Source organism: Micromonospora sp. CNZ286 (assembly GCF_014207755.1).
Genome location: NZ_JACHIZ010000001.1, coordinates 4855718 through 5309563 on the forward strand (window position 1 = coordinate 4855718; position 453846 = coordinate 5309563).

The 453846-nt window shown below is 73.2% G+C and carries 428 protein-coding genes, 6 tRNA genes, 7 pseudogenes and 1 riboswitch (2 of these 442 only partly in view); of the genes and pseudogenes, 171 read left to right on the forward strand and 270 right to left on the reverse strand.

Translation table 11 applies throughout. From position 1 onward, the window contains the following. Nucleotides 1-390, forward strand: the 3' end of a protein-coding gene (locus tag FHX31_RS21215; protein WP_013285090.1) for a vWA domain-containing protein. It extends 846 nt beyond the left edge of the window; only the last 390 of its 1236 coding nucleotides appear in the window; its start codon lies off the left edge, out of view; its stop codon occupies nt 388-390. Here the strand turns inward: FHX31_RS21215 and FHX31_RS21220 are convergent. Next, nucleotides 315-1271, reverse strand: coding sequence for a LysR family transcriptional regulator (locus tag FHX31_RS21220; RefSeq protein WP_013474602.1), 957 nt, complete (start codon nt 1269-1271; stop codon nt 315-317). The genes FHX31_RS21215 and FHX31_RS21220 overlap by 76 nt on opposite strands. A 166-nt stretch (nt 1272-1437) precedes the next feature. Continuing rightward, nucleotides 1438-2205, reverse strand: a complete 768-nt coding sequence (locus tag FHX31_RS21225; protein ID WP_013285088.1) for a helix-turn-helix domain-containing protein — start codon at nt 2203-2205, stop codon at nt 1438-1440. An 80-nt stretch (nt 2206-2285) separates the two neighbouring features. On the opposite strand from FHX31_RS21225, the gene FHX31_RS21230 reads away from it, so the two are divergent. Then, the gene (locus tag FHX31_RS21230) at nt 2286-2687 is read left to right on the forward strand and encodes a nuclear transport factor 2 family protein (protein WP_041798932.1); all 402 of its coding nucleotides are present in this window, start codon (nt 2286-2288) and stop codon (nt 2685-2687) included. A gap of 267 nt (nt 2688-2954) precedes the next feature. Beyond that, a complete protein-coding gene (locus FHX31_RS21235; protein WP_184977071.1) occupies nt 2955-3521 on the forward strand; it encodes a hypothetical protein in 567 nt (188 codons plus the stop codon). A gap of 58 nt (nt 3522-3579) precedes the next feature. Here the strand turns inward: FHX31_RS21235 and FHX31_RS21240 are convergent. After that, a pseudogene (locus tag FHX31_RS21240) lies at nt 3580-3726 on the reverse strand (WCX domain-containing protein); the annotation flags it as partial. Nucleotides 3727-3767: 41 nt separating this feature from the next. On the opposite strand from FHX31_RS21240, the gene FHX31_RS21245 reads away from it, so the two are divergent. Beyond that, nucleotides 3768-3986, forward strand: coding sequence for a hypothetical protein (locus FHX31_RS21245; RefSeq protein WP_402881594.1), 219 nt, complete (start codon nt 3768-3770; stop codon nt 3984-3986). A gap of 108 nt (nt 3987-4094) precedes the next feature. Here the strand turns inward: FHX31_RS21245 and FHX31_RS21250 are convergent, their stop codons facing one another. Together FHX31_RS21250 and ygiD are read right to left on the reverse strand one after the other, a co-directional pair. Next, nucleotides 4095-4850, reverse strand: a complete 756-nt coding sequence (locus FHX31_RS21250) for an ABC transporter permease (RefSeq protein WP_184977072.1) — start codon at nt 4848-4850, stop codon at nt 4095-4097. A gap of 27 nt (nt 4851-4877) precedes the next feature. Then, nucleotides 4878-5759: a 4,5-DOPA-extradiol-dioxygenase gene (ygiD, locus tag FHX31_RS21255; RefSeq protein WP_316250246.1), complete on the reverse strand. Its 882-nt coding sequence runs from the start codon at nt 5757-5759 to the stop codon at nt 4878-4880. Between the two features lie 12 nt (nt 5760-5771). Here ygiD and FHX31_RS21260 point away from each other — a divergent pair, with 12 nt between their 5' ends. Continuing rightward, a complete protein-coding gene (locus FHX31_RS21260) occupies nt 5772-7007 on the forward strand; it encodes an epoxide hydrolase family protein (protein WP_486481696.1) in 1236 nt (411 codons plus the stop codon). A gap of 29 nt (nt 7008-7036) precedes the next feature. Here FHX31_RS21260 and FHX31_RS21265 read toward each other — a convergent pair whose 3' ends face one another. After that, entirely contained in the window at nt 7037-7699 is a 663-nt protein-coding gene (locus tag FHX31_RS21265) for a hypothetical protein (RefSeq protein ID WP_184977073.1), read from the reverse strand. Between the two features lie 107 nt (nt 7700-7806). Continuing rightward, nucleotides 7807-8970, reverse strand: coding sequence for an MFS transporter (locus FHX31_RS21270; protein WP_374535377.1), 1164 nt, complete (start codon nt 8968-8970; stop codon nt 7807-7809). Nucleotides 8971-9206: 236 nt separating this feature from the next. On the opposite strand from FHX31_RS21270, the gene FHX31_RS21275 reads away from it, so the two are divergent. Next, a complete protein-coding gene (locus tag FHX31_RS21275; RefSeq protein WP_184977075.1) occupies nt 9207-12470 on the forward strand; it encodes a BTAD domain-containing putative transcriptional regulator in 3264 nt (1087 codons plus the stop codon). Between the two features lie 49 nt (nt 12471-12519). Beyond that, nucleotides 12520-13161 carry an NAD(P)H:quinone oxidoreductase gene (gene wrbA / locus FHX31_RS21280; RefSeq protein WP_013285078.1) on the forward strand — a complete coding sequence of 214 codons (642 nt, stop codon included), beginning with the start codon at nt 12520-12522 and terminating at the stop codon, nt 13159-13161. A 28-nt stretch (nt 13162-13189) separates the two neighbouring features. On the opposite strand, the gene FHX31_RS32790 is transcribed toward wrbA, so the two are convergent. The 6 genes from FHX31_RS32790 to FHX31_RS21305 form a co-directional block, all read right to left on the reverse strand. Next, nucleotides 13190-13357 (reverse strand): mycothiol transferase, encoded by a 168-nt coding sequence (locus FHX31_RS32790; RefSeq protein WP_402881588.1) that lies wholly within the window; start codon nt 13355-13357, stop codon nt 13190-13192. Then, on the reverse strand, nt 13317-13697 hold the full coding sequence (locus FHX31_RS21285; protein WP_402881586.1) for a mycothiol transferase: 381 nt from the start codon (nt 13695-13697) through the stop codon (nt 13317-13319). Before FHX31_RS21285 ends, FHX31_RS32790 begins: the two co-directional genes overlap by 41 nt. Before the next feature lie 451 nt (nt 13698-14148). Then, entirely contained in the window at nt 14149-14457 is a 309-nt protein-coding gene (locus tag FHX31_RS21290) for a hypothetical protein (protein ID WP_047890957.1), read from the reverse strand. Then, nucleotides 14454-14633: a hypothetical protein gene (locus tag FHX31_RS21295; protein WP_030270948.1), complete on the reverse strand. Its 180-nt coding sequence runs from the start codon at nt 14631-14633 to the stop codon at nt 14454-14456. The genes FHX31_RS21290 and FHX31_RS21295 overlap by 4 nt, the downstream gene beginning before the upstream one ends. A gap of 489 nt (nt 14634-15122) precedes the next feature. Continuing rightward, the gene (locus FHX31_RS21300; protein ID WP_184977076.1) at nt 15123-16319 is read right to left on the reverse strand and encodes a helix-turn-helix domain-containing protein; all 1197 of its coding nucleotides are present in this window, start codon (nt 16317-16319) and stop codon (nt 15123-15125) included. A 466-nt stretch (nt 16320-16785) separates the two neighbouring features. After that, nucleotides 16786-17124 (reverse strand): hypothetical protein, encoded by a 339-nt coding sequence (locus tag FHX31_RS21305; protein ID WP_114919829.1) that lies wholly within the window; start codon nt 17122-17124, stop codon nt 16786-16788. A gap of 149 nt (nt 17125-17273) precedes the next feature. On the opposite strand from FHX31_RS21305, the gene FHX31_RS21310 reads away from it, so the two are divergent. After that, nucleotides 17274-18686: a helix-turn-helix domain-containing protein gene (locus FHX31_RS21310; protein ID WP_114919828.1), complete on the forward strand. Its 1413-nt coding sequence runs from the start codon at nt 17274-17276 to the stop codon at nt 18684-18686. Between the two features lie 3 nt (nt 18687-18689). Here the strand turns inward: FHX31_RS21310 and FHX31_RS21315 are convergent, their stop codons facing one another. Next, a complete protein-coding gene (locus FHX31_RS21315) occupies nt 18690-19256 on the reverse strand; it encodes an NUDIX hydrolase (RefSeq protein WP_114919827.1) in 567 nt (188 codons plus the stop codon). 179 nt (nt 19257-19435) lie between these two features. Between FHX31_RS21315 and FHX31_RS21320 the strand changes: the two genes are divergently transcribed. Then, nucleotides 19436-19744: a hypothetical protein gene (locus FHX31_RS21320; RefSeq protein ID WP_162881519.1), complete on the forward strand. Its 309-nt coding sequence runs from the start codon at nt 19436-19438 to the stop codon at nt 19742-19744. Nucleotides 19745-19906: 162 nt separating this feature from the next. On the opposite strand, the gene FHX31_RS21325 is transcribed toward FHX31_RS21320, so the two are convergent. Then, complete coding sequence (locus tag FHX31_RS21325; RefSeq protein ID WP_114919826.1) at nt 19907-20842, reverse strand: phosphotransferase enzyme family protein; 936 nt, start codon at nt 20840-20842, stop codon at nt 19907-19909. A gap of 676 nt (nt 20843-21518) precedes the next feature. Here FHX31_RS21325 and FHX31_RS21330 point away from each other — a divergent pair. The 4 genes from FHX31_RS21330 (at nt 21519) to FHX31_RS21345 (ending at nt 25336) form a co-directional block, all read left to right on the forward strand. Beyond that, complete coding sequence (locus FHX31_RS21330) at nt 21519-21851, forward strand: hypothetical protein (RefSeq protein WP_184977077.1); 333 nt, start codon at nt 21519-21521, stop codon at nt 21849-21851. 520 nt (nt 21852-22371) lie between these two features. Then, a complete protein-coding gene (locus FHX31_RS21335; RefSeq protein ID WP_184977841.1) occupies nt 22372-23922 on the forward strand; it encodes a replication initiator in 1551 nt (516 codons plus the stop codon). Beyond that, on the forward strand, nt 23919-24116 hold the full coding sequence (locus FHX31_RS21340; RefSeq protein ID WP_184977078.1) for an excisionase family DNA-binding protein: 198 nt from the start codon (nt 23919-23921) through the stop codon (nt 24114-24116). The genes FHX31_RS21335 and FHX31_RS21340 overlap by 4 nt, the downstream gene beginning before the upstream one ends. Continuing rightward, a complete protein-coding gene (locus FHX31_RS21345; RefSeq protein WP_184977079.1) occupies nt 24116-25336 on the forward strand; it encodes a tyrosine-type recombinase/integrase in 1221 nt (406 codons plus the stop codon). The genes FHX31_RS21340 and FHX31_RS21345 overlap by 1 nt, the downstream gene beginning before the upstream one ends. Before the next feature lie 78 nt (nt 25337-25414). Here the strand turns inward: FHX31_RS21345 and FHX31_RS21350 are convergent. Both FHX31_RS21350 and FHX31_RS21355 read right to left on the reverse strand, forming a co-directional pair. Next, nucleotides 25415-25486, reverse strand: a tRNA-Val gene (locus tag FHX31_RS21350). 50 nt (nt 25487-25536) lie between these two features. Beyond that, nucleotides 25537-26076, reverse strand: coding sequence for a TIGR02611 family protein (locus FHX31_RS21355; protein WP_184977080.1), 540 nt, complete (start codon nt 26074-26076; stop codon nt 25537-25539). 273 nt (nt 26077-26349) lie between these two features. Between FHX31_RS21355 and FHX31_RS21360 the strand changes: the two genes are divergently transcribed. After that, the gene (locus tag FHX31_RS21360) at nt 26350-26781 is read left to right on the forward strand and encodes an SsgA family sporulation/cell division regulator (protein ID WP_007457244.1); all 432 of its coding nucleotides are present in this window, start codon (nt 26350-26352) and stop codon (nt 26779-26781) included. Nucleotides 26782-26856: 75 nt separating this feature from the next. Here FHX31_RS21360 and FHX31_RS21365 read toward each other — a convergent pair whose 3' ends face one another. Continuing rightward, nucleotides 26857-27633 carry a glucose 1-dehydrogenase gene (locus tag FHX31_RS21365; RefSeq protein ID WP_184977081.1) on the reverse strand — a complete coding sequence of 259 codons (777 nt, stop codon included), beginning with the start codon at nt 27631-27633 and terminating at the stop codon, nt 26857-26859. Between the two features lie 187 nt (nt 27634-27820). Between FHX31_RS21365 and FHX31_RS21370 the strand changes: the two genes are divergently transcribed. Together FHX31_RS21370 and FHX31_RS21375 are read left to right on the forward strand one after the other, a co-directional pair. After that, complete coding sequence (locus FHX31_RS21370) at nt 27821-28738, forward strand: helix-turn-helix transcriptional regulator (RefSeq protein ID WP_013284926.1); 918 nt, start codon at nt 27821-27823, stop codon at nt 28736-28738. A gap of 7 nt (nt 28739-28745) precedes the next feature. Then, entirely contained in the window at nt 28746-29201 is a 456-nt protein-coding gene (locus FHX31_RS21375) for an RrF2 family transcriptional regulator (RefSeq protein ID WP_013284925.1), read from the forward strand. 1 nt (nt 29202) lies between these two features. Here the strand turns inward: FHX31_RS21375 and FHX31_RS21380 are convergent, their stop codons facing one another. Both FHX31_RS21380 and FHX31_RS21385 read right to left on the reverse strand, forming a co-directional pair. Continuing rightward, nucleotides 29203-29814, reverse strand: a complete 612-nt coding sequence (locus FHX31_RS21380; RefSeq protein ID WP_013474585.1) for a malonic semialdehyde reductase — start codon at nt 29812-29814, stop codon at nt 29203-29205. Then, entirely contained in the window at nt 29811-30374 is a 564-nt protein-coding gene (locus FHX31_RS21385) for a flavin reductase family protein (protein WP_184977082.1), read from the reverse strand. The genes FHX31_RS21380 and FHX31_RS21385 overlap by 4 nt, the downstream gene beginning before the upstream one ends. 373 nt (nt 30375-30747) lie before the next feature. On the opposite strand from FHX31_RS21385, the gene FHX31_RS21390 reads away from it, so the two are divergent. Together FHX31_RS21390 and FHX31_RS21395 are read left to right on the forward strand one after the other, a co-directional pair. Then, nucleotides 30748-30927, forward strand: coding sequence for a DUF4236 domain-containing protein (locus FHX31_RS21390; protein WP_013284922.1), 180 nt, complete (start codon nt 30748-30750; stop codon nt 30925-30927). Nucleotides 30928-31039: 112 nt separating this feature from the next. Further along, entirely contained in the window at nt 31040-31558 is a 519-nt protein-coding gene (locus FHX31_RS21395) for a potassium channel family protein (RefSeq protein WP_013284921.1), read from the forward strand. Here the strand turns inward: FHX31_RS21395 and FHX31_RS21400 are convergent. Together FHX31_RS21400 and FHX31_RS21405 are read right to left on the reverse strand one after the other, a co-directional pair. Further along, nucleotides 31524-32426: a hypothetical protein gene (locus FHX31_RS21400; RefSeq protein WP_184977083.1), complete on the reverse strand. Its 903-nt coding sequence runs from the start codon at nt 32424-32426 to the stop codon at nt 31524-31526. The genes FHX31_RS21395 and FHX31_RS21400 overlap by 35 nt on opposite strands. A 48-nt stretch (nt 32427-32474) precedes the next feature. Next, nucleotides 32475-32996, reverse strand: coding sequence for a VOC family protein (locus FHX31_RS21405; RefSeq protein ID WP_013284919.1), 522 nt, complete (start codon nt 32994-32996; stop codon nt 32475-32477). Nucleotides 32997-33046: 50 nt separating this feature from the next. Here FHX31_RS21405 and FHX31_RS21410 point away from each other — a divergent pair, with 50 nt between their 5' ends. Both FHX31_RS21410 and FHX31_RS21415 read left to right on the forward strand, forming a co-directional pair. Further along, nucleotides 33047-33517 carry a MarR family winged helix-turn-helix transcriptional regulator gene (locus FHX31_RS21410; protein WP_114919788.1) on the forward strand — a complete coding sequence of 157 codons (471 nt, stop codon included), beginning with the start codon at nt 33047-33049 and terminating at the stop codon, nt 33515-33517. A 48-nt stretch (nt 33518-33565) separates the two neighbouring features. Then, a complete protein-coding gene (locus FHX31_RS21415) occupies nt 33566-35128 on the forward strand; it encodes a tetratricopeptide repeat protein (protein ID WP_184977084.1) in 1563 nt (520 codons plus the stop codon). Nucleotides 35129-35132: 4 nt separating this feature from the next. On the opposite strand, the gene FHX31_RS21420 is transcribed toward FHX31_RS21415, so the two are convergent. Together FHX31_RS21420 and FHX31_RS21425 are read right to left on the reverse strand one after the other, a co-directional pair. Beyond that, complete coding sequence (locus tag FHX31_RS21420) at nt 35133-36536, reverse strand: sensor histidine kinase (protein WP_184977085.1); 1404 nt, start codon at nt 36534-36536, stop codon at nt 35133-35135. Further along, nucleotides 36533-37189 (reverse strand): response regulator transcription factor, encoded by a 657-nt coding sequence (locus FHX31_RS21425; protein ID WP_013284915.1) that lies wholly within the window; start codon nt 37187-37189, stop codon nt 36533-36535. The genes FHX31_RS21420 and FHX31_RS21425 overlap by 4 nt, the downstream gene beginning before the upstream one ends. Nucleotides 37190-37284: 95 nt before the next feature. On the opposite strand from FHX31_RS21425, the gene FHX31_RS21430 reads away from it, so the two are divergent. After that, a complete protein-coding gene (locus tag FHX31_RS21430) occupies nt 37285-38394 on the forward strand; it encodes a LolA family protein (protein WP_145823778.1) in 1110 nt (369 codons plus the stop codon). Nucleotides 38395-38635: 241 nt separating this feature from the next. Beyond that, nucleotides 38636-40855, forward strand: coding sequence for a HelD family protein (locus tag FHX31_RS21435; RefSeq protein ID WP_402883605.1), 2220 nt, complete (start codon nt 38636-38638; stop codon nt 40853-40855). A gap of 828 nt (nt 40856-41683) precedes the next feature. Here FHX31_RS21435 and FHX31_RS21440 read toward each other — a convergent pair. Next, nucleotides 41684-42106, reverse strand: a complete 423-nt coding sequence (locus tag FHX31_RS21440) for a hypothetical protein (RefSeq protein WP_041784166.1) — start codon at nt 42104-42106, stop codon at nt 41684-41686. Nucleotides 42107-42391: 285 nt separating this feature from the next. On the opposite strand from FHX31_RS21440, the gene FHX31_RS21445 reads away from it, so the two are divergent. Beyond that, complete coding sequence (locus FHX31_RS21445; protein WP_387031444.1) at nt 42392-42766, forward strand: hypothetical protein; 375 nt, start codon at nt 42392-42394, stop codon at nt 42764-42766. Between the two features lie 61 nt (nt 42767-42827). On the opposite strand, the gene FHX31_RS21450 is transcribed toward FHX31_RS21445, so the two are convergent. The 3 genes from FHX31_RS21450 to FHX31_RS21460 form a co-directional block, all read right to left on the reverse strand. Then, nucleotides 42828-43808, reverse strand: a complete 981-nt coding sequence (locus FHX31_RS21450) for a sporulation protein (protein ID WP_184977087.1) — start codon at nt 43806-43808, stop codon at nt 42828-42830. 103 nt (nt 43809-43911) lie between these two features. Continuing rightward, nucleotides 43912-44688 (reverse strand): DeoR/GlpR family DNA-binding transcription regulator, encoded by a 777-nt coding sequence (locus FHX31_RS21455; protein WP_047894228.1) that lies wholly within the window; start codon nt 44686-44688, stop codon nt 43912-43914. A gap of 34 nt (nt 44689-44722) precedes the next feature. Continuing rightward, the gene (locus FHX31_RS21460; RefSeq protein ID WP_184977088.1) at nt 44723-46732 is read right to left on the reverse strand and encodes a beta-galactosidase; all 2010 of its coding nucleotides are present in this window, start codon (nt 46730-46732) and stop codon (nt 44723-44725) included. Between the two features lie 279 nt (nt 46733-47011). Here FHX31_RS21460 and FHX31_RS21465 point away from each other — a divergent pair, with 279 nt between their 5' ends. From FHX31_RS21465 to FHX31_RS21480, 4 genes are read left to right on the forward strand one after another with little or no spacing between them, the layout of a single operon-like run. Continuing rightward, entirely contained in the window at nt 47012-48343 is a 1332-nt protein-coding gene (locus FHX31_RS21465) for an ABC transporter substrate-binding protein (protein WP_145823775.1), read from the forward strand. Nucleotides 48344-48365: 22 nt separating this feature from the next. Then, complete coding sequence (locus FHX31_RS21470; protein WP_071096136.1) at nt 48366-49322, forward strand: carbohydrate ABC transporter permease; 957 nt, start codon at nt 48366-48368, stop codon at nt 49320-49322. After that, nucleotides 49319-50200: a carbohydrate ABC transporter permease gene (locus FHX31_RS21475; protein WP_013284905.1), complete on the forward strand. Its 882-nt coding sequence runs from the start codon at nt 49319-49321 to the stop codon at nt 50198-50200. The genes FHX31_RS21470 and FHX31_RS21475 overlap by 4 nt, the downstream gene beginning before the upstream one ends. Beyond that, nucleotides 50197-52410, forward strand: coding sequence for an alpha-galactosidase (locus FHX31_RS21480; RefSeq protein ID WP_184977089.1), 2214 nt, complete (start codon nt 50197-50199; stop codon nt 52408-52410). The genes FHX31_RS21475 and FHX31_RS21480 overlap by 4 nt, the downstream gene beginning before the upstream one ends. A gap of 28 nt (nt 52411-52438) precedes the next feature. Here the strand turns inward: FHX31_RS21480 and FHX31_RS21485 are convergent, their stop codons facing one another. The 3 genes from FHX31_RS21485 to FHX31_RS21495 all read right to left on the reverse strand — a co-directional run bounded on the left by FHX31_RS21485 (nt 52439) and on the right by FHX31_RS21495 (nt 54842). Then, entirely contained in the window at nt 52439-52627 is a 189-nt protein-coding gene (locus tag FHX31_RS21485; protein WP_091329446.1) for a hypothetical protein, read from the reverse strand. 114 nt (nt 52628-52741) lie between these two features. After that, nucleotides 52742-53308: a hypothetical protein gene (locus FHX31_RS21490; protein ID WP_091329448.1), complete on the reverse strand. Its 567-nt coding sequence runs from the start codon at nt 53306-53308 to the stop codon at nt 52742-52744. Between the two features lie 145 nt (nt 53309-53453). After that, complete coding sequence (locus FHX31_RS21495; protein ID WP_071096145.1) at nt 53454-54842, reverse strand: cellulase family glycosylhydrolase; 1389 nt, start codon at nt 54840-54842, stop codon at nt 53454-53456. Between the two features lie 307 nt (nt 54843-55149). Between FHX31_RS21495 and FHX31_RS21500 the strand changes: the two genes are divergently transcribed. After that, nucleotides 55150-56112, forward strand: a complete 963-nt coding sequence (locus tag FHX31_RS21500) for a TIGR03557 family F420-dependent LLM class oxidoreductase (RefSeq protein ID WP_013284900.1) — start codon at nt 55150-55152, stop codon at nt 56110-56112. Between the two features lie 200 nt (nt 56113-56312). Further along, nucleotides 56313-56966: a GAP family protein gene (locus tag FHX31_RS21505; RefSeq protein WP_184977090.1), complete on the forward strand. Its 654-nt coding sequence runs from the start codon at nt 56313-56315 to the stop codon at nt 56964-56966. On the opposite strand, the gene FHX31_RS21510 is transcribed toward FHX31_RS21505, so the two are convergent. The 7 genes and pseudogenes from FHX31_RS21510 to FHX31_RS21535 form a co-directional block, all read right to left on the reverse strand. After that, a complete protein-coding gene (locus tag FHX31_RS21510; protein ID WP_047893575.1) occupies nt 56953-57750 on the reverse strand; it encodes an endonuclease/exonuclease/phosphatase family protein in 798 nt (265 codons plus the stop codon). The two genes, FHX31_RS21505 and FHX31_RS21510, sit on opposite strands and share 14 nt — an antisense overlap. Before the next feature lie 4 nt (nt 57751-57754). Next, nucleotides 57755-59245, reverse strand: coding sequence for a phosphatase PAP2 family protein (locus FHX31_RS21515; RefSeq protein WP_013474572.1), 1491 nt, complete (start codon nt 59243-59245; stop codon nt 57755-57757). A gap of 77 nt (nt 59246-59322) precedes the next feature. Beyond that, nucleotides 59323-60324, reverse strand: coding sequence for a YihY/virulence factor BrkB family protein (locus FHX31_RS21520; protein WP_013284895.1), 1002 nt, complete (start codon nt 60322-60324; stop codon nt 59323-59325). After that, the gene (locus FHX31_RS21525; protein ID WP_013284894.1) at nt 60317-61324 is read right to left on the reverse strand and encodes a diacylglycerol/lipid kinase family protein; all 1008 of its coding nucleotides are present in this window, start codon (nt 61322-61324) and stop codon (nt 60317-60319) included. The genes FHX31_RS21520 and FHX31_RS21525 overlap by 8 nt, the downstream gene beginning before the upstream one ends. A 90-nt stretch (nt 61325-61414) precedes the next feature. Then, nucleotides 61415-61633 (reverse strand): annotated as a pseudogene (locus tag FHX31_RS32795) (Clp protease N-terminal domain-containing protein); the annotation flags it as partial. Nucleotides 61634-61789: 156 nt separating this feature from the next. Next, nucleotides 61790-61990, reverse strand: a pseudogene (locus tag FHX31_RS32800) (Clp protease N-terminal domain-containing protein); the annotation flags it as partial. After that, nucleotides 61990-62226 carry an HTH domain-containing protein gene (locus FHX31_RS21535; protein ID WP_030275209.1) on the reverse strand — a complete coding sequence of 79 codons (237 nt, stop codon included), beginning with the start codon at nt 62224-62226 and terminating at the stop codon, nt 61990-61992. The pseudogene FHX31_RS32800 and the gene FHX31_RS21535, both read right to left, overlap by 1 nt. A 97-nt stretch (nt 62227-62323) precedes the next feature. On the opposite strand from FHX31_RS21535, the gene FHX31_RS21540 reads away from it, so the two are divergent. The 4 genes from FHX31_RS21540 (at nt 62324) to FHX31_RS21555 (ending at nt 67431) form a co-directional block, all read left to right on the forward strand. Further along, entirely contained in the window at nt 62324-63124 is an 801-nt protein-coding gene (locus FHX31_RS21540) for a PP2C family protein-serine/threonine phosphatase (RefSeq protein WP_013284891.1), read from the forward strand. An 83-nt stretch (nt 63125-63207) separates the two neighbouring features. Then, a complete protein-coding gene (locus FHX31_RS21545) occupies nt 63208-64038 on the forward strand; it encodes a universal stress protein (protein WP_184977091.1) in 831 nt (276 codons plus the stop codon). 127 nt (nt 64039-64165) lie between these two features. Then, nucleotides 64166-66568, forward strand: a complete 2403-nt coding sequence (locus tag FHX31_RS21550) for a phosphoketolase family protein (protein WP_184977092.1) — start codon at nt 64166-64168, stop codon at nt 66566-66568. Then, complete coding sequence (locus tag FHX31_RS21555; protein ID WP_013284888.1) at nt 66565-67431, forward strand: universal stress protein; 867 nt, start codon at nt 66565-66567, stop codon at nt 67429-67431. The genes FHX31_RS21550 and FHX31_RS21555 overlap by 4 nt, the downstream gene beginning before the upstream one ends. A 1-nt stretch (nt 67432) precedes the next feature. Here the strand turns inward: FHX31_RS21555 and FHX31_RS21560 are convergent, their stop codons facing one another. Continuing rightward, nucleotides 67433-69781: a heavy metal translocating P-type ATPase gene (locus FHX31_RS21560; RefSeq protein WP_013284887.1), complete on the reverse strand. Its 2349-nt coding sequence runs from the start codon at nt 69779-69781 to the stop codon at nt 67433-67435. 166 nt (nt 69782-69947) lie between these two features. Here FHX31_RS21560 and FHX31_RS21565 point away from each other — a divergent pair, with 166 nt between their 5' ends. Further along, complete coding sequence (locus tag FHX31_RS21565; RefSeq protein ID WP_013284886.1) at nt 69948-70958, forward strand: Acg family FMN-binding oxidoreductase; 1011 nt, start codon at nt 69948-69950, stop codon at nt 70956-70958. Between the two features lie 93 nt (nt 70959-71051). Then, on the forward strand, nt 71052-72719 hold the full coding sequence (locus tag FHX31_RS21570) for a sensor histidine kinase (protein ID WP_174361775.1): 1668 nt from the start codon (nt 71052-71054) through the stop codon (nt 72717-72719). Nucleotides 72720-72725: 6 nt separating this feature from the next. Here FHX31_RS21570 and FHX31_RS21575 read toward each other — a convergent pair whose 3' ends face one another. Beyond that, nucleotides 72726-73364, reverse strand: a complete 639-nt coding sequence (locus tag FHX31_RS21575; RefSeq protein WP_013284884.1) for a response regulator — start codon at nt 73362-73364, stop codon at nt 72726-72728. A 187-nt stretch (nt 73365-73551) separates the two neighbouring features. On the opposite strand from FHX31_RS21575, the gene FHX31_RS21580 reads away from it, so the two are divergent. Continuing rightward, a complete protein-coding gene (locus FHX31_RS21580) occupies nt 73552-74526 on the forward strand; it encodes an Acg family FMN-binding oxidoreductase (RefSeq protein ID WP_123111182.1) in 975 nt (324 codons plus the stop codon). Between the two features lie 18 nt (nt 74527-74544). Here FHX31_RS21580 and FHX31_RS21585 read toward each other — a convergent pair whose 3' ends face one another. After that, nucleotides 74545-75546 carry an NAD-dependent epimerase/dehydratase family protein gene (locus FHX31_RS21585; RefSeq protein ID WP_184977093.1) on the reverse strand — a complete coding sequence of 334 codons (1002 nt, stop codon included), beginning with the start codon at nt 75544-75546 and terminating at the stop codon, nt 74545-74547. Between the two features lie 891 nt (nt 75547-76437). Between FHX31_RS21585 and FHX31_RS21590 the strand changes: the two genes are divergently transcribed. Then, nucleotides 76438-77013, forward strand: a complete 576-nt coding sequence (locus FHX31_RS21590) for a hypothetical protein (RefSeq protein WP_013284248.1) — start codon at nt 76438-76440, stop codon at nt 77011-77013. A gap of 75 nt (nt 77014-77088) precedes the next feature. Here the strand turns inward: FHX31_RS21590 and FHX31_RS21595 are convergent, their stop codons facing one another. The 3 genes from FHX31_RS21595 to FHX31_RS21605 all read right to left on the reverse strand — a co-directional run bounded on the left by FHX31_RS21595 (nt 77089) and on the right by FHX31_RS21605 (nt 79058). Then, nucleotides 77089-78735, reverse strand: coding sequence for a PKD domain-containing protein (locus FHX31_RS21595; RefSeq protein WP_184977094.1), 1647 nt, complete (start codon nt 78733-78735; stop codon nt 77089-77091). 167 nt (nt 78736-78902) lie between these two features. Beyond that, nucleotides 78903-78974, reverse strand: a tRNA-Val gene (locus FHX31_RS21600). Between the two features lie 11 nt (nt 78975-78985). Further along, nucleotides 78986-79058: transfer RNA gene (locus FHX31_RS21605), tRNA-Gly, on the reverse strand. Between the two features lie 159 nt (nt 79059-79217). Here FHX31_RS21605 and FHX31_RS21610 point away from each other — a divergent pair. Next, complete coding sequence (locus tag FHX31_RS21610) at nt 79218-79463, forward strand: DUF6458 family protein (protein WP_013284878.1); 246 nt, start codon at nt 79218-79220, stop codon at nt 79461-79463. Nucleotides 79464-79585: 122 nt separating this feature from the next. Here FHX31_RS21610 and FHX31_RS21615 read toward each other — a convergent pair whose 3' ends face one another. The 4 genes from FHX31_RS21615 to FHX31_RS21630 form a co-directional block, all read right to left on the reverse strand. Then, nucleotides 79586-80404, reverse strand: coding sequence for an isocitrate lyase/PEP mutase family protein (locus tag FHX31_RS21615; protein ID WP_013284877.1), 819 nt, complete (start codon nt 80402-80404; stop codon nt 79586-79588). Nucleotides 80405-80516: 112 nt separating this feature from the next. Further along, nucleotides 80517-80591: transfer RNA gene (locus tag FHX31_RS21620), tRNA-Val, on the reverse strand. Between the two features lie 12 nt (nt 80592-80603). Beyond that, nucleotides 80604-80674: transfer RNA gene (locus tag FHX31_RS21625), tRNA-Cys, on the reverse strand. A 34-nt stretch (nt 80675-80708) separates the two neighbouring features. Continuing rightward, nucleotides 80709-80781, reverse strand: a tRNA-Gly gene (locus FHX31_RS21630). A gap of 274 nt (nt 80782-81055) precedes the next feature. Here FHX31_RS21630 and FHX31_RS21635 point away from each other — a divergent pair. Further along, nucleotides 81056-81658, forward strand: coding sequence for a TetR/AcrR family transcriptional regulator (locus tag FHX31_RS21635; protein ID WP_184977095.1), 603 nt, complete (start codon nt 81056-81058; stop codon nt 81656-81658). A gap of 17 nt (nt 81659-81675) precedes the next feature. Here FHX31_RS21635 and FHX31_RS21640 read toward each other — a convergent pair whose 3' ends face one another. Further along, nucleotides 81676-82509, reverse strand: coding sequence for a hypothetical protein (locus tag FHX31_RS21640; RefSeq protein ID WP_013284875.1), 834 nt, complete (start codon nt 82507-82509; stop codon nt 81676-81678). A gap of 189 nt (nt 82510-82698) precedes the next feature. Here FHX31_RS21640 and FHX31_RS21645 point away from each other — a divergent pair, with 189 nt between their 5' ends. Then, the gene (locus FHX31_RS21645; protein ID WP_013284874.1) at nt 82699-83367 is read left to right on the forward strand and encodes a class I SAM-dependent methyltransferase; all 669 of its coding nucleotides are present in this window, start codon (nt 82699-82701) and stop codon (nt 83365-83367) included. Nucleotides 83368-83376: 9 nt separating this feature from the next. Continuing rightward, entirely contained in the window at nt 83377-84540 is a 1164-nt protein-coding gene (locus FHX31_RS21650; protein WP_184977096.1) for a cytochrome P450, read from the forward strand. Between the two features lie 61 nt (nt 84541-84601). Here the strand turns inward: FHX31_RS21650 and bioD are convergent, their stop codons facing one another. Then, entirely contained in the window at nt 84602-85330 is a 729-nt protein-coding gene (gene bioD, locus FHX31_RS21655) for a dethiobiotin synthase (protein ID WP_013284872.1), read from the reverse strand. Further along, a complete protein-coding gene (locus FHX31_RS21660; protein ID WP_047892679.1) occupies nt 85327-86463 on the reverse strand; it encodes an 8-amino-7-oxononanoate synthase in 1137 nt (378 codons plus the stop codon). The genes bioD and FHX31_RS21660 overlap by 4 nt, the downstream gene beginning before the upstream one ends. Nucleotides 86464-86624: 161 nt before the next feature. On the opposite strand from FHX31_RS21660, the gene bioB reads away from it, so the two are divergent. The 3 genes from bioB to FHX31_RS21675 are packed head-to-tail and all read left to right on the forward strand — an operon-like array spanning nt 86625 to nt 88353. After that, complete coding sequence (gene bioB, locus FHX31_RS21665; RefSeq protein WP_013284870.1) at nt 86625-87620, forward strand: biotin synthase BioB; 996 nt, start codon at nt 86625-86627, stop codon at nt 87618-87620. A 7-nt stretch (nt 87621-87627) separates the two neighbouring features. Beyond that, complete coding sequence (gene bsaP, locus FHX31_RS21670) at nt 87628-87843, forward strand: biotin synthase auxiliary protein BsaP (protein WP_013284869.1); 216 nt, start codon at nt 87628-87630, stop codon at nt 87841-87843. Between the two features lie 3 nt (nt 87844-87846). Next, complete coding sequence (locus tag FHX31_RS21675; protein WP_013284868.1) at nt 87847-88353, forward strand: GNAT family N-acetyltransferase; 507 nt, start codon at nt 87847-87849, stop codon at nt 88351-88353. A 1-nt stretch (nt 88354) separates the two neighbouring features. On the opposite strand, the gene FHX31_RS21680 is transcribed toward FHX31_RS21675, so the two are convergent. The 3 genes from FHX31_RS21680 to FHX31_RS21690 form a co-directional block, all read right to left on the reverse strand. Further along, nucleotides 88355-88978, reverse strand: coding sequence for a DUF488 domain-containing protein (locus tag FHX31_RS21680; protein ID WP_218105452.1), 624 nt, complete (start codon nt 88976-88978; stop codon nt 88355-88357). A gap of 23 nt (nt 88979-89001) precedes the next feature. After that, complete coding sequence (locus FHX31_RS21685) at nt 89002-91443, reverse strand: non-reducing end alpha-L-arabinofuranosidase family hydrolase (RefSeq protein ID WP_184977097.1); 2442 nt, start codon at nt 91441-91443, stop codon at nt 89002-89004. Nucleotides 91444-91657: 214 nt separating this feature from the next. Next, complete coding sequence (locus FHX31_RS21690) at nt 91658-94531, reverse strand: glycoside hydrolase family 9 protein (RefSeq protein WP_184977098.1); 2874 nt, start codon at nt 94529-94531, stop codon at nt 91658-91660. Between the two features lie 429 nt (nt 94532-94960). Between FHX31_RS21690 and FHX31_RS21695 the strand changes: the two genes are divergently transcribed. After that, on the forward strand, nt 94961-96526 hold the full coding sequence (locus tag FHX31_RS21695; protein ID WP_013474554.1) for an aldehyde dehydrogenase family protein: 1566 nt from the start codon (nt 94961-94963) through the stop codon (nt 96524-96526). 175 nt (nt 96527-96701) lie between these two features. On the opposite strand, the gene FHX31_RS21700 is transcribed toward FHX31_RS21695, so the two are convergent. Together FHX31_RS21700 and FHX31_RS21705 are read right to left on the reverse strand one after the other, a co-directional pair. Beyond that, nucleotides 96702-97790, reverse strand: coding sequence for a GNAT family N-acetyltransferase (locus FHX31_RS21700; RefSeq protein ID WP_013284863.1), 1089 nt, complete (start codon nt 97788-97790; stop codon nt 96702-96704). Between the two features lie 80 nt (nt 97791-97870). Beyond that, a complete protein-coding gene (locus tag FHX31_RS21705) occupies nt 97871-98575 on the reverse strand; it encodes an ACT domain-containing protein (RefSeq protein WP_013474552.1) in 705 nt (234 codons plus the stop codon). A gap of 150 nt (nt 98576-98725) precedes the next feature. Between FHX31_RS21705 and FHX31_RS21710 the strand changes: the two genes are divergently transcribed. Together FHX31_RS21710 and FHX31_RS21715 are read left to right on the forward strand one after the other, a co-directional pair. Further along, nucleotides 98726-99799 carry a phosphotransferase family protein gene (locus FHX31_RS21710; protein WP_184977099.1) on the forward strand — a complete coding sequence of 358 codons (1074 nt, stop codon included), beginning with the start codon at nt 98726-98728 and terminating at the stop codon, nt 99797-99799. Then, nucleotides 99800-101011, forward strand: a complete 1212-nt coding sequence (locus tag FHX31_RS21715; RefSeq protein WP_030274680.1) for an acyl-CoA dehydrogenase family protein — start codon at nt 99800-99802, stop codon at nt 101009-101011. A 25-nt stretch (nt 101012-101036) separates the two neighbouring features. On the opposite strand, the gene FHX31_RS21720 is transcribed toward FHX31_RS21715, so the two are convergent. The 6 genes from FHX31_RS21720 to FHX31_RS21745 all read right to left on the reverse strand — a co-directional run bounded on the left by FHX31_RS21720 (nt 101037) and on the right by FHX31_RS21745 (nt 107887). Beyond that, nucleotides 101037-102083 (reverse strand): LacI family DNA-binding transcriptional regulator, encoded by a 1047-nt coding sequence (locus tag FHX31_RS21720; protein ID WP_013284859.1) that lies wholly within the window; start codon nt 102081-102083, stop codon nt 101037-101039. An 82-nt stretch (nt 102084-102165) separates the two neighbouring features. Further along, complete coding sequence (locus tag FHX31_RS21725; RefSeq protein WP_013284858.1) at nt 102166-103599, reverse strand: GH1 family beta-glucosidase; 1434 nt, start codon at nt 103597-103599, stop codon at nt 102166-102168. Then, a complete protein-coding gene (locus tag FHX31_RS21730) occupies nt 103596-104396 on the reverse strand; it encodes a carbohydrate ABC transporter permease (RefSeq protein WP_030274682.1) in 801 nt (266 codons plus the stop codon). The genes FHX31_RS21725 and FHX31_RS21730 overlap by 4 nt, the downstream gene beginning before the upstream one ends. A 105-nt stretch (nt 104397-104501) precedes the next feature. Next, a complete protein-coding gene (locus FHX31_RS21735; RefSeq protein ID WP_013284856.1) occupies nt 104502-105482 on the reverse strand; it encodes a carbohydrate ABC transporter permease in 981 nt (326 codons plus the stop codon). A 119-nt stretch (nt 105483-105601) separates the two neighbouring features. After that, nucleotides 105602-106921, reverse strand: coding sequence for an ABC transporter substrate-binding protein (locus FHX31_RS21740; protein WP_013284855.1), 1320 nt, complete (start codon nt 106919-106921; stop codon nt 105602-105604). Nucleotides 106922-107341: 420 nt separating this feature from the next. Continuing rightward, nucleotides 107342-107887, reverse strand: a complete 546-nt coding sequence (locus FHX31_RS21745) for a plasmid pRiA4b ORF-3 family protein (protein WP_184977100.1) — start codon at nt 107885-107887, stop codon at nt 107342-107344. Nucleotides 107888-108037: 150 nt separating this feature from the next. On the opposite strand from FHX31_RS21745, the gene FHX31_RS21750 reads away from it, so the two are divergent. From FHX31_RS21750 to FHX31_RS21795, 10 genes are all read left to right on the forward strand, one after another. Beyond that, nucleotides 108038-108841, forward strand: coding sequence for a pyrimidine reductase family protein (locus FHX31_RS21750; protein WP_013474547.1), 804 nt, complete (start codon nt 108038-108040; stop codon nt 108839-108841). A 691-nt stretch (nt 108842-109532) separates the two neighbouring features. Next, nucleotides 109533-111281: an ATP-binding protein gene (locus FHX31_RS21755; protein WP_013284852.1), complete on the forward strand. Its 1749-nt coding sequence runs from the start codon at nt 109533-109535 to the stop codon at nt 111279-111281. 11 nt (nt 111282-111292) lie between these two features. After that, the gene (locus FHX31_RS21760; protein ID WP_184977101.1) at nt 111293-112441 is read left to right on the forward strand and encodes an exonuclease SbcCD subunit D; all 1149 of its coding nucleotides are present in this window, start codon (nt 111293-111295) and stop codon (nt 112439-112441) included. Next, nucleotides 112441-114915, forward strand: a complete 2475-nt coding sequence (locus tag FHX31_RS21765; protein WP_184977102.1) for an AAA family ATPase — start codon at nt 112441-112443, stop codon at nt 114913-114915. Before FHX31_RS21760 ends, FHX31_RS21765 begins: the two co-directional genes overlap by 1 nt. 25 nt (nt 114916-114940) lie before the next feature. Further along, complete coding sequence (locus FHX31_RS21770) at nt 114941-115912, forward strand: hypothetical protein (protein ID WP_013284849.1); 972 nt, start codon at nt 114941-114943, stop codon at nt 115910-115912. Beyond that, complete coding sequence (locus FHX31_RS21775; RefSeq protein ID WP_013474544.1) at nt 115912-116769, forward strand: spermidine synthase; 858 nt, start codon at nt 115912-115914, stop codon at nt 116767-116769. The genes FHX31_RS21770 and FHX31_RS21775 overlap by 1 nt, the downstream gene beginning before the upstream one ends. An 82-nt stretch (nt 116770-116851) precedes the next feature. Then, nucleotides 116852-117550 carry a sigma-70 family RNA polymerase sigma factor gene (locus FHX31_RS21780; protein ID WP_047893132.1) on the forward strand — a complete coding sequence of 233 codons (699 nt, stop codon included), beginning with the start codon at nt 116852-116854 and terminating at the stop codon, nt 117548-117550. After that, complete coding sequence (locus FHX31_RS21785) at nt 117547-118326, forward strand: anti-sigma factor family protein (protein ID WP_013474543.1); 780 nt, start codon at nt 117547-117549, stop codon at nt 118324-118326. The genes FHX31_RS21780 and FHX31_RS21785 overlap by 4 nt, the downstream gene beginning before the upstream one ends. Before the next feature lie 205 nt (nt 118327-118531). After that, nucleotides 118532-119191 (forward strand): COG4315 family predicted lipoprotein, encoded by a 660-nt coding sequence (locus FHX31_RS21790; RefSeq protein ID WP_013474542.1) that lies wholly within the window; start codon nt 118532-118534, stop codon nt 119189-119191. A 148-nt stretch (nt 119192-119339) separates the two neighbouring features. Beyond that, nucleotides 119340-120254 carry a DNA-3-methyladenine glycosylase 2 family protein gene (locus tag FHX31_RS21795; protein WP_184977103.1) on the forward strand — a complete coding sequence of 305 codons (915 nt, stop codon included), beginning with the start codon at nt 119340-119342 and terminating at the stop codon, nt 120252-120254. Between the two features lie 4 nt (nt 120255-120258). On the opposite strand, the gene FHX31_RS21800 is transcribed toward FHX31_RS21795, so the two are convergent. Next, nucleotides 120259-120780 (reverse strand): DUF1990 domain-containing protein, encoded by a 522-nt coding sequence (locus FHX31_RS21800; RefSeq protein WP_184977104.1) that lies wholly within the window; start codon nt 120778-120780, stop codon nt 120259-120261. Nucleotides 120781-120835: 55 nt separating this feature from the next. Between FHX31_RS21800 and FHX31_RS21805 the strand changes: the two genes are divergently transcribed. Next, a complete protein-coding gene (locus FHX31_RS21805) occupies nt 120836-121324 on the forward strand; it encodes a GNAT family N-acetyltransferase (RefSeq protein WP_184977105.1) in 489 nt (162 codons plus the stop codon). Between the two features lie 60 nt (nt 121325-121384). Here the strand turns inward: FHX31_RS21805 and FHX31_RS21810 are convergent, their stop codons facing one another. Together FHX31_RS21810 and FHX31_RS21815 are read right to left on the reverse strand one after the other, a co-directional pair. Further along, nucleotides 121385-121807, reverse strand: a complete 423-nt coding sequence (locus FHX31_RS21810; protein ID WP_013474539.1) for an SRPBCC family protein — start codon at nt 121805-121807, stop codon at nt 121385-121387. A 267-nt stretch (nt 121808-122074) separates the two neighbouring features. Then, nucleotides 122075-122287 carry a hypothetical protein gene (locus FHX31_RS21815; RefSeq protein WP_013284840.1) on the reverse strand — a complete coding sequence of 71 codons (213 nt, stop codon included), beginning with the start codon at nt 122285-122287 and terminating at the stop codon, nt 122075-122077. Between the two features lie 136 nt (nt 122288-122423). Between FHX31_RS21815 and FHX31_RS21820 the strand changes: the two genes are divergently transcribed. Together FHX31_RS21820 and FHX31_RS21825 are read left to right on the forward strand one after the other, a co-directional pair. Continuing rightward, complete coding sequence (locus tag FHX31_RS21820; RefSeq protein ID WP_030274698.1) at nt 122424-123536, forward strand: ATP-dependent DNA ligase; 1113 nt, start codon at nt 122424-122426, stop codon at nt 123534-123536. Between the two features lie 19 nt (nt 123537-123555). Then, nucleotides 123556-125160 (forward strand): alpha/beta hydrolase, encoded by a 1605-nt coding sequence (locus FHX31_RS21825; protein ID WP_030274700.1) that lies wholly within the window; start codon nt 123556-123558, stop codon nt 125158-125160. Between the two features lie 45 nt (nt 125161-125205). On the opposite strand, the gene FHX31_RS21830 is transcribed toward FHX31_RS21825, so the two are convergent. Beyond that, nucleotides 125206-126480: a YncE family protein gene (locus FHX31_RS21830; RefSeq protein ID WP_184977106.1), complete on the reverse strand. Its 1275-nt coding sequence runs from the start codon at nt 126478-126480 to the stop codon at nt 125206-125208. A 172-nt stretch (nt 126481-126652) separates the two neighbouring features. Between FHX31_RS21830 and FHX31_RS21835 the strand changes: the two genes are divergently transcribed. Next, nucleotides 126653-127801 carry an RsbRD N-terminal domain-containing protein gene (locus FHX31_RS21835; RefSeq protein WP_030274702.1) on the forward strand — a complete coding sequence of 383 codons (1149 nt, stop codon included), beginning with the start codon at nt 126653-126655 and terminating at the stop codon, nt 127799-127801. Nucleotides 127802-127848: 47 nt separating this feature from the next. Continuing rightward, the gene (locus FHX31_RS21840) at nt 127849-128301 is read left to right on the forward strand and encodes a GNAT family N-acetyltransferase (RefSeq protein WP_013284835.1); all 453 of its coding nucleotides are present in this window, start codon (nt 127849-127851) and stop codon (nt 128299-128301) included. Between the two features lie 46 nt (nt 128302-128347). Here FHX31_RS21840 and FHX31_RS21845 read toward each other — a convergent pair whose 3' ends face one another. From FHX31_RS21845 to FHX31_RS21880, 8 genes are all read right to left on the reverse strand, one after another. Next, nucleotides 128348-129073, reverse strand: coding sequence for an ABC transporter ATP-binding protein (locus FHX31_RS21845; RefSeq protein ID WP_091329500.1), 726 nt, complete (start codon nt 129071-129073; stop codon nt 128348-128350). Then, nucleotides 129073-130107 carry an ABC transporter ATP-binding protein gene (locus FHX31_RS21850; protein ID WP_184977107.1) on the reverse strand — a complete coding sequence of 345 codons (1035 nt, stop codon included), beginning with the start codon at nt 130105-130107 and terminating at the stop codon, nt 129073-129075. The genes FHX31_RS21845 and FHX31_RS21850 overlap by 1 nt, the downstream gene beginning before the upstream one ends. A gap of 1 nt (nt 130108) precedes the next feature. Beyond that, the gene (locus FHX31_RS21855) at nt 130109-132838 is read right to left on the reverse strand and encodes an FtsX-like permease family protein (RefSeq protein WP_184977108.1); all 2730 of its coding nucleotides are present in this window, start codon (nt 132836-132838) and stop codon (nt 130109-130111) included. Beyond that, entirely contained in the window at nt 132835-136020 is a 3186-nt protein-coding gene (locus FHX31_RS21860; protein WP_184977109.1) for an FtsX-like permease family protein, read from the reverse strand. The genes FHX31_RS21855 and FHX31_RS21860 overlap by 4 nt, the downstream gene beginning before the upstream one ends. Before the next feature lie 355 nt (nt 136021-136375). Continuing rightward, nucleotides 136376-136969, reverse strand: coding sequence for a hypothetical protein (locus tag FHX31_RS21865; RefSeq protein WP_184977110.1), 594 nt, complete (start codon nt 136967-136969; stop codon nt 136376-136378). Between the two features lie 79 nt (nt 136970-137048). After that, a complete protein-coding gene (locus tag FHX31_RS21870; RefSeq protein WP_184977111.1) occupies nt 137049-137924 on the reverse strand; it encodes a hypothetical protein in 876 nt (291 codons plus the stop codon). A 201-nt stretch (nt 137925-138125) separates the two neighbouring features. Beyond that, nucleotides 138126-138308, reverse strand: coding sequence for a DUF397 domain-containing protein (locus FHX31_RS21875; protein WP_071096209.1), 183 nt, complete (start codon nt 138306-138308; stop codon nt 138126-138128). 4 nt (nt 138309-138312) lie between these two features. Continuing rightward, nucleotides 138313-139194, reverse strand: a complete 882-nt coding sequence (locus FHX31_RS21880) for a helix-turn-helix domain-containing protein (protein WP_184977112.1) — start codon at nt 139192-139194, stop codon at nt 138313-138315. A 202-nt stretch (nt 139195-139396) separates the two neighbouring features. Between FHX31_RS21880 and FHX31_RS21885 the strand changes: the two genes are divergently transcribed. The 4 genes from FHX31_RS21885 to FHX31_RS21900 are packed head-to-tail and all read left to right on the forward strand — an operon-like array spanning nt 139397 to nt 140538. Then, the gene (locus FHX31_RS21885; protein WP_018789000.1) at nt 139397-139651 is read left to right on the forward strand and encodes a hypothetical protein; all 255 of its coding nucleotides are present in this window, start codon (nt 139397-139399) and stop codon (nt 139649-139651) included. Further along, complete coding sequence (locus FHX31_RS21890; RefSeq protein WP_184977113.1) at nt 139648-139911, forward strand: DivIVA domain-containing protein; 264 nt, start codon at nt 139648-139650, stop codon at nt 139909-139911. Before FHX31_RS21885 ends, FHX31_RS21890 begins: the two co-directional genes overlap by 4 nt. Next, entirely contained in the window at nt 139908-140150 is a 243-nt protein-coding gene (locus tag FHX31_RS21895; RefSeq protein ID WP_114921224.1) for a hypothetical protein, read from the forward strand. The genes FHX31_RS21890 and FHX31_RS21895 overlap by 4 nt, the downstream gene beginning before the upstream one ends. A 55-nt stretch (nt 140151-140205) precedes the next feature. Further along, complete coding sequence (locus FHX31_RS21900; protein ID WP_013474531.1) at nt 140206-140538, forward strand: hypothetical protein; 333 nt, start codon at nt 140206-140208, stop codon at nt 140536-140538. Nucleotides 140539-140554: 16 nt separating this feature from the next. Here the strand turns inward: FHX31_RS21900 and ligD are convergent, their stop codons facing one another. After that, complete coding sequence (gene ligD, locus FHX31_RS21905; RefSeq protein ID WP_184977115.1) at nt 140555-141580, reverse strand: non-homologous end-joining DNA ligase; 1026 nt, start codon at nt 141578-141580, stop codon at nt 140555-140557. 47 nt (nt 141581-141627) lie between these two features. Between ligD and msrB the strand changes: the two genes are divergently transcribed. After that, nucleotides 141628-142038, forward strand: a complete 411-nt coding sequence (gene msrB, locus FHX31_RS21910) for a peptide-methionine (R)-S-oxide reductase MsrB (protein ID WP_013284828.1) — start codon at nt 141628-141630, stop codon at nt 142036-142038. A gap of 8 nt (nt 142039-142046) precedes the next feature. Here the strand turns inward: msrB and FHX31_RS21915 are convergent, their stop codons facing one another. Continuing rightward, nucleotides 142047-142322, reverse strand: a complete 276-nt coding sequence (locus tag FHX31_RS21915; RefSeq protein ID WP_013284827.1) for an isoamylase early set domain-containing protein — start codon at nt 142320-142322, stop codon at nt 142047-142049. Between the two features lie 155 nt (nt 142323-142477). Here FHX31_RS21915 and FHX31_RS21920 point away from each other — a divergent pair, with 155 nt between their 5' ends. The 4 genes from FHX31_RS21920 (at nt 142478) to FHX31_RS21935 (ending at nt 145250) form a co-directional block, all read left to right on the forward strand. Next, entirely contained in the window at nt 142478-142738 is a 261-nt protein-coding gene (locus tag FHX31_RS21920; RefSeq protein ID WP_013284826.1) for a hypothetical protein, read from the forward strand. A 53-nt stretch (nt 142739-142791) separates the two neighbouring features. After that, nucleotides 142792-143463, forward strand: coding sequence for a hypothetical protein (locus FHX31_RS21925; RefSeq protein WP_013474529.1), 672 nt, complete (start codon nt 142792-142794; stop codon nt 143461-143463). A 137-nt stretch (nt 143464-143600) separates the two neighbouring features. Further along, on the forward strand, nt 143601-144044 hold the full coding sequence (locus FHX31_RS21930; protein WP_145754628.1) for a GNAT family N-acetyltransferase: 444 nt from the start codon (nt 143601-143603) through the stop codon (nt 144042-144044). Nucleotides 144045-144149: 105 nt separating this feature from the next. Beyond that, nucleotides 144150-145250 (forward strand): lytic polysaccharide monooxygenase, encoded by a 1101-nt coding sequence (locus FHX31_RS21935; protein ID WP_151012805.1) that lies wholly within the window; start codon nt 144150-144152, stop codon nt 145248-145250. A gap of 95 nt (nt 145251-145345) precedes the next feature. On the opposite strand, the gene hemQ is transcribed toward FHX31_RS21935, so the two are convergent. The 3 genes from hemQ to hemE are packed head-to-tail and all read right to left on the reverse strand — an operon-like array spanning nt 145346 to nt 148554. Next, nucleotides 145346-146047, reverse strand: coding sequence for a hydrogen peroxide-dependent heme synthase (gene hemQ / locus FHX31_RS21940; protein ID WP_013474527.1), 702 nt, complete (start codon nt 146045-146047; stop codon nt 145346-145348). Continuing rightward, the gene (hemG, locus tag FHX31_RS21945) at nt 146044-147453 is read right to left on the reverse strand and encodes a protoporphyrinogen oxidase (protein WP_013474526.1); all 1410 of its coding nucleotides are present in this window, start codon (nt 147451-147453) and stop codon (nt 146044-146046) included. Before hemG ends, hemQ begins: the two co-directional genes overlap by 4 nt. A 9-nt stretch (nt 147454-147462) precedes the next feature. Next, complete coding sequence (gene hemE, locus FHX31_RS21950; RefSeq protein WP_041784164.1) at nt 147463-148554, reverse strand: uroporphyrinogen decarboxylase; 1092 nt, start codon at nt 148552-148554, stop codon at nt 147463-147465. Between the two features lie 173 nt (nt 148555-148727). On the opposite strand from hemE, the gene FHX31_RS21955 reads away from it, so the two are divergent. Further along, nucleotides 148728-149300, forward strand: coding sequence for a DUF3000 domain-containing protein (locus FHX31_RS21955; protein WP_013284819.1), 573 nt, complete (start codon nt 148728-148730; stop codon nt 149298-149300). Between the two features lie 69 nt (nt 149301-149369). Here FHX31_RS21955 and FHX31_RS21960 read toward each other — a convergent pair whose 3' ends face one another. Together FHX31_RS21960 and FHX31_RS21965 are read right to left on the reverse strand one after the other, a co-directional pair. Then, complete coding sequence (locus tag FHX31_RS21960) at nt 149370-150185, reverse strand: hypothetical protein (RefSeq protein WP_184977116.1); 816 nt, start codon at nt 150183-150185, stop codon at nt 149370-149372. Nucleotides 150186-150272: 87 nt separating this feature from the next. Next, entirely contained in the window at nt 150273-151805 is a 1533-nt protein-coding gene (locus FHX31_RS21965; protein WP_184977117.1) for a trypsin-like peptidase domain-containing protein, read from the reverse strand. 232 nt (nt 151806-152037) lie between these two features. Here FHX31_RS21965 and FHX31_RS21970 point away from each other — a divergent pair, with 232 nt between their 5' ends. From FHX31_RS21970 to FHX31_RS21985, 4 genes are all read left to right on the forward strand, one after another. Further along, nucleotides 152038-153357 (forward strand): ribonuclease D, encoded by a 1320-nt coding sequence (locus FHX31_RS21970; RefSeq protein ID WP_030274529.1) that lies wholly within the window; start codon nt 152038-152040, stop codon nt 153355-153357. 103 nt (nt 153358-153460) lie between these two features. Continuing rightward, nucleotides 153461-154657 (forward strand): thiolase family protein, encoded by a 1197-nt coding sequence (locus tag FHX31_RS21975; protein WP_184977118.1) that lies wholly within the window; start codon nt 153461-153463, stop codon nt 154655-154657. Further along, complete coding sequence (locus tag FHX31_RS21980) at nt 154654-156717, forward strand: 3-hydroxyacyl-CoA dehydrogenase NAD-binding domain-containing protein (RefSeq protein ID WP_013284814.1); 2064 nt, start codon at nt 154654-154656, stop codon at nt 156715-156717. Before FHX31_RS21975 ends, FHX31_RS21980 begins: the two co-directional genes overlap by 4 nt. Before the next feature lie 188 nt (nt 156718-156905). Beyond that, a complete protein-coding gene (locus FHX31_RS21985) occupies nt 156906-157679 on the forward strand; it encodes a hypothetical protein (RefSeq protein ID WP_013474522.1) in 774 nt (257 codons plus the stop codon). Nucleotides 157680-157736: 57 nt separating this feature from the next. On the opposite strand, the gene FHX31_RS21990 is transcribed toward FHX31_RS21985, so the two are convergent. The 4 genes from FHX31_RS21990 to FHX31_RS22005 all read right to left on the reverse strand — a co-directional run bounded on the left by FHX31_RS21990 (nt 157737) and on the right by FHX31_RS22005 (nt 162954). Further along, on the reverse strand, nt 157737-158123 hold the full coding sequence (locus FHX31_RS21990) for a VOC family protein (RefSeq protein ID WP_013284812.1): 387 nt from the start codon (nt 158121-158123) through the stop codon (nt 157737-157739). Nucleotides 158124-158367: 244 nt separating this feature from the next. Then, nucleotides 158368-160917, reverse strand: coding sequence for a malectin domain-containing carbohydrate-binding protein (locus FHX31_RS21995; RefSeq protein WP_184977119.1), 2550 nt, complete (start codon nt 160915-160917; stop codon nt 158368-158370). Between the two features lie 205 nt (nt 160918-161122). Then, nucleotides 161123-162289: a sensor histidine kinase gene (locus FHX31_RS22000; RefSeq protein ID WP_369830064.1), complete on the reverse strand. Its 1167-nt coding sequence runs from the start codon at nt 162287-162289 to the stop codon at nt 161123-161125. Then, nucleotides 162286-162954, reverse strand: coding sequence for a response regulator transcription factor (locus FHX31_RS22005; RefSeq protein ID WP_013284809.1), 669 nt, complete (start codon nt 162952-162954; stop codon nt 162286-162288). Before FHX31_RS22005 ends, FHX31_RS22000 begins: the two co-directional genes overlap by 4 nt. A 469-nt stretch (nt 162955-163423) precedes the next feature. On the opposite strand from FHX31_RS22005, the gene FHX31_RS22010 reads away from it, so the two are divergent. Continuing rightward, nucleotides 163424-164737: a peptidase C39 family protein gene (locus tag FHX31_RS22010; protein WP_262421056.1), complete on the forward strand. Its 1314-nt coding sequence runs from the start codon at nt 163424-163426 to the stop codon at nt 164735-164737. Here FHX31_RS22010 and FHX31_RS22015 read toward each other — a convergent pair whose 3' ends face one another. Together FHX31_RS22015 and FHX31_RS22020 are read right to left on the reverse strand one after the other, a co-directional pair. Beyond that, the gene (locus FHX31_RS22015; protein WP_184977121.1) at nt 164738-166030 is read right to left on the reverse strand and encodes an outer membrane protein assembly factor BamB family protein; all 1293 of its coding nucleotides are present in this window, start codon (nt 166028-166030) and stop codon (nt 164738-164740) included. Beyond that, nucleotides 166027-167283, reverse strand: a complete 1257-nt coding sequence (locus FHX31_RS22020) for an outer membrane protein assembly factor BamB family protein (RefSeq protein ID WP_184977122.1) — start codon at nt 167281-167283, stop codon at nt 166027-166029. Before FHX31_RS22020 ends, FHX31_RS22015 begins: the two co-directional genes overlap by 4 nt. A 90-nt stretch (nt 167284-167373) precedes the next feature. Here FHX31_RS22020 and FHX31_RS22025 point away from each other — a divergent pair, with 90 nt between their 5' ends. After that, the gene (locus FHX31_RS22025) at nt 167374-169242 is read left to right on the forward strand and encodes a DUF6311 domain-containing protein (protein ID WP_435232859.1); all 1869 of its coding nucleotides are present in this window, start codon (nt 167374-167376) and stop codon (nt 169240-169242) included. Between the two features lie 13 nt (nt 169243-169255). On the opposite strand, the gene FHX31_RS22030 is transcribed toward FHX31_RS22025, so the two are convergent. Next, complete coding sequence (locus tag FHX31_RS22030; RefSeq protein ID WP_184977123.1) at nt 169256-171040, reverse strand: DUF6311 domain-containing protein; 1785 nt, start codon at nt 171038-171040, stop codon at nt 169256-169258. Next, nucleotides 170998-172824 carry a DUF6311 domain-containing protein gene (locus FHX31_RS22035; RefSeq protein WP_392390823.1) on the reverse strand — a complete coding sequence of 609 codons (1827 nt, stop codon included), beginning with the start codon at nt 172822-172824 and terminating at the stop codon, nt 170998-171000. The genes FHX31_RS22030 and FHX31_RS22035 overlap by 43 nt, the downstream gene beginning before the upstream one ends. Nucleotides 172825-173073: 249 nt before the next feature. Here FHX31_RS22035 and FHX31_RS22040 point away from each other — a divergent pair, with 249 nt between their 5' ends. Beyond that, the gene (locus FHX31_RS22040) at nt 173074-174264 is read left to right on the forward strand and encodes a hypothetical protein (RefSeq protein ID WP_013284803.1); all 1191 of its coding nucleotides are present in this window, start codon (nt 173074-173076) and stop codon (nt 174262-174264) included. A 534-nt stretch (nt 174265-174798) separates the two neighbouring features. Here the strand turns inward: FHX31_RS22040 and dxs are convergent. From dxs to FHX31_RS22060, 4 genes are all read right to left on the reverse strand, one after another. Then, the gene (gene dxs, locus FHX31_RS22045) at nt 174799-176742 is read right to left on the reverse strand and encodes a 1-deoxy-D-xylulose-5-phosphate synthase (protein ID WP_184977124.1); all 1944 of its coding nucleotides are present in this window, start codon (nt 176740-176742) and stop codon (nt 174799-174801) included. Between the two features lie 58 nt (nt 176743-176800). Continuing rightward, a complete protein-coding gene (locus FHX31_RS22050; protein ID WP_184977125.1) occupies nt 176801-177961 on the reverse strand; it encodes an anhydro-N-acetylmuramic acid kinase in 1161 nt (386 codons plus the stop codon). A gap of 96 nt (nt 177962-178057) precedes the next feature. Then, on the reverse strand, nt 178058-179287 hold the full coding sequence (locus tag FHX31_RS22055) for a class I SAM-dependent RNA methyltransferase (protein ID WP_184977844.1): 1230 nt from the start codon (nt 179285-179287) through the stop codon (nt 178058-178060). 77 nt (nt 179288-179364) lie between these two features. Then, complete coding sequence (locus FHX31_RS22060) at nt 179365-181416, reverse strand: APC family permease (RefSeq protein WP_013474510.1); 2052 nt, start codon at nt 181414-181416, stop codon at nt 179365-179367. Nucleotides 181417-181574: 158 nt separating this feature from the next. Here FHX31_RS22060 and FHX31_RS22065 point away from each other — a divergent pair, with 158 nt between their 5' ends. Continuing rightward, nucleotides 181575-182240: a potassium channel family protein gene (locus FHX31_RS22065; protein WP_013284798.1), complete on the forward strand. Its 666-nt coding sequence runs from the start codon at nt 181575-181577 to the stop codon at nt 182238-182240. Nucleotides 182241-182243: 3 nt separating this feature from the next. Next, complete coding sequence (locus tag FHX31_RS22070; protein WP_013284797.1) at nt 182244-182933, forward strand: potassium channel family protein; 690 nt, start codon at nt 182244-182246, stop codon at nt 182931-182933. A 10-nt stretch (nt 182934-182943) separates the two neighbouring features. On the opposite strand, the gene FHX31_RS22075 is transcribed toward FHX31_RS22070, so the two are convergent. From FHX31_RS22075 to dut, 4 genes are all read right to left on the reverse strand, one after another. Continuing rightward, nucleotides 182944-183624, reverse strand: a complete 681-nt coding sequence (locus FHX31_RS22075; protein WP_013284796.1) for a DUF3159 domain-containing protein — start codon at nt 183622-183624, stop codon at nt 182944-182946. Beyond that, entirely contained in the window at nt 183621-184001 is a 381-nt protein-coding gene (locus FHX31_RS22080; protein ID WP_013474509.1) for an OB-fold nucleic acid binding domain-containing protein, read from the reverse strand. Before FHX31_RS22080 ends, FHX31_RS22075 begins: the two co-directional genes overlap by 4 nt. 169 nt (nt 184002-184170) lie before the next feature. Beyond that, a complete protein-coding gene (locus FHX31_RS22085; RefSeq protein WP_013284794.1) occupies nt 184171-184791 on the reverse strand; it encodes a DUF3710 domain-containing protein in 621 nt (206 codons plus the stop codon). 25 nt (nt 184792-184816) lie between these two features. Further along, nucleotides 184817-185314 carry a dUTP diphosphatase gene (gene dut, locus FHX31_RS22090; RefSeq protein WP_030274559.1) on the reverse strand — a complete coding sequence of 166 codons (498 nt, stop codon included), beginning with the start codon at nt 185312-185314 and terminating at the stop codon, nt 184817-184819. 85 nt (nt 185315-185399) lie between these two features. Here dut and FHX31_RS22095 point away from each other — a divergent pair, with 85 nt between their 5' ends. Then, nucleotides 185400-185891, forward strand: coding sequence for a DUF3093 domain-containing protein (locus tag FHX31_RS22095; protein WP_013284792.1), 492 nt, complete (start codon nt 185400-185402; stop codon nt 185889-185891). A 43-nt stretch (nt 185892-185934) separates the two neighbouring features. On the opposite strand, the gene FHX31_RS22100 is transcribed toward FHX31_RS22095, so the two are convergent. Further along, the gene (locus FHX31_RS22100) at nt 185935-186663 is read right to left on the reverse strand and encodes a hypothetical protein (protein ID WP_176739835.1); all 729 of its coding nucleotides are present in this window, start codon (nt 186661-186663) and stop codon (nt 185935-185937) included. Between the two features lie 216 nt (nt 186664-186879). Then, the gene (locus FHX31_RS22105) at nt 186880-187176 is read right to left on the reverse strand and encodes a DUF4193 domain-containing protein (protein ID WP_013284790.1); all 297 of its coding nucleotides are present in this window, start codon (nt 187174-187176) and stop codon (nt 186880-186882) included. A gap of 438 nt (nt 187177-187614) precedes the next feature. On the opposite strand from FHX31_RS22105, the gene FHX31_RS22110 reads away from it, so the two are divergent. After that, entirely contained in the window at nt 187615-188130 is a 516-nt protein-coding gene (locus tag FHX31_RS22110) for a LytR C-terminal domain-containing protein (protein ID WP_030274563.1), read from the forward strand. 69 nt (nt 188131-188199) lie between these two features. Here FHX31_RS22110 and FHX31_RS22115 read toward each other — a convergent pair whose 3' ends face one another. Next, the gene (locus tag FHX31_RS22115; protein ID WP_013474507.1) at nt 188200-189021 is read right to left on the reverse strand and encodes an inositol monophosphatase family protein; all 822 of its coding nucleotides are present in this window, start codon (nt 189019-189021) and stop codon (nt 188200-188202) included. 286 nt (nt 189022-189307) lie between these two features. Here FHX31_RS22115 and FHX31_RS22120 point away from each other — a divergent pair, with 286 nt between their 5' ends. Then, on the forward strand, nt 189308-190909 hold the full coding sequence (locus tag FHX31_RS22120; protein ID WP_041784477.1) for an RNA polymerase sigma factor: 1602 nt from the start codon (nt 189308-189310) through the stop codon (nt 190907-190909). Nucleotides 190910-191153: 244 nt separating this feature from the next. After that, nucleotides 191154-191387 (forward strand): DUF7455 domain-containing protein, encoded by a 234-nt coding sequence (locus FHX31_RS22125; RefSeq protein WP_013284786.1) that lies wholly within the window; start codon nt 191154-191156, stop codon nt 191385-191387. Between the two features lie 151 nt (nt 191388-191538). Here FHX31_RS22125 and FHX31_RS22130 read toward each other — a convergent pair whose 3' ends face one another. The 3 genes from FHX31_RS22130 to FHX31_RS22140 form a co-directional block, all read right to left on the reverse strand. Beyond that, nucleotides 191539-193260, reverse strand: a complete 1722-nt coding sequence (locus tag FHX31_RS22130) for a DEAD/DEAH box helicase (protein WP_030274567.1) — start codon at nt 193258-193260, stop codon at nt 191539-191541. A 190-nt stretch (nt 193261-193450) separates the two neighbouring features. Next, a complete protein-coding gene (locus FHX31_RS22135; RefSeq protein WP_013284784.1) occupies nt 193451-194101 on the reverse strand; it encodes a trimeric intracellular cation channel family protein in 651 nt (216 codons plus the stop codon). 40 nt (nt 194102-194141) lie between these two features. Further along, nucleotides 194142-194360, reverse strand: coding sequence for a DUF3039 domain-containing protein (locus FHX31_RS22140; protein ID WP_013284783.1), 219 nt, complete (start codon nt 194358-194360; stop codon nt 194142-194144). 88 nt (nt 194361-194448) lie between these two features. On the opposite strand from FHX31_RS22140, the gene FHX31_RS22145 reads away from it, so the two are divergent. Next, complete coding sequence (locus FHX31_RS22145) at nt 194449-195381, forward strand: pseudouridine-5'-phosphate glycosidase (RefSeq protein ID WP_013284782.1); 933 nt, start codon at nt 194449-194451, stop codon at nt 195379-195381. Continuing rightward, complete coding sequence (locus FHX31_RS22150; RefSeq protein WP_030274569.1) at nt 195378-196274, forward strand: carbohydrate kinase family protein; 897 nt, start codon at nt 195378-195380, stop codon at nt 196272-196274. Before FHX31_RS22145 ends, FHX31_RS22150 begins: the two co-directional genes overlap by 4 nt. A gap of 39 nt (nt 196275-196313) precedes the next feature. Here the strand turns inward: FHX31_RS22150 and FHX31_RS22155 are convergent, their stop codons facing one another. After that, nucleotides 196314-196670: a DUF3099 domain-containing protein gene (locus FHX31_RS22155; protein ID WP_013284780.1), complete on the reverse strand. Its 357-nt coding sequence runs from the start codon at nt 196668-196670 to the stop codon at nt 196314-196316. A gap of 106 nt (nt 196671-196776) precedes the next feature. Here FHX31_RS22155 and FHX31_RS22160 point away from each other — a divergent pair, with 106 nt between their 5' ends. Both FHX31_RS22160 and FHX31_RS22165 read left to right on the forward strand, forming a co-directional pair. Continuing rightward, nucleotides 196777-197088, forward strand: coding sequence for a hypothetical protein (locus FHX31_RS22160; protein WP_402884536.1), 312 nt, complete (start codon nt 196777-196779; stop codon nt 197086-197088). After that, the gene (locus tag FHX31_RS22165) at nt 197078-197389 is read left to right on the forward strand and encodes a hypothetical protein (RefSeq protein ID WP_121684289.1); all 312 of its coding nucleotides are present in this window, start codon (nt 197078-197080) and stop codon (nt 197387-197389) included. The genes FHX31_RS22160 and FHX31_RS22165 overlap by 11 nt, the downstream gene beginning before the upstream one ends. Nucleotides 197390-197393: 4 nt before the next feature. Here FHX31_RS22165 and FHX31_RS22170 read toward each other — a convergent pair whose 3' ends face one another. The 3 genes from FHX31_RS22170 to FHX31_RS22180 all read right to left on the reverse strand — a co-directional run bounded on the left by FHX31_RS22170 (nt 197394) and on the right by FHX31_RS22180 (nt 200622). Continuing rightward, complete coding sequence (locus FHX31_RS22170) at nt 197394-198626, reverse strand: low temperature requirement protein A (protein ID WP_184977127.1); 1233 nt, start codon at nt 198624-198626, stop codon at nt 197394-197396. A gap of 72 nt (nt 198627-198698) precedes the next feature. Continuing rightward, nucleotides 198699-199283 carry an HhH-GPD-type base excision DNA repair protein gene (locus FHX31_RS22175; RefSeq protein ID WP_184977128.1) on the reverse strand — a complete coding sequence of 195 codons (585 nt, stop codon included), beginning with the start codon at nt 199281-199283 and terminating at the stop codon, nt 198699-198701. Nucleotides 199284-199401: 118 nt separating this feature from the next. Then, entirely contained in the window at nt 199402-200622 is a 1221-nt protein-coding gene (locus FHX31_RS22180) for a S8 family peptidase (RefSeq protein WP_120571034.1), read from the reverse strand. A gap of 180 nt (nt 200623-200802) precedes the next feature. Here FHX31_RS22180 and FHX31_RS22185 point away from each other — a divergent pair, with 180 nt between their 5' ends. Next, the gene (locus FHX31_RS22185) at nt 200803-202287 is read left to right on the forward strand and encodes a DUF7782 domain-containing protein (RefSeq protein ID WP_184977129.1); all 1485 of its coding nucleotides are present in this window, start codon (nt 200803-200805) and stop codon (nt 202285-202287) included. Next, a complete protein-coding gene (dtd, locus tag FHX31_RS22190) occupies nt 202287-202709 on the forward strand; it encodes a D-aminoacyl-tRNA deacylase (protein ID WP_013474500.1) in 423 nt (140 codons plus the stop codon). Before FHX31_RS22185 ends, dtd begins: the two co-directional genes overlap by 1 nt. A gap of 6 nt (nt 202710-202715) precedes the next feature. Here the strand turns inward: dtd and FHX31_RS22195 are convergent, their stop codons facing one another. Continuing rightward, nucleotides 202716-203504 (reverse strand): sporulation protein, encoded by a 789-nt coding sequence (locus FHX31_RS22195; RefSeq protein ID WP_121684305.1) that lies wholly within the window; start codon nt 203502-203504, stop codon nt 202716-202718. Nucleotides 203505-203724: 220 nt separating this feature from the next. Here FHX31_RS22195 and sigB point away from each other — a divergent pair, with 220 nt between their 5' ends. From sigB to FHX31_RS22215, 4 genes are all read left to right on the forward strand, one after another. Then, a complete protein-coding gene (gene sigB, locus FHX31_RS22200; protein ID WP_120571035.1) occupies nt 203725-204711 on the forward strand; it encodes an RNA polymerase sigma factor SigB in 987 nt (328 codons plus the stop codon). 103 nt (nt 204712-204814) lie between these two features. Next, nucleotides 204815-205156, forward strand: coding sequence for an ArsR/SmtB family transcription factor (locus tag FHX31_RS22205; protein ID WP_209310246.1), 342 nt, complete (start codon nt 204815-204817; stop codon nt 205154-205156). Beyond that, a complete protein-coding gene (locus tag FHX31_RS22210) occupies nt 205153-205644 on the forward strand; it encodes an SRPBCC family protein (protein WP_120571036.1) in 492 nt (163 codons plus the stop codon). Before FHX31_RS22205 ends, FHX31_RS22210 begins: the two co-directional genes overlap by 4 nt. Further along, nucleotides 205641-206048, forward strand: a complete 408-nt coding sequence (locus FHX31_RS22215) for a VOC family protein (RefSeq protein ID WP_184977130.1) — start codon at nt 205641-205643, stop codon at nt 206046-206048. The genes FHX31_RS22210 and FHX31_RS22215 overlap by 4 nt, the downstream gene beginning before the upstream one ends. Nucleotides 206049-206103: 55 nt before the next feature. Here FHX31_RS22215 and FHX31_RS22220 read toward each other — a convergent pair whose 3' ends face one another. Genes FHX31_RS22220 through FHX31_RS22230 form a run of 3 tightly spaced genes read right to left on the reverse strand, consistent with a single transcriptional unit; the run spans nt 206104 to nt 210771 of the window. Continuing rightward, the gene (locus FHX31_RS22220) at nt 206104-208659 is read right to left on the reverse strand and encodes a bifunctional GNAT family N-acetyltransferase/acetate--CoA ligase family protein (protein WP_184977131.1); all 2556 of its coding nucleotides are present in this window, start codon (nt 208657-208659) and stop codon (nt 206104-206106) included. 25 nt (nt 208660-208684) lie between these two features. After that, nucleotides 208685-209866 (reverse strand): acetoin utilization protein AcuC, encoded by a 1182-nt coding sequence (locus tag FHX31_RS22225; protein ID WP_184977132.1) that lies wholly within the window; start codon nt 209864-209866, stop codon nt 208685-208687. A gap of 47 nt (nt 209867-209913) precedes the next feature. Next, nucleotides 209914-210771 carry a sulfurtransferase gene (locus FHX31_RS22230; RefSeq protein ID WP_013284765.1) on the reverse strand — a complete coding sequence of 286 codons (858 nt, stop codon included), beginning with the start codon at nt 210769-210771 and terminating at the stop codon, nt 209914-209916. A gap of 97 nt (nt 210772-210868) precedes the next feature. Here FHX31_RS22230 and FHX31_RS22235 point away from each other — a divergent pair, with 97 nt between their 5' ends. Next, on the forward strand, nt 210869-211555 hold the full coding sequence (locus FHX31_RS22235; protein ID WP_083395259.1) for an iron-dependent transcriptional repressor DtxR: 687 nt from the start codon (nt 210869-210871) through the stop codon (nt 211553-211555). A 40-nt stretch (nt 211556-211595) separates the two neighbouring features. Here the strand turns inward: FHX31_RS22235 and FHX31_RS22240 are convergent, their stop codons facing one another. Together FHX31_RS22240 and FHX31_RS22245 are read right to left on the reverse strand one after the other, a co-directional pair. Beyond that, a complete protein-coding gene (locus tag FHX31_RS22240; protein WP_184977133.1) occupies nt 211596-212144 on the reverse strand; it encodes a hypothetical protein in 549 nt (182 codons plus the stop codon). Between the two features lie 86 nt (nt 212145-212230). Beyond that, nucleotides 212231-212464, reverse strand: coding sequence for a DUF5522 domain-containing protein (locus FHX31_RS22245; protein ID WP_104114418.1), 234 nt, complete (start codon nt 212462-212464; stop codon nt 212231-212233). A gap of 164 nt (nt 212465-212628) precedes the next feature. On the opposite strand from FHX31_RS22245, the gene FHX31_RS22250 reads away from it, so the two are divergent. Further along, on the forward strand, nt 212629-213225 hold the full coding sequence (locus FHX31_RS22250) for an RNA polymerase sigma factor (RefSeq protein WP_184977846.1): 597 nt from the start codon (nt 212629-212631) through the stop codon (nt 213223-213225). Beyond that, the gene (locus FHX31_RS22255) at nt 213222-214175 is read left to right on the forward strand and encodes a hypothetical protein (protein WP_184977134.1); all 954 of its coding nucleotides are present in this window, start codon (nt 213222-213224) and stop codon (nt 214173-214175) included. Before FHX31_RS22250 ends, FHX31_RS22255 begins: the two co-directional genes overlap by 4 nt. A 59-nt stretch (nt 214176-214234) precedes the next feature. Here FHX31_RS22255 and FHX31_RS22260 read toward each other — a convergent pair whose 3' ends face one another. The 5 genes from FHX31_RS22260 to FHX31_RS22280 form a co-directional block, all read right to left on the reverse strand. Beyond that, nucleotides 214235-214876 (reverse strand): class I SAM-dependent DNA methyltransferase, encoded by a 642-nt coding sequence (locus tag FHX31_RS22260; protein WP_184977135.1) that lies wholly within the window; start codon nt 214874-214876, stop codon nt 214235-214237. 16 nt (nt 214877-214892) lie between these two features. Then, entirely contained in the window at nt 214893-215852 is a 960-nt protein-coding gene (locus FHX31_RS22265; RefSeq protein WP_184977136.1) for a DUF2332 domain-containing protein, read from the reverse strand. A gap of 49 nt (nt 215853-215901) precedes the next feature. Further along, complete coding sequence (locus FHX31_RS22270; RefSeq protein WP_064447124.1) at nt 215902-216081, reverse strand: hypothetical protein; 180 nt, start codon at nt 216079-216081, stop codon at nt 215902-215904. 211 nt (nt 216082-216292) lie between these two features. Further along, nucleotides 216293-216472, reverse strand: a complete 180-nt coding sequence (locus tag FHX31_RS22275; protein ID WP_069089355.1) for a hypothetical protein — start codon at nt 216470-216472, stop codon at nt 216293-216295. Then, on the reverse strand, nt 216469-216657 hold the full coding sequence (locus FHX31_RS22280) for a hypothetical protein (protein WP_064447123.1): 189 nt from the start codon (nt 216655-216657) through the stop codon (nt 216469-216471). The genes FHX31_RS22275 and FHX31_RS22280 overlap by 4 nt, the downstream gene beginning before the upstream one ends. A gap of 129 nt (nt 216658-216786) precedes the next feature. Here FHX31_RS22280 and FHX31_RS22285 point away from each other — a divergent pair, with 129 nt between their 5' ends. The 3 genes from FHX31_RS22285 to FHX31_RS22295 are packed head-to-tail and all read left to right on the forward strand — an operon-like array spanning nt 216787 to nt 218041. Further along, a complete protein-coding gene (locus tag FHX31_RS22285; RefSeq protein WP_047891729.1) occupies nt 216787-217629 on the forward strand; it encodes a helix-turn-helix domain-containing protein in 843 nt (280 codons plus the stop codon). A gap of 9 nt (nt 217630-217638) precedes the next feature. Continuing rightward, complete coding sequence (locus tag FHX31_RS22290) at nt 217639-217806, forward strand: DUF397 domain-containing protein (RefSeq protein WP_082171265.1); 168 nt, start codon at nt 217639-217641, stop codon at nt 217804-217806. A 52-nt stretch (nt 217807-217858) separates the two neighbouring features. Further along, nucleotides 217859-218041 (forward strand): DUF397 domain-containing protein, encoded by a 183-nt coding sequence (locus FHX31_RS22295; RefSeq protein WP_047891716.1) that lies wholly within the window; start codon nt 217859-217861, stop codon nt 218039-218041. A gap of 70 nt (nt 218042-218111) precedes the next feature. Here the strand turns inward: FHX31_RS22295 and FHX31_RS22300 are convergent, their stop codons facing one another. Continuing rightward, nucleotides 218112-221009, reverse strand: coding sequence for a vitamin B12-dependent ribonucleotide reductase (locus tag FHX31_RS22300; RefSeq protein WP_145822806.1), 2898 nt, complete (start codon nt 221007-221009; stop codon nt 218112-218114). Nucleotides 221010-221043: 34 nt separating this feature from the next. After that, nucleotides 221044-221544: a transcriptional regulator NrdR gene (gene nrdR / locus FHX31_RS22305; protein ID WP_013284751.1), complete on the reverse strand. Its 501-nt coding sequence runs from the start codon at nt 221542-221544 to the stop codon at nt 221044-221046. A 489-nt stretch (nt 221545-222033) separates the two neighbouring features. Between nrdR and lexA the strand changes: the two genes are divergently transcribed. Beyond that, nucleotides 222034-222816 carry a transcriptional repressor LexA gene (gene lexA, locus FHX31_RS22310; protein WP_128137231.1) on the forward strand — a complete coding sequence of 261 codons (783 nt, stop codon included), beginning with the start codon at nt 222034-222036 and terminating at the stop codon, nt 222814-222816. A gap of 56 nt (nt 222817-222872) precedes the next feature. Here the strand turns inward: lexA and FHX31_RS22315 are convergent, their stop codons facing one another. After that, nucleotides 222873-224627: a hypothetical protein gene (locus FHX31_RS22315; protein WP_184977137.1), complete on the reverse strand. Its 1755-nt coding sequence runs from the start codon at nt 224625-224627 to the stop codon at nt 222873-222875. A 50-nt stretch (nt 224628-224677) separates the two neighbouring features. Next, the gene (gene hflX, locus FHX31_RS22320) at nt 224678-226141 is read right to left on the reverse strand and encodes a GTPase HflX (RefSeq protein ID WP_145754708.1); all 1464 of its coding nucleotides are present in this window, start codon (nt 226139-226141) and stop codon (nt 224678-224680) included. Nucleotides 226142-226336: 195 nt separating this feature from the next. Between hflX and FHX31_RS22325 the strand changes: the two genes are divergently transcribed. After that, complete coding sequence (locus tag FHX31_RS22325; protein ID WP_013284747.1) at nt 226337-227809, forward strand: NAD-dependent malic enzyme; 1473 nt, start codon at nt 226337-226339, stop codon at nt 227807-227809. A 344-nt stretch (nt 227810-228153) separates the two neighbouring features. Here the strand turns inward: FHX31_RS22325 and dapF are convergent, their stop codons facing one another. The 3 genes from dapF to FHX31_RS22340 are packed head-to-tail and all read right to left on the reverse strand — an operon-like array spanning nt 228154 to nt 230628. Beyond that, nucleotides 228154-228999 carry a diaminopimelate epimerase gene (gene dapF / locus FHX31_RS22330; protein ID WP_013284746.1) on the reverse strand — a complete coding sequence of 282 codons (846 nt, stop codon included), beginning with the start codon at nt 228997-228999 and terminating at the stop codon, nt 228154-228156. Between the two features lie 7 nt (nt 229000-229006). Continuing rightward, the gene (gene miaA, locus FHX31_RS22335) at nt 229007-230026 is read right to left on the reverse strand and encodes a tRNA (adenosine(37)-N6)-dimethylallyltransferase MiaA (RefSeq protein ID WP_084588792.1); all 1020 of its coding nucleotides are present in this window, start codon (nt 230024-230026) and stop codon (nt 229007-229009) included. Next, nucleotides 229909-230628: a class III extradiol ring-cleavage dioxygenase family protein gene (locus tag FHX31_RS22340; protein WP_030269773.1), complete on the reverse strand. Its 720-nt coding sequence runs from the start codon at nt 230626-230628 to the stop codon at nt 229909-229911. Before FHX31_RS22340 ends, miaA begins: the two co-directional genes overlap by 118 nt. Nucleotides 230629-230832: 204 nt before the next feature. Between FHX31_RS22340 and FHX31_RS22345 the strand changes: the two genes are divergently transcribed. Then, nucleotides 230833-232041 (forward strand): DUF349 domain-containing protein, encoded by a 1209-nt coding sequence (locus FHX31_RS22345; RefSeq protein ID WP_013474481.1) that lies wholly within the window; start codon nt 230833-230835, stop codon nt 232039-232041. Between the two features lie 331 nt (nt 232042-232372). Beyond that, nucleotides 232373-233995, forward strand: a complete 1623-nt coding sequence (locus FHX31_RS22350; protein ID WP_145754712.1) for a cellulase family glycosylhydrolase — start codon at nt 232373-232375, stop codon at nt 233993-233995. A gap of 91 nt (nt 233996-234086) precedes the next feature. Here the strand turns inward: FHX31_RS22350 and miaB are convergent, their stop codons facing one another. Continuing rightward, on the reverse strand, nt 234087-235586 hold the full coding sequence (miaB, locus tag FHX31_RS22355; protein ID WP_145754714.1) for a tRNA (N6-isopentenyl adenosine(37)-C2)-methylthiotransferase MiaB: 1500 nt from the start codon (nt 235584-235586) through the stop codon (nt 234087-234089). 52 nt (nt 235587-235638) lie between these two features. Here miaB and FHX31_RS22360 point away from each other — a divergent pair, with 52 nt between their 5' ends. Continuing rightward, entirely contained in the window at nt 235639-235866 is a 228-nt protein-coding gene (locus FHX31_RS22360; RefSeq protein WP_145754717.1) for a DUF2277 family protein, read from the forward strand. Between the two features lie 78 nt (nt 235867-235944). Here the strand turns inward: FHX31_RS22360 and FHX31_RS22365 are convergent, their stop codons facing one another. Both FHX31_RS22365 and selD read right to left on the reverse strand, forming a co-directional pair. Beyond that, nucleotides 235945-236424, reverse strand: coding sequence for a hypothetical protein (locus tag FHX31_RS22365; protein ID WP_013284739.1), 480 nt, complete (start codon nt 236422-236424; stop codon nt 235945-235947). Nucleotides 236425-236638: 214 nt separating this feature from the next. Next, nucleotides 236639-237628, reverse strand: a complete 990-nt coding sequence (selD, locus tag FHX31_RS22370) for a selenide, water dikinase SelD (RefSeq protein ID WP_013474478.1) — start codon at nt 237626-237628, stop codon at nt 236639-236641. Between the two features lie 199 nt (nt 237629-237827). Between selD and FHX31_RS22375 the strand changes: the two genes are divergently transcribed. From FHX31_RS22375 to FHX31_RS22390, 4 genes are all read left to right on the forward strand, one after another. Next, nucleotides 237828-238583, forward strand: coding sequence for an amino acid ABC transporter ATP-binding protein (locus FHX31_RS22375; RefSeq protein WP_030269781.1), 756 nt, complete (start codon nt 237828-237830; stop codon nt 238581-238583). A gap of 50 nt (nt 238584-238633) precedes the next feature. Further along, the gene (locus FHX31_RS22380; RefSeq protein WP_145754720.1) at nt 238634-239569 is read left to right on the forward strand and encodes a glutamate ABC transporter substrate-binding protein; all 936 of its coding nucleotides are present in this window, start codon (nt 238634-238636) and stop codon (nt 239567-239569) included. A 78-nt stretch (nt 239570-239647) separates the two neighbouring features. Beyond that, nucleotides 239648-240304, forward strand: coding sequence for an amino acid ABC transporter permease (locus FHX31_RS22385; RefSeq protein ID WP_013284735.1), 657 nt, complete (start codon nt 239648-239650; stop codon nt 240302-240304). After that, on the forward strand, nt 240301-241176 hold the full coding sequence (locus tag FHX31_RS22390) for an amino acid ABC transporter permease (RefSeq protein ID WP_013474477.1): 876 nt from the start codon (nt 240301-240303) through the stop codon (nt 241174-241176). Before FHX31_RS22385 ends, FHX31_RS22390 begins: the two co-directional genes overlap by 4 nt. A 74-nt stretch (nt 241177-241250) precedes the next feature. Here FHX31_RS22390 and rny read toward each other — a convergent pair whose 3' ends face one another. The 7 genes and pseudogenes from rny to FHX31_RS22425 form a co-directional block, all read right to left on the reverse strand. Beyond that, complete coding sequence (gene rny, locus FHX31_RS22395; protein ID WP_013284733.1) at nt 241251-243017, reverse strand: ribonuclease Y; 1767 nt, start codon at nt 243015-243017, stop codon at nt 241251-241253. Between the two features lie 868 nt (nt 243018-243885). Next, complete coding sequence (locus FHX31_RS22400) at nt 243886-244590, reverse strand: 3-keto-5-aminohexanoate cleavage protein (RefSeq protein WP_091329577.1); 705 nt, start codon at nt 244588-244590, stop codon at nt 243886-243888. Nucleotides 244591-244640: 50 nt separating this feature from the next. Further along, nucleotides 244641-245333, reverse strand: coding sequence for a regulatory protein RecX (locus FHX31_RS22405; protein ID WP_091329579.1), 693 nt, complete (start codon nt 245331-245333; stop codon nt 244641-244643). A gap of 11 nt (nt 245334-245344) precedes the next feature. Further along, nucleotides 245345-246394, reverse strand: coding sequence for a recombinase RecA (recA, locus tag FHX31_RS22410; RefSeq protein WP_013284729.1), 1050 nt, complete (start codon nt 246392-246394; stop codon nt 245345-245347). A gap of 185 nt (nt 246395-246579) precedes the next feature. Next, on the reverse strand, nt 246580-246780 hold the full coding sequence (locus FHX31_RS22415) for a DUF3046 domain-containing protein (protein ID WP_013284728.1): 201 nt from the start codon (nt 246778-246780) through the stop codon (nt 246580-246582). Then, a pseudogene (locus FHX31_RS22420) lies at nt 246771-248083 on the reverse strand (MFS transporter). The gene FHX31_RS22415 and the pseudogene FHX31_RS22420 overlap by 10 nt, the downstream one beginning before the upstream one ends. 69 nt (nt 248084-248152) lie before the next feature. Then, the gene (locus tag FHX31_RS22425) at nt 248153-249295 is read right to left on the reverse strand and encodes an acyl-CoA dehydrogenase family protein (RefSeq protein WP_047894671.1); all 1143 of its coding nucleotides are present in this window, start codon (nt 249293-249295) and stop codon (nt 248153-248155) included. Between the two features lie 89 nt (nt 249296-249384). Here FHX31_RS22425 and FHX31_RS22430 point away from each other — a divergent pair, with 89 nt between their 5' ends. Beyond that, the gene (locus FHX31_RS22430) at nt 249385-250041 is read left to right on the forward strand and encodes a 4a-hydroxytetrahydrobiopterin dehydratase (protein ID WP_013474472.1); all 657 of its coding nucleotides are present in this window, start codon (nt 249385-249387) and stop codon (nt 250039-250041) included. A gap of 46 nt (nt 250042-250087) precedes the next feature. Beyond that, nucleotides 250088-250435 (forward strand): nuclear transport factor 2 family protein, encoded by a 348-nt coding sequence (locus FHX31_RS22435; RefSeq protein WP_256092815.1) that lies wholly within the window; start codon nt 250088-250090, stop codon nt 250433-250435. Here the strand turns inward: FHX31_RS22435 and FHX31_RS22440 are convergent. Continuing rightward, nucleotides 250425-251126, reverse strand: a complete 702-nt coding sequence (locus tag FHX31_RS22440) for a UdgX family uracil-DNA binding protein (protein ID WP_091329584.1) — start codon at nt 251124-251126, stop codon at nt 250425-250427. The two genes, FHX31_RS22435 and FHX31_RS22440, sit on opposite strands and share 11 nt — an antisense overlap. 80 nt (nt 251127-251206) lie before the next feature. Then, nucleotides 251207-252544 carry an aminotransferase class I/II-fold pyridoxal phosphate-dependent enzyme gene (locus FHX31_RS22445; RefSeq protein ID WP_184977138.1) on the reverse strand — a complete coding sequence of 446 codons (1338 nt, stop codon included), beginning with the start codon at nt 252542-252544 and terminating at the stop codon, nt 251207-251209. A 38-nt stretch (nt 252545-252582) separates the two neighbouring features. Between FHX31_RS22445 and FHX31_RS22450 the strand changes: the two genes are divergently transcribed. Together FHX31_RS22450 and leuE are read left to right on the forward strand one after the other, a co-directional pair. Further along, nucleotides 252583-253830 carry a bifunctional pyridoxamine 5'-phosphate oxidase family protein/GNAT family N-acetyltransferase gene (locus FHX31_RS22450; RefSeq protein WP_184977139.1) on the forward strand — a complete coding sequence of 416 codons (1248 nt, stop codon included), beginning with the start codon at nt 252583-252585 and terminating at the stop codon, nt 253828-253830. Beyond that, nucleotides 253827-254489, forward strand: coding sequence for a leucine efflux protein LeuE (gene leuE, locus FHX31_RS22455; protein WP_013284720.1), 663 nt, complete (start codon nt 253827-253829; stop codon nt 254487-254489). The genes FHX31_RS22450 and leuE overlap by 4 nt, the downstream gene beginning before the upstream one ends. Before the next feature lie 118 nt (nt 254490-254607). Here leuE and FHX31_RS22460 read toward each other — a convergent pair whose 3' ends face one another. From FHX31_RS22460 to FHX31_RS22505, 10 genes are all read right to left on the reverse strand, one after another. Then, entirely contained in the window at nt 254608-255537 is a 930-nt protein-coding gene (locus FHX31_RS22460) for a sporulation protein (protein WP_184977140.1), read from the reverse strand. Between the two features lie 160 nt (nt 255538-255697). Beyond that, complete coding sequence (locus FHX31_RS22465; protein WP_013284718.1) at nt 255698-256762, reverse strand: hemolysin family protein; 1065 nt, start codon at nt 256760-256762, stop codon at nt 255698-255700. Then, the gene (locus FHX31_RS22470; protein ID WP_184977141.1) at nt 256759-258114 is read right to left on the reverse strand and encodes a hemolysin family protein; all 1356 of its coding nucleotides are present in this window, start codon (nt 258112-258114) and stop codon (nt 256759-256761) included. Before FHX31_RS22470 ends, FHX31_RS22465 begins: the two co-directional genes overlap by 4 nt. 163 nt (nt 258115-258277) lie before the next feature. Beyond that, a complete protein-coding gene (gene mnhG, locus FHX31_RS22475) occupies nt 258278-258607 on the reverse strand; it encodes a monovalent cation/H(+) antiporter subunit G (protein ID WP_013284716.1) in 330 nt (109 codons plus the stop codon). A gap of 58 nt (nt 258608-258665) precedes the next feature. Next, entirely contained in the window at nt 258666-258929 is a 264-nt protein-coding gene (locus FHX31_RS22480) for an MrpF/PhaF family protein (protein ID WP_013284715.1), read from the reverse strand. Further along, on the reverse strand, nt 258926-259576 hold the full coding sequence (locus FHX31_RS22485; RefSeq protein WP_013284714.1) for a Na+/H+ antiporter subunit E: 651 nt from the start codon (nt 259574-259576) through the stop codon (nt 258926-258928). The genes FHX31_RS22480 and FHX31_RS22485 overlap by 4 nt, the downstream gene beginning before the upstream one ends. Then, nucleotides 259573-261078, reverse strand: coding sequence for a Na+/H+ antiporter subunit D (locus FHX31_RS22490; RefSeq protein WP_091329593.1), 1506 nt, complete (start codon nt 261076-261078; stop codon nt 259573-259575). Before FHX31_RS22490 ends, FHX31_RS22485 begins: the two co-directional genes overlap by 4 nt. Further along, nucleotides 261075-261557: a Na(+)/H(+) antiporter subunit C gene (locus FHX31_RS22495; RefSeq protein WP_013284712.1), complete on the reverse strand. Its 483-nt coding sequence runs from the start codon at nt 261555-261557 to the stop codon at nt 261075-261077. Before FHX31_RS22495 ends, FHX31_RS22490 begins: the two co-directional genes overlap by 4 nt. Nucleotides 261558-261671: 114 nt before the next feature. Continuing rightward, entirely contained in the window at nt 261672-264506 is a 2835-nt protein-coding gene (locus FHX31_RS22500) for a Na+/H+ antiporter subunit A (protein ID WP_123109874.1), read from the reverse strand. Nucleotides 264507-264751: 245 nt separating this feature from the next. Further along, nucleotides 264752-265075: a hypothetical protein gene (locus FHX31_RS22505; RefSeq protein ID WP_071096300.1), complete on the reverse strand. Its 324-nt coding sequence runs from the start codon at nt 265073-265075 to the stop codon at nt 264752-264754. Nucleotides 265076-265327: 252 nt separating this feature from the next. On the opposite strand from FHX31_RS22505, the gene FHX31_RS22510 reads away from it, so the two are divergent. The 3 genes from FHX31_RS22510 to FHX31_RS22520 are packed head-to-tail and all read left to right on the forward strand — an operon-like array spanning nt 265328 to nt 270946. After that, nucleotides 265328-269947 (forward strand): ATP-dependent helicase, encoded by a 4620-nt coding sequence (locus FHX31_RS22510; RefSeq protein WP_184977142.1) that lies wholly within the window; start codon nt 265328-265330, stop codon nt 269945-269947. 40 nt (nt 269948-269987) lie between these two features. Beyond that, nucleotides 269988-270131, forward strand: a complete 144-nt coding sequence (locus tag FHX31_RS22515) for a hypothetical protein (RefSeq protein ID WP_176739711.1) — start codon at nt 269988-269990, stop codon at nt 270129-270131. Further along, nucleotides 270128-270946 carry an SAM hydrolase/SAM-dependent halogenase family protein gene (locus FHX31_RS22520; protein WP_184977143.1) on the forward strand — a complete coding sequence of 273 codons (819 nt, stop codon included), beginning with the start codon at nt 270128-270130 and terminating at the stop codon, nt 270944-270946. Before FHX31_RS22515 ends, FHX31_RS22520 begins: the two co-directional genes overlap by 4 nt. A gap of 74 nt (nt 270947-271020) precedes the next feature. On the opposite strand, the gene FHX31_RS22525 is transcribed toward FHX31_RS22520, so the two are convergent. After that, nucleotides 271021-272271 (reverse strand): hypothetical protein, encoded by a 1251-nt coding sequence (locus FHX31_RS22525; RefSeq protein ID WP_184977144.1) that lies wholly within the window; start codon nt 272269-272271, stop codon nt 271021-271023. A gap of 108 nt (nt 272272-272379) precedes the next feature. Here FHX31_RS22525 and FHX31_RS22530 point away from each other — a divergent pair, with 108 nt between their 5' ends. Both FHX31_RS22530 and FHX31_RS22535 read left to right on the forward strand, forming a co-directional pair. Next, the gene (locus FHX31_RS22530) at nt 272380-273201 is read left to right on the forward strand and encodes a DNA-formamidopyrimidine glycosylase family protein (protein ID WP_184977145.1); all 822 of its coding nucleotides are present in this window, start codon (nt 272380-272382) and stop codon (nt 273199-273201) included. 130 nt (nt 273202-273331) lie between these two features. Beyond that, the gene (locus FHX31_RS22535; RefSeq protein WP_184977146.1) at nt 273332-276991 is read left to right on the forward strand and encodes a fibronectin type III domain-containing protein; all 3660 of its coding nucleotides are present in this window, start codon (nt 273332-273334) and stop codon (nt 276989-276991) included. Nucleotides 276992-277496: 505 nt separating this feature from the next. Here FHX31_RS22535 and pspM read toward each other — a convergent pair. The 7 genes from pspM to FHX31_RS22570 all read right to left on the reverse strand — a co-directional run bounded on the left by pspM (nt 277497) and on the right by FHX31_RS22570 (nt 283679). Continuing rightward, on the reverse strand, nt 277497-278258 hold the full coding sequence (gene pspM / locus FHX31_RS22540) for a phage shock envelope stress response protein PspM (protein ID WP_091329607.1): 762 nt from the start codon (nt 278256-278258) through the stop codon (nt 277497-277499). A gap of 16 nt (nt 278259-278274) precedes the next feature. Next, nucleotides 278275-279126 (reverse strand): PspA/IM30 family protein, encoded by an 852-nt coding sequence (locus tag FHX31_RS22545; RefSeq protein WP_013284702.1) that lies wholly within the window; start codon nt 279124-279126, stop codon nt 278275-278277. Between the two features lie 127 nt (nt 279127-279253). Beyond that, nucleotides 279254-279703, reverse strand: a complete 450-nt coding sequence (locus FHX31_RS22550) for a helix-turn-helix domain-containing protein (protein ID WP_013284701.1) — start codon at nt 279701-279703, stop codon at nt 279254-279256. 211 nt (nt 279704-279914) lie between these two features. Further along, the gene (locus FHX31_RS22555) at nt 279915-280460 is read right to left on the reverse strand and encodes a CinA family protein (RefSeq protein WP_184977147.1); all 546 of its coding nucleotides are present in this window, start codon (nt 280458-280460) and stop codon (nt 279915-279917) included. Nucleotides 280461-280573: 113 nt separating this feature from the next. Continuing rightward, the gene (gene pgsA / locus FHX31_RS22560) at nt 280574-281155 is read right to left on the reverse strand and encodes a CDP-diacylglycerol--glycerol-3-phosphate 3-phosphatidyltransferase (protein WP_030269816.1); all 582 of its coding nucleotides are present in this window, start codon (nt 281153-281155) and stop codon (nt 280574-280576) included. A gap of 47 nt (nt 281156-281202) precedes the next feature. Then, nucleotides 281203-282705, reverse strand: a complete 1503-nt coding sequence (rimO, locus tag FHX31_RS22565; protein ID WP_184977148.1) for a 30S ribosomal protein S12 methylthiotransferase RimO — start codon at nt 282703-282705, stop codon at nt 281203-281205. A gap of 50 nt (nt 282706-282755) precedes the next feature. Next, nucleotides 282756-283679 carry an ornithine cyclodeaminase family protein gene (locus tag FHX31_RS22570; RefSeq protein ID WP_176739837.1) on the reverse strand — a complete coding sequence of 308 codons (924 nt, stop codon included), beginning with the start codon at nt 283677-283679 and terminating at the stop codon, nt 282756-282758. A 96-nt stretch (nt 283680-283775) separates the two neighbouring features. Beyond that, nucleotides 283776-283841, forward strand: a riboswitch (guanidine-III (ykkC-III) riboswitch). 59 nt (nt 283842-283900) lie between these two features. Between FHX31_RS22570 and FHX31_RS22575 the strand changes: the two genes are divergently transcribed. After that, entirely contained in the window at nt 283901-284215 is a 315-nt protein-coding gene (locus FHX31_RS22575) for a DMT family transporter (protein WP_013284696.1), read from the forward strand. An 87-nt stretch (nt 284216-284302) separates the two neighbouring features. Continuing rightward, complete coding sequence (locus FHX31_RS22580; protein WP_013284695.1) at nt 284303-284548, forward strand: hypothetical protein; 246 nt, start codon at nt 284303-284305, stop codon at nt 284546-284548. A 60-nt stretch (nt 284549-284608) separates the two neighbouring features. Here the strand turns inward: FHX31_RS22580 and FHX31_RS22585 are convergent, their stop codons facing one another. Then, a complete protein-coding gene (locus FHX31_RS22585; protein ID WP_013474453.1) occupies nt 284609-287065 on the reverse strand; it encodes an FtsK/SpoIIIE family DNA translocase in 2457 nt (818 codons plus the stop codon). Nucleotides 287066-287178: 113 nt separating this feature from the next. On the opposite strand from FHX31_RS22585, the gene FHX31_RS22590 reads away from it, so the two are divergent. Together FHX31_RS22590 and FHX31_RS22595 are read left to right on the forward strand one after the other, a co-directional pair. Continuing rightward, nucleotides 287179-287658: a type III secretion system chaperone family protein gene (locus tag FHX31_RS22590; RefSeq protein WP_013284693.1), complete on the forward strand. Its 480-nt coding sequence runs from the start codon at nt 287179-287181 to the stop codon at nt 287656-287658. Continuing rightward, complete coding sequence (locus FHX31_RS22595; protein WP_184977149.1) at nt 287655-289304, forward strand: YbjN domain-containing protein; 1650 nt, start codon at nt 287655-287657, stop codon at nt 289302-289304. Before FHX31_RS22590 ends, FHX31_RS22595 begins: the two co-directional genes overlap by 4 nt. A 63-nt stretch (nt 289305-289367) precedes the next feature. Here FHX31_RS22595 and FHX31_RS22600 read toward each other — a convergent pair whose 3' ends face one another. From FHX31_RS22600 to FHX31_RS22625, 6 genes are all read right to left on the reverse strand, one after another. Beyond that, the gene (locus tag FHX31_RS22600) at nt 289368-290918 is read right to left on the reverse strand and encodes a S1 family peptidase (RefSeq protein WP_013474451.1); all 1551 of its coding nucleotides are present in this window, start codon (nt 290916-290918) and stop codon (nt 289368-289370) included. Nucleotides 290919-291092: 174 nt separating this feature from the next. Then, a complete protein-coding gene (locus FHX31_RS22605) occupies nt 291093-292781 on the reverse strand; it encodes a ribonuclease J (protein WP_013284690.1) in 1689 nt (562 codons plus the stop codon). 51 nt (nt 292782-292832) lie between these two features. Further along, the gene (gene dapA, locus FHX31_RS22610; protein ID WP_013284689.1) at nt 292833-293759 is read right to left on the reverse strand and encodes a 4-hydroxy-tetrahydrodipicolinate synthase; all 927 of its coding nucleotides are present in this window, start codon (nt 293757-293759) and stop codon (nt 292833-292835) included. 52 nt (nt 293760-293811) lie between these two features. Next, nucleotides 293812-294549 (reverse strand): FAD-dependent thymidylate synthase, encoded by a 738-nt coding sequence (thyX, locus tag FHX31_RS22615; RefSeq protein ID WP_013284688.1) that lies wholly within the window; start codon nt 294547-294549, stop codon nt 293812-293814. A 245-nt stretch (nt 294550-294794) separates the two neighbouring features. Further along, complete coding sequence (locus tag FHX31_RS22620; RefSeq protein WP_486481721.1) at nt 294795-295379, reverse strand: DUF2752 domain-containing protein; 585 nt, start codon at nt 295377-295379, stop codon at nt 294795-294797. A 142-nt stretch (nt 295380-295521) separates the two neighbouring features. Beyond that, the gene (locus tag FHX31_RS22625) at nt 295522-296751 is read right to left on the reverse strand and encodes a DNA glycosylase AlkZ-like family protein (protein ID WP_184977151.1); all 1230 of its coding nucleotides are present in this window, start codon (nt 296749-296751) and stop codon (nt 295522-295524) included. A gap of 79 nt (nt 296752-296830) precedes the next feature. Here FHX31_RS22625 and FHX31_RS22630 point away from each other — a divergent pair, with 79 nt between their 5' ends. After that, nucleotides 296831-297376 carry a GNAT family N-acetyltransferase gene (locus tag FHX31_RS22630; RefSeq protein WP_013284685.1) on the forward strand — a complete coding sequence of 182 codons (546 nt, stop codon included), beginning with the start codon at nt 296831-296833 and terminating at the stop codon, nt 297374-297376. Here the strand turns inward: FHX31_RS22630 and FHX31_RS22635 are convergent. Then, nucleotides 297281-298585, reverse strand: a complete 1305-nt coding sequence (locus FHX31_RS22635) for a glycosyltransferase family 87 protein (protein WP_013284684.1) — start codon at nt 298583-298585, stop codon at nt 297281-297283. The two genes, FHX31_RS22630 and FHX31_RS22635, sit on opposite strands and share 96 nt — an antisense overlap. A 35-nt stretch (nt 298586-298620) precedes the next feature. Between FHX31_RS22635 and FHX31_RS22640 the strand changes: the two genes are divergently transcribed. Beyond that, nucleotides 298621-299205 (forward strand): GNAT family N-acetyltransferase, encoded by a 585-nt coding sequence (locus tag FHX31_RS22640; RefSeq protein ID WP_013474447.1) that lies wholly within the window; start codon nt 298621-298623, stop codon nt 299203-299205. Between the two features lie 222 nt (nt 299206-299427). Here FHX31_RS22640 and FHX31_RS22645 read toward each other — a convergent pair whose 3' ends face one another. The 7 genes from FHX31_RS22645 to truB form a co-directional block, all read right to left on the reverse strand. Further along, nucleotides 299428-299895, reverse strand: coding sequence for a GNAT family N-acetyltransferase (locus FHX31_RS22645; RefSeq protein ID WP_184977152.1), 468 nt, complete (start codon nt 299893-299895; stop codon nt 299428-299430). A 76-nt stretch (nt 299896-299971) separates the two neighbouring features. After that, on the reverse strand, nt 299972-300733 hold the full coding sequence (dapB, locus tag FHX31_RS22650) for a 4-hydroxy-tetrahydrodipicolinate reductase (RefSeq protein WP_013474445.1): 762 nt from the start codon (nt 300731-300733) through the stop codon (nt 299972-299974). A 72-nt stretch (nt 300734-300805) separates the two neighbouring features. Then, nucleotides 300806-302173, reverse strand: coding sequence for a M16 family metallopeptidase (locus FHX31_RS22655; RefSeq protein ID WP_151013059.1), 1368 nt, complete (start codon nt 302171-302173; stop codon nt 300806-300808). Between the two features lie 121 nt (nt 302174-302294). Continuing rightward, complete coding sequence (locus FHX31_RS22660) at nt 302295-304664, reverse strand: polyribonucleotide nucleotidyltransferase (protein WP_013474443.1); 2370 nt, start codon at nt 304662-304664, stop codon at nt 302295-302297. Between the two features lie 220 nt (nt 304665-304884). After that, nucleotides 304885-305154: a 30S ribosomal protein S15 gene (rpsO, locus tag FHX31_RS22665; protein ID WP_013284678.1), complete on the reverse strand. Its 270-nt coding sequence runs from the start codon at nt 305152-305154 to the stop codon at nt 304885-304887. A gap of 182 nt (nt 305155-305336) precedes the next feature. After that, nucleotides 305337-306263, reverse strand: coding sequence for a bifunctional riboflavin kinase/FAD synthetase (locus FHX31_RS22670; protein WP_123109881.1), 927 nt, complete (start codon nt 306261-306263; stop codon nt 305337-305339). A 32-nt stretch (nt 306264-306295) separates the two neighbouring features. Beyond that, nucleotides 306296-307180, reverse strand: coding sequence for a tRNA pseudouridine(55) synthase TruB (truB, locus tag FHX31_RS22675; protein ID WP_013284676.1), 885 nt, complete (start codon nt 307178-307180; stop codon nt 306296-306298). A 108-nt stretch (nt 307181-307288) separates the two neighbouring features. Between truB and FHX31_RS22680 the strand changes: the two genes are divergently transcribed. From FHX31_RS22680 to FHX31_RS22690, 3 genes are all read left to right on the forward strand, one after another. Continuing rightward, nucleotides 307289-308284 (forward strand): hypothetical protein, encoded by a 996-nt coding sequence (locus tag FHX31_RS22680; RefSeq protein WP_184977153.1) that lies wholly within the window; start codon nt 307289-307291, stop codon nt 308282-308284. A gap of 31 nt (nt 308285-308315) precedes the next feature. Then, nucleotides 308316-308618: a hypothetical protein gene (locus FHX31_RS22685; protein ID WP_013474441.1), complete on the forward strand. Its 303-nt coding sequence runs from the start codon at nt 308316-308318 to the stop codon at nt 308616-308618. Nucleotides 308619-308705: 87 nt separating this feature from the next. Continuing rightward, nucleotides 308706-309647, forward strand: coding sequence for a hypothetical protein (locus FHX31_RS22690; protein ID WP_184977154.1), 942 nt, complete (start codon nt 308706-308708; stop codon nt 309645-309647). Nucleotides 309648-309653: 6 nt separating this feature from the next. Here the strand turns inward: FHX31_RS22690 and FHX31_RS22695 are convergent, their stop codons facing one another. From FHX31_RS22695 to rimP, 12 genes and pseudogenes are all read right to left on the reverse strand, one after another. Then, the gene (locus FHX31_RS22695; protein WP_123109884.1) at nt 309654-310973 is read right to left on the reverse strand and encodes an MATE family efflux transporter; all 1320 of its coding nucleotides are present in this window, start codon (nt 310971-310973) and stop codon (nt 309654-309656) included. 47 nt (nt 310974-311020) lie between these two features. After that, entirely contained in the window at nt 311021-311530 is a 510-nt protein-coding gene (locus tag FHX31_RS22700) for a P-loop NTPase family protein (RefSeq protein ID WP_071096338.1), read from the reverse strand. Between the two features lie 550 nt (nt 311531-312080). Beyond that, a complete protein-coding gene (locus FHX31_RS22705) occupies nt 312081-312290 on the reverse strand; it encodes a DUF6186 family protein (protein WP_030269837.1) in 210 nt (69 codons plus the stop codon). After that, nucleotides 312290-312697: a hypothetical protein gene (locus FHX31_RS22710; protein WP_013284671.1), complete on the reverse strand. Its 408-nt coding sequence runs from the start codon at nt 312695-312697 to the stop codon at nt 312290-312292. The genes FHX31_RS22705 and FHX31_RS22710 overlap by 1 nt, the downstream gene beginning before the upstream one ends. 145 nt (nt 312698-312842) lie before the next feature. Further along, nucleotides 312843-313889, reverse strand: a complete 1047-nt coding sequence (locus FHX31_RS22715) for a DHH family phosphoesterase (protein WP_114919685.1) — start codon at nt 313887-313889, stop codon at nt 312843-312845. Continuing rightward, on the reverse strand, nt 313886-314377 hold the full coding sequence (gene rbfA / locus FHX31_RS22720) for a 30S ribosome-binding factor RbfA (RefSeq protein ID WP_013474438.1): 492 nt from the start codon (nt 314375-314377) through the stop codon (nt 313886-313888). The genes FHX31_RS22715 and rbfA overlap by 4 nt, the downstream gene beginning before the upstream one ends. A gap of 181 nt (nt 314378-314558) precedes the next feature. Further along, entirely contained in the window at nt 314559-314852 is a 294-nt protein-coding gene (locus tag FHX31_RS22725; protein ID WP_013284668.1) for a DUF503 domain-containing protein, read from the reverse strand. A 41-nt stretch (nt 314853-314893) separates the two neighbouring features. Then, entirely contained in the window at nt 314894-315937 is a 1044-nt protein-coding gene (locus FHX31_RS22730; RefSeq protein ID WP_114919684.1) for a TRM11 family SAM-dependent methyltransferase, read from the reverse strand. An 82-nt stretch (nt 315938-316019) separates the two neighbouring features. Beyond that, nucleotides 316020-319034, reverse strand: a complete 3015-nt coding sequence (gene infB / locus FHX31_RS22735) for a translation initiation factor IF-2 (protein WP_030269840.1) — start codon at nt 319032-319034, stop codon at nt 316020-316022. 93 nt (nt 319035-319127) lie between these two features. Next, nucleotides 319128-319464: pseudogene (locus tag FHX31_RS22740) on the reverse strand (YlxR family protein). A 15-nt stretch (nt 319465-319479) separates the two neighbouring features. After that, the gene (nusA, locus tag FHX31_RS22745) at nt 319480-320523 is read right to left on the reverse strand and encodes a transcription termination factor NusA (RefSeq protein ID WP_013474434.1); all 1044 of its coding nucleotides are present in this window, start codon (nt 320521-320523) and stop codon (nt 319480-319482) included. Beyond that, nucleotides 320520-321170 carry a ribosome maturation factor RimP gene (gene rimP / locus FHX31_RS22750; protein ID WP_013474433.1) on the reverse strand — a complete coding sequence of 217 codons (651 nt, stop codon included), beginning with the start codon at nt 321168-321170 and terminating at the stop codon, nt 320520-320522. The genes nusA and rimP overlap by 4 nt, the downstream gene beginning before the upstream one ends. A 263-nt stretch (nt 321171-321433) precedes the next feature. Here rimP and FHX31_RS22755 point away from each other — a divergent pair, with 263 nt between their 5' ends. The 7 genes from FHX31_RS22755 to FHX31_RS22785 all read left to right on the forward strand — a co-directional run bounded on the left by FHX31_RS22755 (nt 321434) and on the right by FHX31_RS22785 (nt 327866). Then, complete coding sequence (locus tag FHX31_RS22755; RefSeq protein WP_030269842.1) at nt 321434-321880, forward strand: hypothetical protein; 447 nt, start codon at nt 321434-321436, stop codon at nt 321878-321880. Continuing rightward, complete coding sequence (locus FHX31_RS22760; RefSeq protein WP_013474432.1) at nt 321877-322320, forward strand: ferritin-like domain-containing protein; 444 nt, start codon at nt 321877-321879, stop codon at nt 322318-322320. The genes FHX31_RS22755 and FHX31_RS22760 overlap by 4 nt, the downstream gene beginning before the upstream one ends. A gap of 69 nt (nt 322321-322389) precedes the next feature. After that, on the forward strand, nt 322390-322971 hold the full coding sequence (locus FHX31_RS22765; RefSeq protein ID WP_013284661.1) for a PadR family transcriptional regulator: 582 nt from the start codon (nt 322390-322392) through the stop codon (nt 322969-322971). Nucleotides 322972-322990: 19 nt separating this feature from the next. Next, a complete protein-coding gene (locus FHX31_RS22770) occupies nt 322991-323722 on the forward strand; it encodes an ABC transporter ATP-binding protein (RefSeq protein WP_047893636.1) in 732 nt (243 codons plus the stop codon). Continuing rightward, nucleotides 323719-326400, forward strand: a complete 2682-nt coding sequence (locus tag FHX31_RS22775; protein ID WP_184977155.1) for an FtsX-like permease family protein — start codon at nt 323719-323721, stop codon at nt 326398-326400. Before FHX31_RS22770 ends, FHX31_RS22775 begins: the two co-directional genes overlap by 4 nt. 168 nt (nt 326401-326568) lie before the next feature. Further along, nucleotides 326569-327036, forward strand: coding sequence for a nitroreductase family deazaflavin-dependent oxidoreductase (locus FHX31_RS22780; RefSeq protein WP_071096346.1), 468 nt, complete (start codon nt 326569-326571; stop codon nt 327034-327036). 101 nt (nt 327037-327137) lie between these two features. Continuing rightward, nucleotides 327138-327866: a nucleotidyltransferase domain-containing protein gene (locus FHX31_RS22785; protein ID WP_184977156.1), complete on the forward strand. Its 729-nt coding sequence runs from the start codon at nt 327138-327140 to the stop codon at nt 327864-327866. A gap of 21 nt (nt 327867-327887) precedes the next feature. On the opposite strand, the gene FHX31_RS22790 is transcribed toward FHX31_RS22785, so the two are convergent. Together FHX31_RS22790 and map are read right to left on the reverse strand one after the other, a co-directional pair. Continuing rightward, on the reverse strand, nt 327888-328604 hold the full coding sequence (locus tag FHX31_RS22790; RefSeq protein ID WP_013284653.1) for a VIT1/CCC1 transporter family protein: 717 nt from the start codon (nt 328602-328604) through the stop codon (nt 327888-327890). After that, a complete protein-coding gene (gene map / locus FHX31_RS22795; protein WP_013284652.1) occupies nt 328601-329458 on the reverse strand; it encodes a type I methionyl aminopeptidase in 858 nt (285 codons plus the stop codon). The genes FHX31_RS22790 and map overlap by 4 nt, the downstream gene beginning before the upstream one ends. Nucleotides 329459-329552: 94 nt before the next feature. On the opposite strand from map, the gene FHX31_RS22800 reads away from it, so the two are divergent. Further along, complete coding sequence (locus FHX31_RS22800) at nt 329553-329864, forward strand: STAS domain-containing protein (protein WP_030269851.1); 312 nt, start codon at nt 329553-329555, stop codon at nt 329862-329864. Nucleotides 329865-329940: 76 nt separating this feature from the next. Beyond that, the gene (locus FHX31_RS22805) at nt 329941-330507 is read left to right on the forward strand and encodes a GNAT family N-acetyltransferase (protein ID WP_013474428.1); all 567 of its coding nucleotides are present in this window, start codon (nt 329941-329943) and stop codon (nt 330505-330507) included. Nucleotides 330508-330516: 9 nt separating this feature from the next. Here FHX31_RS22805 and FHX31_RS22810 read toward each other — a convergent pair whose 3' ends face one another. The 5 genes from FHX31_RS22810 to FHX31_RS22830 form a co-directional block, all read right to left on the reverse strand. Further along, complete coding sequence (locus FHX31_RS22810) at nt 330517-334200, reverse strand: SpoIIE family protein phosphatase (RefSeq protein ID WP_184977157.1); 3684 nt, start codon at nt 334198-334200, stop codon at nt 330517-330519. A 204-nt stretch (nt 334201-334404) separates the two neighbouring features. Continuing rightward, a complete protein-coding gene (locus FHX31_RS22815) occupies nt 334405-335115 on the reverse strand; it encodes a gamma-glutamyl-gamma-aminobutyrate hydrolase family protein (protein WP_013474426.1) in 711 nt (236 codons plus the stop codon). Between the two features lie 56 nt (nt 335116-335171). Further along, nucleotides 335172-335939, reverse strand: coding sequence for a 3-oxoacyl-ACP reductase (locus tag FHX31_RS22820; protein WP_013284647.1), 768 nt, complete (start codon nt 335937-335939; stop codon nt 335172-335174). 5 nt (nt 335940-335944) lie between these two features. Continuing rightward, on the reverse strand, nt 335945-337300 hold the full coding sequence (locus FHX31_RS22825) for an aldehyde dehydrogenase family protein (RefSeq protein ID WP_184977158.1): 1356 nt from the start codon (nt 337298-337300) through the stop codon (nt 335945-335947). A 146-nt stretch (nt 337301-337446) separates the two neighbouring features. Beyond that, nucleotides 337447-338811 (reverse strand): glutamine synthetase family protein, encoded by a 1365-nt coding sequence (locus FHX31_RS22830; protein WP_030269861.1) that lies wholly within the window; start codon nt 338809-338811, stop codon nt 337447-337449. 86 nt (nt 338812-338897) lie between these two features. Here FHX31_RS22830 and FHX31_RS22835 point away from each other — a divergent pair, with 86 nt between their 5' ends. Continuing rightward, the gene (locus tag FHX31_RS22835) at nt 338898-340070 is read left to right on the forward strand and encodes a PQQ-dependent sugar dehydrogenase (protein WP_184977159.1); all 1173 of its coding nucleotides are present in this window, start codon (nt 338898-338900) and stop codon (nt 340068-340070) included. Nucleotides 340071-340101: 31 nt separating this feature from the next. Here the strand turns inward: FHX31_RS22835 and FHX31_RS22840 are convergent, their stop codons facing one another. Together FHX31_RS22840 and FHX31_RS22845 are read right to left on the reverse strand one after the other, a co-directional pair. Then, the gene (locus FHX31_RS22840; RefSeq protein ID WP_013474423.1) at nt 340102-340350 is read right to left on the reverse strand and encodes a hypothetical protein; all 249 of its coding nucleotides are present in this window, start codon (nt 340348-340350) and stop codon (nt 340102-340104) included. After that, nucleotides 340350-340643, reverse strand: coding sequence for a hypothetical protein (locus FHX31_RS22845; protein WP_236619380.1), 294 nt, complete (start codon nt 340641-340643; stop codon nt 340350-340352). The genes FHX31_RS22840 and FHX31_RS22845 overlap by 1 nt, the downstream gene beginning before the upstream one ends. Nucleotides 340644-341061: 418 nt before the next feature. Between FHX31_RS22845 and FHX31_RS22850 the strand changes: the two genes are divergently transcribed. Beyond that, nucleotides 341062-341862, forward strand: coding sequence for a helix-turn-helix domain-containing protein (locus tag FHX31_RS22850; RefSeq protein WP_013474421.1), 801 nt, complete (start codon nt 341062-341064; stop codon nt 341860-341862). Then, nucleotides 341853-342047: a DUF397 domain-containing protein gene (locus FHX31_RS22855; RefSeq protein WP_013474420.1), complete on the forward strand. Its 195-nt coding sequence runs from the start codon at nt 341853-341855 to the stop codon at nt 342045-342047. The genes FHX31_RS22850 and FHX31_RS22855 overlap by 10 nt, the downstream gene beginning before the upstream one ends. Before the next feature lie 40 nt (nt 342048-342087). On the opposite strand, the gene FHX31_RS22860 is transcribed toward FHX31_RS22855, so the two are convergent. The 7 genes from FHX31_RS22860 to pcaF form a co-directional block, all read right to left on the reverse strand. Beyond that, a complete protein-coding gene (locus FHX31_RS22860) occupies nt 342088-342465 on the reverse strand; it encodes a nuclear transport factor 2 family protein (RefSeq protein WP_184977161.1) in 378 nt (125 codons plus the stop codon). Between the two features lie 30 nt (nt 342466-342495). Further along, nucleotides 342496-344070, reverse strand: coding sequence for an amino acid permease (locus tag FHX31_RS22865; protein WP_184977162.1), 1575 nt, complete (start codon nt 344068-344070; stop codon nt 342496-342498). Between the two features lie 261 nt (nt 344071-344331). Beyond that, nucleotides 344332-345078 (reverse strand): MBL fold metallo-hydrolase, encoded by a 747-nt coding sequence (locus FHX31_RS22870; protein WP_184977163.1) that lies wholly within the window; start codon nt 345076-345078, stop codon nt 344332-344334. 47 nt (nt 345079-345125) lie between these two features. Then, a complete protein-coding gene (locus FHX31_RS22875; protein ID WP_184977164.1) occupies nt 345126-345626 on the reverse strand; it encodes a DUF456 domain-containing protein in 501 nt (166 codons plus the stop codon). Between the two features lie 88 nt (nt 345627-345714). Further along, a complete protein-coding gene (locus FHX31_RS22880) occupies nt 345715-347865 on the reverse strand; it encodes a putative bifunctional diguanylate cyclase/phosphodiesterase (protein ID WP_013474415.1) in 2151 nt (716 codons plus the stop codon). Between the two features lie 5 nt (nt 347866-347870). Further along, entirely contained in the window at nt 347871-348689 is an 819-nt protein-coding gene (locus FHX31_RS22885) for an SAM-dependent methyltransferase (protein ID WP_184977165.1), read from the reverse strand. A 116-nt stretch (nt 348690-348805) separates the two neighbouring features. Next, a complete protein-coding gene (gene pcaF, locus FHX31_RS22890; protein WP_013284637.1) occupies nt 348806-350011 on the reverse strand; it encodes a 3-oxoadipyl-CoA thiolase in 1206 nt (401 codons plus the stop codon). Between the two features lie 98 nt (nt 350012-350109). Here pcaF and FHX31_RS22895 point away from each other — a divergent pair, with 98 nt between their 5' ends. The 4 genes from FHX31_RS22895 to FHX31_RS22910 all read left to right on the forward strand — a co-directional run bounded on the left by FHX31_RS22895 (nt 350110) and on the right by FHX31_RS22910 (nt 354290). Next, nucleotides 350110-351075, forward strand: a complete 966-nt coding sequence (locus tag FHX31_RS22895) for a glutathione S-transferase family protein (RefSeq protein WP_184977166.1) — start codon at nt 350110-350112, stop codon at nt 351073-351075. Then, entirely contained in the window at nt 351068-351736 is a 669-nt protein-coding gene (locus FHX31_RS22900) for a DUF998 domain-containing protein (RefSeq protein WP_091329653.1), read from the forward strand. Before FHX31_RS22895 ends, FHX31_RS22900 begins: the two co-directional genes overlap by 8 nt. A gap of 137 nt (nt 351737-351873) precedes the next feature. Further along, nucleotides 351874-353154, forward strand: a complete 1281-nt coding sequence (locus FHX31_RS22905; RefSeq protein WP_176739839.1) for a dicarboxylate/amino acid:cation symporter — start codon at nt 351874-351876, stop codon at nt 353152-353154. Between the two features lie 68 nt (nt 353155-353222). Then, nucleotides 353223-354290 (forward strand): NADH:flavin oxidoreductase/NADH oxidase, encoded by a 1068-nt coding sequence (locus FHX31_RS22910; protein WP_184977167.1) that lies wholly within the window; start codon nt 353223-353225, stop codon nt 354288-354290. Between the two features lie 34 nt (nt 354291-354324). Here the strand turns inward: FHX31_RS22910 and FHX31_RS22915 are convergent, their stop codons facing one another. The 6 genes from FHX31_RS22915 to FHX31_RS22940 all read right to left on the reverse strand — a co-directional run bounded on the left by FHX31_RS22915 (nt 354325) and on the right by FHX31_RS22940 (nt 363574). Continuing rightward, nucleotides 354325-357810, reverse strand: coding sequence for an ATP-binding cassette domain-containing protein (locus FHX31_RS22915; RefSeq protein ID WP_184977168.1), 3486 nt, complete (start codon nt 357808-357810; stop codon nt 354325-354327). A gap of 90 nt (nt 357811-357900) precedes the next feature. Then, nucleotides 357901-358494: a TetR/AcrR family transcriptional regulator gene (locus FHX31_RS22920; RefSeq protein ID WP_013284631.1), complete on the reverse strand. Its 594-nt coding sequence runs from the start codon at nt 358492-358494 to the stop codon at nt 357901-357903. Nucleotides 358495-358504: 10 nt separating this feature from the next. After that, a complete protein-coding gene (locus FHX31_RS22925; RefSeq protein ID WP_184977169.1) occupies nt 358505-360655 on the reverse strand; it encodes a YhgE/Pip family protein in 2151 nt (716 codons plus the stop codon). Next, entirely contained in the window at nt 360652-361350 is a 699-nt protein-coding gene (locus FHX31_RS22930; protein ID WP_184977170.1) for an ATP-binding cassette domain-containing protein, read from the reverse strand. Before FHX31_RS22930 ends, FHX31_RS22925 begins: the two co-directional genes overlap by 4 nt. Before the next feature lie 93 nt (nt 361351-361443). Beyond that, complete coding sequence (locus tag FHX31_RS22935; protein WP_030269880.1) at nt 361444-362283, reverse strand: GNAT family N-acetyltransferase; 840 nt, start codon at nt 362281-362283, stop codon at nt 361444-361446. A 64-nt stretch (nt 362284-362347) separates the two neighbouring features. Then, nucleotides 362348-363574: an MFS transporter gene (locus FHX31_RS22940; protein WP_114919666.1), complete on the reverse strand. Its 1227-nt coding sequence runs from the start codon at nt 363572-363574 to the stop codon at nt 362348-362350. 121 nt (nt 363575-363695) lie between these two features. On the opposite strand from FHX31_RS22940, the gene FHX31_RS22945 reads away from it, so the two are divergent. Next, on the forward strand, nt 363696-364289 hold the full coding sequence (locus tag FHX31_RS22945) for a PadR family transcriptional regulator (protein ID WP_114919665.1): 594 nt from the start codon (nt 363696-363698) through the stop codon (nt 364287-364289). Between the two features lie 48 nt (nt 364290-364337). Here the strand turns inward: FHX31_RS22945 and FHX31_RS22950 are convergent, their stop codons facing one another. Then, nucleotides 364338-365156, reverse strand: a complete 819-nt coding sequence (locus tag FHX31_RS22950) for a class I SAM-dependent methyltransferase (protein WP_184977171.1) — start codon at nt 365154-365156, stop codon at nt 364338-364340. A 129-nt stretch (nt 365157-365285) separates the two neighbouring features. Here FHX31_RS22950 and FHX31_RS22955 point away from each other — a divergent pair, with 129 nt between their 5' ends. Beyond that, nucleotides 365286-365960, forward strand: coding sequence for a winged helix-turn-helix transcriptional regulator (locus FHX31_RS22955; protein WP_114919663.1), 675 nt, complete (start codon nt 365286-365288; stop codon nt 365958-365960). A 59-nt stretch (nt 365961-366019) separates the two neighbouring features. On the opposite strand, the gene ispG is transcribed toward FHX31_RS22955, so the two are convergent. From ispG to FHX31_RS22980, 5 genes are all read right to left on the reverse strand, one after another. Beyond that, nucleotides 366020-367195 carry a flavodoxin-dependent (E)-4-hydroxy-3-methylbut-2-enyl-diphosphate synthase gene (gene ispG / locus FHX31_RS22960; RefSeq protein WP_013474403.1) on the reverse strand — a complete coding sequence of 392 codons (1176 nt, stop codon included), beginning with the start codon at nt 367193-367195 and terminating at the stop codon, nt 366020-366022. 9 nt (nt 367196-367204) lie between these two features. After that, nucleotides 367205-368452 (reverse strand): M50 family metallopeptidase, encoded by a 1248-nt coding sequence (locus FHX31_RS22965; RefSeq protein ID WP_013284622.1) that lies wholly within the window; start codon nt 368450-368452, stop codon nt 367205-367207. Further along, nucleotides 368449-369663, reverse strand: a complete 1215-nt coding sequence (gene dxr / locus FHX31_RS22970; protein WP_013474402.1) for a 1-deoxy-D-xylulose-5-phosphate reductoisomerase — start codon at nt 369661-369663, stop codon at nt 368449-368451. The genes FHX31_RS22965 and dxr overlap by 4 nt, the downstream gene beginning before the upstream one ends. 129 nt (nt 369664-369792) lie before the next feature. After that, nucleotides 369793-369984, reverse strand: coding sequence for a hypothetical protein (locus FHX31_RS22975; protein ID WP_013474401.1), 192 nt, complete (start codon nt 369982-369984; stop codon nt 369793-369795). Nucleotides 369985-370172: 188 nt separating this feature from the next. Beyond that, complete coding sequence (locus FHX31_RS22980) at nt 370173-370718, reverse strand: GNAT family N-acetyltransferase (RefSeq protein ID WP_013474400.1); 546 nt, start codon at nt 370716-370718, stop codon at nt 370173-370175. Between the two features lie 51 nt (nt 370719-370769). Between FHX31_RS22980 and FHX31_RS22985 the strand changes: the two genes are divergently transcribed. After that, on the forward strand, nt 370770-371612 hold the full coding sequence (locus tag FHX31_RS22985) for a YhjD/YihY/BrkB family envelope integrity protein (protein WP_013474399.1): 843 nt from the start codon (nt 370770-370772) through the stop codon (nt 371610-371612). Between the two features lie 10 nt (nt 371613-371622). On the opposite strand, the gene FHX31_RS22990 is transcribed toward FHX31_RS22985, so the two are convergent. Both FHX31_RS22990 and FHX31_RS22995 read right to left on the reverse strand, forming a co-directional pair. Continuing rightward, nucleotides 371623-372792: an alkaline phosphatase PhoX gene (locus FHX31_RS22990; protein WP_184977172.1), complete on the reverse strand. Its 1170-nt coding sequence runs from the start codon at nt 372790-372792 to the stop codon at nt 371623-371625. A 105-nt stretch (nt 372793-372897) separates the two neighbouring features. Further along, entirely contained in the window at nt 372898-373317 is a 420-nt protein-coding gene (locus FHX31_RS22995; protein ID WP_184977173.1) for a 50S ribosomal protein L7/L12, read from the reverse strand. Between the two features lie 124 nt (nt 373318-373441). Here FHX31_RS22995 and FHX31_RS23000 point away from each other — a divergent pair, with 124 nt between their 5' ends. Beyond that, on the forward strand, nt 373442-375037 hold the full coding sequence (locus tag FHX31_RS23000; protein ID WP_184977847.1) for a phytoene desaturase family protein: 1596 nt from the start codon (nt 373442-373444) through the stop codon (nt 375035-375037). A gap of 68 nt (nt 375038-375105) precedes the next feature. Here the strand turns inward: FHX31_RS23000 and FHX31_RS23005 are convergent, their stop codons facing one another. Next, complete coding sequence (locus tag FHX31_RS23005; RefSeq protein ID WP_049794868.1) at nt 375106-375744, reverse strand: TMEM175 family protein; 639 nt, start codon at nt 375742-375744, stop codon at nt 375106-375108. 108 nt (nt 375745-375852) lie between these two features. After that, nucleotides 375853-377433 carry a Rieske 2Fe-2S domain-containing protein gene (locus FHX31_RS23010; protein ID WP_013284613.1) on the reverse strand — a complete coding sequence of 527 codons (1581 nt, stop codon included), beginning with the start codon at nt 377431-377433 and terminating at the stop codon, nt 375853-375855. 248 nt (nt 377434-377681) lie between these two features. On the opposite strand from FHX31_RS23010, the gene FHX31_RS23015 reads away from it, so the two are divergent. After that, the gene (locus FHX31_RS23015) at nt 377682-377906 is read left to right on the forward strand and encodes a hypothetical protein (RefSeq protein ID WP_013284612.1); all 225 of its coding nucleotides are present in this window, start codon (nt 377682-377684) and stop codon (nt 377904-377906) included. A 78-nt stretch (nt 377907-377984) separates the two neighbouring features. On the opposite strand, the gene FHX31_RS23020 is transcribed toward FHX31_RS23015, so the two are convergent. From FHX31_RS23020 to FHX31_RS23055, 8 genes are all read right to left on the reverse strand, one after another. Next, complete coding sequence (locus FHX31_RS23020; RefSeq protein WP_030269900.1) at nt 377985-379214, reverse strand: DivIVA domain-containing protein; 1230 nt, start codon at nt 379212-379214, stop codon at nt 377985-377987. A gap of 22 nt (nt 379215-379236) precedes the next feature. Beyond that, nucleotides 379237-380382: a dual-specificity RNA methyltransferase RlmN gene (gene rlmN / locus FHX31_RS23025; protein ID WP_013284610.1), complete on the reverse strand. Its 1146-nt coding sequence runs from the start codon at nt 380380-380382 to the stop codon at nt 379237-379239. A 104-nt stretch (nt 380383-380486) separates the two neighbouring features. Continuing rightward, complete coding sequence (locus FHX31_RS23030; RefSeq protein WP_184977174.1) at nt 380487-381830, reverse strand: phosphatidate cytidylyltransferase; 1344 nt, start codon at nt 381828-381830, stop codon at nt 380487-380489. A 254-nt stretch (nt 381831-382084) separates the two neighbouring features. Further along, nucleotides 382085-382642 (reverse strand): ribosome recycling factor, encoded by a 558-nt coding sequence (frr, locus tag FHX31_RS23035; RefSeq protein ID WP_013284608.1) that lies wholly within the window; start codon nt 382640-382642, stop codon nt 382085-382087. 85 nt (nt 382643-382727) lie between these two features. After that, a complete protein-coding gene (gene pyrH, locus FHX31_RS23040) occupies nt 382728-383495 on the reverse strand; it encodes a UMP kinase (protein ID WP_013284607.1) in 768 nt (255 codons plus the stop codon). Between the two features lie 157 nt (nt 383496-383652). After that, nucleotides 383653-384480 (reverse strand): translation elongation factor Ts, encoded by an 828-nt coding sequence (gene tsf, locus FHX31_RS23045; RefSeq protein WP_013284606.1) that lies wholly within the window; start codon nt 384478-384480, stop codon nt 383653-383655. 128 nt (nt 384481-384608) lie between these two features. Next, the gene (gene rpsB / locus FHX31_RS23050) at nt 384609-385475 is read right to left on the reverse strand and encodes a 30S ribosomal protein S2 (RefSeq protein WP_013474393.1); all 867 of its coding nucleotides are present in this window, start codon (nt 385473-385475) and stop codon (nt 384609-384611) included. Between the two features lie 332 nt (nt 385476-385807). Further along, nucleotides 385808-386872 (reverse strand): hypothetical protein, encoded by a 1065-nt coding sequence (locus FHX31_RS23055; protein ID WP_013474392.1) that lies wholly within the window; start codon nt 386870-386872, stop codon nt 385808-385810. A gap of 304 nt (nt 386873-387176) precedes the next feature. On the opposite strand from FHX31_RS23055, the gene FHX31_RS23060 reads away from it, so the two are divergent. The 3 genes from FHX31_RS23060 to FHX31_RS23070 are packed head-to-tail and all read left to right on the forward strand — an operon-like array spanning nt 387177 to nt 390236. Further along, nucleotides 387177-387536: a YraN family protein gene (locus FHX31_RS23060; protein WP_030269908.1), complete on the forward strand. Its 360-nt coding sequence runs from the start codon at nt 387177-387179 to the stop codon at nt 387534-387536. 1 nt (nt 387537) lies between these two features. Then, complete coding sequence (locus tag FHX31_RS23065) at nt 387538-389058, forward strand: YifB family Mg chelatase-like AAA ATPase (protein WP_184977175.1); 1521 nt, start codon at nt 387538-387540, stop codon at nt 389056-389058. Continuing rightward, nucleotides 388968-390236 carry a DNA-processing protein DprA gene (locus tag FHX31_RS23070; RefSeq protein ID WP_486481722.1) on the forward strand — a complete coding sequence of 423 codons (1269 nt, stop codon included), beginning with the start codon at nt 388968-388970 and terminating at the stop codon, nt 390234-390236. Before FHX31_RS23065 ends, FHX31_RS23070 begins: the two co-directional genes overlap by 91 nt. A 5-nt stretch (nt 390237-390241) precedes the next feature. On the opposite strand, the gene FHX31_RS23075 is transcribed toward FHX31_RS23070, so the two are convergent. Beyond that, nucleotides 390242-390583 (reverse strand): hypothetical protein, encoded by a 342-nt coding sequence (locus FHX31_RS23075; protein ID WP_013474376.1) that lies wholly within the window; start codon nt 390581-390583, stop codon nt 390242-390244. Nucleotides 390584-391099: 516 nt separating this feature from the next. Here FHX31_RS23075 and FHX31_RS23080 point away from each other — a divergent pair. Continuing rightward, on the forward strand, nt 391100-392104 hold the full coding sequence (locus FHX31_RS23080; RefSeq protein ID WP_184977848.1) for a tyrosine recombinase XerC: 1005 nt from the start codon (nt 391100-391102) through the stop codon (nt 392102-392104). An 89-nt stretch (nt 392105-392193) separates the two neighbouring features. Next, the gene (locus FHX31_RS23085; protein WP_184977177.1) at nt 392194-393375 is read left to right on the forward strand and encodes an aminotransferase class V-fold PLP-dependent enzyme; all 1182 of its coding nucleotides are present in this window, start codon (nt 392194-392196) and stop codon (nt 393373-393375) included. A 13-nt stretch (nt 393376-393388) separates the two neighbouring features. Here the strand turns inward: FHX31_RS23085 and FHX31_RS23090 are convergent, their stop codons facing one another. Next, nucleotides 393389-394072, reverse strand: coding sequence for a M23 family metallopeptidase (locus FHX31_RS23090; RefSeq protein ID WP_402883769.1), 684 nt, complete (start codon nt 394070-394072; stop codon nt 393389-393391). Between the two features lie 132 nt (nt 394073-394204). Between FHX31_RS23090 and FHX31_RS23095 the strand changes: the two genes are divergently transcribed. Together FHX31_RS23095 and FHX31_RS23100 are read left to right on the forward strand one after the other, a co-directional pair. Then, nucleotides 394205-394864 (forward strand): class I SAM-dependent methyltransferase, encoded by a 660-nt coding sequence (locus tag FHX31_RS23095; RefSeq protein WP_013284597.1) that lies wholly within the window; start codon nt 394205-394207, stop codon nt 394862-394864. Beyond that, on the forward strand, nt 394861-395967 hold the full coding sequence (locus tag FHX31_RS23100) for a sulfite oxidase (protein WP_184977178.1): 1107 nt from the start codon (nt 394861-394863) through the stop codon (nt 395965-395967). The genes FHX31_RS23095 and FHX31_RS23100 overlap by 4 nt, the downstream gene beginning before the upstream one ends. 25 nt (nt 395968-395992) lie before the next feature. Here the strand turns inward: FHX31_RS23100 and FHX31_RS23105 are convergent, their stop codons facing one another. From FHX31_RS23105 to proS, 12 genes are all read right to left on the reverse strand, one after another. Continuing rightward, the gene (locus FHX31_RS23105) at nt 395993-396316 is read right to left on the reverse strand and encodes a DUF2469 domain-containing protein (protein WP_011905215.1); all 324 of its coding nucleotides are present in this window, start codon (nt 396314-396316) and stop codon (nt 395993-395995) included. Then, nucleotides 396313-397188, reverse strand: coding sequence for a ribonuclease HII (locus FHX31_RS23110; RefSeq protein ID WP_047894129.1), 876 nt, complete (start codon nt 397186-397188; stop codon nt 396313-396315). Before FHX31_RS23110 ends, FHX31_RS23105 begins: the two co-directional genes overlap by 4 nt. Then, nucleotides 397182-397649: an NUDIX hydrolase gene (locus tag FHX31_RS23115; RefSeq protein WP_184977179.1), complete on the reverse strand. Its 468-nt coding sequence runs from the start codon at nt 397647-397649 to the stop codon at nt 397182-397184. Before FHX31_RS23115 ends, FHX31_RS23110 begins: the two co-directional genes overlap by 7 nt. A gap of 90 nt (nt 397650-397739) precedes the next feature. After that, nucleotides 397740-398372 carry a signal peptidase I gene (gene lepB, locus FHX31_RS23120; RefSeq protein ID WP_013284593.1) on the reverse strand — a complete coding sequence of 211 codons (633 nt, stop codon included), beginning with the start codon at nt 398370-398372 and terminating at the stop codon, nt 397740-397742. Next, complete coding sequence (lepB, locus tag FHX31_RS23125; RefSeq protein ID WP_030269959.1) at nt 398369-399253, reverse strand: signal peptidase I; 885 nt, start codon at nt 399251-399253, stop codon at nt 398369-398371. Before lepB (FHX31_RS23125) ends, lepB (FHX31_RS23120) begins: the two co-directional genes overlap by 4 nt. Before the next feature lie 168 nt (nt 399254-399421). Beyond that, nucleotides 399422-399781 carry a 50S ribosomal protein L19 gene (gene rplS / locus FHX31_RS23130; RefSeq protein ID WP_013284591.1) on the reverse strand — a complete coding sequence of 120 codons (360 nt, stop codon included), beginning with the start codon at nt 399779-399781 and terminating at the stop codon, nt 399422-399424. Nucleotides 399782-399924: 143 nt separating this feature from the next. Then, entirely contained in the window at nt 399925-400713 is a 789-nt protein-coding gene (trmD, locus tag FHX31_RS23135; RefSeq protein ID WP_184977180.1) for a tRNA (guanosine(37)-N1)-methyltransferase TrmD, read from the reverse strand. A 14-nt stretch (nt 400714-400727) separates the two neighbouring features. Then, on the reverse strand, nt 400728-401267 hold the full coding sequence (gene rimM, locus FHX31_RS23140; RefSeq protein ID WP_013474369.1) for a ribosome maturation factor RimM: 540 nt from the start codon (nt 401265-401267) through the stop codon (nt 400728-400730). Then, nucleotides 401267-401527: an RNA-binding protein gene (locus tag FHX31_RS23145; protein WP_026268109.1), complete on the reverse strand. Its 261-nt coding sequence runs from the start codon at nt 401525-401527 to the stop codon at nt 401267-401269. The genes rimM and FHX31_RS23145 overlap by 1 nt, the downstream gene beginning before the upstream one ends. Then, nucleotides 401502-401957, reverse strand: a complete 456-nt coding sequence (gene rpsP, locus FHX31_RS23150) for a 30S ribosomal protein S16 (RefSeq protein ID WP_013284587.1) — start codon at nt 401955-401957, stop codon at nt 401502-401504. The genes FHX31_RS23145 and rpsP overlap by 26 nt, the downstream gene beginning before the upstream one ends. A 242-nt stretch (nt 401958-402199) precedes the next feature. Beyond that, entirely contained in the window at nt 402200-402847 is a 648-nt protein-coding gene (locus FHX31_RS23155; RefSeq protein ID WP_013474368.1) for a ribonuclease FAU-1 family protein, read from the reverse strand. 76 nt (nt 402848-402923) lie between these two features. Further along, nucleotides 402924-404339, reverse strand: coding sequence for a proline--tRNA ligase (gene proS / locus FHX31_RS23160; protein ID WP_184977181.1), 1416 nt, complete (start codon nt 404337-404339; stop codon nt 402924-402926). A 199-nt stretch (nt 404340-404538) separates the two neighbouring features. Here proS and FHX31_RS23165 point away from each other — a divergent pair, with 199 nt between their 5' ends. Then, nucleotides 404539-405132: a TetR/AcrR family transcriptional regulator gene (locus FHX31_RS23165; protein ID WP_013474366.1), complete on the forward strand. Its 594-nt coding sequence runs from the start codon at nt 404539-404541 to the stop codon at nt 405130-405132. A gap of 19 nt (nt 405133-405151) precedes the next feature. On the opposite strand, the gene FHX31_RS23170 is transcribed toward FHX31_RS23165, so the two are convergent. The 8 genes from FHX31_RS23170 to ftsY form a co-directional block, all read right to left on the reverse strand. Then, nucleotides 405152-406231, reverse strand: coding sequence for an amidohydrolase family protein (locus FHX31_RS23170; protein WP_013284582.1), 1080 nt, complete (start codon nt 406229-406231; stop codon nt 405152-405154). 18 nt (nt 406232-406249) lie between these two features. Beyond that, on the reverse strand, nt 406250-406831 hold the full coding sequence (locus FHX31_RS23175) for a Uma2 family endonuclease (protein ID WP_184977182.1): 582 nt from the start codon (nt 406829-406831) through the stop codon (nt 406250-406252). Nucleotides 406832-406898: 67 nt separating this feature from the next. Then, complete coding sequence (ffh, locus tag FHX31_RS23180; RefSeq protein WP_013474363.1) at nt 406899-408452, reverse strand: signal recognition particle protein; 1554 nt, start codon at nt 408450-408452, stop codon at nt 406899-406901. A 114-nt stretch (nt 408453-408566) separates the two neighbouring features. Then, the gene (locus tag FHX31_RS23185) at nt 408567-410831 is read right to left on the reverse strand and encodes a [protein-PII] uridylyltransferase (RefSeq protein ID WP_013284579.1); all 2265 of its coding nucleotides are present in this window, start codon (nt 410829-410831) and stop codon (nt 408567-408569) included. A 17-nt stretch (nt 410832-410848) separates the two neighbouring features. After that, complete coding sequence (locus FHX31_RS23190; RefSeq protein ID WP_013284578.1) at nt 410849-411187, reverse strand: P-II family nitrogen regulator; 339 nt, start codon at nt 411185-411187, stop codon at nt 410849-410851. A gap of 25 nt (nt 411188-411212) precedes the next feature. After that, nucleotides 411213-412568 (reverse strand): ammonium transporter, encoded by a 1356-nt coding sequence (locus tag FHX31_RS23195; protein ID WP_013284577.1) that lies wholly within the window; start codon nt 412566-412568, stop codon nt 411213-411215. A 166-nt stretch (nt 412569-412734) separates the two neighbouring features. After that, nucleotides 412735-413598 (reverse strand): phosphotransferase, encoded by an 864-nt coding sequence (locus tag FHX31_RS23200; protein WP_174361701.1) that lies wholly within the window; start codon nt 413596-413598, stop codon nt 412735-412737. 8 nt (nt 413599-413606) lie between these two features. After that, nucleotides 413607-414797 carry a signal recognition particle-docking protein FtsY gene (ftsY, locus tag FHX31_RS23205; RefSeq protein WP_013284575.1) on the reverse strand — a complete coding sequence of 397 codons (1191 nt, stop codon included), beginning with the start codon at nt 414795-414797 and terminating at the stop codon, nt 413607-413609. Nucleotides 414798-414943: 146 nt separating this feature from the next. On the opposite strand from ftsY, the gene FHX31_RS23210 reads away from it, so the two are divergent. The 5 genes and pseudogenes from FHX31_RS23210 (at nt 414944) to FHX31_RS23230 (ending at nt 419749) form a co-directional block, all read left to right on the forward strand. Further along, entirely contained in the window at nt 414944-416656 is a 1713-nt protein-coding gene (locus FHX31_RS23210) for an alkaline phosphatase D family protein (protein ID WP_091329689.1), read from the forward strand. A gap of 13 nt (nt 416657-416669) precedes the next feature. Next, nucleotides 416670-417095, forward strand: coding sequence for a MarR family winged helix-turn-helix transcriptional regulator (locus tag FHX31_RS23215; RefSeq protein WP_013284573.1), 426 nt, complete (start codon nt 416670-416672; stop codon nt 417093-417095). Nucleotides 417096-417205: 110 nt separating this feature from the next. Continuing rightward, on the forward strand, nt 417206-418792 hold the full coding sequence (locus FHX31_RS23220) for an MDR family MFS transporter (protein WP_184977183.1): 1587 nt from the start codon (nt 417206-417208) through the stop codon (nt 418790-418792). 2 nt (nt 418793-418794) lie between these two features. Further along, nucleotides 418795-419283 (forward strand): universal stress protein, encoded by a 489-nt coding sequence (locus FHX31_RS23225; protein ID WP_184977184.1) that lies wholly within the window; start codon nt 418795-418797, stop codon nt 419281-419283. A gap of 68 nt (nt 419284-419351) precedes the next feature. Next, nucleotides 419352-419749: pseudogene (locus FHX31_RS23230) on the forward strand (mycothiol transferase). Here the strand turns inward: FHX31_RS23230 and FHX31_RS23235 are convergent. Beyond that, the gene (locus FHX31_RS23235; RefSeq protein ID WP_013474359.1) at nt 419736-420725 is read right to left on the reverse strand and encodes a helix-turn-helix domain-containing protein; all 990 of its coding nucleotides are present in this window, start codon (nt 420723-420725) and stop codon (nt 419736-419738) included. The pseudogene FHX31_RS23230 and the gene FHX31_RS23235 sit on opposite strands and share 14 nt — an antisense overlap. 77 nt (nt 420726-420802) lie before the next feature. On the opposite strand from FHX31_RS23235, the gene FHX31_RS23240 reads away from it, so the two are divergent. Continuing rightward, nucleotides 420803-421738 carry an SMP-30/gluconolactonase/LRE family protein gene (locus FHX31_RS23240; RefSeq protein ID WP_030269985.1) on the forward strand — a complete coding sequence of 312 codons (936 nt, stop codon included), beginning with the start codon at nt 420803-420805 and terminating at the stop codon, nt 421736-421738. Between the two features lie 39 nt (nt 421739-421777). Here FHX31_RS23240 and FHX31_RS23245 read toward each other — a convergent pair whose 3' ends face one another. The 3 genes from FHX31_RS23245 to FHX31_RS23255 form a co-directional block, all read right to left on the reverse strand. Then, nucleotides 421778-422398, reverse strand: coding sequence for an HAD-IA family hydrolase (locus tag FHX31_RS23245; RefSeq protein WP_013284568.1), 621 nt, complete (start codon nt 422396-422398; stop codon nt 421778-421780). Beyond that, nucleotides 422395-425994, reverse strand: coding sequence for a chromosome segregation protein SMC (smc, locus tag FHX31_RS23250; protein ID WP_013284567.1), 3600 nt, complete (start codon nt 425992-425994; stop codon nt 422395-422397). Before smc ends, FHX31_RS23245 begins: the two co-directional genes overlap by 4 nt. Nucleotides 425995-426309: 315 nt before the next feature. After that, the gene (locus FHX31_RS23255; RefSeq protein WP_013284566.1) at nt 426310-426504 is read right to left on the reverse strand and encodes a hypothetical protein; all 195 of its coding nucleotides are present in this window, start codon (nt 426502-426504) and stop codon (nt 426310-426312) included. Between the two features lie 372 nt (nt 426505-426876). On the opposite strand from FHX31_RS23255, the gene FHX31_RS23260 reads away from it, so the two are divergent. Together FHX31_RS23260 and FHX31_RS23265 are read left to right on the forward strand one after the other, a co-directional pair. Further along, complete coding sequence (locus FHX31_RS23260; protein ID WP_091329693.1) at nt 426877-428079, forward strand: CAP domain-containing protein; 1203 nt, start codon at nt 426877-426879, stop codon at nt 428077-428079. A 77-nt stretch (nt 428080-428156) separates the two neighbouring features. Next, the gene (locus tag FHX31_RS23265; RefSeq protein WP_091329695.1) at nt 428157-429026 is read left to right on the forward strand and encodes an endo alpha-1,4 polygalactosaminidase; all 870 of its coding nucleotides are present in this window, start codon (nt 428157-428159) and stop codon (nt 429024-429026) included. Nucleotides 429027-429275: 249 nt separating this feature from the next. Here the strand turns inward: FHX31_RS23265 and FHX31_RS23270 are convergent, their stop codons facing one another. The 13 genes and pseudogenes from FHX31_RS23270 to FHX31_RS23325 all read right to left on the reverse strand — a co-directional run bounded on the left by FHX31_RS23270 (nt 429276) and on the right by FHX31_RS23325 (nt 442029). Beyond that, nucleotides 429276-431489: an MMPL family transporter gene (locus tag FHX31_RS23270; RefSeq protein WP_184977185.1), complete on the reverse strand. Its 2214-nt coding sequence runs from the start codon at nt 431487-431489 to the stop codon at nt 429276-429278. A 239-nt stretch (nt 431490-431728) separates the two neighbouring features. Further along, nucleotides 431729-432586, reverse strand: a complete 858-nt coding sequence (gene mutM, locus FHX31_RS23275; RefSeq protein ID WP_184977186.1) for a bifunctional DNA-formamidopyrimidine glycosylase/DNA-(apurinic or apyrimidinic site) lyase — start codon at nt 432584-432586, stop codon at nt 431729-431731. Then, nucleotides 432579-433382, reverse strand: a complete 804-nt coding sequence (gene rnc / locus FHX31_RS23280; RefSeq protein ID WP_013284561.1) for a ribonuclease III — start codon at nt 433380-433382, stop codon at nt 432579-432581. The genes mutM and rnc overlap by 8 nt, the downstream gene beginning before the upstream one ends. After that, entirely contained in the window at nt 433379-434338 is a 960-nt protein-coding gene (locus FHX31_RS23285; protein WP_030269999.1) for a fatty acid synthesis plsX protein, read from the reverse strand. The genes rnc and FHX31_RS23285 overlap by 4 nt, the downstream gene beginning before the upstream one ends. Before the next feature lie 132 nt (nt 434339-434470). After that, entirely contained in the window at nt 434471-434644 is a 174-nt protein-coding gene (rpmF, locus tag FHX31_RS23290) for a 50S ribosomal protein L32 (protein WP_013284559.1), read from the reverse strand. A gap of 5 nt (nt 434645-434649) precedes the next feature. After that, nucleotides 434650-435213: a YceD family protein gene (locus tag FHX31_RS23295; RefSeq protein WP_013284558.1), complete on the reverse strand. Its 564-nt coding sequence runs from the start codon at nt 435211-435213 to the stop codon at nt 434650-434652. Between the two features lie 123 nt (nt 435214-435336). Continuing rightward, entirely contained in the window at nt 435337-435834 is a 498-nt protein-coding gene (locus FHX31_RS23300; RefSeq protein WP_013284557.1) for an SPFH domain-containing protein, read from the reverse strand. A 241-nt stretch (nt 435835-436075) separates the two neighbouring features. Further along, complete coding sequence (gene coaD, locus FHX31_RS23305) at nt 436076-436552, reverse strand: pantetheine-phosphate adenylyltransferase (RefSeq protein WP_013284556.1); 477 nt, start codon at nt 436550-436552, stop codon at nt 436076-436078. Then, the gene (gene rsmD, locus FHX31_RS23310) at nt 436549-437112 is read right to left on the reverse strand and encodes a 16S rRNA (guanine(966)-N(2))-methyltransferase RsmD (protein ID WP_013474350.1); all 564 of its coding nucleotides are present in this window, start codon (nt 437110-437112) and stop codon (nt 436549-436551) included. Before rsmD ends, coaD begins: the two co-directional genes overlap by 4 nt. A gap of 85 nt (nt 437113-437197) precedes the next feature. After that, nucleotides 437198-437896: a serine hydrolase domain-containing protein gene (locus FHX31_RS23315; protein WP_402882688.1), complete on the reverse strand. Its 699-nt coding sequence runs from the start codon at nt 437894-437896 to the stop codon at nt 437198-437200. Nucleotides 437897-437898: 2 nt separating this feature from the next. Then, nucleotides 437899-438141: pseudogene (locus FHX31_RS32805) on the reverse strand (serine hydrolase); the annotation flags it as partial. A 76-nt stretch (nt 438142-438217) separates the two neighbouring features. After that, nucleotides 438218-440419, reverse strand: a complete 2202-nt coding sequence (gene recG / locus FHX31_RS23320) for an ATP-dependent DNA helicase RecG (RefSeq protein WP_013474348.1) — start codon at nt 440417-440419, stop codon at nt 438218-438220. Further along, entirely contained in the window at nt 440416-442029 is a 1614-nt protein-coding gene (locus tag FHX31_RS23325) for a DAK2 domain-containing protein (RefSeq protein ID WP_013474347.1), read from the reverse strand. The genes recG and FHX31_RS23325 overlap by 4 nt, the downstream gene beginning before the upstream one ends. Before the next feature lie 210 nt (nt 442030-442239). Here FHX31_RS23325 and rpmB point away from each other — a divergent pair, with 210 nt between their 5' ends. Continuing rightward, nucleotides 442240-442431 (forward strand): 50S ribosomal protein L28, encoded by a 192-nt coding sequence (rpmB, locus tag FHX31_RS23330; protein ID WP_013284551.1) that lies wholly within the window; start codon nt 442240-442242, stop codon nt 442429-442431. A gap of 209 nt (nt 442432-442640) precedes the next feature. Then, the gene (locus tag FHX31_RS23335) at nt 442641-443897 is read left to right on the forward strand and encodes an ATP-grasp domain-containing protein (protein WP_123111041.1); all 1257 of its coding nucleotides are present in this window, start codon (nt 442641-442643) and stop codon (nt 443895-443897) included. Here FHX31_RS23335 and FHX31_RS23340 read toward each other — a convergent pair. Both FHX31_RS23340 and FHX31_RS23345 read right to left on the reverse strand, forming a co-directional pair. After that, nucleotides 443894-444361, reverse strand: coding sequence for a GNAT family N-acetyltransferase (locus FHX31_RS23340; protein ID WP_123111040.1), 468 nt, complete (start codon nt 444359-444361; stop codon nt 443894-443896). The two genes, FHX31_RS23335 and FHX31_RS23340, sit on opposite strands and share 4 nt — an antisense overlap. Before the next feature lie 132 nt (nt 444362-444493). Continuing rightward, nucleotides 444494-445444, reverse strand: a complete 951-nt coding sequence (locus FHX31_RS23345; protein ID WP_013284548.1) for a thiamine-phosphate kinase — start codon at nt 445442-445444, stop codon at nt 444494-444496. 163 nt (nt 445445-445607) lie between these two features. Here FHX31_RS23345 and FHX31_RS23350 point away from each other — a divergent pair, with 163 nt between their 5' ends. Then, on the forward strand, nt 445608-445841 hold the full coding sequence (locus tag FHX31_RS23350) for an Lrp/AsnC ligand binding domain-containing protein (RefSeq protein WP_013284547.1): 234 nt from the start codon (nt 445608-445610) through the stop codon (nt 445839-445841). Then, nucleotides 445842-446429 carry a DUF3515 family protein gene (locus FHX31_RS23355; protein ID WP_013284546.1) on the forward strand — a complete coding sequence of 196 codons (588 nt, stop codon included), beginning with the start codon at nt 445842-445844 and terminating at the stop codon, nt 446427-446429. Nucleotides 446430-446469: 40 nt separating this feature from the next. Here the strand turns inward: FHX31_RS23355 and FHX31_RS23360 are convergent, their stop codons facing one another. Next, on the reverse strand, nt 446470-447573 hold the full coding sequence (locus FHX31_RS23360) for a D-alanine--D-alanine ligase family protein (RefSeq protein ID WP_013284545.1): 1104 nt from the start codon (nt 447571-447573) through the stop codon (nt 446470-446472). A 166-nt stretch (nt 447574-447739) separates the two neighbouring features. Next, complete coding sequence (locus FHX31_RS23365) at nt 447740-447964, reverse strand: hypothetical protein (protein ID WP_013284544.1); 225 nt, start codon at nt 447962-447964, stop codon at nt 447740-447742. A gap of 234 nt (nt 447965-448198) precedes the next feature. On the opposite strand from FHX31_RS23365, the gene FHX31_RS23370 reads away from it, so the two are divergent. Both FHX31_RS23370 and FHX31_RS23375 read left to right on the forward strand, forming a co-directional pair. Next, entirely contained in the window at nt 448199-449044 is an 846-nt protein-coding gene (locus FHX31_RS23370; RefSeq protein ID WP_013284543.1) for a helix-turn-helix domain-containing protein, read from the forward strand. Between the two features lie 4 nt (nt 449045-449048). Then, entirely contained in the window at nt 449049-449249 is a 201-nt protein-coding gene (locus FHX31_RS23375; RefSeq protein ID WP_013284542.1) for a DUF397 domain-containing protein, read from the forward strand. Between the two features lie 29 nt (nt 449250-449278). Here the strand turns inward: FHX31_RS23375 and FHX31_RS23380 are convergent, their stop codons facing one another. The 5 genes from FHX31_RS23380 to FHX31_RS23400 all read right to left on the reverse strand — a co-directional run. Continuing rightward, complete coding sequence (locus FHX31_RS23380; protein WP_013284541.1) at nt 449279-450328, reverse strand: ROK family protein; 1050 nt, start codon at nt 450326-450328, stop codon at nt 449279-449281. 86 nt (nt 450329-450414) lie between these two features. Next, nucleotides 450415-451206, reverse strand: coding sequence for a putative protein N(5)-glutamine methyltransferase (locus FHX31_RS23385; RefSeq protein ID WP_184977187.1), 792 nt, complete (start codon nt 451204-451206; stop codon nt 450415-450417). Between the two features lie 172 nt (nt 451207-451378). Further along, on the reverse strand, nt 451379-452497 hold the full coding sequence (locus tag FHX31_RS23390; protein WP_184977188.1) for a cystathionine gamma-lyase: 1119 nt from the start codon (nt 452495-452497) through the stop codon (nt 451379-451381). Between the two features lie 11 nt (nt 452498-452508). Further along, nucleotides 452509-453516, reverse strand: a complete 1008-nt coding sequence (locus FHX31_RS23395) for an NAD(P)H-dependent glycerol-3-phosphate dehydrogenase (protein ID WP_013284538.1) — start codon at nt 453514-453516, stop codon at nt 452509-452511. Then, nucleotides 453513-453846 carry the 3' portion of a lysophospholipid acyltransferase family protein gene (locus tag FHX31_RS23400; protein ID WP_013284537.1) on the reverse strand. Its footprint extends 392 nt past the window's final position, so only the last 334 of its 726 coding nucleotides appear in the window; the start codon falls outside the window, past its right edge; it ends in the stop codon at nt 453513-453515. Before FHX31_RS23400 ends, FHX31_RS23395 begins: the two co-directional genes overlap by 4 nt.

Genomic DNA, 453846 nt, shown 5'->3' on the forward strand with positions numbered 1-453846 from the left:
GCCGCCGTGACCGACCGTTTCGGGGGTACGCGCATCGCGACGAACCTGCGGGGCCTGCTCGCGTCCCCGCACGGCGACGCGGTTCGCGGGGCGGTGGTGCTGATCGGCTCGGACGGCTGGGACAGCGACCCGCCGGCCGAGCTCGCCGCCGTGATGGCACGGCTGAGCCGCCGCGCCCACCGGATCGTCTGGCTGAACCCGCGGGCCGGCGCCCCCGGCTTCGCTCCCCTGGTGGCGGGCATGGCCGCGGCCCTGCCCTACTGTGACCGGCTCCTGCCGGCCGCGACGTTCCGGGACCTGCTGGACGCCGCCGGTCAACTCCAGAGCGTCACGTGCACCGAGGGCCGGAAATGGTTCACCGCGACGCCCACGCCGCGCATCATCGCCTGAATCGCCCGGGGCGTCGACGCGAAGCGGCACAGCTCGGCTGCCACGGACGGAGTGCCGGGGGTGACGAGTACCAGCGAATGCCACACCGCCTCGGCCGTGGCGTGCGGCCCGGACAACGCCACGAGCTGGCCGCCGCGGACGTCCGGCGCGACGGTGAACGACAGCGCGGGCGCGATCCCCCGGCCGCGCTGGGCCTCACCCAACGCTGCCGCGTGGCTCTGGAAGATCTGCTGCCGCTCCTCGGGTACGCCGAGCCGGCGCAGCATCGCCGGGACAGCGCCCAGGGTGTTGGTGGCCGAAGGCCCGAGCAGCCAGGTCTGGTCGCGCAACTGCCCCGGTGACGCCGGCACACCGGCCAGCGGATGATCCGGGCCGACGACGGTCACGAGCCGGTAGTTCATCATGGGCCGGCAGGAGATCGCCGGTTCGGCCACCGGCGGCAGCGGCCCCATCGCGATGTCCGCGGCCCGGGTCAGCAGCAGCGACTCGAAGGAGCCGGGGTCGCAGACGCTCAGCTCGATGTCGAGGTCGGCGGCGCGTCTGGCGAACAGCTCGATCAGTCTCGGCGCGGCGAACTCGGCGAACTCGCTGGACGCGGCGACCCGCAGCATCCGGCGGCCGTGTGCCGCCGAACTGACCTCCAGGACCGTACGGTCCTGCAGGCCCAGCATCTCGGCCGCGCGGCTGGCGAGCCGCAGCCCGCCGGGGGTGAAGGCCAGCCCTGCCGCCGTCCGGGTGAACAACTGGTCTCCGAACTCCCGCCGTAGCTGGCCGATGAGCAGCGAGACCGCCGACTCGGAGACCTCCAGCTGCGCGGCGGCCTGCTTGACGGACCCCAGGCGGACGACAGCGACGTAGGCCCGTAGCTGCGTCGGAGTCATCGGCGTCGACCCGCCCTTCTGCGGCGCCGTGGACTGCTGCGGGCAGCCCGCGGTGTACCCCGATCATTCCCCGCCGACTGCCCCGCCGCCAGGGACAGCGCACCTCGGGGCGATCCGGCCGGTACGCGGGGTGAGGGCCCGCGACTCAGAAGCGGCTGACAGTACGCTACGTCGCGAAGTAGGCGGCACTCTCCGCGTCGGCCGGGTAGTAGGACTCGATCGCGATTTCGTCGATCGTGATGTCCATCGGGGTGCCGAATGTGGTGATGGTCGAGAACAGCCGCAGCTCTCGTCCGCCGACGCGAAGGATCATCGGTATCACGACGTCCGCTTCGATCCGTTGACTCGACGTGTTCTCCGGCTCGGGCGCCAACAGTTCTTCGTAGAGTGCGGTGAGTTCAGGGTCGGGAGCATTTGCGAGCTGGCGTGAGATCCGGGTGCGGAACACCGCGCGCACGTCGGCCAGGTTGACGACCATGCGCGCGAGACCGCGCGGATCCAGTCCCAGCCGTACCAGGTTGACCGGCGGTCGCAGCAGGTCAGGAGCCACCTGTGCGAAGAACGGGTCGACAGCGCGGTTGGTCGTCACGATGTTCCACCGGCGATCGAAGACCACCGCCGGGTAGGGCTCGTGGGCGCGGAGCACCCTCCGGACAGCGTCGTGGACGGCTGACAGTGCGTTGTGGTCGAGCGGACTCTCGGCGTACCGAGGTGCGAAACCCCCGGCGAGCAGCAGCCGGTTGCGATCACGCAGCGGCACGTGGAGCTGATCCGCGAGTCGAAGGATCATGTCGGAGCTCGGCTTGGACTTACCGGTCTCGACCAGACTGACGTGACGAGCCGAGACGTCCGCAGCGATCGCGAGATCCAGTTGGCTGAGTCCCCGATGCTGCCGCCACTGCCGCAAGAGTTCCCCGACCGTGTGCACGATCATGGAGCGTACTCATCGTCGAGTCGGACGCCATGAAATCCGAGTTCATCGACAATCGAAGCGGTCACGCAAACACTGCATCCATGACCACGGAGAACCAGAGCATCGTCCGACGGGCGCTGGCAGGACTGATCGAGACGGGTGACGTCGATGCGCTCGCCCCGTTCCTGAGTGATGACTTCGTCCACCACAGGCCGGGTACGACCACGTCGACCAAAGTGGAATGGCTCGCCGCCGTCCGCGCCGCGCTGGTACCGCTTGCCGACATGCAGGTCGAGATCCATCAGGTGCTGGCCGACGGCGATCACGTCGTGATGTACTCGCGGCGCTGGCTTCCCGGCGCAGGACCGGAGATCGCGGTCGTCGACATCTGGCGGATCGACGACGGGCTGATCGCCGAGGCGTGGGAGATCATCGAGCCGGTGGCCCACGTGACCGCCAACCTCGCGTGGTGGAAACCTGCTCAGCACCTGCCACGCGCATGAGCTCCGCCTGCGACCAGGCCCTCGTAGGCCGCGGTGGTGTCATCCGTCCAGAGGACGACCGCGACGCGCTGGCCTTCGGCGACCGGGTCCAAGCCGTGGTCCTCGCGGGTATCGTCGCTGAAGAGAACCAGCTGGGGACTGCGGAAGGTCCGCATGCCGCGAGCCTATCGGCGACGCGCCGGGCGTATCGAGGACCAGCTGGGTCAAGCCCGCCGAGGAAAGCACATCCCTGATGCCGTCGCTCGGCCGCGATGTCACACTGCGGCAGTGGAGCGCTTTCGGTGTGCGAGCTGCGGGAAGAAGCTGAGCGTCCCGGTCCGGTTGGTGGAACTGCCGGCGCCGCCGCACTGGTCGGTCCTGGACTGCCACCACGTGAACCCGCCGCTCCTCGACCCGGGCGCCTACGCGATCGACGAGGCCGCCTACGGCCGTGATCAGCTCACCGGCACCTTCGTCCTCTCACCCGGCGACGTACGCGGGACACGCTTCGTCCATGACCGTGTCCGCACGGGCTGCTGGTCGATGGTGGGATGGATCCCCTGCGTCGCCTGTCGAGGCTGCGGGGCCGTGGTCGCCTCGCGGGCCGACGACTGCGGGATGGCGCAGGAACTGCGCTTCCATCCGGCGATGGTTGTCCGGGAGCGGTGTGAGGATGAGCCGGGCCGCGTGACCGATCCTTTCGCGCTGATCGCCGATTGGGACCGTCCTGCGCCCGACACCAGACCGCACCGAGGGGTGCCCGAGCCGACCCGTCCTCGACCCGAACTCGTCGCCACCCGCTGGGGAGGCCGAGGCTTGAGGGAAGCTCTCTTCCGAGACGATCCGCCGGCCTGACCCAGCCGCGCGCCAACCGCACTTGGGCCGAGGCGGCTCTGACTACCACTACCGAGCCTCAAGCGTCGGCGTCGGTGAGCAGTCGGGCGGCCAGGGCGCGTACCTCGTCCTTGAGTTCGTCCGGTCGGTCGATCGTGAACGACCAGCCGAGCCCGGCGAGCATCTGTGCCGCACCGTCGAGCCGTTCGGCTCGGGCGGTGAGGCGTACTCCGCCGGGAACCTCGGTGGGCGACTGCCACCACCCCGGTGCGGCTCACCGGGGCGTGGGAGAAGCTGCCCCGCCTCGGCGTGCTGTCGAGCTTCACCGCCGAGCAGGCACGCGAGATGGCCGCCACCATGCCGCTGTGCCGGCACATGGCCGGCGATTCGTGGCGGTACGAGGAACTGCCGACATGGCACTGGCCGATGCTCAGCCGGCCGGCCGAGCTGGCCCGGATCCTGCACGAAGCCAGGCCGACGGCATAGCCCGCGGTGCCCGGGCGACCGTACCCAGGTCACCCGGGCACCGGCACGGGGGAACCATCCCGTCTTCGGGTTCTCTCCCGGCCAGGCGGTCAGACGTCGAAGCGGAACCTAGACGGCAGGGCCCGGTCGGCGAAGCAGTCCGTTGGCGACCAGCTCGACGGTCACCGCGACGGCGATCGCCTCGACGGCCAGGAGCGCGACCAGGACCAGTAGTTGGGCTGCCCCGGCCTGGACGGGTGTGCCGCCGCCGAGCAGCACGCCGACGAAGGCGCCGGGGAGTGTGACCAGGCCGACGGTGCGTGTCTGGTCCAGCGCGGGCACCAGTGCCTGCCCCGCGCTGGGCCGGCAGATCTCCAGCGCCGCATCCCGCGGCACGAGGCCCAGCGCCAGGGCCGCCTCGTACTCGCCATGGCGGTCGCGAAGCTCGTCCAGTGCGCGGCGGCCCGCCAGGGATGTAGCGGTCATCGCCCCGCCGATGAGGATCCCGGCGATCGGAACGACCGCGACCTCGGTCATCGGCACCGTGCCGGAGGCCACGACGAGGGCGCAGGCCGGCAGCGCGCCGACCGCGATCGGCGCCAGCACCGGCCAGCCGAGGCGAAGCGAGCTGACCCGGCGCGCGGAGGTCGCCGCCGCGACCAGGATCATCAGCGTGATGAACCCGGCGCTGGCCCACCACGACCGCAGGACGGCAGTGATGAGCAGCGCCACGGCGCACAACTGCACCACCGCGCGCAGCGCCGCCGTGGCGATGCCACGGGCGTGGCCGAGCCGGCCGGCCCGCACCGTTGCCACGGCGACGAGCACGAGAACGACGAGTACGGCGGCGAGCGCCGGACCCACCGCGACTGCACCTTGATCCATGGGAGCATTCGACCAGCCGGCGCTTGCTCAGATGTTGGAGCCGTCCGGCGGCAGGCCGGGCGGTGGCTGCGGGGATCCGCCCCGGCCGGCAGCCGGTGGACAGGACATGCCCAGGGTGTAGGCCGTCATGGACAACGAGCCGTAGGCGTAGCCGTCGACGAGGACCTCGGTGTCGGGGGTGTCCGTGGCGGCGGCCAGACCGGCGAGATACAACGCGGGGATGAAGTGATCCGGGGTCGGTACCGCACGGCGGAAGTCCCCGTGCGCGTCGAGGGTCGCGTACTCGCCCGGGTCGGTCAACATCCGGGCCTTGGCGTCCTCGTCGAAGCGTCGCGCCCAGTCGAAGCCGTCGTCGGCCAGCGCCCAGTCCATGCCGCGCAGGTTGTGCACGACGTTGCCGCTCGCCACGATCAGCACGCCGCGCCGGCGCAGAGGAGCGAGCCGGGCGCCGAGTTGAAGGTGGTAGTCCATCGGCTTGTCGGCGTTGATGCTGAGCTGGACGACGGGAATCGTCGCGTCCGGAAAGGCATGCATCAGCACCGACCAGGTGCCGTGGTCGATGCCCCAGCTGTCGACGTCCGCCCCGACCCAGGTCGGGTGGACGACGTCACTGACCTCCTCAGCCAGTTCGGGCAGCCCGGGCGCCGGGTACTGCACCTCGAACAGCTCCTGCGGAAACCCGTAGAAGTCGTGGATGGTCCTCGGCCGGGGCATCGCGGTGACGGCCGTGGCGTTGATGTACCAATGGGCGCTGACCACCAGGATCGCGCGGGGACGCGGCACCGCTGCGCCGAAGGCTCTCCACGCGGAGGTGTACCGGTTGACCTCGAGGGCGTTCATGGGGTTGCCGTGGCCCAGGAACGCCGCGGGCATCAACACATCCAGGGCCGGATGTACGTCTGAAGGCACGTGGACACGATAGTGCCGCCTCGCAGCGGTTCCGGCCTGAATCACGCTCCCCGGCGGATCGGCGATCGAGTCTCCCGGATCGTGGCTGCCGATCGCCGTGCGGCAGCCTGCCCGTTCGGGCGGCTGCCGAGTGACTCCTGGCGATGGGACCATGATCGGGTGACGCCCTTCCGCATCGATGTGCCCGAAGCCGTCCTGGACGACCTGCGCGCTCGGCTTTCGCGGACGAGGCTCGCGCCGGCCGCCCCGGGAGAGCCGTGGGCCGCCGGCACCGACCCCGGGTACCTGGCAGATCTGGTGCGGTACTGGCTCGACGGATTCGACTGGCGTGCGGTCGAGCGTGCCCTCAATCGATACCCCCAGTTCGTCACCACGGTCCGAGGCACGCCGATCCACTTCGTTCATGTCCGCTCGGCATCGCCCGACGCCACGGCGCTGATCCTGACCCACGGCTGGCCCAGCACGTACACGGAGATGCTGCCCCTGGTGTCCCGGCTCGCAGACTTCGACCTCGTCATACCGAGCCTGCCGGGCTTCGTCTTCTCCGGACCACTCGCCGAGGGCCCGACGACCGAGGCGGCCGTCGCGGACGTGTGGGCCGAGCTGATGACCCGTCTGGGCTACGACCGCTTCGGCGCCTACGGTGGCGATGTCGGATCCGGCGTGTCGACGTGGCTCGGCGCCCGCCACGCAGATCGGGTCATCGGGGTCTTCTCGCAGCACATCAAGTTCCCGCCGGCGGACCGCAGGGGTGACCTCAGCCCGGCCGAGGAGGCGTTCATCGCCAAGCTCGACGCGAAGGCCCAAGACGACTGGGGCTACGGAATCATCCAGGAGACACGGCCCGACACCCTTGCGGCCGCGCTGAGCGACTCGCCGTCCGGCCTGGCCGCATGGGTCATCGAGAAGTACCAGCGCTGGAGCGACTGTGGCGGCGACATCTCCCGCCGCTTCGGCTTCGACGAGCTGCTGACCACCGTGATGCTGTACTGGGTCACCAACTGCATCGGCACGTCCTTCCGCCCCTACCGTGACGACCACCTGGCCCCACACCTGCCGATGGTCACCGTGCCCGCCGGTATCACTGTCAGCGTCGAGGACGCCGGTCTGCCCCGGTCGTTCGCCGAACGGACCTACGCCAACCTCACCCACTGGCGCGAGCCCAGCGTCGGCGGCCACTTCCTCGCCCAGGAAGAGCCCGACCTGCTCGCTGCCGACCTGCGCGCCTTCTTCAACGCGCTGCGATGATCCAGGAACTCAACCTCGTGTGCGGCTGGTCAACGGTCGGCTTCGTAGCGGTAGGTGGAGCCTGTCGGTGTGAGGGTGAAGGTGTCCGCGAAGGTGCCGTCGCCGTGGCGGATCGCCAGCAGCACCGGCGGGGATTCCGGCTGTGGCTGTGTGGTGTTCCAGTCGCACGTGCCGGCGAAGTGCAGGCAGATCAGCCCAGTGGCGCGGTCGGCGGCGTAGGCCAGGGTCTTGGGATAGCAGGGATTGCCACCGCCGAACAGCACGGCGGGTGCCCCGAGTTCGACCAGGGCCTCATCGAGGTAGCGGTCTTGGGCACACCAGCGGGTGGCTTCGTCACGTAGCCGCTGGAAGTCATCGGCGGAGAGCGTCCGATCAACCTTGAGCCAGCCATGCCGCCAGGCGATGTCGGCGTAGACCGAGGCCACCGCTCCGTCGTCGCGGTATCCGGGCAGGATCTCGGAGAAGGCTCCGCGCACACCGAGCGAATTGACGGCTCCCCGCGCACGGAGCTGCTCACACTCTGCCTGCCAGACCTCGTCGAGCCCGTCGACGAAGGCCACCGCGTCCATCAACAGTCGCAAGGCGGTCTCGCCGCCCCACATGCCCGGCCGTCGCAAGGCGTGGTTGAGTCGCGTCACCTGGTATTCGCGTACCTCGTCCAGGCTGCGTCGGCCTGTGGCATCAGCCTTCACGTCCGGATCATTTCAGCCATGGCAGGAGTGGTCCAGATCCTCTCGAACAGTGCGCCAAGCAGGCCACGACGCCGAGGCGGCCGACGTTGAACTGCGCGTCGGGGCCCTCAAGCGGTCGGGTGCGAGAGCGTCACGGCAACCACTGGTCCGATCGCGACGCTGAGCAGGTAGGCGAGGTTGAACAGACCCAGGGCTTCGGCCCGGTGGGAGGCGGACACGACGCCGGCCGCGTGCAGGGCGAGTACGCCTTGGCCGGTCGCGGCGGCCAAGGAGCCGAGCGTCATCGCCGCAAGCAGCAGCGGTACGGCGGTGGTGACCGCCGCCAGCAGCGGCGCGGTGGCGCCGGTGACGAGCAACGCGGCGGCCGCGACGCGGCGTGACACTCGCACGGATGCCGCGACCAGGAACCCGGAGCAGATGCCGCCGATCAGGTACGGCGCCAGCAGCACGGTCCCGCTCAGGGTGCCTGCCCATCCCGCGTGCTGTCGCAGCAGGTCCGGCGCGGCGTAGAGCAGGGCGAAGTTCCCCACTCCCAGCGCGAAGGCCAGCGCGCACGCCGCGAGGAACCGGCCGTTCCGTGCCACCGCAGCAGGCAGGAAGCCGTCCGGACGGACCTTCATCCAGAACACCAGCAGAGGCAGCAGTACGACGGTGGCCGGGCCGGCCACCAGCGGTCGGTGCGGAATGAGGACGGCAGCGGTGACCAGCATGGCCAGGATGGTCATCCCGAAGAAATCGAATGGCGCCGGCACCGCGTCCGCTGCGGTGGTGCCGCGGCGAGCCGCGGGCACGGCGAGCACCGCCAGCAGCGGCAACGCCAGCGCCACCTGCCACGACGAGAGGTCGGCGATCAGTGCCCCGGTCAGCGGACCGGTGGCCCCGACGACCGCCAGCGACGCGGCGACCACGCCCATCTGCCCGGCCGAGTCGGCCAGTTTCATCGCCGTCACGGTGAGTCCGGCAGACCCCAGTCCCTGCACCGCCGCACCGGCCACCATCGCCGGCACGCTCGGGATCAGCACGAGGAGGAGCGTCCCCGCGGCCACCAGCGCGGACGCGACGGTCAGGACCGCTCCTACGCCGCGACGGGCGAGCAGCGCCGCCAGCAGCGGCGTCCCCAACGCGATCCCCCAGCCGAAGGCGGTTACGCCGGCGGCCGCGGCCTGTTCCCCGCTACCCGTTGCGCGCGCCAGGTCGTCGAGCAGCAGTGCCGGTGCGGCAATCCCGAACGACAGCGGACCGGCCAGCAGGGCGAGCCAGGGTGTGGCCACCCGCCCTGGTGCGAGCTGCCTGGGACGGTGAGCGGCTCGGCGCCGCTGTAGCTGATCCATGTCGTTCCTCCGGTGTCGGCTCGGTTCAGCCTGCCCGGGGCTCCTTACCGTCGACTGATGACCGGCTGACGTACGCGTCGGTGACCCCGCACCGCTTCTGGTGAGCAGACCCGCGGTCGGCGGACGTTCGCGGGGCGGGACAGCCGGCTGGCTAGTGTGAAGCGATGAGGTTCGGAGTGCTGGGCGACGTCGCGGTGTGGACGTCGGACGGCACTCCTGTCGCCGTGCCCGGCCTCAAAGTGCGTGGTCTGCTGGCTGACCTGCTGATTCATGAGGGACGCCCGGTGACCGCCGACCGGCTGATCGAAGATCTCTGGGGTGACGAGGCGCCCGGCAACGCGCTCGGGGCGCTCCAGACCAAGGTGTCGCAGTTGCGCCGCGCACTGGGGGCGGGCGAGGCGGGTGGCCGTGCGCTGGTCGAGTCCGGTGAAGCCGGCTACCGGCTACGGACGCCGTCGGAATCGGTCGACGCCGGTCGCTTCGCCGCTCTGTTGCTACGTTCGGGCGCACAGCGGGAGCCGGCCGTGCGGGCGGCGACGCTGACGGAGGCCCTGTCGCTCTGGCGCGGTTCCCCGTACGCCGACTTCAGTGACGAGCGATTCGTCCGCCAGGCGGTCGAGCGGCTCAACGACCAGCGCCTGACCGCGCTGGAGGAACTGGCCGAAGCCCGGCTCGATCTTGGTGAGCACCACCTGCTGGCCGGGGAACTGAGCGACCTGGTCGCGCGCCACCCGTGGCGTGAGCGACTACGGGCCGCGCACCTGCGCGCGCTGTACGGCTCGGGACGCCAGCATGAGGCGCTGTTCGCCTACGAGCAGTTCCGTCGGCAGGCGCGCGACGAACTCGGCATCGATCCCGGCAGAGAGTTGGTCGAGCTGCACGGGGCGATCCTGCGCCAGGATCCCGCCCTCCAGCCGCCGGCACCGGCGTCGGCTCCGGCCCGAACCAACCTGCCGGCGCCCCTGTCGCCTGGTCCGTACGGTGGGCTGATCGGGCGCGACACGGCCGTCGAGGCGGTACGGGAGCGGCTGACGAACGAGCGGCTGGTGACCCTGACCGGTCTCGGTGGGGTGGGAAAGAGCAGGCTGGCGATCGAGGCCGCCCGTGCGCTGGGTGAAACGTTCCCCGCTGGAGTGTGGCTCGTCGAGCTGGCCGGCCAGCAGTACAGCGGCGACCACGCGACCTGCACCGAGATCGTCGACATGGTGGCGGCGACGCTCGAGATCCGGGACGACGGTCCGCCCGGCCTGCCCGGGGACCGACCACCGCGCGAGCCGATGGACCGGCTGGTCACCGCGCTGCGGGGTCGGCGAATGCTGTTGCTGCTCGACAACTGCGAACACGTGGTGGCGCCGGTCGCTCGACTGACCGAGAAACTCCTCGGCGCCGCGGCCGACCTGCGCATCCTGGCGACGAGCCGCGAGCCGCTCGGGATCCCCGGCGAAGTCGTCTTTCCGGTGCCGCCGCTTGGCCTGCCGGAGCCCGGAGCCGGCGCGCGACAGATCGCCGAGGCTCCGGCGGTTCGGATCTTCGTAGCCCGCGCCCGCGCCACCGAGCCGGGGTTCACCGTCGATCAGCGGAACGCGGACGCGGTCGCCGTCATCTGCCGGCGTCTCGACGGCGTACCGCTGGCGCTGGAACTGGCCGCGTCCCGCCTGGCCGTTCTCGACCCGGGCGAGCTGGCGGCACGGCTCGACGGTCGCTTCCGGCTGCTGTCATCCGGCCGGCGCACCGCGCCCCCGCGTCAGCAGGGGCTTCGCGCCGTGATCGACTGGAGTTGGGAGTTGCTGTCACCTCCCGAACGCGCGGTGCTGCGCCGGCTCGCGGTCTTCGCCGACGGCGCCACCCTGGGCGCCGCCGAGCAGGTGTGCGGGGGCGGGCAGGTGGCATCTGACGAGGTGCTCGACGTGCTGGCACGCCTGATCGACCGATCGCTGGTCATGGTGCGGCACGGCGAGACTCCGCGACGCTTTCGGCTGCCGGAGACGGTGGCTGCCTACGGTCTGGAACAGCTCGACAGCGCCGCCGAACTGTCCGCGACTCGTCGCCGTTACGCCACGTGTTTCGCCCGTCTCGCCGAGCAGGCCGCCGGACGGCTACGTGGTCACGATCAGAGTCGTGCGCTACGTGAGCTCGACGCCGAGAGCGCCAACCTCCGGGCGGCACTCGACGTCGCCGCCACCGACGGTCAGGCTCGCGTCGGCTTGGCGCTCGCCACCTCGTTGTCCTGGTACCGCCTGCTCCGGGGTCGATTCGGAGAGGTGAGCCGGTCACTGCGGACGGCGTTGGACATCGTCCCGAGGAGTGAGGACGACGTCGCGCCGGACGGCCTGCGGCGACATGCGGAGATGTGGCTGACCGCTCTCGCCACCCGGGACGGCGATCCGACCGCTCCCCGGCAGCGGATCCTGGAGAGCTACCAGGACACCGAGGGGCCGGAGAAGGCGTTCGCGCAGTGGTTGTTCGCCTTCATGATGCTCGGCTCCGGAGATCCGGGCGAGGCCGCCGTCCTGGTCGACGCGGCGCTGGCGGCGTTCCGCGCCGGCGGGGACCGGTGGGGCATCGCTGCCGCCTGTGCCATCCGAGCGGACCTCGCGCTCGTACTCCGCAGCGACCTGCCCGCCGCGCAGCGTGACTGCGAGACCAGCCGGTCGCTGTTCGAGCAGGTGGGCGACCGCTGGGGACAGGTGCATCCGACGAGCCTGCTGGGAACCCTGGCCGAGATCCACGGCGACTACGATCGCGCCGCCACGCGCTACCGGGAGGCGCTGCGCATCGCCGAACACCTGCGACTGTGGACGTCGGTGTCCCGGCAGTTGGCATGCATCGGCCGGCTCGCCATCTTGAGGGGCGACCTCGACGAGGCCGCCGTCAGTCACGACCGCGCGCTACAGGTGGCGCAGGAACAGTCGAGCCGCTCAGCCGCCGCCTTCGCCGGCACGGGCCTGGCGATGATCGCGCGACGGCGGGGCGACCTCGACGCCGCCGAGACCCAGCAGCGAAACCTCCTCGACTGGAACCGCCGCGCCGGCTTCCTGCCGGGCTGCGCGCTCGCGCTGGCCGAGTTGGGATTCATCGCGGAGCACCGCGGTGATGCTGTCCTCGCCGAGCGCCACCACCGTGAGTCGCTCGACGCGGCGCGCGCCACCGGGGATCAACGGGCGGTCGCCCTGGCTCTCGAGGGCCTGGCCGGGGCCATCAGTCTCGACGGTGACAGTCGCACCGCCGCGCGGCTGCTCGCCGCGGCGCGGACGCTGCGCGAGGCCGCCGGAGCGCCGCTTCCTTCCGGGGAGCAACATGACGTCCAGCGCATCACCGTCCGCCTCCGGGAGGCGCTCGGCAGCGACGAACTCGCCGCCGAAATGAGCCGCGGCGCGCAGCTCGACCTCGACGAACAGCCGTTCAGCGGCGTCGGTAAGGGGATGGTCAGCGAACGGTAAGCCTGATCGGCACGGTTGACCGAGAACCGAGCCGACCCCAGGAGGCACCATGCACACCGATGCCAGGATCGCCGTCATCTACTACTCCGCCACCGGCACTGTGCACCGGCTCGCGCAGGCATTTGTCGACGGAGCCGCCGACGCCGGCGCGGAGGTCCGCCTGCGCCGGGTGGCAGAGTTGGCACCGGAGCACGTCATCGATGCCAAGCCGCAGTGGCGAGCCCACCTCGACGCCACTGCCGACATCCCGGTCGCCACCCTGGACGACCTTCGGTGGGCCAACGGGTACGCCTTCGGCACGCCGACCCGTTTCGGGAACATCTGCTCCCAGCTGCGCCAGTTTCTCGACACCACGACCGTCCCGTGGCAGGCGGAGGAACTGGCCGACAAGCCGGCGACCGGCTTCACGGCCACCTATGAGGAACACGGCGGCCAGGAGGCAACCCTGCTCAGCCTCTACCAGACCTTCCACCACTGGGGGTCGATCATCCTCCCCACGGGCTACCTGAACTACGACACCGCTCACGCCGCCGGCGGAAACCCGTACGGCGTCAGCCTGGTGGAGAGCCGCGCCAGCCGGGATCCCGAGTACGTCAAAGCTGTCCTCGAGACGGCCTGCTTCCAGGGCGCACGCCTGACCCGGATGGCAGCCGCTGTCGCCGCCGCCCGCGCGGACAGCCGACTCGGGTGAGGCCCGGCGGCGGGAGCAGTACGATCTACTACTCGCCGGTTGGGCCGCCTGCCAGTTCTGCCACGATGTCCAGGTGCCCGAGGTGGCGGGCGTACTCCTGCACGAGGTGGAACAGCACCCGCTCCAGCGACGCCGGGTCGGCGCCGTTCCAACGCTCACCGGGCGCGCCGATCGCGTCGAGGTCGCTGCCCTCCACCACCGCCCGCGTGTGCCGGCCCTGCGCGCAGCGCGGCCAGCAGGTCGGCCCGGGTCTCCTCCGGCCCGACGAACCACCGCTCGTCTCGCCGGTCACCCCACGGGTCGCCGACCTCGCGCCCCTGGAATCCCCACTCGATCCAGCGCAGCTCCACGTACCGCAGGTGCTTGACCAGTTCCAGCGGCGTCCACCCGGACGGCAGCGCGCTGCGGCGCACGTCGTCCTCGGACAGCGCGAGCACCTTCGCCACCACCGTGTCCCGGAAGTAGTCGAGGTAGCGCAGGAACACCTCCGTACGACCGGCGGCCGGAACGGTGGGTGCGGGAAACTCGATGGTCATCCGACCAGTATCCGCAGGCCCAAGTGGGCCGCGCACCATACGAGCCAGTGTCGCGGGTGGCTGCGGCGGACGTAAGACGGCCTCTTCGCCAACGGTTCCTACACTCGGCTGGTGCCGGAACCGCGCTTCGAGATGGTGATCGCCCACGTCTTCGACGTCACGGGCCGCCCACTGATCGTGTCCGGGTCTTGTAGTCTGACCGACCTGCGCCAAGGCGACATGGTAGAGGTTCTGTGTCGCGGCTACGTCGTGGCCGCAACCCGCGCCTACGTTGAGCTGCACTCGCGTCCCGGTACCGCGTCTCTCGTACTGCCTGACGTGGCAGCGTCTGACGTAGAGCCAGGCTATGTCCTTCGAGCTCTCGGGCAGCACTGAGGCCGACAGCGGAAGTCGCGCCGACCGCTTCGGTGTGCACTCTCAGCGAGCCGATCGGATCAGGCTTGATATGAGATCAGACGGGCTGATCACGCGCTGCCCGGCTCGGTTCGGCTGGCCCGGTTGCTGTACATCGCTGCTGTACTGCTGGCATGGGCTGGTCGGCCGCCCTGGTCCAGCCGAGGAAGCGACAGTGCAGCACCCCCGCCGGCGTCCAGGGCATGTCCTCGGTGGCCTGGACGAGGTAGGCACCGAGGTAGAGGGCCAGCGACACCGGAGCATCCTCGTACTCCGCGCGCAGCTCCCGCTTGCGGGTCGGGCACGGCCATGGCAGGTCGCAGCCACCGCAGCTCCAGACCGGCATGACCGGGCCGTGGGTGGTCACCGCACCCCCTCCAGGAACCGCGCGGTGGTCGCCCGCGCCTGCCGGCTCGTCGCCCACTCCACCTGCCAGCACGGGTACGGCGTGAGCCGCGCCCACCACGCCCGGCACCCGGCACACATGCCGTCGAGCCCTGGTACGTGAACCGCGACGATCGCCTGTTCCTGCTCGCTGGTCACTGCTCACCCTCCGACGGCCAGTGGCCCCGATTGATCGGTATCCGATGCCGGACGCGGCACGGGAGGTCGTCTCCGCAGCGGCAGATGCGCCGCCAGAGCCGCCACGACCACACCGGCCGGTGCCTGCGAGCAAGAGTCAGCGCGGTGGCAGAAAGGTAGTCGTCATACGAGACGCGCCGCTCTCGCGACATCGATGTGTCCCCGGCGCCCGCCGGGGCCTGTTGCCCGCCTCGCGCCTGGTCCAGCAACCGCCGCCGGGCGATGTCCTGCTCCATCATCTGGATGCGCTGCCCGACGCCGTACGCCGTCGGAATCGACGGGAGGTGCCGGCCTACGAGTCGCCGCAGGAGCCCGATAGGCACCGTCATCTTCTGGCCCTCCGTGATGAGAGCACGAAGGGGCACCTACTGATGTGCCTCGATCCGCGCCCGGTTCAGTGAGGTCCAGCGTCGCGCCGCGCGCGTCTACGATCCAGAAGGTGACTGTCCGCTAACCAGGTGTGCTGTCCGCTGTTGATCGTCGGCTCGGCGCATACTCGACGCACAGTTCACGGAACATCGCGGCCTCGGGCACTCCGAGATCCTCGACCTTTGCCAGCAGTTCCGCGGCTCGCCACCAGTTCGACGGCACCACTCGCCCGGATGCCACGGCCTGCGTCCCGAGCGCAACCGCTTCGTCCGGCTGACCGGCGGCGACAAGGGCAAGTCCGAGGTCGAGACGCGCCGATGCCGACCGGCGTGGCCGCGCTCCCCCATCGCCGTGCGGATCCAGATCGGCCAGTACGGCCCGAGCCACCTGCTCGGCGCCCGGGTCACCGGCCCACGCCAAAGTCGTGGCCGTGTAGGCGGCGGCCTTGGCAGGGTCGTAGCGATAGTGATGCTCGGCTCGCTCGGGAACGGGAAGATTCGCCGCCAATCGCTCTACCCGGTCCAGCGTTCGTCGGGTGGCAGCAACGTCTCCGATGCGAGCCCACGCACGGGCCTCCTGAGCAGTCGCCTGAATCCTGGCAGAGCTGCCCTGAGGTGCAACCCGTTGAGCTTGCTGGGAAAGATCGAGTGCTGAACGGTAGTCACCTTGTGTCAACACGTCCCAAGCCCGCGTCTCCAGACACCACGCCTGAATTTCGGGATGCTCAGCATGTTCAGCAAGGTCACGAGCAGCTCGCAGGTGAGCAGCCGCAGCATTCCGCTGCCGCAGGTCGATGTGAACCGTGGCCCGCAGCACCGCCAACCAACCGCCGGCAACCAACAGCCGACGCTGTTGAGCAAGCGTTACCCGTCCGTCGAGCAGCCGCACCACATAGGAGAGGTGCCGCCGCACCAACGGCAACAGATCCGCCGGTGCCATCGTCGGATAGGAGCTGGCGAGGTCGTCAACGCCCTGCTCGATCCGTTCGAGCATGTCGTTGCTGACATCACTGGCGGCGACTCTCGCTCGCAACTCGCCGGCCTCGGCCGCATGGTCGATCGGCGCATCGACCAGCCGAGCAAGCACTCCCCCGGCGTCGAGAATCCGGTCCAGGTGGCGCGCTGTGTCGACCGTCGGAGCCTTGAGCCCTGCCTCCAACTCGTGCAGATGGCTCTTACTCCGATGAGCGAGTTGCCCGAGAGACCGAAGCGACAGACCACGCCGCTCCCGAAACTCACGCAGAGCTACCCCAAAGCGCGGATCGACGGACGAGGCCATAGCGCCGCTCCCAGCTCAAGAGGCCCGGCTAATCAGCCGGCCGCCACCCCATCGACGGTACCCCGACTCTTCGCACGTGGATGCCCGCGCTGCTCACTTCTCGGGGAAGGGGCCTTGGACCCACGGCACCCGTGGGGTCAAACAGTGATCTCTTCGGTGTGAACTGTCGGCGAGCCGGTCGGACCGGGTGTCATGCGAGGTCATCCGGCGTGTTGGGGCCGTTCGTGGGCGGGTTCGGTGGGTGGGGTTGCTGTACTTCGTTGCTGTACCGCCCGTCGACGAGGAACCGCCCGAAGTGGGCACGCATCCGTAGCCAGTGTTGGCGGTCGTCGCAGGGATGGAGTCGACCACAGCGGCACAGGCTCAGGGCCGATTCGGAGTGCTTGGTCAACAGGATGTCCGCGTGGGCCACCTGCGCCCTGGCGTACTCACGGAAGGCTGTCGAGGTGTAGATGACTCCCATCGGTCACCGCCCCGGCCTGCGGGTGTGGCGGTGGTGCCAGAGGGCTTCGGCGACGGCATCCACGGGGTCGATGTCCCCGGCCGCCAGGCGTTCTCGGGTGACGACGATCCAGGGCGGCGAGGCCGGGGTGGCTTCGCCGCAGGCGGTTCGCATCCCCTCCTGGGCGAGTTGGGCCAGCCGACAGGGGTCGCGTTGGTTGGTGTGCCAGCAGCCGGTGGCCACGCAGAAGCCGGCGCTGTCGGGTCGGTGGGCCTCCCACAGTGCGCGGGCCAGTCGCCACAGCAGACGGTGCTGACACCCGGCAGGCGGCTCCACGGGCGGGTTCTCGACATCGAAGGACATGCGCCGACGATCGCGTCCGACCGGGGGCCCGTTCCATGGCCAGCGGTCATGTCACGGTGACATGGGACGGCTCGACCAGCGGGAACGAGTCGCCATAGGCTGTCGGCCGGAACACCTTGAGTAGTCGGAACGCGACGCTGGGAGCTGCCGTGCTGCTCGATCCGCTGCGGATACCGGAGGATGCGTGGTCGCATGGCGAGGTGCTGACCGTCCTGGCAGCCCGCGACATCGGCAGGCTGTTCCGCTGGATCACCCGTCTCACCGGGGCGAGTCAGAGCCGGATCGGGGCCGCCGTGGGGCTGGAACAGGGCTACGTCAGCCGGATCATGGCCGGACGCAAGGTCACCTCGATCGATGTGCTGGAGCGGATCGCCGACGGCTGCCGGATGCCCGACCAGGCGCGGATCACGATGGGCCTGGCACCCCGGCAGGCCGCGCCGCCGGCCGCTCCTGAACAACGCATCCCCTGCGAGCCGCCGGCCAAGCGGACCTGGCAAGACGACGTACGCAGTGCCGCAGAGCTTTGGCGAGGTGACGTGAACCGTCGAGACGTATTCCGGCAGATGGCTTTCAGCTCCGCCGGCTATACTCTGCCGGCGCTGCGCTGGCTCACCGCCCCCGATCCGGCCCCGGTCACCCAACGCGGACGCAACACCGTGGGTCAACCCGAGATTGACACCATCCGCGCCATGACCGCGACCTACCGCCAGTTGGACAACCAGTACGGCGGCGGGCACGCCCGCGACACCGTCGCCCGCTACCTCCACCAGGAGGTGACCCCGCTGCTCACCGACGGCCGGTACAACCACCCCACCGGTCAACGGCTGCTCAGCGCCGCCGCCGAACTGGCCCAGCTCGCCGGATGGCAGGCATACGACACCGCCGAACACGGCATCGCCCAGCGGTACCTCACCCTCGCCCTGGACTTCGCCCACGCCGCCGGAGACGATGGCCTCGGCGCGGAGATCCTCGCGGCGATGAGCCACCAGGCCACCTACCTCGGCCATACCGCCACCGGCCTCGACCTCGCCCGCGCCGCCGGCCGAACCGCCCGCCGCGCCGGAATCCCCGTCCTGACCGCCGAAGCCCACGTCATGGAAGCCCACGCCCTGGCCAAAGCTAACGACGAACGAGCCTGCGCCACCGCCCTGCATCAGGCCGAACAAGCCCTCGACCGCGCCGACCGCAGCACCGACCCGCAATGGCTCAGCTACTTCGACGAGGCGTACCTGTCAGCCAAGTTCGGACACTGCTTCCACGCCCTCGGCCACACCACCCACGCCGAACGCTTCGCCGCCCGATCCCTGCGCATGGACAACCGCTACGTACGCGGCCGAGCCTTCAACCTCGCCCTACTCGCCAGCGTCCACGCCCACCAGGGACAACCCGACCGGGCCTGCGCCATCGGCGCAGAAGCCCTGACCCTGACCAGCCAGCTACGGTCCGCCAGAGCCGTCCGCTACCTGCGCGACCTGCAATCCCAACTCGCTCCACACCGGCGACTACCCGCCGTCCGGCACTTCAGCGGCCGCATCGACGCCACCCTCGGCCCCCGACGCTGACCCCTACAGCTCCCCGCGGGCCTTGCGCGCGACCAGCTCCAGCACTGCAATCACCGTGCCGGCACCAACGATCTCACCCCGGGACACCAGCCCGTACGCCTCGTCGAGCGGAATCCAGGCGACCTGCTCAGCCTCGTTGACGTCCACGGGTGTGCCGATGTGCTCGGCCTGCCGGGCGAGGAAGAGCAGATTCTCGGCGTCGGCAGTGCCGACCCACGGTTGGAAGGACAGCAACGGCTCCACCGCCTGGGGCCGCCAGCCGGTCTCCTCCTCGACCTCCCGCACCGCGCACTGCGCCGGGTGCTCCTCGTCATCGACATAGCCGCCGGGCAACTCCCACACCCACCGGTCGAACACGAAGCGGTGCCGCCGCATCAACAGCAAGCGCTCCCGGTCGTCCAGTACGGCGACCATGGCCGACCGGGGAGCCCGGATCACGTACTGCTCGAAACGCACCCCGTCCGGCAACTCCACCTCGGCGATACTCAGCCGCGCCCGCCGGGTGTCGTCCACGACCCGCTCGCCGTGGATGGTCCACCGGGTCAACTCCGTCGCCTGCTTCTCCACCACCTCGCCAGTATCCGCGCCGACCCCATCACCTGCGCGACAGTCGGCATCTGCTGGTCGCACCACCCCGGCGTTCGACCCCTCGCTTGTAGTTCCGGGCGCGTCATCCGGCGGCGTCCCGGACCGTCGCCTCGATCGACCGTCCGTGTTACACCGACCCCGGCCGGGTCCATCCAGGCCCGTTGCTGTCACGGCTGCTGTCGACGCCGCCATGCCTCGAACAGCTCGATGGCCGGCCAATGTCCATTAGCTCGGGCGTAGTCCAAGGGCGTGCGGCCTTCCCGATCGACGACGTCGAGCCTCGCACCTCGGATCAGCAGCAGGACGGTCACCTCCACGTGGAGAGGCCCACCTCTCTGGAGGGCACCATCACCCTCTACATCCACGGCATGATGCAGCAGAGTTATGCCGTGCTCGTCCGGGTCCTCGACGTCGGCTCCATCGTCCAGGAGCTGCGCAGCCGGGGCAGGTCTTCCATCTCAACGGCGTGATGAGTCGGGGTCACCCGCAAATCCTAGGCACCCGCGCTGCGCTGGTGCTCAGACGTTGAAGCGGAACATAGACGGGCGCTCGCATGACCGGCGGCGACCCAGTCGGCAGGCTTGTCACGCCACATCTTGGGCTTACGCTGTTAGTGGCTGGTTGCCGACGTTTCACGCTGTCTTGTGCCCCCTGTGTGCCCCCGAAGGCTCTTTGGCCGCCAAGCGGCCGAGCCATCGATGCGCATTCTCCAGGCCCACTTCGTTGTCGGCTGCGCTCGTGATTCCGGTCAGATCGTCGGTAACGACGCGACGGGCGAAGTAGTCAGCCTGCACCGCCCACCGAAACCGGAGCATGGCCAGCAAGCCGTGTTCCACCTCGGCGCGCGTCATCGTCTTGCTCTCTAGGTATGCCTCCACCAGGTAGTCCGCGTTATCGATGCCTCCGACATACATCACTGCCGACGCGAGGTCGTACAGCAGCGGACCGCTCATCGCGATACTCCAGTCGATCAGTCCGCACTCTCCCGTCTTGCGGTCGAGCCGGAATGCCTCTGGAGCCGGATCGGTGTGTAGCAGGCCCCACGACAAAGACCCGACATCAAGCGCCTCGTACCCCGCAAGGGCGGCCGCCACTGAGGGTCGAACCCAAGGACGAACTGCCAAATGTGGTGCCCGCGCATCGACCCAGTCAAACCGATCGGCATCCTTGATCGTCACGCTTCTAAGCGCTGCGTGCACTCGCGCCAGGGTTGCCCCGATCAGCCGTTGCTCGTCCGGGCTCCTGCCAAGCAGCCCGTTGCCTGCGACCCAGTTCAACAACCCGAGTGGCACTCCGTCGACATCGGCGACGACGCTTCCGTGCCTCGTCACTACCGGGGTGCCCGCCGGAACGCCTGCCGCCTCGACGTGAGCCGCGACCTCAAGGCCGCCCATGAAGGAACGGCGCGATCCCGGCGCAACCGCCTTGGCTACCCACCGTTCACCGCCCTCGGAGACGAACCACGTCGCCGAGTTCATTCCGCCGTTGTGCACCTGAACCGCCGCGTCCGCCAGTCCCCAATAGGCCGCGAGACACGCACACAGCTTCCCATTATCGATCACCAGCACGAGTCAAACACCATTCACCGCAACTGGCTACGAACTTCTGACCTCACCGCGTGCCCACCTCGCCATCCCGTCGGCCATCGACCCGCCCTCCGGGGAGCGGGCCACCGCCCGGCCCGCCACGTCAAGCGGACCTTGACGCCCGATGGACGCTGGCGGGTCGGGCGGTGGTCTGCTCGGCTCGCCCGGGTCGATGGCAGGCGGGATGGCCCACTGCAACCACCCACGGACCGTGACCCGCCGACGGGGCCCCGGCCATCCTGGAGCCGGAGCGCCCCCGCCGGAGGCGCAGTAACCGCAACCCCGCAGCCGCCACAGCTCGCCCACGCGGCCGGCGTGCGCTCCCCTACGCCGCGCGGGCTCGTGGCCGCGCGGCCCGGCCGGCTGCCGGCCCAACCTCTCACCCGGTCAACGTTGCTGTCGTCATGCGACGGCCCCTCCGGGCTTCCCGCTATCCGCGCCAGCCGCCGGGCGTGTTGCGTGGCCGGAGTCGGAGCGCCAGCGGAGCGACGGACGCGCGCCCAGGCGGCGGCGCGTGCGGCCCGTTGCGGGCCGCCTTGATAGACGTACAGAAAGTCCTCCCACACAAGCCGGCAGTCAGCCCGGCCACGCACGAAAACGGGGTCCGGGTCGCATAGGACACCCCACCGTTTCGCCGCCGCCCTGCAAAGATGACGGCATGGAACGCTTCGAGGGCCGGTGCTGGCTGGACTGGTGGGCGAACTCATCCACCGTCCTCGGCAGCGTCAAGGTGGCCATCGTGATTGCCGCCGTCACCGGCGGCTGGGAGGCCGACGGCCGCCTCGTCAGCGCAAGCGACGAGGACCGCGAGGCGTTTGCGTTCCTCTGCGAACTCGATCCGGTCTTCACGCTGCGATTCGAAGACGGAAGCGCTCTCGCCGTCACCGTGCAACCCACGGATGGGCATCGCCGCTTCACCCTCACTGAGTACACCGGTCCGGTTCAGCAAGCGGTCGTCAACCGCATCGCTCTGCAGGCAAACCGAACCTGATTGCTCGACGTCAGTTTCGCGTTACGTTGACGTGTCGGTACCCGGTGCTACTCTGGCGCTCGTCGAGGACGCTGGCGCGGCCTTCCCGCCGGATCGCTGGACTCGATGACGGAGATGCCGAGCGGCCTTACTGCCGCCGATGCGGGCCACGCCCCCGCCGGCTCTCGATCGCACCGGCGCTATGCCGGCTTTCCGAATCCGCTGAGCGGCCCGGCACGGTCCTCCTGCCGTCCACGATGGCCCGGATTCGCGCACCTCCACGGGTGGGGGCAGCCTGCGGCAACCCGCCGGATGCCGATATCCCAGGCTCCCTACCCGTGCCGGCACTTGATCACCGAGTCCTCGAGCGTGGAAGGACATGACCCATCGGCGGGAAGTGGCATCGCCACGATTCCGCCCTCCGGCGTCAGCCGCCCTCTCGGCGGTGCCAGGAGACACGACGAACACCACCAGCGGACAGGCGTCCACGGCTGGTGGTGCTTCGTCTCCCGTCCCTGCCACCCCTAAAGAGGAGACAGCCATATTCACCACCTACCGCCCCGGCCTCGCCGCCGGTCGTGACGCCCAGGCCCTGCACCGCGCCGCTACGCCGGAGTTCTCCGGCTGGCTGGAGCACACCCGCCCCGCCGGCGGCTGTGCTCGCCCGGTCCGCCTCAGCGGCACGATCGCCGCCGTCGACCGGAACACCGGCCGAGTCCTGAGCGAGCAGCACACCGACGAGCTGCCCGACCGGACGCTGTACAAGGCGTGCGGCAACCGCCGCGAATCGGCGTGCCCCGACTGCGCCTGGGTCTACCAGGGCGACGCCTACCAAGTCGTCTGTCGCGGCCTGACCGGCGGCAAGGGCATCCCCGCCTCGGTCGGCCGACACCCGGTCGTCTTCGCCACCTTCACCGCCCCGTCCTTCAGCCCGGTCCACCACCGCCACGTTCCCCGTCATACCTGCCGCCACCGGCAGCGCTGCGACTGCCGACCCGCCCCCTGCCGCGCCCGCAGCAACGCCGGAACCTGCCCGCACGGGCAGCCCATAGCGTGCTTCGCCCGCCACGACGCCGACGATCCGCGGCTCGGCCAGCCGTTGTGCCTCGACTGCAACGACCACGCCCACCAGGTCGTCTGGAACCACTTCTCCGGCGAGCTGTGGCGACGCACCAAACAGGCCGCCGAACGCCACGTCGGCGCAACGTGCCGTCGACGCGGCATTCCGAAGCTCGGCATCGTCACCGCCTCCGGCAAGGTCCGCTGGGTGCCGCCCGTGCGGGTGTCCCACGGCAAGGTCGCCGAAATGCAACGCCGGGGAGCGGTGCACTTCCACGTCCTGTTGCGCCTGGACGGCGTTGACCCCGACGACCCGGACGCCCTCGTACCGCCACCGGCCGGCATCACCGTCGACGACCTGGAAGACGCGATCCACGCCGCCGCCCGGCAGATCACCGTCACCACACCCCCGCACCCCGACCAGCCGCAAGGCTGGCTGGTCACCTGGGGCGAGCAGGTCGACGTCCGACGCATCAACACCGTTGGCGGCGAGCTGACTGACGGCAAGGTGGCCGCCTACCTCGCCAAGTACGCCACCAAGGCCACCGAAGCCACCGGCCACTCCTCCACCCGACTCACCACGGCCACGATCGACGACTACGCCGACCCCGGAGGCGACCACGTCGCCCGCCTCATCGACGCCTGCTGGCACCTCGGCCGCCCCACCCACACCGATGTGACCGGCGGCGCCGCAACCGGCGACCACCGTCAAGCCAGCCTTGACACCAAACCGAACCCTTACACCGGACTGCGGCGCTGGGCGCACATGCTCGGATTCGGCGGCCACTTCCTCACCAAAGCCCGCCGCTACTCCGTCACCTTTGGCCAGCTCCGCGCCACCCGCACCACCTACCGCCGCGAAGAGGACGACGAACCGGCCGACACGATCAGCGTCGGCACCCTCACCTACCTCGGCTCCGGCTGGCTCACCGAAGGTGACGCCCTGCTCGCCAACACCGCCGCGCGGCAGCGACGCGAGAGCAGACGCATCGGCCGGGAAGAACTCGCCCACGAAACTTGGGTGGCCGCATGAGCCGAGACCTCACCCCGCGCTGGTACTCCCCCGCTGAGGTCGCCGTGCTGCTCGGCTTCGGCATCTCCAAGATCAAGATGAAGATCGCCACCGGCGAGCTGCGCTCCATCAAGGACGGCAAGTACCGCCGCGTCCTCCCCGAATGGGTCGACGACTACATCCGCGAACAGGTCGAACGCCAGGAGGCCGCCTGATGCCCGGACGCGCCCGAGCCAACGGCGAAGGCTCGATCTTCCCGTACCGCTACGGCTTCGCCGCGTACGTCTGGGTCACCAAGGCCGACGGCCGGCGCACCCGCAAGTACGTCTACGGCAAGACCCGCGAAGCCGTCCACGACAAGTGGATCAAACTGCACCAGCAGGCGAAGCAGGGACCAGTAGCAACGAGCGTGCCGACGGTCGGCACCTTCCTCACCTACTGGCTGACCGAGATCATCCAGCCGAACCGGGCACCCCTGACCTACGCCACCTACGAAACCTTCGTCCGCCTCTACATCTCCCCCGGCCTCGGAGCGAAGCGGCTCGACCGACTCCAGTCCCGCGACGTGCAGACCTGGATCAACCAGGTCGCCCGCACCTGCCAGTGCTGCGCACAAGGCAAGGACGCCGCCCGCCCGAAGCACAAGCGCCGCTGCTGCGCGGTCGGCCGCTGCTGCCAAGCAGTCCCGTCGACGCGGACGGTCAGCGACATCCGGGCCGCGCTGCGGGCCGCCCTCACCCACGCCCAGGCCGAAGACCTGATCACCAAGAATCCCGCCGTGCCGGTCACCCTGGCCACGGTCCGCCGTCGGCGGGGTAGGTCCTGGTCGAGCGACGAGGCACGGAAGTTCCTGGAGTCCGCGAAAGCCGACGACGACCCGCTCTACGCCGCCTACGCCCTGGTCCTCGTCACCGGTCTCCGCAAGGGCGAAGCGCTCGGACTCACCTGGAAGGACGTCGACCTCGACGCCGGGGAACTGACCATCGGCCGCCAGCTCCAACGCGTACGCGGACAGCTCCTGCACCGCGACACCAAGACCCAGGCATCCGACGCCACCCTCCCCCTGCCCGACATCTGCCTCACGGCCCTGAAACTGCGGAGCGAGCAACGCGACGAGGCGAGAGCAGCCGCCGGCAAGGCGTGGCACGAAAGCGGACTCGTCTTCACCACCCGCTACGGCACACCGATCGAGCCGCGCAACTTCCAACGCTCCTGGCAGACGAGGTGCGAGAAAGCAGGCGTCAAGCCGATCACGGTCCACGACGCCAGACGTACCTGCGCCACACTGCTGGCCGACCTCGACGTCCACCCCAGAGTCGCCATGCAGGTGCTCAGGCACGCCCGCTTCTCGGTAACGATGGAGATCTACACGCAGGTCACATCGACAAAGACGAGAGACGCACTCAAGCGCCTCGGCGAATCCCTGAGCCGCTGACGAGAACTGCTGTACAAAGCTGCTGTACGCAAGCAGAAAGGCCACCTCCCGAAGCCGGGAAGTGGCCTTTGACCTGCGTGGGCGATACTGGGATCGAACCAGTGACCTCTTCGGTGTGAACGAAGCGCTCTCCCGCTGAGCTAATCGCCCTCAGCGCGCATGACTCTACCCGATCACCCGCCCGGACCAAAAACCGGCCCTCAGTGCGTCGCGAGGTAGTGCAGCGCCTCCGCCACCACGTCGATGCCGAAGCTGTACTTGAGCGACAGCCATACCACCACCGACACGAACGCGAGCCCGACCGCCCCCAGCACGAAGCGCACGCCCAGCGACCGCATCTTCACCCAGCGCGTCCAGGAGTTGACGTGCCGGCGGGTGAAAGCGAGCAGCCGTCGCGCCCAGTGGAACTCGACCGCCCAGACGCCGAGGCCGGCGATGACCAGGAGCCAGCCGGGCCCGGGCAGCGGGATCAGCGCGACACCGACTGTGACGACGATGGCGCCGAGGATGCCGATGAAGATCTTCAGGGCGACGCGGCCGGTGGGGTTGGCGCGGATGAGGTCGAGCGTGGTGTGCAGGCGTCCCCGCCAGCCCCGTCGCCGCCGGCGCTGCTCCATGAGAGCGCCTTGCGACCGCCCTTCCACCGGCACCTCGTACCCCCGACTTTCGGCTGCTCGGACCGCACCTTTCGGCGATTCGGCCGTGGTCCGCGACGTCACCGAGGAGCCCCTCGTGACCATTTCCACCCCCAGTGTCGCGCGGGACCGTCACCCCTGCTCACGACTGGACGTTACCGGAGTAAGTCGACGACTGAACCACCCGTTGCCGGGCGGAACGACGGAGTGGGCGGAACCGGAAATTCTACGCGGGGCCACGCGGTCCCGGGGGCTTTCGGAACCCCTTCCCACCACTGGGTGAAGTCAGCGTATGGCGGAGCGTAGCCAGGAGCAGCACCTGAGTATGGGAAAAGCGGGACACGCGCGTTCCGCAGCGGTGCCGGGGGGAGAACGTCCATGAGTGTCATCCGACCGACGACCGTAGAGGTCGAGACGTCGCTAAGGCTCGTCGCGCCTGACGCCACCGCCTTGCCGGTGCGTGCCAGTCTGCGTTACGACCCTGCTGACCCGTATGCGGTCCATGTCCTGTTCCATGCCGAGTCCGCCGGCGGCGAGGCGGTGAGCTGGTCGTTCGCTCGCGAACTGCTGGTCACCGGGCTCGACGAGCCGGCCGGCATCGGTGATGTGCGGGTCTGGCCGTGGGCCACCCCGCGCGGCGACTTCGTCGCGCTGGCGCTGTCGTCGCCGGACGGCAACGCCCTGTTCGAGGTTCCGCGCAGCGTGCTGGTGCGCTTCCTGCGCCGGACCTACGTCGTCGTCCCACGCGGCCGCGAGGCCGAGCACCTGGACGTCGACACCGCGGTGAACCGGCTGCTGGCCGGTCGCTGACACGGCGACACCCGGGGCCGCGCGGATCTGCCGAGTCCGCGCGGCCCCGGCCCGTCTCCAACCCGGGGGTACGCGTCAGCCGCGCGTGGTGATCCCGCCGTCGACCGGGATGACCGCTCCGGTCAGGTACGCGCCCGCCCGCGACGCCAGGTAGATCGCGGTGCCCGCCATGTCCTCGGGGCGGCCGATCCGGCCCAGCGGCACCTGCTGCTCGATGGCCGCGCGCGAGTCCGGGTCGTCCAGCGCGAACGCCATCATCTTGCTCTCGAACGGTCCGGGCGCGATCGCGTTGACGGTGATCTGCTCGCCGGCGAGCTGGTGGGCGAGGCCGCGGGTGAGCATGTGCACGGCCGCCTTGGTGGCGGAGTACGCGTACACCTCCATCCACGGCACCCGGATGCCGTCGATCGACCCGATGTTGATCACGCGGGCCGGGTCGTCGGCGCCTGCTGCGGCGCGCAGTTGCGGCAGCAGCGCGGTGGTGAGCCGGAAGACGGCCTTGACGTTCACCGCCCAGAGCTTGTCGAAGGCGCCCTCCGGGTACTCCTCCAGCGGCGCACCCCAGGTGGCGCCCGCGTTGTTGACCAGCACGTGGAGCCGGTCGTGGCGCTCCCGCACGGCCTCGGCGAGCGCCAGCGCGCCGGCGTCGCTGCCCAGGTCGGCGGGGATCGCCTCGCAGTGGCCCTCGGCGGACAGTTCCCTGGCGACCGACTCGCACACCTCCGCCTTGCGCGAGGAGATGATCACCCGGGCGCCGGCCCGGACGAAGCCCCGCGCGATCATCAGCCCGATCCCGCGTGAGCCGCCGGTGACCAGGACCGTCTTGCCGTCGACCGAGAACAGATCCGTCATGCCCATCCCATCGCCGTCTTCCGGCCGCGGGCCGGTCGGCCGGGGCCGCGTGGCCGGGTGCGGAGCGCACGCCGGCCCGGGTCTTACCGATCGGTAACCTAACCGTCCGGCTCGGCTGCCGACAAGAGCGGCCCGAGCGGGTGAAACCGTCGAGATGCAACGTGCGCGCGGGCCGGTTACCGTCGGGATGATGGTCACTACCGGTCAGCCCTCCCCGGCCACCCGCACCGGCCTGCCGGAGTTCCGCCCCGGCACCGACGAGATCGTCACCGGTGTGCTCGGCGACCTCGCCGCCGAGCCCGGCTGGCCCCGCCCGGTCCTGCTCGACCGCGATCTGCTGATCCTGGTCACTCACGGCCACGGCACCGCCGAGCTGGACTTCCGGCCCGTCCCCTGCCGTCCGGGCACGCTGCTGCGCGCGCATCCCGGCCAGGCGCTGCGGTTCGTCGGCGCCCAGCTCGACGCGACTGTGGTGAGCTGGCGGCCGGACGCGCTGCGCGGCCTCGACGTCGACCCGGACGCGGTGCCCGCCCACCGTCAGCTCGCCGGCGAGGACGAGGACGCGGTGATCAGCGAGGTGAGCCAGCTCGCCGTGGACGCCGACCGGCACGCGCTGGTACCGGCCGCCGCGGCGCTGCTGCGCCACCAGCTCGCCGTGCTGCTGCTGCGGCTGAGCCTGCTGCCGCACCCGGGCGACGGCGCGACGCCCCGGGCTGAGACGGAGACGTTCCGGCGGCTGTGCCGCGAGGTGGAACGCGGCTACCGGCACACCCGCCGGGTGGAGGACTACGCCGCCCAGATCGGCTGCTCGGTGCGTACCCTGACCCGGGCCTGCCTGGCGGTGACCGGCCGCAGCGCCAAACAGGTGATCGACGAGCGGGTGGCGTTGCAGGCGTGCCGGCTGCTCGCCGCCACCGACGAGTCGATCGCCGCGATCGGCCGGGAGCTGGGTTTTCCCGAGCCGACGAACTTCGGCCGCTTCTTCACCCGGGAGGTCGGGGTGAGCCCGGGGACGTTCCGGGCCGAGCGCGAGCGCCCGCTGGCCGTCCGTCTGGTGCGACCCCGGCCGCCCGCCGACTCCCCCGTGCCGGGCGGCCAGGCATGATGGCACTGTGCAGATCTCCGCGCGCGGCGACTACGCGGTCCGGGCAGCCCTGAGCCTGGCCACCGCGTACCCCACCCTGCTGTCCACCCAGGCCATCGCGGCGGAGCAGGACATGCCGCGCAAGTTCCTCGAGGCGGTGCTGGCCGACCTGCGCCGGGCCGGGGTCGTCCGGGCCCAGCGCGGCGCCGAGGGCGGCTACACGCTGGCCCGGCCGCCGCGGGAGATCACCATCGGGCACGTGTTGCGCGCCGTCGACGGTCCGCTCGCCGGGGTACGCGGGCTGCGCCCCGAGGAGACCCGGTACGAGGGGGCGGCGGAGAATCTGCCCCGCCTCTGGGTGGCGGTACGCGCGTCGGTGCGCCGGGTGGTCGACGAGGTGAGCCTGGACGAGCTGGTCAGCGGCCGGCTGCCGGCTCACGTGCGCAAGCTGACCGCGCAGCCGGACGCGTGGGAGCCGCGCTGATTCACAGCGTGCCGACGACCTCCTCGTAGGGCAGGCGCGGCAGCCGTTCCCGCCAGGCGTCCGGCGCCGGGCGGCCGATGTTCATCAGCAGCAGCACCCGGTGCCGCCCGCCGGGGAAGAACTCGCGTTCCACGCCTGCGGCGTCGAATCCGGCCATCGGTCCGGCGGCCAGCCCGGCGGCGCGAACACCGACCAGCAGGTAGCCGATCTGGAGCGCGGCGTTGAACCGGGCCTGCGCCTCCCGGCCGGCCGGGTCGCCGGTGAACCAGTCGCGGGCGCCGGGGCGGTGCGGGAACAGTTCGGGCAGCCGGTCGTGCCAGTCCACGTCGGCGGCGAGCACAGCGGTCAGCGGCGCGGTCGCCGTCTTGTCCCGGTTGCCGGCGCTGACGTACGGCAGCAGCCGCGCCCGGGCCTCGGCGGAGCGCAGCAGCAGCACCCGCAGCGGCTGGCCGTTCATCGCTGTCGGGCCGTACCGGATCAGGTCGTGGACGGCGCGGACCTGCTCGTCGGCGACCGGCTCGTCGGTGAACGCGTTGGCGGTGCGGGCGGCCCGGAACAGCAGGTCCTGGGCGGCCCGGTCGAGCGCGATCAGGTCGTCGGCGGCGGCGGTCACCACGCCTCGGGCCAGTCGCCGAGCGTGGTGGTGTAGCCGCCCCGGTGGTGCAGCAGCGGGTCGCCGTCCTCACCCGCGCCGAGCGCGAGCGGCTCGCCGAGCAGGATGGTGTGGTCGCCCGCCTCGATCCGGCGCACGACCCGGCACAGCAGCACTGCGAGCGCGTCGCCGATCAGCGGCACGCCGAACGGCCCGATGGTCCAGCCCGGGTGGGCGGTGAACCGGTCGATGCCGCTGGTGGCGAAGATCTGCGCGATCTCCTGCTGGCCGGAGGCGAGCAGGTGCACCGCGACGTGTTCGGCCTGCTCGACTGTGGGCCAGCTCGACGACGCGCGGCTCAGACAGACCGAGACCAGCGGCGGGTCGAGCGACACCGACGTGAACGAGGTGGCGGTGAAGCCGGCCGGCGGCAGGTCCGGCCGCATCCGGTTGCCGCGCAGGCCCGGTGTGGTGACGACGGTGACCGTGGACGCCTGGCGGCGCAGCAGGCCGCGGAACGAGTCGACGTCGACCGGGCGCAGCTCGACGGTGGCGGCGCCGGGCCGGTCCACGGTGGTCACGACGCCACCAGCTGTCGGCGCGACGGTGAGTGCAACCGGTCCACGAGAGCCTCCAGTCCAGGGGTAGCAGCGGCGGCACGGTGTTCTCTCCCGATACCCCCGGATGAGGGATGCGATGCGGGGCGACCAGCACTCATGCTGCCGACCGCTCTCCGCGCCGGTCAACGTCCTTCCAAAGAGTGAGACTTTCGTCGCTGGCATTGTTACTACCCGCCACCACCAGCATTTACGACTCCTTAACACCTACCCGTTGGATAGAGATTTTGCCGGGTGGCGGTCCCACCGTCCAGAGCGGACCGGGCATGGTTTCGCGAATCGTCGAACCGGGCATGTTCCAGACCGCAGAGGCAGGGAGACGAAGGAGGCACCCCCGATGGGCGTCCAGTTCCGCAAGCGCAAGAAGTACGGACCGCTGATCCTCCACTTCACCCAGAACGGCTTCTCGTCGTGGAGTATCAAGATCGGCCGCTGGTCCTGGAACTCGAACACCCGCGCCCACCGCGTGGACCTTCCGGGGCCGCTGTCCTGGAAGCAGGACAAGACCCGGGCCTGACCACCCGGACGACGATCGGGGCGCCGGCGTTGTCGCCGGCGCCCCGATCGTCGTACCGGCCGGGTTCGCGGTTCCGCCGACCACGGCGTCCCGGTGACCGGAGAATCGCCGCATGGCGGACGTGTCCCTGCGGCGGTTGCGACGGCGGGCCGTCGCGGCCTGCGCCCTCATGCTGGTCGGCTACTTCCTGGTGCCGGTCGAGGCCGATCCGAACGGCCTGCGGCTGGCCCTGCGCTCGATCGGCACAGCGGTCCTGGTGGGGGTGATCGCGTTCCTGGTCACCGGCCAGGTCCGCCGCCAGCTCGTCCGGGACCAGCCGACCGGCCGGGACGAGGACCGGGCGCTGACCCGGCTCGCGGTCGCGCTGATCGCCGGGCTGCTGGTCTTCGCGCTCGGCGACTACGTGGTCGCGAACACCCGGCCCGGGGAGTTCGTCGGCCTGCGGACCCGCGTCGACGCGCTCTACTTCGCACTCGCGACGCTCACCACAGTCGGCTACGGCGACGTGCACGCCCAGGGTCAGATCGCCCGGGTGGCGGTGTGCGCGCAGATGGTGTTCAGCATCGGTGTGGTCGCCACCGGGGCGTCGATAGTGGTCAAGCAGATGACCCAGCGGTCGGGACGGCGCTGATCGTCACGTCCCCGCCGAGCCGGCCGTGCTCCGGGTCGCGGGTCACCGCGCCCGAGGCGAGCAGCGAGGTCAGCGCCCGGTTGACGTCGGCGGCCCGGTAGACGGTCGAGGTGGTGGCGAAGCGGCGCAGCTCGGTGACCGTACGCGGGCCGGAGCGGGCCAGCTCGGCCAGCAGTTCCCGGCGCAGCGGACCGGGCTCGGGGTCGAGCGAGATGTCGAGCAGCCGGCCCTGCGGGTCGGCCGGGTCGCGGTAGCGCACACCGGCGTACTCGTCGACCGCCCAGAGCGCCTCCTTGACCGCCTCCAGCCCGTGGTCGGAGCCGGTGCCGTAGCCGAGCAGCCGCGCCGGGCCGTCCCCGTCGGGCACCAGCTCGACCTCGGTGACGAGCGGGAACCCGGCGTCGGTGAGCGCCGGGCGCAGCGAACGGCCGGGCGCGGTGACGAGCAGCAGTTCGGCCGGGCGCCCGGACGCGGCGGCGGCGAGCAGGGCCGGGTCCGGGTCGGCGCCGTCGGCCACTGTGAGCAGCGGCGCACCTGCCGCGCCGGCCGCCTTGAGCGCCACCGGCAGCCGGTCCGGGCCGCCCGGCACCAGGTGCACGGCGACGTCGGCGGGCAGGGCGGCCTCGGCGGCGCCGAGGCGTACCGGCAGGTCGGTGCCGTCGTCGGCCACCACCAGCACGGTCAGCCGCCGCCCGCGCAGCCGGTCGGCGAACTCGGCCACCACCCGCAACGCCTCCTCCGCGCCGGCGGCGTCACCTCCGGCGTACGCGAGCGCGAGCGTGGCCCGCCGCGCCCGGTGCAGCGCGGCGGGGAGCCAGTGGTCGAGCCGGCGGACGAGCAGCTCGCGCAGAACGGCGTCGGTGGACATGGTGCCGTTTCTACCGCACGGCGCGGCGGGCCCGGCCGTGAACCCCGCTCAGACCGGGACGGAGATGCCCACGCCGCCGCGCGTCTGCCCGCCGTAGCGCTGCCGCTCGCGGTCGAGGTCGAGCCGCCCGATGCGGGTACGCGCGGCGAGCGCGGCGTCGTCCAGCAGGTCGGCCGGGACGATCCAGACGATCTCGAACTCCAGGCCGTCCGGGTCGCGGCCGTAGAGACTCTTGGTGGTGCCGTGGTCGGACGCGCCGACCAGCGCTCCGGCGGCGGAGAGCCGCTCGGCGGTGGCGCCCAGCTCGTCGAGCGTGTCCAGCTCCCAGGCCAGGTGGTAGAGCCCGACGGTGGCCCGGCCGGCCTGGGACGCCCCGGCCGCCGCACCGATCTCGAACAGCCCGAGGTCGTGGTCGTTGGTGGAGTCGGGCGCCTGGAGGAAGGCGGCGCCGCGGAAGCCCTCGGGCGTCATCGGAACCCGGCGGAAGCCCAGCACGTCGCTGTAGAAGGCGACGCTGCGCTCCAGGTCACTGACGTAGAGGACGGCGTGGTTGAGTCGGTGGATGCCCATGCCACCGACCGTACCCCCATTTTGTTGAGCGCTCAACTATCTGCGCTATGATGGGCGTCATGACCCGGTGGCTGGACCCCGACGAGCAGCGGACCTGGCGGGCCTTCCTGACCGCCTCCCGGGCGCTGATGGAGACACTCGACCGCGAGCTGCAACGCGACGCGGGCATGCCGCACGCGTACTACGAGATCCTTGTCCGCCTCTCCGAGGCCCCCGGCCGGCGGCTGCGGATGAGCGAGCTGGCCGAGCTGACCGGCTCCTCGCGCAGCCGGCTGTCGCACGCCGCCGCCCGGCTGGAGGCGTCCGGCTGGATCCGCCGGGAGGACTGCCCCACCGACCGGCGCGGGCAGGTCGCCGTACTCACCGACGAGGGCTTCGCCACCCTGGCCGCCGCCGCGCCCGGCCACGTCGAGGGGGTACGCCGGCACCTGTTCGACGCGCTCAGCCCGGCCCAGGTCGACCAGCTCCGCCGGATCAGCGAGACGCTCGCCGACCACCTGACGGATTCGGGACCAAACTGATCCACTGCGGGTCTTGTACATACCGTCGCCGGACGAGCACGATGGGGCGTGTCCTCCGGCTTCGCTGACCTGACCGTCCAGGCGCACCAACTGGTGTCCGAAGGCGACCTCGACGGCGCGCAACGGCTGCTCGCCGACGCGCTCAGCGACGCGGATCCCCGACCCGGCAACGCCTCCGCCGAGCTGGCCGAGGCAGCCGGCCTCCAGGCCCGGGTGCTGGTCGCGCTCGGCGAGCCGCACTCCGCCCGTGGCTGGGCCGCGTTCGCGTACGCGGCAGCCACCCGGCTGTTCGGCCGCTCCGACGAGCGCACCGTCACCGCCGCCGCGACGCTCGCCGCGGTGCTGCACCGGGTCGGCAGCGACGCCCGGGCGGCCCGGCTCTACTCCGACGTCATCATCGAGCTGACCGCCCGCGACGGCCCGGAGTCGCAGCGGGTGCTCGCCGCGCACGCCGACCTGGCCACCGTGGAGTACGCGCGCGGCCAGTGCGAGGTGGCCCGCGACCGGTTGCAGGACGCCTGGGAGCTGCACCGGGAGGTCTACGGCGACGGTCACCCCAGCGGCATCAAGATGCTGGCGAAGCTCGGCGCGATGGAACGCGACTGCGGCCGGTACGCCGACTCGCACGAGCACCTGACGCTCGCCGAGGAGCTGTGCCGGCTGCACCTGGACTCCGACGACCCGCTCGCCGCGCAGGTGGCCGGCCTGGCCCGCGCCGCCGCCGACCCGGACCACGTCTGCCCCGCGCCCGCCCCGGCTCCCGAGCCGCCGCCCGCCCGGACCACGCCTGTGGTGCCCGCCGCCCGGGTGCCCCCGCCCGCCGAAGGGCCGCACGACCTGCCGCCGTACTCGCCGCCCGCGCTCGACGAACCGGTCGAGACGCCGCTCTACCACCCGCCCGGACGGGCCGCCGAGACCGCGCACGTGCCGACGCCGCGTACCGCGCCGGAGGCCGACGGGTTCGACGACTACCCGTGGCCGCCCGACGACCCGGCCGAGCAGCCGTGGCGCCCGGACGCCGACCCGCTGCCGCCCACGGTGGTCGGTCTCGCCGACGACCAGGCCGGGGTACGCCGCGTGCCGCCGCCTCCACCCGAGCCGCCGTCGCGCTACCTGCCGGTGCACGTGCCCCGGCCACCCGTCGCGGAGCGGCGCGCCCGGCCCTGGCTGCCGCTCGTGGTGCTCGGCGTCGCGGTGGCGCTGCTGCTCGGCACCGTCGCGGTGATCGCCGGGGTGTCCCGGGTGGACGACGGCCGCGACGCCCCGCCACCGGCCACCAGCGCTCCGCCGCCCACCTCCGCCGGTCCCGTGCCGTCCACTCCCGCAGCCGCCAAGCCTGGCACGCCGCCCGGAAGGTTCACCCTCACCGACCGGCGCGACAGCATCGTGCTGAGCTGGACGTACCCGGCCGGCGCGGAAGGGCCGGTGGTGGTCGCCGGGGGCCGGTCCGGGCAGCCGCAGGGCACGTTCGCGACGCTGCCCGCCGGGTCGGCCGACTACATCGCCTACGGGCTCGACCGCACCACCGACTACTGCTTCACTGTGGCACTCGTCTGGTCCACCGACACGGTCGCGCGCACCGGCCCGGTCTGCACCAAGCGCCGCCGCTGACCGCTCACTCCGCGTCCGGCTCGGCCAGCGCGCGCAGCCGTACCGTCGCGCGCAGCCCCGGCGCGGCGGTGCCGGGCGTCGCGTCGGCCAGCTCCACCGTGCCGCCGGCCCGCCGTACCAGCTCACGCACGATGGCCAGGCCCAGGCCCGCGCCGCCCGCGTCGCGGGCCCGCGCGTCGTCGAGCCGGGTGAACCGGGCGAACACCCGCTCCCGGTCCGCCGCCGGGATACCCGGCCCGTCGTCGGTCACCGTGATCAGGTGGTACGCCCCGTCCGGCCCGCTCACGGTCAGTTCCACGGCGGAGTACGCGTGCCGCAGCGCGTTGTCCACCAGGTTCACCAGCACCCGGCGCAGCTCCCCCGCGTCCCCCTCCACCCATCGGGGCGCGTCCGGCGGCGTCAGCCGGACCGGCGGCGACGGGTAGCGGGCGGCCACACCGCGCAGCAGCTCCCCCAGCTCCACCGGGCCGACCGGGGACGGCCGGGCGTCCTGCTCGTCGAGGCGGGCCAGCAGCAGCAGGTCGTCCACCAGGCGGCTCAGCCGCTCCGTGTCGGCGAGCAGGTCGTCGGCGACCGCCGGCCAGTCGGTGTCGTCGCCGAGACGCCGGGCCACCTCCAGCTCGGTACGCATGTTCGTCAGCGGGCTGCGCAGCTCGTGCGCGGCGTCGGCGACGAACGCGCGCTGGCGGTCCCGGGACGCGGCCAGCCGGTCCAGCATGTCGTTGAGCGTGACCGCGAGCCGGTGGATCTCGTCCTGCCCGGCCGGTACGGGCAGCCGCTCCGCCCCGGCCCGCCCGGTGATCTCGGCGGCGCCGCTGCGCAACTGCTCGACCGGGCGCAACGTCGCGCCCACCACCCGCCAGGCCACCACGCCGAGCCCCGCCACCAGCAGCGGGAAGCCCACGAGCAGCAGGTTGCGGACCACGTGCAGGCTGTGCCGCACGTCGGTGAGCGACTTGGCGACCAGCACCGTACGCGGCTCCTGCGCCGTGCCGGCCGGCACCGTGACCACCCGGACCGGGCCGGGCATGCCGGCGCGCCGCCCGTCCACCACCAGCCGCTGCCGCTGCCCGGGACGCAGCTCGTCCGGGCCGAGCATCGGCACGAGGCGGTCCGCGTCGATCGAGGCGGCCCGGATCCGGCCCTGCGCGTCGACCACCTGCACCCGCAGCTGCCCGCCCGCGACAGGCAGCGGGTCCGGCAGCGCGTCCTCGGCGGCCAGCAGCGCGACCGCGTCGGCGGTACGCAGCGCCTCCTCGTCGACCGACCGTTGCAGCGTCCAGCCCAGCGCGCCCAGCAGCAGCGTCCCGCCGAACGCGAACCCGACCGCCAGCCCCAGCACGCCCAGCGCGAGCAGCCGCGCCCGCAGGCCCAGCCGCGGCAGCGGGCCGCGTATCCACCGGCTCATGTGGCCAGCCGGTAACCGGCGCCGCGGACCGTCTCCAGCCGCTCCCGGCCGATCTTGCGGCGCAGGTAGCCGACGTAGACCTCCACCGCGTTCGGCGCGGTGTCGACCGAGGCGTCCCAGACGTGGTCCAGCAGCTCGGTCTTGGAGACCACCTCGCCGGGGCGGCGCATCAGGTAGTCCAGCAGCGCGTACTCGCGGCTGGTCAGCACCACCTCGGTGTCGGCCCGGGTGACCCGGCGGCGGGCCGGGTCCAGGCGCAGGTCGCCGACGGTGAGCACGGTCGGCCGCCGGGGCGCGCCGCGGCGCAGCAACGCCCGCAGGCGGGCCAGCAGCACCACGTACGAGAAGGGCTTGGTCAGGTAGTCGTCGGCGCCGCAGTCCAGGCCGTCGGCCTGGTCGTACTCGCCGTCCTTGGCCGACAGCATCAGCACCGGCAGCCAGCGCTGCTCGGCGCGCAGCCGGCGCACCACCTCGTACCCGGACAAACCGGGCAGCATCACGTCGAGGATCATCGCGTCGTACTCGCCGTGCCGGGCCGCGTCCAGCCCGTCCGGGCCGGTAGCCGCCACGTCGACCACGAAACCCTCCGCCGACAGGCCCCGGCGCAGCGCCGCCGCGAGCCGCGTCTCGTCCTCCACCACCAGCAACCGCACCGGTCAAGGGTGCCACCATGGGGTCACCCGTAGGGGATCTCCTCAGCGTGGTCACAGCGACGGTCGCGCAGCATGGAGCGCAGGAGGTGCACACTATGTCAGTGATGAAGAACCGCGCCGTGCTGCGCTGGCTGGTCCCGGTGACCGCGGGGGTCGCCGTGATCGGCGGTGGCGCCGCCGTCGGCACGTTCGCCGCCGGCGCCGACCCGGCACTGCCGCCGCGCAGCGCCGCCCAGCTCCTGGAAGACCTGCGCACGTCCCGCCTGGACGGGCTCTCCGGCACCGTGGTGCAGCGCGCCGACCTCGGCCTGCCGCCGATCGCCGCGCTCGCCGGCCAGGCCACCGGCAACGACCTGGCCGGCCTGGTCTCCGGTACGCACACGCTGCGCGTCTGGTACGGCGGCGAGGACCGGCAGCGGCTCGCGCTGGTCGACACGCTCGGCGAGCAGGACATCCTGCGCAACGGGCGGGACGTCTGGACCTGGAACAGCCGGGAGAACACCGCGACGCACCGGAAGCTGCCGGCCGACGCGCCGGAGCGGGCCACCGTGCCGGCCACCCCGGCCGACGCCGCGGACCGGGCGCTGGAGGCGATCGACCCGACCACCGCGGTCACCGTCGGCCGCACCGCAACGGTCGCCGGGCGGGACGCGTACGAGCTGGTGCTCACGCCGCGTGACAAGGCGTCACTGGTCCACCAGGTCCGGATCGCGCTCGACGCGAAGGAGCACGTGCCGCTGCGCCTGCAGGTGCTCGCCGACGGGCAGGACGAGCCGGCGTTCCAGGTGGCGTTCACCCAGGTCGACTTCCGCACGCCGGAGGCCGACCAGTTCCGGTTCAACCCGCCGCCCGGCGTGAAGGTCACCGAGGCGACCGAGGGCGAGCGACCCGGACCGGCCGGTAAGCGGTTCGACAAGAAGGACGCCGAGAAGCCGGACGTCCGTACCGTCGGCACCGGCTGGACCACGGTGGTGGTCGCCAAGATCGGCGACGCGGCGACCGGCGGCGGCGCGAAGCCCGGCGCGGACGCGCCGGATGCCCAGATGCTGGGGCAGGTGCTCGGTGACCTGCCGAAGGTCAGCGGCGACTGGGGCAGCGGCCGGCTGCTCAGCGGCAAGCTGTTCAGCGTGCTGCTGACCGACGACGGCCGGGTGATCGCCGGTCTGGTCACGCCGGAGCGGCTCTACGAGGCCGCAAAGGGCTGAGAATCGCCGTGCCCGGGGCTCGGTCGGCTGACGCCGGCCGGGCCCCGAGTCGTGTCCGGGCTTGGTCTGGTGGCTGCCGACGCGCTATCTTTCTCAGTTCAGGCACAAAAAAAGGATGGCTTCTGAATGCCATTCCTGCGGCAATTTTAGTCAATGAGGAGCCGGATTGTCAACGCACTCCGACGTGTCGGCTGACCTGCGCCAGGACGACGAGATCGGCCGGGAACAGGAATACGTCTCGATGCTGTACGACCGGCTGGACGGCATGCGGGAACAGGCCGCCCGGCGGCTCGACGAGGAGTTGCGCCACACCGGTGGCACGCAGCAGGCCCGCTCGCAGCGCGACTCGACCGTCGCGATGTACGCCGACCAGGTCGAACAGTTCTCCGCTGTGGAGAGCGGCCTGTGCTTCGGCCGCCTCGACGGCGACGACGGCGCGGTCCGCTACATCGGCCGGATCGGGATCTTCGACTCGTCCGGCGACTACGACCCGCTGCTGATGGACTGGCGCGCCCCCGCCGCCCGGCCGTTCTACCTGGCCACCGCCGCCAACCCGCAGGGCGTACGCCGCCGGCGCCACCTGCGCACCCGCGACCGGAAGGTGACCGGGCTCAACGACGAGGTGCTCGACATCGCCGCCGCCTCCCCCACCGCGCACGAGGAGGTGACCGGCGAGGCGTCGCTGCTCGCCGCGCTCAACGCCGGGCGCACCGGCCGGATGCGCGACATCGTCGAGACGATCCAGGCCGAGCAGGACCGGATCATCCGCGCCGACCTGCCCGGCGTGATGGTGGTCCAGGGCGGGCCCGGCACCGGCAAGACGGCCGTGGCGCTGCACCGGGCCGCGTACCTGCTCTACACCCACCGCCAGCAGCTCTCCACCCGCGGCGTGCTGCTGGTCGGCCCGAACGCCACGTTCCTGCGCTACATCTCCCAGGTGCTGCCCACGCTGGCCGAGACCGGCGTGCTGCTGCGTACCCAGGCCGACCTGTTCCCCGGCGTGCACGCCCGCCGCGCGGAGCCGGCCACCACCGCGGCGCTGAAGGGCCGCGCGGTGCTGACCGAGGTGCTGGCCGCCGCGGTCCGCGACCGGCAGTGGGTGCCCGACGAGCCGGTAACCATCGAACTGCCGCAGCGGGAGATGCTGACGCTCGACCCGGAGACCGTGCGGCAGGCCCGGGACCGGGTACGCCGCACCGGCCGCCCGCACAACCTGGCCCGCGCGCTGTTCGACGTGGAGATCGTGCACGCGCTCGCCGACCAGGTGGCCGAGCGGATCGGCGCCGACCCGCTGGGCGGGGAGAACCTGCTCTCCGAGGCCGACCGCGCGGAGATCCGCCGCGAGCTGCGCGAGGAGCCGGAGATCCGGGCCGCGCTGGACGAGCTGTGGCCGGTGCTGACCCCGCAACGCCTGCTCGCCGACCTGTACGCGTCGCCGGAGCGGATCGCCACTGCCGCGCCGATGCTCACCGACGACGAGCGGGCCGCGCTGCACCGCGAGCCGGGCGGCTGGACGCCCGCCGACGTGCCGCTGCTGGACGAGGCCGCCGAACTGCTCGGCGAGGACGAACGCGCCGCCGTGGCCCGCCGGGAGCGGATCCGGGCGCTGGAACGCGAGTACGCCGAGGGCGTGCTGGAGATCTGGCGCGGCTCCCGCTCCATCGACGTGGAGGACGAGGCCGACGGCGGTGAGATCCTCGGCGTCACCGACCTGATCGACGCGGACCGGCTCTCCGAGCGGCAGGAGGAGTCCGACCGGCTCACCACCGCCCAGCGCGCCGCCGCCGACCGGAACTGGGCGTTCGGGCACGTCATCGTCGACGAGGCGCAGGAGCTGTCACCGATGGCCTGGCGGCTGCTGATGCGCCGCTGCCCGAGCCGGTCCATGACGATCGTCGGCGACGTGGCGCAGACCGGTGCGCTCGCGGGCACGCCGTCGTGGGGCGAGGCGCTGGCGCCGTACGTGGCGGACCGGTGGCGGCTGGAGGAGCTGACTGTCAGCTACCGCACCCCGGCCGAGATCATGGCGGTCGCCGCCGACGTGCTGGCCGAGATCGACCCGGCGCTGCGGCCACCCCGCTCGGTACGCGCCACCGGCGTACCGCCGTGGGACCGGACCGTACCGGCGGACCGGCTCGTGACGGAGCTGGTCGAGGCGACGGCCCGGGAGGCGGCGTCGCTCGGTGACGGGCGGCTCGGCGTGCTGGTGCCGACCGGGCGGGTGGCCGAGCTGGGCGGCGCGGTGGTGGCGGCGCTGCCGGAGGCGACGGTGGGTGAGCAGCCGGAGCTGGCGAACCGGATCGTGGTGCTGACCACCGAGCAGGCGAAGGGCCTGGAGTTCGACTCGGTACTGGTGGTGGACCCGGCCCGGATCGTCTCCGAGTCCCCCAGGGGCCACAGCGACCTCTACGTGGCCCTGACAAGAGCCACCCAGCGCCTAGGCATCCTCCGCACCCCCTGACTCCCCCTCCCTCCCGCCCGCCCTCCACCCGCCCTCCGCCCCCTCCGCCCGCCCTCTGCCCCGTCGATCATGAAGTTGACGGCGATGTGGATCTCCATTTCGGCCGTCAACTTCATGATCGACCGGCCCGGGCACGTGCTGCCCGACGTCCCGCCGGGCGCACCCTCCCGCGCTCCTCGCGCCCCCGCCCCTGCTCCGCGATCATGGAGTTGCAGCCCCGGAATGATCGACAAAGCGGACATCTTTCGGGCCGAGAGTGCAAGATCGGCGAGTGAGGGCGGGGTGTGTGCCGGGTTAGGCACGTGTCCCGTCGGCCTGTTCCCGCCAGATCGGGGAACTGGCGGGCGCCTGCGCCAGATCGGGGACGTTGCTATGTCACGCCCGCTCTGACCACACCACCTCCCCGAAGTGGCGCGACGCGTGCACCAGATCGGGAAGTGGCGGCACCCTGCGCCTCGACCACACCACCTCCCCGAAGTGTCGACGCGTGCACCACCTCGGGGAAACGGCTACATCCCATCCACCCCGACCGCACCACTTCCCCGACGTGGCGGGACGCCGTCAGCGCGAGCCGGGAGAAAGCCCCACGGCCGGGTAGGGCGGGAGCGGGTCGGGCGAACAAGCCACTTCGCCGAAGTGGCGACGCGCGCGCCAGATCGGGGACGTTGCTATGTCACGCCCGCTCTGACCACACCACTTCCCCGAGGTGGCGGCGGCAGCGTCCGCACGAAGTGGACGTCACACCGGGAACGGAGCTGGGAAGGGGAAGCGCAGACACGGGACGGCGGGGCGGCCGGAGGCCGTCCCGCCGTCCCCGCCGTGACTCGGTCAGCCTGGGTTGGGGCGGTTGTTGGTGAAGTTGCCCACCTGGGCACCCGTGGCCGAGTTGTCGCTCGTGGAGCCGCCGGCCGGGGTACTCAAACCACCCGTGCTCGCGTCACCGGTCGTCGTCGGCGCCACCTTGCCCGGGTGCTTCTCGGGCTGGCGGGCCAGCCGGCGCACACTCGCCGGGCCGGCGGTGCCACCTGTCGTGGTCACCGCTCCCTGACCCCGGGTCGGTCCGCCGTCGCGCAGCACCGTCGGGTCGACGGGTACGTCCGCCGGGTCGTCCGGGTCGAGTTCCTGCCGCATCCGCTCGACGTCGGTCTGGGGCACCGTGACCTCGTCCAGCGCGCCCTCGCCGTACACGCCTCCGGCGACCCGCTGCTCAGCCTGCCGGGCGGCGTCCTGCCGCATGTCGTCCTCACGCACGTCAACCACCTCGCAGCTCTCTCGGGGTATCGGTGGTGCGTGCCCGAGGGTGGGTGGCTGAAACCGGAACCGGCGGCGGGAGGACCGATGTGCGTCCCGGTGTCCGGTTCCGGCCGCGAGCCGAGCGCGACGGCCATTCGTCGGTGACCGGCGGTTACCTTGTCTCCGGCCCCGGGTAGACCCAGGGTGCCCCCGCCGCAGAGCGCGAACCGCGCCGTGGCCGACCTGCGGTAGCGGGGCGAGGGTGTGCAGGTTAACGACTCATCAAATCCTGAGGAGGACCAGATGAGCACGCAGGCTGCATCCACCAGGCCGATGAACCGGCCGATGTCCGACGTCCAGAACCGGTCGAGCATGCAGGACACGGCGACCCGGCAGATGCCGTCGATGCACGACGGTCACCGGGAGAACATGCCGTCCCCGGGTACGGAGACGAAGCAGGCGTTCCTGACCACCGAGTTCTGGGTGTACGCCGCAGCGGTCGCGGTCGTCGTGATCGCCGCGTTCTGGCGAGGCGCCGCCACCAACGGCCTGAACATCAACAACCCGAACCAGGCCTGGTGGTACCTGACCGCGCTGACCGGCGCGTACCTGGTCAGCCGTGGCCTGTCGAAGGCGGGCAGCGCGCGTCGCTCCGGCAAGGAGCGCCGGGGGCGTTGACCCCCCGCCGCGCTAACGGCGACGCCCCCGGGATCCGTCCCGGGGGCGTCGTCGCATGTGCTCACTCCCCGCCGAAGTCCCCGAAGTCGTCGCCGCCGTCGAACGCGTCATCGAGCATCTCACCGGCGATCATGCCGCCGGCGACACCGAGCGCGGCGCCCGCGACCACGCCGCCCATACCCGGGCCGCGCCGCCCGTGGCCATGGTGACCCGGGTAGCCGTGGCCGCCGCCGTGCGGCATCCCGAAGCCCTGGGCCCGCAGGCTGCCGTAGCGGCCGGTGGTCTCCCGCAGCCAGCCGTCGACGACCTGCACCCAGTCGGTACGGGCGGCGTCGCTGTGCGGAATCGAGTACCTGCCGATGACGTCGTGCCCGGGGCTGAGGAAGCCGCCGCGCTTGTCGCACTCCAGGATCACCTCGACGCCCTGCTGGCTGGTCACGAACGTCAGCTCGACCTCGGTGACGGTCTGCGCGTACTGCGGCGCGGCGAAGAACTCGATCTCCTGGTAGAACGGCAGCGTCTGCGGCACGCCGTAGATGTGACCCCGCTCCAGGTCGGCGTGCTTGAACCGGAAGCCGAGCGCCTGGAACGCCTCCAGGATCCGCTCGTGGATCGGCAGCGGGTGCACCGACACCTGGTCCAGGTCCGACTTGTCGACCGCGCGTGCCACCGCCAGCTCGGTGCGCAGGCCCATGGTCATGCCGCGCAGGCGCTGGCCGTACACGTCGGTGATCGGGGTCTCCCACGGCACCGGCATCTGGAACGGGATGGAGAGCTGCTGCTTCGGGGCCAGCTCGAAGGCGCCGCTGACCGGCATCCGGTGGAACTCCATCACGCCCGCGAACTCGTGGTCGCCGCTCTCGATCTCGACCCGGGTCACCAGACCGATGTTGATCTGCTCGATGCGGGCCGGGGCGTCGCCGCCGACCAGGTTCACGTGCCCGTCCAGGGCCAGGCCCGGCCGGGTGTTCGGGTTGCTGAGCACCGTGTCGACGCTCGGACCGCCCACGCCGAACGCGCTCAACATCTTCTTGAAGACCATCGGTCACTCCCGTGCAACTGCGCTCCGACATGGACCGTCGGGCACTTCGTCAGGGCACCCTAGACGGCGGGGCTGAGAAGTGCCTGTGAGGCACGCCGTGGTGTCAGTCCGCGCGTACCACCACCAGCTCGCCGACCTGCTCACCGAGCTGCCGGCGGGCCTCCGGCGGCAGGCCGCCGTCGGTGATCAGCACGTCGGCCTCCTCCAGCGGCGCGATGGTGGCGATGCCGATGGTCTCCCACTTGGTGTGGTCGGCCAGCACCACGAGCCGCCGGGCGGCGCCGATCAGCCGCCGGTTCACCGCCGCCTCCAGCAGATTGGGCGTGGTGAAGCCGGTACGCGGGCTCATCCCGTGCACGCCGAGGAAGAGCAGGTCGACGTTGAGCGCGGCGATGGCCGCCTCGGCGACCGGGCCGGTGAGCGCGTCCGACGGGGTACGGATGCCGCCGGTCAGCACCACCGTCTGGTCGGCGCGGGGGTTCTGGTAGAGCGCGTCGGCCACCGGGATCGAGTTGGTGACCACTGTCAGTCCGCGTACCTCGGCCAGCCGGGCGGCCAGCGCGGCGGTGGTGGTGCCCGCGGACAGCGCCACCGCCATCCCCGGCTCGACCAGCTCGGCGGCCCGCTCCACGATGGCTCGCTTCTCGGCCTGCTGGCGTACCGACTTGGCGGCGAAGCCGGGCTCCTCGGTGGAGCCGGGTCCGGCGAGCGTCGCTCCGCCGTGCACCTTGTCGATCAGGCCGCGGTCGGCCAGCACCTCCAGGTCGCGGCGGATCGTCATGTCGGACACCCCGAAGCGGCTGACCAGGTGACTGACCCGGACGCCGCCGCTCTGGCGGATCAACTCCAGGATGGCGCTCTGCCGTTGCTGGGCGAGCATGGGGACCTCCTCGGCGCGAACGGCAGGGTACCGGTCAGGCGGTCGCGGGCACCGGCGCGGGCTCCTCGCGGACCACCGCCACCTCACCCGCCGGCACCTCCAGCTCGCCGTCGCAACGGGCACCGCCGAGCAGCTCGGCGCCGCTGACCGCCAGCCGGGCCGGTTCGGTTCTGTGGTTGACCACGAACAGCCAGCTCCGGTCCGCCGAGCGGCGGCGGACCACCTCCACCCCGGCCGGCGCGCTCACCGGCGGACGTACGCCGGTCTCGGCGAGGAGCCGGGCCACCAGCCGGTCGGTGGCCTCGTCGTCGAGCCGGGTGCCGACGTACCAGGCGGCGCCCGCGCCGACCGTGTGCCGGGTCAGCGCCGGCACGCCCGGCAGGGGCCCGTCGGTGTACGCGGCCAGCACCTCGGCGCCCTCGGCGTGCAGCCACTCGGTCCACACGTCGGCGCGGGCGCCGTCGTCGAGGCGTACCGTCTCGCCTTCCCGCAGCGGGAAGAACTCCTCGACGCGTACGCCGAGCAGGTCGCGGAACGCGCCGGGGTAGCCGCCGAGCCGGATGTGGTCGTGCTCGTCGACGATGCCGCTGAAGTAGGTGACCACAGCGGTGCCGCCGGCCTCCACGAACCGGCGCAGCGCGTCGGCGTCGGCGTCGCGGACGAGGTAGAGCGTGGGCACCACGACGAGCCGGTAGCGGGACAGGTCGGCCGACGGGTGCACCACGTCGGCGGTGACCCCGGCCCGCCACAGCGCGGCGTGCAGCGCCGACAGCCGGTCGGTGTAGGTGACGTCGACGCTCGGGTGGGAGTCGAGTTCGGCACCCCACCAGGCCTCGTAGTCGAACAGGATCGCCACGTCGGCGTCGACGCGGCTGCCGCGTACCTCGGCGAGCGCGCGCAGGTCGGCGCCGAGCCGGCAGACCTCGCGGAACACCTTGGTGTCCGGCCCGGCGTGCGGCACCAGCGCGGAGTGGAACTTCTCCGCGCCGGCCCGGGAGGCCCGCCACTGGAAGAACAGCACGCCGTCGGCGCCGCGCGCGACGTGGGCGAGGCTGTTGCGGCGCATCTGGCCGGGCGTCTTGGCCACGTTGCGGGGCTGCCAGTTGACGGCGCTGGTGGAGTGCTCCATCAGCAGCCACGGCGCACCACCGGCGACGCCCCGGGTGTGGTCGGCGGCCAGCGCGAGGTTGACCTGCGGCTGCGGGTCGGCGGCGGTGAGGTAGTGGTCGTTGGAGACGACGTCCACGTCGGAGGCCCAGGAGTGGTAGTCCAGGTACTTGATGCCGGTGCCGATCATGAAGTTCGTGGTGACGGGCTGCGGGACGAGCCGGTTCAGCAGTTCCCGCTCGGCGCGCAGCTGGGCGCGCTGCTCGTCGGAGGAGAACCGCAGGAAGTCCAGTTGCTGCGTCGGGTTCGCGAACGTCGGCGCGGTACGCGGCGGGTTGATCTCGGCCCAGTCGTGGTAGCGCTGGCTCCAGAAGGCGGTGCCCCAGGCCGCGTTGAGCGAGTCCAGGTCGCCGTAGCGCTCGCGCAGCCAGCCGCGGAACGCCTCGGCGCTGACGTCGCAGTAGCAGTGCACGTTGTGGCAGCCGAGTTCGTTGGAGACGTGCCAGAGCACCACGGCGGGGTGGCGCGCGTACCGGCGGGCGACGGCCTCGACCAGGGCGAGCGAGTGGTCCCGGAACACCGGTGAGCTGGGGCAGTACGCCTGCCGGCCACCGGGCCAGAGCACCGTGCCGTCGGCGCGGCGGGGCAGCGTCTCCGGGTGCCGGTGCGCCAGCCACGGTGGCGGGCTGGCGGTGGCGGTGGCCAGGTCGACGCTGATGCCGCCGTCGTGCAGCAGGTCGATCGCCCGGTCCAGCCAGTCGAAGACGTACCGGCCGGGGGCGGGCTCCAGCAGTGCCCAGGAGAAGATGCCGACCGAGACCAGGTTGACCCCGGCCCGTCGCATGAGTTCGACGTCCTCGGCCCACGTCTGCTCGGGCCACTGCTCCGGGTTGTAGTCCGCGCCGTACCAGATGCCGTCGCCGTGCCAGTTCCGCATGACAGCAGAGGGTGCCCCCGAACAGCACCCAAGTCAACACTTTCCAACATCGACTGAAGTTCCAACGTTTACCGACTCTTTGCCCTGCCTCACCGCCGACAGCGTCGTCTTTTTGCCCTCTTGACAGCGCCGCGCCAAGGGGTAGCTTCAAGCGCCACCGGCTGTTTGTGTTCGGACGTGTGGATTCTCGGTGGATCTGCCGCGGCCGACACGAACACCGCTCACCGCCAACGATCACGGTCCATGAGCGCAGCGCACCTCTTCCACGCAGGAGGCACCATGTCCCGTCCCCGCTCGCAAGCCGAATACCTCGCCCGGCTCGTACCCCCGTCAGTCGCCGGCCTGAACCGGCGCTCGCTGCTCGCCGGCGCGGCCGGCGCGGGGGCGCTGCTCGGCACCGGTCTGCTCGCCGGCTGCGGCGACTCCGACTCCGGGTCCGGCGGCGACGCCAAGAGCGTCTCCCTCGGCTCGAACCAGTCGGACCCGAAGCCCAAGGACGTCGTCGCCAAGGTGATGGACGGCTTCAAGACGTCCTCCGGCGTGACGGTCAACATCAACACGGTCGACCACAACACGTTCCAGGAGAACATCAACAACTACCTGCAGGGCAAGCCGGACGACGTGTTCACCTGGTTCGCCGGCTACCGGATGCGCTTCTTCGCCGCCAAGGGCCTGGCCGGTGACCTCAGCGACGTGTGGGGCAAGCTCGACGGCTACTCCGACGCGTTCAAGAAGGCGTCCACAGGCGACGACGGCAAGCAGTACTTCGTGCCGGCGTCGTACTACCCGTGGGCCGTCTTCTACCGCAAGTCGGTGTGGCAGCAGCGCGGCTACGAGGTGCCGAAGACGCTGGACGACCTGAACACGCTCGGCGCGCAGATGAAGAAGGACGGCCTGAACCCGATCGCGTTCGCCGACAAGGACGGCTGGCCGGCGATGGGCACGTTCGACATCCTCAACCTGCGGATCAACGGCTACCAGTTCCACATCGACCTGATGGCCGGCAAGGAGGCGTGGACCTCCGACAAGGTGAAGAAGGTCTTCGACACCTGGGCCGGGCTGCTCCCCCTGCACCAGCCGGACTCGCTCGGCCGCACCTGGCAGGAGGCCGCGCAGTCGCTGCAGCAGAAGAAGAGCGGCATGTACCTGCTCGGCCTGTTCGTCGGCCAGCAGTTCAGCGGCGCCGACCTGGAGGACCTGGACTTCTTCACGTTCCCCGAGGTCGACTCCACGATCGGCGCGAAGGCGCTGGACGCCCCGATCGACGGCTACATGATGGCCCGCAAGCCGAAGTCCAAGGACGCGGCGCAGAAGCTGCTGACGTACCTCGGCTCGAAGGAGGCGGCGGACATCACCGTCAAGAACGACCCGAGCACGCTTGTCGCCAACAGCGGCGCGGAGACCGGTGCCTACACCGCGCTGCAGAAGAAGGCCGCCGAGCTGGTCGGCTCCGCCACCGAGATCGCCCAGTTCCTCGACCGGGACACCCGGCCGGACTTCGCCTCCACCGTGATGATCCCGGCGTTGCAGCAGTTCATCAAGGACCCGAAGGACATCAGCGGGCTGCTCACCAGCATCGAGAACCAGAAGAAGTCGATCTTCACCAGCTGACGGCGGAAGGGGGAAGGACATCATGTCCGACCTGCCCCTGATCCAAGCGGATCGCGCCGTGCCGCCGCCGGCCGCGACCACCACGAACGGTGGTCGCGGTCGCCGGCTACGGCTCCTGTCCCGCACCGACCGCGTGGTCATCACGCTGATGGTGCTGGTACCCCTGTTGCTCGTCACCGGGCTGGTCTGGCTGCCCGCGGTGGCGACGGTGCTGCTCTCCGGCACGAACTGGGACGGCATCGGCCCGATCTCCGAGATCGAGTGGGTCGGGGCCAAGAACTACGACGACGTGGTGAACATCTACCCGCCGTTCGTCCCCGCCGTGCAGAACAACCTGCTCTGGCTGGCCGCGCTGTTCGTGGTGGCCACCCCGTTCGGCATGTTCCTCGCCGTGCTGCTCGACAAGGAGATTCGCGGCAGCCGCTTCTACCAGACCGCGCTCTACCTGCCGGTGGTGCTGTCGCTGGCGCTCATCGGCTTCGTCTGGCAGCTCATCTACAGCCGCGACCAGGGGCTGCTCAACGGCGTGTTCGGCGGCGAGACCGACTGGTACGGCGACCCGGACGTCAACATCTGGGCCGTACTGGTGGCGGCCGGCTGGCGGCACGTCGGCTACATCATGCTGCTCTACCTGGCCGGCCTCAAGGGCGTCGACCCGTCGCTGCGAGAGGCCGCCGCGGTGGACGGCTCCTCGGAGACCAGCACGTTCTTCCGGGTCGTCTTCCCGGTGCTGCGCCCCATCAACATCATCGTGCTGGTGGTGACGGTGATCGAGTCGCTGCGCGCGTTCGACCTGGTCTGGGTCATCAACAAGGGCCGCAACGGGCTGGAACTGATCTCCGCGCTGGTCACTCAGAACGTGGTGGGCGAGGCCAGCCGGATCGGCTTCGGCTCCGCGCTGGCGACCATCATGCTGGCCGTCTCGCTGGTCTTCATCACCATCTACCTCTGGACCGTGATGCGGGAGGACAAGCGATGACCGCCGTCTCCGCCGGCCGCCGCCGCCCCGTGCGGCCCGCCCGGGTCGTCCTGCACCTGTTCCTGGGTACGGTCGCCGTGGGCTGGCTGTTCCCCATCCTCTGGGCGGTGCTCACCTCGTTCCGCTCCTACGAGTACACAGCCGCCAACGGCTACGTGTCGCTCGGCGGCTGGACTGTCGACAACTACGTCACCGCCTGGCGTACCGCCGAGTTCGGCAAGCACTTCCTCAACTCGGCGTACATCACCGTCCCGGCGGTGCTGCTCACGCTGTTCCTCGCCTCCTGCGTGGCGTTCGTGATCGCCCGGTTCAGCTGGAAGCTCAACATCGCGCTGCTCGGCCTGTTCACCGCGGCGAACCTGCTGCCGCAGCAGGCGCTGCTCATCCCGCTGTTCCGGATGTTCACCGAGATCCCGCTGCCGGCCTGGATGAGCGACTCGGAGCTGCTGTACGACAGCTACTGGGGGCTGATCCTGGTCAACGTCGCGTTCCAGTGCGGCTTCTGCGTGTTCGTGCTCAGCAACTACATGAAGGCGCTGCCGCACGAGCTGTACGAGGCCGCGATGGTCGACGGGGCGAACGTGTGGCGGCAGTACTGGCAGGTCACGATGCCGCTGTGCCGCCCGGCGCTCGCCGCCCTCGCGACGCTCGAAGTCACCTGGATCTACAACGAGTTCTTCTGGGCCACTGTGCTCATGCGTACCGGCGACAAGTTCCCGGTCACCAGTTCGCTGAACAACCTTCGCGGCGAGTTCTTCACCGACAACAACCTGGTCTCGGCCGGCTCGGTGCTGGTCGCGATCCCCACCCTGGTGATCTTCTTCCTGCTGCAGAAGCAGTTCGTCCGGGGTCTGACGCTGGGAGCCTCCAAGGGATGACGATCGTCCACCTGCGCCGCGCGCGGACCAGCCTGGTGCTCGACGCACGCGGCCCGGGGCTGCCCCGGGTCGTGCACTGGGGCGCCGACCTCGGCCCGCTGCCCGACGAGGACCTGCCCGCGGTCGTCGACGCCACGGTGCCGCCGGTGGTGCCGAGCAGCTTCGACAGGCCCACTGTGCTGTCGCTGCTGCCCGAGGCGAGCGCCGGGTGGAGCGGACGTCCCGGTCTCGCCGGTCACCGCGACGGCCGGGACTGGTCGACGGCGTTCCGCCTCACCGGCCTCGACGTGTACGACGAGCCCGCGGCACCGTCGCCCGCCCTGTTAGGAGGGGCCCCTTTACATGCACCAGGCGTTAACAAGGGGCCCTTCCTTTCCTCCGGTCGGGTGGAGGTGCGGGCGGCGGATCCGGGCGCGGGGCTGAGCCTGACCGTCGAGATCACGCTGGACGCGGCGGGCGTGCTGACGCTGCGGCACCGGCTGCGCAACGACGGCGACGGCCGGTACGAGGTGCGGGAGCTGACACCGGTGCTGCCGGTGCCGGCGGTCGCCACCGAACTGCTCGACCTGACCGGCCGCTGGTGCCGGGAGCGCGCGCCGCAGCGGCACCCGTGGCCGATGGGCGCCTGGGTACGCGAGGGGCGGCACGGCCGTACCGGCCACGACGCCACGTTGTTGCTGGTCGCGGGCACCGCCGGGTTCGGTTTCCGGCACGGCGAGGTGTGGGCGGTGCACACCGGGTGGAGCGGCGACCACGTCACCGCCGCCGAGCGCCGCCCCACAGGTGAGTCCACGCTCGGCGGCGGTGAGCTGCTCGCACCCGGCGAGATCGTGCTCGGGCCGGGCGAGGAGTACGCCACTCCCCTGCTCTACGCGGCGCACTCGGCCGACGGGCTGGACGGGCTCAGCGACGCGCTGCACACCCACCTGCGGGCCCGCCCGTCGCACCCCCGCACGCCGCGACCGGTGACGCTGAACGTGTGGGAGGCGGTCTACTTCGACCACGACCTGGACCGGCTGCGGGCGCTGGCCGACGCGGCCGCCGAGGTCGGTGTGGAACGCTTCGTGCTGGACGACGGCTGGTTCCGTGGCCGACGACACGACCAGGCCGGGCTCGGCGACTGGTGGGTCGACGGCGAGGTCTGGCCGGACGGGTTGCAGCCGCTGATCGACCACGTACGCGGGCACGGCATGCAGTTCGGGCTCTGGGTGGAACCGGAGATGGTCAACCCCGACTCCGACCTGTTCCGCGCCCACCCCGACTGGGTGCTCCAGGCGCCGGGCCGGCTGCCGCCGCCGTGGCGGCACCAGCAGGTGCTCGACCTGGCCCACCCGGACGCGTACGCGTACCTGCTCGAACGGCTCGACGCGGTGCTGAGCGAGCACGACGGGCTCGCGTACCTGAAGTGGGACCACAACCGCGACCTCACCGAGGCCGGGCACGCCGGGCGGCCCGGGGTGCACGCGCAGACCCTCGCGGTCTACCGGTTGCTGGACGAGCTGCGCGCCCGGCACCCGGACGTCGAGATCGAGAGCTGCTCCTCCGGCGGCGCGCGCGTCGACCTGGAGATCCTGCGCCGCACCGACCGGATCTGGGCCAGCGACTGCAACGACGCGCTGGAACGGCTGTCCATCCAGCGCTGGACCGGCCTGCTGCTGCCGCCGGAACTGATCGGCACGCACATCGGCCCGGAGCGCTCGCACACCACGCACCGCGTACACGACCTGAGCTTCCGCGCGGTCACCGCGCTGTTCGGCCACCACGGCATCGAGTGGGACATCACCGCGATCGACGCCGGCGAACGGGCCGAACTCGCCGCCTGGGTGGCGCTGCACAAGCGGCTGCGCCCGCTGCTGCACACCGGCCGTGTGGTCCGGGTCGACCACCCGGACCCGGCCGTGCAGGCCCACGGCGTGGTCGCCCACGACCGCAACCATGCGGTGTACGCGGTCAGCCGGGTCGCCACCTCGGCGGCGCAGGTGCCGGGCGCGGTGCGGCTGCCGGGGCTGGACCCGCAGCGGCGCTACCGGATCTGCCCGCCCGCCGGAGTACCGGAACCGGCCCTGCTGGAGTTGTCCCCGCCGGGCTGGCTGGCCTGGCCGGGCGACGGCATCACGGTGAGCGGTTCGGTGCTGGGCACGGTCGGCGTTCAGCTCCCCGCCCTGCACCCCGAACAGGCCCTCCTCCTGGAGGTCACCGTCGTTGGCTGAGAGACGCCGGCAGCGGTGACCGGCCCGTTCAACCGCGGGAGCCTACGCGGTCGTGCCAGGCGCGAGACAAATTATTCACTTCCATCAGCGCGGTGGCCGAGCCGATGCCGTTGTTGATGCGGCTCTGTTTCGCCACCTCCCGCGTCTGCACGGCGGAGAAGCACAACGACACCGCGACCAGCATCAGACTGACGAAGCCCAGAATCGTTTCCCACATGTCCCCGCCCTTCAAGGAGTACGACCCTCCTCACGCTAAGCGGAGAGCGCAACACCCTGAGTCACCAATTTCCGGCCGCGTTCCTCCCGACGGCGATCAGCGGTCCGGCCGTCCTCAGGCGGCGGCGCGACGGACGGTGTCCCGCAGGGCCAGGGCCACTGCGGCGAACAGGGCCGCGCCGCATCCCACACCGGAGATCAGGCCGACGGTGCCGGCGCCCGCGCCGAGCGCGTGGGCGAGGAACCCGGCCAGGCCGAGCGCTGTCATCACGGCGCCCAGCCAGTGGTAGAGCGGCATCCGCCAGACGTGGGCGAGGCCGAAGAAGTGCACGCCGACGACCACCGCCACCCAGGCGACGGCCACGGCGGGGCGGTCCAGCACGTTGTTGATCACGGACAGGCCACCGAGGAGCGCGACCGCCTCCAGAGCCACCACCAGCCAGTAGCGGCGGTCCATGAACCCGGCGGCCTCCCGCTGCGGGGCGGGCGTCTCCCGGCCGGCCACCCGGAACAGCGTGACCAGGAGCAGCGCGGCCACCAGCAGGCCGGCGACGCGCAGCACCAGCGGCCAGGGCGCGTCCAGACCACCGCTGTTGACCAGCACGAACACGGTGCCGAACGAGATGGCCACGAGCGAGCCGATCACCAGCCCCGACGGTCGTCCCCTGGTCCCCGTGCTCATGGCGTCCCCTCCGGTCCCTCGCGCTCGCGCCTCGACCCGCGATCAAGGGCGTGGCGTCTGTACCCGCGCCCGGACGCGGCACAAACCCCTTGATCACTATGTCGGAGAGCGGTGGCCGGGCCCGCGCGGGCCCGGCCACCGGTGATCAGCTCGCGGTGCAGGTTACGGCGGGGGTGGAGTTCGTGCCCTGCCAGCTGCCGATGAAGCCGAAGCTGGTGCTCGCGCCGGCGCCCAGGCGGCCGTTGTAGTCGACGTTGCGGGCGGTGTACGCCGACCCGCTGTTGCTGACGCTGGCGTTCCACGCCTGGGTGACGGACTGGCCGTTGGCGAACGTCCAGCGGACCGTCCAGCCGGTGATCGCCGCGGCTCCGGCGGTCACCTTGACCTCGCCCTGGAAGCCGCCCTGCCACGAGTTCGCGACGGTGTAGGTGGCGGTGCAGCCACCGGACGGCGGGGGCGTGGTGGTCGGCGGCGGGGTCGGGCTGGGGCTGCTCGTCGGCGTCGGGCTGGTGGTCGGGCTGCCGGTGGGGCTGGCGGTCGGGGTGCTGCCGGCGTACACCGACGCCTCGCGGGACGTGGCGGCGATGCCGTTGGCACCGTTGAAGATCCGCTGACCCCAGCTGGTGAGCTGGGCCGGGTTGAACGCGGTGGTCATGTCCAGGTACTCCACGCCGCCGCCGTTGCCGCTCCACGACCAGCCGAGGTAGCCGATGCCGTTGGCCTGGGCGTACGCCATGATGGCGTCCTCGTCCGGGTTGCCGTCGGAGTGGTTGAAGCCGAACTCGCCGACCACGATCGGCAGCCCGGCGGTACGGAACCGGCCCAGGTAATCGCTGATCTCGGCGGCGGTGTCGAACACGCCGTACATGTGGATGGAGAAGACGGTGTTGCGCTGCGGGTCGGCGGCGAACACGGTGCCGGCGTTGTCGCGCATGGTGAACGTCCAGTCCTGACCCCAGTTCGGCGCGTCCACCATGATCGTGTGGGTCAGGCCGGCGGCGCGCAGCCGCTTGATCGCGTTCGACGTGTCGGTGGTCCAGGCGCTGTAGCCCTGGTTGCCGAACGGCTCGTTGCCGATGTTGACGATGACGTACTTCTCCTGGCCCTTGAGCACGTCGGCGATGCTCAGCCAGTAGTCGGTGGCCTTCGCCAGCGTGGTGGCGGCGCCGTCCTCGCCGTACCCGGTGGTGTCGTGCACCTCCAGCACGCAGATCATCCGGTTGGCCTTGCACAGCGAGATCACGTTCGCCACGTCGGCGGCGCTGTTCTTCGTCCAGCGGTCGCCGCTGGACAGGACGACCCGGACGGTGTTCGCGCCGAGCGCCTTGATGTTGGCGAAGGAGCTGGTCTGCTGCGGGTACCAGGTGTGCGCGTGGTTGACCCCGCGCATCACGAACTCGACGCCGTTGGCGTCGTAGAGCCGCCCGTTGGAGACGGAGAACCCGGTGGCGGCGTGGGCCGGCTGCCCGAGGGCGAAGACGGCGGCGAGGGCCGTCAGCAGGGCGGCGCCCGCGACGGAGAGCAGTTTCTTCATGGCTGTCCTCAGGGGAAGGTCTCCCCCGTGCCCGAGCGGGGGTGCGGTGACGGTGACGAGGTGGTGGCGACTGAGCCCGGTAGTCGCCGCCCGGTTCCCGAACGGACGCAGGCATCAGCGTAGGGCGATGGAAGGCATTAGGCAACCGGTTAAGCGGGGCAAGCCGGGAGGCGGCGAGGTGCGACCGCGGCAATTCGACTGAACCGGTTAAGAAGCCGGGGCACGTCAACCGGGGAAGCGGACAGCAGGGTTGACCCGCGCCGGGCGGGGTATCCGGGGACGATCCGCCCCGGGAAGGAGACGTGCCATGGTCAACGTCGGTTACACCCTCATGTGCGAGCAGGCCGGCCCGAAACAACTGGTCGACCACGCCGTACGCGCCGAGGCCGCCGGCTTCGACCATCTGGTCATGTCCGACCACTACTACCCCTGGCTGGAGTCCCAGGGCCACTCCCCGTACGCCTGGTCGGTGCTCGGCGCGGTCGCCCACGCCACCAGCCGGGCCGAGCTGATGTCGTTCGTGACCTGCCCGATCCGGCGGTACCACCCGGCGGTGGTGGCGCAGAAGGCCAGCACCATCGGGGTGCTCTCGGACGGACGGTTCACGCTCGGTCTCGGCGCCGGGGAGAACCTCAACGAGCACGTGGTGGGCGGGTGGCCGCACGTGCAGCAGCGGCACGAGATGTTCGAGGAGGCGCTGCAGATCATCCGGCCGCTGCTCAACGGCGAGACGCTGACGTTCTCCGGCAACCACTTCGACGTGCCCGACGCGTACGTCTGGGACCGGCCGGAGCGGCCGGTGCCGATGGCGGTGGCCGCGTCCGGGCGGCAGTCGGCCACGCTGGCCGCCGAGTACGCCGACGCCATGATCGCCACCGACCCGCTGTCCCACCTGATCGACATGTACGAGGAGGCGGGCGGCGCGGGCCGCCCCCGCTACGGGCAGGTCGCCATCTGCTACGGCCCGGACGAGGACGAGTGCCGCAAGATCGTGCACGACCAGTTCCGCTGGTTCGGTCTGGGCTGGAAGGTCAACGCCGACCTGCCCGGCCCGGAGTCGTTCGAGGCGGCCACCCGGTTCGTCCGGGAGGAGGACGTGGCCGAGGGCATCTCCTGCGGCCCGGACACCGACCGGCACGTCGAGGCGTTCAAGAAGTTCGTCGACGCCGGCTTCACCCACGTCGCGCTGGTCCAGGTGGGCGGCGACACCCAGCCGATGTTCCTCGACTGGGCCCAGGAGGAACTGCTGCCCCGGCTGCGCGAGCTGTGACCGCCGCACCGCTACCTCCCCCGCTGAGGAGTTGACGCCATGCGTATCGGGAACACCGAGATCCGGCCCGCCGGGGGCGGGCTCGGCTGCCTGCTGATGATCCTCTTCTCGATCGTCGCCTCGGTGGTGCTCACAGTGCTGCTCAACCTGGTCCTGTAGAACCCGGCCCGGCGCGCGCGGCGGCGACACCAGAATGGGGCATGCCCCTGCTGACCGCGCTGCCGCTGGCGCTGGAGATGGTCGCCGGGTCGAAGCTCGTCAGCGCCGTCGTCCTCGCCTCCGGCCGCCACCCGCGGCGCAGCTCGGCGGCCTTCCTGGGCGGTGTGGCGGTCGGCGTCCTCGGGCCGCTGACGCTCTGGTACGCGGCGTTCCGGGTGGTGCGGCACACCGCCGTGCACGGCATCGGGGCAGGCGGCAGCCGGCGGCTCATCGACTGGATCGTGCTGGGTCTGCTGGCGGTCCTCATGGTGGTCACGTTCCGCAGGCGGCGGCGCGACCGGCCGTCCGAGTGGCTGCGCCGGTTGCAGGACCCCCGGCCCGCGTACGCCTTCGGTCTGGGGCTGGTGCTCGCCGTCGCCGTACCGAGCGACGAGCTGGTCATGGCGTCGGTCGCGGGAAGCATGGCCGGGCACGGCCGCCCGTGGTGGCATCTGCTGCCGTTCGTCGCGCTCACCGTGCTGCTGCTGGCCCTGCCGCTGCTCACGCTGCTGCTGTCCGGCGAGCGCGCGGAGCGTCTGCTGCCCGCCTTCCGCTCCTGGACCGACAGGCACTCCTGGCTGGTCAGCGAGACGGTCATCCTCATCTTCGCGGCCTTCGTGGTGGCCGACCTGGCGGGGTCGTTCAGCCGGCCGTGAGGTCCACCTCGGCCAGCACCGGATAGTGGTCCGAGGCCGAGTCGGCGTCACCGTCGCGGACCACCCGCACCGCTCGTACCCGGTCGGCCAGCGCCGGAGTGGCGAGCAGGTAGTCCAGCCGCATCCCGGCGAACTCGGCGCCGCCGTGCCGGGTCGGCACGGTCAGGCCGCCGGGTTCGTCGCCGCCGGACCGCGGCCACAGATCGACCAGACCGGCGTCGAGCAGCCGGGCCACCGCGCGGGTGTCCACGGTACGGCCGTCGCGGCGCAGGTGCCGCCGCCGGTACGGCGTGGCCAGCCCGGCCAGCCGGGCGGTGTGGTCGGCTGTGGGCTCCAGCGTGTTCAGGTCACCGGCGAGCAGGGCCAGCGCTCCCCCGGTGCGCCGGAGCGCGGCGGCCAGCCAGTCCGCCTCCATCCGCCGCCGCCCGCCCGAGTAGGGGTTCAGGTGCGTGCTGAACACGGTGAGCGGTCCCGCGCCGGTGGCGACCTGCACCCGGGCGGCGGCGTGGTGGAACGGGCGGCGGACCCGGCCGGCGCGCAGCACCCGCAGCGGCGGGCGGACCAGCACCGCCACCGGCTGACCGAAACAGGACCGGGCCAGGTACGGCGTCATCCCGAGCCGCCCGGCCAGGCCGCCCAGCGTGGCGTCCATGCCGCGCAGTTCCTGCAGGGCCAGCACGTCGGGGCGCTGGGCGGTGACGACCGAGACGATCCGGTCCCGGCGGTCGGTGCCGTCGCCGTCCCGCCCGCCGGTCCGGATGTTCCAGGTCATCACCCGCAGCATCGGCTCAGTCCGGCCGCGCGGCCTTGGCCAGCTCGTCGTCCAGCTCGTCGACCTGTTCGGACTCGATCGCCGGCCGGTTGCCCTCGTACACGTCGGCGTTGGGCCGGATCACCCAGTACAGCAACGACAGCCAGAGCGCGCCGAGCAGGATCGCGCCCATGAAGTCGGTCGGGTGGTGCATGCCCCGGTACATCCGGGAGGTGGCCACGCCGACCGGCATCAGCACCGCCAGGCCCACGAACAGCCACCGCCACCACCTGTCGGTACGCGGGAACACGATGACCGCCATGGCCACCCAGAGGCAGATGGTCGCCGCGATGTGCCCGGAGGGGAACGACGAGGTGGGCATCTGCCCGTCCAGGTTCTCCACCGGCGGACGGGGGCGGTCCACCACCCGGGCGCTGGCCAGGAACAGGCTCAGCTCGCCGAACATCGCCAGCACCACGTACAGCACCGGCCGCCACCGCCGCCACACGGCCAGCACGATCGGGCAGAACACCAGCGACACCAGCAGGATCGCGTGGGTGTCGCCGAACTTGCTCCACCACCAGCTCAGCTCCGTGAGCGCGTCGGTGTGCCGCTCGGCGAACCAGCGCGGCACCTCGGTGTCGAGCGAGTCGAAGAACGTGCCCTCGGCGTGGTAGCTGACGAACATGCCGAACGCGTAGAGCACCCCGAAGACGAGCACCCAGCCGACCAGCAGCTCGGCGATCGCCGAGCGCGGGTGCTCCAGCACCTTCTCCTCGTCCGGCGCGAGCGCCAGGTCCTCGCCCGCCTCCGGCTCCAGGCCCTCGCGCAGCGGCGGCACCGGCCGGCCGCGCTCGCGCCGCCACAGCCGGAAGGCGTACGCGGTGACGCCCAGCCAGGCCGCGCCGAGCAGCCAGCCGCCGATCACGTCCGACACGAAGTGCACGCCCAGCGCGATCCGGGTCAGTCCGACCAGGAAGATCAGCAGGGCGGCGATGCCGATGGCGGGCTTGCGCCAGCGCGGCGACATGGCCGGCAGGAACACCAGCAGCAGCGCCCCGTACGCGACGAACGAGCCGAGCGCGTGACCACTGGGGAAGCTGTTGCCCGGTGCGCTGGCGATCGGCACGTCCACCACCGGGCGCAGCCGCCCGACCAGCGCCTTGAGCGACGGGTCGAGGATCAGCCCGCCGGCGCCGGTGACGATCAGGTAGACCGCCAGCCGGGACTGGCGGCGGATCAGCAGGCCCACCACCGCGATGGTGACCAGCCAGATCAGCACCGGCCGCCCGCCCAGGTCGGTGATCGCCTGGAGCACTGTGACCAGCGGGCCGTGCGGGGCCACGAGGTTGTTGAACCACTCGGCCGTCTCGTGGTCGGCGTGGTAGAGCGGGCTCCACCGGAACCGGACCAGCATGAGCAGCACGCCGAACCCGACTCCCGCGCCGGCCACGGCGAGCAGGCCCGCGAGGCTCCGCTCCGCGAAATGGCTGAGCGGCCGGCTCCCGGCTTCCTTGACCGCGGTCACACCGCACCTCCCTCGTTCTTCTGCGAGGCGCGCTGTACCCGATCGGCGTGTTCCGTACACGCCGGACCGGCGTGGCGTCAGAGCGAGGTCATCTCACCGGTGTCGAACAGCTCCGCCCGCTGCGCCTCCGGCTCCCACAGGTCCGGCTGGGCGGGCTCCTCCACCCCGATGCGCATCGCTTCGAGCTGCGCGGCGAACGCCAGCCCGCCGAACAGCGCGATCCCGGTGAGGTTGGCCCAGAGCAACAGGGCCATCATGCCGGTCAGCGCGCCGTAGGTCTGGCCGAATCCGCCGCTGTACTTCACGTACGCGGCGAGCAGCAGGCTGGCCAGCCACCAGATCGCGATGGCGATGGACGCGCCGAAGAAGAGCCAGGACAGGCCGGGCTGGCGGCGTCGCGGGGCGTGCCGGAACAGCACCGCGACGGCCAGCACGGTGAGGCCGAGGCTCAGCGGCCAGCGGATCACGTCCCACCCGGCCATGGCGACGTCGCCCCACTCGTAGTGCCGCCGTACCGACTCGCCCATCGCCCGGCCGCCGACCAGGATCAGGAAGCCCGCAAGCGCCGGTACGCCGGCGACCACCGCGAGGACCGCGGCGCGCAGGTACTTCGCCAGCGCCGGGCGGTCCCGCTCGACGCCGTAGATCCGGTTGGCGCCCCGCTCGATCTGCGCCATCGTGGTGGTCAGCGCGACCAGCCCGGTGAGCAGACCGAGGGTCAGTGCCAGCTCGCCGGCGTCCTCGGTGCGCTCGCTGTCGGTGAGCAGGTCCTGCACCATGGCTTCGCTCTGGCCGGGCGTGATGGCCAGCACCGTGTCGGCGACGACCTTGCCGCCCTCGTCCACGCCCAGGTCGGTGATCAGGCCGGTGAGCGCGATCAGGAACGGCACCACGGCCAGGCAGAGCTGCAACGCCAGCGCCCGCGAGTGGCTGAACCCGTCGCCGTAGCGGAACCGGATGAACGCGTCCCGCAGCAGGCACCAGCCGCCGTGCCGGCGCAGTGTGTGCCAGGCGTCATCGGCGGACAGTTGGTCCTCGGTCATCAGCCGGGTCTCGGGGACCAGCTTCGTGCTACTCACGGCGGGCCTCCTCGACCAGGTGCTCACCGCGCTCGCCGACCGCGTCGGCGTCCACCGCCAGGTCGGGATGCTCCTGCGGGCGCGGTACGCAGAGCCAGAGCGACTCGGGGCGGATGGTGGCCTTCAGCGACCGGCCCGGCTCGATCAGGTCGCCGTCCAGCTGCCGGGGCTGCGCCCGGGTGCTGGTGATCTCGACCGAGCGGGCCCGGAACACCTCCATCCCCGGCACCCTGTCGCGGCGGCGCAGCACCGCCCAGCCCATGGCGAGCCAGTGGCGCAGCGTACGCGGCGTCAGCACCGCCACGTCGAGCCAGCCGTCGTCCGGTTCGGCCTCGGTGAGCAGGCGTACCCCGCCCTGGAGACGCCCGACGTTGGCGACCAGGACCGAGCGGGCCCGGCGGCGCAGCGGCGGCTTGCCGTCGATGCGCACCGAGACCCGCATCGGCCGGTCGCGCAGGTGGCGGGCGGCGCCCACCACGTACGCGGGCCAGCCGATCCGCTTCTTCGTGGTCTCCGAGGTGGAGTCGAGCATCTGGGCGTCGAAGCCCATTCCGGCCATCACCGCGAAGCACTTGTCGCCGACCACGCCGACGTCGAGGCGGCGCATCCCGCGCTCGACGGCGACCTCCAGCCCGGCGGCCAGGTCGTTCGAGAGGCCGAGGTTGGCGGCCAGCAGGTTGCCGGTGCCCTGGGGCAGTACGGCCAGCGCCACGTCGGTGCCGGCCAGCGCGGTCACGCAGGCCATCACCGTGCCGTCGCCGCCGCAGGCGAAGACGACCTCCGCGCCCGCCTTCACGGCCTGTTCCGCCTGCCCGCGGCCCGGGTCCTCGACCGTCGTCTCGTACCAGGTCGGGGCCGGCCACCCGGCGGCGGCGAGGGCGCCGTCCACGGTGCGGCGGAACTCGTCCAGGTCGGCCACCTTCACCGGGTTGACCACCACTGCCGAGCGCGGGGTGCGGTTCTCCGCGTTCACCGGGCGCTTGTCGTCTGCACCGTCCACGGCGTCAGTGTGCAGGACACGGGGCGTGACGGCGACCCGGCGGGGCGGGACGTTGCGAGAACCGCAAACAGGTTTGAAAGCCGGGTGGCCTCAGGCCGCCTCGCGCAGCGCCGCGTCGACGCGCCGCCGCAGGTCGTCGATGTCCACCCCGGCCTCGGTGAGCACCACGGCGGCCGGGCCGCCGCCCTCGCGCAGCAGGCCGAGCAGGATGTGTTCGGTGCCGATGTGCCGGTGGCGCAGCCGCAGCGCCTCGCGCAGCGACAGCTCCAGCACCTTCTTGGCGCGGGGCGAGAACGTGCCGTGGTGCGACCCGCGACGCCACCACCGGCGCGGGCGCGGGGTCGCCTCGCGCAGCGCGTCGGGGCCGAAGGACTCCTCGATCCGGGACACTATCGCGGCGAGGTCGATGCCGATCTCGCGCAGCGCCGCGGCGTCCGCGGCGCCGAGACCGTCCACGCCCTGGGCGGTGTGGCGGGCCACCGCGGCGCGCAGAACCTCGGCGTCGACGCCGCCGGCCGCGAGCAGCCGCACCGCCAGGCTGTCGCGGTCGGCGAGCACGCCCAGCAGCAGGTGCTCGGTGCCGACCGGCCGCCGCCCCTCGGCGCGGGCCTCGTCGAGCGCGTGGTGCACCACGGCACGGGCCCGGTCGGTGAATCGTTCGAACATCACGCCTCCCAGCTCTCGCGCACCGCCGGCCGCCCGGCGTGCTTCTTGTGGACCGCCTGCCGGCTGACCTCGAGGGCGTCGGCGATCTCCTGCCACGACCAGCCCTGCCGCCGGGCGTTGTCGACCTGGATCACCTCGAGCCGTTCGAGCAGCCGGCGCAGGGCGAGCACCGCGCGCAGGCCGACCTTGGGGTCGGTGCTGCCGGCCGCCGCCGCGAGTTCCGTCGCTTGACTCATGCTGTCAATGTAGGTTGACAACACCCTCGCGTCAACCCTGGTTGACAGGTGACCCGGCCTGCCACTGTCCGGCCCGTCCCGGTGTTACGGTCCGCTGGTGTTCCGCCGCCGCCCGCTGGACCGGCCGGTCGAGTCCGCGCGCCGGCTCACCGCCGGCCGCCTCACCCTGGAGATCGCCGGCGGCAGCGTGGTCGGGCACCGCTACCCGGAGAACTACGACGTGCTGCACGTCGACCCCGAGCTGCCGCTCGCGGTGATCTGCGACGGGATGGGCGACGGCGAGGGCAGCCGGGTGGCGGGCACGACAGCGGCCCGGACGTTCACCGCGCGGGTCCGCGCCGGCTGGCCCGCCGTCGGCGCCGCCGCGCTGCGGGCCGCCGTGGCCGAGACCCAACGGCGGGTACGCCAGGCCGGCGCCGCGCAGTCCGGCCTGACCGGGTGCACGCTCACCGCGCTCGTGGTCGAGCCGGACGGCGAGCAGGGCTGGCTGGTGCAACTCGGCGACTCGCGGGCGTACCGGCTGCGCGACGGTCTGCTGGAGCTGGTCACCGTCGACCACACCATGGCCTGGCTCGGCCTGCTGCACGGCTGGTGGCCAGCCGACTCGCCGGAGGCGGCGCGGGCGCGCTACCAGCTGCTGCGCTACGTCGGCCACCCGGACCGGCCCGAGCCGGACCTGCTCGCCGTGCCGCTGCGCCGGGGCGACACCTGGCTGCTGTGCACCGACGGGATCAGCGACCAGCTCGGCTACCACCGGCTGCGCGACCTGCTCTCCGCGCGGCGCGACCCGGCGCGCACCGCCGAGGCCCTGCTCGCCGCCAGCCTGGACGAGGGCGGCGAGGACAACGCCACAGCCGTCGTGCTGCGCGTCCACCCGGCGCTGCCCGCCCCGCGCTGACCGCCAGTTCCGCCGACCCGCTCCGGCGCACCCGGTCCCACGACTACGGTGGGTGAAAAGCAGGGGTCGGGAGGTGAGCCGGGGTGGCCGCACCCAGCCACGGCGCGGTGGTGGTCGGAGTCAGCCGGTCCGAGGCCGATCTGACGGTGGTCCGCACGGCCGCCGCCGAGGCCGCCGCCCACGACCGGCCGCTGCACCTGCTGCACGCGTTCAACTGGGCCGCGACGCCCGGCCCGGCCCCGGCCGGCGGCACCCGCACGGACGCGGAGAACGTGCTGGAGCACGCCGGACAGGTCGTCGCCGAGTGCGCGCCGGAGGTGCCCGTCAGCGGCCGGATCGTCGAGGGCTCGCCGGTCGAGGCGCTGCTGCGGGTCGCCGACACCGCATTCATGATCGCGCTCGGTGACGGGGGCATGTCCGCCCACCCGGACCGCGTGCCGGCCGACACGCCGGCAGTGGACGTGGCCGCCCGGGCGGGTTGCCCGGTGCTGGTCGGGCGCACCCAGCCGGCGCCGCCCGGGCCGCTGCTCGTCGGCTTCGACGGATCGCCCAGCTCGCAGGCCGCCCTCGCGTACGCCTTCGACTGCGCGCAGCACCGCGGCGCCCGTCTGCTCGCCGTCCGGGTGATCGAGCCGGACTCCGGCGACCGCGCCGACGGGCGGCTGGAGGAGGCGGTCACCCGGCAGGCCCGGCGGTATCCCCGGGTCACCGCCGACTGCGAGACCGTCCACGGTGAGCCGAGGTCCGTCCTGCTCGACCGGTCCCGCGCCGCGCAGCTCGCGGTGGTGGCCGCCTGGGGAGACGGGCCGGTAGGGTCCACTCTGGGCGCGGTCAGCCAGTCCCTGCTCTACCACTCGCCGGCCCCGCTGATCGTCGTACGGGGCATCCCCGCGGACGCCGGGGACGGGTCATGACGCCCGCGCGAGGCGGGACCTACGGCCCTGACCGGCGACCCCCGATGGGACGAGGCTGGACGCGCCGGGGAAGAAAATGTGGTCCCCGAGTGGCAGCCGACCCCGAGCCACGAGAGGCTAAGGCAGCATGGACACCGCGGTGAACCTGCACAGCCCCCTGACCGAAGACGAGTTGCGCCGGCTGGACGCCTACTGGCGCGCGGCGAACTACCTGACCGTCGGCCAGATCTATCTGCTCGACAATCCGCTGCTGCGCGAACCGCTCAAGCCCGAGCACGTCAAGCCGCGCCTGCTGGGCCACTGGGGCACCAGCCCCGGGCTCAACCTGCTCTACACGCACCTCAACCGGGTCATCGTGAACCGGGACCTGTCCGCCATCTTCGTCACCGGCCCCGGCCACGGCGGCCCGGCGCTGGTGGCGAACACCTGGCTGGAGGGCACCTACAGCGAGCTGTACCACCACATCCCCCGGGACGAGACCGGCATGCAGCGGCTGTTCCGGCAGTTCTCCTTCCCGGGCGGCATCCCGAGCCACGTGGCGCCGGAGGTGCCGGGTTCGATCCACGAGGGCGGCGAGCTGGGGTACGCGCTGAGCCACGCGTACGGCGCCGCGTTCGACAACCCGGACCTGCTGGTGGCCTGCGTGATCGGCGACGGCGAGGCGGAGACCGGCCCGCTGGCCGGAAGCTGGCTGTCGAACGTGTTCCTCAACCCGGCCCGCGACGGCGCGGTGCTGCCGATCCTGCACCTCAACGGCTACAAGATCGCCAACCCGACGGTGCTGGACCGGATCCCCCGCGAGGACCTGCGGGACATGATGCGCGGCTTCGGCTACGAGCCGTACGTGGTCGAGGGCGACGACCCGGCGACGGTGCACCAGCTGCTGGCCGCCACGCTCGACCGGGCGGTCGACGAGATCACCGCGATCCAGCGCCGGGCCCGCTCCGGCGAGCACGTCGAGCGTCCCCGCTGGCCGATGATCGTCCTGCGGACGCCGAAGGGCTGGACCGGGCCGTCCCGGGTCGACGGCAAGCAGGTCGAGGGCACGTTCCGCGCCCACCAGGTACCGATCTCCGAGGTGCGGGACAACCCGGCGCACCTGGCCGAGCTGGAGCGCTGGCTGCGCAGCTACCGGCCGGAGGAGCTGTTCGACGCCACCGGCGGCCCGGTCGCCGAGGTGGCCGACCTGCCGCCCACAGGTGACCACCGGATGAGCGCCAACCCGGTCGCCAACGGCGGCAGGCTGCTGCGCAACCTGGAGCTGCCGGACTTCCGCGACTACGCGGTCGACGTACCGACGCCGGGTGAGCCGATGGCCGGCGCGACGGGTGTGCTCGGGCCCTGGGTCCGGGACGTGATCGCCCGCAACCCGGAGACGTTCCGCCTGTTCGGCCCGGACGAGGTCGCCTCGAACCGGCTCGGCGCGGCGTTCGAGGTGACCGACCGCGCGTTCGTGGGCACCGAGGTGCCCGGCGACGACCACCTCTCCCCCGACGGCCGGGTGATGGAGGTGCTCTCCGAGCACCTGTGCCAGGGGTGGCTGGAGGGCTACCTGCTGACCGGCCGGCACGGCATCTTCACCAGCTACGAGGCGTTCATCCACATCGTCGACTCGATGGTCAACCAGCACGCCAAGTGGCTGAAGGTGACCCGGAACATCCCCTGGCGGGAGCCGGTGGCGTCGCTGAACTACCTGCTGTCCAGCCACGTGTGGCGCCAGGACCACAACGGCTTCTCGCACCAGGATCCGGGCTTCATCGACCACGTGGTGAACAAGAAGGCCGAGGTGGTCCGGGTCTACCTGCCGCCGGACGGCAACACGCTGCTGTCCACGATGGATCACTGCCTGCGCAGCCGGCAGTACATCAACGTGGTGGTGGCCGGCAAGCAGCCCGCGCCGAACTGGCTGACCATGGACGAGGCGATCCAGCACTGCCGCCGCGGCCTGGGCATCTGGGACTGGGCCAGCAGCGACGACGGCACCGAGCCGGACGTGGTGCTCGCCTGCGCCGGTGACGTGCCGACGCTGGAGACGCTCGCCGCCGTCGACCTGCTGCGCCGGCACCTGCCGGACCTGAAGGTGCGGGTCGTCAACGTGGTCGACCTGATGCGCCTGCAACCGCCGTCGGAGCACCCGCACGGCCTGCCGGACAACGAGTTCGACACCATCTTCACCCGCGACAAGCCGGTGATCTTCGCGTACCACGGCTACCCGTGGCTGATCCACCGGCTCACCTACCGCCGGACCAACCACGAGAACCTGCACGTGCGCGGCTACAAGGAGGAGGGCACCACCACGACGCCGTTCGACATGGTGATGCTCAACGACCTGGACCGCTTCCACCTGGTCATCGACGTGATCGACCGGGTGCCGGGGCTGCGGTCGCGCGCCGCGCACCTGCGCCAGGACATGGTGGACGCCCGCCAGGCCTGCCGCGACTACACCCGCCGCTACGGCGAGGACGACCCCCGGGTCGCCGAGTGGCGCTGGATCCGCGAGAACGACCCGGCCGTGAGGAGTGGGGAATGAGCGGCGAGGAGATCCTGGTCGGCTACGACGGGTCCGCCGACGCGGCGGTCGCCCTGAACTGGGCGCTGGACGAGGCGGGCCGGTCGGGTCGGCCGGTACGCCTGGCGTACGTCTTCGAGTGGCTGACAGTGACCGGCTGGATCGGTCCCGGCGTGGCGCCGGGGGTGTGGCCGGACGAGGCCGCCCGGCAGCAGGTCGACGAACTGGTCCGCAAGGCGGCGGCGGACGCCGCCGCCGAGCGGCCGGGCCTGACCGTGCACGGCGAGGTGTTCGACGGCCCGCCCGCGCTGGTGCTCCAGGAGCGGTCCGCCGACGCCGGGATGCTGGTGCTCGGCAGCCGGGGCCACGGCGGCTTCGGCGGGCTGCTCGCCGGTTCCACGGCGGTCTCGGTCGCCGCGCACGCCCACTGCCCGGTGGTGGTGGTCCGCGACGGCCAGGCCGCCACGTCCGGACCGGTGGTGGTCGGCTCGGACGGCTCGGAGTCGGCGCTGCGGGCGCTCGGCTTCGCCGTCGAGCGGGCCGCGCAGCGGGACGTGCCGCTGCGGGTGCTGCGGGCCTGGGAGCCGCCGGGCGACCGGTGGGTGCCGCCGGACTTCGACCCGGAGCAGGTCGCCGCGAGCGAACGGGCCGCCGCCGAGGCGGAGCTGGCGCCGTGGCGGGAGAGCTTCCCCGACGTGCCGGTCGAGATCGAGGCGGTCCCCGGCAGCGCGTCCGCGCTGCTGGTGGAGGCGAGCCGGTCGGCGCAACTCGTGGTGGTCGGCAGCCGGGGCCGGGGCGGCCTGCGCGGCATGCTGCTCGGCTCGGTCAGCCAGCAACTCATCCAGCACTCGCACTGCCCCGTCGCTGTGGTACGCGAGCGCTGACTCAGCGGCCGGGCGCGGTGGAGCCCTCCTCCGGGTTGAGCGAGAAGTAGTCCTCCTCCTCCTGGGCCAGATGCAGGCGCAGCACCGCGTCCAGGCCGTAGAGCGCGGCCAGCAGATCGGGCACCTCGTCACGGCGCAGCCGGCCGTCCGGCTGCGCCGTGAGGTGCCCGCCGATCCGCTCCACCAGCCGCACGATCTCCACGTGCGCCCGGCTCATCGTGGAGGTCGCCTCGTCGCTGCCGAGCGGCCCGGCCAGCGCCGGGTAGAGCTGCCGGTCCTCGGCCGCCTCGTGCGGCAGCACCTCGTCGACCAGGCGCCGGTGCACCTCGCGCAGCGCCGGCAGGCACGCCGGATCGTCCGGGCGGGTCGCCACCATGTCGGCGGTGTCCCGCAGCCGGGCCAGCACGTCGCGGACGCCGCCGTGCTCGCCCGCGTACCGGTCGAGCAGCTCGCGGGTGTGCGCCGGCAGGTCCCGCCGCCGCAGGCCGCCGCCGAGCGCGCGCAACGCGTTGAGGATCACCAGGACGTCGATGCCCTCCTGGAGGAACGCGCCGGCCACCGGGGGCAGCCGGCCCGCCGCGGCCACCAGCATCGCCAGCACCGCCAGCCCCATCCCGACGGTGGCGCTCTGCACCGCGATGCGGCGGGCGTACCGGGCGATCTCGACGGCGTCGGCGAGCCGGTCCAGCCGGTCCACGGTGAGCACCGCGTCGGCCACGTCCGCCGAGGCGGTCGCCCCGGTCGCGCCCATCGCCACGCCCACGTGCGCCTCGGCCAGCGCGGGCGCGTCGTTCACACCGTCGCCGACCATCACAGTCACCGCGCGCGCCGACTCCTGGCGTACCCGATCGGCCTTCTCCTGCGGCGAGCACCGCGCGATCACGTCGTCCACGCCCACGATCTGCGCCACCTGCCGGGCCGTGCCCGGACGGTCGCCGGTCACCATGACCAGGCGCTCCAGGCCCGCCTCGCGCAGCCGCCGCACGGTCCGCCGGGCGTCCGGGCGGACCGGGTCCTCCAGCAGGATCGCACCGAGCGGCCCGTGGTCGTCGCTGACCCAGACCGCGGAACGCCCGGCCCGTTCGGCGCGTTCACCGAGCCGGCCCGCCCACTCCGGCGGTTCCCCGGCGAGCTGACCGACGTGCACCATCCGCCCGTCGACGCGGCCGCTCACCCCGTGCCCCGGTTCCTCGGTGACCTGTGTCGGCTCGGCCAGCGGCAGCCCCCGCTCGCGGGCCTGCCGCACCAGCGCGGCGGCCAGCACGTGCGGGGAGAGCTGCTCGACCGAGGCGGCCAGCCGCAGCACCTCGTCGCGGTCGCCGCCCGGCGCCACCACCACCTCGGCCGCCCGGGGCCGCCCGGCGGTGAGCGTGCCGGTCTTGTCGAGCAGGAGGGTACGGGCGCGGCCGAGCTGTTCCAGCGACCCGCCGTCGCGGACCAGGACGCCGCGCCGGGCCACCCGGGACAGCCCGGAGACCACGGCGATCGGGGTCGCCAGCAGCAGCGGGCACGGGGTGGCCACCACGAGCACCGCCACCGCCCTGGTGAACTCGCCGGACAGCAGCCACGCCAGCCCGGCCAGCACCAGCGTGAACGGCACGAACGCGGCGGCGTACCGGTCGGCCAGCCGTACCATCGGGGCCTTGCGGGCGGTGGCCTCGCCGGCCAGGCGGACGATGCCGGCGTAGGTGCTCTCCGCCGCGTTGCGGCGGGCCCGCAGCCCGAAGCCGGCGCCCGCGTTGACGACGCCGCTGGCCACCTCCTCCCCGGCCGCGCGGGTGACCAGCTGCGACTCGCCTGTGACCACCGACTCGTCCAGCGTCGCCGACTCCTCGACCACGCCGTCCACAGGCACCACGTCGCCCGGTCCGACCACCAGCCGGTCCCCCACCGCGACGCGGTCCAGCGGCACCACCTCGATCCCGCCGTCCGGGGTACGCCGGCGCGCCTGCCGGGGCGCGCGTTCCAGCAGCGCCCGAAGGTCACGGGTGGCGCGGCGCTGGGCGTACTCCTCCAGCGCCCGCCCGGTCGCGACCATCACCGCGATCACGGCACCGGCCAGGAACTCCCGCACCAGCAGCGCGCCGAGCAGCGCCAGCACCGCGATGACGTCCACCCCGAACTGCCGCAGCCACAGCTGGCGCAGCGTCGTCCAGGCCGCCGGCACCAGGGCCACCACCGTGACCGCCGCCCAGACCAGCCGGGCGGCGTCGTGCGCGCCGGCGAACCACAGCGCCGCGCCGGCCAGCACGGCCACTGTGAGCAGCACCAGCGGCGCCCACTCGGCCCAGGCCCACCGCCGGGCGCGGGCCGGCTGCTCGGGTACGCACTCGCGTGGTTCGGTTCCCACGTGTGGATCGTCTCAGCCCGGACGTGGGGCGGGCGGGGCGACCCGGGTAATCCGGGGGCGAAGGACCCCTGCGGGGGCGGCCGGGCATGCCCGAGGATGGAGCGGCATCCCCACCCGGGCGTCCCGGGCGTGGGGCACGATGGGGAAAACAGGAAAGGTCGTGACGATGAGCCACGAGACGCCGGCCGGCGATCGCCCGTTGACCACCGCGCTCGCGGAGGCCGCCGGAATGGCCGGCCACGCCCCCTCGGTGCACAACACGCAGCCGTGGCACTGGACGGTCCTGCCCGACGCGCTGGAGCTGCGGGTGGTCCGCGAACGGCACCTCAGCGCCATGGACCCGGAAGGGCACCTGCTGGTGGTGAGCTGCGGCGCCGCGCTGCACCACGCCCGGGTGGCGCTGGCCGCCGAGGGCTGGACCCCGGTGGTGGAACGGCTGCCCGACCCGAAGGAACCCGACCTGCTGGCCCGGCTCACCAGCCTCGAGCACACCGGCGCCGACCCCGACGCCATGCGCGTCGTGCAGTGCATGCAGGTGCGGCACACCGACCGGCGGCCGGTCAGCGACGAGCCGATCCCCACCGCCGCGCTGAACGACATCGACCGGGCCGCCACGCTGGAGGGGGTGAACCTGCAACTGCTCGACGACACCCAGAAGATCCAGCTCGCCAGCGCCGCCCAGCAGGCCGCCGCCGTCGAGGCCGACAGCCCGGACCTGCGCGAGGAACTGGCGTACTGGATCAGCCGGGCCGGCACCGGCACCGGGCTGCCGCCGGAGGTGCTGCCCGACCAGGCCCCGCAGACGACCGTTCCGGCCCGCGACTTCGGCCGCGCCGGCTCGCTGCCGATCGGACCCGGCCACGACAAGGCCGCCGTCTACGGGATCCTGTGGGGCTCCGACGACGAGACGATGAGCTGGCTGCGCGCCGGCGAGGCGCTCTCCGCCGCCTGGCTCACCGCCACCCGGCACGGGGTGTCGCTGGTGCCGCTGTCCGGTGTGGTGGAGGTCGAGAGCACCCGCGAGGTGCTGCGGCAGATGCTCTCCGGCCTGGGGTTCCCGTACATCAGCATGCGGCTCGGCCTGGCCGACCCGACGCACGCCGGCCCCCCGCACACGCCCCGGCTGGACGTCGCGCAGACAGTCGACACCTCGGCGGTCCGCGACCGTCTCGCCTGACCGGTCTCGATCACGGCGGCCACCGGGCGATACCATCGCCGGGTGGCCGCCGCACCCCAGTCCCGGCACGAGCACCTCACACCGTCGCTCGGGCTGACCCCGCTGTCCCGCGTCCGCCTGGACGAACTGCTCCAGGAGATGCTCGACCGCGTCGGCGAGGTGGTGACCAGCCGCGAGCGGCTCCGGGCACTGCTGGACGCGGTCGTCGGCATCGGGTCCGACCTCGACCTGCGCAGCACGCTGCAACGGATCGTGCAGTCGGCGTGCGAGCTGGCCGGTGCCCGCTACGGCGCGCTCGGCGTGATCGGGCCCGACCGGATGCTGCACGACTTCATCGTCCACGGCATCAGCCCCGAGCTGCACGCGAAGATCGGCGAGCTGCCGCACGGGCGGGGCGTGCTCGGCCTGCTCATCGACGACCCGAAGCCGGTCCGCATGCCGGACATCACCAAGCACCCCAACTCGTACGGCTTCCCGCCGAACCACCCGCCGATGCACAGCTTCCTCGGCGTTCCGGTGCGCATCCGCGACCACGTCTGGGGCAACCTCTACCTGGCCGAGAAGCAGGGCGCGGCCGAGTTCACCGAGGACGACGAGGAGATCGTGGTGGCGCTGGCCGCCGCGGCCGGCGTGGCGATCGAGAACGCCCGCCTCTACGCGCTGGCGCACCGGCGGGAACGCTGGCTGGCGGCCGCCGCGGAGATCACCTCGGTGCTGCTCGGTGAGGTACGCCGTACCGACGCGCTGACGCTCGTGGCGCGCCGCGCCCGTGAGGTCGCCGAAGCCGAACTGGCGCTGGTGCTGCTCTACGACGAGGACGAGGCGCAGTTCACCGTCGAGGTCGTCGACGGCGCCGACCCGGTCACCCGGGAACTGGTCGGCGCGGTGCTGCCGGCCGCCGAGACCAGCTTCGCCGCGTCCGTCACGCAGAGCCGCCACGACCAGGTCGAGGACCTCGCCGCCGCGGCGCCCTGGCCCCGGCCGGTGGTCGCCGGGCCGGCCGTGGTGTCCCCGCTCGCCGCCGCGGACACGCTGCACGGTGTCCTGGTGATCGGCTACCGGCCCGACCACGGGCCCGCCGCCGACGACGACCTCGCGCTGCTCGCCAGCTTCGCCGGGCAAGCCGCGCTCGCCATGGAACGCGCCCGCGGCCAGGAGGAGCGGGAACTGCTGGTGGTCCTGGAGGACCGCGAACGCATCGCCCGTGACCTGCACGACGTGGTGATCCAGCGGCTGTTCGCCACCGGCCTGCAACTGCAGAGCGGCGCGATGAACGCCCGCCCCGAGGCCGCCAAGCGGATCAACCAGGCCGTCGACGACCTCGACGCCACCATCCGCGACATCCGCCGCACCATCTTCGAGCTGCGCACCCCGATGAGCGCGGCGCTGCGCACCGAGATCCGCGAGGCGATCGAGGTGGCCGCCGAGTCGCTCGGCTACCGCCCCGAGCTGGAACTGATCGGCCCGATCGACAGCGCCGTCCCGGACGACCTGCGCCCCGAACTCACCGCCGTGCTGCGCGAGGCGCTCTCCAACGCGGTACGCCACGCGCAGGCCGACCGGGTGTCGGTGCGCGTACGCGTCGACTCCGGCCGCGTCGAGATCACCGTCACCGACGACGGCGTCGGCTGCGACCCGGAGGCGGCCCGCAGCGGCCTGGTCAACCTGCGGGAACGGGCCGAGCGGCTGGGCGGCGAGTTCTCACTGCGCCGGGCCGAGCCGCGCGGCACCGAGGTGCGCTGGAGCGTCCCGCTCGACTGACCGGCGTCAGGTGTTCTTGCCGAGCAGGCGGGTGGCCAGCACCGCCGCCTGCGTACGCCGCTCCAGGCCGAGCTTGGCGAGCACGCTGGAGACGTAGTTCTTCACCGTCTTCTCGGCGAGGAACATCTTCCCGGCGATCTCCCGGTTGGTGAGCCCCTCCGCCACGTACTCCAGGATCCGCCGCTCCTGCTCGGTGAGCGACTTCAGCTCCCGCGGCTGCTCCACGCCGCTGCGGATACGCTCCAGCACGCGGGTGGTGATCGCCGGGTCGAGCAGCGACTGCCCGGCCGCCACCCGGCGGACCGCGTCCACCAGGTCGGTGCCGCGGATCTGCTTGAGCACGTACCCGGCGGCGCCCGCCATGATCGCCGCGAACAGCGCCTCGTCGTCCTCGTACGAGGTGAGGATCAGCCCCTTGATCGAGGAGTCCACCGCGCGGACGTCCCGGCACACGTCGATGCCGTTGCCGTCGGGCAGCCGGGCGTCGAGGATCGCCACGTCGGGGCGCAGCGCCGGGATGCGGCGCGCCGCCTCCTGGGCCAGGCCGGACTCGCCGACCACCTCGATGTCGCCGCTGCTCTGGAGCAGGTCGGCAAGGCCACGACGGACGACCTCGTGGTCGTCGAGCAGGAACACCCGGATCATCAGTCCTTTCTACCCGCTTTCCCGCCCCGGTAGCACGGGTCGAAAGTCCCGTCCTGCCCGCGCCGGCCGGGACCGACGGCCGGGCCCAGGTGGGGACCTCCGGCCCTGCTCACCGCGCCGCCCGCTGACGCACCGTAGTGGTGTACCCGGCCGGGGAAGCCGGCGCCGCACGAGAGGGAGCACCACCATGACGACCGAATACACCGGCGAGCAGCTGCGGGCCGCGGTCGCCGACGCGGTCCGGGCGCCGTCGCTGCACAACACCCAGCCGTGGCGGTTCCGGCTCGTCGACGGCGGCATCGAGGTGTCCGTCGACCCGCTGCGCGGCCTGCCCGCCACCGACCCGACCGGCTGGGGCGCGCGCATCGCCGCCGGTGCGGCCCTGTTCAACCTGCGCCTGGCGCTCGCCGTCGCGGGCACCCCGGCCACTGTGCGGCTGCGCCCGTACCCCGCCGACCCGGACGTCGTGGCCCGGCTGGTGCCGGACGTGCCGCGTCGTCCCACCCCGGTCGAGCAGAGCCTGTACGGGGCGATCGGCCACCGGTTCAGCAACCGCGCGCCGTTCTGGCCGGACCCGGTGCCGGCCGAGGCCCGCTGGCGGCTCGGCGAGGCGGCGCGCGCCGAACAGTGCTGGCTGGAACTCGTGATCGGCACCAGCGCCGTCAACGCGGTCGCCGAGGTCGCCCGCAGCGCCCACCGCGTGCTGGAACGCGACCCCGCGTACGTGGCCGAACGGGCCGAGTGGATCCGCTCCGAGCCGGCCCCCGACGGCGTGCCCTCCGGCGCCGGCGGACCGCAGAGCGAACCGCAGGACCTGCTGCCCCAGCGCGGCTTCGGCGGACGCAACCGCGCCCCCGGCCGCGACTTCGAGCCGGAGCCGCTGGTCGCGGTGCTCGGCTCGGCCGGCAACACCTCGGCCGACCAGATCCTGGCCGGGCAGGCGCTGCAACGCGTACTGCTCACCGCCACCGACGCCGGGCTGAGCGTGTCGATGCTGTCCCAGCCGATCGAGGTGCCCGCCGCACGCGAGGCGCTGCGGATGTCGCTGGGCCGGTTCGGCACCCCGCAGATGGTGATGCGGATCGGGTACGGCCAGCCGGGCCGCGCCACCCCGCGTCGCCCGGTCGAGGAGGTGCTCGACCTGCCGGTCGTGCCGGCCTGACCCCGTACCCTCCGCAGGTCAGGCCGGGAGCGCGGCCAGCAGGGCGGCCTCCCGCTCCGGCGCCAGGCCGACCGGTGCGCGCGCCGGCCGCCCCGCCCGGTCCGGCACGCGCCCCACCTCGCGCAGCCACCGCCAGGTGTCGGCGACCGTCTCGGTCACCGGCCGGCAGACCAGCCCCGCCGCGTACGCGCGTTCCACGTCCCGCTCCTGCAACCACCGGTACTCGTGCCCGCGCGGAATCCACACCGGCAGGTCGTTCCACGGCTCCACCCCGGCCGCCAGGATCGGCTCCGGCGCCGTCCACCGCAGCCTCGCGTCCGACCCGGTCACCGCCACCGCCGCGTCGAGCAGGTCACCCATCGTCGCGTGCCCGGTGCGACCCACCACGTTGTACGCCCCGCCGACGCCCTCGACGCCCCGGTCCAGCACCCAGGTCGCCAGGTCCCGGACGTCCACGTACTGGATGGGCAGGTCACGCGGCCCCGGCGCCAGCACGTCCCCGCCCCGGGCGACCCGGTTCAGCCACCACGGCAGCCGCCCGATGTCCTCCCCCGGCCCCAGGATCAGCCCGGCGCGTGCCAGCAGCGCCCGGTCGCCGAACACCCGCGTCGCGGCGAGTTCCCCGCCGGCCTTGTTCGCCGGGTAGTCACCGTCGTCTCCGTCCGCGTCGGCCGGCACTGTGGGCGCCTCCTCGCCGCTGCCGGGCGCGACGGGTGGCGCGTACACCGATCCGCTGGACACGTAGACGTAGTGCGGCACCGCGTCGGCGAGCGCCAGCGCCGCGTCCCGTACCGCGCGGGGCGCGCCGTCCCAGGTGTCCACCACCAGGTCCCACTCGCCGCCGGTCAGCGCGGCCAGCCCGTCCGGCGCGGTCCGGTCGCCCCGCAACCGGTGTACGCCGTCCGGCACCCGCCCGTGCACACCCCGGTTGAACACGGTCACCTGCCAGTCGCGGCGTACCGCCTCGGCCACGACCGCACCGCCGACAAAGCCCGTACCGCCAAGCATCAGGAGTCGCATAGGTCCCAGCCTGCCGCCCAGCACCGCCCGGCAGGCACCAAGTTCACAGTCAGCAGATCTGCCAACGGCAGAACCCGACCTCCGTCCCTCCCCGGGCCTGCGGCCCTCATCCGCACCGGGACATGACCCGCCGATCTTGGAGTTGTGGCACCTCGCGAACCGCGCTTACCGGGCATTAGAGGCGCCACAACTCCAAGATCGACGGTGATGGGCGAGGGCGCGGGAAACTCCGGACAGCACCGGGCACGACCCCCTCCCGAGCAGCCCGCGATCTTGCACTTTCGTACCCCGCAAACCGCGCGAATGGGGCACCTGAAGGGCTCGAACTGCAAGATCGCGCGGGTGATCACCGACGCTTCGCTCCCGACCCCCGGCCAGCCCGGCCCGGACGCGTCGATCATGAGGTTGACGGCATTCCGTGTCCGGTTTGTCGCCGCTAACTTCATGATCGACGGGGCAGAGGGCTGCATCGCGGGTGCGGGGCACGGGAGTGTTGTGACCGTGTGGGCGGGGGTGTCCGGTTCGGGGGTGGTGGGTGGCACTCTGGGGGTGGAATCGCTGGCGGGTGGGTGGCGTTGTATCCGGTGAACGACCGAGCAAGGCTCGCCCCGCGAGCGGGGTGGTGTCCGCAAGCCTGGGAATCATCCTGGCTGGCTGGTCGTTGAACACGGTTCCGACGACGTGAACCCGCGCGCCTGTTCTCCGGTGGCGTGTTGAGCCTCCGGGAATGGTGGCGGGTGGCGGGTCGTTGAACATGCTTCCGGCGCCGCGACGAGGCACCCCCCCTGCCCTCGCGAGCAGCCGGATCCCCCCAGTCTTTTTGAGCGCCTGACGGTGCCCACGCACCCCCGTTCCCCCGCGGGGTGTGTCGACCCCCGAATGGAGCCCCCCATGAACACGATTCTGCGTAAGAGCATTCTGGGTGTTGCTGGTCTGGCTTTCACCGGTGGCGTGTTCGCCGGTCCGGTGGCCGCTCACGCGGCGGAGACCACGCACGTGGCGAAGCCGGTCAGTGTGAGCGTGCAGGGTGACAAGCTGATCCCGCACGGTGTGCAGGGTGAGCAGTCGCGTATCGACCTGAACGACGAGCAGACCAAGAACGTGAAGGCGATCATCGCGGCGACGAAGAAGGCCGGTATGGACGAGCGTGCCGCGGTCGTGTCGATCGCGACGGCGTTGCAGGAGTCGAAGCTGGAGAACCTCGGCCACCTCGGTGACCGTAACGATCATGACTCGCAGGGCCTGTTCCAGCAGCGCCCGTCCAGTGGTTGGGGCACGGTGGAGCAGATCACCGACCCGGAGTACTCCACGACGGCGTTCCTGAAGGGTCTGAAGCAGGTCGACGGCTGGCAGGACATGCCGCTGACCAAGGCCGCCCAGACCGTCCAGGTGTCGGCCTACCCGGACCACTACGCCCAGTGGGAGCAGCAGGCCGCCGACCTCGTCGCCCAGCACTGGAACAGCTGAGACAACAAGTACGACCAAGCTGAAGGCCGGCACCCCGAACCAACGGGGTGCCGGCCTTCACGCGTACCCGATGGGTCAGGCCGGGGGCAGCACGAACGTCCACGTGGTGGTGGTCGTGCTGGCCGCGGCGCCCGTGGCGGTGAGTCCGCCGTAGCTGCCGGTCGGCACGCTGCTCCCCGAGTCGGCGAGCAGGCCGGTCACCCGGCCGCCGCCGGTCTGCGAGGTGTTGCTGCGCACCGCCACGCCGGACGGCGGGGTGAGCGCGGTGGAGGTGCTGTCGCCGTGCAGCCAGTACGACACGGCCCAGCTCTGCGCGGCGGTCACCGGCGCGTAGGGGGTGATCCGGGTGGCGGTGCTCGCCGGGTCGGTGGCCCTGGCGAAGACCGGCCCTCCCGGTGCCACCCCCCGGTACGCGGCCAGCACCAGGTTGCCCTTCGCCTGGCTGTCCAGTGTCACCCGGACCGCAGTGCCGGCGTCACCCGCGCTCGCGGTCTTCCACCAGGCGGTGGTGGTGGCGAAGCCACCGTCGAGGCGGTCGAGCCTGGCCCAGCCGGTCGCCCCGGTCGGCTCACCGGTGCCGGTGTGCGTGTTCTGGCTGAGCACGAGCAGCAGCGTGTCACCGGCCTGCACACCGGCCGGGACGGTGACCGTGTGGCTGGTCCAGTTGGCGTTCGCGGTGGCCTGGCCGACGAACGAGATCCGCTCCGGTACGGGCGCCACCGTCACGTCGACTGTCGCGGTGCCGGTGGTGCCCCGGTCGTCGGTGACGGTGAGCGTGACCGGGTAGGTGCCGGCAGCCGCGTACGTGTGCGACGTCGTCGGTACGGAGGCGGTGCCCGTGGTGTCACCGTCGCCGAAGGCCCAGCTGTGGTCCTGGATCGCGCCGTCGGCGTCGGTGGATGCCGCGCCGGAGAACGTGCACACCAGCCCGGAGCAGGTGGGTGTCAGCGCTGCCACCGGCGCCTGGTTGGCCGGGCCGCCCGATCCCTTCAGGATCTTCACGTAGTCGATGTCGCCGGCGAAGTAGTCGCAGGTGACCTTCGTACCGTCGCACTGGCTCTTGCCACCCACGGACAGCGGCCAGGTGTTGGCGATGGTGCCGGTCGGCCCGTTGAGTCGGCTGGTCCGCACGCCGTCGACGTACATCTCCACGTACGCGGAGGTGCGGTTGCAGGTGACCGTGTGCCACTGGCCGTCGGAGATCGGCACGTCCGTGTAGCCGGTACGGGAGGCGCCGTCCGCGCCCCGGAACAGGCACTTCGGCTTACCGTTCGGGGCCTCGAACTTCCAGTAGCCGCCGGCCGTGTTGCCCTGTCCCTTCTGGAGGATGTTCCCGAAGGAGTACGTGGTCCGGTAGCGGATGGTCACCGAGAAGTCCCCGGCGTCCGGGTTGAAGTCGGTGCTGTGCGGCACCAGGTCGACGTGGCCCGGGACGTACTCCTTGTCGGTGGGCAGGTGGGTGGCGAAGCGGTGGCCGGTCGCCCCGGCGTAGAGCGCGCCGGTGACCACCTCGCCGCCGATCGTGCCGTGGCGGCCGTTGCCGCTGTAGTCGGTCAGCACCGTCGACGATGTCGGCTCGTCCATGCTGAAGAACGCCACCGTCCGTGTCGCGGTGGCCTGCGCGGGCGCGGCCGAGACCGTCACCCCGGCAGCCGCGACGACAGTCGCCACCCCTAACCGGGCGGCCGTCCGCCGCCACCGTCCCCGCTCGATCATGTGCATGTGACCGCCTCCCTGCGTATCGGGCATCACAGTGACACGCGTGGTGGCAACGGCTGAATAACCCGCACGGTGGAGCCGGATGACCGATGTGGCCGGTACGAACCGTCCGAGGGGATACGTCCGCCGATCGACCGGCGGCACCGGCGGGCGGGGAGGGTGACTCTCGGTGGGCGATACTGGGTTTGAACCAGTGACCTCTTCCGTGTCAAGGAAGCGCGCTCCCACTGCGCCAATCGCCCGGGCAATCGCGAGCGGACGACGGGATTCGAACCCGCGACCCTCACCTTGGCAAGGTGATGCGCTACCAGCTGCGCTACGTCCGCGTGCCGCCGGTTCGCGCCGGCGACGGGGTGAACTCTACCCGATGCCAAGATCGCCGTGCGGCAGACCCCCGCCGCGCCCGGCGGCCGTGTGGTTGCGCTGCTCGCCGCCGGGGTACTGAGGCCGGTGACAGCACAACCATCCCCCCGAAGGAGGCTGTCGTGGGTATCGGTACGAGCATTTTCCTGATCGCGGTCGGCGCGATCCTCACGTTCGCGCTCAACGCCAGCGTCGGCGGGGTCGACCTCGACGTCGTCGGCTGGATCCTGATGGCGGCCGGCGTCCTCGGCCTCATCATGACCACGCTGGTCTGGGGCCGCCGTCGCCAGGTGGTCACGACCACCGCCGAGCAGCCGGTGGAGTACCGCCGGGTCGAGGAGCGCCGGGACGTCGCCCCGCCGATGTGACAGTGACCGGGGCCGACGGAGCTGATCGGTCCCGGATCGGGCCGGCCGGATCACTCGATCCGGCCGGCCCGCTCTGCCAGGGCCGCCCGCGGTCGGTGGCGGCGCGCGGAGTGCCGTCCGGGTCAGCTCCGCATCAGCTCGTTCAACGCGTCGAAGTCGAGCCCGCCGGCGAGCGCGTCGTACGTCCCGGCGCCGAGCACCTCCGCCGCCGCCCGCTGGGCCACCGCGTACGCGGCCTCGGCCACCGCCGGTCCGATGCTCACCCGGGCCACGCCGAGCCGCGCCAGTTCGGCGACCGGCGGCGCGCCCGGCCCGGCCAGCACGTTCAGCGGCGCCGGGATCGCCGCCGCCAGCGCGGCCACCGTCTCCGGTTCCACGGTTCCGGGTACGAAGATCCCGTCCGCGCCGGCCGCCAGGTACGCCTCGGCGCGCGCGACAGTCTCGGGTACGCCACCGGCCCGGCGCAGACAGGTGTCCACCCGCGCGTTGACGTACAGCGGGATGCCGGCGCGGTCGGCGGCGGCCCGGATCGCGGCGAGCCGGGCGACCTGCTCGTCGACCGGGCGCAGCGGGCCTCCGCCGTCGTGCCGGGAGTCCTCCACGTTGACACCGACGGCCCCGGCGGCGAGCACCGCGGTGACCGTCTCGGCGACCTCGGCGGGACTGTCGCCGTACCCGGATTCGATGTCGGCGGTGACCGGCACGCGGACCGCGTCTGCCACCCGGCGGATCACGTCGACGGCGGTGTCCCGGGCGAGCGCGTCGCCGTCCGGGGCGCCGCGGCTCCACGCGACCCCGGCGCTCGTGGTCGCGACCGCGCGGGCGCCGGCTGCGGCGACGATCCGGGCGCTCAGCGCGTCCCAGGCGTTGACCAGGATCAGTGGCTCACCGGGCAGGTGCAGGGCACGGAACTGCCGGGCTCGGGTCTGCTGATCGTCCACCGGGCCAGTCTGGGCGGGGCGATCCGGCCGCGGCAATGGCCAGCGGCGCGGCACTGGACTGATCGATGACAACGAGAAAGGCCGTGCCGAGTGATCGGCACGGCCTTTCCGCTGGTGGGCGATACTGGGTTTGAACCAGTGACCTCTTCCGTGTCAAGGAAGCGCGCTCCCACTGCGCCAATCGCCCTCGTCTACTGCGAGGTGGAGACGGGATTTGAACCCGTGTACACGGCTTTGCAGGCCGTTGCCTCGCCTCTCGGCCACTCCACCGAGGTTGCCCCCGAACTGCGTGGCGGCATCTCCGAGCGGACGACGGGATTCGAACCCGCGACCCTCACCTTGGCAAGGTGATGCGCTACCAGCTGCGCTACGTCCGCACGCCCCCGGTGTTATCCGGTGACGGATGAGAACTTTAGCCGAGCCCGGGAACGGTTGCCAACTCGGGGGCCCTTCCGGCGCGTCCGGATGTTGCCGGCGCCTCGTGGCGCGGGCTTCCTAGGAGCCTGGGTGGCTGCCGTCGAAGGCCCGTGGGCAGGGCCGCGACCTGCGGAATCCGCTCGGCGAGTCGAGTGTCCGGCATCCGACTGTCCCGCCGCCGACCGGCCGCTTCGGTAACTCCCTGTGGTCAGACGGATGGGTTACCGTAACGCCGTGACGAGACGAGCCGCCGAGATCCGCCTGGACGCGCTGCTGCGTACGGCCTGCGAGGTGATCGCGGAACGAGGGCTCGCCAACACCCGCACCGCGGACGTGGCCGAGGCCGCCGGGGTCAGCCAGGCGCTCGTCTTCTACCACTTCGCGACCAAGGACCGGCTGCTCGCGCAGGCCTTCGCGTACGCGGTCGAGCAGGACCTGGCCCGTCTCGACGCGGTGCTGCGCTCCTCCGCCCCGCCGCTGGCGAAACTGCGCCGGATGCTGCGCCTCTACGCGCCGACCGGCCGGGCCACCTCCTGGTCCATGTGGATCGACGGCTGGGCGGAGTCGCTGCGTACGCCGGAGCTGGAGAAGCTCTCCCGCCGCCTCGATCTGCGGTGGCGGCAGGACCTGGCCGCGGTGATCAGCGACGGGGTCGCCGAAGGCACGTTCGACTGCCCCGACCCGGCCGGCGCGGCCTGGCGGATCAGCGCGGTGATGGACGGGCTGGCGGTCCAGCTCGCGGTGCACGAGCGGGTGATCACCCGCCGGCAGATCGCCGAGTGGATCCGCCTGGTGGCCGCCCGGGAGCTGGGCCTGGAGCCCAGCCATCTCGACTGACCCCACCCGCCGGCGGGTCAGTGCCAGCGGGGGCGGGGGCGTTCGAAGGGGGGCGGGAGCGTCTCCGGTTCGGCCTGCGCGGACGGGCGCAGCAGGCGGCGCATCCGCAGCAGCAGCCCGGCGCCGAGGAACAGCAGCAACCCGCCGAGCAGGAACGCGGCCTGCACCAGGCCGAATCCGCCGCTGTCCGCCACCGGCCGCCCGGCCACGCCACCGGGCGCCGGCGGTTCCACCACCGCGGCGTCGGTCGGCTCGTCAGTCGGCTCCTCGTCGGGCGCCTCGGAAGAAGGCTCGTCGCTCGGTGTGGGCTCCGCGCTGGTCGGCGAGGGCGTCGGCTCGGCCGCCTCCTCCCCCACCACCTCACGGGAGGCGGTCCGCCGGGCCAGCAGCCGCAACTGCGGGTCGTACGCCTCGGCGGCGAAACTCACCCGGCCACGCCCCACGTCCTCGGCGAACGCCACCCGGTAGCGGGCGGTCACGGTACGGCCGGGACAGAGCACACCCGGGTCCAGCTGCCGGTCGGTGAGCCGGGCGGTGTCTCCCTCGGTGCGGATCTCCAGCGGGAACGATCCGCTGTCCTCCACCCGGTCCACCTTGAGCTGGTCCAGCCGAAGGCCCTGCACCCGCACCAGCATCGACCAGCGCACCTTGACACAGCCGCCCCCGTCGGAGCGGGACACCACGGCGGACAACGTCTCCACCCGGTTCCCGGCGGTGAACTCGTCCGGCAGGCCGCTCAACTCCGTGGAGAAGGCCGCCGCCGCCCGCGCCGGCAGGGCTCCGCCGTACCCGGTCCCGGCCACGAAGGTCAGTACCAGTCCGATCCGCAGCGCGTGCCGCCAGCCGCTCACCACGCCTCCTCACCCTCGGTCGTGTCCACAGGCAACGCTAGGAGCGCGCCGGGCACGCCGGTAGACGGGCGTGTTCGCATCCAACGCCACAACACGGGGGTCATTTCACCGAGCGTGGTGAACCGGTCACGACCTCGCCGCGACACGCCCGGGATCGGTTCCGGAACCCGGGTGGGACACAATTCTCCGATGTCCGAGCTGTCCGCCGCGTTCGTCCGGCTGCACGCCCGCCTCGCCCCCGTGGCGTTCGTACCCGAGGTGCTGCTGCACCAGGCCGACGAGCCGATCGGCCTGTGGGAGCTGACCGAGGGCGAGTTCCGCAGCTCCCAGCCGCCGCCGTTCTGGGCGTTCGCCTGGGCCGGCGGGCAGGGCCTGGCCCGTTACGTCACCGACCACCCCGACGTGGTCGCCGGCCGCCGGGTGCTCGACCTGGCCTCCGGCTCCGGCCTGGTCGCCGTCGCCGCCGCCCGCGCCGGCGCCGCCGCCGTCCGGGCGGTCGAGGTGGACGAGCGGGCCGTGGCCGCCGTCGCGCTCAACGCCGAGGCCAACGGGGTACGCGTCGACGCCGAACTCGGCGACATCCTCGACTCCGACGCGGGCGACGCCGAGGTGGTGCTGGCCGGGGACGTCTTCTACAGCGAGGCGATGGCCCGCCGGATGCTGCGCTTCCTGCTCCGGGCCGCCCGTTCCGGCGCCCGGGTGCTGGTGGGCGATCCGGGCCGGGCGTTCCTGCCCCGCGAGCGCTTCCACGAGCTGGCCGCGTACGACGTGCCGGTGTCGGAGGCGCTGGAGAGCGTACGGGTGAAGCACACCACCGTCTGGGAGCTGGACCCGAACCCGCCCGGCGCCCGCCGCTAGCGTTACCGCGTGCTGTTCCGGGGCTGGGGGGAGTCCGTCGACGGGCCGTGGCCCGACGCGGCCACCGTTGTCGACCACGTCGGCGTGCCGCACCTGGTGGTGACCCGGCACGCGCTCGTACGCAGGCTGCTCACCGACCCGGTGACGTTCCGGCCGGACAACGCGCTCGACGCGGTCACCCCGATCCCGGTGGCCGCGCTGCGGGTGCTCGCCGGGCACCGGTTCCGGCTGCCGCCGACGCTGGCGAACAACGGCGGCGCGAGCCACCCGGAGATCCGCGGCATCGTGGCCGACGCGCTGCACCCGCACCGGGTGGATGCCCAGCGCCGGTGGCTGACCGGGCTGGTCCGGGAGCGGGTGGCGGGCCTGGCGGCGGCGCTGGACGCGGGCCGCCCGGTCGACCTGTACGCGGGTCTCGCCGCCGACCTGCCGCTGCTGGTGCTGGCCCGGCTGGTCGAGCTGCCGGACGCCCCGGTCGGCGCGGTCAAGGACTTCGCCCGGGCCGCGCTGGAGCTGTTCTGGGCGCCGCTGGACTCCGCCCGGCAGCTCGCGCTCGTCGCCGAGGTGGGCCGGTTCCACACCGTGCTGCGGGAGTTCGCCGCCACCGGGGGCGGGCTCGCCGCGCGGCTGCGCGAGGCGGGGCACTCCCCCGACGTGGTCGTCGGGGCGCTGTTCTTCCTGCTGGTCGCCGGCCAGGAGACCACCTCGCAGTTCCTCACCCTGCTGCTGCACCGGCTGTCCGGCGAACCCGCGGTACGGGCCGGGCTGCGCGCCGGTGAGATCGGCGTGGACGACGTGGTCGAGGAGGGGCTGCGGCTGGAGCCGCCGATCGTCACCTGGCGGCGGGTGGCGGCAGTCGACACCACGCTCGGCGAGGTGCCCGTACCGGCGGGCACCAGCGTGGTGGCGTGGCTGGCCCGCGCCGGCCGCGACCCGGCCGTGGTGGACGCACCGGGCGAGTTCCGCCCCGGGCAGCCCGGCTCGCGGCGGCACCTGGCGTTCGGCGCCGGGCCGCACCGCTGCGCCGGCGCGCAGCTGGCCCGGATGGAGGCCGCGGTGGTGGTCGCCGAGGCCACCGCGCTGCTCGACGACGTGACGGTCGTCCGTCCACCGTGGTGCCCGGACAACCTCACCTTCCGGATGCCGGACGCGTTCGTGGTCCGCCGCGCCTGAGCCCTGCGGGTGTTAACAGGGGGCCCTTCCTCTACCGGAGGCGTTAAGAAGGGGCCCTTCCTTACTCCTCGGCCCAGGCCCGCCAGTCGTCGAGCACGCCGTACAGGGCGGGGGTGAGCCAGCCGGGCGCGGACCGGCGGAACACGCCCGGGTCCATCCCGCCCGCGCCGGCCGGTACCGCGCCGAGCAGGTTCGGCAGCAGCTCGGACAGGTTGAGCCAGTGCACCAGTTCCGGTTCGGTCGGCCAGGCCCCGATCACCACGCCGGCCGGGACGGCCCGCCGCTCCAGCGCCTCCAGCGTCAGCGCGGTGTGGTTGAGCGTGCCGAGCCCGGCCCGCGCCACCACCACCGCGGGCGCGCCGAGCGACACCGCCAGGTCGGCCACCGTCCACGGCTCGCCGGACGGGCGCAACCCCATCGGTACGAGCAGCCCGCCCGCGCCCTCGACGAGCACCAGATCGTGCTTGTCCGCCTCCTCGCGGATCGCGTCGACCGCGTTGTACAGCTCCAGCGGCGGCAGCTCCGCCACCCGGGCCGCGGCCAGCGGGGCCAGCGGATCGGGGTAGCTCGCCAGCGTCCGGCCGGTCAGCGGGGCGGCCAGCCGGGTCACCGAGTCGACGTCGCCGGGCTCGCCTGTCGCCGTACCGGTCTGGCCGGGCTTGACCACGGCGACCCGCAGGCCGGCCGCCTGCGCGGCGGCGGCGACGGCGGCGGTCACCACTGTCTTGCCGACCTCGGTGTCGGTGCCGGTCACCAGCACCGGCCCGGTCCAGGCGTCGCCGAGGCTCATGGCGCACACTCCACGATCACGTCCAGGGCCCGGTCGAAGCCGGCCCGGTCCACCCCGGCGCTGACGGTGAGCCGCAGCCGGGAGCGGCTGTCCGGCGTGGACGGGGGACGGAAGCAGCCGACCGCCACGCCGTGTTCCCGGCAGGCGGCGGCCCAGGCGGTCGCCTCCTGCGGGCCGGGCGCGGTCACCGAGATCACGGCGCCGTCCGGGGCGGACACGGACAGCCCGGCCGCGCCGAGCCGGCGCACCGCCGCGGCGACCCGGTCGGCCAGCTCGGCGCGCAGCGCGTCGCCGTCGCGGGCCAGGCGCACCGCGGCGCGGACCCCGGCCACCACCGCGGGCGGCGGCGCGGTGTCGAAGATGAACGTGCGGCCGGTCTCCACCAGGTGGCGGACGAACTCGGCCGGCCCGGCGACCACGCCGCCGGCCCCGCCGAGCGCCTTGGACAGCGTCGCGGTGACCACCACGTCGGGCGCGCCGGCGAGCCCGGCGGCGGCGACCCCGCCGGCTCCGGCCGGGCCGGTGACGCCGAGCGCGTGCGCGTCGTCGACGAGCAGCAGCGCGCCGTGGCGGCGGGCCACCGCGTGCAGCTCCGCGAGCGGGGCCAGGTCGCCGTCGACGGAGAAGACCGACTCGGTCACCACCACGGCCGGGCGGCCCGGCGCGGCGGCGAGCGCCGCGGCCACCGCTGCGACGTCGGCGTGCGGCGTCACGAGCGTCTCGGCGCCGGAGATCCGGCAGCCGTCGATCAGCGAGGCGTGGTTGTGGGCGTCGGAGACGAGCAGCGTCCGCGGCTGGGTCAGTCCCCGGACGGCGGCGAGGTTGGCCAGGTATCCGGAGGAGAACACCAGCGCCCGGTCGACGCCGAGCCAGCCGGCCAGGTCGTCCTCCAGCGCGTGGTGCGCGTCGGTGGACCCGCGCACCAGACGCGACCCGGTGGCGCCCAGCCCGTACGCGGACAGGGCCTCTGCTGCGGCGGCGGTGACCTCCGGGTGGGTGGCCAGGCCGAGGTAGTCGTTTCCGGCCAGGTCGACCACGGCGTCGTCGGCGGCGCGGGGGCGCAGCGTGCGGGTCAGCCCCGCCCGGGCCCGCAGCTCGGCGCGGCGGTCCAGGGCCGCCAGCCAGTCCGCCACCGTGCCGTCCCCTCCCGCCGACTTCACGCCCCCCGCCGGGCGCTTCCGCGGGGCGAAGTTACCACCCGCCCCGGCGGCCCCGGCGTGGCGCGGTCCCGGCTCGCCGGAGGGCCGGCGGCGGTGGTTTCCCGCGCTCACGGTGGCCTGTTAGGTTACGAGCCATGCCAGAGATCCTCGACCAGGCCCGGGAGCGGGTGCTGGGCAACGGCGTCGGCCTCGACGAGGCCGGTGTCCTCGCGGTGCTGAACCTTCCCGACGAGCACCTGCCCGCCGCGCTCCAGCTCGCCCACGAGGTCCGGATGCGCTGGTGCGGTCCGGAGGTCGAGGTCGAGGGCATCGTCTCGCTGAAGACCGGCGGCTGCCCGGAGGACTGCCACTTCTGCTCGCAGTCCGGTCTGTTCACCTCGCCGGTGCGCTCGGTCTGGCTGGACATCCCGGCGCTGGTCGAGGCCGCGAAGCAGACCGCCGCGACCGGGGCGACCGAGTTCTGCATCGTGGCCGCCGTGCGCGGCCCGGACGCCCGGCTAATGAAGCAGATGCGCGAGGGCGTCGCCGCCATCCGCGCCGCTGTCGACATCCAGGTCGCCGCCTCGCTCGGCATGCTCACCAAGGAGCAGGTCGACGAGCTGGTCGAGATGGGCGTGCACCGCTACAACCACAACCTGGAGACCTGCCGCTCCTACTTCCCGAACGTGGTCACCACGCACTCGTGGGAGGAGCGCTGGGAGACGCTGCGGATGGTCCGCGAGTCCGGCATGGAGGTCTGCTGCGGCGGCATCCTCGGCCTCGGCGAGACGGTCGAGCAGCGGGCCGAGTTCGCCGCGCAGCTCGCCGAGCTGGACCCGCACGAGGTGCCGCTGAACTTCCTCAACCCGCGCCCCGGCACGCCGCTGGGTGACCGCCCGGTGGTGGAAGGCAAGGACGCGCTGCGCGCCATCGCCGCGTTCCGGCTGGCCATGCCGCGCACCATCCTGCGGTACGCGGGCGGCCGCGAGCTGACCCTCGGTGACCTCGGCACCCGCGACGGTCTGCTGGGCGGCATCAACGCGGTGATCGTCGGCAACTACCTGACCACGCTGGGGCGGCCCGCCACGGCCGACCTGAAGCTGCTGGAAGACCTGAAGATGCCGGTGAAGGCGCTCTCGGCGACCCTGTGAGGCAGCGGTGACCGAATCCTCCCCCGCCACGGCGGCTCCTGCCGCGCTCTGGTGCGACAGGTGCGGCGAGTCGGTGGCGGCCGGGCCGCACCCGGCGTGCGAGGCGGCCCGCGCGTGGGAGCCGCCGCGCTGGTGCGCGTCCTGCCGGCGGCGGATGAAGGTGCAGGTCGTGCCGTCCGGCTGGTCGGCGGTCTGCGTCGAGCACGGCGAGCGGCGGGGCTGAGGCGTGCTGCGCGGGCGGGCGGTGACGCTGCGGCCGGTGACCGACGCCGACGTGCCCGCCCTGGCCGCGATCCGGGCCACCCCCGAGGTGCGCCGCTGGTGGCGCGGCGGTGACGACCTGGCCGCGTCGGTCCGGGCGGACCTGGCCGACGACTCGGTGACGATCTACGCCGTCGAACACGACGGCAAGCTGGTCGGCGCGATCCAGTGGTACGCCGAGACCGACCCGGACTACCGCCACGCCAGCCTGGACGTCTTCCTCGACCCGGCGGTACGCGGCTCGGGGCTGGGCGGCGACGCGATCCGCACGCTGGTCCGGCACCTGATCGACGAGTACGGCCACCACCGGTTCACCATCGACCCGGCGGCGGCGAACACGGCGGCGATCCGGGCGTACGCGAAGGTGGGGTTCCGTCCGGTGGGCATCATGCGCCGCTACGAGCGCGGCGCGGACGGGCGCTGGCACGACGCGCTGCTGATGGACCTGCTCGCCGAGGACCTGGCCGGCTGAGTCAGCCGGCCCAGAGCAGGTGCCCGTCGGGCAGCCGGCGGGCGCCCTCGGCGGGCCGGTGCGGGCTGAGCCGGCCGTCCGGCATGAGGTGCGACACCGGCACTCCGCGGCCGAGCACGGCGACGTCGGCGATCAGCCGCCGGTGGCAGCGCCACCAGACGCTCTCGCTGCACATCACGGCTGTGGTCTCCCGGGCGGCGTCGGCCAGCACCTCGTCGAGTGCCGCGTCGAAGTCGGGCGTGCGGGTGTACGCGGCGTACGCCCGGAAGGCCGCGACCGTCCACCAGGTGTCCGGTTCCGGCTCGCCGGCGCGGACGTGCCGGCGGCCGCCGAGGCGCGGTTTCCAGCGGTAGCCGATGTCCCGTTCGGGCAGCCAGTGCTCCAGGGCCTCGCGGCGGACGTCCGGGTTGGTCCGGCTGGCCGGGTAGCGGCGCACGTCCACGACCAGGGCGACAGCCGCGCCGGCCAGCAGGTCCCCGAGCTGATCCCGGTGGGCGGCCCCGTGCCCGACGGTCAGCAGCATGCGCTCCACCGACTCAGCTTGCCCCGGGTCGGCGCCGTCCGCCCGCCGGCCGGGCCGGCCCACCGGAAAGGGCGTGCCCGGCACCGCACGGGTGCCGGGCACGCCTTCCTCGTACGGTGTGGCGCCTAGCGCTGGAGGGTCAGCACACCCGGCCGCCACGGCAGCAGGTTGTAGTCGCCTCCCGCACTGGGATTCTTGCCCTGGTACAGGAACTGGAGGTTGCAGGCGTCGACGGTCTTGGTCTGGTCGGGGTTGGTGCGGACCAGGTCACCGTGGCTGATGTCGTTCGTCCACGTCGCGCCGCTGTTGGCCTTGCCGGCGAAGGGGTTGCTCTCGCTGGCGGCCTGCGGGGTCCACGAGCCGCTCAGGCTGTTGGACGTGAACGACCGGAAGTAGCGTCCCTGGCTCCCGATCGCCTCGACGATCATGAGGTACTGGTTCTGGCCCGCCACCTTGTAGACCTCGACGCCCTCGAACAGGTTGTTCGTCGAGTCGGTCATGATCGTCGTGTAGTTCGAGCCGAAGCTGCCCGGGAAGTTCCCCAGCGGCATGCTCGACCGGTAGATCTTGCCGTTGTCACCGGCGAAGAACAGGTACATGTTCTGGTCGTCGCCGATGAGCGTCTGGTCGATCACGCCGTACGGGGCGTCGGGCAGGGTGGCGGTGGAGAGCGTCTGCGCCGAGGACCAGCCGTTGGCGTTCGTCGGGTCGCTCGACGTCTTGTAGCTGAACGAGGTCGGTCCCCACTGGTACGCCAGCACCCAGATGTTCTTCGGGGCGAAGTACAGCAGGGTGGGCGCCACGGTGCCCTGGCTCATTCCGTTCTGGCCGGCCGAGGCCATGTCGGACCAGTTCGTGAACGGGGTGAAGTTCATCGAGCCGTACTGGCCGCTGCTGTTGACGTACGACCCGTAGACCAGGTGCTTGCCGTTGTAGACGACGTTCGTGAAGTCCTTGAGCGAGACCCAGCCGTTCTGCGGGTTGGCCAGCGCGCCGGTCGACGACCACCGGTAGGTCGACGGGAGCGCGCAGCCGCCCGGCGGCGGCGTCGTGGTCGGGGGCGGCGTGCTCGGGGGCGGCGTGGTCCCGCCACCGAAGTCGGTCCGCCACTGCTGGTTGGTCTGCCCGTGGCAGTCGTACAGCTGGATCTGCTGGCCGTTGCCGGTGCCCCAGACGTCCAGGCAGCGGCCCGACTGCACGCCGCTGATGGTGCCGTTGGAGTTGATGTTCCACTGCTGGTTCGACTGGCCGTTGCAGTCCCAGATGATGATTCCGGTGCCGTTGCCGGTGGCCGCCCCGTTCGCGTCGAGGCACTTGGTGCCGTAGACCATCAGCTGCTTGTTCGAGGTGTACGTCCACTGCTGGTTCGACTGACCGTTGCAGTCCCAGAGCTGGACCCGGGTGCCGTTGGTCTGGGTGGCGTTCGGTACGTCGACGCACCGGCCCGACTGCGCTCCGACGATCCGGCCGGCGCCACCGCTGGGCGGCGGTGCCGTGGTCGGGGTCGTGGTCGGCCCGGAGGTCGGGGCGGCCGCGTTGAGGGCGTTGAGGACCGAGGTGTACGCAGCCTTCTTGTTGCCTCCGCCGTCGAACAGCAGCGGGTTCTCGCCTGAGCGCCACGAGTCGCTGTCGCGGACGCCCCACACGGTGATGCCGATGCAGCGCGGCACGTTCATGCATGCCTGGGTCAGCCCGGCGTACTGGCTGGTCGAGGCGTTCGTGACGTCCGCTTCGGTCAGCGCCACGTCGACGCCGAGGGCGGCGAAGCTCGACAGCGTGGTCTGGAAGTTGCCCGGCAGCGAGCTGCCACCGGTGAAGTGCGTCTGCAACCCCACGCAGTCGATCGGCACACCACGGGACTTGAAGTCCCGGATCATGTTGTAGACGCCCTGCGTCTTGCCGTACGACCAGTTCTCGATGTTGTAGTCGTTGTAGCAGAGCTTCACCGACGGATCCGCCGCCCGAGCGGTACGGAACGCCACCTCGATCCAGTCGTTACCGGTGCCCTGAAGGTTCGACTGACGGCGGCTGCCGTCCTCGTTGAACGCCTCGTTCACCACGTCCCACGCGGCGAGCTTGCCCCGGTAGTGGCCCATCACGCCGTTGATGTGGTCGATCATCGCCTGACGCAGGTTGCTGCCGCTCAGGCTCTGCATCCAGCCCGGCTGCTGCGCGTGCCACGCCAGGGTGTGGCCACGGACCTTCAAGCCGCGCTGGGTCGCCCAGTTGTAGATCTGGTCACCGGAGTTGAAGTTGAACTGGCCCCGCTGGGGCTGGGTCGCGTCCGGCTTCATCTCGTTCTCGGCGGTGATCATGTTGAATTCGCGCCCGGCGATCGTGCTGTACGTCGAGTCGCCGAGCCGGCTCGCCGCGATGGCGGTGCCGAAGTACCGGCCCGACTGCGCGGCGGCGGCGCCCAGCGTGGACGCGGCGGCGTTCGCCGACGGCATCATCACCGCGACGGCTGCCACCGTCACGGCGCTGACCGCGCCGGCGAGCAGCGCCCGGACGGCCGGTGATCGCCGTCGCCGACTCCTGCCGCGATGAACGGATGGGCTCATTGCCATCTTGGCCTCCTTACTGGCCAACACCCAGGCCGTCGGGGCGGAACGACTGGACGTCTCGATTGGGGTATCCATCTCCGTCGATGCTTCCATCGCGCATCGGCGGGGACAATGGTGTTTCGGAAAAGTTTCGGAACGTTTTTGGTCGCGCGTGGCGTGGCGTGGCGTGGCCGGTCACCGGGGGTGCGGTACCGGCCACGCCACGCCGCCTCGGCGGTCAGGAGACGGTGCAGGCGGAGCCGTTCAGCGTGAACGCGGTGGGCCTCGGGTTGGCGCCGGTGTGGGTGCCGTTGAAGCCGAAGCTCGTCGACGCGCCCGGCGCCAGCGTCCCGTTGTAGGACAGGTTCGACGCGGTCACCGCCGTGCCGGTCTGCGTCACGTTCGCCGACCAGGCCTGCCCGACCTTCTGGCCGCTGTTGCCGAACGTGAACGCCAGCGTCCAGCCGTTGATCGCCGTGGTGCCGGTGTTGGCGACGGTGATGTTCGCGGTGAACCCGGTGTCCCAGGTGTTCGCCGTCCAGGTCACCGCGCAGGAGCCGCCGGCGGGTGGGGCCGTGGTGGTCACCGTGACGCCGGGCGACGCGGGCGAGACGTTGCCGGCCGCGTCCACCGCCACCACTGTGAACGTGTACGTGGTGGAGGCGGTCAGCCCGGTCACCGCCAGCGTGGTGCCGGTGGCGGAGCCGACCAGGACGTTCCCGCCGCGGTAGACGCGGTACCCGGTGACGCCCACCGCGTCGGTGGACGGGCCCCAGGTCAGCGTCAGGCCGGTCGGGCCGACCGCGGAGGCGGTGGGCGCGCCGGGCGCGGTCGGCGGTGTGGTGTCCGGCGCCGGGCCGGCCGGCGTGGTGACGCTGACGGCAGCCGACGACGCGGACCGGTTGCCGGCGCCGTCGAGCGCCCGCACTGTGAACTGGTACGTCCGCTCCGGCAGCAGCCCGGTCACCGCGAGCGTGTTTGTGGTGGCGGTGCGCAGCACCAGCGCGTCGCTGCCGGTCTGCGACTGGGTGATCTCGTACCCGGCCAGGCCGCTGCCGCCGGTGTCGGTGGACGCGGCCCAGGTCAGCGTGAGCCCGCTCGACGTGACGGCGGACGCGACGGGCGTGCCGGGCACTGTGGGCGCGGTGGTGTCAGGGGTGACCGGGCCGGGCTCCTCGCCCCAGACGCGGACGCCGCCGGAGTAGAGCGGCACCTTCCGGTTCGGCCCCGCGGTGGCCTGGTAGGACGGGTCGTTCGCCGGATCCCAGGTGCCGCCCTCCGGCACCCCGATCTTGAACTGGACCTCCATCCGGTGCTGCGACTGCCCGGCCGGCGCGATGGTGTACCCGGTGCAGTCGACCTCGACGTACCAGATGTCGCCGGAGAACTGCTTCGCCGTCGACGGCGACGGGCAGCCCTGGGTGTAGCCGGGCGTGACGGTGACCGGTCCGGTGCCGTCGGGCCGGAAGAAGTACCGGAACTTTCCGGTCGTCAGCGCCCGGGCCGGGAACGCCGACTTGTTGTAGATGATCGCCTTGAGCCCGGTGGCGCGCGGCTCGGCCTGCATCACAGTGGTCTCCACTGTCAGCTCGTCCAGGTCGGGCGTCTCGGCGGACGGGAAACCGGCGCGCGGGCTGCCGCCGTACTCGTTCGTGAGCCGGGCCAGCGCGGAGGTGAAGCCGGCGTTGTAGTCGGTGGCGACCTCGTTCATCACGTAGTCCGACCGGCTGTCGGTGTACGCGTCGTTGGCCGAGGACGGGCCGCCGACCAGCGCGCCGTAGAGCACGTGCCGGGTCTCGGTGGGCACGGTCTGGCTGTCCCACCAGGAGCCGTGCGCGGTGCGGTGGTGCGGGTTGCGCGGCGAGTTGGTGCCGAAGCCGATCTGGTAGCTGGAGTTGCGCGGGTTGTCGCCGAGCGCGTAGTTGATCTGCCGGACCGCGAAGTCGTGGTAGCGCGCCTTACGGGTGGTGTCCGTGGTCCTGTCGCTGTAGACGAGCGCGGCGAACGCGGTGTTGGAGGCGTACCGCAGCGCGCCCCACGAGTCGAGCACCGCCATCCCGCCGGGCGAGTACGGCACCCGCTGCCCGTTGACGCCCACCGTCCAGTAGTCGAGCCACCGGTTGGCGTCGTCGACGTACTTCTGCTTGCCGGTGAGGTTCGCCAGCAGCACGTACGCGCCGAACTGCTTGTTGTCCCAGGCGATGGTCCACTTGTAGGAGCGGGTGGTGGACTGCGGCTCGGTGCCGAGCTTGTCGTACTCGCTCTCGGCCTTGGCCAGGTAGGTGGCGTCGCCGGTGGCCCGGTACAGCCAGATCGCGCCCCACACCAGTTCGTCCTGGTAGCCGCTCCACGACTTGTAGAAGCTGGTCGCGTCGGTGATGCACTCGTGGTAGTTCTTCCGCACGGTGTCGGCGAACGTGTAGAGCTGCTTGGCGTGGCCGAGCAGCTTGTCCGCGTAGGCCGCGTCGGTGGACCGGAACACCATGGACGAGGCGGCCATCGCGGCCGCCGTCTCCCCCGCCAGGTCCGCGCCGCCACAGCTCGCGTCGATCTTGTACGCGGGCCGCGCCATCGGCATCACCTCGGCCGGACCCCACCACTTGTGGTCGTCGTCGCCCTTGCCGACCTGTCCGTAGAGGACGTTCGCGGCGGGGTGCGCCTTGACGAAGTAGTCGTTGACGAAGCGCAGGTTGTTCAGCAGGTGGGTGAGCTGGCCGGAGGCGACGTACCCGTCGCGGTACTCGACCGCGCCCCACGCCAGCATGGTGGCGCTGAACGCCATCGGGAAGCCGAACTTCACGTGGTCGCCGGCGTCGTACCAGCCGCCGGTGAGGTCGACGCCGACGTCGGCGCCGTCGGTGAGCGCCGAGTCGCCGCGCCAGGAGACCCGGTTCCAGGAGGGCTTGCGGCCCGACTGCTGCGCCTCGTAGAAGAACAGCGACTTCTGCAACGCCTCGGCGTAGTTGAACGCGGGCGCGGCCTGTGCGGCGGAGGCGGACGCGGGTGGCGGGGCGGCGACGGCCGTGGCCAGGCCGACGGCCAGCGCGGCGCCGGCGGCGAACAGCCGGCGGAGCCGGGACCGGCCTCCCGGCGGCGGAATCGGACGGGGCATGGCGAGCTCCTGTGGCTGGCGCCGGGCGGCAGCCGGAGCGGGGACGGTATCGCAGGGCTCCGGCTGCCGCGTGGTGGTGGTGGTGGGGTGTCCTCGAGAGGTTCGGGAGCGCTCCCATGGACAATCGACAATGTAATGCGCCGTTCATCACAGGGGAAGAGCGTGCTGATCCGGGCCGCCCGGGCGTACTCACGGGTAACCATCGGGAGCTGGATCACACCATCGATATTTGTCGATATAGAGCGTGTTCGGTCCCAGCTCAGCGGCATCGTCACGGTGGTGAATGCAGCCGCCGGGGCGTCGTCGGCGGCGCGGCCGTCCTGGCATACGAGCGTACGGTTGCCCGGCCGCTCCGGCCCGCGGGACAGTACGCCTCACCTGCGGTGCCATCGACGCCGCCGCTCCCCGGACGACACTGAGGAGATCGCGATGGCTCTACGACTCGCCGAGGGCACCTCCTGGTCCGACACCCTCGCCCGGGCGGTGGCCGCCACGCCCGAGGCGTTCGGCACCGGCCCCGACGGCACCACGACGCTGCACAACCTCGTCCAGGGCGACTGGCGCGCGCTCGGCACGCCCACCGCCGTACGGACCCCGGTGGACAACACGGTGCTGGTGAACCTCGCCCGGCTCGACGCCGAGACGGCCCGCGCCGCCGTCGCCCACGCCGCCGACGCGCACCGGGAGTGGGCACAGACCCCGCTGGCCGAGCGCGTCGCCCGGGTCACCGACGCCCTCGACGCGCTCACCGCACACCGCGACCTGCTCGCCCTCCTGCTGGTCTGGGAGATCGGCAAGCCGTGGCGCCTGGCCTGCGCCGACGTGGACCGCGCGCTGGACGGCGTGCGCTGGTACGCGCAGGAGATCGAGCGGATGCTCGCCGACGGGCGGGAGCCGCTGCCCGGCCCGGTCAGCAACATCGCCTCCTGGAACTACCCGATGAGCGTGCTCGTGCACGCCGAGCTGGTACAGCTGCTCGCCGGCAACGCGGTGATCGCCAAGACCCCGTCGCAGGGCGGCGCGGTCTGCCTCACCGTCGCGCACGCGCTGATGCGCCGCGCCGGGCTGCCCGCCACGCTGCTGTCCGGCAGCGGCGAGGAACTGTCCGAGGTGCTCGTCCGCGCACCGGAGATCGGCGCGGTGGCGTTCGTCGGCGGGCGCTCCAACGGCGGCAAGGTCGCCGCCGCGCTGCTCGACTGCGACAAGCGGCACTTCATCGAGCAGGAGGGCCTCAACGCCTGGGGCATCTGGGACTTCTCCCAGTGGGACTCGCTCGCCGCCCACCTGCGCAAGGGCTTCGAGTACGGCAAGCAGCGCTGCACCGCGTACCCCCGGTTCGTGGTCCAGCGCGACCTGGTCGACGAGTTCCTCGACATGTACCTGCCTGTGGTCCGCTCGATCCGGTTCGGGCACCCGCTCGCCGTCGGCGACGACTGGTCGGCCGGCGACCCGCTGCCCGAGCTGGACTTCGGGCCGCTGATCAGCGGGGCGAAGGCCGACGAGCTGCGGCGCAAGGTCGACGAGGCGGTACGCGGCGGCGCCGTGCCGCTGCACCGCGGCAAGCTCGACGGCGCACCGTTCCTGGACGGGCAGGACACGTCCGCGTACGTCGCACCGGCCGTGCTGCTGGCCCCGCCCGGCCGGTCCCGCCTCATGCACGCCGAGCCGTTCGGCCCGGTCGACACCATCGTCGTGGTGGACACCACCGACGAGCTGCTGGCCCAGATGAACGCCTCCAACGGCGCGCTCGTCGCGTCGCTCGCCTGCGACGACGAGGAGCTCGCCGGCAAGCTGGCGGTGGACCTCCAGGCGTTCAAGGTGGGCATCAACAAGCCGCGGTCCCGGGGCGACCGGGACGAGCCGTTCGGCGGCCGGGGCGCCTCCTGGAAGGGCGCGTTCGTCGGCGGTGACCTGCTCGTGCAGGCGGTCACAGTCGGTGGTGACGGCCGGCTCTACGGCAACTTCCCCGACTACAACAGCTACCCGGCCACCTGATCGCACACAGACGGGCGGGGCCCCCGCATCGGGAGCCCCGCCGTGTCACCGTCCCCCGTATCGGAGGTCGGCCCGGGTGGCGCGTGACCGCGCCGGTTCCGGCCGTCGGGCCGTACCCCTCGGGTGTGCCGCGCCGTTGCGGCGCACCTCCGGGGTCCGGCCGGCGGCCGTCAGTTCAACTCGACCGCTGTGCCGGCACCGTCACCCCGGCCCGCGCGGCCGGCTCGGCCGGCGGCCGTGCGGCCAGCGGCAGCGTCGCGGTCAGCACGCCGCCGTCGCGTTCCATCGCCACCGGCCGGTCCAGCCGGCGCAGCGTCCGCAGCATCGGCGTGTTCTCGGACTGCACGTGCAGCAGCACGGCGGCGTATCCGGCCCGGTCGGCGTGGCCCACCAGGCGGCGCAGCAGCGCCGAGCCGAGGCCCCGGCGCTGCCAGTCGTCGCGGACCAGCAGCGCCGCCTCGGCCTCGTCGCCCTCGCCGAGCAGGTTCGCCATCGCCACGACCGGCTCCGCCGCCCCGCCGGAGCCCGCCGTGGCGAGCAGTGTCACGCCCCGCGCCGGTTCCAGCAGCCGGCGCAGCCGGGCCGGCGACGGGTCCGCCGCCCCGCTCAGGTAGCGCCGCTGCCGGCTGCGGGCCGAGCAGGCGGCGTGCAGGTCGCGTACGCCGGGGACGTCCTCGGCGGTCGCGGCCCGCACCGACACCTCGCCGCCGTCCGGCAGCACCAGCGTGATCCGGTCGGCGTCCCGCCGGGCCAGCGTCGCCGCCAGCTCGACCAGGGCCTGCGCGCGGGCGTACTCGGCCGGGGTGAAGCTGGGCTCCCGGCGGTGCAGTTCGTGGGCGCCGCCGGCCGGGTCGGCGAGCACCATCGTGGTGCCGCCCACCCCGCCCGGCGCGGTGGCAGGCGTCGGACGCCAGGTCACCGAGTCGGCGCCGAGCAGCGTGCGCAGCACCTCGCCGGTCGCCTCCGGGTCTCGCACCAGCCGCCCGGCAAGCCCGAGCAGCCGGGTCGGCTCGTCGGCCAGCCCGCGCGCCCCGCTACGCGCGATCCAGCAGTCCCGGCCCCGGCCCCGCTCCACGGCGGCCCGCAGCTCCGCCTCGGTCACCTGCTCGGGCGCGTCGACCAGGAAGTCGTCGACCGCGCCGGCCTCGGTGGTGTGCACCTGCACGCTGAGGATGTTGACCCCGCGCAACGCGAGGCTCGCCGTGAGCACCGACAGGTAACCCGGCCGGTCGTCCACCGTGGCTCGGATCCGCCAGAGCGCCATGGTTGTCTCCCTTCCTCGGCACCGACCATGCCGTGCGCCTGTTGCGGGCCCGTTGCCCCCGGGTGACGCAGGCCGTCCGGTCAGGTGACGGTGGTCACGGGCGGCGTGCCGACCAGGTCCAGCCGGTCGCCGAGGATCACCGCGCCGGCGCGGACGAGCTGGGCGAGCCGGTCCACCTCGGTGGAGTGGAACCCGGCGGCGGCGAGCGGTTCGCTGTGGTCGCGGGCGACCACGAGCACCAGCCCGGCCCGGCCGAACGGCGCCACCGCGTAGTGGTGCCCGTCCGGGCTCGTCATGGCGCGCGCCCGCAGCGGGGTCACCTCCGGCAGCCGCGGCGGCACCGGCGCCCGCCAGCTCGCGTGCCCGATCGCGGCGACGCCGGCCTCGCCGCTGCGCGAGGCCCAGTCCAGGGGTACGACGGCGACCACCGCCCAGTCCGCGGCGAGCAGCCCCGGCACCGCGTCGACGAGCGTGGCCACCCCGTCGACCGGGTTCGCCGCCACCTGGGCGAGCAGTTCGGCGTCCTGCCCGGTGGTGGTGGGCGCGCCGATCGCCCGCCACACGCCGTCCACCCGGACGCCGGGGATCGCTGCGAGCCCGGCGAGCATCCGCTCCACCCGCGCCGCACCCGGCCAGACCACCGTGAAATCGTCCACCGCCCGGCCGCCGAGCCGTTCCAGCACCACCACCTGCACGATGTCCGCGCCGGAGACGCCGAGTGTCCGGGCCACCTGGCCGAGCGTGCCCGGACGGTCCGGCAGGGTCACCCGAACTCTCAGCAGCATGTCTGATCCCCTCCGCTCGGCGGGCCGGCCGAGCGGCCGGCAGGCTGGGGCCCAGCCTGCCGGTTGACCATTTCGCCCCTGTTGCAAGGGCATGTCCCGCCGGGAAAACCCGACCTTGACAACAAAGCTGAGCTGCCATCAACTAATCGGATGACCGATCCGGCCGCCGATGTCGCCGCGCCCTCGACCGGTCCGGCCCCGCGCGGGCTCGACCTCGACCGGCTCGCCGCCCACCTGGCCGTCCACCGGCCGGACCTGAGCGGGCCGCTGTCGGCGCGGCTGATCGCCGGCGGCAAGTCCAACCTCACCTACCTGCTGCGCGCCGGCGACCGCGAGGTGGTGCTGCGCCGGCCGCCCCTCGGGCACGTGCTGGCCACCGCGCACGACATGGCCCGGGAGCACCGGGTGATCTCGGCGCTCGCGCCGACCGGCGTACCGGTGCCGGAGGCGCTGCTGCTGTGCGCCGACGAGAGCGTCATCGGCGCGCCGTTCTACCTGATGGCGAAGGTCGACGGCGAGGTCTACCGGCGGCGCGAGCAGACCGACGCGCTCACCGCCGCCCAGCGGCGCGACCTCGCCATGGCGATGATGGACACGCTCGCCACGCTGCACCGGGTCGAGCCGGCCGAGGTGGGGCTGGCCGACTTCGGCCGCCCGGAGGGCTACCTGGCCCGGCAGGTGCGCCGCTGGGCCGGCCAGCTCGACCGGTCCCGCAGCCGGCCGCTCCCCGGCATCGACGAGCTTCGCGACGCGCTGGCCGCCAGCGTGCCCGAGGGCGCGAACGCGGACCGGATCGTGCACGGCGACTACCGGCTGGACAACCTGCTCGCCACCGTCGACCCGGTGGCGGTGCGGGCGGTGCTCGACTGGGAGATGGCCACGCTCGGCGACCCGCTGGCCGACCTCGGGCTGCTGCTGACGTACTGGGACGTGCTCGGCGACAGCGACCACGGCGAGGGCAACCCGGTGGCCGACGGCATCGGGCCGCGCGCCGGCTTCCCCACCGGCGCCGAGCTGATCGAGCGGTACGCCGGGCGCAGCGACGTCGACGTCGGCCCGCTGCACTGGCACGTGGCACTCGGCTGTTTCAAGCTCGCGGTGATCTGCGAGGGCATCCACTACCGGCACACGCTCGGGCAGACGCTGGGCGAGGGCTTCGACCGGATCGGCGACATGGTGGCGCCGCTCGTGGCACACGGACTGCACGAGGTGAGGGAGAGCTAGATGGAGTTCGCGTACGACGACCGGACGGTCGAGCTGCGGCAGCGGCTGGAGGCGTTCCTCACCGAGTGCGTGTACCCGGCCGAGCCGGTGCACCACGAGCAGGTGGCCGCGGCCGGCGACCCGTGGGCCCGCCCGCCGGTGATGGAGGAACTCAAAGCCGAGGCGCGGGCGCGCGGGCTGTGGAACCTGTTCCTGCCCGACGCCCGCTACGGCGCCGGGCTGACCAACCTCCAGTACGCGCCGCTGGCCGAGCTGACCGGCCGCAGCCCGCACCTGGCCCCGGAGGCGCTCAACTGCGCCGCGCCGGACACCGGCAACATGGAACTGCTCGCCGAGTTCGGCTCCGAGGAGCAGCGCAAGCAGTGGCTCATGCCGCTGCTCGCCGGTGAGATCCGGTCCGCGTTCTGCATGACCGAGCCGGAGGTGGCGTCCTCCGACGCGACGAACATCGCCACCCGGATCACCCGCGACGGCGACCACTACGTGATCAACGGCCGCAAGTGGTGGTCGTCCGGGGCGATGGACCCGCGCTGCGAGATCTTCATCGTGATGGGCAAGACCGACCCGGACGCCGACCGGCACCGCCAGCAGAGCATGATCCTGGTCCCCCGTGACACCCCCGGCGTGACCGTTCGGCGCGGGATGCGGGTCTTCGGCTACAGCGATGCCCCGCACGGCGGGCACGCCGAGATCGACTTCACCGACGTCCGGGTGCCGGTGGACAACCTGGTCGGCGAGGAGGGCACCGGGTTCGCCATCGCCCAGGCCCGGCTCGGCCCCGGCCGGATCCACCACTGCATGCGCCTGATCGGCATGGCCGAGCGGGCCCTGGAGCTGCTCTGCCGGCGCGTGCTCGACCGGATCGCGTTCGGCCGCCCGCTCGCCGAGCAGGGCGTGGTCCGCGAGTGGATCGCCGAGTCGCGGGTCCGGATCGAGCAGGCCCGCCTGCTGGTGCTCAAGACCGCGTGGCTGATGGACACCGTCGGCAACAAGGGCGCGCACAGCGAGATCCAGGCCATCAAGATCGCCACGCCGCTGATGGCCGAGTGGGTGATCGACAAGGCCATCCAGGCGTACGGCGGGGCCGGGGTCAGCCAGGACACCCCGCTGGCCGAGCTGTGGGCGCAGGCCCGCACGTTGCGCCTGGCCGACGGCCCGGACGAGGTCCACCGCGCGTCGCTGGCCCGCCGCGAACTGCGCCGCTGGTCCTGACCGCTCCCCCGTCGCCGGGGGTGGGTCAGCCGGAGGCCCGGTGGATCAGCTCGGTGTCCAGCAGCACGTGCGGGGAGGGGACCTCCTCGCCCCGGATGCGGGACACCAGCAGCCGGGCCATCTGCCGGCCCATCTCCTCCACCGGCTGGAACACGGTGGTCAGCGGCGGCTCGGCCTGACGCGCGATCGGGGCGTCGTCGAAGCCGATCACCGCCACGTCCTCGGGCACCCGGCGGCCGGCCTCGCGCAACGCGCGCAGCGCGCCGAACGCCATCAGGTCGGAGGCCACGAACACGGCGTCCAGCTCCGGGCAGACGTCGAGCAGCCGGCGCATGGCCGCGGTGCCGCTGCCCTCACTGAAGTCCCCGTACGCGATCAGGCCCGGGTCGACCCGGCCGCCGGCCGCGCGCACGGCCTCCTGGTAGCCGGAGAGCCGGGCCAGGCCGGCGCCCATGTCCTGCGGGCCCGCGATGGTCGCGACCCGCCGGCGGCCCTGGCGGAACAGGTGCTCCACCGCCTGCCGCGCGCCGCCGACGTTGTCCATGTCGACGAACCACGCCGGCTGCGCGTTCGGGTGCAGCATCCGCGCCGGACGGCCGCCGAGCACCGTCGGCAGGCCGCGCTCCTCCAGCAGCGTGGGCAGCGGGTCGGCGTCGTGCAGCGACAGCAGGAGTACGCCGTCCACGTGCTGGTTGGTCAGGTGGTGCTCGACCCGTTCCCGCTCGATCGGCGACTGCACCATGGCCAGCCAGAGCTGCATCGGCGTCTCCACCAGCCCGGAGCTGACGCCCCGGACGATGGCCGCGAAGAACGGCTCGGTGAAGACCCGCTCCCCCGACTCGGACACGACCAGTGCGACCGAGTCGGTCCGCTGGGTGACCAGCGCACGGGCGGCACGGTTCGGCACGTACCCCAGTTCGGCGATGGCCTGCTGGACGGCGGCCCGGGCCTCCGGACTGACCTGCGGCGAGCCGTTGACCACGCGGGAGACCGTGCCGCGCCCGACGCCGGCGCGGGCCGCGACCGCGTCGAGGGTCGGACGCCCGAGCGAGCGGGTGCGCTGCGTTGTCATCGTTGTGCTCCTCCGACGGTCGGGCGGACCCGGCACCGATTGAGGCGTCGGCGCCGGGCCGCCCGTTACTGGCTGGCCCAGCTTATTGTGCGGGCAGTCCGTTGCGTCGGATCACGTCGGCGTACCACCTGGCGCTGGACTTCGCGATCCGGGCCTGGCTGTCGTAGTCGACATAGACCATGCCGAACCGCTTCGTGTAACCCCAGGCCCACTCGAAGTTGTCCAGGAGCGACCAGGCGAAGTAGCCCTTGAGCGGCACGCCGGCCTCGATCGCGGCGTGCGCCGCGCGCAGGTGAGCGGCGAAGTAGGCCAGCCGGTCCGGGTCGTCCACCCGGCCGTCGACCAGCTCGTCGACGAACGCCGAGCCGTTCTCGGTGACGTAGAGCGGCAGGTCGGTGTACTCCCGGTGGACCCGCTCCAGCGTCTCCACCAGGCCCGGGGCGTCGATCTCCCAGTCCATGTCCGTCACCGGGACACCCCGGGTGACGAACCGGACGTCCTCGCTGCCCGGCCAGCAGGACGGCGCCCGCCAGTAGGGCTCCGGCTCCGCGCCCTCGACCGGCGCGGCCACCACGTGCCGGCTGTAGTAGTTGACCCCGACCATGTCCAGCGGCGTGGAGATGGTCGCCAGGTCACCGTCGCGCACGTGCCCCATGTCGGTGACCTGACGCAGGTCCGCGACGAGGTCCGCCGGGTACGACCCGCGCAGCACCGGGTCCAGGAAGAACCGGTTCGCCAGCGCGTCGATCCGGCGGGCCGCGTCGGCGTCCGCCGCCGAGCCGCTCGCCGGGGTCACCGGGTACAGGTTGACGGTGATGCCGAGCTGCGCGTCCGGGCGGACCGCGCGTACCGCCTGCACGGCCAGGCCGTGACCGAGCATCAGGTGGTGCCCGGCCCGGACCGCGTCCGCGCCGTCCCTGCGGCCCGGCGCGTGCACGCCGGAGCCGTAGCCGAGGAACGCCGAGCACCACGGCTCGTTCAGCGTGGTGAAGTACTTCACCCGGTCACCGAGCGCCTCGGCGACCAGGTGGGCGTACTCGGCGAAGCGGGCCGCGGTGTCCCGGGCCGGCCAGCCGCCCGCGTCCTCCAGCGGCTGCGGCATGTCCCAGTGGTAGAGCGTCAGCCACGGCTCGATGCCGTGGCCGAGCAGCTCGTCGACCAGCCGGCGGTAGAAGTCCATGCCCTCCTGGTTGACCCCGCCGGTGCCGCCCGGCTGCACCCGCGGCCAGCTCACCGAGAAGCGGTACGACCGCAGGCCCAGGTCGGCCATCAGCCGCACGTCGTCAGGCATCCGGTGGTAGTGGTCGCACGCCACGTCGCCGGTGTGCCCGGCCACCGTCCGGCCCTCGGTGTGGCTGAAGGTGTCCCAGATCGACGGGGCACGGCCGCCCTCCGTCGCCCCGCCCTCGATCTGGTACGCGGCGGTGGCCGCGCCCCAGAGGAAGTCGGACGGGAAGGTGAGGGCCGGACCGGCGTCGAGGACGCCGACGGCGGGCGGGCTTGCTGGGTTGCTCACGACTTGACGGCGCCTTCCATGATGCCGCCGATGATCTGGCGGCCGAACAGAACGAACACGACGAACAGGGGCAGGGTCGCGATCAACGTACCGGCGAAGATCTGCGAGTTGTCGGCGAAGTAGGCGGTGTTGAGGCTGCGCAGCGAGATCTGGACGGTCGGATTGGACGGGTCCGCCAGCACCACGAACGGCCAGAAGAACTGGTTCCACTGCTCCATGAAGGTCAGCAGGCCCAGCACCGCGGCGGCCGGACGCAGCGCGGGTGCCACCACGTGCCAGTACACCCGCCAGGTCGAGCAGCCGTCCACCCGGGCGGCCTCGATCAACTCGTTCGGTACCGCCTGCTCGGCGTACTGGCGCATCATGAAGATGCCGAAGCCGCCGATCAGGAACGGGACGGTCACCGACGGCATGGTGTTCAGCCAGTCGAGCTTGGCCATCAGGATGTAGAGCGGCAGCACGCCGAGCTGGATCGGCACCATCATCGAGGTGAGGATGATCAGCAGCAGCGCGTTCTTGCCCCGGAAGCGGAGCTTGGCGAAAGCGAAGCCGGCCAGCGAGCCGAAGAACACGGTCGCGACGGTGATCGTCCCGGAGACCAGGAACGAGTTCATCAGGCCCTTGACGATGTTGGCGTCGCTGTTGGCGAGCACCCGCTCGATGTTCTCGCCGAGCTTGCCGCCGGGCAGGAACGGCGGCGGCCAGGAGTTGGCCGCGTCGTTCGTCCGGCTGGCGATCACGATCATCCAGTAGAACGGGAACAGGGACAGCAGCACGCCGAAGATCAGGCCGATCATGGTGAGCGGGCTGGCCTTCCAGAGCCGCTCGGCCCGGTGGGCGGTCTTGACCGGCGGACTCTGCCGGGTGGGCGGGCGGACGGCGGTGGTCGTCATCTCGTCACCTCACTTGTCGGAGCTGATGCGGCGGGCGAGCAGGTAGTTGATCGCCGACATCAACGCGATGAGCACGAAGAGCACGAGCGCGACCGCCCCGGCGTAACCCCACCGGAAGCGCTGGTTCATCACGTCGAGCAGGTACATCGTGATGGTCTGGAACTGGCCCTCCGAACCACCGGAGAGACCGCCCGAGCCGCTGGTGAACAGCAGGGGCTCGGTGAACAGCTGGAGGCCGCCGATGGTGGAGATGATCAGCGTGAAGATGATCGTGGGGCGCAGCTGCGGGACCGTGATGGACCAGAACTGACGCCGCCGGGAGGCGCCGTCCAGCGCCGCGGCCTCGTACATGTCCTTGCTGATCGACTGCATGGCGGCCAGGTAGATCAGCGCGTTGTAGCCGACCCAGCGCCAGTCGACCATGGTGGAGATGGCGAACCAGGAGGCGAAGCGGTTCGCCCGCCAGTCGATCGGGTCCAGGCCGACGCTGTCGAGCAGCCAGTTGACCAGACCGAAGTCCTTGGCGTAGATCATCGAGAAGATCAGCGCGACCACAGCGGTCGAGGTGATGATCGGCATCGCGATGGCCATCCGGAAGAACGTCTGCGCGCGCAGCTTCCGGTTCAGCGCGTTGGCGAGCATCAGTGCCAGCAGCAGTTGGGGCACTGTGGAGAGCAGGAACATGCCGAACGTGTTGACCACCGCGTTCCAGAACTGCGGATCCTCGGTGATCAGTTCGACGAAGTTGTCCATCCCGACGAAGGAGATCGTCGAGTTCAGCGGCGACCGGTCGGTCAGCGCGATCCAGACCGTGTACGCGATCGGGTACACGCCGAACACGGCGAAGATCACGAAGAACGGCAGGACGTACAGGTACGGCGAGTACTTCAGGTCCAGCCGGGTCATCGAGGCGGCGCGGCGGCGTGTGTGCCGTGCGGCGCGGGGCGCGCCGGGCTCGGGCGGCGCCGCGGCGTGCAGGTCGAGGCTCATGGGGAGTCCTTCTCCTCGGCCGACGTCACCCGCCACACGGGCGACGCCGGACTCTGCGGGCACCGCGGGTGGCGCCGGCAGCCAGGGCTGCCGACGCCACCCGCGGGCGGCTCAACCGGTCACTTACCGGCGGCCGCACCGTTCTTCAGGGCCGCCTGCCACTGCTCGTCGGCCGACTTGCCCTGCTCCACGGCGCGCAGCGTGTTCTCCACGGCGGTGCGGACCGCGTTGTTCTTCGGGCCGAGGTAGACCGGCTTCAGGTCGGTGGCGCCGGCGGCGAAGATCTTGCCGACCGGGGCCTTGCTGAAGTAGTCGTTGGTCGAGTCGGCCACGGCCGGGTCGGTGAGCGCCTGCGGGTTCGAGGGCAGGTTGCCGACCGCCTTGTACGCGCCGATCTGACCCTTGGCGCTGGTCAGGAACTTGGCCAGCTCCGCGGCCTCCTTCTGGTGCTTGCTCGACTTCGGCACGCCGAGGAAGGAGCCGCCCCAGTTGCCACCGGCGCCCGGCGCCTTGGCGATGTCCCACTTGCCGGCCGCCGCGTCACCGGCCTGGCCCTTGATGACACCGGTCATCCAGGCGGGGCAGGCGATGGTGGCGAAGGTGCCGTTCTTGAAGCCGGCGTTCCACTCGTTGGAGAACGACTGGAGGTTGTTGGACAGCCCGGCGGCGATCATCTTGGTGGTGAGCTGGTACGCGGCCTGCACGTCCGGGTTCTGGTCGATGACCAGCTTGTTGCTCTTGTCGTAGTAGGTGTAGCCGGTGCCCTGGCCCGCGATCTGCATCAGCACGACGTTGTAGAAGTTGGTCGCCGAGTCGACGAACTTGTGCTTCTTGTCGGCGGCGGCGAACTTCTGGCCGGTGGCGATGAACTCGTCCCACGTCGGCCAGAGCGCGCCGACCTGCTCGCGGTCGGTGGGCAGCCCGGCGGCCTTGAACAGGTCGCTGCGGTAGCACAGCGCCATCGAGCCGACGTCGGTGCCGAGGCCCAGCACCTTGCCGTCGGGGGTGGTGCCCTGCTCCCACTTCCACGGCAGGAAGTTGCCCTTGAGGTCGTTCGCGCCGTGGTCGGCGAGGTTCACGAACTTGTCGGCCTGGGCGTAGAACTGGACGATGGTGCCCTCTTCCAGGGCCACCACGTCGCCGGCGCCCGAGCCCGCGGTGATCTGCTGGGTCAGACGGGTGTTGTAGTCACCGAGGCCGAGGCCCTTGCCCCGCTCCTGGATCTTGACGTTCGGGTGCTCCGCTTCGTACTGCTTGTACAGCTCTTCGTAGCCGAAGCCCTGGTCGCCGAAGACGTCGACGACCAGGGTGACCGGGCCGCCGCCGCTGCCGCTGTCGCCGCTGTCCGAGTCGTCGCCGCAGGCGGCGGTGGTGCCGAGCACGACGACGGACGCGAGCGCGATGGCCGCGAACCGCCGACGACGGATTGGGACGCTCATCCGAGACCCCTCTTTCGGTGGTGAGGCGATATCTGCTGTGTGGTGGGGGGTGCGTTTCGCGCGGGCCGGAGCGGGCAGGAGGGAGATCCGCACCACTCTCGGGAGCGCTCCCATGAGGTTGCCGGGAGGTGACAGGGGTGTCAATAGACCGTTGGGAGCGTTCCCATTTCGTTACCGCGTCGGCGCGCGGCCCCTGCGCGGGGACCGCGCGGTCAGCGGTGCGGGGTGGCGCCGCGGGTCGCGCGGTCGGTGACGCGTCGGTGGCGCCGCGGGTCGCGCGACCGGTGACGCGGCGGGTGCGCGGTCGGTGGCCCGGCTGGTCGCGCGGTTCGGCGGTGCAATGGCCGCGCGGTCGGCGGTGCAGTGGTCGCGCGATCGGCGGTGCAGTTGGTCGCGCGGTCGGCGGCGCGAGGGATCGGGTCAGCAGCAGCGGCGCAGCAGGACGGTGGCGCGGTCCGGGTCGAACGCGCCCGGATCGAACGCTGGGCCGGCCCACTCCCGCATGGTCGGATGCTCCGGATGCGCGGGATCGGCGAGCGCGGCCAGCAGGACCGCGTACCCGCCCGGACCGCCCACGTCCTCCGGCGGGCAGGCCCGCTCCCCGTCCAGGCACAGCGGGTAGCGCTCGTCCGGGTCGGCGGCGCAGCAGTCCTCCACCACCAGGTCGTGCTCCCACCAGTCACCGAAGTCGTACGTGTAGCGGAACCGGTCGCCCTTGCCCACGAGCGCGTCCAGCCGGACGTCCAGCTCGTCGCGCAGCGCCAGCTCGCCGTCCGGGTCGGGCTCGCCGTACTGCCGGCCGTCCACGTCGAACGAGTGCAGGTGGCAGTCGCGCCAGCCCATCGCGTGCTGGATCACCCGGTGCAGCCGGTCCAGCGTGTAGCCGCCGGGCACCAGCACCCGCCGCCACACCGGCGGCCGGACGCCGGCCAGCGACACCATGAGCTGGAAGATCTGACGCGACACGACGTCCCATCCTTCCTGGGCATAGGCTGCCTGCATGATCTGCCGAGCCTGCCGGGAACGGCGGCACGACGACTGTCCTGGCCGGAAGTGGTGCGACTGCCAGCACCGTACCCCCGAACCCACCCCTCCGGTCACCGGTCCGGCCGGCGAATGACCGTCGGAACCCCGATCGAACGGATCTGGCCCGCACCCGTCACCGGTGCGCTCACCGATCCGCAGCTCACCGCGCTCTACGGCCGGACGGCCGGCCCGCACCTGCGGGTCAACTTCGTCGCCAGCGCCGACGGCGCGGTCACTCTGGACGGATACTCGGCCGGGCTCTCCGGCGAGCCGGACAAGCGGGTCTTCGGCCTGCTGCGGATGCTCTGCGACGGTCTCGTGGTGGCCGCCGGCACACTGCGGCACGAGGGCTACCGGGCGGTCCGGCTGAGCCCGGAACGCCGGGCCTGGCGCCGCGAGCAGGGGCTGGCCGAGTTCCCCACGCTGGTGGTCGTCTCCGGTTCGCTCGACCTCGACCCGGCGCAGGCCGCCTTCGCCGACGCCCCGGTCCGGCCGATCGTGCTCACCCACGCCGACGCCGTACCGCCGCCCGGGCTGGCCGACGTCGCCGACGTGATCCGCTGCGGCACCGACCAGGCCGACGCGCCCGGGCGGGTCGATCTCGTCGCCGGACTGGCCGAGTTGCGTCGGCGCGGGCTCGGCCAACTGCTCTGCGAGGGCGGCCCGCACCTGTTCGGCGCGCTCACTGCCGCCGACCTGGTCGACGAACTGTGCCTGACCGTGGCGCCGCTGCTCGCCGGCGCCGGGCCGGGCCGGATCACCGCCGGGGACGCCAGCGTCCCGCGTCACCTGCCGCTGCGGCACGTGCTGGCCGCCGCCGACGGCGTGCTGATGCTGCGCTACGTCCGCGACCCCGCCGAGACCCCGCCCGCCGGTTCCGCCCCCGCCGCCTGACCCGCTCGCGGCACGCGGCACGCGGCACGCGGCACGCGGCACGCGGCACGCGGCACGCGGCACGCGGCACGCGGCACGCGGCACGCGGCACGCGGCACGCGGCACGCGGCACGCGGCACGCGGCACGCGGCACGCGAGATCTTGGTATCAAACGGCCCCTAGAGGGGCCCTTTCGTACCAAGATCTCCGCGTCGTCCTGACACGCGGGACACGACTCCCGCGGCTCGGGACGCGCAGACCGGAAACGGCGAGTTCGGGGTGGGCAGGCGACGGGTGGAACGCCATGGGTGTCATCGGCCTGCGGAGGCACCCGTGGTGTTCCACCGAGCGGCCGGACCGGACCGGACCGGGCCGGGCCGCGCCGGGCCGCGCCGGGCCGCGCCGCATCTCGGTCACCCGACGGCATCACTGGCGGTCATCGGGCGGGCCGCCCGGGAGCCGGCAGCGTTGGCGCGGCAGACGGCCCCGCAGCGGCGGGCGGCGCGGCGGGCGGGGCGGCGCGGCGCGGCGGGCGGCGGAGGGGTGAACGTGGAGGAAAGGCACGCATCGTGATCGGGCGGATTCGGGTGGCTACCGTTCGGCGCACGGGTGACGTGGCGTCCGCCGCGTCGCGTGGCAACCTGTCGCATCCCTCGGGCAGGATGCACGACGTGCACCGCCAACGGTACGACCAGCCGACCGGAGACCGCCGATGACCGACGATCAGCTCGACGGGCCCGGCGAGGGTGTCGGCCGGGTGCTCGGCACCGCCGACGCCACCCCGCTCACCTTCTGGACCGCCGTCGCGCCGGGCAGCTACCTGCAACTCGACGACGTGGTGGTGACCCGTCGCGACCTGCCCGACCGTGAGCCGGTGACGATCGCCGGGGTGGTGACCCAGGTGCGCGCCCGGCACGAGGGGGCGCAGTTCGACTCCGACGTCTTCGCCATCGCCGACGGCACGCTGCCGGCGCAGGTGCAGGAGGCGGCCGAGGTGACCACCACGCGGGTCGACCCGGAGTTCTACGTGCCGCCCACGCCGGGCGCGGTGGTGCACCGGGCCGAGGGTGACGCGCGGGCGCGGGCGCTGCACTTCGACCGGATGGAGCGGCGGATCCCGATGGGGATGGGCCGCGACGGCGTGCCGGTCTACCTCAACGCCGACTTCCTCGACGGCACCCGGGGCGCGCACGTGTCGATCTCCGGCATCTCCGGTGTCGCCACCAAGACCAGCTTCGCCACGTTCCTGCTCTACTCGGTGTTCCGCTCCGGCGTGCTGGGCGGCGACGCGGTGAACGCGAAGGCGCTGATCTTCAACGTCAAGGGCGAGGACCTGCTCTTCCTCGACCACCCGAACAGCCGGCTCGACGACCCGACCCGGGCGGCGTACGCGAAGCTGGGCCTGGACGCCGGCGCGTTCCCGGACGTGCGGGTGTACGCCCCGCCGCGGGTCGGCGACTCCTCCGGCACGCCGGATGTGAGCAGCCGGCTCACCGGGGTGGACAGCTTCTACTGGACGCTGACCGAGTTCTGCGCCGACCGGCTCCTGCCGTACGTGTTCGCCGACGCGGACGACGAGCGCCAGCAGTACACGATGGTGGTCCACTCGGTCGCCGCGCACCTGGCCCGCTACGCCCAGCCAGCCGACGGCGGGGTGAGCATCGACGGGGTGCGGCTCGGCTCGTACGCCGATCTGGTCGACCACGTGGTCGAGCAGCTCAACGACGACGAGACACGCGGCGAGTGGGCGGGCAGCGCGGTCGGTCTGGGCACCGTCAACGCGTTCGCCCGGCGGCTCATCGGCAGCAAGAAGGACCTGGGCCGGCTGATCCGGGGCGACCTGGCGACCCGTCGCCCGCACTCGATCAACACGGCGGAGAGCGCCCAGGTCACAGTGGTCGACCTGCACAACCTGCCGGATCGCGCGCAGCGGTTCGTGGTCGGCGTGACGCTCAAGAGCGAGTTCGAGCGCAAGGAGAAGGCCGGCACCGCCAAGCCGCTGCTGTTCGTCGTGCTCGACGAGCTGAACAAGTACGCGCCACGGGAGGGCTCGTCGCCGATCAAGGAGGTGCTGCTCGACATCGCCGAGCGGGGCCGCTCACTGGGCGTGATCCTGGTCGGCGCGCAGCAGACCGCCAGCGAGGTGGAACGGCGGATCGTCACCAACTCGGCGATCCGGGTGGTGGGCCGGCTCGACCCGGCCGAGGCGTCCCGCCCGGAGTACGGCTTCCTGCCGCCCGCCCAGCGGCAGCGGGCGCTGCTGGCCAAGCCGGGCACGATGTTCGTCAACCAGCCGGACATCCCGGTGCCGCTCTGCCTGGAGTTCCCGTTCCCGGCGTGGGCCACCCGGGTCTCGGAGGCGGGCCGCGCGCCCTCGGAGACGCTACGGTCGATCACCCAGGCCGCCGATCCGTTCGCGGTGGTCGGCTCCGGCTCCTCCGACGACGACATCCCGTTCTAGGCGGCACCCACATGAAGATCCTGCACACCTCCGACTGGCACGTCGGCAAGGTCCTCAAGGGGCAGTCCCGGGCCGAGGAGCACAAGCAGGTCCTCGCCCAGGTCATCGAGATCGCCCAGCGCGAACGGCCAGACCTGGTGATCGTCGCCGGTGACCTGTACGACACCGCCGCGCCGACCCCGGAGGCGACCCGGCTGGTCACCCGGGCGCTGACCGCGCTGCGGCGAACCGGGGCCGACGTGGTGGCGATCGGCGGCAACCACGACAACGGCGCGGCGCTGGACGCGCTGCGGCCGTGGGCCGAGGCCGCCGGGATCACGCTGCGCGGCAGCGTCCGGGAGAACCCGGACGAGCACGTCGTCGACGGGGTCACCGCCGGCGGGGAGCGCTGGCGGCTCGCCGCGCTGCCGTTCCTGTCCCAGCGGTACGCGGTGCGCGCGGTGGAGATGTACACGCTCACCCCGGCCGAGGCCAACCAGACGTACGCCGACCACCTGGGGCGGGTGCTGGACCGCCTCGCCGAGGGGTTCACCGAGCCGGACCGCGTGCACCTGGTGACGGCGCACCTGACTGTGGTCGGGGCGAGCACCGGCGGCGGTGAGCGGGACGCGCACACGGTGCTCGGGTACGCGGTTCCGGCGACAGTCTTCCCCGGCAACGCGCACTACGTGGCGCTGGGTCACCTGCACCGCTCGCAGCGGGTCATCGGCCCGTGCCCGATCCGCTACAGCGGCAGTCCGCTCGCCGTCGACTTCGGCGAGCAGGAGAACGTCGGCTCGGTGACGATCGTGGAGGTGACAGCCACCACCGCCGCCCGTATCCGCGAGGTGCCGGTGCCGGGTGCGGTGCCGCTGCGCACGGTACGCGGCACGCTCGCGCAGCTCGCCGAGATCGAGGCGCCGGAGGGCTGGCTGCGCGTCTACGTCCGGGAGCAGCCCCGGGCCGGGCTGCGCGAGAAGGTGCAGGAGCTGCTGCCCCGGGCGCTGGAGATCCGGATCGATCCGGAGCTGGTGCCCGCTCCGGGCAGCGGGACACGGACGGCTCAGCGGGCCGGCCGGTCGCCGGGCGAGTTGTTCGGCGACTACCTGGACAGCCGCGGGCACGCCGACGAGGGTGTCCGGGAACTCTTCGACGAGCTGCTCGAGGAGGTGGAGCACTGATGCGGCCGATGCGGCTGGACATGGCCGGGTTCACGGTGTTCCGCGACGAGACGACAGTCGACTTCACCGACGCGGACTTCTTCGCGCTGGTCGGGCCGACCGGTTCGGGCAAGTCGACGGTGCTCGACGCGATCTGTTTCGCGCTCTACGGGACGGTGCCGCGCTGGGGCGGCGCCCGGGGGCTGGCGAACGCGCTGGCGCCGTCGGCGACCGAGGCGCGGGTCCGGCTGGTCTTCGAGTCCGCCGGGGACCGCTACGTGGCGACCCGGGTGGTGCGGCGCGACGGCCGGGGCACTGTGAAGACGGCGAACGCCGGTCTCCAGCTCATGCCGCCGGGGTTCGACGTCACCAAGCTCGACACCGGGCTCAGCCCGGACGATCTGGGCGAGGTGGTGGCGGGCACCCCGGCGGAGATGGAACAGGCGGTGCTGGACGCGGTGGGGCTGCCGTACGAGCAGTTCACCTCCTGCGTGGTGCTGCCGCAGGGACAGTTCGCCGACTTCCTGCACGCCAAGCCGGCCACCCGTCAGCAGATCCTGGTGAACCTGCTCGGGCTGGGCGTCTACGAGTCGGTGCAGAAGAAGGCGGTCGAGCGGGCCGGGCAGGCCGAGGCGAAGCTGGAGACTGTCGACAAGATGCTCGGCGGGCTCGCCGACGTCGACGACGAGAGTCTGGCCGCCGCCCGGGAGCGGGTGGACGCGATGCGGGAACTGGCCGCAGCGGTCGCTGCCGCCGTACCCGAATGGGAGCGGGCCCGGGCGACGGCGGGTGAGCGGGCCGCGGCGCTTGCCGCCCTCGACGCCGAGCTGGGTGTGCTGGCCGGGGTGCGGCCGCCGGACGGCACGGCCGAGCTGGCGCGGGCGGTGGCGCAGGCCCGGGTCGCGGCCGACGAGGCGGCGGCCGCGGTCGGGCTGGCCGAGGAGCGCGAGGAGAAGCTGCGCGGGGAGCTGGCCGCCGCCGGTGACGAGAGCGCGCTGCGGCTGCACCTGAAGGCGTACGCGGACCGGGAGCGGCTGACCGCGGAGGCGGCGACGGTCCGCGCGGCGGTGGACGCGGCGCGGACCGAGCACGAGGCGGCGGTGGAGGCGCTGGCGGCGGCGCGGGCGGACGCGCAGCGGGCCGAGACGGAGCTGGAGTCGGCGTTCCGCGCGCACGAGGACGCGAAGGCCGCCGACCAGGCGGTGGCGCTGCGGGCGCACCTGGTCGGCGGCGCGCCGTGCCCGGTGTGCGAGCAGACCGTCACCACGGTGCCGGCGGTGCCGAAGGGTTCGGCGGTGAGCCGGGCGATCGAGGCGGGCAAGGCCGCGCGCGCGGCGAGCGAGGCGGCCAAGCGGGTCGTGCAGGAACGCGACACCGCGGCCCGTGACTCCGACCGGGTGCTGCTGCGCGCCCGGACCCAGCACGACCAGCTCGGCGCGCGCCTGGCCGAGCTGGACGAGCAGCTCACGGACGCGCCCGCGCCGGAGCGGCTGCGCGAGTCGCTGGCCGAGCACGCACGGCTGCGGACGGCGCTGGAGGAGGCGGCCGGCGCGGTGCGGGCCGGCCGGGAGGCGGCCCGGCGGGCGCGGGGCGCGCTCGACGCCGCGCAGGAGCGGCTGCGCCGGGCCTGGCGTGACTTCGACGCGGTACGCGACGGGCTGGCCCGGTTCGGGCCGCCGGCCGCCGACCGGGACGACGTGGCGGCGGCGTGGGCGGCGCTGGCCGGCTGGGCGGGCGAGCAGGCGCGGGCGCGACGCGCGGAACGGGACGGGCTGGCCGACTCGGTGGAGGCGGCGCAGCGGGCCGCGGCCGAGGTGGCCGACGGGATCGCCGCGTTGTTCACCGCGGTGGGGCTGGACGCACCGCAGGACGCGCCGCGCGACGTGGCGGTGGCGGTGGAACGGGCCGAGGCGGAGTTACGCCGGCTCGACGAGCGCCGCGAGCAGGCCGCCGAGCTGCGGGAACAGCGGTCCGGGCACGAGCACGAGGCCCGGGTGGCGCGGGCGCTCGCCTCGCACCTGCGGGCCAACAACTTCGAGCGCTGGCTGCTCACCGAGGCGCTGGACCTGCTGGTCGACGGCGCGTCGGGGATCCTGCGGGAGCTGTCCGGCGGGCAGTACGACCTGGTCCACGACAAGGGTGAGTTCTTCGTGGTCGACCACCACGACGCGGGGCTGCGGCGCGGGGTGCGCACGCTGTCCGGCGGGGAGACGTTCCAGGCGTCGCTGGCGTTGGCGCTGGCGCTGTCCGAGCAGCTCGCCGGCATGTCCACCACCGCCGCGAGCCTGGAGTCGATCGTCCTGGACGAGGGTTTCGGCACGCTCGACGCGGCGACGCTGGACACGGTCGCGGCGACGCTGGAGAACCTGGCCGCCCGGGGCGACCGGATGGTCGGCGTGGTCACCCACGTGCCGGGGCTGGCCGAGCGCATCCCGGTCCGGTTCGAGGTCCGCAAGGACGCGCGGACGGCCCGGGTGGAACGGACCGGCCTGTGACCGGCACGGGCCGGCGGAGCGCCGCGTGACCGGGCCGTCGCCGGCGTTCTTCGTCGACGCCTGGGATCCGTCGTACGGCGCGTCGTTCGAGGCGGCGGGCGGCTCCGGGCCGGCCGCGCCGAGCAGCGCGCAGGTCGACGCCGACGTCGAGCTGCCGGCCACCGACTGGCGGGCGATCGGCCCGCGCGCTGGCGTGCGGGCGCCGGACGTGGTGCTGCTCGTCGACGGGGTACGCCGGATCGACGCCAGCGTCTGGACGGCCGAGGAGGACGGCGGTTCGTTCCCCGGCATCGCCGCCTCGTACGCGGCCGGTGTGGTCCGCTGCGACCTCGACCGGGGCGCCGCCGAGATGGCCGGTTCCCGGGTGGGCCGTGGCCTGTTCACGGCGAGCCCGTCGGCGCAGGACGTGGTCGCCGGGACGGTCCGCTACCCGGTGCACCGGGTCAGCGGCACCGGTGAGCTGAGCAAGCTGCCCGCGGCGGTGCAGGCGCCGCTGACCGCGCTGGAGGTGGCCGTCTCCGACGCGGTACGCACCGACGGCGACCTGCTGGTGGTGGACGGCCCGCTGCGCAGCCGGCGGAACCTGCCGCGCACGCTCGGGTACATCAAGACGCAGCACAGCCAGTACCTGGACGCCCGGCTCACCGCTGTGGTGACCGGGCTGGCGCCGGGCGAGCGCTGCCCGGTGTTCCGGCTGGGCACGGCGTGGGGCGGCTGGTCGTGGTATCTGCGGCTGCCGGTGCGCGCGGGCGCGCCCTGGGCGGGCATCGTGCGGGTGGAGTGCTCGGCCGACCTGACCGTGCCGGAGGCGATCGCGCTGGCCGACCTGTCGCTGGTGACGCTGCCCCGGTTCGCCTCCACCCCGTACAAGGATCCGCGCGCCCCGCAGAACCTGGTGCCGATCGCCGGGCTGGAACGCCGGCTGCGGGGCATGCTCGGCGACGCGCGGCTGCTGCACCGGGTGCTCACCGCCGCGGCGCGCGGGATGCGGCGCTGATGGGCCGGCGACGCGACTCCGACCGGGTGACGGCCGACGTCGACACCGGCCGGGCCGAGCTGGTGCCGGACGCCGACCGTCCGGGCTCCTGGACGCTGCTGCTCGACGGCGCGCCGCAGTCGCATGTGGACCTCGACGATCCTTCGCACCTGGAGTTCGAGTACGTCCGGCGGCTCGCCGCCGCGCTGGACCTGGTGGCGCCGGCGGGGACGCCGCTGCGGGTGCTGCACCTGGGTGGCGGCGCGCTGACCCTGCCCCGCTACGTGCAGGCCACCCGGCCCGGTTCGACGCAGCGGGTGTCCGAGGTGGACGGCGCGCTCGTCGAGCTGGTCCGCCGCGAGCTGCCCTGGCCGTCGGATCCGCGCCTGAAGGTCCGGGTGGCCGACGCGCGGGCGACGCTGACGTCGAGCCGGGACGGCGCGTACGACGTGATCGTGGCCGACGTGTTCGCCGGCGCCCGTACCCCCGCGCATCTGACCTCGGTGGAGTACGCCGCCGAGGTGGCCCGGGTGCTCGCGCCCGGCGGCAGCTACCTGGCGAACGTGGCCGACGGCCCGCCGCTGCGGCACGCCCGCGCCCAGGTCGCGACGGTGCGTACCGTGCTGCCCCGGGCCTGCCTGGTCGGCGACGCGGCGGTGCTGCGCGGCCGGCGCTACGGCAACCTGGTGCTGGTGGCGTCCCGGGTGGAGCCGCCGGTGCCGGAGCTGACCCGGCGGGCGGCGGGTGACTGGTTCCCCGGCCGGGTGCTGGCCGGTGCCGAGCTGGACCGGTTCACCGGCGGCGCGGCGGTGGTCCACGACGCGGACGCCGTCGACTCCACTCCCCCACCGCCGGGAATTTTTTCGGTCAAACGTTGATCCGATCGGCTGATCGCTGCGTATCCCCGGGCGGCCATGCCCGTGGGGGGCCGGCTGATGTCATTGGACAGCGGAGGTCTGCATGCATGCGGTGGCGGCCGGCTGGCACGGCGAGGTGGCGCGGCCCGAGTGGATGTTCGCCCGGGCACAACCACACTCGCGCGCCTCGCGATCGGGCCGGGGGGTCGACGCCCGGTCTGCCGATCGCCAGAATGACCCGGTGCCGCCGCGACCCGCTCCCGGACGCCACCAGGCGACCTCCGCCGAGGCCAGCCACTCCGACCAGTTGATCCGCCTGCTGTACGCCGAGCACGCCGGCCCGCTGCTGATGTTCGTGATGCGGCTGACCGGCGGGGACCGGCAGCGCGCCGAGGACATCGTGCAGGAGACGCTGCTGCGGGCCTGGCGCAACGCGCACCGGCTCGGCGTGCAGGGCCAGGGCTCGCTGCGCCCCTGGCTCGTCACCGTGGCCCGGCGGATCGCCATCGACGAGCACCGCAGTGAGCAGGCCCGCCCACCCGAGACGTACGACCGGGATCTGACCATGTTCGCCGAGTCGGACAGCACCGACCGGGTGCTGCGCACGATGACCGTAGCGGACGCGCTGCGTACGCTGAGCCAGTCGCACCGGGAGATCCTGGTGGCGACCTACTTCCGGGGGCGCACCGTGCCGGAGGCGGCCGAGGAGCTGGGGCTCCCGCTCGGTACCGCCAAGTCACGGGTCTACTACGCGCTGCGCGCGTTGCGCACGGCTCTGCAGGAGAGGGGGGTGACCGAATGAGCCGGGCCGATCACATGGACGTCGCCGCGTACGCGCTCGGCGTACTGGACGCGCAGGACGCGGAGCGGTTCGAGGAGCACCTGGCCACCTGCTGGGCCTGCGCGGCGGAACTGGAGACGATGGTCCCGGTGGTGGGACTGCTCTCCGGCATCGACGGCGAGGCGATGGCCGCGCTGGAGCAGACGCACACCGATCCGGCGCTGCTGGACCGGACACTGATGGCGGTACGGCGGGACCGCCGTCGTACCCGGGTGCGGCAGTTGCTGGCGACGGCGGCGGCCGTGGTGGTGTTCGGCGGCGCGAGCGCGGCGGCGGCCGGGATGCTCGGCGACGATCCGGCGCCGCCGCAGGCCGGGCCGACGCAGGCCGCGCCGAGCGTGGCGCCGAGCGGCGAGCCGGGCAACCCGAACGACCCGGGCGTCGGCGGGAAAGAGGACATCGAGGGCGACCAGCACAACGCGACCGACCCGGGGACCGGCGTGCAGACCACGATGTGGCTGGCCCGCAAGGAGTACGGCACGCAGATCGCGGTGCAGCTCAGCCGTCTGCCGGGGCCGCGCACGTGCCGGCTGGTGGTGGTCCGCAAGAACGCCACGAGCGAGGTGATCTCCACCTGGTCGGTGCCGGTCGGCGGCTACGGGACGAACCAGAACCAGCTTCCGCTGGAGCTGAGCGCGTCCACCTCGGCCCCGGTGCGCGACATCGACAAGCTCCAGGTGCAGTCGGTCGACGCGAACGGCGTGGCGAGTCCGCTGGTGACGGTGGACGACATCTGATCTGGTGTGCCGACGGCGCCGGGTGGCTGAGCCACCCGGCGCCGTCGCGTCGTGCCCGGGCCGGCGGACCCCCTCGTGCTGACGCACGCATGCCGGCTTCCATCGGTTCAATCGGTCCACTGTGAAATGTGCCACCCTTGCGGGTTCAACCTTGACAGCACCGCGCCCGTACTACTCGGCGAACTGCCAAGAACGAGGAGGGCACGTGGCACACCACAAGCGGACGACCGTCATCGTCGCGAGCGCGATGGTCGCACTTACGGCCTGCGCCCCAGCGGGCTACAACGGGGCGAACTCGGGCGCGGCCGAGCCGGTCGCCGTCGCCGCGGCCGAACCCACCGCGGCGGCCGAACCGGAGGCGTCGGCGGCTCCCGAGGAGGAGCCGGTCGCGGACAAGGCGCCCCCGGCCAACGTGAAGATCACCGACGAGCTGGTCGGCAAGAAGCTGCCCCGGATGGGCCGCGTCGTCACCGACCAGGACGGCTGGGTGCTGTACCGGTTCGACAAGGACTCCGACGACCCGCCGCAGTCCAACTGCGTGGACAAGTGCGCCGAGGTGTGGCCGCCGTCGCTCACCGACGGCAACCCGCAGCTGCGCGGCGTCTCCGACGACAAGGTCGGCACCATCACCCGTCAGGACGGCACCCGGCAGCTCACCATCGGCGGCTGGCCGGTCTACCGCTACATCGGCGACAAGAAGCCGGGCCAGTGGAAGGGCCAGGGCGTCGGCGGCACCTGGTTCGTGGTCGACCCGAACGGCAAGAAGAACCTGACCTGCCTGCCGACCGGCACGCCCAAGGCGGTCGCGCCGCCCGCGGCGGGCAGCTCGGACAGCTCCGGCGGCGGCTCGGACTACTCGTACTGACACCGCAGGACACGGTGACCGGTCGCCGCCGGGGAGGGCGCGGCCGGTCACCGTCGCGAACCCCGGGAGGCGGGCCGCACCGGCATCGGCCCGCCTCCCGGCCAGGCGTGCCCGGCGTCACGGCCGGGCCGCGTGGCAGAGTGGCCTGGTGACCTCGCCCGACGCCCGCCGTACGCTGCGCCCGCCGGCCGGCTACCGGCTGGCCGCCTCGGTGCGGGCGCTCACGTTCAGCCCGTACGACCCGTGCGCGCGGATCGCCGCCGGCACGTTCTGGTGGGCCACCCGCACCCCGGACGGCCCGGCCACGCTGGCGCTGCGCCCGTCCGCCGGCGACCTGCTGGCCGAGGGGTACGGCCCCGGCGCGGCCTGGGTGGTCGACCGGGCCGACCGGATCGCCGGGCTCTGCGACGACCTGACCGGGTTCGCCGCGCTCGCCGGTACGCACCCGCTGGTGGCCCGCCTGGCCCACACGCACCACGGGCTGCGGATGCCCGCCACCGGCCAGATCTTCCCCCGGCTGCTGCGGGCGGTCTTCGAGCAGAAGGTCACCGGCAAGGAGGCGTACCGGGCGTACGCCGCCACAGTGCGGCACTTCCGGGAACCGGCGCCCGGCCCGCTGCAACCACTGCTGCTGCCGCCGGAGCCCGCCGCGGTGGCGGCCACGCCGTACTGGGTGTTCCACCCGTTCGGGGTCGAGCAGCGGCGCGCCGACACGCTGCGCCGCGCGGCGGCCGTCGCGGACCGGCTGGAACGCTGCGCCGACTCGGCGGAGGCCACCCGGCGGCTCACCGCCATCCCGGGCATCGGGCCGTGGACCGCCGCCGAGGTGGTGCGGATCGCGTACGGCGACGCGGACGCGGTGAGCGTCGGCGACTACCACGTGCCGAACACCGTGGCGTGGGCACTGGCCGGGGAGCCGCGCGGCGACGACGCCCGGATGCTGGCGCTGCTGGAGCCGTTCCGGGGGCACCGCGGCCGGGTGTGCGTGCTGCTGGAGGCGGCAGGCGTCCAGGCCCCGAAGTACGGCCCGCGCGCCCCGATCCGCTCCTTCGCCCGCTACTGACCGGTCAGCGCCGCCGGCACAGCCGCCGCAGCGTCCGCCCCAGCCACCAGGCGTACGCCCGCTGGAAACCCGGCACGACCGGCCCGCCGGCCCGCACGTACCAGTGCGCCGGGCGGCTGAACGCGGTCACCTCGAACCAGACGCCGTCGGCGCCCCGGGTCACCAGGAACGCCTCCTCACCGACCTCCGGATGCCCGGGCAGCGTGCCGTAGCCGAACCCGGCCCGGTCCGGTTCCTCCACCGTCCAGACCACCTCGGTCGGGCCCCACAGCCGCACCGGGCCGACGCCCAGCCCCGGCGTGACCCGTACCCCGGGTGCCGCGCGCGGCGCGTCCGCGCGCATCACCACGCCGGCCGCGCGGTGCAGCCGCCAGCCCAGCACCGCGTCCGCCGCCAGCGGGAAACCGCCGTCCGGCAGCCGGACCCGGTGGCGCAGGTGGTGGTAACCGGCCGGCAGGGCGCCGCCGCGGGTCGCGCCCACCTCCGGGTACGTCAGCTCCGGCACGCCGGTCACCTCCACGCTCATGGGAACACCCCAGCCAGCGTACGGCCGCCCGGGAACGCTGTGGTGAGCTGAGCCGGTGACCGACGTGACCATCGCCCCCGCCGGCCCCGCCGACGCCGGGGAGATCCTCACCGTGCAGCGTGCCGCGTACCTGGTGGAGGCGCAGCGCTACCGCGACGTGTTCCTGCCGCCGCTGACCGAGACGCTGGACGAGGTACGGGCGGCGCTGACCGGGCCAGACGTGGTGCTCGCCGCCCGGCGCGGCACCCGCCTGGTCGGCTCGGTCCGCGCCCGCCTCGACGGCGACACCGCCCACGTGGGCCGTCTCTCGGTCGCCCCCGACCAGCAGGGCCGGGGCGTCGGCGGACGGCTGCTGGACGCCGTCGAGCAAGCCTGCGCCGGCCGGGTGACCCGGTTCGCGCTGTTCACCGGCGCGGACAGCGCGGCGAACCTGTCCCTGTACGCGGGCCGCGGCTACCGGGTGGTGGCGCACCGGCCGGACGAGAACGGCAACCGCCTGGCCGTGCTGGAAAAGACGGTCCCTGAACCTCCGGACGGCGCCTGAGCGGGCGCTCCGGCCCCGGTCAGCGGGCCTCGCAGCGGTGCCCGAGGCCGTCCGCCTCGGTCAGTTCCGCGCACAACGGCGCCTGAGCCCGTCCGCCTCCTGCCGCAGGTAGCGGCGCATGGTGGAGCCGCCGAGCAACCCGACCAGCCAGGCCAGCGGACCGGTCTGCACCAGGATCAGCTCGGCCCGGGTCCGCCCGTCCTCCAGCGGGATCAGCCGGTGCTCACCCCGGGTGCGCACGCCGGGGCTCGCCGACTCCCAGGCGAACGAGTACGGCGGACAGATCTCCACGACCCGCCACACGGCCGGGCGCAGCCGGGGCTGCTCCAGCCGGGCCGTCGAGCCGAGGAGCAGCGGACCGGGCTCCAGCCGACGGGCGGCGGTGACCGACGGCGTCCACTCGGGCCAGCGCTCGACGTCGCTCTGCACCTCCCAGACCCGGTCGACGTCGGCGGCGATGTCGACGGACTCGGCGAACCGCATGGGCTTCTTCCCTCCCCCGTGGACGGTCCACTCAGCCTATGCCCGAGCCCCGCCCCGCCGCCGCCCCGCGCCCGCGCCTCGCTCGGCTGGTTGCCACGTGAAGCGCCCCCCGTCCTGCGGGATTGATGTTCCGCGCAGTGGGAGCAGTGGAGATCTTGGTAGGAAGGGGCCCCTATGGGGGCCGCTTGGTACCAAGATCTCGCCGGGAGCCGGAGCCGGGAATCGGGAGCGGCCGGCGGACGAGGGACGGCCGTTCGGTTACGGCGGTCAGGCGGCCTCGTGGAGATCGGCCAGGGAGACCGGGGCGTACCGCTTCAGCAGGTGTTCCAGCTCGGCGACCGAGCCGACCTCGCCGAGGACGTTCGCGCCGCCGCCGTGCTCCGGCGGGTAGCGGTGCGACAGCCGGTAGCGGTAGCGGCCGCGGACCAGCTCGACGCTGACCCGCCAGCGCCCGCAGCATTCGCAACTCCACTCCGGCACGCCGCGACGGTAGCTCTGACCTGCGGTTCCACCATTCGGGCGGCGGTGACGAACGCGGCCGGGACGGGACACGCCACCCGGCCACCGGCGGTGATCTGCCTCACCACTGTCGGTGGGGTCTGGTTGACTGGTCGCCGTGGACCTGCCGATCAACCCTCCGGTCGAGCCGATGCTCGCCAAGAGCGTCGCCGAGCTGCCCACCGACGCCGGTCTGACCTACGAGCCGAAGTGGGACGGCTTCCGCTGCATCGTGTTCCGCGACGGCGACGAGGTCGAGCTGGCCAGCCGGGGCGGCAAGTCGATGACGCGCTACTTCCCCGAGGTGGTCGAGCAGGCCCGCCGGCAGCTCCCGGCCCGGTGCGCGGTCGACGGCGAGCTGATCGTGATCCGCCGGGACGGCCCGGGTGGGCAGCCTCGGCTCGACTTCGAGCTGCTGGCCCAGCGGATCCATCCGGCCGCCTCCCGTGTGAAGCTGCTGGCCGAGACCACCCCGGCCGACTTCGTCGCGTTCGACCTGCTGGCGATCGACGACGAGCTGCTCATCGACCAGCCCTATCCCCGGCGGCGGGAGCGGCTGGAGCAGGCGCTGTCCGGGGTGCGCCCGCCGGTGCACGTGACGCAGGTGACCACCGACCCGGAGACGGCCCGCCGCTGGTTCGACGTGTTCGAGGGCGCCGGGCTGGACGGGCTGATCGTCAAGCCGGCCGACCTGCCGTACGAGCCGGGCAAGCGGCTCATGTTCAAGGTCAAGCACGCCCGCACGATGGACGCGGTGGTGGCCGGTTTCCGTTGGCACAAGTCCGGTCCGGTGGTCGGCTCGCTGCTGCTCGGCCTCTACGACGACGGCGGCGTGCTGCACCACATCGGCGTCAGCTCCTCGTTCACCATGGCCCGCCGCAAGGAGCTGCTCGACGAGCTGGAGCCCTACCGCGACGTCGGCGGCGAGCACCCGTGGGTGCACGGCGACCACGAGCGGGGCCAGCGCATCCCGGGCGGGGTGAGCCGGTGGACCGGCGGCAAGAACCTGGAGTGGGAGCCGCTGCGTCCGGCACTGGTGGTCGAGGTGGCGTACGACGCGATGGAGGGCGACCGGCTACGGCACACCGCCCGGTTCCTGCGCTGGCGACCCGACCGTGATCCCCGCTCCTGCGACTACGGTCAGCTCGACCGCCCGATCCGCTACGACGTCGACGAGGTGCTGCGCGGCGATCCGGCGGCGACGGTCGGTGACACCCGCGGCCGGGCGTAGCCTGACGGTCGACACGATCATGGAGGGCGCCCACGTGACCCGCTTCCCCGAACGGACCCGCCGGTTCCGGCCCGTCCTGGCCGCGTTCGTCGCGGCGGTGGTGCTCACCGCCGGCTGCACGCTGCCGGCGTTCGCCCCGCGCGCCGAGAGCGAGGGCGAGGCCGCCCCGCCGGGTACCGCGCCGGAGTGGCGGGCCTGCCCGGAGGTGCCCGACGAGCTGGTCGGCCGGGGCGCGGCGGACATGCGCTACGACTGCGCCCGGATCGCCGTGCCGCGCAACTGGGGCACCGGGGCCACCACCGGCGCGACCGCCGGGCCGGGCGCCGGTGAGACGTTCGAGATCGCGCTGATCCGGGCCCGCTCGACCAAGCAGCGCGACCGGATCGGCTCGCTTGTCATCAACCCGGGCGGTCCCGGCGCGTCCGGCGTCGACACCGCCGTCTACCTGTCATTCGGCCCGGCGTTCGGCGGCCTGCCGACGGCGATCACCGACCGGTTCGACATCGTCGGCTTCGACCCACGCGGGGTGGCCCGGTCCAGCCCGGTCAAGTGCATCTCCGACGCCGACCTGGACGCCAGCTTCGGCTACGACCCCGACCCGGAGAGCCAGTCGTCGTTCGACGGCTTCGTCGGCCTCAACCGGCGGGTCGGCGAGCGCTGCGGCGCGAAGTACGGCGACCAGCTCCCGCTCTACGGCACCGAGCAGGCCGCGCGGGACATGGACGCGGTCCGCGCGGCGGTCGGCGACGACAAGCTCACCTACCTCGGCTACTCCTACGGCACGCTGCTCGGCGCCACCTACGCGCAGCTCTATCCGCAGCGCGTGCGCGCCCTGGTGCTCGACGGCGCGGTCGACCCGCAGCAGAAGCTGATCGCCGGGTCGGAGAGCCAGGCGAAGGGCTTCGAGCGGGCGTTCGACAACTTCACCAGGTGGTGCGCGGCGAACGCGGGCCGCTGCCCGATCGCCCCGGACGCCCGCGGTGCGGTCACCGACGCGATCGCCAAGGCGAAGACCTCCCCGGTACGCGCGCAGGACGGCCGCAAGGCCACCGCCGGCTGGGTCTTCTACGCGGTGATCTCGTCGCTCTACACCGAGCAGGGCTGGCAGGAGCTGGCCCGGGCGATCGACGACCTCCAGGGCGGCGACCCGGACGGCGTGTTCAAGCTGGCCGACGCGTACGCGGGCCGCGAGCCCGACGGGCACTACTCGAACCTGTTCGACGCCAACCTGGCTGTCAACTGCGCCGACGAGACCGAGAAGCCGTCGCGCGAGCAGGTCCGCTCGCTCCAGTCGCAGTGGCGGCAGAAGTATCCGCTGTTCGGTCCCGCCCTGGCGGTGGGGATGCTGGGCTGCGTGGAGTGGCCGGGCGAGCGGGATCCGTATCCGACCGGCCGGGCGAACGGCGCCCCGCCGATCCTGGTGGTCGGCACCACCGGTGACCCGGCCACGCCGTACGAGCAGACGCCCGCGCTCGCGTCGATGCTCGGCGTGGGACGGGTGCTGACCTGGGAGGGCGAGGGGCACACCGCCTACCCGCAGACCTCGTGCGTGACGTCTGCGGTCGACGCGTACCTGATCTCGCTCACCGTCCCCCGGGAGGGGCTGCGCTGCCCCGCCCGGTGACGGCGTGACCGGCGGCCGGGGTGCGGACGCCGGCCGGGCCGGCGGTCAGCCGGCGGCCGGGGGCGTCCAGCCCTCCGGGATGTGTCCGATACGGACGCGCTGGGGGTGGTCGCCGACCGGGACGCTCGCGACCTTCTGCCCGGTGGCGAAGTTGATCGCGGTGACCTGGTCCGCGCCGGATTCGGAGATCACGCAGTCCCGGCCGTCCCCGCTGACGGTGGCCCAGTACGGCTTGCTCGCGGGCACCAGCGGTCCCTCGCGCAGCGTGGCCCGGTCCAGCACCGTGGCGTAGTCGTCCATGGTGCCGGCGACGCAGATCCGGGTGCCGTCGGGGCTCATCGACAGGCCGTGGTGCCGGGAGTCGTTGACCCAGGTGGTGCGGTCCTCGCTGGTGGCCGGGTTCTTCGGCAGCGTGGCGACGCGGGTGACCCGGTCGGTGGCCACGTCGTACTCGACGACGCCGTTGAAGAAGGACACCTGGAAGTAGAGCCGGCTGCCGTCCGGGGTGAAGACGGCGGGGCGGACCGCGTCGGAGAGGTCCCGGCGGCCGGCGGCGTCCAGCCGGTCCCGCATGTCGATCACTTTGACCACCTGGTACGTGCTGGTGTCGGCGACTGTGATCCGGCGGTCGCCCTTGGTCCAGTCGAGCCACGGCGCGTCCAGGTCGGTGTTGACCTCGCCGATGGACATGTTCCACAGCCGGGTGCCGCCGTCGGTGTAGATGTTCTCGTGCGGCTTGTCGCCGGCGCCGAACGAGCCGAGCTGCGCGCCGGTGCGGATGTCCAGCACGTGCACGGTGTTGGAGGTGGAGGCGGAGACCGCGACGCGGGTGCCGTCGGGCGAGACGGCCATGTGGTCGGCGCGGTAGCCGGAGACCGGGAACCGCCAGCGCAGGGCGCCGGTGGCCAGGTCGATCGAGACGACGTCGGCGAAGCTGGGCCGGGACACCACGAGCGCGGTGCCGTCCGGCGTGGTGTACATGTCGTCGATGAGCTGGTCGTGGCCCTCCCCGGGGCCCTGCCGGATGCCGAGGAAGAACGCCAGCTTGATCGGGTTGAGGTAGATCTCGCGCAGCCGCGCGGCGCGGTCCGGGATCACGTTGATCCGGCCGAGCCTGGCGTAGTCGCCGCGGGACCGGATCACGTCGGCGGTGCCGTCCCAGTTGTTGCCGACGAACATCACCTCCTGGAGCGCTGCCGCGGCGGCGGCCGGCGCGGGCGCGGTCACCAGCGGCGCCGGCGCGACCAGGGCGAGCGCGGCCAGCACGGCCAGGCCGGCGCGGCGGCGGGTACGGGACGGGTGCTGTGGCACGGGTGTCATGGACGCCTCCTGGCAGCCGGTACGACATCGACGTTTCTCAGTGGCGCGAGCGGTGTTACCTTGCGGTAACAACCAGGAGAGCAACCGGCCGCCCGCCCGGGCTAGGGACCTGACGCCAACGCCCGCGCGGCCCGGTTGTGCCGCGTCGACAACCGGAGGGCGGCGGACGCCGATGACCCGGATCGGACAGGCCCCGACGTTCGGCGCGCTGCTGCGCGACCTGTCCGCCGATCCGGCCGCCGTCGACGAGGTGGCGCGGGCGGCCCGCGCGGACTCCCCCGAGGTGGCCCGGCTTCCGGCCGACGAGGTACGCCGCCAGGTCGTGCTGCTGCTGACCAGTGGCCTGGGTGCGCTGGAACGCCGCGAGGACCCGGCCGGACGCGACTTCGCCGAGGCCCGGCGGCTGGGCGCGGACCGGGCGGCGCAGGGCGTCTCGGTGGCCGGTCTGCTGCGCGGGGTGCAGGCCGGGCGGGACCGGGCGGTGGAGCTGGTGGTCCGGCACGGGCGGGCCGCCGGCATCCCGGACGAGGTGCTGCTGGAAGGGCTGCTCACCATCGGCCGGTACGCCGCGGCGGTGGAGCGGGCGGTGGTCGACGGGCACCGCGGCGCCGAGCGGGAACTGGCACGTACCGGCGCGGCGGCCCGGGCGCACCTGCTGCGGCGGCTGCTGCGCGACGGTCCGGCGGGCCTGCAACCGGCCGAGCTGACCCGGTTCGGGCTGCGGCCGGACGGGCGCTACCACTGCCTGGTCGCCGCGCCGCCCGACCCGGTCCGGGCGTACGCGCTGCACCGGCAGCTCACCGCGCGGGGCGGCCTGCTCGGCACGGTCGGGGACCGGCTGGCCGGGCTGCTGCCGCGACCGCCCGACGCCGCGCCGGCCGACATGCTGACGCTGGTGGCGCCGGCGCAGCCGCTGGCACGGGCCCCGGACATGTACGCGCTCTGCCTGGCGGCGCTGGCCACGGCCGCCAATCGGCGGCTGCGCGGGCTGCGTCAGGTCACCGACCTGGCCGGGGAGACCGCGCTCGCCGCCCAGCCGCTGCTGGCTGAACTGCTGCGGGGCACGCTGCTCGGCGCGCTCGACCCGGCCGACGAGTTCCACCGGGAGCTGGCGGGCACCGCTCTCGCCTGGCTGCACCACGGCCAGCGCCTGGACCAGACGGCCGCCGAGCTGCACGTCCACCCGAACACGGTGCGCTACCGGCTGCGGCGGCTGCGGGAGCTGACCGGCGGGCCGCCGGTCGAGGAGGGCGCCCGGTGCACGGTGCCGGAGACCGTGCACTGGTGGTGGGCGCTGCGCAGCTGGCTGGACGACGGCTGACGCCGCCCGGGCCACACCGGCGCGCGGCGCTGTGCCAGGCTGGCCCGGTGACCGAGGTGATCTTCCGGGAGGCGGTCCGCGCCGACCTGCCCGCCGTGCTCGCGCTGCTCGCCGACGACGTGCTGGGCCGCACCCGCGACCTGCCCGAGGTGGACGAGGCGTACGAGCGGGCCTTCGCCGACCTCGACGCCGACCCGCGCAACCATCTGATCGTCGCCGACGACGGCGGGGAGCTGGTGGGCTGCTTCCAGCTCACGTACATCCCGGGGCTGGGCCGGCACGGCGCCGAACGCTGCCTGATCGAGTCGGTGCGGGTCCGCTCCGACCGGCGCGGCCGCGGGCTGGGCCGGACGATGATGCGCTGGGCGATCGACAGGGCCCGGGAGCACGGCTGCGCGCTGGTGCAGCTCACCACCGACAAGCAGCGTGCCGACGCGCACCGGTTCTACCGCGACCTGGGCTTCGTGGCCAGCCACGAGGGCATGAAGCTGGCGCTCTGACCCGGCACCGGGCCGCCGCACGGAGGCGCGCGGCCCGGCACCCGGATCAGTCCTCCGACACCAGCCGGCCGTCGCGCAGTGTGAGCGTACGGTCGGCCAGCTCGATGAGCGCCGGGTCGTGCGTGGCGACGAGCGCTGTCATGCCCCGGGCGTGCACCACCGCACGCAGCAGATCCATGATCGACCGCCCGGTCTCGGAGTCGAGCTGACCGGTCGGCTCGTCGGCGATCAGCAGGTCCGGTTCGTTCGCCAGCGCCCGGGCCACCGCCACCCGCTGCTGCTGCCCGCCGGACAGCTCGTACGGGCGCTGCGCCGCGTGCCCGCCCAGCCCGACCAGCTCCAGCAGCACCGCGACCCGCTGCTCCCGCTCGGCCGCCGGCACCTTGGCCAGCCGCAGCGGCACCCCGACGTTCTCCGCCGCGGACAGGATCGGCACCAGGCCGAACGTCTGGAACACGAACCCGATGGTGCCCCGGCGCAACGACAGCAGTTCCCGTTCGCCTGCGGCGGTGACGTCGTGCCCGGCCACCCGGATCCGCCCGGCGTCCGGCCGGTCCAGGCCGCCGACCAGGTTCAGCAGCGTGGTCTTGCCGGCGCCGGAGCGGCCCCGGACGGCGACCAGCTCGCCGCGTCCCGCAGTGAACGAGACGTCCCGTACGGCGTGCACCGCGTGCTCCCCCTTGCCGAAGGTGCGGCTCACCCCCTCGACCCGGACCACGTCGTCGACGGCCGTCCCCGGCACCGCCGGCAGCACCACTGTCTGGTCGGTCATCACTCACTCTCCTCGGCGTGCGCCCGGTCGCCGGGGCGCACCTCGACGTGGTCGGGTTCCAGGTTGAGCCGGACCCGGTCGCGCAGGGACAGCGCCTCCACGAACTGCGCCGGCAGTTGCATCCGGCCGGTGCGGTCGAGCACCGCGTACTCCTCGCTGACCATCTCGGTGCCGCCGTCGGCGGTGACGCGCGCGGTCCGGCGTACCTCGGAGGCGGTCCGGCCGTCGCGGATCGCGACGGTACGGCGGACCTGGCCGGCCACGGCGTGGTCGTGGGTGACCACCACGATGGTGACCCCCAGTTCGGCGTTGATGGTGCGCAGCGCGGCGAAGACCTCGGCGCCGGTGGCCTCGTCCAGCTCACCGGTCGGCTCGTCGGCGAAGAGGATCTCCGGGTCGTTCGCCACCGCCACGGCGACGGCGCAGCGCTGCTGCTCGCCGCCGCTCATCTGGCCCGGCCGGCGGTCGGCGCAGTAGCCGACGCCCACCATGTCCAGCAGCTCACGGGCGCGTTCCCGCCGCTTGCGCCCTCCGCCGGCCCGGCCGGCCAGCTTCATCGGCAGTTCCACGTTCTCCAGCGCGGTCAGGTACGGCAGCAGGTTGCGGCCGGTCTGCTGCCAGATGAAGCCGACCACGTCCCGCCGGTACGCCAGCCGCCGCTTGTTCGACAGCGACAGCAGGTCGTAGTCGGCGACCCGGGCGATGCCCGCGGTCGGGGTGTCCAGCCCGGACAGGATGTTCAGCAGCGTCGACTTGCCGGAGCCGGACGCGCCGACGATCGCGACCAGTTCACCCCGGTCGATGACCAGGTCGAGGCCCTGGAGCGCGACGACCTCGACGCCCTCGGTCTTGAAGATGCGCACCAGGCCGTCGCAGACGATGTGCCCGCGCAGCCGGTCGCGCCCGCCGGCCCGTTCGGCGGCCCGCTGGGCGGCGCGCTGTTGCAGCGACGCCAGGTCCGGTACGGCCGACGACGGTTCGTCACGCGGCGTGAGACGCGCCGGGCCCGGGTGGCCGGAAGCGGTCGCGGTCATGTCAGCTCTCCTCTCCGAGCCGCAGCACCTCGCCGAGGCGCAACCGGCGGTTGTTCACGGCTTCCACGGTGATCGCGAAGCCGAGGGCCAGCATGGCCAGGACCGACACCCCGGCCACCAGGCCGGGTTCGAAACTCGGGCGCACGTCCACGCCCCCGGTGAAGGCGGGCAGCCCGAGCACCGGTGTGAGCAGCAGCGGCAGCAACGCGCCGACCACCGCTCCGGTGAGCACCGACACCAGCACCAGCGGCGTCAGCTCCACCATCAGCAGTCCGCGCCACTGGCGGCGGGACAGGCCCATCGTGCGCAGCCGGGACAGCACCTGACCGCGCGAGCGGGCCCCGGCGAGCACCGCGAGCGCGAGCCCGAGCAGCCCCAGCGCGGCGCCGCCCCCGGCGCCGAGCACGAACCCGAACACCAGCAGGCCGTTCACGCCGCTGCCGCCCAGGTCGGCGCGCACTGCCGAACGGGTCGTCACCTCCGGCGCGCGGGCCTTGTCCCCGGCGTCGACCTCGCCGATGCGCAGGTAGCGCCGCTGCCCGTCGCTCGCGACCCGGTCCACCTCGGCCGCGTCCACACCGGACCCGGCGAGCACGAAACCGGTCGGCGCGAGCTGGTGCGGGGCGTCGGCCGGCAACGCCGGCCAGGGCAGCACCACGAACCGGCGTATGCCCTCGCCCACGAGCGCGAACTCGTCGACTGTGGCGGCGGTCCGCACCGGCAGCCGGTTGCCCTGCACGTCCAGCCAGGCGGGCCGCTCGCCCCGGGCGTCGGCGAGCCCGGCGTCGGCCAGTTCCCCGGCCACCGCCGGAGACACCAGCGCCGGCAGCGGCGTGCTCCCGTCGGTGCGGGCCCGCACCGGGTCGGGCACGTCCACCGGTACGCCGGCCTCCCGCGCCACGTCGGCGAACCGCTCCCCGTCCACGAGCACCACGCGCAGCTCGGTGACCGGGGCGGGGCGTCCGGCGAGGTCGGCGTACGGACGTTCGGCCGGCACTGTGAGCAGCGGCGCGACAGCGCGTACCCCGGGCAGCGCAGCCAGCTTCTCCGCGGTGTCCGGCGTGAAGCGCTCCCCTCGTACCAGCAGGTCACCGGGCACGGCCTGGGCGGCGGCGGTGTCCCGGCCGGTCTCGATGCCGGTCGCCACCACGCCGCAGAACGCGGCGGTGGCGACGGCCAGCACCACCACGACCAGCGGCCCGGTGCTCGCGGCCCGGCCCGCCCGGGCGGTGCCGAGGAACGCGACGCTGCCGCGCGCCCGGGCGGCGACGCGGCTGACCAGCCGCAACGGCCAGGGGTACGCGCGCAGCGCCAGCAGCGCCGCCGCGATCGCCAGCAGCACCGGCACGGAGACCAGCAGCGGGTCCACCGAACCGGCGGTGAGCCCGCGGCGGCGCAGCAGGAACGCGCCGAGCACGGCGAGCCCGAGCACTACCACCTCGACGGTGAGCCGGACGGCGGGTGACCGGCCGCCCAGGTCGGCACGTCCACCGGCCCGGCGGCCGACGGCGAGCGCGGCGAGCGGCGGCAGCAGCGTGGCCAGGAGCCCGGCGATCACCACCCAGCGCCACGACGCCCCGGTGCCGGGCAGCAGCCCGCCGAGCAGCCAGCCGATCCCGGCCGCGGCCGGCAGCACCAGCAGCGACTCGGCCAGGCCGCGGCGCAGCACCGAGCCGGTCGAGCCGCCGCGTGCCCGGATCAGGTGGAACTCGGCGCGGCGGCGGCGCGCGGCCAGCCGGGCGGCCAGCAGCGTCAGCCCGGCCAGCGTGGCGAGCAGCCCGGCCGCGATGACCGCGAGCAGGGTACGCGCGGCGGCCAGCGCGTCGGCGAAGCGCCGCAGCGGGATGTCCACGCCCTGGGTGAGGGTCATCTCGATCTGGGCGGGCCGGGCCCGGTCCAGCCCGTCGACGCCGGCGATCAGCGCGTCGAGGCGGCCCGGTTCGAGCCGGTCCGGGGCGATCCGGTACCGCCAGCCGAAGCTGACCGGCCAGCCGGTCGCGACGGCCTCGTCGACGCCGCCGTCGGCGGTGTAGGCGACGCCCACGAACGGGTCGCCGTCGCCCTCGGGCGGGGAGAGCTTGAGCATCGACGGCAGCGTGTCCCAGACACCGTCGGCCGGGTCGTTCGGCCGCCACACACCGACCAGGTGGACCGGGAGGGACTTGAGCACGTTGTCGTCCGGGTCGAGCATCAGGAGCAGGAACCGGTCGCCGGTCTTCACGCCGAGCGTGCCGGCGATCGTCTCGGCGAGCGTCACCTCGACCGTGCGGGCCGGGGCGACGGGACGTTCCGGCCACCGCCCGTCGACCAGTGTGGCCGCCTCCTTGATGCCGGTACCGGCGCGCAGGTGGACGTCGATCAGGCCCTTCTCGGGGGCGAGTGTCGGGCCGCGCAGCCGTCCGGGCACGGTCTGGGCGACGTACCAGCGCTGGCCGACGGTGTCCCGGACCACGCCGGGCATCGCCCCCTCGATCCCCGCCAGCTCGGCCGCGTGACCGGTCACGGCGGTCCGGGTCGACGGCGGGAACGCGGTCGGCGCGGTGCTGTACGTGAGGTCGCGGCGGGCCACCGGCTGCCCTGCGACGTACTCGGTGAGCCCCTGCCCGGTCAGCCGGTCGGCGACCCGGGGCACGCCGGTGATCAGCAGGGCGGTCACCAGGGTCAGGACGGCGAGCAGCAGGAACTGCCCTCCGTATGCGCGTACCCGGCGCGCGGCACCAGGAAGGCTCATCGTTCTCCTCCGATCCGGAGCTGCGCGGCGGCGACCCGCTGGCGGATGCCTGTGGTGATGAGGGCGGCGAAGGCGAGCGCGGCGAGCAGCAGCCCGGCGGCTGTCGTCCCGATCGGCAGCCAGGGCACTGTGAAGGCCGCCTCGGGCACCGGCCGGCCGGCGGCCGGGGTGAGGATCACCAGCGGCACCATGGTGGCCGCGACGAGGGCGCCGACGAGCATCCCGACGCCGACGCCGATCGCGGCCAGGAACGTCTGTTCCGCGAGGTACGCGCGGGCGAGCAGCCGGGTGTTCGCGCCGAGCGTGTTGAACACGGCGAACTCGGTGAGCCGGCGCCGGGTGGTGGCCCAGACGTCGACCGCCAGACCGACCAGGGCGAGCAGCACCGAGCCGAGCGCGGCGGCCAGCAGCCCGGTGCGCGCGCCCTGCCAGTACGGATCCTCGGCGGCCTCCGCGGCCACCGCCCGCCGGTCGAGCAGCACCGTGCCGCCGGTCGAGGCGAGCGCGTCAGCGGCGGCGGTGTGCCCGCCGGGCGTGGTGCCCAGCCACCACTCGGCCACCGGCCGGACGCCGCCGCTGCGTTCGAGGAGTTGTGTGGTGGCGGTGGGCAGGTCCAGCAGCACCCCGTCGCCCCCGGTGCCGGGCACCGCGGCGACCTGGCCGACCACTGTGACCTCGACCGTCACCTCGGCGACCGACAGCTTGACGGTGTCGCCGGTCTTGAGGCTCATCGCGGCGGCCACGCCGGGGGTGACGAGCACCGGCACCGGACGGTCCGGCGCCTGCGGCACCAGCGCGAACCGGGACGAGGGCACCCGGGCGAACTGCAACAGCCCGGCCGGCACGTCGAAGCCCTGCGTCCCGTCGATCCGGGTCGGGCTCGCCTCGGCGGTGTCGCGCGGCCCGGCGCCCGGGTCGATCACCCGCCAGGACCCCTCCACCGGCAGCTTCAGGGCCGCCCCGGCGGCGTCGGTGAGCCGCAGCTCGTCCAGGAGCAGCCGGTACGAGCTGCCGGTGGCGTCACCGCCGTCGGCCTCGAAACCGGCCAGGCGCAGCGGGACGCCGCCGCTGTCCGGCAGCGGCACCGAGAAGCGCACCGGCTTACCGTCGCCGTCCCCCTCGGCGAGCCGGACCCGCCAGGTGGCCCCGGCGTCGGTGGCGAACAACGCGGTGACAGCCACCCGGGGCCGCTCGTACATGCTCTCGACCGGGGTGCGCACGGTGCCGGACAGCGTCTTCGCCCCCTCGGGCAGGACGCCGCCGGCCGGCGCGGTCCGGCCGTTCGCGAGCCGGTCCAGCAGGGCGCCGGTGGACGCGTCACCACCGGCGTCGTCGAGCCGGATCATCCCCTTCGCGGCGGCGGCGTCGAACGCCACCACTGTGGCCGGCCGGGCCTCACGGCCCAGGCGTACGTCGTCGCGCCAGGCCGGCAGCACCCGGTCCACGCCGGGCACGGCGGCCAGCTGGGCGGCCCGGTCCGCGGGGGCGGTGCCGTCCCGTTCGGTCAGCCGCAGGTCCGCGCCGACCGTGTGCTGTGCCTGGTCCCGCTGCGAGCGTTCCCAGGAGGCCACCAGCGACCAGGCGAGCGTGCTGCCGCCGACGGCGAGCGCGAGCAGCAGCACCGGCCCGGCGTGCGGGCGCCGGCCCGCCTGCCACATGCCGAACATGGTGGCGTTCCACGTCCGCCGGTCCACGAAGCGTTCCGCGAGCCGGGTGGTCGGCGGCAGCAGCCGCAGCGCGATCACCGCGCCGGCCAGCACGCCGATGGTGGGCGCGGCGGCCAGCAGCGGGTCGATGCCGAGGCTGCCGTTCGCGCCGGCGAGCGGCGAGGAGTACTGCCGCAGCTGCGTCCAGGCGAGCACGGCGAGGGCCACCAGCGCGATGTCCACGCTCGCCCGCTGCACGGCCGCTCCCCGGGAGGGCCGCGACCGGGACGCCATGTCCGCGACGTACGTGCCCGCCCGGCGCATCGCCGGCAGCACCATGGCGAGCAGGCAGCCCACCGCCGCGCCGACCGCCACCACCCACACCCGGGCCAGGTCACCGTCGGCCAGCCCCAGGTCCGCGCCCAGGTAGTGGATCGCCTGCCCGGTCAGCGCCGGGGCCAGCAGCAGCGCCGGCGCCACCACGAGCGTCGCCTCGCGTACGGCCAGCCCGGCGATCTGCCCCCGGGCGGCGCCCCGGGCCCGCAGCAGTGCGGTCTGCGCCCGCCGGTCCTCGTTGAGCAGCGCCGCCACCAGCACCAGCGCGTACCCGCCGAGCACCACGATCAGCAGCAGCGGGGTGAGCAGCGCGGACCGGCCCACCAGGTCGGCCCGGCTGAGCCGGTCGACGAGCCGGTCCAGGTGGCTGACCTGCTGTGTCGAGGAGCCCAGGCCGGTGGCCTCGGGCAGCTTCCCGGTGATCTCGTCGAGCGCTGTGGTCACGGCGGGCAGCCGGGCTGGCTCGACCGCCACCAGGTCGGGGTCGACCACCCAGGCCGCCGAGGTGGAGCCCGGGAAGGTACGGGCGAAGTCGGCCGGGTCGAGCGCGAACGGCCCGTACGACGTGATCTCCGCGTCGCCCTGGCTCTCCCCCACCCCGGGGGCGAGACGCCAGTACGCCTCGGACGCGTCCCGCGGCCGCCACGTGCCGACGACCACCACGGTGCCGGCGCGCTCCGCGCCCCGGTCGTACAGCGGCACCCGCTCCCCGACCTCCAGGCTCAGTTGCGCGGCCACCTTCTCCGGCAACGTCACCTGCAACGGGTTGCTGCCGGGCACCGGCCACGCCCCGGCGGCCAGCTCGGCGTGCGCGGGCAGGTCGTCGAGCGTGGCCAGGTTGGCGAACATCGGATCGTCGTCGGTACGGGCGGCGCCCACGTCTCCGGTCAGCTCCCGCCCGGTCCCGGAGCGGCTCGCGGCCACTGTGACCGGAGCACCGCCGAGGCCGTCGGCGAACTGTTCCCGTACCGCCCGGTCCCGCTCGGCGAACGCGGCGGCGTCGGCGCCACCGGAGCCGCTGATCAGCAGGCTGCGTTCCTCGGCCGGGGCGGCGTCGAGCACCGCCCGGGCGCCCGCCTCGACGGCCCGGCGGTTGTAGTCGGAGAGCCCGGTGACCAACGCGACCGCGACGAGTGCCGCGACAGCGGCGGCGAGCAGCAGCCCACGGGCCTCTATCGCCCGCCTCCACACCAGCTTCATCCGACGTCCTCTCCTGGCCCCGGCGGGCCGATGCCGAGAGAGAGCAGTGACGCCCACCAAAAGGTTCGCGCCCGTTACATGATCGTTATCGGCCTTCCCGCGCGGATATCCGGGGGAGGCAGCCGGCGGATGTGCCCACGACCGCCGGGAGCGTCCGCCCGACCGCGGTACCCGTCCGTTCGCCTGGATTGGACCGGGCTCGACGGGCTCCCCAGGAGGACAAGCTGACGACGCCCCGAGGGTTCATGACCGCCGCCCGTGACGACGTAGCACTCACGTTGGTACCGCCGGATATGCGGCACGAACTCCCGTGGGATCGCAGAGCATTGACGAGAAATCCTCAGCCTGAATGTCCCTAAGAAATCACAGACAGGGCTTTCAACAACTCGACCAACGGCCCGGCTGTCTGCCCCGTAAGGACCGCAAGGTCCTTTACCTTCTCACCGTACTTCTTAACTCTTTCTAGGAACTTGGGGCCGGATTCCTGGCTGTTAGCGAGCTCTCGCGCCTCTGCGGCAAGAGCGGCGATCGTCGCCGGATCCGCATCCGAGTGCGGGAGGTCGTCCGAAACCCCTCTGAGTGCCGCACGCAGGTTCGCTTCGATGTGCGTGGTGAGCTCGACGTGCTGCTGGACCGAGCTCACCATCTCGGTTGCATTGTTCACGACAACGCCACTTGATCCGAGGGCCCTGCGAACCGACGCGTAGAGCTCCTTTACTTCCGCCTCCAGGGACTGGATACGTTTACAGTTCGCCCTTTCTCTTTCCAGCCGACGTCGCAACTGGACACCCACAGCAAACCCAGCATTTAGGTACTTCTCCTGCAGACTCTTCGCCATGGGGAGATCGCTACGGAGAACTGCAGCGCTTGCTGATTCATAGAACCGCTGGGTAGAGCGTATAAGATCCTCGCACTCAGGCCAGTCCTCTCGCTCCAACGCCACCTCCACCAGCGCTTGATCACGGCGACTGCGCATCTCCAGCGCGTTTGAGCGAAAGACTGGAGCCCAAAGATTTGAGGATATATACTCAGCCAACGATGCAGACTCCTCGAACTGTAGAGCACGCCTCCTCGGCAACCCTGGCCGCAGCCTTGAAGTCGCTGGTCGACACCAATTGATTATACTGTGCCACAAGTCCCTGCGCCTTCAGGCTGTGCCACTGGAAGCGGAAGCCTCTGAGGGCGTTAATCCCGTGCTGGTCAGCACTGAACTCCTCTTCGTACTCCTCAATCAACATCTGCATTGCGAAGGAGGCCCGGTCGAATCCGGCACGAGCGCCGGAAAAGTCGTGAACGGCGAGCCGGATGGCTGCCGCCATACCTTCCGCCTGCACCTGCGTTGCAGCGTTGGTGAAAGATATCAACGCGGCGGGAGTTTCCGAATTCCGCTGATGCTGGTTCAGCAAATAGACAGCTTCCTCCCCGCGACCGTCTCGAAGAAGAGTCAGAGCTTGGCCAATCAACTCAAGCCACTCAATCATCGACTTCTGCGCCACCGCGTATTTACGCAGGCTCCGCAGCCGAGGCGCCATGGGATGTTCTGCCAGATTTTCGACCTGCCCCAGCAGATTCAGGTAGGCAAGGCGAACCTTCTTTGCGTCCCGCAGTTGAGTAAGAGCGTCCGCGACGCGCAATTCTTGAAGCGCAAGAACGGCGATCTCCACAAGGCGGTCCTCGACGGCGTCGACCGACTGGTCGTATGCTTCGGTGAAGTCGAAGGTCGATGATGTTCTCGCCACTATCGAAAGCGCATGCGAAAAGGGATCCTCAAGTGTCGCGACTTCTTCACTCTCGACGCCGCCAGCAGCAAGCCCTTCTCCTGGTTCCGCTTCAGGCCCGGAACGCAAAGGTTCGCTCCCTTGCTTCCCGCCGCCCTCCTGGTGGGGCTTCGAAGTTTGCGTCATCCCACGATGATGACAGAAAGTCAATGCATGGTCACGAGGCGATTCGCGCGGGTTGACAACGCGGAGCGTAAGCGCTCATCACTGCAGGTCTTGTCGAGCCGAACAGTGCGATACCAGGACAGAATGGCATGGAGCCTCACTGTCGTGCGCGGGCAGCGGGGTGGGTGGTGCCGGTAGGCCGGCACCACCCACGGCGACAGATCAGCCCTGGTCGTTTAAGCAGTCCGCGCGAACCGCCCCGACGAATCGGGTCCACGCCGTCCGATCGAAGCTCAGCGCTGGCCCCTGCCGGTCCTTGGTGTCCCGCACCCCGACCGCGTCGGCGAAACCGGCCACCTCGACGCAATCACCTTCGCCGCCGGACCGGGACGACTTGCGCCACACTCCATCACGTCCCATCGGTCATCTCCTCAGCTATCGTCATCATCAGCTTGCGGGACTCACCAGCATCGAGCGCCCGCTCACCGAGCGAGCGCCAGCCGTCCTCGTAGGTCTGGATCTCGTGAACCTTGTCAAGGTATGCCGCGCCACATGGACCGTCCATGTAGATGGTGGTCGGCTCCGGTTCCCGCACGTCGGTCGGGAAGTCGAGCATCGTGAACGTTCCAGCCGACGCCCAGCGGTAGAGACCAGCGCTGAGTGGGAGCACCCGGATACGGATGTTGTGCTGTTGGCTCGCCACCACCAGGGCATCGATTTGCCTACCCATCGCCGACAGATCGCGCAGCGGTCGACGTAGCACCGCCTCATTTAGGATCACGTCTAGGTAGGGAGCTCGCGGCACTGCACGGGCCAGCAGCCGTTGCCGCCGTAGCCGGACGTCCACCTTCGCTTGCCGCTCCGCGTCACTCAACTGCGGGTTGTCGGTAGCAATCACCTCGGTCATGTACTCGACGGTCTGCAGCAAGCCCGGTACCAAATTTGCCTCGTACTTGCGAATCTTCGTTGCGGCGGCTTCCAGGCCCACGTACAACTTGAACCAGTCTTTAATTGCCTCCCCGTAGCTGTGCCACCAACCGTGCGCCTTGGTTTCCCGGGCCAGAGAGCGCATGGTTTCGATGGTTTCTCGCGACGTGCCGTAAACGCGGCACATGGCTTCCACGTCATTCGGGTGCATCGGCACCTGACCCGTTTCGTAACGCCAGATCCGGGGCGCCGACCATTCGAGTTCCTTGGCCGCCGCGGTCACCGTGACGTGCGCGCCTTCGCGAAGTTCTCTCAGATATCTGCCGAGCTGCCTACGCGGGACGGTGCTTCCCGAGTCGTCCACGTCATCTCCTTTGGCGTTGTCGCGTAAGGCACCTCATCCCTTGGTCTGCATTCTGCCGCGAAAGATTGCCTCGGGCCAGAGGTGAATTGACCATTGTGGTGCCCGCCGGGGACGCGGCGGGTTCGCGGGGACGGATGCCTTTCCCCGAAACCTCATCCCGGCATCCGTCCCCGCACCTGGCGCCGATCCACAAAGGAGAGTCATGGACTCGATCGATCGCATCCTCGGCGACATTCCGCTTCCGCCCTACGTCACCGCCGAGGATGTCACCTTCGCGGTCCGGGCGATCACCGTGCACGCCCCCGAGCAGTGGCCCGAGGGACCGCGCTGCCGCAACGACCGGGCACCCCACCCGTGCCGGCTGCACCGCTGGGGCCGCCGGGTGCTCGACTTGCGCGGGCTCACCGACAGGCAGATCCATACGCTCGTCGCCGAGCAGACGGCACCCGTGCGGTGATCTACGTGACCGGGGAACGCCTGCTCCCGCACCACGTCCGCGCTGCCTTCTTCGACCGGCGCTGGCGCGGTCTCGACCCGGCCCAGGTACGTGACCACCTCGACCGGGTGGCCGACGAACTCGAACGTCTGAGCCGTGATCTGGTCACCACGCGGACCGAGGCCGAGCGCGTCCGCCAGGCGCTGCGGCAGTGGCAGTCTCAGCATCGCGCCTGCCGTCTCCGTGACCCGGACGCCCCGCCGGGCGGGTGGCCACGATGATCGAGCAACGCTGGATCATTCACCTGCCCACCACGCTGACCAGCGCCGACGAGGCAGCCGCCCTCGCGGTGACGCTGCGCGAGTCGCTCGGCCACGTCACGGTCATCGACTTCGGCGAGACCACGCTGAGCGAGGAGGACAGCCAGTTCGTGCGTACCCGGGTCTGGTGCGACGCCCGGCTCGACGGCGCCGGCCGGTGCGGCCACCGCAACGACCACGACGGTTCGTGCGGCGCGTGACCCGGCGCCCGCGCGCTGGGTCCGGCGGGACGAGGGCCGCCGGTAGCATGCCGGGATGGGCAGGTTCCTTGCACTCTTCAACGGCGCCGCTGACGAGGCCGGCAAGGCCGACCTCACCGAACAGCAGCAGACCGACTTCATGAACGCCTGGGCGGCATGGGCGCAGGCCAACGAGAGCGCCCTCGTCGACCCCGGCGCTCCGCTGTATGGGAAGAAGCTGGTCACGACGCGGGGCGTCGAGGACATCACGGACAACCTGATCGCCTACGCGATCGTGGAGGCGTACTCGCACGACGAGGCGGTCCGGATCTTCTCCGGGCACCCGCACCTGGGGCTGTTCGCCGGGAACTCGATCGCCGTGCTGGAGTGTCCGCCTCCGCCCGTCTGACCGCTGCTGGGGGGCGTCAGGGGCGGGGGCGGTCGCGGTCCTTGGAGGGCTGGACCCGCTTCGGCTCGCCGGGCATCTTCGGGTATTCCGGCGGGTAGGGCATGTCGCCCAGCCCGTCGGCGGCATCCCGCTCGGCCCACTCCAGCAGCGGCGTGATGTCCCACGGGGCGTCGTCGATGCCGGCGTGCGGGTCGCCGCGCTCGGCGAACCGGGCCGGCACCGTGCCCAGGTGGAAGTCGTCCGGGTCGACCTCGGGCAGCTCGTCCCAGTCGACGGGGGTGGAGACGGTGGCGCGGGCGTTGGCGCGCAGCGAGTACGCGCAGGCGATGGTGCGGTCCCGCGCCATCTGGTTGAAGTCGACGAAGACGCGCTCGCCGCGCTCCTCCTTCCACCAGGCGGTGGTGACCAGCTCGGGGCGACGGCGTTCCAGCTCCCGGGCCAGCGCGATGGTGGCGCGGCGTACCTCCACGAACGTCCAGCGCGGCTGGATGCGCAGGTAGACGTGCACGCCCCGGCCGCCGGAGGTCTTCGGCCAGCCGGGCACGCCCAGCTCGTCGAGCAGACCGCGCAGCTCACCGGCGGCGGTCACCGCGTCGGCGAAGTCGGTGCCGGGCTGCGGGTCGAGGTCGACGCGCAGCTCGTCGGGGCGGTCGGTGTCGGCGGCGCGCACCGGCCACGGGTGGAACACCACCGTGCCCATCTGCGCCGCCCAGGCCACGTGCGCCAGGTCGGCCGGGCACAGCTCGTCGGCCGGGCGGCCGCTGGGGAAGGCGATCCGCGCGGTGCTGACCCACGGGGGCACGCCCCGCTGCGGCACCCGCTTCTGGAAGAACATCTCCCCCTCGATGCCGTCGGGGAAGCGCTGGAGCGTGGTCGGCCGGTCGCGCAGGGCGCGCATGATCCCGTCGCCGACGGCCAGGTAGTAGCGGAAGACGTCGGCCTTGGTGAAGCCGCGCTGCGGGAAGATCACCCGATCGGGGCTGCTCAGCCGCACCGTGTGCCCGGCTACCTCGATCTCCTCGACCGCACCCTTGCCCGCCATCACGCGACCATATGCGATGCCACCGACACCCGACGTACCGTGGAACGGTGAGTCTTTCCGACAACGAACTGCCCCGTACCGAGGACGAATGGCGCGTGCGGCTGAGCCCCGAGGAGTTCCGGGTGCTCCGCGAGGCCGGCACCGAGGCGCCCTGGACCGGTGAGTACGTCGACACCAAGACCCCCGGCGTCTACCACTGCCGGGCCTGCGGGCTCGAACTGTTCCGCAGCCAGGACAAGTTCGACTCGCACTGCGGCTGGCCGAGCTTCGACGACGCCATCCCGGGCGCGGTCAAGGAGATTCCGGACAACACGCTCGGCATGCGGCGCGTGGAGATCCGCTGCGCGCGCTGCGACAGCCACCTCGGGCACGTCTTCGAGGGTGAGGGCTTCACCCCGAAGGACACCCGGCACTGCGTCAACTCGATCTCGGTGCGGCTGGAGCCCAGCGCCGGCTGACGGCGGCGTCAGAGTCGCAGCAGGCCGCCGGCCTCGTCCACCTGGTCGGCGGCCTCGTCGTCCAGCCACACCCCGCCGGTGGCGAGGTAGCGGAAGCGGTACTCCCCCGGCTTCAGCCGGACCGTCACGGTACGCGTGCCGTCGCGGCGCGGCACCAGCTCGTGCCGGCCGGGCTCCCACCCGTTGAAGCAGCCGACCACGCTCACAGTGCCGGCCGGGGTGTCCCTGGGCAGCGAGAACGTCACCCGGGTCTGGTTGCCGAAGAGCTTGTTGCGCTTGATCACGAATCCTCCGGGGATTTTCGGCGGTCACAGCAGTCAACGCGCGACACGCCGGGAGCGACTCGCCGTGGGGCCGGATCAGGTTCGCCGGTTCCGGTTGCTCGAAGGTGTCGTCTGCGCGACTCTCGGATGACAGGTCCGTTTTCGGGGGGTTTCGCATGGCTGCCTGCGAGGTTTGCGGCAACGACTACTGGATGGCGTTCGAGGTGCGCACCGTCGACGGGTCGCGGCACACGTTCGACTGTTTCGAGTGCGCGGTGCACAAGATGGCGCCGATCTGCGAGCACTGCCAGATCAAGATCGTCGGGCACGGCGTCGAGGTCTCCGGCCGCTTCTTCTGCTGCGCCCACTGCGCCCGCGCCGTGGAGGGCGAGCAGGGCGCCGAGGTACGCGACGCGGTCGGCGCCCGCCCCGCCTGACGCGGGCGCTCCCGGGGCGGCACCGGCGTCGATCTCCGTCTAGCATCCCTCCGGTGTCCCGACGGTTGATCATCGCGGTGGCCCTGGTCGCCGTCCTCGCCGGCTGCGGTTCCACCACCGAGCCCGCCACCGCCCCCGCGCCGGCCCTGGCCGCGCCCTCGCCCACCGACGGCGGGGCCGCCGCGGCGCTGCGCGACCGTTACGCCGCGACCGGCAGCCTGGCCGGCCTGGCCGAAGAACCCGAGCACGCCAGTGAGCGGCTCGACTCCGACGGTGTCGTCTGCGGTCGCCCGCTGCCCCTGCTCGACCGGCGGCTCGTCGCGTCCACCCGGGTCTTCGTCACGCCGGAGGGCACCCCGGCCGGCGAGTTCGTCGAGATCGCCCAGGAGACCGTGGTCTACCCGGACGAGGCGGCCGCCGCGGACGCGGTACGGCAGGTCTTCGGCCTGCTGGAGGCGTGCGAGCGCGACGAGGAGGAGGGCCAGGTGACCACCGGGCACACCGCGGGGGACCTGCCCGCCGGGCTGGGCGTGCCGGGCCGGGTGGTGTCGGCGACCATGACCGTGTCCGACGGCACGCGCTTCCCGCACCGCTACGGCTGCCTGCACCACGGCCGGGTGACCCAGTGCGTCGCGGTCTGGACCCGCTCGGCGGCCGACACCGGCACCTGGTTCGAGCGCGCCGTCACCGCCACCGCCACCGGGCTGCGCACGTCGAAGGGCTGAGCAGCGCCGGCCCGGCCACGCCGAACCGCCGCGCGTTGAGCCGGCACACCGGGACCGCGCCGGCCCGGCGCGCCGAGCCGGCGTGCCGCGCCAGGGGGAGCACGACCGGGCGGAGACGCGCCGCCTACCCTGGGCCGATGCCCGTCGAGTCCCACCTGGCAAGCTTCGCCGACCTGGACACCAGCACCTTCCACGACCTGCTCCGGCTGCGCATCGACGTGTTCGTGGTCGAGCAGTCCTGCCCGTACCCGGAACTGGACGGCCGGGACGTCGAACCCGGCACCCGCCACCTGTGGCTGAGCCGCGACGACGCCGTGGTCGCGTACCTGCGGATCCTGGCCGACCCCGGCGGCGTGGCACGGATCGGGCGGGTGGTGGTGGCGCCGGTGGCCCGCGGCGCGGGCCTGGCCGGCGCGCTGATGACCGAGGCGCTCGCCGTGGTGGGTGACCGGCCGTGCGTGCTCGACGCGCAGACGCATCTGGTCGGCTTCTACGAAGGGCTCGGCTTCGAGGTCAGCGGCCCCGGCTACGTCGAGGACGGCATCCCACACACTCCGATGCGCCGCGACCCAACTCATTGACGTTTGTCGCTTTCTGTGGCAGCGTGCGGGCGGAGCCGCCACGCGGGAGAGGGCAACTCCCGAGTCCGGGCGTCGTGCACCGACACCCCATCCCGGAGGCTTTCCATGTCCACTCCGTACCGCCGCCCGCTACCGCTCGCGGCGGCGATCCTCGGCGTCTGCGCGGTCGTCGCGGCGCTGCTCACCACCGCGTTCTCCGGCCCGGCCTCGGCGCACGGGTCGGTGGTCGACCCGGCGTCGCGCAGCTACAGCTGCTGGCAGCGTTGGGGCGGTGACTTCCAGAACCCGGCCATGGCCACCCAGGATCCGATGTGCTGGCAGGCGTGGCAGGCCGACCCGAACGCCATGTGGAACTGGAACGGCCTGTTCCGCGAGGGCGTGGCCGGCAACCACCAGGGCGCCATCCCCGACGGGCAGCTCTGCAGCGGCGGCCGCACCCAGAGCGGCCGGTACAACGCGCTCGACACCGTCGGCGCCTGGAAGACCGTGCCGGTCACCAACAACTTCCGGGTCAAGTTCTTCGACCAGGCCAGCCACGGCGCCGACTACATCCGGGTGTACGTGACCAAGCAGGGCTACAACGCGCTCACCTCGCCGCTGCGCTGGAGCGACCTGGAACTGGTCGGCCAGATCGGCAACACACCGGCCAGCCAGTGGACGCGTGAGGTGGACGGCGTGTCGATCCAGATCCCGGCGAACGCGCCGGGCCGCACCGGCCGGCACGTCGTCTACACGATCTGGCAGGCCAGCCACCTGGACCAGTCCTACTACCTGTGCAGCGACGTGGACTTCGGCGGGTCCGGCCCGACCACCCCGCCGACCAGCACGCCGCCCACCAGCACCCCGCCGACGAGCACGCCGCCCACCAGCCCGCCGCCGACCACGCCGAACCCGGCCGGTGGCTGCACCGCGACGTACGCGATCACCGGTTCGTGGGGTGGCGGTTTCCAGGCCGACGTGAAGGTGACGAACGGCAGCGGTTCGCCGATCCGCGGCTGGTCGGTGAGCTGGAACTACCAGAACGGCCAGCAGGTCAACTCGGCGTGGAACGCCTCTGTGACAACGAGCGGAACGCTCGTGACGGCACGCAACGTGGCCTACAACGGCTCGCTCGCGCCGGGTGCGAGCACCTCGTTCGGCTTCACCGGCTCGGCCAGTGCGACGAACCCGGTGCCCAGCATCGTGTCCTGCACGACGACCTCCTGACGACCGCCGTCCCGGTCGGGGCCCTGCTCGACACCGTCGCGGTGTTAAGCCGGGCCCCTTCCTCTACCGCAGGCGTTAAGAAGGTGCCCTTCCTTTCACACCAGGCAGTTGACGATGTCGGCGACCGAGCGGCGGCGGCCGGTGTAGAACGGGATCTCCTCCCGTACGTGCCGGCGGGCGCCGGAGGCCCGCAGGTCACGCATCAGGTCCACGATCCGGTGCAGCTCGTCGGCCTCGAATGCCAGCATCCACTCGTAGTCGCCGAGCGCGAACGAGGCGACCGTGTTGGCCCGCACGTCCGGGTAGCCCCGGGCCATCTTGCCGTGCTCGGCCAGCAGCTCGCGCCGCTCGGCGTCGGGCAGCAGGTACCACTCGTACGAGCGCACGAACGGGTAGACGCACAGGTAGGCGCGGGGCTCCTCGTCGTTCAGGAAAGCCGGGATGTGGCTCTTGTTGAACTCGGCCGGGCGGTGCAGCGCCATCTGCGACCAGACCGGGGTGAGGGCCCGGCCCAGCGTGGTCCGGCGGAACCGCAGGTACGCGTCCTGCAGCGCGTCGCTGGACGACGAGTGCCACCAGATCATCAGGTCGGCGTCGGCGCGCAGCCCGGCCACGTCGTACGTGCCCCGGATCGTGACGTCCTTGCCGGCCAGCTCGGTGAAGAGCGACTCGACCTCGTCGACGACGTTCTCCCGCAGCGACGGCAGCGGGCTGGTGGCCCGGTACACCGACCACATCGTGTAGCGGATGGTCTCGTTGAGCTCGCGCAGCCGCGCCGCGTTGGTCTGCTCGGTCATGCTGCCGATCCTTCCAGTGCCGTGATGATCTCTTCGGCCGCCGTCTCGCCGGAGCGGACGCACACCGGGATACCGACGCCGTCGTAACCGGCCCCGGCCACTGCAAGCGTCGGGTGGGCGGCGCGCAGCGCCGTCCGGACCGCCGCCACCCGGGCGGTGTGCCCGGGCGTGTACTGGGGCAGCGCGCCACCCCACCGCTGCACGTGCCGGGCCACCGGCACCGGCAGCGGCGCGCCCAGCACCGCCGACAGCTCCCGGTGCACCGTGTCGGCCAGGTCGTCGTCGGTGAGCTGCAGCGACGTCTCGTCGCCGTACCGGCCCACCGAGGCGCGCACCAGCGCCAGCCCGTCCGGCCGCCGCAGGTGCCCCCACTTGGTGGTGAAGAACGTGGACGCCTTGATCGTCAGCCCTTCGCCGGCCGGCACCAGGAAGCCGGACAGCTCCGGCAGGGCCGGCCCCGGCAGCGCGAGGGTGATCAGGGCGACGCTCGCGTAGTCGAGCGCGCCCACCGTGCCGGCCGCCTCGGGCGCGGCGGCGGCGAGCAGCCGGGCGGCCGGGCGGGCCGGCACCGCGAGCAGCACCGCGTCCGCCTCGACGTGCTCGGCGTCGCGGGTCGGCCCGACTGTGAGCCGCCAGCCGTCCGGGGTGCGGCGCAGCTCGCGTACCGCGGCGCCCCGGCGGATCGTCGCCCCGCTCGCCGTCGCCGCCGCCTCGACCAGCGTGCTCAGCCCACCGGCGAGCGTGCCGAAGACCGGTGCGCCGGGCGCGCGCGGCGCGGCGGCCTGCGCGGCGCGTACCGCACCGACCAGCGTGTGCTCGGCGCGGGCCGCGCGGGCCAGCGCCGGCATCGTGGTGACAAGCGACAGGTCGTCGGCCCGCCCGGCGTACACGCCGCCGAGCATCGGGTCGACCAGCCGCTCCACCACCGCGTCTCCGAGACGCTTGCGGACCAGCTCACCGACCGAGGTGTCCTCACCCTCGGCCAGCAGCGGGTGGCCCGCGTCGCGGTCGGCGTCCGCGGCCGGCGGCGCGACCGCCGCCACCTTGTCCAGATCCCCGGGTACGCCGACGAGCGTGCCGCCCGGGACCTGGCGCAACGTGCCGTCGACGAGCAGGGCCGCCTGCCCGACGGTCGGGTGCACGATCGACGCGTCCAGTCCGAGGCGGCGGGCCAGCGTCACCGCCGCCGACTCGCCACCGGCCGGGTCGCGCATCAGGAACGACTCCGCGCCGAACTCGACCGGGCCGCCGGCCAGCTCACCGGTGTGCAGCTTGCCGCCGAGGCGGCCGGACTGCTCGTACACGGTGATCTCGGTGCCCTCGGGGGCCCGGTCGCGCAACCGGACGGCGGCGGCCAGCCCGGTGATCCCGCCACCGACGATCGCCACCCGCCACGGTCGCACCACTGTCTCCTCCTAGCGCTCCGGTCGCGCGGTCAGCTCGTGCACCAGCGCGACCACCCGGGTCAGCACCTCGGGGTCGGTCTCCGGCAGGACGCCGTGACCGAGGTTGAACACGTGGCCGGGAGCGGCCCGGCCCTGCTCGACGATGCGCCGCACCTCGGCCTCCACCACCGGCCATCCGGCGAGCAGCACCGTCGGGTCGAGGTTGCCCTGCACCGCCTTGTCCGGCCCGATCCGGCCGGTGGCGACGTCGAGCGGCGTCCGCCAGTCCACGCCCACCACGTCGGCGCCGGCCTCGCCCATCGCGCCGAGCAGCTCGCCGGTGCCCACCCCGAAGTGGATCCGCGGCACACCGGCGTCGGCGAGCCCGCCCAGCACGTACGTCGAGTGCGGCAGCACGAAGCGGCGGTAGTCCGCCTCGGAGAGCGCGCCGGCCCACGAGTCGAACAGCTGCACCGCGGAGACCCCGGCGTCGATCTGCACCTGGAGGAACGCCAGCGTCACCTCGGCCAGCCGCGCGCACAGCGCGTGCCACAGCTCCGGGTCGCCGTACATCAGCGCCTTGGTCTTGGCGTGCGTACGCGACGGGCCGCCCTCGACCAGGTAGCTGGCGAGCGTGAACGGGGCGCCGGCGAAGCCGATCAGCGGGGTGTCGCCCAGCTCGACGACGAGCCGGCGGACCGCCTCGTCCACGTACGACACGTCGTCGCGGCCGATCGGGGTGATCCGCTCGACGTCGGCGGCGGTACGGACCGGCTCGGCCACCACCGGGCCGGTGCCGGGCACGATGTCCAGGTCGATGCCGGCCGCGGCGACCGGCACCACGATGTCGCTGAACAGGATCGCCGCGTCCACGCCGTGCCGGCGCACCGGCTGGAGCGTGATCTCGGTGACCAGGTCGGGCCGGCGGCAGGACTCCAGCATCGGCACGTTGGCCCGGATCTCCCGGTACTCCGGCAGCGACCGGCCGGCCTGGCGCATGAACCAGACCGGGGTGTGCGGGCCCGGCTCGCGCCGGCAGGCGCGGACGAAGGGCGAGTCGGCCGGCCCGCCGCGGCGGGGTTCTCCGTCTCGGGCGGCAGTGCCCGTGGTGTCGGTGGTCATCGCGGCAATCGTGCCACGCCCCCGGTGCGCGCCCGCGTTCACCGTCCGCATTTGTGACGTAGAAGGAAGGGCCCCCGCTTAACGCCTCCGGTAGCGGAAGGGCCCCTTCTTAACCGTCGATCACCCGGCGCGCCGTCGCGCGCCGCGCGGTGAGCGCGGCATAGGCTGCCCGCATGGCCCCCCCGATCGCGCTCCCGGAAACGTTCGCCCGCGCGGTCGCGGGGCTGCGATCGGCCACACCCCGACCGGAGATCATCCTGGAGGAGGTCGGCGCGCCGCAGCGGCTGGCCCCGTACGCGTTCGCGCTCTCCGCCGCCGTGATGCGCGACGACGACGAGGTGGCCACCGGCCGGCTGATCCTGCTGCACGACCCGGCCGGGCACGAGGCGTGGCAGGGCACGCTGCGGCTGGTCACATACGTCACCGCCGAACTGGAGGTCGACCTGGCCAGCGATCCGCTGCTGCCCGGTGTCGGCTGGACCTGGCTGACCGACGCGCTCGACGCGCAGGGCGCCGGGCACCGGGCGATCGGCGGCACAGTCACCCAGACGCTCTCCACCCGCTTCGGCGAGCTGGCCGGGCCGCCCGCCGCCGGTGACATCGAGATCCGCGCCTCCTGGACGCCGCTGCGCGCCGACCTGGGCCCGCACCTGCTCGGCTGGTGCACGCTGCTGGCCTCCACAGCCGGCCTGCCGCCGCCCGGCGTCACCGCGCTGCCCACCCGCCGCTCCGCCGGCGCCGCCTGACCGCACCCCGCCCGGGGACACACGAAAGGCCGCCCCGGACGAACCGGGACGGCCTTCGGTGGACGCCGGTCAGAGGTAGTTCTCGGCCTCGTCGCAGATCTTGTCCAGGCCCTTGCTGGCCGCCTCGAAGGCGGCCCGGTCGCCGCGCGACGCCGCCGCCATGGCCGTGGTCAGCTTGTCCAGGCAGTTCGCGATGACCTTCTTCTGCCGGGCCTGCTCGTCCCGGTCGTTCTTGGTGCCGGTCAGGTCCTGCTGGGTGTCCGACAGCCGCTCCTGGACCGCCTTCAGCTCACCCTTGAGCTTCTCCATCTCCTGCTGGTTCGCCGAGATCGTGCCGTCCCGCTGGCTGACCGTCTGCCGGGACTTGTCCAGCTCGCCGTTCGCGGAGACGTACAGGAACGTCATCACGCCGCCGAAGACGAACAGCAGCGCGGCGACGAGGCCGAGCACCAGCGCCGCCCACTTCCTGCCGCCGCCGGTGGCCGGCGGGGCACCCACCGGGCCGTACGGGCCGGGCGGCCCGGACATCGGCGGCGGCCCGAAGCCGGGGCCGGACACCGGCGGAGCCGACGCGGGCGGGACCGACATCGGCTGCGCGTAGCCGGGGGCGGAGACCGGCGGGACGGAGACCGGCGGCGCCGACATCGGCTGCGCCGGCGGGGGCACCGGGGCGGCGCCGGGCGCGTATCCCGGCTGTCCCGGCGTGGCGGGCTGGTATCCGCCGTACCCGGGGGCGCCGTCGGACACGGTGGGCTGGTGCAGCGTCGGCGCTGGCTGGTTCGGGTCGTACTGCTGGGGCGCGGGCCGGCTGCCGTACGGGTTGCCGTAGACCGTGCCCCCCGGCGCCGGGGGCGGGTTGTCGCCCCCGGCCGGTGGGTAGGACATGTCGTTCCTCCAGATGTGCTGGTCCCCCGCGGGGTGGCCCGATGGGCCGGGGTCGATGCGGTGCGGCCGGGCCGGTGCGGCCACCGGTCAGCAGAGCCGGAACCGGTCGCAGGCGGTCTTGATCGGCACCGCGAGCCCGATGCCCTCGGCGTTGCGGGCCTTGGCCGTGGCGATGCCGACGACCTCCTTCGAGCCGTTGATCACCGGGCCGCCGGAGTTGCCCGGGTTGATCGGCGCGTCGAACTGGATCACCGGGCCGCCGCCGCGCTCGTCCTCGCGGAACGCGCTGACCACGCCCGTGGTGACGCTGTCCTGCAACCCGAGCGGCGCGCCGACCACGATGATCTGCTGACCCGACCGCACCGGGTCGCGGGCCGCGACCAGCCCGGTGAACTTGGCGGTGGTCTGCAGCTGCGCCAGGTCCTTGTCCTTGTCGGTGGCGATGATGGTCGCCTCGAACCGCTGGTCCTTGCGCTCCAGGAACACCTTGCGCTCACCCGCGGTGAAGACCGACTCGACCACGTGGAAGTTCGTCAGCAGCGTGGTGCCGCCGCCGGACGGGGCCTTGCCGACGGCGAACGCCGTACCGGTGAACTGCCCGGCCCGCACCCGGAACACGCTCGGCAGCACCGCGCTGGCCACCGCCTCCGGGTTGAAGGCCGCGCCGGCCTTCTTCTCCAGGCTGCCGGCGCGCTGCTCCAGGCCGTCGAGCCGGCTGGCGTCCGTGCCCTGCCCCTCGGCCATCCGCTTGTCGGCGGCGGCGAGCCGGTCGTCGAGCCGGTAGATCTGGTACGCCTGCACGCCGGTGACCACCGTCAGCACGGCGGCAAGGGCCAGCGCCACCACCGCCACCCGGCTGCGCCGCGCCGGCTGCGCACCGAAGCCGGCCGGGCCGCCGACGAGGGCCGCCTGACCGGGGTACGCGGAACCGGGCTGGGACGGCGCCGACACCGGCTGCCCCGGGTAGGCGGGCGCGGACACCGGCTGGCCGGGGTACGACGGGCCGCTGCCGGACAGGCCCGGATACGACGGTGCGGCGGGCGCCCGGTCCGGGTACGACGACGAGCCCGGCCCGCCCGGATAGGACGGTGACGCGGCCGGCTGGCCCGGATAGGACGGTGACGCGGAGACCGGCTGGCCCGGATACGACGGTGACGCGGCCGGCTGGCCCGGGTACGCCGGGGCGGCGGACCGGGAGGTCTGCGCCGGTACGGCGCCGAAGGACGACGGCTGGGCCGGTGCGGAGCCGTAGGACGGCTGGCCCGGCGCGGAGCCGTAGGACGACCGGCCCGGCTCGGACGGCGTGGTGCCGTAGGACGGCTGGCCCGGCTGGGCCGTGGCGGGCGGGGTCGCGACGCCGGACGGGGCCGCGTAGGGCGTCGGCTGCGGCGTGCCGGCCGGGTCCGGGAGACCCGGGTAGCCGGCGGGCGGCTGGACGGCGGCCCGCGCCGGGTAGCCGGGGGTGCCGGCCCACTCGGATCCACCGGGGAACGATCCCGGCACCGGGGCCGAACCGGCGGGCGGGGTGAAGCGCGGCGGCAGCGGCCCCGGCCGGTCGGCTGCCGTGTCGCCGCCGCCGTGCCCCGGCACGTCGTCGCCGGTTCCGTACCCGCCTGTCATGCTCGACCGTCCTCCCCGTCGGCTTCGCCGACGCCCCCCGACTCGCTGCGGCACCCGTACGCCGTTCGCGGCTCGATGGACCGTACCGGCGGGAACGGGCTTTGTCTTCCCCCTTGTCCGACCCTCTCACGGCCCCGCAACCCGCACCTTTCCGGTCACCTGACGGCCATCGCGCCGACACACGCCGGACCGGCTGCGCACACCGGATCGTCCGGCCTACTAGGGTTGTCAGGTGACCGACGAACCACCCCTGCGCCGTCGGGCCGCCGAAAGCCGTACCGGGGAGGCGTCCGCCCAGCCGACGTCGGCCCTGCCGGAGCCGGCGGACGCGGGGTCCGAGACCGAACCGGGCGCGGCCGTCCCCCTGACCGCGCCGCGCGACGGCACGCCCGCCCCGGTGGCCACACCTGCCGAGTTGGACGAGGTCGTGGCCCGCTTCGCGGCCGGCACCGGCCCGGTGGCCCTCGATGCCGAACGCGCCTCCGGCTACCGCTACAGCCAGCGCGCCTACCTGGTGCAGCTGCGCCGCGGCGGCGCCGGCACCGCACTCATCGACCCCCTGCCGTTGCCCGACCTGTCCGCCCTGGACGCGGTGATCGCCGAGACCGAGTGGGTGCTGCACGCGGCCAGCCAGGATCTCGCCTGCCTGGCCGAGGTGGGGCTGCGCCCGCGCCGGTTGTTCGACACCGAACTGGCCGCCCGGCTGGCCGGTTTCGAGCGGGTCGGCCTGGCCGCGCTGACCGAACAGCTGCTCGGGTTCAGCCTGGAGAAGCACCACTCCGCCGCCGACTGGTCGAGCCGGCCGCTGCCGGAGTCCTGGCTGACGTACGCGGCGCTCGACGTCGAACTGCTCGTCGACCTGCGCGACTCGCTGGACGAGGAGTTGCAGCGGCAGGGCAAGTCGGGCTGGGCGGCGGAGGAGTTCGACGCGCTGGTGCGCAACGGCGCCTCGCCGCGCGTCCGCGCCGAGCCGTGGCGGCGCACGTCCGGCATCCACCGGGTACGCGGCGCGCGGGCCCAGGCCCGGGTGCGTTCCCTCTGGTACGCGCGGGACCAGATCGCCTCCCGCCGGGACGCCGCGCCGGGCCGGGTGCTGCCCGACTCGGCCATCGTGGCCGCCGCCGAACTGGACCCGAAGGACGAGAAGACGCTGCTCACGCTCCCCGGGTTCGGTGGGCGGTCGGTGCGCCGGCTGGCGCGTACCTGGCTGGCGGCGCTGGACGACGCGCGCCAGTTGCCGGACGACGCGCTGCCGGTGAGCCCGGCGGTGGAGGGTCCGCCTCCGCCGCACCGGTGGGCCGAACGCGACCCGGTGGCGGCCGGGCGGCTGGCCCGGGCCCGGGAGGTGGTGGTCGGCACCGCCGGGGCGCACCGGCTGCCGGCGGAGAACCTGATCGCGCCGGACTCGATCCGCCGGCTGGCGTGGCAGCCGCCCGCGGAGATCACCGACGAGACGGTCGCGGAGACGCTGCGCGGGTTCGGTGCCCGGGAGTGGCAGATCGGGCTGCTCCTGCCCGCGCTGACGGAGGCGTTGCACACCCCGCAGCAGTGACTCCCGCGGCCGGGGTGTGAGGTGGGCCACGCGGGGGGTGGTGCCACGTCTGGTTACTGGCGAGTAGCATCCGGGGAAATGCCCGTGCCGAGGGAGGCTCCAAGTGCCCCGTGAAGTCCGGGATGTCGTCTTCGTCGACGGCGTCCGTACCCCGTTCGGCAAGGCGGGTGGGATGTACGCCAACACCCGCGCCGACGATCTGGTGATCCGCTGCATCCGCGAGCTGATGCGCCGCAACCCGCAACTTCCGCCGGAGAAGGTGGAGGAGGTGGCCATCGCCGCCACCACCCAGATCGGTGACCAGGGCCTGACCATCGGCCGCACCGCCGCCCTGCTGGCCGGCCTGCCCAAGACCGTGCCCGGCTTCGCCATCGACCGGATGTGCGCCGGCGCGATGACCGCCGTCACCACCGTGGCCAGCGGCATCGCCGTGGGCGCGTACGACGTGGCCATCGCCGGCGGCGTCGAGCACATGGGCCGCCACCCGATGGGCGAGGGCGTCGACCCCAACCCGCGCATCGTCGCGGAGAAGCTCGTCGACCCGTCCGCCCTGGTGATGGGCTCCACCGCGGAGAACCTGCACGACCGCGTCCCGCACATCACCAAGGAGCGCACCGACGCGTTCGCGCTGGCCTCGCAGCAGAAGACCGCGAAGGCGTACGCCAACGGCAAGCTCCAGGGCGACCTGGTGCCGGTGGCGGTCCGCGACCCGGAGGCGGGCTGGGGCCTGGCCACAGTGGACGAGGCGCCCCGCGACACCTCGATGGAGAAGCTGGCCAGCCTGAAGACCCCGTTCCGGCCGCACGGCAAGGTCACCGCCGGTAACGCGGCCGGCCTGAACGACGGCGCCACCGCCGCGCTGCTGGTGGCCGAGGACACCGCCCGAGAGCTGGGCCTGCCGGTCGGCATGCGCCTGGTGTCGTTCGGCTTCGTCGGCGTCGAGCCCGAGGTGATGGGCGTCGGCCCGATCCCGTCGACCGAGAAGGCGCTGCGCATCGCCGGCCTGAGCATCGACGACATCGGCCTGTTCGAGCTGAACGAGGCGTTCGCGGTGCAGGTGCTCGCCTTCCTCGACCACTTCGGCATCGCCGACGACGACCCGCGGGTCAACCCGTGGGGCGGCGCGATCGCCATCGGTCACCCGCTCGCGTCCTCCGGCGTCCGGCTGATGACCCAGCTCGCCCGCCAGTTCGCCGAGCACCCCGAGGTCCGCTACGGCCTCACCGCCATGTGCATCGGCATCGGCATGGGCGGCACCGTGATCTGGGAGAACCCGCACTGGGAGGGTGGAGACAAGTGAGCCTCGCCGCACCGAACGAGGTCGTCACCAAGGCGCTGCTGCGCCAGGTGGCCGTACCTGGGCTGGACCGGCCCGCCGCCCTCATCACCCTGGACAACGGCTTCGACCACACCAAGCCGAACACCTTCGGCCCGGCCGGCCTGACCAGCCTGGACGAGGCGATCACCGCCGCGCTGTCGGCGGAGCCGGCGTTCATCGCGGTCACCGGCAAGCCGTACATCTTCTGCGTGGGCGCGGACATCACCAGCCTCCCGGCCCTGGAGAACCGCGAGCAGGCGCTGGAGATCGGCCGGCTGGGCCACCGGGTCTTCGCCCGGCTCAAGGACAGCGGCGTCCCCACCTTCGCGTTCGTCAACGGCGCGGCGATGGGCGGCGGCCTGGAGCTGGCGCTGCACTGCCACTACCGGACGCTGTCGGCGGGCGCGGCGGCCCTGGCGCTGCCCGAGGTCTCGCTCGGCCTCATCCCCGGCTGGGGCGGTACGCAGCTGCTGCCGAACCTGATCGGCATTCCGGCCGCGACGCAGGTGATCATCCAGAACCCGCTGATGCAGAACAAGATGCTCAAGCCGAAGCAGGCTGCCGAGATGGGCATCGCGGACGTGCTGCTGGAGCCGGCCGACTTCCTGGAGCGGTCGCTGGAGTGGGCCGCCGGCGTGGTCCGGGGCGAGGTCACCGTGACCCGTCCCGAGGTCGACAAGGACATGTGGGCGGGCGTGCTCTACTTCGCCCGGCAGACCCTCGACCAGCGGCTGCACGGCGCGGTCCCGTCCGCGTACAAGGCGCTGGACCTGCTGGAGACGGCGAAGGACGCCGACTTCGCCACCGGCACCGCGGCGGAGGACGAGGCCCTCGCGGACCTGGTCTTCTCCGAGGAACTGCGCAGCGGCCTGTACGCCTTCGACCTGGTGCAGCGGCGGGCCAAGCGCCCGGCCGGCGCGCCGGACAAGGGCCTGGCCCGTCCGGTCACCAAGGTGGGCATCGTCGGCGCCGGCCTGATGGCCAGCCAGCTCGCGCTGCTGTTCGCCCGGCGTCTTCAGGTGCCGGTCGTGATGACCGACCTGGATCAGTCCCGCGTGGACAAGGGCGTCGGCTACGTGCACACCCAGATCGAGAAGGCCGTCAGCAAGGGCCGGATGGACAAGGGCACCGCGGCCAAGCTGTACGGCCTGGTCAGCGGCTCGGTCGACAAGTCCGTCTTCGCCGACGCCGACTTCGTCATCGAGGCCGTGTTCGAGGACCTGGGCGTCAAGAAGCAGGTCTGGGCCGAGCTGGAGAAGATCGTCAAGCCGGAGGCGGTGCTCGCCACCAACACCAGCTCGCTGTCCATCACCGAGATGGCCGCCGAACTGGAGCACCCGGAGCGGGTGGTCGGCTTCCACTTCTTCAACCCGGTCGCGGTGCTGCCGCTGCTGGAGATCGTCCGCGGCGAGCGGACCGACGACGCCACGCTGGCCACCGCGTTCGCGGTCGGCAAGCAGCTCAGGAAGTCGTCGGTGCTGGTGAAGGACGCTCCGGCGTTCGTGGTGAACCGGCTGCTGACCCGCTTCCTCGGCACCGTGTTCGCCGCCGTCGACCAGGGCACCCCGCTGGACGTGGCGAACAGCGCGCTGGACCCGCTGGGTCTGCCGATGCGTCCGCTGGCGCTGCTCCAGCTCGTCGGGCCGGCCGTGGCGTACCACGTCGGCGGCACCCTGCACGAGGCGTTCCCGGACCGGTTCGGCGTCAGCGAGAACCTCAAGCGGATCGCCGACTCGGGCCAGCCGATCGTGGTCGACGACCAGATCAACGACGAGGTGGCGAAGCTGCTCGTGGTCGGCGACGAGCCGCTCACCGCCGAGCAGGTCCGGCAGAACGCGCTGGACGCGCTGGCGCAGGAGATCCGGCTCATGCTCGACGAGGGCGTCGTCGCCGAGGCGCAGGACATCGACCTGTGCATGATCCTCGGCGCCGGCTGGCCGTTCCACCTGGGCGGCGTCACGCCGTACCTGGACCGGACCGGCACCTCCGAGCGGGTGACCGGCAAGCGGTTCCTGCCGCACGGCGTGGCAAGCCTGCGCTGAGGCGACCGCAACGCATCGATCGCGGTGGTCGGGCTGTCCGTTCCGGACGGCCCGGCCACCGCGATCGGCGTCTGCGGCCCAGGTCACGGGTAGGTCGCGGTTTGGCGTCGCCGCCCTTGTGCGGACAGCGGGCTGTCGGTGGTGCTGGCTACCATCACGCGTCCAGTTTTCTCACAGGAGCTGCCTACATGTCCCAGCCGCCGTCCAGTCCCTACTCCGGCAACTACCCCTCCCCCCAGCAACAGCCCGGTGGCTACCAGCCGCCGCAGCAGCCGCAGTACGGCGGTGACTACCCGCAGGCTCCCCAGCAGCAGTACGGCGGCGACTACCCGCCGCAGCAGCCGCAGTACGGTGGCCAGCTCGGTGCGCCGGTCCCGCCGAAGAAGTCCGGCGTCGGCAAGGTCCTGCTGATCGTCCTCGCGGTGGTCCTGGTGCTCTGCGTCGGCGGCGGTGTCGCCGCCTACTTCGCCACGAAGGACACCGTCAACGAGGTGGTCACCGCCACCAAGACGCGGGTGGTCGAGCCGCAGACGCTCGGCGGCCGGGCCAAGGTCACCGACCCGCAGCTGCAGACCGCCGCGGCGCAGATGAAGTCCGAGCTCAGCAAGGACGTGCCGGACGCGACCAGCACCGTCGGCGCCTTCTACGGCGACCCGGCCAAGAAGGACCTGGTCATGATCGTCGCGGTGTCCGGCGTGATGGCGGACCCGAAGAAGGAGCTGGCCGACGCCACCGCGGCGGTCACCCCGGACCTGGCCACCAAGGACTTCAAGACTGTCGACGCGGGCCCGCTGGGCGGCGACGCCAAGTGCTCCGACGGCAAGGCGTCGGACGTGCCGGTGGCCGTCTGCATCTGGGCCGACCGGGGCAGCCTCGGCATGGTGGTCGTCTACTTCAAGTCCGCGGCCGAACTCCAGTCGGAGTTCGTGACGATGCGCGGCGAGATCGAGAAGCAGGACTGACACCCGTCACGCACCGGGCCCCCGCCGTGACGGCGGGGGCCCGGTGTCGTTTCCGGATCAGGCGGACGCGGCCCGCTCGGCAGGGCTCCGGCAGACGCAGAACTCGTTGCCCTCGGGGTCGGCGAGCACCACCCAGCCGGTCCCGTCCGGGCGGCGCCGGTCGGCCACCAGCGCGGCGCCGAGCTCGCGCAGCCGCGCCACCTCCTCGTCCCGGGTGCCCTCGGCCGGGTGCAGGTCGAGGTGGAACGCGCCCTTGCCGTGCCGCTCGTCCACCCGAACGAACAGCAGGTCGGGGCCGTGCCCGTCGGGTGCGGCGAGGACCGCCTCCGGGTCGCCCGGGTGGTCGTCGTCGGCGAGCCGGCGGTCGAGCACGCGTGCCCACCAGCCGGCCAGGGCGTACGGGTCGTCGGTTTCGACTGTCACGCAGTGGATCTGTGCACTCACTGTGCTTCCTCCTGTGGGGAGCGCGCCCCGGCGGAGTGGGAACGTCAGCGGGGAACGCGGGGCGCGGGACGGTTCACAACGAACATCGACCACACCCCCTTCCACCTCTCGGGCTGACCGGTTGATCATTCCACCGCCCGCGCCGCGCACACAACCCCGCTCGTGCAAGGAAGGGCCCCTTGTTAACAGCGAGGTGTTAACAAGGGCCCTTCCTCTACCGCAGGCGTTAAGAAGGGGCCCTTCCTTACGGGCCGACGAAGACCGCCTTCGCGCGCCAGTCGACGCCGTCGACCGCCGGGCCGCTGCGCACCGTGAACGTCCCCGACGGAGCGCCGTTCACCCAGTCGACGGCGGACAGGTCACCGGTGCTCCGGTTCACCTTGTAGAGCGTGGAGCCGGCCACGAAGACGGCGCCCGCGTCGGAGAACCCGCTCGCCCCGGCCACGGAGAACCGGTCGGCGCCGACCACGCCGCTGTCCGGCGTGAACCAGCGCCAGAACAGGCCGTTCTGCCCGGTCAGCGTGTAGTAGAGCCGACCACCGGTGTAGAACATGCCGGTCACGTTCGGGATCTCGGCGTAGAAGCCGGTGGTCGCGCCGACGTACGTCTGCCCCTCCGGACCCGAGTTGGTCACCACGGTGTCCCAGTACGGGTCGTGGTACGGGTCCACCAGCTCGGGCGTGCCGAACGTAGTGCCGTCGAACGTACGCCGCCACAGCGCGCCGCCGGTGCCGTAGAACAGCGTCCCGCCGACCCAGAACGCGTTGCGTGTGGCGGACCACGCGGTCTCGTCCGGGTTCGCCACCGGAGCGGGCGCGCCGACGCCGGTCAGCCCGTCGTACGAGCGGACCTGCACCTCCTCACCGGTGCCGGCCGGCGGAGGCCCGGTCTTGACGATCTCGACGGCGTCGACGAGCGGGTTCTCCTTGCCGTGACGGAACTCGATGTCGACGGTGCCGTCGCTGGTCACCGTGAACTCCCGCATGGTGCCCACGTTGTGCCCGACGCTGGCGGACAGGTCCAGGTCGTCGAGGACGACCGCGCCGTCCAGCGCCACGTCGAAGACGCGCGTGTTGGGCGCGGAGGTGCCGTCGTACCGGTTGGCCAGGTAGAGCCGCACGTGCACCTCGGTGCCGGCGGGCACCGGGAACTGCCAGAGCATCTCCGCGCCGCCGGCCGGGTCGTACCGCTCGTCGCTGTAGAGCGCGGCCGGGGTGCCGGCCGGCACCGTCGCGTCCAGGCTGCCGACCGTGTTGAAGCTGGAGGTCGAGCTGCCGGTGTTGTGGTACGGGCTGGGGCTGGAGCCGGTGTCGGCCGCCCAGTCCGGTCCGCCGTCGGCGGCGGCGACCACCGGGCCGCCGGCGTTCACCCGGTACAGCACGTTGGTCGGCTTCGGCAGGCCGGCCTGGTACACGTTGCCGGGCAGCGTCGCCGTGGTGGTCGGGTGCGGTGCCTTGCCACCGGCGAGCGGGAAGAACGCGATCCGCTCCCGGCGGTACTGGAAGTTGCCGATCCAGAGTGTGTCGCCGCCGACCCAGAGGCCGCTCGGGGTCACGAGCATCTCGGAGGCGCCGATGCCGCGCGGGTGCCGGCCCGGGTTCCAGGACAGCGGCAGGCCGTTGGCGGGGTCGAGCGCGGCGATGCTGGCCCGGCCGACCGCGCCGGCCCGGGCGTTGTCGGTTCCCGTGCTGTTGTTGAGCCAGCGGAGGTGGCCGCCGACGTAGACCGCCTGCTCGCTGATGCCGACGGACAGGAACGTGTCGCCGCCGCTGTAGTCGACCCAGGTCGGCTGGAGGCTGCTGCCGGTCGCGCCGGCCTCCCAGCGGGCCGCGGTGTCGCAGAGCGTCCCGCCGTACGGGGCGCCGGTGGTGACCACCACGAAGTAGCTGTTGTCCGGGGAGAACGCGACGTCGCGGACGTACGAGTCGAACGACTGCCACTTGCAGCGCGGCGTGTAGCGGGCCGTGTTCCAGTCCGCGACGGTGGCGGCGGTGGCACCCAGGTCGATCTTGACGATCTGGTCGTGCAGGACCCCGTCGGCCTTCTTGAAGTTGCCGATGACGACGAGCTGCGTGCCGTCCGGGGAGACGGCGAGCTTCTCCGCGCCCACGCCGGCCTTGGCGCCGCTGACGCCGTCCCAGTTGTGGTTCTCGGTCAGCGCCGTGGTGAGGTAGCTGTCGACCGCGCCGGTGGTGGCGTTGAGCGACGCGAGCCCGCCGCGCGGGTTGGGGTTGCCGGCCGTGGTGAAGATGCCGCCGACCAGCAGCCGGTCGCCGACGAGCGCGATGTCCTTGATCAGACCGTTGAACGCCGGCGGCGTGAAGCTGGTGACGACGGCACCGGTGGCGACGTCGAGCAGGGCCACCTTGCGCCGGGTCACGCCGTTGACGGTGTTGAACTTGCCGGCGACGAAGACCGTGCCCGCTGTGGGACCGGCGACGACCGCCGTCACCTCGTTGTCGAGCGTGGGCGCGAACGCGGTGTCCACCTGCCCGGTGGCCTTGTCGAAGGCGAGCAGGTAGTCGCGGGGGATGTCGACGTCGGAGTTGCGGTTCTGCACCCGGGTGAAGGAGCCGCCCGCGATGATCTTCGTACCGGCGTCGTGGATCGCGTCGACCGAGCCGTCCTGGACGTCGGGCGAGGCGGTGGAGGGGACGGTGTGGACCACTTTGTCGTGGCCGGGCGCGGCGACGGCTGCCGCGGGCGTGGCCGGCGAGAGGCCGGCGACGGTGAGGGCGCCGGCGGTGAGGACCGCGAGAAGACGGCGGCGGCGCGGGGCCGAGGGGTGGGTCACGGGCAGCTCCGGTGGGTGAGCAGGGTGAGGCGTCGCTGCGCTTACTCTCCGTTGATCCCCGGCTCCGCGTCCAGCGGGAGCGGCGCATTCTGCCCGACCACCGTGCCGCCGGGGGCCGACCACCGTCGGGTCCGGCCGGGACAGCCGAGGCCGGCCGCACGAAAAGGTGAGGCCGCCTCACCGGCCGGACGGGCCAGGTCGGCGGTCAGGTGGCCGCCGCCGGGTCGGCCGACGGAAGCGTGACTGTCACCTCGAGGCCGCCGCCGGGCTGGGCGACCGCCTTCACCGTGCCGCCGTGCGCGTCGCTGACGGCCCGCACGATCGACAGGCCGAGACCGGAGCCGCGCGCGCCGGTGCGTTCCTGGCCGCCGCGCCGGAACGGCTCGAACAGCCCGGGTACGTCGGCCGGGGCGACCTCGAAGCCGGTGTTCCCCACGACCAGCCAGGACCGTTCCCCGTCGGTGCCGGTGCGTATCCAGATCCGGCCGTGCAGGTGGTTGTAGCGGACCGCGTTCTCCACCAGGTTGCCGGCGAGCCGGTCGAGCAGGCCGGGGTCGCCGACCACCGGCGCCGGGCGCAGCGAGGTGTGCACCTTCAGGCCGATGCGCTCCACCTCCCGGGAGACTGCTGACAGCGCGTTGGCGGTGCCGATGGCGAGGTCCGACTCGGCGCGCCGGGCGAGCCGCCGGCCGGTCTGCGCCTCGCTGCGCGCCAGCACCAGCAGCGCGTCGACCAGGCCGTTGGCGCGTTCGGAGGCGTCGCGCACCACGCCGGCCATGCGGCGGTACTCGGCGAGGTCGGCGTCGTCGTCGCTGAGCGTCACGTCGATTTCGGTACGCATCACCGCCAGCGGCGTCCGCAGCTCGTGCGAGGCGTTCGCGACGAACCGTTTCTGCGCCTCGAAGGCACCGCTGATCCGGTCGAGCATGGCGTCGAACGTCTCGGCCAGCTCGGCCACCTCGTCGTCGGCGCCGGACCAGCCGATCCGCTCGTCGAGCGTGGCCTCACCGAGGCGGCGGGCGGTGGCGGTGACCTGGTGCAGCGGGCGCAGCGCCCGGCCGGCCACCAGGTACGCCCCGGCCACACCGACCACGCTGATCGCCACCAGCGCGAGCAGACCCTTGACCAGCAGTTCCTGGGACGCGGCGTCCACCAGTTGCCGCTGCCACTGCCCGGCGTCGAGCGTGCGCCCGTCGGTGAGCACCACAGTGGTGCCCGGTAGCAGCTCGTCGGTGGGGCGCAGCGCGTCGCGGACCAGCAGCCAGGCCAGCAGCACCAGGATCGCCCCCGCGCCGACCAGCAGCACGCCGTTGAGCAGGGTCAGCCGAAGCCGCAGCGTCGGCCGCACCCGGCGGGCGCTCCGCGCGCTCACTGCCGTACCCCGCCGATGCGGTAGCCCGCGCCCACGACGGTGTCGATGAGGGGCGGGTCGCCGAGCTTCTTGCGCAGTGTCATCACGGTGACGCGGACGATCGTGGTGAACGGGTCGGTGTTGGCGTCCCAGACCCGCTCCAGCAGCTCCTCGCTGGACACCACCGCGCCGCGCGCCTTGAGCAGCTCGGCGAGCACGCCGAACTCCTTGTTGGTGAGGTCGAGCGGCACGCCGCCCCGGCTCACCACCCGGCGGGCCGGGTCGAGCACCAGATCGGCCACCTCCAGCACCGGCGGCGCGGCCGGGGTGGCGCGGCGGCCGAGCGCCTGCACCCGGGCCACCAGCTCGTCGAACGCGAACGGCTTGGCCAGGTAGTCGTCGGCGCCGAGCTGCAACCCCTCGACCCGGTCGGCGACGGTGACGCTGGCGGTCAGCATCAGCACCCGGGTCAGCGCGCCGGAGGCGGCCAGGTCGGCGCAGATCCGGTCGCCGTGCACGCCGGGCAGGTCGCGGTCCAGGATCACCACGTCGTAGCGGGTGACGAACGCCGCCTCGTGCCCGGCGTCGCCGTCGTAGGCGACGTCGACAGCCATCCCGCGCTTGCGCAGCCCGCGCGCGATCGCGTCGGCGAGGTTGCGCTCGTCCTCGACCACCAGTACCCGCATCCCGGCCTCCCACCTCGTGACCCCTGACAACCTAGTGCGGCAGGCAAAACCCGCCGCCGGAGGAGCCGACCCCCGAGACGCCCGCCGACGAGCGCACCGCCGGGGAGCGCGGGTGGTGCGCTCGGGCCACCTCGCCCCGCCTGGAGCCCCGAGTGGTGACTCTTCGTAACGCTGACACCTTTTCACCGGTGCGTCACGCACCGTGATGGCCGCTCACCCGGCCAAACCGGACAGCCGGCGAGCCGAATCTCCTTGACCAGGCGAAACGGCGAAGCGGTCCCCGGCGGCGAAGATACCCCTCCGCGCCCTTTGCTCTGCAGCCTCATGCGTAGCGGTAGCCGTACGTCACGGATGCGTCGGTGGCTGCAGAGCAAAGGGCACGCGGGGGACCATGCCGCTGATGCGCTGCGGCTACGGTCGGTGACAGCACGGCGGGAGGGCCGGCCGCGTGCGGCGGCACGGGCCGCCGTTGCAGAAAACCTTCGGGTACGCGATGCTCGGCGGCGATGATCGACAAGCGCAGCAGGCACAGGTCACGGCCGCGCCGGGCGGGTTCCCGATGAGCGGCCGCGACATCGCGTACCGCCGGTTCCGCTTCCCGGCGGACCGGGACCGGGGTCGTGCGGACGGGCTGCGCGCCGGGCCGGACGGCCTGACGCTCGACGGCTCGGCCGGCCGGGTCACGCACACCGATCCGCACTCCGGGACCACGGCCGGGTACGCCGCCGGCACCTGGACCTCCCCCGTGACGGCCGTCGGCTTCACCGTCACCGAACTGGTGCCCTCGTGGACCGCCGACACCCCGCCCGGCTGCTGGCTGCGGGTCGAAATGCGCGGCTGGGCCGACGGCACGGCCGCCACCGGCTGGTACGAGCTGGGCCACTGGGCCGCCGACGACAGCGCCGTGCACCGCGCCTCAGTACCCGGGCAGGAGGACGACCGGGCGCGGGTCGCCGCCGACACGCTGCGGGTGACCGGCGCGACGGTGACCGGCTGGCAGGTCCGGGTGACCCTGCTCCGACGGCTCGACGCGGCCGCCGGCCCGGTGCTGCGCACCGTGGGCGTGGTCGCCTCGACCGACCCGCCCGGCGGCGCGGAGGCCGCCCCCGCGGAGGCCGCCCGCGCTGAGGCCGCCCCCGCGGAGGCCGGCAGCGCGGAGGCCGGCGACGCGTGGGGGCGCGTGCTGGACGTGCCGCGCTACGCGCAGCGGCTGCACGCCGCCGGGGAGACCCGCTGGGGTGGCGGCGGCGACTCCTGGTGCAGCCCCACCTGCGTGTCGATGGTGCTCGACTTCTGGGGCACCGGACCCACAGCGGACCGGTACGCCTGGGTGGCGCCGCCCGGCCCGCGTCCGCAGGTGGTGCACGCCGCCCGGCACTGCTACGACCACGCCTTCGGCGGGCCGGGCAACTGGCCGTTCAACACGGCGTACGCGGCGACGCACGGGGTGGACGCCTTCGTCACCCGGCTGCGCTCGCTGGCCGAGGCGGAACGGTTCGTGGCCGCCGGCATCCCGCTGATCGTCTCGGCCGCGTTCACCGCCGGTCAGGTGCCCGGACTGGACTACGACACCCGGGGACACCTCATGGTGCTGGCCGGCTTCACCGCCGAGGGCGACCCGGTGCTCAACGACCCGTACGCCCCGGACGACGAGCGGGTCCGCCGCACCGTGCCGCGCGGGCCGTTCGAGAGCGCCTGGCAGGCGGGCAGCGGCGGGATCGCGTACGTGCTGCGGCCCGAGTCGACGCCGCTGCCGCCGCCTCCGGCGCAGGCCAACTGGTGATCAGCGACCGACCGGCCAGATCGCCATGCCGCCGGTCGGTCGCAGGCACACCAGTTCCGTACCCGTGTCCGCGCACTCGGACCAGGCGCCGGGCAGGATCCCCCGGATCCGTACCTGCCCGGCCGCCACGTCGAGCGCGCCGACGAGCGTCCGGTCCTCGGTGAGCGTGCGCAGCCCTAGTAGCGGCCCGGACGGGAGGTCGTTGCCGGAGACGCGCCAGCGCCCCAGCCGGGCCAGCACGCGGCCGGTCGGCGGGTCGAGCGCCGACAGTTCCAGTTCCTCCCCGACCCCGCGCTCGGCGGCGATCAGCCGGTCGCCTACCGGGCCCATCCCCAGCCAGCGCTCGTCCGACCAGGCCGGACGGCCGGTGGCCGGGTCGAGGGCCTGCGCACCGCCCACCTGGTCGCGCAGGCACACCATCCCGGCACAGTCGGCGAACCAGAGCCCGGCGCGGGAGCCGACCGGCAGGCTCCATCGCTCGTCGAGCCGGTCCAGCCCGTACCCGGTGACCGTGCCCCGGGCGTCCTCGACCAGCAGGAGGTCGGCCACCACCTGCGCGTACCGGTAGGCGGCGCGATCGGCCGCGGGCGCCACCCGCCCGGTGTGCGCGACCGCGCCGGAGTCCGCGTCGTACACGGTCACCCGGCCCTGCGCGGTGACCAGGACGAGCTGCGTCACCCCGTGGTCGTCGCGGCGGTATCCCACCTCCTGGCCCGGCACGGGCAGCGTCCACCGCACCTCGCCGGAGGCCGGGTCCACGGCCCGCACGGTGCCCGCACCTGGTGGGCGGGGGTTCTCCAGCAGCAGCCCGCCCGATGCGGTCCGGACCGGGTAGCCGGGATGCCGCCAGCGCAGCGTACCGGTGGCCGGGTCGAGCATGGCCGACACGGAGTCGCCGTCCCCGGCCGGGCTGCTCGTCACCAGCAGTCCCCCGGCCACGGCGGTGAGGCCGAGCACGTGGTCGCCGTCGGTGAGCGCGAACCGCCACACCGGTTCCCCACCGGGCAGCCGGTAGGCGGCGACCACCCGGCCACCCCGGCCGATCGCGCCCGGGCCGTCGGCCACCACCACCCGATCCGCCAGGACCACGAACGCCGCGCCCTGCGGGGCGGGCACCCGGATCGGCTCGGGCCGTCGCGACGGCCCGGCGGCGGCTGTGACCACGAGCAGCACCAGGCACCCGAGCACTGCCACCCGCGCCGTGCGGCCCGGCGGCCGGCGGGGCGGTGCGTCGGCCGGGTCGTCGGCGGACTCGCCGTGCCGCATCTCCCCCAGCTCGATCACCGGGCTCACGTCAGCCGCCGCACCATGTAGTCGCCGCCGGGCCGGCGGCAGACCAGAAGCGTCATGCCGGTGGTGCAGTCGGTGCCGGTGAGCGTGCCCCGGATCGTGGGCGGATCGCCGGACAGGCCCACCTCGGCCAGGAGCCGGCTGCCGCCGCCCAGCGGCCGTGTCGCCAGCAGCGGGCCGCCCGACTCGTGCTGCGGAACCAGGGTCCAGCCGCGCAGGTCGGCGATCAGCCGCCCGTCGTCCTGGTCGAGCACCGCCAGGCCGCCGTCGGCGTCGGTGTCGGGGGTACCGACGAGGAACCGGCCGCCGCGCGCCGCCGCCACGCTCGCCCACCGGTCCACGCTCCAGCGCACGGCGCCGGTCGCCGGGTCGAGCGCGGTCATCCCGCCGGTTGGCCCGACGGCGCAGAGCAGGGCGCCGCAGCTTTCGACGTGGCCGATGAGTTTCCGCGCGACGGTCCAGCGCGGCCGGAGCGTGTCCAGGTCGTACGCCTCGATGGCCCCGTCGCCGTCGCGGAACTCCAGCAGCAGTCCGCGGGCGAGCTGCAACCGGCGCGGGCCGGGCCGTCGTACCGGGTCCAGATCACGGGCCACCAGCCGCGCGCCGGTGCGCGCGTCCACGACCACCGTCTGCCCGGTCGCCGGGGACAACACCATGCGTACCGGCCCGGTCGGTTCGACGTCGAAACCCAGCGCGCCCGTCATCGGCGCCGTCCACACCGTACGGCCGTCGGCCGGGTCCACCTCCATGATCGACGTACTGGTGTCGGATGTGGCCGACTGCATCAGCAGCACCCGGCCCACAGCGAACGCGATTCCGGGCCGGCGCCAGACGTCCGCGCCGGTGGCCGCGTCGTACGTCACCGTCTGCCAGTCCGTGTTGTCGACGCTCCGGCCGGCCACGATCACCCGGCCGTCCTGCTCCCACACCGACACGGCGGTGCCCACGCCGGGCAGCGGGCTGCGCCACCGCTCCCGGTCGCCCCGGTACGCGAGGAGTTCCCGCCCGCTGACGGCTCCTGCGCGGTCCGGCCGCACCACGTACACCACGTCGCCGGAGACGAACACGGCCGATCCCAGCCCGCCGGGCAGCGTCCACTCGACCGGGCCTCGCGGCGGCGTCGCGGCGGTGAGCGTGAGCAGCGCCACCAGCAGCACCACGAGAAGGCGGAACGGCCGTCCGACGGCACGCGGAGGGCGGGGCGCCGGGCCTGGCGGGGCGTCGTCGCGCAGCTCCCCCAGATCGATGACGGTCACGACCATCCTCTCCCGCGCGCCGAGCCGCCGCCCGACCGTGACCGGCCGTGTGACGAACCGCCTGTACGATGGCGCGTCGTGGCCGTGCCCGTGGTGGACCCCTCGTTGAACCCCTCGTCCGTCGAGGCGGACGCCGTCGTGGCCGACCCGCCACGCCGCGCCCGTCGCCGGCCGGCCCGCGCCGACGTGCTGGCCATCGGAGCCTATGTGCTCCTCGGCGTTCTCGTCTGCCTCAACTACTGGGGCGACGTCGAGCACCGGGTCTCCTCGCACCTGCCCACCGACCACAGCTGGTTCGAGTGGCTGTTCGCCCATGGCGCGTACTCGGTGCAGCACCTGGAGAACCCGCTGTTCACCACCCGGCAGAACGCGCCGGACGGGGTGAACATGATGGCGAACACCTCGCTGCTCGGGGTGACGCTGCCGCTGGCGCCGCTGACCCTGCTGCTCGGCCCGCAGGTGATGTACGCGCTCTACCTGGGCGCCGCGCTGTCCGCGACCGCCGCCACGTCGTACTGGGTGCTGTCCCGGCACCTGGTCCGTTCCCGGGCCGCGGCGTTCGTCGGCGGCGCGTTCCTCGGTTTCGCGCCGGGCATCGTGCACCACGCCAACGGCCAGCCCAACTTCGTGTCGAACTTCCTGCTGCCGCTGATCGTGGCCCGGGTGCTGCGGCTGGGCGAGCCGGGCCGCTGGCGGCGCAACGGGCTGGCGCTCGGGCTGCTGGTGGCGTACCAGATCTTCATCAACGAGGAGATGCTGCTGCTCACCGCGCTGGCCTGCCTGGTCGTCGTGGTGGCGTACGCGGTGCAGCGGCCCCGCGCGACCCGCGAGCGGGCCGGGTCGTTCGTGGCCGCGCTCGGCCTCGGCGGCGGCCTGGCGCTGCTGCTGACGGCGTACCCGATCTGGTTCCAGTTCAACGGCCCGCAGTCCTACCGGGGCTTGCAGGGCGGCGTCTTCCACAACTGGGGTGAGGACCTGGTCGCCTTCGTCACGTTCGCCAGGGACACGATCGCCGGTGACGAGGCGGTGGAGAAGACCATCGGGCTGACCGAGCAGAACACCTGGTTCGGCTGGCCGCTGGTGCTGGTGGCGGTGGCCGCGCTGGTGCTGCTGGTCCGCCGGTCGGTGCCGGCCCGGATCCTGGCCGTGCTGGTGGTGGTCTTCACGATCGCCTCGATCGGTCCGGTCGTGCGGTTCAACGGCGTGGAGACCGACATCGACGGGCCGTGGGCGTACGTGCCGGACGATCTGCCGCTCGTCGAGATGATGATGCCGACCCGGTTGAGCCTGGTCGTGGTGGCCGCCGTGGGCGTGCTGCTCGCCCTGGCGTGGGACACGCTGGCCGGTGCCGGCCGCCCGCCGGTGCCCGCCCCCCGCTCCGGCGCCGACGACGGCGGGGACGACGACGGCGGGACGACCGCGCGCGACACGCGCCGCCGGGTGCTGCGCCTGGCCGGGTTCGTCGCCATCGCCGCCGCCGTGGTGCCGCTGATCCCGCGTCCGCTGCCGGCCGAGCGGATCGACCCGCCGCCGCACTTCATCACCGCGGGCGGCTGGCGGCCGTACGTGCCGGAGGGCCGCACGCTCGTGCCGGTGCCGATCCCCAGCAACGTGCACGGGCTGCACACGCTGCGCTGGAGCGCGCTGACCGGCCAGGAGTTCCCGGTCCCGGGCGGCTACTTCATCGGCCCGAACGAGCGCGGCGAGGGCGTGTTCGGCGCCCCGAACCGCCCCACCAGCACGCTCATCTACTCCACCATGGACGCCAACGAGGTGCCGGAGATCACCGAGGAGAACCGCCGCCAGGCCGTGGACGACCTGCGCTTCTGGCGGGCGTCGGTGGTGGTGCTCGGGGCCGGCCCGCGCGAGGCGGTGCTGCGCGACCTGATGGCCGAGTTGCTCGGCCCGCCGCAGCGGGTCGACGACGTGTGGATCTGGGACGTCCGCGACCGGGTGTGACCCCCGGTACCGGTCAGCCGACGAGCGGGCGGACGTCCCACAGGTACCCGCCGGGCACGTCCCGGCCGGGGCCGACCAGCGCGTCCACTGTGGCGCGGACCGGGTCGCCCGGTGACGAGTCGGCCTGCACGAGTGCTGCCGCCCGCCAGTGCCGCAGGTCGTCGACCGCCTGCCGGCGTTCCGTCTCGCCGACCGGCGGCACCCGGCCGGTCTCGGCGGCCCGGCGCAGCAGCAGCGACGTGGGCCGGTCCGGCGCGCCCCAGCGGGCCGCCGGGTCGGTGGCCGAGCGCGGGCCGATGAAGTAGCCGCCCGGCGCGTCGAACGCCAGCGCGGTGCGCGCCGACCAGAACATGGCGGGGCTGACCGCCGCCCCGGTCACCGGCGGCACCGGCACCAGCGTCCGGCCCGGTGGCACGTACTCCCGCCAGCCGCCGCCGGACACCACGGCCGGGACCGGCGGGACCGGCACCGCGCGGATCGGCGTCGGTGCCAGCGGCAGCAGCGCGGCGGCGACCGCGCCGGCCCACGGCGCCCAGGTGCGCACGCCGCCGCGCCGGACCCGGTCCAGCGCCAACGCGAGCAGCACCCCGAGCACCGGTACGCAGACCAGCGCGAACCGCGCCGGCACCACCAGGTCCAGCAGCGGCACGCCGGCGAGCAGGCGGTACGGGCCGGGCAGCCCGGTGTCGTGCCGGTTCACCACCACCGGGGAACCGAGCGACAGCAGCGCGAACAGCAGGCCGCACGCGGCGAGCGCGCGCACCAGCGGCCGCCGCCACAGCCGCACCACCACGAGTACGGCCAGCAGCGGCAGGAACGGCCCGAGGAACGAGTTCTGCTCGGTCGGGTTCGGTGACAGCAGTCCGGCCCGGCGGGCGTCCCCGGCGACGCTCTGCCGGGCGGTGGTGACGAAGGAGACCACGTCCAGCCGGTAGCCCTCGGTGTGGAACGGCATCCCCCGGTAGTGGCCCGGCCCGGCGAACTGGAACCACAGCGGGTACGCCAGCAGCACACCCGCCACCAGCGCGCCGACGCCCAGCCGCCGGGCCACCACGGGCGCCAGCCGGCGCGCGGCGGCCCGGTCGGCGAGCGCGTACGCCCCGGCGAACACCCCGGCGGCCAGCGCCAGGAAGACCAGCACCTCCTCGCCGAGGAACACCTGGTACGCGACTGCGAGCCCGAGCAGCACGCCGTCGCGCCGGACCCGGTCGGTGGCCGGGCGGAACACCAGCGCGAGGATCACCGGCACCAGGAACTGGGCGGCCATGTGCAGGTGCGCACCGGCCTGCGCCACCATGCCCGGGGCGAAGCCGCAGAACAGGCCGCCCACCGCGGCGGCGGCCCGGGAGCGGACCAGCCGGCGGGCGAGCAGCGCGTACCAGGCGGTGGCGGTCCCGGCGAGGCTGAGCGTCACGGCGACGAGGAAGGCCGCCTGGGAGCCGAAGACGACTGTGACCGGGGTGAGCGGCACGCCCAGCCCGAGCACCGACGTGTTCGCCATCAGGTTCACCCCGTCCGGGGCGTTCAGCGCGCCGCTCCACAGCGGGTTCTCGCCGCCGGTGACAGCGCGGGCGGCCCGGGCCAGCATCCACTCGAACAGCATCTGGTCGCCGGCCTGGTGGAACAGCCGTTCCGGCCGGCGCCACTGGCCGGTGGTGAGCAGCACGGCGAGACCGAGGTAGCCGGCCACCACCAGCACGTCGGCCGGGCGGGGCCGACGGCGGCGGGGCACGGGGGCGGGGACCGCCGGTTCGGTCAGGCGGACCGGCTGGTCAGTTTCCGCACGTCCCACAGCCACACGTCCAGCTCCTGCCGTCCGGGGCCGACCAGCTGCTCCACGGTGCGGCGCAGCGGCTCGGCGTTCTGCTCGTCGCGCGGCAGCACCACCACCGCCGCGTTCCAGTGCCGCAGCTCGTCCAGGTAGCGGCGCCGCTGGCGGTCGTCCAGCTTCGGCGTACGGCCGGTGGACGATACCTCCCGCAGCATCTCGCCGATGCCGCTGGGGCGGCCGCCGAAGCGCCCGGGGTCGCCTGTGACGCCGTTGCGCGGCGCGAGGAAGTAGCCGCCGGGGATCTTGAAGTCGAGGTTGGTGCTGGCCGCCCAGCGCATCGGGTCGGTGTTGCCCATCGCGGGCACCGGCACTGACACGAGCGTCTGGTCCGGCCCGACGTACTTGCGCCACCTGTCGGCGGTGATGAACTCCGGCACCGGCTCCCGGGTGGTGACCTGCAACGGCATCGGCGCGATCGGCAGCAGCGCGAGGACCAGGCCCGCGGCGGTGAGCTTGCGGGCGGTACGCCGGTCCACGCCGCGCAGCGCCCAGGCGCGACGGACCGCGTACGCGAGCAGGATCGCCACCGTCACGCCGGTGATCAGGCCGAAGCGGGTCGGCACCACGGCGTCGAGCAGCGGCAGCCGTACCAGCAGTTCCCACGGGCCGGTGGCGATCTCCCGGTCCCACCAGGAGATCCGCTCGCCGAGGGAGAGCACGGCGAAGAACAGCCCGGTGGCGGCGAGCGCGCGGACGATCACGTCCCGCCGCAGCCACACCACGATTCCCACGACCAGCAGCGACAGGCTCCAGCCGAAGAACGCGTTCTCCTCCGAGTAGTTCGGCGCGAGGTTGACGTTGGCGCGTTCGTTGCCGCCGAACGTGGGCGAGCCGGGCGCGAAGAACGCGGCGATGTCGTTGCCGTAGTCGCGCACCGCGTCGCTGAGCCCGTGGTACGCCATCGGCCCGGCGAACTGCACCCACAGCGGGTACGCCAGCAGCGCCCCGGCCAGCGCCGCGCAGACCGCCAGCCCGGCGCCGAGCGGCCGCCACGCGGCCGTCCACCGCTCGCGCTGCTGCACCACCACGGCGATCAGGAACACGCCCAGGGCCAGCGCGGTGAAGAGGAGGATCTCCTCGTTGATGAACGCCTGCGCGGTGACCAGCAGCGCCAGCAGCACGCCGTCGCGTACCGGCCGGGCCGACCGGGTCAGCACCAGCACCCGCCACACGATGAACGGCAGCAGGAACTGGCTGATGATGTTCGGGTGCCAGTTGGCGTGCGACAGCATGGCCGGTGAGAACCCGCAGAACCAGGCCGCCACGGCGGCGGCCGGGCGGTGCCGGATCAGGTGCCGGGACAGCACCCGGTACCAGGCGGCGGCGGTGCCGGCCAGGCCGAGCGTGACCAGCGTGACGAAGGAGACCGCCGGTCCGAACAGGAGGGTCACCGGCACCATCGGGATGCCGAGCGCCAGGATGGCGGTGTTCGCCATCAGGTTGACGCCGTCGGGGTAGTTGAACTGCTCGGTGAAGAACGGGAACTCGCCGTGCAGCACCACCCGCACCGAGTGGGCGAGGAAGAACTGCACCTGCGCCGGGTCGCTGCTGTAGAGCGCGGCGACCCGTCCGGCCGGGTCGACCCAGATGCCGCTGGTGACCCAGATCGCGGCGAGCAGGAATCCGCCGTACACGGTGAGGTCGATCCGGCGGCGCGTCCACCGCCATCGGCGCGCGCGCCGCGCGCCCGGCGTGGCCGGTGCCTCGGGCGTGGTCGGCGTGGTGGTCGCCGGCTCCGGCTCGGCGGTGATGGTGACCGATGGTGGGTCCAGGGTGACGGCGCGGTGGCCCGTCGGGGCGGCGGCGTCCGGCGTCGAGGCGCCGCGGGTCTCGGCAGGCGTCACAGTCGGCGGAGTCTACCGGAGCCGGATATTGGTACCCGAATCGCCCGTCACGTTCCGCAGTGGCCGATCGGCCGAAAGGGTGAGCCGGGCGCGGCCGGGTGACCGGTCGTCTCGTACCATGTGGGCTTCCGACCGACGACCGGCGAGGGGATCAGGGTGCTTTCAGCCCGCCGAGGCGCTACGACGGGCATCGCGCTGGCAGCTCTGCTGCTGGTCACGGCCGGTTGCGGTCCGGTCGCCGAACGGCAGCCGGCGGACCTGCGGGTCGGCTACGACAGCCTGGACGGCACCCTCGCGGTGTGGCCGCCGCGCGGCAGCCTGGCCCGCGACGCCGCGGCCACCGCCGCGATCACCACTGCGGTACGCGACTGGCGCTCCCCGGTGGACGACCGGGTGCACGTGCCCACGTCCGGCATCCTCTTCTCCGGTCAGGTCGCCGGGTCGGCGCTCGCGCTCGTCGCCGCCGACGTGCCCGGCGAGTCCGCCTCCTGGCTGCTGCAACTCGACCGGGACGGGCAGCGCTGGCGGGTCGTCCACGCCACCGAGTACACCGATCCCGGCTACCTGGTCTACTCCGACGTGCTGCCGGTGCGGGAGCCGTCCGGCCGCCGCTACCTCACCTCGGCCCGCGTCGAGCGCCTGACCGGGCCCGACGGCAAGGTGCTCGGCACCACCGACGGCGTCACCGACCCGGTCGCCGTACCGGACTGCCGGGCCGTCGAACTGACCGCGACGCTGCGGGCCACGCCGTCGCTGCCGCGCGGCCGGGCCGCGGACCGCGTCCTCGACCTGGGTACGGCCACCGAAGCGCCCCGCTACCCCCTGGTACGCGACGAGACGGGCGCCGGCAAGCGCGCGCTGACCGGATTGGACACCTGCGTGCTCGCCGGTGAGCGGGGCCCGTTCGGCAGCGTGCCGCGCCGCATCGGCGACCGCGAGGCACCCCGCTCCGCGCCCGAGTCCTGGCCGATGGCGAAGATCGCGACGCGTTCGCTCGGCTCGGTGGCTCTCGGCGAGGGCGAGCCGGGCGAGTTGGAGCAGCTCAGCTGGGAGACGCCGGCCGGGACGATGACGGCCGTGGTCTACCGGCCCGCCGACGGTGGCACTCCGGTGGTCTCCCCCGCCGACCGGTCCACCACGCTCCAGGCGTACCACCTGCCGATGCCGGGCCGGCCGCTGGCGGTGCTGTCGTGGCGTACCCGGGACGCCTCGTTCTCCGCCCCGCCCGGCACGACCCGCCTGGTCGACCGTCCCGGCCTGGTGGTCGTCGAGCACACCGACCAGAGGCAGACGTTCAGCCTGGCCGGCACCGAGAAGACCTGGTACCGCTCCCTCCCCACCCCCTGACCCTCTCGTCCTCTCCCCTCCCTCACCGCACCCCGCCCCGCCTCGCGCGTTGGCCCGGCCCCGTCGATCATGAAGTTGACGGCGACAAACCGGACACCCCGCACGGCCAACCTCATGATCATCCACCGCTCCCACACCTCCAGCACGCCCAGCGCCAGTCCATCGTCCTCGAGGTGCCCTACGAACAGCGCGTGCAGCGCACCACCCACGCCTCGTCCCCACATCTCCGGGTCGACGTGGATGGAGCTGCGCGGTCGTCCGCGGATCCAGGTCGGAGGAGTGCGGCGGCCCCAGGGCCAGCACGCCGGCCAGGGCACCGTCCACGATGGCGCAGCGCACCCGCTTGTGCGCCGAGGTGATCGCCGCCGCCCAGCCCCGCCTCGCGTACCTCCACGACCCCTCCCTCGACCCCAGACATCCGGCGATCTTGCGATTGCGGCCCTCCCTGATCGGGCGAAGCCGACATCAGGAGGGCCGCAAGTGCAAGATCGACGCGGAAACCCGGCGCGGAGGCCACGGGTGGGGCAGGTCGGGTCAGCTCTGGGCTCGGGCTCCGTTTGTGGCCGGGTCGACCGGGGCGGCGTCCAGGCCGGAGATCCAGCCGGTGACGTCACGCGCCACATCCTGGGCGGTCAGCCGCAGGTCGGCCAGGATCTGCGCGCGGCTGCCGTGCGGGTGCCAGTCGGCCGCTACGCCGAGGTCCTTGACCGGTACGCGGACGTCGGCGTCGCGCATCGCCTGGGCCAGCGCCGAGCCGACGCCGCCGATGCGTACGCCGTCCTCCACGGTGACCACGAGCCGGTGCGCGGACGCCAGCTCGACCAGTTCGGCCGGCACCGGGCGCACCCAGCGCGGGTCGACCACTGTCACGCCGTAGCCCTGCTCGGCGACCCGGGCGGCGACCTCCACGCCGAGGCCGGCGAACGAGCCGACCGCTACCAGCAGCACGTCGGTACGCGCCGACTCGGCCAGCACGTCGACCGGGCCGACCCGGCGTACCGCCGGCAGGTCGGCGACGACGGTGCCGGTCGGGAAGCGCAGGATGGTCGGGCCGTCGTCCACGGCGACCGCCTCGCGCAGCTCCTCGCGCAGCGTCGCCGAGTCGCGGGGCGCGGCGATCCGCAGGCCGGGCACCACGCCGAAGACCGACATGTCCCAGATGCCGTAGTGGCTGGGCCCGTCCGGGCCGGTGATGCCGGCCCGGTCCAGCACGAACGTGACCGGCAGCTTGTGCATCGCCACGTCCAGCAGGACCTGGTCGAAAGCCCGGTTGAGGAACGTGGCGTAGACCGCGACCACCGGGTGCAGCCCGCCCATGGCGAGGCCGGCGGCGGAGGTGGCCGCGTGCTGCTCGGCGATGCCCACGTCGTACACCCGCTCCGGGTACTTGCGGGCGAGCGTGGCGATGCCGGTGGGCTCGGCCATGGCGGCGGTGATGCCGACCACGTCGGGGCGCTCGTCGGCGATCGCGACCAGCTCGTCGGCGAAGACGTTCGTCCACTTCACCGACGGCACGGCGAGCAGCTTGCCGGTCTCGGCGTCGAACGCGCCGGGGCCGTGCAGGCAGTCGGCCTCGTCGTCCTCGGCGGGACGGTAGCCGTAGCCCTTGCGGGTGACCGCGTGCACGATCACCGGGCCGCCGAAGTTCTTCGCGGCGCGCAGCGCCGCCTCGACCGCCGGTACGTCGTGACCGTCGACCGGGCCGACGTACTTGATGCCGAGGTCCTCGAACATGGCCTGCGGGGCGACCGCGTCCTTGATGCCCTTCTTGACCGCGTGCAGCACCTCGTACATCGGCTTGCCGACGAACGGGGTGTTGCCGAGCGCGTCCTTGACCGTGTCGAGCACCTTCTCGTAGCCGGGGTTGAGCCGCAGCGACGACAGGTGGTCGGCGAGGCCACCGATGGTCGGCGAGTAGGACCGGCCGTTGTCGTTGACCACGATCACCAGCGGGTTGCCGGCGGTGGCGATGTTGTTCAGCGCCTCCCAGCACATGCCGCCGGTGAGCGCGCCGTCGCCGACCACGGCGACAACTGAGCGCTTCTCGCCGCGCAGCGCGTACGCCTTGGCCAGACCGTCGGCGTACGACAGGGCGGTGGAGGCGTGCGAGTTCTCGATCAGGTCGTGCTCGCTCTCCGCCTGGCTGGGGTAGCCGGAGAGGCCACCGCGCTGGCGGAGCTTGTCGAAGCCCTCCTGCCGGCCGGTGAGGATCTTGTGCACGTACGCCTGATGGCCGGTGTCGAAGAGGAGCCGGTCACGCGGGGAGTCGAAGACCCGGTGCATCGCCAGGGTCAGCTCGACCACACCGAGGTTGGGGCCGACGTGGCCGCCGGTGCGGGAGACCTTGGCGATCAGGAAGTCACGGATCTCGGCGGCGAGGATGTCCAGCTGCTCGGCGGTCATCCGCTTCACGTCCTGCGGGCCGCGGACGGTGCCCAGCAGCCGACCGTGGTTGGCCGTGCCCTCTTCAACACTCATGACCGGAGAGTCTATCGGCCGCGGAACAGTCCGCAGCCTGGCCGTGCATCGACCCAGGTCAGGCGTCCACCACGAGCCGCCGGGGCGCGGGTGGGCGCGGCGCGGCGACGGACGGGCCCGCAGGGGTCCAGGAGCCGAGCACGGCGGCCCGGGACGCCCCGGTCACCGACGGCACCGCGCCTGGCAGCCCGTGCCAGGACAGCCAGCCCAGCAGCGCGAACGCGTACGCCTCCTTGGCCTGGGCCGGTACGCCCAGCTCGTCGGTGGTGCGCAGCCGCCAGCGTCCCGCGCCCAGGGCCGCCAGCCGCGCCCGGAGTGTGGGATTGCGCACTCCCCCGCCGGCGGCCACCACCTCGGTGACCCGGTGCCGGTCGCAGGCGCCGGCCACCGTGCGGGCGGTCAGCTCGGTGAGCGTGGCCAGCACGTCGTCGGCCGCCACCGGCTCACCCAGCCCGCTCAGCGCGGCGTCCAGGTAGCCGCCGTGGAACAGCTCCTTACCAGTCGACTTGGGCGGCGGCGCGGCGTAGTACGGCTCGGCGAGCAGCCGGGCCAGCAGCGCCGCGTGCACCCGGCCGGCCGCGGCGCGGGCGCCGTCGACGTCGCAGGGCCGGTCCAGGAAGCGCCGGGCGGCGGCGTCCAGCAGCGCGTTGGCCGGGCCCACGTCGTACCCGAGGACCGGCGCCCCGGGCGCGACCACCGTGAGGTTCGCGATCCCGCCGAGATTCAACGCGGCCCTGGCACCGGCCTCCGGGTCGAGCAGCAGCGCGTCGAACGCCGGGACCAGCGGCGCGCCCTGGCCGCCGGCCGCGACGTCCGCCGAGCGCAGGTCGTGCAGCACCGGTACGCCCACCCGGGCGGCCACCCGGGCCGGCGCGCCGAGCTGGAGCGTGCCGCGTACCCGGCCGTCCTCGACCCAGTGGAAGACCGTCTGCCCAGGCGACACCACCGCGTCGGCGGTGCCCCCGGCCAGTTCGACGCCGGCCGCCGCCGCCTCCGCGAACACCTCGCCGAGCCGGTTGTCCAGCCGGCAGACCGCCTCGATCGTGGTGGCCGCCGGGGGCAGCAGCGCGCCGATCTCGGCCCGCAGGTCGTCCGGGTACGCCAGCTCCCGGTGCCCGAGCGGCCGCAGCCGCAGCGTGTCGCCGTCGGCGGTGAACTCGGCCGCCACCACGTCCACGCCGTCGTAGGACGTGCCCGACATCAGCCCGACGATGCGCAAGGAAGGGCCCCTTCTTAACGGATCCGGTAGTGGAAGGGCCCCTTATTAACGCGATCAACGCGACCAACGCGATCAACGCGCGGAGCCGGGACAAGATCAATCCTGCGGGGGCAGGAACAGGCCGACCAGCTCCACGTGCTGGGTCATCGGGAACAGGTCGAAGCCGCGCAGCGCGGCCAGCCGCCACCCCGCCTCGGCGAACGTGCGCACGTCCCGGGCGAAGGCCGCCGGGTCGCAGGCCACGTAGGCGACAGCGCGCGGCCCGGCGGCCACCACACCCCGGACCACCGCCGCGCCCGCGCCCGAGCGCGGCGGGTCGAGCACCACCAGGTCGACCGGCCCGGTGATCCGGCGCCGGGACAGCGCCGCCTCCACCCGCGCGGCGACCACCTCGACGGCGCGCAGGTCGGCCAGGTTCTGCCGGGCCGCGGCCACCCCGTCCGGCGCCGACTCGACGAGCGTCACCCGTGCCCCGTCGACCCGTTCCGCGAGCGCGGCGGCGAACAGGCCGGCCCCGCCGTACAGGTCCCAGGCCGTCTCCCCCGGCCGCGGGTCGAGCAGGTCGAGGACCGCGCCGGTCAGCGCGTCCGCCGCGGCCGGGTGCACCTGCCAGAACCCGGAGGCGGGCAGCGTGAAGGACCGCCCGGCCGCCGTCTCCCGGACCCGCTCCGGCCCGCTCACGGCCGTCGGAACCCCATCGGTGTACGCGACCACGGCGACGTCCCCGCCGGTGCTGGCGACCGTCTCCACCGCGTCGGCGTCGGGCCAGCGGGCACCGGTCGGCGGGAGCACCGGCAGATCCTGGATCGCCGGGTGCGCGATCAGGCACCTGTCGATCGGCACCACCTCGTGCGAACGGTGCTTGAGCAGCCCGGCCCGGCCGGCCGCGTCGACCGCGTAGCGGACCCGGGAACGCCAGCCCAGCGGTCCGCCGGGCAGCGCCTCGACGCGTACGCCGAGCGCGTCCACCTGCTCCGCGGTGAGGCCGCCCAGCCGGGTGAGCTGCTCGTGCACCACGGAGAGCTTCCAGTCGAGCTGGGCGGCCGGGGCGACGTGCTGGAGGTCGCAGCCGCCGCACCGGCCCGGACGGGCGTACGGGCACGGCGGGGTGACCCGGTCCGGCGAGGCGGTGAGGATCTCCACGGCATCGGCGCGGGCGAAGCCCCGGTGCAGTTCGGTCACCTCGGCCACCACCCGCTCACCGGGCAGCGCGTGCCGGACGAAGACCACCTGCCCGCCGACCCGGGCCACGCAGTGCCCGCCCGGCGCGACCGCGTCGACTGTCAGCTCGACCCGCTGGGCCTCCTCCAGCCCCGGCCGGTCCACCGACGCAGGACCGGAGGGCGCAGCCGTCGGCGCGGAACCGGACCGCCCGGCCGCAGGACCGGAATGCTCGTCGCCGCTCACGGCCGCTCCTCGCGCTCGGTGCCGGGTGTGGACGCCACCGGCGGCGGCAGGGTGCTCTGCGGCGCCACCCGGGGGCCGCGCGCCGGGCCCCGGCTCAGCGTGGCGTCCAGCCGGTCCAGGTTCTTGCCGGCGGTGGACGCGAGCTGCCAGGGCACGCTGGTCACCATCACGCCCGGCTCGAACAGCAGCCGCCCCTTGAGCCGCAGCGCGCTCTGGTTGTGCAGCAGGTTCTCCCACCAGCGCCCCACCACGTACTCGGGGATGAAGACGGTGACCACGTCGCGCGGCGACTCACGGCGCACCGACGCGACGAAGTTGAGGATCGGGCGGGTGATCTCCCGGTACGGGGAGTCGATCACGGTGAGCGGCACCGGCAGCTCGCGGCGCTCCCAGTCGGCCTGGAGGTCGCGGGTGTCCTGCTCGTCCACGTTCACGGTGACCGCGGTGAGCGTGTCCGGCCGGGTGGCCCGGGCGTACGCGACGGCCCGCAGCGTCGGCTTGTGCAGCTTGCTCACCAGCACGATGGCGTGGTTGCGGGCGGGCAGCACGCCCCGCTGCTCGGTCGGCTCCAGTTCCTCGGCGATCCGGTCGTAGTGCCGGCGGATGCCGAGCATCACCACGTACATCACCGCCATCGCGACGATCGCGATCCAGGCGCCGAGCAGGAACTTGGTGGCCAGCACGATGATCAGCACCACGCCGGTCATGACCATGCCGAACGTGTTGATCGCCCGGGAACGGAGCATGCGGCGGCGCGCCTCCGGGTCGCGCTCGCGGCGCAGGTGCCGGTTCCAGTGCCGGATCATGCCGGCCTGGGAGAGCGTGAACGAGACGAACACCCCGACGATGTAGAGCTGGATGAGCTTGGTGACCTCGGCCTGAAAACCGATGATCAGCACGATCGCGAAGACGGCCAGGAAGAGGATGCCGTTGGAGAACGCGAGCCGGTCGCCGCGGGTGTGCAGCTGGCGGGGCAGGTAGCGGTCCTGCGCGAGGATCGAGCCGAGCACCGGGAAGCCGTTGAAGGCGGTGTTGGCGGCCAGGAACAGGATCAGCGCGGTCATCCCGGCGACCACGTAGAGCAGCACCGAGCCACCGCCGAACACGGTCTCGCCGAGCTGGGTGGTGACAGTCTTCTGCACGTACCCGTCCGGGCCGGAGATGATCTGCGTGCGCGGGTCCTCGACGAACTGGAGGCCGGTGAGGCGGGCCAGCCAGATGATGCCGACGAGCATGGCCACCGCGATGCCGCCGAGCAACAGCAGCGTGGTCGCCGCGTTCTTCGACTTCGGGCTCTTGAACGCCGGTACGCCGTTGGAGATCGCCTCCACGCCGGTGAGCGCGGCGCAGCCCGAGGAGAACGTCCTTAGCAGCAGGAACACCAGCGCGAACCCGGTGACGCTGTGCTCGGCCTGGATCTCCAGGCCGGCGCTCGGCGCGCGCAGGTCGTCGCCGAGCACGAAGACGCGGATCAGCCCGGTCAGCAGCATGCCGCCGATCACGATCACGAAGCCGTACGTGGGGATGGCGAAGGCGGTGCCCGACTCGCGCAGGCCGCGCAGGTTGATCGCGGTGAGCAGCACCACCGCGCTGACCGCGATGAGCACCTTGTGGGTGGCCACGAACGGCACCACCGAGCCGAGGTTCGCCACGCCGGAGGAGACCGAGACGGCGACCGTGAGCACGTAGTCGACGAGCAGCGCGCTCGCCACCGCGAGGCCGGCCTTGGGCCCGAGGTTGACAGTCGCCACCTCGTAGTCGCCACCGCCGGAGGGATAGGCGTGCACGTTCTGCCGGTAGCTCGCCACCACCGTCAGCATGACCACGACGACCGCGAGCGCGACCCACGGCGAGAAGATGAACGCCGAGGCGCCGGCGATGGACAGCGTCAGGAGGATCTCGTCCGGGGCGTACGCCACGCTGGAGAGCGCGTCCGAGGCGAAGACCGGCAGCGCGATGCGCTTCGGCAGCAGGGTGTGCTGGAGGCGGTCGGACCGGAACGGTCGACCGAGGAGGAGTCGCTTCAGCAGCGAGGTGGGTCGGGCCACAACCGCCAAGCGTACGACCACCGGGTCCGGGGCGCTGGGGTGGTCGATCTCCCCCGCGTGCGGCCGCGCGGTACGGTTCGGTCCCCCGTCCGGCAGGGGGACGTGGCAGGCTCGCAGACGACGGGTCGGCGGGCGGCGCCGTGGGAGGAGCGGACACCGTGCATGTGGTGATCATGGGCTGCGGGCGGGTCGGGTCGACCCTGGCGCACAGCCTGGAGTCGCGTGGACACTCGGTGGCGGTGATCGACCAGGACGCGGACGCGTTCCGCCGTCTCGGGCCCGACTTCGCCGGCATCACCGTCACCGGTGCGGGCTTCGACGGCGAGGTGCTGCGTCAGGCCGGCATCGAACGGGCCGACGCGTTCGCGGCGGTGTCCAGCGGCGACAACTCCAACATCATCTCGGCCCGGCTGGCCCGGGAGACGTTCGGCGTGTCCCGGGTCGCGGCCCGCATCTACGACCAGCGCCGCGCCCAGGTCTACGAGCGGCTCGGCATCCCCACCGTGGCGACCGTCCGGTGGACCGCCGACCGGATGCTGCGCCACCTCGTCCCCGAGGGCAACGTGGAGATCTTCCGCGACCCGACAAGCACCGTCTCGATCATCGAGGTGCCGGTGCACAAGGACTGGATCGGCCGTCCGCTGCGGCAGCTGGAGCAGGCCGTCGGCGCCCGGGTGGCCTACCTGAACCGGTTCGGGATCGGCACGCTGCCCACCGCCTCCACGGTGATCCAGGAGGGCGACCAGGTCTACATGCTGGTGACCGACGACATCAACGGCCCGGTCACGTCGGTGGCGGCGGCGCCGCCGGAAGGGGGGCACTGAGCCATGCGGATCGCCATCGCCGGCGCCGGCAACGTGGGCCGCTCGATCGCCCAGGAGCTGATCGACAACGGCCACCAGGTGATGCTGATCGAGCGGCAGCCGAAGATGCTGCGGCCCGACCGGGTGCCGGCCGCGGACTGGGTGCTCGCCGACGCGTGCGAGCTGGCCAGCCTGGAGGAGGCCGACGTGGCCGGGTGCGACGTGGTGGTGGCCGCCACCGGCGACGACAAGGTCAACCTGGTGGTGTCGCTGCTGGCCAAGACCGAGTTCGCGGTGCCCCGCGTGGTGGCCCGGGTCAACCGGGCGGAGAACGAGTGGCTGTTCACCGAGCAGTGGGGCGTGGACGTCGCGGTGAGCAAGCCGCGGGTGATGGCGGCGCTGGTCGAGGAGGCGGTCACCGTCGGCGACCTGGTCCGGCTGATGACGTTCCGGCAGGGCGAGGCGAACCTGGTCGAGATCACGCTGCCGCCGACCGCGCCCTACGTGGGGCAGGCGATCCACGCGGTGCCGATCCCCCGGGACGCGGCGCTGGTGGCGATCGTGCGCGGCAAGCGGGTGCTGGTGCCGACCCCGGACGACCCGATCGAGGCCGGCGACGAGCTGGTGTTCGTCTGCACTGCGGCGGTGGAGGACGACGTGCGCGCGGTGATCCTCGGCCCGCCCAGCGCGGACCGGCACCGCGACCGTGCCTGAGGCGGCGGCGTCAGGAGCCTGGTAGCGGGGTGGGTGCGGTCTCCCGGGTGACCCGGCGCACCACCCACACCGTGATCAGCAGTAGCAGCGCGTACGGCGGGTAGCCCAGGGCGAGCCGGGCCACGCCGAGCGCGGTGTCCTGGTGGGCCAGGTAGAGCCCGGCCTGTACGCCGACCTTGGCCAGCCACACCACGCCCCACAGCACGGTGAGCTGGGTGAAGGTGCGTACCAGCTTGGGGTCGTCGCGCCACTCGGAGCGGCCCTTGGCGACCAGCACCGACCAGATCCAGCCGACCAGCGGCTGCCGGATCGCGGCCGACAGCAGCAGCGCCAGGCCGTACCCGATGCCGTAGAGGATGCCCGGCAGGTAGAAGTCGCGCTCGTCGCCGGTGCGCAGCGCCAGCAGCGCGCCGACGCCGACGCCGAACAGCCCGTTGACCGCGTGCCGCACCGGCTTGCGCTGGGCCAGCCGCAGCCCGGCGATCAGCAGCGCCACCGCCACCGAGGCGTACACGGCGGGGCGCAGCTCGCCGATCACGTTGGCGATCACGAAGACCACCACCGGGATGCTCGACTCGACCAGCCCGCGCCATCCGCCGAGCTGGTCGGCCATCTGCTCGGCGAGGCTGGGCAGCCGCTCCTCGTCCTGCGGGCCGAGACCCGACGGGGTGTGCTGCTGTCCGGTCGTCACTTCGGCGACTCCAGCTCGTAGTACGGGTTGTAGATCACCTTGCGGTCGTCGCGCACCGCCACCCGGCCGCGCGCGGTCAGGTGCCGGCCCGGCTCGATCCCGGAGATGTGCCGGCGGCCCAGCCAGACCAACGTCACCACGTCGTTGCCGTCGTAGAGGTCGGCTTCCAGCGTGGGCAGGTTCGTGCGGGGCGTGTAGACGACGGTACGCAGCCGCCCGGCCACCGACACCACCTGACCCCTGTTGCACTGGTGGGCGGGCGTGCCGCCGGACTCGGCGCTCTCCCGGCGCAGCTCCTGCGCCTCGATCTCGGCCTCGCTCGCGGTGAGCCGGTGCAGGAGCCGCCGCAGCGACCCCCGGCTCTCGTCGGTCGTCATGACCTCCGCGTCACCCTCTCCACAGCGGGGCCCCGCGGGCGGCGGAACCGTCCCGCCAGCGTACGCGCAGTGGCCGCCCGGCGGGAGCGGCGTGGCGCGTACCGCCGGCCGGGACCGGACACGCCGCGGGCCCGGCGCCGGTACGACGCCGGGCCCGGGCACGTGTGGATCAGACCTCCTGCGAGTCGGCGGCCTGCTGCTCGGCGACCTCGCGGGGCAGCCGCAGCGGCAGCGGCTCGCGCACCGGCTTGGCCTCCTGGCCGCGGTCGACGACCAGGCCGTCCAGGCAGGCCGCGAGCGGGCCGGCGGCGGCCGGGTCGGTGGCGGCCGCGCCCTGGAAGACGCCGCGCACCATCCAGCGCGGGCCGTCGATGCCGACGAACCGCAGGTCGGTCGGCCCGTCCGGGGTACCCACCCGGGCGCGCAGCTCGGGCCCGTGCTCCCCCTCGACCTCCTGGGCGGTCGCGCCGTCGCTGACGAGCGACTGGCGGATCTCCTCGCGCACCTCGTCCCAGATGCCCTCGGAGCGGGGCGCGGCGAAGACGCCGAGCTGGAGCGCGTTCTGGCCGTGAACCAGCACGACCTGCTGGATCACGCCCTGCGGGTCGGCCTGGACCCGCACCTCGACGTCCGGCACCGCCGGGATCCGCAGGCTGCCCAGGTCGAGGCGAGGCGCCTCCGGGGCCTCGCTGACGTCGTACGGGCCGCGGTCCGGCGCCGACGGGGTCTCCTCGGCGTCGAGGACCCCATTGTCACGCGCCTCGTCGGCCCGCTTCCGGGAGAAGATCACTGCGCCCACCCTCCGCTGTTCACACTCACCCTGCCACCTCTTCGCTCTGCCCGCCGGACGGCGCCGGGACCAGCCCGGCGTGCCCGCCGGTGGACCCGTGCCCGCCCGTGCCACGCCGGGACTCGGGCAGCTCGGCCACCGGCCGGAACTCGGCCCGGGCGACCCGCTGGACCACGAGCTGCGCGATGCGGTCACCCCGGCTGATCTTGGCCGGCGTGTCCCGATCGTGGTTGATCAGGTTGACCAGGATCTCACCCCGGTAGCCGGCGTCGACCGTACCGGGCGCGTTGAGCACCGTCACGCCGAGTCTGGCCGCGAGTCCGGATCGGGGGTGCACCAGCCCGACGTAGCCGTCCGGCAGCGCCACCGCCACGCCCGTGGGCACCAGGGCGCGGCCGCCGGGGGGCAGCTCGACGTCCGCGGCGGCCACCAGGTCCGCACCGGCGTCGCCGGGATGGGCGTACGCCGGCAGTGGCAGCTCCGGGTCGAGCAGCCGTACGGGCACGGGTACGACGTCTGTCACGGTCATCCTCTTCCGTCCGGTCCTGCGGGGTGCCCCTGCCATCCTGCCGGTTGCCGGGCCGCTCGCGCGCCGTACCCTCGTCTGTGTGCGTCAGTCGTCATCTCCGGCCGCCCCGACGGCCACCGCCGCGCCGTACGCGGAGCGTCTCGGGCTGCCCTGGTGGGCCTGGCCGGCCGGGCTGGCCGCGGCCGGTCTGCTCGCGGTCGAGCTCTGGATGGGCGCGACCGGGGTGCGCGCCTGGCTGCCGTTCGTGCTGCTGATCCCCGCTGCGGTGGCCGCACTGTGGTGGCTGGGCCGGATCCGGGTCGAGGTGCGTGACGGCGAGCTGCGGGTCGACGACGCCCACCTGCCGGTGCGGTACGTCGCGGACGTGGTGCCGCTGGACGCGGCCGGCCGGCGCGAGGTGCTCGGCGTCGGCTCCGACCCGCTCGCCTTCGTGGTGCAGCGGCCGTGGATCGGTGGCGCGGTGCAGGTGGTGCTGGACGACCCGGCCGACCCGACGCCGTTCTGGGTGGTCAGCACGCGGCACCCGGTCCAGCTGGCGACCGCCCTGCTGGCCGCCCGCGACGCGGCCTGACCGTCCACCGCGGCTCGGCCCGCCCGGCCCGGCCCGGGACCGGTCAGGACGGCGCCTCCGGCAGGGCACGCGCGGTGCGCCGCAGGTCCTTGCGCAGTTGCTCGCCGAGCGCGCGGGTGGCCCGGCGGTTGAGGTACCCGGCCACGGCGGCGCCGGTCAGGAACGGCCCGAGCGTGGTGAGGTTGCGCCCGAAGCGGCGCATCAGGCTGTCCCGCAGTTCGCGGCGGGCGGCGGTGCCGAGCACCGCGCTCACCCCGACGCCCGGCATCATCGGGTTGACCCCCCGCTGGGTGGCCCAGGACTGCACGAGCGCCACGGCACGGCCGGCGCCACCGGCCGGCAGCGGCACCCGGTGGACCTCGTGCAGCTCGCCGATCAGCTTCAGCTCGATCGCCACCACGGCCACCGTCTCGGCGGCCAGCAGCACGGGCGCGGAGAGCAGCGTGGGCGTGACCGCCCACTCGACCGCGGCCACCCCGCCGCCCGCGGCGCCGACCCCGGCGGTGGCGCGGGACGCGTTACGGACCAGCCGGTCGGCGAGCGCGTCGTCGTCCAGGCCGGGGAAGTGCCGCCGCAGCGTGGCGAGGTCGCGGATCGGCACGTGCGGGGCGACCTCGGCGACCGTGTCGGTCATCCAGCGCACCGCGGCACGGGGCTTGAACAGGTCGGTGATCCCCCGGGCCCGGGCCTGCCCGACCAGCCGGGTCAGCAGTTGGCGCCGGCGGGCCGGCGCGATGTCGTCGGCGGTCAGGGCGGCGACGGTGGCACCCAGCTCCGCGGTGTCCGGGCTGTCCGGGCCCGGTACGTCCGGGCCGGGCTTGTCCGGGCCGCTTTCTTCGCTGCGCTCGCTCACCCGTCCGCCCTCCTGCTCCGCGCGGCGTGGCAGCCGCCCGTACGAGTCAAGCAGCTCCCGGCCGAGCGCGCACGGCGGCGGCTCGAACAGCGGCGGCCCCGTCGAGGAGGCCGCCGCTGGTGTCCCCGGTCGGGATCAGACGCACTCGCGGCAGATCAGGTCGCCGTTGCGCTCGACCGCCAGCTGGCTGCGGTGGTGGACCAGGAAGCAGCGGGCGCACCGGAACTCGTCCTGCTGCATCGGGAGGACCTTGACCGTGAGCTCCTCGTCGGCCAGATCGGCGCCGGGCAGCTCGAAGCTCTCGGCCACCTCGGCCTCGTCGACGTCCACGGCACCCGACTGTGAGTCGACCCGCCGGGCCTTGAGCTCTTCCAGGCTGTCCTCGCCGAGGTCGACCTCGTCGCGACGCGGGGCGTCGTAGTCGGTGGCCATCGGTTTCACTCTCCAATATCGATATTGTCGCTGCCGGTTGTAACGCCGGACGACGCCGTTTCGGTTCCCCTGACCGGCCACCATCTCTGTCGGGCACCCGACCCGAAGAGCGGTGGGCCGGGCTCGCCGGTGCGAAATGCCCCCGGTGAGCGCGGAACCTTACCCCCCTGTGGGCGAGGCATGTATACCGCCCTCGCGGGAGAGATGTACGCCTCTGCGCCCGAAGTTGTTCCCAATGTGACTCAGGCGACACGAAGATAGGGGTAGTCCTACCGGTTCACCGCGTGGCGCGCCGGTATGTCGGACTGTTTCCACGCCTGAGCCGGACAAGCGTTAACCTCAGCGGCGTACTGGACGGCCGACAGGTCGCGGCCCGACCGCGTCGCCCGCCACCACCCAATCACTGTCCGGGGAGCGCCCAGGATGAGTTTTGCGCGAGTGCGGGCACTCGTTGTCGTCGGACTGCTGGCGGTCGTCGCCCTGGTCTTCGTGGTCGTCGCCGTGCTGAAGGACAGTCAGGGCACAGCCGGTACGGCGGCCGCCTGCCCCGATGGCTGGCCGCTGGTCGACCTGCGCCTGCGGGAACAGAAGGACGTCAAGATCAACGTCTACAACGCCACCGACGAGGCCGGCCGGGCCGGCAGCGTCGCGGACGACTTCCGCAACCGCAAGTTCCAGGTCAAGAAGGTCGGCAACGAGACCAAGGCGTTCGACGGCGTGGCCGAGCTGCGGTTCGGGCCCAAGGCCGTGGGCTCGGCGCACCTGCTGCGCGCGTACTTCCTCAACGAGGCCAACCAGAAGTTCGACCCCAAGCGCAAGGACGACGTCGTCGACGTGGTGCTGGGCAACCAGTTCCAGCAGCTCGCCACCACCACCGAGGTCAACCAGTCGCTCGGCGACCTGGGCGCACCGCAGGCGCCGACCGGCACCTGCCCGATGCCGATCGAGAAGTAGGCGACGGGCGCACCGACGGCACAGGGCGGTCTCCCCCGGGGAGGCCGCCCTGTCGCGTGTCCGGCGCCGTCACGGCCCGCCCGAGGCGTCCAGGTCGGCCAGCCGGTCGTGCAGCGGCCCGTGCAGCGCCGGCGGCGCGGCGAGCACCAGGTCCGGGCCGGCCGGGAGGCCGGACAGGCCGGTCACCAGCAGCCCGGCCTCCCGGGCGACCAGCCCGCCCGCGGCCAGGTCCCAGTCGGCCAGACCCTTCTCGTAGTACGCGTCCACCCGCCCCTCGGCGGCCAGGCAGAGGTCGAGCGCGGCGGCGCCCATCCGGCGGATGTCCCGGATGTGCGGGATCAGCTCGGTCACCACCCGCGCCTGGTGGGCCCGGCGGTCGGCGTCGTAGCCGAACCCGGTGGCGACGAGCGCCTGCCCGAGGTCGGTGGCGGCGGAGCCGTGCAGCCGCTGCCCGTCGCGCCAGGCGCCGCCGCCGAGCGTCGCGGTCCACTCCTCGCCGGTGACGATGTTGCGGACCACACCGGCGACCACCTCACCGGCCACCTCGGCGGCCAGCGAGACGGCGCAGTACGGCAGCCCGTACAGGTAGTTCACGGTTCCGTCGATCGGGTCGAGGATCCAGCGCACGCCGTCGGGGCCGGCCGGGCCGGTCTCGCCCGCGCCGTACTCCTCGCCCAGCACGGCGTCGCCGGGCCGGCGCTGCCGCAGCGCGGCGACCACCTGCCGCTCCACCGCCCGGTCGGCGGCGGTGACCACGTCGGTCACCGTGCTCTTGGTCGCGGCCACCGAGACGCCCTCGACCCGCATCCGGTACGCGGTGGTGGCGGCCTCCCGGGCCACATCGACAGCGATCGTGAGCAACTCCCGCGCCGTGGGCGTCGAGGTGATCATGTCTCTCCCCTTCCGGCACGATCGGGACCGGCCGTCTCGTGCGCGGGTATCATCCTTACAAAGTCCACATCTGCGCCGAATCTGCGGTCCCGGACCGCAGGTCCGCCGTGCGGCGCGGGATGATCGCGGCAGACGGCGTTACAATTCACCCTGCCCACGCGCCACGGACCGCCAGCGACCGGACGGCCCGGGACACGGGGGTCCTCAACGACTCGCCCGGCGCGGCCGTCCCATGCTGCGCCGGACGACCCGGCCGTGCTCGCTCTTTCGCCTCCGGAAGGTCTTCGTGACAGATCCCCGCCAGACCGGCGCCGACGTTCGCTCGCTCACCGACACCCTGATCGCCCACGCGCAGAGCGCCGGCGGCCAGCTCACGTCGGCCCAGCTCGCGCGCACCGTCGAGTCCGCTGAGGTGACCCCGGCCCAGGCCAAGAAGATCCTCCGCGCACTCTCCGAGGCGGGCGTGACGGTGGTGGTGGACGGCTCGGCGAGCACCCGCCGCCGCGTCGCCGCCGCCCGGTCCGCCACCCCGGCCTCCCGCGCGACCACGGCCAAGACCACCAAGAAGGCCGCCGCGCCCGCCCCCAAGCAGGCGCCCGCCGCCGAGGAGTCGCCCGCCCCGGCCCCCCGGAAGGCGACCGCGCGCAAGGCCACCACCGCCGACGTGGCCAAGGCCGCGGCCCCGGCGAAGGCCACCAAGACGACCCGCGCCACCAAGGCCACCGTGGCGGCGAAGACCGCAGCGGCCAAGCCGGCCAAGGCCGGCGGCAAGGGCGAGGGCCCCGACGGCGAGATCGATCCGGAGGAGCTGGCCGCCGAGATCGAGGACGTGGTGGTCGAGGAGCCGGCCGAGCTGACCCAGGCCGCCGAGGCCGACGCGGCCAGCTCCGCCACCGACAACGACTTCGAGTGGGACGACGAGGAGTCCGAGGCGCTGAAGCAGGCGCGCCGGGACGCCGAGCTGACCGCCTCCGCCGACTCCGTGCGGGCGTACCTGAAGCAGATCGGCAAGGTGCCGCTGCTCAACGCCGAGCAGGAGGTCGAGCTGGCCAAGCGGATCGAGGCCGGCCTCTACGCCGCCGAGCGGCTGCGCGCCGCCGACGAGGGCGAGGAGAAGCTGGTCCGCGACCTCCAGCGCGACCTGATGTGGATCTCGCGGGACGGCGAGCGCGCCAAGAACCACCTGCTGGAGGCGAACCTGCGGCTCGTGGTCTCGCTGGCCAAGCGCTACACCGGCCGTGGCATGGCCTTCCTCGACCTCATCCAGGAGGGCAACCTCGGCCTCATCCGCGCGGTCGAGAAGTTCGACTACACCAAGGGCTACAAGTTCTCCACCTACGCCACCTGGTGGATCCGCCAGGCCATCACCCGCGCCATGGCCGACCAGGCCCGCACCATCCGCATCCCGGTGCACATGGTCGAGGTGATCAACAAGCTCGGCCGCATCCAGCGCGAGCTGCTCCAGGACCTGGGCCGTGAGCCCACCCCGGAGGAGCTGGCCAAGGAGATGGACATCACACCGGAGAAGGTGCTGGAGATCCAGCAGTACGCCCGGGAGCCCATCTCGCTCGACCAGACCATCGGCGACGAGGGTGACAGCCAGCTCGGCGACTTCATCGAGGACTCCGAGGCGGTCGTCGCGGTCGACGCGGTGTCGTTCTCGCTGCTGCAGGACCAGCTCCAGCAGGTCCTGCAGACGTTGTCCGAGCGTGAGGCGGGCGTGGTGCGCCTGCGTTTCGGCCTCACCGACGGCCAGCCGCGCACTCTGGACGAGATCGGCCAGGTGTACGGCGTGACCCGGGAACGCATCCGGCAGATCGAATCCAAGACCATGTCCAAGTTGCGGCACCCCTCGCGTTCGCAGGTGCTCCGCGACTACCTGGACTGACCGCGTACGTCAACAAATCGTGCCGGTTTGATCACCAGCCGTAGAACACTCTTTGGTGATCGTTCGGTTGCCTGTTTGTGATCGTTGACGTGGCACCCTTGGTGCACGGCACACTGTCCTCCACGCCAGGTGTGACCTCGGTCCCCCGCGGGCACACAGGGAAGGCAGGGCCCGAGATGGGTGTTGCACGATAGGTGAGCAACCGAAGAGAGTGTTCATCGGTGACGACCAGAGGAGGAAGGCGATGACCCCGACCCTCACGCCGCCGCCCGAGACGGTGAGCCCCCCGGCCGCCGATGAACGGTGCGACCGCTGCAATGCTGCCGGCAAGCTCCGCATCACTCTGGCGGGTGGGAGTGAGCTGGTGTTCTGTGGGCACCACGCGAACAAGTACGCGGAGGATCTCGTGAAGATCACCGTGCGGTACGCGTCGGACCCGGAGTTCAGCTGGCGAGGCGCCGATCTCATGGCGAACTGAGGTCCGACAAGAAGTCCACAACCCGACATGACCGGCCGGAGGCACCCGCAAGGGAGCCTCCGGCCGGTTTTTCGTGCCGGGTGCCAACGGTGCGCGACGGTGTTAAGAAGGGGCCCCTGCTCTACCGGAGGCGTTAACAGGGGGCCCTTCCTTACAGGGTCTGCACGGTGGCGATGCGCTCCTCGAGTTGCTCGATCGTCGCCTGCGCGCTGGGCGGGCCGCCGCAGATCCGGCGCAGCTCGGCATGGATCTTGCCGTGCGGCTGGCCGGTGTGGTGGTGCCGGGCGGCCACCAGAGCGTTCAGCTGCCGCCGTAGCGCCACCCGGCGCTGGGCGGCACTCATCGGTGGGGGCGCCGCCGCCGGGGCCGCAGCGGCCGGCTCAGCGGTCCGCTGGGCGGCCCGGCGCTTCTGCGCGGCGAGCTGCTCGGCCTGCCGCTTGGTCAGCAGCAGCGAGACCTGGTCGGCGGTGAGCAGACCGGGCAGACCGAGGTATTCCTCCTCCTCGGGCGTGCCGGCCTGGGCGGCGGTGCCGAACGAGGCACCGTCGAAGATCACCTGGTCCAGTTCGGCGGTCGCGGAGAGCGCCGCGAAGCGCTTCTCCAGCTCCCCGCTGGCGCCGTCGTCGCGCTGGGCGCGCTCCAGCAGGTCGTCGTCGAAGCCCTCGCGGTCCTTCGGCTTGCCGAGCACGTGGTCCCGCTCGGCCTCCATCTCGCTGGCGAGCCCGAGCAGGTGCGGCACGCTGGGCAGGAACACCGACGCGGTCTCGCCGGAGCGGCGGGCCCGGACGAACCGGCCGATCGCCTGCGCGAAGTACAGCGGGGTGCTGGCACTCGTCGCGTACACGCCGACGGCCAGGCGGGGGATGTCGACGCCCTCGGACACCATCCGCACCGCGACCAGCCACCGCTGCTGGGAGGCGGCGAACGTCGCGATCCGCGCGGACGCGCCCTGGTCGTCGGAGAGCACCACTGCGGCCTTCTCACCGGTCACCTGCTCCAGCAGCTTCGCGTACGAGCGGGCCACCTGCTGGTCGCTGGCGATGACCAGGCCGCCCGCGTCGGGCATGCCGTTGGCGCGCAGCACGGTCAGGCGGGCGTCGGCGGCGCGCAGCACCTGCGGCATCCAGTCGCCGGCCGGGTCCAGCGCGGTACGCCACGCCTGGGCGATCAGGTCCTGCGTCATCGGCTCACCGAGGCGGGCGGCCAGCTCCTCGCCGGCGTTCGTGCGCCAGCGGGTCTCCCCCGAGTACGCCAGGAACAGCACCGGCCGGACCACGCCCTCGCGCAGCGCGTCGGAGTAGCCGTAGACCGAGTCGGCGCGGGAGCGCAGTAGCCCGTCGCCGCCGCGCTCGTAGCTGACGAACGGGATCGGGTTGTCGTCGGAGCGGAACGGCGTACCGGTGAGCATCAGCCGGCGTACCGCGGGCTCGAACGCCGCCTTCACGCCGTCACCCCAGGTACGCGAGTCGCCGGCGTGGTGGATCTCGTCGAGGATGACGAGCGTGCGCCGGGTCATGGTGCGCCGCCGGTGCACCTGCGGCGCCATGCCCACCTGGGCGTAGGTGACCACGGCGCCGTGGAAGTCGGCGGCGGAGTGCAGGTCGGCGTTGCGGAACGCGGCGTCGAGCTGGATGCCGACCCGTGCGGCGGCCTGCGCCCACTGGGTCTTCAGGTGCTCGGTCGGCGCGACCACGGTGACCGCCTCGACGGTGCCGTCGGCGAGCAGCTCGGCGGCGATCCGCAGCGCGAACGTGGTCTTACCGGCGCCCGGCGTGGCGACCGCTGTGAAGTCCTCGGTCCGGCGGCGCAGGTACTCCACCAGCGCCTTGCGTTGCCAGGCGCGCAGGGGCGGGAACGTGTCGAGCGCCGGCATCCGCGGTGGCACGCGTAGCTCCTCTCCGCCGCGGACGGCGGCGGGCCCGACCGGGGCCACGGGAGCCGCCGCCCATGAAAACGCCCTCGCGCATCCGTGCCGCGAAGGCCGGTTCAGCATAACCAGCGCGGGCCGTACGCCCCACTCGACGCCACGCCTGTCACATCCGCCCACCCCGGCGCGGATCGGGTCAGGGCAGTGGTCCCCGGGTGCCGGTGCGCGGCGGCCGCAGCGTCGCCACCGGGGCGGACCAGCGGCGGCGCAGCGCGATCAGGCGCAGCCCGAACACGAGCAGCGCGGCGCCGGTGAGCGGCACGGCGGTGGCCTGTCCGCACGCCGACAGCAGCGCCACCGCGATCGAGCCGGCGAGCGCCGCGAGCGCGTAGATCTCCCGGCGCAGCACCACCGGGATCTCGCCGGTGAGCAGGTCCCGGCCGAGCCCGCCGCCGATCGCGGTGAGCATGCCGATCATGCAGGCGCCGACCGCCGGCACGGCGGCGTCGAGGGCCTTGAGCGTGCCGGTGACTGTGAACAGGCCGAGACCCGCCGCGTCCAGCACCAGCACTGTGGTGCGCAGCCGGGCGAGCTGGGGGTGCAGCCAGAACACGGCCGCGGCGACGACTGCGGCGGTGGCGGCGTAGCGCCAGTCGGCGAACGCCAGCGGGGGCACCTCGTCGATGGCCAGGTCGCGGAAGATACCGCCGCCGAGCGCGGCGACCACGCCGACGAAGACCACCCCGAACAGGTCGAGCCGTTTCGCCACCGCCGCGGAGGCGCCGGAGGCGGCGAAGACCGCCACGCCGGTGAGGTCGGCGAGCAGGAGCGCGGTGGAGGTGGTCACCGCCGCAGGTTACGTCGAGGGGCGGCGGAGCCGCCCGCTGTCACTCGGCGTACGAGTCGTAGATCTCCTTGCACTTCGGGCACACCGGCGAGCCCGGCTTGGCCGCCTTGGTGACCGGGAACGTCTCGCCGCAGAGCGCGACCACGTAGGTGCCCATGACGGCACTCTCGGCGATCTTCTCCTTGCGGACGTAGTGGAACATCTCCGGACCAGTGTCCGCGTCCTTCAGCTCGGGACGCTCGAGAACCTCTGTGCTCACGACTACACCTCCGGCGTTCCAGTTTTGCAGGTCGGTCCGCCCCGGTCCACCTGGGCCCCGGCCGGAAGCGGCCCGTACGGTAACCGACGTGACCAACTTTCACATCAGTCTCGGTAGTGAGGTGGCCGACGCCCTGCGGGACGGCCGCCCGGTCGTGGCGTTGGAGAGCACGATCGTCTCGCACGGGCTGCCCCGCCCGGACAACCTGCGGGTGGCGCGCGAGATCGAGCAGGCGGTACGGGACGCGGGGGCGGTGCCGGCCACCATCGGCATGGTCGCCGGCGAGCTGCGGGTGGGGCTGGACGACGCCCAGCTCACCCGGCTCGCCACCGTCGACGGCGTGAGCAAGCTCTCGGTCCGCGACCTGGCCCCGGCGGCGGCGACAGGCGCGGACGGCGCGACCACCGTCGCGGCCACCAGCGCGGTCGCGGCGGCGGCCGGGATCGGCGTGTTCGCCACCGGCGGGCTCGGCGGCGTGCACCGGGAGGCGGCGCAGACGTTCGACGAGTCGGCCGACCTGGTCACGCTGGCCCGGACGCCGATCGCCGTGGTCTGTGCCGGGGTGAAGTCGATCCTCGACGTGGGTGCCACGCTGGAGCGCCTGGAGACGCTCGGGGTGGGCGTGGTCGGCTACCGCACCCGCCGCTTCCCCGGCTTCTACCTCACCGACGCGGGCTTCGACCTGGACTGGTCGGTCGATTCGCCGGAGCAGGTGGCGGACGTGCTGGCCGCCCGCGCGGCGCACGGCGTGCACCACGGCGGCCTGGTGGTGGCCAACCCGCTGCCCGCCGACGAGCAGCTCGACCCGGCGCTGCACGACCGCACGCTCGCCGAGGGCCTGGCCGCGCTGGCCCGCGAGGGGATCACCGGCAAGGCGGTGACCCCGTTCCTGCTGTCGCACTTCCACTCCGCCACCGAGGGCGCCAGCCTGGCGGTGAACGTCCGGATCATCCTGCGCAACGCCGACCTCGCGGCCCGGATCGCGGTCGCCGCGGCGGCCCGCCCCACCGGTACGGCATGAACGCCAGGCCGCGCATCGTCGTCGTCGGCGACGTGATCACCGACGTGCTCGCGGTGCTGTCCGGGCCGCTCGCGACCGGCTCGGACACCGCGGCCGGCATCCGGTTCAGCGGCGGCGGGCAGGCGGCGAACACAGCGGCCTGGCTCGCCGGGCAGGGCGCCGCGGTGACGCTGGTCGCCGCCGTCGGCGACGACGAGACCGGCCGGGAGCGGGTGGCCGAGCTGACCCGGATCGGTGTCGACTGCGCGGTGGAGCGGCACGAGGGCTACCCGACCGGCACCGTCATCGTGCTCACCCACGACGGGGAGCGCACGATGGTCAGCCAGCGCGGCGCGAACCTGCGGCTGACCGCCGGGCACGTGGACGCGGCCCTGGCCGCCGCGCCCGACGCCGGGCATCTGCACCTGTCCGCGTACACCCTCTTGGACGTCGGGTCGCGCGGCGCCGGCCTGCGCGCGCTGGCCACCGCTCGCGAGCGCGGGCTGACAGTCAGCGTCGACGCGGCGTCCGCGGCGCCGCTGCGGCGCGTCGGCGGGGCGTTCCTGACCTGGGTACGCGACGTCGACCTGCTGCTCGTCAACACGGACGAGGCGACGGTGCTGGCCGGCGGGCTGGACCCGGCGGCGCAGGCGCGGGCGCTCACCGCGGTGGCGCACCGGGTGGTGGTCAAGCGCGGCGCGGCGGGCGCGGTGTGGGTGGAGCGCGGCGGTGTGGTGGAGTTCGCCCCCGCGCCCGGCGTGGACGTGGTGGACGTGACCGGCGCCGGGGACGCGTTCGCGGCCGGGCTGCTCACCGCGTGGCTGGCCGGGGCCGACCCGCGTGCGGCGCTGGGCCGCGCCGGTGACCTGGGCGCGCTCGCCGTGACGACGGTGGGCGCCCGCCCGGCTCCCTGACGCCTGCGGCCGGTCCGGGCGGTGCTCCGCCCGGGCCGGTCAGGGCTCGGCGTCGATGATCTTGTGCGGGTTCTCCTCGGCGGTCAGAGCCGTGGGCGCGGGCTCCTCGCGGCGCCGGTTCTGGAACCGGTTCGCCAGGCGGTGCTCCTCCTTCGGCGGCCGGTCGTTCGCCAGCAGCACCGCCAGCCAGGGCACGAGCACCATGCCGAGCGCGCACAGCGGCAGCCAGAGCCAGAGCAGCGGGGCCTTCGCGCCGACCAGGATCGCGCCGGCCACCAGACACGCGACCCGGATGGCCATCATCAGCACGTATCGCTTCTGCCGGCTGTTGAGCTGGTCGTCCTGGCTGCGCGGGGCGTCGGTGATCAGTATCGGCTGGTACGCCTGACGCTTCACCACGGACCTCCTACGAGGGGATAGGGCCCATCCTGTCACTCCGGACGGATGATCGGCGAAATTCGTGACAGCCGGGTGCGTGTTACGTGCGTGGTACGCTTCGCGCGTGGCCAACCGGTTCAGCTTCACCGACGAGGCGCTGGCGAACCTGCGGGTCTACGACGTCACACCCGGGGAAGTCTGGGAGGCCCTGCACAGCAAGCGCCGGGTCATCCGCCACCTCGGGGACGACGTCATGGTGGTCTACGCCACCGACCACCGCGGCCGGCGGCTCGCCGTGCTGCTGGCCGAGGCCGACGGCACCGACAACGACTGGGACATCCTCTCCGCCCGCGAGCTGAGCGACGTCGAGGCCAAGCGCTACGACGAGGCGGTGCGGAACTCACGCCGACGAGGAGGCGGTCACTATGCACCGTGACGAGGCGACCAAGCGGTTCCACTCCGGAGGCGACGCGTTCGCCGACCTGATCGACGACACGTCACCGGCGCAGCTGCCCACCCCCGACACCGACGTGCCGATGGTCAGCCGGTCGGTCCGGCTCCCGCTGGAGACGTACGAGCGGGTCCGCGCCGCCGCCGACGCGCGCGGCATCGGGGTGACCACACTGATGCGGCAGTGGATCGAGGCCGGCCTGGCCGACCTGGACGACTCGGCCACCGTCTCGCTGGCCGACGTACGCCGCGCGCTGGCGTCGCTGTCCCGCCCGACCGCCGCCTGACGGCTCACGCCTCCGGGCCGGCCTCGTCGAGCATCTCCCGCCCGATCGGTGAGGCGGAGGGCTCCGGCGGCCGGTGCCAGGCCCGGCGGGCGTCGGCGAACGCGACCAGCGCCAGCACGAGAGCCACCGCGCCGAGCGCGAACATCGCCGGCACGGCCGCCAACGCGGGCAGGAGCAGCACCAGGGCGAGCAGCCCGACCAGCCGGGGGCGGGACACCCGGCCGAAGATCTCGTACTCGAACCGGGACCGGGCGGCCAGGAACAGCGCCGGGCCGCCCGCCACGAAGACCAGCCAGTTCGGCTGAACCGTGTCGTACGGGTGGGCGATGACCAGCTCGTAGCCGACAGCGGCGCCGATGACGCCGAGTACCATGAACAGGTGGGTCTGCGCGGCCGACTCGGCCAGCCGCCCCGGCGTGCCGGCCATCCGCAACGCCTCCGCCAGCAGGTGACCGGCCCGGTAGAAGTAGATGCGCCAGAGCAGCGCCGTGATCACGAACGAGATCGCGAACGCCACCGCAGCCTCACCGGAGAACTCCTTCCCGCTGTACGTCACGCCGATCACCAGGATCGACTCCCCCAGCGCGATGAGGAAGATCTGCTGGTAGCGCTCGGCGAGGTGTTCCCCGGCGACGAGCCACTGCCGGATACGCGACGCCCCGATCCACGGCAGCGGCCAGCCCAGGAACGTGCCGAGGTGGTCCACCGCCAGCGCGACGACCCACAGCGCCAGGCGGGGACCGGGCATCAGCGCGCCGGCGATCCACAGCGGGGCGCTGCCCCCCGCCCAGGCGGCCAGCCGTAGCGGGACCAGACGCCGCGGGTGGCCGCGCAACGCCACCGCGATCAGCAGCGGCCGGCCGACCATCACCACCACGTACGCGAGCGCGAACGGCAGCGCCCGCTCCTCCAGGGCGCGGGGCAGCGTCACGCCCAGCACCAGGCTGCCGAACATGGTGCCGACCACCACGACCTGGATGACGACGCGCTCCGGCTCGTACCGGCTGGTCACCCAGGTGGTGATCGTCCAGACCTGCCACAGCACCATGAACAGCAGCAGGGTCTTGCCCACTTCGGCGGCCACCGCGCCGGCGGAGCCGTCGAGGCCGTTGATCAGCCGCTGGGAGACCCGGGTCAGCGCGAACACGAAGACCAGGTCGAAGAAGAGCTCCAGGAACGTGGCCCGCCCGGGACTGGACGCGGTACGCAGCAGCGCCCCGCCCCGCTGCTCGGTCATCGTCCGCTCCCGTCCCCCGTCCTGGCGACCAACGACAGCGGCGACGGGCCGGTTGCGGCGGCGGGCGGCGGATCAGCCCTTCGCGGCCTTCGCCTCCGCCTTCATCCGCTGCTTGAACTCGCGTACCCGGCGCAGCGACTCCGGATCGGTCACGTCCGCGACCGACCGGTGGGCGTCCGCGTCGCCGTAGTCACCGGCCGCCTCGCGCCAGCCGTCCGGGGTGATCCCGAACCGCTTGCCGAGCAGCGCGACGAAGATCTGCGCCTTCTGCCGGCCGAACCCGGGCAGCTCACCCACCCGGCGCAGCAGTTCCCGGCCGTCGGTCACGTCGGACCAGAGCCGGGCCGGGTCGCCGTCGTAACGCTCCACGAGCGCCCGGCACACCTCCTGCACACGGGCCGCCATCGCCTTGGGGAAGCGGTGCAGCGCGGGCGGCCGGGCGAAGATCTCCACCAGCGCCTCCGGGTCGTACCCGGCCAGTTCCGCGGCGTCGGGCTCGTGGCCGAGCCGCTGCGCCAGCACGTACGGGGAGGAGAACGCCTTCTCCATCGGCACCTGCTGGTCCAGCACCATGCCGAGGAGCAGGGCCAGCGGGCTGCGCGCCAGCAGTTCGTTGGCCTGCGGGTCGATGGGCAGTGACAGCGTCATGGGGACCATCCTGCCGCCCCGCCCGCCGGTCGCGGGCGCCGACTCCCCGACGACGTGACGCGGCCCGGCGGACCCCTGCGAGGTCCACCGGGCCGCGGCCCACGGTGTGGTCAGGTCACCCGTGTCGTCAGTTGACGACGAAGAGCAGCCGGTTCGGCGAGCCCGAGCCCGGGCTGGTCACCTTGCCGGTGGTGGCGTTGCTGGTCAGGTAGCTGGCCACCTGAGCCGGGGTGTAGGAGGTGTTCGCGGACAGCACGAGCGCCGCCGCGCCGGCCACGTGCGGGGACGCCATCGAGGTGCCGCTGATCGAGTTGGTGGCGGTGTCGCTGGTCCGCCACGCCGAGGTGATCGACGAGCCCGGGGCGAAGATGTCCACGCAGGAGCCGTAGTTCGAGTAGGAGGCACGGGCGTCGGTGCTGGTGGTGGCGCCCACCGTGATCGCCGAGGCGACCCGGGCCGGCGACGAGTTGCACGCGTTGGCGCTGGAGTTGCCGGCCGCGAGCGCGTACGTGATGCCGGAGTTGATCGAGTTGGCCACCGCGTTGTCCAGCGTGGTGCTGGCGCCGCCGCCGAGGCTCATGTTGGCCACGGCCGGCTTCACCGCGTTCGAGGTGACCCAGTTGACGCCGCTGATCACGCCGGCGGTGGTGCCGCTGCCGGAGCAGTTGAGCACCTTGACGGCCACCAGGCGCACGCTCTTGGCCACGCCGTACTTGGTGCCGCCGACGGTGCCGGCGACGTGCGTGCCGTGGCCGTTGCAGTCGGTGTTGTTGGTGTCGACCGTGTTGGTGCCCCAGGTGGCCCGGCCGCCGAAGTCGCTGTGCGTGGTGCGGATGCCCGTGTCGATGATGTAGGCGCGCACGTTGCTGGCGGTGTTCGGGTAGGTGTAGGTGCTGTTCAGCGGCAGGTTGCGCTGGTCGATCCGGTCCAGGCCCCAGGTGGCGCCGGTCTGGGTGCCCTGGGTGGTCATGACGCGGTCCTGCTCGACGTACGCGACGGCCGGGTCGGCGGCGAGCCGGCGGGCCTGGGCGGGCGTCATCTTCGCGCTGTAGCCGGTGAGAGCGGAGCTCCACACCGTGCCGACGTTGCCGCCGTAGCGCTTGGCCAGGCCGGCGGCCCGGTCCGGCACGGCGGTACGGGCGGCGAGGGTGTTCGCGGTGCCGACCGCGTCGCCCTTGAGCACGACCACGTAGCTGCCGCTGACGGCGTCCGCGGCGCCGGCGTACCGGATCTCCCCGGTGGGCGCGGCGAGAGCGGGCGTGGAGGCGGCGGCGGCGAAGGCCGCGGCGGCGGCCGTGACGGCGAGCGCACGCAGCGCGCGCCGCCGGGGAAGGGACACGTCGGGCATCGTCTGGCTCCCTACCGGGCGGCCCGGTTCGTGGCCGGATCGCCCATCGACGGATGTTGGCAGGAATGCTAGCCAGAGATCGATAAACATGAAAGAGATAGCCGCCGATAGATGCGGTCGACGTTATGGATTCGGCGGGTGCCGCGCCGCGCCGGACGGCGCCCGGGGCAGGATGAGCACGTGGACCGTCACGACATGCTGCTCTCCCCCGCCGGGGTCGACGCGCTGCGCACCGCGCTGACGCTCGCCCGCTTCACCGCCAACGGGATCGCCGACCGCCTGGGCCCGCAGGCCACCGGCGCGGTGGCCCGCAACGACTACCGGGCCGCGCTGCGCGCCACCGAGGACCGGGACCGGCTGGCCACGATGATCCGGGTGTTCATCTGCGACCAGACCGAGCCGGAGGCGGCGGTGGCCGCCGCGCTGGCCCCGCTCGCGCTGGACGAGGCACTGGCCGGGGGCATCGTGGAGCGGCACGGCGACGGCCTGCGTGCCGGGGTCGACCTGGAGCCGTACGGGGACGAGTGGTGGGTGCTCGCCGACGTGCCGGCCGCCGCGCGCCCCGGGCGTCCGCTGCACGCCGAGCACGTGCTGGGCATCGGCGGCGCCACCCAGACGCTGATCTCGGCCGCGGTGCGCCCGACCGTGGACACCGCGCTCGACCTCGGCACCGGCTCCGGCGTCCAGGCGTTGCACCTGGGCACCCACGCCCGCCGGGTCACCGCCACCGACGTGTCCGAGCGGGCGCTGCGGTTCGCCGCGACCACCGCCGCGCTCAACGGGCAGGACTGGGAGCTGCTGCGCGGTGACATGGTCGCCCCGGTGGCCGGGCGCCGCTTCGACCTGGTGGTCAGCAATCCCCCGTTCGTGGTCGGCCCGGGCACCACCACGCACGTCTACCGGGACTCCGGCCGGGTCGGCGACGCGATCGGCGCGGAGCTGGCCGCCGCCGCGCCGGACCTGCTCACCGAGGGCGGCACCATGCAGTACCTGGCGAACTGGGTGCACGTCACCGGCGAGGACTGGGCCGAGCGGGTCACGGGCTGGTTCGCCGGCACCGGCCTGGACGCGTGGGTGATCCAGCGCGAGGTGGCCGACCCGATGGCGTACGTGAACCTGTGGCTCACCGACGTCGGCGAGAGCGCCGACCCGCAGCGGATGGCGGCCTGGCTGGACTGGTTCGACGCGCACAAGGTGGAGGCGATCGGCTTCGGCATCGTCTCGCTGCGCCGCTCCGGCCACGACCAGCCGGTCGTCCGGGTGGAGGACCTGCGCCAGCGGGTCGAGCCGCCGCTGGGCGACCGGATCGGCGAGTGGTTCGCCCGGCAGGACTGGCTGCGCGCCCGGAACACCGAGGGTCTGCTCGCCGCCCGCTACCGCGCCGCCGAGGGCCTCCAGCTGCGGCAGGAGGCCACCATGGGCGACGACGGCTGGGCTGTCGACCGGCAGGTCCTGGCCATGCCGCGCGGGCTGCGCTGGTCGGAGGAGATCGACCCGCTGGTGCTCGCCCTGGTCGGCGGCGCCGACGGCCGGCTGCCGCTGCGCGACCAGCTCGCCCTGCTGGCCGCCGCGCACGACGTGGCACCGGACGAGCTGGCCGAGGCGGCCGGGCCGATCGTGGCGCACCTGGTCGAGCGCGGCATCGTCGAGCCGGTGACCGACTGATGCGGGCGGTGGTGCAGACCGTCGGCCGGGCCCGGGTGACAGTCGACGACGAGGTGACCGGTGAGATCGCCGACGGGCTGCTGGTGCTGCTCGGCGTCACCCACACCGACACCCCGCAGGTGGCCGCCACGATGGCCCGCAAGCTGCACGAGCTGCGGATCCTCGACGACGAGCGCAGCGCCGCCGACGTCGGGGCGCCGCTGCTCGTGGTCAGCCAGTTCACGCTCTACGGCGACGCCCGCAAGGGCCGGCGGCCGAGCTGGACCGCCGCCGCGCCGGCCGAGGTGGCCGAGCCCCTGGTGGACGCCGTGGTCGAACAGCTGCGCGCCCGGGGCGCGAAGGTGGAGACCGGCCGTTTCCGCGCCCACATGCTGGTGGAGAGCGTCAACGTCGGTCCCCGGACCCTCGTGCTCGACCTCTGAGGAGGATCAGAAGAACAGCCCGCGGCGGGAGAGCGACTGACGCAGCCAGCCGTCGAGCTGGGCGGCCCAGTCCGTACGGTCCGCCGTCGCGTGGTCCACTGTGAACCGGCCGAACGCGTCGCGGCCCTCGGTGAACAGGCCACCCCGCTTGTCCAGCTCCAGCACCACGTGGACCTGCCGCGGATCGGTCACGAAGGTGACCTCCAGCTGGTTCATCGCGCCCGCGTACTGCGGCGCCGGGTAGAACTCGATCTCCTGGTAGAAGGGCAACTGCTGGTGCAGGCCGTAGATGTGTCCACGCTCGACGTCGGCGCGCGCGAAGCGGAAGCCCAGCCGTAGCAGCGCCTCCAGCAGCCGCTCGTGGGCGGGCAGCGGGTGCACCGCGACCGGGTCCAGGTCACCCTTGTCCATCGCCCGCGCCACCTCCAGCTCGGTACGCAGACCCATCGTCATGCCGTGCAGGTGCTGGCCGTACAGGTCGGTGAGCGGCGTCTCCCACGGCACCTGGAAGCGGAACGGCACGTCGTGACGCTGCCCCGGCTCCAGCCGGAACGGGCCGGTCATCTGGGCCCGGCCGAACTCCTGGTTGACGTCGTACTCCGAATCGGAGCTCTCCACCTCGACCCGCGTGACCAGACCGAGTGCGACGTAGCTCACGTCCACCGGGTGGTCGCCACCGACCACCTGGATCCGGCCCTCCAGAACGCCGCCCGGGCGGCAGTTCGGGTTGGCCAGCACCGTCTCCACCGACGGTCCGCCCACACCCATCGCCTGCATGAGCCGCTTGAAGACCACCACGTTCTCCGATCATCAGTGCCGGGCCGGCTCCGACGGCCGGTCGGTGGCACGGTAACCGCGCCGGGCAAGCGGATGCCGGATTCCCGCGAGGATTCCTGTCGGTTCCCCGATCGCCTCACTCCCGTCTCACGCCCCGACCGCCAAGCTGTTTGTCATCGGCCACCACCGCGTGGGCGGCACGGGACCGGTAGGCACGTCGGACACGGGGAGAACAGAGATGACCCAGCAGATGATCGAGCACCAGGACATGGACGTCACCCTCACGGACCTCGACGCCACCGACGAGCGCGGCGTCTCCACCGACCTGGTCCGGGCGTACCTGAACGGCATCGGCCGCACCAAGCTGCTCACCGCGGCGCAGGAGGTCGAGCTGAGCAAGCGGATCGAGGCCGGCCTCTTCGCCGAGGAGAAGCTGGCCACCTGCACCCCCGTCTCCGCCGAGCTGCGCGCGGACCTGGCGCTGATCGCGGCCGAGGGCCGCGCCGCCAAGGACCACCTGCTGGAGGCGAACCTGCGGCTGGTGGTGAGCATCGCCAAGCGCTACACCGGTCGCGGCATGGCCTTCCTCGACCTCATCCAGGAAGGCAACCTCGGCCTCATCCGCGCCGTCGAGAAGTTCGACTACACCAAGGGCTACAAGTTCTCCACCTACGCCACCTGGTGGATCCGCCAGGCCATCACCCGCGCCATGGCCGACCAGGCCCGCACCATCCGCATCCCCGTGCACATGGTCGAGCAGGTCAACCGCATGGTCCGGGTGCGCCGCGAGCTGTCGGTGACGCTGGGCCGCGAGCCCACCGTGAGCGAGGTGGCCGTGGCGCTGGAGATCCCGGAGTTCCAGGTGATCGAGCTGATCTCCTACGACCGGGAGCCGGTCAGCCTGGACCAGGCCGTCGGCGAGGACGGCGAGAGCGCGCTCGGCGACTTCGTCGCCGCCGTGGATCCGCGCGCCGAGCCGGGCGACGCCGCCACGAACGGCGAGCTGCGCAACGAGGTCCGGATCGTGCTGGCCACGCTGTCCCAGCGGGAGCAGGCGGTGATCCGGCTGCGCTTCGGCCTGGACGACGGCCGGCAGCGCACGCTGGACGAGGTGGGCCGCGAGTTCGGCCTGTCCCGGGAGCGGATCCGGCAGATCGAGAAGGTCACGCTGCTGAAGCTGCGCGACCCGGAGCGGGCGAACCGCCTGGAGGCGTACGCCTGCTGATCCACCACTGCCCCGACAGGCCCCGGCGGTTCGCCGGGGCCTGTCGCGCTTGACCCGGGCGCTCCCGCAGTATAGAACCGACTGGTTACACAACCAGGAGGTTATGAACGTGTCCGCGGATCTGCTCGACGCCACATTCGCCGCGCTCGCCGACCCCACCCGGCGCGCCATCCTCACCCGGTTGGCCGCCGGTGAGGCCACAGTCACCGAGCTGGCCGAGCCGTTCGCGATGAGCCAGCCCGCCGTCTCCAAGCACCTCAAGGTGCTCGAACGCGCCGGCCTGGTCACCCGGGGTCGGGACGCCCAGCGCCGCCCCTGCCGGCTCGACGCCCGGCCGCTGCGGGAGGCCGTCGCGTGGCTGGCGGACTACCGCGACTACTGGGCGGAGAGCTACGCGCGGCTGGACGAGGTGCTCGCCGAGCTGACCGCCGGGGAGCAGCGGTGACCGGCCTGACCGTCACGCTGCACGGCGACCGGGAGATCCGGCTCAGCCGCGACTTCGCCGCCCCGCGCCACCTGGTGTTCGCCGCCTTCACCCGGCCCGAGCTGCTGGTCCGCTGGTGGGGCGCCCGCGGCTGGCACCTGGTCGAGTGCGAGGTGGATCTGCGGGTCGGCGGGCGCTGGCGGTTCGTCTCCCGAGGGCCGGACGGCGACCTGATGGCCCAGGGCGGCACGTACCGGGAGGTCGACCCGCCCGCGCGGCTGGTCTGCACCGAACTCTTCGACGGACAGTCCTATCCGGGCGAGACGCTGGTGCGTCACGACTTCACCGGTCCGGCGGACCGGACCACTGTCGTCACCCACCTGCGGTACGCCACCGCGCAGGGCCGCGACACCGTCCTGCGCTATCCGATGACCCGCGGCCTGAGCGAGGCGTTCGACCGCCTCGCGGCAGCGCTGCACAACGATTCGACGACAGGAGCGACAACGTGAACTGGACGCTGGAAGTGGTGGTCGTACCGGTCTCCGACCTGGACCGGGCCAAGGAGTTCTACGCGCGGCGGCTCGGCTTCGTCCTCGACCACGACACCGATCTGGGCGGCGCGGGGCGGATCGTCCAACTCACTCCTCCGGGCTCCGGGTGCTCGATCGTGCTCGGCCGGGGCGTCGTACCGGAGATGCCGCCGGGCTCCCTCAAGGGCCTGCAACTCGTCGTGCCCGACCTGGAGCGGGCGCACGCCGAGCTGGTCGAGCGGGGCGTCGAGGTGAGCGAGATCCAGGTGATGGGTCAGAACCCGCGCCCGGTGCCGCACCCGCTGGACAACGTCGGCTTCGTGTTCTTCCGCGACCCGGACGGCAACGAGTGGTCGGTGCAGCAGATCTCCGAGCGTGGGTGAGCGGTGTTAAAAGGGGGCCCCTTCTCTACCGGAGGCGTTAAGAAGGGGCCCTTCCTTACAAGCGGCGCGGGCCGGTGTCCGGGCGGGCGGCCTCCGCGCCGGTGCGCACGGTGGCGTGCAGCACCGAGATGCCGTCCGGCCGGGCCAGCACCGGGTTGAGCGTGAGCGACCGCACTCGCGGCTGCTCGTCGGCCAGGCGGCCGACCCGCACCAGCAGGTCGACAAGGGCCGCCCGGTCCACCGGCGCGGCGCCCCGGTGCCCGCGCAGCAGCGGCGCCGCGCGGGGCTCGTCGACCAGCTCGGCGGCGTCCCGGTCGGTGAGCGGGACCGCCCGCCAGGCCCGGTCGCCGAGCAGCTCGGTCGCCACGCCACCGAGCCCGAACCCGACCACCGGCCCGAACGCCGGATCCTCCACCAGCTCCACCACGCACGCCACACCCGGCGCGACCATCGGCTGGACCAGCACCTCCGCGCCGAACACCGGGGCCATCTCGGCGTACGCGCGGCGCAGCGCGGGGGCATCCGCCAGGTCGAGGCGTACCGCGCCCAGGTCGAGGCGGTGCCGCAACCCGGGGGCGGCGGCCTTGAGCGCCACCGGCCGGCCGAGCCGTTCGGCAGCCGCCAGCACCTCCTCGGCGCTGCCGGCCGGCACCGACTCCACCACGTCGATCCCGTACGCGCGCAGCAACGCCGCCGCGTCGGCGCCGTCGGGCCGCAGCGCGGCGTGCCCGGCCGCCCGGTCCACGTCGGCCAGTTCCGGCAGCACACCGGCGGGCCGGCGCAGCCAGTCCGCGTACGCGGTCACCCGGCCCAGCGCGCGTACCGCCTCCTCCACGCTCGGGTACGCCGGCACCCCGGCCGGCACCAGCCCGGCCAGGAACGTCGCCACCACCGGCTTGCCGGTGACCCGCGCGTCGGGCAGCGCCGCCGCGAAGTCGGCCACCGGGTCGGCGAGCTGGCCCGGCAGCGGCGGCGCGAACACCGCCACCACGGCGTCCACCCGCTCGTCGGCCACCGCGTCGCCGAGCGCGGCGGCGTACGCGGCGGCGCCCGCGCTCGGCCCGACGTCCTGCGGGTAGCCGTCGGCGACTGTCAGTCCCTGGGCCGCGCAGGCGGTCGCGGCCAGCCCGGTCAGCGCCGACGAGTTGCCCACCACCGCCACCCGCCGCCCGGCCGGCAGCGGCTGGTGGGCCAGCAGCACGCCCACGTCGAGCAGTTCGGACACGGTGTCCACCCGGATCACCCCGGACTGGGCGAACAGCGCGCTCACCGCAGCCGCGTCCAGCGCGGGCGCGTCCCCCACGCCCGGCGGCCGGGCCAGCGAGGCGAGCGCCACCACCGGCTTGCGGCGGCCGATGCGCCGGGCCAGCCGGGCGAACTTGCGCGGGTTGCCGAACGTCTCCAGGTAGAGCGTGATGACGTCGGTGGCCGGGTCGTCCTGCCAGTACTGGAGCAGGTCGTTGCCGGACACGTCGGCCCGGTTGCCGGCCGAGACGAAGCTGGACAGGCCGAGCCCGCGCCGGGACGCCTCGGCCAGCAGCGCCACCCCGAACGCGCCGGACTGGCTGAACACGCCGACCCGGCCCGCCGCGGGCAGCACCGGGGCGAGCGTGGCGTTGAGGCGTACCGCCGGGTCGGTGTTGGCGACGCCGAGGCAGTTCGGGCCGACCACCCGCATGCCGGCCAGGTGCGCGGCGCGGACCAGCGCGCGCTGCGCCGCCGCGCCGGCCGGGCCGGACTCGGCGAACCCGGCGGAGATCACCACCAGGCCGTGCGCGCCGGCGCGGGCCGCGTCGTGCACCACGTCGGTCACCGCGTCCGGCGGGACAGCCACCACGGCGAGGTCGACGTCCTGGCCGGCGTCGGCCGCCGACGGGTACGCGGGCAGCCCCGCCACCGTCGACGCGCTCGGGTGCACCGGCACGATCGCCCCGGCGAAGCCACCGTCGCGCAGGTGCCCGAGCAGCGCCGCGCCGACGCCCTGGCCGGTGGTGCTGGCGCCGTAGACGGCGATGCCGCGCGGCGCGAGCAGCCGGGCGATCGACCGGGCCTCGGTGCGGTGCTCCCGGCCGCGCTGCACCTCCAGGGTCGCCTCGGTGGGCGCGATCGGGAAGCTCAGGTGCACCACGCCGTCGGCGTACTGGCGCTGGACCTGGTAGCCGAAGTCGGCGAAGACCCGCAGCATCGCCCCGTTGGCCGGGAGCACCTCGGCGACGAAGTGCACGATGCCGTTGCGTCCGGCCGCGTCGGCCAGGTGCTCCAGCAGCACCGACCCGATGCCCCGGCCCTGGTAGGCGTCCTCGACCACGAACGCCACCTCGGCCTCGGGCGAGGCGGGGCCGAGCCGCTCGTAGCGGCCGACGGCGACGATCCGCTCGCCGGCCAGCACCACGAACGCCTCCCGGTCGCGGTGGTCGACGTTGACGAAGCGCTTCAGGTCGCGTTCCGGGATACGCGGGTACGGCGAGAAGTACCGCAGGTATCGGGTGCGCTCCGAGAAACGGCCGTGCATGGCCACGATCTCGGGCGCGTCCTCCGGGCGGATCGGTCGCAGCTGGACGGTCGTGCCGTCACTGAGCAGCACGTCCAGCGGTTGCTCGACGGTGGTCACCGGTCGGTCCTCCCCTGCCGCCGGCTCAGTCGCGCGGGTCGTGCGGATCGAGCCCGAGCAGCGGGAAGACCGCCTTGCGGGTGGCCGCGACGGCCCGGTCCACCGCGTTCGGCTCGCCGCTGGGCTGCCACGGCTGGTACGACGGGTCCACGTCGTCGGTCATCCGCAGCGGCACCTCGTGCCCGGGTCGCCGCCGCGCGGCCAGGTCCCGCCAGCCCGGCGGGGTGAGCGTGGCCGGGTCGACCGGCTCGCCGGTGGCGATCGCCAGCAGGTGCGTCCACGCCCGGGGCACCACCTCGACGAGCGCGTACCCGCCGCCGCCGGTGGCGACCCAGCGGCCGTCGCACAGCTCGTCGGCGAGCGCCCGCAGCGCGCGGTAGGTGGCCCGCTGCCCGTCCACCGACAGGTGCAGGTCGGCCAGCGGATCCTTGCGGTGCCCGTCGGCGCCGCATTGGGTGACCAGCACCTGCGGCCGGAACGCGCGCAGCACCGACGGCACGATCGCGTGGAACGCCCGCTGCCAGCCCGCGTCACCCACACCCGGGGGCAGCGGCACGTTGACGGCGGTGCCCTCCGCGCCCGGGCCGCCGGTCTCGTCCGGGAACCCGGTGCCGGGGAACAGCGCGAGCGGCGTCTCGTGCAGGCTGATCGTGAGCACCCGCGGGTCGCGGTAGAAGATCTCCTGCACGCCGTCGCCGTGGTGCACGTCCACGTCCACGTACGCGATCCGCTCCGCGCCGAGGTCGAGCAGCCGCGCGATGGCCACGGCCGGGTCGTTGTAGACGCAGAACCCGGCGGCGCGGGCGGGCATCGCGTGGTGCAGCCCGCCGGCCACGCTCACCGCGCGCCGGGCGTCGCCGCGCCACACCGCCTCGGCGGCGGCCGTCGTGGCGCCGGCGATCAGCGCGCTCGCCTCGTGCATCCCGTCGAAGACCGGATTGTCCGACGTGCCCAGACCGAAGCCGGCGAACAGCGGGTCGCGCGGCGCGGACCGGACCGCGTCCAGGTAGGCCGGATCGTGTACGCGGGTGAGCAGCGCGTCGTCGGCCGGCTCGGGCTTGACCAGCCGCACGCCGGGCCGGTCCAGCACACCCAGCTCGCGGGCGAGCGCCATGGTCAGCTCGACCCGGACCGGGTCGAGGGGATGGTCGCCCATGTCGTAGGCGAGGAGACCCTCGTCCCACACCACCACCGTGTCGTCGGCCATGCGGCCATCGTCGCACGTGGCCCGGGGCGCGCCCACCAGTCGTACGCTCACCGGCCGGACGTGCCACCGGTCGCGACCGGACGGTCCGGGTCGGCCACCCACTCGCTCCACGAGCCGACGTACAACGCGGCGTCCGGGCGACCGGCCAGGTGCAGCGCGAGCACGGCCTGCGCGGCGGTCACCCCGGAGCCGCAGTACGCACCGACCGGCGCGTCCGCGTCCACCCCGGCGGCGGCGAACCGCTCCCGGAGCGCCTCGGCGGCGGGGAACCGGCCCTGCGTGACGTACTCCGGTGCGGGCAGGTTCACAGCGCCCGGCACGTGCCCGGCGACCGGGTCGACCGGCTCGTGCTCGCCCCGGTAACGCGGCGCGGCCCGTACGTCGATCAGCACGCCGGGCCCGGCGGCGGCGAGCCGGGCGGCAGCGGCGGCGTCGAGCACCGGCAACGCGCCGGGCGCCACCGTCACGTCGCCCGGGACCGGGGCGGGCACGCTCGTGTCGACCGGCAGGCCGGCTGCCGTCCAGGCCGGGAAGCCGCCGTGCAGCACCCGCACCTGCCGGTGCCCGGCCCAGCGCAGCGTCCACCAGGCGCGGGCGGCGGACATGCCGTCGCCGCCGTCGTACACCACCACGGGACGACCGGCGCGGACGCCCGCGGCCCGCAGCGCGGCCTGCAACGCCGCCGGGTCCGGAAGCGGGTGTCGCCCGGCGGCGCCGGGCGGCCCGCACAGCTCGGTGTCCAGGTCGACGAAGACGGCGCCGGGCAGGTGGCCGGCGGTGTGATCGTCGCGCCCGGGCGGGCCGGTCAGCCGCCAGCGGACGTCGAGCAGGGTCGGCGGGTCGGCATGATCGAGTTCGGCGGCGAGCCGGTCGGGCTCGACCAGCAGGTCTGTGGTGGCGGCCATGCGGCCCAGTCAACACCATTCGGCCCGCCACCTCCGGCTTCGCCTGCGTCGACGGTCGGTGGGAGCGGGTACCATCGGAGCCCAGGAGGCCGCAGACGTGAAGCACGACCTTGTTGACACCACCGAGATGTACCTGCGCACCATCCTCGAACTCGAGGAGGAGGGGGTGCCGCCGCTTCGTGCCCGCATCGCCGAGCGGCTGAAGCAGAGTGGTCCGACCGTCAGCCAGACCGTCGCCCGCATGGAGCGCGACGGCCTGCTCACAGTCGAGGGCGACCGGCACCTGACTCTCACGCCGCAGGGGCGCAACACCGCCGTGTCGGTGATGCGCAAGCACCGGCTGGCCGAGTTGCTGCTGGTGAACGTGATCGGGATGCCCTACGAGGAGGCCCACGAAGAGGCCTGCCGGTGGGAGCACGTGATGAGCGACGCGGTGGAGAAGCGGGTCTTCGACCTGCTCAACCGCCCGACCCGCTCGCCGTACGGCAACCCGATCCCGGGCCTGGCGGAGCTGGGCGACCCCGGCCAGACGCATGCCGACGCCGTCGAGGGCGAGCGCAACCTGGCTTTCCCCGGCCTGTCCGGCCCGGTCGTGGTGCGGCGGATCTGCGAGAGCGTGCAGACCGACTCGGACGTGCTCCGGCAGTTGCACGCCGCCGGCGTCGACCCGGGCGCGACAGTGACTGTGGCGCAGGAACGCGACGCCGTCTCCATCGACCGCTCCGGTGACCGGGTCCGGCTGCCCCGCGAGGTGGCGTCCCGGGTGTTCGTCGCGGCCCGCTGAGGCCGGCTTCCGGTCAGAGCTGCCTTGGTGCGACCCGCGATCAGAGCTGCCTGGTGTCGATCACCTTGGCCAGCGTGACCAGCTTGCCGGCCGTCTTGTCCGCCTCCGCCTTCGCGGTGCCGGCCGGGGCGGTCCAGCGCAGGGTGGCCAGCCGTCCCTCGGTGGCCAGCCAGCCGACCTCGGCGGCCGGGCCGGACTTCGCGGTCTTGGGCAGCGTCCGCCGGTAGGCGGCCTTGCCCAGCTTGCTGATCTTCGCCGCGCCGCCCGGCTGCACGTCCAGGGCGAACGTGGCCGCGTCGATCGACGTCTCGGTCACCGACAGCGTCAGCTCCGGCAGCACCGCCCCGGCCGCCCGGACCACGCACGTGTGGGTGTCGCCCCGCTCGGTGGCCGCCGCCACGTCGAACGTGCCGCCGGTGTGCTCGGCGATCACCGCGAAGTCGAGGAGCCGGCACGCCCCGCCGGAGGACGCCGCCGCGACCGGAACCGGCGGGGGCGGGGCGGGCGGCCCGGCGTCGGTCGGCGCCTCCTCGGCGCAGCCGGCGGCGAGCAGGACGGCCGGGACGGCCAGCCAGATACGGGCACGCACGGGAGACCTCCGCGGTCGGCGGCGGGTCCGACCCGCCGGAGTTCCGTCGGACACCGTACGGCGTGCCCGCGCGGGGACGGAAGCCCCTAATCGGTTACGTACGGACAGTGCCGACATCCTCGCCCGCAGCACGTCCCTCGCCGGGCCAGGAAGCCCGCGCTGAGCACGAACAGTCCGGTTTCCGGGTCCAGGTAGCCGGCCTCCCCGGCGGCCAAAGCTGCGGCGTGCGCGGCCAGGATCCGGTCCCGCCCCGGGTGATCCGGCGACAGCCGCGACGGGTGCGGTTCGGTAAGCGGCCGGTCCGCCAGCTCGTCACGCACCGCTGGAGTCTACGGAGTGGCCTCCTCACCCTCGCGCGACGCCCTGGGTGCCCGCGCCGGTGCCTCCCGTCGCGTCGGCCGTCCGGGAGGGACACTACGACCGGATGCGGTTCCGCCGTGAACCGGTCCGCGCCGACCGGGCATGAACGGGTGTGACGAACAAGATGCGCCGGGCCGAGGCCCACGAACGGGGACATTCCGGGGCCGGGCCGCCCGACGAGCCGTCGGACGACGACGTGATCCGCGCGTCCGTCGCCGAGCCGGAGCGGTTCGCGCCGTTGTTCGACCGGCATGCCGTCCCCGTGCACCGCTATCTGGCTCGCCGCATCGGTCCGCCGGCGGACGACCTACTGGCCGAGACCTTCCTGGTCGCCTTCCGGCGGAGGGCGTCGTACACCTCGGACGTCGGCGTACGGCCGTGGCTCTTCGGGATCGCCACCAACCTCGTGCGCCGGCACGTGCGGACCGAGGAACGCCGCTACCGCGCGCTGGCCCGGCTCGCCGCCGGCGAGGTGGCACCGCCGGTGATCGAGGACGCGATCGACCGGCTGGACGCCGGCGCCCTGCGCCGGGACCTGGCCCTGGCGCTGGCCTCGCTGCACCGGCGGGACCGGGACGTGTTGCTGCTCACCGCGTGGGCGGACCTGTCGTACGAGCAGATCGCCGCCGTGCTCGACATCCCGCTCGGCACCGTCCGCTCCCGCCTGCACCGTGCCCGCCGACTCACCCGACTCGCGCTCGCCCCCGAGGAGCCGACATGAACGAGATCAACCTGCTGCGTACGCACGGGCCGGATGCCCCGGAGGCGTCCGCCGAGACGCTCCGCCTCGCGCGGGACCGCCTCGCCGGCGAGTTCGCCGCCGCATCCGTACGCCGGACCGTTCCGCCGCTGCGGCGGCGGACGCTCCTGGTGGCAGCCGGGGCCACGGTGGTGGCCGGGGCGGGCATTGGCCTCGCGGTACGTTCGCTCGACCGATCGGCGGAGCCGTTGACCCTGGTGGCTGCGACGATCCCGGAGTTTCCGCTGACCCTGCGGTCGCGGCCGGCGACGCTGGACCCACCTCGCTACAGCTACGCTCCGGGCCAGTTCCTCGCCGTGTACCTGTCCCGCACCGCCACCGACGACGTCTACCTCTTCGTCTGGGACAGCCGACCGGCACGGATCGCGACGACGTCGCGTCCGGTGACCGTCGCAGGCCGCCCGGCCGAGATCTACGAGGAGTCGGACCCCGGCGGACCGCGCCGGCTCGACATGTCGTGGGAACGCAGGCCCGGTCAGTGGGTGTCGCTGACCGGCCACGGCAGGTTCGCCGACGACGCGGCGCTGCTCCGGCTGGCCGAGCACCTCGTCGACGAGCCGCAGCAGGTGCCGCTGCGGGTCCGGCTGGCGCCACGCGGTTGGCGGCTCGCCCTCTTCAAGAACGACACCATCCTGACCCTGCAGGGCGACTCCTCCGACGAGACGCTCACCGTGCAGGTCGTTGCACGCCGTGACCCGGACCTGCTGCGCAACGTGATGGGAGCCCGGCACGAGCGAAGGGTCACGGTGGGCGGCCGGGAAGCCCATCTGATCCGCGCCGACGAGATCTGGTTCCTGCAGGCCGAGGTGCCCGGCGGGGCGGTGGTCAACCTGCAGGCGCCGCTGCGGCTCTCGGTCGACCAGGTCGTCGCGATCGCCGAGCAGATCTCGGTCACTCCGCACCGGCCCTGACCGTCCCGCTGCCGACCCGTTGCGGCGAGGTCGGCGGCGCGCTTCGCGCAGCGTCCGGTTCAATCGGCCGGACGCTGCGCGAGCAGGAACGCCTGGGGCTGCCGCTCGCCGTCGGCCGGCGCGCGGACCGTCGTCGCCGTCACCGCGAACCCGGCCGCTGCGAGCTGCGCGGCCAGCCGCTGCGGCGACAGCCAGTAGACGTCGTACCCGACGGGCTGGCCGTATGCCTGCTCCCGGCGGTCGAGCCGGTCGCCGGCCTTCACCGCCAGCAGCAGGTGGCCACCCGGGACGAGCACCCGGTGGAAGCCGACGAACACCTCGGGCAGCAGTTCCGGCGGGAGGTGGATCAGCGAGTACCAGGAGACCAGCCCGGCCAGCGACCTGTCCGGCGCGCTCAGCTCGGTCAGCGAGCCGACCTCGAAGCGCAGATCCGGGTACGTCCGCCGGGCCACCGCCACCATGCCGGGCGAGAGGTCGACGCCGCCGATGTCGAGGCCGAGCCGGTGCAGGTGGGCGGTGACGCGACCGGTGCCGCAGCCCACCTCCAGCACCGCCCGTCCGGGCTCGACCATCTCGGCGTACGCGGCCAGCAGCGCCCGATCCAGCGGCGGCTCCACCACATCGGGCAGCAGCCGCGCGTAGTCCTCGGCGACGGCGTCGTAGGCGGCACGCGTCTCGACCAGCCAGGCAGGTTCGGTCACGCCCGCCGACCCTAGTTCAACGCCCGCCCGCCCGCCGCCCGCCGCGGAACCAGGTGAGGGACTGGCCGTGGCCTGTCGTCCAGGCCACGGGACGGCCGTCGAGGGCCAGGACGTTGTGGAAGCCGTCGGTGGGCGGATCCGGCAGGTCGGCGTGGGGCAGCACCGACGGGTCCTCGTTGGCTATCCAGTGGCCGGGCAGGGTCCGGACCAGCGCGGTGAACGCGTCCCGCCGTGGCTGCGGCACCTGGTAGAGCACCGAACTGTGGAACACCACGAGCGTCGCCCCGGGCGGGGCCTGCGCCGCCAGCGCGGGCAGGTCGTCGACCAGGTCCCCGCGTACCAGCAGTGGCGGATCGGCCGCCGCGACCGCCGCCGCGGCGCGCAGCCGGTCCCGGCGGTGCCGGTGCTCCGGCCAGATCAGCGCCTCCAGCCAGGCCACGTCGGCCGGGTCGGTGACGTCGAGCGGGTTCAGGTCCAGCCCGGCCCGCCACACCACCTCCGGACGCCGCTCCGGCGGCTCGGCGCCGGTCAGGTCACAGTCGAGCAACGGCTCGCCGTCGCCGATCCGCCGATCGCCGTAGCGGTAGGCGTACCGGTCCGGGTAGAGGCACAGCCCGGCGGACGCGCCGACCTCCAGCAACGCCAGCGGCTGCGGCAACGCGGCGAGCACCGGCAGCAGAGCCGCGCAGCGTCCCGCCTCGTTCGTCTGCGTCGCCCGCACCCGCATCTGCGCCGCCACGTCCGGCCAGTGCCCCATCACGTACGCGCGGAACGCCGCCGGGTCGTCCACCGGCCCGCCGCGCAGCCGCACCACCCCGAACAGCAGGTTCGGCTGACGCTTGGCCGGCGGAAGCGTGTCGAGCAGGGCGAGCAGCTCCGGGTCACCGGCGACCACCCGCGACAACCGCTCGTACGCCGGGGACACGCCACGCGTCTCACGCTCGGCGAAGACCCGATAGATGTCTGTCGTGCTCATCCCCCGAGCATTCCAGCTCGCGTACGCGATGGGCTGTGACAGTGGGCACCTACGGAAGTTTGGGCCGACGGGGACGAAGCCCTCGGGAGATCTCCTCCAGGTGCCGCTGTTGGTGCTCGCGCACCATGGCCTCCCAGACCTCCTGGTCGAAGTCCGGATCGAGCGGCACCCACCGGTGCGAGCCGTCGCAGTAGTGGAACCGTTCGTCGCCCGGCCGAATGACACTCATCGCACCCACCCGAGGAAGCGCTGATGCAACACCCCGGCCGGTACCCAGGTCAGATCCTCCGCCGCCCACACCAGATAGGACCCCATGTACAAGCTCAACGACACCGGCGCTCCGGCGAACTCGGCCCGCAGCTCGCGACGCCGCGTCGGGCAGGGCCAAGGAGCGCCACACCCACCGCAGCTCCACACCGGAAGAACCGGCCCGTGGGTGGTCACCGGAGGCCGTCCAGGAAGCGCCGGGTGGCGGTCCGCGCCTGCCTGCGGGCCGCCCATTCGACCTGCTGACAGGGGTACGGGCACAGACGCGCCCACCATGCCCGGCACCCCGTGCAGAAGCCGTCGACGCCGGGTACGTGTACCGACAGGATCTGCCGGACCTGCGGCTCCGTCACGTCTGCTCCTCACCCGGCCAGTGGCCGCGACGGATCGGGATGCGATGGCGTGCGCGGCACGGCAGTTCCGCACCGCAGCGGCAGATCCACCGCCAGCGTCGCCAGGACCACACCGGACGGTGCCGCCGGGCGAGGGTCAGCGCGACCGCCAACACGTACTCCTCGTACGACACACGAGCACGCATGCCGCCTCCTACTTTGTTCATGCGCGGGTAATTTTGCGCGCGCATTTTCAGTCAGTCAACGATGTGCGCGCATGTCGTGCGGGCGTGTCGCGTGTCCACCGCACGCCGGCCGGCGGCACAATCACCGGCATGGAGAGTCCGACCTTCGTTCGCTTCCAGCTCGGGGCGCAGTTACGCAAAGCGCGAGAGCAGGCCGATGTCACCGCCGAGGAAGCAGCGGCGGCAATCGAGGTGACCGCGAGCACCCTGCGCCGCATCGAGGCCGGTCGGGTCGGTATCAAAGGCCCTGCGCTCAACGCGCTGCTTGATCGCTACGGCGTCACCGATGCCGAACTGCGCGACACGCTGCTGTCGATGGCGCGCACCGGGAAGCAGCGCGGCTGGTGGGCGAAGTACGGGGATCTGCCCTCGTCGTATCGGCAGTACATCGGATTGGAATCCGCAGCCGAGGAGGTGCAGACCTTCGAGACGCTTGTCGTGCCGGGCCTGCTCCAGACACCGGCATACTCGCGGGCGATGATGGCGGAGGATGCCTTCGAACCTTCACCCGAGGCGGTCGAGAGGCGAGTCGCCGTCCGGACGCACCGCCAGGAGCTGATCTCGTCGGGCAAGCTCCGCCTGGTGGCTGTACTGGACGAAGCAGTCCTGCACCGCCAGATCGGTGGTGCAGCCGTCATGGCCGACCAGCTCACCGCCTTGCTCGACGCCGGCAGCCGATGGAACGTCACGGTCCAGGTGATCCCGTTCCGGGAAGGTGCCTACGCTTCCATGCTGTCGAGCTTCCACATCCTCAACTTCGCTGACGGCCCCAGCGTGGTGTACATCGAGGGTTTGACGGGCGATCTCTACGCGGAGGGCGAGGATGTGCGCCGCTGTACGGTGGTGTTCAACAGCCTGCGCGCCGCGGCCCTGTCGCCAACCGACTCGGCGGCAATGATCAAAGCAATCCGAGGCGCGCTGCCCGTGGAGTAGGAGGCGGACGTGGACTCGCAGTGGCGCAAGAGCACCCGGAGCGGCACCAACGGAGCCTGCGTCGAAGCGAGATACGCCGACCAGGCAGTAGAAGTCCGCGACAGCAAGGATGCCGGCGGCCCGGTTCTACGCTTCGACCGACAGCCGTGGCGGGTGTTCCTCCGTACCCTGCGCTGAGCGCCAACCTCAGCAGTGCTCGCGCCAGACGCTGGTAGGAAACGGAGGTGGCATGACGGACCCGATCGGCACCAAGTGGCGCAAGTCGAGTCGCAGCGACAACAACGGCGGAGCGTGCGTAGAGATTGCCGCAGTCAACGGGAGCATCCTGATCCGCGACAGCAAGGATGCGTCCGGCCCGGTTCTGCGCTTTGGGCGTCAGCCGTGGCAGGTGTTCCTCCGTACCCTGCGCTGAGCCCGACTCGCCAAAGCACGCGCGAGCGCGGCAGGGAGGTCCCTGCCGCGCTCGCGTCTTCGGTCGGTCGTCAGCTGCAGCCGCTGGTGGAGCCGCAGCCCTCGCAGACGTAGCAGCTACCGGCGGGCCGCATCTTCGTACCGCAGGTGAAGCAGAGCGGCGCGTCGGCGGCCTTGCCGATCACGGCCTCCAGCAGTTCGGTGCTGGAACCCACCGACGGCGCGGGCTTGACGGCCGCGGCGTCGGCCATCTCCTGCGCCGGCTGCGCGATCGGGCCGGTCTTCGGCTCGGGCGCCTCGACCGGGGCGGAGGCGGCCATCGCGGTGAGGTCCGCACCGCTCGCCTCCGCCTCCGCCTCGGCCCGGAGCTGGGCGGCCCGCTCCTTGGCGGTGAAGATGCCCAGCTCGGCGCGGCGGTCGTACGGCAGGAAGTCCAGCGCCAGGCGACGGAAGATGTAGTCCATCACCGAGGCGGCCATCCGCACGTCCGGGTCGTCGGTCATGCCGGCCGGCTCGAAGCGCATGTTGGTGAACTTGCTGACGTACGTCTCCAGCGGGACGCCGTACTGGAGACCGATGGAGATGGCCACCGAGAAGGCGTCCATCACACCGGCCAGGGTCGAGCCCTGCTTCGACATCTTGAGGAAGACCTCGCCGAGGCCGTCGTCAGGGTAGGACGAGGCGGTGAGGTAGCCCTCCGCGCCGCCGACCGAGAAGGAGACCGTCTGCGACGGGCGCTTCTTCGGCAGCCGCTTGCGCACCGGGCGGTACTCGACGACCTTCTCCACGACCTTCTCGACCTCGGCGGCCGGGGCCTGCGTCTCGGCGGTGGCCTTGTTCGGCTTGGCGGCCGACAGCGGCTGGCCGACCTTGCAGTTGTCCCGGTAGATCGCCAGCGCCTTGAGGCCGAGCTTCCAGCCCTCGAAGTAGATCTTCTCGACGTCCTCGACGGTGGCCTGCTCCGGCATGTTCACCGTCTTGGAGATGGCGCCGGAGATGAACGGCTGGACGGCCGCCATCATCCGCACGTGACCCATCGGCGCGATCGAGCGCTCGCCCATGGCGCAGTCGAAGACCGGGTAGTGCTCCGGCTTCAGGCCCGGGGCGTCCACCACGTGGCCGTGGTCGGCGATGTGCTCGACGATCGCCTCGACCTGCTCCTCGGGGTAGCCGAGGCTGCGCAGGGCGCGCGGCACGGTCTGGTTGACGATCTGCATCGAGCCGCCGCCGACCAGCTTCTTGAACTTCACCAGTGCCAGGTCCGGCTCGACACCGGTGGTGTCGCAGTCCATCATCAGGCCGATGGTGCCGGTCGGGGCGAGCACGCTGGCCTGCGAGTTGCGCCAACCGAACTTGTCACCGAGCTTGTTGCCGAGCGTCCACTGCTTGGTGGCCTCGCGCTGCACGGCGGTGGCCACGGTGCCGGTCGCCTTGATCGCGTCGTTGGCGGCGGCGTGCTTGCGCATGACCCGCTTGTGCGGCTCGGCGTTGCGCGCGTAGCCGTCGTACGGGCCGACGATGCCGGCCAGCTCGGCGGAACGGCGGTAGGCGGTGCCGGTCATCAGCGAGGTGATCGCGGCGGACACCTCCCGGCCCTGCTCCGAGTCGTACGGCAGGCCGGAGGCCATCAGCAGCGCGCCCAGGTTGGCGTACCCGATGCCGAGCTGCCGGTAGGCGCGGGTGGTCTCACCGATCTTCTCGGTCGGGAAGTCGGCGAAGCAGATCGAGATGTCCATCGCGGTGATGACGAACTCGACCGACTTGACGAACTTCTCCACCTCGAAGCCGCCGTCGGCGCGGAGGAACTTCATCAGGTTCAGCGACGCCAGGTTGCACGAGGAGTTGTCCAGGTGCAGGTACTCCGAGCACGGGTTCGACGCGGTGATCCGCCCGGTCTCCGGGCAGGTGTGCCAGTCGTTGATGGTGTCGTCGTACTGCAGGCCCGGGTCGGCGCACTCCCACGCGGCCTGGGAGATGGTGCGGAACAGCTTCTTCGCGTCGATCGTCTCGATGGTCTGCCCGTCGAGCCGGCCGCGCAGGTCGAAGCCGCCGCCGTTCTCCACGGCGGTCATGAACTCGTCCGAGACGCGGACCGAGTTGTTGGCGTTCTGGTATTGCACGCTGACGATGTCGGCGCCGCCCAGGTCCATGTCGAACCCGGCGTCGCGCAGCGCGCGGATCTTGTCCTCCTCGCGCGCCTTGGTCGCCACGAACTCCTCGATGTCCGGGTGGTCCACGTCGAGGATGACCATCTTGGCCGCACGCCGGGTGGCGCCACCGGACTTGATGGTGCCGGCGGAGGCGTCCGCGCCGCGCATGAAGCTGACCGGGCCGGAGGCGGTGCCGCCGGAGGAGAGCAGCTCCTTCGAGGAACGGATGCGGGACAGGTTGACCCCCGCGCCCGAGCCGCCCTGGAAGATCCGGCCCTCCTCCTTGTACCAGTCGAGGATGGAGTCCATCGAGTCGTCGACCGACAGGATGAAGCAGGCGCTGACCTGCTGCGGCGACGGCGTGCCGACGTTGAACCAGACCGGCGAGTTGAAGCTGAACACCTGGTGCAGCAGCATCCAGGTCAGTTCGTGCGCGAACACCTCGGCGTCGGCCGGGGTGGCGAAGTAGCCGTACTCCTCACCGGCGGTGCGGTAGGTCTCGACCACCCGGTCGATCAGCTGCCGCAGCGACCACTCCCGCTCCGGGGTCCCCACCGCGCCCCGGAAGTACTTGGTGGTCACGATGTTCGCCGCGTTCACCGACCAGGACTCGGGGAACTCCACCCCGCGCTGCTCGAAGTTGATCGAGCCGTCCCGCCAGTTCGTCATGACGACGTCGCGGCGCTCCCAGGCGACCTCGTCGTAGGGATGCACCCCCTCGGTCGTCCAGACGCGCTCGATCTTCAGCCCCGCCCCGGCCTTGTTCCGTGACTTGCTGGTCGTCACGCCCTCGCCCCCCTCGTCGGCACGGTCACCCACCGCGCCTCGTGTACCTGTCAGAAACCCGAAAATGTCAGCTGATCGCGCCGGCGGCGTCCGCCGCACCGGCACCGGCGCCCTCCCGGGCGCGCGCGGCGGCCCGCAGCGTCTCGATCTCGCGCTCGAAGTCGGCGAGCGAGTCGAAGGACCGGTAGACGCTGGCGAACCGCATGTAGGCCACCTCGTCGAGGTCACGCAACGGGCCGAGGATGGCCAGGCCCACCTCGTGGCTGGGGATCTCGGCCGCCCCCTTGGCCCGTACGGTCTCCTCGACCTTCTGTGCCAGCAGCGCGATCGAGTCGTCGTCGACCGGCCGCCCCTGGCACGCCTTGCGCACCCCACCGATGATCTTCGTGCGGCTGAACGGCTCGGTCACCCCGCTGCGCTTGACCACCGCGAGCACCGCCTCCTCGACGGTGGTGAACCGCTTGCCGCACTCCGGGCACGACCGTCGCCGCCGGATGAGCTGGCCGTCGTCGGCCTCCCGCGAGTCGACCACCCGGGAGTCGGCGTGCCGGCAGTACGGACACCGCATTCGCCCGACCTCCTCCGTCGATCGCGGGCACACCTACCGGCTCCCGGGCACGCGTCGACACGGCGGAGTCATCGTCCGATGACCGTCGCCGAATGCGCGGTGCGGGAGTGCGTTCGGTAGTTGAACCCAACCTGTAGGCAACTTACGCCCGTGTGACTACTACATCTAGGGGTCGACCGTATGCCGAACCCCAAGCGAGGTCAAGTTGACGGGCGTGTCCGGCGAGTCGTCAGGATCACGCCCGGCGCGACGCCGCCGTGGAGCCCAACGGACAGCCTCCCGTGCTAGTCACGGGCGGCCGGGATAGAACACCCGTTCGAGCGGCGTACTCTTCTATCAGAACACCAGTTCGGAAATCCAGGAATTCGGCGCGACACGCCGACAGCAGGTCGTACAGATGTTTGAAAATGGCCGATCTCACCTATACGGTCAGACCACACGCACCACGAGCCGACGAGGCACCCCAGCGCCGACCAGGGAGGGACGGACGTGACCGAGGACCGGGCCAGCCGGCAGAAGAACCCGCAGCCGAACGACGGGGCGGGTCCTCCGGCGACCCGTCGCCCCCGTACCGCCCGCAGCCGCACCGCCCCCGCGGCGGTGCGTCCGGTCACCCCGGTGGTGAGCAGCTTCCCCGACCCGGCGACGGTCGACCTGACCGCGCGGCAGCGGCGGATCCTGGAGTTCATCCGCACCTGGGTCGAGCGCCACGGCTACCCGCCGAGCGTGCGCGAGATCGGCGAGGCGGTCGGGCTGGTGTCCCCGTCCAGCGTCGCCTACCAGCTCAAGGAGCTGGAGAAGAAGGGCTTCCTGCGCCGCGACCCGAACCGTCCGCGCGCCGTCGACGTCCGCGCGCCGGGCGAGGCGGACGACGAGGCGGCCCGCGCGCAGCGGCCCGCCCCGGCGTACGTGCCGATGCTGGGCCGCATCGCCGCCGGTGGGCCGATCCTGGCCGAGCAGGCGGTGGAGGACATCTTCCCCCTCCCCCGCGAGCTGGTCGGCGAGGGCGAGGTCTTCATGCTCCAGGTCAAGGGCGACTCGATGCTCGACGCGGCGATCTGCGACGGCGACTGGGTGGTCGTCCGGCAGCAGCCGAACGCCGAGGTCGGTGACATCGTGGCCGCCATGCTCGACGGCGAGGCGACGGTGAAGACCTACCGGCGGCGCGACGGGCACGTCTGGCTGATGCCGCAGAACCCGGCCTTCGACCCGATCCCCGGCGACGACGCCACCATCATGGGCCGTGTGGTGGCGGTGCTGCGCCGCATCTGAGCGACAGCGACGACGAAGGGGTGACCGGTGGCCGGTCACCCCTTCGTCGTGTCGTCTCAGTAGCGGTCGCCGCGGTACTCCCGGCCACCGCCGGACACCGGGCCGTACTGGCCCCGGCCGTCGTAGCCGTCGTCGCGGCGCCCGCCCCGCGGCTCCTGGCCGCGGCGCGGCGGCTCGGCCCGGCCGCCGTCCCCCCGCGGTCCGCCGCCGTTCGGCTGCCCACGGTGTCCGGCCCCGCCCGGGCCGCCGCCATAGCCGCCACCAGGGCCGCCGCGGCCCTGGCCGCCGCCACCCGGGCCGCCACGACCGGGGCCACCCTGGCCCGCGCCGCCGCCCGGTCCACCCTGACCTCCGCCGCCGTAGACGCCGCCGCGCCCTCCGCCGCCGGCCGGGGCACCACCGCCGCCGTAGACGCCGCCGCCACCCGGCGGACGGGCTCCGCCCGGGGGACGGCCACCGCCCTGACCACGGCCACCCTCCTGCGGGCCGCCGCCGTACACGCCGCCGCCCGGCCGGCCACCACCGTAGACACCGCCGGACGCCGGGCGGTCGCCGTTGGCCGCGCCGCCGTACACGCCGCCCTGACCGCCGCCGTAGACACCGCCGCGCGGCGCGGCCGGCCGCTCGCCCGACGGGAAGCCGTTGTTCACCGGGAACTCGCCGCTGCGCTCGGGCTCGTCGGCCGGCGCCCGCGGCGCCGGCTTGCGCCGCGCCCGCAGGATGCCGAACATACCCGCGCCGACCAGGAGCGCGCCGAGCACCCCGACGGCCGCGATCAGGTACGTGATCTCGTCGAGCGAGAGCCCTTCGAGCCACGACTTCTGGGCGGCCGGTTTGGTGTCGGCCTTGCCGCCGTTCGGCAGCGCCTCGGCGCCGGTGGTCGACGGGGTGTAGGTGAGGATGTCGATCGGGTCCGACTCGTCGAGCGTGCCGCCGTCGGAGACGGTGACGAACAGCTTGCCGTCCGGCGTGTAGGAGATCGCCTCGCCGAACGGGTCGGCGAGCGGCGTGACCCGGGGCTTGCCGGTGATGAGCGCCTTGACGATGTCGCCGCCGGCCACGTCGAACTCGAACGCGTCGGCGTACGTGCGCAGCACGACCTTGCTGCCGTCGGGCGAGCGGGCCGCGCCGGTGACGAGCGCCCGCCCGGGCGAGCCGAGCTTGTTCTCGGTGCTGGTCTTCGGGAGCGTGACCTCGCCGACCTTCTTCATCGGGATCGCCTCGGTGTCGCCGCTCGTCTTCAGCTTCACCGTCGGGGTGTAGATCTCCGACTTGCCGGAGAGCTCCTTCGTGATCACCAGCGGCATGTTGTCGTCGCCGACGAGCAGGGCCTCCGCGTCGTGCGGCTCCTTGCCCGGGTAGCTGAGCCGGTGCAGCACCGGCTGTTTCGAGCCGCTCAGCGGCATCGTCCAGACCGCGACCCGCTCCCGGCGGGTCTTCTTCTCCACGTTGTCGCCGGTGTCGGCGATCCAGAGCGTCTTGCGGTCCGGGCTGAGAGCCAGGTCCTCGGTGTCGAGCGGCCCGTCACCGGAGTAACGGACCTCCCTGTCGACCTTGCACTTGGTGTCCAGATAGAAGACCCGCTTGCGGCTGGGGTCGTCCGAGCCGTCGTTGATCACGACGTACCCGTTGCTGGTGGCCACCAGGCCGGACAGCTCGCGGAGCCGGTCGTCCTCGACCGTGCACTTCTTCTTGGGAGCCGCGGCCAGCACGGGGGCCGCGGCGGGAGCCGCCGGGGCCGGCCCGGCCGGCGCCACGACCGCGCCGACCAGGCCGAGCGCGAGCGTGACCGAGGAGACAACGTGCCGCATGACGCTCAGTGTCGCACGGCACGGGTTTCCGGCGGGTGACGCCGGACGGCTCACCGCCCGGCGCCCACCCGCTCGTCGCTGGTCAGCCGGTCACCCGCCCGGTACGGCGCGAGCTCCGCGGCCAGCCCCTCGTTGACCCGCACGTGCACCAGCGTGCCCTCGGGCAGGTGCGCGGTGCTGAGCACCTCACCCTGCCGGTGCACCCGGGCGACCAGGTCACCCCGGTCGTACGGGAGCACCGCGCGCACCTCGACGGCCGGCCGGGGCAGCCGCCGCTCGACGGCCTCGCGCATCTCGTCGATCCCGCGCCCGCTGTGGGCGGAGACGAAGACCGCGTCCGGCCAGAGCCGCTTGAGCCGCAGCATCGTCTCCTCGTCGGTGGCGTCGGTCTTGTTCACCACCAGTAGTTCCGGCAGCCGGTCGGCGCCCACCTCGGCGAGCACCTCGCGTACCGCCCGGACCTGCTCCTCCGGATCCGGGTGCGTGCCGTCGACCACGTGCACGACCAGGTCGGCGTCGGCGACCTCCTCCAGCGTCGAGCGGAACGCCTCGACGATCTGGTGCGGCAGGTGCCGAACGAACCCGACCGTGTCGGACAGCGTGTAGAGCCGGCCGTCGGACGTGGTGGCCCGGCGGGTGGTCGGGTCCAGCGTGGCGAACAGCGCGTTCTCCACCAGCACACCCGCCCCGGTCAGGCGGTTGAGCAGGCTGGACTTGCCGGCGTTCGTGTAGCCGGCGATGGCCACCGCGGGAACCGCGTTACGGGTACGCCGGGCGCGCTTGGTCTGGCGTACCGTCGCCATGCTCTTGATCTCGCGGCGCAGCCGCGCGATGCGGTGGCGGATGCGCCGCCGGTCGGTCTCCAGCTTGGTCTCACCGGGACCACGCAGACCCACGCCGCCGCCGGCGCCACCGCCGCGGCCGCTACCACCGGTCTGCCGGGACAGCGTCTCGCCCCAGCCGCGCAGGCGCGGCAGCAGGTATTCGAGCTGGGCCAGCTCGACCTGCGCCTTGCCCTCCTTGCTCTTGGCGTGCTGGGCGAAGATGTCGAGGATCAGGGCGGTGCGGTCGACCACCTTGACCTTGGTGCGCTGCTCCAGGTTGCGCAGCTGCGACGGCGACAGCTCACCGTCGCAGATGATCGTGTCGGCACCGGTGGACAGCACTACCGCGCCCAGGTCGTCGACCTTGCCCCGGCCGATGTACGTGGCCGGGTCGGGCCGGTGACGACGCTGGATCAGCCCTTCGAGCACCTGCGAACCGGCCGTCTCGGCCAGCGCCGCCAGCTCGGTGAGGCTGTTGTCGGCGTCGGACTGGGTGCCCTCGGTCCAGACCCCCACGAGGACGACCCGCTCCAGCCGGAGCTGACGGTATTCGACCTCGCTGATGTCGGTGAGTTCGGTGGAGAGGCCGGGGACCCGCCGCAGCGCCTGCCGCTCCGACAGCTCGTACTCGCCGGTGGTGGCGTCGAACTCGTCGTCGGTGTAGGGATGGAAGGTCTCCTGCTCGCGCAAATGCGTCTCCTGTCCGTTTTGGGCAACGCCGAGAATTTTCGGCGCGTGACAGCAATCCTGACATGTGACAACGCCGGACGCACCTGTGTTATGCCCGTGACGCTACCGACGGGTAGCGGGGGCGGATGCCGGGCGACCTGGGCGGGCGAGTAGAAATGCCAGTCGAGCCGCTCAGCGCCGACGGAGGAGTTTCTCGTGGCCAACACCCGACTGCCGAGTGCCGGATTCTCCATCACCATCCGGATCGCGGTACCCGCCGACGCCTCCTCCATCGGCCGGCTCACCACCGCCGCCGGTGAGGCCGGGGCCATCGTCACCGCGCTGGACGTGGTCGACTCCGACCCCGCGCACGTGATCGTCGACCTCACCTGCGACACCGCCGACGCCGGCCACGCCGACCAGGTCGTCGACGCGCTCACCGCGCTCGACGGGGTGGACGTCCGCAAGGTCTCCGACCGCACCTTCCTGCTGCACCTCGGCGGCAAGATCGAGGTCACCCCGAAGGTCGCGCTGCGCACCCGCGACGAGCTGTCCCGCGCGTACACCCCGGGTGTGGCCCGGGTCTGCATGGCCATCGCGGAGAACCCGGCCGACGCCCGCCGGCTCACCATCAAGCGCAACACCGTCGCCGTGGTCAGCGACGGCACCGCGGTGCTCGGCCTGGGCAACCTCGGCCCGGCCGCGTCGCTGCCGGTGATGGAGGGCAAGGCGGCGCTGTTCAAGCGCTTCGGCGGGGTGGACGCCTGGCCGGTCGTGCTGGACACCCAGGACACCGACGAGATCGTGGCGATCGTCAAGGCGATCGCGCCCGCGTACGGGGGCATCAACCTGGAGGACATCGCCGCGCCGCGCTGCTTCGAGATCGAGGCCCGGCTGCGCGAGGCCCTGGACATCCCGGTCTTCCACGACGACCAGCACGGCACCGCGATCTGCGTGCTGGCCGCGCTGACGAACGCGTTGCGCGTCGTGGGCAAGCAGCTCGCGGACGTCCGGGTCGTGGTCTCCGGCGCCGGCGCGGCCGGCACCGCGATCATGAAGCTGCTGCTGCGCCAGGGCGTGGGCGACATCATCGCGTACGACCGCCAGGGCGCCCTGCACCGCGGACTGCCGGACCTCAACCCGGCCTGGCAGTGGCTGGCCGAGAACACCAACAAGGAGAACTACTCCGGCGACCTGGCCGGGGCGGTACGCGGCGCGGACGTGTTCATCGGCGTGAGCGCGCCGAACCTGCTCACCGGCGAGGACGTCGCCGCGATGGCGAAGGACTCGATCGTCTTCGCGCTCGCCAACCCCGACCCGGAGGTGGACCCGCGGGAGGCGCGCAAGTACGCCGCGGTGGTCGCCACCGGCCGCTCGGACCAGCCGAACCAGATCAACAACGTGCTCGCCTTCCCCGGCGTGTTCCGCGGCATGCTCGACGCGCACGCCGAGGAGTTCACCGAGGAGATGGCGCTCGCCGCTGCGCGGGCCATCGCGGACGTGGTCGGCGAAGACAAGATCAACCCGACGGTGATCGTGCCGAGCGTCTTCGACTCCCGGGTCGCCCCGGCCGTGGCCGCCGCGGTACGGGCCGCCGCGCAGAACCCGGCCGCGACGCCGGCCCCGGCGGCCGACCCGGGCCCGGCCGACCTCCCCGAGATCGCCGCCAACGCCAGCGCGACCCCCTGACGCACCGCAGCTTGATCGACTCCACTTCCCCGAAGTGGCGGCATCATCACCCTTGATCAACACCAGTTCCCCGAAGTGGCGGCATCAGAGGCTCCGCGATATGACCACTTCGCCGAGCTGGTGTTGATCACGCTGGGCGGCCGTGCGCCGGCGGAAGCGGGGGCCACGGCTGCCAGGGCCGCCGACACCACTCACCATGCGCGTGTTGACCAAGGAGTTCGCGTCACCGAAGCACCGGGAATCCGCCACAAACTCCTTGATCACGGGGGCGGGAGGGCGGGCGGCACCGGGCGGGGGCGGGGCGGGGCAGGGCGGGGCAGGGGCGGGGCGGGGCAGGGCGCGGGCTACGGGTGCAGGGCGGCGGGGGTCAGGGTGCCTGTCGCCACCAGGACGGCGGGGCCGGAGAGCCAGCACGAATCGGCTGTCACAGTGACCGTCAGACGCCCGCCTGGCACGTCCACAGTCATCGTGCCGGTGTCCAGGCCGGCGTCACGCAACGCCACCGCCGCCACCGCGCACGCGCCGGTGCCGCAGGACAGCGTCTCGGCCGAGCCGCGCTCGTACACCCGCATCAGCACGTGCCCGTCGGTGCCGTCGACCGGCTCGCCCGGCGTGGTGAACTCGACGTTCACCCCGGACGGGAACGTCGAGGCGTCCACCTCGGGCGCGCGGGTCAGGTCGAGGGCCGTCAGCTCCAGCGCGGCGGGCAGCGCGCACACCAGGTGCGGGTTGCCGACGTCCACGGCGGTGCCGGGCAGCGTCAGCCCGCCGAGCGTGGCGGTGGCCGTGTCGTACAGCCGGGGGCGGCGCATCTCGACCGCCACGTCCTCGCCCTCGACGCGGGCCCGCACCAGGCCGGCGCGGGTCGCGATCGGCAGCGTCCCGCCCGACGGGGCTGTGAGCGAACGGTCCAGCAGGTAGCGGACGAACACGCGGGCCCCGTTGCCGCACATCTCGGCGAACGAGCCGTCGGAGTTCCAGTAGTCCATGAACCACTCGGCCTCGCCGGCGAGCGCGACGCCCTCGGGGTGCTTGGCGGCGCGTACGACACGCAGCACGCCGTCGCCGCCGAGCCCGCGCCGCCTGTCGCAGAGCGCGGCGACCAGGCCGGGTGTCAGGTCGAGGGTGCCGTCCGGGTCGGGCAGGATGACGAAGTCGTTGCCGGTGCCGTGACCCTTGGTGAACTCCACTCCCCCATCATGGCCGATGCTCGGCGACCACCCGCAGGGCAGTGTCGAGAAACGCGGGCGACGCCGAGTCCAGCCAGTGGACGCGCGGGTCACGCCGGAACCAGGAGCGCTGCCTCCGGACGAACCGGCGGGTCGCGCGGATCGTCTCCTCGTGCGCCTGCGCCTCGGTCAGCTCTCCGGCGAGGAACCGCAGCACCTGCTGGTAGCCGAGCGCCCGGCTCGCCGTCCGCCCGTCGGGCAGCCCTTCGCCGACCAGCGCCCGCACCTCGTCGACCAGGCCGTCGGCCCACATCCGGTCCACCCGCAGCGCGATCCGCTCGTCCAGCGCAGCGGTGTCCAGGTCCACGCCGAGCTGCACCGACGGGTAGTACGGCGTGGGCGACGGCAGCGACGCGGTGAACGGCGCGCCGGTCAGCTCGATCACCTCCAGCGCCCGCACGATCCGCCGCCCGTTGGTGGGCAGGATGCTCGCCGCCGCGCCCGGGTCGGCCTCGGTCAACCGCGCGTGCAGCGGCAGGGGGCCCACCGCGGCGAGTTCCGCCTCCAGCCGCTCCCGCAGCGCCGGGTCGGTGCCGGGGAACTCGAACTGTTCCAGCACCGCCCGCACGTACAGCCCGGAGCCGCCCACCAGCAGCGGCACCCGTCCCCGGGCCAGGATGTCGTCGACGGCCGCGCGGGCCAGCGCCTGGTATTCGGCGACGCTGGCCGGCTCGGTCACCGGCCAGATGTCCAGCAGGTGGTGCGGCACGCCCTCGCGCTCGGCCGGCGTCAGCTTCGCGGTGCCGATGTCCATGCCCCGGTAGAGCTGCATCGAGTCGGCGTTCACCACCTCGCCGTCGAGCGCGTGCGCCAGTGCGATGCTCAGCGCCGACTTCCCGGCCGCGGTCGGCCCGACCACCGCCACGACCGTCACGACCGCTCCCAGTTCGCCACGAAGTAGGCGACGCCGTAGGGGGCGCGGTGGTAGCTCAGCTCGCCGCGCCAGTCGCCGCCCGCCGCCCTGGCCGCACCGGCCAGCACCTGCCACGGCGCCCGCCCGGCGGCCCTCAGCTCCGCCGACAGCCCCGGGTCCAGGCCGAGCAACGCATCGGCGTCCGCGCCGGCCAGGGCCGCGGCGACCCCCTCGTCGTACTCCTCGGCGCGCGGATCGTCGTACCCCGGCGCCTTGACGCCCCGGCAGGCGGACCCGTCGCCGAGCACGAGCAGCGCGACCCGCGGATCGTCGTCGTCGATCAGGCTCGCGCCGAACTCCGCGCACTCGGCCGGTGTGGCGTCGTGCGCCACCGACCGGGCCAGGCGGGGCAGCTCGGTGCCGGAGCGGTTGAGCAGCCAGGCGCCGACGGTCAGGCTCAGCGGCAGGCGCTCCCCGCCGGAGCAGGAGATCTTCCACAGCCGCACCGGCCGGTCGAGCCCGAAGCCGCGCAGGGAGCCCCAGTCGGCGGAGTTGAACCGGACGGTCTCCGGCCCGCCGCCGACGAGCAGGATCGCCTCGGGGCCGGCGGCGAGCAGCCGGGCCACAGCGGCGTCGGCGGCGGCGCGCAGGTCGTCCAGCTCGGGCGCGGCGGCGCCGGCCAGCTCGGGCACGATCAACGGTGGGTGGGGGCACACGGCGGCGGCGACCAGGGACACGCCCCCAAACCTATCGGGATCCCCCGGTGCGTCCCCGCGCCGATCCGGTCATCGGGGGCGTACAACACCGTATGGTCACGGTCGGCGACAGGCGCTCGACACGGACGGGGGCGGACCTGTGACAATGCCGGGAGAAAGTTTGCTGCGCCGTGGCGGCGAACGAGGGGGCTGTCCCCTCGACGCCGGGAGAACGAGGATGGGCACATGAGCGACTGGACTGCCTTCGGACGGGTCGACGAGGACGGCACGGTCTACGTCAAGACCGCCGAGGGCGAGCGGGTGGTCGGATCCTGGCAGGCAGGGGCACCGGAGGAAGGGCTCGCCCACTTCGCCCGGCGCTACGCCGACCTGGTGACCGAGGTCGATCTGACCGAGGCGCGGCTCAACTCGGGCGCGGCTGATGCCGGCCACTCCCTGACCACGATCCGCCGCATCCGTGGGTCGCTGGCCGAGGCGCACGTCGTCGGTGACATCGACGCCCTTGCCGCCCGCCTGGACAAGCTGGCCACCGTCGCCGAGGAGAAGGCCGGCGAGGCCAAGGCCGCCCGCGAGGCCGCCCGGGGCGAGGCGCTGGCGCGCAAGACCGCCCTGGTCGAGGAGGCCGAGAAGCTGGCCGCCGAGTCGACCGGCTGGAAGACCGCCGGTGACCGGCTCAAGGAGATCCTCGACGAGTGGAAGACCATCCGCGGCGTCGACAAGAAAGCCGACGGTGAGCTGTGGAAGCGGTTCGCCGCCGCACGGGACGGCTTCACCCGCCGCCGGGGCGCCCACTTCGCCTCCCTCGACCAGCAGCGCAAGCAGGCGCAGACGGTCAAGGAGGAGCTGGTCGCCGAGGCGGAGAAGCTCAAGGACTCCAGCGACTGGGGCGTCACCGCCGGTCAGCTCAAGGACCTGATGGCCCAGTGGAAGGCCGCGCCGCGCGCCGCCAAGGAGGCCGAGCAGAAGCTCTGGGAACGGTTCCGCGCCGCGCAGGACGAGTTCTTCACCCGCCGCAGCGAGGTCTTCTCCGCCCGCGACAACGAGCAGCGGGCCAACCTGGAGCGTAAGCAGGCGCTGCTGGCCGAGGCCGAGGCGCTGGACGTCGACGGCGACCCGAAGGGCGCCCAGGCGAAGCTGCGGGAGATCCAGGCGCAGTGGCACGAGGCCGGCCGGGTGCCGCGCGAGGCCGCCGCCGGGCTGGAGCGCCGGCTGCGGGCCGTGGACGACAAGGTCCGCGACGTGATGGACTCGGCGTGGCGGCGTACCTCCAAGGAGGACAACCCGCTGCTGGCGCAGATGCGCGCCCAGGTCGCCGAGGCCGAGGACCGGCTGGCCCGGGCCCAGGCCGCCGGTGACGCCCGCCGGATCAAGGAGGCCGAGCAGGCGCTCGCCTCGAAGCGGCAGTTCCTCCAGCTCGCCGAGCAGGCCGGCTGACGCGAGCACCCCGGCCGGGCAGGCCGGCGGACAGACACATCGGGTGAGCCCCCGGCCGGGTCGGCCGGGGGCTCACCTGCGTCCGGGCCGGGTTGACGCATCGAGGCAGGCTGATCAGAATGAGCGGCGGAGCCAGGTTCCGGCACCGGCACGAGGGCATCGACGGCTGATCTGCGCCGTCGACGATCGCCGGTGCGACATCTCGCGGGTGGCCGTCCACACGACACGGCCCGGCGCGCGCTGCGCGCGTACTCGATGACGAGCGGGACGTGCCTCCTGGTCCTGCCGCCCGCGGCGCCTGCGCGGCGCGGGCATCCGAAGTGGAGCTTCCATGCACCGACGCACCGCCCTCGGCGGCGCCCTGACGGCGCTCGCCACCGCGGCAGCCGGCGTTCTCGTCGCCGCCGCCGTCTCCACCGCACCGGCCGCTGCGGCGGCCGGTGGCACCGGCACCGGTTACCTGCACACCAGCGGCAGCAAGATCGTCGACAGTACGGGCGCGACGGTCCGCCTGACCGGCATCAACTGGTTCGGGATGGAGACCGACAACAAGACGTTCCACGGCCTGTGGTCGAGCAACCCGTGGCGCTCGCAGCTCGACACCATGGCCCGGCTGGGCTACAACACGCTGCGGATCCCGTACTCGAACGACGCGCTCAAGGCCGGCGCGACAGCCACCGGCATCAACGACTTCGTCAACCCGGACCTGATCGGGCTCTCCCCGCTGCAGATCCTCGACAAGGTCATCGACTACGCGGGCAGCAAGGGGATGCGGGTCATCCTGGACCGGCACCGGCCCACGTCGGCCGGGCAGTCGCCGCTCTGGTACACCTCGACGGTCTCCGAGGCGACCTGGATCAACGACTGGAAGATGCTGGCCCAGCGGTACGCCGGCAACACCACTGTGATCGGCGCGGACCTGCACAACGAGCCGCACGCCGAGGGCACCAACCCGGCCGCCACCGGCGCCTGCTGGGGCTGCGGCGACACCGCCCGGGACTGGCGGCTGGCCGCCGAGCGGGCCGGAAACGCGATCCTCGGCGTGCAGCCGAACTGGCTGATCTTCGTGGAGGGGGTGAGCTGCCCGAGCGGCGGCCTGTCGAACGTCTGGGACAACGACCCCAGCAACGACGAGGACTGCGGCTGGTGGGGCGGCAACCTGTCCAAGGCCGGGCAGTTCCCGGTCCGGCTGAGCGTGGCGAACCGGCTGGTCTACTCGCCGCACGAGTACGCCACGTCGGTGTACCGCCAGGCCTGGTTCGACGACCCGACCTACCCGGCGAACATGCCGGCCATCTGGGACAAGTACTGGGGCTACCTCTACAAGCAGAACATCGCGCCGATCATGATGGGCGAGTTCGGCACCACGCTCCAGGACCCCAAGGACAAGATCTGGCTCCAGAACCTGATGGCGTACACCGGCACCGGCGTGAACGGCATGTCGTTCACGTACTGGTCGTGGAACCCGAACTCGGGTGACACCGGCGGCATCGCCAACGACGACTGGACCACGATCAACCAGCCGAAGCAGGACATCCTGACGCCGTACCTGATCCCGCCGACCGGCGGTGGCGGCACCACCAGCCCGTCCCCCACCGGCACGCCGAACACGTCGCCGGCGCCGACCACCCCGCCGCCTCCGGTGACCGGTGGCTGCACCGCCACCTACAAGCAGATCAACTCCTGGGCGGGCGGCTTCCAGGGCGAGCTGACCGTCAAGAACACCGGCACCGCCGCGGTGAACCCGTGGTCGGCCACCTGGACCTGGCCGTCCGGGGTGACGCTCGCCAGCGGCTGGAACGCCACTGTCACGCAGTCCGGCACCACGGTGACGGCGGCCGCGCCGGCCTGGGCGTCGTCGCTGGCGCCGGGCGCGTCGGTCACCGTCGGCTTCACCGCCAACGGCACCGCCGCGACGCCGGGCAGCGTGAAGCTCAACGGCACCGCCTGCTGATGTAAGGAAGGGCCCCTTCTTAACGCCTCCGGTAGAGGAAGGGCCCCCTTTTAACACCGAGTGTTAAAAGGGGGCCCTTCCTTACATGCGGTCAGGGGGCGGCGCAGCCGCCTACCGGGGCGGGTGGGGCGGCCGGGGCGCCGATCGTCGGCAGGCCGAGCAGCACCCCGGGGGTACGCGGAACCTGTCCCGCCTCGGCCGCGTCCCCGGCCCGGGTACGCCGGTGCGCCAGCGGCGCGCCGTCGGCGTTGAGGTGGTGCGGGGCGGCGTACGTGACAGTGGTGTGCACGATGTCGCCGGGACGGATCCGCCCGGCCAGGTCACCGGTGGCGAAGTGCACCAGCCGGCCGTCGCGGGCCCGGCCGGACATCCGGCCGGTGCGCTCGTCCTTGCGGCCCTCGCCGACGGCCACGAGCACCTCGACCGTCTCGCCGACGAGCTTCTTGTTCTCCGCCCAGGTGATCTCCTCGACGCAGGCGATCAGCCGCTCGTAGCGTTCCTGCACGACCCGCTTGGGCAGCTGCCCGTCCATCGTGGCGGCCGGGGTGCCGGGGCGCTTGGAGTACTGGAACGTGAACGCCGAGGAGAACCGCGCCTCCCGCACCACGTCGAGCGTGCGGGCGAAGTCGGCCTCGGTCTCGCCGGGGAAGCCGACGATGATGTCGGTGGTGATCGCCGCGTCCGGCATCGCCGCCCGGACCTTCTCGATGATCCCCAGGTAACGCTCCGACCGGTACGAGCGGCGCATCGCCCGCAGCACGTCGTCCGAGCCGGACTGCAACGGCATGTGCAGCGAGTGGCAGACGTTAGGCGTCTCGGCCATCGCGGCGATCACGTCGTCGGTGAAGTCCTTCGGGTGCGGGCTGGTGAACCGCACCCGCTCCAGCCCGTCGATGTCGCCGCAGGCGCGCAGCAGCTTGCCGAACGCGTACCGGTCGCCGAACTCGACGCCGTACGAGTTGACGTTCTGCCCGAGCAGCGTCACCTCCAGCACACCGGAGTCGGCCAGCGCGCGGACCTCGGAGAGGATGTCGCCGGGGCGGCGGTCCTTCTCCTTGCCGCGCAGGGAGGGCACGATGCAGAACGTGCACGTGTTGTTGCAGCCGACGGAGATCGAGACCCACCCGGCGTACGTCGACTCGCGCCGGGTCGGCAGCGTGGAGGGGAAGACCTCCAGCGACTCCAGGATCTCGACCTCGGCCGCGGCGTTGTGCCGCGCCCGGTCCAGCAGCGCCGGCAGCGAGCCGATGTTGTGCGTGCCGAAGACGACGTCTACCCAGGGCGCCTTGCGGACGATGTCGCCGCGGTCCTTCTGGGCCAGGCAGCCGCCGACGGCGATCTGCATCCCGGGGTGCTTCGCCTTCACGGGGCGCAGATGACCCAGGTTGCCGTAGAGCCGGTTGTCGGCGTTCTCCCGGACCGCGCAGGTGTTGAACACCACCACGTCGGGCTGCTCGTCGGCCTCCGCGGCGCGCACGTACCCGGCGTCCTCGAGGAGGCCGGAGATGCGCTCGGAGTCGTGCACGTTCATCTGGCAGCCGTACGTACGCACCTGATAGGTGCGCGGGCTGCCCGCGGCTGCGGTAGTCATGACCCGGACAGCGTATCCGGGTGGAGCCGATCGGATCGAACGAGGAGGAGTCGTGTGCCGGAGCATCAAGACCCTGCGTGAGCCGTACGTCCCGGTGGTGACCGAGGAGGACATCCGCGCCGCCGCGTTGCAGTACGTCCGGAAGATCTCCGGATTCCGTACCCCTGCGGCGCACAACGCGGCCGCGTTCGACGCCGCGGTGGACGCCGTGGCCGCCGTCACGGCGACGCTGCTCGACCAGCTCGTGGTGCGGGGGCAGCAGCCGGCGGCCCGGGGCTGAGCCCGGGGCCGCCACCGCTCGCCGCCGGAGGGGACACGGCGGCGAGCACCTGTCACGGGTGCCGGCCGGCGTCCGCGATCAAGCGGCGGCGAGCGCCGGGGCGACCGTGTCGGGGGCCCAGCGGGAGCGGTGGCACTGCGACCAGCCCCGGCAGCGCGCGTCGGCGACGGTGCAGAGCCGGTGGTGGCTGAGCACCTCGCCGTCGTCGGTGTCGGCCACGTCGAAGTGCACCGGCCGGATGGTGCCGTCCGGCGCGACCAGCAGGTGCCGGCCGGCGTCGAGCGTGTCGTCGCGCATCAGGCAGTTGCGGCCCAGCAGCCGGGCCAGCGCCGCGATCGCGGGCAGCTCGGACAGGCTCTCGGGCACCCCGTAACAGTCGACCACGGTGCCGTACAGCCCGGGCGCCTCCCACACGTCGCAGACCACCGCGTACGCGGGGAGCCGCATCGGGTCGGCGACGGCCATGGGCATCACCACCCGGCCGAGCGCCTCGGCCAGTGCCGGGTAGACCTCCACCGGCTCGCCGCCGTCGATTCTCCAGTTCCACAGCTCGGTCATGCCGCCTCCTCGCTGCGCTCGTTCCACCGGCCTCCGGATCGGGCCTTAATGTCGATGGTGGGGTGCATTTGACCTCAGCCGGGCGCAAGTTACCGGTCTGTGACCATTCCGGGCAAAATTCCCTCGGGCGACGTTGCCCGGAGTAGCTGGAAGATGACAGTTTATCGGGTACGGTGCCGCGGCGACGGCCCAGCCGCGCCGTGGATCCGGCGGCTCAGCGCACCCGGATCAGGTGCTCCGACGCGGGCAGCAACTCGCCGATCACAGTGCCGCCCGGCACCTCACCGGCGACCAGCAGGCCACCGGAGGTCTGCGCGTCGGCCAGCAGCAGCTGCTCCCCCTCGTCCGCGCCGCCGAAGTCGGTCCACGGGGTGACCCATTCCAGGTTGCGCCGGGTGCCGCCGCTGACGTACCCGTCGCGCAGCGCCTCCCGCGCGCCCGTCAGATACGGCACCGCCGCCGCGTCGATCGCCACCGTCAGGCGGCTCGCGCGGGCCAGCTTCGAGGCGTGCCCGAGCAGGCCGAAGCCGGTCACGTCGGTGCCGCAGCGGATGCCCGCGGCGATCGCCGCGCGGGCGGCGTCCCGGTTGAGCCGGGCCATCGACTCGACCGCCTCCGGGAAGCGCTGCCCGGTCTGCTTGTGCCGGGTGTTGAGCACGCCCACGCCGAGCGGCTTGGTCAGCGACAGCGGCAGCCCGGCCCGCCCGGCGTCGAGCGTGATCAGCTCCTCCGGCCGGACCACGCCGGTGACCGCCAGGCCGTACTTCGGGCCGTCGTCGTCCACGCTGTGCCCGCCGGCCAGGTGGCAGTTCGCCTCCCGGGCCACGTCCAGACCGCCGCGCAGCACCTCGCGGGCCATCTCCGGCGGCAGCACGCCGCGCGGCCAGCAGAGCAGGTTGAGCGCGACGAGCGGGGTGCCGCCCATCGCGTACACGTCGGAGAGCGCGTTGGCGGCGGCGATCCGCCCCCAGTCGTAGGCGTCGTCGACCACCGGGGTGAAGAAGTCGGCGGTGCTGACCAGGCCCGTACGCTCGTCCAGCCGGACCACCGCGGCGTCGTCGCCGTTCTCCAGGCCGACCAGCAGGTCGGCCGAGCCGCCGGTGGCGCCGAGACCGGCGACCATCGCCTCCAGCTCGCCGGGTGGGATCTTGCAGGCGCAACCGCCACCACGTGCGTAGTCGGTCAGCCGGATCGCGTCGGTCACCGCCTTATGATCTCCGGCCTGCCCCGGCGGCGCCACCCGGCCCCACCGGCGGGTGACGAAATTCGGACGGGCCGGTACGCCGGTGACCGGTGTTACCGCTCCGTGACCATCTGAGTTGCGATCTGCCACATCACCCCGCCTACAGTTGCCCAACCGGGGGTCGACCGACCCCCGAATTCCGCCATGGACGACAGGGACGGTGGACGACGTGACGACGGGCGACCCGCTGATCGTGCTCGACGGGGTGAACAAGTGGTTCGGGCCGCTGCACGTGCTCGACGACGTGTCCCTGTCCGTCGGCCGGGGCGAGGTGGTCGTGGTCATCGGCCCGTCCGGCTCCGGCAAGTCGACGCTCTGCCGCACCATCAACCGGCTGGAGCCGATCGACAACGGCACCATCACGTTCGACGGGCAGGCGCTGCCGGCCGAGGGCAAGCCCCTGGCCAAGCTGCGCAGCGAGGTCGGCATGGTGTTCCAGTCGTTCAACCTCTTCGCGCACAAGACCATCCTGGAGAACGTCACGCTGGGGCCGGTCAAGGTCCGCAAGGAGAAGCCGGCCGCGGCCCGTGAGCGGGGCCTGGCCCTGCTGGACCGCGTCGGCATCGCCAACCAGGCGGACAAGTACCCGGCGCAGCTCTCCGGCGGTCAGCAGCAACGGGCGGCGATCGCCCGCGCGCTGGCCATGCAGCCCAAGGCGATGCTGTTCGACGAGCCGACGAGCGCGCTGGACCCGGAGATGGTCGGCGAGGTGCTGGACGTGATGACGTCGCTGGCGAGCGAGGGCATGACCATGGTCGTGGTGACCCACGAGATGGGCTTCGCCCGGCACGCGGCCAACCGGGTCATCTTCATGGCCGACGGCAAGCTGGTCGAGGACGCGCCGCCGGCCGAGTTCTTCGCGAACCCGCGCAGCGAGCGGGCCAAGGACTTCCTCTCCAAGATCCTCACCCACTGAGCGTCCGTAGTGGAGTCGTCCCGTCGACTCCGTCGAAGAAGGAGATGAGTATGCGTTACAAGCGCGTGGCGGCGGTGGCCATGATGGCCTCGCTCGCCCTGTCCGCGGCCGCCTGCGGCAAGGAGGGGAACCCCGCTCCCAGCGGCGGCGGCAACGCCAGCGGTGGTGCGCAGGGCGACAACTGCAGCAGCTCGGGCGTCACCTTCACCCCCAAGACGGACGCCAACGTCGCCGGCAGCCCGGCCTTCGAGAAGATCAAGTCGGCCGGCAAGGTCGTCATCGGCGTCAAGTTCGACCAGCCGAACCTCGGCTACAAGGACGCCCAGGGCAAGCGCTGCGGCTTCGACATCGAGATCGCCCAGTACGTCGCCAGCACGCTCGGCGTCGACCCGGCGAAGATCGAGTACAAGGAGATCGCGTCCGCCAACCGGGAGACCGCGATCAAGGGCGGCGAGATCGACTACTACGTCGGCACCTACTCGATCACCGACAAGCGCAAGAACGACGTCTCCTTCGCCGGGCCGTACTTCGTCGCCGGCCAGGACCTGCTGGTCCGCAAGGACGAGTCGTCGATCACCGGCAAGGACACGCTCAAGGGCAAGAAGATCTGCTCGGCCACCGGCTCCACGCCGATCCAGAAGATCCGCGACGAGGGCCTGACCGAGGGCGAGAACATCGTCGAGTTCAAGACCTACTCCGAGTGCGTCTCGCAGCTGCTCGACAAGAAGGTCGACGCGGTCACCACCGACGACGCCATCCTCAAGGGCTACGCCGCGCAGAACCCGGACGAGCTCAAGGTCGTCGGCCAGCCGTTCAGCACCGAGAAGTACGGCATCGGCCTGCCCAAGGACGACAAGGCGCTGCGTGACTACGTGAACGACCAGATCGAGGCGGCGTTCACCGACGGCACCTGGAAGAAGATCTACGACGGCACGCTCGGCAAGTCCGGCTCGCCGGCCACCCCGCCGCAGCTCGAGCGGTACTGACGGTCCGCACCGACGTCGGACCGGGCGGGGAGGTCCTCCTCCCCGCCCGGTCCCGTCTGGAGAGAGTGAGAGCGAGGTATGGGCGAGTTCTTCCGCGTCCTGACGGACAACGCGAGCCTGTTCCGCGAGGGGTTCTACAACACCGTCAAGCTGTTCCTGATCGCCGGCGTCGGCAGTCTCGTCCTCGGCATGCTGCTCGGCGCGATGCGGGTGTCACCGGTCCCCGCGTTGCGGGCGTTCGGCGCCACCTACGTCAACCTGGTCCGCAACACTCCCCTGACGCTGGTGTTCGCGTTCCTCGTCTTCGCGGTGCCGAAGCTGGACGTCAACATCGACTACTTCAACAGCGCCTGCATCGCGCTGATCGCCTACACCTCGGCGTTCATCTGCGAGGTGGTCCGCTCCGGCGTGAACACGGTCGCCACCGGCCAGGCCGAGGCGGCCCGCGCGCTGGGCATGACGTTCGCCCAGGTGCTGACGCTGATCGTGCTGCCACAGGCGCTGCGGGCCATGGTCCCGCCCATGATGAGCGTGCTCATCGCCATGCTGAAGAACACCACGATCGCCGCCGGCTTCTCCGTGCTGGAAGCGGGCGCCATCCCGGCGTACATGTCGGAACGGGGTGAGCCGCAGTTCATCGTGCTCACCTGGATCGTGATCGGCTTCCTGATCCTGATCATCCCGCTGGTGGTGCTCCAGCGGATCCTCGAGCGCAAGTGGGCGGTGGCCCGGTGAGCAGCAGCAGCGTCCTCTACGACATCCCCGGCCCGAAGGCCCGCAGGCGCAACCGGATCCTCGGCATCGTCTCGATCGCGGCGATCGTCGCGCTGATCGCGTTCGTGGTCTACAAGTTCAACCAGACCGGCCAGTTCGAGGCCCGCAAGTGGGAGCAGTTCCAGTACGCGGCCGTGCAGCGGGAGCTGCTGAACGGCCTCTGGGCCACGCTGAAGGTCGCCGCCGTCGCCACCGTGCTGGCGCTGCTGTTCGGCGCGTTCTTCGCCAGTGCCCGGCTCAGCGACAAGGTGTTGTTCCGCGCTCCCGCCACGTTCGTGGTGGAGCTGTTCCGGGCCATCCCGCTGCTGATCCTGATCTTCTTCGGCTACTACGTGCCGCTCCAGTACGGCTGGCCGATCGACAAGTTCTGGGCGCTGGTCATCGGGTTGACGCTCTACAACGGCTCGGTGCTGGCGGAGATCTTCCGCGCCGGCATCAACGCCGTGCCGTACGGGCAGTCCGAGGGCGCGTACGCGATCGGCATGCGCAAGAACCAGGTGCTGCGGCTGATCCTGCTGCCGCAGGCGTTCCGGTCGATGCTCCCGGCGATCGTGAGCCAACTCGTCGTCCTGCTCAAGGACACCGCGCTCGGCTTCATCATCACGTACCCGGAGTTGCTCTTCGTGGGCAAGCAGATCGGCGGCCGGCTGGCGTTCGGCCTGCCGTACGTGCCGACGTACCTGATCGTCGCGGCCATCTACATCAGCATCTGCGGCCTGCTGTCGGTGCTGGCCTGGTGGCTGCAGAAGCGGCTGACCCGGCTGCCGCGCACCGCGGCCAAGCCGGTGGCGGCCACGCAGACCGACGGTGGCACCGGCGCTACGCCGCTGTGAGCTGACGTCGTCCGACGGACACGGAACGGGCGGGTGGGGTTCTCCCCCACCCGCCCGTTCTCGGTCTTGCCGGTCTAGCGGGCGATCTCGGTGACCCGGGACTCGCGCACCACTGTCACCCGGATCTGACCCGGATAGGTCAGCTCCTCCTCGATCTGCTTGGCCACGTCCCGGGCCAGCACCGCCGCGCCGATGTCGTCCACGTCGTCCGGCTTGACCATCACCCGGATCTCCCGGCCCGCCTGCATGGCGAAGACCTTCTCCACGCCCAGCTTCCCGGCTGCGATCTCCTCGATCCGCTCCAGCCGCTTGACGTACGCCTCCAGGCTCTCCCGCCGCGCGCCCGGCCGCCCGCCCGAGCAGGCGTCCGACGCCTGGGTCAGCACCGCCTCGATGGTCTGCGGCGGCACCTCGTTGTGGTGCGCCTCGATGGCGTGCACCACGTCCTCGCTCTCGCCGTACTTGCGGGCCACGTCCGCGCCGATGATCGCGTGGCTGCCCTCCACCTCGTGGGTGAGCGCCTTGCCGATGTCGTGCAGGAACGCGCACCGCTTGATCGTCGGCACGTCCAGCCGCAGCTCCGCGGCCATCACCCCGGCGATGTGCGCGGTCTCCACCAGGTGCTTGAGCACGTTCTGCCCGTACGACGTGCGGTAGCGCAACCGGCCCAGCAGCGTGACCAGCTCCGGGTGGATCTCGGTGATGCCGACCTCGACCAGCGCGTCCTCGGCGGCCCGGAGGCACAGCTCCTCCACCTCCTGCCGGGCCACGTCGTAGACCTCCTCGATCCGGTGCGGGTGGATCCGGCCGTCCAGGACCAGCTTCTCCAGCGTGACCCGGCCGACCTCCCGGCGTACCGGGTCGAAGCACGACAGCAGCACCGCCTCGGGCGTGTCGTCGATGATCAGGTTGACGCCGGTGACCGACTCGAAGGCGCGGATGTTGCGCCCCTCCCGGCCGATGATGCGCCCCTTCATCTCGTCGCCGGGCAGGTGCAGCACGCTGACCACGCTCTCCGCGGTCTGCTCGCTGGCGACCCGCTGGATGGCGTCCACCACGATGTTGCGGGCGCGCTGCTCGGCGCTGCCCCGGGCGTCCGCCTCGATCTCCCGGACCAGCAGCGCGGCCTCCCGCTTCGCCTGCCCCTCGATCGACTCGACCAGCTCGGCGCGGGCCGCGTCGGCGGTCAGGCCGGCCACCCGCTCCAGCTCCCGGCGGCGCTGCTCCTCCACCTCGGTCAGCGTCCGCTCGCGCTCGGCCAGGGCGGCCTCCCGGGCGGCGAGCGCCGCGGTGGCGGCGGTGAGCTGCCGCTCCCGCTCGGCCAGCCGCTCCACCTCCTCGGTGTGCAGCCGCTCCCGCTCGTCCATCCGGGCGGCCCGGCGTTCCACCTCGGCCGCCTGCTCCCGGGTGGTGGCGGCCAGCACCGCCACCTCCCGCTCGCCGCTGCGCCGGGCGGTGGCGCGTAACTGCTCGGCGTCCGCCTCGGCCTGCTTGTGCGCCCGCTCCAGCACCGTGTCCGCCTCGGCGCGGGCGTCGTCGAGCACCCGCCGCGCCTCGGCCCGGGCCGCTTTCGCCTCCGCCTTGGCGGCGGCCGCCTCGGCACGCGCCGCCGCGGCCGCGGACTTCGCCACGTCGATGGTGCTGTTCACCTCGTCGGCGGCCGTCCGCAACGCCGCGAGGGACTGCTCCTGCCGGTCCTTCTCCGCGATGAAGGCCGGGTCCTCCGGCGCGGGCGCCAGGCTGAGCCGTTTGAGGGTACGCACGCCGAACAGCACGGCGCCGACCACCACCACGACCAGCAGCAGCACGACCAGGAGGAGGACGACGTCGAAGGCGCTCATCGAGCCGCTCCGCACCGGTACGCGGGCACACTCGCCCGCCGCACTCCGGCGACCCGGCCGGCGTCGCCGGCCCGTCGGGGCTCGGTGGCCGGGCTGTCGCCCGCCGATGCGGGGTCGGGGCCGTGTGGCAGACCGCCGGTGAACCTGTGCCGCCCTGCCATGGCCGCCTCCCCCTGAAACGTCGGCGCCGCAGGACACGCGCGAAGGACACGCGCCTGCGGCTCTGGACGCCCGACCGGAGCGGCTGGCTGTGGGCAGCTTTCCGTCGGCGGTGTCCCTCATGGGGCACCGCTGGCGGCCGGTTGCAGTTGTCGGAGGCTCCGAAAGGTTCCGGAGCTTCCGTCAAGGGCCGGTGTAGCTGGCCAAAGTGATGCTGTTCTGTTACGAGATCTATGTTGTGCGCTTAGCCTGCGCTGGTCGGGCAAAGTGAGCCTGTATGGCGAGGCTAGGTCGCGAGGGGCCGTTCGGTCAAGGAGTCATGATCAAACCACCCGGACGGAGAGAAGTTACGACGTCACTCAGTGGTGATCAGATGCCGGACAGGCCAGGACAAACCCCGCCCCGTAGCGCCGCGACTCGGCCGCTCCGACCTGCTCAGGCCCCTCTCGCGCCCCCATGATCAGCTCCGCCGTCACCCTCCCACCCCCGTGATCGAGGACTTGACGTCCACCCGGACGACACAAACTCCTTGATCACCGTCCGGCCGCGCGGCCGCGCCGCCGGGGGTGGCAGGGCCGGCCGGTCCGGCCGGGCGCGCGCGATCATGAGGTTGGCCTGGACAAAGCGGACGGGAAGTGCCGCCAAGTTCATGATCGACCTGGCCGGGCGAGGGTCGCGCGAAGGCTGCGCCGAGCCTGCGTCGGGCGGGTCAGCGTGCGGCGGCGGTGAGGGCTGCGGTCACCAGGGTGGCGTTGTCGGGGGCGGGGGTGCCGTCGGGCAGCAGCAGCGTGTCCTCCAGGCCGATCCGGGTGTGCAGGCCACGCCGGACCGCCTCCGCGTACACCGGCCAGGTGGCCGGGCCTTCCCCGTGCAGCAGAACCGGCGGGTGCCCGCCGGGCAGCGCGGCGAGGATCGCCGCCGCGTCGGCGAGTGCCGTCTCGACCTGCTCGGCCATGCACTCGACGAGGACCCGCCCGGTGGGCGTAGACCAGCGGCGCCAGGCGTCGACCGCCGCCGGCGTCCACAGACCGGCCTCGACCATCACGCCGCGCTCGTGCAGGGCGGCGGCGACCTCGGCCGCTCCGGGTTCGTGGGCGTTCACCGAGGCGAAGTCGGGCAGCACCGTCCAGGCGCGGACGGCGGCGGCCCGCTCGGCCGGGTCGGGGACGATCCAGGCGCCGGTGCTCACGCCGACCGGCAGGCCGGGACGGGCGTCGCGGATGGCGGTGACCGCCGCCGCGATCACTGCCGGATCGAGCGACTCGGTGCCGCCGTCGTCGCGCGGGTGCACATGCACCGCCGCCACCCCGGCGGTCGCGCAGCGCACCGCGTCGGCGGCCAGTTCGGCCGGGGTGAGCGGCACGGCGGGGTGCTCGTCCAGCCGTCGGGTGCCGTTGAGACACGCCTTCAGCACGGGTGTGCGCCTCCCTCGGGGCGGCGGCCGCGACACCGGCGGCCGGTCGGTCAGTCGAGCCGGCGGGAGTCGAGGTCGTGCTCGGCGTCGGCCATCGCGTCGGCGTCGATGTGCTCGGCGAACTCGGCCGCCTCGGCGCTCTGCGCGGCGAGCGCGTCCTTCACCGCCCGGATCGCCACCCCGGCCGGGTAGCCCTTGCGCGCCAGCATGCCGACCAGACGCCGGAACACCGCGTCCGGCTCGCCTCTGGCGCTGCGCAGCTTGCGGTCCACCAGGGCGCGGGCGGTCTCCGCCTCGGTCTCCTCGTCCAGCCCGTCCAGTGCCGCGCCGGCCACCTCGCCGTCGACACCGCGCTGACGCAGCTCGTTGGCGAGTGCCCGGCGGGCCAGCCCGCGGCCGTTGTGCCGGCTGCTCACCCAGGCGCGGGCGAAGGCGGCGTCGTCGACGATGCCGACCTCGTCGTACCGGTCGAGGACCTGCTCGGCGACCTCCTCGGAGATGCCCCGGCGGGCCAGCGCACCTGCCAGCTCGGCCCGGGTCCGCGGGCGGACCGCGAGCTGCCGCAGGCAGATCTCCCGGGCCAGCTCGGCCTCGTCGCGCGGCGGAGCCGGAGCCTCCCCTGCATCGGGCTCCGCCGCGCGATCACGGCGCCCCCGGCGAGGCCGGGGCGTACCTGTGGCGTCGCCCGTACGGGGTGGACCGGCATCCCAGCCCCGGCCCGTACGGGCGCGTCGTCCTGCCACGGGTCAGCGGATCAGAAGTCGACCGGCGGCAGTTCCGGGCCACCGGCGGCGTCGCCCGCACCACCGGTGCCGACGCCGAGCTTCTCCAGGATCTTCTTCTCGATCTCGGCCGCCACGTCCGGGTTCTCGCGGAGGAACTCGCGGGCCTTCTCCTTGCCCTGGCCGAGCTGGTCGCCGTCGTAGGTGTACCAGGCGCCGGACTTGCGGATGATCGCCTGCTCCACGCCGACGTCGATCAGCGAGCCCTCGCGGGAGATGCCCTTGCCGTACATGATGTCGAACTCGGCCTGCTTGAACGGCGCGGCGACCTTGTTCTTCACGACCTTGACCCGGGTGCGGTTACCGACCACGTCGGTGCCGTCCTTGAGGCTCTCGATGCGGCGCACGTCGAGCCGGACCGAGGCGTAGAACTTCAGCGCCCGCCCACCGGTGGTGGTCTCCGGGCTGCCGAACATCACGCCGATCTTCTCGCGGAGCTGGTTGATGAAGATCGCGGTGGTGCCGGTGTTGTTGAGCACGCCGGTGATCTTCCGCAGCGCCTGGCTCATCAGCCGGGCCTGGAGACCGACGTGGCTGTCGCCCATCTCGCCCTCGATCTCGGCGCGCGGCACCAGGGCCGCCACCGAGTCGATCACGATGATGTCGATCGCGCCGGAGCGGACCAGCATGTCCGCGATCTCCAGCGCCTGCTCGCCGGTGTCCGGCTGGGAGACCAGCAGGGCGTCGGTGTCGACGCCGAGGGCCCGCGCGTACTCCGGGTCGAGCGCGTGCTCCGCGTCGATGAACGCGGCGATGCCGCCGGCGCGCTGGGCGTTGGCCACCGCGTGCAGCGCGACGGTGGTCTTACCGCTGGACTCCGGACCGTAGATCTCGACCACCCGGCCGCGGGGCAGACCGCCCACGCCGAGCGCCACGTCGAGCGCGATGGAGCCGGTCGGGATGACAGCCGTCTGCACGACGGGCCGCTCCCCCAGCCGCATCACCGAACCCTTGCCGAACTGCTTGTCGATCTGAGCGAGAGCAAGGTCGAGCGCCTTCTCCCGGTCAGGCCCTGCTGCCATCGTTGCCACCCCTGCCTTCGCCGGCGTCTTTCCTGAGCTTCGCGTCACGCGGGACACGCTAGGCGCTGGGTCCGACAGAAAACCAGCCGACGGGCCGTGAGCTGTGGACGAGCACCCCGCTGTGGACAATAGCCGAACAGGTGTACGACTGGGCAAGCGACACGCGGGATCGACGAAAAGGCTGCTCAGCGTAGTCGGGCGGGCACCCGGTCCGGATACGCGGCGACCACGGCGCGCCACACCACGTGCGTTTGCTCACCGGCCGCGAGCGCCTGCTCGATGGTCCGCCCGCCGAGCTGGGACAGCACCTGGTCCCTGGCGATGCTGGTCGCGTACCCGGGCCCGAACGCCTCCTCCAGCCGCGTCCAGAAGTCGGTCAGCCGCACGTGTTCAGTCCTCCTCGTCGAGTGGTTGCGTGCCGGTACGGCGCAGCGCCAGCGCCACCAGCGGCACCACAGCGATCGCCGCCAGCAGGGTGAGCGTCGGGTACCCCACGGCCCGCATGACGAACCCGCTCGCCGCCGCCGCGCCCGCCCCGGCCAACCCCATGAGCAGGTCGGACAGGCCCTGAACGCCGGGCCGGTCGGCGGTGGGCACCGACTCCGACAGCAACGTCGAACCCGCCACCATCGTGCCCGACCAGCCCAGCCCGAGCAGCGTCAGCCCCACCGACAGCAGCGCCGTGTGGTGCCCGGCGGTGCCGGAGACCGCGCACGCGGCCAGCAGCAGCGCCACCCCGCCGAGGATCACCGGCCGGCGGCCGACCCGGTCGGTGAGCCACCCCACCACCGGCGACAGCGCATACATGCCGGCGATGTGCAGGCTCAGCACCAGGCCGACCACGGGCAGCACGTCCTCGTCGGAGTGCCACTCGCCGAGGTGCACCGGCGTCATCGACATGACAGCGACCATCACCAGATGCCCCACCGCCACCGCGGCGATGCCGAGGCGTGCGGCCGGCCGCCCGCGTACCGTGCGCCATGCGGCGACCATGCCACCGCGGCGGGTGACAGCCGGCGCGGCGCCGGGTGCCGGCTCGGCCGCCGCCAGCCGGCGCGCGGTGAGCAGCGGGTCCGGCCGGAGCAGGACCAGGAGTACGACGGCGGTGAGCGTGAACGCGACGGCGCTGAAGGCGAACGGGCCGGCCAGCGCCGGCAGGCCCCAGCCCCGGGTGGTGTCGTCGGCGAGCGCGGCGAAGTTCGGCGCGGCCACCGCGCCGATGGTGGTGGCCCACACCACCAGCGAGAGCTGCCGTCCCCGGCGTTGTGGCTCGGCCAGGTCCACCGCCGTGTAGCGGGCCTGGAGGTTGGCCGCCGTGCCGCCGCCGAACAGCAGCATGCCGACGAAGAGCAGCGGTACCAGGCGCGTCACGGTGGCGACCACCACCAGCACGCCGCCGACCGCGCCGACCGCGTACGCGAGGACCAGCCCCGGCCGCCGACCCCGCGCGGTCATGAGCCGGGTGACCGGGATGGCGAGCAGCGCGGCGCCGACCACACCGGCGCTCTGCGCCAGCCCGGCCAGGGCGGTGCCGGCGACCCGGGCGGCGAGCAGCGCGCCGACCGAGATGCCGATGGTGACGCCGATGCCGCCGATGATCTGGGTGAGGAAGAGCAGCCGGACGGTACGCCGCTGGATGCCGGCGACGTCGGGCCGGGGCGGGGCCGGCGCGGTCAGGTCGGTGGACATGCGGCGCTCCTGGTGGGGACGGGTGCCCCATCCTCCCGCACCGGCCCGCCCGGCCGGCACCCGGTTTCGCTACAGGCCGAGGCCCCGGCCGATGATCTCCTTCATGATCTCGGTGGTGCCGCCGTAGATGGTCTGCACCCGGCTGTCCAGCCACGCCTTCGCCACCGGGTACTCCGCCATGAAGCCGTAGCCGCCGTGCAACTGCACGCACCGGTCGGCGACCTTGGTCTGCAACTCGGTGGTCCACCACTTGGCCTTCGCCGCGTCGGTCACCGAGAGGCGGCCCGCGTTGAACTCGGCGACGCAGTGGTTGACGAACGTCCGCGCGATGGTGACCTCGGTGTCCAGCTCGGCCAGCAGGAACCGGTTGTGCTGGAACCGGCCGATCGGCCGGCCGAACGCCTCCCGGGAGCGGGCGTACTCGATCGTCAGCGCGAGCAGCTTCTCGCAGGCCGCCACCGCGGCGACGGCGATGCTCAGCCGTTCCCGGGGAAGGTTGGCCATCAGGTGGTAGAAGCCATGGTTCTCGGTGCCGATCAGGTTCTCCGCCGGCACCCGGCAGTCGTCGAAGAACAGCTCGGCTGTGTCGTTGGCCTTCAGGCCCACCTTCGCCAGGCGGCGGCCCCGGCTGAAGCCCGGCGTGCCGCTCTCCACCACGACCAGGCTCACCCCGTGCGCGCCCTGGTCCGGCGCGGTCTTGGCCACCACGACCACGAGGTCGGCCATCTCACCGTTGGTGATGAACGTCTTCTGCCCGTTGAGGACCAGGCTGTCGCCGTCGCGGACCGCGCTGGTGCGGATGCCGGCCAGGTCGCTGCCCGCGCCCGGCTCGCTCATCGCGATGGCGGTGACCAGGTCGCCGGAGCAGAAGCCCGGCAACCACCGCTTGCGCTGGTCGCCGGTGGTCAGCTCGGTCAGGTACGGCGCGACCACGTCGTTGTGCAGCCCGAACCCCAGACCGGTGCACCCGGCCGCGACGATCTCCTCGTCGAGCACCGCGTTGAACCGGAAGTCGCGCTGCCCGCCGCCGCCGTACTCGGGGTCCACGTCCGGGCCGAGCAGCCCCGCCGCGCCGGCGGCCCGCCAGACCTCCCGGTCGACGATCCCGTCGGCCTCCCAGCGCTCGTGGTGCGGCACCGCCTCCCGGGTCAGGAACCGGCGGCACAGGTCACGGAACTCGTCGTGGACGGGCTCGTAGAGATGCTGCTCCATGCCGGCAAGTCTGGCACCGCTCACCCGCGCCGGACAGGGGCGAACCGGACGGGGTGGCCCGCCGCCGCGCGGTGGACCAGGATGACCGGATGAGCACACTCACGGGGAAGCAGGTGGCCGAGGCCGGGCTGGACGGGTGGACGTACCTGCTGGGGGCGTTGCAGACGCGCATCCGTACCCCCGATTTCGCGGCCGGACTGGCGCTGGTGGCCGCGGTCGGCGCGGAGGCCGAGCGGGTCGACCATCATCCGGATCTGGACCTGCGCTACACCCACGTGGACGTGCGGCTCTGGTCGCACGACGCGGGTGGGGTGACGCAGCGTGACCTGCGGCTGGCCCGGTTCATCTCGGGGCTGGCCGCGGATTCCGGGCTGACCCTGTCGGCCGCCGGGCTGGCCCGCCTGGAACTCGCGCTGGACACCCCGGAGCACGCCGCGGTGCTGCCGTTCTGGCGGGCGGTCCTGGCCTGGCAGTCGCCGGACGGCCGCGGACCGGACGACGACGAGGTACGCGACCCGGACGGCGTGCTGCCGACCGTCTGGTTCCAGCGCTCCGGCCGGGACGAGCCGCGGCAGCGGTGGCACCCGGACGTGTGGGTCGACCCGGCCGAGGTGGACGCGCGCATCGCCGCCGCGCTGGCAGCGGGCGGCGCGTTGGTCAGCGACGCGGAGGCGCCGAGCTTCTGGGTGCTCGCCGACCCGGACGGCAACCGGGTCTGCCTCTGCACCTGGCAGCAGCGCTCCTGAGGAACCGGGGCAGCGGCGGGCGCGGTCCGGCGCTAGCGTGCCCGATGTGGACGCTAGCGCGCTGATCGAGGAGTTCAACGCGGCCTGGCTGCGGGGCGACCTGGCCGCGGTGTCGGCCTGCCTGGCCGAAGACGTCGCCTACTGCCCGAACGCCTGGGACGGGCCGGCCGGCACGGTACGGGGGCGGGCGGCGGTGGCCGAGGTCTTCGCCGGGCAGCTCGGGCCGGGCGACGGTCCGGCGCTCGGCGCGGTCTGGGCCACCGGTGACCGGGCGGTCTGCGAGTGGGCCTGGCCGCCGGCCGAGGACGGCACCGTGCTTCGCGGGCTGGACGTCTACCGGGTCCGGGACGGGCGGATCGTCGCCAAGGATGTGTTCGGCAAGATCACTTCTTGAGCGCCTTCGCGGCCACCTTCAGGTCGGCGACCAGGCCCTCGTAGGCCACGTCCTGGTTGTCGGCGCGCAGCACCGCGGACGGGTGGATGGTGGCGAGCAGCCGGGCCGCCGGGGCGTCGGCCACAGTGCCCGTCCGGTCGACCGGCACGCGCTCGAAGTCCTCCGGGTGCTGGGCGGCGGCGGGCCAGGGCAGCAGCTCACCACGCTGCTTGGTCACCCGGAACGACGGTCCGAGCAGCGCCTTGGCGGCGGTGGCGCCGAGCACCACCACGATCTCCGGGCGCAGCCGGGCGAACTCGGCGACCAGCCAGGGCCGGCAGGCGGTGACGTGCACCCGGTCCGGGGTCTGGTGGATGCGCCGCCGGCCGCGCAGCTCGAACCGGAAGTGCTTGACGGCGTTGGTCAGGTAGATCTGGGCGGGGTCGAGCGCCGCGTCGTCGACGGCCTTGCGCAACAGCCGCCCGGCCGGCCCGACGAACGGCAGCCCTTTCTGATCCTCGATGTCGCCCGGCTGCTCGCCGACGAAGACCACGCGCGCGTGCTCGTCGCCGCGGCCGAACACGGTCTGGGTGGCGTCCCGGTACAGCTCGCAGCCCCGGCAATCCCCCGCCGCGGCGCGCAGCTCGTCGATGGTGTCCGCCGACGGCGGGATGAAGTCCTGTGCGCCGGGTGCGCTCTCGGTCTCGGCCATGCCGATCGTTCTACCCCGTCGGGCGGCGCGCACGCGAGCGGCCCGCCGCGCTGTCCGGAGGTGTTAAGAAGGGGCCCTTCCTATACCGAATGCGTTAAGAGGGGGCCCTTCCTTCCCGCGGCGAGGGCGTCGGCGAGCGCGGGGACGTCCGCCTCGTCCAGCGCGCTCACCGAGACGCGCACGGCGGGGGCGGCGGCGATCCGGTACAGGCCGCCGGGTGCGAGCGACCACCCGGCGTCGCGCAGCGTCGTGATCGCCACCGTCTCGTCGGGCACCGGCACCCAGACGTTGATCCCGGTACGCCCGTGCGCTGTCACCCCGCGCGCGGCGAGCGCGGCAACCAGCCCGTCGCGCCGCCTGTCGTAGCTGTCCGCCGCGCGCCGTACCAGCCCGGCGGTGGCCGGGTCGCGCCAGAGCGACACGACCAGCCGTTGCAGCACAGTGGAGACCCAGCCGGCGCCGACCCGCGCCCGCCCGGCCACCCGGGCCACTGTGGCCTCGTCGCCGGTCAGCACCGCGAGCCGCAGGTCGGGCCCGTAGGGCTTGCTCACCGACCGGACGAAGGCCCACGCCGGGGTCGCCCCGGCGAGCGGATGCAGGGGTACGCGGGCCAGCTCGGCGGCGTGGTCGTCCTCGATCAGCAGCAGGTCGGCCCGTCCGGCGAGCAGCGTCCGCAGCGCGTCGGCCCGGTCGGCGGAGACGGCGGCGCCGGTCGGGTTCTGCGCCCGGCTGGTCACCACGAGCGCCCGGACGCCGGCGGTGAGCGCCGCCCGGACGCCGCCGACTGTGGGGCCCTCGTCGTCCACCGGCACCCCGACGGTACGCAGCCCGAGCGCGGCGATCAGGTCGAGCAGGTTGGCCCAGCCCGGGTCCTCCACCGCCACCGCGTCGCCGGGGCGCAGGTGGGCGGCGAGGAGCCGTTCGATGCCGTCGAGCGCGCCGCCGGTGACTGTGAGCTCACCGGCGGGCACCCCGTCCGCGGCGAGCCGCTCCCGGGCCAGCGCGGCCAGGTCGGGCAGCACGGCGTCGGTCGCGTACCCGCCGGGGGGTCCGATCTCGGCGGCGAGCGCTGCCAGGTGCGGGCCGAGCGGGGGCAGCAGCCGGGGGTCGGGCTGGCCGGTGGAGAGGTCACGGCCGCCGGGCAGCGGCGGGGGCAAAAGCGCGGCGCGGCGACCGGCGACCGGCGGGCGGGGGCGGACCCGGGTGCCGTGCCGGCCGGCGGTCGCGACCAGGCCACGTTGCCGCAGTTCCTGGTACGCCTTCGCGACTGTGGCCGGGCTGACGTCCAGCTCGGCGGCGAGCGCGCGGACGGCGGGCAGGGCGTCGCCGGGGGCGAGACCGCCGGTGCGGATGCCGGATTCGACGCTTGCCGAAATCGCGGCGGAGGTGGAACCGGCGATCTGATAATGTGCTGCCACAGTTCGGAGATTGTACTAGAACAAAGGTGGGATGTCACGTGTACGCCCCGACCGAACGCACCACCGCCACCCGCACCCGCGACCGGATGCACTACGACCGGGCCACCGCGCACGCGCTGCTCGACGAGGCGTACCACTGCGCACTGTCGTTCACCGTGGACGGCGAGCCGCGCATCCTGCCGACCCTGCACGTGCGCATCGGAGACACGCTCTACCTGCACGGGTCCACCGGCAGCCGGCCGCTGCTCGCCGCCCGGGGCGAGGCCGGGCTGAGGGTCTGCGTCGCCGTCACCCACCTCGACGGGCTGATCTACGCCCGCTCCCAGTTCCACCACAGCGCCAACTACCGGTCGGTGGTGGCGCACGGCACCGCCCGACTGGTCGACGACGCCCGCGAGAAGGCCGCGGTGATGACCGCGCTGGTGGAGAAGGTCGCCGCCGGCCGGTCCGCCGACAGCCGCCCGCCGAACCGGCGCGAACTGGCCGAGACCGCCGTGCTGGCGCTGCCGCTGCGCGAGGTGTCGGTACGGATGCGCACCGGCGGCGTCAACGACGAGCCGGCCGACGAGGCGCTGCCGTACTGGGCCGGTGTGGTTCCGCTGCGGCTCACGCCGGGCCGCCCCGAACCCGCGCCCGGGGTGGTCGCGCCGGTGCCGGCGTACCTGCGTGCGGCCCGCTCGCCGTGGCACGAGCCGGCGGTGCTGCGCGGCGAGCACGTCGTGCTGGAGCCGCTCGACCTCGCCCACGCCGACGAGCTGTACGCCGCCACCGCCGACCCGGAGGTGTGGCGGCACCTGGGCGGCACGCAGCCCGCCGACGCCGCCGGGATGCGCCAGGTGGTCGCCGCCTACCTGGACGCGCAGGAACGCGGCGAGCAGGTGTGCTGGACCCAGCGCTGCGCCGTCACCGGTGCGGTGATCGGCACGACCTCCTACTACGAGATCGACCCGGTCCGCCGGTCGGTGGCGATCGGTTACACCTGGCTGGGCCGCCCCTGGTGGCGTACCGGCGTCAACACTGAGGCGAAGCTCCTGCTGCTGGGCCGGGCCTTCGACGACCTGGACGCGGTCCGGGTGGTCTGGCACACCGACATCCGCAACGAACGCTCGCAGCGGGCCATCGAACGGCTCGGCGCGAGCCGGGAGGGCGTGCTGCGCCGGCACAAGCAGCGCGCCGACGGCTCCTGGCGAGACACCGTCCAGTACTCGATGCTCGCGCAGGAGTGGCCGACGGCACAGGTCAGCCTGCGGGAAAGGCTTCGCCCGACGGCACCCGCGGCGTCATGATGTCCGGCGTGCTGGGGATCACCGACATCTGGACGTACGTGCTGGGCACCGTGGCGATCGTGCTGCTGCCCGGCCCGAACTCGCTCTTCGTGCTGGCCACCGCCGCCCGCCGGGGCGTCGCCACCGGTTACCGGGCCGCCGCCGGGGTGTTCGTCGGCGACGCGGTGCTGATGGTGCTCTCCGCCGCCGGGGTGGCCTCGCTGCTCCAGGCGTATCCGCCGCTCTACCTGGTGATCAAGTACGCCGGCGCGGCGTACCTCGGATATCTGGGGCTGGCCATGCTGCGCGGCGCGTGGCGGCGCTGGCGCGACCGCAACGACCCGGCCACGCCGCGCCTGATCGACGAGGTGGAGCCGGCGGAGCAGCGGGAGCCGTTCCGCCGGGCGCTGGTGATCAGTCTGCTCAACCCGAAGGCGATCCTGTTCTTCGTCTCGTTCTTCATCCAGTTCGTCGACCCCGGGTACGCGTGGCCGGCGCTGTCGTTCCTGCTTCTCGGGCTGATCGCACAGGTCGCGAGCGCGCTCTACCTGACCGTGCTGATCTTCACCGGCACATATCTGGCGGCCCAGTTCCGGCAGCGCCGGCGGCTCGCCGCGAGCGGCACGACTGCCGTCGCGGTGCTGTTCCTCGGCTTCAGCCTCAAGCTCGCCGCCGGCTGAGGTGTAAGGAAGGGCCCCTTCTTAACGCCTCCGGTAGAGGAAGGGCCCCTTCTTAACAACGCACACGCACGCACACGCACGCGCACACACGCGCACACGCACGTGCACGCTGACGCGCTCACGTGCCGTCGCCGCCTCCGCCACCACCGCCGATGCCGGCGCCGCCGGCCGTACCCCCGAGGCCGTAACCCGGCGCGACCGGACGGTCCGGCGGGCGGCTGACGTGCGCCGACTCGCGGATCGTGGCCGACCAGTCGGCGTGCGCGGCGGCGGCCGCGTGCCTGTCGATGGCGTGCCGCAGCCAGCCGTCCACAGTGGCCACCCAGTCACGCTCATCGGCACCGGCGTGCCAGACCCGGAACCGGCTGATGCTCTGGTGGGTGATCCCGGCCAGGGAGAGCCGCCGGTCCAGCCAGAGCAGCACCTCCATGCCGGCCGAGTCGGTCAGCATGATCATTTCGAGTTCGGTCATCGGGCCGGCGTAGAGTGGGGCGGCCCAGAAGCCGTACCACTGCTGGAACGGCAGCGTCTGCTCCACCCCCGGCAGCCGTCCCTCGCGCAGCCCGGCCTGGCGGATCGCGAAGCCGAGCATGTCCAGCGCGGCGAGCACGTGCTCCTGGGAGGGCAGCGGGTGGATCAGCACCGGGACCATCGCGCCCTGGTCCACCTCAGGGTCCACCGACACCTCGGTACGCAGCCCGGTACGCAGGCTCAGCAGCGGCACCCCGCCGTACGTGGTCACCGGCGACTCCCACGGCAGCGGCACGGCGAACTCGACGGCCCGCCGCCGTCCGGCCGGCACCACGAACCGGCCCGCGATCGTCCACGTCTGGAACTGCACCAGGCGGCGCGGCGCCTCCGGGTCCTCCGGTTCGACCTGGGTGACCAGGCCGAGCCGGATGTGCCGGACCGGCACGTCCGAACCGCCGGCGGCGAGCGTCACCCGGCCCGGCAGGCGCAGGCCCGGCCGGGTGCTCGGGTTGGGCAGCGTGGTGCTCACCGAGAGCCCGGTCCAGGCGGAGTCCCGCGACACGCCGGTCAACCGCATGCCCGGGCTTTCCCGCTGCCCGCCCGGCCATGCCCGGCCGGAACGGACGCCGGCCGCCGGCAACGGACGCGGGCCGGCGAAGCCGACGCCGGGAAGCGGAAAGACGCCGGCCCGGCGAAGTGGTTGTCCCACCTCGCCGGGCCGGTACGGATCACGACGGTCAGCGCATCCGGCGGCCTCGCGGCACCGGGTCGGTCTCGTCGTCGAACTCGCCGATGACCTCCTCCAGGAGGTCCTCCAGCGCGACGAACCCGATCGGCCGGGTCGGCCCGCCACCGTTGCTCACCAGCGCGAGCTGCGCCTGCCGCGCCCGCATGGCGGCCACCGCCTCGGTCACCGACGCCTCGGCCGGCAGCGTGAAGGCGCTGGTCATCAGCTCCTCCGCGGTCGCCGGGCGGCCGGTGGTGACGGCGCGCACCGCCTCGCGTACGTGCACCAGGCCGCACACCTCACCACCGGTGTCGACCACGGCGAGCCGGGACCGGCCGCTGTCGCGGGAGACGTGCTCGATCCGCTCGGCGGTCTCGCTCCGGCCAACCGTGACGATCTGGTCGAACGGCTCCATGACCTGGGCGACTGTGGTGCCCTGAAGTTCCAGCATGCTGGTCAGCAGCTGGTGCTGCTCGGCGCCGAGCAGCCCGTGTTCCCGGGACTGCTCCAGCAGGATGCGCAGCTCGTCCGGGCCGTGCACCTGGGCGAGCTGGTCCTGCTGCTGCACCCCGAACAGGCGCAGCATCGCGTTCGCGAGCCCGTTGAGCAGGGACAGCACCGGCCGGGCGATCCGGGCGAACGCCCGGAACGGCAACGCCAGCAGCATTGCGGAACGCTCCGCGTCGGTGATCGCCCACGACTTCGGGGCCATCTCGCCGACCACCAGGTGCAGGAACGTCACGAGCGACAGCGCGAACACCAGCGCCACCACGTGGCTGACCGCCTCGGGCAGGCCGACCGCGTGCAGCAGCGGGCTGAGCAGGTGCTCGATGGCCGGTTCGGCCAGCGCGCCCAGACCCAGCGTGCACAGCGTGATGCCGAGCTGCGCGCCGGCCAGCATCAGACTCAGCTCGCGGACGCCGTCCAGCGCCGCGCGGGCCGCCCGGCCGCCACCGGCCGCCGCCTGCTCCAGCCGGTACCGCTTGGACGCGACGAGCGCGAACTCGGCGGCCACGAAGAAGCCGTTGAGCGCCAGCAGCACCACGGAGGAGAACAACGCGAATCCGGGGCTCATGCGGAACCCTCCCCGGACACGGCGGCGGCGGGCCGCAGCCGCACCGAGTCGGCCACGTGCCGGTCCACCGCCAGCACCTCGACGAGCACCCGCGGGCCGCCGGCCGGCTCGTCGCCGTCAGTGGCGACCGGGATCTCCAGCCGGTCACCGACCTCGGGCACCCGGCCCAGCTCCCGCATCACCAGACCGGAGAGCGTGTCGTACTCGGGCGCCTCGGGCAGTTCGATGCCGGTGCTGTCGGCGACCTCGTCGATGCGCCAGCGCGCCGGGACCACCCAGGAGCCGTCCTCCTGCCGGGCCGCGGCCCGGTCCGGCGGGTCGTCCTCGTCGCGGATCGGCCCGACCAGTTCCTCGGCCAGGTCCTCCAGCGTGATCACGCCGGCGAAGCCGCCGTACTCGTCGACCACGCAGGCGAGCTGCCGGTGCCCGGACCGCAGGCGGTCCAGCACCGTCGGCAGCGGCAGCGTCTCGGGCACCAGCAACGGGGGTACGGCCACCGCGTCGACCCGGGTGGTCGCGCGCTGCGCCGGGGGCACCCCGAGCACGTCAGCGATACCGACCACGCCGACCAGGTCGTCGACGCCCTCGGCGCCGCTCACCGGGAACCGGGAGTGGCCGGTGTCGAGCAGCTCGACGATCCGGCTGACCGGCTCGTCGGCCCGGATGGTGTGCACGTCGACGCGCGGCACCATCGCCTCCCCGGCGGTCAGCTCCCGGAAGTCCAGACCCCGGTCCAGCAGGTCGGACATCTCGGCGTCGAGGTGTCCCTCCTCCCGGGACTCGGCGATGATCTGTTCCAGGTCCTGCGGGGTGGCGCCGCTGGGCAGCTCCTCGATCGGCTCGATGCCGATGCTGCGGAGCAGCCGTACGGCGGCCCGGTCGAACAGCGTGATCAGCGGACCGGCGATCTTCAGGTAGATCAGGGTGGACCGGGACAGCGCCCGGGCGAGCGGTTCGGCCCGCGCGATGGCCAGGTTCTTCGGGGCCAGCTCGCCGAGGACCATCTGCACCACTGTGGCGATGATCAGGGCGAGGGCCACCGACAGCGGCAGCGACACCGAGCTGGACAGCCCGGCCACGCCGAGCAGGTCGGCCAGCCCGGCACCCAGGTACGGCTCGGCGACGTAACCAACGAGCAGGGCGGTCACTGTGATGCCGAGCTGCGCGCCGGACAGCATGAAGGAGAGCCGCCCGGTCACCTCCAGGGCCCGGGCCGCGGCACGGTCGCCACCGTCGGCGAGCTGCTTGAGCTTGCCCCGGTCCACGGCGACGTAACCGAACTCCTGGGCCACGAAGTAACCGGTGGCGGCGGTGAGGACGGTGATGAGAAGGAGACCGACGAGGATCAACACGGGAGGTTCAGTGCTCCCGGGGTCGTCGGGGAGGGAATTCGCCGGGTATTACCCGGCCGGCTACTGCTGCCCTCCGGGGCAGGAGAGTCGATCATGCGGCCCATTTTATCGGTACCCGCTGGACGTTCGCTGAGGGTGCCGGGAAGCCTCCCGCACGTCCGGTTCAGCGTCCGGCCAGCTCGTCGGCGTCCAGCAGCGTCCGGTCGACCCGCCCGGAACGGTACGCGGCCCGGCCGATCATCTGCGCGGCCACCGGCGCGGTGGAGAGCTGGAAGATCGCCACCAGGACGAGCATGCCCAGATCCGAGGGGGTACGCAGACGCAGCGCCAGCCCGGCCAGCAGCAGCAGGACGCCCAGCACCTGCGGCTTGGTGGCCGCGTGCATCCGGTCCAGCACGTCCGGGAAGCGCACCAGCCCGATGCCGGCGACCAGGGCCAGCACCGCCCCGACCAGCAGCAGCACCCCACCGACCCAGTCCGCGACGGCGCTCATGCCGAGCCTCCTTCCGTTCGCGACTGCGGGGCTCGCAGAACCGGCTCACTCCTCGCGCTCACGCTTCAGCCCGGACCGCGAAGCGCACCAGCGACACCGACCCGATGAAGCCGAGCAGCGAGAGCACCACCAGCACGGGCAGCGTGGTGGCGTGCCGGTTCACGGCGGCCTCCGCCCCCACCGCGGCGAGCATCGCCGACAGCAGCAGGTCGGCGCCGACGACCCGGTCGAGCAGGGACGGGCCCCGGTAGATCCGGGCCAGGGCGAGCAGCGCGGTGGCCGAGAGCAGCACGGTCAACGCGACGGCGAGCAGGACTGTCACTGATGGTTCCTCCGTTCGGCGGGTTCGAGGTCGAGCCGGCGTACCTCGTCGGGAGATCCGATGGCGCGGACGATGCGCCGTTCGACGGCGAGCACGCGCTGGCGGCTCTCGGCCAGGTCGTCGGGTCCGCGTACGTCGAGCACGTGCACGTAGAGCACGCCTGCGGCCCGGTCGACGTCGAGGATCAGCGTGCCCGGCACCAGCGAGATCACCTCGGCGGTGAGCGCCAGGTTGAGATCGGTACGTACGCGCAGCGGCACCGCGATGATCGCGCCGCGCGGGCGGTAGCCGAAGCGCAGCGCCACGGCTGCCACGTGCACGCTGGCGCTGACCAGCTCCGCGACGAACGTCGCCGCGAACACCAGCAGCGCGCGGGGGCGTACCCGGCCACCGAACGTGACCGGCGGCAGCGGGAAGAACAGCAGCACCGCCACACCGATCACCAGGCCGGCGACCAGGTTGCCCCAGGACACGTCGCCCCACAGCAGCATCCAGGCGACGACCAGCCAGCCGAGCGCGACCGCCTGGTCCCGCCGCCGCCCGCCCCGCCCGACGGTCGGCACCGGCGCGTCCGGGGCGGGCGCCGCACGGGGCACGCCGGCGGGATCACCGGTCGCGCCCCCGCCCGGGGGCAGGTCGTCGGTCACGGCACGTCCCGGGGCAGGACCGCCCGCACGTACGGGGTGCGCTCGCGCAGGTCGGTGGCCGCGTCCGCAGTGACCTGGAACAGCGGCCCGGCCGCCAGCGTGAACAGCACGCCCAGCGCCACCAGGGCGGTGGTGGCCCCGACCATCATTCCGGGCAGCCGGGCCGGCGGGGTGGTGGTGGCCAGCCGGGGCGCCCGCCAGAACGCGATGTTCCACACCCGGGAGGCCGCGTAGAGCGTGAGCAGGCTGGTCAGCGTGCCGGCCGCGACCAGCACGGCGGGCAGCGTCCCGCCTGCGGCCACGCCGGCCTGGAGCAGGCCGAGCTTGCCGAGGAAGCCGGAGAACGGCGGGATGCCGGCGAGGTTCATCGCGGGGACGAAGAAGAGCACGCCGAGCATCGGGGCGATCCGCGCCAGGCCGCCGATCCGGCGCAGGTCGGTGCTGCCGGCGCGTTCCTCGACCAGGCCGGCGACCAGGAACAGCGTGGTCTGGATGGTGATGTGGTGCACCACGTAGAAGATCGCCCCGGACAGGCCGGCGACGCTGCTCAGCGCCACCCCGAAGATCATGTAGCCGATGTGGCTGACGAGCGTGAAGGACAGCAGCCGCTTCAGGTCCGACTGGGCCACCGCGCCGAGGATGCCGACCACCATGGTCAGCCCGGCCACCACCATCAGCAGCGTGGCGACCTGGCCGCCGGGGAACAGCAGCGTCTCGGTGCGGATGATCGCGTACACGCCGACCTTGGTGAGCAGGCCGGCGAAGACCGCCGTGACCGGGGCGGGCGCGGTCGGGTAGCTGTCCGGCAGCCACGCCGACAGCGGGAACACGGCCGCCTTGATCCCGAACGCGAGCAGCAGCGTCAGTTGCAGGGTCAGGCGTACGCCGGACGGCAGCGCGTCCAGCCGGCCGGCGAGCTGCGCCATGTTCAGCGTGCCGGTGGCCGCGTACACCAGCCCCACGGCGGACAGGAACAGCAGCGACGACAGGATGCTGACCACCACGTACGTCGACCCGGTCCGCAACCGCACCTCGGTGCCGCCCAGCGTGATCAGCACGAAGCTCGCGGCCAGCAGGATCTCGAAGCCGACGAACAGGTTGAACAGGTCCCCGGCCAGGAAGGCGTTCGTCACGCCCGCGGTCAGCACCAGATACGTGGGGTGGAAGATGCTCACCGGCGCGGTCTCCCCGGTCTCCCCCCGGCCCTGGCCGATCGAGTAGAGCAGCACGCACAGCGTCACCGCCGAGGAGACGAGCACCATCAGCGCCGCCAGCTGGTCCGCCACCAGCACGATGCCCACCGGCGCCGGCCAGCCGCCCACCTGCACCACCACCGGCCCGAACCGGTACGCCTGCACCAGCAGCACCGCCGCCACCACCAGGACGCTGGACAGGCAGAGCACGCTTATCGACCGCTGCAGGCGGGGCCGGCCGGACAGCAGGAGGGTGAGCGCCGCGCCGAGCAGCGGCACCACCACCGGCAGCGGGACGAGGGCGCTCATGGTTTCTCACCGTCCCGGTGCAGCCGGCGGCGCGCCGGCTCCGGGTCGACCTGTTCCGGGTCCTCGTCCGGGCCCTCGCCGCCGAGGTCGGCCGTGGACACCTCGTTGCTCTCGGCGAGCCGGACGATCTGCCGGTCCTCCAGGTCGTCCTGCACCTCGTCGTCGCCGCTGGTGTACCAGCTCCGGTAGGCGACAGCCAGCAGGAACGCGGTCAGCCCGAACGTGATCACCACGGCGGTGAGCACCATGGCCTGCGGCAGCGCGTCGCTCATCTCGCCCTGCGAGGTGGAACCGACGAGCGGGGCGGCGCCGGACCGCCCGCCGAGCAGGATGAGCAGGTTCACGCCGTTGCCGAGCAGGATGATGCCGAGCAGGATCCGGGTCAGGCTGCGTTCCAGCAGCAGCGTGACACCGGCGGCGACGAGCACCCCGACCGCCAGCACCAGCACCAGCGTCGGCCCGGCCGCCCCGCGCGTCACTGCGCCACCTCTGTTCGCGACTGCGGGGCTCGCAAACCCGGCTCACTCCTCGCGCTCACGGAACCACCTCTGTTCGCGACTGCGGGGCTCGCAAACCCGGCTCACTCCTCGCGCTCATGAGGGGCCCTCGCGCTGGACGACCAACCCGCGCCCCGCCTCGCCCGCGGCCTCCACGTGCCGGTCCACCTCGGCGCCCAGGCTCCGCAGGATGTCCAGCACCAGCCCGACCACCACCAGGTACACGCCGATGTCGAAGAACAGCGACGTGACCAGGTAGAAGTCACCGACCACCGGCAGCCACAGGTTGACCTTCACGCTCTGGAGCACCTCGCCGGTGAGCGCCAGGCCGAGCACGCCGCTGCCGACCGAGATGCCCAGGCCCGCGCCGAGCACCGTGCCGGCCCCGACCGGCGCCGCCTCGGCCAGCTCGTACCGGCCGCCGGCCAGGTAGCGCAGGGCCAGCGCGAGGCCGGCGACGAGCCCGCCGGAGAAGCCGCCGCCGGGGGCGTTGTGCCCGGAGAAGAGCAGGAACAGCGAGAAGATCAGTACGGTGTGGAAGATCAGCCGGGTGACCACCTCGAACACGATCGAGCGCCGCCGTTCCGGCAGCGTCTGCCCGCCGCGCAGCCACACCGTGCGCCGGTCCCCGGCGCGCAACGCGGCCGGTGGGGGACGGCGGGGACGCGGCCCGGTGCGGGACCGCTCGTAGATCAGGCTGGCCACGCCGGTCGCGGTGACCACGAGCACCGAGATCTCCCCCATCGTGTCCCAGGCCCGGATGTCGACGAGCGTCACGTTCACGACGTTGCGGCCGTACCCCTCGATCAAGGCCAGGTCCGGGAAGTCGGCGGAGATCGACGGCGCCCGCCGCGCTCCGGCCGCGGCCAGCGCCAGACCGGCCATCACCACACCGGCGGCGATCCCGATGCCGCGGCGGACCCAGCGGCTGCGGCGCAGCGGACGGGCCGAGAAGCGCTCCGGCAGCCGCCGCAGCACCAGCACGAACACGGCGATCGTCGCGGTCTCCACGAGGAACTGGGTCAGTGCCACGTCCGGCGCGCCGTAGAGGACGAACATCATCGCGGTGCCGTAGCCGGTCACGCCGACGAGCAGCATCGCGGTGAGCCGGCGGCGCGCGCCGACAGCGAGCAGCGCGGCGACCGCGATCACCACGCAGACCACGAGCTGGGCCGGGTTGTCCCAGGGCGCCAGGTCGACCCGCCACGGCGTGGTGGCGATCATCGCCCCGCCCGGCACGAACACCAGCACGAGCAGCACCGTGCCGAGGTACTGCGGCAGCGAGCCGCGCTGGGTGGCGCCGGTCACCTCGATGGCGAGCCGGTCGAAGGCGTGCGTCACCCACTCGTACCCCTGGTTGCCGCCCACCGGCGAGCGCAGCCGGGCCAGCGCGGGCGCCAGCGGGCCGCGGACCAGGTGCAGCACCACACCGCCGGCGAGCACGAGGGCGGACAGGCCGAGCGCCGCCGTGGGTCCGTGCCAGAGCGCCAGGTGCTCCTCGACCGGCCCGAACAGCTCGGCGTACGGCTCGAACAGGCCGCTCAGCCACCCGGCCGCCGGACCGGCGGCGAGCCCGGCCACGGCGAGCAGCGCCGGGGGTACGAGCATCGCGGCGGGTGGGCGGGCCAGCTCGGTGTCCGGCGTGCCGGGCCGGGTGCCGAACGCGCCCCAGAGGAACCGGATGCTGTACGCGACGGTGAGCGCGCTGCCCACCACCAGCACGGTCAGCACCAGCGGATCACCGGTGAACGCGGCGAGCGCCGCCTCCTTCCCGACGAACCCGAGCAGCGGCGGCACCCCGGCCATCGAGGCGGCGGCCAGCGTGGCGACGACGGCCAGCACCGGCGCGGTCCGCCTGACCCCGGACAGCTCCCGCAGGTCACGGGTGCCGGCCTCGTGGTCGAGGATGCCGACGACCAGGAACAGTGCCGCCTTGAACAGGGCGTGTGCCGCCAGCATCGCCACCCCGGCCAGCGCCGCCTTCGGGGTGCCCGCGCCGAACACCACTGTGAGCAGGCCGAGCTGGCTGACCGTCCCGTACGCAAGCAGCAGCTTCAGGTCGGTCTGCCGCAGCGCCGCCCAGCCGCCGATGACGAGCGTGACCAGTCCGGCAGCCACGGTGACCGGCCGCCACCCGTCGACCGGGGCGAGCACCGGGCCGAGCAGTCCGATGAGGAAGATGCCGGCCTTCACCATCGCCGCCGCGTGCAGATACGCGCTCACCGGAGTCGGGGCGGCCATCGCCACCGGCAGCCAGGCGTTGAACGGGAACACCGCGGACTTCGCCAGCGCCCCGGCGAGGATCAGCAGCACGGCGACGACCAGGTACCCGCCGCCGGGCAGCGGCGCTGCCGCCACCGCCGACCACCGGTAGCCCCCGGCGTGGTGGCCGAGCAGCAGGAACCCGACGAGCATTGCCAGCCCGCCCAGCGTCGTCACTGTCAGCGCCTGCGCGGCGGCCCACCGGCTGGACCGGCGCTCGGTGCTGTGCCCGATGAGCAGGTACGAGAAGACGGTGGTCAGTTCCCAGAACACGTAGAGCAGCAGCAGGTCGTCGGAGACGACGAGACCGAGCATCGCCCCGGCGAAGGCGACCATGACGGCGGCGAAGCGGGCCAGCCCGGTGGACCCGGGCGGGAAGTAGCGGGCGGAGTAGACCAGCACCAGCGCTCCGACGCCGCCGACGAGCAGCAGCATCAGCCAGGACAGCGTCGTGACGCGCAGCGCCACGTCGAGCTGGAGCTGCGAGATCCAGGGGTACGTCTCGACCACCGCGCCGCCGTCGCGTACCGCCCCTGTGTGCGCCGCCGCCCAGACCGCTGTGGCGGCCGGGGCGAGCGCCAGCATCAGGCAGGCGCGCGGACCCCACCGGCGGACCAGCAGCGGGGCGAGCAGCGCCGCCACCAGGTGCACGATCAGCAGGACGAGCACGCGTACTCCCGGTCGAGGTGACAGCGCGCGAACACGCTGGTGTCACAACCGATCACACGCCACAGAGGCACCGAACCGGGCGGTTTTCCCCAAAACCCACCCTTACCTCACCGGCCCACCCGACGTGCGCCCGCCCCGTCGCCTGGTGATCAAGGAGTTCGTGTCCGGAACCGCGCCGGAACCCACCGCAAACTCCTTGATCACCGGAGTGGTGGGGGTGAGGAGGGGCGGTGGGAGGGGTGGGGTCAGGGGGTGGGGTTGGGGGTGGCCAGCTGGCGGGCGGCGCGGTCTACCGCGCGCTGGGCGGCAACCAGGGAGCGCAGCGGCAGCCGGGCGTCCCGGCTCTCCCGGCGCTGGACGAAGTAGTGCACAGCGGCCCGGACCCGGGCGCGGTCGGCGGCACTCGACCGGGCGGTCGCGAGGATCATCTCGCGCAGCCGCGCGGCCAGCTCCTCGGCCAGCTCCAGATCGGGACCGTGCAGCGCGGCGCGGAGCGCGGCCAGTCGACTGTCGACCTTGCGGATGAGCACGTCGGTTCCGGAGCCCAGGCCTCGTTCCTCGACGGTCATCCACGCCTCCACCCCACGCCGCATCGCGAGTGAAGTTACTTTATGTTGCAGCCCACAAGCAAGCAGTTAAGTAAGACTTAACGGAATAATCGCCCATTCCATTCTTGGGCTGCTGCGGGCGGGACGGAACGGTCCGGCGGCGGGCCGGATGTCACACCCGCGCGGCAGGATGGGAGCGTGGCGGACGAGGTGACCCCGTCAGGCGGGTCGGGCAGGTCAGGCGGGTCAGGCAGGTCGGGCGGGTCAGGCGGGGTGCTGGCGGAGTTCGGCGCGGCGACCCGGGAGTGGTTCACCGCGGCCTTCGCCGCGCCCACCCCGGCCCAGGAGGGCGCCTGGCGCTCGGTGGCCGCCGCCCGCAACGCGCTCGTCGTCGCGCCGACCGGCTCCGGCAAGACGCTCGCGGCGTTCCTCTGGTCGCTCGACCGGCTCGCCAAGGAGCCGCCGCCGGCCGATCCCCGGCGCCGCTGCCGGGTGCTCTACGTCAGCCCGCTCAAGGCACTCGCCGTCGATGTGGAACGCAACCTGCGCGCCCCGCTCACCGGCATCCGCCAGGCCGCCTCCCGGCTCGGCCTGGTCCCGCCGGACGTCACCGTCGGCATGCGGACCGGCGACACCCCGGCCGACGAGCGCCGCGCCTTCGCCCGCACCCCGCCGGACATCCTCATCACCACACCCGAGTCGCTGTTCCTGCTGCTCACCTCCGCCGCCCGCGACTCACTGCGCGGCGTCGACACGGTGATCGTGGACGAGGTGCACGCGGTGGCCGGCACCAAGCGCGGCGCGCACCTGGCGCTGTCCCTGGAACGGCTCGACGCGCTGCTGGAGCGGCCCGCGCAACGGATCGGACTGTCCGCCACCGTCCGGCCGATCGACGTGTGCGCCCGCTTCCTCGGCGGCGCACGCCCGGTCGACGTGGTGCAGCCGCCGTCGAACAAGACCATCGAGGTCAGCGTCCAGGTTCCGGTGGAGGACATGACGCGCCTCGACGAGCAGGAGCCACCCGAGGACGATCTCGGCGGCCTCGCGCCCCGCCGCCCCTCGATCTGGCCGGCGGTCGAGGAACGCGTGTTCGCGCTGATCCGCGCGCACCGGTCCACGATCGTGTTCACCAACTCCCGGCGCAGCGCCGAACGCCTCTGCGCCCGCCTCAACGAGCTGGCCGCCGAGGAGGTCGAGGCGGCGTCCGCCCCGGAGGGCAGCCGCGTGGCCCGGGGCGGGGAGCCGGTGCGCGTATCCGATCTGCTGCCCGGCGAGGGCCCGCCGGCCGGCGACGGCGCCGGGCCGGTGCGTGCGCCTCGGCAGCCGGCGGAGGTGATGGCGCAGTCCGGCGCGGCGGCCGGGGCGCCGGCGGTGATCGCGCGGGCGCACCACGGCAGCGTGTCCCGGGAGGAGCGCAAGCAGATCGAGGAGGCGCTCAAGTCCGGCCGGCTGCCCGCCGTGGTCGCCACGTCCAGCCTGGAGCTGGGCATCGACATGGGCGCTGTCGACCTGGTGGTGCAGATCGAGGCGCCGCCGAGCGTGGCGGCCGGGCTGCAACGGGTCGGCCGGGCCGGGCACCAGGTCGGCGCGGTCTCGCGCGGCGTCGTCTTCCCCAAGCACCGGGGCGACCTGCTCTCCTGCACTGTGGTGGCCGAGCGGATGGGCGCCGGGGCGATCGAGGAGCTGCACTACCCGCGCAACCCGCTGGACGTGCTGGCCCAGCAGATCGTGGCGATGGTGGCGCTGGAGCCGTGGCGGCTCGGCGACCTCGCGGTGCTGGTCCGGCGGGCGGCGCCGTTCGCGGAGCTGCCCGACTCGGCGCTGCACGCGGTGCTCGACATGCTCTCCGGGCGCTACCCGTCCACCGCGTTCGCCGAGCTGCGGCCGCGCCTGGTCTGGGACCGCGCCACCGACGTCCTGACCGGCCGGCCCGGCGCCCAGCGGCTCGCCGTGACCAGCGGCGGCACCATCCCCGACCGGGGCCTGTTCGGCGTGTTCCTTGCCGGCGCCGAGCGGGCCGCACGGGTCGGTGAGCTGGACGAGGAGATGGTCTACGAGTCCCGGGTGGGTGACGTGTTCCTGCTCGGCTCGTCGTCCTGGCGGATCGAGGAGATCACCCCCGACCGGGTGCTCGTCTCCCCCGCACCGGGGCAGGCGGCCCGGATGCCGTTCTGGAAGGGCGACCAGCTCGGCCGCCCGGTCGAGCTGGGGCGGGCGATCGGCGCCCGGGTCCGGGCTCTGCTGCGGCAGTCCGACACCGACGCGGTGGCGGCGCTGCGGGCCGGCGGGCTCGACGACTGGGCCGCCGGCAACCTGATGAACTACCTGCGCGAGCAGAAGGCGGCCACCCGGTCGCTGCCGGACGACCGGACGGTGGTGGTCGAACGGTTCCGCGACGAGCTGGGTGACTGGCGGCTCGCCGTGCACTCGGTGCTCGGCGCGCGGGTCAACGGGCCGTGGGCGCTGGCGATCGGTCGCCGGCTGGCCGAGCGGTACGGCGTGGACGCCCAGGTCATGCCCTCCGACGACGGCATCGTGGTGCGCCTGCCGGACACCGCCGAGACGCCGCCCGGCGCCGACGTTGTCGTGTTCGAGCCGGACGAGATCGCCCAGCTCGTCGAGGAGTCGGTGGGCACGTCGGCGCTGTTTGCGTCCCGGTTCCGCGAGTGCGCGGCCCGGTCGCTGCTGCTGCCCCGGCGTGACCCCCGGCGGCGGCAGCCGCTGTGGCAGCAACGCCAGCGCGCCGCGCAACTGCTCGACGTGGCCCGCGAGTACGCCGACTTCCCGGTCACGCTGGAAGCCGCCCGCGAGTGCCTCCAGGACGTCTTCGACCAGCCCGCCCTCGGCGAGCTGATGCGCGACCTGGCCGCCCGCAAGGTACGCCTGGTCGAGGTGGAGTCCGAACGCCCGTCGCCGTTCGCCAGGTCGCTGCTGTTCGGGTACGTCGGCGCGTTCCTCTACGAGGGCGACGCCCCGCTGGCCGAGCGGCGGGCCGCCGCGCTGGCGCTCGACTCCGGCCTGCTCGGCGAGCTGCTCGGCCGGGTCGACCTGCGGGAGCTGCTCGACCCGGAGGTGCTCACCGAGACGGCACGCCAACTGCGCTGGCTCACCGAGCAGCGACGTCCCCGCGACCCGGAGGACGTGGTCGAGCTGCTGCGCGTGGTCGGTGACCTGAGCAGCGCCGAGCTGGCCGAGCGGGGAGTGCCGGAGTCGTGGACCGACGAGCTGGCGGCGGCCCGGCGGGTGCTGCGGGTCCGCATCGCCGGCGAGGACCGCTGGGTGGTCGTCGAGGACGCCGCCCGGCTGCGTGACGCGCTCGGGGTGGCGCTGCCCGTCGGGGTCGCCGAGGCGTACCTCGCGCCGGTGGCCGATCCGCTCGCCGACCTGGTCGCCCGGTACGCCCGCACGCACGGCCCGTTCGCGGCCGCCACCTGCGCGGCCCGGTTCGGGCTCGGCGTGTTCGTGGTGGAGCAGGCGCTGCGGCGGCTCGCCTCGGGCGGCCGGGTGGTCTCCGGCGAGTTCGCTCCGGACAGTGTCGGCACCCAGTGGTGCGACGCGGAGGTGCTGCGCATGCTGCGCCGTCGCTCGCTCGCGGCCCTGCGCCGGGAGATCGAGCCGGTGCCGCCGCGCGCGCTCGCCGCGTTCCTGCCCCGCTGGCAGCAGGTCGGCTCGTCGGCGCGGGGCGTCGAGGCGGTCGCCGCCACCGTCGAGCAGTTGCAGGGCGTGAGCGTGCCCGCGTCCGCGCTGGAACGCCTGGTGCTCCCGGCCCGGGTCGCCGACTACTCCCCCGCCCAGCTCGACGAGCTGTGCGCCGGCGGCGAGGTGGTGTGGGCCGGCGCGGGCGCGATCTCCGGCGGCGACGGGTGGGTGACGCTCGCGTACGCCGACGTGGCGCCGCTGCTGCTCCCGCCGCCGGAGGAGGCACTGACGCTGACCCCGCTGCACGAGTCGGTGCTCGACGCGCTCGCCGACGGGCAGGCGCTGTTCTTCCGCTCGCTGTCCGACCGGGTCGGTGCCACAGACGACGCCGCGCTGTCGGGCGCGGTGTGGGATCTGGTGTGGGCCGGTCACCTCACCAACGACACGCTCGCGCCGTTGCGCGCCGCGCTCGGCGCGGGCGGGGCACACCGGTCCCGGCCGTCGGCGCCGCGCACCCGCTACCGCCGTCCGGGCCGGGTGGCGCTGCCCAGCCGGGGCGGTCCGCCCACCATGGCCGGTCGCTGGTCCCGGCTGCCCGACCGCGACCTCGACCCCACCCGCCGCGCCGCCGCCCTCGCCGACCTGCTGCTGGAGCGGCACGGCGTGGTGACCCGGGGCGCGGTCGTGGCCGAGCAGGTCACCGGCGGCTTCGCCGGGGTCTACCCGGTGCTGTCCGCGATGGAGGAACGCGGGGCGGCCCGGCGCGGCTACTTCGTCGAAGGGCTCGGCGCGGCGCAGTTCGCGGTGCCCGGCGCGGTGGACCGCATCCGCGCGCTCGCCGACGGCACCCAGGGCCGGGGCGGTCCGACAGTCGTGCTCGCGGCCACCGACCCGGCGAACCCGTACGGCGCGGCGCTGCCCTGGCCGGAGCGCGTGGTCGACTCCGGCGACGGCGCGGCACCGGCCACCGGCCACCGGGCCGGGCGCAAGGCGGGAGCGCTTGTCGTGCTCGTCGGCGGCGACCTGGTGCTCTACGTGGAGCGGGGCGGCCGGACGATCCTGTCGTTCACCGACGACACCGACACGCTCGCCGCGGCCGGCAAGGCGCTCGCCGACGCGGTGCACTCCGGTGCGCTCGGCGCGATCTCGGTGGAACGCGCCGACGGCGAGGCCGTGCACGCGTCCCCGCTGCGCGACGCGCTGACCGCCGCCGGTTTCCGCGCCACCCCGCGCGGCCTGCGCCTGCGCGGCTGACCGCCCGGCGTTACGGGGAGCGGGCACGTAGGGTGGGCCGGTGGCCTCGATCCGGGTACGCCAGGCGCGCGACGAGGACCGTGCCGCGCTGACGGCGCTGCACGAGCGGGAGTGGGGCGGACCGATCGTGGTGGTCCACGAGCTGCGCCTGGCGCGGCACCTCAGCGGGGCGGGCAACACGTGAACGGCACCCCGCGGTGTGTCTCGCTGACCACCGACTACGGGCTGTCCGACGGGTTCGTGGCGGCGTGCCACGGCGTGCTGGCCCGGCTCGCCCCGGCCGTACGGGTGATCGACGTGACGCACCTGGTGCCACCGGCCGACGTACGCCGGGGCGCGGCGGTGCTCGCGCAGACGGTGCCGTACCTGCCGTGGGGCGTGCACGTCGCGGTGGTCGACCCGGGCGTCGGCACGACGCGGCGCGGGATCGCGCTCGCCGCGCCCGGCGGGCTGCTGGTCGGGCCGGACAACGGGCTGCTGGTCCCGGCCGCGGAGGCGCTCGGCGGAGTGACCGAGGCTGTGGAGCTGACCAACCCGGACTGGCTCGGCCCGGTCGTCTCCCGCACGTTCCACGGGCGGGACGTGTTCGCGCCGGTGGCCGCCCGGCTGGCGCTCGGCGCGCCGCCGGCCGAGGCCGGGCCGGCAGTCGACCCGGGCACGCTGGTCCGGCTGCCGGAACCGGTGGTACGCGCCGAGCCCGGCGGCTTCAGCGCCGAGGTGCTGACCGTCGACCACTTCGGCAACGTCCAGCTCGCCGCGCCGGGCACGCTGCTCGACGGCCTGCCGTCCCGGGTGCTGGTGAACGGCCACGAGGCGGTCCACGGCCGTACCTTCGGCGACGCGGAACCCGGCACCCTGGTGGTCTACGTCGACTCCGCCGCCCAGGTCGCGATAGCGGTGAACACCGGCCGAGCCGCCGACACCCTCCAAACCACCCCAGGCGCCCTGGTCACCATCACCCGTCTCCCCCGCGATCTTGCAGTTGGTGCCCCGGCATAACGGGCGAATGCCCCCGGGACAGGGCCGAAACTGCAAGATCGCGGAGGAGAGCGGGGACGGACGGGACGGGGGCGTCAGCAGCGGGGGACTGTGCCGCCGTAGATCGAGGACAGGTACGCGTGGCTGACGTAGTTGCCGCCCACCAGGCGGTACCCCCTCGTCGTCGTGCGGTACGTGCCGGCGATCCGCTGCCCTGTCACGTAGCACTGCACCGGCACGTGCGCGTACGTGGCGGCCAGGCCCCGGCTCGCGTACGAGGTGCTCGCCCCGGCGCGCAGGTTCAGCGGCCCGGAACCGACCACCGCCCGCGCCCCGCCGCCGGTCCACAGCAGCGTCACGTCCACCCAGGCGTTGTCGGTGAGCCGCAGCCCGTCCCAGAACGTCCCGTCGGCCAGGTCCAGCCCGGCCGGGTTGCGGACGGTACGGCCGAACTGGTCGCGCCCGCCGTTGTAGCCGTTCTGGTACGCCGCCTGCGCCTCGGGCAGCCCGCGCGGCAGGTCCTTCCAGTTCTCCCTGATCGACGCCGGGTTCCACCAGTCGTCGCGGGTGTTCCACGGGCCGACGTCCCACACCGGGGCGTACTCGCAGCGGCTGCCGTTCGTCGTGCAGACCTTGACGGTGTAGTCGCCGGTGTTGCGCGGGGACAGGCCGCGCCGGGTGGGCAGCGCGGCGAAGTGGTCCCGGGTACGCACCGTGTGCCCGTTGGCGGTGATGCCGCCGACCAGGCCGATCCGGGTCGCGTACACCCGGTACTTGAGCGCGGCGGCCGGCTGGACCGCCGTGGTGGCGACCTTGTCGGCGGCCAAGGTCAGGCCGGTGACGGTGGCCTCCGACGCGCTGCCGCTGGTGGTCAGCACGACGCGCGCCTGCACCCGGCTGACCGGTGCGTCGAACACCGCCTCGGTGGCGTCGCGCCACTCGGTCCAGCCTCGGCCACGCCAGCCGCGTACCTGTGCCACCGCCGTACCCCCGTCGCCGGTGCGGGCGGCGAACTGCGCGCGTACCCGGGTCGCGGGCCGGTCCAGGGTGCGCGGCGCGGACAGCAGGATGCCCTCGGCGACCGGTCCGCCGACGGCGGCCGGGCGGGTGCGGGCGTTGGGCCGGGGGTCGGCGAGCCGCAGGCGGCCGGACCGCCAGGCGACGTTGACGTCGTCGCCGCCGGCGACGGCGAGGTCGACGGACCAGCGTTCGGGGCCGGGCGCGGCGGCGCGGGCCGGTACGGCGGTGGGCGGGGGCGCGGCCGACGCGGGCGTGCCGGGCAGTCCGGCGGCCACGGTGAGCAGGGCGGTCAGGGCGACGACGGTACGACGTCGTGTATGTGCCATGGGCATCTCCTCAGAACCCCCTGATCGTGGCGTTTCCGCAGATCAAGTGGAACCTCAGTACAAATAGCGACACATGCGAATTCTGCTCGGCCGGGGGACAATGGCCGGGTGCCCGAAGGCGACACCGTCTGGAACACCGCACGCGTCCTGCAACGCGCGCTCGCCGGGGCCCGGCTCACCGGGTCCGACTTCCGCGTGCCGCAACTCGCCACCACCGACCTCACCGGCTGGACCGTGCGCGAGTCGGCCAGCCGGGGCAAACACCTGCTGCTGCGCCTCACCCGCACCGACGCCGAGCCGTGGACGCTGCACTCGCACCTGCGGATGGACGGCGCCTGGCGGGCGTACGCCCCGGGTGAGCGCTGGAGCGGACGGCCCGCGCACCTGATCCGGGTGGTGCTGCGCTCCCCCGCCGCTGTCGCCGTCGGCTACCACCTGCACGAGCTGGCGCTGGTGCCGACCGCCGAGGAGGAGTCGCTCGTCGGCCACCTCGGCCCGGACCTGCTCGGCCCGGACTGGGACGTCGACGAGGCGGTCCGCCGGCTCGCGGCCGACCCGGACCGCACCATCGGTGAGGCGCTGCTCGACCAGCGCAACCTGGCCGGGGTGGGCAACCTCTACAAGTGCGAGGTGCTGTTCCTGCGCGGCGTGTCGCCGTGGACACCGGTGGGCGCGGTGCCGGACCTGCCGGGCACCGTCGCGCTGGCCCAGCGGCTGCTCGCGGCCAACCGGGGCCGCTGGACGCAGAGCACCACAGGAGTGCTGCACCGGGGCGGCACCAGCTACGTCTACGGCAGGCGGGCGCAGCCGTGCCGCCGCTGCGGGACGGCCATCCGCAAGGAGGAACTGGGCGAACGGGTCACCTACTGGTGTCCGGCCTGCCAACCCGCCGTGGAACTTCCACGAAACGCCCAAGATCGGCCGAGATAGGGACGATTGGGTACTTCCGCCTCACCCCTGTGACGTCGCATGCTGCGGTGGACCGCTCACGGATCGTCAGCAGCGCGTACGCCCGCCACGCCGGGGTGTCGGCCGGCGCGCCCCGACCCCGGGGAGAGCCATGGTGCTGTTCCGCCGCAGCCGGCCCGGACGCCCGGACCGCGCCGCCGTCGTCGCCATCGCCGAGGAGACCGCGCCCACCGGTGACCCGACGCCGGCCGGTTCCGTCGCGCCCGCCGTTCCGGCCGCTCGCGGCAGTGACGAGGAACCCGGCGGCGGCCCGGCGCCTGCGAGCCTGGACCCGGCCGCCGTCCCGCGCCTGTTCGGCCCGGTGCCGAACACCGCCGCCAGCCCGCTGCCCACGCTCGACCCGGACGGCCGCCCGGTACCCGGCACCGGCATCCGCAAGTTCGTCGACCCGCTGCCGCTGCCCGGGCAGCCGGCCACCGCCGGGCTCGGCGCCCGCCTGCCCGTCGCCGTCCCGGACACCATCACCTGGCCGGGCTGCGACTACTACGAGATCGGCCTCCAGGAGTACGCGCAGCGCCTGCACCGCGACCTGCCCGCCACCCGGCTGCGCGGCTACCGCCAGCTCAACCTGGGCACCGACGCCTCCGGGCACAACACTGTCGGCCCACCCGACCGCCCCTGGCACCTCGGCCCGATGATCGTGGCCCGGCGGGGCCGCCCGGTGCGGATCAAGTTCATCAACCAGCTCCCCACCGGACGGGCCGGGGAGCTGTTCCTGCCCGTGGACGAGACGGTCGACGGCGCGGGAGCCGGGCCGCTCGACGGTCCCGCCCCGTACCCGCAGAACCGCGCCGTACCGCACCTGTCCGGCGCGCAGACCGGCTGGATCAGCGCCGGTAACCCGTGGCAGTGGGTGACCCCGGCCGGCGAGATCACCCCGTACCCGACGGGTGTGGGTGTGACGCCGGTGCCGGACATGCCGCCGCCCGGCGCGGGCGCCACCACGCTGTACTTCCCGAACGACCAGAGCGGCCGGCTCATGTGGCTGCACGACAACACGCTCGGCCTGTCCCGGCTCACCGTCTACTCCGGGCAGATCGCGCTCTACCTGCTCACCGACCCGGCCGAGGAACGGCTCGTCGACGACGGCGTGCTGCCCGCCGACCAGCTCCCGCTGGTGATCGAGGACAAGACGTTCGTACCCGACGACGCGCAGCTCGCCGCCCAGGACCCCACCTGGGACCGGGACCGCTGGGGCGCCAAGGGCAGCCTGTGGCACCCGCACGTCTACCAGCCGCGGCAGAACCCGTACCGGCTCACCGGCACCAACCCGACCGGGCGCTGGGACTACGGGCCGTGGACCCACGACCCGGACGGCGGCGCCAGCCCGTGGGTCGCCCCGGTGCCGAACCCGCACCACGACCCCGACACCGACCCGGACGAGCCGCCGCTGGTACCGGGCGTGCCGCACCCGTCGGCGGTCCCCGACGCGTACGGCGACACTCCGCTCGTCAACGGCGTCGCATACCCGTACCTGGAGGTCGCGCCGCGGGCGTACCGGTTCCGGATCCTCAACGCCTGCGCGGACCGCGCGCTCAACCTCCAGCTCTACCGGGCCGCCTCCGACGCGCCGATGTGGGCCGAGGACGGCAGCCCTGCCGACCCGGACGCCGGTGAGGTGCCGATGGTCGAGGCGGTACGCGCCCCCGGGCGGCCCGCGTACTGGCCCGCGGACGGGCGCGACGGCGGCGTGCCCGACCCGGCCGCCGCCGGACCCGAGATGATCCAGATCGGCAACGAGGGCGGCCTGCTCCCCGCCCCCGTGGTGCTGACCAACCGGCCGGTGGACTACCGGTACGACAGGCAGGACCCGACAGTGCTCAACGTGGACGGGCACGCGCTGCTGCTCGCGCCCGGCGAACGGGCCGACGTGGTGGTGGACTTCTCCACAGTGCCGCCGGGCAGCACGCTCATCCTCTACAACGACTGCCCCGCGCCGCTGCCCCGGTTCGACACCCGCTACGACCACCACACCGGCGCGCCCGACCGGACCGCCGCCGGTGGTCTGCCGCCGACCCGCCCCGGGTACGGCCCGAACACCCGTACGCTGCTCCAGATCCGGGTCACCGGCACCCCCGCGCAGCCGTACGACACCCGGCGGCTCGCCGAGCGGCTACCCGGGGCGTACGCCCGCAGCCAGCCGCCGCCGATCGTGCCGCAACCCGCGTACGACGCCGCGATCGGCACCTCCACCCCGCGCCCGACGCTGGTTCCCGCGCGGGCCACCTCGGTCACGTTCACCCCGGCGGGCGCGACCGCCCCGGTCACGTTGCCGCTGGCCGTGAAGTCGGTCGGGCAGGTGTTCGAGGCCCGGCACGGCCGCGCCGTGGGGCGCCTCGGCGTCGGCCACCCGGTCGCCGGACCACTCGCCCCGGCCACGCTGCCGCTGGGACCGGCCGACCCGGCCACCGAGGTCCTGCACGCCACCGACCCGGCGGTGGCGGTCGGCGCGCCCGGCGACGGCACGCAGCTCTGGCGGATCGTCGGGGACGCCCCGCGCACCCATCCGGTGCACATCGAGGGCTGCGACGTCCAGCTCGTCAACCGGGTCGGCTGGGACGGCACGGTCCGCGCGCCCGACCCGGGCGAGCTGGGCTGGAAGGACACCGTCCGGGTCAACCCCCGGGAGGACGTCGTGGTGGCGCTGCGTCCCGTCCCACCAGCCCTGCCGTTCAAGATCGGCGACAGCGTACGGCTGCTCGACCCGACCCGCCCGGCCGGCGCACGGCTGGACGCCGGTCCGGTCAGCCCGGTCGACGGCCGCCCCGCGGTCGTGGTCAACCAGCTGGTCAACCTCGGCTGGGAGTACCGCTGGCAGACCCGCTCGGCCGGACTCCGCGACCAGGGCATGAGCCGGCCGCTGGTGGTGCGCGTGGCACCCAAGGCGCCGACCGGCCTCACCGCCACCCCGGCACCCGGCAGCGCCACCGCGCTCCCCGCCATCGCGCTGACCTGGACCGGCAACGGCAGCCGGCCCGTACCCACCAGCCACCGGCTGCAACGCGCCACCGACAGCACCTTCACCACCGGACTGACCGAGATCACGGTGGCCGCCACCGCCACCCGGTACACCGACGCCACAGTCACGCCCGGCGTCACCTACCACTACCGGATCCGCGCCGAGAACGCGGTGAGCTGCTCGTCCTGGTCCAACGCCGTACCGGCGGCGGTGCACCTGTCCGCGCCGACCCGGGTGACAGCGGTGCTGCCGCCGACCGGGCCGCTGCGGGTGGCGCTGCGCTGGGCCAACCACTCCTTCGCCACAGGCGTGGACGTGCAGCGGGCCACGAACCCGACGTTCACCAGCGGTCCGGGCACCACGGCCATCGCCGTGGGCGAGTCCCACGTGGACCCGGCCGTCGCGCCGGACACCACGTACTACTACCGGGTACGCACGACGTACCTGGGCGCCGCCTCGCCCTGGTCGACTGTGGCCACCGTGACCACGCCGGCCCGGCCGGTCGCGCCCACCGGCGTGAGCGTCACCGCGAGCGTGTCCGGGCCGGACACGGCCAGTGTGACGGTGACCTGGTCGGCGCCGACGCCGGCCGGACCGGGCGCCGGTTTCGTCGTGCAGCGCGCCACCGACGCCGCCTTCACCCGTGAACCGGCGACGTTCCACGTGACCGGCCGAGGCTTCACCAACACCGGCCTGGCCCGAGGCATGACCTACCACTACCGGGTACGCGCGACAAACGTCGTAGGCACGTCCCCCTGGACCCCCCCAGCCCGAACAACAACCCCCACCTGACCCCGCCCCCTCTCCCCGCGCGCCCTTCCCTCCCCGTTGATCATGAACTTAGCGGCAGTTTCAGAGATCAACACCACCGCCAACTTCATGATCGAGCCTGTGGGTCGCCCGCCCGCCGCCCCCTCCCTCCCCCGTGATCAAGGAGTTTGTGTCCGGATCAGGCGCGCATCAGGACACAAACTCCTTGATCACCGGAGTGAGCGGCGCGGGTGGGGTGGGTGGGGTGGGTGGGGTGGGTGGCGGGAGGGCCGGCAAGCCCGGGGCGCGAGAGGGCAGGGGCACCGGGCGGAACGCCGCCCCGGCGTGCGGGAGGCCGATCGATCATGAAGTTGACGGCCGAAATGGAGATCGAAACTGCCGTCAACCTCATGATCGATCGCGCTGATCGGGGGCGCTTGGACGGTGATCAAGGGGTTTGTGTCGGGATCCGGCTGTGGGGAGGACACAAACTCCTTGATCAACGGGGAGACCGGGGCGGGGCGGGGAGGGGCGGGGAGGGGAACTGTCAGGGGGCGCGGAGAGGGGTGCGGAGTTCGGCCAGGGCGGAGGCTACGCCGTGCAGCAGGTCGGTGGCCTCGGTCAGGCGCGCGGCGGCCGGGTGCTCGGTGTTCGGACGGGCGTCCTCGGCCACGTAACCGGCGGCGGCCACCACCAGCCGCTCGTACGCGGCCACCCCGTCCTCCAACTGGGCCACCAGCGTGGCGTGCACCTCGTTCAGCGTGCTCTGCGGGGTCAGCTTCGCCGCGCGTTCCACGCTCGCCACCCGGGTCGCCAGCTCACGCAGGGACCGGTCGGCCTCGGCCGCCTCCCGGACCGCCGGCTCGGCCAGCCCGGTCAAGCGCCCGGTCAGCCCGGCCAGGGTGAGCGCGGCCCGGTCCAGCCGGGCCCACGGCTCGGCCGCGGCGGTGCCGCGCAGCGCGAGGCGGGAGCGGACCCGGCGTACCTCGGCCACGACGCCCGGGCCGACGGGCAGCCGCTCGACGGCGGCGACCAGCCGGGCGCGGGAGCGGGCGGCGGCCTCCGCCGGGTCGAGGGCGGGCGGTGGCGGCACGGCGGCCAGCGCCCGGTGGTCGACCCAGCGCCAGGCGGCCACCGCGATCGCGCTGCCCGCGGCGCCGGCCCAGGCCGCGTCCGCCAGACCCAGTCCGGCGTACGGGGTCAGCACCGCGGCGGCGCCGCCGAGCCCTCCGGCCAGCACGCTCCACCGCCGCGCCGAGTTGCGTAGCCTGCGCAGCCTGCGGAAGTGCCGGGCCCGTTCGTCCGCCATCGTGTCCGCCCCTCCGTCAGCCGGTCGTGGTCTCCCCGGTGCCGCGTTCCCGGCTCATGCTGGCCCGGATCTCGTCGAGACGGGCTGCGGCTGCCGGATCGGCCGGCTGCCCCACGGCGGGGGTCTCGGACCGGCTGCCGAGCTGCTCGCCGGCCATGCTCGACCGGATCTGCTCCAGTCTCGCCGATCCGGCCGAGTCGAGCGTGGCCTTCTGGATCTCCAGCATCCGGCCCTCGACCGAGTTGCCGGCCAGCTCGGCCCGGCCCATCGCGGTGGCGTAGCGGCGTTCGATCCGGTCACGGACCTCGTCCAGCGAGGGGGTGTTGGCGGGCGCGGTGAGCGACGACATCGACTCCAGCGAGCGGGCCACGCTCTCCTGCATCTTGGCCTGCTCCAGCTGGCTGAGCAGCTTGGTGCGCTCGGCCAGCTTCTGCTGGAGGATCATCGAGTTGTTCTCGACCGCCTTGCGGGCCTGTGCGGCCGCGCCGAGCGCCTGGTCGTGCAGCGTCTTGAGGTCTTCCAGCGCCTGCTCTGCGGAGACCAGCTGGGTGGCCAGCATCTGGGCGGTCTGCTCGTAGCGCCCGGCCTCGGCCTCGTCGCCCCGGCCCCGCGCCTGGTCGGCCACCGCCAGCGCCTGCCGCGCGTTGCCCTGGAGCTGTTCCACCTCGGTCATCTGCCGGGACAGCTTCATCTCCAGCTGGCGCTGGTTGCCGATCACCGCTGCCGCCTGCTGCACCAGCGCCTGGTGCTGGCGCTGTGCCTCCTCGACGGCCTGCTGGATCTGCACCTTCGGATCGGCGTGCTCGTCGATCTTCGCGCCGAAGAGCGCCATCAGGTACTTCCAACCCTTGACGAACGGGTTCGCCATCTCCGCCTCGTCCCCTCAGTAGCGTCGCGCCTACATCGTCCCAGCCGGACGCCACTCCGGCACCCGTACGCTCCTGATCAACAGTACGACGCGAACGCCAGCACTGCCCACGACGCGGCGGCCGGGGTCAGGCGGCGCAGACCACATCCCGCTCGGCGGGGCGTACGCGGGTGCTGCGCAGCGTGGCCTTGAGCGGCGAGTCCTGCCGGACCTGGACGGCGACCCCGCCGTCGGAGGTGACCTGCCGGACACCGCGGTTGGTGGCCTTGCGCACGGCGGACGGGCCCACCGGGGCCGGCTCGACCCGCTCGTCGGTCACCGGCACCAGCACGCCGGGCATCTGCTCGGCCAGGGCGACCGTGTCGCTCACCTCGCGCAGCAGCTCGGACAGGCGGGCGCCGAGCGCGTCGCAGATCGCGGCCAGCAGCTCGCTGGAGGGTTCCTTCTGGCCGCGTTCGATCTCGGAGAGGTAGCCGAGGCTGACGTTGGCGGCGGAGGAGACCTCGCGGAGGGTGCGGTGCTGCCCTTGCCTGCGTGCTCGCAGCGCGTCACCGATCACCCGGCGTAGCAGGACCATCGCACCTCCCCCTGAACGGGACCACCATCTCCGGCCGGAACACGTCGCGCCGGACGCGGCGGACCGCTCCGGCGCCGACGGCGACCGCCGGAGCCTTCCCGCAACCGTACCCGTTGGTCGCCACGACGACATCCCACCCCGCCTTTCGAAAATCCGGGCGGATCGACAGGTCCGGCGATCCCGCCGCCGGGCGTGTCGGCGCCGCGCGGGCTCACCGGCGGCCCGCCCCCGCCGCCTCGGCGGAGTCGGCGTCGGCGGGGAGTTCGATGCGGTCGGCGAGCAGCCGCAGCGCCTCGATCACGGCAGCCGAGCGGATGTGGTCGCGGCCGCCCTTGAGGTCGAGCCGGCGCACCTCGGTGCCGTCCGGTCCGGCGACCGCCACGTAGACCAGGCCGACGGGCTTGTCGTCCTGCGGCTCCGGACCGGCCACCCCGGTGGTGGCCAGGCCCCAGTCGGCGCCGCACCGCTGCCGTCCGCCCTCGGCCAGCGCGGCCGCCACGTCCGGGTCGACCGGGCCGCGCTCGGCCAGCAGGTCCTCCGGTACGCCGGCGAGCGTCGCCTTGAGTTCGGTGGCGTAGACCACCATGCCGCCCCGGTAGATCGAGCTGACCCCGGCGATCTCCACGATCGCGGCGGCGAGCAGGCCGCCGGTCAGCGACTCGACGGTGGCCAGCGTCTCGCCGCACTCGTGCAGGCGGTGCACCACGGCGGCCGCCGGGCTGCCGGCGGGCCGCTGGTTACTCGCGTCGGTGTCCATGCCCGCCCCCATTTCCCGCCCCACGCCGGCTTACTCGTCCGCCGTCCGGGCCGACGGACCCTTGCCCCGGACCGACTGACCCGCCGCCCGGACCGACTGACCCGCCGACCGGCTCAACGGGCCGGGCGGCGCAGTCGCAACGCCTGGGCGATGTAGTCGAACCCGGTGACCACGGTGACCACGACGGCCGCCCCCATGATCCACGGCCCGATCGCGGCGAGCGCCTCCGGCATCGGCCAGAGATACCAGGTGATGGCCAGGATCTGCAGCGCGGTCTTGACCTTGCCACCACGGCTGGCGGCGATCACGCCGTGCCGGATCACCCAGAAGCGCAGCCCGGTGATGCCCAGCTCGCGGACCAGGATCACCACGGTCACCCACCAGGGCAGCCGGTCGTAGAAGGAGAGCAGCACCAGGGCGGCGCCGGTGAGCGCCTTGTCGGCGATCGGGTCGGCCACCTTGCCGAGTGAGGTGACCAGTTCGTACCGGCGGGCGATCCAGCCGTCGACCAGGTCGGTCGCGGAGGCCACCACGAAGATCACGCAGGCGGCCGTCCGCCAGCCCGCGTTGCTCATGCCGGAGGCGATCACGGTGGCCACGAAGACCGGCACCAGCACCAGGCGCGCGCCGGTGAGCAGGTTCGCCGCGTTGAGCAGCGGTACGGGGGCAGCCGCCGTCGACTCCGCTCCCGTCATGTCCCGCATCGCCCCACGTGGCTTCCCCGCTCCATCAGGGCCCGCCGTCACCGTACCGCGCCGGGCGCCGCCGAGATCATCTCATCCGGTACGGCGACCAGGTCCACGCCCTCGGTCGCCGTCACCGTGGCCCGGACCAGGTCACCGGGGCGCAGCGCGGCCAGATCGACGCCGCCGCCGACGGGCGCGACGAGTGTGGTCGAGCCGTCGACCTCGGGCGCCTGGTGGGCGGCCCGCCCCTCCACCACCCCGTCGGCGGTCGAGTCCACGAGCACCTCCACCGTCGCGCCGAGGCGCGCCTCGGCGCGCTGCGAGCAGAGTTCGTCGGCCAGCGCGCTGAGCTTGTCGTACCGCCGCTTGATCGTGGCGGCGGAGACCTTGCCGGTCAGGCCGGCGGCCTCGGTGCCGTCCTCGTCGCTGTAGTCGAACATGCCGATCGCGTCCAGCCGCGCCTCGGTCAGGAACCGGACCAGCTCGGCCACGTCCTGCTTCGTCTCGCCGGGGAAGCCGACGATGAAGTTGCTGCGCGCGCCCGCGTCCGGCGCCAGCGCGCGGGCGGAGGCGAGCAGTTCCAGGAACCGGTCGGTGGAGCCGAAGCGCCGCATCCGGCGCAGCACCGGCTCACTGGAGTGCTGGAACGACAGGTCGAAGTACGCGGCCACGCCCGGCGTGGTGGCGATCACCTCGACCAGGCCGGGCCGGGTCTCGGCGGGCTGGAGGTAGCTGGCGCGGACCCGCACGATCCCGTCGATCGCGGCGAGCTGCGGCAGCAGCTTCTCCAGCGCGCGGGGGTCGCCCAGGTCCTTGCCGTACGAGGTGGAGTTCTCGCTGACCAGCACCAGCTCGCGGACGCCGGTCTTGGCCAGCCACTCGGCCTCGGCAAGCAGCTCGTCCGGGGTACGCGAGACGAAAGCGCCGCGGAAGGCAGGGATGGCGCAGAACGCGCACCGCCGGTCGCAGCCGCTGGCGAGCTTCAGCGAGGCCACCGGGCCGGTGTCGAGCCGGTGCCGCAGCACCTGCCGCAGGTGGGCCGGGGTGTGCGCGTCGGCCTCCGGTGCGACCCGGGCCGGGGTGCCGTGCCCTGGTAGCGACACCGCCGCGTCGCGGCGCTTCACCGGGGTCAGCGGCAGCAGTTCCCGCCGGTCGCGGGGGGTGTGGGCGCCGATCGCCTCGCCGGCGAGCACCGAGTCGAGGCGGGCGGCGATGTCCGGGTAGTCGTCGAAGCTGAGCACGGCCTGCGCCTCGGGGAGACTGTCGGCCAGCTCACGGCCGTACCGCTCGGCCATGCACCCGGCGGCGACGACCTTCGCGCCGGTGTCGGCGGCGGCCAGCAGCGTCTGGATCGAGTCCTGCTTGGCCTTCTCGACGAACCCGCACGTGTTCACCACCACCACGTCGGCGCCCTCGCCGTCGGTGGTGACCTGCCATCCGTCGGCGTGCAGCCGGGCGGCCAGCTCCTCCGAGTCGACCTCGTTGCGGGCGCAGCCGAGGGTCAGCAGGGCGACGCGGCGCCCGTCGGATCGCGGGGTGGAGGAGGAGGCAGACACCATCCGAGGGTACCGGGCCGGTTCCGGTGCGCCGCGCACCCGTCCGGCCAGGGTCAGCGCGCGGACACGGCCACCCGGGCCAGCCGATCGAGGAGGAACACCTCCGTGCCGGCCAGGCCGGTGGAGCAGAAGACCGAGATCTGGTCCGCGGTGGTGCGGCCGGGAGCCGCGCCGGCCAGCACCGCGCCCAGGTCGCGCAGCCGCCCGGCGTACGGCTCGACGGCGGCGAGCATCGGCGGGACGTACGCGGCGGCCTGCCCGGGTGAGTCGGTGACCAGCAGGTCGGCGGCGTCGAGCAGGTCGGGGCCGAACTCGTGCCTGTCGACCTGCTTGAAGCCGACGGTGTTGACGTGGGTGCCGGGGGCCAGGTCGGCGGCGTCGAGCACCGGGACGGTGCTGGTGGTGGCGAGCACCACGACGTCGCGGTCGCGTACCGCGGCGGCGGCCGAGCCGACGGCGCGGGCCGGCACGCCCAGCTCGGCGCGGACCCGCGCGGCGAACGCGTCCCGCCGGGCCGCCGAGCGGCTGAACACCGTCACCTCGCGCAGCGGCCGGACCGCTGCCGCGGCCCAGACCTGGGTCCACGCCTGCCGGCCGGACCCCACCACGCCGACCGTGGCGGCGTCCGCGCGGGCCAGGGCGTCCACCGCCACGCCACCGAGTCCTCCGGTACGCCGGGAGCCGAGTTCCTCGCCGACGGCGATGGCGCGTACCGCACCGGTGGCCGCGTCGTGCAGCACGACGAGCTGACCGCTCTCCGGGTGGCCGAACGTGTCGTACGAGCGGAAGCCGTACCACTGCCCGGTGAGGTGACCGGCGGTGAGCACCATCCGGCCCCCGCCCAGCGGCGCGGACGCCCGGGGCGGGGCGATGAGCCGCCCGGCGTGCGCGGCCAGCAGCGCGTCGCGCATGGCCGCGACGGTGAGCGGGGCGTCCACGGCGGCCGCGACGTCGTCGTCGGAGAAGAGCACGGTCATGCGTTCCATCGTGCAACCTGAAGTTGACGTCAACTCCACTCATGGTGGGCTTTCTCACCCCGCCGCCGACCCGGCCCGCCCGGTGCTACCGTCGGCCACGACGGCCCGCGGGCCGTCCCGGACGAGTGGTGGGCGTACCCGGTCAGGCCAAGACGCCCCGCGTGACCTAACCGTCGCCCGGCCCGCTCCGCGCCGGGCCCGCCCGTCAGAGGTGATGTCCCATGGCCTGGATCGTACTGGTGATCTCCGGACTCCTGGAGACCGCGTGGGCGATCGCGCTGGACCGCAGTGCCGGCTTCACCCGTCCGCTCCCCTCCGCCGTCTTCGCCGTCACCCTGGTCGGCAGCATGGCCGGCCTGGCGTACGCGCTGCGCGACATCCCGGTCGGCACCGGCTACGCGGTGTGGGTCGGCATCGGCGCCGTGGGTACCGCGCTGGTCGGCATGCTCGCGCTCGGCGAGCCGGTCAACCTGCCGCGCGTGGCCTGCCTGCTGCTGGTGGTGGCCGGTGTGATCGGACTGAAGCTGTTCGCCTGATCGATGCCGCCTCCGGTTTGGACGGTACGGCGGCCGGGGTACCCGATCTCCCGTCGACACGTAGCGAGATCACCCACGGAGGAAACCATGGCCGACATCCACGCCACCGCCCGTCCGCGCAGCAGCGCCGCCCGGATCTGCACGATCATCGCGTTCGTCTTCGCGGCCATCGCGATCTTCATCCTGCCGCCGCTGTTCGGCCTGGTCGGCCTCGTGCTCGGCATCGTCGGCGCGGTCCTCGGTGACAAGCCGCTGGGCTGGTACGCCGCCGCCGCGAGCGTCGCCGGCGCCGTGATCGGCATGATCATCAGCTACGTGGTCCTCACCAACTGAGACCGCCGAACCGCGAACGGGCCCGCCGGGACGACCGGCGGGCCCGTTCGCGTGTACGGGTCAGTCCTCGCCGCCACGCAGGCCGGCCAGGACCTCCTCCAGTTCGTCCGGCTTGACCAGCACGTCGCGGGCCTTGGAGCCCTCGGACGGGCCGACCACGCCCCGGGTCTCCATCAGGTCCATCAGCCGGCCCGCCTTGGCGAAGCCGACCCGCAGCTTGCGCTGGAGCATCGAGGTCGACCCGAACTGCGAGGTGACCACCAGCTCGACGGCCTGCACGAGCAGGTCCAGGTCGTCGCCGATGTCCTCGTCGATCTTCTTCTTGCTGTCCTGCGCCGGGGCGAGCACGTCCGGGCGGAACTCCGGCTCGCGCTGGTCCTTGCAGAACTTGACCACGTCGGCGATCTCGCGCTCGGTGACCCAGGCGCCCTGGATGCGCTGCGGCTTCGACGCGCCCATCGGCAGGAACAGGCCGTCGCCGCGGCCGAGCAGCTTCTCCGCGCCCGGCTGGTCCAGGATGACCCGGGAGTCGGCCAGCGAGGAGGTGGCGAACGCGAGCCGGGACGGCACGTTCGCCTTGATCAGGCCGGTGACCACGTCGACCGAGGGCCGCTGGGTCGCGAGCACCAGGTGGATGCCGGCGGCCCGGGCGAGCTGGGTGATCCGGACGATGGAGTCCTCCACGTCGCGCGGCGCGACCATCATCAGGTCGGCCAGCTCGTCCACGATCACCAGCAGGTACGGGTACGGCCGCATCTCCCGCTCGCTGCCCGGCGGCGCCTTGATCTCGCCGTTGCGCACCTTGCGGTTGAAGTCGTCGATGTGCCGGACCCCGTTGGCGGCGAGGTCGTCGTAGCGCATGTCCATCTCGCGGACGACCCACTCCAGCGAGTCGGCCGCCTTCTTCGGGTTGGTCACGATCGGCGTGACCAGGTGCGGGATGCCCTCGTAGCCGGTCATCTCGACCCGCTTCGGGTCGATCAGCAGCAGCCGCACCTCGTCCGGCGTGGCCCGGGTCAGGACGGACACCAGCAGCGAGTTGAGGCAGGACGACTTGCCCGCGCCGGTGGCTCCCGCAATGAGAATGTGCGGCATCTTCGCGAGGTTGGCCACCACGTAGCCGCCCTCGATGTCCTTGCCGAGCGCCACCACCATCGGGTGGTGGTCGCTCGTCGCCTCGCGGGAGCGCAGCACGTCGCCGAGCGACACGTTCTCCGGGTCGGTGTTCGGGATCTCCACACCGACCGCGCTCTTGCCCGGGATCGGGCTGAGGATGCGCACGTCCGGCGACTTCACCGCGTACGCGATGTTGCGGGACAGCTGGGTGATCCGCTCGACCTTGACGCCTGGGCCCAGCTCCACCTCGTACCGGGTGACTGTCGGGCCGCGGGTGAAGCCGGTGACGGCGGCGTCCACGTCGAACTGCTCGAAGACGCCTGTGAGCGCCGCGATCACCTCGTCGTTGGCCTTGCTGCGGCTCTTCGGCTTGGCGCCGCTGCCGAGCAGGTTCGCCGGCGGCAGCGTGTAGTCGCCGGCGAGCCCGGTCAGCGCGAGCTGCTCGGCCCGGGTGGGCAGCGGCGAGTGCTCCGGCGGCTCGACCGGCTTGCGGTTCGCCGGCACCTTCGGCGGCTTGCGCGGCAGCACCAGCGTCTCCTGGAGGTCGACGCCTGCCAGCTCGTCGTCCGGATCCAGCGGCTCCAGCGGCGGCGGCATCCGCTTCGCGGGCCGCTTGCGGGCGGGCTTCGCCGGCGCCTCGTCCTCGGCCGACTCCTCGTCGGCGTCCGCCCCGGCCGGGTCGGCACGCAGGCCGAGCCGCTCCGGGATCTTGTTGATCGGCGTCGCGGTGACCACGAGCAGGCCGAACACCAGCAGCAGGAGCAGCAGCGGCATGGCCACCCAGGCGGTCACCGCGGACTTCAGCAGGTCGCCCACGCCCGCGCCGATCAGACCGCCGGCGAAGTCGCGCTGGACCTCGTCGACCGGGTTCTGCCCGATGTGCAGCATCGCGGCGGTCGCCAGCATCATCGAGCCCCAGCCGACCAGGCCGCGACCGCGGTGCTCGGGGTCGGCGGGGGTCCGCATCAGCCGCCACGCGCCGACCATGAACAGCACCGGAAGGATTATCGAGATGGCGCCGATGAACAGCCGTACGGTGTCGGCCAGGTGCCGGCCCACCGGCCCGGCGCCGCCGCCCCAGATGCCCACCGCGCTGAGGATGGCCAGGCCGAACAGCAGCAGCCCGGCGCCGTCGCGGCGGTGCTCCGGATCCAGCTCCCGGGTGGACGCGGCCTGCCGCCCGGCCACCCGGAACGTCCAGCCGACCGTGTGCGCAAGTCCCATCCAGACGGCGCCGACCGCCCGGCCGACGAACGCGGCCGGGCTCGGCCCGGGAGCCGGTCGCCGCCGCGCCGGCTTCCGCGCCGCCGCCTTCTTCGCCGGTTGCCGGGCGCGGTTGTTCGTGGTGCCACGCGGCGACGCGCCGCGCCGCCGGCTCGCCTGAGAGGTACGGCCCGCCATAGAGTCACGGTAACGGCGGCACCCGGTGGATCGCCGCTTTTCCGGGTCGTGTCCGCGCGTCGCAGCACGGGTCGGACCGTCGTTTGTGTTATTCGCCTCAGAAGGGATGCCCGATGGCGTCGCCGGAGATCGAGGACGGTCCGGACGGTCCGCTGGCCGGACACCCGCAGGAACTGCGCCCGCTGACCGGCGAGCTGATCGCCGCCGTGCTCGGCCACCGGGGGTACGCGGTGGTCGAGGAACCCGACGGCGCGCTGGTGGGCCGCTGGGAACGGAACCTGATCTGGTTCCACCGCCGGGGCGTGGCCGGTGAGCTGCTCCAGGTACGCACAGTCGTCGCGGACCACTTCGGCATCGAGCGCGTGCCCGAGCTGCACGCCTTCTGCAACACGTGGAACCACGACCGGCTCTGGCCGAAGGCGTACGTGCACGTCGCCGACGACGGGTCGGCCCAGGTGTGCGGCGAGGTCACCACCGACCTGGAACGCGGGGTGACGCCGCACCAGCTCGACCGGCTCGTCGACTGTGGCGTGACCACCGGGTGCCAGCTCGCCGCCGCCGTCGACGAGCTGGCCGGCGGGACGCTCCGGTGACCACGGCACGCGACCGGGGGCTGGCCGCCGCGCTCGCCGACGCCCGGGACCGGCCCGACGGCGCGGAGCGCTGCGCCGAGCTGGAGCGGATCGCGTCGCGGGCGGACGCCACCGGCGACCCGCGTACCGCCCTGTCGGCACGGTTCGCGCTGGTCGAGGCGTACCTGCACCGGGGCGAGCGGTGGCGGGCGGTGGAGCCGGTCCGGCGGATGCGGACCACGCTGGACGGGCAACCCGGGCTGCTGGACGCCCGCCCGGACGAGCTGACCCGGTTGCGCCGGCATCAGCGGCAGGCGGTGGAGGCGTCGTTCGGCACGCCCCGGGTGGGTCTGGACCAGGCCCGCTCCCTGTTGGACGCGCTCGCCGGGGAACTGGGCGAGGACGCCGCGCCGGTGGCGGAGCTGCGCTGCCGGCTCGCCGACCACCTCGGCGACGAGCCGGCGGCCCGGCGGGCGTACGAGCGCTGGTCGGCGGCGGACGCGAACGACCCGGTGGGTGGCTGTGCGGGGTGCGCCCCGGCGCGGCGGGCCGACCTGCTGGCCGGCTGGGGCGAGCCGGAGGCGGCTCTGGCGGCGTTGGCCCCGGCGCTGGCCGGCTGGGTCGAGCCGCAGTCGGTACCGACCCGGCGCGGCGAGCGGCAGGCGGCAGCCGCCGGCGCGACGGCCTGCACCGACCAGCCGGAACGGGCGCTCGCCGTGGGGCTGCTGCCGTGGCTGCGTACCGGCGCGGTGACGCAGGCGGCCCGGGCGCACGTGCGCGCGTACCGCCGGCACCGCAGCGAGCGGACGGCGTTCCCGCTGCTCGCCGCACATCTGCGCTTCTGCGCGCTGGGCGGCTACCTGCATCGTGGGCTGGAGATCCTCACCGAGCAGCTGCCCGAGCTGGACCGCCCGGCCGACGACCTGGCCGCGATGGAGTTCGCCGCGGCGGGCGCGCTGCTGTGCGGACTGGCCGCCGAGGCCGGGCTGGGCGGGCGGCGCATCCACCGCCCGGGGCACGGTTCCCGGCCGGCGGCCGAGGTGGACGTGGCGACGCTCGGTACGCAGTTGCAGGCGCTGGCGACGGCGCTCGCCGGCAGCTTCGACGCCCGCAACGGCACCGGGCACCAGTCCGGCCGGATCGCCTCCTGGCTGGCCGAACGGCCGCTCGCCGCGCCGGTGTCGCTGGCTGCCGAGAGCGAGTTCGACGAGGAGCCGGACGCCGATGATCCGGCCGAACCCCTGCTGCCCGGGCCGGAGGAACCGGCCCCGCTGGACGCGGCGCTGCTCGCCGCCGCGCTCGACGCCCGGGGCGAGCCGTACACGCCTGAGCCGGACGGCACGCTCGCCGGACGGTGGGGCGAGGCCACGATCCAGTTCCGCCTGCTCGGCCGAGACGGCGACGTGCTGCACGCCCGGGTGGTGGCGGAGCGGCGGCTGCCGGCCGCTCGGCGCGCCGAGGCGTACGCGTTCTGCAACGCCTGGAACCACGACCGGCTGCTGCCCGCCGCGTACGTGCACGAGCCCGGCGACGGGACGCTGGTGCTGGCCGCGGGCGTCTCCACCGACCTGTCCTGCGGGGTGGCCCCGGCGCAGCTCGCGGTGCTGGTGGCCGCCGCGGTCCGCACCGGCACCGCGTACGCCGAAGCGGTCGCCGCGCTGCCCTGACACGCGGCGCGGCCCCCGACCACCGGGCGGTGGTGATCGGGGGCCGCGGTCTGGGTGCGGCGGTCAGCGGGCGGAGAACGCCAGCGTGTACTCGCCGGAGCCGGACAACCCGACGACGCGGTACCGGTACGCACCGGCCTGGGTCTCGGCGGTCAGGCGGGCCGTGCCGTCGGCGGTGGCCGCGCGGGCCACGGTGCGGAACGCGCCGCCGGTGAAGCGTTGCAGCTCCAGCACCACCCGGGCGCCGTCCGGCGCGGACAGGCACGCCTCCTGGGTGCCGTCGGGCACCCGGTAGAAGCGCCCGTCCGGCTGGACCTGGGTCCGTCCGGCGGCGATCCGGCCGGTCCGGCTCACCTGCCCGGAGCACTCGGTGTCGTCCGCCGGCGGGGTGGGCTCCGCGGTCACGGGCGGGGTGGTCTCGCCGCCGCCCGCAGGCGGCTGCGTGGGCGCGGGCTGGTCGCCGGCGGTGACGAGCGTCAGGTTGTTGCGCTGGAGGATCTCGTTGACCGGCTGGAAGAACGTGGTGCCGCCCCGCGTGCAGTCGCCGGATCCGCCGGACGTGACGCCCTGCGCCTGGTCGCCGGAGAGCCACGCGCCGCCGGAGTCACCCGGCTCGGCGCAGACGTTCGTCCGGGTCAGCCCGGTGACGGTGCCCTCCGGGTAGTTGACTGTGGCGTTCTTCGCCTGGATCAGGCCGCAGCGGGTGCCGGTGGTGGAGCCCGACCGGCAGATCGACGCGCCCACCGGCGCCTCGGTGGAGCCGTTCACCGCCACCGTGCCGCCGTCGTTGAAGTCGGTCACCACGCCCTGCGGCGTCCAGTCGGCGTTCACCCGCACGAACGCCCAGTCGTCACCCGGGAACGAGGACGCGGCGAACGTGCCCTGGGCGACCCGGTTGGATCCGGTGGTGCGGTCCCCCGGCCGGCCGCAGTGCCCGGCGGTGACGAACCCGCCGACCACTGAGAAGCCGACCGAGCAGCGGCCCGCGTTGTTGATCAGGTAGGCGTCGCCGCCCCGCACGTCGAACAGCGGGCGCGGGGCCTCGTCGGCGGTCCGCACCCGGACCATCGCGGCCTTCGACCCGGCGGCGGCGGCGAGCCGTCGGCCGTCGGCCTCCGCGCCCGGCCGGGCGATCACGACCACCGCGTTGTCTGCCACGTCGACGTACCAGCCGGCCACGTCCGGGCTGGCGTCGGCGCCCGCCGCGTCCAGCCGGCTCTTCACCGCGTCCAGCTCGGCGACGCCGCGGGCCACCCGCTTCGGGACCGCGCCCGCGGCCCGTACCCGCGCCTCGCCGGCCGGGTCGGCCACCGCCACGGTGAGCGTGGCGCCGTCCGCGCTGAGCCAGCTTCCGCCGTAACCGGCGCCGAGTTCGCCGCGCAGCCGGGTGACGGTGCCGGCCGCCCACCGCTCGGTCCGCAGCCGCTTCACCGCCTGGTCGCGGGTCAGCGCGAGGTCGCGGCCCATCGCGTCCAGGACCTCCGGGGCGACGCCGTCGGCCGCCGGCGCGGCCCGCCGGGGTTCCTCACCGGCGAACGACGGTACGGTCACCGCCGCCGTCAACCCGGCCGCCGCCACCAGTACGCCGATGGCTGTCATCCGTCTGCGGTCCATCCGCCACGCTCCTCCCGACCGGCGCAGGGGCACGCCGGCCATCGGGAGGTACGGAGACGGACGCCGATCGGATGAGTGCGGTCACCACGTTTCGACACCGCGTGTCGGGACGTACCCGGAAAGTGACGGCGCCGGCCCACCGCGGACGGTGGACCGGCGCGCGGCGCGGTCGGGTCAGACCTCGACGACGGTCGGGACGATCATGGGCCGACGGCGGTACGCGTCGTTGACCCAGCGGCCCACCGTGCGGCGGACGATCTGCTGGAGCTGGTGCGGGTCGGTGATGCCGTCCGCGGCGGCCCGGTTCAGCGCCTCGGTGACCAGCGGGACCACCGCGTTGAACGCCTCCGGGTCCTCGGAGAAGCCCTTCGCCGAGACGGTCGGGCCGGCGACCACCTTGCCGGTGACCGAGTCGACCACGACTGTCGCGGCGATGAACCCGCCGTCGCCCAGGATCCGGCGTTCGGTGAGCAGCGACTCGCTGACGTCGCCGACGGCGAGACCGTCGACGTAGACGTACCGGCTCTTGACCCGCCCGACCAGGCTGGCGCGGCCCTCGACCAGGTCGACGACGTCGCCGTCCTCGCAGAGCACGACCCGGTCCGGCGCGACGCCGGACTCGATGCCGAGCCGGGCGTGCGCCCGCAGGTGCCGCCACTCGCCGTGCACCGGCATCAGGTTGCTCGGGCGTACCACGTTGAGCAGGTAGAGCAGCTCACCGGCCGGGGCGTGGCCGGAGACGTGCACCTTCGCGACGTCCTTGTGCACCACCACGGCGCCGGCCCGGGCCAGCCGGTTGATCACCCGGTAGACCGAGGTCTCGTTGCCGGGCACCAGCGAGGACGCCAGCACCACCGTGTCGCCAGGGGCGATGGTGATGTGCCGGTGGTCGCCGCTGGCCATCCGGCCCAGCGCGCTCATCGGCTCGCCCTGCGAACCGGTGGACATCAGCACGATCTGCTCGGGCGGCAGGTTCGTGGCCTCCTCGATCCCGACCACCAGGCCGGGCGGGATGTTGAGCAGGCCCAGGTCGCGGGCGATGCCCATGTTGCGGACCATGGACCGGCCGATCAGCGCCACCTTGCGGCCGTGCTCGACGGCCGAGTCGAAGACCTGCTGCACCCGGTGCACGTGCGAGGCGAACGAGGCGACGATGATCCGCCCCTTGGCCTTCGCGAAGATCGAGTCGAGAACCGGGCCGATCTCCCGCTCCGGCGTGACGAACCCGGGGATCTCCGCGTTCGTCGAGTCGGACAGCAGCAGGTCGACGCCCTCGGCGCCGAGCCGGGCGAACCCGGCCAGGTCGGTGATCCGCCCGTCGAGCGGAAGCTGGTCCATCTTGAAGTCGCCGGTGTGCAGCACCAGGCCGGCCGGCGTACGGATGGCCACCGCCAGCGCGTCCGGGATCGAGTGGTTCACCGCGAAGAACTCGCACTCGAACGGGCCCAGCCGTTCCCGGCCGCCCTCCCGCACGGTCAGCGTGTACGGCTGGATCCGCCGCTCGGCCAGCTTCGCCTCGACGAGCGCGAGCGTGAACTGCGAGCCCACCAGCGGGATGTCCGGCTTGTGCGCGAGCAGGTACGGCACCGCGCCGATGTGGTCCTCGTGGCCGTGCGTGAGCACGATCGCCTGCACGTCGGCCAGCCGGTCCAGGATCGGGCCGAAGTCGGGCAGGATCAGGTCCACGCCCGGCTGCTCGACGTCGGGGAACAGCACCCCGCAGTCGACGATCAGCAGCTTGCCGTCGTACTCGAAGACGGTCATGTTCCGGCCGATGGCGCCGAGTCCGCCGAGCGGGATGATCCGCAGGCCGCCCTCGGGCAGCGGCGGGGGCAGTTCACCCTCGATGTGCGCCTCGGTCACGCGTCACCTCATTCTGCGACGCCGTCGCGCGGCGTCCGTCGTGTCGTTGATTCATTCGGGCAGGGGCAGGCCCGCCGCGGCGCAGTCGGCGCGCAGCTGGGCCAGTTCGTCACCGGTGGCGTCGACGAGCGGCGGCCGCACCGGGCCGGCCGGGCGACCCTGCGCCCCCAGGCCGGCCTTGACCAGGATCGTGCCCTGGGTGCGGAAGATGCCGGTGTAGAGCGGCAGCAACCGCCGGTGCAGGGCGAGCGCACCGGCGTTGTCGCCCGCCTCGAACGCCTCGATCATCTGCTTGGTCAGCGCGCCGGTGAAGTGGGTGGAGGTGCCGACCACGCCGACCGCGCCGATCGACAGCATCGGCAGGGTGAGCGCGTCCTCGCCGCTGTAGTAGGCCAGGTCGGTGCGGCTGAGCACCTCCGACGTGGCGAACAGGTCGCCCTTGGCGTCCTTCACCGCGACGATCCGGCCGTGCTCGGCCAGCTTGACGAGCGTCTCGGTGGCGATCGCCACGCCCGCGCGGTGCGGGATGTCGTAGAGCATGACCGGCAGGCCGGTGGCGTCCGCGACTGTGGTGAAGTGTCGCAGCAGCCCGGCCTGCGGCGGCTTGTTGTAGTACGGCGTGACCACCAGCAGGCCGTGCGCACCGGCCTTCTCGGCCTGCGTGGCCAGCTCGACTGTGTGCCGGGTGTCGTTGGTGCCCACACCGGCGACGATGCGGGCCCGGTCGCCGACCGCCTCGACCACGGTGCGGATCAGCGACTCCTTCTCCGCCTCCGTGGTGGTCGGGGACTCGCCGGTGGTGCCGTTGAGCACCAGCGCGTCGTTGCCCTGCTCGTCGACGAGATATTCGGCCAGCCGGGCGGCGCCGTCGAGATCCAGGCCGCCGTCCGGCGTGAACGGGGTCACCATGGCCGTCATCACTCGCCCGAACGGGCGCGACGCGCCCCGGCTCGGGGCGGCGGAGTGGTCGTGCGTCATGCTCACAACCTAGCGGACGGCCGCCGGTGGCCCGGCGGCGAAGGGCGACGAGTCACTCCGCGTGCGGCGACGCAGCCACCTCGGAGCCGTCGGGCAGGGTGGAGATCACGAAGTCGGCGAAGACGTTCGGCGCGACACCCTTGAGCTGGCGCAGGCACTCCACCGCCAGCTCGCGGATCTCCACGTCGGCGTGCTCGGTGGCGCGCATCTTCACGAAGTGCCGCCAGGCCCGGTAGTTGCCGGTCACCACGATCCGGGTCTCGGTGGCGTTCGGCAGCACCGCCCGGGCCGCCTGGCGGGCCTGCTTGCGGCGCAGCGTCGGGTTGGGCTCGTCGGTGAAGCGGGCCTCCAGCCCTTCCAGCAACTCGGTGTACGCCCGCACCGCCGCGTCGGTGGCCTCGACGAACTTCTTGTGCAGCTCCGGGTCGTCGGCGATCACCGACGGCTCGACCATCGCCGCGTCCCGCTCGGGCACGTAGCGCTGGGAGAGCTGGGAGTAGGAGAAGTGCCGGTGCCGGATCAGCTCGTGGGTGAACGAGCGGGAGACGCCGCTGAAGTAGAAGCTCACCGAGCCGTGCTCCAGCACGCTCAGGTGGCCGACCTCCAGGATGTGCGCCAGGTAACCGGCGTTGGTGGCGGTGGCCGGGTTCGGCTTCTTCCAGCTCTGGTAGCAGGCCCGGCCGGCGAACTCGGCGAGCGCCTGCCCACCGTCGGCGTCGGTGGACCAGGGCACCTCTTCGGGCGCCTGGAACTGGGTCCACGCGATCAACTTGACCTGGGGCTGAACCATCTCCGGCATTCCTGCGACTGTAGTTGGCCCGCGCCCGGCGTGGAAATCGGGCACGCGGCCGGCCAGCGGGCGCTCCGCCCAGGTGTCTCGGCCTGAGTCGTCCGATATCGCCGCTCCGGCTCTCAAGATCTTGGTAGGAAATGGCCCCCATAGGGGCGCTGCGCTTCCAAGATCTTCTCCGATCCCGCTTTGCGGAACATCGAACCCGGATAGCGGGAGCGCTCCGGCGGAGAGGGCGGAGAGGGCTAGACGTAGAGCGAGGTGAAGGGTGCCCAGGGCAGGTTGCGGACGACCGAGAAGACCCCCCACGCGGCCAGGAACACGCCGATGACCTTGGGGCTGAACTGGATCTCGGGCAGCTTCCAGCCGAACGCCCGGTTGCCGGCCCAGGCCACGAAGAGCCAGGCCAGGAACGGCAGCGCGAAGATGAACAGGAAGTGGTGCCGGGCGGCGGCGGGCAGGTCGCCGTGCAGCACGTACCAGAGCGCGCGGGTGCCGCCGCAACCCGGGCAGTCCAGCCCCGTGGTCAGCTTGAGCAAGCAGGTCGGTGCGGCGTCCGGGTCGCTGCGGGTCGGGTCGCTGATCAGGGCGTACGCGATGCCGAGGCCGACGCAGCCGAGCGCGGCCAGCGGCACCGCCCAGCGCGGGGCGCGGGCGTGCAGGCGCAGCACCATCCGGGTGAACCGGTCGGCCTCGACCGGCTGGTACGCCACCGGGTAACCCGGCCACGGCGCTCCGGGCGCTCCCGGCGCTCCGGCAGGGGTGTGCGCTCCGGCGTGCGCGAACGCGGGTGCCAGGGCGTGATCGTGCGCGTCGGCGGCCGACGACAGCCCGCCGGGTGCCGGGGCGTACGCGTCCGGAGACGGGCCGGCGAGCGCGTGCGACGGTGATCCGGACTCCGGCTGCACGTGCCCGTGCGGCTCGGTGTGCGGGTCGGGCGCGGTGGCAGGCCGGTCAACGCTCGTCACGCGCTCACCGTACACCGGCCACGCCCACCAGCGCGGCGGCCAGCGGCCCCGCGAGGTCGCCCGCGGCGGGCGGGGCGACCGCGTCCAGGCCGAGCCAGCCGGCCAGCCGGTAGAGCTCGGCGGCGAGCGCCACTGCCGTCTCCCCCGGGTCGGCGCCCGGCTCGATCCAGGCGGCCGGCACCAGCAGCGTCCCGGCCTTCCGGTCGGCCTTCAGGTCGACGCGGGCGGTGAAGCGCTCGCCCTGGCGGAACGGCAGCACGTAGTAGCCGTAGACCCGCTGGGGCGCCGGCACGTAGATCTCGATCCGGTAGGTGAAGCCGAACAGCCGCTCGGTGCGCGCCCGCTCCCAGACCAGCGGGTCGAACGGGCTGACCAGCGTGTTGCCGCGTACCCAGCGGGGCAGCCGCGCGTCGGCGTGCAGGTAGGCCGGCTGCCGCCAGCCCTGCACCGTGACCGGGGTCAGTTCGCCCGCCTCGACCAGCTCGGCCACCGCCCGCCGCGCCCCGGCGACCGGCAGCCGGAAGTAGTCGCGCAGGTCCGTCTCGGCGGCGACGCCGAGCGAGCGGGCGGCGATCGACACGAGCGACCGGTGCGCCTCGGCGTCGCCCGGGGTGGGCGCGTCCAGCACGGCGGCCGGGAGCACCCGCTCGGGCAGGTCGTAGCGGCGGGCGAACGAGTTGGTGCGGTCGGCGGCGGTGACCTCGCCGGCCCAGAACAGGAACTCCAGCGCCCGCTTCACGGCCGACCAGTTCCAGCCCCAGTTGCCGGTCTCCCGCGGGGCGTCGTGCTCGATCTCGGCCGCGGTCAGCGGCCCTCGGGCGGCCACCTCGTCGCGGACCCAGGCGACCAGCTCGGGCTGCTCCTCGGCGATCCGGCGCATGCCGCCCCACGCCTCGTCGCGGGCCTTGGCCATCCGCCAGCGCAACGCCGGGTGCAGCCCCACCGGGACCAGCGACGCCTCGTGCGCCCAGTATTCGAACAGCTCACGCGAGCGGCGGTAGGCGGCGGTGTCCAGCAGGGCGGTCGGGTACGGCCCGAGCCGGCTGTAGAGCGGCAGGTAGTGCGCGCGCTGGAGCACGTTCACCGAGTCCATCTGGATCAGCCCGACCCGGTCGAGCACCCGGCGCAGGTGGCGGCGGGTGGGCACGCCTGAAGGCGCCGGGTCGGCGAAGCCCTGGGCGGCCAGGGCGATCCGGCGGGCCTGGGCGAGGGAGAGCGATTCCGGTACGGCCATCGTCGGCGACCCTAATCCAGCGGTACGACATCGGGAGCGGCGGCTGGACCGATCGCCCGTCGGGGCATAGAACGGACAGGTGCTCACCATTCGCCGGGAGGAACCGGACGACGCCGAGGCCATCGCCCGGGTGCACGTCCACGGCTGGCAGGCCGGGTACGCCGGGATCATGCCCGAGGAGGTGCTGAGCCGGCTGAACCCGCGCGCCTGGGCGCAGCGCCGCCGCGACCTCGGCACCGCCGACCCGGAGCACCCGTTCACCACGCTCGTCGCCGTGGACGGCGGCACGATCGTCGGGTTCACCACGTTCGGGCCGTACCGGAACAACCAGGACCGCGGCGACCTCGACCCGGCGCACGGCGAGCTGCTGGCGATCTACCTGGAACCGGCGCACTGGGGTTCGGGCGCCGGCCGGACGCTGCTCGCGGCGGCCCGGGACGGCCTGGCCGAACGGGGCTGGACCGGGTACCGGCTCTGGGTGCTCGCCGACAACGCCCGGGCCCGCCGCTTCTACGAGCGGGCCGGGCACTCACCGGACGGTGAGGAGTCCGCCTACCCGGTGCCGCTGTCCGGTGGCCGCACCCCGATCCTGCTCCGCGAGCTGCGGTACACCACCGGAGGCTGACCCGGCCGGGACGCCGTCGCCGGGACGCCCGCCGCCGGCCGGCGTGAGCCAGCGCCGGACCGGCAGCCCGAGCAGCAGCGCCAGGCTGATCCACACGTACGTGTTGCTGCCGAGGAAGCCGTCCACGCCGGTGAAGTCCTTCTCCCAGGACCAGACGATCCGGCTGCACAGCAGCGCGTACCCGATCAACGCGGCGGCCAGCAGCAGACGGCGCCGGCGGCTGCGCGCGGGCGCCGCCATGCCGTTGTCGACGAGCAGGATCAGGCCGGGCAGCAGCCAGACCAGGTGGTGCACCCAGGTGACCGGGCTGACCAGGCACATCACGGCACCGGTGAGGGCCAGGCCGGTGGCCTCGTCGCCGGCGGCCACCGCCGCCCGCGAACGCCACGCCCACACCACGAGCGTCAGGAGTACGAGCACCAGCCAGGCGATCGTGCTCGGGTGCTGCGGGTCGAGCCGAGCCACCACCCCGCGCAGCGACTGGTTGGAGACGAACGCCAGTTCACCGACCCGGTCGGTGTTCCACAGCGCCTCGGTCCAGAACTCCCGGGACGCGTCGGGGAAGAGACCGGCGGCCACGAGCGTGGCGACGGCGGCCGTGCCGACTGTGGTCAGCGCGGCCCGCCAGCGGCCGGTGACCAGCAGGTAGACGATGAAGATGCCGGGCGTCAGCTTGATCGCGGTGGCCAGGCCGATGCCCACGCCCGCCCAGCGGCTGCGCGCCGGCAGCAGCCACAGCAGGTCCACCGCCACCAGGAACAGCAGCAGCATGTTGACCTGGCCGAAGTTGACCGTCTCGCGCATCGGCTCGTACGCGGCGGCCAGGCAGAGCGCCACAGCGAGCGCGAACCAGCGGGTCCAGCCGGACCGGCGGGCCACCGGGTCCAGCAGCCGCCAGATCACCACGGCGCTCGCCAGCACCGTCGCGGTCACGCTCACCACGATCGCCGCGCCCCACGGCAGGTACGCCATCGGCAGCATCACCAGTGCGGCGAACGGCGGATAGGTGAAGCCGTACTGCGTGCCGGGGCGCAGGAAGTCGTAGATCTCCCCGCCGTCACGCGCCCAGTACGTCAGCGCGCCGTAGTAGACCTGGAGGTCGAAGAAGCCGTGCCGCACGGCCGCCACGGAGAGGAACACGGTGACCGCCGCGGCGAGCGCCACCACGGCGACGACCTGCGTGATCGTCCGCCCGGCACCCTGCGCCACCGTCACCCTCCTCGCCCTGCGTAGGCTCACGTGCCATGGCTGCAGGCTACGTCCGGCCCGCGCGTCCCGAGGACGCCGGCGAGATCGCACGCATCCAGCTCGCGACCTGGCGGGTCGCGTACCGCCGGATCCTGCCACGGCACGTGCTCGACAACCTCGACGAGGCGTACCTCGCGCGGCGGTGGAGTGCGGCGGTGCAGGAGCCGCCCTCGGGCGCGCACCGGGTGCTGGTCGCCGTCGAACAGGCGGCGCAATCCTATCTGGTGGGGTTCGTCGCCTCCGGTCCGGCCGACGCCGACGCGCTCGCCCCCGACGAGCCGGCCGAGGCGCTCGGCTCGGACGTCGCCGCGGTCACGGATCTGCTGGTCGAGCCCCGGTGGGGGCGGCGCGGGCACGGCAGCCGGCTGCTCGCCGCGGCCGTCGACCACTGGCGCGCCGACGGTCTGACCCGGGCGGTGGCGTGGGCGTTCGACGCCGACGCCGCGACCCGGAAGTTCCTCGGCTCGACCGGCTGGGAGCCGGACGGAGCGGCCCGCGCGCTGGACGTGGACGACATGCTGGTCCCCCAGATCCGCCTGCACGTGGCAGTCCCGGAGGAAAATCTTCCGCCGCAGCGATGAGTTCCGCTCGTCTCGCCGGTCCACCCTCGCGTGGGTGGGCCGGCGGTCCCGGCACGGGGCAGGACCGCCACCCCACCCGCCGCACCCACCCGCCGCACCCCGCCCCGATCCAGTCGATCATGAAGTTGGCGGCCTTTTCGATCTCCCCAACTGCCGCCAACCTCATGATCGGCCAAGTACAGGCCCGGGGGGTGAGGGTGAGGGTGAGGGGGAGGGTGGGGGTCAGGCTGGGGGGAGTTCGGCTACCAGTTCTTCGTCCTCCATCGCGCCTGTGGGGTGGAAGCCCAGGGACGTGTAGAGGGCGGCGGCGGGCTTGTTGTCGGGGTGGTAGCTCAGGCGGATCGGCCGGCCCGCCCCGGCGAGCCAGTCGGCGAGCGTCCGCACTGTGGCGCGGCCCAGGCCCCGGCCCTGCTCGGCGGCGTCGATCACCATGCCGCCGATCCAGCGCGACTCGTCGTCGTCCACGCCCCACATGACGTGGCCGACGACCGTCTCGTCGGCGTAGACGGCCAGCGAGTTCCAGACGTCCGAGCGCTCGGTGAGAAGCAGGTAGCGGGCGGCCAGCGCGGCCACGAAGGCGCGCTGGTCGTCGTGCGGCGCGACGTCCGCCACGGCCCGCCAGTTGTCGTCGTCCACCGGGCGCAGCGTCACCCGGCGGCCGGTGCGGTCGGAGTGGCCGGAATCGATCATGAAAACAGCCTAGGTCCACGCCGCCGACCAGGCAAAACGGTTTCCCGCAGCAGGCCGGAGCACGCCGCGCGACGGATCAGTCGAGCAGGGCGTCCAGGCCGACTGTGAGACCGGGCCGGCGACCCACCTCCCGGACCGCGAGCAGCACGCCGGGCATGAACGACACCCGGTCGTACGAGTCGTGCCGGATGGTGAGCGTCTCGCCGGTGGTGCCGAACAGCACCTCCTGGTGGGCGACCAGGCCGGTGGCGCGTACCGCGTGCACGCGTACCCCGTCGATGTCGGCACCGCGGGCGCCGGCCACCTCGTCGCGGGTCGCGTCCGGCGCGGGCCCCAGGCCGGCGTCGGCGCGGGCCGCGGCGATCAGCCGGGCCGTGTGGGTGGCGGTGCCGCTCGGCGCGTCCAGCTTGCGCGGGTGGTGCTGCTCGACGATCTCGACCGACTCGAAGTAGCGGGCGGCGCGCGCCGCGAACTGCATCATCAGCACCGCGCCGATGCCGAAGTTGGGAGCGATCACCATGCCCACGCCGGGCCGGCCGGCGAGCCAGCCCCGCACCTCGGCGAGCCGCTGCCCGGTGAAGCCGGTGGTGCCGACCACCGCGTGCACGCCGTGCTCGACGCACCAGCGCAGGTTGTCCATGACCGCGTCGGGGGTGGTGAAGTCGACGACCACTTCGGCACCCGCCTGCGCCACCGCGTCCAGGTCGTCGCCCTGGTCGACGGCCGCGACCAGCTCCAGGTCGGCGGCGGAGTCGACCGCCTTGCAGACCTCCATGCCCATCCGGCCCCGGGCACCGAGCACACCGACCCGGGCCGCCGTCTTCTGCTGCTCAGTCACGGGCCACAACCTATCCCAGCGCCCGGCACGGGATCCGGCGGACCGGCGCGGCGCTCAGGACCGGTGGGGCGCTCAGCTCGTGGCCGTGAAGCTGCCGGAGTCGAACGGACCCACCACGGCAAGCGACATGGGCCGGCCGAGCAGGTCGGCGGCGAGCGTGTTCACGTCGTCGAGCGTCACCGCGTCCACCCGGGCCAGCAGGTCGTCCACCGGCATCAGGTTGCCGTAGAGCAGCTCCCCCTTGGCGAGCCGGCTCATCCGCGAGCCGGTGTCCTCCAGCCCGAGCACGAACGAGCCCTTGCTCATCCCCTTGCCCCGGGCCAGTTCCGCCTCGGTGATCCCCTCGGCGGCCACCCGCGCCAGCTCCGCGCGGGTCAGGTCCAGCACCTCGTCCACCCTGCCCGGCGCGCACCCGGCGTAGACGGCGAACACGCCGCTGTCGGCGTACTGGCTGGCGTAGGAGTAGACCGAGTACGCCAGGCCACGCTGCTCCCGGATCTCCTGGAACAGCCGGCTGGACATGCCGCCGCCGAGCACGTTGTTGAGCACGCCGAGCGCGAACCGCCTGTCGTCGGTGCGGTCGATCCCCGGGCAGCCGAGGATGACGTGCGCCTGCTCGGTCTCCTTCGGCTCGACGAGCGTGGTGGCCGGCTTGGTGCGTACCGTCGGGGTGGCCGCGCGGTGCGGCGCCGGCGACGCCGGGTCGGTGTCCAGCGGGGTGCCGCGCAGCGCCTGCCGGACCAGCTTGACCACTGCGGCGTGGTCGAGGTTGCCGGCGGCGGCGATCACGATCTGCGGCGCGGTGTAGCGGCGGCGGTAGAAGCCCTGGATCTGCCGCCGGGTCATCGGCGTGACCGTCTCCTCGGTGCCGGAGATGAGCCGGCCCAGCGGGTGGTCGCCGTAGACGGCGCGGGCGAACAGGTCGTGCACCTCGTCGCCGGGCTCGTCGTCGTGCATGGCGATCTCTTCGAGGATGACGCCGCGTTCGGTCTCCACGTCGGCGGCGGTCAGCACCGAGTCGGCGACCAGGTCGCACATGACGTCGATGGCCAGCGGCAGGTCCTCGTCCAGCACCCGCGCGTAGTAGCAGGTGTATTCCTTCGTGGTGAAGGCGTTCGTCTCGCCGCCCACGGCCTCGATCTGCGACGAGATCTCCAGCGCGCTGCGCTTGTTGGTGCCCTTGAACAGCAGGTGCTCCAGGAAGTGCGCGGCGCCGGCCTGCGAGCCGGTCTCGTCGCGCGAGCCGACCGCCACCCAGATGCCGAACGACACGCTGCGCATCGCCGGGATCGCCTCGGTGAGCACCCGCAGCCCGCTGGGCAGCACGGTACGGCGGACGGTGCCGCCGAGCGGGTCGTCGCTGAGCGTCCGGGTGACCGCGCGGGCCGCCGAACCGGTCGACGCCACCCCCCGTCCCGTCGAGGCGACTGACGAACTCACGAGAACCTGCTCTCCGGATGACGAGGAACGGCGGGACGTACGACGGCTCCAGCTCGCGCAGGCGACCTGGAGCCGTGGGCCGGCCCGGGCGACGCGGACGTCACCCGGGCCGGTCGGTGGATCAGCTGTGCCGGGTCCGGCGACGCGGACGGGACTCGCCGCCGCCCTCGCCGCCCTCGGAGCGGCGCTCGCCACCCTCGGAGCGGCGCTCGCCACCCCGGTCACCGCGGTCACGCGGGCCACGGTCGCCGCCGCGGTCCCGGCCCGACGGACGGTCGCCACCGGCCGCCTCACCGGCGGCCGGCGCCTCGGCGCCCTCCGGACGGATCTTGTCCAGGTAGATCTTGCCGCGGGCGTCGATGTCCGCGATCTCCACCTCGACCTTGTCGCCGACGTTGAGGAAGTCCTCGACCTTCTCGACCCGCTTGCCGTCGCCCACCTTGGAGATGTGCAGCAGGCCGTCACGGCCCGGCAGGAGCGAGATGAAGGCACCGAACGCGGCGGTCTTCACCACCGTGCCGAGGAACCGCTCGCCCACCTTCGGCAGGGTCGGGTTCGCGATGCCGTTGATCCGGTCCACCGCGGCCTGGGCCGACGGGCCGTTGGTCGCGCCGACGTAGATGGTGCCGTCGTCCTCGATGGAGATCTCGGCGCCGGTCTCGTCCTGGATCGCGTTGATGGTCTGGCCCTTCGGGCCGATCACCATGCCGATCTTGTCGACCGGGATCTTCACGGTGGTCACCCGCGGCGCGTAGTCCGACATCTCGGCCGGCGCCTCGATGGCCCGCTGCATCACGTCGAGGATGGTCTGCCGGGCCTCGTGCGCCTGCTGGAGCGCGGCGGCCAGCACGTCCGACGGGATGCCGTCCAGCTTGGTGTCCAGCTGGAGCGCGGTGACGAAGTCACGGGTGCCGGCGACCTTGAAGTCCATGTCGCCGAACGCGTCCTCGGCGCCGAGGATGTCGGTCAGCGTCACGTACTGGGTCTTGCCGTCGACCTCGTCGGAGATGAGGCCCATGGCGATGCCGGCGACCGGCGCCTTCAGCGGCACACCGGCCGAGAGCAGGCCCAGCGTCGAGGCGCAGACCGAACCCATCGAGGTGGAGCCGTTGGAGCCGAGCGCCTCGGAGACCTGCCGGATGGCGTACGGGAACTCCTCGCGCGACGGCAGCACCGGGATCAGCGCGCGCTCGGCCAGCGCGCCGTGACCGATCTCGCGACGCTTCGGCGAGCCGACCCGGCCGGTCTCACCGGTCGAGTACGGCGGGAAGTTGTAGTTGTGCATGTAGCGCTTGCGGTTCTCCGGGGACAGCGTGTCCACCATCTGCTCCATGCGCAGCATGTTCAGCGTGGTGACGCCCAGGATCTGGGTCTCGCCGCGCTCGAACAGCGCCGAGCCGTGCACCCGCGGCAGCACGCCGACCTCGGCGCTCAGCGGACGGATGTCACGCGGGCCGCGGCCGTCGATGCGGACCTGCTCACGCAGCACCCGGTTGCGGACCTCGGACTTGGTCAGCGAGCGGAACGCGGCGGACAGCTCCTTCTCGCGGCCCTCGAACCGGCCGGTCAGCTCCTCGGCGACCTTGGCCTTGATCCGGTCCAGGGCCTCCTCGCGGTCGGCCTTGCCGGCGATCTTCAGGGCCTCGGTGACGTCGGCGCGGGCCACGTCGGCCACCGCGTCGTAGACGTCGTCCTGGTAGTCCAGGAAGACCGGGAACTCGCTGACCGGCTTGGCGGCCACCTCGGCCAGCTCGCTCTGCGCCCGGCACAGCTCACGGATGGCCGGCTTCGCGGCCTCCAGGCCGCTGGCCACGATCTCCTCGGTCGGCGCGGTGGCGCCGTCGGAGATCAGGGCCACCGCGTTCGGGGTGGCCTCGGCCTCGACCATCATGATCGCGACCTCGCCGTCGGCGAGGGTGCGGCCGGCCACGACCATGTCGAAGGTGGCCCGGGCCAGCTCCTCCAGGGTCGGGAAGGCGACCCACTGGCCGTCCACGTGCGCGACCCGGGTCGCGCCGATCGGGCCGGAGAACGGCAGGCCGGAGAGCTTGGTCGACATCGAGGCGGCGTTGATGGCCACCACGTCGTACGGGTGCTGCGGGTCGAGCGCCAGCACGGTCTCGACGACCTGGACCTCGTTGCGCAGGCCCTTGACGAACGACGGGCGCAGCGGCCGGTCGATCAGCCGGCAGGTGAGGATGGCGTCCTCGCTGGGCCGGCCCTCGCGGCGGAAGAACGAGCCGGGGATGCGGCCCGCGGCGTACATCCGCTCCTCGACGTCCACCGTCAGCGGGAAGAAGTCGAACGACTCGCGCGGCTGCTTGCCGGCGGTGGTCGCGGAGAGGACGACCGTCTCGCCGAGCTGGGCGACGACGGAGCCGGCGGCCTGACGGGCCAGGCGGCCGGTGGAGAAGGTGATCTCACGGGTGCCGAAGGACCCGTTGTCGATCACCGCGGTGCGGGATTCGGTGCCGAGGTTGGTCTCGGTCATGTGCTGTGGTGCTCCTTCGCGTCGTCGGCCGACGACACGGGAACTGCTCAGGCGGCCGGTCTTCGATCGAAGCGCCCGGGGTGGCCGGCGTCGTGCCGGGATTCCCGGGGGCCACTACCGGAGACCGGTGCTGACCGGCTCCCTCTTCGGGTGTCGCGCGGCCGGGTTCTTCGGTGGTACTGCAACGGGGGAGCGGCCAGGCGGCCACTCCCCCGTCAGGTCATCGGCGCAGGCCGAGCCGCTCGATGAGCGACCGGTAGCGGTTGATGTCCTTCTTCTGGACGTAGTTCAGCAGCCGGCGGCGCCGGCCGACCAGCAGCAGCAGCCCACGGCGGCTGTGGTGGTCGTGCTTGTGCACCTTCAGGTGCTCGGTGAGCTCCGCGATCCGCTTGGTCAGGACCGCGACCTGCACCTCGGGCGAGCCGGTGTCGCCCTCGGCGGTCGCGTACTCCTGGCGGATCTTGGCCTTGGCTTCCTGGTCGAGCGCCATGTTCTCCCTGTTTCGTGGGTCATTCGATGAGGTCCGGAGCGGTCGTGGTGACCGGTGCAACGGACCGGTTCCTCGCACCCGCGGCGTCGTGCAGGCACGCGAGGCCCCCGTCGGTCAGCCGACGTCTCCGTCAGCCTACCAGCCCTCGGGACGGACGGCCGGTCAAGGTGGCCCCGCGCCGGTCAGAGCACCGCCCGGCGGGTGCGTTCCACGTCCTCGGCGATCTGGGCCACCAGCGGTTCGATCGCGTCGTATGTCCGCTGCTCACGCAGGTGCGCCACGAAGTCCAGGGCCAGCCGCTCGCCGTACAGGTCGCCGCTGAAGTCCAGCGCGTACGCCTCCACCCGCCGCTCCCGGCCGGAGAACGTCGGGTTGGTGCCGATCGACACGGCCGCCGCCAGCGGTTCGCCGTCGCGGCGCACCAGGCGGGCCGCGTACACCCCGTCGGCGGGCACCGCCGCGTACCTGTGGGTCAGCAGGTTGGCGGTGGGGTAACCCAGCTCACGTCCGCGCTGGTCGCCGCGGACCACCACGCCCTCGACGCGGTGCGGGCGGCCGAGCGCCGCCGCCGCCGCGCCCACGTCCCCCGCGTCGACGCAGGACCGGATGTACGTGGAGGAGAAGACCGTCCCCGCCTCGGCGACCAGCGGCGCCCCCTCGACGGCGAACCCGAAGGTACGGCCCAGCCGCTCCAGCAGCGGCACGTCACCGGCGGCCCGGTGCCCGAACCGGAAGTTGTCGCCGACCACCACCAGCGCGGCGTGCAGGTACGCGACCAGGACGTCGTGCACGAACGCCTCGGGTGGCAGCCGGGAGAACTCGACGGTGAACGGCACCACACAGAGCACGTCCACGCCGAGCGCCTCGATCAGCTCGGCCTTGCGGGCCGGCTCGGTCAGCACCGCCGGGTGCGAGCCGGGGCGTACCACCTCGGCCGGGTGCGGGTCGAACGTCACCACCACCGACTTGACGCCCAGCTCCCGGGCGCGCGCCACGGCGTGACCGATGGTGGCCTGGTGCCCCCGGTGCACGCCGTCGAAGACGCCGATGGTGACCACCGAGCGTCCCCAGCCGCCGGGCGCCGCCTCGTACCCCCGCCACCGCTGCATGCCGTTCCTCCCCCTGTCCGCCCGCACGCCGTTCAGGCCGGGGCCAGCACGATCTCCGCGCGGGCCCGACCGTCCCGCTCGCTGACGATAGCGATCAGCCCGCCCGCCGGGTCGAAGACGGCGTACGGCCCGGTGATCCCGGCGGGCGCCAGCGGCCCGCCGTGGGACAGCACCCGGGTCTCGTCGGCGGTGGCGTCCCGGCGCGGGAAGAACCGCGCGGCGGCGGCGTCCAGCGGCAGGTTCACCACGTCCGGCGCGCGCTCCTCGAGCTGGTCGAGCGTGGCCGCCTCGGCGAGCGTGAACCCGCCCACAGCGGTCCGGCGCAGCGCGGTGAGGTGACCGCCGACGCCGAGCGCCGCGCCCGCGTCGCGGGCCAGCGCCCTGATGTACGTCCCGGACGAGCAGGTCACGTCCACGTCCACGTCCACCACGTCCGGGACGTCCCGGCGGATCGCCAGCACGTCCAGCCGCGACACGGTGACCCGGCGGGCGGGCAGCTCGACCGCCTCCCCGTCGCGGACCCGCTTGTACGCCCGCTGCCCGTCGATCTTGATGGCGCTCACCGCGCTCGGCACCTGGTCGATCTCGCCGGTGAGGGCGGCCAGCGCGGCGCGTACCCCGTCGTCGGTGACCGCTCCGGCCGGGGTGGTCGCGACCACCTCGCCCTCGGCGTCGTCGGTGACCGTGGCCTGTCCCAGCCGGATCGTCGCGGCGTAGCTCTTGCCGGCGCCGATCACGTACGTGAGCAGCCGGGTCGCCCGGCCCACCCCGATCACCAGGACGCCGGTGGCCATCGGGTCGAGCGTGCCGCCGTGACCGACGCGGCGGGTACGCGCCAGCCGCCGGATGCGGGCCACGACGTCGTGCGACGTCATGCCGCCGGGCTTGTCGACCACGATCAGACCGTCTGTGCTCACGACCGCCAAGCCTGCCAGACGTCGGTGATCGGCCCTGCGGGGGATACCGCCCAGCTTCGGCGGGGTGTCAAGATCGTGCGCCAGCGCCCCGTCTGCCCGGGAAGTCCGATGACCGATCACCGCTCCGCCCCCGACCCCTACTTCTCCGCCGGCACGCCGGAGGACGAGCTGGGACGGGTGCCCGAGTGGCTGCGCCGGCCCGAGCCCGAGGTGCCGCCCGGCCGCGCGGACCGCCTGCGGATCGCGCTCGGCGGGCACTCCGGCAAGCTGCTCGGCGGCGTACTCGCGCTGGTGCTGCTCGCGTTCTTCGGGCTCGTCGGGGGCCTCGGCTACCAGGGCTTCCAGCGCTGGCGGGAACCGGCCGCCGAACACCCCACGGTCAGCCTGCCGGTCGGTGAGCAGGCGTCCTCGTCGGCGTCCCCGCCGCCGGCCGCCGGCCCGTTCGACGGCACCCCGGCGGCCGGCTTCCCGGAGGGCGCGGCGGGGATCGCGCTGCCCCGCGCCAAGCGCACCGGCGCGTTCACCGAGAAGCAGGTGGCCGACACGCTGGCCAAGGTACGCAAGGCGCTGGTCACCGCCCGGCTGGACCGCACCTTCTTCACCGCGAAGGACCCGGAGCGGCTGGTGCGCCAGTTCGCCCCGGACGCGCGGGCCGACGTGCGCGACGACTTCCCCACCGGCGAGGCGAGCACCTACGCGACCCGGCTCGCCCCCGGCGCCCGGCTCACCGCCGACCAGCCCCGGGTCAAGGGCCGGATCAGCTACCGGGCGACGAAGGACCGGGACGGCATCCGCATCCTGGAGGTGACCACGAACTTCGTCTGGGCGTACGCGTTCCCCACCACCAGCCCCACGCCGGGCGACGGCGTCGTGGTGGTTCACGACACGGTGAAGTGGAGCATCCCGCACCCGGCCGACGTGACCACCGCCTCCGCCGGGCTGTGGATCGAGCGGGCCGACTCGTACGCCTCCAACATCGACTGCGCCGCGCTGGACAAAGGGCTGCTCGCGCTGGGCAAGCAGTCGTTCGGCGGGCCGGCCGACCCGGACCCGGACGCGGTCTTCGACCCGGACAAGACGGTCGATCTGCCGGACACCTGCTGACCCGCCCGCCTCGTGGACGGAGACCCATCCGATGAGCGACGTACCGCCCCCGGCGCCACCCCACCGCGCGCGGGTCGACCTGCCCGACTGGATGCGCCATCCGGAGCCGCCGCGCCGTACCCCCGGGCGCCGCCTGTCCGACCTCGTCGACCGCGTACCGGCGCTGGCGGCGGCACGCCGCCGGATGTGGGCCCGGCAGGGCCGGACGCGGTTCGGCGACCGGCACCCGGCGCTGGCCGCGATCGGCTCGTTCGTGTTCGTCGCGGTGACGGCGACGCTGCTCGTCGTCGGCATGCTCCACCTCGCCTGGGCGATCCGTCAGCATCGCATCTGACCAGCGGGGGAAACGGGACAGCGGGGATCGGCGTCCGGGTGCAATGATCATGCGCCCCCTGCTCCCTGCACCCCTCTGGAACGCCGCATGAGCACCGAACCCGGCACCACCCCACCCGAGCCGGATCCCTACGCCGTCGCCTCCCGGGGCGAGGAGATCCAGCTGCCGAGCTGGATGACCGGCGCGGACGCGGACGTCCCGCTGACCCGCGCCGAGCGCTTCCGGATGGTCTGGTCCCGGCAGCGCGGCAAGCGTCACGTCGCGCTCGTGGTGGTGCTCGCGCTGGTGCTGATCGGCGGCACTGCCGTGCTCGGCCGGGTCACAGTCGACCGGGTACGGTCCGGCACCGCCGCCGCGGCCTCGGCCGAGGCCAGCCCGTCGCCGGTTCCACTCAGCCGGGTCGGCGAGCCGCGCGACCTGTTCGTGGGCACCGCCGGAGCGGACTTCGCGGTCGGCGAGGCCGGGATCGTCCTGCCGCGGGCCACGGCGCAGCCGCCGTTCACCGCCCGCGAGGTGGCCGCGGCGCTGACCCAGGTCCGGGCCGCGCTGGCTCAGGCCCGGCTCGGGCTCCCCATGCGCGTCGGTGACGCGGAGCCGTTCCTGGCGTTGCTGGCGCCGGAGTCCCGCGCCCAGTTGCGCCGGCACTTCGAGGACCAGTCGTTCGTGCACTACGCCACCCGGATCGGCTCCCAGGCCGAGGTGGACGAGATCCGGGTCCGGGGCGAGATGAGCTATGAGGTGTTCACCGCCGAGGACGGCGAGCCGAGCCTGCGGATCACCACCGAGTACGTCTGGATGTACGCGTTCGACATCCCGCGGACGACGCCGGGCCCGGCGGGGATCGCCAGCATCCGCGACCAGGTGGTCTGGGAGATCTTCCAGCCCGGGGATCTGCCGGCGACGCAACGCGGCCTCTGGCTGATCTCCGCGAAGTCGAGCACGAACAACGTCGACTGCTCCCGGCTGAAGGAGGGCTTCTTCACGGTCGAGCCGTGGACGGGCGGTCCCGGCTCGTTCAAGCCCTGCTGACCGGCGTCAGCGCACCGCGCCGACCACCGCCCACGCACCCGAGCGCATCCGCAGCAGCAGGCCGGCCAGCCGCAGCACCACGAACAGCGTCAGTCCGGCCCAGATCCCGCCCAGCCCGAGGTCGAACCCGTAGGCCAGCCAGATTGCCGGCAGGAACCCGCCGAACGCACACACGATGGTGAGGTTGCGCAGGTAGCGCACGTCGCCCGCGCCGATCAGCACCCCGTCGAGCGCGAACACCACGCCGCCGATCGGCTGGAGCGCCACGAACCACGGCCAGGCCGTCATGGCCTGCTCGCGTACCTGCGGATCGGAGCTGAACCACGACGGCACGACGCCGGCGCCGGCGGCGATGAGCACCGCGAAGGCCACGCCGCACAGCCCGCCGAGCAGCGCGATGCGGCGGGCCAGGAACCGCGCGGCCGCCGCGTCGCCGCCGCCGAGCGCGGCGCCGACCAGCGACTGCGCGGCGATGGCCAGCGCGTCGAGCACCAGCGCGGTGAAGAACCACAGCTGTACGGCGATCTGGTGCGCGCCGACCGCTGCGGCCCCGAAGCGGGCCGCGACAGCTGTGGCGGACAGGAAGCTGGCCTGGAACGCGACGCCCCGCACGAGCAGGTCCCGGCTGAGCACGAGCTGCTGACCGATCACCCGCGGCCGGGGGCGCAGCGAGACCCGCTCCCGCACCAGCGCCGCCGCGAACAGCACCCCGGACAGCGTCTGCGCGATCGCGTTCGCCACCGCCGAGCCGACCAGGCCGAGCCCGGCCGGGTAGACGAGCAGCGGGCAGAGCACCGCGGAGAGCAGGTTCGGGCCGAGCACGAACAGCAGCGGGCGGCGGGTGTCCTGGATGCCGCGCAGCCAGCCGTTGCCGGCGGCGGCGAGCAGCAGGCCGGGCGCGCCGAGCGCTGCGATCCGCAGCCACCCGGCGGCGGCGTCGGCCACCTCGCCGGGGCCGCCGACGAGGGTACGCGCCAGCGCGCCCCCACCGATGCCGATGGCGACCGCCACCAGCACTCCGGTGACGAGCGCGAGCCAGGACGCCTGGACGCCCTCGGCCACCGCGGCGGCCCGGTCCCCCGCCCCGAAGCGGCGGGCCGAGCGGCCCGTTGTGCCGTACGCGACGACGGTCCCGACCCAGGCGGTGAGCGTCATGACCGTGCCGCCGACGGCGAGCGCGGCCAGCGGCACCCGGCCGAGGTGACCGACCACCGCGGTGTCGACCAGGACGTAGAGCGGCTCGGCGGCCAGCACCACGAGGGCGGGCAGCGCGAGCGCGGCGATCCGCCGCGGCGAGGCGGTGACGGGGGTGGCGGTGGTGCTCATCGCCGCCGATCCTGGCACGCTCCCAGTAAGGTCCGCAAGGCGCAGTACTACTTACCCACGTCGGCCAGAAACCGGGCCGCGTCACGGCGCCCCCGCAGGCGGCGCACCGGCAGCCCGGGGGCGTGCTCGGACAGCGCGGCCAGCACCCGGGGCCGGGAGTCGCGGGGATAACGCCAGACGTAGGGCAGGAAGTCGAGATCGAGCCGCTCCGGGCAGCCCTCTGGCCGGTCGGGGCGGGCCGCGGCGCGATGTGCCCACCGGCGGCGGACGATCCGGACCAGGCAGCGCAGCCGGGAGGTGTCGCAGAGCACCAGCAGGTCGGCGCGGGGCAGCCGCAGGTCGAGCGTGCTCGCGTAGTTGCCGTCCATCACCCAGGCCGGGCGGGCGGCGAGCGCGGCCACCTCGGCGCGGAAGTCGGCCGGGGCGGAGGCGGTCCAGCCGGGGCGCCAGTAGTGCCGGTCGAGGTGGATCAGGGGAAGGTCGAGTCGCCGGGCCAGTTCACCGGCGAGCGTGCTCTTGCCGGCGCCGGAGCTGCCGACCACGAGGATGCGTCTCACCGGGCGACGGTAGCGGCGCGCGGGGCGGCGATGCGCCCCGAGCGGCGGTGACGTCGGCGTCGGGCCGGGGTGTGGTCCTCGGGCCCGGCCGGCGTCACCGCCGGACGGCGTATGTCACTGACGGGTGTCCATCGAGGTCTGCAGCGCGCGGCGCATCTGCTCGCGCGCCTCGTCGGTGGTGGTCTCGGTCTGCGGCTTGCGCTTGCTCGGCATCTGAAGGTCCTTCCAGGGTGCGGACCGCCGGGACGTGGCGGCCCTACGGGCGCCCGGCGCTCCGGATCGGCGCGACAGCGAATCGCGCCGCGACCGGAAGTCGTCGGCGGCTGAGCGCCCGGCAGCGGTCCGGGATCACCGGAGCGGCTCGCCTGGCAGCGGGAGCCCGGGTCGGTCTGACCCTGGAGGGAGGCGAAGCCGGGTGCGGCACCACCGCCCGTGACCAGCGCCGCGAAGCGCCGGTCCCGCACCCAAATTAACGTTCACTTTCCAGATGCTGCCCGCTGTTCCCGAAATGCGGAAAGATCAACGTCGTCGTCCGGTCCGGCGAGGGCGGTCAGCGGGCCAGGAAGTGCCAGCCCAGCCACCACCAGAAGCCGAACAGCCCGATCCGGCCGACCGGCACCGGGCCCACCTCGTACCGCATCACGAACGCGCAGACGTCGGCCAGCGACGGGATCCGCGACCCCTCGCGGCGCGCGGCCCACTCGACCACGGCGAACAGCACGATCGAGACCAGAAACCCGCCGATCGCCAGTGCCCGCATCATCGGCGCACCAGTCCCCAGAACGCGGACAGCCACGCGAACCAGGCCGCCGAGCGGGCCAGGTTGTCCTCCAGCAGCGGATCGGCCAGCCGGGAGAAGGTGGGGAAGTCGTCACCCACCGCCATCACGAACGTCGCCCCCTCGAAGACCCCGAAGACGGTCACCGGGACCAGCCACCAGAGCGCGACCGACGGCAACCGGCGCGGCGCCGGACGCCGGGGCACCCGGTTGCTCAGGCCGACCCAGATCAACCCCCCGCCGGTGGTGAGGATGTAGAGGTTCGCCGCGGTCGAGAAGGACGGCATCTGGCCGCCGACCAGAGAGAGGCAGATCAGCACCGGCACGGAGACGACCGGCCGGTCCCAGGCCCGGGGCGCCTCGACGGTGAGCTCACGGGGATGATCCATCACCCGATTGTCCCCAGCGTGACGCACTGCGGAAAGCCCGGCACGCGTCGTGATCCCCCGAAAACGCGCCGATCAGCTCACACTTCCGATCGCCGCCGCACCGGATCGACCGGACCAGAAGGACATATCGCTCCAGCCGGGCGCCTCACGCCACGGGGGTCACCGCGCCGGTGGCCAGCTCGGCGCGGATCCGTCCGACCACCTCGTCGAGCGCTCCCCGGCCGGTGAAACCGGCGGCGAACCGGTGCCCGCCGCCGCCGAGCGCCACCGCCACCCGGCTCACGTCCACCGCGCCCTTGCTGCGCAGCGACACCGCCCACTCCGCCTCGCCCGACTGCTTCACCACGCAGCTCACGTCCGCCTCGGCGGTGCAGCGCACCGAGTCGATCAGCGCCTCCAGCACGTACGCGGGCTGGTCGTGGCGGACCAGGTCGTCGCGGGTGGCGTACGTCCAGACGAGGCCGTGCCCGGCGGCGGCCGCCGGTTCCAGCGTGGCCCGGCCCAGCACCTCGCCGAAGAGGCGGACGGCGCCGAACGGGCGGGTGTCGAAGATCCGCCGGGAGATGTCACCGGGCCGGATGCCGGTGGCGATCAGGCGGGCGGCCGTCTCGTGCACGGCCGGTGTGGTCGCCTCGAAGCGGAACGAGCCGGTGTCGGTGGTCAGCGCGACGTACAGCCCGGTCGCGATATCCGCGTCCAGCGTCACGCCGAGCCGGTCCAGCAGCTCCAGCGCGACCACGGAGGTGGCGGCGGCGTGCGGGTCGACCAGGCTGATCCGGCCGAACCCGCTGTTCGAGGCGTGGTGGTCGAGCACGAGCGACGTGCCGGCCGTGTCCAGCCGGTCGGCCAGGTCGCCCAGCCGGGACTCGCTCGCCGCGTCGAAGCAGATCACCAGGTCCGGAGCCGGGTACGCGTCGTCCTGGGGCACCAGCAGGTCCACGCCGGGCATCCACCGGAACGGCTCCGGCACCTCCGGCGGGCCGGGGAAGGTGGCCTGTAGATCGCGTACGCCGAGCCGGCGCAGACCCAGCCCGAAGCCGAGCATGCTGCCCAGCGCGTCCCCGTCCGGGTTCACGTGGCAGATCAGCAGCACCCGCGCGTCGGCGGGGAGATCGCGTACCGCCGCGACGGCGGCCGCCCATGCGGTCTCGGTGGGCCCGGCCGGCGCGCCACCCGCGGCGGCCTCGGTCACCGGCGGTCGCCGGCGCGCGGCTCGTCGTCGCCCTCGTCCTCGGCCGGGGCGTCCTCGCCGTCCTCGTCCTCCTCCTCGACCCGGTACGGCTGGGCGTCACCCGCGTACGAGGCCTGGGCGGCGAGGCGCTGCACCTCGGCGTCGGCGGTACGCGCGGCGGCCAGCAGGTCGTCGATGTGCTTGACCTGGTCCTGCACGTCGTCGAGGACGAACGTCAGCGTCGGCGAGTGCCGCAGCCCGAGCGCCTTGCCGACGGTGCTGCGCAGCATGCCCTTGGCGCTCTCCAGCGCGGCGGCGGTGCTCGCCTGCGCCGCCGCGTCGCCGAGCACCGTGTAGAAGACGGTGGCGTCGCGCAGGTCGGCGGTGATCCGGGCGTCGGTGATCGTGATCATGCCGAGCCGGGGGTCCTTGATCTGGCTGCGCACCACCGACGCGACGAGTTCCCGGATGCGCTCCGCGTGCCGGCGAACCTTTGCCTGATCCGTCATGTCCCCCACCTCCGGGATCACCTGTACCAATGACGGCGCCGGATCACCAGGCGATCCGGGCCGTCGGCCGGAGACGGCGGGCGCGTGGGCACCGCCGGATCCGACCGCTCAACGCTGAAGAACACTACCCGCGCCCGGCCGGGCGTCGCGCGGCACGGCCGGAGTGCGGCGCGACGCGCCGTCAGTCGTCCGCGCCGTGCAGACGACGGCGCACCGACAGCAGCTCGGTCTCCGGGCGGGCGGCGACCAGCCGCTCACAGGAGTCGAGCACCTCGCGGACGTGAGCCGGCTCGGCGGCCACCACCGCCACCCCGATCTCGGCCCGGCCGTGCAGGTCCAGCGCGCCCACCTCGGCGGCGGAGACCTCGAACTTGCGCAGCGCGGCGACGATCGGCCGGACGTAGGACCGCTTGGCCTTCAGGGACCGGGAGTCACCCGGGAGCAACAGGTCGAACAGTGCGGTTCCGGTATACACGGCGAGCAACGGTACGCCGGGCGGCGCACCCCGGCACGCGATTAAGGCGCGACAGCCACCAGCACGTCCCGCTCGATCGCCTGGTCGACCCGGTGGGCGAAGTCACCGAAGCCCGGGCCGTCGAGCACGCGCAGCCCGGCGTCGGCCAGCACCGCCTCCGCCTGCGCCCGCGGGGCCACGTGCGTGTTCCAGGACAGGCCGAGCGCCCCGCCCGGGCGCAGCAGCTCCCGCCACACGGGCACGGCGGCGGTGAGCAGCTCCAGCGGACTGCGGGACAACCCGTGGTCGGTACGGCTGCCGTGCGCCACGCCGTACGGCGCGTCGGTGACGATCACGTCGGCGCAGCGGGGACGCAGCGCCTCGCGGGCCCGGGTGGTGTCGGTGTGCAGCACTGTGACCCGCTGGGTGGCCCCGGCCCGGTGCTCGTCCCGCGACGGCGCGAGCACCGCCTCGAACCGGCGGGCCACCAGCTTGCGGTCCCGGCGCACCGACGTCGAGTCGGTGGTGTGCTTGAGTCGCTTGCGGCGCAGCCAGGTACGCAGGAACGCGGCGTACGCGTCCACGTCCTTGCCGTCGCGCTCGATGCCGATGCCGTCGTAGCCGTACATCAGCGCCTGGTTGAGCGTCGTGCCCCGGCCGCAGAGCGGATCCAGCACCACCACCGGCCCGTCCAGCATCCGCGGCGCGGCGGCGGAGGCGAGCACTGTGACGTTGAGCAGCAGCCGGGTGAACTGCTCGTTGGTCTTTCCGGCGTACTTGGGGATGGTGATCAGGTCGGAGTCGTACCGGGCCAGCGGGCGCAGCGGCACCGGCCGCAGCAGGTCGTCGCCGACCCGCTCGAACAGCGCGTACGCCGCCGAAAGGTTCGCCAGGTGGGCCAGGTCCCGCTCGCCCAGCCCCGGTTCGGCGGTGGTGAACGTCAGGTACTCCACCCCGCCGATCCGCGTCACCTCCGCGGCGGCCGGCACGACGTCGAGCACGCCGGAACCGGCGAACACGGCCAGCTCGGCGCGGGCCAGCCGGGCCGCCGCGTCGGCGTAGACGCGGTTGGCGGAGGGGGCGAGGAGCAACGCGTACCGGATCACGCCGCAGATTGTCGCAGCCTGCACAGACGGCGACGGCCGGGGCCCGAAGGCCCCGGCCGCCGGCCGGTCGTACGCGTGGTCGTCAGGCGCGCGGCTTCTCGCGCATCTCGAACGTCTCGATGACGTCGCCGACCTGGACGTTGTTGTAGCCGCCCAGCGTCAGACCACACTCGAAGCCCTCGCGGACCTCGGTCGCGTCGTCCTTGAACCGCTTCAAGGAGCTGATCGTGAGGTTGTCCGCCACGACCGCCCCGTCCCGCAGCAGCCGCGCCTTGGCGTTGCGGCGGATGAGGCCGGACCGGACGATACAGCCGGAGATGTTGCCGATCTTGGACGAGCGGAAGACGTCGCGGATCTCCGCGGTGCCCAGCTCGACCTCCTCGTACTCCGGCTTGAGCAGACCCTTGAGCGCGGCGTCGATCTCCTCGATGGCCTGGTAGATGACGGTGTAGTACCGGATCTCCACGCCCTCGCGGTCGGCCATCTCGCGGACCTTGTTCGAGGCCCGCACGTTGAAGCCGATGATCGTGACCGCCTCGGACGAGGCACTCGCGAGCATGACGTCGCTCTCGGTGATCGCGCCCACGCCCCGGTGGATGATCCGAAGCTGGACCTCCTCCGGGATGTCGAGGTTGAACAGCGCGTCCTCGAGCGCCTCCACGGAACCGGAGACGTCGCCCTTGAGCACCAGGTTGAGCGAGGTCTTCTCGCCCTCCTTGAGCTGCTCCATGAGCGTCTCGAGAGTGGCCCGGCCACGGGAGTTGGCGAACGACGCCGCCCGCCGCCGTGCCTGACGCTGCTCGGCGATCTGCCGCACGGTGCGGTCGTCCTCGGCGGCCAGGAAGGTGTCACCCGCACCCGGCACCGTGGTCAGACCCAGCACCATGACCGGACGGGCCGGACCAGCCGAATCGACCGGCTTGCCGTTCTCGTCGAGCATGGCCCGGACCCGGCCGTGCGCCCCACCGGCGACGATCGAGTCACCGGCACGCAGGGTGCCCTTCTGCACCAGCACGGTCGCCACCGCGCCACGGCCCTTGTCCAGGTGCGCCTCGATCGCGACACCCTGCGCCGGCCCGTCGATCGGAGCGGTCAGCTCCAGCGACGCGTCGGCGGTCAGCAGCACGGCCTCGAGCAGTTCCTCGATGCCGATACCGGGCTTGGCCGCCACGTTGACGAACATGGTGTCGCCGCCGTACTCCTCGGCGACCAGGCCGTACTCGGTCAGCTGCTGGCGGACCTTGTCCGGGTTCGCCTCGGGCTTGTCGACCTTGTTGACCGCGACCACGATCGGGACGTCCGCCGCCTTGGCGTGGTTGAGCGCCTCGATGGTCTGCGGCATGACGCCGTCGTCGGCCGCGACCACCAGGATCACGATGTCCGTGACCTGGGCACCACGGGCACGCATGGCGGTGAACGCCTCGTGACCCGGGGTGTCGATGAACGTCACCGCGCGGTCCTCGCCCTCGTGCGGGACGTGGACCTGGTAGGCACCGATGTGCTGGGTGATGCCACCCGCCTCGCCGGCCACCACGTTCGCCTTGCGGATCGCGTCGAGCAGCTTGGTCTTACCGTGGTCGACGTGACCCATGACGGTCACCACCGGCGCACGGCTGACCAGGCGGTCCGCCGCGACCTCGGCGTCGAGGTCGATGTTGAACTGCGCGAGCAGCTCGCGGTCCTCGTCCTCCGGGCTGACGATCTGCACGTCGAAGCCGAGGTGCTCACCCAGCAGCTGCAGGGTCTCGTCGGAGCACGACTGGGTCGCCGTCACCATCTCGCCCAGGTTGAACATCTCCTGGACCAGCGAACCCGGGTTGGCGTTGATCTTGTCGGCGAAGTCCGACAGCGAGGCGCCACGGGACAACCGGACGACCTGACCCTGACCGCGGGGCGCACCCGAGGACATGGTCGGGGCCGACAGGTTGTCGAACTCCTGTCTGCGCTGCTTCTTGGACTTGCGACCGCGGGTCGGCCGGCCGCCGGGACGCCCGAAGGCACCCGCCGCGCCACCGCCACGGCCACGGCCACCGCCGCCGGGACGGCCACCGCCGCCGACCGGGCCACCCGGACGGAAACCACCGCCGGGAGCACCGCCACCGCCGCCGGGACCGCCGCGGTAGCCACCGCCACCGCCGCCGCCACCGGGACCGCCGCGGTAGCCACCGCCACCGCCGCCGCCACCGGGTCCACCACGGTAGCCACCGCCACCGCCGCCGGGACCGCCCGGACGACCGGCGCCTCCACCGGGTCCGCCACGACCGCCACCGGGGCCGCCGGGGCGGCCGGTGGTCGGGCGCTGGCTCGGCATCGAGGCCGGGCTCGGCCGCGGCGGCATCGACGCCGGGCTGGGCCGCGGCGGCATGCCGGCCGGGCTGGGACGGGGACCGCCCGCACCGGCGGCCGGGGGCCGCTGCTGCTGGCCGCCCTGGATGCCGAACGGGTTGTTACCGGCGCCACGCGCCGGCGGACGACCGCCGGGCCGGGCACCGGGGCCCTGACCCTGACCCGGACCGCCGGGACGACCGGCGGCCGGGGAACCCGGACGCGGCGGCATGGCGTTCGGGCCGGGACGCGGACCCGGGCGAGCACCGCCCTCGGCCGGGGGCTCCCGGCGTACGGTCTCGCGCTGCTGCTGACGGGCGGCCTGGGCGGCCTTGACCGCGGCCTCCTGCTCAGCCTTGAGCGCGGCGGCACGCGCCTCGGCGGCCGCCACTTCGATGTCGTGCGCGCTCGCCGGCTTGGCGACCGGAGTCGCCGGCTGCGGCGGGCCGGGGACCGGGCCCTTGGGCTTCGGTCCAGGGGTCGGCGCGGCCGGACGCCGGGGCGGCATCGGCTTGGCCGAGACCCGGGGGGCACCCGGGGTCGGGGTGGGCGTCGGGGTCGGTGCCGGGCCACTGGGCGCGGCAGCCGGCGGGCCGGCAGGCGCCGACGAACCGGCTACGAACGCGCTACGCAGCCGCCGGGCGACAGGCGCCTCGACGGTGCTGGACGCGGACTTCACGAACTCGCCCATTTCCTTGAGCTTGGCGAGAACGGTCTTGCTTTCGACCCCGAGCTCCTTGGCAAGCTCGTGTACGCGGGCCTTTCCTGCCACTGCACTCCTCACTCCGAGGTCGTGCGGGCAGCACCCGCAGCGACCTCACTCCTGCACTTGAAGCCTGGTCATTTCAGGGACTTCATCGTGTGCTCATGTCGGTCGTCCTACCTTGCTAGCGACCCTCGACCGGTCGGGCTTGACCGGTCGTCGGGGGTTGCGCGTCGACGTGCTCCGCAAGCGCACCGTGGTCGGGGACCCCGGTGAGGCGCAGTGCCCGCCCGAAGGCGCGGCGTCGCACCGCCTGCGCGAAGCAGGCCGGATCAGGGTGCATGTTCGCTCCCCGACCCGGCAGTCTGCGGGCCGGATCGGGCCGGAGACTGGTGTGACCAGCCTCGTCACCGATCGCGACGACCCGCAACAACTCGCTGGCCGGCGCTCGTTTCCGGCAGCCCACACAGGTGCGCTCCGGAATCGCGCGTCGTGCCACTGAGTAAGTCTACCCCTAGCCGCCGGAGATCGCGCTGCCCGGCTCCGGGACGTGATCAGCTCCGCCCCGGCTCTGCGGGGCTGCGGTCTCCGCGTCGGACCGGATGTCGATGCGCCAACCGGTCAGACGGGCCGCGAGGCGGGCGTTCTGCCCTTCCCGGCCGATCGCGAGCGAGAGCTGGAAGTCCGGCACGGTCACCCGGGCGGTACGGGAGGCCAGGTCGACCACCTCGACCCGCAGCGCCTTGGCCGGCGACAACGCGTTGCCGACGAAGGTGGCCGGGTCGTCCGACCAGTCGATGATGTCGATCTTCTCGCCGTGCAGCTCGCTCATCACGGCCCGGACCCGCTGGCCCATCGGGCCGATGCAGGCGCCCTTGGCGTTGACGCCGGACGTGGTCGAGCGCACAGCGATCTTCGTACGGTGACCTGCCTCACGCGCGATCGCGCCGATCTCCACGGTGCCGTCGGCGATCTCCGGCACCTCCAGCGCGAACAGCTTCTTCACCAGCGCGGGATGCGACCGGGACAGCGTGATCTGCGGGCCGCGCATTCCCTTGGCGACGTGCACGACCACGCAGCGGATCCGCTCGCCGTGCTCGTACCGCTCGCCGGGGACCTGCTCGGACTGCGGCAGGACGCCCTCCAGCTTGCCCAGGTCGACGCTGACGATGCCCTTCTCCCGGCGGGTCTCGTGCGCCTGCACCACGCCGGTGACCAGGTCACCGTCGCGGCCGACGTACTCGCCGAAGTGCACCTCGTCGGTGGCCTCCCGCAGCCGCTGGAGGATCACCTGCTTGGCGGTCATGGCGGCGATCCGCCCGAAGTCGTGCGGAGTGTCGTCCCACTCCCGGGTCACAGTGCCGTCGGCGTCCAGTTCCTGCGCGTAGACCGAGGCGGCCCCGCTCTTACGGTCGATCTCCACCCGGGCGTGCGGCTCGGCGCCGTCGGTGTGCCGGTAGGCGGTCAGCAGCGCGGTCTCGATCGCCGCGAGGATCGTGTCGAACGGGATCTCCCGCTCGCGCTCCAGGGCGCGCAGCGCCGCGAGGTCGATGTTCACCTCTCCTCGTCCTCCAGATCTTCGTCGTCGTCGGTGTCGTCACCGAAGTCCTCGTCGGCCAGGTCGTCCAGGCGGTTGAACTCCACCTGGACCCGGCCGGGCCCGAGTTCGGCGTACGGGTGTTCGGCGGGGCCGGCGTCGGTCTCCAGCACCACGCGTTCGTCGTCGGCGGCCGTGATCCGGCCGGTGAGCTGGCGGTCCCCCGCGTCGCCGCGGACGGTGACCTTGACCAGCCGCCCGGCGTTGCGCCGCCAGTGCCGGGGCAGGGTGAGCGGGCGGTCCACGCCGGGCGAGCTGACCTCCAGCTGGTACTCGCCGGCCACGATGTCGCCGCCGGCCTCCTCGGCCGCGTCCAGCGCCGCCGAGACCGCGCGGGAGACGTCCGCCACGCCGTCCAGGTTGATCCCGCCGTCGGCGTCCACGATCACCCGGACCACGTGCCGCCGGCCGGCGCGGGAGACGGAGAGGTCCTCCAGGTCGTAACCGGCCGCCGTGACGACCGGTTCGATCACCTCGCGCAGCCGGTTGCGGCGGGCGGCGAGATCGCCGCGGGGTGCGCCGCTCCGGTCCGTGCCGCGGGGGCCGTCGGAGCGGCGGGGCCGCCCGGAGGGCCCCGTCGACCGGGTGGCACGGCCACGCTGCGTCATTGCGCGCACCTCTCCTGCTGTTGCCACGACCCGCGGGCCGTGTTGTCCCTGGCCGGTGCGGGCGATCGGCCCGCCATACCGGCGCGCCACCGGGGCGTCCGCGCCCGGTGGTTGCGCAGAGCGTAACGCTAACGACCGCCGACGGACCCGGCGGCGCACCGAGACCCTGACCCACGAGACGGCGCGAATGGTGTTGACTCTGTCAGGTGGGGATCGGCAGAACACCATCCGACCAGGTCAGAGCGGGGCATTCCCGGCGCTGGCTGCTGCGCGCCGGCGGGCTCGTGGCGCTCGGCGGCGCGACCGCGCCGCTGACCGGTTGTGATCTTTTCGACCGCGACGAGGAGCCACCGGAGCCGGACGCGCTGGAGCCGCTCGTCGCCGAGGCGCTCGCGCTGGAGGCCCGCTACCGGGCCGCCGCCACCGCCGACCCGGCGCTGGCCGGGCGGCTCACCCCGATCGCCGACGCGCACCGGGCGCACGCCGAGGAGCTACGCCGCGTGATCGGCCGGCCGGCGCCCTCCGGCACACCGGCCGCCGGCTCGGCGAGCGCGCCCGCGCCCGACGCCGTGCTCACCGAGCTGCGCCGGGCCGAGCAGGAGGGCCGGACGAACGCGGCCAAGGCGTGCGCGGCAGCGCCGGCCGAGCGGGCCGCGCTGCTCGGCTCGATCGCCGCGGCGCGGGCCACACACGTGGAGGCGCTCAAGTGAACAGCCCGACGACCGGCCCGGCCTCGGCGCTCGCCGACGCGCTCGCCGCCGAGTACGCGGCGATCTGGGCGTACGGGGTGATCGGTGTGCACCTGACCGAGGCGGCGCGTACGGCGGCCCGTGCCGCCGAGGCGGCCCACCGGTCCCGCCGCGACGCGCTGCTGCTCCAGCTCGCCGAGGGCTCCGGGCAGGTGCCCGCCGACCGGGCCGGGTACGCGCTGCCCTACCCGGTGACGGACCGGGCGAGCGCGCTGCGCCTGGCGGTGGAGATCGAGGAACGGACGGCCGGGCACTGGCGGGCCGCGCTGCCGCACACCACCGGCGCGGACCGGAACACCGCGCTCGCCGCGCTCACCGACTGCGCGTTGCGCGCCACCCGCTGGCGGCGTACGGCAGGCGTGACGCCGGTCACCGTTCCGTTCCCGGGCCGCCCGGCCTGAGCGCGACGCCGGTCACCCGGCGGAACCCTCCGGTTGCGTAGCGCATACCAGGTATGCATACTCGCGGTCATGTCCATCCGTCACGGCCTGCTCGCCCTGCTCGAACGCGGCCAGATGTACGGCTACCAGCTCCGTGCCGCGTTCGAGGAGTCCACCGGGTCGACCTGGCCGCTGAACATCGGACAGGTCTACACCACGCTGGCGCGGCTGGAACGTGACGGCCTGGTCCGCCCGCTGCCGGAGAACGAGAGCGGGCAGCGGCCGTACGAGATCACCGACGCCGGACGGGCGGACCTGGCGCTGTGGTTCGCCACGCCGATCAGCCGCGCCGACCGGCCGCGCGACGAGCTGTCCATCAAACTGGCGCTGGCGCTGACCACCCCCGGCGTCGACGTGCGGTCGGTGGTGCAGACCCAGCGCACCGCCACCATGCGCGCGCTCCAGGAGTTCACCCGGTTGAAGTACACGAGCGACAAGCCGGAGGATCTACCCTGGCGGCTGGTGCTGGACGCGATGATCTTCCAGACCGAGGCCGAGGTGCGGTGGCTCGACCACTGCGAGACGAGCCTGGTCCGGCACCGCCCGGCGCCGATCCGGGCGGTCGACCACCCCGAGGCGGTGGACCGGGCCGGCGACGAAGCCCGCCGGTGACCCGGCACGGGAGGCGCTGATGGACCCGATCGACGGGGTGCTGGAACTGCGTGACGTACGCCGGACCCACGGCGCCGGTGAGGCCGCCGTGCACGCGCTGCGCGGCGTGAGCCTGACCGTGCGGGCCGGTGAGCTGGTGGCGGTGATGGGCCCCTCCGGGTCCGGCAAGTCCACGCTGCTGGCGCTCGCCGGCGGCCTGGACCGGCCCACCGGCGGCGAGGTGGTGGTCGAGGGCGAGACCCTGGTCGGGCTGTCCGCCCGCGAGCTGGCCCGGCTGCGGCGCCGCCGGATCGGGTACGTCTTCCAGGACCTGAACCTGCTCGGCAGCCTGACCGCCGTGGAGAACGTGGCGCTGCCACTGGAACTGGACGGCACCGGCGTACGGGCGGCCCGCCAGCTGGCGCTGGCCGCGCTGCGCGAGGTCGACCTGGAGGATCTGGCCGACCGCTTCCCGGACCAGATGTCGGGTGGCCAGCAGCAGCGGGTGGCGATCGCGCGGGCCCTCGTCGGCGAACGCCGCCTGGTCCTCGCCGACGAGCCGACCGGCGCGCTGGACTCCCAGACCGGCGAGGCGGTGCTGCACCTGCTGCGCCGCCGGGTGGACGCCGGAGCGGCCGGGGTGCTGGTCACCCACGAGGCCCGGCACGCCGGCTGGGCGGACCGGGTGGTCTTCCTCCGCGACGGGGTGATGGTCGACTCGACCGCCCCGCTGATCGGCGTCGACCACCTGCTCAGCGGCAGCAGCCGGTGACCGGCGGCCGCCTCGCCGCCGTACGCGGGTCGTGGCGGACCGCGCTGCGGATCGCCCGCCGGGAGGCCCGGCGGTCCCGGCGGCGCACGCTGCTGGTGCTGGTGATGATCGCGCTGCCGGTGTTCGGCCTCAGCTTCGCCGCGGTCAGCTACGACATGGGGGATCTGACCCGCGCCGAGCGCATCGAGCGCCAGCTCGGCGGCGGCGACGTCGCCCTGCGCTGGGACAGCCTCGCGCCGGTGACGCAGGACGCCTGGGGCGAGTCGGCCTGGCCGGTCCAGGGCGAATGGGTGTCCCGGACCCGCCCGGCGACCGCCGAGGAGGTGCGCGCGCTGCTGCCCGAGGGCAGCCGGCTGGCTCGCACCCGCTGGTGGATGACGTTCTCGACACGGGTGGACCGGCACGTCGAGTCGCTCGAGGCGCGCGCCGTCGACCTGACCGACCCGCTCACCCGGCCGCTGGCCCGGGTACGCGCCGGCCGGCCACCGGTACGCCCCGACGAGATCGCGGTCAGCCCGACGGCGCTGCGCCGGCTGGAGACCCGCATCGGCGACCCGGTACGCACGATCGACGGCGCCACGTACCGGGTGGTCGGGGTGGTGGAGTATCCGGACAACCTCCGGGACGTGATCACGCTGCCCGCTGTGACCTCGGAGGGCATGGCCGGCAGCGACACCTGGCTGGTGGACCTGCCCGGCCCGCTGGAACCGGGGCTCGTGGACCGGCTGAACGCGCAGGGCATCCAGGTCGTCGCGCGCAGCCCGCTGCCGGGACGGCAGGAGTTCACCCGCGGCATGTCCGTACCGGACGCCGACGAGGCGGGCGTCGTCGGAGTCGTCGGCGGGCTGGGCCTGCTGGAGGTGGTGCTGCTGGTCGGCCCGGCCTTCGCGGTGAGCGTCCGGCGCCGGCGGCGGGACCTCGCACTCGTCGCGGTGGCCGGTGGCGACGCCTCCCACCTGCGCCGGATCGTGCTCGCCGACGGGGTGGTGCTCGGCGCCGGCGGAGCCGCCCTGGGCATGCTGCTCGGGATCGGGGCGGCGTTCGCCGGCCGGCCGATCGTCGAGCAGTACCTGCTCGGGGAGCGCCTCGGGGCGTACCGGATCTTCCCGGCCGCGCTGGTGGCGATCGCCGCGACGGCGGTGCTGGCCGGGGTGCTCGCGGCAATGGCGCCGGCCTGGGCGGCGGCCCGGCAGGACGTGGCGACCGGCCTGGCAGGCCGGCGCGACGCGACCCGGCCACGCCGCCGCTGGCTGCTGGTCGGGGTGGCGCTCACCGTCGCCGGGACCGCGATCGCCGCGTTCGCCGCCGGCCGCACCTCGCAGACCGGAGTGCTGGCCGGTGTCGCGCTGGGCGAGCTGGGGCTGGTGTTCTGCACCCCGTCGCTCGTCGGCGTGCTGGGCCGGGCCGGCCGGCTGCTGCCGCTGACCCCCCGGCTCGCGTTGCGCGACGCCAGCCGCAACCGGTCCTCGGCCGCGCCCGCCATCTCGGCGGTGATGGCGGCGGTGGCCGGAAGCGTCGCGCTCGGCGTCTACGTGGCGAGCGACGAGACCCGCTCACGGGCGCTCTGGCAACCCGGCCTGCCGCCGGGGAACGTGCTGCTCACCCACTCCGGTGAGACCCCGGCGGACCCACCGTCGGCCGAGGTAGTGGCCGGCCGGGCCCGCGCGGTCCTGTCCGACGCCACAGTGGTGTCGGTCGCGATCCCCGGCTGCGCCGGCGACGTCCGGGAGAAGGACGACTGCAGCCCCTACGCGCTCATGCCGCAGGCGCAGCAGTGCCCGTACAGCTCCTCCGACCCGGTCATCCCCGATTCGGCCCGGCGGGATCCGCGCTGCGTGAGCCCCTTCCAGGAGCCCGTCGACGTCTACCTGCCGGCGCTCGTGGACGACGGCGCCGCGCTGCCCGCGCTCACCGGCGCGCCGGACGACGAGCTGGCCGCCGCGCGCCGGACGCTCGCCGCCGGGGGCGTGGTGGTCACCGACGCCCGGCGGGTGGTGGACGGGCAGGTCCGCGTGGAGGTCAACTACAACTCCGGCGGCCCGCCCACCGGGCGTCTCCTGCCCGCGTACGCGCTGCGCGGCGGTCTCACAGTCGACCGGCTGGTGCTCTCCCCCGCCGCCGCGGACGCGCTCGGCCTGTCCGCCGTGCCGATGGGTTACCTGCTGGACACCGCCGGCTCGCCCACCGACCGGCAGGTCGAGATGCTGACCGACGAGCTGTTCGACATCGGGCCCATGTCCGCGCAGGTGGCGACCGCCGAGCCGCCGTCGGACCAGCGCTCGATGCTGCTCCTGCTGGCGGTGGCCTCCGGGGTGATCACGCTGGGCGCCGCCGCTGTCGCCACCGGCCTCGCCGCGGCCGAGGGCCGCCGGGACCTGTCCACGCTCGCGGCGGTGGGCGCCGATCCCCGGGTACGCCGCCTGCTGTCGCTCTGCCAGGCCGGAGTCATCGCGGTGCTCGGCTCCGCGCTGGGCATCGTCGCCGGGCTCGGCTCCGCCGTGGTCGTCCTGTCCGCGCTCAACCAGCGGTACGCGGAGTCCTGGCCGGTGCAGCCGCCGTACCCGGTGACAGTGCCCGGCGTGACGCTCGCCGCGCTGGTCGTGGTGCCGCTCGTGGCGATGGGCGGCGCAGCGCTGTTCACCCGGTCCCGCCTGCCGATCGAACGCCGGCTCGACTGACCGTCCCGCCATGATCGACACCACTTCCGGCCATGATCGACACCATTCCGCCGGAGTGGCGGTATCGCGGTGGGGTGGATGCCACCACTTCGGCGAGATGGAGTCGACCTTGGGCGGACTGACCGTCCGAGGGATGACGGGGCACCCCGCGGACGGCACACTTGTCGGATGTCAGCCCTGGGAACCCTCACCCGCCGTCTCGGTCACCAGCGTTGGTTCGGCGCCACCATGCGCCTGCTCGTCCCGGCCGACCGGCTGGTCGGCCGGATGACGAAGGGCCGCGTGGTCGCCTTCGGGCTCGTGCCCACGCTGGTGCTCACCTCCACCGGCCGCCGCTCCGGCAAGCCCCGCAGCAACCCCCTGGTGTACGTCCCGGACGGCGACGCCTACGTGGTGATCGGCTCGAACTGGGGGCAGCAGCACCAGCCGTCCTGGACGTTCAACCTGATGGCCGACCCGGCCGCCGAGGTGGACGTCAAGGGACGCCGGATCCCGGTCACCGCCGAGCAGGTCACCGGCGAGGAACGGGAACGGCTGTTCCAGCGGCTGGTGCAGGAGTGGCCCGCGTACCGCACGTACGTCGAGCGGGCCGGTGGCCGCGAGATCCGCGTGTTCCGGCTGGTCCCGAACGCCTGAGCGCCCTCGCCGCAGACGCGCACAATCCGACATCCGCGCCACCGGGGCGGCCCGGCCCGATCTGGCTAGGGTTGCCGCAGGCGACCTGTCGGAGGTGGACCGTGGCGCTCGACGTGAACGCCGAGCGGCGTCTGGGCGACCCGCGATGGCAGGTGGCCGAGCGCGTCGGTGACGCCGTCCTGCGGCGGTTCCCGGCCGATGTGCTGGCGGTCGCCGTACACGGTCCGCTCGCGCACGGCGACGACGACGGCGGCGGGGACCGCGAGGTCGGACTGCTGGTCGTCACCTACCGGCCCGGCGCCGGACCGCCACCCGCCACCCGGCGGGTGGACGGGGTGCTCGTCGACCTGACAGTGGCCGGGGCGGACGACTACCTGCGCCGGGCGACGACGATCACGTCCCGCTGGCCGCTGGTCGCGGACCGGTACGTCACCACCCGCGCCCTGCACGATCCGACCGGCTGGCTGCGAAAACTGCGCGACGAGCACCTGGCGTGCCTGGCACGCGCCCGGCCGGCGGAGTTCACCGGCGCCGCGCGGCAGGCGTGGTACCGGGGCAGCGCGGCGCACGCCCGCGCGTTGCGGCTGGCCGAGTGGTACGAGACGGACCAGGCGCTGCTCATGCTCGGCGAGGCGCGGCTGGCCGCAGCGACAGTGCAGGGACTGTTCAGCCGCACCTACTTCCGCGACCCCGGTGACGCGGTGCGGCGTACCGGGCTGGCCGGGGCGGACATGACCGAGGTGGGTGCGGCGCTGACCCGCCAGGCCGAGGAACTGGCCGCCCGGGGGCGGCCGGTCGACGGCACCGTCGACGACCTGCTGGACGGCTGACGGCCCGCCGACGGCCGACCGTCAGCCGATGCCGCCGCCGACGCCGATCAGCGCGCCGATCAGGTAGGTGGCGCCGGCCGCCAGCGCGCCGAGCAGCAACTGCCGCAGACCGGCACGCCACCAGGCGCGGTTGGTGAACCGGGCCACGATCGCACCGGCGACGAAGAGGCCGACGCCGCCGACGCCGAGCGCCAGCCAGAGGCTGGTGAAGCCGAGCAGGTACGGCAGCAGCGGCACCAGCGCGCCGATCGAGAAACAGATGAACGACGAGATCGCGGCGGCCCACGGGCTGGGCTGGTCGTCGGGGTCGACGCCCAGCTCCTCCCGTACGTGCACCCGCAGCGCCTCCTCCGGGTTGGCGCGTACCGCCTCGGCGACCTGCGTCGCCAGCTCGCGGGGCAGTCCACGGGCGACCCAGGCGTCGGCCAGTTCCCGGGCCTCGGCCTCCGGGTGGCGTTCCAGCTCGCGCCGCTCCTTGGCCACCTCGGCGGCGACCTGCTCGTTCGCGGACCGGACACTCGTGTACTCGCCGAGGCCCATCGAGATGGCGCCGGCCACCAGGCCGGCCGTGCCGGTCAGCACCACGCTGCGCGGCGACACCCCGCCGCCGCCCACGCCGGCGATCAGCGCGATGTTGGTGACCAGCCCGTCCATCGCGCCGAAGACGGCCGGACGCAGCCAGCCGCCGGAGACGTCCGCGTGGTGCGCCTCGCGCAGTGCCGCAGGGGTGTCGGTCACGGCAGCGTCAGGATCTCGTAGCCGTCGTCGGTCACGACGATGGTGTGCTCGAACTGGGCCGTCCACCGGCGGTCCTTGGTGACCACCGTCCAGCCGTCGTCCCACATGTCGTACTGGTAGGTGCCGAGCGTGATCATCGGCTCGACGGTGAACGTCATGCCGGGCTCCATCACGTCGGTGGGGCGCGGGCTGTCGTAGTGCGGCACGTAGAGGCCACTGTGGAACGCCTCGCCGATGCCGTGCCCGGTGAAGTCGCGGACCACGCCGTAGCCGAAGCGCTTCGCGTACGACTCGATCACCCGGCCGATGACGTTGATCTGCCGCCCCGGCGCGATGGCCTTGATGCCGCGCATCATCGCCGTGTGGGTCCGCTCGACCAGCAGGCGGGCCTCCTCGCTCACCTCGCCCACGCAGAACGTGGCGTCGGTGTCGCCGTGCACGCCGTTCAGGTACGCGGTGACGTCGACGTTGATGATGTCGCCGTCCTGGAGCACCGTGGTGTCCGGGATGCCGTGGCAGATCACCTCGTTGAGGCTGGTGCAGCACGACTTGGGGAAGCCCCGGTAGCCGAGCGTCGACGGGTAGGCGCCGTGGTCGCAGAGGAACTCGTGCACCACCTTGTCGATCTCGTCGGTGGTCACCCCGGGCTTGCAGTGCTCACCGGCGAGCTGGGTGGCCTGGGCGGCGAGACGCCCCGCGACGCGCATCTTCTCGATGGTCTCCGGCGTCTGCACGTGCGATCCGCGCCACTCCTGGGGGCGCTTCTTACCCACGTACTCCGGGCGTGGGATGTGGGCGGGGACCGCTCGCCACGGGGAGAGCGTGCCGGGGGTCAGCGGCGCACGGACGGTCATGACGCAAGCCTATCGCCGGGACCGGTGTGCCCCTCGCCACAGGCCCGCCGGGCAGGTTGTTGCCGTGCCGCAAACGCTGTGCCATTGTTGCTCCGTGGATCAAGGGGGCGCGGCGCCCGTCTTCTCCGTGACGGCGCAGGCCGACGGCGACCAACTGCGCGTCCAGGTGACCGGCGAGGTCGACATGGCGACCGCCGACACCATGTTCCAGACCGCGCTCCGCGAGCCCGCCAAGCGGCTCACGCTCGACCTGCGGGCGGTCACCTTCTTCGACTCGGCCGCCATCCACGCGGTGGTCCGGCTCGCCCAGCGGTTCCCGGACGCGTTGACCGTGCTGCCGTCGCCGCAGGTCCGGCGCGTGCTGGACATCTCCGGCCTCGGCGACCAGGACTGGCTCGCCGGCTAGATCGAGGGCTGCTCCCCGCGTGAACGCCGTCGACGCGGGACAGCGGGCGGCCCGGCCCGTCACTACGGTGCGGAGGATGGACAGCTCCCATCCGTCGATGGCCGGTGTCGTGCACGAGGCGCCCGGCTCGACCGTACGACTGCGCCCGGTGGCCGAGGACGATCTCGCGATGCTGCGCCGGTTCGCTGTCGAACCCGGGCTGATCGGCCTCGACTGGGCCGGCTTCCAGGACGCCGCCGCGCCGGCCCGCCGCTTCGCCGAGGACGGCTATCTCGGCGACCGGAGCGGTGGCCTGATCGTCCAGGTCGAGCCCCCGGACGCGCCGGTCGGTTACCTCAGCTACCTGCAGCGCGAGAGCGGGCGGGCGCCGTACTGGGAGATCGGGATCGTGCTGCTGCCCGAGTGGCGCGGCCGGGGTCTCGGCTGGCGAGCGCAGGCGCTGCTCTGCGACTACCTGTTCAGCCACACCCCGGCGCAGCGCATCCAGGCCGGCACCCATCCGGAGAACGCGGCCGAGCAGCGGTCGCTGGAGAAGGCCGGCTTCCAACTGGAGGGAGTTCTGCGGTCCTGCGAGTTCCGGGCCGGCGCCTGGCGCGACGGGTGGCTCTACAGCCGGCTGCGCGACGACCCGTCGCCGCTGTGACCGGCCGCCTCAGCGGCCCGAGGGCGGCGCCTGGTCGGCCAGCCGGCGGCGCAGCGTCAGCTCGGTGCCGTTCGCGGAACGGGTCACGTTCATCTCCCCCAGCGCCTGGATCAGCGCCAGCCCGCGCCCCCGGAAGGTCGACCCGCTCGACTCCCGCCAGCGTCCGCTGTCCCGGATGGTCGCGGTGACCGTACGGTCGGCGATCGTCACCTCGACCTCGATCGTCGGGTCCACCGGGTCGACCGGGTGCTCGATCGCGTTCGCCGCCGCCTCGGAGACCGCCACGGTCAGGTCGAACAGGTCGGTCTCGCCGACCTGGTGGGCGACGAGGAAGTCCTCCAGCCGCTTGCGGAGCACGCTGAGCCGGGTCGGGTCGGCGGGCAGGCGCAGCGCGAACCGGTTCAGTTCGGCCGCCTCCAGCGCGAGCACCGCCACGTCGTCGTGCCGGGACCGCTCGGCCACCCGGGCCATGACGGCGTCGACCAGGTCCGCCACGTGCCCGGCGCGCGCCGTCGCGTCGGCCCGCAACTGGCCCAGCCCGGCGTCGATGCCCGCGGACCGGTCCTCGATCAGGCCGTCGGTGTAGAGCAGGAGCCGGTTGCCCGGCGCGAGTTCGCCCTCGGCGGCCGGGTAGACGGCGCCGGGGATCGCCCCGATCGGCGGTCCGAGAGCCCGATCGTGCAGGAACGCCACGTCGTCTCCTCGGATCAGCAGGGGTGACGGATGACCCGCGCTCGCGTACCGGATCCTGCCCGTGCGCGGGGAGAAGCCGAGGCAGACCACAGTGGCGAAGGAGCTGCTGCCGGCGGAGTGGACCAGCCGGTTGAGCCGGGTCAGCGCCTCGCCCGGGTCGTAGCCCTCCAGGACGTACGCCCGCAGCGCGTTGCGGAGCTGGCCCATCGCCGCGGCGGCCCGCACGCCCTTGCCCACCACGTCGCCGATGACCAGCACCAGGTCGTCGTCGGCGGTGGCCATCACGTCGTACCAGTCGCCGCCGACCTCCACGTCGGCGCTGCCTGGTAGGTAGCGGCTGGCCACCACCGCGCCGGGCAACTGCGGCAGCGTACGCGGCAGCAGGCTGTGCTGGAGCGTGGTCGCGATGTGGTGCTCGGCCTCGTAGAGCTGGGCGTTCTCCAGCCGCACGCCGATCAGCCGGGCCAGTTCGGTGAGCGCCGCCTCCTCGGTGCCGCCGCCCTCGCGGCGCCACACCCGCAGCTCGCCGAGCTGCTCGCCGGCGGTGCCGGTGAGCGGCAGCACCACTGTCGGCTCGGCGGGCAGGTCGCCGCCGGCGTCCTCCTCGTGGCGGGCTCCGGTGGCGGTTACCCGGACCCGTCCGGCCTCGGCCAGGCGCAGCGCGTGCCGGGCGGCCACCCGGACCACCTCGGCGGTGGACCGGGCGGTGTTGATCTCCACTGCGGCGTCGGCGAGTGCCCGCAGCCGGCGGATGATCTGCCCGCGCAACTGGCCCAGCTCGACGTTGGCCCGGACCCGGGCCACCAGCTCCTGGCTGGAGAAGGGCTTGGTCAGGTAGTCGTCGGCGCCGGTGGACAGACCCGCGACCTCCTCGGCGGCGCCGGCCCGTGCGGAGAGCAGCACGATCGGCACGTGCCGGGTGGCCGGCTCGGCCCGCAGCGCGGCGACCAGCCCGAAGCCGTCCAGCCGGGGCATCATCACGTCGGTCAGCACCAGGTCGAACGGGGTCTCGACGGCCAGCCGCAGCGCCTCCACGCCGTCCGGCACGGCCACCACCTCGTACGCCGGGGACAGCAGCCGGACGACGTGCTCGCGCAGGTCGGAGTTGTCGTCGGCGAACAGGATGCGACCGGACCCACCCGGCGCGCCGGACGCCTCCGGCAGCCCGGTGGGGCGGGCCACCTCGTCGGTCCAGAGCGCCGTCTCGGCGACGTACAGGCGGGCCTGCTCCGGTTCGGTCAGCGGGACCGGCGACAGGGCGGCCACCCGGTCGGCGGGCAGGTGCGCGTACCCGAAGGGCATGGTCACGGTGAACGTGGTGCCCCGGTCCACGACGCTGTGCGCGGTCACCGTGCCGCCTTGCATCTCGACCAGCTCGCGGACCAGGGCGAGCCCGATGCCGGTGCCCTCGTGGGTACGCGAGCGGGCGCCGGCCACCCGGTGGAACCGCTCGAAGACCTGCGGCAGTTCCTCCGGCGCGATGCCGACGCCGGTGTCGGTCACCTCCAGGACGGCGGCGCCGTCGTCCGCGCGGACCCGGACCCGGATCTCGCCGTCGAACGTGAACTTGACCGCGTTCGACAGCAGGTTGAGGACGATCTTCTCCCACATGTCCCGGTCGACGTAGACCGGCGCGGGCAGCGGCGGGCAGTCCACCACCAGGCGCAGCCCGGCCCGCTCGGTGGCCGAGCGGAACGTGCTGGCCAGCCGGGAGGTGTAGTCGGACAGGTCGGTGGGCTGGTAGCGGGCGGCCAGCCGGCCGGACTCCAGCCGGGAGAAGTCGAGCACCGTGTTGACCAGCTTGAGCAGGCGCAGCCCGTTGCGGTGCATGACGGTGAGCCGGTCCAGGTACCGCTCGGGCAGCTCCCGGTCGGCGAGCATCTCCTCCATCGGCCCGAGGACCAGCGTGAGCGGGGTCCGGAACTCGTGGCTGACGTTGGCGAAGAAGTTGGTCTTGGCGCGGTCCAGCGCGGCCAGCTCGGCGGCGCGGGCACGTTCCTGCTCGTACGCCCGCTGCTTGCCCACGGCCCGGGACACCTGTGCGGCGACCAGGTCGACGAAGTCGCGGTAGTCGTCGGTGAACGGCAGCCGGCGCGACACCCCGAGCAGCAGCGCGCCGGCCGGCTCGTTCGTGGCGGTCAGCGGCAGCAGGAGCGCCTGGCCGGCGGCGTCCGGCGGCACCGCGCTCGGCAGGTCGGCGGTGGCGATCCAGCGCGGCTCGGTGAACGGCTCGCCCTCGGGCAGGCCAGGCGGCGGATCGGCGACGGTGGCCGGATCCACGCCGGAGCAGCCGCCCGGCACGAGTGTGCCGCGCTCGTCGGCGAACCACAGCGCGCTGAACGGCACGTCGGCGCGGTGGGCGTCGAGCACCCGGGTGACGGCCTGGCCCAGTTCGAGCATGCCGGGTACATCGCCCAGCTCGTTGCCCAGCTCGGCGAGGGCGCGCAGCCGGCGCTCGCCGAGCACCCGGCCGGTGGTCTCGTTGACGAAGCAGAACAGACCGCCGACGGTGCCGTCGGCGCTGCGGATCGGGTCGTACGAGACGTCGAAGTAGACGTCCTCCAGGAAGCCGTGGCGGTCGAGCACGAAGGGGTGGTTCTCGCCCCGGTACGGCACGCCGGTGCGGCGCACGCCGTCCAGCAGCGGGCCGAGCACGTCCCAGGTCTCCGCCCAGTGCAGCCGGGCGGGCTGCCCGATCACGGCCGGGTGCTTGTCGCCGATGGTCGGCCGGTAGGCGTCGTTGTAGAAGGCCAGGTGCTCCTCGCCCCAGAAGACGACCATCTGGGCGCGGGACGACAGCATCGTGCTCACGGCGTGGCACAGCGCCGCGGGCCAGCGGTCCGGGCTGCCGAGAGCGGTGGTGGACCAGTCGAAGCCGCGCAGTCGGCCGCCCATCTCACCGCCGGCGGCGAACGCCGCGGCGAGCAGTGGCGGTAGGGACGCCTCGCCGGCCGCCGGGGACGAACGACCGTCCTCCCCGCCCCCGTGGGCCGAGCTCATGCAGCCTCCCGCTCCGGCCATGATCATGACGGCAGGCGATTCTCCGCCGACCGTCCCCGCCTACTACCCCGACGGACGAGCAACGTAACGCACCCGCACCGTTCGACGCTGCTTACCTCCGCCTCATCCTGGCGTAACCGACGCTCCGGGGCGACTCGGGCGGTCCTCGCCTGGTCGGCGGGCCGCCGATTCGGCTGTCCGCACCTACGAAACGCGGGTGTGTGATCTAGCCGACATCGCGGCCCGGACCAGCGCGGCCACCGGCCGCGGCTCGGCCTCGTTCTCCGGATGCCACTGCACCCCGAGCACGAACCGCCGCGCCGGGTCCTCCACCGCCTCGATCACCCCGTCGTCGGCCCAGCCGGTCACCGCCAGGCCGCCGGGGTCGGCCACCGCCTGATGGTGGTACGAGTTGACCCGGTCCACCCCGGCCATCACCTCGGCGGCCCGGCTGCCGGCGGCGAAGCGCACCGGATGCGACCCGTAGACGCCCGGCGCGGGACGGTGCCCGTCGTGCCCCACCACGTCCGGCAGGTGCTGGTGCAGCAGGCCGCCGTACGCCACCGCCAGCAGTTGCATGCCCCGGCACACACCCAGCACCGGCAGGTCCGCGGCGAGCGCGGCGGTCAGCAGCGTCGTCTCCCCCGCGTCGCGCTCCGGCCGGCTCTCGGTACGCGGGTCCGGCGGCTCGCCGTACCGCTCCGGGCCGACGTCCGCGCCGCCGGCCAGCAGCAGCCCGTCCAGCAGCCCCAGCACGTCCGCGTCGGCGTCGTCCGGGGGCAGCACCACGGCCCGGCCGCCCGCCGCGGTGACCGAGCGGACGTACGCGTGCGGCACGAGCGTCGCCGGCACGTCCCGCCACACCGCCCAGCCGGCCGGCTCGACGTACGCGGTGATGCCGATGACCGGCCTCATAGTGCCGGCCTGGGTTCGCGACTGCGGGGCTCGCAAGACCGGCTCACTCCTCGCACTCACAGGGGGGTGACGTACGCGCCGGTGATACCGCCGTCGACGACGAACTGCGCGGCGGTCATGAACGAGGCGTCGTCGCTGGCGAGGAACGCCACAGCGGCGGCGATCTCGGCAGGGTCGCCGAACCGGCCCATCGGCACGTGCACCAGCCGCCGGGCGGCCCGCTCCGGGTCCTTGGCGAACAACTCCAGCAGCAGCGGCGTCGCCACCGGCCCCGGGCACAGCGCGTTGACCCGGATGCCCTCGCGGGCGAACTGCACGCCCAGCTCCCGGGTCATCGCCAGCACCCCGCCCTTGCTCGCCGTGTACGCGATCTGCGACGTGGCAGCGCCCATCAGCGCCACGAACGAGGCGGTGTTGATGATCGAGCCCTTGCCCTGGCGGCGCATGTGCGGGATGACGTACTTGCAGCACAGGTACACGCTCGTGGTGTTCACCCGCAGCACCCGTTCCCAGGCGTCCAGGCCGGTCTCCAGGATCGAGTCGTCCTCAGGCGGCGAGATGCCCGCGTTGTGGAACGACACGTCCACCCGGCCGTGCCGCTGCACCACCCCGTCGAACAGGTCGCGCACCGCCGTCTCGTCGGCCACGTCGGCGGCGACGAACTCGCCACCCACCTCCTGTGCGGCCCGGGTGCCGGCGTCGGCGTCGATGTCCACGCAGACCACCCGGGCGCCCTCGGCGGCGAAACGCCGTACGGTGGCGAGCCCGATGCCGCTGCCCGCGCCGGTCACCACTGCCACCCGGTCGGAAAGCCGTCCCTGCACTGTGATCACTCCTCGGTGCCGATGAACACGTTCTTGACGTCGGTGAAGGCGTGCAGCGCGTCCGGACCCAGCTCCCGGCCCAGGCCGGAACGCTTCATCCCGCCGAACGGGGTCCAGTAGCGCACCGAGGAGTGCGAGTTGACGCTGAGGTTGCCCGACTCGACGGCGCGGGCCACCCGCACCGCGCGCCCGACGTCCCGGGTCCAGATCGAGCCGGAGAGCCCGTACTCGGTGTCGTTGGCGAGCCGGATCGCGTCCGCCTCGTCGTCGAACGGGAGCACCGAGACGACCGGGCCGAAGACCTCCTCCCGCCAGTGCCGGTCCGCCGGGGAGCCGGCGAGCAGCACAGTGGGGGCGTACCAGAAGCCGGGGCCGTCGGGGCACGAGCCGGTGAATGCGACGTCCGCGCCGTCGACGTACCCGGCGACCCGGTCCCGGTGCGCGGCGGAGATCAGCGGGCCCATCTCGGCCGTCTCCTGGGCCGGGTCCTCCACCCGCACCGCCCGTACGGCCGGTTCGAGCAGTTCCAGGAACCTGTCGTACACCTGGCGCTGGACCAGGATCCGGGAGCGGGCGCAGCAGTCCTGGCCCGCGTTGTCGAAGACCGCGTACGGCGCGGTCGCAGCCGCCTTCTCCAGGTCCGCGTCGGCGAAGACGATGTTCGCCGACTTGCCGCCCAGCTCCAGCGTCACCCGCTTCACCTGGACCGCGCAGCCGGCCATGATCCGGGTGCCGACCTCGGTCGAGCCGGTGAAGCAGATCTTGCGGACCGCCGGGTGGGTGACGAACCGCTCGCCGACCACGCTGCCCCGGCCGGGCAGCACTGTGAACACGCCCTCGGGCAGGCCGGCGTCGCGGGCCAGTTCGGCCAGGCGCAGCGCGGTCAACGGGGTCAGCTCGGCCGGCTTCAGCACCACCGTGTTGCCGGCCGCGAGCGCAGGGGCGAACCCCCAGCCGGCGATCGGCATCGGGAAGTTCCACGGCACGATCACGCCGACCACGCCCAGCGGCTCGTGGAACGTGACGTCGAGCCCGCCGGGCACCGGGATCTGGTGGCCGGTCAGCCGTTCCGGCGCGCCCGCGTAGTAGTCGAGCACGTCCCGGACGTTGCCCGCCTCCCAGCGGGCGTTGCCGATGGTGTGCCCGGCGTTGCGCACCTCCAGGAGAGCCAGCTCCTCGAGATGCGCGTCGACCTGGGCGGCGAACCGCCGCAGCAGCCGCCCCCGATCCCCCGGCGCCACATGACGCCACGTCTCGAACGCCGCAGCCGCCCGCGAGACAGCAGCATCCACGTCCTCCACGGAGCACCCCGGAACGACCCCGATCCCCGCCCCGTCAACAGGCGAGATCACCTCACCCACGCGGTCCCCTCCCCTCACCTCGGCGATCTTGCAGTTGCTGCCCCGGCGAAAGCCGCACAACACCCGCGCCAAGGGCCGCAAGTGCAAGATCGCGGGAGCGAGAGGGCGCGGACGCGGGCGCGGGCGAGAGCGCGGACGCGTACACGTCAGAGGCGTTCGAAGCCACGGGTCAGCTCCCAGTCCGTCACCGCGGCGTCGAAGGCGGTCAGCTCGACCTTCGCCTGGTTGGCGTAGTGGGCGGCCACCTCGTCGCCGAACGCCTCCCGGGCCACCTCCGAGCGCTGCCACAGGTCCAACGCGTCACGCAGCGTGGTGGGCACCCGCTCGGCGTCCGGGTCGTCGTACGCGTTGCCGGTGCACTCGTCCGCCAGCTCCAGCTCGTTCTCGATGCCGTGCACCGCGCCTGCCACCAGCGCGGCGATCGCCAGGTACGGGTTGACGTCGGCCCCCGGCACCCGGTTCTCCACCCGCATCCCCTGCCCGTGCCCGACCAGCCGCAGCGCGCAGGTGCGGTTGTCGGTGCCCCAGCGCAGCGCGGTCGGCGCGAACGAGCCGGGCTGGTAGCGCTTGTAGGAGTTGATGTTGGGTGCGAAGAACAGGCTGAACTCGCGCATGGTGGCGAGCAGCCCGGCCAGCACCCGCTGCCCGGTGACGCTCAGGTGCGCGGGCCCGTCCCCCAGCATCGCCGAGGAGCCGGAGGCGTCGCGCAGCGAGAAGTGGATGTGGCAGGAGTTGCCCTCCCGCTCGTTCGGCTTCGCCATGAACGTGATCGCCATGCCCTCCTGGGCGGCGATCTCCTTGGCGCCGTTCTTGTAGATGACGTGGTGGTCGGCGCAGCGCACCGCCTCGTCGTACCGGAAGGCGATCTCGTGCTGGCCGAGGTTGCACTCGCCCTTCGCGCTCTCCGGGGTGAGCCCGGCGCCGGCCATCTCGGTGCGGATGCGGCGCAGCAGCGGCTCGACCCGGGCGGTGCCGAGCAGCGAGTAGTCCACGTTGTACTGGTTGGCAGGCGTCAGGTCGCGGTAGCCGCGCTGCCACGCCTCCTCGTACGAGTCGCGGTAGAGCACGAACTCCAGTTCGGTGCCGGCGTACGCGGTCAGCCCGTGCGCGGCCAGCCGGTCGAGCTGCTTGCGCAGGATCTGCCGGGGCGAGGCGACCACCGGGCCGGAGCCGTCCAGCCACTCCAGGTCGGCCAGCAGCAGCGCGGACCCGGGCTGCCAGGGCATCCGGCGCAGCGTGTCCAGGTCGGGGCGCATGGCGAAGTCGCCGTAGCCGCGTTCCCAGCTCGACATCGCGTACCCGTCGACGGTGTTCATGTCGACGTCCACGGCGAGCAGGTAGTTGCAGCCCTCGCTGCCGTGCGTGACCACCTGGTCGAGGAAGTAGGGCGCGTGGAACCGCTTGCCCTGCAGGCGGCCCTGCATGTCGGTGAGCGCGAGCACCACCGTGTCGATCTCACCCTCGGTGACGGCGACCCGCAACTGTTCCAGCGAGAGCGGCGTTGGTTTCATCAGGGGCCTCCATCACCAAGGTCTACTGGCAAACCGGATCACCGTCAATGCCCCGGCGAGGCCGGGTGCGAAACCGGGGAGTGCACATGCGCCGTCGTACCGTCGCGGTCGTCGCCGCCGTCCTCGCGATCGTGCTAGCAGCGACCGACGCGCACGCCGACCGCAGACCCGCCGAGGGGCGACCCGCCGCCGGGCCGGACCGGCCGGCGACCGCCGACGCGCGACCGGTCACGCTCGACCTGCGCGGCTTCGACGGACGCTCCGGCTGGTCCGGCTACGACCTGAGCCGCCCCCACGTCGTCGCCACCGGCCTGGAGGCGCCGTGGGGCCTGGACTTCCTGCCCGACGGCAGCGCCCTGGTCGCGCAGCGGGACCAGGGCACGATCCTGCGCGTACGCCCGGGTCGCCCGGCCCGGCAGGTGGCCCGGATCGCCGACGTGGCCGCGGGCGGCGAGGCGGGCCTGCTCGGGCTCGCGGTCTCCCCCCGGTACCGCCGCGACAGGTGGGTCTACGCCGCCTACACCACCGCTGCCGACATCCGGATCGTCCGGTTCCGCCTCGGCGCGTCCCAGCCGCCGCAGGTGCTGGTGAGCGGCATCGCCCGCAGCGCGGTCCACGACGGCGGCCGGATCGCGTTCGGCCCCGACGGCATGCTCTACGCCGGGATCGGCGACGCCGGGGTTGCCGCCCGCGCGCAGGACCTGACCAGCCGCAACGGCAAGATCCTGCGGATCCGCCCGGACGGCGGCGTGCCGGCCGGCAACCCGTTCCCCGGCTCGCTGGTCTACAGCTACGGCCACCGCAACGTGCAGGGCCTCGCCTGGGACCGGCAGGGGCGGCTGTTCGCCACCGAGTTCGGGCAGAGCACATGGGACGAGGTGAACCGGATCGTGCCCGGCGGCAACTACGGCTGGCCGCTCGTCGAGGGCGTCGCCGGTGATCCCCGGTTCCGCGACCCGGTCGTCGTCTGGCCGCCCGCGCAGGCGTCCCCGAGCGGTGCCGCGTTCACCAGGGGCACGCTCTACGTCGCCGCGCTGCGCGGCGCCCGGCTCTGGGCGGTGCCCGTCGACGCCGCCGGCCGCGTCGGCGTACCGGTGGCGGAGCTGGCCGGCACGTACGGCCGCCTGCGTACCGTCGAGGTGGCCCCCGACGGTGCGCTCTGGGTCGCGACCAGCAACCGCGACGGCCGCGGCACCCCGGCGGCCGGCGACGACCGCATCCTCCGCTTCCCGCTCACCCACCGCCGCCCCACGATCTGACCCCTTGGGTACGCGGACAGCCCACCCCGCGTCAGCCACGAACCCGCGCCCAGGCCAGGAATCGGCCGTGCAGATCCGGCGCGTGGTCGGGATTCAGCTTGGCGAGTTGTTCCCGCGCCTCGGTCATCAGCCCGCCGAGATAGAGCAGCAGCGCGGTGCGGTCCTCCCGGTACTCGACGAGCAGCGACAGCCGGGCCGGCTGACAGGGCCACTCCGCCCCGCAGTTGCGGCACCGCCACAGCGGGCGCATGGGCAGGTGCGGAACCACGCGCCGGCCCATCACCGCAGCCTTCGGGCGATCGCACGCGCCTCGTCGTCGCTGAGCGGAAGGAACCAAAAGAACCGCCGGACGATCTCGGGCGGTTCCGGCCCCTCGACTCGGCCACGCAGATCCCGGATCGCGCCGCGCACGAGGAACGCCATCATCCGGATGAGCGCTGCCGGATCGAGCTGATCACGCGGAATGCGACGCAGGGTGGGACACGGCCACGGTTCCTGACAGCGCTCGCATGTCCAGTCCGGCTCGTACCCGATGTGACCGATCGCGCTGAGCACACCGACCAGAGCCGTCACCAACGGCCCCCGTTCGCCCGCCACTCCTGCGCCGGCGTCAGACGCCCCGGGCTGCCCGGGCGAATTGTGGGGAACGGTCGGGTCGGTTCACGCATCCAGGCCGGTAGATTGCCGCCGGGTTCGCGCTTCGGCAGGGTGGGCAGCTCACGGGTACGGCACCGGAACCATCGGACACGCACATCGGCCTCCTCGTTGATGGAGGGGACCGCCCGGCATCGTCGGGACCGGGCGGCCCCGGGCTGGAATCCGCCCGTGCTCGCCTGCGACGAGCGGATCCGCATGCGTGACAGTCTGGTGAGGACACCGCTACGGTCGGAAGGCATCGAGCCTGGTCACGGCGCACGAGTGAAGTACGGGCTCAACCGGCAGACACCGAATGAAATTCACGCACGGACTGTGGAGGAACTGTGGAGGAACTGTGGAGGAACCGACAGCAGAGTTGATCCGTGCGCAGCTCCGCCGACTACGGAACGTTGCCGGTCTCAATCAGGAGGAATTCGGCCGGTTGGTCCACTACTCGCCGTCAATGGTGTCCGCCGTCGAAACCGGCAGCCGTCCGTACGACCGGCTCTTCTTGGCTCGTGCCGACGAGGTGCTGAACTCCGGCGGCCTGCTGGTGTCCCTGCTCAAGATGGCCGAACGCGAGGGCTTGCCGTCCTGGCTCCGCCCATGGCTCGATGCCGAACGCAACGCTCGACAGCTCCGGTGCTTCCACCCGACTCTCATTCCAGCCCTGCTTCAGACGGAGAACTACGCCCGAGCGGTGATTCGCTGTGACGACCTACTCAGCGATGCCGACGTGGAGAGCCGCGTGGCAGCCCGCATGGATCGCCAGGAAGTCCTGCGGCAGCCATCTCCGCCCCAGCTCATCGCTGTACTCGACGAGGGAATGCTGCACCGCCGCGAAGAGAGCTTCCGCGGCCTGATGGCTCAGCAGATCGAGCACCTGGTCGTCTGCGCCGAGCGCCCGCACATCAGTATCCACGTGCTTCCACTACAGGTCGGGTTGCACATCGGCTTGTCCGGTCCGTTCACTCTGGCGAGAGGCGCGGAGGGCGGTTGGGTCGCCAGCATGGAATGCCAGCTCACCACGAGCGTGATCGACGGCGACGCCGACGTGGCTACGCTTCAGTCGAGATGGGAGATGATCCGGAGTGAAGCTTTGCCCCGCCGGCAGTCTCTCGAGCTTCTGAAAGAGGTGGAGACGTCATGGATCTGAGCGGCGCGACCTGGCGAAAGGCGACCCGGAGCGGCAACACCGACTGCGTCGAGGTGGCTGACAACCTGACGGAAGTGGTGCTGGTACGCGACTCCAAGGACCGGGACGGCGGCACGCTCCACGTCACCCCGACGTCGTGGCGGTCGTTCGTCGGGCTGGCCAAGCAGATCGGATCCGCAGCCTAACCGACAAAACGATCGCCAAGATCTCCGGACAGCCCGGCGCTCACATCGGCTGGACCCAGGCGGATCGCCACTGCGGGGACGGGTCCTGGCCGAGGCTGGTCCAGTACTCCCGGCCCTCGGTGATCCGCCCGCCCCGCACGGTCCAGAACGACGCGACCCGGTGCACGCCCATTCCCTCGTGCGGCACCTCCACCTCGGACACCACCGTGTCGCCCGCCGCCACCACCCGCAGCACCCGGATCGACCAGCCCTCCGGGTACTCGGCGTTGACCTTCACGTAGTTGTCGCGGCCGACGATCCGCTCGGCGCTGGCCGGCCACTCCACCACCACGTCGTCGGCCAGCAGGTCGCCGACGCCGGCCCAGTCCCGGGCCTGCATGCGGTCCCACAGCGCGCGTACCACCGTTTCCGTTTCCATCGCCGGATCATGGCAGCACCCACCGACATGTCACGACGGCTCGGCGGGCTCCGGCTCCGGTTCGGCCTGTTCGACGGTGCGGCGCGGGCCGGTGAACCACTTGCGGGCCGAGGCGTACCACCAGATCGCGACGCCGAGCAGCACGCCACCGATGGCGATCGGCGCGTAGTTCACAGCCGTCCAGCTGAAGTCGGGGTTGCCGGGCACACCCGCCGGGACGATCGGCAGCACGAAGTAGACCGAGATGACTGCGATCTCGACCACCGCGATCCAGCCGAGCAGCTTGTAGCGGCGGCCGAGCGTCCACGGGCCCGGGGTGAACCGGTCGCCCATCCGCAGCCGCAGGAAGATCGGGATGATGAAGGACAGGTACAGCCCGATCACCGCGACCGACACCACCGCGTAGAACGCGACCGGGATGCCGCCGCGCTGGTAGAGCGCGGGCAGTGTGAGCACCAGCCCGGCCAGCGTCGCGCCGATGATGGCGTTGACGGGCGTACCGTTGCGGTTCACCTTCGACCAGAGTTTCCAGCCCGGCACCGCGCGGTCCCGGCTGAACGCGTACGCCATCCGCGACATCGACGTCACGCAGCTCATGCCGCAGAAGAACTGCCCGATGGTGGAGATGATGATGACGGCCTTGAAGAAGAACGGCGTCAGCGCGCTCTCGAAGATCGCCCCGGAGAAGCCGCCCGCCTCGTTGATCGCGTCCACGTCGGTGGCCGCGAACAGGAACGCCAGCAGCAGGATCCAGCCGCCCACCGCCGAGTAGAAGATCGACCGCCACAGCCCCTGCGCGGCGGCCTTGGACGCGCCCCGGGTCTCCTCGGAGACGTGCGCGCAGGCGTCGAAGCCGGTGATCGTGTACTGCGTGAGCAGGAAGCCCAGCGGCAGCACGTAGAACCAGAACGCCAGCCCGCCGGTCTCGCCGTCACCGAAGCCGGAGTTGTTGAACCGCTCGGTGAACACGAACTGGAAGCTCTGGTGGTTGTCCGGGACCAGGACCAGGATCAGCACCACGGCGGCCGCGCCGGCGACGTGCCACCAGACCGAGACGTTCTGGAGTACGTCGATGATCCGGTGCCCGTAGATGTTGATCAGCCCGTGCAGCGCGAGGATCACCACGAACAGCCCGAACGTCTGGTGCCCGGTGCCGGCCCAGCCGTCGAACAGCGCCGACAGCGTCAGGTTGAGGAACGTGGCGCAGCCGTAGTCGACCGACGCGGTCACCGCGACCAACCCGATCAGGTTGAGCCAGCCGGTGAACCAGCCGTGCACCGGCCGGCCCATCGTCGCCGCCCACCAGTAGATCCCGCCCGCTGTCGGGTACGCCGACACCAACTCGGCCAGGCAGAAGCCGATGATCAGGATGAACAGCGAGATCAGCGGCCAGCCCCAGGAGATCGCCACCGGGCCGCCGTTGTTCCACGCCTGGCCGAACGTGGTGAAGCAGCCGGCCAGGATCGAAATGATGGAGAACGAGATCGCGAAGTTGGAGAAGCCGCTCCACTTGCGGCGCAACTCCTGTTTGTAGCCGAGTTCGGCGAGTCGTCGGGCGTCGTCGTCCATCGGCTGCTCGGCGGTCGGCGCGGGCGTCGTGGCCACTGCACACCTCCTCGAGGCGATGCTCGTGCGAGTGCTCGCAGTGTGCTCCCGGCCGATCAAGGCGGTCAATACGTACCCCGGTAATTGCGTTGTCGCCCGATCCCACCCGGGGCATCATTGTGGGCGTGACCAGGCCCGACCCGACGGGCCGGCACCGGGCGCTCGGCAACGCCCGGTCCGCGGCGGCGCGCGGCGTCCACCTCTCTCTCACTGAAGTACGGCGATCGGCCGTACCCTCCGGACGCCCCGCGCCGCCGCTCCCTACCGGCCGACTGTCACCGTCAGCCCGGGCGCAGCCACCTCCACCGGGCTGGCGAACCCGCGCCGTACGGCGGCCAGCGCCTCGCGCGGCTCCGTCCCCGGCCACAGATGGGTGAGCAGCAGGCGCCGCACCCCGGCCTCGGCGGCGTACCGGCCGACCTCGACGGCGCTGGACAGGTTCCCCTCGTGCCGCTGCGGGAGTTCGTCCGGATAGGTCGCCTCCGCGATCAGCAGGTCCGCGTCGCGGGCCAGCTCCACCCGCGCCGGGCTGGGTCCGGTGTCCCCGGTGTAGGCGAGCACCAGGCCCGCCGCCGAGAACCGGGCCCCGGCGTTCGGCACCCAGTGCGGCAACGCGAACGTCCGCACCTCGTACGGCCCCAGACGCAGCGTCTCCCCCGGGGTGAACCCGGTCAGCCGGTACCCGGGTTCGAGCAGGCCCGGCTCATCGATCGCGAGCAGCCCGGCGAGGCTGCCCGTGGGGGCGTACACCGGCAGGGGCGGCCCGGACCGGTTCGCGAGCACCCGGGCGCGGATCAGCGGTTGCAGGTCCGCGCAGTGGTCGGGGTGGCCGTGGCTGACGTAGACGGCGTCGACGTGCTCCGCCCTCGTGAGCGCCAGCAACGGTTGCAGCGTCGCGTAGCCGGGGTCGATCAGCAGCCGGAAGCCGTCGTGTTCGACGAGGAAGCCGGCGCAGGCCTGGTGGGCGGTTGGGTAGGCGCCGAGGCCGCCCAGGACGGTTGTCCGCATCCGGTCGACCGTACCGGTGGAGTGCTCGCCGGGTGGGCCGGCGACGGTCAGACGAACAGCAGCCCCGCGACCCACAGCGCGGCGATCATCAGGCCGGCGGTGAACTCCAGGACCATCGACAGCCCGGCCGCCTTGAGTGCCTGCACCGTGGCCGGCCAGGCCAGCCGGGTGTCGCCGAGCCGCAGCCGTTCGGCGCCGAAGATGCCGCCGACGAAGCCGATCGGCAGCCCGATCACCGGGATCACGAAGAACCCGACCACGCCGAGCAGCCCGCCCGCAAGCAGCGAGGTGGTGGGCACGCCGGTCCGCTTCAGGTTGCGCCCCGGCCAGAGGTACTTGAGCACGGTGCCACCGGCGGCGATCACCGTGGCGGCGGCGAGCACCGCCCAGCGGCCCGGTCCGGCGTCGCCGAACAGCGTCCACACCAGTACGCCGCCCCAGCACAGCGGCAGCGCCGGTAACCCGGGCACCACCACCCCGGCCAGGCCGGCGACGATCGCCAGCGCGGCGACCACCGACACCACGGCCTGCGAATCGGTGAGGCTCACCGGTTCTCCCTTCCTCGCCTGCCGCGTTCGCGGGAGGTGTTAAGCGGGGCCCCCTGCTCTACCGGAGGCGTTAAGAGGGGGCCCTTCCTTACCCGCCCAGGCGGGCGCGGATGCCGTCGGCGGGCATCGGGGCGCCGAACAGCCGGCCCTGCCCGGTGTCGCAGCGCAGCGCCCGCAGCCGTTCGGCCTGCACCTCGGTCTCCACCGCCTCGGCCGTCACCGACAGTTCCAGCGCGTGCGCCAGCCGGACCAGCGCGTCCACGATCCGCTCGTCCCGATGGTCGGCGACCGCGTCCCCGCCGTCACCCCGGATCCCCTCGACGAACGGGCCGGCCAGCTTCACGCAGTGGATCGGCAGCCGCCGCAGGTACGCGAGGTTCGAGTAGCCGGTGCCGAAGTCGTCGATGGCCAGCCGCAGCCCGAGGCCGGCGAGCTGGTGCAGCGTCCGCAGCGGCTCGCCGGCGCTGCCCATGACGGCGCTCTCGGTCAGCTCCAGCTGCAACAGCTCGGCCGGCAGGCCGGTGTGCTGCAACGCCTCCGCCACCGTCTCCACGATGGCCGGGTCGTCGGCCTGCCGGGCGGCCAGGTTGACGCTCACCACCGGCGTGGTGTCCGGGTACGCGCGCCGCCACGACTCGGCGTCGCGGCACGCCTGACGCAGCACCCAGGCGCCGAGCCGGACGATCAGGCCGGTCTCCTCGGCCAGCCCGATGAACCGGTCCGGCCCGATCAGCCCCAGCTCCGGGTGCTGCCAGCGCACCAGCGCCTCGACCGCCACCATCGTGCCGTCCAGCAGCGACACGATCGGCTGGTAGTGCAGCACGAACTCGCCCCGGTCCAGCGCGGCGGGCAGGTTCGCCGCCAGCGCGGAGCGGGCGATGTCGGCGGCGCTGCGCTCCGGGTCGTACACCGCCCAGCGGCCTCGGCCCTCCGCCTTGGCCCAGTAGAGCGTGGTGTCGGCGGCCTTCATCAGGTCGCCGACGCTCGTCTCCGCCGCCGGGCACTCCACGATGCCGATGCTCGCCGACACGGCGAGCTGCTGGTCACCGACGTGCACCGGCGCGGACACCGCGGCCAGGGCCAGCTCGGCGACCTCCACCGCGTCGTCGATGCCGCCGTCGGAGTCGACCAGGATGACGAACTCGTCGCCGCCCATCCGGGCCACCAGGTGGCCGCGCCCGGCCACGCAGTCGCTGAGCCGGCGGGCGATCACCTTGAGCAGCCGGTCGCCCAGGTCGTGGCCGAGGCTGTCGTTCACCGCCTTGAAGCCGTCCAGGTCGATGAAGCACAGCCCGACGCGCTGGTCCGGACCGGCGCCGTCAAAGACGTCGCCGAGCGTCTCGAAGAACAGCGTCCGGTTGGGCAGGCCGGTCAGCGGGTCGTGCAGCGCCTGGAAACGCAGCCGCTGCTGCAACTCGTACCGCTGGGTGATGTCCTCCACCATCGCCACGGTGAACCGGGGCCGGCCGTCGTCGTGCCGGATGAGCGAGACCGCGAGGTCGGTCCAGACCACGCTGCCGTCCTTGCGGTAGTAGCGCTTCTCCACCCGCGCGCTGTCCCGCTTGCCCTCGATCAGCTCCTGGTACAGCTCCCACATCCCGGCCGCGTCGTCGGGGTGGAACAACGCCGAGACGTTCATCCGCCGCATCTCCGCGACGGCGTAGCCGAGCATGTCCGCGAAGGACTGGTTGACCTCGATGATCTGCCCGTCCACCCCGGCGATGCCGATGCCGATGGCGGCGCCGGTGAAGACCGCCCGGAACCGGGCCTCGCTGTCCCGCAGCGCCTGCTCGACGGTGTCCCGGGCCTGCCACGCGGACCGGGCGATCCGCTCCTGCTGGCTGAAGACCCGGTCGCGCAGCGCGCGGGCGAACCCGGCGGCGAACGCGCCCTGGAGCAGCGCGACCCGCTCACGCAGCTCCGGCGACTCGGTGCGCGACGGCAGCACCCAGGGCAGGAACCGGTCGCCGAGCGCCTGCACCGACCAGTCGAGCACGCCGGGCTCGGTGAGGTGCGCCTGGACCAGGGCACGCCCCACCTCCTCCGCCGGGCGGGCGGAGAAGGTGGGGGCGAGCAGGGCCTCGCCGAGTCGCTCGGTGAGCGGCACCAGCAGGCGCTCGGTCTCGGCCGCGCTCAGCGGCACGAACCCGATACGGCGCACCGCGCGAGCCCACTCGGCGGCGTACGCGGCGGCGCCGGGCCGGCTGACGTCTCCCCCGTCGCTGTCCGGGGCGCGCATGGGGCTCAGCCGGCGGCGCGGTCGTGCCGGGCGACGCCGCCGAAGGCCCCGAACCGCTCCGGGTGCTCGTCCACGTCCGACGGGGAGTCGGGCCGCCACAGCGGCATGTGCACGACGCCCGGTTCGAGGATCGTCCAGTCGCCGAAGAAGCCGGTGATCTCGGCCCGCGAGCGCAGCGTGATCTCGGTGGCGGTACGCGCCGACAGCCGCTGCGCGTCCAGCATCTCCTGCGGCTGGTCCTCGAACGTGGAGTGGGAGATGACCAGGTAGCTGCCGGGTGCGGCGGCGGCGCGCAGCGTGGCCAGGATGTCGGCCGGGCGGTCGGCGTCGGGCACGAAGTGCACCACGCCGGCGAGCAGGATGCCCAGCGGCCGGTCGAAGTCGATCAGGCCGCTGGCGCGGGCGTGGTCCAGGATCAGCTTCGGCTCGCGCAGGTCGGCCAGGATCGCCGTGGCCCGGTCGTTGCCGGCGAGCAGTTCGTGGCTGTGCGCCACGGCGACCGGGTCGATGTCCACGTACACGATGCGGGCGTCCGGGTCGGCGGTCTGGGCGACCTCGTGCACGTTGCCGACGGTGGGGATGCCGGAGCCGACGTCGAGGAACTGGTCGATGCCGGCGTCGAGCAGCACCCGTACGGCCCGGCGCAGGAACTCCCGCCCGGAGCGCATGGTGGCGGCCAGGTTCGGCGTCATCGCCGCGATCTGTTCGGCGAGCTGCCGGTCGATCTCGAAGTTGTGCGCCCCACCGAGGAAGTAGTCGTAGACCCGGGCGGCGCTCGGCCGGGTCAGGTCGATCTCGGTGGGCAGGCTCTCCGACGTCTGCATCGCTCGGTCCCCCAGGTCGTCGTCCGCCGTCGATGGCGGATCATGTGGTCCAGACCACTCTAGGCCGGTACGGCCGGGTTCGGGAGATCCACTGGAGGCGATGCCGGCGGCCCGGTTCAGGCGGCCGACTCCAGCAGCAGCGAGATGCCCTGGCCGACACCGATGCACATGGTGGCGAGCGCCCGCCGGCCGCCCCTTCGGCGCAGTTCCAGCGCGGCGGTCAACGCCAGCCGGGCACCGCTGGCGCCGAGCGGGTGACCCAGCGCGATGGCCCCGCCGCCGGGGTTGACGTGCTCGGCGTCCTCCGGCAGGCCCAGCTCGCGCAGCACCGCCACCGACTGCGCGGCGAACGCCTCGTTCAGCTCGATCACGTCCACGTCGGCGAGCGACAGGCCCGTGCGGTCGAGCAGCTTGCGGGTCGCCGGAACCGGACCGATGCCCATGATCCGCGGCGGTACGCCTGCCGACGCGGCACCGCGTACCCGGGCCAGCGGGGTAAGGCCGTAGCGCTCGACGGCGGCTGCGGAGGCGACCAGCAGCGCGACGGCGCCGTCGTTGACGCCGGAGGAGTTGCCGGCGGTCACAGTGCCGCCCTCGCGGAACGGGGTGGGCAGCGCGGCGAGCTTCTCCAGCGACGTCTCGCGCGGATGCTCGTCGGCCTCGACCAGCTTCGTCTCGCGCTTGCCCGCGGGCACCGTCACCGGGACGATCTCCTCGGCCAGCCGGCCGTCGGCCTGCGCCTTGGCGGCCCGCTGCTGCGACCGGTACGCGAAGGCGTCCTGCGCGGCCCGGTCCACGCCGAACTCCGCTGCCACGTTCTCCGCCGTCTCCGGCATCGAGTCGATGCCCCACCCCTTGCGCATCAGCGGGTTGACCAGCCGCCAGCCGATCGTGGTGTCGTACACCTCGGCGGTGCGGGCGAACGGCGTGGCCGCCTTCGGCATGACGAACGGCGCGCGGCTCATGCTCTCCACGCCGCCGGCCACCACCAGGTCGGCCTCCCCGGCGACGATCGCGCGGGCGGCGGAGGCGAGCGCGTCCAGGCCGGAGCCGCAGAGCCGGTTGACGGTGCTGCCCGGCACCTCCTCCGGCAGGCCGCCGAGCAGCGCGGCCATCCGGGCCACGTTGCGGTTGTCCTCGCCGGCCTGGTTGGCGCAGCCCAGGATCACGTCGTCGGTGCGGGCCCAGTCGACCGAGGGGTGGCGGGCCACCAGCTCGCGGACGACGTGCGCGGCCAGGTCGTCGGGGCGGACCCCGGCCAGCGCGCCGGCGTACCGGCCGATCGGGGTGCGGACTCCGGCAACGAGATAGGCCACTGTCATCGCGCGTACGTCCTTCGGGGGTGGGAAGGGGTCGGTCGGCGGGTCGCGGGGGTACCCGGCGCCAGGATATCCGTGACCGGAGCGGATAGGTTTGCCGCATGTCCGGGGCCCAGTTCAGCGCAGAGACCAGCGGTGGCGGCGCGTTCGTCCGCCAGCCCAACCGGTTCACCGGCCGGGTCACCCCGCACTCCACGTCACCCGAGGGGGGCGGGCCGGACGAGCAGGGACGCTGGCCGCTGGAGGCGGGCCGCTACCGGCTGATCTGGTGCCGGGCCTGCCCGTGGGCGCACCGGGCCCGGATCGTGCGCGGCCTGCTCGGGCTGGACGAGGTGATCTCGCTGGGCACCGTCGATCCGATCCGGGACGAGCGGGGCTGGCGGTTCGCGCTCGACCCGGACGGCTTCGACCCGGTGCTCGGCATCGGCTACCTGTCCGAGGCGTATCTGTCCACCGACAGGGACTACACCGGCCGGGTGACGGTGCCGGCGCTCGTGGACACGCTCACCGGACGGGTCGTGACGAACGACTATCCGCAGCTCACGCTGGACTTCTCGACCGAGTGGCGGCGGTTCCACGCGCCGGACGCGCCGGATCTCTACCCGGTCGAGCTGCGCCCGGAGATGGACGCGCTGATGGCGGAGATCCACCGGGACGTCAACAACGGCGTCTACCGGTGCGGCTTCGCCACCTCCCAGGAGGCGTACGACGAGGCGTTCACCGCGCTGTTCGCCCGCCTCGACGCGCTGAGCGAGCGGCTGGCCGGGCGGCGCTACCTGATGGGCGACGCGATCACCGAGGCGGACGTGCGCCTGTTCACCACGCTGGTGCGCTTCGACGTGGCGTACCACGGCCACTTCAAGTGCAACGAGCGCAAGCTCACCGAGATGCCGGTGCTGTGGGCGTACGCGCGGGACCTGTTCCAGACGCCGGGGTTCGCCGAGACGGTGGACTTCGACCACATCAAGCGGCACTACTACGCCACCCACGACATGATCAACCCGACCCGGATCGTGCCGCTGGGGCCGGACCTGTCCGGCTGGACCACCCCGCACGGACGTGGCTGAGGACACGGCCCGCCGGATCGCCGCCGCGTTCGCCGCCGTCTGCCTGGCCGCCGGCGTGGCAGCGGTGACCGTCGCGGTGATCGCCGGTCCCGGCCCGGGCCCCATCGCGTACGTGAGTGAGGCGGGCATCACCGACAGCGGGTACGCCGGGGCGTACCGGATCGGGATCTTCTCGGTGGCCGCGTCGCTGCTGCTGCTCGCCGGGGCGCTGCCGCCGGGGTTGCGGGCGGCGGCCGGGCTGCTCGGCGCCGGCGCGGTCGCCACGGTGCTCTCCGGCGCCGTCACGTGCAGCGAGGGCTGCCCGCTGCCGCCGTTCGAGGCGACAACGGTGGCCGACCTGGTGCACGGCGGGGCCAGCATCGCGGCGACCGCCGCTGTGGTGCTCGCCATGCTGGTGCTGCTGTTCTCCCCGGCGGCGGACCGGGGGCTGCGGCGGATCGCCGCGATCGGCGCGGCGCTGGCGCTGCCGGTGGCCGCCGTAGTAGCGGCGGCGCTGCTGCTGGTCGGGCGCAGCGCGCTGCTCGGGGTGTCGGAGCGGGTGCTGCTGGTCGTGGTGGCGGCCTGGGGACTGGCCACCTCCGGCTACCTGGCTGTAAGGAGCCTCACCGGCGACGGTCCTTCCGTTCGGACGCCGGACGGGAGTAACGTGTCGCGACGATGACCAATGTCTGGTGCCTCACCGAGCGCCTGTACGTCGATCTGCGACGGCAGGCCAGCGGCGTCTGTCCGGCGTAGCTCCACGCCCCCGACGCCCGCCTTCCCTCTCCAGACCTTGGATCCGTCCTCATGACTTCCGCCCTGCGCAGAATCCCCTTCTCCGTCCAGATCCTGCTCGGCCTCGTGCTCGGCGTGGCGCTCGGTTTCCTCGCCCGCGCCGCCGACCTCGCCTGGCTGACCAGCACGCTCGACACCGTCGGCGGCCTCTTCGTCCAGCTCCTCAAGCTCGCCGTGCCGCCGCTGGTCTTCACCGCCATCGTGGTCAGCGTGGTGAGCCTGCGCGGCGTCGCCAACGCCGCCCGGCTGGCAGTCAAGACGCTGCTTTGGTTCGGCGTCACCGCGCTCATCGCGGTGAGCATCGGCATCGGCATCGGCCTGCTCACCGACCCCGGCCGGGGCGTCAACCTGGACCCGGCCGGCGCCACCGCGCCGAAGACCACCGGCTCCTGGATCGACTTCCTCACCGGCATCGTCCCGACCAACCCGGTCGGCGCGTTCGTCGAGGGCAACGTCCTGCAGATCGTCTTCCTCGCCCTGGTGGTGGGCGCCGCCGCGCTGCTGGTCGGCGACGCCGCCGAGCCGTTCGTGGCGCTCAACCGCTCGCTGCTGTCGATCGTGCAGAAGGCGCTCTGGTGGGTCATCCGGCTCGCCCCGATCGGCACGCTCGGCCTGATCGGCAACGCCGTCGCCTCGTACGGCTGGGACCTGCTCGCCCCGCTCGCGAAGTTCACCACGGCCGTCTACGTCGGCTGCGCGCTGGTGCTGTTCGTGGTCTACCCGGTGCTGCTCGCGGTGGCCGGCAAGCTCAACCCGCTGCGCTTCTTCGCCGGCGCCTGGCCCGCCATCGAGCTGGCCTTCGTCTCCCGCTCCTCGGTGGGCACCATGCCGGTGACCCAGCGTTCGGTCGAGCGCCTCGGCGTCCCCCGCGAGTACGCCTCCTTCGCGGTGCCGTTCGGCGCCACCACGAAGATGGACGGCTGCGCCGCCATCTACCCGGCGCTCGCCGCGATCTTCGTGGCGCAGGTGTTCGGCGTGAACCTGGGCGTGACCGACTACCTGCTGATCGCGTTCGTCTCGGTGGTGGGCTCGGCTGCGACCGCCGGCCTGACCGGCGCGATCGTCATGCTGACGCTGACCCTGAGCACGCTGGGCCTGCCGCTGGCCGGGGCCGGCCTGCTGCTGGCCATCGACCCGATCCTGGACATGATCCGTACCGCCACGAACGTGGCCGGGCAGGCCGTGGTGCCGACCATCGTGGCCGCCCGGGAGGGCACGCTCGACCGGGCCGCGTACGACTCGGCCGGCAAGCGCGACCTGATCGAGCCCGCCGAGACCGAACGGCTCGACCCCGTACCCGCCTGATCCACACTCCTTCGGGTGCGTCTCCTGAGAAGGAGGCGCACCCGTTGCCACGACCGGAGGATCCGAGAATGAGCGCCCTGCTCACCCCGCTCGCCCTGCGCGGCGTCACGCTGCCCAACCGGATCGCGCTGGCGCCCATGTGCCAGTACAGCGCCGGACCGGACGGCCTGCCCGCCGACTGGCACCGCGTCCACCTCGGCTCCCGCGCGGTCGGCGGGGCCGGGCTCGTCATCACCGAGGCGACGGCTGTGGTGCCCGAGGGCCGGATCAGCCCGCAGGACACCGGCCTCTGGTCCGGCGCGCACGTCGACGCGTGGCGGCCGATCACCGCGTTCGTCGCCGCCCACGGCGCGGTCCCGGCCGTGCAGCTCGCGCACGCCGGGTTCAAGGCGTCCACGTACCGGCCGTGGGCACCGACGCGCGGCGGCGTGCCGGACGCCGAGGGCGGCTGGACCCCTGTCGGCCCCGGCGACCAGCCGTTCGTGCCGGAATACCGCACGCCGACCGCGCTGGACGAGGCGGGCATCGCCGCAGTGGTGGACGCCTTCGCCACCGCCGCCGGGCGGGCGCTGGACGCCGGGTTCGCCGCCGTGGAGATCCACGCCGCGCACGGCTACCTGCTGCACGAGTTCCTGTCCCCGCTGACCAACCGGCGCACCGACGGCTGGGGCGGCGACCGGGCCGCCCGGATGCGGCTCACCCTGGAGGTGGCCCGCGCGGTACGCGCCGCCGTCGGCGAGTCCGTGCCGGTGCTGACCCGGATCTCCGCCACCGACTGGACCGACGACGGCTGGACCGTCGACGACAGTGTGGTGCTCGCCGGGGAACTGGCCGCCGCCGGAGTCGACCTGATCGACACGTCCTCGGGCGGCGCGGCCGTCCAGTCGTCCATCCCGGTCGGCCCCGGCTACCAGGTACCGCTGGCCGCCCGGATCCGCCGCGACGCCGGGGTGCCGACCGGCGCTGTGGGCCTGATCGTCGAGCCCGAGCAGGCCGAGCAGATCGTGGCCGGCGGCGAGGCGGACCTGGTGCTGCTGGGCCGGGAACTGCTGCGCGACCCGTACTGGCCGCGCCGCGCCGCCGCCAAGCTCGGCGCCACCCCGGCCTGGCCCGACCAGTACACCCGAGCCTTCTGACCCACCCCGCCCCCGCCCGGTGGGGTGGGGGCGGTCAGCCGGCCAGGTGGTTCCAGCGGGGTTCCAGGTCGGTCCAGGTGCCCTGGTCGGCCACAGTGCCGTCGATCAGCACCACCACGTGGTCGGCCCGGACCAGGGCGGCCCGCTTCGCGGTCGAGCCGACCACAGTCACCCCGTGCTCGCGCAGCGCCGCCCACAGCGCCAGCTCCGTGCTGACGTCCAGCGCCGACGACACGTCGTCGGCCACCAGCAGCTCGGTACGCGGCGCGAGCGCCCGGGCCAGCGCCAGCCGCTGGAGCTGACCACCGGACAGGCGGGTTCCCTTGTGCCCGATCAGCAGCCCGAGCCCGCCCCCGGCCGCGGCCAGGTCATGTTCGAGCTGGGCGGTCGAGACCGCTCCGGCGGCGTCCACCTGGTGGCCGAGCGCGATGTTGTCGGCCACCGTGCCGGAGAGCACCCGGGGTAGCTGGCCCACGTACCCGACCTGGTTGGGGCGCAGGAACATCTCCGGCTCGGTGACCGGGTCACCGTTCCAGCGCAGTTCGCCGACGTGGTGCACGATCCCGGCGAGCGCGCGCAGCAGCGACGACTTGCCGGACCCGACCGGGCCGACGACCAGCACCAGTTGCCCGCGCTCGACCACCAGGTCGACGTCGCGGACGGCGAGCGTGCCGTCGGAGTGCAGCGCGCCGAAGCCGGACAGCTCCAGGCGGCGCAGCGGGTGCCGGGGCGGCGGCTCGGGCGCGGGTGCGGTGCCCGCGACCAGGTCCAGCCCGGGCACCGGCGCCGCGTACACGGCCTCGCCGGTCATCGCCACCGTCCGCTTGGTCCACACCCGCGCCGACGGGTACTGCGACACCAGCGACGCGGTGGTCCACGCGAACCAGCGGGCCGCGCCCAGGGTGGACACGGCCACCAGCGTGGCACCCGCCGACAGCTCACCGGCCAGGTAGAGCGCCCACGCGCCGATCGGCAGCAGGCCGCTGGCGACCGACGGGGTGGACCGGGCCCACACCTGCATGGCGATCTCGCGTCGCTGCCGCTCGCTGCGTACCTCGTCCAGCCGGGCGAGGTGGCGCAGCACCGGGCGGGTGGCGCCGGCCAGCTTGACCGTACGGGCAGCGGACAACGCGGACACCAGCGCGGTGGCGAACGCGGCGCGCGCCTTCACCGTCCCTGCCGCGGTGCGTTCCAGCCGCGGCCCGAACAGCGTCGCCGCCAGCCCGGACACCACCATCGTGCCGACGAAGAACATCGCCGGTACGAGACTGCCCGTCACCAGCGTCATGGCGACCACGATGACCAGCGAGATGAACTGGTCCATCAGGTTGTCGGCCAGGTGCACCACCCGGTCGGTGTCGCCGCCCTGGGCCACCACCTCGGCCGGGGTGTGCCCGCTGACCCGGCGCGCGCCGGTCTGCCCGTGCACCAGCCGGGCGCTGATCCGCAGCATCTGCCGGATCCACCACTGCGGGAACCACAGGTTCGTCAGGTACGGCAGCGGCAGCACCACGAGCAGCGCGGCCACGATGCCCAGCGCCGGCAGCCACGGGTCGCCGCCGCCGACCAGGTCGGCCCAGAGCCAGGGCAGCACCGCGCCGTCCAGACCGAGCACCGTCATCACGACGAACAGGCCGACCGAGAGCAGGCCGTACCGCGGATCGTTGGTGCCCAGCCGGAAGATCTCCCGCATGGTCCGCGCGGGCGGCGAGGGCGGCGCCGGTGGCGGGTCGGTGCGCGGCACGGCGGCCGGCCGCGTCGAGGGCGCGGCCGGTGTGGCGGGCGCGTCGTCCCAGGCGGGCGCGTCGAGCAGTTCCACACCGCCGCGCCGGCCGCCCACCCCGGCGTACGCCCCGGCGTGGCTGGTGGCGAGCAGCTCGGCGAAGCGGGCCGACTCGCGCAGCGGGCCGGCCTCCAGCACCGCGCCGTCGGCCATCACGACCACCTCGTCGCAGCGGCGCACCGAGGAGAGCCGGTGCGCGATGACGATGCCGATCCGGTCGGTGAGCAGCCGTTCGGTGGCCTCGCGTACGCGGTTCTCGGTGACCGGGTCGAGCCGCGCGGTGGCCTCGTCGAGGATCACCACGTGCGGGTCGCGGACCAGGATGCGGGCGAACGCGACGAGTTGTTCCTGCCCGGCGGAGAGCACGTAGCCGCCGTCGCCGAGCCGGGTGTGCACGCCGTCGGGCAGTTCGGCGATCCAGCCGGCCAGGCCCAGTTCGGCCAGCGCCCGCTCGGCCGCGTCCAGCAGCTCCGGATCGAACAGCGCCACGTTCTCGGCGAGCGTGCCGGCGAGGATCTCGGTGCGCTGCGGCACCACGGCGATCCACCGGCGCAGTTCCTCCACGTCCAGGTCGACCAGGTCGGTGCCGCCGAGGAACACCGTGCCGCGCGGTACCTCCACCGCCCGGGTCAGCACCTTGGCCAGCGTCGACTTGCCCGAGCCGGTCCGCCCGACGAGCGCGTACGAGCGCCCGCGGACGAAGTCGAGGTGGACGTCGCGCAGCGCCGGACCGCGGTCGTCCCCGCCGGACGGGTAGCGGTAGGTGAGCCCGCGCACGGTCAGGTCGCCGTCGACCGGGGTGTCGCCGCCGCCCGGCTCCTGCGGCGATCCGGCGAGCAGTTGCACCCGGCCCCAGGCGCCGAACGCCTGTTGCAGGTGCGGCACCCAGCGGGCGATCTGCTCGACGGTCGCGCCGAACGCGACGGCCAGCAGCCAGATCGCGGTGAGCCGCGCGGCGTCCACCCGGCCGGTGGACAGCGCCCACGCGCCGCCCAGCACCACGCCCGCGACGCCGAGCCCGACCGCACCGGCGGCGACCGCGGTGACCCGCGCGGAGAGCCGGAACACCCGGCCGCACCGGGCGATCACCTCGGCCGCGCGGCGGGCGTAGAGACGCAGCACGTACGGCCGGGCGAGGCTGGTGCGCACGTCGTCCTGCCCGTGCACCGCCTCCTCCATCACTGCGGCGAGGTCGGACCACGCCTCCTCCTCGGCCATCCGGGCCGGGGCGATCCGGGCGGTCGGGCGGCGCAGCGTCACCGCGAGCAGGGAGGTGAGCACGATCATGCCGACACCGGCGGGCCACCAGACGATCAGCGCGCTCACCGTCGCGAGGACACAGACCGCGAGGCCCTGCGCCAGCCGTACGCCGGTGTTCCGCATCTCGGCGGCGACCTGGTAGACGTCGTTGTCGATCCGGTCGAGCAGCTCGCCGACCGGCGTGGTCTCCAGGGTGGGCAGGTCCTGGCCGAGCGCGACCCGGCAGAGCCGCCGCCGCACGTCGGCCGACCAGTCGGCGGTGAGCCGGGCCATGATCAGGCCGATCAGCAGGTCGGTGACGACAGCGGCGACGAGCGCCACCGCGAGCGCGACGAACCACCCGGACGAGCGGTGCACCAGCACCGGCCCGGCCAGCGCGGAGGCGGCCGCCTGGCCGGCGGCGCCGAGCACGATCAGCAGCAGGACCGCCGTCATCCGCCGGGGCGCCGTGGCCCAGAGATCTCGGAGCAGGCGCATGGAAGGTCCTCCGGACTCGGATCGGTGGGGGCGGTGCCCTCACCCTCACCCTTCCGGCGGCCCGGAATCAACCGAATTACCGACCGCTGGTCAGGTCCGGGCGACCCGCCGGACGATGCCGAGCAGCGACTCCTGCACCTCGTCGATCGGCCGCTCCGGCGAGAAGACCAGCCAGTCCACTGCTACCACCAGCCCGACGCCGAACAGCGCCGAACTGGCGGTACGCACGTCCAGGTCGGCGGGCAGGTCGCCGCTGTCCACGCCGGCCTTCACCGTGTCGGCGATCACCGCGACGGCCTCGCCGCGCAGCAGCCGCAGCGTCTGCTGCCACTCCCTGTTGGTCCGCCACATCTCCGAGAGCAGGAGCTGGGCGAAGGCGCGATAGCGGCGGATGTACTCCAGCTGGGCGCGGACCAGCGCGCCGAGCGCCTCCAGCGGCGGCAGCCCGTCGACGGCGGCCCGGAACTCGGCGGTGAGCAGGCCGATGCCGTGCCGCAGCAACTCCTCGAACAGGACGGTCTTGGACTCGAAGTTGTAGTAGACGGTCCCCTTCGCCACACCCGCGCGGGCCGCGATGTCGTCCACAGTGGTGGCCGAGAAGCCCTGCTCGGCGATGAGGTCCACCGCCGCCACGAAGAGGCGCTGGCGGGTGTCCTCGCGCCGGCGTGTCCGTCCGTCCGTCACCGGCTCATCCTCACATGGTCAGTTCGGGGTGCAGCTTCGACGGGGTCAGCCGGCGGGACCGGCGGGCCGCGCCGACGGTGAGCGCCATGGCGCCCAGCCCGAACGCGAGCAGCACCAGCGCGGCGGTGACCACCGGGGCGGTCGTACCGCCGTTGATGGTGTGCCGCAGGCCGTCCACCACGTACGTCATCGGCAGCCAGGGGTGGATCGCCTGGAAGAAGCCGGGCGAGGTCTGCACCGGGTAGGTGCCGCCGGACGAGGTGAGCTGGAGCATCAGCAGCGCCAGCGCGGCCAGCCGCCCGGCCGGGCCGAGCGCCACGCCGAGCAGTTGCATGATCGCGGTGAACGCCAGCGAGGTGAGGGCGAGCAGACCGAACGTGGCCGGTCCGTGCCGCGGGTCGAGCCCGAGCCCGAGCGTCACCACCGTGTAGAGCACAGTGACCTGGGCCAGGCCGATGCCCGCGGCCGGGAGCCACCCGGCGAGCACGACCCGCCAGCCGGGGGCGCCGGACATCACGTGCCGCCGGTTGACCGGCCGCAACAGCATGTACGTGATCATCGCGCCGACCCAGAGCGCCAGCGACAGGAAGTACGGGGCGAAGCCCACGCCGTACGAGCCGGCCGGGTTCTGCGAGTCGCGGATCAGGCCGACCGGGTCGCCGAGCACGCCGGCGCGGGTGGCCGCGTCGTCGTACCCGGGTAGTTTCCGCTCCCCGGCGGCGAGCCCGTCGGCGAGGTCGCCGGCGCCGCCCTCCAGCCGGGTCAGCCCGTCGACCAGGCGGTTGCTGCCGCTGCCGAGCTGGGCCAGGCCGCCGTCGAGCTGGCGGGCGCCGGTGGCGAGCCGGTAGAGGCCGCCGCGCAACTGGTCGGCGCCGGTCGACGCGTCGCCCAGCCCGTCGCGGAGCTTGGCGCTGCCCTGCGCCAGCGTGGTGAGCCCACCGGCCAGCTCGTTGACCTTCGCGCGGGCGGAGGCGACGTCGTCGGCGAGGTGCGGCGCGGCGGCGGCCACCTCGCGGGCGGTCTTCGCCACGTCGGTCATCTGCTTGCGCAACGTGGCCATGTCGGTCTTGTCCAGCGCGGCCACCACTGAGCGGGCCTGCGTGGCGGCCCGGTCGGCGGCCTTGCGGGCGGCGGCGAAGTCCGGGTCGTCGGCCAGTTCGGGGTGTTCCTTCGCGACCGCGTCGAGCCGGTCGCTGACCTCCTCGGCGGTCGCGACCACCTCGGCGGCCTTGCCGGGTAGCGCGTCCAGCCCGGCGGCGAGCTGCTGCGCGCCGTCGGCGACGAGCGTGGCCGCCTTCTCGATCTTGTCGGCGTTGCGGCGCAGCACCGGCTCGTACTTGTCGGCGGCGGCGTTCACGGTCGCGGCCGCGGCCTTGGTCTCGGTGGCGGCGCGCCCGGCGCCGTCGGCGAGCTGGGCGGCGCCGGTCCGCAGCTGGTCGAGGCCCTTGGCGAGCTTGTCCGCGCCCTGGACCGACTGGTTGAGTCCACCGGCGAGCTGACCGGCGCCGTCCTCGGCGTCACCGAGCCCGTCGGCGATCTTTCCCGCGCCCTGCTGGGAGCTGCCGAGCCCGTCGGCGATCTTCCCGGCGCCGTCGGCGGCGCGGCCGGTCTCGGCCTTGGCGTCGGTGAAGCCGATCAGCATCTTGTCGAAGTACGTGGCAGCGGTGCTCTGCGCGGCGGCCGCCCGGATCTCGCTGAACGCCGACCGGGCGAGCAGCCCGGAGAGGTAGTTGGTGGCGTCGTCGTTGACGACCTTCAGCTCGCCCTGCCGGGCCGGGCGGTCCGGTTCCGGGCCGGCGGCGAGGGTGGCGGAGAAGTCCTCCGGGATGGAGAAGACCAGGTGGTAGCGCCCGTCGCGCAGCCCCTTGGTGGCGTCGGCCTGGTCGGTCACGGTCCAGCCGAAGACCTTGCGGTCGAGCAGCTTCTCGGTGAGGTCGCGGCCGGCGTGCACCTCGCTGCCGTCGCCGGCGGTGGCCGGGCGGTCGGCGTTGACAAGCGCGACCGGGATCCGGTCCATCTTCCCGTAGGGATCCCAGAACGCGTACAGGTAGAGGGCGCCGTAGAGCAGCGGGACGATGGTGAGCACTGCCAGCGCGGCGCGCGGCAGCCGGCCCCGGGTCATCCGGCGCAGCTCGAACAGGGCCAGTCGCAGGACGCTCATGCGGACACCTCGGTGGGCACGGTCAGGGCGGGGACGGGCAGGACCGGGTCGCCGATGCGGTGCACGGTGACGGTCACCCCGGGTTCGACGGCGCGGGCGCTGGCGACCACCGCGTACCCCTGGTCGGCGAGGCGTTCCAGCGCGCCCCACATCCACTCCCGCTCGGGGCGGTCGGCGCCGGCGTCCACGTCGTCGGCGACGATCAGGCTGGGGCCACCGAGGCTGGCGAGCACGAGCCCGAGCACCTGCCGTTCGACCGGGGTGAGGTCGCGGCCGTACCGGTCGGGGTCCAGGGGCGCGTCGGTGAGTCCGGCGCCGGCGATGGCTGCGGCGTAGGCGTCGCGGCGGTAGGCCCGGCGGGCCCGGACCGCTGCCACCGGCACGAGGCGGCGACGGCGGCGGGGCACCGGGCCGAGCAGCAGCAGGCGTTCGGTGATGTGCTCGGCGACGGTGAGCGTCGGGTCGGGTTCGTGCACGCCGGCCACCTGGCCGAGCGCGGCCGGGCCGCGGCGGCGCAGTTCGCCGTGGTTGTGCGGGAAGCGTCCGGCCAGCGCGAGCAGCAGCGAGGTGCGTCCGCTGCCGGGCGGGCCGGTGACGGCGTGCAGCTCACCGCTCGCGGCGGTGAGGTCGACGTCCCGGTAGACCCAGCCCCGGCGGGTGCGCAGACCCAGGCCGACGGCCTCGACGATGTTCATCAGGACCCCGAATTCCGAACTGACTAGTCAGTATAAAAACATGCCCAGCATAGCGCCGGGTGTCCGGTTCGGGACGTCTGGCGGGAGTGATCCTCAGAACAGCACTGTGGCGAGCGTGCCGACCGGGCGGAAGCCGCAGCGCTCGTAGACCCGGCGGGCGGGCAGGTTGAAGTCGTTGACGTACAGGCTCACTGTGGGCGCGACCCGTTCCAGCGCGTCGCGGACCACTGCTGCCATCGCGGCGGCGGCGATGCCCCGGCCACGCCACTCGGGCGCCACCCAGACGCCCTGCACCTGCGCGGTCCGGCGGGTCACCACTGCCAGCTCCGCCTTGAAGACCACCCGCCCGTCGACGAAACGGGCGTAGGCGCGGCCGGCGCGCACCAGCTCGGTCACCCGCCGCCGGTAGCCGCGCCCGCCGTCCTCGGCCAGCGGCGACACCCCGACCTCCTCGGTGTACATCGCCACCGCCGCAGGGAACAGCAGGTCGACCTCGCTGCCGCGCACCCGCCGCACGTGCGGGTCGGGCGCCACGGCGGGCAGCGCGTCCGTCGCCAGCAGCGGCTGGTTCGGGCGTACGTCCCGAGCCGGCCCCCAGTGCGCGGAGAGGCGGTCCCAGAGCCCGAGCACCGCGTCGGCGCGGCCGACGATCGAGGAACAGAGCCGCTCCTCGGCGCTCAACTGGTCGGCGAACGCGGTCACCGCCGACTCGGACGCGAGCACCGGGGTCAGGTTGCCGCCCAGCCAGCAGATCGACTCCAGGTGCCGGCGGGAGCCGTACCCGAGGATCCGCGCCTCGGCCCGCCACCAGGCCAGCCCGCGCGCCGCCACCCGCTCGGCGACCTGCGCACCGGCGTACGGGTCGAGGTCGAGCAGCCGCTCGACCGCGCGGCGCTCCGACTCCCCCAGTTGGCGTACCGGCATGGTGAGCACGGCTACCAGCCTGCCAGATCCACCCCGGCGTGCGCGGGCCGACCGGGCACCTGCCGCACGGCGCTCAGCCGGCCGGCACCGGCACCGGTTCGGGTGCGGGCGGCCGGGTCCGGGCGGCCCATCGCACCACAGGCGGCACCATTGCGCCGAGCAGCAGGAACACCACGCCGAGCACCAGCCAGCCGGGCACGCCCCAGCCGATCGCGAGCGTGGTCACGACCACCGGGGCGACCATCGAGCCGAGTTGCATGCCCATCCCGTACGCGCCCTGGTACTGCCCGTGCGCGTGCGCCGGGGCCAGGCCGAAGGAGATGCCCCAGCCGGCCGCCGCGTGCCACAGCTCCCCCACGACGTGCACCAGCGCTCCGGCCAGCAGCAACGGCACCGCCACCGCCACCGGCACGCCGCCCCCTGCGGCGAACAGCGCGCAGGCGACAGCGAGCAGGACACCGGCCCGGCGGGCGGCCCGGCCCGCGCCGGTCAGGTCCTCGGTGCCCCGCGAGGCGCGGACCTGGAACAGGATCACCACCACGGTGTTGACGAGCAGGCAGACGGAGATCAGCCAGTTCGGCGCTGTGGTGTGCCCGGCGATCCACAGCGGCAGCGCGATGTTGATCAGCGAGAAGTGCATGGACATGAGCCCGTCCAGGACGGTGAAGGCGAGGAACGGGCGGTCCCGCAGCGCGATCAGCCGCGGCCCGTGCGCCGGGGCGGGCATCGGCGGCACCGGCGGGAGCCGCAGCAGCACCGCCGCCGCCAGCACGTACGTGGCGGCGTCGAGCAGGATCAGCGTGACGTACGCGCCGCGGGTGTCGGCGGCGAGCGCGAACCCGGCCAGCACCGTGCCCACCGAGATCCCGACGTTGGTGACAGCGCGCAGGTAGGCGCGGGTACGGACCCGCTGGTCGGGCGGGACGGCGCCGGCGATCAGCGCACCGCGGGCGCCCCGGGTGCCCGCGTCGGCGACCGCCATCAGCACGCCGACGACCAGGAAGCCGGTGAACGAACGCACGGAGACCAGCGCGGCCGTGCACCCGGCCGAGGCGAGCAACGCGGCCATCTGGAGCCCGCGCGGGCCGAGGCGGTCGGCGAGGTAGCCCATCGGCGTGCTCGCCACCAGGCTGACCAGCGCGGTGAGCGTGAGCGCCACACCGACCTGGGTCACCGAGAGCCCGACCGACCGGGTGAGGAACAGCGCGCTGGCGGTGAGCCAGGTGCCCCGCCCGACGGTGTTGACGAGCGTGGAGAGGGCGAGGGTCCGGGACGGGCCCGGTTCGGGAAGCAGGCGCACACCGGCACCCTAACAGTACGTACGTACGGTTTGCAGCCCGGCTTACGTGACGTCTTGTCGGCGATGCATTGCCGATATATCGTTGATGCATCAGTGATACGACGACAGAAGGAGAGCCCTGATGGGTTTCCATCGACGCATGCACGCCATGCACGACGAGATGCGCCGCCGTGGCGGCTTCGGCTTCCCGCCCGTACCCCCGGGTCCGCCGCCCTTCTCCCCCGGACCCCACGGCCACGGCCACGGGCGGGGCCGGGGCGGGCGCGGACGCGGCCGGCGGCCGAACGTGCGCGGGGCCGTGCTGGCCCTGCTCACCGAACGGCCGATGCACGGCTACGAGATGATCCAGGAGATCGACTCCCGCACCGGCGGGGCCTGGCGGCCCAGCCCCGGCTCGATCTACCCGACGCTGCAACTGCTGGAGGACGAGGGGCTCATCGCGACCGCCCCCGACTCCGAGGGCGGGCGCAAGCGGTTCGCGCTGACCGAGGCGGGCCAGGCCGAGGCGGCCGGCGCGGCGCAGGCCCCGCCCTGGGCGGAGTTCGCCGAGCAGACCGTCAACAGCTGGCACGACATCCGCGACGCCGGCGCGCAGGCCATGCAGGCGCTGCGGCAGGTGATGACCACCGGCACCGACGACCAGCGCGCCCGTGCCGCCCAGGTGCTCGACGAGACCCGGCGCAAGCTCTACGCCATCCTCGCCGAGTCCGAGTGAGCACCGCCGCCGGAACGGCACGCCGGCCGGACGACGACCGGCGTGCCGTCAGGCGCGGCGCGCGGTGACGAGCAGGTACTCCCAGCGCATCACGCCGCCGTCCAGGTGCCGGGCGGCCAGGTCGGTCAGCGCGCGGTCGAGCCCGGCCGTACGCTCCGGGTCGCCGGCGTTCGCCCGGTAGACCGCCACAGTGGGCCCGTAACGGGTCGCAAAGAAGTCCCGGAACTCCCCCGGCGTGGCGAACCGGTCCACCACCACGGCGTCACGCGCCGACGTGAGCGCGTCGACCCGGTCGCCGAACAACTCCCGGACGTGCTCCTCGTCGCCCCAGAGCGGGGGCGGTTGCGCGCCCGGCGGCGGTGGCGGCGCGTACGGCCGCATGGCCGCGAACAACTGGCCCACGAAGCCCTCCGGAGTCCAGTTGACCAGGCCGATCGTCCCGCCCGGCCGGCACACCCGCAGCACCTCGTCGGCGGCGGCCCGGTGCCGGGGCGCGAACATCACGCCCACACACGACAGCACCGCGTCGAACGCGCCGTCCGCGTACGGCAGCGCCTCCGCGTCCGCCTCCTCCCAGGTCAGCGTCAAGCCCTCCCGCTCGGCCTCCGCCCGCCCGATCGCCAGCAACTCCGGGGTCAGGTCGCCGGCCACCACCTCCGCACCGGCCCGGGCCGCCGGCAGAGCCGCGTTGCCGGTCCCGGCCGCCACGTCCAGCACCCGCATGCCCGGCGCCACCCCGGCGGCGCGGACCAGCGTCGCCCCCAGCTCCGGGATCACCTGCGCGGCCACGGCGGCGTAGTCCCCCATCGCCCACATCGCGCGGTGCCGGGCCTTCACCGCGGCGTCCTGTTCCCGTTCCTCGATCATCGGTCGCTCCTCACCTGTCGTCCCTGCACAGGACGCTAGGCAGCGGACGACCCGGCCCCCAGTACGAGATCTGTACCGCTCCCGACAGGGCGCTGGCCGGGGTGGCGGGCCGGGCGTAGCGTGCCCGCCATGGGGGCCTCCTACCACCAGTTCTGCCCCGTGGCGAAGGCCATGGAACTGCTCGACGAGCGGTGGACGCTGCTCGTGGTCCGGGAGCTGGTCAGCGGCTCGGAACGCTTCAACGAGCTGCGCCGGGGCCTGCCCCGGATGTCGCCCACGCTGCTGTCCCGCCGGCTGCACCAGCTCGTTCGCGCCGGGGTGGTGGAGCGGCGGGTCGACGGCGCCGACGTGCGCTACGTCCCGACCGCCGCCGGACGCGAACTGCGGCCCGTGGTGGAGGCGCTCGGCGCCTGGGGCGTGCGCTGGATCGGCGAGATGGGCGACGCCGACCTGGACCCGAAGCTGCTGCTGTGGGACATGCACCGGCACGTCGACCACGACGCTGTCCCGCCGGGGCGTACCGTCGTGCGGTTCCGCTTCCGGGACGTGCCCACGACGCAGCGCGACTGGTGGATGGTGATCGCCGCGGGCGAGGCCGACGTCTGCGACAGCGACCCCGGGCACGACGTGACGGTGACCGTCACGGCGGACCTGCGCGCCCTGGTCCAGGTCTGGATGGGCGACCTGGAGTGGGCCGCGGCGCTGCGCGGCGGCGCGGTGGAGGTGACCGGGCCGGAGGCGTTGCGGCGCGCCGCGCCCGGCTGGTTCACCCTCTCCCCCTTCGCCGCCGTCCCCCGGCCCTGAGACGACGCGTGCGGCCGCCCCCTGTCGGGGACGGCCGCACGGCGACGCGGGAATGCGGATCAGTGCACTGTGACTGTGGCGCCGCCCGGCACCAGGTCACGCAGCTCCTCGGGGATCTCGGCGCCCATCTCGTCGGCGATCCGCAGCGCCTCCTCGATCAGCGTCTCCACGATCTGCGCCTCGGGCACGGTCTTGACGACCTTGCCCTTGACGAAGATCTGGCCCTTGCCGTTGCCCGAGGCCACACCCAGGTCGGCCTCGCGGGCCTCGCCCGGACCGTTCACCACGCAGCCCATGACCGCGACGCGCAGCGGCACCGGCAGGCCCTCCAGCCCGGCGGTGACCTCCTCGGCCAGCTTGTAGACGTCGACCTGCGCCCGGCCGCAGGACGGGCAGGAGACGATCTCCAGGCCGCGCTCGCGCAGGCCCAGCGACTCCAGGATCGCGTTGCCGACCTTGATCTCCTCGACCGGCGGGGCGGACAGCGAGACCCGGATGGTGTCGCCGATCCCCTCGGCCAGCAGCGCGCCGAACGCCACCGCCGACTTGATCGTGCCCTGGAACGCCGGGCCGGCCTCGGTGACGCCGAGGTGCAGCGGGTAGTCGCACTTCTCGGCCAGCAGCCGGTAGGCGCGGATCATCACCACCGGATCGTTGTGCTTCACCGAGATCTTGATGTCCCGGAAGCCGTGCTCCTCGAACAGCGAGCACTCCCACAGCGCCGACTCCACCAGCGCCTCGGCGGTGGCCTTGCCGTACTTGGCCAGCAGGCGCTTGTCCAGCGAGCCCGCGTTGACGCCGATCCGGATCGGCACGCCCGCGTCGCCGGCGGCCCGCGCGATCTCCTTGACCTTGTCGTCGAACTGCCGGATGTTGCCCGGGTTCACCCGGACCGCGGCGCAGCCGGCGTCGATCGCCGCGAAGACGTACTTCGGCTGGAAGTGGATGTCGGCGATCACCGGGATCTGCGACTTCTTGGCGATCGCCGGCAGCGCCTCCACGTCGTCCTGTGACGGCACGGCGACCCGGACGATCTGGCAGCCGGACGCGGTCAGCTCGGCGATCTGCTGGAGCGTGGCGTTGACGTCGGCGGTGAGGGTGGTGGTCATGGACTGCACCGAGACCGGCGCGCCACCACCGACCGGCACCGAACCGACCATGATCTGGCGGCTGGCCCGGCGCGGGGCCAGCGGCGGCGGCGGTACGGGGGGCATACCGAGACTGACAGCGGTCACTTCAGGCACTCACCTTGAGAAGAGCGTGATGGGGTTGATGACATCAGCGGTGACTGTGAGCAGCGTGAACGCGCCGCCGATCAGGATCACCGCGTACGTGAACGGCATGAGTTTGAGGTAGTCGACGCGGCCCGGATCGGCGCGGCCGATGCGTGCGTAGAGCCAGGACCGCGCCCGTTCGAACCAGGCGATGGCGATGTGGCCGCCGTCCAGCGGGAGCAGCGGCAGCAGGTTGAACACGCCGATGAAGAAGTTCAGCGACACGAACAGCATGAAGAACACCAGCCAGGCGTTGTTCTCCACGGCCTCGCCGCCGAGCCGGCTGGCGCCGACCACGCTGATCGGGGTGTCCACGTCGCGCTCGCCGCCGGTGATCGCGTTCCACAAAGCGGGCACCTTCTGCGGGATGCGCTGCATGGCGTGCGCGGTCTGCACGGCCATGGTGCCGGTGAAGTCGGCGGTGGCGCCGAACGCGGCGACCGGGCCGTACTCGACCCGGGTCGGGGTGCTGGGCGAGAGCGCCACACCGAGCGCGGAGACCGCCGAGGCGGCGCCCTTCGGGTCGCCCAGCGGCGGACGCTGCACCGAGGCCAGGTCGACCCGCGCCTCGGCCGGCTTGCCGTCACGCACGTAGGCGACGGTGGCCGTGCCGGGCGGGGTGGCCCGGACCACGTCGAGCATGTCGCCCCAGGTCGAGACCGGCTTGCCGTTCACCGCGGTGATCCGGTCGCCGTCCTTGAGCTGGGCCTTCTCGGCCGGGCTGGCCGGGTCGCCGGACTCGCAGGCGCGGGCCGCGTTCTCCACCACCACGCACGGCGCGATGGCGATCACCGCCGGCTCGGCCCGGAAGCCGGCCTCGGTGCTGGGGAACTTCGGGTTCGGCAGCCCCACCGACACCGCGATGATCCAGAGCGCGATCAGGGCCAGGGCGAAGTGGGTGATCGAGCCCGCGGACATCACGATCGTCCGCTTCCACACCGGGTAGCGCCACATGGCGCGCTTCTCGTCCCCCGGCTCGACGTCGTCGTCCTGCGGTGTCATGCCGACGATCTTGCAGAAGCCGCCGAGCGGGATGCCCTTGATGCCGTACTCGGTCTCGCCCCGCTTGAACGACCAGAGCGTCGGGCCGAAGCCGACGAAGTAGCGGGTGACCTTCATCCCGAACGCCTTGGCGGTGAGCATGTGCCCCGCCTCGTGCAGGCTCACCGAGATGAGGATCGCCAGGGCGAACAGCACCACCCCGAGCAGATAGCTCATCGAGCTCCTTCCACCGACCCGACGATGATCTCCTGGGCGTGCGCCCGTGCCCACGACTCGGCGGCGAGCACGTCCTCGACGGTACCTGGTTCGTCGAAATCGGGAGCGTCCTCCAGCACCCGCTGGAGGGTGTCGACGATGCCGAGGAACGGCAGCCGGCCCGCGACGAACGCGGCCACGCACTCCTCGTTCGCCGCGTTGTAGATCGCCGGGCGGCAGCGCCCGGCCTCCCCCGCCGCCTTGGCCAGCGCGACAGCCGGGAACGCCGCGTCGTCGAGCGGGAAGAACTCCCACGTGTGGGCAGTGGTCCAGTCGACAGCCGCGGCGGCGCCGGGTACGCGGTCCGGCCAGCCGATGCCGAGCGCGATGGGCAGTCGCATGTCCGGCGGGCTGGCCTGGGCGAGCGTGGACCCATCGGTGAACTCGACCATCGAGTGGATCACCGACTGCGGGTGGACCATCACCTCGATGTCGGCGTACGGCACGTCGAACAACTCGTGCGCCTCGATCACCTCCAGCGCCTTGTTGACCATCGTGGCGGAGTTGATCGTGACGACCGGGCCCATGTTCCAGGTCGGGTGTGCCAGCGCCTGCTCCGGCGTGACGGCGGTCAGCTCGTCACGCCGCCGCCCCCGGAACGGGCCGCCGCTGGCGGTGACCACCAGCCGCCGCACCTCGCCCCGGGCGCCGCCGCGCAGGCACTGCGCCAGCGCCGAGTGTTCGGAGTCCACCGGAACGATCTGCCCCGGGTGCGTCACCGCGGCCTTGACCAGCGGGCCGCCGGCCACCAGGGACTCCTTGTTGGCGAGCGCGAGGGTACGACCGGCGTGCAGCGCGGCCAGCGTCGGCGGCAGGCCCAGCGAGCCGACCACGCCGTTGAGCACCACGTCGCACGGCCACTGCGCCAGCTCGGTCATCGCGTCCGGCCCGGCCACGATCTTGGGCAGCTTGAAGTCGCCGGTGGCCCAGCCACGCCGGCTCGCCTCGGCGTAGAACGCGAGCTGAAGATCCTGCGCGGCGGACGCGCGAGCCACACCGACCGCCTCCACGCCCAGCTCCAGCGCCTGCGCGGCGAGCAACTCCACGTTGCCGCCACCCGCGCCGAGGGCCACCACCCGGAAGCGGTCCGGGTTGCGCTTGACGATGTCGATGGCCTGGGTGCCGATCGAGCCGGTCGAGCCGAGCAGCACGAGATCTCGGGGAGTGGTCACCGGACCATTGTTCCCCAGCGCCTCACCCCGGTTCGTCCCGGAGTGCCGGGCGGCATGATCGACTCCACTTCGCCGAGGTGGCGGCATCAGGGTTGCCGCGATGCCGCCACTTCGGCGAACCGGTGTCGATCACGCCTGCGGCGCCTCCTCGTCGAGCAGGTCGGCCGGGTCGACGCTGAACTCGACCTTCGGGCCGTTGGTCTCCGGCAGGAGATCGAGAGCGAGCTGCGCGGTCCAGGGCTCGTCGTGCCAGCGGAGCACGTCGAACGACGGCTCGGCGGGCTGCGGTGCCGGCTCGGGCGCGAATGCGGCCTGGGCCATCGGGCTCACCCCCTCAGCGGGTGATCGTGCTACCCCTCACCTAGCGGCGCTGCCCCGATCCGCCCTGCTCGCACACGTTGTCCGTCCCCACCGCCACTCCCGTTGATCATGAGGTTGGCGGCGTCGGCGGTCCGATTTGTCGCCGCCAACCTCATGATCGCCGGGGCGGGAGCAGTTCCGGCGAACGGTCAGGCGGGGCGCTCCAGGACGAAGGTCTCCAGCTCGACGCCGCCGTACCAGTCGGTGCGCACACCCGCGTGCGTCATGCCGAGGCGCCGGGCCACCGCCATCGACGGGTCGTTCCCGGCCATCACCACCGCGTACACCCTCGGGGTGCCGGCGGCGAACTCGCGCTCCAGCACCGCGCGGGCCGCCTCGGTGGCGTAGCCGCGGCCCTGGGCGTCGGGGTGCAGGTGCCAGCCGACCTCGATGTCGTCGGTCAGAGTGACGCCGTCGCGTCCCGGTAGCGGTTTGAGCAGGATGCTCCCCGCCACCGGCCCGCCGTCGCGCGGCTCGATCGCCCACAAGCCCCAGCGGCCGCCGTACGGCGCCCAGCGTTCGTGCCACATCCGGACCCGCTCGCGCGCCTCGGACGGGTCGGTCATCCGCCCCTTGCCGCCGCCCAGCCAGCGCATCACCTCGTCCCGGGAGTAGATGTCGTAGATCCGGGCCAGGTCGTCCGGCGACTCGGTCCAGTCCCGGAGCACCAGCCGGTCGGTCGTGGCGATCGTCATGCCGCCGGATCGTAATGCGTGGCGCGGGGGCGTACGGGGAACGAGAGGGCGATGGGCGACGGGTGGGAGCGGACCAAGCGGATCACGGCGGCGGCGTTCCGGCCGGTCCGCGGTCGCGACCTGTCGCTGCACGCCGCCGCGATCACCTTCTACGGCGCGATCGCCGTGGTGCCGGTGGCGCTGCTGGCGATCTGGCTGACCGGGCTGCTCGCCGGGGCGGACCGGGTACGGCGGCTGACCGGGTACGCGATCGACACGCTGCCCACCGAGATCGGCGCGCACCGGGCGGCGGCCGCGCTCGTCGAGGCCGGTCTGGGGCTGACCCCGCTGCTGGCGCTGGCCTCGCTGCTGCCGGCTTCGCTCTACGGCGAAGGGCTGCGCCGCGCGTTCGTCTCGGTGGCCGAGCCGCGCGCCGAGTCCGGCGCGCTCGTCGGCTGGCGGGGCCGCCTGCTGCTGCTCCCGCTGCTGGCGCCGGCCCCGGCGCTGCTGCTGTCGATCCTGCTCGGGCTGCCGCTGACCACCCGGCTGGTACGCCAGGGCGGCTGGGTCGGCGCGCTCGGCGTGGTGCTGTCGTTCCTGGCGGTGTGGCTGGTGCTCACACCGGTGCTGATCTGGGTGTTCCGGGTGGTCGGCCCGGCTTCCCCGGACTGGCTCGCCACAGTGGCCCTGGGCTCGTTCACCGCGGCGAACCTGTCCGGCTTCCTGCACGGCTTCGTGCTGTTCTGCTCGCTGCCGCTGGACCTGGGTGTGCCGTTCGGCGGCTTCGACGAGATCGGCGGCGGCGTGGCGGTGCTGCTCTGGCTGTACCTGTTCCACGTGATCGTGTTGTCCGGCTACTCCGCGACGCTCGCGGCGAGCCGGTGGCGGGCCGCCCGGGTGGCGGCCCGCGCCTGACGGCTGCGGGTCAGCGCCGGAACGGGCCGCGCACCTCGTACGTGATGCCGCCGGTCCCGGCCCGGGCGCCGCTGGTGCCGCGCTGCGAGGAGAAGTAGAGGCGGCTGCCGTCCGGCGAGAACGCCGGCCCGGTCAGCTCCGACTCGGACTGCCCGAGCAGCCGCAGGAACGGGGTCACCACACCGGCCGGCGTGATCACGTTGATCTCCATGTTGCCGCCGTCCTCGGCCACGTAGAGGTCGCCTCCCGCGGTGCCGGTGATGTTGTCGACGCCGGTCAGCGGCGCGGCACCGGCCGGCACCAGCGAGTCGTCGTACGCGAGGTCGAGCCGCTGGTTCACCGCGTCGTACGCCCACACCCGGTTGTCGCCCTTGGTGGTGAACCAGCAGGTGTCGTCGGCGTACCAGCAGCCCTCGCCGCCGTCGAACGTCTGCGCCGCGCCCACCTGGTAGCGGGTGGGCACCGGGAACCCGTCGCGGTCCGGCAGGTCCCGCCAGGTCACCGGCCCGGTCACCTGGCCGTCCGGGGCGCAGAGCACCTGCACCCGGCCGGTGCGCAGGTCGCCCCAGGTGTCCGGGACGAACCGGTAGAAGCAGCCGTCCCCCTCGTCCTCGGTCAGGTAGACCACCCGCCGCACCGGGTCGCAGGCCGCCGCCTCGTGCTTGAAGCGGCCCATCCGGGTCCGCTCCTCGCCGGACCGGCCGCCCTCCGGCCAGGTCTCGAAGACCCGGCCCAGCGGCACCTCCTCGCAGGACAGCCACGTCCCCCACGGGGTCGGGCCACCGGCGCAGTTGACGTTCGTGCCGCCGAGGATCCGGTACGCGGCGGCGATCGCGCCGTCGGCGGCGAACCGCACCGCTGAGGCGCCGCCGACGAGCGGGACCTCCGAGTTGGAGACGTAGATCCAGCCGTCGCCGGACGGGAAGCAGGCGCCGCCGTCGGGCGCCGGGTGCCAGGTGTACGAGGTGCCGGCGACGCGCTGCCCGGAACGCGCGATCACCCGGCCGGTGAAGCCGGCCGGCAACTGGAGGCCGTTCGCGTCGGCGGCCAGGAGGTCGCCGTACGGGCCGGGGCCGGGCTGGGCGGGCTGGGCCGGGGCGGCAGCGGCGGCCCAGAGACCACCGGCGAGAGCGGCGGCGCCACCGGCGGCGGTGGCGCGCAGGACGGTACGACGATCCATCGGGGATTACCTCCCGGAGGCGGTGGGTGTCCCGTCGACGGTAGGACGGAAATGCATCGACAACTGCCACTATAGGGTGAACGCCCGGTGACTGCCGTCCGGCCGTCAGAGGCCCTCGACGTACCGCTTCGCGTCGGCGAGCGACATGTGCGTGTGCTCCCGCACCACCTTGATCGCCTGGATCTTCTTGCCCCGGTACAGCAGCCGCGCGGCCTCGGCCCGCACCGCCTCGTCGACGCCCTTTCCGGGCGCCGGAGGGCCGGGCGGCCAGGATCCGCCGGCCGCCAGCGCGTCCACCGCCCGCTTCGCGTCCAGCAGCGACAGCCCGGTCTGCTCGCGCAGCACCTTGACCGCCTCGACCGTACGCCCCGCGCTGGCCAGCCGGAGCACCTCGGCCTGCCCGTCGCCGGCCGGGCGATCAGGGGCGACCAGGTCCCGGGGACGGTCGCGCCGCAGCACGAGCAGGAGCAGGAGCACCACCACGACGAGCGCCACCGCGAGCGCGATCTGAACAGCCGGGGACATGCCCGGAACGGTAGCGCCCCGCCGCGAACCCTCCCGTCCGGGACGGGCCGCCGCTACGCTCCGCGGCATGAGCGAACGCACCGAGCGAAGCGAGGGCCGTGAGCGCATGCCCAGCCCGCACTCCATGAGCGACGCGAGTGAGCTGCCGTCCCGCGCCGACGTCGTGGTGGTCGGCGCCGGACACAACGGCCTGGTCTCGGCGATCCTGCTGGCCCGCGCCGGCCTGGACGTGCTGGTGCTGGAGGCGTCAGTGGTGATCGGCGGGGCGACCCGCACCGAGAACCCGTTCCCGAAGGTGCCGGGGCTGCGTCACTCCACCGGGTCGTACCTGCTCGGGCTGATGCCGCCGGAGCTGCTGGCCACGCTCGACGTGACCATCCCGGTGCTGCGCCGCGACCCGCACTACTTCCTGCCCACGCCGGGCGGGCTCGGCTCGCCGTACCTGCTGGCCGGCAGCGACGTGGCGGCGAGCCGGCGGCAGCTCGCGGAGATGTTCTCCCCCGCCGACGTCGCCGCCGACGACGCGCTGCACGCCGAGCTGGCCCAGCTGCGGGAGGACCTCGCCCCGGCGTGGCTGGCCGAGCCGCTGCCGGTCGAGGAGACCGCCGAACGCTACGTGCGGCCCGCGCTGCGGCAGGTCTTCGTCGACCTGGTACGCGGCTCTGTCGCCGACCACCTGGCCCGCTTCGACTTCCGCTCCGAGCTGCTGGTCAGCATGTACGCGGTCACCGACGGCCTGTCCGGGCTCAACGCCGGCCCGGACGATCCCGGAACGGGTCACAACTTCCTGGTGCACAACATGTGCCGGCTGCCGGGCGCGGACGGCACCTGGATGATCACCCGGGGCGGCATGGGCACGGTGTCCCGCACGTTCGCCGAGGCCGCCGTGCGCGCCGGGGCGCGGATCGTGGCCGACGCGCCGGTCACAGCGATCCGGCTGGCCGGAGGCGCCGCCGCCGGGGTGACGCTCGCCGACGGGCGGGAGGTGGACGCCTCCGTGGTGCTCGGCGCCTGTGACCCGTACCGGCTGATGGAGCTGCTGCCCGACGGCGCGCTCCCGGCGGAACTCGACGCGCGGATGGCGGCGGTCCGCCGCACCGGCACCACGCTCAAGCTCAACCTGGCGCTGACCGGGCTGCCGCGCTTCTCCTGCCTGCCGGACGACGCGCCGAGCCCGTTCGGGTCGACCATCCACCTGCTGCCCGGCTCGGCCTCACTCGTCGGCGACGGCGGCGAGTCGCCGATGGCGGCGCTGCGCGGCATGTGGGCGGACGTGCGGGCCGGGCGGCTGCCGGAGGAGCCGACGATCGAGTGGTACCTGCACACCACAGTCGACCCGTCGCTGTCCGACGACGCGGGGCACCACTCGTCGGCCCTGTTCGTGCAGTCGGTCCCCTACGAGCTGGCCGGCACCACCTGGGAGGCGGCGCTGCCCGGCTACGTGGAGCGGCTGATCGCGATCTGCGAGCGGTACGCCCCGGGCGCCGGTGACCTGGTCGCGGACGCGGTGCCGCTGCCGCCGCCCGGCATCGAGGCGCACTTCGGCATCACCGGCGGGCACATCCACCACGTCGACAACACGGTGTCGTTCACCGACCGGATGCCGTACGCGACGGGGGTGGACGGCGTGTACGCGGGCAGCGCGGGCTGCCATCCGGCGGGCAGCGTGATCGGCGCGGCCGGGCACAACGCGGCCCGCCGCATCCTCGCCGAGATGTAAGGAAGGGCCCCTTATTAACGCCTCCGGTAGAGGAAGGGCCCCTTCTTAACAACCGCCTCAACAACCGCTCACGGCGTCTCGGGCGCCTCCTGGCCGGCGGGCGGGAGGTCGCCCGGCCCGCGCACCAGGTAGACGCCGACCAGCAGCAGGTACGCCAGCAGGCTCAGCACCGGGTCGACGAACACGATCGCGAACGCGATGAGGTAGAGCAGCGGCCCGAGGCGGAACCGGCGGGCCACGGCCCGCGCCAGCCTCGGGTCCAAACCCGGTTGCAGCAGCCCGCGGCGGCGCGCCCACCACCAGCTCAGGTTGAAGAACAGCGCCTCACCGAGCACCACGCCCGCGTACAGCGCGGCGGTCAGCCGCTGGTCGCCGACGGTGCCGCGCAGGTTGTCCGCGAGCAGGTCCGCGGTGAACGGGATCGCCGCCACGAACATCAGCAGCAGCAGGTTCAGCACCAGCAGCATCTGGTCGACCCGGCGGACGTAACGCCACATGTTGTGGTGGGTCAGCCAGACCTGGCCGACGATGGCGAACGTGATCACGTACGCCAGGTAGGCGCGCCACTCGTGCAGCAGGGCGGCCGGCAGCCCGTCGTCCTGCGGCGTGTCCGGGTCGAACGACAGCAGCTCGACGGCCATCAGGGTGAGCACGATGGCGATCACCGCGTCGCTGAACGCCTCCACCCGGGAGGCGTCGCGCGCCATCTCGTTGCCGCGCCCGAACCGGTACGCCGGTTCCCTGTCCGCACCCGTCACGCCGCCCCCTCACGACAGATGGTCGCGTGCCGGGGACGGCGGACGGGGCGGAACTCGTCAGATGGCCGCTTCCCCGGCCGGCGCCGGGGTCTCCGCGTCGGCGCGGTGCGCGCGGATCTTGTGCCCGACGCTGGTCAGGCAGCGCCCGCTGGCCAGGTCGAACTTCCAGCCGTGCAGCTGGCAGGTGAGCTGGTCGCCGTCGACGATGCCGAACCGGCTCAAGTCCGCCTTCAGGTGCGGGCAGCGCCGCTGCACCACCCAGCCGTCGAGCGTGATGTCCTCGGCGTCGACCGCCCGCTCGTGCTCGTCGTACCAGCCCTCGGCGTACTGGAGGCGCTCCTCGGACAGGCACTTGAAGAAGGCGTAGACGAACTCGTTGTACTGGCCGATGCGGGCCGCGGAGAAACGGCAGGACAGGAAGAGGGAGTTGACCCAGTCCACCTCGCCGATGTGCAGCAGGTGCTCGATCAGCGCCCGCTCGGTACGGAACCGGTAGCGGACCTTCTCGTCCGCGTACGGCCGGACCTCCTTGCCCGGGAAGTCCACCACGATGGATTCGACGCTCTCGCCGTCGTAGCCGACCAGGTCGAAGCGGACCGGCCCGCCGACGCCCTTGGCCAGGTAGATCGACTCGTCGAGCAGTGGCTCGATCCGGCGCTTCATCTCGCCGAGCACGTCGACCTCGGGGTGCCGCCAGGACGCCTTCTCGGCCTCGATGACGCCGCGCTTGCGCTCCCGCATCTCCTCCAGGTGGGCGACCTTGTTCGCGAAGAACTCCTCCACCGGCACCGGGTGGGTGGTGGTCGCGCCCTCGGTGGTGATCTCCGAGACGCTGCCCGGCAGCAACACGATGCCGTTGGTGCCGCCGACCTTGGCGTACTCGGCGAGGAACACCGACTGGTCGGGGAAGATGTTGCCCTCGTCGCCGAAGATGTCGTTGAACTGCCACAGCTCGTCGTCGAGGAAGCACGGTGGGCCGGCGATCGGGAAGACGTGGTCGGCCTTCAGGTCGTCGATGTAGCGCCAGGTGCGGTCGAACTGCCGGTCCCGCTTCTGCTTGCCGAACGCGGTCTTCGCCGCCTGCGGCAGCTCGTAGACCATCGGGTACCAGATCGCGCCGGAGAACTGGAGCATGTGCGCGTGCACGTGGCCCAGCTCGGCGAACACGCTGAGGTCGGTCGGACGGGCGTCGTTCTGGTTGAGCAGCCGGACGCCGTCGTACTCGACCCAGAGCGACGAGTCGCCGATCGGGCCGTCGGTCGGGCTGGTCAGCGCCTGGATCATGATCTTCAGGCCGCCGGGCAGCTCCACGACCTGCTCGTTCGGGGCCTTGAGGAACTTGGTGAAGCCCAGCTCCCGGAACTCGTCCTCCATCTCCGAGGTGGGGAACTCGGGCAGCAGGACGGTGGCGTCCTTCGACACGAAGTCACGCAGGTGCTTCGCGTCGAAGTGGTCCCGGTGCAGGTGCGACACGTACAGGTAGTCGACCTGGCCGAGGGTCGCCCAGTCGAGCAGGGAGTTGTCCGGGAAGGGGAACCACGAGGCGAAGTAGGCGGGGTTGACCCACGGGTCGCACAGGATGCTGCCCGCGGCCGTGTCGATCCGCATGCTGGCATGCCCCGTACCGGTCACTCGCACCGCAGTCCTCCTCAAAAAGGCATCAAGGTGTACGTCAAGACGCTACCGGAGGCAGTGTGCTCGCCGTCCCGCGACGCCGGTAGTGGCCAACCGCCCCCACCGGTACGGGACCAACGACCCGGGCCGTGCCGCCCGCCCGCTGTCGCCCGCCCGGGTCATCCCCGGCACAGGAGGTCGGACCCTGCGCCGGGCCCGGTTCGGGCCGTGCCAGACTGATCGGAGATCCGATCGCGAGGGAAGGACCGACAGTGGCAGGAGACGAGCCGGTAACCGCGCCAGATCAGCACAAGCCCGGACACCGCAAGTCCGGACGGATCGGTGCGGTGCTGTCGGCGGTGGCTTTGGTACTGATGGCGCTCTGCGGGATCGAGGAGGGCCGGGTGGAGCACATCTGGCTGTTCGGGATCGCCGGACTGCTGATCGCCATCGTCATCGGCGACGCCGTGCTGCGCCGCAACGGCCTGCGGTCCTGACGCGCGGCGCCCACGGTAGTGCGCGAAGGGCCCGCCCCTCACCGGGGGGCGGGCCCTTCGTCGTCTCGGGAGGCGGGGTCAGCGGCCGAGCAGGATGTCCTGCACGTCCTTGAGCGCGGCGTCGACCTCGGCCTCGAAGTAGCCACCGGGCACCAGCCCGAAGCGCAGCGTGTCGAGTTCCTTGGGGTTCACCGGCATCGGGTTGCGCCCCTGCATGCCGCCGAGCAGCGTCTCGAAGAACCGGTCGACCTGGTCCGGGTCGTACCCGCTGCCGAACCGCCGGACCTGGAAGCTGCGCCGGATCTGGTCGACCCGGTGCAGGTCGCTGCCGGGCGGGCCGGCCATCGGCGGCCCCACCATCGGCGGACCGGCGACCGGCGGGCTCACGAGCGGCGGGCCGGTCATCGAGGGGCCCGGGCCGTAGCCCTGGTCCGGCGGCCCGTAACCCGGGTCCGGCGGGCCGTAGCCGGGCTCCGGTGCGCCGTAACCCTGCTGCGGCAGCGCCGGCGGGCCACCGGGGCCACGACCGCGCAGCTCACGCTCGGGCATGCGGATCTCGGCGGTCATGTCGGCACGGGCACGCCGGCCGGCCTCGAACCCGTCGAAGCGCTCCTCCTGGCCGTACCCACCGGGGCCGCTGTCCGGCGGACCGTAGCCGCCAGGGCCGCTGTCCGGCGGACCGTAGCCGCCCGGGCCGTTGTCCGGCGGGCCGTACCCACCGGGACCGCTGTCCGGGGGGCCGTAGCCACCAGGGCCGGGCGGCAGGCCGCGCGAGGGCGGGCCGCCGTGCCCCATCGGCGCGCCCGGGCCCATCGGGCCGGGGCCACCCGGGCCGCGGGGGCCGTCGTAGCCACCGCGCGGGCCGTCGTAGCCACCGGCGAACGCGCCGGTCGGCTCGTCGTAGCGGTTGCCGTAGCGGTCGGCGGGCGGGCCGGGCTGGGCGGGCATCTGCCGGGGCGGCATCGGCGGCTGCGGCACCGGCGACATGCCCCGGTCGTCGCGCATCGGCGGGCCGAGCCGGTCGGCCATCCGCGGGTCGCCACCGCGCCCGGCCGGTGCGCCACCGCGCTCCTCCAGCTCGGCGAGCTGGCGCTCGACCCGGTCGAGGTGCAGGTCGACCTGCCACTCGTCGTAGCCGTTGAACCGGACCCGGAAGACGACGTCGTGGACCTCCTGGGAGGCCACGGGCGCGCCGATCGGCTGGCCGTCGAGTGTCGCCTCGACCCGGTCCAGGAAGGCATCGACCTCGTCGACCTTGTAGCCCCGGCGGAGCGCCTTACGCCGGAAACGCTGACCCTGACTCGCCACTATGTCTCCTGGTCTCGTACCGCTACGCCGTTGCCGCGCGTGAGTCGCCGTCCGTGTCCCCGGCGGCGGCGAGCTGCCCACAGGCCCCGTCGATCTCGCGTCCCCGGGTGTCGCGCACCGTGGTCGACACCCCGGCGTCGCGCAACCGCCGGACGAACTCCCGCTCGACCGGCTTCGGGCTGGCGTCCCAGCGGCTGCCCGGAGTCGGGTTGAGCGGGATCAGGTTCACGTGGGCCAGCTTGCCGGCCAGTAGCCGCCCGAGCAGATCGGCTCTCCACGGCTGATCGTTCACGTCCTTGATCATCGCGTATTCGATGGACACGCGACGCCCCGTCGTGGCCGCGTAGTCCCACGCCGCGTCCAGCACCTCGGACACCTTCCAGCGCTGGTTGACCGGGACGAGTTCGTCGCGCAGCTCATCATCGGGGGCGTGCAGCGACAACGCAAGGGTCACCGAGAGGTCTTCGCTGGCCAGTCGGCGGATCGCCGGCACCAGACCGACGGTCGAGACGGTGATGTGCCGCTGCGACAGGCCCAGCCCCTCCGGCGCCGGGGCCACCAGCCGGCGGATCGCCGCCACCACCCGCGAGTAGTTCGCGAGCGGCTCGCCCATGCCCATGAACACCACGTGCGACAGCCGCGGCGGCGAACCGGCCACGACGCCGGACGCGGCCACCCCGGCCAGGTAGACCGCCTGGTCGACGATCTCGGCGGTGGACAGGTTGCGGGTCAGCCCGGCCTGGCCGGTGGCGCAGAACGGGCAGGCCATGCCGCAGCCGGCCTGGCTGGAGATGCAGACGGTCACCCGGTCCGGGTAGCCCATCAGCACGCTCTCCACCAGCGAGCCGTCGTGCAGCCGCCAGAGCGCCTTGCGGGTCGCGCCGTCGTCGCAGGCCAGCTCGCGGACCGGGGTCAGCAGCGTGGGCAGCAGCTCGCCCGCCAGCCGCTCCCGGGTCGCCGCCGGCAGGTCGGTCATCCGCTCCGGGTCGCGTACCAGGCGGCCGAAGTAGTGGTTGGAGACCTGCTTGGCGCGGAACGCGGGCTCACCCAGCTCGGCGACGAGCGCCTGCCGGCCCGGCAGGTCCAGGTCGGCGAGGTGGCGGGGAGGCATCGAGGGCCGGCGGCCGCGGGCGTCGGGGTCTACGGAGATCAGCGGAAGACTCGTCATGGCGCGTCCAGTCTGACACGCTCCCGCCCGGACGCACCCGTCCGTACGTGTCGAATCGCCCCCGGCCACCCGGCCCGCAGCGGGTCGCCGCCGTGACGCATGCCTCAGTTCACCACCGGGACGAAGACGGCGAGCAGCAGGTAGGCCACCGGCACGGCGAACAGGATCGAGTCGAGCCGGTCCATCAGGCCGCCGTGCCCGGGCAGCAGGTTGCTCATGTCCTTGACGCCGAGATCCCGCTTGATCATCGACTCGGCGAGGTCACCGAGCACCGCCGAGACCGAGATCGCCATCCCGAACAACGCGCCCCACCAGGGCGCCACGTCGAACAACGCCCACAGCAGCGCCGCGCTGCCCGCCGCCGCGGCCGTCACCGAGCCGGCGAAGCCCTCCCAGGACTTCTTCGGGCTGATCGTGGGCGCCATCGGGTGCTTGCCGAACGACACGCCCGCGGCGTACCCGCCGGTGTCGGAGAGCACCACCGCAGCCAGCGTCACCAGCACCCGCAGGTGCCCGTCATCAGGCGCCGCCGCGAGCATGGCCGCGAATCCGGCGAGGAACGGCACGTACACCGCGATCAGGGTGGCCGCGGTCAGGTCGCGCTGGTAGTTGCCGGGCCCGTCGCCCAGCCGCCAGATCATCGTGCCCAGCACCGTGACCAGCAGGCCGAGGCAGAGCGCGTCGGGGCCCGCGTACCAGGCCAGGCCCACTGTGATCACGCCACCGGCGACGAGCGGCGCCAGCGGCGGGTGGGCGCCGCTGCGGCGTACCGCGCGGGCCATCTCCCAGATGCCGATCCCCACAGCGGTCGCCAGCACGGCGAGGAACGCCGGCATGAAGAAGAACAGCGGCACCACGACCGCCGCGCCGAGGGCCACCCCGACGCCGATCGCGGCCGGCAGGTTGCGCCCCGCCCGGGACGTCTTCGGCACGGTGGTCGGCGGACGCTCGGCGCTCGCCCGCCGGCGTCCCGGCCCGCGGCGGCCGGCCGGCGGCTCCGAGGCGGGCTCGTCGCGTACCGCCGGGATCTGCTCGGTGGGCTCGTCGCGCACCGGCGCGATCTGCGCGGTCGGGTACTCGTCGTCGCGGGCGGGCTCACCCCACGGGCCGTCGTGGTCCGGCCCGGCGGGCCGCCCACGGTCGCCGGCCGGCGGTCCGTCGTACCGGCCCGGGCCGTCGTGGTGCCGCGAGGTCGTCGGGTACGGCCCGGCGTAGGTGTCGGATCCGGTGTACGTGTCCGGCGTCGCGTACGTGTCCGGACCGGCATACGGGTCCGGGGCTGCTCCGGGACGCGCGTAGGTGTCCGGCTCGGCGGGGTGGGTGTGCGCGGCCGGGCCGGGCCGCCAGGGGCCGGGCTCCAGATCGGTGTCCGGCCAGGGCAGGGCCGGGGCGGCCGGGCGGTCCCAGCCACGCGACTCGGTGTTGCCGTAGGGGTCGGGGTGGGACATCACGCACCGGCAGCCGGTACGAGAGCCACCACATGACGCAAGACCAAGACCATCCCCTACCGGCGTGAGACTTCCTGTTGACCGACCGACGGCCGGGCGACTCCCGCCGTTCACCCCGTGGTGGTCGGGAATCGTGCCGAGCCTACTGCACCCGCCGCGGCCCCGAGGGTGTGCGCCGCCGGGCACGACGACGGCACCGGGCCGCCGCCCGGGCGGGCGACGGCGGCGCGGTGCCGTGCGAGGTACGCGGGTGCTCAGACTTCGAGCAGCTCGCTCTCCTTGTGCTTGACCAGCTCGTCGACTCCTGCGACGAAGCGCTGGGTCAGGTCGTCCAGCTCCTTCTCCGCGCGCCGGCCCTCGTCCTCGCCGACCTCGCCGTCCTTGACCAGGCGGTCCAGCTCCTCCTTGGCCTTGCGGCGGATGTTGCGGACGGCGACCTTGGCCTCCTCGCCCTTCTGCCGGGCGACCTTGATCATGTCGCGGCGCCGCTCCTCGGTCATCTGCGGCAGGACGATGCGGAGCTGGTTGCCCTCGTTGTTCGGGTTGGCCCCGAGGTCCGAGTCGCGGATCGCCTTCTCCATGGCGCCCAGCTGCGAGTTGTCGTACGGCTTGATGATCACCATGCGCGGCTCGGGCACCGCGATGGACGCCATCTGCGGCAGCGGGGTCGGGCTGCCGTAGTAGTCGATGACGATCCGGGAGAACATGGCGGCGTTGGCGCGTCCGGTACGGATGCCGCCGAACTCCTCCTTGGCGTGCTCGATGGCACGCTCCATCTTCTCCTCCGCCTCGAGGAGGGTGTCGTCGATCACCGGTCTCCTCGCCTCCTTCTGTCGCTCGTCGTGTGTGGTGCGGGTGCTGCCGTGGCAGAGGGACCGCTGCCGGCCGGCGGGCCGGTCAGGCGGTGATCAGGGTGCCGATCTTCTCGCCGCCGACGGCCCGGACGATGGTGTCGTCGCCCTGGGCGCCGAAGACCAGCATCGGCAGGCCGTTCTCCATGCAGAGGCTGAACGCGGCGGCGTCGGCCACCCGCAGGTTACGGCGCAGCACCTCGGAGAAGGTGATCGAGTCGAGCTTGCTCGCGGTCGGGTCGATCCGGGGGTCGGCGGTGTAGACCGCGTCCACGCCGTTCTTGCTCATCAGCACCACGTCCGCGCGGATCTCCAGCGCCCGCTGGGCGGCCACCGTGTCGGTGGAGAAGTACGGCATGCCGGCGCCCGCGCCGAAGATGACCACGCGGCCCTTCTCCAGGTGCCGGATCGCGCGCAGCGGGATGTACGGCTCGGCGACCTGGGCCATCGTGATGGCGCTCTGCACCCGGGTCTCGATGCCCTCCTTCTCCAGGAAGTCCTGGAGGGCCAGGCAGTTCATGACCGTGCCGAGCATGCCCATGTAGTCGGCGCGGGCGCGGTCCATGCCGCGCTTCTGCAGCTCGGCGCCGCGGAAGAAGTTGCCGCCGCCGACCACCACCGACACCTGCACGCCCCGGCGTACCACTGTGGCGATCTGGCGGGCGATGCCCTGCACGACGTCGGGGTCGACTCCGATCGCGCCACCGCCGAAGACCTCACCGGAGAGCTTCAGCACCACCCGGCGGGACCGACCGGGCGGAGGGGCGGTCGGGTCCTCCGCCGCCAGGCTCCGGTCACTCACAACCTGCGTCATCCGCCCCGCCCCTTCTCCCCGCGCATCGCGCGAGCGTCGCGTACGTGCCCCTGCCGACCCTATGTGACGAGGAGGCCGCGGTGCCTGTCGCGTACACCGGCGGCCTCCTCGTCGACGTTCTCCCCTGTGCCCGGGCCGGACGGCCCGGTGCGGCGGCTCAGGCCTGGCCGACCTCGAACCGCAGGAAGCGGGTCACCTCGATGCCGGCGTCGGCCAGCACCTGCTTGACGGTCTTCTTGTTGTCGGCGACCGACGACTGCTCCAGCAGGACGAAGTCCTTGAAGAAGGCGTTGACCCGGCCCTCGACGATCTTCGGCAGCGCCGCCTCGGGCTTGTTCTCCTCGCGGGCGGTCTGCTCGGCGATGCGCCGCTCGGACTCGACGGTCTCGGCCGGCACCTCGTCGCGGGTGAGGTACTTCGGCCGCATCGCGGCGATCTGCATGGCCACGGCGCGCGCGTCGGCGTCGGCCGCCTCATCGCTCTTGCCGGTGAACTCGACCAGCACGCCGACCGCCGGGGGCAGGTCCTGGCTCTTGCGGTGCATGTAGACCGCAGTGGTGCCGTCCAGCTTGGCGAAGCGGTTGAGCACCAGCTTCTCGCCGATCTTGGCGGACTGCTCCTGGATCAGGTCGGCCACGCTCTTGCCGTCGATGCTGCTGGCGAGCAGCTCCTCGGCGTTGGTGGCGCCGCTGGCCACGCCGTGCTCGACCAGCTGCTGGGCCAGCGCGATGAAGGCGTCGTTCTTGGCGACGAAGTCGGTCTCGCAGTTGAGCTCGAGCAGCGCCTGGCCGGAGTGGGCGATCAGGCCGTTGGCGGCGGTGCGCCCGGCCCGCTTGCCGACGTCCTTGGCGCCCTTGACGCGCAGGATCTCGACGGCCTTGTCGAAGTCGCCCTCGGCCTCGGTCAGCGCCTTCTTGGAGTCCATCATGCCGGCGCCGGTGAGGTCGCGGAGCTTCTTGACGTCCGCGGCGGTGAAGTTGGACATGACTCTCTCTTCGATGTCAGTGAGGTGGTCTGGGGTGCTGGTTACCCGGTTCCGGGCCGGTTCTGCCCGGCGTACCCGTCACGCCCCCACCGCCGGGAATCGCCGACGGTGGGGACGCGACGGCGAGATCACTCCGCGGAGGCGGTCGCCGGCTGCTCGGCGGCAGGCGCGGCCGGCTCGGCGGCGGCGGGCTGCTCGTCGGCCTTCTTCGGCTCCTCGAGCAGCTCGCGCTCCCACTCGGCCAGCGGCTCGTCGGCGCCGACCTGGCCGGCCTCGGGCTTCTCGTCCGCGCCCCGGTTGCGGCCGGAACGGGCGATCAGACCGTCGGCGACGGCGGCGGCCACGACCTTGGTCAGCAGCTCGGCCGAGCGGATGGCGTCGTCGTTGCCCGGGATCGGGAAGTCGACCTCGTCCGGGTCGCAGTTGGTGTCGAGCACCGCGATCACCGGGATGCCCAGCTTGCGGGCCTCGTCGACGGCGATGTGCTCCTTCTTGGTGTCGACGATCCAGACCGCGGCCGGGAGCTTCTGCATGTCCCGCAGACCACCGAGGGTCTTGGTGAGCTTGATCTTCTCGCGGGAGAGCTGGAGCGTCTCCTTCTTGGTGTAACCGGCGGCGGTGCCGCTCAGGTCACCCAGAGCCTCCAGCTCCTTCATCCGCTGGAGCCGCTTGTACACGGTCTGGAAGTTGGTCAGCATGCCACCGAGCCAGCGGTGGTTGACGTACGGCTGGCCGACCCGGGTCGCCTGCTCGGCGATGGCCTCCTGGGCCTGCTTCTTGGTGCCGACGAACAGGATGCTGCCGCCACCGGCGACGGTGGTGCGGACGAACTCGTACGCCTTCTCGATGTAGTCGAGCGTCTGGCGCAGGTCGATGATGTAGATACCGTTGCGCTCGGTGAAGATGAAGCGCTTCATCTTCGGGTTCCAGCGGCGGGTCTGGTGCCCGAAGTGCACACCGCTTTCCAGCAGCTGACGCATGGTCACGACGGCCATGGTGGGTTACTCCTACGTTGTCCCTGGTTGTCCGTCCAGCCGGCGGCCGGACGCCTGGCGCCCGATCGCCGGCCAGGGTGGGCCCGGTACGTCAGACCGGGACCAGGGAGGCCGTCGCCCCACGGAGGAGACCGTGGAGAGGGCACGCGAGGTCGACCGCACGAGGCGGTCGCCAGTCAACCAGTGTACGCGCCCTCTCCGCTGTACGACCTCCGGGTGCAGAGACCGGCCTGATCGACTCCAGGTGCGCCTTGATCGGCTCCGGGACGGCGAAGTGGCGGCGTCACCCTGTCGGTGACACCGCCACTACGGCGTACCGGGGTCGGGCCGTCTCAGCCCGCCGCGAGGGCGGCGGCGAGGAACAGCACCAGCCCGACGGTCAGGTACGCCGTCGGCGGGCGCAGCCAGCCCCGGCTGCCGTCGGCGAGCGCCAGCCCGCCGGTGCGCAGCCCGTACAGGCCGGTGCCGAAGATCGGCAGGCCGACCACCAGGAAGATGCCCACCACCACGTGCGACGTCGACACCGGGTCGCCGAACAGGCCGTGCAGCAACACCCGTACCGCCGGCACCTCCAGCACCAGCACCATCACCGCCAGCAGCACCGCCAGCGCGGGGCGCCGGGTCCGGTAGACGCCGTCACCGGGCGGCGGCCCGTCCGGACGCGGCAGCACCGCGGGCATCGGGCCGGTCGGCATCTCCAGCGGATTCGGGGTCGCGGCCGGCTGGGCCGGACCACCCGGACGCTCACCGATCCGCAGCGGGGTGGCCTCACCGGGGTTCAGCCGCGCCGCGGCGGTCGCCTCGGCTCCGCCGTCCGCGCCCGCGGTACCAGGCGCCGGCTCGACGACCGGGTAGCCGCCGATCGGGCTGAGCCGGGGTTTGTCGACGCCGCCGACAGTGCTGCGGGCGTCGACGCCGGCGCCACCGGCCGGGTCGCTGCCGTGGGCGATGAGGCCGTACGGGTCGGTGCCCGCCGGGGCCGCGCCGGTCAGCGGGGCGGTCGCCGGCGTACCGAGCGTGCTCGACAGCGGGTTGCCGTGCGCGGCGGTGCCGAGCGCGTCGACGCCGCTGCGGGACACCGTGCCGAGCGGGTCGGCCGCCGACTCGCGTGCGGCGCGACGGCCGGCGCGCGATCCGGGCAGCTCACCGGAGACCTCCGGGTCGTCCGGACGCTGCGACCGCCAGCTGCTCGTGTCGTCCACCAGCGGATCGGCGGCGGAGTACCGGCCCGGCTCGGCGTACCGGTTCTCACCGGCGCGCTGCTCGGGCGTGCGGTAGTCGTCGTCGCGGTAGCGGGGCTCGCCCGCGGCGCGCCAGTCCGACTCGTATCCCCGGTCGCCCCATCGCGACCCCTGCTCATCCTCGGAGTAGCTCCGTCGTCCGTCCACGACCGGCACGGTATGCGACGGGCACCAGCCGCGCCATTCGGGTCTCCTGGGGATCGGCCCAGGTCAGCACCGATGCCGCCGGGTCGCCGACGGGACACGGTCAGTAGCCGTAGGGCGTGAACGTCGGCGCGCCGTCCGGGTACGGGAAGTCGTCGGGGAAGGCGGGCACCACCCACTCGCGGTTCAGCACGGCGACCAGGCTCCGTAGCAGATCGGACCCATGATCGTCGTTCCGTCCACAAGCCCACCCCTGTCCACAGGCAACCGATCCGCGTCCCCCGCGACAGTGGCCTCCGGTCGCATCCTGGCCGGCATGACGAACCGGAACCGAGCCGTCGGGGCGTACGGCGAGCGGTGCGCGCTACGGCACCTGATCGAGACGGGCCTGCGCCCGGTCGCCCGCAACTGGCGCTGCCCCGAGGGCGAGATCGACATCATCGCCTGGGAGGGCCCGGTCCTCGCCATCTGCGAGGTCAAGACCCGCCGGAGCGAGCAGTTCGGCTCCCCCGCCGAGGCCGTCGTGCGGGCCAAGGCCCGCCGGCTGCGCGGCCTGGCCGCGCGCTGGCTCGCCGAGACCGGCACCACCGCCGCCGAGGTCCGCTTCGACGTGCTCTCCGTCCGGCTCCCGCTCACCGGCCCCGCCCGCGTCGAGCACCTCCGCGGCGCGTTCTGACATGGGGTACGCGAAGGTGCTGAGCGTCGGCCTGGCCGGAGTCGCCGGGCATCTCGTCGAGGTCGAGGCCGACCTGGCTCCCGGACTGCCCGCGGTGATCATCTCCGGTCTGCCGGACACCGCGTTGCACGAGGCGCGCGACCGGGTCCGCGCCGCGATCGTCAACTCCGGCCAGAAGTGGCCCAACCGCCGCATCACGCTCAACCTGCTCCCCGCCACCCTGCCGAAGTACGGCTCGGCGTTCGACCTCGCCATCGCGCTCGCCGTCCTGGCCGGCTCGGGCGAACTGCCACCGGTCGCCCTGGACGCCACAGTCGTGCTCGGCGAACTCGGCCTCGACGGCGCGGTACGCCCCGTCCGCGGCACGCTGCCGATGGTCGCCGCCGCCGCCCGCGCCGGGCACACCCGCGTCGTCGTACCCGCCGGCAACGCCGCCGAGGCGGCAGTCATCCCGGGCGTACGCGTGCACGCGGTCGACACGCTGCACCGGCTCGTCGCCCACGTCCGCGACGGCAGTCCGCTGCTCGCCCCACCCGCCCACGTCCCGGCCTGCGGCCCGGCCGGGCCCGACCTGGTCGACGTGGCCGGGCAGCCGCTCGGGCGGCGTGCCCTGGAGATCGCCGCCGCGGGGGGCCACCACCTCGCGCTGTTCGGTCCGCCCGGCGCCGGCAAGACCATGCTCGCCGAACGGCTGCCGTCGATCCTGCCCGAACTGGACGACGAGGCAGCCCTGGAGGTGACGGCGCTGCACTCGATCGCCGGCCTGCTGCCACCCGGTGGCGGGCTGCTGCGCCGTCCCCCGTTCCAGGCGCCGCACCACACCGCCACGGTGCCCGCGCTCGTCGGAGGCGGTTCCGGGCTGGCCCGGCCCGGCGCGGTGTCGCTCGCCCACCGTGGGGTCCTGTTCCTGGACGAGGCGCCCGAGTTCAGCAAGGGTGCGCTGGAGGCGTTGCGGCAGCCGCTGGAGAGCGGCCGGGTGCGGGTGGCGCGTACCCAGGGTGCCACCGAGTACCCGGCCCGCACCCAACTGGTGCTGGCGGCCAACCCCTGTCCGTGCGCGAAGCCCTCCGGCGACGTCGACTGCGAGTGCCCGCCCCTGGCCCGGCGACGCTACCTGGGACGGTTGTCGGGTCCGCTGCTCGACCGGGTGGACGTGCAGGTCCGGTTGACGGCGGTACGCGCGGCGGAGCTGCTGAGCACCGACGCCGCGCAGGAGTCCTCGGCCACCGTCGCCGCCCGGGTCGTCGCCGCGCGGCACGCCGCCGCCGATCGCTGGGCGGCCACCGGGCATCGGGTGAACGCCGACGTCCACGGCCCGTACCTGCGCCGGCCGCCGTGGCACCTGCCGGCCCGGGTCACCACGGATCTGCGCCGCCGGCTCGACACCGGATCGCTGTCCGCGCGCGGCTACGACCGCGTACTCCGTCTCGCCTGGACCATCGCGGACCTGGACGGGCGGGACCGGCCCGGCCACGACGACGTCGCGGAGGCCATCCAGCTCAGGACCGGGGAGGTCGCGTGAGCGCCGACGACCGCCGGCTGGCGCGGGTCGCGCTCACCTGGCTCGCCGAGCCCGGCACCCGGTCGGTGTACGCACTGGTCGAGCGGCTCGGCCCGGTCGCCGCACTCGACCTGCTGCTGTCCGGCGGGGCGCCGGAACGGACGCTGCGGTCGGCCGTCGCGGCGCGCGGCGCCGCCGGTGACGCCCGGACGGTCGCCGCCGACGCGCTGGCCCGCGGCGAACGGCTCGGCGCCCGCCTGGTCACCCCGGAGGACGACGAGTGGCCGGCTCAGGTCGGCGACCTGCGCCGGCTGGCGCTCTCCGGTGCCACCCGGCGGGTCGACGTGGAGACCGATCCGCCGCTCTGTTTCTGGGTACGCGGAGCGTGGTCGCTCGGTGAGGCGCTGGCGCGCTCGGTGGCGGTGGTCGGCGCGCGGGCGGCAACCCCCTACGGCGCGCACATCGCCACCGAGCTGGGCTACGGCCTGGCCGACCGGGAGTGGACAGTCGTGTCCGGTGGGGCGTTCGGCATCGACGCCGCCGCACATCGCGGGGCGCTGACAGCGGGCGGCCGCACCGTCGCCGTGCTCGCCTGCGGCGTGGACCGCCCGTACCCGATGGGCAACGCCGCGCTGTTCGACCGGATCGCCGAGACCGGCCTCCTGGTGAGCGAATGGATTCCGGGCGCGGAGCCGCTGCGTCCGCGGTTCCTCATCCGCAACCGGGTCATAGCGGCGGCGACGAACGGCACTGTCCTCGTCGAGGCCGCCGCGCGCAGCGGCGCGACCCAGACGCTCAACCGGGCGCTCGGCCTGCGCCGGCCGGCGATGGTGGTGCCGGGGCCGGTGACCTCAGCGATGTCGGTCGGCGGGCACGAGGTGCTGCGGGAGCGGCCGGAGGCGCGGCTGGTCACCAACGTCGCGCACGTGCTGGAGGAGGTGGGACGGATCGGGTACGACCTGGCCCCGCCAGCCCGGGCCCCCGAGCGTCCTCGGGACCGGCTCGACGAGGAGGCCACCCAGGTGCTGGAGGCGCTACCCCGCCGCCGAACGCTCGACCTGGAGAGCGTCGCGGCGCGCGCAGGGGTGGACCTGCGCACCGCCATGCGCAAGCTGTCCATGCTGGAGGAACTGGCGATGGTGGTACGCCGCGACGACGGCTACGCGCTCGCACCGCCACCACCGGTCGCCCGCTCGTGAGCGGGTCAGTCGCCCTCGAACCGGATCTCGGCGTCAAGGCGCTCCGCACATCGGCGGACGAGCCGGGCCAGCCGGTGGACGTGGTCGACCTCGGCCGGCGCCCCGGCCACCTCGGCGAGGCACCGCAGCTCGGCGAGCAGTTGCGGCATCCGCTCGGCGCTCACTGTCAGCTCACCGAGCGGGTCGACACGGTCGAGCAGCGGGGTCCGGCCACCGCCGCGGACACGCTTGAGCAGGTCGAGCAGCACGTCCTGCGGGTCCGCCACGGCCTCGATCGAGACGTACGCGGGCCGCCGACGACCGTTGCCCGCCGATATCTGCCGGTAGAGGACGGCGTCCACTCCCACTCTCGGCCCTCCTCGTACCGGCGCCACCGTCACGGGGACGCGTTCGCCTGATCGCGGCCGGATCGACCCTCCGTCGGGGCCGGCTCGGCCACGCTGCCCGCCGGTCGCCGCACAGGAGTGTGCCGCAGCATGAGTTTCCCCTGTCCAGACCGGCTTCTGCCACCCCGCTCAGCGCGTCGGCACCTATCCCACGCCGGAAGGACCCGGCCGACGTGGCGGACGGCACAACCCACGGGCGACGGGCCGGCACCGCGAAGGCCGAAGCGACGGCCGGACCGGCACGGCGGCCAGGCGACTCCACGGCGGGGAACGGGGCGGAGTGGGGCGGCCGGGCGACTGAACGGCGAGGGCGGTGTGGCGGCGGGCGGCACGGCGCACGGCGGCGCTCCGGCCTTACGCTGGGGCGGTGATCGCCGGCCGCCTCCCCCGCCGCGACCCCGTACGCCTGGGTCGGGTGCCGCAGTGAGCAAGCGGCAGCGCGGCACCCGGGAGGCGCACGAGGAACTGCCCGCCTCGATGCGCGAGGCGGTGGACGACTTCGCCGACCACCTGTCGCGGGTGCGCAACCGCTCCGTCCACACCGTCCGGGCCTACGTCACGGATCTGGTGTCGCTGCTGGACCACGCCGTCCGGATGGGCTGCGCCGAACTGCCGGAGCTGGACCTCGCCGTGGTGCGCAGCTGGCTGGCGAAGCAGCGGACCATGGGCGCGGCCCGGACGACGATGGCGCGGCGCGCCGCCGCGGCCCGGACGTTCAGCGCCTGGGCGCACCGGACCGGCCTGCTCGCCGACGACGTGGCCGCGCCGCTGGCCAGCCCTCGGGCCCGGCGGGAACTGCCCACCGTGCTGCGGGCCGACCAGGCCGCTGCTCTGGTGGAGGCCCCGTCGCGGCAGCGCCGGAGCCCGCCCGGGGCCGACCGCTCGACGGTCCACCCCGAGGGCACCGGGCTCGGACGCGACCACGGAACGGCCGCCGAACCGGCATCCGGCGAACCGGCCGGCGACGGACCGCCCGACGCGGTGCTGCTGCGCGACCGGCTGCTGCTGGAACTGCTCTACGGCACCGGGGTACGCATCAGCGAGGCGTGCGGCCTGGACGTCAGCGATGTCGACCAGGCTCGCCGGGTGGTACGCGTGCTGGGCAAGGGCGGGCGGGAGCGGGCGGTGCCCTACGGGGTGCCGGCCCAGCGGGCCCTTGACGCCTGGCTGCGCGACGGCCGGCCCGCACTGCTGGCCCCGGGCTCGGGCCGGGCGCTTCTGCTCGGGGCGCGGGGTGGACGGCTCAACCCGACCACCGCGCGACGGATCGTGTCCGGCTGGGCCGGTGCCGCCGGGGTACCGCGGGTGACGCCGCACGGGCTGCGCCACTCGGCAGCGACGCACCTGCTCGAAGGGGGCGCGGACCTGCGCGCCGTGCAGGAGTTGCTGGGGCACTCGTCGCTCGCCAGCACCCAGATCTACACGCACGTCTCGGTCGAGCGGCTCCGCGCCGCGTACCGGCAGGCGCACCCCCGCGCCTGACCGCCGAGAGCGCGCAGGCAGCGTCGGTGGCACCGGTCAGCGGGCGGAATCCGGCCGGCGCATGATCCATCTCGGGCTAGGATCGACTGATGACGGTGCCGCAGCCACCCGAGCCGATTCCCGGGGCTCGGCTGCTCTTCTCCCTCGATCCGTCCGTCAGTCACCTCAACCACGGATCGTTCGGCGCCGTACCGATCGCCGTGCAACGCGCCCAGCAGCGCCTGCGCGACGAGATGGAGGCCAACCCGCTGCGGTTCTTCACGCAGGGCCTGGTCGACCGGATCGCCCACGCCCGGCGGCACCTGGCCACGTTCCTCGGCGCCGAACCGGAGGGCACCACGCTCGTCGGCAACGCCACCACTGGCGCGGCCGTGGTGTTGCAGTCGCTGGCGCTGCGCCCGGGCGACGAGATCGTGACCACCGACCACGGGTACGGGGCGGTGGCGCTCTCGGTCGCCAGGGAGTGCGGCCGCACCGGGGCGGTGCACCGCACCCTGCCGGTGCCGTTGACCGCCACCGACGAGGAGGTGGTGGAGATCCTCCGCACCGGGCTGCGCCCCGGTCGTACCAGGCTGCTGATCGTGGACCAGCTCACCTCCCCGACCGCCCGGCTGTTCCCCACCGCGGCGATCGTCGCGGTGGCCCGGGAGCAGGGCGTGCCGGTGCTGGTGGACGCCGCCCACGCGCCGGGCATGCTGCCGGCCACCGTCGCCTCGGTCGGCGCCGACTTCTGGGTCGGCAACCTGCACAAGTGGGCGTACGCGCCACGCGGCACCGCCGTGCTCGTGGTGGCGCCGCAGTGGCGGGAGAAGATCCAGCCGCTCGTCGTCTCGTGGGAGCAGGACAGCGGCTTCCCGGTTCGTGTCGAGTGGCAGGCGACGCTCGACTACACCGGTTGGCTGGCCGCCCCGGTGGGCCTGTTCACGTTGCGCAGCCTCGGCGTGGACCGGGTACGCGCGCACAACGCGGCGCTGGCCGCGTACGGGCAACGGGTCGTCGGGGACGCGCTCGGTGTGGCGCCAGAGCGGCTGCCGGAGCCCGGCGGACCGGCGGTCGCCATGCGGCTCGTGCCGCTGCCGCCCGGTGTCGCGACGACGCTGGACGCGGCCCGGGAGCTGCGGGCCCGGATCGCGGACCGGCTCTCCGCCGAGGTGTCGATCGCCGGCTGGAACGGGCGCGGCTACCTGCGGTTGTGCGGCCAGGTCTACAACACCCCCGACGAGTACGACCGGCTGGCCGTCCGGCTGCCCACGCTGCTCGCCCAGGGCTGAGCAACACAACCGATCACCCGGCGGGGACGGGGTGCAGCGGCAGCAACCGGACGCGACCGAGCCCGAGCAGGGCCAGCGGATCGAGGTACTCCGCGTCGCGTCGCAGTCCCCAGTGCAGGCAGGCCGCCTCGGCGCAGCCCCGATGCCCGGCGAGCAGGTCGCCGACCGGCGTGCCGGCGTCCACAGGGGTACCGGCGGTGAGCCGGGAGCGGACCGGTTCGTATGTGGTGCGCAGCCCGTCGGAATGGCCGACAGTGAGCACCGGCCGGCCGGCGACGGTGCCGGCGAACAGGACGGTCCCGGCGCCGGCCGCCAGCACCGGCGCACCCGGCTCGGCCGCGAGGTCGACGCCCCGGTGCCCGGACAGCCAGGGCTGCGGCGGCGGGTCGAAGCGCCGCACCACCCGGGGCGCGCCCGGCAGCGGCCACCGGAACGGCCCCGCAGGCGCACCCCGAAGTCCCGCAGCCGAGCCGCCCGCCGCCGAAGCACCAGGAGCCGGGGCACCCGCTGATGCGGAACCATCCGGCCCACGCGCGGGTGCAGCCGGAGACGGCCCGACCGAGTAGACCCCGACCCGGGACGACAACGGCGACGGCCCGGCCGAGGGCGACGGCACCACGGCCCGGGACGGCGCGAGGGCGCCCGGCAGGCAGACGACGAGGAACAACACCACGGCGTAAGAGATCGAGGAACGCACGCCGACCACCCTGCCCACCCCGGGCACCCTCCCGCGCACCCCACCCGCCGGCCCTGTGGACGACGCTCCGACTGTGGACGAGCGCCGAAATCGGGGCCGATCTGCTACGGCCCGGACGCCTATGCTGGCCGGGTGACGAAGGACTGGTACGCCTGGCACAGCGACTACGACCAGCCCGAGTCCGCACTGGCCCGGCGGCTCGCCGAGGTGCGGCAGCGTGTCTCCGACGCCCTCGATGCGGCGCCGCCCGGTCCGCTGCGCGCGCTGAGTCTCTGCGCGGGTCAGGGCCGCGACCTGATCCCGGTGCTGGCCGCCCATCCCCGGGGCGCCGACGTGACCGCCCGCCTGGTCGAACTGGATCCGCGCAACGCCGATCCGGCCCGCCGCGCCGCCGCCGACGCCGGGCTCACCGGCGTGGAGGTGGTGACCGGGGACGCCTCGCTGACCGACCGCTACGCCGATCTGGCCCCGGCGGATCTGGTGCTGGTCTGCGGCATCTTCGGCAACATCAGCGACGACGACATCCGGGAAACGGTGCGGCACTGCGCCTCGCTCTGCGCCACCGGCGCCACGGTGCTGTGGACGCGGCACCGGCGCGAGCCGGACCTGGTGCCGGTCATCTGCGAGTGGTTCGCCGAGGAGGGCTTCGCGCCGGTCGCGGTGAACAGCCCGGCCGACGGTGTGGGCGTCGGCGCGCACCGCTTCACCGGCACGCCCCGCCCGCTGGCGCCAGGCGTGCGGATGTTCACGTTCGTGGGCTACGACGTGCTGGAGCGGACGGAGCAGGCATGACCACAGTGGACGACGTCAGCCGGCCCTCGCGGGTGGCCGGGCCGGACGAGGCGATCAGCGCCGAGGAGCTTCAGCTCGCCGCGCGTAACCACGGCATCCCGCTGGAGGCGCTGCGGTACGACGTGACCCCGGCGGGCCTGCACTACCTGCTCATCCACTACGACATCCCGGACGTCGACCCGGCCGCGTACGCGCTGAGCGTGTCCGGCGCGGTCGAGCGTCCACTGCGGCTGGACCTGGCGGCGCTGCGCGACCGGCCCCGGGTGACCCACCGCGTGACGCTGGAGTGCGCCGGCAACGGCCGGGCGCTGCTGCATCCCCGCCCGGTGAGCCAGCCCTGGCTGGTGGAGGCGGTGGGCAACGCCGAGTGGACCGGTACGCCGCTGGCGCCGCTGCTGCGCGAGGCCGGCCTGTCCGACGACGCGGTGGACGTGGTGTTCACCGGCGCGGACCACGGGGTGGAGCGCGGCGTCGAGCAGGACTACCAGCGGGCGCTGCCGGTGGCCGACGCGCTGCGCGAGGAGGTGCTGCTGGCGTACGAGATGAACGGCGCTCCCCTGCTGCCGCAGCACGGCGCGCCGCTGCGCCTGATCGTGCCCGGCTGGTACGGCATGGCGCACGTGAAGTGGCTGCGCGACATCACTGTGACGACCGAGCCGTTCGACGGCTACCAGAACGCGGTGGCCTACCGGCTGCGGCGCGACGCCGACGACCCGGGCGTGCCGGTGACCCGGATCGAGCCGCGTGCGCTGGTGCGTCCGCCCGGGTTCCCGGACTTCATGTCCCGCACCCGGGTGCTGCGGCCCGGACCGTGCACTCTGGACGGCCGGGCCTGGTCCGGCCACGCGCCGGTGACCTCGGTCGAGGTGACGGTGGACGGCGGCGAGACGTGGACACCGGCGGTCCTGGACGGGCCGGCCGGGGGCGAGTGGGCGTGGCGCCGGTGGTCGGTCAGGTGGACGGCGACGCCGGGGCGGTACGTGCTCGGCGCCCGGGCGACCGACGCGTCGGGGCGTACCCAGCCGGTCGAGCAGCCGTGGAACCGGGGCGGGTTCGCGAACAACCTGGTGCAGCGGGTCGAGGTGGTCGTGCCGGCGGAGTGATCCGAGGGCGTTCAGCCGCCCGTGGTCAGCTCCCGAATCCGGAATCTGCGGGAAGCGAGATGTCGGGCTTTTCGAGCTCTTCCACATTGACGTCCTTGAACGTCATCACTCGAACATTCTTGACGAAACGGGCAGGACGGTACATGTCCCACACCCAGGCGTCGTGCATCTCGACCTCGAAGTAGACCTCGCCGTCGGAGTTGCGCACGTGCAGGTCGACCTGGTTGGCCAGGTAGAAACGGCGCTCGGTCTCCACCACGTAGGAGAACTGGCGGACGATGTCCCGGTACTCCCGGTAGAGCTGCAGCTCCATCTCGGTCTCGTACTTCTCGAGATCTTCCGCGCTCATCGCACTCCGCCTTCCATGACCACATCTTCCCCCACCGACGCCGGAGGTCGCGGCTGCTCGCCCAACGCCACGCCGACGGTACCCCCTGACGCGCCGCAGTGCCCCATCGGCTCGTCCGGGCGGCCGGCGAACGCTCCGGGCCCGAGACCCGGCAGCCCGGCCGCGGGCTCGGGCCGCGCCGCGTCGGCGCCCGCCGGGCGGCGGGCGCGGGGAGGCCGGCCGTCCCGTCCGGAGACGGCGGCCACGTTCACGTACGAGAAGCGGTGTTCCCGGCAGGGCCCGAGCGCGCGCAGGGCGGCGCTGTGCTCGGCGGTGATGTAGCCCTTGTGCTCGGCGAAGCCGTAGCCGGGGAACCGCCCGTCCAGTTCCACCATGATCCGGTCCCGGGTGACCTTCGCGAGCACGCTCGCCGCCGCCACACACGCGGCCACCCGGTCACCCTTCCAGACCGCCAGGCCCGGCACGTCCAGCCCGTCGACGCCGAAGCCGTCGGTCAGCACGTACTCGGGGCGGGTGGTGAGCGAGGCGAGCGCCCGGCGCATCGCGGCGAGGTTGCACACGTGCAGCCCGCGGGCGTCGACCTCTTCGGCCGGGATGACCACCACGGCGTACGCCAGGGCCCGCGCCACCACCTCGTCGTGGACGCGCTCGCGTGCGGCGGGGGTGAGCAGCTTCGAGTCGGCCAGCTCGTCGATCTCGCCGCGCCGGCCCTCGGGCAGGATAGCGGCGGCGGCCACCAGCGGCCCGGCGCAGGCGCCCCGGCCGGCCTCGTCGGCGCCCGCCACGTGCCGGAAGCCACGCCGTTGCAGGGCGCGCTCCAGCGCGTAGAGGCCGCCGTCGCGGCGGACCACGGTGCGCGGCGGGGTCAGCATGCGCCGCCTCCCGCCAGCACGGCGCCGAGCCGGCCGGGCAGGTCCGGCGGGTAGTAGCGCTCGGCGGTGGCGGCCAGCTCGGCGACCGGCCACCAGCGGTGCCCGTGCACGCTCGCCCGTTCGACGTCGTTGAAGCCGGTCGTGTCGACGTCCCAGCCCGTCACCCGGACCAGGTAGAACTGCTGTTCCTGGCGGTACCAGACGCCGTCGAACGGGAACTCGACGGTCTCCGACCAGACCGGCGCGCCCAGTTCGGCCGGGGCCAGCCGCAGGCCGGTCTCCTCGGCCAGCTCCCGGGCGGCGCCGTCGGCCGGGGACTCCCCCGGGTCCAGCCCACCGCCGGGGGTGAACCAGTAGCGGTGACCCGGCCGGGCCGGATCACTGCCCTCGAAGAGCAGCACCCGGTCGGACGCGTCGACCAGCAGCACCCGGGCCGCGCGACGAGGGGTGTAGACGGTCACCGCACCAGCCTGCCAGACGCCTGCGACGAACGACCACGCCCTCCCGCCGTCGAGGCGTGGCAGGCGGGCCGGAGCGTGGCGCGGGCCGGCTCAGGGATTGGGGATCCCGTCGAACTGCTCGGGGACGCTGAGCCAGGTCGCACGGCTGACCGGCCAGAAGATGGTGAAGGCCCGGCCGACGACCTCGCCCTCGGGGATGGTGGCGACGTTGATGTCCTCGCCCGACTGCTGCCAGTGCTCCAGCGAGTCGCCGGAAGCCTCCCGGTGGTCACCCATGACCCACAGGCGCCCCTTCGGCACGGTGATGTCGAAGTCCTGGTCGGCGGGCTTGTTGCCGGGGAAGATGAACGGCTCGTCGATCGGCTTGCCGTTGATGATCAGCCGCTCCTGGCCGCCGGTGCGGTCGCAGCAGACCACGTGATCGCCGCCGACGCCGATGACCCGCTTGATGAAGTCCTCACCGTCGGGGTTGCCGCTCCACTCGGTGGGCGCCTTGAAGACGATCACCTCACCCCGGTGCGGCGAGCGGAAGTCGTAGACCAGCTTGTTGACAAGCACCCGATCGTCGATCTTGAGGGTGTTCTCCATGGACGGCGACGGGATGAAGAAGGTCTGCAGCACGAAGGCACGCACCAGCACCGCGACCAGGATCGCCACGCCCAGGAGGATGGGCAGCTCCTTCCAGAAGGAGCTGCGGGGCTTCTCGGTCTGCTCGTCGATCACGGGAGGAGCCTACGTCGCCGGGTACGGAGCGGTCGCCCCGAACCCGCCAGAACGGTGAGCGTCGCCGCGAGCGGGAGGATCAGGACGACGCCGCCGACCGGGTCGGGATCCACAGGCACCGGCCCGGGCGCCGCCGCGGCGTCCGCGCGCGGCACGCTCGCGAACGTCTCCGGTACGGGCAGACCGGTCCACCGCTGCGACGGCCATACGATCATGAAGGCGCGGCCGACCACGTTCTCGATCGGCACCGGCCCCTGACATCGGGCGTCCTGCGAGACGAGCCGGTGGTCACCCATCACGAAGATCTGCCCCGGCGGCACCACCACCTCGGTGAACTGCCGGGACCGGCACTCCTTCGGATTGGGCGGCAGCTCGACCGGGGAGTCCTCGGAGACGTACGCCGTCTCGTCCAGCGGCACCCCGTTGACCACCACCCGGCCGTCGTCGCAGCACCAGACCTTGTCGCCAGGTACGCCGATGACGCGCTTGATGAAGTCCTTCTCGCCGGGGCGGCTGACGCCCACCAGGTCACCGAGCGTACGGCCGACCCGGCCGGCGAAGTCGGCCGGCGGCGCGGGCGCCTCCTGGGCGACCCAGCGGTCGGTGCCCCGGAACACCACCACCTCGCCGCGGACCGGGTCGCGGACGTCGTAGACGACCTTGTTGACGAGCACCCGGTCACCGACGAGCAGCGTGTTCTCCATCGACCCGGAGGGGATGAAGAACGCCTGGAGCAGGAACGTCCGGATCAGCACCGCGAGGCAGAACGCCACGATCAGCAGCAGCGGCAACTCCTGCCAGAGCGGCATCTGGCGGCGGCCGCGGCGGGCCCGCCGGCGCCAGGGATCGACGGCGCCGTCCTCGTCAACCATCTGCACCATGCCACTCTCCGGTCCGCGGAAACGACACTACCGCCCGGGAGTCCCCTCGGAGACCCCACGGGCGGTAGTGGACCGTTTCGCACCGTCCGGCTGCGCCCGTACCGACCAGGGTAATGCGGTCTGGTCGATACGACATCCGCGCAGGCCGGGCGGCGTGGCGAACGTGGATCAGTTCGCCGGCTGCTTCTCCCGCAGCTCCTTGATCTTGGCCTTCTTGCCGCGCAGCTCACGCAGGTAGTAGAGCTTGGCGCGACGGACGTCACCGCGGGTCACGACCTCGATCCGGTCGATGCCCGGGCCGTTGAGCGGGTAGGTCCGCTCCACGCCCACACCGAAGCTGACCTTGCGGACCGAGAAGGTCTCGCGCAGGCCGTCACCCTGGCGGCGGATGACGACGCCCTGGAAGATCTGGACCCGGGAGCGGTTGCCCTCGACGACCCGCGCGTGCACCTTGACGGTGTCACCGGCACGGAAGTCGGGCAGGTCGGTACGCTTCGACTGGGCGTCAAGGGCGTCCAGGATGTTCATCGCTGCGTCCTCGTGAGGCTCACGGCGCATCGTCAGTCGATGCGCGGATGGGTGATTCTGACCCCCGGGTGGTGACCGGCGAGACCGGCCCCGGTCGAGGGTCCTCGCAACCGCCCACGGCGTGGACGGATGCGGCAACCCCTCTACTTTGCCACATGCCCCGGTGGCGGGGAAAATCCGCCCCGGTCCAGCGTCGCCCGGTCCCGCTTGTCGAGCGTCTCCGGGGCCAGCGCGCCGATCATGTCGGGGCGCCGGGCCGCGGTCCGCAGCAGCGACTCGTCGCGCCGCCAGCGGTCGATCCGGGCGTGGTCGCCGGAGCGCAGCACCTCGGGCACGTCCAGCCCGCGCCAGCTCGCCGGCTTGGTGTAGAGCGGGGCCTCCAGCAGCCCGTGCGCGTGCGACTCCTCGTCCAGCGACCCGGCGTTGCCGAGCACGCCGGGCAGCAGCCGGGTGACCGCCTCCAGGATCACCAGCACGGCCACCTCGCCGCCGAACAGCACGTAGTCGCCGAGGGAGACCTCGGTCACCGGCATCCGGGTCGCGGCGTGGTCCAGCACGCGCTGGTCGATGCCCTCGTACCGGCCGCAGGCGAACAGCAGGTGCGACTCGGCGGCCAGCTCGTGCGCCAGGGCCTGGGTGAACGGGACGCCCGCGGGCGACGGCACGAGCAGCCGGGGCAGCGTGTGCCCGTCCGGGCTCAGCTCGCCCGGCGCCAGCGCGTCCAGCGCCTCACCCCACGGCTCCGGACGCATGACCATGCCCGGACCGCCGCCGTAGGGCGTGTCGTCGACGGTGCGGTGCACGTCGTGGGTCCAGGTCCGCAGGTCGTGTACGGCCAGCCGCAGCGTGCCGTTCGCGCGGGCCTTGCCGATGAGCGAGAGATCCAGCGGGACGAAGTACTCGGGGAAGATCGACACGATGTCGACGCGCATGCGGTGGGCTCCAGCTAGAGGTCGAGCAGGCCGCCGGGCAGGTCGACGACGACGCGACCGCCGGCCAGATCCACCTCGGGCACGATCGCCTTGACGAACGGGACCAGCGCGGTACGCCCCTCGGGGCGCCGCAGCACCAGCATGTCGGACGCGGGCGCGTGGTCGATGCGGGCCACCTCGCCCACGTGCTCGCCGTCGCGGGTGACCACTGTGAGCCCGACCAGCTGGTGGTCGTGGAACTCCTCCGGGTCCTCCGGCGGGGCGACGTCGGCGCTGTCCACGCCGAGCAGCGTGTTGCGCAGCGCCTCGGCGACGTCGCGCTCCAGCACGCCCTCGAAGGCGACGAGCAGACGGCCCTGATGCCAGCGGGCCGACTCGACGGTGAGCGTCGGGGGCACCCGCCAGGCGCCGGGCTCCGACGGGACCACCCCCGGCTCGGTGGTCAACACCGAACCGGGGGCGAACCGTGCTTCGGGCTCGTCGGTACGCACCTCCACGGTGACCTCACCGCGGATGCCGTGCGGCTTACCGATCCGGCCGACGACGAGAAGCATCAGTACGAGTCGACGATGTCGACGCGTACCCCACGCCCGCCGATGGAGCCGATCACCTGGCGCAGCGCCTTGGCGGTCCGGCCGGACCGCCCGATCACCGTGCCGAGGTCCTCGGGGTGCACGCGGACTTCGAGGCGCTTGCCCCGACGGGAGTCGACCATGCGCACCCGGACGTCGTCCGGGTGGTCGACGATGCCCTTGACCAGGTGCTCCAGAGCGGGACGCAGCGGCATGTCAGGCCTGCTCGCCGGACTCGGCACCGGTCTGCTCCTCGGCCTTGGCCTCGGCCTTCGGCTCCTCCGCCTTGGCGGCGGCCTTCTTGGCCGGCTTCGCCGGGGTGTCGGCCACGCCGGCAGCGGCCTTCGCCTCGGCCTCGTACGCCGCCTTGCGGTCGGCCCGCTCGGGGGCGACCTTCAGCGGCGGCGGCGCGGGCAGGCCCTTGAACTTCTGCCAGTCACCGGTCAGCTCCAGCAGGCGCTGCACGGCCTCGCTCGGCTGGGCGCCGACCGAGAGCCAGTACTGGACCCGCTCCGACTTGACCTCGATCACCGAAGGGTCTTCCTTCGGCTGGTACACACCGACGAACTCGATCGCGCGACCGTCACGCTTGGTGCGCGAGTCGGCGATGACGATGCGGTACTGCGGGTTGCGGATCTTGCCCATCCGCAGGAGCCGGATCTTTACGGCCACAGTTGTTTCGCTCCTGTTGCGATCTCACCGGCCCGTACGGGCGGTGTGGCGGGTGAGCGCCGACCGGCACAGTGGGGTTTGGGCCGGAGACTGCTCGGTGAACTGGCGACGCGCCCGGGTTAGAGGGCGCCGGACGCGTGCCGGATACCAGCGAACCATTCTGCCAGATCCGGACCGGAACTCTCACACCGGACCCGGACACCACGCCCGGGGCGGGCCGGGCCGTGACCGAGGACACTCGTTCAGCGCACCGGCGGGCGGTCCCACCCCGGCGGAAGTACGTCCGGTACGTCCCATTCCGCGGGTGGGGTGAAGTCGCACCAGGTGCCGTCGAACGGAAACTCCCCCGCCTCGGCGATCCGGATCACCCGCTCGCCCTCGGCGCGTACCGCCTTCTCGTCGGTTACCCAGTAGTGCTCCGGGAACGCCAGCCGCTCGGCGAACTCGTCCTCGTCCTTCCACTCCCAGCTCAGGTCCGGGTGGACCACGACGTCGAGATCCTGGTCGACCATGTCGACCCCGGCCACCGTGCCGTCGTCCCAGCGGACGCCGGGCTCCTCCAGGTTCACGTACCAGTTCTGGAAGCGGCCGGCGGCGTCGCGGAACCACCAGACCGAGTGGGCCGCGCCGGTGGGCAGGAACTTCAGCACCGGCGGGCCGTTCCACAGCCCTTGCGCGAGCCGGTAGGACGACGTCACCCACTCGGCGAACGGCACCGCCCGCATGCCCAGGCCGGCGGCGTTCACCTCGTGCGCGACGGGCGCCTCGCGCGCCACCCAGAGCACCAGGCCGCGCTCGTCGTCGGAGACCACGCGGGCCGACCGGACCCAGCCGATCCGGCCGTTGCGCACGTTCCGGTGCATGATCAGCCGCCCCGGCTCGAACCGCACGCTCACCCCCGCCGTCGTGTTAACAAGGGGCCCCTCCTCTGCGGAATGCGTTAAGAAGGGGCCCTTCCTTACACCCTCAGTAGGCGCGGGCGAGGATCGCCACCAGGTCGGGCTCGTCCTCCGAGTCCGGCACCGAGCCGTCGGCGCGTACCAGGCAGCGGACCGTCACGCCCTGAGCGTTCGCCTCGGCCTCGCCCTCGACGCCGACCGCCGACCACGGCACCCGCGCCCAGCCGGTGGCGGACGCCTCGATCGCCTCGGCCAGCGTCGACACCTCGACGGTGCGGGACCTGCGGAACTCCAGCGCCTGGTCGTGCAGCGCCTGCTGGTCGTCCTCCAGCGCGGCCAGGACCGCGCCGACCACGTCGGCCACCGGCGTCGGGGCCTTCGAGCCGTCCGTACGCCGGACCACCACCGCGTTGCCGGCGGCCAGGTCACGCGGGCCTACCTCGACGCGTACCGGGTAGCCGCGCAGTTCGGCGTCGACGGCGCGGCGGCCGAACGCGGTGTCGGTCCGGTCGTCGAGCGCCACCCGCACCCCGGCGTCACGCAGCGCGTCATAGAGCTTTTGTGCCGCCTCGGCAGGGCCGCCAGGGCCCTCGCCGTCCTTGACGATCATCACGTACGCCTGGACCGGCGCCAGCTTCGGCGGCACCCGCAGCCCGTTGTCGTCACCGTGGCACATGATCAGGCCGCCGAGCATCCGGGTGGAGGTGCCCCAGGAGGTGGTCCACGCGTGCTCCCGGCCGCCCTCGGCCGAGGAGTAGCTGATGTCGAACGCCTTGGCGAAGTTCTGGCCCAGCTCGTGGCTGGTGCCCAGCTGGAGTGCCTTGCCGTCGCCCATCATGCCCTCGCACGTGTACGTGGCGGTGGCGCCGGCGAAGCGCTCCCGGGCGGTCTTCAGGCCGACCACCACCGGGATGCCGAGCACGTTGACCATCAGGTCCTCGTACGCCTCGTGCAGGATCCGCCGCGCGTAGGCGCGGGCGTCCTCACGGGTGGCGTGCGCGGTGTGCCCCTCCTGCCAGAGGAACTCGCTGGTACGCAGGAAGATCCGCGGGCGCAGCTCCCACCGGACCACGTTCGCCCACTGGTTGAGCAGCAGCGGCAGGTCGCGGTACGAGTCGATCCACTTGGCCATGAACTCGCCGATGACCGTCTCGCTCGTGGGGCGCACCACCACCGGCTCGGCGAGCTGCTTGCCGCCACCGTGCGTGACGACTGCCAGCTCCGGCGAGAAGCCCTCGACGTGCTCGGCCTCCCGCTTCAGGTAGCTCTCGGGGATGAACAGCGGGAAGTACGCGTTCTCCGCGCCGGCCGCCTTGATCCGGGCGTCCATCTCGGCCTGCATCCGCTCCCAGATGGCGTAGCCGGCCGGTCGGATCACCATGGTCCCCCGGACCGGGCCGTTGTCGGCCAGCTTCGCCTTGGCGATCAGGTCCTGGTACCAGCGGGGAAAGTCCTCCGCACGGGGAGTGAGCACGCGTGCCATGACCACGCATCCTATGCGTCCCGTCACGGGTGGGCGCAGCCGGGCGCGCCCGCACTACCGTCTGCCGTCATGCTCTCCACCACCCCGGCGCCGGGGACGCACCACCTGACCTTCGCCGGCCACGACGGCGGGCGGTTCGGGGCCGAGGCGGAGTACGAACTCGAGGTGCGCTGAGCAGCGCCCGTAGACTTCGATCACCATGTCTAAGCCGAGGAACGTCACTCCGGTGCGCGAGACGATCGTCGACGCCGCCCGTTCGCTGACCGTCACGACCGGCTGGGCCGGGGTCCGGATGGGTGCCGTCGCCAGCGCCGCAGGGGTGAGCCGGCAGACGGTCTACAACGAGTTCGGCACCAAGGCGGGCCTGGGCGAGGCGCTGGCCCGGCACGAGGTGGACCGGTTCGTCGGCCAGGTCCGGTTGGCGCTCGACGAGCACGACTCCGACGTCCGCGCGGCAGCGTACGCGGCGATCCACCGCACGCTCGCCTCGGCCGCCGAGAACCCGCTGGTCCGGGCGGTGCTGACCAGTACCCGGGGCGGCTCGGAGGAGCTTCTGCCGTACCTGACCACCCGGTCCGAGTTGGTGCTCGCCGAGGCCGCGGCGGCGCTGCTGGAGTGGACCGGCGAGCGCCTGCCGGACGCCGATCCGGCGGCCCTCGCGTTCGCCGCGGACAGCGTCGTACGTCTGGTGGTGAGCCACATCGTGCTGCCCGGGGGCCCGGTCGACGAGACCGCCGACCGGCTGGCCGACCTGGCGGTGCGCCTGTTCCTGATGGCGGCGACCGCCCGCTAGACCCGTCGCCGTCGGCCGGTCAGCGGACGACCCGGCCGCGCAGCACGATCCGGCTGGGCGTCCGGACCACACGCAGGTCGCGGCGCGGGTCCTCGGGGTAGACCACCAGGTCGGCGAGGCCGCCCTCGACGAGCCCGGGGAAGCCGAGCCACTCCCGGGCCCGCCAGGAGGCGGCGGCGAGCACGTCCGTGGCCGACATGCCGGCCTGCTCGTGCAGCAGCAGCATCTCCTCGGCCGCCAGGCCGTGGTCGATGCCGCCGCCCGCGTCGGTGCCGACGTAGATCGGCACACCCGCCTCGTGCGCGGCGCGCACCACCTCGGGGAAGCGGTCGCGCAGGGCGAGCATGTGGTCGGCGTACCCGGGGAACTTGGGGCGGGCCTGCTCGGCGATGTGGCCGAACGTCCGGATGTTGATCATCGTGGGGACCAGCGCGGTGCCCTGCCGGGCCATCAGGTCGATCAGGTCGAGGCTCAGCCCGGTGCCGTGCTCCACCGAGTCGACACCGGCCCGCACCATGATCTCCACGGCCGACTCGGAGAACGTGTGCACCGCGGCGCGTACCCCGGCGGCGTGCGCGGCGGCGACCGCTGCGGTCATGGTGTCGGCGTCCCAGGCCGGCGCCAGGTCGCCGACGCCCCTGTCGATCCAGTCGCCGACCAGCTTGACCCAGCCGTTGCCGGCCGCGGCCTGCGCGGCCACCGTCGCGGCGACCTCCGCCGCGCCGACCTCCACGCCGATGTCGCGCAGGTAGCGCTTGGGCGGTGCGACGTGCCGGCCCGCGCGGGCCAGTCGCGGCAGGTCCGGCTCGTCCTCCAGTTCGGGGTACGGGTACGGCGACCCGGCGTCCCGGATCGCCAGCACACCGGCGTCCCGGTCGATCCGGGCCAGTTCCCGCGCCTGGTCGAGGGAGGTGATCGGGCTGCCGCCGCGGGCGATGCCGATGTGGCAGTGCGCGTCGGTCAGGCCGGGCAGCACGAAGCCGCCGTCGGCCACCGTCTCGGCGCCGGGCACCGGTTCGAAGGTGACCCGGTCGCCGACCAGCCAGACGTCCCGGACCTCGTCGTCGGGAAGGAACACACCGCGCACGTGCAGAGCCATGTGCACAGTCCTACCCGATCAGTCCTCCTCGACGGCGAGCAGGTCGTTACGGCGCGCGGTCAGCGCCGGCAGATCGACCGAGACCTTCCAGGGCCGCTCGGTGACGAACAGGTCCTCGGTGTGTGCCAGTTGCTCGTACTCGCGGGCGGCGCCGTCGAGCGTGTACTCGGTGAGTGCGATCCGCTCGTGCTGCGGATCCACCACCCAGTAGGAGCGGACCCCGGAGCGGGCGTAGACCTTCGCCTTGTCGTACAGGTCGCGGAAGTGCGACGTCGGCGAGACGACCTCGACGGCGAGCAGCGCGTCCTCGACCGGGACCGGCGACCGGGCGGCGTGCTTGCGCCGGATCACCACCACGTCCGGGCGAGGCTCGTTGCGGCGGTCGACCCGCATGGACAGGTCGATGCTCACCAGGAACTCCGGCGGGCAGTTGACCTCAAGCGCGAGCAGGAGACGGACACACAGGTCCTGGTGCAGGGCGGTGGGCGACGGCACGATCAACCTTCCGTTGATCAGTTCGTACGGAAGGTCCTTGGGCAGCTCGCCCAGGTCGTCGACCGTCCACTCGTGCCGCTCCGGCAGGATCGGGGCCGCGGTCATTGACATCTCCTTCCAGGGGGCGACATCACCCTAAGAGAGAGCGACGTCGCCCACCGTCACCGACACGCTAGCGGGGGCCCTTGTCGCCGCCCTTGCCGAGCTTGTTGAAGTCGATCTTCGGCAGCTTGAAGCCCGGCGGCAGGCCCTGCCCACCGGCCAGGTCACCCGGGTCCAGGCCCGGCGGGAGCTGCGGCATCCCGCCCGGGAAGCCCCCCGGCATGCCGGCGCCGGTACGCGGCCGCCCGCCGCCCTTCGTGCCCTTGCGCTTGTTCTTCGGCGACTTGGTCGCCTTGCGCCGGCCACCGCCGGGCAGGCCCATCATGCCGCCCATCTGCTTCATCATCTTCTGCGCGTCGGCGAAGCGGTTGAGCAGCTGGTTGACGTCCATGACGGTGACGCCGGAACCGTTGGCGATACGGGCCCGGCGGGAGCCGTTGATGATCTTCGGGGTGGTGCGCTCGGCCGGGGTCATCGACCGGATGATCGCGGTGACCCGGTCGAAGTGCTTGTCGTCCAGCTCGGCGAGCTGGTCCTTCATCTGCCCCATGCCCGGCATCATGGCCAGCACGTTGGCGATCGGGCCCATCCGCCGGACCGCGATGAGCTGATCGAGGAAGTCCTCCAGCGTGAAGGTCTCCCCGCCCATCAGCTTGGCGGTCATCTTCTCCTTCTGATCGGTGTCGAAGGCCGCCTCGGCCTGCTCGATCAGAGTGAGGACGTCGCCCATGCCGAGGATCCGGCTGGCCATCCGGTCCGGGTGGAAGACGTCGAAGTCCTCCAACTTCTCGCCGGTGGAGGCGAACAGGATCGGCTGGCCGGTCACCTCGCGGACGGAGAGCGCGGCGCCACCGCGGGCGTCGCCGTCGAGCTTGGACAGCACCACGCCGGTGATGCCGACGCCGTCGCGGAACGCCTCGGCGGTGCGCACCGCGTCCTGGCCGACCATGGCGTCGATGACGAAGATGACCTCGTCGGGCTGGACCGCGTCGCGGATGTTCGCGGCCTGCTGCATCATCTCGGTGTCGATACCGAGGCGGCCGGCGGTGTCGACGATGACGATGTCCCGGGCGGCGCGGCGGGCGTGCTCGATCGAGTCGCGGGCCACCTGCACCGGGTCACCGACGCCGTTGCCGGGCGCCGGGGCGTACACCTCGACGCCGGCCCGGCCACCGAGCACCTGGAGCTGCCCGACGGCGTTGGGACGCTGGAGGTCGGCGGCGACGAGCAACGGCTGGTGGCCCTGGCTCTTGAGCCAGCGGGCCAGCTTGCCGGCGAGCGTCGTCTTGCCGGAACCCTGGAGGCCGGCCAGCATGATCACGGTCGGCGGGTGCTTGGCGAACTGGAGCCGCCGCCCCTCGCCGCCGAGGATGTTGATCAGCTCCTCGTTGACGATCTTGACGATCTGCTGCGCCGGGTTGAGCGCCTGGGAGACCTCGGCGCCGCGCGCCCGCTCCTTGACGTTCGCGATGAAGCCCTTGACCACCGGCAGGGCGACGTCGGCCTCCAGCAACGCCATCCGGATCTCGCGCGCGGTGGCGTCGATGTCGGCGTCGGTGAGCCGGCCCTTGCCGCGGAGCTTGGTGAAGATCCCGGACAGGCGGTCACTCAAGGTGTCAAACACGCGAACATCCCGTTTGTCGTTTTCGGCGGGCACATGCTGCCGGGCCGGTGGTCCAGCCCACCGTTAGGGTAGCCCGCCGCTCATCCGCCCGCTCCGGCCCGGCGGCCCGTTCCACTACACGGCGGCCAGCACGGCGGCCTCGATCCGGGCCCGTTCCTCGTCCGACGGCCAGCCGCCGACCAGGTAGAACGCGTCCACCACGTCGCCGCCCAGCGTCGAGATCCGGGCCGCCCGCACCTGGGCGCCCGCGTCGTCCAGCGCGCAGGTGACCCGGTACAGCAGTCCGGCGGCGTCGGCGGCCCGCAGCTCCAGCAGGACCGCGTCGGTGGCCGCCTCCCGGTGCCAGACCACCCGTGGGGCAGCGCCCTGGCTGCGCGCGGCCAGGGCCCGGCCGCGCAGCCGCTGGATGACCGAGACGTCGCCGCCGACCGCGCGGCGCAGGTCGGCGCTGAGCGCGATCGGGTCCGGGGCCAGCCCGTAACGCGGCTGCACCCGGCACTCGACCAGGGCGCGGCCGTCGACGGTGGCGGCGTCCGCGGAGATCACCTCCAGGCGGTGCAGCGCAAGGCACCCGGCGACAGTCGCGAGCAGACCGCGCCGGTCGGCGGCGGCCACCGACACCCGGTCCTCCCCCAGGTGTACGACAGGCAGCGGCCCGGCCACGAGCGCCGGGTCCGGGGCCGGCGGGGCGGGCACCACGCCGGTGTCCAGCGTGGTGCGCACCCGGCTCACCAGCTCGGCGATCAGCCGGCCCTTCCAGCCGGACCAGGCGGCCGGGCCGGTGGCGGCGGCGTCGGCGCGGACCAGGGCGTGCAGCAGTTCCAGCGTGCCGGTGTCGCCGACGCGCTCGGCAACGCCGGCGACGGTCTTCGGATCGGACAGGTCGCGCCGGGTGGCCACGTCGGGCAGCAGCAGGTGCAGCCGGACCAGCGTGCCGATCAGCGCCGCCTCGGCCGGCGGCAGCCCGATCCGGGTGGCGACCGCCTCGGCCGGCGGCGCGCCGACCACCGAGTGATCACCGTCCAGCCCTTTGCCGATGTCGTGCAGAAACGCGCCGAGCAGCAGCAGGTCAGGTCGTTCCACGTCGCGGGTGTGCCGGCTCGCCTCGTACGCGGTCTGCACCAGGTGCCGGTCGAGCGTGAACCGGTGCACCGGGTTGTGCTGGGGCAGGCTGCGCATCCGGGTCCACTCGGGCAGCCAGCGGTCGATCAGCCCGTACCTGTCGCAGGTCTCCCAGGCGGGCACCAGGCCGGGACCGGCGCCGAGCAGGGTGATCAGCGCGGCGCGGGCCGCCGGTGGCCAGGGCGCCGGCAGCGGCGGACAGTACGCGGCCAGCCACTCGCAGGTGGCCCGCGCGATCGGCAGCCGGGTGGTGGCGGCAGCGGCGGCCACGCGCAGCGACAGGCTCGGGTCGGGGCGGGCCCCGATGGCGGTACGGGCGAGCACCAGTTCGCCGTCCTGCTCCACCACGTCCCGGGCGACCGGGCGGCGCAGCGGCCGGCCGGGCGCGGCGCGGTGCCGGCCGGAGCGGAGCCGGTCGGCGGCCCGCCAGGCGTCGTCGAGGGCGTGGCTCACCGTGCGGGCGTCGCCGGCCACCAGCCGCAGCAGCGCGTCGCCGTCCTCGGCGCCGAGCAGGCGCGCCACACCGTCGCGTTCCTGGGCGACCAGGCGGTCGACCCGGCGGCCCACCTGCTGGTGCAGCGCGTCGCGGGTGTCCAGCAGCCGCCGGTGTGCCGCGTGCACGGCGGGGCGGAGCGCGTCGGTGACCCCGGCGGTGGCGATGGCGCGCAGGATGCCCACGTCGCGCAGCCCGCCGGACGCCTCCTTGAGGTCGCCTTCGAGCAGGAACGCCAGTTCGCCGTGCGCCTCCCAGCGGGCGGAGGTGATCTCGCGCAGGCCGGGGAGCTGGCGGATCGCGGTCCGCCGCCAGTGGTCGGTGGCGGTACGGGAGAGCTGGTCGGTGAGCGCCGGGTCGCCCGCCACGTGCCGGGCGTCGAGCAGGCCGAGGGCGACCTTGACGTCGTCCTGGGCCACCGACAGCGCCTCGGCGACGGTGCGCACCGAGTGGTCCAGCCGCAGTCCGGCGTCCCAGATCGGATACCAGAGCGAGGCGGCCAGCTCGTCGATGCCGGGCACCCCGGCGTGCAGCAGCACCAGGTCGAGGTCGCCGTAGGGGGCGCACTGGCGGCGGCCCAGCCCGCCCACAGCAACGAGCGCCACGCCGTCCCGGTCCGGGAAGGCCCGGCACAGCCAGGCGTCGAGCGCGTCGGCCCGCGCGGACCGGGCCGCCGCGCCGATCCCTGCGGGTACGCCGGCGACCTCGTTGACCACGGGCGCGCCGTCCCCGGTGGGGGCGGCGGCCGTGGTCAACGAGGTCACGTCGGCGGGTCCGGCGATCAGAGGGCGTCGAGCCCGCGCTCGCCGGTACGCACCCGGACGACCTCCTCGACGCCGGTCACCCAGACCTTGCCGTCGCCGATCTTGCCGGTCCGGGCGGCGCCGACGATCGCGTCCACGATCTTGTCGACGTCCATCTCGTCGGTGAGCACCTCGACCCGGATCTTGGGCAGGAACTCGACCGTGTACTCGGCACCCCGGTAGACCTCGGTGTGCCCCTTCTGCCGGCCGTAGCCCTGGACCTCGCTGACGGTCAGCCCGGCCACGCCGAGCGCGTGCAGAGCCTCCTTCACCGCGTCCAGCTGGTACGGCTTGATGACCGCGGTCACCAGCTTCATGTCCAACCCCTCCATCCCAGGAACGTTAACCGGCGACCTTCTCGCTGACCGGCGCGGACTCGTCGGTCTCGACAGCGGGTTCCGCGGCCGGCTTGCCGGCGCCGATCCCGGCCATCGCGAACGCGCCACCGCTGCTGCCCGTGGTGGGCGACAGGTCGTAGCCGCTCTCCGCGTGCTCAGCGATGTCGATGCCGTCGACCTCGGCCTCGGCGGAGACCCGCAGGCCGATCGTCTTGTCGATCACGAAGCCCAGAGCGAAGGCGACCACGAAGGAGTAGACGCTGACGATCAGCGCGCTGATCGCCTGCTTGCCGAGCAGCGACGCGTCGCCGCCGACGAACAGGCCGTCGGTCTCCACCAGCGAGCTGACCGAGGCGGTGCCGAACAGGCCGATCCAGAGGCAGCCGATCCAGCCGCCGACGAAGTGCACGCCCACCACGTCGAGCGAGTCGTCGTAGCCGAGCCGGTACTTCAGGCCGACCGCGAGGGCGCAGACCGCACCGGCCACCACGCCCAGCAGCACCGCTGCGGCCGGGGTGATGAACGCACAGGCCGGGGTGATCGCGACCAGGCCGGCGATGGCGCCGGACGAGGCGCCGACCAGGGTCGGCTTGCCGTCGCGCAGCCACTCCACCACGATCCAGCCGAGCAGCGCGGCGGCGGTGGCGACCTGGGTGTTGATGAACGCCAGCGCGGTGACCCCGTCGGCGGTCAGCTCGGAACCGGCGTTGAAGCCGAACCAGCCGAACCACAGCAGCGCGGCGCCGAGGGCGACCATCGGGACGTTGTGCGGCTTCATGCTCTCGCGCGGCCAGCCGACCCGCTTGCCGAGCACGAGCACCAGCGCGAGCGCCGCCGCACCGGCGTTGATGTGCACAGCGGTACCACCGGCGAAGTCCAGCGCGCCGATGTCGCCGCCGATCAACCCGCCGCCCCAGACCATGTGGGCGACCGGGAAGTAGACCAGGGTCGCCCAGCCGAACGCGAACAGCAGCCAGCCGGCGAACTTCACCCGGTCGGACAGCGCGCCGCTGATCAGCGCCACGGTGATGATCGCGAACATCATCTGGAAGGCGATGAAGACGTAGATCGGGATGCCGGTCTCGCCCCACAGGTCGTTCTCGCCGACGAAGGTCTTGGTGCCCAGGTACTGGCCCAGGTCACCCCAGAACCTGCCGCCCTCGCCGAAGGCGACGGTGAAGCCGTAGAAAAGCCACAGGATGCTGACGAGCCCGATGGACGAGAAGCTCATCATCATCATGTTCAGAACGCCCTTGGACCGGTTCAGGCCGCCGTAGAACAGCGCGAGACCGGGGGTCATGAGCAGCACGAGGGCAGTCGAGACAAGCAACCAGGCAGTGTTCCCGGTGTCGATCTCCACGCTGCCTCCTCTCGTTGTCGTATTCCTCCCTCCGACTGAGACCTGGCAGCATCGCCCGTCAGCCGGTTGCGCGGAAGCTTTGTCGCCGGCTGTTTCCTTCAGCGACACCGCGCGATTTCCGACGCGTGACGGGTTGTTTCCGGCGTGTGAAGAACGCCGATCTTGCTCAGCGCAGCGCGTACTCCAGCTGGTGCCGCTCGTAGTCGAGCAGCCGCAGGTCACGCATAGGCCGACGCAGGTGGCCCTTGTGGACGATCCGGACGAACGCCGGCTCACCGGCGGCGGCCATCCGCCGGATGCCCTCGACGTGGTCGACGATGCGCTTGCGGATGGTCCGGATGAGCCGGTGCCGGTCGCGCGGGATCAGCCCGTACGCGTCGGCGAACAGCCGCAGCCGGCGCGGCCGGTCCGGGTGCTTCCAGCCGAGCGTGATCGAGTCCCGGTCGGAGAAGATCGGCACCCAGGTCCAGGCGGCATACGCCACGTCGTAGATGCGGGCGCCGGGCGAGGCGAGGTCGAAGTCGATCAGCCCGAGCGTGCCGTCCGGCCGCCAGATCACGTTGTGCGGCGCGGCGTCGTGGTGGCAGATGACCTCGGTGTCCGGCGGGGGCGGCCCGAACGAGCGCCAGACCGCGCCGGGCGGCGGGGTGAAGCCGTACTGCGCGTCGTGGAACATCCGCAGCATGGTGGCCACCGTGACCAGGGCCTCGTCGGTGACCCAGTGCGGGGCCAGCGGGTACTCCCCGCACTCCCCCTCCAGGTACGACAGGACCTCCCGGTTGCGCTCGTCCATGCCGAGCGCCCGGGGCGCGCCGGTGAATCCGACGTACTCCAGGTGGCGCAGCAGCGCGTGCACGGAGGGCGTCCACGGGCCGGCGTTGCGCCGGACCGTGTCTCCCACACGGACCACGGTGCTCACGTTCCCGCCGTGCAGCGGGATCTCCTGCGAAGTCACGTACGGTCTCCCGAGGCGTGGCGACGGGTGGCTGGGGTCGCGCCACCCCGCGTAGGCGCGATCGTCAGTCGTCACGGGAGAGGCTACGCGTCCCGGGCGAGCGGCTCGGTGCCGAGCAACGCGTCGACGAACTGTGCCGGGTCGAACGGGGCCAGGTCGTCCTTGCCCTCGCCGAGGCCGACGAGCTTGACCGGGATGCCGAGCTTGCGCTGCACGGCGATCACGATGCCGCCCTTGGCGGTGCCGTCGAGCTTGGTCAGCACCACGCCGGTGACGTTGACCGCCTCGGTGAAGACCCGTGCCTGCTCCAGCCCGTTCTGGCCGGTGGTGGCGTCGAGGATCAGCAGCGTCTCGTCGATCGGGCCGTGCTTCTCCACGACCCGCTTGACCTTGCCCAGCTCGTCCATCAGGCCGATCTTGTTCTGAAGCCGGCCGGCGGTGTCGATGAGCACGGTGTCGACGCCGGTGTCGATGCCGCGCTTGACCGCGTCGAACGCGACGCTGGCCGGGTCGGCGGCCTCGGGCCCGCGGACCGTTTCGGCGCCCACCCGGCCGCCCCAGGTCTCCAGCTGGTCGGCGGCGGCGGCCCGGAACGTGTCGGCCGCGCCGAGCAGCACGCTGCGGCCGTCCGCGACGAGCACCCGGGCGATCTTGCCGCAGGTGGTGGTCTTGCCGGCGCCGTTGACGCCGACCACGAGCACCACCGCCGGGACGCCCTCCTTCGGCGCGGTGCGCAGCGAGCGGTCCAGGCCCGGGTCGAGCGCGTTCACCAGCTCGGCGGCGAGCAGCGCCCGCAGCTCCTCCCCGGTCCGGGTGCCGAGCACCCGGGTCCGCTCGCGCAGCCGGTCGACGATCTCCCGGGTGGCGTCGATGCCGACGTCGGCGGTGATCAGGCTGTCCTCGATCTCCTCCCAGGTGTCCTCGTCCAGCCGGTCGCGGCTGAGCAGGCCGAGCAGGCCCTTGCCGAAGACGTTCTGCGATCGGGACAGCCGGGAGCGCAGCCGGACCAGCCGGCCGGCGGTGGGCTCCGGCACCTCGACCTGCGGCACCTCGACCGGAGGGGCCGGCGGCGCCTCCACCACCACACCGGTGGTGAGTTCCGCCTCGGGGGCCTCGACCGGCGGGCCGGCCAGGTCCTCCTCCGTCCGGGTGTCGACCTCCGTGCGCGGCAGCGGCGGCTGCGGGCGCCGGCGCAGCCGGGGCACCACGAGGCTCAGGCCGCCGATGATCAGCACGCCGAGCAGGGCGAGAGCGACGAGGAGGTATTCCGTCATGCCCGAAATCCTGTCAGATGCCGACGACCGCGTCCCACTCACCGCCTCGGCACGCGAACAACCTGCGGGTACGCTCGCACCGGAAGGCGTACCGCAACCGCCGGCCGGGTAGGGAACAGCCGAAACGATCTTGTCGGAGGTGTGTCGTGCCCGGTTCCCGCCTGCTCATCGGCCCGTTGCTGCGCCGGGTCGTCGACACGCGGGCGACCGTCTGGGTGGAGACCAGTTCGCCCGCCGTGGTCACCGTCCGCACCGCGGACGGCGCCACCGGCAGTGCACCCACCTTCTCCGCGTACGACCACCACTACGCGATCGTCGTGGTGAGCGGGCTCACCCCGGACAGCGCCACGACGTACGAGGTGCTGATCGACGACGAGGTGGCGTGGCCGCTGCCCGACTCGTCGTTCCCGCCCAGCGTGATCCGCACCCGCGCGCTCGACGACGCCGACCAGCCGGTGCGGCTGCTGTTCGGCTCCTGCCGGGAGACCACCCAGCACTCCACCGCGCGGAAGCTGCCGCCTGATGCGCTGGACGCGTACGCCCGGCGGGTGATGGCCGCGCCCGACGAGGCCGTGCTGCCCGACCTGCTGGTGCTGCTCGGCGACCAGGTGTACGCGGACGAGACCTCGCCGACCGTGCGGCGGCTGCTCAAGCGGCGCCGGCGGCGGCCGAAGGACGCCCCGGCGACGCAGGTGGTGAGCTTCGACGAGTACACCAAGCTCTACCTGGAGTCGTGGCGCGACCCGGAGATCCGCTGGCTGTTCTCCACCGTGCCGAGCGTGATGATCTTCGACGACCACGAGGTGATCGACGACTGGAACACCTCGCAGTCGTGGCGCGCGGACATGCGCGAGCAGCCGTGGTGGGCCGAGCGGATCCGCAGCGGCCTTGCCTCCTACTGGGTCTACCAGCACCTGGGCAACCTCAGCCCGGACGAGATCGTCGCCGACCCGGTGTACGCGAAGGTGGTCGCCGCCGAGGACGCCACCGGCGTGCTGCACGAGTTCGGCGAGCGGGTCGACAAGGAGGCCGACCTGGCGCACGACACCGAGCGCTGGCGGGCCGTGCAGTACCAGTGGAGCTACGCGCTGGACCTGGGCCGCACCCGCCTGGTCATGCTGGACAACCGGTCCAGCCGGGTGCTCCTGCCGGGCAACCGGGCGATGCTGCCGCCGGGCGAGTGGTCGTGGTTCCTCGATCAGGCGCACGGCACCTACGACCATCTGGTGGTGGGCAGCTCGCTGCCGTGGCTGCTGCCGCCGGGCATCCACCACGTCGAGGCGTGGAACGAGCGCCTGGCCGACTCCGGCCGCCCCTGGGTGGCCCGGCTCTCCGAGCAGATCCGCCGGGCGCTGGACCTGGAGCACTGGGGGGCGTTCCGGCGCTCGTTCGAGGCGCTGGGCGAGCTGTTCGCGCGGCTGGGCAGCGGCACCGCGCCGCGCACCGGGGCACGGGTGGGCGCCGGGCCGGCGTACGCGCGACCGGCGTCGATCAGCGTGCTCTCCGGTGACGTGCACCACTCGTACGTGGCCCGGGCCCGGTTCGCCGACCGTAACGTCCGTACGCCCGTGCACCAGCTCACCTGTTCGCCGATCCACAACCAGGTGCCGGCCGCGATGCGCCCGCTGATGACGCTGGGCTGGAATCCCGGCCCTGCCGGGGCGACCCGGGCGCTGGCGCGCTCGGCCGGCGTACGCCGCCCGCCGGTGCGCTGGCGGAAGCTGGCCGGGCCCTACTTCGGGAACGCGGTGGCCACGCTCACGCACCAGGGCCGCAGGGCCGCCGTGGTGATCGAGGGGACGACGAGCGAGGGCGAGCTGCGGCCGGTGGCGCGACAGCAACTCAGCGACGAGGACTGAGTACCCTCTGAGCGTGGACGAGACGCTGCGCGCCGTGGAGCACGAGTTGACCGCGTTGCTGCGCCGCGGCCGGGCGCTGTCCTGGGAGATCGCCCGCGAGGTCCACCCGAACCTGGAGCCCAACGCGTACGGCCTGCTCCTCTGGCTGCGCCGCTCCGGGTCGATCCGGCTCACCGACCTGGCCGCGAAGCTGGGGATCGGCAAGGGCACGCTGAGCCGCCAGATCGGCGGGCTGGAGGCGCTGGGTCTGGTCCGCCGCGACCCGGACCCGACCGATCGGCGGGCGGCCCAGCTCAGCCTCACCGAGGAGGGCACCCGGCGGTTCGACGCGGCCCGGGCGGCCCGACTCGGACAGATAAGGCGTTCGCTCGAAAGCTGGCCGAAAGAGGACGTGGCGGACCTCGCCCGGCTGATGCACCGCTTCAACGAGTCGTTCTGAGCCCGTCCGGCAGGGGAACAATCAGCGCCCGGCCCGAGTTGTTGCTCAGGGCAACGGCTTCTACGGTTGCCCGAGGCAACCTTTCTCCCCCGCTCCGGAGGCACTCCACGATGACTCAGGCGACTGCGCCCGCACGGGCGACCGCCGTCGACATGTCCCACCGGCAGATCCTGGAGGCGCTCTCCGGCCTGCTGCTGGGCATGTTCGTCGCGATCCTCTCCTCCACGGTCGTCTCCAACGCGCTGCCGCGGATCATCACCGACCTGCGCGGCGGTCAGTCCGCGTACACCTGGGTGGTCACCTCGACGCTGCTGGCGACCACCGCGACCACGCCCATCTGGGGCAAGCTCTCCGACCTGTTCAGCAAGAAGCTGCTGGTCCAGCTCTCCCTGGTGGTCTTCGTGCTGGGCTCGGTGCTCGCCGGGCAGGCCCAGACCACCGGCGAGCTGATCGCCTGCCGGGTGGTGCAGGGCGTCGGCGCGGGCGGCCTCACCGCCCTCGCCCAGGTGATCATGGCGACGATGATCGCGCCGCGCGAGCGCGGCCGGTACAGCGGCTACCTCGGCGCGGTCATGGCCGTCGGCACCATCGGCGGCCCGCTCATCGGCGGCGTCATCGTGGACACCTCCTGGCTCGGCTGGCGCTGGTGCTTCTACGTCGGCGTGCCGTTCGCCGTGCTCGCCCTGATCGTGCTCCAGCGGACGCTGCGGCTACCAGTGGTCAAGCGCGAGGTGAAGATCGACTGGTGGGGCGCCACGCTCATCACCGCCGCCGTCTCGCTGCTGCTGGTCTGGATCACCCTGGCCGGTGACCGGTACGACTGGATCTCCTGGCAGAGCGGTGTGATGGTGGCCGGCGCGGCGCTGCTCGGCGCGCTCGCGGCCCGGGTCGAGAAGCGTGCCGCCGACCCGATGATCCCGCCGCACCTGTTCCGCAACCGCACCATCACGCTCGCCGTGATCGCCAGCATCGCGGTCGGCGTCGGCATGTTCGGCGCCTCGGTGTTCCTCGGGCAGTACTTCCAGATCAGCCGCGGCGCCAGCCCGACCATGTCCGGCCTGATGACGCTGCCCATGATCGGCGGCCTGCTGGTCTCCTCGACAGTGGTCGGCCGGATCATCACCAGCACCGGCCGCTGGAAGAGCTGGCTGGTCATCGGCTCGGTGCTGCTCACCGCCGGCTTCGCGCTGATGGGCACCATGCGCGCCGACACCCCGTACTGGCACCTTGCCGTCTTCATGGCGCTGATCGGCCTCGGCGTCGGCATGTCCATGCAGAACCTGGTCCTCGCCGTGCAGAACACGGTCCGCCCGGACGAGCTCGGCGCGGCCAGCTCGGTGGTGGCGTTCTTCCGCAGCCTCGGCGGCGCGATCGGCGTGAGCGCGCTCGGCGCGGTGCTCGGCCACCGGGTCACCGGCTACATGGCCGACGGCCTGAGCCGCCTCGGCATCCCGGCCTCCGGGTCGGGCGGCGGTCTGCCGGACGTGCACACGCTCCCCGGCCCGATCCGCACAGTGGTCGAGGCCGCGTACGGGCACGCCGCGGGTGACATCTTCCTGGCCGCCGCCCCGTTCGGGCTGCTCGCCCTCGTCGCGGTGGTCCTCATCCGGGAGGTGCCGCTGCGCCGCTCCAACGCCGAGCCGGTCCCCGCCGGGCGGGAGACGGCCGAGGCGGTCCCGGCCGGAACGAAGGACTGACGATGGACGCCGCGGAGCGCGAGCGGTACGGCCCGCAGACCCGTCCGCTGCCCTACGAACGGGGTACAGACGGGCCACGGGTCGTGCTCGTCGGCGTGGACGGCAGCCGCACCTCGATGCGCGCCGCCGCGTACGCCGCCGGCCTGGCCCGGCGGCGGGGCGCCACGCTGGTGGCGGTGTTCGTCAGCTCGCCGGCCTCGTACAGCGCGATGCTCTCCGGCGTGGTGGCCGGGGCGGTCCAGCAGACCCACGACGAGCTGGCCGACGAGCTGCGTGCCGAGTGCCGGCGCGGGGCCGAGGAACTGGACCTGCCGGTGACGTTCCTGTGCCGGCGCGGCGACGCCTACACCGAGCTGTGCCGGGCCGCCGACGAGCACCGGGCCGACATGGTGGTGGTCGGCTCCTCGGAGCAGGCCGGGCACAAGCTGGTCGGCTCGGTCGCCACCCGGCTCGTGCGCACCGGCCGCTGGCCGGTCGTCGTAGTCCCCTGAGGGTGTAAGGAAGGGCCCCCTGTTAACGCCTCGCGTTGTACAGGGGGCCCCTCTTAACATCGGCGCCCATGACCTGGACCGCACCCGGGATCGACCGCCGCCACGAGCCCTACGTCGCCGACGAGCGCACCATGCTCGAAGGCTGGCTCGACCACCACCGCGACACCCTGGTGCACCCGGCCTCTACGACGACCAGGAAGACCCGGACGCCGACCTGAACGCGGTCGCCGACGCCGACCCGGAGCAGACCTTCGCCACCTACCTCGCCGAGGTCGCCGCCGCCCGGCAGGCCGCCGCCGCCCTCTCCCTGGATCAGACCTTCCGGCGCCCCCGCCGGGACGGCACCGCCGAGACTCGGACGATGAGCGTCCGCTGGGTCTACATGCACATGATCGAGGAGTACGCCCGGCACAACGGCCACGCCGACCTGATCCGCGAGCGTATCGACGGCGTCACCGGGGCCTGACCCCTGCCGGGCCGCCCGCCCGCAGCACCTGCTCGCCCAGCGGGGTGAGGCAGTGCCGCACCCCCGCGCCGTCCCGCCGCGTGGTGATCAACCCGGCGGCCCGCAGGGTCGCCGCGTGCTCGCTGGCGGTGGCCGCGGAGACGCCGACCCGGCGGGCCAGCTGGGAGGTGCCGGGAGCGTCGGCGGTCGCCGCCAGCACGGCCGCCCGGGTCCGCCCGAGCAGGTCGGCCAGTGGCGCCCCGGCCCCCAGCTCACGCCGCCCCGGCCGGATCGGGTAGACCAGCACCAGCGGGCCGCCCGGGTCCGCCAGCAGGTAGGGCTGCGGGGCGAGATGACAGGGCAGCAGGGTCAGGCCCCGGCCGCCCGCGGCCACCTCGACGTCGTCGGCGACCGCGCACCGGTAGGACAGCGCGTAGTGCTCCCCCGTCTCGGCCCAGGCCAGGTACGGGCTGAGATCGCGCAACACCCGGTCGAGGCCGCCGGCCGCCAGCGTGTGGCCGCGTACCGCCCGGTCGGCCCGTACCGCGCCCTCGATCTCCGACCAGTAGGGCGCGAGCGCCACGCCGTGGAAGGCGCGCATCGCGGCCCGCAGCCGGGCCCGGGCGGCGGGCTCCCCGGCTGCCAGCGGCGCCACCCGGGCGGGCAGCGCGCCGGATGCCACCAGCGGGCCCAGCTCGGCGGCGAGCACCTCGTCCGGGGTGCCGGCGACCCGGTCCAGCAGGGCGTCGAGGCCGCCGTCGAACACCGGCGGGGTCACCAGGTCCGGCACCAGGTACGGCGTCCGGCACAGGTCCAGGTAGGAACGCATCTCGGGGCGCAACGCCGCCCGGGTCCGGGTCCGCCACCCGGCGAGGTGCTCCGGCACGTCGGCCAGGACCAGCCGCTGGGCGGCCATCGCCAGCTCGACCAGCACCGCCGGTTCGGACCGCAGGACGGTGCGGCTCAGGTCGGCGGCGTTGAGTCGCAGGGTGGTCACCGGCGAACGGTAGCCACCTTTCGGCCCGTGCCGAAAGGGGCTTCCGGGCGGGCCGGTGCCGCCGGACGCTGCGTGGCGTGAAGACACTCCCTGCGGCGGCCGCCGCGGTCCTGACGGCGGTGACCGTCGGCGTACCCCGGCCCGCCCCCACCGACGTCCATCCCGACACCTACGTCGTCTCCCGCGCGCCCGGCGTGCTGCCCGAAGGGCTCGCGGTAACCGCCAGCGGCACGATGTACGTCACGAGTTCGGCCACCGGCGCGGTCTACCGGGGCGACACCCGCCGGGCCGGGCTGCGTCCGTTCCTCGCCCCCGGCGCCGACGGCCGGACCAGCGCCGCCGGGGTCCGGGTGGACCGCCGGGGCCGCGTCCTCGTCGCCGGCTGGACCACCGGCACGCTCTTCGTGTACGCGCCGGACGGCACCCTGCTGGCCCGCCGCGCCGCCGCACCCGGCGCGGCCCTCAACGACCTGGCGGTCACCGAAGACGCCGTCTACGTCACGGACTCCGCCACCGGCACCGTGTGGCGGGCCGGGCTCACCGGCGGGCGCGTCGGCGCCCTGGTCCCCTGGGTGGGTCCGGACGACTTCCCGGCCGTCCCGGTCTTCCTCAACGGCATCGTGGTCGACCCGTCAGGCCGGGTCGCCCTCGTCGCGGAGCAGGGCGGCGAGCGCCTGTTCCGGGTCGACCTCGCCGACCGGTCCGTGACCGAGGTCGAGGTGAGCGGTGGCCGGATGGGCGCGGACGGCCTGCTGCTGGAGGGGGACCGGCTCTACGGCGTGGTCAACGAACCGGACGGCGCCGGCGGCACCCGGTTCCTGGTGAACCTGGCCCGGCTCGACCAGGAACTACGTACCGCCCAGGTGGTCGACCGGTCCCGCCCGGTCGGCATCCAGCGGTCGCCCACCTCGGTGGCGCGCGACGCCAGCCGACTGCTCTGGGTGGACAGTCAGCTCTTCGCGACCACGCCCGCCCCGCCGTTCACTGTCACCGAGGTGCCGGGCCTGCGGTGAGCGGCGCACGAGCCGGGCGGGACACGGGGCCCGTCCGGCTCAGTACGCCAGCGCCGCCCGCAGGTACCGCAGGTCGGCCGGGCCGCTCCAGCGGTGCGCGGACAGACCAGCCACCCGGGCGCCGGCCACCGCGCGGTCCTCGTCGTCGACGAACAGCACCCGCCCCGGCGGCGTCTCCAGCGCCTCGCAGGCGGCCTGGAAGTACTCCTTCGCCGGCTTGTGCACCCCGACGACCGAGGAGTTGACGATCACGTCCAGCTCCCCGGTCAGGCCCAGCGCGGCCAGGTCGGCGTCGAGCAGGTCGGTCGCGTTGGTGCCCAGCCCCACCCGTACGCCCGCGGCCCGCACCTCGCGGACGAACGCCAGCACGTCCGGGTCGACCTCGCCGCGGTAGCTCTGCCACTGGTCCACCGCCGCCCGGGCCCGCTCCGGGTCGCCGATCGTCGGGGTCAGCGCGTCGGCCACGCTCGCCATCCACTTCGCGTGGCTGACCTGGCCGGTGAGCACCGGCTGGAGCAGCCCCCAGGACATCGCGATCTCACCGAGGACGCCCTCGGGCAGCCCGTACTCCCGCTCGACACCGGCGGCCACCGCCGGATCCCAGCGGCGCAGCACGCCGTCGAAGTCCACCAGGAGCGCCGTGGCGCGTTCCCGACTCACTCGTCTGTCACCTGTTCCTCGTCGTCGGCCCGGTTGAGCCGCTGGCTGATCACCTGGGTCACACCGGCGCGCATTGTCACTCCGTAGAGCGCATCGGCGATCTCCATGGTCCGCTTCTGGTGCGTGATCACGATGAGCTGGCTCTTCTCCCGCAACTGCGCCAGCAGTGTGATCAGGCGGCCCAGGTTCACGTCGTCGAGCGCCGCCTCCACCTCGTCCATGATGTAGAACGGGCTGGGCCGGGCGCGGAAGATCGCCACGAGCATCGCCACCGCGGTCAGCGACCGCTCCCCGCCCGAGAGCAGCGAGAGCCGCTTGATCTTCTTGCCCGGCGGGCGGGCCTCGACCTCGACACCGGTGGTGAGCAGGTCCTCCGGGTCGGTGAGCACGAGGCGGCCCTCGCCGCCGGGGAACAGCACGGTGAAGACCTGCTCGAACTCCCGTGCGGTGTCTTCGAACGCGCTGGCGAAGACCTCCAGGATCCGGTCGTCCACGTCCTTGACCACGGTGAGCAGGTCACGCCGGGTCGCCTTGAGGTCCTCCAGCTGCTCGGAGAGGAACTTGAAGCGCTCCTCCAGCGCCGCGAACTCCTCCAGCGCGAGCGGGTTCACCTTGCCCAGCAGGGCCAGCTCCCGCTCCGCCTTGGCGGCCCGCTTCTCCTGCACCGGCCGCTCGTAGCGGACCGGCTCGGGCACCGGCCGGCCCTCCTTCTCGGCGAGCGCCACGTCCGCGTCGGTGGGCGGGACCAGCCGGTCCGGGCCGTACTCGGCGACGAGCGTGGGCACGTCCAGCCCGAAGTCCTCGGCGGCCTTGGCCTCCAGCTGCTCGATGCGCATCCGCTGCTCGGCGCGGGCCACCTCGTCGCGGTGCACCTGGCTGGTGAGCCGTTCCAGCTCGGCGGCGAGGCGCTTGGCGGCGCCGCGTACCTCGGACAGCTCGGCCTCGCGGGCGGCGCGCTCGCGGGCGACGGCGTCGCGGTGCTCCTCGGCCCGGGCGATGGAGACGGTGAGCCGGGTGAGCGCCTCCCGGGCGCCGCCGACCACGGCCCGGGCGATCTGGGCGCCGCGGGTGCGGGCCGCGCGCCGGGCCGCGGCGCGCTCCCGCGCCGCCCGTTCGGCGGTGGCCTGCCGGGCCAGCGAGTCGGCCCGCCCGGCGATCGAGGCCACCCGCTCCTCGGCGGTACGCACCGCGAGCCGGACCTCCATCTCGTTCTGCCGTGCCTGCGGCACCATGGCGGCGAGCTGGTCGCGCTCCTCGGTGGAGGGTTCGGCGTCGAGCGGGGTGGCCTCGGCCAGCCGCAGTCGTTCCTCCAGCTCGGCGAGCGCCGCGAGGTCCCGCTCCCGGGCCGCCTCGGCGCGTGCCCGGGACTCGCCGAGCCGGTCGGTCTCCGCCTTGGCCGAGCGGGCTGCGGCGCCCAGTTCGGCGAGGCGGCGCGCGGCGGCGTTGCGGTGGCTCTCCGCCTCCCGCTTGGCGGCGGCGGCGTGCTGCACCGCCTCCTTGGCGGCGGCCACCTCGGCGCGCGCCTCGGCGAGCTGTTCGCGCAGCTCGGCGGCGGTGCGTTCGGCGGTGGCCCGGTTGGCTCGCGCCTCCTCGACGGCGGCCTGCACCTCGATGAAGCTGGGCGCCTTGGCCGACCCGCCCGCCGCCGCGTACGCCCCGACCACGTCGCCGTCGGGCGTGACAGCGCGCAGCTCCGGATTCGCGGCGACGAGCGCGGACGCGGCGGCCAGGTCGTCGACGAGCGCCACGTCGCGCAACGCCCGGTGCACGGCCGGGCGGATCGCGGGCGAGCACTCCACCAGGTCGGGGGCCCAGCGGGCGCCCTCGGGCAGCTTCGGGCGCAACGCGTCGGCGGGCCCGTCCATGCCCGGCCCGGCGGGGCTGCCGACCAGCAGCCCGGCCCGGCCGGCGTCGGAGATCTTGAGCAGCCGCATCGCCTCGACCGCTTCGTCCACACCGCTGACCGCCACCGCGTCGGCCAGGCCGCCCAGCGCGGCGGCGAGCGCTGCCTCGTCACCGGGGGCGACGGTGAGCAGCCCGGCGAGGCTGCCGAGCAGCCCCGGCACCTGGTCGGCGCGGGCCAGCAGTTCCCCGGCGCCGTCCTTGCGGCGCAGCCCCATGGCGAGCGCCTCCTCGCGGGCCTTCCAGGTGGCGGCGTCCTTCTCGGCGGCGCGCTCACCGTCGGCCAGGCTGCGCACCGCCGCCTGGGCACGCTCGTGGACGGCCACCGCCTCGTCGTGCCGGGCGTCCAGGTCGGCGTTGTCCCGGTCCGCCTCGGTCGACTGCTCGGCGACCGCGTCCAGGTCGGCCTGCGCCTTCTCGGCGCGGCCCATCGCGTCGGTGTGCGCGGCGGCGAGCCGTTCGATCTCCTCGCCGGCGCTCGTGGTCCGCGCCCGGGCGGAGTTGACCTGGCCGGTCAGGCGGGCCAGCCCCTCCCGCCGGTCGGCGATCGCCTTGGCCGCGGCGACCAGTTCCCGTTCGGCGGCGGCGAGCTGCCGTTCCAGCTCCTGGCGGTGCTCGACCGCCTCGGCCAGCCGGATCTGGTCCTCGGTGAGCGCCGCGCGCAGTTCCTCCTCCTGCTCGCGGACCCGCCGCGACTCCGCCTCCAGCTGCTCGGGGTCGCGCCCGGGGCGCTCGTCGTCGCCGGCGGCGCTGAGGTGACGCAGCCGCTCCCGGGCCAGTTGCTCGATCGAGCGGAACCGCTCCTGGAGCGCGGAGAGGCGGTACCAGGTGTCCTGCGCCGCGGCGAGCAGCGGCGCGTCCTCGGCCAGCGCCGCCTCCAGCTCGCCGAGGCGGCCCTGCACCTCGCCGTGCTCGGCCTCGATCAGCTCGCGCCGTTCGCGCAGCGCGGTCTCGTCGGCGATCTCCTTGTCCAGTGTGGTCCGCAGCGTGTGCAGGTCGTCGGCGAGCAGCCGCAGCCGGGCGTCGCGCAGGTTGGCCTGGATGCCGGCGGCGCGGCGGGCCACCTCGGCCTGCCGGCCCAGCGGCTTGAGCTGGCGGCGCAGCTCGGCGGTGAGGTCGGTCAGGCGGTTGAGGTTGGTCTGCATCGCGTCGAGCTTCCGCAGCGCCTTCTCCTTGCGCTTGCGGTGCTTGAGGACGCCCGCCGCCTCCTCGATGAACGCCCGCCGGTCCTCCGGCTTGGCGTGCAGCATGCCGTCGAGCCGGCCCTGCCCGACGATGATGTGCATCTCGCGGCCGATGCCCGAGTCGGACAGCAGCTCCTGGATGTCGAGCAGGCGGCAGGAGTCGCCGTTGATCTCGTACTCGCTCTCGCCGGAGCGGAACATCCGGCGGGTGATGGAGACCTCGGTGTACTCGATCGGCAGCGCGCCGTCGGTGTTGTCGATGGTGAGGGTGACCTCGGCCCTGCCCAGCGGCGCCCGTCCGGCGGTGCCGGCGAAGATGACGTCCTCCATCTTGCCGCCGCGCAGCGCCTTGGCGCCCTGCTCGCCGAGCACCCAGGCGATGGCGTCGACGACGTTGGACTTGCCGGAGCCGTTCGGGCCCACCACGCAGGTGATCCCGGGCTCCAGCTTCAACGTCGTGGCGGAGGCGAAGGATTTGAAGCCCTTCACCGTCAGGCTCTTGAGATGCACCTTCTCGATCCTCGTCCGGTGGCCGCCGTACCGTCGCCGGCTGCGCGGACCTGGTGAACCCGCAGACTAACCCGGGACCGGGGCGCCGCCGCCACGCGACCCACCCGCCGGACCGGCTGTCCGCTTTCCGCCCGGCGGTCGCGGGCGGAACGGAAATGCATGATCACAATTACCGGGCGCAATTCCGGGCGGTTCCGCAAGATCGAGAATTGCGACGCCGGCGACGATAAGGGGTCCGCACATGGCTGCGCGCCGGCACTTGAGTGTCGGCGCGCTTTTCGGTGTGGTGCGATTCAGTTTTCCGACAACTGGAGATCAGGTCAGTGCGGGCTCGGCCAGACGGAGGAGGTCATCGGCCTCCGCCGCTGCCGCCGCAAGCCGATCGTTGTCGGCGCGCAGACGCGTGATCTCGAACTCCAGTGCCTGAACCCTGGCACGCAGTCGGGTGACCTCGTCGAGCAGACGCCGGTCGGGCGCTGCACTTACGTGGCCGTAGAGGGCCTTCGCCATGCTGACTCCTTGATGTGCGCTGCCGGAAAGGCCGGCCAACGCGCGCCCATGATGTTCGCGGCTGCCATTCCCACTGCATCGGGGCATGGCTGGGCGCGACTGGCGACACCTACATATTGAGCCGAAACCCCCTCCTTCGTCAAGTTGACCAAGGCCGTAGATCATCTCCACGTCGGCCGGTCCACTCGCCGGGGGGCTGCCACAAGGCGCGGACACGCTCTGTCCGGACGCCTTTACTGTACGCCGGAAATGTGTGAACGACTCATCCTTGCCGCCGGCTTCGCCTTAACTCTTTCTTAGCCACGTTGCCGCAGCTCGGAGTGCGCCCGTAGCGTCACCCCGGCCCGCAACCGACCCGTGGAGGGGACAGGCGTGTACCGCTGGAACGACCCGATCGAACCGGAGGGCGCCCGCCGGCGTCCCGAGCCGCCGACCGACGAGGGTCCGGCGTGGCTCAGCGACCGGCCCGAGCCGCGGTCGTCGTACCTGTTCGGGGACGAAGCGCAGCAGCGGCCCGCCGGTCACGGCGTCGAGCCGGCCGCCGGGGGCTTCCGCCCCGAGAGCGCACCCCCGGCCTACGGACCCGCCGGCTCGTACCCGCCGGCCCGGGACAGGTGGAACGGCGAGGAGCAGCCGACCGACGCGTGGCACGGCCAGGAGCCCGCGTGGCGGGGCCACGAGCAGCCCGCGGCGTGGCAGGGCCAGGACCAGCCCACCGCCTGGCCGGGGCACGAGCAGCCGGCCGCTGGCTGGGAACAGCCCACCGCGACCTGGCAGCCGGCGACCGACACCCCGGCCGACGACCGGCAGCGCCCGAAGCGGCGCCTGTCCCGGCCACTCGTGATCGGCGGGGCCGCCGCCGCGGCGACGCTCGTGGTGAGCCTCGGCGTGGGCGCCGTCCTGCTGCCCGGCGACGACCAGGGCACGAAGCGCACCTCCGCAGACGCGCCGGTGGCCGCCGCGCCGCAGGCACCCGACGGCACCGATGAGGCGCCCGCCGACGCGCTCGCGCCCGAGTCGGCGAGCCCGTCCGCCGTACCGACCACCGTCGCGCCGAGCCCGACGAAGAAGGCCACCCCGAAGCCGAGCCGCAGCACCGCCCCGTCGCGGCAGCAGGAGCGCAGCAGCGCCCCGAGCAGCGGCACGTCGGGCGGCGGCTCCACGAGCACCAAGGCCACCGCCACGACCGGGCTGAGCGCCGAACTCCAGAAGGTCGTCACGATCGTGAACCAGGAGCGGGCGAAGGCCGGCTGCAAGGCGCTCACGGTCAACGCCAAGCTGAACCTGGCCGCCCAGCGGCACAGCCAGGACCAGGCCGACCACAAGAAGATGGACCACACGGGCAGCGACGGCAGCCAGCCCTGGGACCGGGTCAAGGCCGCCGGCTACGCGTACCGCATGGTGGGCGAGAACGTGGCCTGGAACTACCAGACCCCGGCGGCGGTCATGGAGGGCTGGATGAACTCCGAAGGCCACCGGAAGAACATCCTCAACTGCTCGTACACCCAGATCGGGGTGGGCGTGGCGCGCAGCAACGGGCCGTACTGGACGCAGGTCTTCGCCACCCCGAGCTGACCGCGCGTCGTGACCGGCCCGGCGCTCGTTGACCGGTCGGGGGCGGCGTCGGACCGCCCGCGTCCGGGGAGCTGTCGATGCGGATCCGGCCGGTGTGGGCCGTGCCGCGCTCCCGGCCGGCCCACGTCCGCCGACGTGGCCCGCGCCGGGGCGTGGCGCTCGCGCTGACCGCGCTGCTGCTCGCCCCGGTGCCGGCCTGCCGCCGGCCGATCACGCCGCCCGGCGCGCCCACGCCCTGGCCGGCCGCGCAGGCCGACCGCTGGCGGTGGCAGTGGCAGCTCACCACCCCGGTGGACGTCACAGCCGACGCCGACGTCTTCCTCCTCGATCCGGTGGCGACCACCTCGGCCGAGACCGCCGAGCTGCGCGAGCAGAGCCGCCGGCTGGTCTGCCACGTCCGGGTCGGCACGTACGCCGCCGACGACCCGGACGCCACCCGCTTCCCCGCCGCCGTACGCGGCGCGGCGGTGCCGGGGCGGCCGGGGAGCCGTTTCCTGGACGTACGGGGCTGGGACGCGCTCGCTCCGGTGCTGGCCGACCGGTTCCGGCTGTGCCGGGGCAAGGGCTTCGGCGCGGTGGCGCTCGCCGACACGGACGGCTACCGGCACCGCTCCGGCTTCCCGCTGGACTTCGACGACCAGCTGCTGTTCAACCGCCGGCTGGCCGGGTTGGCCCGCAAGCTGGACCTCTCCCCCGGCCTGGTCGACGACGTGCCGCAGGTGGCCGCGCTGGCCCCCGACTTCGACTTCGCGGTCAACCAGGAGTGCGTACGCCGCCGCGAGTGCGCGAAGCTGCTGCCGTTCGTCGACGCCGGCAAGCCGGTCTTCCACGTCGAGTACACCGGCGAGCCGGCGGACTTCTGCGTCACCTCGGTCGGCTACGGCTTCGCCTCGATCCGCAAGGACCGCCAGCTGGACGCCTGGCGGGAGCCGTGCGTCCTGCCGTGACAACCCCGGCGCCCCGCTCGCCGGGGAGCGGGGCGCCGATGACGATCATCCGGTACGAAAGCTGCCAACACTCTCCGTCACCCTCAGCGGCGAACAGATGCACGGAAGGCGGTATACCTGAGAGTCATACTTATGACTCTCAGGTATACCGCGCGAACACGAATGCCTTCTCAGCGGCCGGCACGAGCCGGAACTGATGTCAAGCTGTTCGGCACTTCCGGTTGGGCGCCGGGGCGGGTCCGCTCGGGGTCAGCGGGCGCCGACCAGCTCCGGCGCCGGGGCGGGCGGCGGCTCGACCGCCGGGGTGGGCGTACGGCGGCGCATGAACCTCGGCGCCCACCAGTTCGCGTCACCCAGCAGCGTCATCACCGAGGGCAGCACGACCGCGCGGATGATCGTGGCGTCCAGCAGGATCGCCGCCGCCAGGCCGATGCCGAGCTGCTTGAAGTCGATCATGCTGAGCGTGGCGAAGATGGAGAACACCGCCACCATCACCACCGCCGCACTGGTCACCACCCCGGCCGACGAGGTGATCCCGTGCGCCACCGCCTCCCGGGTCGGCATCCCCCGGTCGACCGCCTCGCGGATCCGGCTGACCACGAAGACGTGGTAGTCCATCGACAGTCCGAACAGCACCACGAACAGGAACAGCGGCAGCCAGGTGACGATCGCGTCCATCGAGGTGAAGCCGAGCAGCCCCTCCGCCCAGGTGCTCTGGAAGACCAGCACCAGCAGCCCGTACGCGGCGCCGGCGGAGAGCAGGTTCAGCACGATCGAGGTCAGCGCCACCACCATCGACCGGAACGTCCACGCCATCACCAGGAACGTCAGCGCCAGCACGAACGCCGCGACGATCGGCAGCTTCGCCCAGATGTGGGCGGCGTAGTCCTCGCTGGCGGCCACGCCGCCGCCGACCGCGTACTCCACGCCCGGGATGCCGCCGAGCGTGGCCGGGACCAGGTCCTCGCGCAGCTCGTGCAGCGACCGGGACGCCTCGTCGGAGCGGCTGGCGTGCGTCGTGGCCACCTCCAGCACCGACACCCGCCGGTCCGCCGACACCTGGATCTCCGGGCCGTCCCCCTCGGCCGGCGCGAAGAGCGGGTCGGCGGCGGTACGGCCGGCCAGGTCGGTGAGCGCGGCCCGCACCCGGTCGGCCTGCTCGGCGGGTGCCCGCACGGCGACCGTGTGGCTGGTGCCGTTGCTCGGGAAGGCCGCGGTGAGCCGGTCGTACGCCTGCATGGCCGCCGTGGTGCGCGGCACGTCCTCCGGGCCGGGGAACTTCAGCTTCATGCCGAGCGCGGGCGCGGCGAGCGCGAGCAGCAGCGCGACCGAGATCAGCAGCGTGGCCACCGGCGCGCGCAGCGCCGGCTTGAGCACCGCCGGCCAGAACCGGGGCCGGGCCGGCTGCCCGTCGCGCGGGGCGGTGAGGCGCCACAGCAGCGGCACCCGCGGCCGGTCCACCCAGCGGCCCAGCTTCGCCAGCAGCGCCGGCAGCACTGTGAGCGAGCCGATCACGGCGACCGCGACCACCAGGATCGAGCCGACCGCCAGCGACGAGAAGATCGCGTCCTGGGCGAGCAGCAGACCGCCCATCGAGATGATCACAGCGGTGCCGGAGACCACCACGGCGTGCCCGGAGGTCTCCGCCGCGATCTCCACCGCGTCCAGTCCGGATCGGCCCTTGGCCCGTTCCTCCCGTTCCCGCCGCACGTAGAACAGCGAGTAGTCCACGCCGACCGCCATGCCGATCAGCAGGATGACGCTGGCGGTGGTGTCGGTGGCCGGCACCAGGTGCGAGGCGAGTGTGGAGAGGCCCATCGCGGCGGCCACCGAGGAGAGCGCCAGCAGCACCGGCACTCCGGCGGCGATCAGCGCGCCGAACGCGATGATCAGGATGGCCAGCGTCACCGGCAGGCTGAGCAGCTCGGCGCGCTTGAAGTCCTTGCCGAGCGTGTCGTCGAGCGCCTTGTCGATCGACGGGCCGCCGACCTGCTCCACCCGTAGCTGCGGGTGCGCGTCCTGCACCTTCGTGGTGGTGTCCCGCAGCGGCTGCACCCGGTCACCGGCGGTGCCCGGGTCGCCCGACATGGTGATCGGCACCAGCAGCGCGCTGCCGTCGCGCGACGGCATCGGCGTACCGATCGAGGCCACGCCGTCGACCTGCCGCAGCCGGTCCGCCGCGTCCTGCGCGGCGGCCTTCGCCGCGGCCTGGTCGAGCGAGCCCGAGCGGGCGGTGATCAGCACGTTCTCGGTCGCCGGCCGGTCGAACCCGCCACTGTCGACGATCAGCTGTGCCTGTCCGAACTCGCCGATCGCCTGATCCTCGTCGGTCGCCTCGTTCAGCCCGGCGGCGCTGCCGCCCACGAAACACACCGCCACGAAGACCACCCACAACGCGATCGCGCGCCACGGATGCTCCGCACTCCACCGTGCCAGCCGCACGGTCACCGGTCGCCTGCCCATGTCCCGGGTTCCACCCTCCTGATGCCGGCCCTGTGCCGACCCCAGATGACGCTAGGCAGCAGGCGGGGCCCCGACATCGGGGAACGGCCCCCGCTCGTCCCCGATCCGGCGGACGAGGTCCGCGCGGCCGGAACCGGCCGCGCGGACCGGGCGGAAAAGGGCATCTCCGGGTACGCTCCGGCGCGTCTCCGGGGACCGTCGGGCGAAGCACACGGGCGCAACCCCGAACCGGCTCGGGGTCATCCCCGGAGGGTGCCCCGGGGCCGCGGCTGGCATCGCGGGCAGCTGTAGGAGGACCGGTTCATGAACGCCTCCCGCCGGATCGGCGCGCCGCAGCGCGGGCAGGACTCCCCCTCCCGGCCGTACGCGTTCAGCGACCGGTCGAAGTAGCCGCTCTCGCCGTTGACGTTGACGTACAGCTCGTCGAAGCTGGTGCCACCCTGCTTGATCGCCTCGGCGAGCACGTCCCGCACGTGCCCGAGCAGCCGCAGCGCGGCCGGACGGGTGAGCGCGTCGGCCGGGCGGGTGCCGTGCAGCTTCGCCCGCCACAGTGCCTCGTCGGCGTAGATGTTGCCCACCCCGGAGATCAGCGTCTGGTCGAGCAGCGCGCGTTTGATCTCCGTACGCTTGCGCCGCAGCGCCGCCACGAACGCCTCGTCGGAGAACTCCGGGTCCATCGGGTCGCGGGCGATGTGGGCGATCTCGGCGGGCAGCTCCGCCCCACCTTCGGACACGGACAGCCCGCCGAACGTGCGCTGGTCGACGAAGCGCAGTTCCGGCCCGTCGTCGGCGAATCGGAACCGGACCCGCAGGTGCAGTTCGTCGGCCGCGCCGACCGGCTGCAGCAGCAGCTGGCCGGACATGCCGAGGTGGCCGATCACCGCGTCGCCGCTGTCCAGCGGCAGCCAGAGGTACTTGCCCCGGCGCTGCACGCCGGTGACCGTCCGGCCGGCGAGCACGTCGGCGAAGTGCGCGCCACCGGGCGCGTGCCGGCGTACGGCCCGGGGGTGGCGTACCTCGACGGCGGCGATCCGCCGGCCGATCACCCACTGGGCGAGTCCCACCCGGACGGTCTCGACCTCGGGCAGCTCAGGCACGGCCCGCGCCCGCCTCGACGTCCGTCGCGTCGTCCTGGACCTGCGGGCTCGTCTCCGCCTGGGCCTGCGCCGCCGCCTCCGCCTCGGCCTGCTCGGTGAGCGTCCGCCAGGCCGACTCGGCCGCGCGCTGCTCGGCCTCCTTCTTGCTGCGTCCCTCCGCGCCGCCGTAGCGGTTGCCGGCCACCACCACCCACGCGGTGAACGTCTTCAGGTGATCCGGCCCGGTGCCCTCGATCCGGTACTCGGGCACGCCGAGCCCGAGCGCGGCGGTCAGCTCCTGGAGGCTGGTCTTCCAGTCCAGCGCCGCGCCCCGGCCCGCCGACTCGGCCATCAGCGGGTCGAACAGCCGGTGGATGACGATGGCGGCGGTGTCCAGGCCGTACTGGAGATAGATCGCGCCCAGCAGCGCCTCCAGCGTGTCGGCCAGGATGCTCGCCTTGTCCCGTCCGCCGGTGGCCTCCTCGCCCTTGCCGAGCAGCAGGTACGCGCCCAGCCCGTCCGGGCCGAGACCACGCGCCACGTCGGCGAGCGCCCGCATGTTGACCACGCTGGCGCGCAGCTTCGCCAGCTGCCCCTCGGGCAGGTCGGGGTGGTTGTGGAACAGCGCTGTGGTGATCACCACGCCGAGGACCGAGTCGCCCAGGAACTCCAGCCGCTCGTTCGTGGGCAGGCCGCCGTTCTCGTACGCGTACGAGCGGTGGGTCAGCGCGCGCTCCAGCAGTTCCGGGTCGAGCGACACCCCGAAGGCCGCCTCCAGGTGGCCGACGGGAGCACGCCGCCGCTTGTCGTTGGTCATGGTGCTACCTCGGTGTCGTGTCGGTCAGGTGCGAGATCGTGCGGGATGTCGGCGAGCAGGGCGCGGACCGTTCCGGCGGCGTCGCGGCGCCACAGGTGGGCCGCGAGCGCGATACCGGAGGCGACGTCCTCGGAGCCGGCCGCGCCGTGGCACACCACCACGGTGCCGCCCACCCCGAGCAGCGCGGCGGCACGTGGGGCGCCACCGCGTGACGGTGGGCCGCCGGCCATGGCGTACGCGCCCTCGATGGCCTTCAGCAGGACGTTTCCGGTGAAACCGTCGGTCACCACGACGTCGGCGCGGGTGCCGAGCGAGATGTCGTACCCCTCGACCAGGCCGACGTAGCGGCCGTCGCAGGGCAGCGGCGCGGCGGCCAGCGCGGGCGCGGCTACGCGGCGCAGCCGGTCGCCCTTGCCGGTCTCCAGGCCGACGGAGAGCAGCCCGACGCGGGGTGCGGTGACGGCGTGGGCCACCGACGCGTAGGCGGCGCCGAGGAGGGCGTGCCGGGCCAGCGTGGCCGGGCCGGGTTCGAGCGTGCCGCCGACGTCGAGCAGCACCACCGGCCCTTCGACGGCGGGCAGCGTGGCGGCGAGCGCCGGGCGGCGGATCCCGGTCCAGCGGCCGAGGCCGAGCGCGGCGGCGGTGACTGTGGCACCGGTCGAGCCGGCGGAGACGACCGCGTCGGCGAGCCCGTCGCGGACCGCCTGCACGGCGGTGCGTACCGTGCTCTCGCCGCGGGCGGCGGTGGGATGGTCGGCCATGCCGACGGCGGTCCGCACCGGGCGGACCGTGACCCGTGCGCGCTGAGCCGGGTCGAGCGCACCGATCAGCTCGTCGGCCACCTCGATCGGGCCGACGAGCATCAGGTGCAGGGCGGGATCCGTGCGTACCGCTCGCAGAGCGCCGTCAACCACGACGGCGGGAGCATCGTCCCCGCCGAGGAGGTCGACGGCGATCCGCGCGGTGCCCGGCTCCGACGGTCCGCCGGCCGTGAGCCGGTCGGCGGTGGCGGGAGCCGGGGCACCGGGCGAGAGCCTTGGTGCGCGCGTCACCCGACCGGTGGTCGGGGACGTCACTCGGCGGCCGGGTCAGACCTCGAGGACCTGACGGCCGTTGTAGGTGCCGCAGACGGAGCAGGCGGTGTGCGGCAGCTTGGCCGACTTGCACTGCGGGCAGGCCACGGTCGCCACCGCCGAGGCCTTCCAGTTCGCCCGGCGGGCGCGGGTGTTGCTGCGCGACATCTTGCGCTTGGGGACGGCCACGGTTCTTACTCCTCTGTACGGGTCAGTTGCGTCAGGCTCGCCCAACGCGGGTCGACCTGCTGATGGCTGTGGTCGGCCGGCAGATCGTCCCAGTGCACCCCACACTCGGGGCACAGCCCTGGGCAGTCCTCCCGGCAGAGCGGGTTGGTCGGCAGCGCCAGCACCACCGCGTCCCGCAACGCCGGCTCCAGGTCGATCAGATCGCCCTGCATCCGGCCCACCTCGTCGGTGTCGGTCGTGTCGTCCGTGGCGCTGTTCTCGTACGCGTACAGCTCCTGGATCGTCACGGCCAACGAGTCGTCGATCTCGCGCAGGCAGCGGCCGCACTCGCCCTTGACGGGACCGGTGACGGTCCCGGAGACGAGCACGCCCTCGGACACCGACTCCAACCTCAGGTCGAGGTCGAGGTCCGCGCCCTCCGGCACACTGATCAACTCCACGCCGAGGTCCGCCGGTGCCGGCACGACCCGCTTGTGCGTACGCAACGCGCCAGGTCGGCGCGGCAGTTCTCTCGTGTCGAGAACCAGCGGCGACCTGGGGTCGAGTGTGCTTGGCGAGTGTTTGGGCATAGTCAGACTCCGGCCGTTGAGAGGCCGACAAAGAAGGTTACCTGCCAGGTGGGCGGACCGTCGAACCGGGGCTCACCTCCGGCTCGACGGCAGCCGGCTGTCGGCGACCGGCCTGCGCGCCGCTCAGAAGGGTAGCGGGCGGTCCGGCTCGTCCCCGGCGAAGGTGCCGATCTCGCGCAGCGCGTGCATCTTGTCCCGGCCGCGCTCTATCGAGGCCAGCGCCCGGGTGAGGAACTGCTCGAAGTTCGCCAGCGCGGTGTCGACGTAGTCGTCCACCTCCTCGCGGAGGCGCTGCGCCTCGGCCCGCGCCTCGGCGATGATCCGGGCACCCTCGTGCTCGGCCGAGACGGTGATCTCGTTGACCGAGACCAGCCGGGCGTGTTCCGCCTCACCCTCGCTGATGATCCGGTCGGCCTCGCGCTTGCCGGCCTCCATGATCTTGTCCCGCTCCTCCAGCAGCGCGGCGGCCCGGCGCAGGTCCGCGGGAAGCTCCGCGCGCAGCTCGTCGAGCGTGGCGATCATCTCGCCCCGGTCGACCATGCAGTTGTTGCGCGACATCGGGACGGAGCGGGCCTGCTCCACCATGGCGATGAGTTCGTCGATGCGATCGAGCGGGTCCACCGGTACCTCACTCCTGTCTTCGTCGGCCGCCCTCCATCATGCGGCCTACGCCCCGTCTCGGCGCTGCTGACATCATGTCGCGCCCGGGCCACAAGCACCCCACCCGCCCCACCCGGCGCGTCGCCCTCCCCCACCCTCCACTCGGCGATCTTGCACTTGCGGCCCGGCACTCGTCCCTTGCGGGAGGAATGTCCGGGCCGAAAGTGCAAGATCGCGGGGGTGGGGCGAGGGCGGGCGGGGGTCAGGGGCGGAGGCGGGTGGCGAGCTGGGCTCGGACCAGGTCGGGGACGTGGGCGGAGATGTCGCCGCCCCACTTCGCCACGTCCTTGATCAGGCTGGACGAGATGAACGAGTAGAGCGGGTTGGTCGGCATGAAGAGCGTCTCCACGCCGGCCAGGCCGATGTTCATCTGCGCCATCTGCAGCTCGTAGTCGAAGTCGCTCACCGCACGCAGGCCCTTGATCAGCACACTCGCCTGCTGGGCGCGGCAGAAGTCGACGAGCAGGCCGCGGAACGACTCCACCCGGACGTTGTCGTACGAGGCGGTCACCTCGCGGAGCATGGCGATCCGCTCCTCGACGGTGAACAGGCCCTGCTTCGACTGGTTGACCAGCACTCCGACGATCACCTCGTCGAACAACCGGCTGGCCCGGCCGATGATGTCGAGGTGTCCGTTGGTGACCGGGTCGAACGAGCCCGGGCAGACCGCACGTCTCATGATCGGCGACCGTACCAAAGAGTGGTCTCGCCGTAACGTCTGCTGCGCTCCGGAGTGACACCTTCCACCCACGTGACCGGTCCGGTACGGCTGGACCGCTCGACGACCACCAGGGCGTCCGGGGCGAGCCAGGCGCCGTCGACCAGCGCCGCCAGCATCGCGGTGATCTCGGCGTCCGGCACCGCGTACGGCGGATCGGCGAAGACCACGTCGTACGGCCCGTCGGTGGGTCCGGCCGCCAGCACGGTGGCGACCTTGCCGGTGACCAGGCGCGCGGCCGGCGCGGCCCGGAGCGCGGCGATGTTCTCCCGGATCACCCGGGCGGCCCGCGCGTCGGACTCGACGAGCAGGACGTGGGCCGCGCCCCGGGACAGCGCCTCCAGACCGACCGCGCCGGAACCGGCGTACAGGTCGGCGAAGCGCGCCCCGTCCAGGTCGACGTGGGAGTGCACGGCGCTGAACAGCGCCTCACGGACCCGGTCGGAGGTGGGACGGGTGCCGGCGCCTGGTGGCGCGGCGATCCGCCGGCCGCCGAGCGTGCCGGCCACGATCCGGGTCACCGTCGCTCCCTGCGCATGCCCCGACGCTACGCGACGCCCGGCCCGGTGACGCGTCGGCCACCCGCCCGGCCGGACCTCGCGTGGATCACCGCGCCTCGGGGGTGTCGAGCGCCGACGTGATCGTTCTCGGATCGACCTCGGCCCGGTTGGTCAGCAGGACGAGCCGCTGGTCGGATTCGGGCAGCCAGGCGGCGAACGCCTTGTAGCCGCCGTTGTCCCCCGAATGGTGCAGCGCCCGCCGGCCGGCCAGCGGGCCGACGAAGAAGCCGTAGCCGTACGCCTCGTCGGGCCGTCCGGTGGCCGCGTGCGGTGCGGTCATCGCCGCCACCGAGTCCGGGGCGAGCAGCCGGCCCCGGCGCGGTACGTCCAGCCAGGTGAGCAGGTCCGCGCCGGTGCACCAGACGTCACCCGCGCCCATGCTGACGGTCGCCAGGTCCCACGACGGCACCGGACGGCCGCCCACGTGTCCGACCGCCACGTCCGGCCGTCCGTCGCCCGCGCCGGCGAAGCTACCGGTCATGCCCAGCGGCGCGAAGACCTCGTCGGCGAGGAACTCGGCGTACGGCCGGTCGGCCACGCGCTCGACGGTCCGGGCCAGCAGCACGTAGCCGGGGCTGCTGTAGTGCCACCCCGCGCCGGGCCGGAACAGCGGCGGCAGCGCCGCGAACCGGTCGAGCAGCTCGTCCGGCTCGGCCGGCCCGTGCAGGTCGATCGCCGGGTAGTCCTCCCAGTGGCCCAGCCCGACGTGTGGGTGAGCAGGTGGTGCAGTGTGATGCCGGACCACTCCGGCGGCGGCGTGCCGGGCAGCCGGCGTACCACCGGATCGGACAGGCTCAGCGCCCCCCGCTCGGCGAGCAGCAGCACCGCCACTGCGGCCATCTGCTTGCTGATCGACGCGATCTGGAACCGCGTCGCCGCCGTGCACAGCCGGCCGGACGCCTCGTCGGCGACTCCGGCGACCCGGTCCACAGCGAGTTCGTCGCCGCGGGTCAGAAGGAGCACGCCGTGTTCGAGTGATGGTGTCGACATCTGCGCGAGCCTAGGCACGCGACGCCCGTGCCGCAGTCCCGCGAGGCCGCACCGGGGCGCCGTGCGAGCCCGCGCGTCAGCCCTTCTCCAGGTATTCGGCGCGCTCCTCGTCGACGAGCGCGGCGACCGACGCCGCCAGCGCCGGATGCCGGGAAAGATCCGGGTCGTCCTCGACCAGTTCGATCGCCTCGGCCCGCGCGTCGCGAATCAGCTCGGTGTCGCGCAGCAGCGACAGCAGCCGCAGGTGCGAACGCCGGCCGGACTGGGTCGCGCCCAGCACGTCGCCCTCCCGGCGCTGCTCCAGATCGAGTTCGGCGAGCTTGAAGCCGTCGGTGGTGGAGGCGACCGCGTCCAGCCGCTCCCGCGCGGACGAACCCTCGGCCGCCTCGGTGACCAGCAGGCAGAGACCGGCGGCCGAGCCCCGGCCCACCCGGCCGCGCAACTGGTGCAGCTGGGAGACGCCGAACCGGTCGGCGTCCAGCACGATCATCACCGTCGCGTTCGGCACGTTCACGCCGACCTCGACCACTGTGGTCGCGACCAGCACGTCCAGCTCGCCGTCGGCGTACGCGCGCATCACCGCGTCCTTCTCGTCCGCAGGCAGCCGCCCGTGCAGCACCCCGATCCGCAGCCCGTGCAGCGGCCCCTCGGCCAGCAGCGGGGCCACCTCGGTCACCGCCAGCGGCGGGCGGCGGCCGTTGTCGTCCTCCCGCGGCGGCTCCTCGTCCGACACCGGCCCCTCACCGATACGCGGGCACACCACGTACGCCTGGTGGCCCTTCGTGACCTCCTCGCGCAGCCGGCGCCAGGCCCGGTCGAGGAACGCCGGTTTCTCGGCGGCCGGGACCACGTGCGAGGCGATCGGCGAGCGGCCCTGCGGGAGCTGGGACAGCGTGGAGGTCTCCAGATCGCCGTAGACGGTCATGGCCACGGTGCGCGGGATCGGGGTGGCGGTCATCACCAGCACGTGCGGCGGCTGCTCGGCCTTGGCGCGCAGCGCGTCGCGCTGCTCCACGCCGAAGCGGTGCTGCTCGTCCACCACCACCAGGCCGAGGTCGTGGAAGTCGACGCCCTCGTAGAGCAGGGCGTGCGTGCCGAGCACGATGCCGGCGCGTCCCTCGGCCACCTCGGCCAGCGCCCGGCGCCGGGCCGCCGCGCCGAGCGAGCCGGTGACCAGCTCCACCCGCGTGGCGTCGTCGGCGGCGCCCAGCTCACCGGCCCGGCCGAGCGGGCCGAGCAGGTCGAGGATGCCCCTGTGGTGCTGGGCGGCGAGCACCTCGGTCGGGGCCAGCAGCGCGGCCTGCCCACCGGCGTCGACCACCTGGAGCATGGCGCGCAGCGCCACCACCGTCTTGCCGGAGCCCACCTCGCCCTGGAGCAGCCGGTGCATCGGGTGCGGCCGGGCCAGGTCGGCGGCGATCTCCCGCCCGACGACCTGCTGGCCGGAGGTCAGCTCGTACGGCAGCCGGGCGTCGAACGCGTCGAGCAGGCCGCCCGCCTTCGCCGGCCGGGCCCGCCCCGGGGACGCCGCCGCCCGCTGCTTGCGCTGCACCAGCGTGAGCTGCACGGCGAACGCCTCGTCCCACTTCAGCCGGCGGCGGGCCCGGTAGAGCGCCTCCTTGCTGGTCGGACGGTGGATCTCGCGCAGCGCGGTGCCGATGTCGGCCAGGTTGCGGGTGGCCCGCACGGTGGCCGGCAGCGGGTCCTCCGGCGGGGTGAACGTGTCGAGCACGACGCGGACGCAGCGGGCGATCACCCAGGTCGGGACCGCCGCCGCGGCCGGGTAGACCGGGATCAGCGCCCCGGCGAACTCCTCGACCTCCTCGTTTGCGGCCGCCTCGCCCTCGCCGCCCTCGCCGAGCAGGACGTACTCCGGGCCGTTGAGCTGCCGCTTGCCCCGGAACTCGGTCACCTTGCCGGCGAACAGCCCCCACCGGCCGGGCCGCAGCTCCCGCTCCCGCCACGCCTGGTTGCCGAAGAACGTGCAGGTGAGCACGCCGCCGGAGCCGTCGCCGACGGTGACCTCCAGCAGGTTGCCGCGCCGCTGGCGCATCGGGCGCACCGCTGTGCGCTGCACCTGGGCGAGCACCGTGACCTGCTCCCCCACGTCGAGCGAGCGGATGTCGGTGTGCTCGCCGCGCTCGTCGTACCGGCGCGGGAAGTGGTAGATCAGGTCGCCCGCGGTGTGCAGGTCGAGATGCCCGGCCAGCGCCTTCGCGGTGCGCTCGCCGACCAGCTTCTTCAGCGGCGTGTCCACAGTGGCCGCTTCACCAGTCATTCGACCCCCACCAGGAGCGGATAGTGCGGCTGCCCGCCCTCGTACGCCTGCACCTCGACGAACGGCCAGGCCCCCTCGACGTGCGCGCGGACCCGGTCGGCCAGCCCGGCCGGCGCGTCGGCGCCGCAGAGCAGCGTGACCAGCTCGCCGCCACCGCCGAGCATCCGGTCCACCACTGCGGTGCAGGTGTCGACCAGATCCTGCCCGATCAGGTGCACCTCGCCCTCGACCAGGGCCAGCACGTCACCCGGGCGGGCCGGGCCGGCGACGGTGAGCGCCTCCCGGGCGGCGTGGCAGACCTCGGCGTACCGGCAGGCGCCGGCCGCCTCGGCCATCGCGATCACGTCGTCCTCGAACCGCCGCTTCGGATCACGTACGGCGAGCGCCGCGAGCGCCTGCACCGGCGAGCGGGTCGGCACCACGCTCACCTTGATGCCGAGGCCGTGCGCCTCCTTGGCCGCCGCGCTCGCCACCGACTGGGTGTTCGGGTCGTTCGGCAGCACCACCACCCGGGCGGCGCCGGTGGCCCGGATCGCGTCGAGCAGCTCACCGGTGGACGGGTTGGCGGGCACCACCACGGCGCCCTCGGCGGCGAACAGCTCCGCGATGCCCGCGCCGGTGGCCACCACCACGGCGGCCCGCCCGTCGGGCAGCGCCACCTGCGGCCCCGGTGCCGGGGCGGTCTGGTCGGCGAAGCGGGTCACGCCGATCCGGTGCGGGCGGCCGGCGACCACGCCCGCCTCGACCGCCGCCCCGATGTCGTTGACGTGCACGTGCACGTTCCAGGTACCGGCGCCGTCGCCGACGATCGCCACGGAGTCGCCGAGCGCGTCCAGCTCGGCGCGCAGCCGGTTCACCGCCTCGTCGGTCGCGTCGAGCAGGTACTGCACCTCGTAGGCGTACGCGTCGGAGCCGCTCTCCCGCACGGCAGTGACCGGCGCGCGGCGGGCGGGCGGCGCGGACGCCGGCTGCCCCGGGCTCTCCCCCGTGATCACCTCGACGAGCGCGTCCAGCAGCAGGCACAGGCCGCGCCCGCCGGCGTCGACCACGCCCGCGCGGGCCAGCTCCGGCAACTGCTCGGGGGTACGCGCCAGCGCGTGCGCCGCCGCCTCGGCGGCGGCCCGGGCCACGGCGCGCAGGTCGTCGCTGTCCGCCCGGCGGGCCGCGTGGGCCGCGGCGGCGACCACGCTCAGCAGCGTGCCCTCGACCGGCCGGGCGACAGCGGCGTAGGCGGCGGTGGTGGCGTCGGCCAGCGCGTCGGCGAGCTGCCGCCCGCGCACCGCGGGCACGGCGGCGAGCGTGTCGGCGAGGCCGCGCAGGATCTGCGAGAGGATCACGCCGGAGTTGCCGCGCGCCCCGAGCAGCGCGCCCCGGGCCATCAGCCGCAAGGCGTGCCCGTGCGGGGTGTGCCCGTCGTCGGGAAGGGTGCCGAGATCCATGGCCAGGGCCTGCTGGGCCGAGGTGAACGTGAGCACCAGGTTGGTGCCGGTGTCGCCGTCGGGCACCGGGTAGACGTTCAAGTCGTCGATCTCGCCCTGGTGGGCCCGGAGGGCGGTCAGCCCGCTCGCGCACCAGCGGCGTACCGCTGCGGCGTCGAGGGTCTCCAGCACGTCGGGAAGCCTACTGGCGCACACCGACACGCGCCGGGGTCGTCCGCCGCGTGTCCGCCCCGGCCGACGGCCCGGCCCGGACGCCGGTACGCTGGGTGGGCTCGCGAAAGGGCCGGTTGGGCGTACCGACTGTCATCGGGTAACCTGACCAGGTTGCCCGGGCAGCGCCTGGCGGCGACCTCATGAACGTTTCAATCCCAGGAGTATCCCGTGGCTAGCGTGTGCGACGTCTGTGGCAAGGGGCCGGGCTTCGGCCACAACGTGTCCCACTCGCACCGGCGGACCAACCGCCGCTGGAACCCGAACATCCAGTCGGTGCGTACCCCGGCCGGTGGTGGCACCACCAAGAAGTTGCAGGTCTGCACCTCGTGCATCAAGGCCGGCAAGGTCACCCGCGCCTGACGCGGTAGCGCCACCGGAACATCGTCGGTCGCCGGCGGATCCCTTCGGGGTCCGCCGGCTTCTGTCGTGTCCCGGCGATCCGTCGCCCGGTATCCACCGACCGCCCCCGCACCCCTGACCGACCGTACGGCGACCCGCTGGTACGAGCCGGTTAGGGTGCTGCTGCGCCGGCCGTCCGGTTCCGGCGCGAGCCGTGGGGAGGATGACCGGTGGACCTCGATCTGGGCCGCGAGCAACTGGTGGTGGTGGGCGCGTCGTTCGGCTCGCTGAGCTGGTTCGACCAGGAACTGCCGCCCGGCAGCGTGGTGCTGGTCGAGGAGCCGGACGTGATCGCCCGCCGCGACCTGGCCCGGTTCGCCGAGCGGCTGCCGATGATCGGGCGCCTCGTCGCGGCCGAGTACCAGACCGGCTTCGACCCCGACGACCTGCTCGCCCGCGAGCCCGGCCTCGCCGACGCCCGGCTGGTCCTGCCCGGCCTGGAGTACGCGGTCGGCGCCGCCGCCCGGCTCGCCGAGCGGCTCGGCCTGCCGGGCGCCGGAGTGGAGGCCGCGGACGTCTTCTCCGACAAGCACCGGATGCGGCTGCTCGCCGACCGGATCGGGCTCGCGAACCCGGCGTACGAGCTGGTCGACGACCCGGCGCGGGCGGTGGAGTTCGCGCAGGCGCACGGCGGCCGGTGCGTGCTCAAGCCCACCCGCCGCTCGGGCAGCCTGGGCGTGCAGCTGATCACCGACCCGGCCGAGGTGCCGGCCCGCTGGGCGGCCAGCGCCGCCCCGCCCGACCCGGCCGAGGCCACCGAGCGCGGCCTGCCCACCGGTGTGCTGGTCGAGGAACTGCTCGTCGGCACCGAGCACAGCGTGGAGCTGCTCGTGGCCGAGGGCGACGTGGTCTTCGCCAACGTCACCGACAAGCGGATCGCCGGCGGCCGCTACCCGGTGGAGACCGGCCACACCGTGCCGTCCGCGCTGCCCGCCGACGCGCACGACGCGCTGCGCGCCGCAGCGGTACGTCTCGCCGAGGCGGCCGGCTTCCGCAGCGGCATGCTGCACAGCGAATGGATCCTCGCCGACGGCGTGCCGACGCTCGTGGAGTGTGCGGCCCGGATGCCCGGCGACATGATCACCGCGCTCATCTCGATCGCCTACGAGCGGGACGTCATCGAGGCGTACCTGCGGATCCTGCGCGGCGAACGGCCGGCGCTGCCGGCGCGGGCGACCGGCGCCGCGGCGATCGAGTTCCTGATCGCGCCGCCCGGCCGGGTCACCGCCGTGGACGGCAGGCGCGACGCGCTGCGCGTGCCGGGCGTGCTCGACGTGCAGGTGGAGACGAAGGTCGGTCAGACAGTGCCGGAGCTGCTCTCCTCGGCGCACCGCAGCGGGCACCTGATGGCCTGGGGCGCCACCCCGGACGAGGCCGCGAACGCCGCCCGCCGCGCCGCGAGCGAGATCCGCATCTCGGTCGGCTAGAGCGTGCGGCCGTACGACAGGCAGCCCGGGGCGTCCTTGTAGAAGCCGAAGTTCGGGATCCGCTCGTAGCCGGCCGAGGTGTACATGGCGATCGCCTCGGGCTGCTTGTCGCCGCACTCCAGCACGATCCGCTTGCGGCCGTGGTCGCGGGCGGACCGCTCGACCGCGCCGAGCACCGCGCGGGCCACGCCCCGGCCCCGGGCCGCCGGGTCGGTGTACATCCGCTTCAGCTCGGCCGTGTCGCCGTCCTCGCCGTGGCTGCGCCAGCCGCCGCAGCCCACCGGCCGCCCGTCCAGGTAGGCGACGAGGAACGCGCCGTCCGGCGGGGTGAACTCGGCCGCGTCGACAGGGGTCTCGTCGCCGCTGCCGCCGTACCGGGCGCCGAGGTCGGCCAGCGCCGCCCGGATCAGCGTCTGCGACTCGGGCGCGTCGAAGCGCCGCTCCCGGATCTCGATCTCGCTCACCGTGCCAGGTTACGACCGCCGCCGGCCCCGGCCCGGCCCGGCGGCCCGGGTCGGACGCAGATCACTCCGGGCCCGCTGGTCTCCCCGTCCGGCGGCTGTGCCGGTTATTCCGCCGTCCGGCGGCTGTGCCGGCTATTCCGCCGTCCGGCGGAAGTGGTCCCAGCCGCGCGGGCCGCTGTAGGCGGCACCGTCGACGGTGACCCCGGTGCCGGCCGCCACCCGCCCGACCGGCCGCCAGCCCTCGGGCAGCGCGGCGTCCGCCGGGAACGTCGCCGCCAGCGCGTGGTCCTCGCCGCCGGCCAGGATCCAGGTGTACGGGTCGACGCCGAGCGCCTGCGCCGCGTCCCGCATCTGCCGGGGCACCTCGAACGCGTCGCGGCTCACGTCGATCGCCACGCCGCTGGCGGTCGCCACGTGCCCGAGGTCGGCCAGCAGCCCGTCCGACACGTCGATCATGGCGGTGGCCCCTGCCGCGGCGGCAGCGGGTCCGGCGGCGTACGGCACCTCGGGGCGGCGGAACGCCTCGACCAGCAGCCGGGGCGTGCGGAAACCCCGGGACAGCACGGTGTAGCCGGCCGCCGACCAGCCGGTGCGCCCGGCCAGCGCCACCACGTCGCCGGGGCGGGCGCCGGAGCGCACCACCGGGTCGCGGCCGGCCAGGTCGCCGAGCGCCGTCACCGCGACGGTGAGCGTCGGGCTGCCGGACATGTCCCCGCCGACCACGCTCGCGCCGACCAGCGCCGCCTCCGCGCCGAGCCCGTCGGCCAGTTCCTCGGCCCAGGCCGGGTCCAGTTCGGCCGGCATGCAGAGCGCGACCAGCAGTGCGGTCGGGGTGGCGCCCATGGCGGCGATGTCGGCGAGGTTGGCCGCCGCCGCCCGGTGTCCCACGTCCCGCGCCGACGACCAGTCGCGGCGGAAGTGCCGCCCCTCCACCAGCACGTCGGTCGAGGCGACCACCCGCCGGTCCGGTGCGGCCACCACCGCGCCGTCGTCGCCGGGGCCGAGCAGGCAGCTCTGTCCCTGCGCCAGCCGGGCGGTCACCCGGTCGATCAGGCCGAACTCGCCGACATCAGTGACCGTCATTCCGTCCCCTCGCTCCGCTGCGTCGTTCCGCACGTCCCACCCCTGTCCGTACCGGCGTGTGCTCGCTCACCGCGTCCGACCGGCAACCGATAGGGATCACGGCCGCTCAGTACGGTAGTTTCACCCTTCGGGTCGCCCGGAGGCGACGGACGGAGGTCGAGTCGTGGTACAGGCGTACATCCTCATCCAGACCGAGGTCGGCCGGGCGCGTGACGTGGCCGGTCTGATCGCGGACCTGGCCGGCGTGGTACGGGTCGACGCCGTCACCGGGCCGTACGACGTGGTCGTGCTCACCGAGGCGAACACCGTCGACGAGCTCGGCAAACTCATCGTCAGCAAGGTGCAGATGGTGCCCGGCATCACCCGCACCCTCACGTGTTCGGTGGTGCGGCTGTAAGTGGACGAGAAGGACACCTCCCCCCGCCGGGACGGCGCCACCCGCCGTGCCGCGCTCTGGGCGACGCTCGTCGCGGTGCCGGTGACCGTGGCGGTCGCCGGGTTCACGTTCGCCAAGCTGGCCCCGGAGTCGCCGGACGCCGGGCCGAGCGCGTCGGCGAGCCCTCGGGCCCAGTCGAGCGCGCCGGTCGAGATGCCCGCCCCGGCGCTGGCCGAGCGCCCGACCGTCCTGTGCCGGGCCCTGATGTCGCAGCTCCCGGACAGCGTGCGTGACCTGACGCAGCGCCCGGTCACCGCGGGCCCGGAGCAGAACGCCGCGTACGGCGACCCGGCGCTGACGGTGGCCTGCGGCGGCAGCCCGGCGCAGTTCCCGCCCACCGACGAGGTGTGGAAGGTCAACCAGGTCTGCTGGCACGCGGCGCAGGAGGCCGACGCCACTGTGCTGACCACGGTCGACCGGGAGACCCCGATCCGGGTGCGGGTGCCGAAGTCGTACGAGCCGCCGTTGCAGTGGGTGACCTCGATCTCCGACACGATCGTCAGCTCGGTCCCCTCGGCGAAGCAGGCCCCCTCGGGCTGCTCCGCCTGACGCCCGGCCGGCTCAGCGGCCGGCGGGGCGCTACGGGCGGTCAGCGGCCGGCGCGGCGGTGCAGGGCGGTACGGATCAGCCGGTTGACCAGCTTCGGGTACTCCAGCCCGCTGGCCGACCACATCCGCGGGAACATCGACGTCGGGGTGAAGCCCGGCATCGTGTTGATCTCGTTGAGGTAGACGTCCATCTGCGGGGTCACGAAGAAGTCGACCCGGGCCAGCCCGGAGCAGTCGAGCGCGGTGAAGGCCCGGGTGGCGTAGTCGCGCACCTGCCGGGCCACCGGCTCGGGCAGGTCGGCGGGTACGTCGTACTCGCAGACCTCGTCGGCGAAGATGTACTTGGCCTCGAAGTCGTACCAGTCGCGGTCGCCGATCATCCGCACCTCGGCCAGCACGGAGGCCTCCGGCGCGCCGCCGGCCTCGCCCTCCAGCACGCCGCACTCGATCTCGCGGCCGACCACGGCGCCTTCGACGAGCACCTTGCTGTCGATCTCGCGGGCGGTGACGAGCGCGGCGTCCAGGTCCGCCCAGTCGTCGACCTTGGTGATGCCGAACGAGGAGCCGGCCCGGGACGGCTTGACGAAGACGGGCAGCCCGAGGCGCTCCTTGTCCTCGTCGCTCAGCGACATCCCGGCGCGCAGCACCGCGTACGGGCCGACCGGGATGCCCTCGGCGGCGCAGAGCTTCTTGGTGAACTCCTTGTCCATGGCCGCGGCGGAGGCGAAGACGTTCGCGCCGACGTAGGGGATGTCGGCCATCTCCAGCATGCCCTGGATCGTGCCGTCCTCCCCGTACGCGCCGTGCAGCACCGGGAAGACCACGTCCACGTCGGCCAGCGCGACCGGCCCCTGGGCCGGGTCGAGCACCATCAGGCCGCCGACGGCGGGATCGGCGCGCAGCACCAGCTCGGCGCCGGAGCCGGCGGTGATCTCGGGCAGCTTGCGGTCGGCGATGGCGAGCCCGCTCGGGTCGCCGCTGGCGAGCACCCACTGGCCCTGCCGGGTGATGCCGACCGGGACCACCTCGAACTCGTCCGGGTCGAGCGCGGCCAGCACGCTGCCGGCGCTGACGCAGGAGATGCCGTGCTCGGGGCTGCGGCCGCCGAAGACGATCGCCACACGGGTCTTGCCTGGGGTGGTCATGGTCACCTCATCGTTCGCGACTGCGGCTGGCCGTGCTCGCCGGTGGCGCTCACCCGACTGACCTTACTGTGCGTTGCCGCAAGCGGTGGTCGTTACCCGGGGAGACGCGGAGTCGCGTGGCAAACGGTCAAGGAGACCTATACAGGGAGTAACGGAACGGTGCGCGTCAGAAGGCCGGGTGCCGGGGCCGGCGGCCCACCGCGATGACCTTCACCCGCTGCCGGCCGGCCCGCACCATGCCCAGCGCCATGAACGCGCCGGCGATCCGGTCGGCGGCCTCCCGGCTGCTCGCGCCGACCACCTGACGGCGGCGTTCCGGGCTGGTCCGTTCGTCACGGCGGGCACCGTCCGGTGGACGCACGTCGGTCAGGACCACGAGGAACCTGGTCACCGCGGAACCCCTCCCGTCTCGTGGACCGGCAGGGGCACGCGGCGGTCGGATCGTGGGGGAGTGAAAAATCCGACCACCGCGCGCCCCATCCCCTCCGGTCGCTCACCGCCACCGTCGCCACGACAACCGGCGGTGAGGACGCCGTCACACATTGACAGGTTCACCGGCGTGAATGCAACTCTCATCGACTTTCTCTCATGCCCACGTTCCCACGGGATGTGCGACTATCGATGCATGGCGCCGAAGACCGCCCGGGCCCGACGGCTCGGCATCGCCCTGCGGACCCACCGGGAGGCCGCCGGCCTCACCCTGGAGGCCGCGGCCGACGAGATCAACAGCACCCGGAGCACGCTGTCCCGTTACGAGAACGCGCAGACGCTCGTCAGTCCCGCCACCGTGCGCGCGCTGCTCACCAGCTACGGCGTGGACCCGGCCGACATCGCGGCGGCGGTGCAGCTGGCGAAGGACGCCCGCAAGCCGGGCTGGTGGGTGTCCTATTCGTACCTGCTGGACCAGCGCACCATCGACTTCATCGCGCTGGAGGCCGAGGCCACCGGCATCGCGAACTTCGAACCGTCGGTGGTGCCCGGTCTGCTCCAGACCGCCGACTACATCCGCGGGGTGATGCGCGGCGGGCCGCACACGCTCACCGACGAGCAGGTGGAGCAGCGGGTCCAGCTACGGCTGGACCGCCAGCAGCGGCTCTCCGGCGCCGAGCCGCCGATCCTCGACGCCATCATCGACGAGGGCGCGCTGCTGCGCCCGGTCGGTGACCGCTCGGTCATGTCCGGCCAGCTCCAGCACCTGCTGAAGATGGCCGAGCTGCCGAACGTCACGGTGCAGGTGATCCCGCTGGCCGCCGGCTACCACCGGGGCACCCGGGGATCGCTGCACATCCTGGAGTTCGCCGACCCGGAGGACCCGATCATCGCCTCGGTGGAGACAGTCGCCGGGCAGATGGTCCTCGACCGGCCGGGTGACCTGCGAACCTGCGCCAAGATCATGGAGCACCTGCGGACCGTGGCGCTGAGCCCGGCGGCCAGTCGGGACCAGCTCCTCCGCCTGCTGAACGAGAGGTGACCAGATGAACGGCACGAACCACACGACCCCCACACCGGCCCGCTGGCGCAAGAGCAGCCACAGCGGCGACGAGGGCGCGTGCGTGGAGATGGCGCCGCTGACCGGCGCGGTGGCGGTCCGCGACTCGAAGGACCCGGCCGGCCCGGTGCTGGTGTTCCCGCCGCACGCCTGGGCCGCGTTCACCGCGGCACCGCCGCGCGCCTGACCGGCTGAGCGGCCCGTCAGGCGACGGCGTCAGCCGAGCGGGGCGGCGGCGGTGACGATGCCGCGCACCGCCTCCAGCGCCGCGATGGCCACCCCGCGCGCGCCGGCCATGTCCCGGTCCGGCACCAGCGCGAAGGTGGCCACCGCCCGCTGCTCCTCCCGGAGCACCGTGTGCTCGGCGACCGCGGCGAGGAACCAGTCCCGGAACTCCGGCGCCGCCTCCACCACACCCCCGCCGACGAAGTAGGCGTGCGGGTCGGTGAAGTTCGCCGCGATGGTGAACAGCCGGCCCAGCGCCTTGGCCTGCTGGGTGAACACCAGGCGGGCCAGCGGGTCGCCGCGTTCGCCGTAGCCGCGCAGCAGCTTCGCCGCCCGGTCCGGCTCCTCCGCCGCGAGCGGATGCTCCGGATGCCGGGCCAGCCAGTACGGCAGCAGGTTGCGCCGGATCGCGGTGAGCGAGGCGACGCTCTCCGCGTCCCCGGTGAAGCCGCAGGCGCAGACCGGCGCCGCCTGGTCCGGCTCCACCAGTCCGTCCAGCGGGATGTGCACGTGCCCGAACTCGCCGGCCATGCCGGCCGCGCCGCCGACCACGCGGCCGGACTCCACCACGCCGCCGCCGAGCCCGGTGCCGACGATCGCGGACACCGACGACCGGGCCATCGCCTCGGTGCCGAAATGCACGTGGTGGGCGTAGAGGGCGGCGGCGTTGCCGTCGTTGGCGTACACCACGGGCAGGCCCAGCCGCCGTTCCAGGGCGGTGCGCACGTCGAAGCCCCGCCAGGCGGGCTGGGAGAAGTTCGTCGAGCCGCGGGACGAGATCACGCCGGTGGCGCTGGCCGGGCCGGGCGTGTCCAGCCCGACGGCGCGGACCAGGTCACGCGGTACGCCGGTGTGCGCCAGTACGCCGTCGAACGCCCGCGCGAGCGCCTCCACGGCCGCCTCCGGCCCGGCGCCGACCTCGCTCGGGATCTCCAGCAGCCCGTCCACCAGGAACCGGCCGTCCACGGTCAGCACTGTGGCGTTGTCGCTCGTGCCCCCGTTGTCCAGCCCCACCACCACCGGCACACCTGCGCTGCCCACCGCCACCGCCTCCCGCCGCGCCTGACCCGAGGCTAGTTCCCGCCCGGCCCACCCGCCACGTCACCGCGAGTACTCCCCCGCGGCGGTCAGCCGGGGCAGCGGGCGATGACCGCTGTGGCCTCCCGCTCCTCGTCGCGGACCACCGTCGGCTCCAGCCCGACGGCGGTGAACGCGGCGCACAGCTCCGGGGCCTGCGCGACGCTCGACTCGACCACGACGTGCCCGCCCGGGGCGAGCCACTCGGCCGCGCCGGAGGCGACCCGGCGCAGCACGGCCAGACCGTCAGTGCCGCCGTCCAGTGCCACCGGCGCCTCGTACAGGCGCGCCTCGGCCGGCAGCGAGGCCACCGCGGCGGTCGGCACGTACGGCGCGTTGGCCACCACCAGGTCCAGCGTTCCGCGGCGGCCGGCCGGCAGCGCGTCGAACAGGTCGCCCTGGTAGACCGGAACGCCGAGCGGTTCGAGGTTGCGCCGCGCGCAGGCCACCGCCACCGGGTCGATGTCGGCGGCGGCCAGCCAGCGGGGCGTCAGCCGTTCGTGCAGCACCACGGCGGCGGCGCCGGAGCCGCAGCACAGGTCGAGCACCACCGGTGCCGGCCCGGCCAGCGCCGCCGCCGCGTCGACCAGCAGGGCGGTACGACCGCGCGGCACGAAGACGCCCGGGTGGACGGCGATCCGCCTCCCGCAGAACTCGGCCCAGCCGAGCAGGTGTTCCAGCGGCAGGCCGGCGACGCGACGGTCGACGAGCCGGGTCAGCGACTGCGCGGAGTCGGCGGCGGCGATCAGCAGTTCCGCCTCGTCCTCGGCGAAGACGCAACCGGCGGCGCGCAGCCGCCGGACGAGGGCCTGACGGTCGGGAGTGAACACGGTGGATGCCATGGCAAGCCTTTCGGGAAGCGCTCGTCGGCGCCCCCGGCGTCGCCTCAGCCCCGAAGCGACGCGGACTCGGAGGGAGCGCCGGTCCTCTGCTGGTGGATCGGACTCACCTCCTCGGGTCGGGGCCGCACGGGCCGTGGCTGCCCGTCACCTTAGCCCAGTGGCCGTCACGCCGTCAGCCCGCCGCGTCGAGCGCCGCCGTCACGTCGGCGAGCAGGTCGTCGGTGTCCTCGATGCCGCAGGAGAACCGCACGAAGCCCGGCGTCGTGTCGTCGCCCCACTGAGCGCGCCGGTCGGCCGTGGTGTGCAGCCCGCCGAACGAGGTGGCGGCGGCCACCAGCCGGGAGGCGCCGAGGAACCGGGCCACCCGGCGCTCGTCGCCCAGGTCGAACGAGAGCACGCCCGGTACGCGCCGCATCTGGACCGACGCGACCGGGTACGCCGGGTCGTCCGGCCGTCCGGGCCAGCGCACACCGGTGACGTCCGGGCGTGCCGCGAGCAGGTCGGCCAGCGCCCGCGCGTTCGCGGTCTGCCGGGCCAGCCGCAGGTCGAGCGTGGCCAGCGAGCGGTGAGCGAGCCAGCAGTCGAACGCGCCCGGCACCCCGCCGGTGGCGTTGCGCCAGGCGGTCGCCGCGTCGCGCAGCCCGGCGTCCCGGGTGACCAGGTAGCCCAGCAGCAGGTCCGAGTGGCCGGTCAGCGCCTTGGTGCCCGAGGCGACCACCACGTCCGCGCCGAGGTCCAGCGGGCGCTGTCCGAGCGGCGTGGCGGTGGTGTTGTCCACCGCCACCAGCGCACCGGCGGCGCGTGCGGCGGCGGCCACCGCCGCGACGTCGGCGACGTCCAGGCCGGGGTTCGCCGGGGTCTCCAGCAGCACCAGCCGTACGCCGTCGAACGACGGGTACGGCCCGGCCGTCGGCACGAGCACCACACGTACGCCGAGCTGTTCCAGCGTGTCCGAGGCGAACGAGCGCACCGAGAAGTAGCCGTCGGCGGGCAGCAGCACCGTGTCGCCGGGGCGCAGCACTGTCAGCAGCAGCCCGGTGATGGCGGCCTGGCCGCTGGCGAAGACCCGGCAGTCGCCGCCCTCCAGCTCGCCGATCGCCGTCTCCAGCAGCCGCCGGGTGGGGTTGTCGGGCCGCCCGTACCCGTCCACCGCCGCCGACGGGCCGCGCTCGAGGTCCAGGTGGTACGGCGCGGCGAAGACCGGGCCGGGCAGGAACGGCTGGCCGGGTGCCGCGTCCGGCAGGCCGGCGTGCACGCTGCGCGTGCCGTCGCCCCAGTCCTCGTTCGTCATCCCGGCTCCGCTCACTCGTACGACTCGGGCTTGGCGGTACGGCTCATCAGCGCGTCCACCGCCAGGCGCGGATCCATCCCCTCGTGGCAGATCCGCTCGATCTGCTCGGTGATCGGCATCTCGACGCCGTGCGCCCGGGCCAGGTCGCGGATGGCCAGGCAGCTCTTGACGCCCTCGGCGGTCTGCCGGGTGGCCGCCTGGGCCTGCTCCAGCGTCTCGCCCCGGCCCAGGTGCTCGCCGAAGGTGCGGTTGCGGGCCATCGGCGACGAGCAGGAGGCGACCAGGTCACCCATGCCGGCCAGCCCGGCGAACGTGATCGGGTCGGCGCCGAGCGCCACGCCCAGCCGGGCGGTCTCGGCCAGGCCGCGGGTCATCAGCATGGCCCGGGTGTTGTCGCCGAAGCCCATCGCGGTGGCGATGCCGTACGCCAGCGCGATCACGTTCTTCACCGCGCCGCCCAGCTCGCAGCCGATCACGTCGTCGTTCGTGTACGGGCGGAAGTACGGCGTGCGGATGGACGCCTGCACCAGCGCGGTCCGGCGGCTGTCGGTGCCGGCGACCACAGTGGCGGCCGGCTGCTCGGCGGCGATCTCCGGGGCCAGGTTGGGCCCGGAGACGACCACCACCCGGTCGGCGGGCACCCCGGCGGTCTCGGTGATCACCTGGCTCATCCGCTTGGTGGTGCCCAGCTCGATGCCCTTCATCAGCGACACGAGCGTGGCGTCCGGCGCCAGGTACGGCGTCCAGTCGGCGAGGTTGCCGCGCAGCGTCTGCGAGGGCACCGAGAGCACCACCACCTCGGCCCCCTCGATCGCCTCGGCGGCGTCGCCGGTGGCGGTCACCCGCTCGGGCAGGCGGATCCCCGGCAGGTACTCCGGGTTGTGCCGCCCGGTCCGGATCGCCTCGGCCACGGCGGCCCGGCGGGCCAGGACCGTCACGTCCCGCCCGGCGTCGGCGAGGATCTTGGCGAACGCGGTCCCCCAGGAACCGGCGCCCAGCACGGCGACGTGCCCGCTCATTCGGTGACCTCCCGGGTGCCGGTGCGGGCGGGCCGCTGCCAGAGCGGCGGTGGTGTGCCGCCGCGGATCTCCGCGACCAGATCCCGGATGCGCAGCATGATGGTGTCCGTCATCTCCTCCAGGATCGGCCGGGTCGGCGTGGCGCCGGCCCAGCGGCTCAGGTCCACCGGCGGCCCGGCGATCACCGTCACCGGGGTACGCGGGCGCAGCCCGAACCGGGCCGTACGCGGGTCGAACATCCGTTCCGGGCCGACCATCGCGATCGGGACCACCGGGGCGCCGGTGGCCAGCGCCAGACGGGCCGCGCCGGTCTTGCCCTTCATCGGCCAC

Excerpts from the sequence above, each read along its gene's own strand:
- FHX31_RS22225 (WP_184977132.1), bottom strand. The coding sequence starts at position 209,866 with ATGGCCGACGACACGGTGGTGGTGTGGGACGAGGGTCTCCTCGCCTAC.
- FHX31_RS22115 (WP_013474507.1), bottom strand. The coding sequence starts at position 189,021 with ATGATCACCTCGACGCCCACGGCGCGGGAGTTGCTCACGATCGCTGTC.
- FHX31_RS22535 (WP_184977146.1), top strand. The coding sequence starts at position 273,332 with ATGGTGCTGTTCCGCCGCAGCCGGCCCGGACGCCCGGACCGCGCCGCC.
- rnc (WP_013284561.1), bottom strand. The coding sequence starts at position 433,382 with ATGACCAACGACAAGCGGCGGCGTGCTCCCGTCGGCCACCTGGAGGCG.
- FHX31_RS22765 (WP_013284661.1), top strand. The coding sequence starts at position 322,390 with ATGTCCATCCGTCACGGCCTGCTCGCCCTGCTCGAACGCGGCCAGATG.
- FHX31_RS21860 (WP_184977109.1), bottom strand. The coding sequence starts at position 136,020 with ATGAAGCTGGTGTGGAGGCGGGCGATAGAGGCCCGTGGGCTGCTGCTC.
- FHX31_RS22545 (WP_013284702.1), bottom strand. The coding sequence starts at position 279,126 with ATGGCGAACCCGTTCGTCAAGGGTTGGAAGTACCTGATGGCGCTCTTC.
- FHX31_RS23105 (WP_011905215.1), bottom strand. The coding sequence starts at position 396,316 with ATGAGCGCGGAAGATCTCGAGAAGTACGAGACCGAGATGGAGCTGCAG.
- FHX31_RS22425 (WP_047894671.1), bottom strand. The coding sequence starts at position 249,295 with ATGGAGCAGCATCTCTACGAGCCCGTCCACGACGAGTTCCGTGACCTG.
- FHX31_RS22680 (WP_184977153.1), top strand. The coding sequence starts at position 307,289 with ATGACCGATCACCGCTCCGCCCCCGACCCCTACTTCTCCGCCGGCACG.
- FHX31_RS22925 (WP_184977169.1), bottom strand. The coding sequence starts at position 360,655 with ATGAGCGTCCTGCGACTGGCCCTGTTCGAGCTGCGCCGGATGACCCGG.
- FHX31_RS21475 (WP_013284905.1), top strand. The coding sequence starts at position 49,319 with ATGACCGCCGTCTCCGCCGGCCGCCGCCGCCCCGTGCGGCCCGCCCGG.
- FHX31_RS22265 (WP_184977136.1), bottom strand. The coding sequence starts at position 215,852 with ATGAGCACGACAGACATCTATCGGGTCTTCGCCGAGCGTGAGACGCGT.
- FHX31_RS22280 (WP_064447123.1), bottom strand. The coding sequence starts at position 216,657 with ATGCGTGCTCGTGTGTCGTACGAGGAGTACGTGTTGGCGGTCGCGCTG.
- rpsO (WP_013284678.1), bottom strand. The coding sequence starts at position 305,154 with ATGGCGCTCGACCAGGAAGCCAAGGCCAAGATCCGCCAGGAGTACGCG.
- FHX31_RS22270 (WP_064447124.1), bottom strand. The coding sequence starts at position 216,081 with ATGAGTGTCATTCGGCCGGGCGACGAACGGTTCCACTACTGCGACGGC.
- FHX31_RS22380 (WP_145754720.1), top strand. The coding sequence starts at position 238,634 with ATGCGTTACAAGCGCGTGGCGGCGGTGGCCATGATGGCCTCGCTCGCC.
- FHX31_RS22840 (WP_013474423.1), bottom strand. The coding sequence starts at position 340,350 with ATGGGCCGGCGCGTGGTTCCGCACCTGCCCATGCGCCCGCTGTGGCGG.
- recA (WP_013284729.1), bottom strand. The coding sequence starts at position 246,394 with ATGGCAGCAGGGCCTGACCGGGAGAAGGCGCTCGACCTTGCTCTCGCT.
- FHX31_RS22870 (WP_184977163.1), bottom strand. The coding sequence starts at position 345,078 with ATGCGGACAACCGTCCTGGGCGGCCTCGGCGCCTACCCAACCGCCCAC.
- FHX31_RS21870 (WP_184977111.1), bottom strand. The coding sequence starts at position 137,924 with ATGACGCAAACTTCGAAGCCCCACCAGGAGGGCGGCGGGAAGCAAGGG.
- FHX31_RS21305 (WP_114919829.1), bottom strand. The coding sequence starts at position 17,124 with ATGTCCTTCGATGTCGAGAACCCGCCCGTGGAGCCGCCTGCCGGGTGT.
- FHX31_RS21455 (WP_047894228.1), bottom strand. The coding sequence starts at position 44,688 with ATGCTCGCCCAGCAACGGCAGAGCGCCATCCTGGAGTTGATCCGCCAG.
- FHX31_RS22550 (WP_013284701.1), bottom strand. The coding sequence starts at position 279,703 with ATGGTCCTGCTACGCCGGGTGATCGGTGACGCGCTGCGAGCACGCAGG.
- FHX31_RS21485 (WP_091329446.1), bottom strand. The coding sequence starts at position 52,627 with ATGTGGGAAACGATTCTGGGCTTCGTCAGTCTGATGCTGGTCGCGGTG.
- FHX31_RS21850 (WP_184977107.1), bottom strand. The coding sequence starts at position 130,107 with ATGACCGCGACCGCTTCCGGCCACCCGGGCCCGGCGCGTCTCACGCCG.
- FHX31_RS21430 (WP_145823778.1), top strand. The coding sequence starts at position 37,285 with ATGTCAGTGATGAAGAACCGCGCCGTGCTGCGCTGGCTGGTCCCGGTG.
- FHX31_RS21395 (WP_013284921.1), top strand. The coding sequence starts at position 31,040 with ATGGCGGACGTGTCCCTGCGGCGGTTGCGACGGCGGGCCGTCGCGGCC.
- FHX31_RS21220 (WP_013474602.1), bottom strand. The coding sequence starts at position 1,271 with ATGACTCCGACGCAGCTACGGGCCTACGTCGCTGTCGTCCGCCTGGGG.
- FHX31_RS23110 (WP_047894129.1), bottom strand. The coding sequence starts at position 397,188 with ATGCTGACCCCGCCGCGCACCGTGGTCCGCCGCGACGGCGGCCTCTAC.
- FHX31_RS21400 (WP_184977083.1), bottom strand. The coding sequence starts at position 32,426 with ATGTCCACCGACGCCGTTCTGCGCGAGCTGCTCGTCCGCCGGCTCGAC.
- bioD (WP_013284872.1), bottom strand. The coding sequence starts at position 85,330 with ATGAGCCTCGGCGACGCCTGGACCGGGCCGGTGCTGGTGACCGGCACC.
- FHX31_RS21735 (WP_013284856.1), bottom strand. The coding sequence starts at position 105,482 with ATGAGCCTCGACCTGCACGCCGCGGCGCCGCCCGAGCCCGGCGCGCCC.
- FHX31_RS21595 (WP_184977094.1), bottom strand. The coding sequence starts at position 78,735 with ATGCACATGATCGAGCGGGGACGGTGGCGGCGGACGGCCGCCCGGTTA.
- FHX31_RS23370 (WP_013284543.1), top strand. The coding sequence starts at position 448,199 with ATGGCGCCGAAGACCGCCCGGGCCCGACGGCTCGGCATCGCCCTGCGG.
- recG (WP_013474348.1), bottom strand. The coding sequence starts at position 440,419 with ATGACTGGTGAAGCGGCCACTGTGGACACGCCGCTGAAGAAGCTGGTC.
- FHX31_RS22810 (WP_184977157.1), bottom strand. The coding sequence starts at position 334,200 with ATGAGCTCGGCCCACGGGGGCGGGGAGGACGGTCGTTCGTCCCCGGCG.
- FHX31_RS22230 (WP_013284765.1), bottom strand. The coding sequence starts at position 210,771 with ATGGCCGCCACCACAGACCTGCTGGTCGAGCCCGACCGGCTCGCCGCC.
- trmD (WP_184977180.1), bottom strand. The coding sequence starts at position 400,713 with ATGCGCGTCGACATCGTGTCGATCTTCCCCGAGTACTTCGTCCCGCTG.
- hemQ (WP_013474527.1), bottom strand. The coding sequence starts at position 146,047 with ATGACCGAGCAGACCAACGCGGCGCGGCTGCGCGAGCTCAACGAGACC.
- FHX31_RS22350 (WP_145754712.1), top strand. The coding sequence starts at position 232,373 with ATGCACCGACGCACCGCCCTCGGCGGCGCCCTGACGGCGCTCGCCACC.
- dxs (WP_184977124.1), bottom strand. The coding sequence starts at position 176,742 with ATGAGTGTTGAAGAGGGCACGGCCAACCACGGTCGGCTGCTGGGCACC.
- FHX31_RS21230 (WP_041798932.1), top strand. The coding sequence starts at position 2,286 with ATGACCACGGAGAACCAGAGCATCGTCCGACGGGCGCTGGCAGGACTG.
- FHX31_RS21405 (WP_013284919.1), bottom strand. The coding sequence starts at position 32,996 with ATGGGCATCCACCGACTCAACCACGCCGTCCTCTACGTCAGTGACCTG.
- FHX31_RS23000 (WP_184977847.1), top strand. The coding sequence starts at position 373,442 with ATGAGCGACGCGAGTGAGCTGCCGTCCCGCGCCGACGTCGTGGTGGTC.
- FHX31_RS22835 (WP_184977159.1), top strand. The coding sequence starts at position 338,898 with ATGCGCCGTCGTACCGTCGCGGTCGTCGCCGCCGTCCTCGCGATCGTG.
- FHX31_RS21225 (WP_013285088.1), bottom strand. The coding sequence starts at position 2,205 with ATGATCGTGCACACGGTCGGGGAACTCTTGCGGCAGTGGCGGCAGCAT.
- FHX31_RS22130 (WP_030274567.1), bottom strand. The coding sequence starts at position 193,260 with ATGCCGGCGCTCGACACGTTCCCGCCCCTGCGCGCCTGGCAACGCAAG.
- FHX31_RS21575 (WP_013284884.1), bottom strand. The coding sequence starts at position 73,364 with ATGATCCGGGTGTTCCTGCTCGACGACCACGAGGTCGTCCGTCGTGGC.
- FHX31_RS23165 (WP_013474366.1), top strand. The coding sequence starts at position 404,539 with ATGTCTAAGCCGAGGAACGTCACTCCGGTGCGCGAGACGATCGTCGAC.
- FHX31_RS21535 (WP_030275209.1), bottom strand. The coding sequence starts at position 62,226 with ATGAGTCAAGCGACGGAACTCGCGGCGGCGGCCGGCAGCACCGACCCC.
- FHX31_RS21920 (WP_013284826.1), top strand. The coding sequence starts at position 142,478 with ATGGCTGCCTGCGAGGTTTGCGGCAACGACTACTGGATGGCGTTCGAG.
- FHX31_RS22645 (WP_184977152.1), bottom strand. The coding sequence starts at position 299,895 with ATGATCGATTCCGGCCACTCCGACCGCACCGGCCGCCGGGTGACGCTG.
- FHX31_RS21800 (WP_184977104.1), bottom strand. The coding sequence starts at position 120,780 with ATGAGCGTGGAGGTGACCGGCGTGCCGGAGCTGACGTACCCGGAGGTG.
- FHX31_RS22945 (WP_114919665.1), top strand. The coding sequence starts at position 363,696 with ATGGGTTTCCATCGACGCATGCACGCCATGCACGACGAGATGCGCCGC.
- FHX31_RS21510 (WP_047893575.1), bottom strand. The coding sequence starts at position 57,750 with ATGCTGCGGGTGATGACCTGGAACATCCGGACCGGCGGGCGGGACGGC.
- FHX31_RS22895 (WP_184977166.1), top strand. The coding sequence starts at position 350,110 with ATGTCCGGGGCCCAGTTCAGCGCAGAGACCAGCGGTGGCGGCGCGTTC.
- FHX31_RS21590 (WP_013284248.1), top strand. The coding sequence starts at position 76,438 with ATGAACACGATTCTGCGTAAGAGCATTCTGGGTGTTGCTGGTCTGGCT.
- FHX31_RS22955 (WP_114919663.1), top strand. The coding sequence starts at position 365,286 with ATGGGGGCCTCCTACCACCAGTTCTGCCCCGTGGCGAAGGCCATGGAA.
- FHX31_RS22345 (WP_013474481.1), top strand. The coding sequence starts at position 230,833 with ATGAGCGACTGGACTGCCTTCGGACGGGTCGACGAGGACGGCACGGTC.
- FHX31_RS21390 (WP_013284922.1), top strand. The coding sequence starts at position 30,748 with ATGGGCGTCCAGTTCCGCAAGCGCAAGAAGTACGGACCGCTGATCCTC.
- FHX31_RS22815 (WP_013474426.1), bottom strand. The coding sequence starts at position 335,115 with ATGAGGCCGGTCATCGGCATCACCGCGTACGTCGAGCCGGCCGGCTGG.
- FHX31_RS22070 (WP_013284797.1), top strand. The coding sequence starts at position 182,244 with ATGCGGATCGCCATCGCCGGCGCCGGCAACGTGGGCCGCTCGATCGCC.
- FHX31_RS23100 (WP_184977178.1), top strand. The coding sequence starts at position 394,861 with ATGACCACAGTGGACGACGTCAGCCGGCCCTCGCGGGTGGCCGGGCCG.
- FHX31_RS22180 (WP_120571034.1), bottom strand. The coding sequence starts at position 200,622 with ATGCCCGACGTGTCCCTTCCCCGGCGGCGCGCGCTGCGTGCGCTCGCC.
- FHX31_RS22575 (WP_013284696.1), top strand. The coding sequence starts at position 283,901 with ATGGCCTGGATCGTACTGGTGATCTCCGGACTCCTGGAGACCGCGTGG.
- FHX31_RS21360 (WP_007457244.1), top strand. The coding sequence starts at position 26,350 with ATGAGTGTCATCCGACCGACGACCGTAGAGGTCGAGACGTCGCTAAGG.
- FHX31_RS21450 (WP_184977087.1), bottom strand. The coding sequence starts at position 43,808 with ATGGTCTTCAAGAAGATGTTGAGCGCGTTCGGCGTGGGCGGTCCGAGC.
- FHX31_RS21555 (WP_013284888.1), top strand. The coding sequence starts at position 66,565 with ATGAGCGGCGAGGAGATCCTGGTCGGCTACGACGGGTCCGCCGACGCG.
- ligD (WP_184977115.1), bottom strand. The coding sequence starts at position 141,580 with ATGGCGGGCAAGGGTGCGGTCGAGGAGATCGAGGTAGCCGGGCACACG.
- FHX31_RS22830 (WP_030269861.1), bottom strand. The coding sequence starts at position 338,811 with ATGAAACCAACGCCGCTCTCGCTGGAACAGTTGCGGGTCGCCGTCACC.
- FHX31_RS22165 (WP_121684289.1), top strand. The coding sequence starts at position 197,078 with ATGCACCGTGACGAGGCGACCAAGCGGTTCCACTCCGGAGGCGACGCG.
- FHX31_RS21365 (WP_184977081.1), bottom strand. The coding sequence starts at position 27,633 with ATGACGGATCTGTTCTCGGTCGACGGCAAGACGGTCCTGGTCACCGGC.
- FHX31_RS23360 (WP_013284545.1), bottom strand. The coding sequence starts at position 447,573 with ATGACCACCCCAGGCAAGACCCGTGTGGCGATCGTCTTCGGCGGCCGC.
- proS (WP_184977181.1), bottom strand. The coding sequence starts at position 404,339 with ATGGCACGCGTGCTCACTCCCCGTGCGGAGGACTTTCCCCGCTGGTAC.
- FHX31_RS21340 (WP_184977078.1), top strand. The coding sequence starts at position 23,919 with ATGAGCCGAGACCTCACCCCGCGCTGGTACTCCCCCGCTGAGGTCGCC.
- FHX31_RS22990 (WP_184977172.1), bottom strand. The coding sequence starts at position 372,792 with ATGGATCGTCGTACCGTCCTGCGCGCCACCGCCGCCGGTGGCGCCGCC.
- FHX31_RS23390 (WP_184977188.1), bottom strand. The coding sequence starts at position 452,497 with ATGACGAACGAGGACTGGGGCGACGGCACGCGCAGCGTGCACGCCGGC.
- FHX31_RS21780 (WP_047893132.1), top strand. The coding sequence starts at position 116,852 with ATGCATGCGGTGGCGGCCGGCTGGCACGGCGAGGTGGCGCGGCCCGAG.
- FHX31_RS21755 (WP_013284852.1), top strand. The coding sequence starts at position 109,533 with ATGACCGACGATCAGCTCGACGGGCCCGGCGAGGGTGTCGGCCGGGTG.
- FHX31_RS21250 (WP_184977072.1), bottom strand. The coding sequence starts at position 4,850 with ATGGATCAAGGTGCAGTCGCGGTGGGTCCGGCGCTCGCCGCCGTACTC.
- FHX31_RS21720 (WP_013284859.1), bottom strand. The coding sequence starts at position 102,083 with ATGACAACGCAGCGCACCCGCTCGCTCGGGCGTCCGACCCTCGACGCG.
- FHX31_RS22295 (WP_047891716.1), top strand. The coding sequence starts at position 217,859 with ATGACGGACCCGATCGGCACCAAGTGGCGCAAGTCGAGTCGCAGCGAC.
- FHX31_RS21645 (WP_013284874.1), top strand. The coding sequence starts at position 82,699 with ATGTCCGAGCTGTCCGCCGCGTTCGTCCGGCTGCACGCCCGCCTCGCC.
- bioB (WP_013284870.1), top strand. The coding sequence starts at position 86,625 with ATGCCAGAGATCCTCGACCAGGCCCGGGAGCGGGTGCTGGGCAACGGC.
- dapA (WP_013284689.1), bottom strand. The coding sequence starts at position 293,759 with ATGACGCACGACCACTCCGCCGCCCCGAGCCGGGGCGCGTCGCGCCCG.
- FHX31_RS21895 (WP_114921224.1), top strand. The coding sequence starts at position 139,908 with ATGATCGAGCAACGCTGGATCATTCACCTGCCCACCACGCTGACCAGC.
- thyX (WP_013284688.1), bottom strand. The coding sequence starts at position 294,549 with ATGGTTCAGCCCCAGGTCAAGTTGATCGCGTGGACCCAGTTCCAGGCG.
- FHX31_RS22705 (WP_030269837.1), bottom strand. The coding sequence starts at position 312,290 with ATGCGGGCACTGGCGATCGGCGGGTTTCTGGTCTCGATCGTGCTGTTC.
- FHX31_RS22080 (WP_013474509.1), bottom strand. The coding sequence starts at position 184,001 with ATGACGACCGACGAGAGCCGGGGGTCGCTGCGGCGGCTCCTGCACCGG.
- FHX31_RS21445 (WP_387031444.1), top strand. The coding sequence starts at position 42,392 with ATGAGCACGCAGGCTGCATCCACCAGGCCGATGAACCGGCCGATGTCC.
- FHX31_RS23175 (WP_184977182.1), bottom strand. The coding sequence starts at position 406,831 with ATGACCGCGGCCCCGATCCTGCCGGAGCGGCACGAGTGGACGGTCGAC.
- FHX31_RS22525 (WP_184977144.1), bottom strand. The coding sequence starts at position 272,271 with ATGGCACATACACGACGTCGTACCGTCGTCGCCCTGACCGCCCTGCTC.
- FHX31_RS21285 (WP_402881586.1), bottom strand. The coding sequence starts at position 13,697 with ATGACCATCGAGTTTCCCGCACCCACCGTTCCGGCCGCCGGTCGTACG.
- FHX31_RS22005 (WP_013284809.1), bottom strand. The coding sequence starts at position 162,954 with ATGCGGGTACTGGTGGTCGAGGACGAGCGCAACCTCGCCGACGCGATC.
- FHX31_RS21345 (WP_184977079.1), top strand. The coding sequence starts at position 24,116 with ATGCCCGGACGCGCCCGAGCCAACGGCGAAGGCTCGATCTTCCCGTAC.
- FHX31_RS21855 (WP_184977108.1), bottom strand. The coding sequence starts at position 132,838 with ATGAGCCTTCCTGGTGCCGCGCGCCGGGTACGCGCATACGGAGGGCAG.
- FHX31_RS21960 (WP_184977116.1), bottom strand. The coding sequence starts at position 150,185 with ATGTCCTACCCACCGGCCGGGGGCGACAACCCGCCCCCGGCGCCGGGG.
- FHX31_RS21490 (WP_091329448.1), bottom strand. The coding sequence starts at position 53,308 with ATGAGCACGGGGACCAGGGGACGACCGTCGGGGCTGGTGATCGGCTCG.
- FHX31_RS21585 (WP_184977093.1), bottom strand. The coding sequence starts at position 75,546 with ATGCGACTCCTGATGCTTGGCGGTACGGGCTTTGTCGGCGGTGCGGTC.
- FHX31_RS21935 (WP_151012805.1), top strand. The coding sequence starts at position 144,150 with ATGTCCACTCCGTACCGCCGCCCGCTACCGCTCGCGGCGGCGATCCTC.
- FHX31_RS23065 (WP_184977175.1), top strand. The coding sequence starts at position 387,538 with ATGGGGTACGCGAAGGTGCTGAGCGTCGGCCTGGCCGGAGTCGCCGGG.
- pcaF (WP_013284637.1), bottom strand. The coding sequence starts at position 350,011 with ATGACAGTGGCCTATCTCGTTGCCGGAGTCCGCACCCCGATCGGCCGG.
- FHX31_RS21845 (WP_091329500.1), bottom strand. The coding sequence starts at position 129,073 with ATGACCGACCAGACAGTGGTGCTGCCGGCGGTGCCGGGGACGGCCGTC.
- FHX31_RS23005 (WP_049794868.1), bottom strand. The coding sequence starts at position 375,744 with ATGGCGCGCGACGCCTCCCGGGTGGAGGCGTTCAGCGACGCGGTGATC.
- FHX31_RS23395 (WP_013284538.1), bottom strand. The coding sequence starts at position 453,516 with ATGAGCGGGCACGTCGCCGTGCTGGGCGCCGGTTCCTGGGGGACCGCG.
- FHX31_RS22580 (WP_013284695.1), top strand. The coding sequence starts at position 284,303 with ATGGCCGACATCCACGCCACCGCCCGTCCGCGCAGCAGCGCCGCCCGG.
- hemE (WP_041784164.1), bottom strand. The coding sequence starts at position 148,554 with ATGACCACCGACACCACGGGCACTGCCGCCCGAGACGGAGAACCCCGC.
- FHX31_RS22600 (WP_013474451.1), bottom strand. The coding sequence starts at position 290,918 with ATGGACCGCAGACGGATGACAGCCATCGGCGTACTGGTGGCGGCGGCC.
- FHX31_RS23080 (WP_184977848.1), top strand. The coding sequence starts at position 391,100 with ATGCGCGAGGCGGTGGACGACTTCGCCGACCACCTGTCGCGGGTGCGC.
- FHX31_RS23295 (WP_013284558.1), bottom strand. The coding sequence starts at position 435,213 with ATGCCCAAACACTCGCCAAGCACACTCGACCCCAGGTCGCCGCTGGTT.
- FHX31_RS21460 (WP_184977088.1), bottom strand. The coding sequence starts at position 46,732 with ATGCGGAACTGGCACGGCGACGGCATCTGGTACGGCGCGGACTACAAC.
- FHX31_RS22250 (WP_184977846.1), top strand. The coding sequence starts at position 212,629 with ATGCGCCGGGCCGAGGCCCACGAACGGGGACATTCCGGGGCCGGGCCG.
- FHX31_RS23170 (WP_013284582.1), bottom strand. The coding sequence starts at position 406,231 with ATGGCTCTGCACGTGCGCGGTGTGTTCCTTCCCGACGACGAGGTCCGG.
- pyrH (WP_013284607.1), bottom strand. The coding sequence starts at position 383,495 with ATGACGCAGGTTGTGAGTGACCGGAGCCTGGCGGCGGAGGACCCGACC.
- FHX31_RS21685 (WP_184977097.1), bottom strand. The coding sequence starts at position 91,443 with ATGGCAATGAGCCCATCCGTTCATCGCGGCAGGAGTCGGCGACGGCGA.
- FHX31_RS22570 (WP_176739837.1), bottom strand. The coding sequence starts at position 283,679 with ATGACCGTGCTCTTCTCCGACGACGACGTCGCGGCCGCCGTGGACGCC.
- miaB (WP_145754714.1), bottom strand. The coding sequence starts at position 235,586 with ATGACTACCGCAGCCGCGGGCAGCCCGCGCACCTATCAGGTGCGTACG.
- rplS (WP_013284591.1), bottom strand. The coding sequence starts at position 399,781 with ATGAACATCCTGGACGCCCTTGACGCCCAGTCGAAGCGTACCGACCTG.
- FHX31_RS21480 (WP_184977089.1), top strand. The coding sequence starts at position 50,197 with ATGACGATCGTCCACCTGCGCCGCGCGCGGACCAGCCTGGTGCTCGAC.
- FHX31_RS22965 (WP_013284622.1), bottom strand. The coding sequence starts at position 368,452 with ATGAGCTATCTGCTCGGGGTGGTGCTGTTCGCCCTGGCGATCCTCATC.
- FHX31_RS21760 (WP_184977101.1), top strand. The coding sequence starts at position 111,293 with ATGAAGATCCTGCACACCTCCGACTGGCACGTCGGCAAGGTCCTCAAG.
- FHX31_RS21985 (WP_013474522.1), top strand. The coding sequence starts at position 156,906 with ATGTCCCAGCCGCCGTCCAGTCCCTACTCCGGCAACTACCCCTCCCCC.
- rlmN (WP_013284610.1), bottom strand. The coding sequence starts at position 380,382 with ATGACGAGTCTTCCGCTGATCTCCGTAGACCCCGACGCCCGCGGCCGC.
- FHX31_RS21700 (WP_013284863.1), bottom strand. The coding sequence starts at position 97,790 with ATGGCGCTCTGGCGGATCCGAGCCACGGTGGACGACCGGCCGGGTTAC.
- coaD (WP_013284556.1), bottom strand. The coding sequence starts at position 436,552 with ATGAGACGTGCGGTCTGCCCGGGCTCGTTCGACCCGGTCACCAACGGA.
- map (WP_013284652.1), bottom strand. The coding sequence starts at position 329,458 with ATGACCGTCCGTGCGCCGCTGACCCCCGGCACGCTCTCCCCGTGGCGA.
- FHX31_RS22805 (WP_013474428.1), top strand. The coding sequence starts at position 329,941 with ATGGACAGCTCCCATCCGTCGATGGCCGGTGTCGTGCACGAGGCGCCC.
- FHX31_RS22105 (WP_013284790.1), bottom strand. The coding sequence starts at position 187,176 with ATGGCCACCGACTACGACGCCCCGCGTCGCGACGAGGTCGACCTCGGC.
- FHX31_RS22490 (WP_091329593.1), bottom strand. The coding sequence starts at position 261,078 with ATGAGCGCCCTCGTCCCGCTGCCGGTGGTGGTGCCGCTGCTCGGCGCG.
- FHX31_RS21810 (WP_013474539.1), bottom strand. The coding sequence starts at position 121,807 with ATGCGGTTCGCCGAGTCCGTCGACATCGCCGCCGACGTCGACCGGGTC.
- FHX31_RS22640 (WP_013474447.1), top strand. The coding sequence starts at position 298,621 with ATGGCTGCAGGCTACGTCCGGCCCGCGCGTCCCGAGGACGCCGGCGAG.
- FHX31_RS22910 (WP_184977167.1), top strand. The coding sequence starts at position 353,223 with ATGAGCGCCCTGCTCACCCCGCTCGCCCTGCGCGGCGTCACGCTGCCC.
- mnhG (WP_013284716.1), bottom strand. The coding sequence starts at position 258,607 with ATGAGCGCCGTCGCGGACTGGGTCGGTGGGGTGCTGCTGCTGGTCGGG.
- FHX31_RS21930 (WP_145754628.1), top strand. The coding sequence starts at position 143,601 with ATGCCCGTCGAGTCCCACCTGGCAAGCTTCGCCGACCTGGACACCAGC.
- FHX31_RS23060 (WP_030269908.1), top strand. The coding sequence starts at position 387,177 with ATGACGAACCGGAACCGAGCCGTCGGGGCGTACGGCGAGCGGTGCGCG.
- nrdR (WP_013284751.1), bottom strand. The coding sequence starts at position 221,544 with ATGCGGTGTCCGTACTGCCGGCACGCCGACTCCCGGGTGGTCGACTCG.
- FHX31_RS21370 (WP_013284926.1), top strand. The coding sequence starts at position 27,821 with ATGATGGTCACTACCGGTCAGCCCTCCCCGGCCACCCGCACCGGCCTG.
- FHX31_RS21505 (WP_184977090.1), top strand. The coding sequence starts at position 56,313 with ATGCCCCTGCTGACCGCGCTGCCGCTGGCGCTGGAGATGGTCGCCGGG.
- FHX31_RS21730 (WP_030274682.1), bottom strand. The coding sequence starts at position 104,396 with ATGATCGGCCTGATCTTCGGCGTGCTGCTGTCCCTGTTCCCGTTCTAC.
- FHX31_RS23270 (WP_184977185.1), bottom strand. The coding sequence starts at position 431,489 with ATGGGCAGGCGACCGGTGACCGTGCGGCTGGCACGGTGGAGTGCGGAG.
- FHX31_RS21330 (WP_184977077.1), top strand. The coding sequence starts at position 21,519 with ATGGAACGCTTCGAGGGCCGGTGCTGGCTGGACTGGTGGGCGAACTCA.
- FHX31_RS21900 (WP_013474531.1), top strand. The coding sequence starts at position 140,206 with ATGGGCAGGTTCCTTGCACTCTTCAACGGCGCCGCTGACGAGGCCGGC.
- FHX31_RS21465 (WP_145823775.1), top strand. The coding sequence starts at position 47,012 with ATGTCCCGTCCCCGCTCGCAAGCCGAATACCTCGCCCGGCTCGTACCC.
- FHX31_RS22505 (WP_071096300.1), bottom strand. The coding sequence starts at position 265,075 with ATGACCGTCGAGGAACGAGGCCTGGGCTCCGGAACCGACGTGCTCATC.
- pspM (WP_091329607.1), bottom strand. The coding sequence starts at position 278,258 with ATGGCGGACGAACGGGCCCGGCACTTCCGCAGGCTGCGCAGGCTACGC.
- FHX31_RS21740 (WP_013284855.1), bottom strand. The coding sequence starts at position 106,921 with ATGAGCGTCCCAATCCGTCGTCGGCGGTTCGCGGCCATCGCGCTCGCG.
- leuE (WP_013284720.1), top strand. The coding sequence starts at position 253,827 with ATGATGTCCGGCGTGCTGGGGATCACCGACATCTGGACGTACGTGCTG.
- FHX31_RS21885 (WP_018789000.1), top strand. The coding sequence starts at position 139,397 with ATGGACTCGATCGATCGCATCCTCGGCGACATTCCGCTTCCGCCCTAC.
- FHX31_RS21355 (WP_184977080.1), bottom strand. The coding sequence starts at position 26,076 with ATGGTCACGAGGGGCTCCTCGGTGACGTCGCGGACCACGGCCGAATCG.
- FHX31_RS23225 (WP_184977184.1), top strand. The coding sequence starts at position 418,795 with ATGGACGCCGCGGAGCGCGAGCGGTACGGCCCGCAGACCCGTCCGCTG.
- FHX31_RS22385 (WP_013284735.1), top strand. The coding sequence starts at position 239,648 with ATGGGCGAGTTCTTCCGCGTCCTGACGGACAACGCGAGCCTGTTCCGC.
- FHX31_RS21500 (WP_013284900.1), top strand. The coding sequence starts at position 55,150 with ATGGTCAACGTCGGTTACACCCTCATGTGCGAGCAGGCCGGCCCGAAA.
- FHX31_RS21410 (WP_114919788.1), top strand. The coding sequence starts at position 33,047 with ATGGGCGTCATGACCCGGTGGCTGGACCCCGACGAGCAGCGGACCTGG.
- tsf (WP_013284606.1), bottom strand. The coding sequence starts at position 384,480 with ATGTCCAACTTCACCGCCGCGGACGTCAAGAAGCTCCGCGACCTCACC.
- FHX31_RS21435 (WP_402883605.1), top strand. The coding sequence starts at position 38,636 with ATGCTGTACGACCGGCTGGACGGCATGCGGGAACAGGCCGCCCGGCGG.
- FHX31_RS22915 (WP_184977168.1), bottom strand. The coding sequence starts at position 357,810 with ATGCGCCTGCTCCGAGATCTCTGGGCCACGGCGCCCCGGCGGATGACG.
- FHX31_RS23375 (WP_013284542.1), top strand. The coding sequence starts at position 449,049 with ATGAACGGCACGAACCACACGACCCCCACACCGGCCCGCTGGCGCAAG.
- FHX31_RS23255 (WP_013284566.1), bottom strand. The coding sequence starts at position 426,504 with ATGGCGAAGGCCCTCTACGGCCACGTAAGTGCAGCGCCCGACCGGCGT.
- FHX31_RS22695 (WP_123109884.1), bottom strand. The coding sequence starts at position 310,973 with ATGAGCACCACCGCCACCCCCGTCACCGCCTCGCCGCGGCGGATCGCC.
- FHX31_RS22170 (WP_184977127.1), bottom strand. The coding sequence starts at position 198,626 with ATGACCGAGCAGCGGGGCGGGGCGCTGCTGCGTACCGCGTCCAGTCCC.
- FHX31_RS21695 (WP_013474554.1), top strand. The coding sequence starts at position 94,961 with ATGGCTCTACGACTCGCCGAGGGCACCTCCTGGTCCGACACCCTCGCC.
- FHX31_RS23030 (WP_184977174.1), bottom strand. The coding sequence starts at position 381,830 with ATGTCCCACCCCGACCCCTACGGCAACACCGAGTCGCGTGGCTGGGAC.
- FHX31_RS23190 (WP_013284578.1), bottom strand. The coding sequence starts at position 411,187 with ATGAAGCTGGTGACCGCGGTCATCAAGCCGTACCAGCTGGACGCGGTG.
- FHX31_RS23220 (WP_184977183.1), top strand. The coding sequence starts at position 417,206 with ATGACTCAGGCGACTGCGCCCGCACGGGCGACCGCCGTCGACATGTCC.
- FHX31_RS22625 (WP_184977151.1), bottom strand. The coding sequence starts at position 296,751 with ATGGCCGTACCGGAATCGCTCTCCCTCGCCCAGGCCCGCCGGATCGCC.
- FHX31_RS21765 (WP_184977102.1), top strand. The coding sequence starts at position 112,441 with ATGCGGCCGATGCGGCTGGACATGGCCGGGTTCACGGTGTTCCGCGAC.
- FHX31_RS22125 (WP_013284786.1), top strand. The coding sequence starts at position 191,154 with ATGACCCCGACCCTCACGCCGCCGCCCGAGACGGTGAGCCCCCCGGCC.
- FHX31_RS21550 (WP_184977092.1), top strand. The coding sequence starts at position 64,166 with ATGGACACCGCGGTGAACCTGCACAGCCCCCTGACCGAAGACGAGTTG.
- FHX31_RS21955 (WP_013284819.1), top strand. The coding sequence starts at position 148,728 with ATGGCCCCCCCGATCGCGCTCCCGGAAACGTTCGCCCGCGCGGTCGCG.
- FHX31_RS21690 (WP_184977098.1), bottom strand. The coding sequence starts at position 94,531 with ATGCCCCGTCCGATTCCGCCGCCGGGAGGCCGGTCCCGGCTCCGCCGG.
- pgsA (WP_030269816.1), bottom strand. The coding sequence starts at position 281,155 with ATGACGGGAGCGGAGTCGACGGCGGCTGCCCCCGTACCGCTGCTCAAC.
- FHX31_RS23385 (WP_184977187.1), bottom strand. The coding sequence starts at position 451,206 with ATGGCATCCACCGTGTTCACTCCCGACCGTCAGGCCCTCGTCCGGCGG.
- FHX31_RS22975 (WP_013474401.1), bottom strand. The coding sequence starts at position 369,984 with ATGGCCCAGGCCGCATTCGCGCCCGAGCCGGCACCGCAGCCCGCCGAG.
- FHX31_RS22430 (WP_013474472.1), top strand. The coding sequence starts at position 249,385 with ATGAGCACACTCACGGGGAAGCAGGTGGCCGAGGCCGGGCTGGACGGG.
- FHX31_RS22150 (WP_030274569.1), top strand. The coding sequence starts at position 195,378 with ATGAACGCCAGGCCGCGCATCGTCGTCGTCGGCGACGTGATCACCGAC.
- FHX31_RS22660 (WP_013474443.1), bottom strand. The coding sequence starts at position 304,664 with ATGACCGAGACCAACCTCGGCACCGAATCCCGCACCGCGGTGATCGAC.
- FHX31_RS23085 (WP_184977177.1), top strand. The coding sequence starts at position 392,194 with ATGACGGTGCCGCAGCCACCCGAGCCGATTCCCGGGGCTCGGCTGCTC.
- FHX31_RS21825 (WP_030274700.1), top strand. The coding sequence starts at position 123,556 with ATGGAGGGCGCCCACGTGACCCGCTTCCCCGAACGGACCCGCCGGTTC.
- FHX31_RS22175 (WP_184977128.1), bottom strand. The coding sequence starts at position 199,283 with ATGGTCCCCATGACGCTGTCACTGCCCATCGACCCGCAGGCCAACGAA.
- FHX31_RS21830 (WP_184977106.1), bottom strand. The coding sequence starts at position 126,480 with ATGACACCCGTGCCACAGCACCCGTCCCGTACCCGCCGCCGCGCCGGC.
- FHX31_RS21565 (WP_013284886.1), top strand. The coding sequence starts at position 69,948 with ATGAGCCACGAGACGCCGGCCGGCGATCGCCCGTTGACCACCGCGCTC.
- FHX31_RS22365 (WP_013284739.1), bottom strand. The coding sequence starts at position 236,424 with ATGACCGAGCTGTGGAACTGGAGAATCGACGGCGGCGAGCCGGTGGAG.
- FHX31_RS22670 (WP_123109881.1), bottom strand. The coding sequence starts at position 306,263 with ATGCAGCGGTGGCGGGGGTACGAGGCGGCGCCCGGCGGCTGGGGACGC.
- FHX31_RS23345 (WP_013284548.1), bottom strand. The coding sequence starts at position 445,444 with ATGACGGTCACTGATGTCGGCGAGTTCGGCCTGATCGACCGGGTGACC.
- lepB (WP_030269959.1), bottom strand. The coding sequence starts at position 399,253 with ATGGTGCAGATGGTTGACGAGGACGGCGCCGTCGATCCCTGGCGCCGG.
- rny (WP_013284733.1), bottom strand. The coding sequence starts at position 243,017 with ATGAGCGCCTTCGACGTCGTCCTCCTCCTGGTCGTGCTGCTGCTGGTC.
- FHX31_RS22460 (WP_184977140.1), bottom strand. The coding sequence starts at position 255,537 with ATGCGGTTGACCGGCGTGTCGCGGGACTCCGCCTGGACCGGGCTCTCG.
- FHX31_RS22585 (WP_013474453.1), bottom strand. The coding sequence starts at position 287,065 with ATGGCGGGCCGTACCTCTCAGGCGAGCCGGCGGCGCGGCGCGTCGCCG.
- FHX31_RS22770 (WP_047893636.1), top strand. The coding sequence starts at position 322,991 with ATGGACCCGATCGACGGGGTGCTGGAACTGCGTGACGTACGCCGGACC.
- rimO (WP_184977148.1), bottom strand. The coding sequence starts at position 282,705 with ATGGTGTCTGCCTCCTCCTCCACCCCGCGATCCGACGGGCGCCGCGTC.
- FHX31_RS22855 (WP_013474420.1), top strand. The coding sequence starts at position 341,853 with ATGGATCTGAGCGGCGCGACCTGGCGAAAGGCGACCCGGAGCGGCAAC.
- FHX31_RS22255 (WP_184977134.1), top strand. The coding sequence starts at position 213,222 with ATGAACGAGATCAACCTGCTGCGTACGCACGGGCCGGATGCCCCGGAG.
- FHX31_RS21750 (WP_013474547.1), top strand. The coding sequence starts at position 108,038 with ATGACCGTCGGAACCCCGATCGAACGGATCTGGCCCGCACCCGTCACC.
- FHX31_RS22690 (WP_184977154.1), top strand. The coding sequence starts at position 308,706 with ATGAGCACCGAACCCGGCACCACCCCACCCGAGCCGGATCCCTACGCC.
- rimP (WP_013474433.1), bottom strand. The coding sequence starts at position 321,170 with ATGACGCAGCGTGGCCGTGCCACCCGGTCGACGGGGCCCTCCGGGCGG.
- FHX31_RS21785 (WP_013474543.1), top strand. The coding sequence starts at position 117,547 with ATGAGCCGGGCCGATCACATGGACGTCGCCGCGTACGCGCTCGGCGTA.
- FHX31_RS22685 (WP_013474441.1), top strand. The coding sequence starts at position 308,316 with ATGAGCGACGTACCGCCCCCGGCGCCACCCCACCGCGCGCGGGTCGAC.
- FHX31_RS22285 (WP_047891729.1), top strand. The coding sequence starts at position 216,787 with ATGGAGAGTCCGACCTTCGTTCGCTTCCAGCTCGGGGCGCAGTTACGC.
- FHX31_RS21715 (WP_030274680.1), top strand. The coding sequence starts at position 99,800 with ATGGAGTTCGCGTACGACGACCGGACGGTCGAGCTGCGGCAGCGGCTG.
- FHX31_RS21300 (WP_184977076.1), bottom strand. The coding sequence starts at position 16,319 with ATGGCCTCGTCCGTCGATCCGCGCTTTGGGGTAGCTCTGCGTGAGTTT.
- FHX31_RS21420 (WP_184977085.1), bottom strand. The coding sequence starts at position 36,536 with ATGAGCCGGTGGATACGCGGCCCGCTGCCGCGGCTGGGCCTGCGGGCG.
- FHX31_RS22880 (WP_013474415.1), bottom strand. The coding sequence starts at position 347,865 with ATGCGCGCCCCGGACAGCGACGGGGGAGACGTCAGCCGGCCCGGCGCC.
- wrbA (WP_013285078.1), top strand. The coding sequence starts at position 12,520 with ATGCACACCGATGCCAGGATCGCCGTCATCTACTACTCCGCCACCGGC.
- FHX31_RS21470 (WP_071096136.1), top strand. The coding sequence starts at position 48,366 with ATGTCCGACCTGCCCCTGATCCAAGCGGATCGCGCCGTGCCGCCGCCG.
- FHX31_RS21495 (WP_071096145.1), bottom strand. The coding sequence starts at position 54,842 with ATGAAGAAACTGCTCTCCGTCGCGGGCGCCGCCCTGCTGACGGCCCTC.
- sigB (WP_120571035.1), top strand. The coding sequence starts at position 203,725 with ATGACCCAGCAGATGATCGAGCACCAGGACATGGACGTCACCCTCACG.
- FHX31_RS22980 (WP_013474400.1), bottom strand. The coding sequence starts at position 370,718 with ATGACGATCGCCACGACCGACCGGCTGGTGCTCCGGGACTGGACCGAG.
- ftsY (WP_013284575.1), bottom strand. The coding sequence starts at position 414,797 with ATGACGGAATACCTCCTCGTCGCTCTCGCCCTGCTCGGCGTGCTGATC.
- FHX31_RS22315 (WP_184977137.1), bottom strand. The coding sequence starts at position 224,627 with ATGCGGCACGTTGTCTCCTCGGTCACGCTCGCGCTCGGCCTGGTCGGC.
- FHX31_RS22465 (WP_013284718.1), bottom strand. The coding sequence starts at position 256,762 with ATGAGCCCCGGATTCGCGTTGTTCTCCTCCGTGGTGCTGCTGGCGCTC.
- FHX31_RS22590 (WP_013284693.1), top strand. The coding sequence starts at position 287,179 with ATGGCGTCGCCGGAGATCGAGGACGGTCCGGACGGTCCGCTGGCCGGA.
- FHX31_RS22710 (WP_013284671.1), bottom strand. The coding sequence starts at position 312,697 with ATGGATCATCCCCGTGAGCTCACCGTCGAGGCGCCCCGGGCCTGGGAC.
- FHX31_RS21965 (WP_184977117.1), bottom strand. The coding sequence starts at position 151,805 with ATGACAGGCGGGTACGGAACCGGCGACGACGTGCCGGGGCACGGCGGC.
- rpsB (WP_013474393.1), bottom strand. The coding sequence starts at position 385,475 with ATGGCCGTCGTGACCATGCGTCAGCTGCTGGAAAGCGGTGTGCACTTC.
- FHX31_RS22440 (WP_091329584.1), bottom strand. The coding sequence starts at position 251,126 with ATGGCCGAGACCGAGAGCGCACCCGGCGCACAGGACTTCATCCCGCCG.
- FHX31_RS22780 (WP_071096346.1), top strand. The coding sequence starts at position 326,569 with ATGTCAGCCCTGGGAACCCTCACCCGCCGTCTCGGTCACCAGCGTTGG.
- FHX31_RS22860 (WP_184977161.1), bottom strand. The coding sequence starts at position 342,465 with ATGGAAACGGAAACGGTGGTACGCGCGCTGTGGGACCGCATGCAGGCC.
- FHX31_RS22205 (WP_209310246.1), top strand. The coding sequence starts at position 204,815 with ATGAACGTGTCCGCGGATCTGCTCGACGCCACATTCGCCGCGCTCGCC.
- FHX31_RS23265 (WP_091329695.1), top strand. The coding sequence starts at position 428,157 with ATGCGGATCCGGCCGGTGTGGGCCGTGCCGCGCTCCCGGCCGGCCCAC.
- FHX31_RS22555 (WP_184977147.1), bottom strand. The coding sequence starts at position 280,460 with ATGGACACCGACGCGAGTAACCAGCGGCCCGCCGGCAGCCCGGCGGCC.
- FHX31_RS21710 (WP_184977099.1), top strand. The coding sequence starts at position 98,726 with ATGACCGATCCGGCCGCCGATGTCGCCGCGCCCTCGACCGGTCCGGCC.
- FHX31_RS21580 (WP_123111182.1), top strand. The coding sequence starts at position 73,552 with ATGACGACCGAATACACCGGCGAGCAGCTGCGGGCCGCGGTCGCCGAC.
- FHX31_RS21705 (WP_013474552.1), bottom strand. The coding sequence starts at position 98,575 with ATGCTGCTGAGAGTTCGGGTGACCCTGCCGGACCGTCCGGGCACGCTC.
- FHX31_RS21835 (WP_030274702.1), top strand. The coding sequence starts at position 126,653 with ATGACCCGGATCGGACAGGCCCCGACGTTCGGCGCGCTGCTGCGCGAC.
- dtd (WP_013474500.1), top strand. The coding sequence starts at position 202,287 with ATGCGGGCGGTGGTGCAGACCGTCGGCCGGGCCCGGGTGACAGTCGAC.
- FHX31_RS22985 (WP_013474399.1), top strand. The coding sequence starts at position 370,770 with ATGGGCGACGGGTGGGAGCGGACCAAGCGGATCACGGCGGCGGCGTTC.
- rbfA (WP_013474438.1), bottom strand. The coding sequence starts at position 314,377 with ATGACGGATCAGGCAAAGGTTCGCCGGCACGCGGAGCGCATCCGGGAA.
- FHX31_RS22930 (WP_184977170.1), bottom strand. The coding sequence starts at position 361,350 with ATGAACATCGTCGAGGCCGTCGGCCTGGGTCTGCGCACCCGCCGGGGC.
- rimM (WP_013474369.1), bottom strand. The coding sequence starts at position 401,267 with ATGCTTCTCGTCGTCGGCCGGATCGGTAAGCCGCACGGCATCCGCGGT.
- FHX31_RS22950 (WP_184977171.1), bottom strand. The coding sequence starts at position 365,156 with ATGATCGAGGAACGGGAACAGGACGCCGCGGTGAAGGCCCGGCACCGC.
- FHX31_RS21775 (WP_013474544.1), top strand. The coding sequence starts at position 115,912 with ATGGGCCGGCGACGCGACTCCGACCGGGTGACGGCCGACGTCGACACC.
- FHX31_RS22885 (WP_184977165.1), bottom strand. The coding sequence starts at position 348,689 with ATGCAGACGTCGGAGAGCCTGCCCACCGAGATCGACCTGACCCGGCCG.
- FHX31_RS22995 (WP_184977173.1), bottom strand. The coding sequence starts at position 373,317 with ATGTCCCCGGCTGTTCAGATCGCGCTCGCGGTGGCGCTCGTCGTGGTG.